Annotated in this window: 395 protein-coding genes, 6 tRNA genes, 10 pseudogenes and 1 riboswitch (2 of these 412 cut by a window edge); of the genes and pseudogenes, 190 read left to right on the forward strand and 221 right to left on the reverse strand. The window is 72.7% G+C overall.

Features of this window, described 5'->3' with window-relative positions; genetic code table 11:
• Both GA0070603_RS10300 and GA0070603_RS10305 read right to left on the reverse strand, forming a co-directional pair.
• Positions 1-482: the beginning of a phage tail protein gene (locus tag GA0070603_RS10300; protein ID WP_091310853.1), read on the reverse strand. Its footprint begins 2,758 nt before the window's first position; only the first 482 of its 3,240 coding nucleotides appear in the window; its start codon is at positions 480-482; the stop codon falls past the left edge of the window.
• A 250-nt stretch (positions 483-732) separates the two neighbouring features.
• Positions 733-1,638 carry an NAD-dependent epimerase/dehydratase family protein gene (locus GA0070603_RS10305; protein WP_091310856.1) on the reverse strand — a complete coding sequence of 302 codons (906 nt, stop codon included), beginning with the start codon at positions 1,636-1,638 and terminating at the stop codon, positions 733-735.
• A 635-nt stretch (positions 1,639-2,273) separates the two neighbouring features.
• On the opposite strand from GA0070603_RS10305, the gene GA0070603_RS10310 reads away from it, so the two are divergent.
• The 7 genes from GA0070603_RS10310 to GA0070603_RS10340 all read left to right on the forward strand — a co-directional run bounded on the left by GA0070603_RS10310 (position 2,274) and on the right by GA0070603_RS10340 (position 26,883).
• Positions 2,274-14,108, forward strand: a complete 11,835-nt coding sequence (locus GA0070603_RS10310) for a hybrid non-ribosomal peptide synthetase/type I polyketide synthase (RefSeq protein WP_091310859.1) — start codon at positions 2,274-2,276, stop codon at positions 14,106-14,108.
• Positions 14,105-17,563, forward strand: coding sequence for a non-ribosomal peptide synthetase (locus tag GA0070603_RS10315; protein ID WP_091310863.1), 3,459 nt, complete (start codon positions 14,105-14,107; stop codon positions 17,561-17,563). The genes GA0070603_RS10310 and GA0070603_RS10315 overlap by 4 nt, the downstream gene beginning before the upstream one ends.
• Positions 17,556-18,611 (forward strand): TauD/TfdA family dioxygenase, encoded by a 1,056-nt coding sequence (locus GA0070603_RS10320; RefSeq protein ID WP_091310866.1) that lies wholly within the window; start codon positions 17,556-17,558, stop codon positions 18,609-18,611. The genes GA0070603_RS10315 and GA0070603_RS10320 overlap by 8 nt, the downstream gene beginning before the upstream one ends.
• Positions 18,608-19,624 carry a TauD/TfdA family dioxygenase gene (locus GA0070603_RS10325; protein ID WP_091310870.1) on the forward strand — a complete coding sequence of 339 codons (1,017 nt, stop codon included), beginning with the start codon at positions 18,608-18,610 and terminating at the stop codon, positions 19,622-19,624. The genes GA0070603_RS10320 and GA0070603_RS10325 overlap by 4 nt, the downstream gene beginning before the upstream one ends.
• The gene (locus tag GA0070603_RS10330) at positions 19,621-24,903 is read left to right on the forward strand and encodes a non-ribosomal peptide synthetase (RefSeq protein ID WP_091310873.1); all 5,283 of its coding nucleotides are present in this window, start codon (positions 19,621-19,623) and stop codon (positions 24,901-24,903) included. Before GA0070603_RS10325 ends, GA0070603_RS10330 begins: the two co-directional genes overlap by 4 nt.
• Positions 24,900-26,072: a trans-sulfuration enzyme family protein gene (locus GA0070603_RS10335; RefSeq protein ID WP_091310876.1), complete on the forward strand. Its 1,173-nt coding sequence runs from the start codon at positions 24,900-24,902 to the stop codon at positions 26,070-26,072. Before GA0070603_RS10330 ends, GA0070603_RS10335 begins: the two co-directional genes overlap by 4 nt.
• An 85-nt stretch (positions 26,073-26,157) precedes the next feature.
• A complete protein-coding gene (locus GA0070603_RS10340; protein ID WP_091310880.1) occupies positions 26,158-26,883 on the forward strand; it encodes a DUF1223 domain-containing protein in 726 nt (241 codons plus the stop codon).
• Between the two features lie 7 nt (positions 26,884-26,890).
• Here the strand turns inward: GA0070603_RS10340 and GA0070603_RS10345 are convergent, their stop codons facing one another.
• Positions 26,891-27,778 (reverse strand): redoxin family protein, encoded by an 888-nt coding sequence (locus tag GA0070603_RS10345; protein ID WP_091310884.1) that lies wholly within the window; start codon positions 27,776-27,778, stop codon positions 26,891-26,893.
• Positions 27,779-27,939: 161 nt separating this feature from the next.
• Here GA0070603_RS10345 and GA0070603_RS10350 point away from each other — a divergent pair, with 161 nt between their 5' ends.
• Complete coding sequence (locus GA0070603_RS10350) at positions 27,940-29,139, forward strand: MFS transporter (RefSeq protein WP_091310888.1); 1,200 nt, start codon at positions 27,940-27,942, stop codon at positions 29,137-29,139.
• Between the two features lie 10 nt (positions 29,140-29,149).
• Complete coding sequence (locus GA0070603_RS10355) at positions 29,150-30,079, forward strand: DUF817 domain-containing protein (protein ID WP_091321766.1); 930 nt, start codon at positions 29,150-29,152, stop codon at positions 30,077-30,079.
• Here the strand turns inward: GA0070603_RS10355 and GA0070603_RS10360 are convergent.
• Together GA0070603_RS10360 and GA0070603_RS10365 are read right to left on the reverse strand one after the other, a co-directional pair.
• A complete protein-coding gene (locus GA0070603_RS10360) occupies positions 30,048-31,700 on the reverse strand; it encodes a glycoside hydrolase family 10-like protein (protein WP_244282478.1) in 1,653 nt (550 codons plus the stop codon). The genes GA0070603_RS10355 and GA0070603_RS10360 overlap by 32 nt on opposite strands.
• Positions 31,701-31,832: 132 nt before the next feature.
• Positions 31,833-33,014: a S1 family peptidase gene (locus GA0070603_RS10365; protein ID WP_139131850.1), complete on the reverse strand. Its 1,182-nt coding sequence runs from the start codon at positions 33,012-33,014 to the stop codon at positions 31,833-31,835.
• 549 nt (positions 33,015-33,563) lie between these two features.
• Here GA0070603_RS10365 and GA0070603_RS10370 point away from each other — a divergent pair.
• On the forward strand, positions 33,564-34,004 hold the full coding sequence (locus GA0070603_RS10370; protein ID WP_091310896.1) for an ATP-binding protein: 441 nt from the start codon (positions 33,564-33,566) through the stop codon (positions 34,002-34,004).
• Positions 34,005-34,175: 171 nt separating this feature from the next.
• On the opposite strand, the gene iolD is transcribed toward GA0070603_RS10370, so the two are convergent.
• The 4 genes from iolD to iolC are packed head-to-tail and all read right to left on the reverse strand — an operon-like array spanning position 34,176 to position 38,780.
• Positions 34,176-36,020 carry a 3D-(3,5/4)-trihydroxycyclohexane-1,2-dione acylhydrolase (decyclizing) gene (iolD, locus tag GA0070603_RS10380; protein ID WP_091321768.1) on the reverse strand — a complete coding sequence of 615 codons (1,845 nt, stop codon included), beginning with the start codon at positions 36,018-36,020 and terminating at the stop codon, positions 34,176-34,178.
• The gene (gene iolB, locus GA0070603_RS10385) at positions 36,020-36,916 is read right to left on the reverse strand and encodes a 5-deoxy-glucuronate isomerase (RefSeq protein WP_091310900.1); all 897 of its coding nucleotides are present in this window, start codon (positions 36,914-36,916) and stop codon (positions 36,020-36,022) included. The genes iolD and iolB overlap by 1 nt, the downstream gene beginning before the upstream one ends.
• Positions 36,913-37,800 (reverse strand): Cgl0159 family (beta/alpha)8-fold protein, encoded by an 888-nt coding sequence (locus GA0070603_RS10390; protein ID WP_091310905.1) that lies wholly within the window; start codon positions 37,798-37,800, stop codon positions 36,913-36,915. The genes iolB and GA0070603_RS10390 overlap by 4 nt, the downstream gene beginning before the upstream one ends.
• Positions 37,797-38,780, reverse strand: a complete 984-nt coding sequence (gene iolC / locus GA0070603_RS10395) for a 5-dehydro-2-deoxygluconokinase (RefSeq protein ID WP_091310910.1) — start codon at positions 38,778-38,780, stop codon at positions 37,797-37,799. The genes GA0070603_RS10390 and iolC overlap by 4 nt, the downstream gene beginning before the upstream one ends.
• A gap of 187 nt (positions 38,781-38,967) precedes the next feature.
• Here iolC and GA0070603_RS10400 point away from each other — a divergent pair, with 187 nt between their 5' ends.
• The 9 genes from GA0070603_RS10400 to GA0070603_RS10440 all read left to right on the forward strand — a co-directional run bounded on the left by GA0070603_RS10400 (position 38,968) and on the right by GA0070603_RS10440 (position 50,204).
• Positions 38,968-39,705 carry a GntR family transcriptional regulator gene (locus GA0070603_RS10400; RefSeq protein ID WP_091310914.1) on the forward strand — a complete coding sequence of 246 codons (738 nt, stop codon included), beginning with the start codon at positions 38,968-38,970 and terminating at the stop codon, positions 39,703-39,705.
• A 154-nt stretch (positions 39,706-39,859) separates the two neighbouring features.
• Positions 39,860-41,257 (forward strand): extracellular solute-binding protein, encoded by a 1,398-nt coding sequence (locus GA0070603_RS10405; protein ID WP_091310918.1) that lies wholly within the window; start codon positions 39,860-39,862, stop codon positions 41,255-41,257.
• Between the two features lie 4 nt (positions 41,258-41,261).
• Positions 41,262-42,179 carry a carbohydrate ABC transporter permease gene (locus GA0070603_RS10410; RefSeq protein WP_208862852.1) on the forward strand — a complete coding sequence of 306 codons (918 nt, stop codon included), beginning with the start codon at positions 41,262-41,264 and terminating at the stop codon, positions 42,177-42,179.
• Positions 42,176-43,048: a carbohydrate ABC transporter permease gene (locus tag GA0070603_RS10415; protein ID WP_208862853.1), complete on the forward strand. Its 873-nt coding sequence runs from the start codon at positions 42,176-42,178 to the stop codon at positions 43,046-43,048. The genes GA0070603_RS10410 and GA0070603_RS10415 overlap by 4 nt, the downstream gene beginning before the upstream one ends.
• Complete coding sequence (locus tag GA0070603_RS10420; RefSeq protein ID WP_091310922.1) at positions 43,048-44,205, forward strand: ABC transporter ATP-binding protein; 1,158 nt, start codon at positions 43,048-43,050, stop codon at positions 44,203-44,205. Before GA0070603_RS10415 ends, GA0070603_RS10420 begins: the two co-directional genes overlap by 1 nt.
• Positions 44,206-44,207: 2 nt before the next feature.
• On the forward strand, positions 44,208-45,416 hold the full coding sequence (locus tag GA0070603_RS10425) for a CehA/McbA family metallohydrolase (protein WP_091310925.1): 1,209 nt from the start codon (positions 44,208-44,210) through the stop codon (positions 45,414-45,416).
• Positions 45,407-46,318 (forward strand): sugar phosphate isomerase/epimerase family protein, encoded by a 912-nt coding sequence (locus GA0070603_RS10430; RefSeq protein ID WP_208862854.1) that lies wholly within the window; start codon positions 45,407-45,409, stop codon positions 46,316-46,318. Before GA0070603_RS10425 ends, GA0070603_RS10430 begins: the two co-directional genes overlap by 10 nt.
• Positions 46,315-47,460 carry a Gfo/Idh/MocA family protein gene (locus GA0070603_RS10435; RefSeq protein WP_091310928.1) on the forward strand — a complete coding sequence of 382 codons (1,146 nt, stop codon included), beginning with the start codon at positions 46,315-46,317 and terminating at the stop codon, positions 47,458-47,460. Before GA0070603_RS10430 ends, GA0070603_RS10435 begins: the two co-directional genes overlap by 4 nt.
• Positions 47,460-50,204: a glycoside hydrolase family 38 N-terminal domain-containing protein gene (locus GA0070603_RS10440; protein WP_091310932.1), complete on the forward strand. Its 2,745-nt coding sequence runs from the start codon at positions 47,460-47,462 to the stop codon at positions 50,202-50,204. Before GA0070603_RS10435 ends, GA0070603_RS10440 begins: the two co-directional genes overlap by 1 nt.
• A gap of 54 nt (positions 50,205-50,258) precedes the next feature.
• Here the strand turns inward: GA0070603_RS10440 and GA0070603_RS10445 are convergent, their stop codons facing one another.
• Positions 50,259-51,170 (reverse strand): SCO6745 family protein, encoded by a 912-nt coding sequence (locus GA0070603_RS10445; protein WP_244282479.1) that lies wholly within the window; start codon positions 51,168-51,170, stop codon positions 50,259-50,261.
• 213 nt (positions 51,171-51,383) lie between these two features.
• On the opposite strand from GA0070603_RS10445, the gene GA0070603_RS10450 reads away from it, so the two are divergent.
• The gene (locus GA0070603_RS10450; RefSeq protein WP_091310935.1) at positions 51,384-52,346 is read left to right on the forward strand and encodes a zinc metalloprotease; all 963 of its coding nucleotides are present in this window, start codon (positions 51,384-51,386) and stop codon (positions 52,344-52,346) included.
• Between the two features lie 121 nt (positions 52,347-52,467).
• On the opposite strand, the gene GA0070603_RS10455 is transcribed toward GA0070603_RS10450, so the two are convergent.
• The gene (locus GA0070603_RS10455; protein WP_091321778.1) at positions 52,468-52,851 is read right to left on the reverse strand and encodes a DoxX family protein; all 384 of its coding nucleotides are present in this window, start codon (positions 52,849-52,851) and stop codon (positions 52,468-52,470) included.
• A gap of 178 nt (positions 52,852-53,029) precedes the next feature.
• On the opposite strand from GA0070603_RS10455, the gene GA0070603_RS10460 reads away from it, so the two are divergent.
• Entirely contained in the window at positions 53,030-53,779 is a 750-nt protein-coding gene (locus tag GA0070603_RS10460) for a hypothetical protein (RefSeq protein ID WP_091310938.1), read from the forward strand.
• A gap of 125 nt (positions 53,780-53,904) precedes the next feature.
• Here GA0070603_RS10460 and GA0070603_RS10465 read toward each other — a convergent pair whose 3' ends face one another.
• Entirely contained in the window at positions 53,905-54,900 is a 996-nt protein-coding gene (locus GA0070603_RS10465; RefSeq protein ID WP_091310941.1) for a glycoside hydrolase family 11 protein, read from the reverse strand.
• A 277-nt stretch (positions 54,901-55,177) separates the two neighbouring features.
• A complete protein-coding gene (locus GA0070603_RS10470; RefSeq protein ID WP_091310943.1) occupies positions 55,178-56,143 on the reverse strand; it encodes an acetylxylan esterase in 966 nt (321 codons plus the stop codon).
• 105 nt (positions 56,144-56,248) lie between these two features.
• Between GA0070603_RS10470 and GA0070603_RS10475 the strand changes: the two genes are divergently transcribed.
• The 3 genes from GA0070603_RS10475 (at position 56,249) to GA0070603_RS10485 (ending at position 61,225) form a co-directional block, all read left to right on the forward strand.
• Positions 56,249-57,265 carry a LacI family DNA-binding transcriptional regulator gene (locus tag GA0070603_RS10475; RefSeq protein WP_091310945.1) on the forward strand — a complete coding sequence of 339 codons (1,017 nt, stop codon included), beginning with the start codon at positions 56,249-56,251 and terminating at the stop codon, positions 57,263-57,265.
• Between the two features lie 313 nt (positions 57,266-57,578).
• Entirely contained in the window at positions 57,579-59,120 is a 1,542-nt protein-coding gene (locus GA0070603_RS10480; protein ID WP_244282480.1) for a GH39 family glycosyl hydrolase, read from the forward strand.
• Entirely contained in the window at positions 59,117-61,225 is a 2,109-nt protein-coding gene (locus GA0070603_RS10485) for an alpha-glucuronidase (RefSeq protein ID WP_091310949.1), read from the forward strand. Before GA0070603_RS10480 ends, GA0070603_RS10485 begins: the two co-directional genes overlap by 4 nt.
• Positions 61,226-61,236: 11 nt before the next feature.
• On the opposite strand, the gene GA0070603_RS10490 is transcribed toward GA0070603_RS10485, so the two are convergent.
• The 5 genes from GA0070603_RS10490 to GA0070603_RS10510 form a co-directional block, all read right to left on the reverse strand.
• On the reverse strand, positions 61,237-62,259 hold the full coding sequence (locus GA0070603_RS10490) for a LacI family DNA-binding transcriptional regulator (RefSeq protein WP_091310952.1): 1,023 nt from the start codon (positions 62,257-62,259) through the stop codon (positions 61,237-61,239).
• A gap of 172 nt (positions 62,260-62,431) precedes the next feature.
• Positions 62,432-63,448 (reverse strand): LacI family DNA-binding transcriptional regulator, encoded by a 1,017-nt coding sequence (locus GA0070603_RS10495; RefSeq protein ID WP_091310956.1) that lies wholly within the window; start codon positions 63,446-63,448, stop codon positions 62,432-62,434.
• Between the two features lie 39 nt (positions 63,449-63,487).
• On the reverse strand, positions 63,488-64,330 hold the full coding sequence (locus GA0070603_RS10500; RefSeq protein ID WP_091310959.1) for a carbohydrate ABC transporter permease: 843 nt from the start codon (positions 64,328-64,330) through the stop codon (positions 63,488-63,490).
• Entirely contained in the window at positions 64,327-65,325 is a 999-nt protein-coding gene (locus GA0070603_RS10505; protein WP_091310963.1) for a carbohydrate ABC transporter permease, read from the reverse strand. Before GA0070603_RS10505 ends, GA0070603_RS10500 begins: the two co-directional genes overlap by 4 nt.
• A gap of 52 nt (positions 65,326-65,377) precedes the next feature.
• Positions 65,378-66,670: an extracellular solute-binding protein gene (locus tag GA0070603_RS10510; RefSeq protein WP_091310966.1), complete on the reverse strand. Its 1,293-nt coding sequence runs from the start codon at positions 66,668-66,670 to the stop codon at positions 65,378-65,380.
• Positions 66,671-66,926: 256 nt separating this feature from the next.
• On the opposite strand from GA0070603_RS10510, the gene GA0070603_RS10515 reads away from it, so the two are divergent.
• The 3 genes from GA0070603_RS10515 (at position 66,927) to GA0070603_RS10525 (ending at position 71,698) form a co-directional block, all read left to right on the forward strand.
• On the forward strand, positions 66,927-68,552 hold the full coding sequence (locus GA0070603_RS10515) for a glycoside hydrolase family 43 protein (RefSeq protein ID WP_091310970.1): 1,626 nt from the start codon (positions 66,927-66,929) through the stop codon (positions 68,550-68,552).
• A gap of 249 nt (positions 68,553-68,801) precedes the next feature.
• Positions 68,802-69,995: an endo-1,4-beta-xylanase gene (locus GA0070603_RS10520; RefSeq protein WP_091310972.1), complete on the forward strand. Its 1,194-nt coding sequence runs from the start codon at positions 68,802-68,804 to the stop codon at positions 69,993-69,995.
• A 278-nt stretch (positions 69,996-70,273) separates the two neighbouring features.
• Complete coding sequence (locus GA0070603_RS10525; protein WP_091310976.1) at positions 70,274-71,698, forward strand: glycoside hydrolase family 10 protein; 1,425 nt, start codon at positions 70,274-70,276, stop codon at positions 71,696-71,698.
• A gap of 97 nt (positions 71,699-71,795) precedes the next feature.
• Here the strand turns inward: GA0070603_RS10525 and GA0070603_RS10530 are convergent, their stop codons facing one another.
• Positions 71,796-72,680 carry an aminoglycoside phosphotransferase family protein gene (locus GA0070603_RS10530; protein WP_091310979.1) on the reverse strand — a complete coding sequence of 295 codons (885 nt, stop codon included), beginning with the start codon at positions 72,678-72,680 and terminating at the stop codon, positions 71,796-71,798.
• A gap of 168 nt (positions 72,681-72,848) precedes the next feature.
• Here GA0070603_RS10530 and GA0070603_RS10535 point away from each other — a divergent pair, with 168 nt between their 5' ends.
• Positions 72,849-73,442: a maleylpyruvate isomerase mycothiol-dependent enzyme family protein gene (locus GA0070603_RS10535; RefSeq protein ID WP_091310983.1), complete on the forward strand. Its 594-nt coding sequence runs from the start codon at positions 72,849-72,851 to the stop codon at positions 73,440-73,442.
• Between the two features lie 104 nt (positions 73,443-73,546).
• Here GA0070603_RS10535 and GA0070603_RS10540 read toward each other — a convergent pair whose 3' ends face one another.
• A complete protein-coding gene (locus tag GA0070603_RS10540; protein ID WP_208862856.1) occupies positions 73,547-74,638 on the reverse strand; it encodes a winged helix DNA-binding domain-containing protein in 1,092 nt (363 codons plus the stop codon).
• Between the two features lie 48 nt (positions 74,639-74,686).
• Positions 74,687-75,217: a GNAT family N-acetyltransferase gene (locus GA0070603_RS10545; RefSeq protein ID WP_091310990.1), complete on the reverse strand. Its 531-nt coding sequence runs from the start codon at positions 75,215-75,217 to the stop codon at positions 74,687-74,689.
• A 76-nt stretch (positions 75,218-75,293) separates the two neighbouring features.
• Here GA0070603_RS10545 and GA0070603_RS10550 point away from each other — a divergent pair, with 76 nt between their 5' ends.
• The 3 genes from GA0070603_RS10550 to GA0070603_RS10560 all read left to right on the forward strand — a co-directional run bounded on the left by GA0070603_RS10550 (position 75,294) and on the right by GA0070603_RS10560 (position 77,913).
• Positions 75,294-76,913, forward strand: a complete 1,620-nt coding sequence (locus GA0070603_RS10550; protein WP_091310993.1) for a DUF885 domain-containing protein — start codon at positions 75,294-75,296, stop codon at positions 76,911-76,913.
• Positions 76,914-76,985: 72 nt separating this feature from the next.
• On the forward strand, positions 76,986-77,537 hold the full coding sequence (locus GA0070603_RS10555) for a GNAT family N-acetyltransferase (protein ID WP_167544531.1): 552 nt from the start codon (positions 76,986-76,988) through the stop codon (positions 77,535-77,537).
• A gap of 139 nt (positions 77,538-77,676) precedes the next feature.
• Positions 77,677-77,913 (forward strand): globin family protein, encoded by a 237-nt coding sequence (locus GA0070603_RS10560; RefSeq protein WP_244282481.1) that lies wholly within the window; start codon positions 77,677-77,679, stop codon positions 77,911-77,913.
• A 21-nt stretch (positions 77,914-77,934) separates the two neighbouring features.
• Here GA0070603_RS10560 and GA0070603_RS10565 read toward each other — a convergent pair whose 3' ends face one another.
• Complete coding sequence (locus GA0070603_RS10565; RefSeq protein WP_091311000.1) at positions 77,935-78,819, reverse strand: aminoglycoside phosphotransferase family protein; 885 nt, start codon at positions 78,817-78,819, stop codon at positions 77,935-77,937.
• An 81-nt stretch (positions 78,820-78,900) separates the two neighbouring features.
• Positions 78,901-80,004: a phospho-N-acetylmuramoyl-pentapeptide-transferase gene (gene mraY, locus GA0070603_RS10570; RefSeq protein WP_091311004.1), complete on the reverse strand. Its 1,104-nt coding sequence runs from the start codon at positions 80,002-80,004 to the stop codon at positions 78,901-78,903.
• 187 nt (positions 80,005-80,191) lie between these two features.
• Between mraY and sigJ the strand changes: the two genes are divergently transcribed.
• From sigJ to GA0070603_RS10595, 5 genes are all read left to right on the forward strand, one after another.
• Positions 80,192-81,133: an RNA polymerase sigma factor SigJ gene (sigJ, locus tag GA0070603_RS10575; RefSeq protein WP_091311008.1), complete on the forward strand. Its 942-nt coding sequence runs from the start codon at positions 80,192-80,194 to the stop codon at positions 81,131-81,133.
• Positions 81,134-81,217: 84 nt separating this feature from the next.
• Entirely contained in the window at positions 81,218-82,153 is a 936-nt protein-coding gene (locus tag GA0070603_RS10580) for an NAD-dependent epimerase/dehydratase family protein (RefSeq protein WP_091311010.1), read from the forward strand.
• Between the two features lie 400 nt (positions 82,154-82,553).
• Positions 82,554-83,006 (forward strand): VOC family protein, encoded by a 453-nt coding sequence (locus tag GA0070603_RS10585; RefSeq protein ID WP_139131851.1) that lies wholly within the window; start codon positions 82,554-82,556, stop codon positions 83,004-83,006.
• Positions 83,007-84,059: 1,053 nt separating this feature from the next.
• Positions 84,060-85,382, forward strand: a complete 1,323-nt coding sequence (locus tag GA0070603_RS10590) for a hypothetical protein (protein WP_091311018.1) — start codon at positions 84,060-84,062, stop codon at positions 85,380-85,382.
• Positions 85,383-85,590: 208 nt separating this feature from the next.
• Positions 85,591-86,526: a putative endonuclease domain-containing protein gene (locus GA0070603_RS10595; protein WP_091311022.1), complete on the forward strand. Its 936-nt coding sequence runs from the start codon at positions 85,591-85,593 to the stop codon at positions 86,524-86,526.
• Positions 86,527-86,680: 154 nt separating this feature from the next.
• Here GA0070603_RS10595 and GA0070603_RS10600 read toward each other — a convergent pair whose 3' ends face one another.
• The 4 genes from GA0070603_RS10600 to GA0070603_RS10615 all read right to left on the reverse strand — a co-directional run bounded on the left by GA0070603_RS10600 (position 86,681) and on the right by GA0070603_RS10615 (position 93,718).
• Positions 86,681-87,295, reverse strand: coding sequence for a hypothetical protein (locus tag GA0070603_RS10600; protein WP_091311025.1), 615 nt, complete (start codon positions 87,293-87,295; stop codon positions 86,681-86,683).
• 41 nt (positions 87,296-87,336) lie between these two features.
• Positions 87,337-88,551: an SNIPE associated domain-containing protein gene (locus GA0070603_RS10605; protein ID WP_244282482.1), complete on the reverse strand. Its 1,215-nt coding sequence runs from the start codon at positions 88,549-88,551 to the stop codon at positions 87,337-87,339.
• Between the two features lie 1,165 nt (positions 88,552-89,716).
• Positions 89,717-91,792, reverse strand: a complete 2,076-nt coding sequence (locus GA0070603_RS10610; protein ID WP_244282695.1) for a GDSL-type esterase/lipase family protein — start codon at positions 91,790-91,792, stop codon at positions 89,717-89,719.
• 573 nt (positions 91,793-92,365) lie between these two features.
• Positions 92,366-93,718 (reverse strand): MFS transporter, encoded by a 1,353-nt coding sequence (locus GA0070603_RS10615; protein ID WP_091321784.1) that lies wholly within the window; start codon positions 93,716-93,718, stop codon positions 92,366-92,368.
• A gap of 144 nt (positions 93,719-93,862) precedes the next feature.
• Here GA0070603_RS10615 and GA0070603_RS10620 point away from each other — a divergent pair, with 144 nt between their 5' ends.
• The gene (locus GA0070603_RS10620) at positions 93,863-94,468 is read left to right on the forward strand and encodes a TetR/AcrR family transcriptional regulator (RefSeq protein ID WP_091311033.1); all 606 of its coding nucleotides are present in this window, start codon (positions 93,863-93,865) and stop codon (positions 94,466-94,468) included.
• Between the two features lie 249 nt (positions 94,469-94,717).
• On the opposite strand, the pseudogene GA0070603_RS10625 reads toward GA0070603_RS10620, so the two are convergent.
• The 3 genes and pseudogenes from GA0070603_RS10625 to GA0070603_RS10635 all read right to left on the reverse strand — a co-directional run bounded on the left by GA0070603_RS10625 (position 94,718) and on the right by GA0070603_RS10635 (position 98,743).
• Positions 94,718-95,529, reverse strand: a pseudogene (locus tag GA0070603_RS10625) (C39 family peptidase).
• Between the two features lie 213 nt (positions 95,530-95,742).
• Positions 95,743-95,883: riboswitch (cyclic di-AMP (ydaO/yuaA leader) on the reverse strand.
• 768 nt (positions 95,884-96,651) lie between these two features.
• Entirely contained in the window at positions 96,652-97,821 is a 1,170-nt protein-coding gene (locus GA0070603_RS10630) for an LVIVD repeat-containing protein (protein WP_091311037.1), read from the reverse strand.
• Between the two features lie 340 nt (positions 97,822-98,161).
• Positions 98,162-98,743 carry a TetR/AcrR family transcriptional regulator gene (locus GA0070603_RS10635; protein WP_091311040.1) on the reverse strand — a complete coding sequence of 194 codons (582 nt, stop codon included), beginning with the start codon at positions 98,741-98,743 and terminating at the stop codon, positions 98,162-98,164.
• A gap of 188 nt (positions 98,744-98,931) precedes the next feature.
• On the opposite strand from GA0070603_RS10635, the gene GA0070603_RS10640 reads away from it, so the two are divergent.
• The gene (locus tag GA0070603_RS10640) at positions 98,932-99,549 is read left to right on the forward strand and encodes a DUF2218 domain-containing protein (RefSeq protein ID WP_139131853.1); all 618 of its coding nucleotides are present in this window, start codon (positions 98,932-98,934) and stop codon (positions 99,547-99,549) included.
• 316 nt (positions 99,550-99,865) lie between these two features.
• Complete coding sequence (locus GA0070603_RS10645; protein ID WP_244282483.1) at positions 99,866-101,377, forward strand: copper resistance CopC/CopD family protein; 1,512 nt, start codon at positions 99,866-99,868, stop codon at positions 101,375-101,377.
• 274 nt (positions 101,378-101,651) lie between these two features.
• Here the strand turns inward: GA0070603_RS10645 and GA0070603_RS10650 are convergent, their stop codons facing one another.
• The 3 genes from GA0070603_RS10650 to GA0070603_RS10660 form a co-directional block, all read right to left on the reverse strand.
• On the reverse strand, positions 101,652-103,073 hold the full coding sequence (locus tag GA0070603_RS10650; protein WP_091311049.1) for an MFS transporter: 1,422 nt from the start codon (positions 103,071-103,073) through the stop codon (positions 101,652-101,654).
• Positions 103,074-103,542: 469 nt separating this feature from the next.
• On the reverse strand, positions 103,543-104,466 hold the full coding sequence (locus GA0070603_RS10655) for a M56 family metallopeptidase (RefSeq protein WP_091311052.1): 924 nt from the start codon (positions 104,464-104,466) through the stop codon (positions 103,543-103,545).
• A complete protein-coding gene (locus GA0070603_RS10660; RefSeq protein WP_091321785.1) occupies positions 104,463-104,825 on the reverse strand; it encodes a BlaI/MecI/CopY family transcriptional regulator in 363 nt (120 codons plus the stop codon). Before GA0070603_RS10660 ends, GA0070603_RS10655 begins: the two co-directional genes overlap by 4 nt.
• 266 nt (positions 104,826-105,091) lie before the next feature.
• Between GA0070603_RS10660 and GA0070603_RS10665 the strand changes: the two genes are divergently transcribed.
• Positions 105,092-105,847: a hypothetical protein gene (locus tag GA0070603_RS10665; RefSeq protein WP_091311055.1), complete on the forward strand. Its 756-nt coding sequence runs from the start codon at positions 105,092-105,094 to the stop codon at positions 105,845-105,847.
• Positions 105,848-105,984: 137 nt separating this feature from the next.
• Here GA0070603_RS10665 and GA0070603_RS10670 read toward each other — a convergent pair whose 3' ends face one another.
• The 3 genes from GA0070603_RS10670 to GA0070603_RS10680 all read right to left on the reverse strand — a co-directional run bounded on the left by GA0070603_RS10670 (position 105,985) and on the right by GA0070603_RS10680 (position 107,691).
• Positions 105,985-106,674 carry a DUF305 domain-containing protein gene (locus GA0070603_RS10670; RefSeq protein ID WP_091311057.1) on the reverse strand — a complete coding sequence of 230 codons (690 nt, stop codon included), beginning with the start codon at positions 106,672-106,674 and terminating at the stop codon, positions 105,985-105,987.
• A 76-nt stretch (positions 106,675-106,750) separates the two neighbouring features.
• Positions 106,751-107,164: a DUF6153 family protein gene (locus GA0070603_RS10675; protein ID WP_091311062.1), complete on the reverse strand. Its 414-nt coding sequence runs from the start codon at positions 107,162-107,164 to the stop codon at positions 106,751-106,753.
• A 74-nt stretch (positions 107,165-107,238) separates the two neighbouring features.
• Positions 107,239-107,691: a DUF2752 domain-containing protein gene (locus GA0070603_RS10680; RefSeq protein ID WP_091311065.1), complete on the reverse strand. Its 453-nt coding sequence runs from the start codon at positions 107,689-107,691 to the stop codon at positions 107,239-107,241.
• 136 nt (positions 107,692-107,827) lie between these two features.
• Here GA0070603_RS10680 and GA0070603_RS10685 point away from each other — a divergent pair, with 136 nt between their 5' ends.
• The 3 genes from GA0070603_RS10685 (at position 107,828) to GA0070603_RS10695 (ending at position 110,994) form a co-directional block, all read left to right on the forward strand.
• The gene (locus GA0070603_RS10685; protein ID WP_091311069.1) at positions 107,828-108,706 is read left to right on the forward strand and encodes a F510_1955 family glycosylhydrolase; all 879 of its coding nucleotides are present in this window, start codon (positions 107,828-107,830) and stop codon (positions 108,704-108,706) included.
• A gap of 81 nt (positions 108,707-108,787) precedes the next feature.
• Positions 108,788-109,462, forward strand: a complete 675-nt coding sequence (locus tag GA0070603_RS10690) for an ATP-binding cassette domain-containing protein (RefSeq protein WP_244282484.1) — start codon at positions 108,788-108,790, stop codon at positions 109,460-109,462.
• Complete coding sequence (locus GA0070603_RS10695) at positions 109,459-110,994, forward strand: ABC transporter permease (protein WP_091311076.1); 1,536 nt, start codon at positions 109,459-109,461, stop codon at positions 110,992-110,994. The genes GA0070603_RS10690 and GA0070603_RS10695 overlap by 4 nt, the downstream gene beginning before the upstream one ends.
• Positions 110,995-111,097: 103 nt before the next feature.
• Here GA0070603_RS10695 and GA0070603_RS10700 read toward each other — a convergent pair whose 3' ends face one another.
• Positions 111,098-113,161, reverse strand: coding sequence for a heavy metal translocating P-type ATPase (locus tag GA0070603_RS10700; protein WP_091321787.1), 2,064 nt, complete (start codon positions 113,159-113,161; stop codon positions 111,098-111,100).
• 303 nt (positions 113,162-113,464) lie between these two features.
• Between GA0070603_RS10700 and GA0070603_RS10705 the strand changes: the two genes are divergently transcribed.
• Complete coding sequence (locus tag GA0070603_RS10705) at positions 113,465-113,683, forward strand: DUF2933 domain-containing protein (RefSeq protein ID WP_091311080.1); 219 nt, start codon at positions 113,465-113,467, stop codon at positions 113,681-113,683.
• Between the two features lie 105 nt (positions 113,684-113,788).
• Complete coding sequence (locus GA0070603_RS10710; RefSeq protein ID WP_208862857.1) at positions 113,789-113,977, forward strand: SHOCT domain-containing protein; 189 nt, start codon at positions 113,789-113,791, stop codon at positions 113,975-113,977.
• Between the two features lie 37 nt (positions 113,978-114,014).
• Here the strand turns inward: GA0070603_RS10710 and GA0070603_RS10715 are convergent, their stop codons facing one another.
• Together GA0070603_RS10715 and GA0070603_RS10720 are read right to left on the reverse strand one after the other, a co-directional pair.
• On the reverse strand, positions 114,015-114,986 hold the full coding sequence (locus GA0070603_RS10715) for a HAMP domain-containing sensor histidine kinase (protein ID WP_244282485.1): 972 nt from the start codon (positions 114,984-114,986) through the stop codon (positions 114,015-114,017).
• Positions 114,987-115,126: 140 nt separating this feature from the next.
• A complete protein-coding gene (locus tag GA0070603_RS10720; protein WP_091311090.1) occupies positions 115,127-115,819 on the reverse strand; it encodes a response regulator in 693 nt (230 codons plus the stop codon).
• Positions 115,820-115,973: 154 nt separating this feature from the next.
• Between GA0070603_RS10720 and GA0070603_RS10725 the strand changes: the two genes are divergently transcribed.
• Positions 115,974-117,488 (forward strand): multicopper oxidase family protein, encoded by a 1,515-nt coding sequence (locus GA0070603_RS10725; RefSeq protein WP_091311094.1) that lies wholly within the window; start codon positions 115,974-115,976, stop codon positions 117,486-117,488.
• An 87-nt stretch (positions 117,489-117,575) separates the two neighbouring features.
• On the opposite strand, the gene GA0070603_RS10730 is transcribed toward GA0070603_RS10725, so the two are convergent.
• From GA0070603_RS10730 to GA0070603_RS10770, 9 genes are all read right to left on the reverse strand, one after another.
• A complete protein-coding gene (locus tag GA0070603_RS10730; protein WP_091321790.1) occupies positions 117,576-117,983 on the reverse strand; it encodes a four-helix bundle copper-binding protein in 408 nt (135 codons plus the stop codon).
• Between the two features lie 222 nt (positions 117,984-118,205).
• A complete protein-coding gene (locus GA0070603_RS10735) occupies positions 118,206-119,207 on the reverse strand; it encodes a C40 family peptidase (RefSeq protein ID WP_091311098.1) in 1,002 nt (333 codons plus the stop codon).
• A 195-nt stretch (positions 119,208-119,402) separates the two neighbouring features.
• Positions 119,403-120,812, reverse strand: a complete 1,410-nt coding sequence (locus GA0070603_RS10740) for an NADH-quinone oxidoreductase subunit N (protein WP_208862858.1) — start codon at positions 120,810-120,812, stop codon at positions 119,403-119,405.
• Positions 120,813-120,815: 3 nt separating this feature from the next.
• Complete coding sequence (locus GA0070603_RS10745; protein WP_091311104.1) at positions 120,816-122,306, reverse strand: complex I subunit 4 family protein; 1,491 nt, start codon at positions 122,304-122,306, stop codon at positions 120,816-120,818.
• A gap of 5 nt (positions 122,307-122,311) precedes the next feature.
• On the reverse strand, positions 122,312-124,162 hold the full coding sequence (locus GA0070603_RS10750; protein WP_091311108.1) for a proton-conducting transporter transmembrane domain-containing protein: 1,851 nt from the start codon (positions 124,160-124,162) through the stop codon (positions 122,312-122,314).
• Positions 124,159-124,461 (reverse strand): NADH-quinone oxidoreductase subunit NuoK, encoded by a 303-nt coding sequence (locus tag GA0070603_RS10755; protein ID WP_091311111.1) that lies wholly within the window; start codon positions 124,459-124,461, stop codon positions 124,159-124,161. The genes GA0070603_RS10750 and GA0070603_RS10755 overlap by 4 nt, the downstream gene beginning before the upstream one ends.
• Positions 124,458-125,021, reverse strand: a complete 564-nt coding sequence (locus GA0070603_RS10760; RefSeq protein WP_091311115.1) for an NADH-quinone oxidoreductase subunit J — start codon at positions 125,019-125,021, stop codon at positions 124,458-124,460. Before GA0070603_RS10760 ends, GA0070603_RS10755 begins: the two co-directional genes overlap by 4 nt.
• Before the next feature lies 1 nt (position 125,022).
• Positions 125,023-125,961 (reverse strand): complex I subunit 1 family protein, encoded by a 939-nt coding sequence (locus GA0070603_RS10765; protein ID WP_091311117.1) that lies wholly within the window; start codon positions 125,959-125,961, stop codon positions 125,023-125,025.
• Positions 125,954-126,739 carry a hypothetical protein gene (locus GA0070603_RS10770; RefSeq protein WP_208862859.1) on the reverse strand — a complete coding sequence of 262 codons (786 nt, stop codon included), beginning with the start codon at positions 126,737-126,739 and terminating at the stop codon, positions 125,954-125,956. Before GA0070603_RS10770 ends, GA0070603_RS10765 begins: the two co-directional genes overlap by 8 nt.
• Here GA0070603_RS10770 and GA0070603_RS31185 point away from each other — a divergent pair.
• Positions 126,722-127,222, forward strand: a complete 501-nt coding sequence (locus tag GA0070603_RS31185; protein WP_167544455.1) for a hypothetical protein — start codon at positions 126,722-126,724, stop codon at positions 127,220-127,222. The genes GA0070603_RS10770 and GA0070603_RS31185 overlap by 18 nt on opposite strands.
• Before the next feature lie 81 nt (positions 127,223-127,303).
• On the opposite strand, the pseudogene GA0070603_RS32710 reads toward GA0070603_RS31185, so the two are convergent.
• The 3 genes and pseudogenes from GA0070603_RS32710 to GA0070603_RS10780 form a co-directional block, all read right to left on the reverse strand.
• Positions 127,304-127,561: pseudogene (locus GA0070603_RS32710) on the reverse strand (hypothetical protein); the annotation flags it as partial.
• A complete protein-coding gene (locus GA0070603_RS10775) occupies positions 127,552-127,875 on the reverse strand; it encodes an NADH-quinone oxidoreductase subunit A (RefSeq protein ID WP_208863024.1) in 324 nt (107 codons plus the stop codon). The pseudogene GA0070603_RS32710 and the gene GA0070603_RS10775, both read right to left, overlap by 10 nt.
• 307 nt (positions 127,876-128,182) lie before the next feature.
• Positions 128,183-129,352, reverse strand: coding sequence for a glycoside hydrolase family 3 N-terminal domain-containing protein (locus GA0070603_RS10780; protein ID WP_244282486.1), 1,170 nt, complete (start codon positions 129,350-129,352; stop codon positions 128,183-128,185).
• Between the two features lie 112 nt (positions 129,353-129,464).
• Here GA0070603_RS10780 and GA0070603_RS10785 point away from each other — a divergent pair, with 112 nt between their 5' ends.
• The gene (locus tag GA0070603_RS10785) at positions 129,465-130,223 is read left to right on the forward strand and encodes a methyltransferase domain-containing protein (RefSeq protein WP_091321796.1); all 759 of its coding nucleotides are present in this window, start codon (positions 129,465-129,467) and stop codon (positions 130,221-130,223) included.
• Positions 130,224-130,356: 133 nt separating this feature from the next.
• Here GA0070603_RS10785 and GA0070603_RS10790 read toward each other — a convergent pair whose 3' ends face one another.
• The 8 genes from GA0070603_RS10790 to GA0070603_RS10825 all read right to left on the reverse strand — a co-directional run bounded on the left by GA0070603_RS10790 (position 130,357) and on the right by GA0070603_RS10825 (position 136,838).
• Positions 130,357-130,785 (reverse strand): MerR family transcriptional regulator, encoded by a 429-nt coding sequence (locus GA0070603_RS10790; RefSeq protein ID WP_091311125.1) that lies wholly within the window; start codon positions 130,783-130,785, stop codon positions 130,357-130,359.
• Positions 130,786-130,900: 115 nt separating this feature from the next.
• Complete coding sequence (locus tag GA0070603_RS10795) at positions 130,901-132,037, reverse strand: tyrosine-type recombinase/integrase (RefSeq protein WP_091311129.1); 1,137 nt, start codon at positions 132,035-132,037, stop codon at positions 130,901-130,903.
• Positions 132,037-132,408, reverse strand: a complete 372-nt coding sequence (locus GA0070603_RS10800; RefSeq protein WP_091311132.1) for a helix-turn-helix domain-containing protein — start codon at positions 132,406-132,408, stop codon at positions 132,037-132,039. Before GA0070603_RS10800 ends, GA0070603_RS10795 begins: the two co-directional genes overlap by 1 nt.
• Positions 132,409-132,522: 114 nt before the next feature.
• Positions 132,523-132,912, reverse strand: coding sequence for a hypothetical protein (locus tag GA0070603_RS31970; RefSeq protein WP_244282487.1), 390 nt, complete (start codon positions 132,910-132,912; stop codon positions 132,523-132,525).
• Between the two features lie 241 nt (positions 132,913-133,153).
• A complete protein-coding gene (locus GA0070603_RS10810) occupies positions 133,154-133,699 on the reverse strand; it encodes a DNA cytosine methyltransferase (protein ID WP_091311141.1) in 546 nt (181 codons plus the stop codon).
• A gap of 47 nt (positions 133,700-133,746) precedes the next feature.
• Positions 133,747-134,739, reverse strand: a complete 993-nt coding sequence (locus tag GA0070603_RS10815; protein ID WP_091311145.1) for a DNA methyltransferase — start codon at positions 134,737-134,739, stop codon at positions 133,747-133,749.
• Entirely contained in the window at positions 134,732-135,607 is an 876-nt protein-coding gene (locus GA0070603_RS10820; RefSeq protein WP_091311149.1) for a hypothetical protein, read from the reverse strand. Before GA0070603_RS10820 ends, GA0070603_RS10815 begins: the two co-directional genes overlap by 8 nt.
• Before the next feature lie 358 nt (positions 135,608-135,965).
• Positions 135,966-136,838 carry a hypothetical protein gene (locus GA0070603_RS10825; protein WP_091311153.1) on the reverse strand — a complete coding sequence of 291 codons (873 nt, stop codon included), beginning with the start codon at positions 136,836-136,838 and terminating at the stop codon, positions 135,966-135,968.
• A gap of 1,096 nt (positions 136,839-137,934) precedes the next feature.
• On the opposite strand from GA0070603_RS10825, the gene GA0070603_RS10830 reads away from it, so the two are divergent.
• The 22 genes from GA0070603_RS10830 (at position 137,935) to GA0070603_RS10935 (ending at position 160,952) form a co-directional block, all read left to right on the forward strand.
• Positions 137,935-138,309, forward strand: coding sequence for a pilin (locus tag GA0070603_RS10830; RefSeq protein ID WP_091311157.1), 375 nt, complete (start codon positions 137,935-137,937; stop codon positions 138,307-138,309).
• Between the two features lies 1 nt (position 138,310).
• Complete coding sequence (locus GA0070603_RS10835; protein ID WP_091311161.1) at positions 138,311-139,231, forward strand: TrbL/VirB6 family protein; 921 nt, start codon at positions 138,311-138,313, stop codon at positions 139,229-139,231.
• Complete coding sequence (locus tag GA0070603_RS10840) at positions 139,228-140,199, forward strand: PrgI family protein (protein WP_091311164.1); 972 nt, start codon at positions 139,228-139,230, stop codon at positions 140,197-140,199. The genes GA0070603_RS10835 and GA0070603_RS10840 overlap by 4 nt, the downstream gene beginning before the upstream one ends.
• On the forward strand, positions 140,196-141,983 hold the full coding sequence (locus tag GA0070603_RS10845) for a VirB4 family type IV secretion system protein (protein ID WP_091311169.1): 1,788 nt from the start codon (positions 140,196-140,198) through the stop codon (positions 141,981-141,983). Before GA0070603_RS10840 ends, GA0070603_RS10845 begins: the two co-directional genes overlap by 4 nt.
• 74 nt (positions 141,984-142,057) lie before the next feature.
• Positions 142,058-144,520 carry a type IV secretory system conjugative DNA transfer family protein gene (locus tag GA0070603_RS10850; protein ID WP_425270502.1) on the forward strand — a complete coding sequence of 821 codons (2,463 nt, stop codon included), beginning with the start codon at positions 142,058-142,060 and terminating at the stop codon, positions 144,518-144,520.
• Positions 144,521-144,787: 267 nt separating this feature from the next.
• Positions 144,788-145,696: a replication-relaxation family protein gene (locus tag GA0070603_RS10855; protein ID WP_091311173.1), complete on the forward strand. Its 909-nt coding sequence runs from the start codon at positions 144,788-144,790 to the stop codon at positions 145,694-145,696.
• A gap of 630 nt (positions 145,697-146,326) precedes the next feature.
• Positions 146,327-146,977, forward strand: coding sequence for a hypothetical protein (locus GA0070603_RS10860; protein ID WP_244282488.1), 651 nt, complete (start codon positions 146,327-146,329; stop codon positions 146,975-146,977).
• Between the two features lie 548 nt (positions 146,978-147,525).
• A complete protein-coding gene (locus GA0070603_RS10865) occupies positions 147,526-148,434 on the forward strand; it encodes a MarR family winged helix-turn-helix transcriptional regulator (protein ID WP_167544534.1) in 909 nt (302 codons plus the stop codon).
• Between the two features lie 89 nt (positions 148,435-148,523).
• Entirely contained in the window at positions 148,524-149,162 is a 639-nt protein-coding gene (locus tag GA0070603_RS10870) for a GGDEF domain-containing protein (RefSeq protein ID WP_091311176.1), read from the forward strand.
• A gap of 80 nt (positions 149,163-149,242) precedes the next feature.
• Positions 149,243-150,085: a hypothetical protein gene (locus GA0070603_RS31975; protein ID WP_244282489.1), complete on the forward strand. Its 843-nt coding sequence runs from the start codon at positions 149,243-149,245 to the stop codon at positions 150,083-150,085.
• 82 nt (positions 150,086-150,167) lie between these two features.
• Complete coding sequence (locus GA0070603_RS10880) at positions 150,168-150,698, forward strand: hypothetical protein (RefSeq protein WP_091311179.1); 531 nt, start codon at positions 150,168-150,170, stop codon at positions 150,696-150,698.
• The gene (locus tag GA0070603_RS10885; RefSeq protein WP_244282490.1) at positions 150,695-151,801 is read left to right on the forward strand and encodes a C40 family peptidase; all 1,107 of its coding nucleotides are present in this window, start codon (positions 150,695-150,697) and stop codon (positions 151,799-151,801) included. The genes GA0070603_RS10880 and GA0070603_RS10885 overlap by 4 nt, the downstream gene beginning before the upstream one ends.
• Positions 151,802-151,901: 100 nt before the next feature.
• Complete coding sequence (locus GA0070603_RS10890; protein ID WP_091311183.1) at positions 151,902-152,786, forward strand: hypothetical protein; 885 nt, start codon at positions 151,902-151,904, stop codon at positions 152,784-152,786.
• The gene (locus GA0070603_RS10895) at positions 152,783-153,895 is read left to right on the forward strand and encodes a DUF4314 domain-containing protein (RefSeq protein WP_091311186.1); all 1,113 of its coding nucleotides are present in this window, start codon (positions 152,783-152,785) and stop codon (positions 153,893-153,895) included. The genes GA0070603_RS10890 and GA0070603_RS10895 overlap by 4 nt, the downstream gene beginning before the upstream one ends.
• Positions 153,888-154,190 carry a hypothetical protein gene (locus GA0070603_RS10900; RefSeq protein WP_091311190.1) on the forward strand — a complete coding sequence of 101 codons (303 nt, stop codon included), beginning with the start codon at positions 153,888-153,890 and terminating at the stop codon, positions 154,188-154,190. The genes GA0070603_RS10895 and GA0070603_RS10900 overlap by 8 nt, the downstream gene beginning before the upstream one ends.
• A gap of 274 nt (positions 154,191-154,464) precedes the next feature.
• The gene (locus GA0070603_RS10905; RefSeq protein ID WP_091311193.1) at positions 154,465-155,598 is read left to right on the forward strand and encodes an AAA family ATPase; all 1,134 of its coding nucleotides are present in this window, start codon (positions 154,465-154,467) and stop codon (positions 155,596-155,598) included.
• 19 nt (positions 155,599-155,617) lie between these two features.
• Positions 155,618-157,216: a vWA domain-containing protein gene (locus GA0070603_RS10910; protein WP_091311196.1), complete on the forward strand. Its 1,599-nt coding sequence runs from the start codon at positions 155,618-155,620 to the stop codon at positions 157,214-157,216.
• Between the two features lie 200 nt (positions 157,217-157,416).
• A complete protein-coding gene (locus GA0070603_RS10915; RefSeq protein ID WP_091311199.1) occupies positions 157,417-158,421 on the forward strand; it encodes a DUF4192 domain-containing protein in 1,005 nt (334 codons plus the stop codon).
• Between the two features lie 28 nt (positions 158,422-158,449).
• Positions 158,450-158,863, forward strand: coding sequence for a hypothetical protein (locus GA0070603_RS10920; protein ID WP_091311203.1), 414 nt, complete (start codon positions 158,450-158,452; stop codon positions 158,861-158,863).
• Between the two features lie 71 nt (positions 158,864-158,934).
• The gene (locus GA0070603_RS31195; RefSeq protein ID WP_139131857.1) at positions 158,935-159,453 is read left to right on the forward strand and encodes a hypothetical protein; all 519 of its coding nucleotides are present in this window, start codon (positions 158,935-158,937) and stop codon (positions 159,451-159,453) included.
• A 469-nt stretch (positions 159,454-159,922) separates the two neighbouring features.
• Positions 159,923-160,063 (forward strand): hypothetical protein, encoded by a 141-nt coding sequence (locus GA0070603_RS31980; RefSeq protein WP_244282491.1) that lies wholly within the window; start codon positions 159,923-159,925, stop codon positions 160,061-160,063.
• A 523-nt stretch (positions 160,064-160,586) separates the two neighbouring features.
• A complete protein-coding gene (locus GA0070603_RS10935; protein WP_091311210.1) occupies positions 160,587-160,952 on the forward strand; it encodes a hypothetical protein in 366 nt (121 codons plus the stop codon).
• A 165-nt stretch (positions 160,953-161,117) separates the two neighbouring features.
• Here GA0070603_RS10935 and GA0070603_RS10940 read toward each other — a convergent pair whose 3' ends face one another.
• The 3 genes and pseudogenes from GA0070603_RS10940 to GA0070603_RS31200 all read right to left on the reverse strand — a co-directional run bounded on the left by GA0070603_RS10940 (position 161,118) and on the right by GA0070603_RS31200 (position 164,272).
• Positions 161,118-162,233 (reverse strand): hypothetical protein, encoded by a 1,116-nt coding sequence (locus GA0070603_RS10940; protein ID WP_091311213.1) that lies wholly within the window; start codon positions 162,231-162,233, stop codon positions 161,118-161,120.
• Between the two features lie 558 nt (positions 162,234-162,791).
• Positions 162,792-163,366, reverse strand: a pseudogene (locus tag GA0070603_RS31985) (helix-turn-helix domain-containing protein); the annotation flags it as partial.
• A 249-nt stretch (positions 163,367-163,615) separates the two neighbouring features.
• Positions 163,616-164,272, reverse strand: coding sequence for a hypothetical protein (locus GA0070603_RS31200; protein ID WP_139131858.1), 657 nt, complete (start codon positions 164,270-164,272; stop codon positions 163,616-163,618).
• Between the two features lie 487 nt (positions 164,273-164,759).
• On the opposite strand from GA0070603_RS31200, the gene GA0070603_RS10950 reads away from it, so the two are divergent.
• A complete protein-coding gene (locus GA0070603_RS10950) occupies positions 164,760-165,446 on the forward strand; it encodes a hypothetical protein (RefSeq protein WP_139131859.1) in 687 nt (228 codons plus the stop codon).
• Between the two features lie 125 nt (positions 165,447-165,571).
• Positions 165,572-165,682: pseudogene (locus GA0070603_RS31205) on the forward strand (IS5/IS1182 family transposase); the annotation flags it as partial.
• A gap of 84 nt (positions 165,683-165,766) precedes the next feature.
• Here the strand turns inward: GA0070603_RS31205 and GA0070603_RS10955 are convergent.
• The 6 genes from GA0070603_RS10955 to GA0070603_RS10980 all read right to left on the reverse strand — a co-directional run bounded on the left by GA0070603_RS10955 (position 165,767) and on the right by GA0070603_RS10980 (position 175,737).
• Complete coding sequence (locus GA0070603_RS10955; protein WP_425270430.1) at positions 165,767-166,726, reverse strand: DUF2637 domain-containing protein; 960 nt, start codon at positions 166,724-166,726, stop codon at positions 165,767-165,769.
• The gene (locus GA0070603_RS32370; RefSeq protein WP_279627488.1) at positions 166,723-169,692 is read right to left on the reverse strand and encodes a BTAD domain-containing putative transcriptional regulator; all 2,970 of its coding nucleotides are present in this window, start codon (positions 169,690-169,692) and stop codon (positions 166,723-166,725) included. The genes GA0070603_RS10955 and GA0070603_RS32370 overlap by 4 nt, the downstream gene beginning before the upstream one ends.
• 271 nt (positions 169,693-169,963) lie before the next feature.
• Positions 169,964-172,066: an AfsR/SARP family transcriptional regulator gene (locus GA0070603_RS10965; protein ID WP_139131860.1), complete on the reverse strand. Its 2,103-nt coding sequence runs from the start codon at positions 172,064-172,066 to the stop codon at positions 169,964-169,966.
• Positions 172,067-172,130: 64 nt separating this feature from the next.
• Positions 172,131-173,969, reverse strand: a complete 1,839-nt coding sequence (locus GA0070603_RS10970; RefSeq protein WP_091311225.1) for an Hsp70 family protein — start codon at positions 173,967-173,969, stop codon at positions 172,131-172,133.
• A gap of 401 nt (positions 173,970-174,370) precedes the next feature.
• Positions 174,371-175,198, reverse strand: a complete 828-nt coding sequence (locus GA0070603_RS10975) for a hypothetical protein (protein WP_091311229.1) — start codon at positions 175,196-175,198, stop codon at positions 174,371-174,373.
• Between the two features lie 260 nt (positions 175,199-175,458).
• Positions 175,459-175,737, reverse strand: a complete 279-nt coding sequence (locus tag GA0070603_RS10980) for a PGPGW domain-containing protein (protein ID WP_167544535.1) — start codon at positions 175,735-175,737, stop codon at positions 175,459-175,461.
• A 431-nt stretch (positions 175,738-176,168) separates the two neighbouring features.
• On the opposite strand from GA0070603_RS10980, the gene GA0070603_RS10985 reads away from it, so the two are divergent.
• Both GA0070603_RS10985 and GA0070603_RS10990 read left to right on the forward strand, forming a co-directional pair.
• Positions 176,169-176,402 (forward strand): hypothetical protein, encoded by a 234-nt coding sequence (locus GA0070603_RS10985; RefSeq protein WP_091311236.1) that lies wholly within the window; start codon positions 176,169-176,171, stop codon positions 176,400-176,402.
• Positions 176,403-176,462: 60 nt separating this feature from the next.
• A complete protein-coding gene (locus tag GA0070603_RS10990) occupies positions 176,463-176,741 on the forward strand; it encodes a hypothetical protein (protein WP_091311240.1) in 279 nt (92 codons plus the stop codon).
• Between the two features lie 451 nt (positions 176,742-177,192).
• Here GA0070603_RS10990 and GA0070603_RS10995 read toward each other — a convergent pair whose 3' ends face one another.
• The 4 genes from GA0070603_RS10995 to GA0070603_RS31755 form a co-directional block, all read right to left on the reverse strand.
• Positions 177,193-177,885: a hypothetical protein gene (locus GA0070603_RS10995; RefSeq protein ID WP_139131861.1), complete on the reverse strand. Its 693-nt coding sequence runs from the start codon at positions 177,883-177,885 to the stop codon at positions 177,193-177,195.
• Positions 177,886-177,891: 6 nt separating this feature from the next.
• Positions 177,892-178,341 carry a hypothetical protein gene (locus tag GA0070603_RS11000; RefSeq protein WP_139131862.1) on the reverse strand — a complete coding sequence of 150 codons (450 nt, stop codon included), beginning with the start codon at positions 178,339-178,341 and terminating at the stop codon, positions 177,892-177,894.
• Between the two features lie 132 nt (positions 178,342-178,473).
• Positions 178,474-179,202, reverse strand: a complete 729-nt coding sequence (locus GA0070603_RS11005) for a hypothetical protein (RefSeq protein ID WP_091311249.1) — start codon at positions 179,200-179,202, stop codon at positions 178,474-178,476.
• 53 nt (positions 179,203-179,255) lie between these two features.
• Positions 179,256-179,663, reverse strand: coding sequence for a TIGR02391 family protein (locus GA0070603_RS31755; protein WP_208862863.1), 408 nt, complete (start codon positions 179,661-179,663; stop codon positions 179,256-179,258).
• A 1,070-nt stretch (positions 179,664-180,733) separates the two neighbouring features.
• Here GA0070603_RS31755 and GA0070603_RS11020 point away from each other — a divergent pair.
• Both GA0070603_RS11020 and GA0070603_RS11025 read left to right on the forward strand, forming a co-directional pair.
• Entirely contained in the window at positions 180,734-180,931 is a 198-nt protein-coding gene (locus tag GA0070603_RS11020; RefSeq protein WP_091311251.1) for a hypothetical protein, read from the forward strand.
• A 75-nt stretch (positions 180,932-181,006) separates the two neighbouring features.
• On the forward strand, positions 181,007-181,282 hold the full coding sequence (locus GA0070603_RS11025; protein ID WP_091321814.1) for a hypothetical protein: 276 nt from the start codon (positions 181,007-181,009) through the stop codon (positions 181,280-181,282).
• A 67-nt stretch (positions 181,283-181,349) separates the two neighbouring features.
• Here GA0070603_RS11025 and GA0070603_RS11030 read toward each other — a convergent pair whose 3' ends face one another.
• Entirely contained in the window at positions 181,350-181,595 is a 246-nt protein-coding gene (locus GA0070603_RS11030; protein WP_091321816.1) for a hypothetical protein, read from the reverse strand.
• 572 nt (positions 181,596-182,167) lie between these two features.
• On the opposite strand from GA0070603_RS11030, the gene GA0070603_RS11045 reads away from it, so the two are divergent.
• The 3 genes from GA0070603_RS11045 (at position 182,168) to GA0070603_RS11055 (ending at position 185,838) form a co-directional block, all read left to right on the forward strand.
• The gene (locus GA0070603_RS11045; RefSeq protein ID WP_244282698.1) at positions 182,168-183,043 is read left to right on the forward strand and encodes a helix-turn-helix domain-containing protein; all 876 of its coding nucleotides are present in this window, start codon (positions 182,168-182,170) and stop codon (positions 183,041-183,043) included.
• A gap of 13 nt (positions 183,044-183,056) precedes the next feature.
• Positions 183,057-183,251, forward strand: a complete 195-nt coding sequence (locus tag GA0070603_RS11050; RefSeq protein ID WP_091311256.1) for a DUF397 domain-containing protein — start codon at positions 183,057-183,059, stop codon at positions 183,249-183,251.
• Positions 183,252-183,819: 568 nt separating this feature from the next.
• A complete protein-coding gene (locus tag GA0070603_RS11055; RefSeq protein ID WP_167544536.1) occupies positions 183,820-185,838 on the forward strand; it encodes an ATP-binding protein in 2,019 nt (672 codons plus the stop codon).
• 219 nt (positions 185,839-186,057) lie between these two features.
• On the opposite strand, the gene GA0070603_RS31760 is transcribed toward GA0070603_RS11055, so the two are convergent.
• A complete protein-coding gene (locus tag GA0070603_RS31760; protein ID WP_208862864.1) occupies positions 186,058-186,384 on the reverse strand; it encodes a type I restriction-modification enzyme R subunit C-terminal domain-containing protein in 327 nt (108 codons plus the stop codon).
• A gap of 40 nt (positions 186,385-186,424) precedes the next feature.
• Positions 186,425-186,610, reverse strand: a pseudogene (locus GA0070603_RS32620) (hypothetical protein); the annotation flags it as partial.
• 668 nt (positions 186,611-187,278) lie between these two features.
• On the opposite strand from GA0070603_RS32620, the gene GA0070603_RS11070 reads away from it, so the two are divergent.
• A complete protein-coding gene (locus GA0070603_RS11070; protein ID WP_091311263.1) occupies positions 187,279-187,569 on the forward strand; it encodes a hypothetical protein in 291 nt (96 codons plus the stop codon).
• Positions 187,570-188,237: 668 nt separating this feature from the next.
• Here GA0070603_RS11070 and GA0070603_RS11075 read toward each other — a convergent pair.
• From GA0070603_RS11075 to GA0070603_RS11085, 3 genes are all read right to left on the reverse strand, one after another.
• Complete coding sequence (locus GA0070603_RS11075; RefSeq protein WP_139131863.1) at positions 188,238-191,921, reverse strand: YobI family P-loop NTPase; 3,684 nt, start codon at positions 191,919-191,921, stop codon at positions 188,238-188,240.
• A gap of 498 nt (positions 191,922-192,419) precedes the next feature.
• A tRNA-Val gene (locus tag GA0070603_RS11080) sits at positions 192,420-192,491 on the reverse strand.
• 50 nt (positions 192,492-192,541) lie between these two features.
• A complete protein-coding gene (locus GA0070603_RS11085; protein ID WP_091311271.1) occupies positions 192,542-193,075 on the reverse strand; it encodes a TIGR02611 family protein in 534 nt (177 codons plus the stop codon).
• 273 nt (positions 193,076-193,348) lie between these two features.
• Here GA0070603_RS11085 and GA0070603_RS11090 point away from each other — a divergent pair, with 273 nt between their 5' ends.
• Positions 193,349-193,780 carry an SsgA family sporulation/cell division regulator gene (locus GA0070603_RS11090; protein WP_007457244.1) on the forward strand — a complete coding sequence of 144 codons (432 nt, stop codon included), beginning with the start codon at positions 193,349-193,351 and terminating at the stop codon, positions 193,778-193,780.
• A gap of 70 nt (positions 193,781-193,850) precedes the next feature.
• Here the strand turns inward: GA0070603_RS11090 and GA0070603_RS11095 are convergent, their stop codons facing one another.
• Positions 193,851-194,627, reverse strand: a complete 777-nt coding sequence (locus tag GA0070603_RS11095; RefSeq protein ID WP_091321822.1) for an SDR family oxidoreductase — start codon at positions 194,625-194,627, stop codon at positions 193,851-193,853.
• 151 nt (positions 194,628-194,778) lie between these two features.
• Here GA0070603_RS11095 and GA0070603_RS11100 point away from each other — a divergent pair, with 151 nt between their 5' ends.
• Positions 194,779-195,693, forward strand: a complete 915-nt coding sequence (locus GA0070603_RS11100) for a helix-turn-helix transcriptional regulator (protein ID WP_091311275.1) — start codon at positions 194,779-194,781, stop codon at positions 195,691-195,693.
• Positions 195,694-195,700: 7 nt separating this feature from the next.
• On the forward strand, positions 195,701-196,156 hold the full coding sequence (locus GA0070603_RS11105) for an RrF2 family transcriptional regulator (protein WP_091270016.1): 456 nt from the start codon (positions 195,701-195,703) through the stop codon (positions 196,154-196,156).
• A 4-nt stretch (positions 196,157-196,160) separates the two neighbouring features.
• On the opposite strand, the gene GA0070603_RS11110 is transcribed toward GA0070603_RS11105, so the two are convergent.
• The 7 genes from GA0070603_RS11110 to GA0070603_RS32625 all read right to left on the reverse strand — a co-directional run bounded on the left by GA0070603_RS11110 (position 196,161) and on the right by GA0070603_RS32625 (position 201,599).
• A complete protein-coding gene (locus tag GA0070603_RS11110) occupies positions 196,161-196,772 on the reverse strand; it encodes a malonic semialdehyde reductase (RefSeq protein WP_091311279.1) in 612 nt (203 codons plus the stop codon).
• The gene (locus tag GA0070603_RS11115) at positions 196,769-197,332 is read right to left on the reverse strand and encodes a flavin reductase family protein (RefSeq protein WP_091311282.1); all 564 of its coding nucleotides are present in this window, start codon (positions 197,330-197,332) and stop codon (positions 196,769-196,771) included. Before GA0070603_RS11115 ends, GA0070603_RS11110 begins: the two co-directional genes overlap by 4 nt.
• Positions 197,329-198,663, reverse strand: a complete 1,335-nt coding sequence (locus GA0070603_RS11120; RefSeq protein ID WP_091311286.1) for an LLM class flavin-dependent oxidoreductase — start codon at positions 198,661-198,663, stop codon at positions 197,329-197,331. The genes GA0070603_RS11115 and GA0070603_RS11120 overlap by 4 nt, the downstream gene beginning before the upstream one ends.
• Positions 198,664-198,674: 11 nt before the next feature.
• Entirely contained in the window at positions 198,675-199,538 is an 864-nt protein-coding gene (locus tag GA0070603_RS11125) for an ABC transporter permease (RefSeq protein ID WP_208862865.1), read from the reverse strand.
• Entirely contained in the window at positions 199,531-200,349 is an 819-nt protein-coding gene (locus tag GA0070603_RS11130; protein ID WP_091311289.1) for an ABC transporter ATP-binding protein, read from the reverse strand. The genes GA0070603_RS11125 and GA0070603_RS11130 overlap by 8 nt, the downstream gene beginning before the upstream one ends.
• A complete protein-coding gene (locus GA0070603_RS11135; protein WP_091311292.1) occupies positions 200,346-201,380 on the reverse strand; it encodes an ABC transporter substrate-binding protein in 1,035 nt (344 codons plus the stop codon). The genes GA0070603_RS11130 and GA0070603_RS11135 overlap by 4 nt, the downstream gene beginning before the upstream one ends.
• Positions 201,381-201,521: 141 nt before the next feature.
• On the reverse strand, positions 201,522-201,599 hold the full coding sequence (locus GA0070603_RS32625; protein WP_349881247.1) for a putative leader peptide: 78 nt from the start codon (positions 201,597-201,599) through the stop codon (positions 201,522-201,524).
• A 241-nt stretch (positions 201,600-201,840) separates the two neighbouring features.
• Here GA0070603_RS32625 and GA0070603_RS11140 point away from each other — a divergent pair, with 241 nt between their 5' ends.
• Together GA0070603_RS11140 and GA0070603_RS11145 are read left to right on the forward strand one after the other, a co-directional pair.
• The gene (locus GA0070603_RS11140; protein WP_091311295.1) at positions 201,841-202,020 is read left to right on the forward strand and encodes a DUF4236 domain-containing protein; all 180 of its coding nucleotides are present in this window, start codon (positions 201,841-201,843) and stop codon (positions 202,018-202,020) included.
• A 109-nt stretch (positions 202,021-202,129) separates the two neighbouring features.
• Complete coding sequence (locus tag GA0070603_RS11145; protein WP_091311299.1) at positions 202,130-202,654, forward strand: potassium channel family protein; 525 nt, start codon at positions 202,130-202,132, stop codon at positions 202,652-202,654.
• Here the strand turns inward: GA0070603_RS11145 and GA0070603_RS11150 are convergent.
• Complete coding sequence (locus tag GA0070603_RS11150; protein WP_091311302.1) at positions 202,614-203,522, reverse strand: hypothetical protein; 909 nt, start codon at positions 203,520-203,522, stop codon at positions 202,614-202,616. The genes GA0070603_RS11145 and GA0070603_RS11150 overlap by 41 nt on opposite strands.
• Before the next feature lie 24 nt (positions 203,523-203,546).
• Entirely contained in the window at positions 203,547-204,068 is a 522-nt protein-coding gene (locus GA0070603_RS11155) for a VOC family protein (RefSeq protein WP_091311305.1), read from the reverse strand.
• Positions 204,069-204,118: 50 nt separating this feature from the next.
• On the opposite strand from GA0070603_RS11155, the gene GA0070603_RS11160 reads away from it, so the two are divergent.
• Positions 204,119-204,589, forward strand: a complete 471-nt coding sequence (locus GA0070603_RS11160) for a MarR family winged helix-turn-helix transcriptional regulator (RefSeq protein WP_091321825.1) — start codon at positions 204,119-204,121, stop codon at positions 204,587-204,589.
• Between the two features lie 48 nt (positions 204,590-204,637).
• Positions 204,638-206,200 carry a tetratricopeptide repeat protein gene (locus GA0070603_RS11165; RefSeq protein ID WP_091311309.1) on the forward strand — a complete coding sequence of 521 codons (1,563 nt, stop codon included), beginning with the start codon at positions 204,638-204,640 and terminating at the stop codon, positions 206,198-206,200.
• 4 nt (positions 206,201-206,204) lie between these two features.
• Here the strand turns inward: GA0070603_RS11165 and GA0070603_RS11170 are convergent, their stop codons facing one another.
• Together GA0070603_RS11170 and GA0070603_RS11175 are read right to left on the reverse strand one after the other, a co-directional pair.
• The gene (locus GA0070603_RS11170; RefSeq protein ID WP_091311312.1) at positions 206,205-207,653 is read right to left on the reverse strand and encodes a sensor histidine kinase; all 1,449 of its coding nucleotides are present in this window, start codon (positions 207,651-207,653) and stop codon (positions 206,205-206,207) included.
• Positions 207,650-208,306, reverse strand: a complete 657-nt coding sequence (locus GA0070603_RS11175; protein WP_091311316.1) for a response regulator transcription factor — start codon at positions 208,304-208,306, stop codon at positions 207,650-207,652. The genes GA0070603_RS11170 and GA0070603_RS11175 overlap by 4 nt, the downstream gene beginning before the upstream one ends.
• 96 nt (positions 208,307-208,402) lie before the next feature.
• On the opposite strand from GA0070603_RS11175, the gene GA0070603_RS11180 reads away from it, so the two are divergent.
• Positions 208,403-209,515, forward strand: coding sequence for a LolA family protein (locus GA0070603_RS11180; RefSeq protein WP_091311319.1), 1,113 nt, complete (start codon positions 208,403-208,405; stop codon positions 209,513-209,515).
• A 283-nt stretch (positions 209,516-209,798) separates the two neighbouring features.
• Positions 209,799-212,018, forward strand: a complete 2,220-nt coding sequence (locus GA0070603_RS11185; protein WP_208863026.1) for a HelD family protein — start codon at positions 209,799-209,801, stop codon at positions 212,016-212,018.
• A gap of 53 nt (positions 212,019-212,071) precedes the next feature.
• Here the strand turns inward: GA0070603_RS11185 and GA0070603_RS11190 are convergent, their stop codons facing one another.
• Positions 212,072-212,494 (reverse strand): hypothetical protein, encoded by a 423-nt coding sequence (locus tag GA0070603_RS11190; protein ID WP_091311407.1) that lies wholly within the window; start codon positions 212,492-212,494, stop codon positions 212,072-212,074.
• Positions 212,495-212,796: 302 nt separating this feature from the next.
• Between GA0070603_RS11190 and GA0070603_RS11195 the strand changes: the two genes are divergently transcribed.
• Positions 212,797-213,177 (forward strand): hypothetical protein, encoded by a 381-nt coding sequence (locus GA0070603_RS11195; protein ID WP_091311411.1) that lies wholly within the window; start codon positions 212,797-212,799, stop codon positions 213,175-213,177.
• 62 nt (positions 213,178-213,239) lie between these two features.
• Here the strand turns inward: GA0070603_RS11195 and GA0070603_RS11200 are convergent, their stop codons facing one another.
• The 3 genes from GA0070603_RS11200 to GA0070603_RS11210 form a co-directional block, all read right to left on the reverse strand.
• On the reverse strand, positions 213,240-214,199 hold the full coding sequence (locus GA0070603_RS11200; protein ID WP_091311414.1) for a sporulation protein: 960 nt from the start codon (positions 214,197-214,199) through the stop codon (positions 213,240-213,242).
• A 98-nt stretch (positions 214,200-214,297) separates the two neighbouring features.
• Positions 214,298-215,074: a DeoR/GlpR family DNA-binding transcription regulator gene (locus tag GA0070603_RS11205; RefSeq protein ID WP_091311418.1), complete on the reverse strand. Its 777-nt coding sequence runs from the start codon at positions 215,072-215,074 to the stop codon at positions 214,298-214,300.
• Between the two features lie 26 nt (positions 215,075-215,100).
• Positions 215,101-217,170, reverse strand: coding sequence for a beta-galactosidase (locus tag GA0070603_RS11210; RefSeq protein ID WP_244282492.1), 2,070 nt, complete (start codon positions 217,168-217,170; stop codon positions 215,101-215,103).
• A gap of 280 nt (positions 217,171-217,450) precedes the next feature.
• Between GA0070603_RS11210 and GA0070603_RS11215 the strand changes: the two genes are divergently transcribed.
• The 6 genes from GA0070603_RS11215 to GA0070603_RS11240 all read left to right on the forward strand — a co-directional run bounded on the left by GA0070603_RS11215 (position 217,451) and on the right by GA0070603_RS11240 (position 224,673).
• A complete protein-coding gene (locus GA0070603_RS11215; protein ID WP_091311421.1) occupies positions 217,451-218,782 on the forward strand; it encodes an ABC transporter substrate-binding protein in 1,332 nt (443 codons plus the stop codon).
• 21 nt (positions 218,783-218,803) lie between these two features.
• On the forward strand, positions 218,804-219,760 hold the full coding sequence (locus GA0070603_RS11220; protein WP_091311425.1) for a carbohydrate ABC transporter permease: 957 nt from the start codon (positions 218,804-218,806) through the stop codon (positions 219,758-219,760).
• Entirely contained in the window at positions 219,757-220,668 is a 912-nt protein-coding gene (locus GA0070603_RS11225; protein ID WP_091311428.1) for a carbohydrate ABC transporter permease, read from the forward strand. Before GA0070603_RS11220 ends, GA0070603_RS11225 begins: the two co-directional genes overlap by 4 nt.
• Positions 220,665-222,860: an alpha-galactosidase gene (locus GA0070603_RS11230; protein WP_091311432.1), complete on the forward strand. Its 2,196-nt coding sequence runs from the start codon at positions 220,665-220,667 to the stop codon at positions 222,858-222,860. The genes GA0070603_RS11225 and GA0070603_RS11230 overlap by 4 nt, the downstream gene beginning before the upstream one ends.
• A 163-nt stretch (positions 222,861-223,023) precedes the next feature.
• Complete coding sequence (locus GA0070603_RS11235; RefSeq protein ID WP_208863027.1) at positions 223,024-223,416, forward strand: YciI family protein; 393 nt, start codon at positions 223,024-223,026, stop codon at positions 223,414-223,416.
• 66 nt (positions 223,417-223,482) lie between these two features.
• Positions 223,483-224,673 (forward strand): RNA polymerase sigma factor, encoded by a 1,191-nt coding sequence (locus GA0070603_RS11240; protein ID WP_244282493.1) that lies wholly within the window; start codon positions 223,483-223,485, stop codon positions 224,671-224,673.
• Positions 224,674-224,744: 71 nt separating this feature from the next.
• Here GA0070603_RS11240 and GA0070603_RS11245 read toward each other — a convergent pair whose 3' ends face one another.
• Complete coding sequence (locus GA0070603_RS11245) at positions 224,745-226,112, reverse strand: cellulase family glycosylhydrolase (protein ID WP_091311441.1); 1,368 nt, start codon at positions 226,110-226,112, stop codon at positions 224,745-224,747.
• 383 nt (positions 226,113-226,495) lie between these two features.
• Between GA0070603_RS11245 and GA0070603_RS11250 the strand changes: the two genes are divergently transcribed.
• Both GA0070603_RS11250 and GA0070603_RS11255 read left to right on the forward strand, forming a co-directional pair.
• Positions 226,496-227,458, forward strand: a complete 963-nt coding sequence (locus GA0070603_RS11250) for a TIGR03557 family F420-dependent LLM class oxidoreductase (protein WP_091311445.1) — start codon at positions 226,496-226,498, stop codon at positions 227,456-227,458.
• Positions 227,455-228,300, forward strand: a complete 846-nt coding sequence (locus GA0070603_RS11255; protein WP_244282494.1) for an alpha/beta fold hydrolase — start codon at positions 227,455-227,457, stop codon at positions 228,298-228,300. Before GA0070603_RS11250 ends, GA0070603_RS11255 begins: the two co-directional genes overlap by 4 nt.
• Before the next feature lie 150 nt (positions 228,301-228,450).
• Here the strand turns inward: GA0070603_RS11255 and GA0070603_RS11260 are convergent, their stop codons facing one another.
• From GA0070603_RS11260 to GA0070603_RS11285, 7 genes and pseudogenes are all read right to left on the reverse strand, one after another.
• Positions 228,451-229,254 (reverse strand): endonuclease/exonuclease/phosphatase family protein, encoded by an 804-nt coding sequence (locus GA0070603_RS11260; protein ID WP_091311448.1) that lies wholly within the window; start codon positions 229,252-229,254, stop codon positions 228,451-228,453.
• 10 nt (positions 229,255-229,264) lie between these two features.
• A complete protein-coding gene (locus GA0070603_RS11265; RefSeq protein WP_091311451.1) occupies positions 229,265-230,755 on the reverse strand; it encodes a phosphatase PAP2 family protein in 1,491 nt (496 codons plus the stop codon).
• 68 nt (positions 230,756-230,823) lie between these two features.
• Entirely contained in the window at positions 230,824-231,825 is a 1,002-nt protein-coding gene (locus GA0070603_RS11270) for a YihY/virulence factor BrkB family protein (RefSeq protein WP_091311454.1), read from the reverse strand.
• Positions 231,818-232,825 carry a diacylglycerol/lipid kinase family protein gene (locus tag GA0070603_RS11275; protein WP_091321828.1) on the reverse strand — a complete coding sequence of 336 codons (1,008 nt, stop codon included), beginning with the start codon at positions 232,823-232,825 and terminating at the stop codon, positions 231,818-231,820. Before GA0070603_RS11275 ends, GA0070603_RS11270 begins: the two co-directional genes overlap by 8 nt.
• A gap of 117 nt (positions 232,826-232,942) precedes the next feature.
• A pseudogene (locus GA0070603_RS32715) lies at positions 232,943-233,143 on the reverse strand (Clp protease N-terminal domain-containing protein); the annotation flags it as partial.
• Between the two features lie 168 nt (positions 233,144-233,311).
• Positions 233,312-233,515, reverse strand: a pseudogene (locus GA0070603_RS32720) (Clp protease N-terminal domain-containing protein); the annotation flags it as partial.
• Positions 233,515-233,751 (reverse strand): HTH domain-containing protein, encoded by a 237-nt coding sequence (locus GA0070603_RS11285; protein ID WP_089010418.1) that lies wholly within the window; start codon positions 233,749-233,751, stop codon positions 233,515-233,517. The pseudogene GA0070603_RS32720 and the gene GA0070603_RS11285, both read right to left, overlap by 1 nt.
• A gap of 106 nt (positions 233,752-233,857) precedes the next feature.
• On the opposite strand from GA0070603_RS11285, the gene GA0070603_RS11290 reads away from it, so the two are divergent.
• The 7 genes from GA0070603_RS11290 to GA0070603_RS11320 all read left to right on the forward strand — a co-directional run bounded on the left by GA0070603_RS11290 (position 233,858) and on the right by GA0070603_RS11320 (position 241,194).
• On the forward strand, positions 233,858-234,658 hold the full coding sequence (locus GA0070603_RS11290) for a PP2C family protein-serine/threonine phosphatase (RefSeq protein ID WP_091311459.1): 801 nt from the start codon (positions 233,858-233,860) through the stop codon (positions 234,656-234,658).
• A 77-nt stretch (positions 234,659-234,735) separates the two neighbouring features.
• Positions 234,736-235,302, forward strand: coding sequence for a TetR/AcrR family transcriptional regulator (locus GA0070603_RS11295; RefSeq protein WP_091311462.1), 567 nt, complete (start codon positions 234,736-234,738; stop codon positions 235,300-235,302).
• The gene (locus tag GA0070603_RS11300) at positions 235,299-236,123 is read left to right on the forward strand and encodes an oxidoreductase (RefSeq protein WP_091311464.1); all 825 of its coding nucleotides are present in this window, start codon (positions 235,299-235,301) and stop codon (positions 236,121-236,123) included. The genes GA0070603_RS11295 and GA0070603_RS11300 overlap by 4 nt, the downstream gene beginning before the upstream one ends.
• 67 nt (positions 236,124-236,190) lie before the next feature.
• Entirely contained in the window at positions 236,191-237,027 is an 837-nt protein-coding gene (locus GA0070603_RS11305; protein WP_091311467.1) for a universal stress protein, read from the forward strand.
• 127 nt (positions 237,028-237,154) lie between these two features.
• A complete protein-coding gene (locus GA0070603_RS11310) occupies positions 237,155-239,557 on the forward strand; it encodes a phosphoketolase family protein (protein WP_091311470.1) in 2,403 nt (800 codons plus the stop codon).
• 8 nt (positions 239,558-239,565) lie between these two features.
• Positions 239,566-240,432 (forward strand): universal stress protein, encoded by an 867-nt coding sequence (locus GA0070603_RS11315; RefSeq protein ID WP_091321830.1) that lies wholly within the window; start codon positions 239,566-239,568, stop codon positions 240,430-240,432.
• Between the two features lie 99 nt (positions 240,433-240,531).
• Entirely contained in the window at positions 240,532-241,194 is a 663-nt protein-coding gene (locus GA0070603_RS11320) for a ribonuclease FAU-1 family protein (protein WP_091311473.1), read from the forward strand.
• Here the strand turns inward: GA0070603_RS11320 and GA0070603_RS11325 are convergent.
• A complete protein-coding gene (locus GA0070603_RS11325) occupies positions 241,149-243,494 on the reverse strand; it encodes a heavy metal translocating P-type ATPase (protein WP_091311475.1) in 2,346 nt (781 codons plus the stop codon). The genes GA0070603_RS11320 and GA0070603_RS11325 overlap by 46 nt on opposite strands.
• Before the next feature lie 183 nt (positions 243,495-243,677).
• Here GA0070603_RS11325 and GA0070603_RS11330 point away from each other — a divergent pair, with 183 nt between their 5' ends.
• Together GA0070603_RS11330 and GA0070603_RS11335 are read left to right on the forward strand one after the other, a co-directional pair.
• Positions 243,678-244,685 (forward strand): Acg family FMN-binding oxidoreductase, encoded by a 1,008-nt coding sequence (locus GA0070603_RS11330; protein ID WP_091321832.1) that lies wholly within the window; start codon positions 243,678-243,680, stop codon positions 244,683-244,685.
• A 92-nt stretch (positions 244,686-244,777) separates the two neighbouring features.
• Complete coding sequence (locus GA0070603_RS11335) at positions 244,778-246,448, forward strand: GAF domain-containing sensor histidine kinase (protein WP_208863028.1); 1,671 nt, start codon at positions 244,778-244,780, stop codon at positions 246,446-246,448.
• A 24-nt stretch (positions 246,449-246,472) separates the two neighbouring features.
• Here the strand turns inward: GA0070603_RS11335 and GA0070603_RS11340 are convergent, their stop codons facing one another.
• Entirely contained in the window at positions 246,473-247,111 is a 639-nt protein-coding gene (locus tag GA0070603_RS11340) for a response regulator (protein ID WP_091311481.1), read from the reverse strand.
• 188 nt (positions 247,112-247,299) lie between these two features.
• Here GA0070603_RS11340 and GA0070603_RS11345 point away from each other — a divergent pair, with 188 nt between their 5' ends.
• Complete coding sequence (locus tag GA0070603_RS11345) at positions 247,300-248,274, forward strand: Acg family FMN-binding oxidoreductase (RefSeq protein WP_091311484.1); 975 nt, start codon at positions 247,300-247,302, stop codon at positions 248,272-248,274.
• 39 nt (positions 248,275-248,313) lie between these two features.
• On the opposite strand, the gene GA0070603_RS11350 is transcribed toward GA0070603_RS11345, so the two are convergent.
• The gene (locus GA0070603_RS11350; RefSeq protein WP_091311487.1) at positions 248,314-249,315 is read right to left on the reverse strand and encodes an NAD-dependent epimerase/dehydratase family protein; all 1,002 of its coding nucleotides are present in this window, start codon (positions 249,313-249,315) and stop codon (positions 248,314-248,316) included.
• A gap of 465 nt (positions 249,316-249,780) precedes the next feature.
• Here GA0070603_RS11350 and GA0070603_RS11355 point away from each other — a divergent pair, with 465 nt between their 5' ends.
• Complete coding sequence (locus GA0070603_RS11355) at positions 249,781-250,326, forward strand: hypothetical protein (protein WP_091311490.1); 546 nt, start codon at positions 249,781-249,783, stop codon at positions 250,324-250,326.
• A 53-nt stretch (positions 250,327-250,379) separates the two neighbouring features.
• Here the strand turns inward: GA0070603_RS11355 and GA0070603_RS11360 are convergent, their stop codons facing one another.
• The 3 genes from GA0070603_RS11360 to GA0070603_RS11370 form a co-directional block, all read right to left on the reverse strand.
• Positions 250,380-252,026 carry a PKD domain-containing protein gene (locus GA0070603_RS11360; RefSeq protein ID WP_091311493.1) on the reverse strand — a complete coding sequence of 549 codons (1,647 nt, stop codon included), beginning with the start codon at positions 252,024-252,026 and terminating at the stop codon, positions 250,380-250,382.
• A 250-nt stretch (positions 252,027-252,276) separates the two neighbouring features.
• Positions 252,277-252,351, reverse strand: a tRNA-Val gene (locus tag GA0070603_RS11365).
• A 56-nt stretch (positions 252,352-252,407) separates the two neighbouring features.
• A tRNA-Gly gene (locus GA0070603_RS11370) sits at positions 252,408-252,480 on the reverse strand.
• 195 nt (positions 252,481-252,675) lie between these two features.
• On the opposite strand from GA0070603_RS11370, the gene GA0070603_RS11375 reads away from it, so the two are divergent.
• The gene (locus GA0070603_RS11375; RefSeq protein ID WP_091311496.1) at positions 252,676-252,915 is read left to right on the forward strand and encodes a DUF6458 family protein; all 240 of its coding nucleotides are present in this window, start codon (positions 252,676-252,678) and stop codon (positions 252,913-252,915) included.
• A 92-nt stretch (positions 252,916-253,007) separates the two neighbouring features.
• Here the strand turns inward: GA0070603_RS11375 and GA0070603_RS11380 are convergent, their stop codons facing one another.
• Complete coding sequence (locus GA0070603_RS11380; RefSeq protein ID WP_091321834.1) at positions 253,008-253,823, reverse strand: isocitrate lyase/PEP mutase family protein; 816 nt, start codon at positions 253,821-253,823, stop codon at positions 253,008-253,010.
• A 69-nt stretch (positions 253,824-253,892) separates the two neighbouring features.
• On the opposite strand from GA0070603_RS11380, the gene GA0070603_RS11385 reads away from it, so the two are divergent.
• On the forward strand, positions 253,893-254,864 hold the full coding sequence (locus tag GA0070603_RS11385) for an ArsR/SmtB family transcription factor (RefSeq protein ID WP_208862866.1): 972 nt from the start codon (positions 253,893-253,895) through the stop codon (positions 254,862-254,864).
• Between the two features lie 52 nt (positions 254,865-254,916).
• Here GA0070603_RS11385 and GA0070603_RS11390 read toward each other — a convergent pair.
• The 3 genes from GA0070603_RS11390 to GA0070603_RS11400 all read right to left on the reverse strand — a co-directional run bounded on the left by GA0070603_RS11390 (position 254,917) and on the right by GA0070603_RS11400 (position 255,183).
• A tRNA-Val gene (locus GA0070603_RS11390) sits at positions 254,917-254,991 on the reverse strand.
• A 14-nt stretch (positions 254,992-255,005) separates the two neighbouring features.
• Positions 255,006-255,076, reverse strand: a tRNA-Cys gene (locus GA0070603_RS11395).
• Between the two features lie 34 nt (positions 255,077-255,110).
• A tRNA-Gly gene (locus GA0070603_RS11400) sits at positions 255,111-255,183 on the reverse strand.
• A gap of 283 nt (positions 255,184-255,466) precedes the next feature.
• Here GA0070603_RS11400 and GA0070603_RS11405 point away from each other — a divergent pair.
• Positions 255,467-256,069: a TetR/AcrR family transcriptional regulator gene (locus GA0070603_RS11405; protein WP_091311499.1), complete on the forward strand. Its 603-nt coding sequence runs from the start codon at positions 255,467-255,469 to the stop codon at positions 256,067-256,069.
• Here GA0070603_RS11405 and GA0070603_RS11410 read toward each other — a convergent pair.
• Complete coding sequence (locus GA0070603_RS11410; protein WP_091311501.1) at positions 255,990-257,231, reverse strand: alkane 1-monooxygenase; 1,242 nt, start codon at positions 257,229-257,231, stop codon at positions 255,990-255,992. The genes GA0070603_RS11405 and GA0070603_RS11410 overlap by 80 nt on opposite strands.
• A gap of 82 nt (positions 257,232-257,313) precedes the next feature.
• Entirely contained in the window at positions 257,314-258,129 is an 816-nt protein-coding gene (locus GA0070603_RS11415; RefSeq protein ID WP_091311504.1) for a hypothetical protein, read from the reverse strand.
• 196 nt (positions 258,130-258,325) lie between these two features.
• On the opposite strand from GA0070603_RS11415, the gene GA0070603_RS11420 reads away from it, so the two are divergent.
• The 4 genes from GA0070603_RS11420 (at position 258,326) to GA0070603_RS11435 (ending at position 261,987) form a co-directional block, all read left to right on the forward strand.
• Positions 258,326-258,994, forward strand: a complete 669-nt coding sequence (locus GA0070603_RS11420) for a class I SAM-dependent methyltransferase (RefSeq protein WP_091311506.1) — start codon at positions 258,326-258,328, stop codon at positions 258,992-258,994.
• 9 nt (positions 258,995-259,003) lie between these two features.
• The gene (locus GA0070603_RS11425) at positions 259,004-260,167 is read left to right on the forward strand and encodes a cytochrome P450 (RefSeq protein WP_091311509.1); all 1,164 of its coding nucleotides are present in this window, start codon (positions 259,004-259,006) and stop codon (positions 260,165-260,167) included.
• A 69-nt stretch (positions 260,168-260,236) separates the two neighbouring features.
• Complete coding sequence (locus GA0070603_RS11430; RefSeq protein WP_091311512.1) at positions 260,237-261,169, forward strand: ABC transporter ATP-binding protein; 933 nt, start codon at positions 260,237-260,239, stop codon at positions 261,167-261,169.
• Positions 261,166-261,987, forward strand: coding sequence for an ABC transporter permease (locus GA0070603_RS11435; RefSeq protein ID WP_091311515.1), 822 nt, complete (start codon positions 261,166-261,168; stop codon positions 261,985-261,987). Before GA0070603_RS11430 ends, GA0070603_RS11435 begins: the two co-directional genes overlap by 4 nt.
• A 15-nt stretch (positions 261,988-262,002) precedes the next feature.
• Here GA0070603_RS11435 and GA0070603_RS11440 read toward each other — a convergent pair whose 3' ends face one another.
• The 4 genes from GA0070603_RS11440 to GA0070603_RS11455 are packed head-to-tail and all read right to left on the reverse strand — an operon-like array spanning position 262,003 to position 266,221.
• Entirely contained in the window at positions 262,003-262,680 is a 678-nt protein-coding gene (locus GA0070603_RS11440; RefSeq protein ID WP_091311518.1) for a response regulator, read from the reverse strand.
• Positions 262,677-264,305, reverse strand: coding sequence for a sensor histidine kinase (locus tag GA0070603_RS11445; protein WP_091321837.1), 1,629 nt, complete (start codon positions 264,303-264,305; stop codon positions 262,677-262,679). The genes GA0070603_RS11440 and GA0070603_RS11445 overlap by 4 nt, the downstream gene beginning before the upstream one ends.
• Positions 264,306-264,359: 54 nt before the next feature.
• Positions 264,360-265,088 (reverse strand): dethiobiotin synthase, encoded by a 729-nt coding sequence (gene bioD, locus GA0070603_RS11450; RefSeq protein WP_091311522.1) that lies wholly within the window; start codon positions 265,086-265,088, stop codon positions 264,360-264,362.
• A complete protein-coding gene (locus GA0070603_RS11455; RefSeq protein WP_091321839.1) occupies positions 265,085-266,221 on the reverse strand; it encodes an 8-amino-7-oxononanoate synthase in 1,137 nt (378 codons plus the stop codon). The genes bioD and GA0070603_RS11455 overlap by 4 nt, the downstream gene beginning before the upstream one ends.
• 168 nt (positions 266,222-266,389) lie before the next feature.
• Here GA0070603_RS11455 and bioB point away from each other — a divergent pair, with 168 nt between their 5' ends.
• The 3 genes from bioB to GA0070603_RS11470 are packed head-to-tail and all read left to right on the forward strand — an operon-like array spanning position 266,390 to position 268,125.
• Positions 266,390-267,385: a biotin synthase BioB gene (gene bioB / locus GA0070603_RS11460; protein ID WP_091311526.1), complete on the forward strand. Its 996-nt coding sequence runs from the start codon at positions 266,390-266,392 to the stop codon at positions 267,383-267,385.
• 7 nt (positions 267,386-267,392) lie between these two features.
• Entirely contained in the window at positions 267,393-267,617 is a 225-nt protein-coding gene (gene bsaP, locus GA0070603_RS11465) for a biotin synthase auxiliary protein BsaP (protein ID WP_091311529.1), read from the forward strand.
• A 1-nt stretch (position 267,618) separates the two neighbouring features.
• On the forward strand, positions 267,619-268,125 hold the full coding sequence (locus tag GA0070603_RS11470; RefSeq protein ID WP_091311533.1) for a GNAT family N-acetyltransferase: 507 nt from the start codon (positions 267,619-267,621) through the stop codon (positions 268,123-268,125).
• A 29-nt stretch (positions 268,126-268,154) separates the two neighbouring features.
• Here GA0070603_RS11470 and GA0070603_RS11475 read toward each other — a convergent pair whose 3' ends face one another.
• From GA0070603_RS11475 to GA0070603_RS11485, 3 genes are all read right to left on the reverse strand, one after another.
• Entirely contained in the window at positions 268,155-268,685 is a 531-nt protein-coding gene (locus GA0070603_RS11475) for a DUF488 domain-containing protein (RefSeq protein WP_091311537.1), read from the reverse strand.
• A 140-nt stretch (positions 268,686-268,825) separates the two neighbouring features.
• Complete coding sequence (locus tag GA0070603_RS11480) at positions 268,826-271,261, reverse strand: non-reducing end alpha-L-arabinofuranosidase family hydrolase (protein ID WP_091311541.1); 2,436 nt, start codon at positions 271,259-271,261, stop codon at positions 268,826-268,828.
• 219 nt (positions 271,262-271,480) lie between these two features.
• Entirely contained in the window at positions 271,481-274,348 is a 2,868-nt protein-coding gene (locus GA0070603_RS11485; RefSeq protein WP_091311545.1) for a glycoside hydrolase family 9 protein, read from the reverse strand.
• A 365-nt stretch (positions 274,349-274,713) separates the two neighbouring features.
• On the opposite strand from GA0070603_RS11485, the gene GA0070603_RS11490 reads away from it, so the two are divergent.
• The 3 genes from GA0070603_RS11490 to GA0070603_RS11500 all read left to right on the forward strand — a co-directional run bounded on the left by GA0070603_RS11490 (position 274,714) and on the right by GA0070603_RS11500 (position 277,961).
• A complete protein-coding gene (locus tag GA0070603_RS11490) occupies positions 274,714-275,502 on the forward strand; it encodes an LPXTG cell wall anchor domain-containing protein (protein WP_167544537.1) in 789 nt (262 codons plus the stop codon).
• A 101-nt stretch (positions 275,503-275,603) separates the two neighbouring features.
• The gene (locus GA0070603_RS11495) at positions 275,604-276,128 is read left to right on the forward strand and encodes an isochorismatase family protein (protein ID WP_091311552.1); all 525 of its coding nucleotides are present in this window, start codon (positions 275,604-275,606) and stop codon (positions 276,126-276,128) included.
• A gap of 267 nt (positions 276,129-276,395) precedes the next feature.
• Positions 276,396-277,961, forward strand: coding sequence for an aldehyde dehydrogenase family protein (locus GA0070603_RS11500; protein WP_091311555.1), 1,566 nt, complete (start codon positions 276,396-276,398; stop codon positions 277,959-277,961).
• Between the two features lie 190 nt (positions 277,962-278,151).
• Here GA0070603_RS11500 and GA0070603_RS11505 read toward each other — a convergent pair whose 3' ends face one another.
• Together GA0070603_RS11505 and GA0070603_RS11510 are read right to left on the reverse strand one after the other, a co-directional pair.
• Positions 278,152-279,237, reverse strand: coding sequence for a GNAT family N-acetyltransferase (locus GA0070603_RS11505; protein WP_091311559.1), 1,086 nt, complete (start codon positions 279,235-279,237; stop codon positions 278,152-278,154).
• 80 nt (positions 279,238-279,317) lie between these two features.
• Entirely contained in the window at positions 279,318-280,022 is a 705-nt protein-coding gene (locus tag GA0070603_RS11510; RefSeq protein WP_091311563.1) for an ACT domain-containing protein, read from the reverse strand.
• 150 nt (positions 280,023-280,172) lie between these two features.
• Here GA0070603_RS11510 and GA0070603_RS11515 point away from each other — a divergent pair, with 150 nt between their 5' ends.
• The gene (locus tag GA0070603_RS11515; RefSeq protein ID WP_091311566.1) at positions 280,173-281,246 is read left to right on the forward strand and encodes a phosphotransferase family protein; all 1,074 of its coding nucleotides are present in this window, start codon (positions 280,173-280,175) and stop codon (positions 281,244-281,246) included.
• 5 nt (positions 281,247-281,251) lie between these two features.
• Here GA0070603_RS11515 and GA0070603_RS11520 read toward each other — a convergent pair whose 3' ends face one another.
• From GA0070603_RS11520 to GA0070603_RS11545, 6 genes are all read right to left on the reverse strand, one after another.
• Positions 281,252-282,298 carry a LacI family DNA-binding transcriptional regulator gene (locus GA0070603_RS11520; protein WP_091311570.1) on the reverse strand — a complete coding sequence of 349 codons (1,047 nt, stop codon included), beginning with the start codon at positions 282,296-282,298 and terminating at the stop codon, positions 281,252-281,254.
• Positions 282,299-282,380: 82 nt separating this feature from the next.
• Positions 282,381-283,814 (reverse strand): GH1 family beta-glucosidase, encoded by a 1,434-nt coding sequence (locus GA0070603_RS11525; protein WP_091311574.1) that lies wholly within the window; start codon positions 283,812-283,814, stop codon positions 282,381-282,383.
• Complete coding sequence (locus GA0070603_RS11530) at positions 283,811-284,707, reverse strand: carbohydrate ABC transporter permease (protein ID WP_091311578.1); 897 nt, start codon at positions 284,705-284,707, stop codon at positions 283,811-283,813. The genes GA0070603_RS11525 and GA0070603_RS11530 overlap by 4 nt, the downstream gene beginning before the upstream one ends.
• 9 nt (positions 284,708-284,716) lie before the next feature.
• Positions 284,717-285,697 carry a carbohydrate ABC transporter permease gene (locus GA0070603_RS11535; protein WP_091311582.1) on the reverse strand — a complete coding sequence of 327 codons (981 nt, stop codon included), beginning with the start codon at positions 285,695-285,697 and terminating at the stop codon, positions 284,717-284,719.
• Positions 285,698-285,818: 121 nt separating this feature from the next.
• The gene (locus GA0070603_RS11540; RefSeq protein WP_091311586.1) at positions 285,819-287,135 is read right to left on the reverse strand and encodes an ABC transporter substrate-binding protein; all 1,317 of its coding nucleotides are present in this window, start codon (positions 287,133-287,135) and stop codon (positions 285,819-285,821) included.
• Positions 287,136-287,387: 252 nt separating this feature from the next.
• Positions 287,388-287,933: a plasmid pRiA4b ORF-3 family protein gene (locus tag GA0070603_RS11545; RefSeq protein WP_091311590.1), complete on the reverse strand. Its 546-nt coding sequence runs from the start codon at positions 287,931-287,933 to the stop codon at positions 287,388-287,390.
• A gap of 150 nt (positions 287,934-288,083) precedes the next feature.
• Between GA0070603_RS11545 and GA0070603_RS11550 the strand changes: the two genes are divergently transcribed.
• The gene (locus GA0070603_RS11550) at positions 288,084-288,869 is read left to right on the forward strand and encodes a pyrimidine reductase family protein (protein ID WP_091311594.1); all 786 of its coding nucleotides are present in this window, start codon (positions 288,084-288,086) and stop codon (positions 288,867-288,869) included.
• A gap of 88 nt (positions 288,870-288,957) precedes the next feature.
• Here the strand turns inward: GA0070603_RS11550 and GA0070603_RS11555 are convergent, their stop codons facing one another.
• Entirely contained in the window at positions 288,958-290,004 is a 1,047-nt protein-coding gene (locus tag GA0070603_RS11555) for a sigma-70 family RNA polymerase sigma factor (protein ID WP_091311597.1), read from the reverse strand.
• A 72-nt stretch (positions 290,005-290,076) separates the two neighbouring features.
• Here GA0070603_RS11555 and GA0070603_RS11560 point away from each other — a divergent pair, with 72 nt between their 5' ends.
• Complete coding sequence (locus GA0070603_RS11560) at positions 290,077-290,907, forward strand: alpha/beta fold hydrolase (RefSeq protein ID WP_091311599.1); 831 nt, start codon at positions 290,077-290,079, stop codon at positions 290,905-290,907.
• Positions 290,908-291,030: 123 nt separating this feature from the next.
• Here the strand turns inward: GA0070603_RS11560 and GA0070603_RS11565 are convergent, their stop codons facing one another.
• Positions 291,031-292,569: a M4 family metallopeptidase gene (locus tag GA0070603_RS11565; RefSeq protein WP_091311603.1), complete on the reverse strand. Its 1,539-nt coding sequence runs from the start codon at positions 292,567-292,569 to the stop codon at positions 291,031-291,033.
• Positions 292,570-292,910: 341 nt separating this feature from the next.
• On the opposite strand from GA0070603_RS11565, the gene GA0070603_RS11570 reads away from it, so the two are divergent.
• Positions 292,911-293,321, forward strand: coding sequence for a DUF7144 family membrane protein (locus GA0070603_RS11570; protein ID WP_091311607.1), 411 nt, complete (start codon positions 292,911-292,913; stop codon positions 293,319-293,321).
• 9 nt (positions 293,322-293,330) lie between these two features.
• Here GA0070603_RS11570 and GA0070603_RS11575 read toward each other — a convergent pair whose 3' ends face one another.
• Positions 293,331-294,938, reverse strand: coding sequence for an alpha/beta fold hydrolase (locus GA0070603_RS11575; protein ID WP_091321842.1), 1,608 nt, complete (start codon positions 294,936-294,938; stop codon positions 293,331-293,333).
• Between the two features lie 263 nt (positions 294,939-295,201).
• Between GA0070603_RS11575 and GA0070603_RS11580 the strand changes: the two genes are divergently transcribed.
• The 9 genes from GA0070603_RS11580 (at position 295,202) to GA0070603_RS11620 (ending at position 306,010) form a co-directional block, all read left to right on the forward strand.
• Complete coding sequence (locus GA0070603_RS11580; protein ID WP_091311610.1) at positions 295,202-296,950, forward strand: ATP-binding protein; 1,749 nt, start codon at positions 295,202-295,204, stop codon at positions 296,948-296,950.
• Between the two features lie 10 nt (positions 296,951-296,960).
• Positions 296,961-298,109, forward strand: a complete 1,149-nt coding sequence (locus tag GA0070603_RS11585; RefSeq protein ID WP_091311614.1) for an exonuclease SbcCD subunit D — start codon at positions 296,961-296,963, stop codon at positions 298,107-298,109.
• Positions 298,109-300,583, forward strand: a complete 2,475-nt coding sequence (locus GA0070603_RS11590; protein WP_091311618.1) for an AAA family ATPase — start codon at positions 298,109-298,111, stop codon at positions 300,581-300,583. Before GA0070603_RS11585 ends, GA0070603_RS11590 begins: the two co-directional genes overlap by 1 nt.
• A 61-nt stretch (positions 300,584-300,644) precedes the next feature.
• Positions 300,645-301,625, forward strand: a complete 981-nt coding sequence (locus GA0070603_RS11595; protein WP_091311621.1) for a hypothetical protein — start codon at positions 300,645-300,647, stop codon at positions 301,623-301,625.
• Positions 301,625-302,482 carry a spermidine synthase gene (locus GA0070603_RS11600; protein WP_091311625.1) on the forward strand — a complete coding sequence of 286 codons (858 nt, stop codon included), beginning with the start codon at positions 301,625-301,627 and terminating at the stop codon, positions 302,480-302,482. Before GA0070603_RS11595 ends, GA0070603_RS11600 begins: the two co-directional genes overlap by 1 nt.
• A gap of 83 nt (positions 302,483-302,565) precedes the next feature.
• A complete protein-coding gene (locus GA0070603_RS11605) occupies positions 302,566-303,264 on the forward strand; it encodes a sigma-70 family RNA polymerase sigma factor (RefSeq protein WP_091311627.1) in 699 nt (232 codons plus the stop codon).
• The gene (locus GA0070603_RS11610) at positions 303,261-304,046 is read left to right on the forward strand and encodes an anti-sigma factor family protein (protein WP_091311630.1); all 786 of its coding nucleotides are present in this window, start codon (positions 303,261-303,263) and stop codon (positions 304,044-304,046) included. The genes GA0070603_RS11605 and GA0070603_RS11610 overlap by 4 nt, the downstream gene beginning before the upstream one ends.
• A gap of 205 nt (positions 304,047-304,251) precedes the next feature.
• Positions 304,252-304,899 carry a hypothetical protein gene (locus GA0070603_RS11615; RefSeq protein ID WP_091311633.1) on the forward strand — a complete coding sequence of 216 codons (648 nt, stop codon included), beginning with the start codon at positions 304,252-304,254 and terminating at the stop codon, positions 304,897-304,899.
• A gap of 196 nt (positions 304,900-305,095) precedes the next feature.
• Complete coding sequence (locus GA0070603_RS11620) at positions 305,096-306,010, forward strand: DNA-3-methyladenine glycosylase family protein (protein WP_091311636.1); 915 nt, start codon at positions 305,096-305,098, stop codon at positions 306,008-306,010.
• On the opposite strand, the gene GA0070603_RS11625 is transcribed toward GA0070603_RS11620, so the two are convergent.
• The gene (locus GA0070603_RS11625; RefSeq protein WP_244282496.1) at positions 306,004-306,540 is read right to left on the reverse strand and encodes a DUF1990 domain-containing protein; all 537 of its coding nucleotides are present in this window, start codon (positions 306,538-306,540) and stop codon (positions 306,004-306,006) included. The genes GA0070603_RS11620 and GA0070603_RS11625 overlap by 7 nt on opposite strands.
• A gap of 68 nt (positions 306,541-306,608) precedes the next feature.
• Here GA0070603_RS11625 and GA0070603_RS11630 point away from each other — a divergent pair, with 68 nt between their 5' ends.
• Positions 306,609-307,100, forward strand: a complete 492-nt coding sequence (locus tag GA0070603_RS11630) for a GNAT family N-acetyltransferase (protein ID WP_091311639.1) — start codon at positions 306,609-306,611, stop codon at positions 307,098-307,100.
• 23 nt (positions 307,101-307,123) lie between these two features.
• On the opposite strand, the gene GA0070603_RS11635 is transcribed toward GA0070603_RS11630, so the two are convergent.
• Both GA0070603_RS11635 and GA0070603_RS11640 read right to left on the reverse strand, forming a co-directional pair.
• Positions 307,124-307,573, reverse strand: coding sequence for an SRPBCC family protein (locus tag GA0070603_RS11635; RefSeq protein WP_244282497.1), 450 nt, complete (start codon positions 307,571-307,573; stop codon positions 307,124-307,126).
• 39 nt (positions 307,574-307,612) lie between these two features.
• Positions 307,613-307,825, reverse strand: coding sequence for a hypothetical protein (locus GA0070603_RS11640; RefSeq protein ID WP_091311643.1), 213 nt, complete (start codon positions 307,823-307,825; stop codon positions 307,613-307,615).
• Positions 307,826-307,961: 136 nt separating this feature from the next.
• Here GA0070603_RS11640 and GA0070603_RS11645 point away from each other — a divergent pair, with 136 nt between their 5' ends.
• The gene (locus tag GA0070603_RS11645; RefSeq protein ID WP_091311646.1) at positions 307,962-309,074 is read left to right on the forward strand and encodes an ATP-dependent DNA ligase; all 1,113 of its coding nucleotides are present in this window, start codon (positions 307,962-307,964) and stop codon (positions 309,072-309,074) included.
• A gap of 34 nt (positions 309,075-309,108) precedes the next feature.
• The gene (locus tag GA0070603_RS11650; protein ID WP_091321848.1) at positions 309,109-310,695 is read left to right on the forward strand and encodes an alpha/beta hydrolase; all 1,587 of its coding nucleotides are present in this window, start codon (positions 309,109-309,111) and stop codon (positions 310,693-310,695) included.
• A gap of 57 nt (positions 310,696-310,752) precedes the next feature.
• Here GA0070603_RS11650 and GA0070603_RS11655 read toward each other — a convergent pair whose 3' ends face one another.
• Positions 310,753-311,253, reverse strand: coding sequence for an ion channel (locus GA0070603_RS11655; RefSeq protein WP_091311650.1), 501 nt, complete (start codon positions 311,251-311,253; stop codon positions 310,753-310,755).
• Between the two features lie 73 nt (positions 311,254-311,326).
• Between GA0070603_RS11655 and GA0070603_RS11660 the strand changes: the two genes are divergently transcribed.
• From GA0070603_RS11660 to GA0070603_RS11670, 3 genes are all read left to right on the forward strand, one after another.
• Positions 311,327-311,779 (forward strand): GNAT family N-acetyltransferase, encoded by a 453-nt coding sequence (locus tag GA0070603_RS11660; protein WP_091321851.1) that lies wholly within the window; start codon positions 311,327-311,329, stop codon positions 311,777-311,779.
• A gap of 17 nt (positions 311,780-311,796) precedes the next feature.
• Positions 311,797-312,255, forward strand: coding sequence for a hypothetical protein (locus GA0070603_RS11665; RefSeq protein WP_091311653.1), 459 nt, complete (start codon positions 311,797-311,799; stop codon positions 312,253-312,255).
• Between the two features lie 75 nt (positions 312,256-312,330).
• Positions 312,331-312,867: a hypothetical protein gene (locus GA0070603_RS11670; protein ID WP_091311657.1), complete on the forward strand. Its 537-nt coding sequence runs from the start codon at positions 312,331-312,333 to the stop codon at positions 312,865-312,867.
• A gap of 93 nt (positions 312,868-312,960) precedes the next feature.
• On the opposite strand, the gene GA0070603_RS11675 is transcribed toward GA0070603_RS11670, so the two are convergent.
• The 4 genes from GA0070603_RS11675 to GA0070603_RS11690 are packed head-to-tail and all read right to left on the reverse strand — an operon-like array spanning position 312,961 to position 320,573.
• The gene (locus GA0070603_RS11675; RefSeq protein WP_091311661.1) at positions 312,961-313,677 is read right to left on the reverse strand and encodes an ABC transporter ATP-binding protein; all 717 of its coding nucleotides are present in this window, start codon (positions 313,675-313,677) and stop codon (positions 312,961-312,963) included.
• Complete coding sequence (locus tag GA0070603_RS11680; protein WP_091311665.1) at positions 313,677-314,666, reverse strand: ABC transporter ATP-binding protein; 990 nt, start codon at positions 314,664-314,666, stop codon at positions 313,677-313,679. Before GA0070603_RS11680 ends, GA0070603_RS11675 begins: the two co-directional genes overlap by 1 nt.
• A gap of 1 nt (position 314,667) precedes the next feature.
• On the reverse strand, positions 314,668-317,397 hold the full coding sequence (locus GA0070603_RS11685) for an FtsX-like permease family protein (RefSeq protein WP_091311669.1): 2,730 nt from the start codon (positions 317,395-317,397) through the stop codon (positions 314,668-314,670).
• Complete coding sequence (locus tag GA0070603_RS11690; RefSeq protein ID WP_091311672.1) at positions 317,394-320,573, reverse strand: FtsX-like permease family protein; 3,180 nt, start codon at positions 320,571-320,573, stop codon at positions 317,394-317,396. Before GA0070603_RS11690 ends, GA0070603_RS11685 begins: the two co-directional genes overlap by 4 nt.
• A gap of 317 nt (positions 320,574-320,890) precedes the next feature.
• Here GA0070603_RS11690 and GA0070603_RS11695 point away from each other — a divergent pair, with 317 nt between their 5' ends.
• The 3 genes from GA0070603_RS11695 to GA0070603_RS11705 all read left to right on the forward strand — a co-directional run bounded on the left by GA0070603_RS11695 (position 320,891) and on the right by GA0070603_RS11705 (position 323,041).
• Complete coding sequence (locus tag GA0070603_RS11695) at positions 320,891-321,508, forward strand: helix-turn-helix domain-containing protein (protein ID WP_091311675.1); 618 nt, start codon at positions 320,891-320,893, stop codon at positions 321,506-321,508.
• Complete coding sequence (locus GA0070603_RS11700) at positions 321,505-322,152, forward strand: DUF2637 domain-containing protein (protein ID WP_091311678.1); 648 nt, start codon at positions 321,505-321,507, stop codon at positions 322,150-322,152. Before GA0070603_RS11695 ends, GA0070603_RS11700 begins: the two co-directional genes overlap by 4 nt.
• 121 nt (positions 322,153-322,273) lie before the next feature.
• Positions 322,274-323,041 (forward strand): TIGR02391 family protein, encoded by a 768-nt coding sequence (locus GA0070603_RS11705; protein ID WP_091311681.1) that lies wholly within the window; start codon positions 322,274-322,276, stop codon positions 323,039-323,041.
• 34 nt (positions 323,042-323,075) lie between these two features.
• Here the strand turns inward: GA0070603_RS11705 and GA0070603_RS31475 are convergent, their stop codons facing one another.
• Positions 323,076-323,234 (reverse strand): hypothetical protein, encoded by a 159-nt coding sequence (locus GA0070603_RS31475; protein WP_167544538.1) that lies wholly within the window; start codon positions 323,232-323,234, stop codon positions 323,076-323,078.
• A 726-nt stretch (positions 323,235-323,960) separates the two neighbouring features.
• Between GA0070603_RS31475 and GA0070603_RS31210 the strand changes: the two genes are divergently transcribed.
• Positions 323,961-324,665, forward strand: coding sequence for a hypothetical protein (locus tag GA0070603_RS31210; protein ID WP_139131865.1), 705 nt, complete (start codon positions 323,961-323,963; stop codon positions 324,663-324,665).
• A 223-nt stretch (positions 324,666-324,888) separates the two neighbouring features.
• On the opposite strand, the gene GA0070603_RS11715 is transcribed toward GA0070603_RS31210, so the two are convergent.
• The 4 genes from GA0070603_RS11715 to ligD form a co-directional block, all read right to left on the reverse strand.
• Positions 324,889-326,028, reverse strand: a complete 1,140-nt coding sequence (locus GA0070603_RS11715) for a phage major capsid protein (protein WP_091311689.1) — start codon at positions 326,026-326,028, stop codon at positions 324,889-324,891.
• Positions 326,029-326,279: 251 nt separating this feature from the next.
• Positions 326,280-326,447: a hypothetical protein gene (locus GA0070603_RS31480; protein ID WP_167544539.1), complete on the reverse strand. Its 168-nt coding sequence runs from the start codon at positions 326,445-326,447 to the stop codon at positions 326,280-326,282.
• A 2,770-nt stretch (positions 326,448-329,217) separates the two neighbouring features.
• Positions 329,218-330,147, reverse strand: a complete 930-nt coding sequence (locus GA0070603_RS11720; protein WP_091311693.1) for a tyrosine-type recombinase/integrase — start codon at positions 330,145-330,147, stop codon at positions 329,218-329,220.
• 66 nt (positions 330,148-330,213) lie between these two features.
• Positions 330,214-331,239, reverse strand: a complete 1,026-nt coding sequence (gene ligD / locus GA0070603_RS11725; RefSeq protein ID WP_091311696.1) for a non-homologous end-joining DNA ligase — start codon at positions 331,237-331,239, stop codon at positions 330,214-330,216.
• Between the two features lie 47 nt (positions 331,240-331,286).
• Between ligD and msrB the strand changes: the two genes are divergently transcribed.
• Positions 331,287-331,697 (forward strand): peptide-methionine (R)-S-oxide reductase MsrB, encoded by a 411-nt coding sequence (gene msrB / locus GA0070603_RS11730; protein WP_091311700.1) that lies wholly within the window; start codon positions 331,287-331,289, stop codon positions 331,695-331,697.
• A 50-nt stretch (positions 331,698-331,747) separates the two neighbouring features.
• On the opposite strand, the gene GA0070603_RS11735 is transcribed toward msrB, so the two are convergent.
• On the reverse strand, positions 331,748-332,023 hold the full coding sequence (locus tag GA0070603_RS11735) for an isoamylase early set domain-containing protein (protein ID WP_091311703.1): 276 nt from the start codon (positions 332,021-332,023) through the stop codon (positions 331,748-331,750).
• A gap of 156 nt (positions 332,024-332,179) precedes the next feature.
• Here GA0070603_RS11735 and GA0070603_RS11740 point away from each other — a divergent pair, with 156 nt between their 5' ends.
• From GA0070603_RS11740 to GA0070603_RS11750, 3 genes are all read left to right on the forward strand, one after another.
• Positions 332,180-332,440 carry a metallothionein gene (locus GA0070603_RS11740; RefSeq protein WP_091311707.1) on the forward strand — a complete coding sequence of 87 codons (261 nt, stop codon included), beginning with the start codon at positions 332,180-332,182 and terminating at the stop codon, positions 332,438-332,440.
• Positions 332,441-332,471: 31 nt separating this feature from the next.
• The gene (locus tag GA0070603_RS11745) at positions 332,472-332,921 is read left to right on the forward strand and encodes a GNAT family N-acetyltransferase (RefSeq protein ID WP_091311711.1); all 450 of its coding nucleotides are present in this window, start codon (positions 332,472-332,474) and stop codon (positions 332,919-332,921) included.
• 128 nt (positions 332,922-333,049) lie between these two features.
• Entirely contained in the window at positions 333,050-334,159 is a 1,110-nt protein-coding gene (locus GA0070603_RS11750) for a lytic polysaccharide monooxygenase auxiliary activity family 9 protein (protein WP_091311714.1), read from the forward strand.
• Positions 334,160-334,205: 46 nt separating this feature from the next.
• Here GA0070603_RS11750 and hemQ read toward each other — a convergent pair whose 3' ends face one another.
• Genes hemQ through hemE form a run of 3 tightly spaced genes read right to left on the reverse strand, consistent with a single transcriptional unit; the run spans position 334,206 to position 337,469 of the window.
• Positions 334,206-334,907, reverse strand: a complete 702-nt coding sequence (gene hemQ / locus GA0070603_RS11755) for a hydrogen peroxide-dependent heme synthase (protein WP_091311718.1) — start codon at positions 334,905-334,907, stop codon at positions 334,206-334,208.
• Positions 334,904-336,364 (reverse strand): protoporphyrinogen oxidase, encoded by a 1,461-nt coding sequence (gene hemG / locus GA0070603_RS11760; RefSeq protein ID WP_091311722.1) that lies wholly within the window; start codon positions 336,362-336,364, stop codon positions 334,904-334,906. The genes hemQ and hemG overlap by 4 nt, the downstream gene beginning before the upstream one ends.
• A 13-nt stretch (positions 336,365-336,377) precedes the next feature.
• Complete coding sequence (hemE, locus tag GA0070603_RS11765; protein WP_091311726.1) at positions 336,378-337,469, reverse strand: uroporphyrinogen decarboxylase; 1,092 nt, start codon at positions 337,467-337,469, stop codon at positions 336,378-336,380.
• A 161-nt stretch (positions 337,470-337,630) separates the two neighbouring features.
• Here hemE and GA0070603_RS11770 point away from each other — a divergent pair, with 161 nt between their 5' ends.
• Entirely contained in the window at positions 337,631-338,203 is a 573-nt protein-coding gene (locus tag GA0070603_RS11770) for a DUF3000 domain-containing protein (protein WP_091311730.1), read from the forward strand.
• Between the two features lie 100 nt (positions 338,204-338,303).
• Here GA0070603_RS11770 and GA0070603_RS11775 read toward each other — a convergent pair whose 3' ends face one another.
• On the reverse strand, positions 338,304-339,158 hold the full coding sequence (locus tag GA0070603_RS11775; protein WP_091311733.1) for a hypothetical protein: 855 nt from the start codon (positions 339,156-339,158) through the stop codon (positions 338,304-338,306).
• Between the two features lie 122 nt (positions 339,159-339,280).
• A complete protein-coding gene (locus GA0070603_RS11780) occupies positions 339,281-340,786 on the reverse strand; it encodes a trypsin-like peptidase domain-containing protein (RefSeq protein ID WP_091311737.1) in 1,506 nt (501 codons plus the stop codon).
• A gap of 224 nt (positions 340,787-341,010) precedes the next feature.
• Between GA0070603_RS11780 and GA0070603_RS11785 the strand changes: the two genes are divergently transcribed.
• From GA0070603_RS11785 to GA0070603_RS11800, 4 genes are all read left to right on the forward strand, one after another.
• Positions 341,011-342,333: a ribonuclease D gene (locus tag GA0070603_RS11785; RefSeq protein WP_091311741.1), complete on the forward strand. Its 1,323-nt coding sequence runs from the start codon at positions 341,011-341,013 to the stop codon at positions 342,331-342,333.
• Positions 342,334-342,438: 105 nt separating this feature from the next.
• A complete protein-coding gene (locus tag GA0070603_RS11790; protein ID WP_091311743.1) occupies positions 342,439-343,635 on the forward strand; it encodes a thiolase family protein in 1,197 nt (398 codons plus the stop codon).
• Positions 343,632-345,701, forward strand: a complete 2,070-nt coding sequence (locus GA0070603_RS11795) for a 3-hydroxyacyl-CoA dehydrogenase NAD-binding domain-containing protein (protein ID WP_091311747.1) — start codon at positions 343,632-343,634, stop codon at positions 345,699-345,701. Before GA0070603_RS11790 ends, GA0070603_RS11795 begins: the two co-directional genes overlap by 4 nt.
• Positions 345,702-345,957: 256 nt before the next feature.
• Entirely contained in the window at positions 345,958-346,860 is a 903-nt protein-coding gene (locus GA0070603_RS11800) for a hypothetical protein (RefSeq protein ID WP_091311751.1), read from the forward strand.
• Positions 346,861-346,922: 62 nt separating this feature from the next.
• Here the strand turns inward: GA0070603_RS11800 and GA0070603_RS11805 are convergent, their stop codons facing one another.
• From GA0070603_RS11805 to GA0070603_RS11820, 4 genes are all read right to left on the reverse strand, one after another.
• Positions 346,923-347,309, reverse strand: a complete 387-nt coding sequence (locus tag GA0070603_RS11805) for a VOC family protein (RefSeq protein WP_091311755.1) — start codon at positions 347,307-347,309, stop codon at positions 346,923-346,925.
• A gap of 202 nt (positions 347,310-347,511) precedes the next feature.
• Entirely contained in the window at positions 347,512-349,896 is a 2,385-nt protein-coding gene (locus GA0070603_RS11810) for a malectin domain-containing carbohydrate-binding protein (protein WP_244282498.1), read from the reverse strand.
• Between the two features lie 392 nt (positions 349,897-350,288).
• Entirely contained in the window at positions 350,289-351,449 is a 1,161-nt protein-coding gene (locus tag GA0070603_RS11815) for a sensor histidine kinase (RefSeq protein WP_208862867.1), read from the reverse strand.
• A complete protein-coding gene (locus GA0070603_RS11820; RefSeq protein ID WP_091311758.1) occupies positions 351,446-352,114 on the reverse strand; it encodes a response regulator transcription factor in 669 nt (222 codons plus the stop codon). The genes GA0070603_RS11815 and GA0070603_RS11820 overlap by 4 nt, the downstream gene beginning before the upstream one ends.
• A 157-nt stretch (positions 352,115-352,271) precedes the next feature.
• Here GA0070603_RS11820 and GA0070603_RS11825 point away from each other — a divergent pair, with 157 nt between their 5' ends.
• Positions 352,272-353,510, forward strand: coding sequence for a C39 family peptidase (locus tag GA0070603_RS11825; RefSeq protein ID WP_244282499.1), 1,239 nt, complete (start codon positions 352,272-352,274; stop codon positions 353,508-353,510).
• 21 nt (positions 353,511-353,531) lie between these two features.
• On the opposite strand, the gene GA0070603_RS11830 is transcribed toward GA0070603_RS11825, so the two are convergent.
• Entirely contained in the window at positions 353,532-354,821 is a 1,290-nt protein-coding gene (locus GA0070603_RS11830) for an outer membrane protein assembly factor BamB family protein (RefSeq protein ID WP_091321855.1), read from the reverse strand.
• A complete protein-coding gene (locus GA0070603_RS11835; RefSeq protein WP_091321857.1) occupies positions 354,818-356,104 on the reverse strand; it encodes an outer membrane protein assembly factor BamB family protein in 1,287 nt (428 codons plus the stop codon). Before GA0070603_RS11835 ends, GA0070603_RS11830 begins: the two co-directional genes overlap by 4 nt.
• Before the next feature lie 95 nt (positions 356,105-356,199).
• Here GA0070603_RS11835 and GA0070603_RS11840 point away from each other — a divergent pair, with 95 nt between their 5' ends.
• Entirely contained in the window at positions 356,200-358,035 is a 1,836-nt protein-coding gene (locus GA0070603_RS11840) for a DUF6311 domain-containing protein (protein ID WP_208863031.1), read from the forward strand.
• Between the two features lie 6 nt (positions 358,036-358,041).
• Here GA0070603_RS11840 and GA0070603_RS11845 read toward each other — a convergent pair whose 3' ends face one another.
• Both GA0070603_RS11845 and GA0070603_RS11850 read right to left on the reverse strand, forming a co-directional pair.
• Positions 358,042-359,829, reverse strand: coding sequence for a DUF6311 domain-containing protein (locus GA0070603_RS11845; RefSeq protein ID WP_091311769.1), 1,788 nt, complete (start codon positions 359,827-359,829; stop codon positions 358,042-358,044).
• Positions 359,787-361,664, reverse strand: coding sequence for a DUF6311 domain-containing protein (locus GA0070603_RS11850; protein WP_091311772.1), 1,878 nt, complete (start codon positions 361,662-361,664; stop codon positions 359,787-359,789). The genes GA0070603_RS11845 and GA0070603_RS11850 overlap by 43 nt, the downstream gene beginning before the upstream one ends.
• 169 nt (positions 361,665-361,833) lie before the next feature.
• On the opposite strand from GA0070603_RS11850, the gene GA0070603_RS11855 reads away from it, so the two are divergent.
• Both GA0070603_RS11855 and GA0070603_RS11860 read left to right on the forward strand, forming a co-directional pair.
• Positions 361,834-363,018 carry a hypothetical protein gene (locus GA0070603_RS11855; RefSeq protein WP_091311775.1) on the forward strand — a complete coding sequence of 395 codons (1,185 nt, stop codon included), beginning with the start codon at positions 361,834-361,836 and terminating at the stop codon, positions 363,016-363,018.
• A gap of 229 nt (positions 363,019-363,247) precedes the next feature.
• Positions 363,248-363,496, forward strand: a pseudogene (locus tag GA0070603_RS11860) (HD domain-containing protein); the annotation flags it as partial.
• On the opposite strand, the gene GA0070603_RS11865 reads toward GA0070603_RS11860, so the two are convergent.
• From GA0070603_RS11865 to GA0070603_RS11885, 5 genes are all read right to left on the reverse strand, one after another.
• Positions 363,471-364,082 (reverse strand): GNAT family N-acetyltransferase, encoded by a 612-nt coding sequence (locus tag GA0070603_RS11865; protein ID WP_244282501.1) that lies wholly within the window; start codon positions 364,080-364,082, stop codon positions 363,471-363,473. The pseudogene GA0070603_RS11860 and the gene GA0070603_RS11865 overlap by 26 nt on opposite strands.
• Positions 364,083-364,215: 133 nt before the next feature.
• Positions 364,216-366,162, reverse strand: a complete 1,947-nt coding sequence (gene dxs / locus GA0070603_RS11870) for a 1-deoxy-D-xylulose-5-phosphate synthase (RefSeq protein ID WP_091311778.1) — start codon at positions 366,160-366,162, stop codon at positions 364,216-364,218.
• A gap of 70 nt (positions 366,163-366,232) precedes the next feature.
• A complete protein-coding gene (locus tag GA0070603_RS11875) occupies positions 366,233-367,393 on the reverse strand; it encodes an anhydro-N-acetylmuramic acid kinase (protein ID WP_091311780.1) in 1,161 nt (386 codons plus the stop codon).
• A gap of 13 nt (positions 367,394-367,406) precedes the next feature.
• A complete protein-coding gene (locus GA0070603_RS11880; protein ID WP_091311783.1) occupies positions 367,407-368,645 on the reverse strand; it encodes a class I SAM-dependent RNA methyltransferase in 1,239 nt (412 codons plus the stop codon).
• Positions 368,642-370,705, reverse strand: a complete 2,064-nt coding sequence (locus GA0070603_RS11885; RefSeq protein WP_091311787.1) for an APC family permease — start codon at positions 370,703-370,705, stop codon at positions 368,642-368,644. The genes GA0070603_RS11880 and GA0070603_RS11885 overlap by 4 nt, the downstream gene beginning before the upstream one ends.
• 157 nt (positions 370,706-370,862) lie before the next feature.
• Between GA0070603_RS11885 and GA0070603_RS11890 the strand changes: the two genes are divergently transcribed.
• Together GA0070603_RS11890 and GA0070603_RS11895 are read left to right on the forward strand one after the other, a co-directional pair.
• Complete coding sequence (locus tag GA0070603_RS11890) at positions 370,863-371,528, forward strand: potassium channel family protein (protein WP_091311790.1); 666 nt, start codon at positions 370,863-370,865, stop codon at positions 371,526-371,528.
• A gap of 3 nt (positions 371,529-371,531) precedes the next feature.
• Positions 371,532-372,221: a potassium channel family protein gene (locus GA0070603_RS11895; RefSeq protein ID WP_091311794.1), complete on the forward strand. Its 690-nt coding sequence runs from the start codon at positions 371,532-371,534 to the stop codon at positions 372,219-372,221.
• Between the two features lie 18 nt (positions 372,222-372,239).
• On the opposite strand, the gene GA0070603_RS11900 is transcribed toward GA0070603_RS11895, so the two are convergent.
• From GA0070603_RS11900 to dut, 4 genes are all read right to left on the reverse strand, one after another.
• Positions 372,240-372,914 carry a DUF3159 domain-containing protein gene (locus tag GA0070603_RS11900; RefSeq protein WP_091311797.1) on the reverse strand — a complete coding sequence of 225 codons (675 nt, stop codon included), beginning with the start codon at positions 372,912-372,914 and terminating at the stop codon, positions 372,240-372,242.
• Positions 372,911-373,291: an OB-fold nucleic acid binding domain-containing protein gene (locus tag GA0070603_RS11905; RefSeq protein WP_091311801.1), complete on the reverse strand. Its 381-nt coding sequence runs from the start codon at positions 373,289-373,291 to the stop codon at positions 372,911-372,913. Before GA0070603_RS11905 ends, GA0070603_RS11900 begins: the two co-directional genes overlap by 4 nt.
• A gap of 211 nt (positions 373,292-373,502) precedes the next feature.
• On the reverse strand, positions 373,503-374,156 hold the full coding sequence (locus GA0070603_RS11910; RefSeq protein ID WP_091311806.1) for a DUF3710 domain-containing protein: 654 nt from the start codon (positions 374,154-374,156) through the stop codon (positions 373,503-373,505).
• A gap of 25 nt (positions 374,157-374,181) precedes the next feature.
• On the reverse strand, positions 374,182-374,679 hold the full coding sequence (dut, locus tag GA0070603_RS11915; RefSeq protein ID WP_208862868.1) for a dUTP diphosphatase: 498 nt from the start codon (positions 374,677-374,679) through the stop codon (positions 374,182-374,184).
• 86 nt (positions 374,680-374,765) lie between these two features.
• Between dut and GA0070603_RS11920 the strand changes: the two genes are divergently transcribed.
• Positions 374,766-375,257: a DUF3093 domain-containing protein gene (locus tag GA0070603_RS11920; RefSeq protein WP_091311814.1), complete on the forward strand. Its 492-nt coding sequence runs from the start codon at positions 374,766-374,768 to the stop codon at positions 375,255-375,257.
• Positions 375,258-375,278: 21 nt separating this feature from the next.
• Here GA0070603_RS11920 and GA0070603_RS11925 read toward each other — a convergent pair whose 3' ends face one another.
• Positions 375,279-376,148, reverse strand: coding sequence for a hypothetical protein (locus tag GA0070603_RS11925; protein WP_091311818.1), 870 nt, complete (start codon positions 376,146-376,148; stop codon positions 375,279-375,281).
• 132 nt (positions 376,149-376,280) lie between these two features.
• On the reverse strand, positions 376,281-376,577 hold the full coding sequence (locus GA0070603_RS11930) for a DUF4193 domain-containing protein (protein WP_091269374.1): 297 nt from the start codon (positions 376,575-376,577) through the stop codon (positions 376,281-376,283).
• A gap of 436 nt (positions 376,578-377,013) precedes the next feature.
• Here GA0070603_RS11930 and GA0070603_RS11935 point away from each other — a divergent pair, with 436 nt between their 5' ends.
• On the forward strand, positions 377,014-377,526 hold the full coding sequence (locus GA0070603_RS11935) for a LytR C-terminal domain-containing protein (protein ID WP_208863032.1): 513 nt from the start codon (positions 377,014-377,016) through the stop codon (positions 377,524-377,526).
• 77 nt (positions 377,527-377,603) lie between these two features.
• Here GA0070603_RS11935 and GA0070603_RS11940 read toward each other — a convergent pair whose 3' ends face one another.
• Positions 377,604-378,425: an inositol monophosphatase family protein gene (locus tag GA0070603_RS11940; RefSeq protein WP_091311826.1), complete on the reverse strand. Its 822-nt coding sequence runs from the start codon at positions 378,423-378,425 to the stop codon at positions 377,604-377,606.
• Between the two features lie 287 nt (positions 378,426-378,712).
• Between GA0070603_RS11940 and GA0070603_RS11945 the strand changes: the two genes are divergently transcribed.
• Positions 378,713-380,323 (forward strand): RNA polymerase sigma factor, encoded by a 1,611-nt coding sequence (locus tag GA0070603_RS11945; protein ID WP_091311828.1) that lies wholly within the window; start codon positions 378,713-378,715, stop codon positions 380,321-380,323.
• A 244-nt stretch (positions 380,324-380,567) separates the two neighbouring features.
• Positions 380,568-380,801, forward strand: a complete 234-nt coding sequence (locus tag GA0070603_RS11950) for a DUF7455 domain-containing protein (protein ID WP_013284786.1) — start codon at positions 380,568-380,570, stop codon at positions 380,799-380,801.
• Between the two features lie 172 nt (positions 380,802-380,973).
• Here the strand turns inward: GA0070603_RS11950 and GA0070603_RS11955 are convergent, their stop codons facing one another.
• The 3 genes from GA0070603_RS11955 to GA0070603_RS11965 all read right to left on the reverse strand — a co-directional run bounded on the left by GA0070603_RS11955 (position 380,974) and on the right by GA0070603_RS11965 (position 383,802).
• Positions 380,974-382,707, reverse strand: a complete 1,734-nt coding sequence (locus GA0070603_RS11955; RefSeq protein WP_091311831.1) for a DEAD/DEAH box helicase — start codon at positions 382,705-382,707, stop codon at positions 380,974-380,976.
• Between the two features lie 185 nt (positions 382,708-382,892).
• Positions 382,893-383,543 (reverse strand): trimeric intracellular cation channel family protein, encoded by a 651-nt coding sequence (locus GA0070603_RS11960; RefSeq protein ID WP_091311835.1) that lies wholly within the window; start codon positions 383,541-383,543, stop codon positions 382,893-382,895.
• A gap of 40 nt (positions 383,544-383,583) precedes the next feature.
• On the reverse strand, positions 383,584-383,802 hold the full coding sequence (locus GA0070603_RS11965) for a DUF3039 domain-containing protein (RefSeq protein WP_030502976.1): 219 nt from the start codon (positions 383,800-383,802) through the stop codon (positions 383,584-383,586).
• Between the two features lie 88 nt (positions 383,803-383,890).
• Here GA0070603_RS11965 and GA0070603_RS11970 point away from each other — a divergent pair, with 88 nt between their 5' ends.
• Together GA0070603_RS11970 and GA0070603_RS11975 are read left to right on the forward strand one after the other, a co-directional pair.
• Positions 383,891-384,826, forward strand: a complete 936-nt coding sequence (locus GA0070603_RS11970) for a pseudouridine-5'-phosphate glycosidase (RefSeq protein ID WP_091311839.1) — start codon at positions 383,891-383,893, stop codon at positions 384,824-384,826.
• Positions 384,823-385,719 (forward strand): carbohydrate kinase family protein, encoded by an 897-nt coding sequence (locus tag GA0070603_RS11975; protein ID WP_091311842.1) that lies wholly within the window; start codon positions 384,823-384,825, stop codon positions 385,717-385,719. The genes GA0070603_RS11970 and GA0070603_RS11975 overlap by 4 nt, the downstream gene beginning before the upstream one ends.
• 111 nt (positions 385,720-385,830) lie before the next feature.
• Here the strand turns inward: GA0070603_RS11975 and GA0070603_RS11980 are convergent, their stop codons facing one another.
• Positions 385,831-386,187, reverse strand: a complete 357-nt coding sequence (locus GA0070603_RS11980; protein WP_091321861.1) for a DUF3099 domain-containing protein — start codon at positions 386,185-386,187, stop codon at positions 385,831-385,833.
• A gap of 106 nt (positions 386,188-386,293) precedes the next feature.
• Between GA0070603_RS11980 and GA0070603_RS11985 the strand changes: the two genes are divergently transcribed.
• The gene (locus tag GA0070603_RS11985; RefSeq protein WP_244282502.1) at positions 386,294-386,605 is read left to right on the forward strand and encodes a hypothetical protein; all 312 of its coding nucleotides are present in this window, start codon (positions 386,294-386,296) and stop codon (positions 386,603-386,605) included.
• On the forward strand, positions 386,595-386,906 hold the full coding sequence (locus GA0070603_RS11990; protein ID WP_091311847.1) for a hypothetical protein: 312 nt from the start codon (positions 386,595-386,597) through the stop codon (positions 386,904-386,906). Before GA0070603_RS11985 ends, GA0070603_RS11990 begins: the two co-directional genes overlap by 11 nt.
• A gap of 4 nt (positions 386,907-386,910) precedes the next feature.
• On the opposite strand, the gene GA0070603_RS11995 is transcribed toward GA0070603_RS11990, so the two are convergent.
• The 4 genes and pseudogenes from GA0070603_RS11995 to GA0070603_RS12010 form a co-directional block, all read right to left on the reverse strand.
• Positions 386,911-388,143 (reverse strand): low temperature requirement protein A, encoded by a 1,233-nt coding sequence (locus GA0070603_RS11995; protein ID WP_244282503.1) that lies wholly within the window; start codon positions 388,141-388,143, stop codon positions 386,911-386,913.
• 70 nt (positions 388,144-388,213) lie between these two features.
• Positions 388,214-389,413 (reverse strand): low temperature requirement protein A, encoded by a 1,200-nt coding sequence (locus GA0070603_RS12000; RefSeq protein WP_091311851.1) that lies wholly within the window; start codon positions 389,411-389,413, stop codon positions 388,214-388,216.
• 61 nt (positions 389,414-389,474) lie between these two features.
• Positions 389,475-390,059: an HhH-GPD-type base excision DNA repair protein gene (locus GA0070603_RS12005; protein ID WP_091311853.1), complete on the reverse strand. Its 585-nt coding sequence runs from the start codon at positions 390,057-390,059 to the stop codon at positions 389,475-389,477.
• A 92-nt stretch (positions 390,060-390,151) separates the two neighbouring features.
• Positions 390,152-391,366: pseudogene (locus GA0070603_RS12010) on the reverse strand (S8 family peptidase); the annotation flags it as partial.
• A 184-nt stretch (positions 391,367-391,550) separates the two neighbouring features.
• On the opposite strand from GA0070603_RS12010, the gene GA0070603_RS12015 reads away from it, so the two are divergent.
• Together GA0070603_RS12015 and dtd are read left to right on the forward strand one after the other, a co-directional pair.
• Complete coding sequence (locus tag GA0070603_RS12015; protein WP_091311860.1) at positions 391,551-393,035, forward strand: DUF7782 domain-containing protein; 1,485 nt, start codon at positions 391,551-391,553, stop codon at positions 393,033-393,035.
• Complete coding sequence (gene dtd, locus GA0070603_RS12020; RefSeq protein ID WP_091311863.1) at positions 393,035-393,457, forward strand: D-aminoacyl-tRNA deacylase; 423 nt, start codon at positions 393,035-393,037, stop codon at positions 393,455-393,457. The genes GA0070603_RS12015 and dtd overlap by 1 nt, the downstream gene beginning before the upstream one ends.
• A 4-nt stretch (positions 393,458-393,461) precedes the next feature.
• Here the strand turns inward: dtd and GA0070603_RS12025 are convergent, their stop codons facing one another.
• Entirely contained in the window at positions 393,462-394,250 is a 789-nt protein-coding gene (locus GA0070603_RS12025; protein ID WP_091321865.1) for a sporulation protein, read from the reverse strand.
• Between the two features lie 225 nt (positions 394,251-394,475).
• On the opposite strand from GA0070603_RS12025, the pseudogene sigB reads away from it, so the two are divergent.
• Positions 394,476-395,461, forward strand: a pseudogene (gene sigB / locus GA0070603_RS12030) (RNA polymerase sigma factor SigB).
• A 67-nt stretch (positions 395,462-395,528) separates the two neighbouring features.
• On the opposite strand, the gene GA0070603_RS12035 reads toward sigB, so the two are convergent.
• Genes GA0070603_RS12035 through GA0070603_RS12045 form a run of 3 tightly spaced genes read right to left on the reverse strand, consistent with a single transcriptional unit; the run spans position 395,529 to position 400,175 of the window.
• Positions 395,529-398,084: a bifunctional acetate--CoA ligase family protein/GNAT family N-acetyltransferase gene (locus tag GA0070603_RS12035; protein ID WP_091311867.1), complete on the reverse strand. Its 2,556-nt coding sequence runs from the start codon at positions 398,082-398,084 to the stop codon at positions 395,529-395,531.
• 3 nt (positions 398,085-398,087) lie between these two features.
• Positions 398,088-399,269, reverse strand: a complete 1,182-nt coding sequence (locus tag GA0070603_RS12040) for an acetoin utilization protein AcuC (protein WP_091311870.1) — start codon at positions 399,267-399,269, stop codon at positions 398,088-398,090.
• Positions 399,270-399,317: 48 nt separating this feature from the next.
• On the reverse strand, positions 399,318-400,175 hold the full coding sequence (locus tag GA0070603_RS12045; RefSeq protein ID WP_091311873.1) for a sulfurtransferase: 858 nt from the start codon (positions 400,173-400,175) through the stop codon (positions 399,318-399,320).
• A 98-nt stretch (positions 400,176-400,273) separates the two neighbouring features.
• On the opposite strand from GA0070603_RS12045, the gene GA0070603_RS12050 reads away from it, so the two are divergent.
• Positions 400,274-400,960 (forward strand): iron-dependent transcriptional repressor DtxR, encoded by a 687-nt coding sequence (locus GA0070603_RS12050; RefSeq protein ID WP_091311877.1) that lies wholly within the window; start codon positions 400,274-400,276, stop codon positions 400,958-400,960.
• A gap of 16 nt (positions 400,961-400,976) precedes the next feature.
• On the opposite strand, the gene GA0070603_RS12055 is transcribed toward GA0070603_RS12050, so the two are convergent.
• From GA0070603_RS12055 to GA0070603_RS12085, 7 genes are all read right to left on the reverse strand, one after another.
• The gene (locus GA0070603_RS12055) at positions 400,977-401,525 is read right to left on the reverse strand and encodes a hypothetical protein (RefSeq protein ID WP_091311880.1); all 549 of its coding nucleotides are present in this window, start codon (positions 401,523-401,525) and stop codon (positions 400,977-400,979) included.
• Positions 401,526-401,654: 129 nt separating this feature from the next.
• On the reverse strand, positions 401,655-402,917 hold the full coding sequence (locus tag GA0070603_RS12060) for a WD40/YVTN/BNR-like repeat-containing protein (RefSeq protein ID WP_091311883.1): 1,263 nt from the start codon (positions 402,915-402,917) through the stop codon (positions 401,655-401,657).
• Positions 402,910-403,479: a sigma-70 family RNA polymerase sigma factor gene (locus tag GA0070603_RS12065; protein WP_244282504.1), complete on the reverse strand. Its 570-nt coding sequence runs from the start codon at positions 403,477-403,479 to the stop codon at positions 402,910-402,912. Before GA0070603_RS12065 ends, GA0070603_RS12060 begins: the two co-directional genes overlap by 8 nt.
• Positions 403,480-403,544: 65 nt before the next feature.
• Positions 403,545-403,787: a DUF5522 domain-containing protein gene (locus GA0070603_RS12070; protein ID WP_091311886.1), complete on the reverse strand. Its 243-nt coding sequence runs from the start codon at positions 403,785-403,787 to the stop codon at positions 403,545-403,547.
• A gap of 36 nt (positions 403,788-403,823) precedes the next feature.
• Positions 403,824-404,801 carry an asparaginase gene (locus GA0070603_RS12075; RefSeq protein ID WP_091311893.1) on the reverse strand — a complete coding sequence of 326 codons (978 nt, stop codon included), beginning with the start codon at positions 404,799-404,801 and terminating at the stop codon, positions 403,824-403,826.
• Positions 404,798-405,439 carry a class I SAM-dependent DNA methyltransferase gene (locus tag GA0070603_RS12080; protein WP_091311896.1) on the reverse strand — a complete coding sequence of 214 codons (642 nt, stop codon included), beginning with the start codon at positions 405,437-405,439 and terminating at the stop codon, positions 404,798-404,800. The genes GA0070603_RS12075 and GA0070603_RS12080 overlap by 4 nt, the downstream gene beginning before the upstream one ends.
• A gap of 11 nt (positions 405,440-405,450) precedes the next feature.
• Positions 405,451-406,893, reverse strand: coding sequence for an alpha/beta fold hydrolase (locus GA0070603_RS12085; RefSeq protein ID WP_091311898.1), 1,443 nt, complete (start codon positions 406,891-406,893; stop codon positions 405,451-405,453).
• Between the two features lie 165 nt (positions 406,894-407,058).
• On the opposite strand from GA0070603_RS12085, the gene GA0070603_RS12090 reads away from it, so the two are divergent.
• The 3 genes from GA0070603_RS12090 (at position 407,059) to GA0070603_RS12100 (ending at position 410,008) form a co-directional block, all read left to right on the forward strand.
• Positions 407,059-408,315, forward strand: a complete 1,257-nt coding sequence (locus tag GA0070603_RS12090; RefSeq protein WP_208862869.1) for an MFS transporter — start codon at positions 407,059-407,061, stop codon at positions 408,313-408,315.
• 95 nt (positions 408,316-408,410) lie between these two features.
• Positions 408,411-408,752, forward strand: a complete 342-nt coding sequence (locus tag GA0070603_RS12095) for a YciI family protein (RefSeq protein ID WP_091311900.1) — start codon at positions 408,411-408,413, stop codon at positions 408,750-408,752.
• Between the two features lie 32 nt (positions 408,753-408,784).
• The gene (locus GA0070603_RS12100) at positions 408,785-410,008 is read left to right on the forward strand and encodes an RNA polymerase sigma factor (RefSeq protein WP_425270503.1); all 1,224 of its coding nucleotides are present in this window, start codon (positions 408,785-408,787) and stop codon (positions 410,006-410,008) included.
• 74 nt (positions 410,009-410,082) lie between these two features.
• Here GA0070603_RS12100 and GA0070603_RS12105 read toward each other — a convergent pair whose 3' ends face one another.
• The 3 genes from GA0070603_RS12105 to nrdR form a co-directional block, all read right to left on the reverse strand.
• Complete coding sequence (locus GA0070603_RS12105; RefSeq protein WP_091311902.1) at positions 410,083-411,027, reverse strand: DUF2332 domain-containing protein; 945 nt, start codon at positions 411,025-411,027, stop codon at positions 410,083-410,085.
• A 112-nt stretch (positions 411,028-411,139) separates the two neighbouring features.
• Positions 411,140-414,037 carry a vitamin B12-dependent ribonucleotide reductase gene (locus GA0070603_RS12110; RefSeq protein WP_091311913.1) on the reverse strand — a complete coding sequence of 966 codons (2,898 nt, stop codon included), beginning with the start codon at positions 414,035-414,037 and terminating at the stop codon, positions 411,140-411,142.
• A gap of 34 nt (positions 414,038-414,071) precedes the next feature.
• Positions 414,072-414,566 (reverse strand): transcriptional regulator NrdR, encoded by a 495-nt coding sequence (gene nrdR, locus GA0070603_RS12115; protein ID WP_091311916.1) that lies wholly within the window; start codon positions 414,564-414,566, stop codon positions 414,072-414,074.
• A 544-nt stretch (positions 414,567-415,110) separates the two neighbouring features.
• Here nrdR and lexA point away from each other — a divergent pair.
• Complete coding sequence (lexA, locus tag GA0070603_RS12120) at positions 415,111-415,893, forward strand: transcriptional repressor LexA (protein ID WP_091311919.1); 783 nt, start codon at positions 415,111-415,113, stop codon at positions 415,891-415,893.
• A 49-nt stretch (positions 415,894-415,942) separates the two neighbouring features.
• Here lexA and GA0070603_RS31485 read toward each other — a convergent pair whose 3' ends face one another.
• Positions 415,943-417,538: a hypothetical protein gene (locus GA0070603_RS31485; RefSeq protein ID WP_091311922.1), complete on the reverse strand. Its 1,596-nt coding sequence runs from the start codon at positions 417,536-417,538 to the stop codon at positions 415,943-415,945.
• 50 nt (positions 417,539-417,588) lie between these two features.
• Positions 417,589-419,052, reverse strand: a complete 1,464-nt coding sequence (gene hflX / locus GA0070603_RS12130; RefSeq protein ID WP_091311927.1) for a GTPase HflX — start codon at positions 419,050-419,052, stop codon at positions 417,589-417,591.
• 196 nt (positions 419,053-419,248) lie between these two features.
• Between hflX and GA0070603_RS12135 the strand changes: the two genes are divergently transcribed.
• Entirely contained in the window at positions 419,249-420,721 is a 1,473-nt protein-coding gene (locus GA0070603_RS12135; RefSeq protein ID WP_091311931.1) for an NAD-dependent malic enzyme, read from the forward strand.
• Positions 420,722-420,864: 143 nt separating this feature from the next.
• On the opposite strand, the gene dapF is transcribed toward GA0070603_RS12135, so the two are convergent.
• From dapF to GA0070603_RS31215, 3 genes are read right to left on the reverse strand one after another with little or no spacing between them, the layout of a single operon-like run.
• Positions 420,865-421,707 (reverse strand): diaminopimelate epimerase, encoded by an 843-nt coding sequence (dapF, locus tag GA0070603_RS12140; protein ID WP_091311935.1) that lies wholly within the window; start codon positions 421,705-421,707, stop codon positions 420,865-420,867.
• Positions 421,708-421,714: 7 nt separating this feature from the next.
• Positions 421,715-422,740, reverse strand: a complete 1,026-nt coding sequence (gene miaA, locus GA0070603_RS12145) for a tRNA (adenosine(37)-N6)-dimethylallyltransferase MiaA (RefSeq protein WP_091321874.1) — start codon at positions 422,738-422,740, stop codon at positions 421,715-421,717.
• Positions 422,623-423,342, reverse strand: a complete 720-nt coding sequence (locus tag GA0070603_RS31215; RefSeq protein ID WP_139131866.1) for a class III extradiol ring-cleavage dioxygenase family protein — start codon at positions 423,340-423,342, stop codon at positions 422,623-422,625. Before GA0070603_RS31215 ends, miaA begins: the two co-directional genes overlap by 118 nt.
• A gap of 202 nt (positions 423,343-423,544) precedes the next feature.
• On the opposite strand from GA0070603_RS31215, the gene GA0070603_RS12150 reads away from it, so the two are divergent.
• Entirely contained in the window at positions 423,545-424,753 is a 1,209-nt protein-coding gene (locus GA0070603_RS12150; RefSeq protein ID WP_091311939.1) for a DUF349 domain-containing protein, read from the forward strand.
• Positions 424,754-424,820: 67 nt separating this feature from the next.
• Here GA0070603_RS12150 and GA0070603_RS12155 read toward each other — a convergent pair whose 3' ends face one another.
• On the reverse strand, positions 424,821-426,827 hold the full coding sequence (locus tag GA0070603_RS12155; protein WP_139131867.1) for an FG-GAP-like repeat-containing protein: 2,007 nt from the start codon (positions 426,825-426,827) through the stop codon (positions 424,821-424,823).
• Between the two features lie 402 nt (positions 426,828-427,229).
• Here GA0070603_RS12155 and GA0070603_RS12160 point away from each other — a divergent pair, with 402 nt between their 5' ends.
• The gene (locus GA0070603_RS12160; protein ID WP_091311947.1) at positions 427,230-428,846 is read left to right on the forward strand and encodes a cellulase family glycosylhydrolase; all 1,617 of its coding nucleotides are present in this window, start codon (positions 427,230-427,232) and stop codon (positions 428,844-428,846) included.
• A gap of 51 nt (positions 428,847-428,897) precedes the next feature.
• Here GA0070603_RS12160 and miaB read toward each other — a convergent pair whose 3' ends face one another.
• From miaB to selD, 3 genes are all read right to left on the reverse strand, one after another.
• Positions 428,898-430,397 (reverse strand): tRNA (N6-isopentenyl adenosine(37)-C2)-methylthiotransferase MiaB, encoded by a 1,500-nt coding sequence (gene miaB, locus GA0070603_RS12165; RefSeq protein ID WP_091321876.1) that lies wholly within the window; start codon positions 430,395-430,397, stop codon positions 428,898-428,900.
• Between the two features lie 162 nt (positions 430,398-430,559).
• Positions 430,560-431,039: a hypothetical protein gene (locus GA0070603_RS12170; RefSeq protein ID WP_091311951.1), complete on the reverse strand. Its 480-nt coding sequence runs from the start codon at positions 431,037-431,039 to the stop codon at positions 430,560-430,562.
• A gap of 205 nt (positions 431,040-431,244) precedes the next feature.
• Positions 431,245-432,234 carry a selenide, water dikinase SelD gene (gene selD / locus GA0070603_RS12175; RefSeq protein WP_091311955.1) on the reverse strand — a complete coding sequence of 330 codons (990 nt, stop codon included), beginning with the start codon at positions 432,232-432,234 and terminating at the stop codon, positions 431,245-431,247.
• A 198-nt stretch (positions 432,235-432,432) separates the two neighbouring features.
• Here selD and GA0070603_RS12180 point away from each other — a divergent pair, with 198 nt between their 5' ends.
• The 4 genes from GA0070603_RS12180 to GA0070603_RS12195 all read left to right on the forward strand — a co-directional run bounded on the left by GA0070603_RS12180 (position 432,433) and on the right by GA0070603_RS12195 (position 435,752).
• Positions 432,433-433,188, forward strand: a complete 756-nt coding sequence (locus GA0070603_RS12180) for an amino acid ABC transporter ATP-binding protein (RefSeq protein ID WP_091311959.1) — start codon at positions 432,433-432,435, stop codon at positions 433,186-433,188.
• A gap of 56 nt (positions 433,189-433,244) precedes the next feature.
• Positions 433,245-434,111 carry a glutamate ABC transporter substrate-binding protein gene (locus tag GA0070603_RS12185; protein ID WP_091311963.1) on the forward strand — a complete coding sequence of 289 codons (867 nt, stop codon included), beginning with the start codon at positions 433,245-433,247 and terminating at the stop codon, positions 434,109-434,111.
• Positions 434,112-434,190: 79 nt separating this feature from the next.
• Complete coding sequence (locus tag GA0070603_RS12190) at positions 434,191-434,865, forward strand: amino acid ABC transporter permease (protein ID WP_091311967.1); 675 nt, start codon at positions 434,191-434,193, stop codon at positions 434,863-434,865.
• A complete protein-coding gene (locus tag GA0070603_RS12195) occupies positions 434,865-435,752 on the forward strand; it encodes an amino acid ABC transporter permease (RefSeq protein WP_091311971.1) in 888 nt (295 codons plus the stop codon). Before GA0070603_RS12190 ends, GA0070603_RS12195 begins: the two co-directional genes overlap by 1 nt.
• A 75-nt stretch (positions 435,753-435,827) precedes the next feature.
• Here GA0070603_RS12195 and rny read toward each other — a convergent pair whose 3' ends face one another.
• The 7 genes from rny to GA0070603_RS12230 form a co-directional block, all read right to left on the reverse strand.
• On the reverse strand, positions 435,828-437,594 hold the full coding sequence (rny, locus tag GA0070603_RS12200) for a ribonuclease Y (protein WP_091311974.1): 1,767 nt from the start codon (positions 437,592-437,594) through the stop codon (positions 435,828-435,830).
• A 686-nt stretch (positions 437,595-438,280) separates the two neighbouring features.
• Complete coding sequence (locus tag GA0070603_RS12205) at positions 438,281-438,991, reverse strand: 3-keto-5-aminohexanoate cleavage protein (protein ID WP_341864932.1); 711 nt, start codon at positions 438,989-438,991, stop codon at positions 438,281-438,283.
• 116 nt (positions 438,992-439,107) lie between these two features.
• The gene (locus GA0070603_RS12210) at positions 439,108-439,806 is read right to left on the reverse strand and encodes a regulatory protein RecX (protein ID WP_091311977.1); all 699 of its coding nucleotides are present in this window, start codon (positions 439,804-439,806) and stop codon (positions 439,108-439,110) included.
• An 11-nt stretch (positions 439,807-439,817) separates the two neighbouring features.
• Positions 439,818-440,864: a recombinase RecA gene (gene recA, locus GA0070603_RS12215; RefSeq protein WP_091311980.1), complete on the reverse strand. Its 1,047-nt coding sequence runs from the start codon at positions 440,862-440,864 to the stop codon at positions 439,818-439,820.
• A gap of 184 nt (positions 440,865-441,048) precedes the next feature.
• Positions 441,049-441,249, reverse strand: a complete 201-nt coding sequence (locus tag GA0070603_RS12220) for a DUF3046 domain-containing protein (RefSeq protein ID WP_091311984.1) — start codon at positions 441,247-441,249, stop codon at positions 441,049-441,051.
• A gap of 3 nt (positions 441,250-441,252) precedes the next feature.
• On the reverse strand, positions 441,253-442,626 hold the full coding sequence (locus GA0070603_RS12225) for an MFS transporter (protein WP_244282507.1): 1,374 nt from the start codon (positions 442,624-442,626) through the stop codon (positions 441,253-441,255).
• A 70-nt stretch (positions 442,627-442,696) separates the two neighbouring features.
• A complete protein-coding gene (locus GA0070603_RS12230) occupies positions 442,697-443,839 on the reverse strand; it encodes an acyl-CoA dehydrogenase family protein (protein WP_091321880.1) in 1,143 nt (380 codons plus the stop codon).
• A gap of 167 nt (positions 443,840-444,006) precedes the next feature.
• Between GA0070603_RS12230 and GA0070603_RS12235 the strand changes: the two genes are divergently transcribed.
• The 4 genes from GA0070603_RS12235 to GA0070603_RS12250 are packed head-to-tail and all read left to right on the forward strand — an operon-like array spanning position 444,007 to position 448,000.
• Complete coding sequence (locus GA0070603_RS12235; RefSeq protein ID WP_091311988.1) at positions 444,007-445,089, forward strand: ABC transporter ATP-binding protein; 1,083 nt, start codon at positions 444,007-444,009, stop codon at positions 445,087-445,089.
• Positions 445,076-446,275, forward strand: coding sequence for an ABC transporter substrate-binding protein (locus GA0070603_RS12240; RefSeq protein WP_091311992.1), 1,200 nt, complete (start codon positions 445,076-445,078; stop codon positions 446,273-446,275). The genes GA0070603_RS12235 and GA0070603_RS12240 overlap by 14 nt, the downstream gene beginning before the upstream one ends.
• A gap of 1 nt (position 446,276) precedes the next feature.
• The gene (locus tag GA0070603_RS12245) at positions 446,277-447,191 is read left to right on the forward strand and encodes an ABC transporter permease (protein WP_091311995.1); all 915 of its coding nucleotides are present in this window, start codon (positions 446,277-446,279) and stop codon (positions 447,189-447,191) included.
• The gene (locus GA0070603_RS12250) at positions 447,188-448,000 is read left to right on the forward strand and encodes an ABC transporter permease (protein ID WP_091311998.1); all 813 of its coding nucleotides are present in this window, start codon (positions 447,188-447,190) and stop codon (positions 447,998-448,000) included. Before GA0070603_RS12245 ends, GA0070603_RS12250 begins: the two co-directional genes overlap by 4 nt.
• 37 nt (positions 448,001-448,037) lie before the next feature.
• Here the strand turns inward: GA0070603_RS12250 and GA0070603_RS12255 are convergent, their stop codons facing one another.
• Positions 448,038-448,775, reverse strand: coding sequence for a GNAT family N-acetyltransferase (locus tag GA0070603_RS12255; RefSeq protein WP_139131868.1), 738 nt, complete (start codon positions 448,773-448,775; stop codon positions 448,038-448,040).
• A 94-nt stretch (positions 448,776-448,869) separates the two neighbouring features.
• Between GA0070603_RS12255 and GA0070603_RS12260 the strand changes: the two genes are divergently transcribed.
• Positions 448,870-449,508, forward strand: a complete 639-nt coding sequence (locus GA0070603_RS12260; RefSeq protein WP_091312004.1) for a 4a-hydroxytetrahydrobiopterin dehydratase — start codon at positions 448,870-448,872, stop codon at positions 449,506-449,508.
• Here GA0070603_RS12260 and GA0070603_RS12265 read toward each other — a convergent pair.
• Both GA0070603_RS12265 and GA0070603_RS12270 read right to left on the reverse strand, forming a co-directional pair.
• Positions 449,505-450,203 carry a UdgX family uracil-DNA binding protein gene (locus GA0070603_RS12265; protein ID WP_091312007.1) on the reverse strand — a complete coding sequence of 233 codons (699 nt, stop codon included), beginning with the start codon at positions 450,201-450,203 and terminating at the stop codon, positions 449,505-449,507. The genes GA0070603_RS12260 and GA0070603_RS12265 overlap by 4 nt on opposite strands.
• 220 nt (positions 450,204-450,423) lie before the next feature.
• A complete protein-coding gene (locus GA0070603_RS12270) occupies positions 450,424-451,761 on the reverse strand; it encodes an aminotransferase class I/II-fold pyridoxal phosphate-dependent enzyme (RefSeq protein WP_091312010.1) in 1,338 nt (445 codons plus the stop codon).
• A 37-nt stretch (positions 451,762-451,798) separates the two neighbouring features.
• Between GA0070603_RS12270 and GA0070603_RS12275 the strand changes: the two genes are divergently transcribed.
• Together GA0070603_RS12275 and leuE are read left to right on the forward strand one after the other, a co-directional pair.
• Entirely contained in the window at positions 451,799-453,046 is a 1,248-nt protein-coding gene (locus GA0070603_RS12275; RefSeq protein WP_091321882.1) for a bifunctional pyridoxamine 5'-phosphate oxidase family protein/GNAT family N-acetyltransferase, read from the forward strand.
• Positions 453,043-453,711 (forward strand): leucine efflux protein LeuE, encoded by a 669-nt coding sequence (leuE, locus tag GA0070603_RS12280; RefSeq protein WP_091312012.1) that lies wholly within the window; start codon positions 453,043-453,045, stop codon positions 453,709-453,711. Before GA0070603_RS12275 ends, leuE begins: the two co-directional genes overlap by 4 nt.
• Before the next feature lie 17 nt (positions 453,712-453,728).
• On the opposite strand, the gene GA0070603_RS12285 is transcribed toward leuE, so the two are convergent.
• From GA0070603_RS12285 to GA0070603_RS12325, 9 genes are all read right to left on the reverse strand, one after another.
• Positions 453,729-454,655, reverse strand: coding sequence for a sporulation protein (locus GA0070603_RS12285; RefSeq protein ID WP_091312015.1), 927 nt, complete (start codon positions 454,653-454,655; stop codon positions 453,729-453,731).
• An 88-nt stretch (positions 454,656-454,743) separates the two neighbouring features.
• On the reverse strand, positions 454,744-455,808 hold the full coding sequence (locus tag GA0070603_RS12290) for a hemolysin family protein (RefSeq protein WP_091312018.1): 1,065 nt from the start codon (positions 455,806-455,808) through the stop codon (positions 454,744-454,746).
• On the reverse strand, positions 455,805-457,160 hold the full coding sequence (locus GA0070603_RS12295; protein WP_091312022.1) for a hemolysin family protein: 1,356 nt from the start codon (positions 457,158-457,160) through the stop codon (positions 455,805-455,807). The genes GA0070603_RS12290 and GA0070603_RS12295 overlap by 4 nt, the downstream gene beginning before the upstream one ends.
• Positions 457,161-457,321: 161 nt before the next feature.
• Positions 457,322-457,651, reverse strand: a complete 330-nt coding sequence (gene mnhG / locus GA0070603_RS12300; protein WP_091312025.1) for a monovalent cation/H(+) antiporter subunit G — start codon at positions 457,649-457,651, stop codon at positions 457,322-457,324.
• The gene (locus tag GA0070603_RS12305; RefSeq protein ID WP_091312028.1) at positions 457,648-457,911 is read right to left on the reverse strand and encodes an MrpF/PhaF family protein; all 264 of its coding nucleotides are present in this window, start codon (positions 457,909-457,911) and stop codon (positions 457,648-457,650) included. Before GA0070603_RS12305 ends, mnhG begins: the two co-directional genes overlap by 4 nt.
• Positions 457,908-458,564, reverse strand: coding sequence for a Na+/H+ antiporter subunit E (locus GA0070603_RS12310; protein WP_091312032.1), 657 nt, complete (start codon positions 458,562-458,564; stop codon positions 457,908-457,910). The genes GA0070603_RS12305 and GA0070603_RS12310 overlap by 4 nt, the downstream gene beginning before the upstream one ends.
• Positions 458,561-460,066, reverse strand: a complete 1,506-nt coding sequence (locus GA0070603_RS12315) for a Na+/H+ antiporter subunit D (protein ID WP_091312035.1) — start codon at positions 460,064-460,066, stop codon at positions 458,561-458,563. The genes GA0070603_RS12310 and GA0070603_RS12315 overlap by 4 nt, the downstream gene beginning before the upstream one ends.
• Positions 460,067-460,180: 114 nt before the next feature.
• On the reverse strand, positions 460,181-460,663 hold the full coding sequence (locus GA0070603_RS12320; protein WP_091312039.1) for a Na(+)/H(+) antiporter subunit C: 483 nt from the start codon (positions 460,661-460,663) through the stop codon (positions 460,181-460,183).
• A 173-nt stretch (positions 460,664-460,836) separates the two neighbouring features.
• On the reverse strand, positions 460,837-461,373 hold the 3' end of the coding sequence (locus tag GA0070603_RS12325) for a Na+/H+ antiporter subunit A (RefSeq protein ID WP_091321884.1). 2,298 nt of this gene lie beyond the right edge of the window; the window shows 537 of its 2,835 coding nt (coding positions 2,299-2,835); its start codon lies beyond the right edge, outside the window — the gene reads right to left on this strand; the stop codon is at positions 460,837-460,839.

Consider the following 461,373-nt stretch of genomic DNA (forward strand, 5'->3'; position numbering starts at 1 on the left):
GAGCCCGCCACGTACAGCGACAACCCGTCGGGCGACGCCTCGACGGCCTCGACCGACCCGTCGAAGGTCGGCTTGAAGCCGGTGTCGACCTTCCCGGTGTCCAGGTTGTACGAGGCCAGCGACTTCTGCGCGATGGTGGTCCCGCCGACGTTGGCGATCGAGGTGAAGGTGCCGGCGATGAAGACCCGGTTGCCGATCACCTCCAGGTCCTTGATCTCGCCGTTGGTGATCCGCGGCGTGTCGGTGCGCGGCACGCTCGGCACCAGCCGGGTGTCCCCCGGCACCACCTGCGCGGCGGTGGCCACCGTACGCGCCGCGCCGAGCGCGCTGCCGCTGCTCATCGCCTCGGCGCCGGTCCGCACGGTGGCGCCGGCGTCCGTGGCGGTGAGCGTGGTCGCCACGGTGCCCGCGACCGCCGGTACGCCCATCACCACGACGGCCCCGGCGACCAGACCCGCGACGGTGCGACTCCAGACCTGCATCCAGTCAACTCCCTGTGAACGCCCGAGACGGCACCACCGGGTCGGTCCCCGGCAACGTCCACCCGCCCGCGTGCCGGACGTCACCGTAGAAGGCAAGGTCTTTTCGCGGTACCGCGCCGCACCGGGATTCCACCGCACGGCATCAATTCCGGCCGCACCGGCGGGCGGCGCCACCGTCGGATCCAGACCCGCTCCCCCGATCGGATGGCGGGGCCCTGCTCAGCGGAGCCCCGCGCGCCCGATCGGCGGATCAACCGGCGGGGTCGACGTGGTCGCGCCAGGAGTGCCGCGGCTCGTAGCCCAGCACCCGGCGGGCCTTGTCGATGCTGAGCAGGGTCTCGTGCTCGCCGAGTTCGCCGCGGACCTCGACGCCCGGGTAGACCTCGGCCATCAGCTCGGCGCTGGACCTGTTCATGACCGTGTCGGCGTTGGCGATGATGAAGACGTCGGCGCCGGGCCGGTCGTGGGCGAGCGCCCGCTCGACGGCCTGGGCGCCGTCCCGGGCGTCGATGTAGCCCCAGAGGTTCCAGCGGCGCAGCCGCGGGTCGGCCTGGAAGGAGGGGAACGCCGCGTAGTCCTCGACGTCCATCACGTTGGAGAAGCGCAGGCCGACCATGACCAGTTCCGGGTCCCAGCGGCAGAAGTGCCGCGCCATCTCCTCCTCGAGGGCCTTGTTGAGCGAGTAGGTCGACTCGGGCCGCGGCGGGTACTCCTCGTCGACGGGCGCGTACGGCGGCGGGGTGTCGAACGGCAGCCCCAGCACCGTCTCGCTGGACGCCCAGACCACCCGCCTGATGCCGGCCGCCCGGGCCGCCGCGAAGACGTTGTACGTCGCGGCCGAGTTGTTCGCGAAGGTCACGGCGTTGGGCAGCAGCCCGGGCGCCGGCACCGCGGCCAGGTGCACCACCGCCTCGACGCCGCCGGCGTGCTCGTCCGCGCCGCCGGTGAACGCCTCCACCACCTGCCCGTAGTCGGTCAGGTCGACCAGGAGGAACTCGCCGTCGACGTCGCGCGGGTCGCGCCCGCCGGCGCGGTCCACCGCGAGCACGTCGACGCCCACCGCGCGCAGGTGCGCGACCACGGCGCGGCCGAGCTTTCCGGCGGCGCCCGTGACGACGACGCGCGTGGGCAGGGTGGACGGCACAGGGTCGGTCATGGCCCCATCCTTTCCTGCCGCGCCGGGCGCCGCACGCGCGGCCCGGCACGTCACGCGTCCGGTCGGGTGGAAACGGGCCATGCGCACCTATCAGCGCCCAATACAAAACCGCCTCCGAAATGGAGACAGGGGTGCCGGAGGTCGCATAGAAGAGGTGATCAGCCATCGATCGGGCCAATAGTCCGCCTACCGGACATCAACCGGGCCAAGCCGCCTTCCGGCCAACGGGACAACTGACCCTCGAACCCCCGGAGATCCAGTGAACGCGCAGGTCGCGGGCGGTGCGGTGGCGTCCGGGCGCACGCGGGGACGCGTTGCGCTGTCAGAAAAGTTGCCGCCGATCGAGAAATAGACGAACGTGCGACCGCGCTGGCCGAACGCATCGACGGCCGGCACGATCCGGGGATCCCGCCGAAGATCACCAGTGCCATCATGTGGACAGGCAATTCCTATCGAGGGATCTACACCTGTCGCATGAATGAGCTGATCACGAGGCCGCCGCCGGCAATTCCCGGCCCGCGGATCCGATCCGCCGACGACAGGTGTCCGGTACCCGATCACGAGCAACTGGTGGGCCGGGGCGGCGCGTGGGCGGCGCTCCCCGGGCCGGCGCGGGAGCAGAGGAGGCGGACGCCATGACCGACGTCCTGAGGTCCCGGCGGTCGGCGCCGGACACACCGCTCGGGGACGGTCCGGGAGGCGCCGCGTCGGCTCCGGCCTCGGCCGCGCAACACCAGATGTGGCAGCTCAGCCGCCTCGACCCCGGGTCGGCCGGCTACCTGGTGCCGCTGGCGTACCGGCTGCACGGCCCGCTGGACGTGGCGGCCCTGTCGGCGGCGCTCGACGGGCTGGTGGCCCGGCACACCGCCCTGCGTACCACCCTGGCCCCGGACGGGCCGGCCGGATCGCTCGACGCCGCGCGGCTGGTCCAGGTGGTCCACGAGCCGCGCCCGGGCCTCCTGCGGGTGCACGACCTGAGCGGGCTGCCCACCTGGCAGCGCGACCAGGAGCTGCGGGCCCGGATGCACACCGAGGCGGGCACCCCCGTCGACCTGGAACGCGGCCCGGTGCTGCGCGCCCTCCTGCTGCGCTGCGCGCCCGAGGAGCACGTCCTCCTGCTGACCTTCCACCACGTCGCTGTCGACGAGTGGTCGCTCGGCATCCTGCACGACGAGTGGGAACGGCTCTACGCCGCACACCGCGCGGGGCGGCCGGCGGACCTCGACCCGGTGGACGTCGACTACGGCGACCACGCGCTCCGGCAGCGGGCCTGGCTCGACGGTCCGGAGGCGGCGGCTCAGCTCGACAAGTGGCGGGCGGAGCTGGCGGGCGCGCCCGCCGTGCTGGAACTGCCCACCCGCGGCCCCCGCCCCGACGTGCCGTCCAGCGCGGGGGCCACAGTGTCGGTGCCGCTGGACGTCCCCGCCGAGGCGCTGGCGGCGCTGTGCCACCGGATGCGGGTCTCGCCGTACATGGTCATGCTGGCCACGCTGCACGTGCTGCTGGCCCGCTGGACGGGGCAGCGCGACATCGTGGTGGGCACGCCGGTGGCCAACCGGCGGCGGCCCGACACGCAGCGGCTCGTCGGGCTGCTGCTGAACACCGTCGCGGTCCGGGCCCGGCTGGACGACAACCCGTCGTTCGAGACGCTGCTCGGGCGGGTACGGGCCGCCGCCCTGGCGGGCCTGAGCCGGGAGGAGCTGCCCTTCACGACGGTGGTCGAGGCGCTGCGCCCGGCCCGCCGGCCCGGCTTCACCCCGCTGTTCCAGGTGATGTTCGTGTACGGCCGCGAGGCGGCGCCCCCGCGCCTGGACGACCTGGAGGTCGCCCCGGTCGAGGTGCCCGTCGACACGGCCAAGTTCGACCTCACCGTCTCGGTCCGGGAGAACGCCGGCGGCCTGCGGACCGCGCTGGAGTACCGCACCGACCTGTTCGACCCCGACGCGATGGCCCGTCTCGCCGGGCACTTCCAGACGCTGCTGCGGTCGCTGGTGGCCGAGCCGGGCGCACCGGTCGGCTCGGCCGCGATGCTCGCCCCCGACGAGCACCGGCAGCTCGTCGGCGAGTGGAACCGCACCGCCACCCCCGCCGAGCCGGACGACCTGGTCCACCTGCTGATCGAGCGGCAGGCGCGGGAGACCCCGGCCGGCGTGGCGGTGACCGACGGCGACACCGCGCTGAGCTACCACGAGCTGCACCTGCGGGCCGAGGCGCTGGCGGAGACGCTGCGCGGGCGGGGCGTCGGCATCGGCAGCCTCGTGGGGGTGCTCCTGCCGCGCGCGGTCCCGTTCGCCGTGGCGGTGCTCGCCGTGCTGCGGACCGGCGCGGCCTACGTACCCCTGGATCCGGCCAACCCGCCGGCCCGGCTGCGGTACCTGATCGCGGACACCGCCGCGCCGGTCGTGCTCACCTGCGCCGAGCTGGCCCACCTGGCGCCCGACGGCACGGCGCTGCTGGTGCCCGGCGCGGACGCGCCGGTCCCGGCCGCCGAACCGACCCGGGGTGGCGGACCGCGGCGGCGCGCCCGCCGCCGCCCGCAGCCGTCGGCGGACGACCTGGCGTACGTCATCCACACCTCCGGCTCCACGGGCCGCCCCAAGGGCGTCATGGTGACCCACCGGGGCGTGTGCAACTACGTGCGCTGGGCGGCCCAGGCCTACCGCCTGCGGCCCGGCGACACCGTGCCCCTGCACTCGTCGGTCGGGTTCGACCTGACCGTCACGAGCCTGCTGGTGCCGCTGGTCAGCGGGGCCACGGTGCGGATGCTCGGGGAACATCTCGGCCCCGAGGCGCTGGGCGAGGCGCTGCGCGCGCAGCGGACCCCGTTCGGCCTCGTCAAGATCACCCCGGCCCAGCTCGACCTGGTCCGCCACCAGCTCCGCCCCGCCGAGCTGGCCGGCCGCACCCGCTGCTTCGTGATCGGCGGCGAGAACCTGCGCGCCGACCAGGTCGCGCCGTGGCGGGCCCACGCGCCCGGCACCGCCCTGGTCAACGAGTACGGGCCGACGGAGACCGTGGTCGGCTGCGCCGCCTACGAGGTCGACGCGAGCGCACCGGCCGACGGTTCCGTCCCGATCGGACGGCCGATCGCCAACACCCGGCTGTACGTGCTGGACGGGTGGCAGAACCCCGTCCCGGCGGGCGTGGTCGGCGAGCTGTACGTGGGCGGGGCCGGCGTGGCGCGCGGCTACCTGGGCCAGCCGGCGTTGACGGCCGAGCGGTTCGTGCCGGACCCGTTCTCGGGCGTCCCCGGCGCGCGGCTGTACCGCACCGGCGACCTCGTCCGGCTGCGCCCCGACGGGCACCTCGAATACCTGGGGCGCACCGACCACCAGGTCAAGCTGCGCGGCTACCGGGTGGAACCCGGCGAGGTCGAGGCGGCCGTCCGGCGCCGCCTGCCGGACGCCGACGTGGCGGTGCGGCTGCGCCGGGACGACCCCGACGACCCGCGACTCGTCGCCTACCTGGCGGGCGGGGCGGAGACCGACCTCGCCGCCCTGCGGTCGGCGCTCGCCGCCGACCTCCCGTCCTATCTGGTCCCCGCCGCCTTCGTCCGGCTGGACGCGCTGCCGCTGACCGGCAACGGGAAGGTCGACGACGCCGCGCTGCCCGCCCCCGGACGCGCGGCCGACGTGCCGCGGCAGCGGCCCGCGCCCGCACCAGAGGCGCCGGTCACGACGCCCGCTCCGGCCCGGTGGGACGCCACCCGGGTACGCCTGGAACGCCTGGTCGTGGACGTGTGGCGCGAGGTGCTGGGCGTCGACGGGGTGGGCGTACGGGACAACTTCTTCGACCTCGGCGGCCACTCGATGCGGCTGCTGGCCGTCCTCGAACGGCTGCGCGACCGGCTCGGCGACGTGGTCACCGTCACCGACCTGTTCCGCCACCCCACTGTCGACGCCCTGGCCACGTTCCTCACCACCGCCACCACCGGGTCGGCCCCGCCCGCCGCCGCGCCGGCCCCGACCGCCCGGCCCCGCGCCGGCGCTCACGACGGCACCGGCCAGCCGGGCGGCCTGATCGCCGTCGTCGGCATGGCCTGCCGCTTCCCGGGAGCGCGGACCGTCGACGAGTACTGGCACAACATCCGCTCCGGGGTGGAGTCGGTCCGGGAGTTCAGCGTCGAGGAGATGCTCGCCGACGGCGCCGACCCCGCCCGGCTCGACGACCCGGCGTACGTCCGGGCCGGCACCTGGCTGCCCGGCATCGACGAGTTCGACGCGGCCTTCTTCGGGATCACGCCCCGCGAGGCGCAGACCCTGGACCCGCAGCACCGGCTGCTGCTGGAGTGCGCGTGGCACGCCCTGGAGCACGCCGGCCACGACCCGTCCCGGTATCCCGGCCGGATCGGCCTGTTCGCCGGGTCGGGCCGCAGCAGCTACCTGCTCGACCACCTGAGCGGCCACCCCGAGCTGACCGGCTCCCTCGGCGAGCACCAGCTCTCGATCGGCAACGACAAGGACTTCCTGCTCAGCCGGGTCGCCTACAAGCTCGACCTCACCGGCCCCGCGGTCACCGTCGCCACCGCCTGCTCGACCTCGCTGGTGGCCGTGCACCTCGGCCGGCAGAGCCTGCTGACCGGCGAGTCCGACCTGGTCCTGGCCGGCGGGGTCAGCATCTTCCCGGCGCAGCGGCGCGGCTACCTCTACCACGACGGCGGGATCTACTCCCCCGACGGGCACTGCCGACCGTTCAGCGCGGACGCGCGCGGCAGCATCGAGTCCAGCGGCGTCGGCATCGTGGCGCTCAAGCGGCTGGAGGACGCGGTCGCGGACGGCGACACCGTCTACGCGGTGATCCGCGGTTCCGCCGTCAACAACGACGGGGCACGCCGCACCGGCTACACGGCCCCGGGCGTCGCGGGTCAGGTCGAGGTGGTCAGCAGCGCGCTGGCCACGGCCGGCGTGGACCCCCGCTCGGTGGGCTACGTGGAGGCGCACGGGACGGGCACCAGCCTCGGCGACCCCATCGAGGTGGCCGCGCTCACCGAGGCGTTCCGGCGCGGCACCGGCGACCGCGGCTTCTGCGCCCTCGGCTCGGTGAAGGCCAACATCGGGCACACCGACGCCGCCGCCGGGGTGGCCGGTCTCATCAAGACGGTGCTGGCGCTGCACCGCCGCACGTTGCCGCCGACCATCAACGTGAGCCGGCCCAACCCGGCCATCGACTTCGCGGGCAGCCCGTTCTACCTCAACGACAGCGCCCGCCCGTGGACCGCCGACGGCCCGCGCCGGGCCGGGGTCAGCTCGTTCGGGATGGGCGGGACCAACGCGCACGTGGTGCTGGAGGAGCCGCCGGCCACGCCGGACCGGCCGACGGCACCGCCGGCCACCGGACCGCACCTGCTGGTCGTGTCGGCCCGTACCGCCGCATCGCTGGAGCAGCAGACGCGCCAGCTCCGCGACTGGCTCGACGCGCGGCCCGAGGTGCAGCTCGGGGACGTCGCGGCCGGCCTGGGCCGGCGCCAGTCGATGCCCCACCGGCGGTTCCTCGTCGTGGCGGACCGGGCCGACGCGCTCGCCGCCCTCGACGCGCCGCAGCGCCAGTTCACCGCCGCCCACCCCGGCGGCCGGCGACCGCTGGTGTTCGCGTTCCCCGGGCACGGCGCCCAGCACGTGGCGATGGGCGCCGGCCTCTACCGCGCGGAGCCGACCTACCGGGCCGTGGTGGACGAGTGCGCCGAGCTGGTCCGCGACGACCTGGGGCTCGACCTGCGTACCCTGCTCTGTCCCGCGCCCGACGGGCACGCGGAGGCCGAGCGGCTGCTCGCGGAGCCCCGGCTGGTGCAGCCCGCGCTCTTCGTCACCGAGTACGCCCTCGCCCGGTCGCTGCTCGCCCGGGGCGTGACCCCGGACCTGATGGTGGGGCACAGCCTCGGCGAGTACGTGGCCGCCTGCCTGGCCCGGGTCTTCTCGCCGGCCGACGCGCTGCGCCTGGTCTGCGCCCGGGGCGCACTGGTCGGGCGGACCCCGGCCGGGGCGATGCTCGCCGTGGGCCTGCCCGAGACGGCGGTGGCCGGGCTGCTGGACGAGCGGGTGTCGCTGGCCGCCGTCAATGCCCCGGAGCTGTGCGTTCTCTCCGGCGATCCGGACTCGATCGGGGCGCTGCGGGAGCGACTGACCGGCGAGGGCGTCGACTGCCGGCCGCTGCGGGTCGTCCGCGGCTACCACTCCGCCCTGCTCGACCCGGTGCTCGACGAGTTCGCCGCGCACGCCGGCCGGGTCACGTACCACGAGCCCGAGCGCCCCTACCTGAGCAACCTGACCGGCGGCCCGGTCGTCCCGGGGCAGGTCACCGACCCGGCGTACTGGGTGCGGCACATGCGCGAGCCGGTCCGGTTCGCCGACCCGGCCGCGCTCCTGGCCGAGCAGGACGCGGTCCTCGTGGAGGTCGGTCCCGGGCACGCCCTCGGCGGCCTGGCCCGGCTGGCCGGCCTGGCCCCGGGTCAGGCCGTGGCGGCCATGCGGCACCCGCGCGCCGACGTCGACGACCTCGCCACGCTGCTCGACGCCGCCGGCCGGCTCTGGCTGGCCGGTGCGCCTGTCGACTGGACCCGGTTCCACGGCAACGGGCGCCCCCGGCCGGCCCTGCCCGGCTACCCGTTCGAGCGGCACCGCTACTGGGTGGACGCCGCACCGAAGGCCGGCCCGGCGGCCGTCGCCGCGCCCGCCGCACCGGAGGCGCCGGCCGCCCCCGAGCCCGTCGACACCGGCAACCGGCCGGCCCTGAGCACGGCCTACGTCGCCCCGGGCAGCCCCGCCCAGGAGTGCGTGGCGGAGATCTGGGCCGAGCTGCTCGGCATCCGGCCGATCGGCGCGCACGACAACTTCTTCGAGCTGGGCGGGCACTCGCTGCTCGCCACCCAGGTCGTGGTCCGGCTGCGGTCCCGGCTCGGCGTGGCGCTCCCGCTGGAGACGGTCTTCGCGCAGCCGACCGTCGCCGGCCTCGCCGCCGCGCTGCCGGCCACCGCACCCGCACCCGCCGCGCCCGCCGCTGTCGAGCCGGCCCCCGCACCGGCGGCCGAGCCCGCCATCCCCCGCGCCGACCCCGACACCGGACCCGCGCCGCTCTCGTCCGGCCAGCACCGGCTCTGGTTCCTCGACCAGGCGTACGCGCAGAACGCGTACACCGTCAGCACGGCGCTGCTGCTGGACGGCGCCCTCGACGTCGGCGCGCTGCGCGAGGCCCTGGCCGGGCTGGTCCGGCGGCACGAGTCGCTGCGTACCGTGTTCCCGCTCGGTCCCGACGGCGACCCGGTCCAGGAGGTGCGGCCGGCCGGCCCGGTCGACCTGCCGGTCCTCACCGCGCCGGCCGGCGCGGACGGCCCGGCGGTGGCGCCGCGGACCATCGTGGAGCCGGCGGTCGCTGACGCGCTGCCCGGCTGGGTGCACGCGGCCCTCGCCGCCGACGTCCGGCGCCCGTTCGACCTGGCCACCGGGCCGCTGTTCCGGGCCCTGCTGCTGCGGGTCGCCGAGGACCGGCACGTGCTCTCGCTGACCATGCACCACAACGTCTCCGACGGGTGGTCCCTCGGCCTCATCGCCGGGGAACTCGCCACCCGGTACGACGCCGCCCGTGAGGGCCGACCCGCGCCGCTGCCCGACCTGGCCGTCCAGTACGGCGACTACGCGCGCTGGCAGCGCGGCCGGCTGGCCGACCCGGACAGCGACGACCTGCGCTGGTGGCGCCGGCAGCTCGACGGGGTCGCGAGCGTGCTGGAGGTGCCCACCGACCGACCCCGGCCGCCGGTGCAGACCTTCGACGGCGCCGTCAGCACCCGGGTCCTGCCGCCGGCGGCCGCCGACGAGCTGCGCCGGTTCAGCCAGGCCCGCGGCGCCACCCTCGCCATGACCGTGCTGGCCGCGCTGAAGGCCCTGCTCTGGCGCTACACCGGCCAGCGCGACATCTGCGTCGGCACGCCGGTCGCCGGGCGGGTCCGCGCCGAACTCGAGCCGATGGTCGGCTTCTTCGTCAACATGCTGCCGCTGCGCACCGTGCTGGACGGCGACTGGACCTTCGCGGAACTGCTCGGCGAGGTGCGGCGCACGGCGCTGGGCGCGTACGACCACCAGGAGGTGCCGTTCGAGCGGCTCGTGGACCTCGTCGACGCACCCCGGGACCTCAGCCGCAACCCGCTGTTCCAGGTGATGTTCAACCTGCTCAACGTGCCCGAGCAGCGGGACCTGGGCACGGAGGGGCTGCGGATCGTCCCGTTCGCCGTCGAGCCGGGCATCGCCCAGCAGGACCTGGCCCTGTACGCGTACGAGGTCGACGAAGGGCTGCGGTTCCGGCTGGAGTACAACACGGCGCTGTTCGACGCGGAGACCGCCGAGCGGATGATGGGGCACCTGGAGACGCTGCTCGCCGCGGCCGTCGCGGACCCCGGCGTCCGGCTGGCGGACCTGGCCGTGCTCACCCCCGCGGAGCGGGACCGGATGGCCGGGTGGAACGACACCGCCGCCGAGCCGGGCTGGGCGGTGCCGGGCCGGCCCACCCTGGTCGACCTGATCGCGCAGCAGGTCGCGACGCGCCCCGACCGGCCCGCCGTCACCTTCGGCGCCACCACGCTCCGCTACGCCGAGTTGAACGTCCGGGCCAACCGGCTCGCGCACCGGCTCCGCCGCGCCGGCGTCGGCCCCGACGTCACGGTCGCCGTCTGCCTGCACCGCTCCGAGGAGCTGCCGGTCACCCTGCTCGGCGTGCTCAAGGCCGGCGGCGCGTACGTGCCCGTGGATCCCGACTACCCGGCCGAGCGGCAGCGGTACGTGCTGGCGCACAGCGCCGCCCGGGTCCTGGTCACCGCGGCGGACCTGGCCGACCGGTTCGCCGACTTCGCCGGCGAGGTGGTGCGGGGCGGCGCGGCCCTGGACGGGGAGCCGGAGACCGACCCCGAGCCGTCGGCCGGGCCGGACGACCTCGCGTACGTCATCTACACCTCCGGCTCGACGGGCCGCCCCAAGGGCGTCCGGGTGACCCACGGGGCCGTGGTGAACACCCTCGCCACCATGCGCGAGCGGCCGGGCCTCACCGGCGACGGGACCATGCTCGCGATGGCGAGCTTCGCCTTCGACATGTCGGTGCCGGAACTGTTCCTGCCCCTGGTGGTCGGCGCCCGGATGCTGCTGGTGGGCCGCGACGTCGCCTACGACGCGCCCCGGCTGGCCGACCTGCTGGCCACCGAGCGGGTCACCCTGGCCCAGGGCACCCCGGCGACGTGGCGGCTGCTCGTCGAGTCCGGCTGGACCGGGACACCGGGCCTGACCGCCGTGTGCGGCGGCGAGGCGGTGTCCGCCCCGCTGGCCCGGCAACTCGCCGAGCGGGTGGACGCGCTGTGGAACCTCTACGGCCCGACCGAGGCGGCCGTGTGGTCCACCATGGACCGGATCGAGCCCGGCTTCACCCACCTCACCGTCGGCCGCCCCATCGGCAACATGCGCGTCCACGTGCTCGACGCGCAACTGTCCCCCGTCCCGGTCGGGGTGCTGGGCGAGCTGTACCTCGGCGGCGCCGGGCTGGCCCGCGACTACCACGGCGACGCGGCGCTGACCGCGCAGCGGTTCGTGCCGGACCCGGACGGCGGCGGCCGGCTGTACCGCACCGGCGACCTCGGCCGGCGCCTCGCCGACGGCCGCATCGAGTTCGCCGGCCGCGCCGACTCCCAGGTCAAGGTGCGCGGGTTCCGCATCGAACTCGGCGAGATCGAGGCGGTGCTGCGCCGCCACGGGTCGGTCCGCGACGCCGCCGTCGTGGTCCGCGAGGACGGCGACGAGAAGTCGATAGTGGCGTACCTGACGCTTGCCGGGACCGGTGGCGACGCCGGACCGGAGGGGCCGGAGATCACCGCCGACTTCGACGCCGACCCGGCGCCGTGGCGGGCCTTCGCCCGCACCTGGCTGCCGGACTACATGGTGCCGTCCGCGTTCGTGGTGCTCGACCGGATGCCGCTCAACGCCAACCGCAAGGTCGACCGCGCGGCCCTGCCCGCACCCCGGCGCGGCGGCGCCGCCGTCGGCGCGACCCCGCCGGACACCCCGCTGCGCCGGGCCCTCGCCGAACGGTGGGCGGCGGTGCTCGGGTACGACAGCGTCGGCATCGACGACGACTTCTTCGACCTCGGCGGCGACTCCTTCAAGGCCATCAAGGCGCTCGCCGGCAGCGAGCCGGCGATCAGCGTCCTCGACCTGTTCCGCCACCCGACGATCCGGGGGTTGACCGACCACCTGGCGACGACCGGCGGCTCGGTCGGGCGCCTGCTGCACGAGCTGACCCCGGCCCGGCCGGACACGCCCACGACCCTGACCCTGGTCTGCGTACCGTTCGGCGGCGGCAGCGCGATCACCTTCCAGCCTCTCGCCGACGCCCTCCCGCCGGGCGTCTCGCTGTACGCCCTGGAGCGCCCCGGCCACGACGTGAACCGCCCGGACGAACCCCTGCTCGGCCTGGACGAGCTGGTGGACCGCTGCGTGGCCGAGGTGGTCGACGGGATCACCGGCCCCGTGGCGGTGTACGGGCACTGCGTGGGCGGCGCCGAGGCGGTCGAGCTGGCCCGCCGGCTGGAGGCGGCCGGCGTCGAGGTGACCGGCGTGGCCATCGGCGCGCACTTCCCCGCGCCGCGACTGCCCGGCCGGTTGTTCGGCTGGCTGCGCCGGTGGTTCCCGGTGGAACGCTGGACGTCGAAGCGGCGGACGCTGGAGGCGCTGCGCGCCATGGGCTTCTTCACCGAGGTCTTCGACGCCGACGAGAAGGACTTCGTGATGCGCGTGGTCCTGGCCGACTCGGCGAAGGGCGAGGACTACTACACCGACGTCTACGCCGAGGGCCTGCCCCGGAAGCTGGCCGCGCCGCTCGTCAGCATCGTCGGCAGCGGCGACCGCGCAACGGAGTTGTACCAGGAGCGGTACCTGGAGTGGGAGTTCTTCGCCGACCGGGTCTCGCTGGAGGTCATCGAGGGCGCCGGCCACTACTTCGCCAAGCACCAGCCCGCCGAGCTGGCCCGCGTCATCCTGGCGCACTGCGACCCCTCGACGGCGGCGCGACCTGCCGAGCCCGCCCGCCCCGAGCCCGAACCCGCCCCTGCGCCGAGGCGCGAGGCGCCTGCCGCCGCGCGCCGGGCCATGCCGAGCCTGGCCGTGTTCTACCTGGTCGCGATCGGCCAGCTCGTCTCGCTCATCGGCAGCGGGCTGACCGGCTTCGGCATGGGCCTCTGGGTCTACCAGCGCACCGGGTCGGTGTCGCTGTTCGCCACGGCCACCGTGCTGGCGCTGCTGCCCGCCGTGGTCCTCTCCCCCGTCGCCGGCGCGCTCGCCGACCGGTGGGACCGAAGACGCCTGATGATCTTCGCGGACTGCCTGGCCGCCACCGGCACGGTGAGCCTCGCCCTGCTGCTCTGGCTCGGCCAGCTCCAGCTCTGGCACGTGTTCACCGCGATCACCGTCACCGCGGTGGCGACCGCCTTCCAGCAACCCGCCTACCTGGCGGCCGTCACGCAACTGGTGCCCAAGCGGTACTACGGGCGCGCCAACGGCATCGTCGCCCTCGGCACGGCGACGAGCACGGTGCTGGCGCCGCTTGTCGGCGGCGCGCTGGTGATCGCGGTCGGCCTGCGCGGCATCGTCGTCATCGACCTGCTCACCTTCGCCTTCGCGGTGCTCGTCACCCTGTCGGTCCGCTTCCCGGACACCCTGTTCGTCCGGCGGGAGGAGCCGTTCCGGCGGGAGGTCCTGGGCGGCTGGCGGTTCATCGTGCGCCGGCACGGCCTGGTCGCCCTCGTGGTGCTCGTCGCGTCGCTGAACTACTTCTTCGCCATGGTGGAGGTCCTGGTCACGCCGCTGACCCTGTCCTTCGGCGACCCGGCGGTGCTCGGCCGGGTGCTCGCCGCCAGCGGCGTCGGCATGCTTGTCGGCTCGGTGCTCATGGGCGTCTGGGGCGGCACGGCCCGGCGTACCACGGGGATCCTGGCCAGCGTCCTGCTGCTGGGCGTCTCGCTGCTCACCGTCGGCCTGCGCCCGAGCCCGCTGTTCCCGGCGCTCGGCCTGTTCGGGATGGGCCTGGCCACCGCGCTGGTGAACACCCACTGGCTGGCCATCGTGCAGGCCAAGGTGGGCCTCGAACTCCAGGGCCGGGTGCTGTCCATGGGCCAGATGCTGTCCTGGCTCATGGTGCCGGCCGGCTTCCTCACCGCCGGCCCGCTCGCCGAGCACGTCTTCGCCCCGCTGGCCGCCCCCGGCGGGCCGCTGGCCGGCGTCGTCGGCACCGGGCCGGGGCGCGGCATGGCCCTCGCCGCGATCACGGCCGGGCTCTGCGCGCTCGCGCTGGCCGCCGCCGGCATCGCGTACCGGCCGATCCGCGACGTCGAGGACGAACTGCCGGACAACGATCCGGGCAGCGTCATCCTCGCCGACAAGGACCGCCTCCAGGAGGAGGCCGACCGGCAGCTCGCCCTGCACCGGAGCGGAGGGGCACGCCGGTGAGCGCCCCCGCCCGCCCCGCCGGCCCGACCCGCCGCACCGCCGGCCGGCGCCCGTCCGGCGACGTGCCCGCCGTGGACTGCCTGCACCGGATGGTGGCCGCGCAGGCCGCCCGCACCCCGGAGGCGGAGGCCGTCCGGCACGGCGACCGGACGCTCTCCTACCGGCAGCTCGACGAGGCGGCGAACCGGCTCGCCCGGGTGCTGCTGCACCGCGGCGTGACCCGGGAGGACCGGGTCGGCGTCTGCCTGCCGCGGACGCCCGAGCTGGTGGTCGCCCTGCTCGCCGTGCTCAGGGCCGGCGCCGCCTACGTGCCGCTGGACCCCGCGTACCCGCCGGCCCGGGTGGCGTTCATGGCCGCCGACTCCGGGGTGCGACTGGTGCTGACCCGCGCCGACCTGGCCGGCCGGTTCCCCGACACCGCGGTCGCGGTCGACCGGCTCGACCCGGTCGAGGACGCGACCGACCCGGCGGCGCCGTCCACTCCCGAGGATCTGGCGTACGTCATCTACACCTCCGGCTCGACCGGGCGGCCCAAGGGCGTGGCCATCGAGCACCGCTCGGCGTCGGTGCTCATGCACTGGGTGCGGCAGACCTTCGACGACGGTGAACTGGGCGGCCTGCTCGCCGCCACCTCGGTCTGCTTCGACCTGTCCGTCTTCGAGATCTTCGGCCCGCTCTGCTGGGGCGGCCGGGTACTGCTCGTCGACGACGTGCTGGCCCTCGCCGCACCGGGGGCCGACCGGCTGCCCGTCACCCTGGTCAACACGGTGCCCTCCGCCATGGGGGAACTGCTCACCGCGTCGGCCCTGCCAGCCAGCGTGCGCACCGTCTGCCTGGCCGGCGAGCCGCTGACCGCCGCGCTCGCCGCCCGGGTCTGGTCCCGGCCGCACGTACGCCGGCTCTGCAACCTCTACGGCCCGTCGGAGGACACCACCTACTCCACCTGGGCCGAGGTGCCGCCGGACAGCGGCGACCCGCCGATCGGCCGGCCGCTGCCGCGGACCCGCGCGTACGTCCTCGACCCGGACGGGCAGCCCGTCCCGCCCGGCGAGCCCGGCGAGTTGCACCTGGCCGGGGCGGGCCTGGCCCGGGGCTACCTCGACCGGCCGGACGAGACCCGCGCCCGGTTCCTGCCCGACCCGTTCCGGCCCGGCGAGCGGATGTACCGCACCGGCGACCGGGTGCGGCTGCGGCCGGACGGGCAGCTCGCCTACCTGGGCCGGCTCGACGACCAGGTGAAGCTGCGGGGCTACCGGATCGAACTGGGCGAGGTGGCCGCCCGCCTGGCCGCCCTCCCCGGCGTACGCGAGGCCACCGCCGCCGTGCGGCCGGGCCCGAGCGGAGACCCGCTGCTGGTCGGCTATCTGGTGGGCGAACGGCGCGACGACGTGCGGGCCCGGCTGGCCGAGGTGCTGCCCGCGCCACTGGTCCCCGCCACCCTGGTGTGGCTGGACCGGCTGCCCACCCTGCCCAACGGCAAGGTGGACCGGGGCGCGCTGCCCGCGCCCACCCTCGGCGACGGCACCGGGACCGGCGCGGCGCTCGACGGCACCGCCGGCACGGTGGCCGCCGTCTGGCGGGAGCTGCTCGGGGTGCCGGTCACCGGCGCGGACAGCGACTTCCTCGCCCTCGGCGGCGACTCCCTGCTGGCCGTCCGCTGCGCCACCCGGCTGGCCGCCGCCACCGGCCGGCCCGTCGGGCCGGGCGACCTCTTCGCCCACCCCACCGTCGCCGCGCTGGCCGCCCGCCTCGACGGGCTGGCCCCGGACCCGGCCGCCATCACCGCAGCCGCCGACCTCGACGGACCGGACGGCGACCCGGAGCCGGCCGCCGTACCGGCCGCGGAGAGATCTTGGAAGGAAAGCGCCCCGGGACGGGCCGATCGCTTCCAAGATCTCTCCCGAAACCGGCCCTGCGGGGGCGGGGCCGGTCCGGCGCCGGCCGGTCCCGCCCCGCTCTCCGCGGCGCAGGCCAGGCTGTGGTTCCTGCACCGGCTCGACCCGGCCGACACCTCCTACCTGCTGGCCTTCGCGGTCCGGTTCGCCGCGCCGCTGGACGCCGACCGGCTGGCCCGGGCGCTGCGCCGGGTGGTCGACCGGCACCCGGCCCTGCGCACGGTCTTCCCCGACGGGCCGGACGGGCCGGTGCAGCACGTCCAACCCACCGCCGACGCGACGCCGGTCGTCGTGCCGCTCGCCCCGGGCACGCCGCTCGACCCGGGGACGCGACCCGGCGCGGGCACGCCGACCGACGCACAGCTGCGCCGGCTCGCCGCCGAGGCCACCCGGGTGCCTGTGGACCTGGCGGCGGGCCCGCTGCTCCGCGTCCGCCTCGTGCCGGACGGCGCCGGCCGCGCGCTCGCGCTGCTGCTGGTCGTGCACCACATCGTCTTCGACGACTGGTCGTTCGGCGTGCTCGTGCGGGACCTGGCCCAGGCATACGACCGCGAGGGCGACCTCGCGACGGCGCCCGAGCAGCCGGCGGTCGGTCCGGCGGCGTTCGCCCGTTCCCAGCGGGACTGGCTGGCCGGGCCGACGGGACGGCGGGCGGCGGCCGACGTGCTGGACGAGCTGCGCGGCGCCCCCGACCTGCTCGACCTGCCCGCCGCCCCACCTCGGCGAGCCTGGGTCGCTACGGCCGCCGCACCGACCGGGCCGAACCCACACCTCACCCACGGCCCGCTCCACGCCGCCCCGCCGACGACACCGAACGCCGGCGACGGCTCGACGTCCAGCGCCGTACGACGCACCGCACTGGACGCGCGCGATCCCCAAGCGTCGGGCGCCGCGCTGCGGACGACCCTCGACGCCGCCACCGCCTGCGCGGCGCGGGAGCTGGCCCGGGCCGAGCGGGTCAGCCTGCACATGGTGGGACTGGCCGCGTTCGCCACAGTGCTCGGCGCCGCCACCGGCCGGCGCGACCTGCTCGTCGGCGTCGCCTTCGCCGGCCGGACCAGCGTCGCCGCCGAGCAGAGCGTCGGCTGCCACGTCAACACGCTGCCGCTCCGGCTGCGCCCGGCCCCCGACCGGAGCTTCGCCGACCTGCTCGCCGAGGCCCGCCGGGTCACCCTGTTCGCCGCCGCCCACCAGGACGTCCCCTTCGACCTGCTGGTGGAGCGGCTGCGGCCGACCCGCCGGCCCCGGCGCAACCCGCTCGTCCAGGTGGCCTTCGGGGTGCAGAACGCCCCGCCGGCCCGGCACCGCGGCGCGGCCGGGATCGAGTTCACCGGCGTGGAACTGACCCCGGACACCGCCCGCCTCGACCTGACCCTCTGGCTCGACGAGCGGCGGGACGGGCCGGCGGCGCTCTGGACCTGGCGCACCGACCTGTTCGACCACGACGGGGTGGCCGCGTGGCACCGCCGGTTCTGCGCGGTGCTGCGTACCGCCGCCGCCGACCCCCGGCGCAGTCTCGCCGACTGCGCCGACACCGCTGGGAGTGAGAGAGATGAGTGAGCAGAACCGGGTCGCGCGGACCATCCCCCGTCGCGGCCGCGAGCGGAACCTGGTGGACGTCCGACCGGACTGGCCCGGTGGCCCGCTGCCGGCGCTCGTGCGGGCAAACGTGCCCGACGTCGACCTGGCCGGCTGGCTGGCCGGCCACCGCGACGAGGTCGACGACCTGGCCCGCCGCGCCGGCGCGGTGCTGTTCCGCGGCTTCGCCGTGGCCGGCGCCGACGACTTCCGCACCGTGATGGCGGCCCTATCCGATGACGTCCTCTCCTACGGCGAACGCTCCTCACCGCGCAGCCAGGTCACCGAGGGGGTGTACACCTCCACGGAACACCCCGCGGACCAGCCGATCGTGCTGCACAACGAGCAGTCGTACACGGTGAACTGGCCGTTGCGCATCGTCTTCCACTGCGAGGTCGAGCCGGGCGCCGGCGGGCGTACGCCCCTCGCCGACAGCCGCCGGGTGCTGGCCCGGCTCCGCCCGGAGACCGTCGCCGGGTTCGAGCGGCGCGGGGTGCTCTACCGGCGCAACTACCTGCCCGGCATCAGCCTCTCCTGGCAGACCGCGTTCCAGACCGGGCGGCGCGAGGACGTCGAGGCGTACTGCGCCCGGGCCCTGATCGACGTGGAGTGGGTGGGCGACCGGCAGTTGCGTACCCGGCAGGTGCGCCCGGCGGTGCGCCGCCACCCGGTCACCGGGGAGCGGACGTGGTTCAACCACGCGCTGTTCTTCCACGTCACCTCCCTGCCCGACGACGTCAGCACCGGCCTGCGGGCCGCCCTCGGGGAGGAGGACCTGCCCTACCAGACCGCGTACGGCGACGGCACGCCCATCCCCGACGAGGTGCTGGCCGAGCTGCGCGCCGCGTACGCGGCGGAGACCCGCTCCTTCGCCTGGCGGCGCGGCGACGTGCTGCTGGTGGAGAACATGCTCGCCGCGCACGCCCGGGAGCCGTTCACCCCGCCCCGCCGGATCCTCACCGCGATGTCCGACCCGGTCGCCGCGCCGGAGCTGACCGAGTCGCTCGGTGCGACGGGAGGCCGGGCATGAGCGGGCCGGGGCCGCGACGGCGGGCCACCGGCACGGTCAGCTCGCCGGTGACCCGGCGGGTGCTCGTGGACGAGGAGTTCGTGCTGCTCGTCGAGGCCGCCGTGCCCGACCTCGACCTGGCGGGCTGGCTCGCCGGGCGCCGCGACGAGCTGATGGCCGACCTGGACCGCCACGGCGCGGTGTTCTTCCGCGGCTTCGAGGTGCGCACCCCCGACGACTTCAGCCAGGCGGCCCGGGCGGTCAGCCCGGACCTGCTCGGCTACCTGGAGCGGGCCGCACCCCGGCACGAGGTCGCCGACCGGGTGTTCACCTCCACCGAGTTCAACGCCGAGCAGTGGATCCCGCTGCACCACGAGATGTCGTACTCGCACAACTGGCCCACCCACCTCTACTTCTGGTGCGCGCAGCCGGCCACCGGCAGCGGCGGGGCCACCCCGCTGGCCAGCGAGCGGGTCATCACCCCGCTGATCCCCGCCGACGTGCGGGAGCGGTTCCTCCGCGCCGGCGTCAGCTACGTGCGCAACTACGGCCCGCACCTGGACCTGCCCTGGCAGGAGGCGTTCCAGACCACGGACCGGGCGGAGGTGGAGGCGTACTGCGCCGCCTCGGCGACCGAGTTCACCTGGCTGGGCGGGGACGGGCTGCGCACCCGCGCCCGGCGGCAGGCGGTCGCCACGCACCCGCGTACCGGGGAGACGGTGTGGTTCAACCACGCCCACCTGTTCCACGTGTCGAACATGCCGACCGAGGTGGCCGGCGCGCTGCTGCGCGAGTACGGCCCGGAGGGGCTGCCCCGCAACGCCTACTACGGCGACGGCAAGCCGATCCCCGACGAGGTGGTCACCGGCATCCGCGAGCTGTACCGGCGGCACGCCGTCTCGGTGCCCTGGCAGCGCGGCGACGTGCTGGTGGTGGACAACTTCCTGGCCACCCACGGCCGGGAACCCTTCAGCGGCGACCGGCAGATCCTGGTCGCCATGTCCGACCTCTACGTCAACCGGAGTGTGCTGTGAACGGATACCGTCTCTCGCCGGTCCAGCGCCTGGCCTGGTCCGGGAAGCAGGACCTGGTCCGGGCGCGGGTGCGGCTCGACCGGCCGCTGGACCGGGCGCGGTTGCAGGCCGCCGTCGACACGGTGGTGGCCCGGCACGAGGCGCTGCGGCTGACCCTGGTGCACCACCCCGGGCTGCGGGTGCCGCTGCAGGACGTGGACGACGCCCGGGCCGTGACGGTCGGCGCGCAGGGCGACCTGTCGGTCACGCTCACCGACGACGCGCTGGAGGTGGCCGCCACCCCGCTCATCGCCGACCCGGCCAGCCTGCGCCTGGTCCTCGCCGACCTGGCCCGGGCGTACGCCGGCGAGGCGCTGCCGGAGGACCCGGAGGCGTTGCAGTTCCTCGACGTGGCCGAGTGGCAGTGGGAGGAGCGGGAGCAGGCCCCGAAGGCGGAGCCCGGCGCGCCGCCCGCACGGCTGGTCACCCCGCACGGGGACGACCCGACCGCCGTGGTCACCGCGACGGTGCCCGCCGCCACGCTGGCCGACGCCGCCCGGGCCGCGGACGTCGAGCCGGCAACCGTGCTGCTCGCCGCCTGGGCCCTCGCGGTGTCCCGCCGCGCCGAGGCGCCCGACGGGACCGACGAGGCGGACCTGGTGCTGGCCCGGTGGAGCGACGGCCGGCAGGCCGACGGCACCGCCGAGGTGGTGGGCCCGCTGGGCGGCTACGGCCCGCTGCGGCTGGCCCTGCCGCTGCCGGACGCCCCCGCCGACCTGCTGGCCGGGGTCCGTGCCGCGGAGGTCGCCGCCGACGAGACGTTCCACCTGGTCGACCCGGTGGACGAGCAGTCCGGGGCGGTAGCCGGCTTCGCGCTGCTGCCCACCGTGGACCCGGCCACCGTGGCCGGCTTCGGCGGCGCCACGGCGACGGTCGCCGACCCGCCGGCCACCGCCGGTCCGCAGCTCACGGCGCTGACCGACGGCGACCTGGTCACCCTGCGGGTGATCGGCGGGCAGTGGCTGCTCGACTCGCTGCTGGCGATCCTGCGCACCCTGCCGGCCGCGCTCGCCGGGGACGCGGCGCTCGCCGTGCTCGGGGACGGGGAGGCCGGCTGGCTGGCCGACGCGGCCGGAACCCCGTCGGCGGCGCCGGTGCGTACCCTCGTGGACCTGCTCGACGCGGGCCTGGCCGGAATGGACCAGGAGGCCCCGGCGGTGGTCGCGGCGGACGGCGCGTACACCGCCGGTGAGCTGCGGGAGCGGGCCGCGCGGGTGGCCGGCGCCCTCGCGGCGCGCGGCCTGGCCGGCGCCCCGGTCGGGGTGCTGGCCGCGCGGTCCCGGGACACTGTCGTGGCCTTCCTCGGCGTGCTGCGGGCCGGCGCGGTGTTCGTGCCGCTGGACCCGGACGCCCCGGCGCCGCGCCTCGCCGCCCAGCTCCGCGCGGTCGGCGCGGAGGTCGTGGTCGGCGCCGGCGGCCCGGCCACCGTCACCGTGGCCGACCTGGTGGCGGCCGGCGGGCCGCCGCCGGCCGCGCCCGCCCCGGCCGACCCCGCGTACGTCATCTTCACCTCGGGTTCCACCGGCACGCCGCGGGCCGTGCGGGTGTCGCAGGGCGCCGCCGCGCACCTCGCCGCGGCGTTGGAGCAGACCGTGTACGCGGGCAGCCGCCCGGGGCTGCGGGTCGCGGTGAACGCCCCGCTCACCTTCGACGCCTCGGTGAAGCAGCTCGTGCAGCTCGGCCACGGCCGCTCCCTCTACCTGGTGCCCGAGGAGGTCCGCCGGGACGGGGTGGCGCTCGCCGCCGCGCTGGCCGACCACGACGTGGACGTGCTCGACCTGACCCCTTCCCAGCTGCGCATCCTGCTCGCCGGCGCCGGGGACACCCGGCTGCCCGGCCTGCTGCTGCTCGGCGGCGAGGCCGTCGGGCCGGACCTGTGGGAGACGGTGGCGGCGCTGCCCGGCGTCCGCGCCGTCAACCTGTACGGTCCCACCGAGTGCACGGTGGACACCACGGCCGCGGAGATCCGCGCCGGTGACCCGCCGACCATCGGCCGGCCGCTGCCCGGCGTCGCGGTCCGGGTGCTCGACGAGCGGCTGCGGCCCGTGCCGCCGGGCGTGGCCGGGGAACTCTGCGTCAGCGGCCCGCAGCTCGCCGACGGCTACCTGGGCGACCCGGAGACCACGGCGCGGCGCTTCGTGGCGGTGACCCTCCCCTCCGGTGGCACGGAACGGGTCTACCGGACCGGCGACCGGGTCCGCTTCGACGCCGACCGGCGGCTGCGCTACCTGGGCCGGCTGGACGACCAGGTGAAGATCCACGGTTTCCGGGTGGAGCCGGGCGAGGTCGCCGCCGTTCTGCGCGGCCACCCCGAGGTCGCCGACGCCGCCGTGGTCGCCCGCGACGACGACGGGTACGGCGACCGGCTCGTCGCCTACGTCCGGCCCGGCCGGCCCGCCGCGACCGTCGACGTGGACCGGATCGCGGGGGTGAACCCGCACGAGACCCGCTACCTGTACGACGAGATCTTCGTCCAGCAGGTCTACCTGCGCGACGGCATCGTGCTGCGGCCCGGGGCGACGGTGCTCGACGTGGGCGCGAACATCGGCATGTTCTCGCTGTTCGTCCACAGCGTCTGCCCGGACGCCACCATCCACGCGTTCGAGCCGGTGCCGTCGGTGGTCGACCTGCTGCGGCGCAACGTCGCGGAGTTCGGCGTGCCGGCCACGGTGCACGGGTTCGGGCTGTCCCGGGCGGCCGGGGAGGTGTCCTTCACCTACTACCCGGGCTACTCGATGATGTCCGGCCACGCCGCGTACGCCGACCCGGACGCCGAGGTGGCGGTCATCAAGCGGTACCTGGCCAACGAGCGGGACGCCGGCGCGGACGAGCGGGACGTCCTGCTCGACCGGGTCGACGAACTGCTCGCCGAACGCTTCGCCGGCCGGCGGCTCACCGTGCCGGTCCGGCCGCTCTCGGCCGTCCTGGACGAGCTCGCCCCGGAGCGGGTCGACCTGCTGAAGATCGACGTGCAGCGGGCCGAGGCGGACGTGCTGGCCGGCGTCGACGACCGGCACTGGCCGCTCGTCGCGCAGGTCGCCATGGAGGTGCACGACGCGCCCGGCACCGAGACGGCCGGCCGGCTGGCCGAGCTTGTCGCGTTCCTCGAGGCCCGCGGCTTCACCGTGGTCACCCGCCAGGACGACCTGCTCGCCGGCACCGACCGGCACACCCTGCACGCCGTACGCCCCGGGTACGCCGCCGACCCCCGCCCGGCGGTGGCCGCACCGGCCGCGCCGGCGGCCGGCCCGCTGCCGGAGCGGCTGGCCGGCTGGCTCGCCGAGCGGCTGCCCGCCCACCTGCTCCCGGCCGCCGTGGTGCTCCTCGACGAGCTGCCGCTGACCCGCAACGGCAAGCTCGACCGGGCGGCGCTGCCGGCACCCCGGCTCGACCGGCCGGGCGCCGGCACGGCGGTGACACCGGCCAACCGCGCCGAGGAGATCCTGGTCGAGGCGTGGCGCGAGGTGCTCGGAGTGGCCGACTTCGGGGTGACGGACAGCTTCTTCGCCCTCGGCGGCGACTCCATCCGGAGCATCCAGATGCAGGTGGCGGCGCAGAAGCGCGGGCTGTCCTTCCAGCTCAACGACATCTTCACGTACCAGACGATCCGGGAGCTGGTCGAGCACGGGCAGCTCACCGTCGACGGCGTGGAAACCCGGCCCGCCGCGACCGGGACCGGGCGGTTCGCCCTGGTGGCCGACGCCGACCGGGAGCGGCTGCCGGACGGGCTCGCCGACGCGTACCCGATGACCGCCCTCCAGCAGGGCATGGTCTACCACGGCGAGCTGACCGGGGACCCGGCCATGTACCACAACGTCACGGCGCACCGGGTCGCCGCGCCGCTGGACGCGGGTGCGCTGCGCCGCGCGCTGGCCGGGCTGGTGGCCGCCCATCCGGTGCTGCGGACCGGGTTCGCGCTGGGCGCGTACTCCGAGCCGTTGCAGCTCGTCCACGCGGAGGCGCCGGTCGAGGTGCCGGTGACCGACCTGGCCGCCGCCGACCCGCAGGCCCGCCGGGAGCGGATCGACGAGCTCGTCGCCCAGGAACGGGTACGCCCCTTCGACTGGGCCCGCCCGCCGCTGCTGCGGCTGCACGCCGTCCGGGAGGACGCCGACGCGTTCACCCTTATCGTCGCCGAGTACCACGGCATCCTCGACGGCTGGAGCCTGCACCGCTTCCTCACCGACCTGCTCGCCGCGTACGACGGGGAGCGGGCCGGCCGGGCCCACCCGGTCGACCCCGGCCTGCCGTTCCGCGAGTACGTGGCGGCCGAGCGGGAAGCCCTGGCCGACCCGGCCACCCGCCGGTTCTGGCTGGACGGCGCCGGAGCCGTGCCGCCGCTCCTGCTCGGCGGGGCCCAGCCACGGACCACCACCACCCAGCGGGTGCCGCTGCGGGCCGACACGACCGACCGGGTGACCGAGGCGGCCCGGGCCGCCGGGGTGCCGGTCAAGTCCTGGCTGCTCGCCGCGCACCTGCGGCTGGTCGGCGAACTCGCCGGGCGGGACGACGTGGTCAGCGGCCTGGTGGTCGGCGGCCGGCCGGAGGGCGAGGGCAGCGACGCCACCCTCGGGCTGTTCCTCAACACCGTGCCCGTGAGCGTCACGCTGGGCACCCGGTCCCCGGCAGAGTTGGCCGCCGAGGTGTGGCGGGTCGAGCGGGAGCTGATGGGGCACCACCGCTTGCCGCTGGCCGAGATCGTCCGCGCCGGCGGGGCCGGCCCCCGCTTCGACCACTTCTTCAACTGGACCCACTTCCCGAATGACCCGGCCGGCGGCGGCAGCCGCATCGTGGACAGCCGGGGCATCACCGTCGACGTGGCGTTCAGCCTCGCCGTCGACGCCGAACTGGCCGTGGACACCGGCCGGCTCGCGCTCACCGTCCAGTACGACCACCGGCACGTCCCCGCGGAGCGGGTGGACGCCCTCGCCGACGGCTTCCGCCGGCTGCTGGCCGCCGACCCGACCGCGCCGCTGCCGCCCGTCGCCACCCCCGGGCCGGCGGCCGGCGGCGACGCGCGCAGCGAGTGGGCGGCCCGGGTGGCGGGGGCCTGGCAGGAGGTGCTCGGGGCCGCGCCGCGCGATCCGGCGACCGACTTCCTGGCCGCCGGCGGGGACTCGCTGCGCGCCCTGCGGCTGGTCACCGTGCTGCGGCAGCGCCACGGCAGCGACCTGACGCTGCCCGAGTTCGCGGCGCTGGGCAGCTACGGCGCCCTGGTGGACCGGGTGGCGCGCCCGTGACCGGCTTCGGCACGGCCGCCGTGCACGGCGACGACGGCCTGGTCCCCGGTGGGGCGGTGGCGCCGCCGATCGTGCAGAGCGCGACCTTCAGCGCCGAGTCCGACGAGCGGTTCACCGAGATCGCCACCGAGCCCCGGGGCAGCGCCTTCTACACCCGCTACGGCAACCCCAACCACGCTCAGGTGGCCGCCGTGGTGGCCGGGCTGGAGGGCGCGGAGACGGGCCTGGTGACCGCCTCGGGCATGGGCGCGATCAGCACTCTCGCCCTGGCCCTGCTCTCGGCCGGCGACCACGTGGTGGTGCAGCGCAGCACGTACGGCGGCACCACCTCGCTCGCCACCGGCCTGCTGCCCCGCTTCGGGGTCGCCTGCACCCAGGTCGACCAGACCGACACCGGGGCGTTCGAGCGGGCGCTGCGCCCGGAGACCCGCCTGGTGCTGGTGGAGACGCCGAGCAACCCGCTGCTGGAGCTGACCGACCTGGCGGCCGTGGTCGCGTCGGCCCACGCGGCGGGCGCGCTCGTGGTGGTCGACAACACCTTCGCCACGCCGGTCAACCAGCGTCCGCTGAGCGCCGGCGCGGACCTGGTCTGGCACAGCGGCACCAAGTTCCTCGGCGGCCACTCCGACGTGTCGGCCGGGGTGGTCGTCGGTCCCGCCGGGCTCGTCGAGCGGGTGTGGCAGACGGCGATCGTCACGGGCAGCACGCTCGGCCCGGTGGACGCCTGGCTGCTGCTGCGCGGCATCCGCACGCTGCCGCTGCGGGTGGAGCGGCACAACGCCAACGCCCTGGCCCTGGCCCGTGCCCTGGAGCGGCATCCGGCGGTCGCCCGGGTCCGCTACCCGGGGCTGCCCTCGCACCCCCAGCACGCCCTCGCGCGCCGGCAGATGACCGGCTTCGGCGGGGTGCTGGGCGTGGAACTCACGGCCGGCCGGGCCGGGGCCGCCGCGCTGCTGGCCGGGCTGAAGCTGGCCAAGCGGGCGGCCAGCCTGGGCAGCGTCAGCACCCTTGTGGTGCATCCCCGGTCGATGTGGGCGGGGATCGTGGACGCGGCGCAGCTGGCCGCCGCCGGCATCGGGGACGGCCTGGTCCGCGTCTCCACCGGCATCGAGGACACCGCCGACCTGGTCGACGACTTCCTGGCGGCGCTGGACGCGGCGCCGGCCTGACGCGCGGGGGCCGTCGGCGCATGGTCCCGGCCGCAGCGGGAATCGGAGTGCCGCCAGCAGGACCGACGGAGGCAGGAGCCGAGCCATGACGGACCTCTCGCCCACGGGATCGCCGCCGCAGGCGGGCGACGGCGGCTTCGCCGTCGTGGAGATGTTCACCTCGCAGGGCTGCGAGAGCTGCCCGCCCGCCGAGGAGGTGCTGACCGAGATCGAGCGGGACGCCCGGAAGCGGGGCGAGCCGGTGTTCGCCCTCGGCTTCCACGTCGACTACTGGGACCACCTGGGCTGGCCCGACCCGTACGCCGCCGCCGCGTACACGGCGCGGCAGGAGGCGTACGCGCGGGCCTTCGGCACCGGGCACCTCTACACGCCGCAGATGGTCGTCAACGGGACCGCCGAGTTCGTCGGCTCCGACCGGCGGCGGGCGGCCGACGCCATCTCCTCCGCGCTGTCGGCGCCGGCCGTCACGCCGCTCGCCCTGTCGGTGGGTGACGCGGGCGGTGGGCACGTGACGGTGAACTACCGGGCGCAACATCCGCCGGCGCGGGGCATGTTGCACGTGGCCGTCGTGGAACGCGGCCTGGAGAACGACGTCCCCCGGGGCGAGAACGCGGGGCGCCGGCTGCGGCAGGACAACGTGGTGCGGGCCTTCACCTCGGTGGGCCTCGACGCCATCGACGCCGACGAGGGGCGGGTGGACCTCACGGTGCCGCCCGACCTGGATCCCCGGCAGGCGTCGGTGGTCGGCTACGTGCAGGAGGAGGGCGAACGGGCCGTGGTGGGCGCCGCGGCCGTCGACCTGTCCGGCTGAGACCCCGTCACGGCCCGAACGTGAAGACGTACGCGCGGAAGCCGGGCTGGTCGGTGACCAGGGTGAGCAGGTGGTCGTCGCGGGACGCGCCGGCGACCAGCCGGATCATGGCGGCCCGGTCGACAGGCGCCACCGAGTCCGGGCCCACCGCGGCGCCCCGCTCCGCGCCGATCGGCTCCCCGTCGAGCAGCACCCGGAGCGCGGCCTGCCCGGCGGGTCCCGGATGGACCACCAGGTTCACCTCGCCGGCGTTGAAGGGCAGCGCCAGCTCGCCGATGCCGGAGTTCAGCTCCACGTACTCGCCGCCGCTGACCCAGTCGCCGGCCACGCTGAAGGAGCCCGGCACCCCCCGGTCGGCGCCGAGGTAGGTCTCCGGCGTGATGCCGACGTAGCTGGGCTCCCCCGTGGTGGCGAACGCCGACACCTCGGGGCTGACCGGCGGCAGCCGGGTGCCCGGCGCCCGCATCTCCAGCAGCCGCCGGATCTCCGACTCGACCCGCTCGTAGTCGCCCTCCCCGACCCACCGCTCCACGAACCGCCCGTCCGCGTCGAAGAGGTACTTCGCCGGCCAGGCGTCGTTGCCGAGGGCCCGCCAGAAGGTGAAGTCGTTGTCGAGCGCGATGGGATAGGTGAGCCCGTGGTCACGGATCGCCCGGTCGATGTTCTCGGCGTGCCGGCCGAACTCGAACTCGGGCGCGTGCACCCCGACGACGGTGAGGCCGAGGTCGGCGTAGTCCCGGTGCCACGCCTTGACGTAGGGCGCGGTGCGGATCCAGTTGACGCAGGTGTACTCCCAGATGTCCACCAGGACCACCCTGCCGTGCAGGGCGTCGGGGGTCAGCGGGGGCGAGTTCACCCACCGCTGGACGTCGATCGGGGGGATCTGCCGCGCCATGCCAAGGAGGCTAGCCGCGCGCCGGGGCGGGGCGAGGCGGAACGGCGACTTCACGCCGCCGGGGCCGTGCCGCGTGCCTCGGGCCGGACGGGGTACTCCGCTGCGCCGGTCGACCGGAGGGCGGCCGGGTCGTCCCGCGCGCTCACCGAGGAGCAGGTCTGATGAGCAACGTCCCGTCGCGGCGCCTCACGCCGAACGTCGCCCTGCTCCTGCTCGCCTCGATCATCGTGTCCTTCGTCGCCGCCTCCACCGCGCCCAGCCCCCTCTACGGGATCTACCAGGCGCGCTGGCACTTCTCGCCGATCACCACCACCGTGGTGTTCGCCGTCTACTCCGCCGCGGTGCTGGCCACCCTGCTCACGGTCGGCAAGCTCTCCGACCATGTCGGCCGGCGGCCGGTCCTGCTCGCCGCCATCGCGGTCCAGATGATCTCGCTGGTCATCTTCGTCCTCGCCGGTGGCGTGCCCACGCTGCTGGCCGCCCGCGTCGTGCAGGGCGTCGCGGCGGGCGCCGCCACGGGCGCGGCGGCCGCCGCCATGCTCGACATCGACAGGTCCCGCGGCACGCTCGCCAACTCGATCTCCCCGGGCATCGGCACCGGGGTCGGCGCCCTGCTCTCCGCGCTGCTCGTCCAGTACCTGCCCGCGCCGACGCGGTTGGTGTACCTCGTCCTGCTCGTCGTCCTGCTGGTGCAGGGTGTCGGGGTCGTGCTCATGGCGGAGACTGTCACGCCGATGGCGGGGGCGCTGCGGAGCCTGCGGCCCGAGATCCGGCTGCCCCGCGCCGTACGCGGCCCGATGCTCGTGGTCGCCCCGGTCGTCTTCGCCGTCTGGGCCCTGGCCGGGTTCTTCGGCGCGCTCGGCCCGGCGCTCGTCCGCGCCCTCATGAACTCCTCGATCGTGGCCGGGGGCCTGAGCATCTTCATCTTCGCCGTCTTCGGGTCCGCCGCCATCCTCGTGCTGCGCGACCGGCCCGCGCGGACCGTCATGCTCACCGGCATCACCGCGCTCGTGATCGGCATGATCATCACGCTGGTGTCGGTCTCTGCCGACTCCATCGCCGGCTTCTTCGTCGGCCTCGCGTTCGGCGGCGTCGGCTTCGGCGGCGGCTTCCAGGGGAGCCTCAAGACCGTCACGCCACTGGTCGAGGCGCACGAGCGGGCCAGCGTGCTCTCCCTGCTCTACATCGTCTCCTACGTCGGCTTCGGCCTGCCCACCGTCATCGCGGGCTTCCTCGTGGTGCACGGCGGCGGCCTCCGCCGGACCGCCGAGGAGTACGCCGTCGCCGTCATCGTGCTCGCCGCGGTCGCGCTGCTCGGGCTGCGGGGGACGGCGCGGCCTACCCGGGCGAGCCCGCGATAGCGTCCAGATGATGCACAACCCGCCCGGACCAGCCGCCCTGACCACGGCCGAACGCGCCATCGACGCCCGCTTCCGCGCGGTCCTCGCCCGGCTGCCCCGGCACGGGCCGGCCGGCTGGCTGACCGAGTTCGCGGTGTTCGGGCTGAAACAGGCGTGGGCGTGCGTCTTCGGCGGGGCGATGCTGGCGGTCATCTTCGCGGCGCATCTCTGGTATCCGACGGGTTCGGCGTTCGCCCGCAACGACGTCCTGACGCTCGCCGCGGTCGCCATCCAGATCGCCATGGTGGCCGGGCGCCTGGAGACCCTGCGCGAACTGCGGGTGGTGGTGCTGTTCCACCTCGTCGGCACGGCCATGGAGTTGTTCAAGACACAGGTCGGCTCCTGGTCCTACGCCTCCGACGGCCTGCTGAGGATCGGTGCGGTGCCGCTGTTCAGCGGCTTCATGTACGCCGCGGTGGGCTCCTACCTGGTCCGGGTGAACCGGCTGTTCGACCTGCGTTTCACCCGCTACCCGAGGCGCTGGCTGACGGCCGTGCTGGCCGCCGCGATCTACGCCAACTTCTTCACCAACCACTACGTGTACGACATGCGGTGGCTGCTCATCGCCGCCGTGGGGCTCGTGTTCGGGCGCTGCGTCATGCAGTTCCGCATCTTCCGGCTCCGGTGGCGCATGCCGCTGCTGCTGGCCTTCCTCCTCGTCGCCTTCTTCATCTGGCTCGCCGAGAACATCGCCACCTGGTCGAACGCCTGGCTCTACCCCAGCCAGCTGGGCGGCTGGCACCTGGTCTCGCCGGCGAAGCTCGCCTCCTGGTTCCTCCTCATGATCATCTCGGTGGTGCTGGTCACCTGGATCTCGCCGCCCCAGCCGCCCGACGACGAACAGCCGCCCACCCTGCGTCCGGACGCCGCTACCCGGCGGCGACGGACACCGGTGCGCTGAGCCGGCCCTCGTTCGCGCTGCGGTCCAGGCCGGCGACGCAGTAGGTGAGCGGCCCGCCGGCCGGGGCGGCGCGGTCCACCCAGTCGCCACCACGGGTGGTGCCGACGAGCCGGGCCGCGTCGCCATCCACCCGGTAGACGGCGAAGCTCACGGCGTCGTCGCCGCGCCAGGTGACCGTCACCCCGCCGGTGTCCCTACGCGCCCCGGTGATCGCGGGCGCCGGTGGCGGGGCCGCCGGGAGCTGCGCCATCGTGGGCGGCAGCGCGGGCGCGGCGTAGTGCGCGTCGCTGTACCGGCTGACCGCACCGAGCTTGTCGGCGCGCACCTGCCGGGCGCTGAAGTGGACGCTCCCGCTGACCCCGTGGCGCCGGTTGAGGGCGAGCTGGCGGTCCAGCTCGGCCGGGTCGCGCCAGGCTCCGCGCTCCCCCACCCGGTAGTCGGCCTGGCCGATGTAGAGCTGCACCCGGGTGCCGCGCACCGTGGCCGCCCACCAGGGCAGCAGCTTGGCGTAGTCGGCCTTCCCGAATCCGATGTGCCAGTAGAGCTGCGGCACGACGTAGTCCAGCCACTGCTGCCGTACCCAGAGCCGGGTGTCGGCGTAGATGTCGTCGTAGCTCTGCAGGCCCGCGCTGGCCGAGCCGGCGGGATCGGTGCGCTTGTTGCGCCAGATGCCGAACGGGCTGATGCCGAACTTCACCCACGGCTTGATCGCCTTGATCCGCTCGCTCATCTCGCGGACCAGGGTGTTCACGTTGTCCCGGCGCCAGGCGTGCTTGTCGGTGAACCCCCGGCCGTGGCGGGCGAACGCGGCGCCGTCCGGGAAGTCCTGTCCGGCCTCCGGGTACGGGTAGAAGAAGTCGTCGAAGTGGACGCCGTCGACGTCGTACCGCTGGACCGCCTCCAGCATGGCGTCCTCGACGAACCGGCGTGCCTCCGGGATGCCGGGGTTGAAGTAGAGGCGGCTGCCGGGGCGGTCGGCGCTGGGATAGGTCACCAACCAGTCGGGATGTTGCCGCAGCGGGTGGTTCGGCGCGAGCTGGTCGACGCGCGGTCCCGGCCCGCCCACGGTGGCCGGTTGGCCGCCCCGGTACGGGTTGAACCAGGCGTGGAACTCCAGGTTGCGGGCGTGCGCCTCGGCGACCATGAACTCCATCGGGTCCCAGCCCGGGTCACGGCCGTCGCGGCTGCCGGTCAGCCACTCCGACCAGGGCGCGTAGTTCGACGGCCAGAGGGCGTCGCCGCTCGGCCGGACGTGCACGAAGACCGCGTTGTGGCGGCGCCGCACCGCCAGGTCCAGCCAGCCCCGGAACTCGGCCTTCGCCGCCTCGGCCGGCAGCCCGCGGCGGCTCGGCCAGTCGATGTTGTTCACCGTCGTGATCCACATGCCGCGCAACTCGCGGGTCGCCCGGGCCGGCCGGCCGGCGCAGTCCGTGCCACCGGCCGCCGCGTCGGCGGCCGGGGCGGTGCCGCCCGAGGACGGCGTACCGCCGTCGATGACGACCCGGTCCCGCAGCGACCAGGCGCCGAGCGCGGCGGCCATCGCGAGCGCGACGACCACCGCGACGAGCGCCCGGGTGCGGCGGCGGGGAACGGGCGGGGCGGACGCGTGGGCGGGGGGCATCGCCCCAGTCTGCCAGCGCCCCCCGCCGCGTGACCCGGCCGGAACCGCTTCGCCACGGTCAGCCCACACCGGACGGCGGCGTGGGCCGGTCCCGTGTCGGACCGGCCCACGCTGCTCGGAGCCGCGGTGGCGTCAGCCCTGGATGAGCGAGGCCCCGTAGTAGGTCAGGGACCCGATCTGCGCGTCACCGACCGGTCGCAGGAGCGGGGCGTACCAGACGGTGCTGGACCCGTTGGGGCTCACGCCGGGGCAGACCGCCGTGCCGGTCACCCCGGCGGAGACGGTGCCGCGGGCGTCGACCCGCCCGTCCGAACGGTACGAGTACACCGGCCCGCCGCTGTCGCCCGGCGCGGCCGCGCAGCTCCCGGCGACGATGTGGTTGGCCTGCGTCACCGGTCCGATCACGTAGCCGACGTTGACGAACTGGTTCACGACGCTGACCCGCAGGCTGCAGTGCTCACCGCTGGAGGACCCGCCGGTGCAGACGTAGTTGCCGACGTAGTCCGAGGCGGCGCCGCCCACCCCGATGCTGGTGGCGGAGTTGTAGGCCCCGGTGTAGATCCGGCCGCCGGCCGAGACCCGGATCATCAGGGTGTCCCGCGGGTTGTTGTCGTTGATGATCGGGCCCATGGTGTTGGTGGGGCCGCCGCCGTCGTAGGCGACCTGGCCGTTCGCCCCGCAGTGCCCGGCGCTGAGGATCTGGCGGGCGTCGTTCCAGTACACCCCGAAGCCGGTGGTGCACCCGCCGCCGGCGTAGTAGCGCGCCCCACCCCAGTACGGGGCGAAGTCGTTCTGGCGGTCGAGCAGCGTCGGGCTCGACGCGGTGCTCACGTCGAGCGGCAGCCGCGCGGTGCCCAGGACGTCCCGCTTGCCCGACGCCAGGGCCTTGCCGGTGACGGTCACCGCGAGCCCGCTGCCGTCGACCTTGGCGGCCACCGAGACGGCCCGGGGGTCGGCGGCGAGCCGCTGCGCCTCGGCGACCATCTCGCGCTGGTGGAAGCGGGCCGGCTTGAACGTCACCGGCACGGAGAGCTGCCGGGCCAGGTCGCGCATCGACCCGGGGACCCGCCCCTTCCAGTAGACGGTGAGCCTGCGGGCCTCCGGCGCGGCGACCACGCCGGCGAAGCCCGCGCCGCGGGCGGCCGTGATCTCGCCGGCGGCCGCGTTGAGCCGGTCCTGGACCGAGAACAGCTCGCGCCAGCTGGCGAACCCGCCCGGCACGGCCTCGGCCGGCTGGGTCGACGGCGTGACGGGTTTTTCGTCGGCCACCGCCGGGGTGCCGACCGCGCCGGTGGCGACGATCGCGGCGGCCAACGCGAAAAGGGTACGGCGCATGACCGTGCCCCCGCGTCCGCCCGGTGTCATTCGACTCATGGGGATGTACCTCCTGAGAGTGAGAGCCGCCGGGGCGACAGTTTCCCCGGTCGAATTCGAATTCTGCGGCGGTGAATTTCGTTCACCAGGCTCCTGCTGCCAAACGGACTCAGCCATTTACCGAACGGGTGCCGCTGTGCGACCATTGCCGGTTCGACCCGGTCCTGACCAGGCAATACGCTTTACAGTGAACGCTTTCCGCGATTCCGTTCCACTGTCGGGAAATTGCAGACGATCGAACGTCCTTTCGCATTTCCCGGCGTGCCGCCTCGCAGTTTCCGCGACCTCGCCACAAAGAAGACCTGCCACGCCTTCCCGACTGCCGCGATTGCCGGCCGCGCCGTGTCGTATGGCCGACATCCGGGTCGGTCCGGAGCGGCGGCCGGTCGTGCCGCGGAGACCGCCGGGGCCGCCGACGGCCCGCGGCAGGCCCGCGCCCCCCGACACCGCCCGCCGCGGAAATCAGGAACGCAGGTAGCCTCTTTATCCATGGGCGGGGCCGAACCGCCGGCCGAGATCAGCTCGACGGGGGCCGGGTACACGCGACAGGAGTGGCCGTCGCTGCTGTCCCGGCGGTTCACCGCGGCCACCATCACCGAGCTGCGGCACGCCGTCGCCGCCCGCGTCGAGGCGGCGGGGCTGACCGGCGAACCGGCCGAGGGCTTCGTCCTGGCCATCCACGAACTCGCCACCAACGCGGTACGCCACGGCGGCGGCGCGGGCCACCTGCACCTCCGGCGACAGGGCGACGCACTGCGCTGCGACGTCGTCGACCACGGCCCGGGCGCCGACCCGCCGTCGATCCAGCGGGCCGGCGGGACCGAGGCCGGCGGCCGGGGCCTCTGGCTGGCGGACCACCTGGCCGACTCACTCGTCCTGCGCCGCCGTCCCGACGGCCTGACCGCCACGGTCACCATCGCGCTGCCCTGACGGCGCGCTCCCCCACCGTCAGCCGCGGTCAGCCCGCCGGCCCGGCCTCCCCCGGCTCAGGGCTCCCGGCGCGAAAGTGCGCGCTCAATCGGTCGGCAGAAGCGGACGCATGAAGGTTCGCTCGTACCGCAGGACGCAACCCGACTCGTCACGGATGCGGTCGGCCGCCGGTCAGGCGGGGCGCAGGTGGGTGTGCCGGCTCTTGCGCCCCGTCTCGTACGCGGCCCGGGCGGCCCGCCCCTCGGCGGTGCCGGCGACCTCGGCGACCGGTACGTCCCACCACGCGCCCGCGTCCGGGCCGGCCTGGAACCGGTCGGTCCGCACGTGCACCACGGTGGTCCGGGTGGCCGCCGTCGCCGTCGCCAGCGCCGCCCGTAGCTGTGCCATGGTCGACACCCGGATCAGGTCGGCGCCGAGGCTGGCCGCGTTGGCGCCGAGGTCCACGGGCAGGGGCGCCCCGGCCCGGTCGGTGTAGGCGGTGCCGAGCCGGTGCGCGCCGACGCTCTCCGACAGCCGGCCGATGGAGGCGAAGCCGGAGTTGTCGACAAGCACCACGACCAGCTTGACGCCCTCGGCGACAGCGGTGGCCAGTTCGCTCGGCAGCATCAGGTAGGACCCGTCGCCGACCAGCACGAACACCTCGCGCTCGGGCGCGGCCAGCTTCACCCCGATCCCGCCGGCGATCTCGTAGCCCATGCAGGAGTAGCCGTACTCCACGTGGTAGCTCTTGGGGTCGCGGCTGCGCCACAGCCGGTGCAGGTCACCCGGCATGGACCCGGCGGCGCACACCACCACGCCCTGGGCGCCGGCGGCGTCGTTGACCGCGCCGATCACCGCGGTCTGGGTGGGGGGCGCGTCCGGGTCGGCGTGCCGGGCGGCGTCCGCGACGGCCGTCCACCTCTCGCGCAGCCGGGCCACCGACTCCCGGTACGCGGTTCCGGTGGCCCAGCCGGCGCAGGCCGCGTCGAGGGCGGCGAGGCTCTCCCGCGCGTCGCCGACGACCTGCGTGCCGGACAGTTTCGCCGCGTCGAAGCCTGTGACGTTGAGGTTCACGAAGCGCGCCCCGTCGCCGAAGAGGGTGCCGGAGGCGGTGGTGAAGTCGCTGTAGCGGGTGCCCACCCCGATCACCACGTCCGCCCCGGCCGCGATCTCGTTGGCCGCGGTGGTGCCGGTGACGCCGACCGCGCCGAGCGCGAGCGGGTGGTCGTGCGGCAGCGCGCCGGTGCCGGCCTGGGATTCGGCCACCGGCACCCCGTGCTCCTCGGCGAACCGGCGCAGCGCCCCGGTGGCCCCGCTGTAGATCACCCCGCCGCCGGCCACCACGAGCGGCCGGCGGGCCGTCCGCACGATCGCGGCCGCCCGGGCCAACGCCGCCTCGTCGGCGCGGGGGCGCGGCACGTGCCAGACCCGTTCGGCGAACAGCTCGTCGGGCCAGTCGCACGCCTCGGCCTGCACGTCCTGCGGCAGCGCGAGGGTGACCGCGCCGGTCTCGGCCGGGTCGGTGAGCACCCGCATGGCGGCCAGCAGCGCGGCCGGCAGCTGTTCCGGGCGGTTGATCCGGTCCCAGTAGCGGGAGACCGGCCGCAGGGCGTCGGTGACGCTGACGTCGTAGGAGCGGGGGTCCTCCAGTTCCTGGAGCACCGGGTTGGCCACCCGGGTGGCGAAGATGTCGCCGGGCAGCAGCAGCACCGGCAGCCGGTTGATGGTGGCACCGGCGGCGCCGGTGACCAGGTTCGTCGCGCCGGGGCCGATCGAGGTGGTGCAGGCCAGGGTGCTGAGCCGGTCGGTCATGCGGGCGTACGCGGCCGCCGTGTGCACCATGCCCTGCTCGGTGCGGCAGAGGTGGTACGGCAGGTCGGCGCCGGCGCCCGCCAGGGCCTCGCCGAGCCCGGCGACGTTGCCGTGGCCGAAGATGCCGAAGCAGGCGGGGATGAGTCGTTGCCGCCGCCCGTCGCGTTCGGAGAACTGCCGGGACAGGAACGTCACCAGCGCCTGGGCCACCGTCAACCTGGGCATCACGCCTCTTTCCGTACGGGCCGGGTCAGCGGCAGCCGCGGGTCCACCGGCTGGCCGGCCCAGCTGCCCCGGATCCAGCCGTGCCGGGGGTCGTCCACACAGGCCATGGTCCGGGTGGCGCCGGGCCCGGCCAGCACGTTCAGGTAGTACAGGTCGTAGCCGGGGGCGGCCATCGACGGCCCGTGGTAGCCGTACGGGACGAGCACCACGTCGCCGGTGCGCACCTCGGCGAGCACGTCGATCGGCCGCTCAGCGGTGCCGTAGACCCGCTGGTAGCCGACCGGACCCGCGCCGGGCTCACCGCCGGCCACCTCGAAGTAGTAGACCTCCTCCAGCGCGGCCTCCACCCGCCCGTCGTCGTACGTGCGGGCCTGCTCGTGCTTGTGCGGCGGGTACGACGACCAGTTCCCGCCGGGCGTGACCACCTCCACGGCGACGAGCCGGTCGCAGTCGAAGGCGTCGGGTGCGCAGAAGTTGTTGACCTGCCGGCTGGCCGGCCCCGCGCCGCGCAGTTCCACCGGCACGTCCCGGGCCGCGCCGTAGCGGGGCGACAGCCGGCGGGTGGCCCGCGCAGACGGCAGCGCGAAGCGTCCCGCGCCGCGGATCGTCACGTCGGCGTCCCGGGGCAGGTAGGCGAAGTCGGTGACCGCGGCGAACACCGACTCGCGCCCGGCCAGCGCGAGCCGCAGCCCGTCGCAGTGGACGGTGGCGGCGCCGGCCAGCGGCAGGACCAGCATCTCCTCGTCGCCGGTGGCGAAGCTGACCTCACCGCCGTCGGGCAGGGTGAGCACCCGCAGGCCGGCGTAGGTCCAGCCGGCCCGCTCGGGCGTGACCTCCAGCGACCACGGCCCGCGGGCCGTGCCGCCCCAGGGCAGGAGGGCGTCGACGGTCCTCACGCGTCCTGCCCGGTGGGCAGCAGCGAGCCGGCCAGGTCGACGGCGGCGGCCACGTCGTCGTCGGGCGGGTAGAGCAGCGCCCGACCGACCACCAGGCCCCGCACGCCGGGCAGCCGCAGCGCCCGCGCCCACCGGGCGTAGACCACGTCGGGCGCCTCCACCGGGTCGCCACCGAGCAGCAGGACCGGCAGCGTGGTCGCGGCCATGACCTGCTCCATCTCGTCGACGGCCGGCAGCTTCAACCAGGTGTACGCGCTTGTCGCGCCGAGCGCCTGCCCGACGCTCACGCCGCGGATGACCGCCTCGGGGCGCAGGTCGGCGCTGACCCGGCGGCCGTCGCGGGCCACCCAGAGCGGCTCGACCAGAGCCACGGTGCGGTGCGCGGCGAGGGCGGTGACCGCCTGGGCGCAGGCCTGGAGGGTGGAGGCGGTGCCCGGGTCGTCCGGGTCGATCCGGCAGAGCATCTTGCCGCCGTCGTAGCGCATGGCGGCGATGCTGTCGGCGTCGTAGGCGGTGAACCGGTCGTCGAGTTCGAAGGTGGCGCCGGAGAGGCCGCCGCGGTTCATCGAGCCGATGGCCAGGCGGTTCTCCAGCGCGCCGAGCAGCAGCAGGTCCTCCAGGATGTCCGGGGTGCCGAGCACGCCGTCGACGCCGGGCCGGGACAGCGCCACCCGCAGCCGGTCGAGCAGGTCGGCCCGCCCGGCCATGGCCATCGGCCGGTCCCGCACCCCGAGGGCGCCGCGGGCCGGGTGGTCGGCGGCGATGACGAACAGCGGCCGGCCGGGTTCGGGCCAGGGCCGGCGGGTACGGCGGGCGGCGGCTTCGGCGATCGCCTGCGGCCGGTGCGCGCGGGTGCGGGTCAGCGCCTCGTACTCGGTGCTCACCGGTCTTCTCCTGTCAGGACGGCGGTCGACGGCGCCGGCCCCGGCGCGGCGTCCCCGGCCAGCGCCTCGGTCTCGGCGTAGTCGGGCATGGCGGCGGAGCAGGCCAGGCGGGAGGCCACGATCGCGCCGGCGGCGTTGGCGAAGCGCAGGGTCCGCTCCAGCGGCCAGCCGCGCAGCAGCCCGAGGCAGAGCGCGCCGCCGAACGCGTCGCCGGCGCCGAGCCCGTTGACCACGTCGACCGGCACGGGCGGCACCCGTACGCTCCGCTCGGCGGTGCGGGCGAGCACGCCCGCCGGCCCGAGCTTGACCACGGCGAGCCGGGGCCCGCGTTCGAGCAGCAGGTCGGCGGCCCGGTCCGGGTCGCGGGTGCCGACGGCGATCTCCACCTCGTCGAGGTTGCCGACGGCGACGGTGACCCGGGGCAGCGCCTCGGCGACGGCCGCGGTCGCGTCCGCCGGGTCGGGCCAGAACATCGGCCGGTAGTCCAGGTCCAGCACGGTGTGCGGGCGACCGGCCCGCGCGGCGAGCGCGGCCGTGTGCGCGTCGCGGCTGGGTTGCTGGCACAGGCCGGTGCCGGTGAGCCAGAAGACGCGGGCCGCGACGATCGCGTCGAGGTCCAGTTCGTCGGGGCGGATCTGGAGGTCCGGGGCGGTGGGGGTGCGGTAGAACCACAGCGGGAAGTGGTCCGGCGGGAAGATCTCGCAGAAGGTGATCGGAGTGAGCAGCCCGTCGACCGGGCGGACGTGGCTGTCGTCCACTCCGAACTCGCGCAGGGCGCGGTGCACGTAGTCGGCGAACGCGTCGGCGCCGGTGCGGGTGATAACGCCGGCGCGCAGTCCCTGGCGGCTGGCCGCGACCGCCACGTTCGTGGGGCTGCCGCCGAGGAACCTGCCGAACGTCTCGACCTCGGCCAGCGGCGTGGCGACCTGCAACGGATAGATGTCCACCCCGACCCGGCCGATGGTGAGCACATCGAGCATGGGGCGCCCTCCGTCCCGGCCGGCGTCGGCGTTCCGCCGGCTCGATCCCGTCCCTGATTGGTAACAGTGCTTCATGAGTTGTGTCAATGTGTTGTCATGACATCTACCCTCTGCGCTGGGTGATCGCTTCGGTACAGTGACGCCCGTCAGCACGCCCGATCCCCGCAGCCGCAGCGAGGAGGTTTCCGTGACCGGCCCCGAGATCGCGGTCGACCGCAGCAGCCCGGTCCCGCTCTACTTCCAGGTCGCGGAGCAGTTCGCCGCGGCGATCCAGCGTGGTGACCTGGCCCCGGGTGACCGCCTGGACAGCGAGTTGCAACTGGCCGACCGGCTCGGGTTGTCCCGGCCCACCGTGCGCCAGGCGATCCAGCACCTGGTCGACAAGGGACTGATCGTGCGCCGGCGCGGCGTGGGCACCCAGGTGGTCCGGGGTGAGGTGCGCCGCGCCGTCGAGCTGACCAGCCTGCACGACGACCTGGTCCGCGCCGGCCAGCGGCCGTCCACGTCGGTGCTGGAACTGGCGACGGTGGCCTGCCCGCCGGCGGTCGCCGAGGCGCTCGGCCTGCCGCCCGGCGGCGAGGTGCAGCACCTGCGCCGGCTGCGCTTCTCCGACGGGGAGCCCCTCGCGCTCATGGAGAACTGGCTCCCGGTCGACCTGCCACGGCTCACCATGGCGGCCCTCCAGTCCGACGGCCTCTACGCGATCCTGCGCGCCGGCGGGCGACGGATCCGCGGCGCCCACCAGCGGATCGGGGCGCGGGCCGCCACCGCCGCCGAGGCGCAGATGCTCGGCGAGCGGCGCGGCGCGCCGCTGCTCACCATGACCCGCACCGCGTACGACGACCAGGGCCGCTACGTCGAGCACGGCGCGCACATCTACCGGGCCAGCCGCTACTCCCTCGAGGTGACCGTCGCCGAGCGGTGACGGTGGATGTTTCGCGCTCATTTCAGTGACAGGTATTTACGTCGTCAAGCTGTCATGACATTGTGGCCGCAAGCACCGCCGGCGGCGGACGTGCGGCCGGTGGGGCGACCCCGCGAGTCTCTTCGAAGTCACTCCTTGCGAAGGGAAACAGCCCATGTCAGCCAAGCCGAGACGCGCGACGGGCGCGCTCGCCGCGCTCACCGCCGTCGCCCTCGCCGCCACGGCCTGCGGCGGCTCCGACGAGCCCGCCGGTAAGGACGCCAAGAACATCACCCTCACCATCTCCGCGAACTCCATCGTCGGCGGCAAGAACTCCGCCGGCGCCGAGTGGATCGAGAAGTGGGTCATCCCCAAGTTCGTCGAGGCGCAGAAGGCCAAGGGCGTCACCGCCAAGGTGACGTTCGTGCCCAGCGGCGTCGACGACGAGCAGTACAAGACCAAGCTGGCCCTGGACCTGCGCTCCAAGGGCGGCGCCGACGTGATCGCCGTGGACGGCATCTGGGTCGGCGAGTTCGTCCAGGCCGGTTACCTCAAGCCGCTGTCCGAGGTGGCCGGGAAGCAGGCCGACTCCTGGGAGGGCTGGTCCCAGATCCCGGAGACCGTGCAGGGCCTCGGCTCGTTCGAGGACAAGCGCTACGGCATCCCGCTCGGCACCGACGGCCGGGTCCTCTACTACAACAAGAAGCTCTTCGCCCAGGCCGGCCTGCCGGCCGACTGGCAGCCGAAGAGCTGGCAGGAGATCCTCGACGCCGGCGCCAAGCTCAAGGCGCTGCCCGGGGTGACTCCGATCCAGATCAACGCCGGCACCGCGATGGGCGAGGCCACCTCCATGCAGGGCGCGCTGCCGCTGCTGGTCGGCGCGGGCGGCGAGATCTACAAGGACGGCAAGTGGGCCGGCGCCACCCAGCCGGTCAAGGACATGCTCGACTTCTACACCAAGGTCTACGGCGGCGGCCTGGGCGACCCGAAGCTCCAGCAGGAGGCCAAGGGGCGCGACAAGTCGTTCGCGGAGTTCGCCGCCGGCAAGATCGGCATCCTGGCCGAGGGCGACTACTTCTGGCGCAGCGTCATCAACCCGAAGAGCGGCATCGCCAAGATGGCCGACCGGGACACCACGGTCGGGTACGCCATGATCCCCGCCAAGCAGCCCGGCGCGGGCATCCGCGGCCAGGACTTCGTCAGCATGTCCGGTGGCGGCGTCCGGGTGCTCAACCCCAACTCCAAGTTCCCCTCGCAGGCGTGGGAACTGCTGTCGTTCATGCACTCCGCCGAGGCGGTCAAGGCCGAACTCGCCGGTGAGGCGCGCATCACCGCCCGGCAGGACGTCAACAAGGAGGTCCTCGCGGGCGACCCGATGCTCAGCTTCGTCACCGAGAAGGTGCTGCCGCTGACCGCGTACCGGCCGCCGCTGGCGGTGTACCCGCAGGTGTCCGTGGCGCTCCAGGAGGCGACCGCCGCGGCCGCCTCGGGCAAGAGCGCCGACGAGGCGGCCGCCGCGTACCAGAAGAAGGTCGAAGGGTTCGTCGGTGGTCCAGGTAACGTCACCTCCTGACGAGGTGGTCGAGGGAGCGCGCCCGGTCACGGGCGCCTCCCCCGCCCCCGACGCCGCCGGCCTCGGCCGGGCCCGGGCCACCGGGTTCCTCGTCCCGGCCATGGTGCTCATCCTGGTCTTCCTCGTGGTCCCGGCCGCGTGGACGATCTACCTGGGCGTCACCAACTACCGGCTGACCGGCCTGGCCGCCGCCCACCCCGAGGTCGTCGGCCTGGACAACTACACCCAGGCCCTCGGCGACGAACGGTTCCGCACCTCGCTGCTGCTGACCCTCCAGTTCGTCCTCGGCTCGGCGGTCATCGGCCAGGCCGGGCTCGGGTTCGCCATCGCGTTCGCGCTGCGCGACCGGCGCGGCCCGCTGCGCCGGGTGGTCGAGGGGTTCGTCCTGCTCTCCTGGATCCTGCCCAGCTCGGTGGTCGCCTTCCTGTGGATCGCCCTGCTCGACCGGGACGCCGGCACGCTCAACGCGCTGCTCGGCATCCCCGGGACCGCCTGGCTGCTGGACCACCCGATGCTGTCGATCATCGTCTTCAACACCTGGCGCGGCACCGCGTTCTCGATGATGCTCTACGCGGCCGCGCTGGAGAACGTCCCCCGCTCCCACCTGGAGACCGCCCGGCTGGCCGGCGCCTCGACCTGGCAGCAACTGCGCGACGTGGTCTTCCCCCGCATCCGCGGGCACGTGCTGACCAACCTGCTGCTGATCAGCCTCTGGACGTTCAACGACTTCGCGCCGTTCCTGATCACCGCCGGCGGGCCCGAGCAGCGCTCGGAGATCCTGCCGGTCTACGTCTACAAGGTGGCGCTCTCCGGCGGCGAACTCGGCTTCGGCGCCGCCATCTCGTTCATCATGCTGCTGATCAACCTGGTCATCGCGCTGGTCTACCTGCGCATGCTGGGCCGGCGGAAGGAGGCGGCGTGACCACCGACACCGCACCCGCGCCCACCACCGGGTCCGCAGGGCCCACCGTCGCGGTACGGCACCTGCTCGCCCAGATCGGCCGCTACACGTTCCTCTGCCTCGTGCTGGGCTTCTTCGCGCTGCCGCTGCTGTGGCTGGCCACCGCCCCGTTCGACGACACCCCGACCGTCACGGCCTCGCTGCCGCGGTTCACCCTGGACAACTTCCGCGCCCTGCTCGACAACCCGTACGCGCTGAGCTCGTTGCTCAACTCGGTCTACCTGGCGGCCGGCACCGCGGCGCTGGTGGTGATCTTCGCGGCGCTCGCCGCGTACGCGCTGAGCCGGGTCCGGGTGCCCGGCCGCGACGCGCTGCTCTACGGGCTGCTGCTGCTGTCGTCGATCGTCACCGGCACCGCCACCATGGTGCCGCTGTTCGAGCTGGCCTTCCGGCTGAACCTGATCGACTCCCGGCTCGGCGTCATCCTGATCCTCAGCGGCGGCCTGCTGCCGGCGGCCATCTTCATCCTCAAGGACTTCATGGACTCTACCCCGACGTCCTACGAGGAGTCGGCGCGGGTCTTCGGCGCCAGCCCGTTGCAGATCATGCGGCACATCGTGGTGCCGCTGGTCCGGCCCGGCCTGGCCACCGTCGGGGTGTGGGCGGTGGCCAACGTCTGGGGCAACTTCCTGGTGCCGTTCCTGCTGCTGCGCGGGCCGGACAAGGCGCCCGCCGCCGTGATCATGTACACGCTCTACACCGAGGGCGGGCAGGCCGACCTGCGGCTGCTCTCCACCTTCTCGCTGCTCTACTCGCTGCCGGTGGCGCTCATGTTCGTCTTCGTCAGCAGCCGGTACGGGTTCCGCTTCCACGGAGGGATCAAGCGCTGATGTCCGCCATCACCATGCGCGAGCTGACCAAGGTCTACCCCGGCGGGGTACGCGCCCTGGACGCCCTCGACCTGGAGATCGCCGACGGGGAGTTCTTCGCCCTGCTCGGCCCGTCCGGCTGCGGCAAGACCACCCTGCTGCGCACCATCGCCGGGCTGGAGGTCGCCTCCGGTGGCAGCGTGCGGATCGGCGAGCGCGACGTCACCAACCTGCCGCCGGGCAAGCGGGACGTGGCAATGGTCTTCCAGGACTACGCCCTGTTCCCGCACATGACCGTGCGGGACAACATCGCCTACCCGCTGCGGATCAAGAAGGTCGACCGGCGCAGCCGCGGCAGCAAGGCCGCCGACACCGCCGAGGAACTCGGCCTCTCCGGGCTGCTGGAGCGTCGGCCCGGGCAGCTCTCCGGCGGTCAGCAGCAACGCGTCGCCCTGGCCCGGGCCATGGCCTGCCACCCGCAGGTGTTCCTGCTCGACGAGCCGCTGTCCAACCTGGACGCGCGGCTGCGGCTGGAGGCCCGGACCTTCCTCAAGCGCCTCCAGCGGGAACTCGGCGTCACCACCGTCTTCGTCACCCACGACCAGGCCGAGGCGCTCGCCCTGGCCGACCGGATCGCCGTCATGGAGGGCGGCCGGATCCGCCAGGTCGGGACCCCCACGGAGGTGTTCCGCCGCCCCGCCAACACCTTCGTGGCCGGCTTCATCGGCTCCACACCGATGAACCTCGTCGACGCGCGGGTGCACGGCGACGAACTGGCCGTGGGTTCGGCCCGGCTGCCGCTGCCCGACGACGCGCACGGCCAGGTCACCGACGGCGAGCGGCTGGTGTACGGCATCCGCCCCGAATACCTCGACTACTCGCCCACCACGGTCACGGGCGCGCTGACCGGCGAGGTCGTCGTCGTGGAGAACCTGGGCAGCGTCTCCCTCGTCTCGCTGGACGTACCGGCCGACGACACCGGCGCGGACGGCTCCGGCACGGAGCGGACCAGCGTGCAGGTCGTCGTGGCCGAGGGCGCCGAGCCCGAACCCGGCGACACCGGGTGGGTGGTGCCCCGCCCCGGCCGGGCGTTGCTCTACCGGGACGGGACCCTGGTGACCGCCGCCGCCACGGCCGAGGTGCCGGCCCCCCGCGCCGGCGCCGCCGTCCGGAGCTGACCATGGTCGTGCACCGCGGCAGGTGGACCCTTCAGGACCGCGTCGAAGGCGTGCTGCGCAGCCTGCCGGTCACCGTGGCGCCCGGCACCGCCGCGCTCACCGTCCGGCTGGACTACCCTCGCGAGGCGGGGGTGCTCGACCTCGGCTGCGTCGGACCGGACGGTTTCCGCGGCTGGTCGGGCGGGGCCCGCGACGGCTACACCGTCGCCGCCGGCTGGGCCACCCCCGGCTACCTGCCCGGCGAGCTGGAGCCCGGCGAATGGCAGGTGCTGCTGCGGTTGCACCGCATCCCACCCGAGGGGCTGGACTACGAGGTCACCGCCACCACCAGCGCCACGCCGCAGCCCGCGCCGCCGGCGCCGGCGGCCCCACCCCGGCCGGACCGCCCACCGCGCCGCGACCTGCCCGACGTCGACGGCCGGCGCTGGCTCGCCGGTGACCTGCACGCGCACACCGTGCACAGCGACGGCGCGCAGACCATCGACGAGCTGGCCGCGCTCGCCGCCGGACGTGGCCTGGACTTCCTCGCCGTCACCGACCACAACACCGTGAGCCATCACCCGTGGCTGCCGGACGCCTCCGAGCGTTACGGCATCACCCTGCTGCCCGGCCAGGAGGTAACCACCGACCGCGGGCACGCCAACGTGTTCGGGCCGGTGGGCTGGGTCGACTTCCGCCGGCCGCCGGACGAGTGGCTCGCCGCCGCCCGGCGCGACGGCGGGCTCATGTCGGTCAACCACCCCCTCGGCGGCGACTGCGCCTGGCGGCAGCCGCTCGCCGAACGCACCCGGCTCGTCGAGGTGTGGCACTCCGGTTGGTGGGACCGCACCTGGGGCGCTCCCCTGTCGTGGGCACGGGCGTGGCGGCCGGACGTCGTGCCGATCGGCGGCAGCGACTTCCACCGCCCCGGCGACGACGCGCTACCCGGCTCACCGACCACCTGGGTGCTCGCCGACCCCGACACCGCACCCGGCGACGCCGTGCTGGACGCGCTGCGCGGCGGCCGTACCGCCGTCTCCGCCGACCCAGGCGGGCCGCTCCTGCTGCGCGTCGGCGACGAACTGCTGGCGCTCGACGCCGACGGCGCGCTGCTGGCCTACCCGGACGGGCGGCACCGGCTGGTCCGTGGCGACCGGTGCCTGCTGCCGGCCGGCGACGGACTGCACGTCCTGGAGTCCCACCGCATGGAGGTGATCGCACTGTGCAGCTGACCGGACGCACCCGGGTGGCCGGAGCCCCCGTCAACTACGGCATCTACCGGACCACCGACGCACCCGTCGGCCCCGAGGACCTGCTCGCGGCACTGGCCCGCGACGGCTACACCGGGGTGGACTCCGGCCCCATCGGCTATCTCGGCACCGGCGAGACCCTCGCGCGACGGCTGGCCACGGCCGGCATCGGGCTCGCCGGCGGCTGGGTCGACCTGCGGTTCGCCGACCCGGCCGGCTTCGCCGCCGACCTGGATCAGCTCGACGCCGCGCTCGACGTGTTCACGGCCGTGCCGGTCGACGACGCCCGGTTCGCGCCCCGACCGACGCTGGCCTGCCCCGGCAACCCGGCCCGGATGGCCCGGCCGGGGACCCCGACCGACCTGCCGTCGGCGCTGCCCGCCGCGGCCTGGCCGGACTTCGCGGCCCGGGTGCAGCAGGCCGCCGACCGGTGCCGCGAGCGCGGGCTGGAACCGGTGTTCCACTACCACCTGGGCACCGACGTGGAGACCGAGGCGGAGGCCGACCGGCTGCTCGACCTGACCGACATCAACATCTGCCTGGACACCGGGCACCTGGCGCTGGCCGGCGGCGACCCGGTGGCCGCCGTGCACCGCTGGGCCGGCCGGATCGGCCAGGTGCACCTCAAGGACGCCGACCTCGCCGCCCACGCGCGGGTCCGCGCGGCCGGCGGCGGGCTCATGGACGTGGTCACCGCCGGCGGCTTCTGCGCGCTGGGCCGTGGCGACGTCGACCTGGCCGGGGTGCTCGCCGGCCTCGACGAGATCGGCTACACCGGCTGGCTGGTGGTCGAGCAGGACGCCCCGGAGGACGGCCGGGACCTCGACCGGATCCGTGCCGACCAGCACGCCAACCGGCGGTGGCTGGAGGAGGCGCTGGGATGACCGAGCCGGGCAAGCGCATCCGGATCGCGGTGGCCGGGCTGGGCATCATCGCCCGCGCCGTACACCTGCCGTTGCTGCAACGCCGCGGCGACCTGTTCGAGATCGTCGCGCTGGCCGACCTGTCCCCGTCCCGGGTGACCGAGCTGGGCGAGCGGTACGGGGTCGAGCCCGCCCGCCGCTACACCGACGCGACGCGCATGGTGACCGACGGCGGCTGCGACGCCGTGCTGCTGGCCACCTCCGGCTCGCACGGCGAGTTGGCCGCCCTGGCGCTGCGCGCCGGCCTGCCGGTGCTCTGCGAGAAGCCGCTGGCCTACACGCTCGCCGAGACGGCCCGGCTCAGTGAGCTGGGCGCCGGCGGTGCCGGGCTCATGGTCGGCTACATGAAGCAGTACGACCCGGCGGTGGCGGAGGCCGCGCGGCTGCTGGCGGAACTCGGCGGCGCGGAGCGGGTGCACGCCGTGGAGGTGACAGTGCTGCACGCCGGCGGCGACCGGCAGCTGCGCTTCGCCAACCTGTCCCCGGCCGCCGGCGACGTGCCGGCGAAGGAGATGGCGCGGCTGTCCGGCGTGGACCACCAGCTGCTCGACGCCGCCGTCGGCGCCGACCCCGGCGCGCGCACCCTCTACCAGATTCTCATCAACAGCGTCTCGCACGACCTGTCCCTGCTGCGGCTGTTCACCGGCGCACCGGCCACCGTGGAGCAGGTCGCCACCTGGCCGCTGGCTCCCGACGGCCCGGCCGAGCCGTCGGTGGAGATCAGCGGGCGGCTGCCGGGCGGCGCCCGCTACGGCATCCGGTGGCTCAACCTGCCGGACTATCCCGCCTACCGGGAGACGGTCACCCTGCACCACGCCCGCGGCTCGCTGGAGCTGGTGTTCCCCTCGCCGTACCTGCTCAACGCGCCGACCACGCTGACCGTGGTGGACGAGCACGGCGGCGGCGAGCGGCGGGCCGCGTACCGGTCGGTGACCGAGGCGTTCGAGCAGGAACTGGTCGCGTTCCACGCGATGGTCACGGCGGGCACCGCCCCGCTGACCGGCATCGCCGAGGGCGCGGCCGACGTACGGACCAGCCAGCAGGTGGTACGCCGCTACGGTGAGCTGACCGGGGCGGCGATCGGCGGAGAGGCGGCGAGCTGATGACGCGACCGACCGAGATCATCGTGGTGCCGCACACCCACTGGGACCGGGAGTGGTACGAGCCGTTCCAGCGGTTCCGGCTGCGGCTCGTGGCGCTGCTCGACGACGTCTTCGACCGGATGGCGCACGACCCGCGGCAGCGGTTCACCCTGGACGGGCAGCTCGCCGCTGTCGACGACTACCTGGAGGTCCGCCCGGAGCGGCGCGAGCAGGTGATCGAACTGGTCCGCGCCGGCCGGCTGTCGGTGGGCCCCTGGCAGATCCTGCTCGACGAGTTCCTCTGCTCCGGCGAGAACATCGTCCGCAACCTGGAACGGGGGCTGACCCGCAGCGCCGACCTGGGCGGCGCCATGCCGGTCGGCTACCTGCCCGACATGTTCGGCCACATCGCCCAGATGCCGCAGATCCTGGCCGGTGCCGGGCTGGCCCACGCCTGCGTGTTCCGCGGCGTTCCCGAGCGGGTGCACCAGCACGCCTTCGCCTGGCAGGCGCCCGACGGCACCACGATCCGCACGCAGTACCTGCCCGGCGGCTACGGCAACGCCGCAGCGCTGATGGAGAACGCCGGGCAGGTCACCCGCCGGGCCGGTGACCTCGCGGACCGGCTGGCCGGGTGGCGGCCGGCCGGCGACGACACCCCGGTCCTGGCCATGTACGGCACCGACCACGCCGCTCCCGCGCCGGACGCCCCCGACCTGCTGGCCACCGCCGACCTCGACGGCACCCGGCTGCGGCTGGGCACCCTGGCCGAGTACTTCGCCACCCAACCGGCCACTGTCGACGGCCTGCCGGTGGTCCGCGGCGAGCTGCGGTCGCACGCCCGGGCCAACATCCTGCCCGGCGTGATCTCCGTCCGCGCCCACCTCAAGCAGGCCATGAACCGCGCCGAGCGGCGCGTCGAGCGGTACGCCGAACCGCTCGCCGCGCTGACCCACGACGGGTCGGTGCAGCGCTTCCTCGACATGGCCTGGACCCGGCTGATCGACGCGAGCTGCCATGACTCGGTGACCGGCTGCGGCTGCGACGAGACGGCCGAGCAGGTCGCGGCCCGGCTCGCCGAGGCCGACCAGCTCGGCCGCGCGGTCTGCGATCTGGTCGGCGCGCGGCTGTCCGCCGCCGTGCCCCGGGACGGCTACCTGCTGTTCAACCCGACCCCGTCGGCCCGTACCGCCCTGGTGCGCCTGGACGTCGAGGTGCCGGCCGACGGCGGCGTGGCACTCGCGGACGCCGCCGGCCGCAGCGTGGCCGCGCAGGTGCTCGACAGGAGCCGCACGGTGCTCGCCGACGACGTGGTGCCGGCGGCCGACCTGGCGGCCGTGCTGACCCGGGTGCACGGCCGGGAGCTGTACGGCCAGGAGGTCACGGCCTGGTCGGTGTCGCCGGAGGACGCCACCCTCACCTTCGAGGTGGCCCGGCACGGCGATCCGGCCTTCGACGTCGAGGACGTGCGCCTGGCGCTCGCGGCCGTCCAGGCCGACAGGTGGCGGGTACGCATCCTCGCCGCTCCCCGGGCCACCGTCGCCGCGCTCGTCGACGTGCCGCCGCTGGGGCACGCCGCGGTCCGCCCGGCGCCGCTGCCGGCGACCGCGGCGGCCGCGTCCGACCCGGTCACGGTGGCCGGCCGCAGCGTCGACAACGGCCTGCTCCGGGTCGACGTCGCCGAGGACGGCACGCTGGCGCTGTCCACCCCGGACGGGGTGACAGTGGACGGGGTGGGCCGGATCGTCGACGGCGGCGACGTGGGCGACAGCTACAACTACGCCCCGCCGGCCGCCGACGAACTGGTCGACAAGCCACGGGCGGTGCGGACCGTGGTGCGCCACGACGGGCCGCTGGTGGCCGTCCTGGACGTGGTACGCGAGTACCGGTGGCCGGTCGCCGCGGACGTCGACGCCGGCTCCCGCGCCGTGGACCGCGAGCCGATCACCGTCACCACACGGGTCGAGCTGCGCCGCGGCGAGCCCTTCGTCCGGCTGCGCGTCGAGTTCGACAACCGCTGCGACGACCACCGGGTCCGGCTGCACCTGCCGCTGCCGTCACCGGCCGACACCTCGTACGCCGAGGGCCAGTTCGCCGTCGTGGCGCGCGGCCTGACCGCGGAGGGCGGTGGCGGTGAGGTGCCGCTGCCCACCTTCCCGGCCAACGGGTTCGTCGCGGCCGGCGGCCCGGACGGGGCGCTCGCCGTGCTGCTGACCCAGCCCACCGAGTACGAGCTGACCGACTCCGGCCGCGAGCTGGCGGTCACCGTGCTGCGGTCGATCGGCATGCTGTCGCGCAACCGGCACGCCCTGCGCGACGAGCCGGCCGGTCCGCAGCTGCCGACGCCCGAGGCGCAGTGCCGTGGCGCCCGCGCCGTCGAGTTGGCGGTGCTGCCGTACCGGGGGGCCTGGCACGAGGCGGGGGTGCTGGCGGCGGCGGAGGCGTACCGGCACGAGCTGCTGGCCTTCCCCGGCACGGCCGGCCCGGGCGCCCCGCTGCCCGCGCCGGTGGCCGGGCTCTCCGTCGACGGGGCCGGGGTCGCGCTGACAAGCGTCCGGGACCGGGCCGGCCGCACCGAGGTACGGCTCGTGGCGCAGACCCCTGTCGACACCACGGCCGTGCTCGGCGGCGGGACCGTCCGCGGCGCGTGGCGGGCCGACCTGCTCGGCCGGGCCGGCGAACCGCTCGCGGTCGACGGCGACGGGCTGGTCCGGCTGCCGCTGCGCGCCTGGGAGATCGCCACGGTGCAGCTCGACCTGTCCTGATCCACCGGACCGCGCACGCGCCGCGACGCCGGCGGCCGGACCGGGCGCCGTCACCTACCGCGGGCGCGGCGCGGCGTTGTCGAGGTTGAGCAGCCCGGCGTCGACCACGGCCCGACTCATCGGCCGGGTCAGCTCGGCCAGGCGGGCGCACCCGTCGGCGCCGAGCACCGCGTACGCGGGCGTGGCGAGCCGGTCGGTGGCGGCTTCCAGCCACGCACGCTGCGCCCGCCCCGCGGCGGTCAGGGTCGGCTCGTCGCCCTCGACCAGTCCGCGGCCGCGCAGCCGCTCGACCGCGTCCGCCCACTGCTCGCCGCTCCAGCCGCGCGTGCGGCGCAGGAAGCGGACCGACGCCTCGCCGGACGCGGCGTGCAGCACGAGCGCCTCCAACCCGGTGAGGCCCGCCAGCACCAGGGCGGCGACGTGCCCGTCGCCGCGGAACTCCCGCAGCACCGTCTGGGCCTGCCAGAGGACCAGGTGCGGCCGCTCCGGCCAGGGCAGCGCGGCGTGGGCGGCGGACAGCGGCCGCCCCTCGGGGTACGCCGTGACGGACTCGGCGGCGCGGCGGGCCAACTCGGCGGCCTCGGCCATCTCCGGGCCGTGCACCAGGTCGCCGAGCGCCCGGGTCAGGGCCGCGTCGGCGGCCGCCAGCCGGGCGGCCAGCACGGCGGCCGGCGTGGCCCGCTCCCAGGCGGCGGGCAGCACCCGGGCCACGAGGGCGGGGTTGAAGTTGAAGAAGGTGGCGGCCACCGGGGCCGGGCCGACCGGTCCCAGGGCAGCCGCGCGGGAGGCGAAGTAGCCGGCCGGCTCCGCGAGGCCGAGGGCCGCGTACCGCTCGTGCGCCTCCGGCACGAAGTAGATCATCGCGTGCAGGGGTTCGGTCACCCGCCAGGCGCGGCGGACGACGGCCGGGTCGAGCGCCGCCGGCGCCGCCCAGTCGGGAACCAGCTCGTCCGTCATGTCCGCCATGTCGCTGCCTTCCGCCGGGAACGTTACCGACGGGTAGGTTCCCATGCCGACGGCGGCCGTGTCACCTGCCAGGCAAAGGATGCCCTGTCGGGTCCTGTTGCTCGGGTCAACGACGTGTTCTCATACCGGGACGACGATGTCACCGACCTGCGCACGGCGACCCCGTCCCAGGCCGCTCGGTGACTCCAATCCCCCGGCGCGAAAGGTGCAAGGATGCACAGAAGACCAACCTTCCAACTCGCGGTCCTGACCGCCACCGCGGCGACGTTCCTGGCGGCCGGCGGAGCGTCGGCGGCGGCGGGCACGGCGCCGTCCTTCACCGCCTCGGCGGGCGCAGCGGCGTGTGAGCCGGGTGCCGGGCACAGCGCGGCCCGCGTGGCCGAGGGCGCCACCGCACAGGAGCCGGAGCTCTACTCCAAGAACGAGGCCAACGCCTACGGCGTTATCAAGGACTCGCCGCGCCAGGCCAACGGCAGCGTCACCATCCCCACGGTCTTCCACATGGTCTCCGACCACCCGCTCACCGCGGCGGAGACGACCCGGTGGAACACCCTGATCGCGGCGCAGATGACCGTGCTGAACGACTCGTTCGCGGGCCGCACGGCGGCGGACGCCGCCGACACGCCGTTCCGCTTCTCGCTCGTCGAGACCACGTGGACGGTGAACAGCGACTGGTACACCGTCGTGCCCGGCAAGAACGAGCGGGACATGAAGCAGGCGTTGTACACGGGCGACGCCCGCACCCTGAACGTGTACGCGGCCAACATCGGCGGCGGGCTCCTCGGCTGGGCGTACTTCCCGAAGGGCTACAACAACGGCCGGGACTACATCGACGGCGTCGTGATGCTCGACGAGTCGATGCCGGGCGGCACGGCGGGCAAGTACGCCCTGGGTGACACCCTGACGCACGAGGTCGGGCACTGGCTCATGCTGGAGCACACCTTCGCGCACGGGTGCTCCGCCTCCGGCGACTACGTCGCGGACACCCCGCGTGAGGCGGCGCCGCAGTTCAACTGCCCGGTGGGTGCGGACACCTGCACCGCGCCCGGGCTGGACCCGATCCACAACTTCATGGACTACACGCAGGACTCCTGCATGAACATGTTCACCGCCGGACAGGCGGACCGGATGAGTGACGCCTGGGTGGCCTTCCGGGCCGGCGGCGGCAAGCAGTAACCGGTCTCCGGACTGACGTGTCGGGGTCGGCGGGTCGCGCGAGCGGCTCGCCGACCCCGACGGCGTTGGGGGCTGCGCGGGCTGCCGGGACGAGGCACACGGTCGGGGACACCGCGCCGGGTCAGCCGGTGAAGGACTCCGGGCCGAAGCGGCCCCACGCCACGAAGGCGGCCAGGGCGAGGTAGACCAGGTCGGGCACGGTCGTCACCCGCTCGCCACGACGGAGGCGCATGGTCGCCGCGCAGGCGAACAGCAACGCCACACAGGTGGCGGTCACCGGCACCAGAACCGGGGCGATGTCGAGCACGGCGGGCAGGATCAGGCCCGCGGCGGCCAGGATTTCGAGGGCTCCGATGGCCCTGAGGGCGCCGGGACTGAAGTCCAGGACCCATTCCGCGGCGCGACCCACCGAGGCGATCTTCTCCCTGGGCACGAACATCTTGCTGGTGCTGCCCAGGAGGACGGCGGCCAGCAGTCCGGTGACGAGCCACAGCGCGAGGTTCACGAGCATCTCCTTGAGGGTTGTCGGTCTCCGGTCGACCATGGAGATGCCGGCGGCCCGGTCCTTGTGACAGCCCGGCGGTGTGGCCCGCACCACGGAGCGCGGGCGTCGCCGCCGCGAGGGCCGCCGGCGGAGCCCACCGGGGCCAACGGCCCGACGCCTCCGGCCGTATCCTTCGCCGGTGCCGCTCCTCTTCTCGACCGCGACCCGTTCCCGTCACCGCGCCCACGGGGCACCGAAGTCGCTCGGGGTGGTCGCCGGGCTCGTGGTCACGCTGCTGCTCGCCGGCTGCGGCCTCGTCGCCCGTCCCGGCGCCGCCTCCCTGCTGCGGTTCGAGTTCGCGCCCACCACCGGCGACGGGTACATGAACCAGCTCCTCACCATCTACAACGACGGCACCCGGCTGCTCGCCCCGACACTGGAGTTCACCGCGCTCGACGCCGCCCGGAACCCGCTACCGGCGGTGCGGGTCACCACGGTGTACGGCAGTGACCGCGGTCGCCTGGTCGTCGCGCCGGGCGGTGGCGTTGACGTGCTGGTCTTCACGGGCGAGGGTGCCGCGTTGGCCGAGGACGTGGCCGTCTCCGTACGCACCGCGGAGGTGGTCGACGCCCCGGTCGTCGGCGTCGAGCCGGTGGTCACCCCGATGGACGACGCCGGCCGGGCGCTCGACCGCAACAGCCGGTTCACCGCCGTGTCGCTGCGCAACGACGACAGCGAGCCGATGAGCGTCCGGCTGGTCTACATCGTCTGGACCGAGCCCGAGGGAGACGAGCGGCAGCAGGCCGAGCAGGTGGTGCCGGTCGGCGACCTGATCGTCCTGCCACCGAACCAGAGCACGCTGGTGCCGGTCACCGGTGCGGCGCGGACCGCGGTGGAGGGCGCGGCGGGGCGCGTCCCGGCCAGCATCAAGGCGTACCTCTCCCGCTGACCCGCCGGCCGGCGGCCCTCGCGGCCCGGAATGCTCTCGACAGCCGGACGGCGAGGGCGCGGCAGGAAACGGCAGAGGGCGGGTGGGGTGCCGGCCCACCGACGGCACCCCACCCACGTGTCAGGTCAGCCCGTCGCGCAGCTCGCGGTGGGTGTCGTGTTGTTGCCGTTCTTGTAGAGCGTGATGCCGAAATTGTTCCCGTTGCCGTTGGGGCGGGCCGTGAGCGTGCCGCTGGTGCCGCTGATCGAGGCGTTCCAGCTGTTCTGCAGGGTCTGGCCGCCGTTCGTGCGGATGGTCACCACCCAGTTGCTGGTGCCGCTGACCGAGAAGGTCACGTTGAACCGGTCGCTCCACTCCTCGGCACGGCTGACGCTGACCGTGCAGGTCCCGGAGGGCGGTGGGGTGGTGGGGCCGGGCGCGGTGCCGCCCACCGTGATGTTGGAGCTTCCGCTGCTCTGGTAGCCCTCCGTGGCCAGGATCTGGTAGTCGTGGCTGCCCAGGTTCATCCCGTAGCGGGCCCACGCGTCGAAGTGGTTTCCGGCGGTGATGGTGCCGCCCACCCGCTTCGACTGCCGGACGCTCCAGTACTGGTAGAAGGTCCGGGTGCCCTCGATGGAGGGAGCGTTGACCCGCTGGGTCCGGTAGATGTCGTACGTGCCGCCGTCGCTGGTGACGGTGCCCATGTACCCCTGGCCGCCCGGCGGCCGGTAGGTGCCCCAGCTGTCGACGATGTAGTACTCGACGAGCGGGTTCCTCGTCCAGCCGTAGAGGGTCAGGTACGCGTTGCCGGACGGGCTGAAGGTGCCGGAGTAGGTCACGGTCCGGCGCGCGCCGGGATTCCAGCCCTTGCCGGCGACGAAGTTGTTGACGTTGCTCCACTGGGTGCTGTACTGGCCGCCGCTACCCATGTTCATGGAGACGTTGCCACTGTCCTTCCAGAAGGAATAGAAGTAGCCGTTGTTGGTTCCGGTCGAGTTCGTGGTCACGGTCTCGGCGTGGGCCGGGCTGGGCAGGAGGGCCGTGGTACCGGCCGTGACCAGGGCGACGGCGCAGGCGCCGCCGATGAGCATCCTGAGGCGTCCGCGTCGGGGGATCCTCGAGCGGACGGGGGCGTCGTTCATCTACGTGCTTCCTCCTCGTGACGGCTGGCGGAGGCCAGCAGCGGTACGACCCGGCGCGGTTCGCATCGACGGAAGTAGATAGGTTCCGCCAGCGCCAGCATCGATCGCGCCGCCGCGGGTTGTCAACAACTTCCGGAAATGGCGCGGAAGACTCCTGGCCCTCGACATCCCTGTTCAGGAAGCACGCACGGCCGCCGGTGACCCGGGCGTTCTGACGGGATTCCGGGGCAGTGCCGAGCCGTGCTCACCGACGCGGTTCCGGAAGTTTCCGGGAAGGTCAGCCGTCCAGGGCGGTACGGAGGAAGTCGAGCGCCGCCGCGTCGTCGTCGATGCCGCCCGCCTCGTGGCCGTTGTACCGCCACACGGCCAGCTCGACCGGCCCCCGGTAGGCGTTGACCGCGGCGAACACCGTGGACGGGGGCACGATGTCGTCCATCAGCGCGACGGAGAAGCGCGCCGGCACGCCCGCCCGGCGGGCGAAGGCCACCCCGTCGACGTAGCCGAGGGTGCGCAGCACGGCCTCCTCCCGGTCCCGGTGCACCGCCAGGTAGTCCCGGATCTCCCGGTACGGGTGGGCGTCGGTGACCGTCACCGCGCGCGGGATGTCGCACAGGAACGGCACGTACGCCACGGCGGCCCGCAGGTCCGGCACCAGTGCGGCGGCGGCCAGCGCGGCGCCGCCGCCCTGGCTGTGGCCGAGCACCGCCACCCGGCCCGGGTCGACGGCGGGCAGCCGGCGGGCCGCGTCGACGGCCCGGACCGCGTCGGTGAGGAAGCGCCGGTAGTAGTACCGGCGCGGGTCCTCGATGCCCCGGGTGGCCATGCCGGGCGCCTGCGGACCGGCCCCGGCCAGGTCGGGGGTGTCGCCCCGACTCCAGCCGGAGCCCTGGCCGCGGGTGTCCATCTGGAGGTGCGCGAACCCGGCGGCGGCCCAGAGCAGGTTCTCCAGCGGGTGGCCCCGCCCGCCGCCGTAGCCGACGTACTGCACGATCGTGGGCAGCCGGCCGGTGGCCCCGCGGGGCACGCGCAGCCAGGCCCGGACCGACTGGCCGGCGAAGCCGGGAAACGCCACGTCGAACACGTCCAGGCCGGTCAACGGGCTGTCCAGCGGGGTCACGGCGAGGTCGCCCTCGCACGCGCGGGCCTCGGCGAGGGTGTCGGCCCAGAACGCGTCGAAGTCGTCCGGTTCGCGCAGGGCGCTGCGGTAGGCGCGCAGCTCCGCCTCGGGCAGGTCGGTGTACACGGCGCTGTCTCAACTCCTCGGGACATAGGGGCCGGTCGGGGCTGTCGTCAACCCTCGGCCGGTGCGGCAAGATGGCTCGGAGCCGGCCGGGTGAAGGAGACGCGGGTGAACGCGGACGACGAGCGCAGGGTGACCATCACCGTGATCGCGCGGGAGGCCGGGGTGTCGGTGCCCACCGTGTCGCGCGTGCTCAACGGCCGCTCGGACGTGGCCCCGGACACCCGGGAACGGGTGGAGGAACTGCTGCGCCACCACGGCTACCGGCGGCGCGGCACCCGTGCGGTGCAGCGCGCGGCCCTGCTCGACCTGGTGTTCCCCGACCTGGACAGCCCGTGGGCGTTGGAGATCATCCGGGGGGTGGAGGACGTCGGGCACGCGGCCGGGGTGGGCACCGTGGTGTTGGCGATCCACAGCGAGTCCAGCTCGACCCGGCAGTGGTTGCAGAACCTGCGCGCCCGAGCCTCGGACGGCGTCATCGTGGTGACCTCGCACCTCAGCCCGCCGGTGCACGCCCAGCTGCGCCGGCTCAACGTGCCCGTGGTGGTGGTCGACCCGGCCGGCGCGCCCGCGACCGGCGTACCGACGATCGGTGCCACCAACTGGTCCGGCGGTCTCGCCGCGACCGAGCACCTGCTCGGCCTCGGGCACCGCCGGATCGGGTTCGTGACCGGCCCGGCGCGCCTGCTGTGCAGCCGGGCCCGGCTCGACGGCTACCGGGCGGCCCTGGAGCACGCCGGGGTGCCCCTGGACGACCGGCTCGTGCAGCCCGGCGACTTCTACCACGCCTCCGGCTTCGCCGCCGGCAGCACACTGCTCGACCTCGACGACCCGCCGACCGCCATCTTCGCCGCCAGCGACCAGATGGCCTTCGGCGTCTACGAGGCCGTCCGCCGCCGCGGGCTCCGGGTCGCCGACGACATCAGCATCGTCGGCTTCGACGACCTCCCCGAAGCCCGCTGGGCCTCCCCGCCGCTGACCACCGTCCGCCAACCCCTGGCCGAGATGGGCCGGCTCGCCGCCCGCACGGTGCTGCGCCTGGCCCAGGGCGAGGACATCGAGTCGCCCCAGGTCGAACTGGCCACCGACCTCGTGGTCCGGGACAGCACGGCCCGCCACGACTAGCCCTCCGGCGTACGTCACCACGGACGCGCCCCGTGGTGGCGCGCACCCGGTGCGGCGGCAGGGCGGGACGGTGTCATGGGGCCTCATCGACGGCTTCCGGAAATTTCGGCGCACGTTATCACGAGAACCAGCGGTGAACGAAGGCCCGATCGAGGGCCCCGAGCGCGCGGCCGGCCGACGGCTGTCAATGCCGACAAGCGCTTGGCGACGCGATATGCGCTCTTCCGCGCCCCTTGACACGTCGATCAACGATCCATAAATTCCGGCAGGACATATCGCCGGTTCACCGAAACTTCCGAGACGGACCACGCAGATGACCCCCATGCGCATCCCCGTGCCGGAGCACCCGTCGGGCCGGCTGACCGACGCCTGGCGCGCCTGCGTCGGCACCGGCCGGTTCGATCTGGCGCTGCGGCGCGACTACCAGGACTCGCTGGCGCTGGTCCAGCGGGAGATCGGCTTCCGGCACATCCGCGGCCACGGGCTGCTCAGCGACGGCACGGGCGTCCACCGGCCCTACACCCACCGCGGGGCACGCCAGGTCCGGCACGCCTTCACGTACGTCGACCAGGTGGTCGACGCCTACCTCGACCTCGGCATCCGGCCGTTCCTGGAGGTGGGCTTCATGCCGTCCGGTCTCGCCTCCGGTGACCAGACGGTGTTCTGGTGGCGCGGCAACGTGACGCCGCCCGCGTCCTGGAGCGAGTGGGCCGACCTGGTCCGCGCGACGATCGGCCACCTCGTCGACCGCTACGGCCTCGACGAGGTGCGGGGCTGGCCGATCGAGGTGTGGAACGAGCCCAACCTCACGGCGTTCTGGCAGGACGCCGACGAGGCCGCCTACCACCGGCTCTACGAGGTGACCGCGTGCGCCGTGAAGGAGGTCGACGCCGGCCTCCAGGTCGGCGGTCCGGCGCTCTCCCCCGGCGCCGACGACTGGCTGCCCCGCTTCGCCGACTTCGTGGCCGCCCGGTCGGTCCCGGTCGACTTCGTCAGCAAGCACGCCTACACCTCGGGGCCGGCCCAGCAGGTGCCGTTCGGGGTCCACCAGACGCTGACCCCGGCCTCCGGGCTCCTGGAGCAGTTCGCCACCCCACGCGACCTGCTGCGGGACACGGCGCTGGCCGGGCTGCCCGTGCACATCACCGAGTTCAACTCCTCCTACCGGCCGGACAACCCGATCCACGACACCGCGTTCCACGCCGCGTACCTGGCCCCGGTGGTCGCGGCCGGCGGTGACCTCGTCGACTCCTTCTCGTACTGGACCTTCTGCGACGTCTTCGAGGAGGAGGGCGTGCCGACGTCGCTGTACCACGGCGGCTTCGGCCTGCTCACCCACCGCCAGATCAAGAAACCCACCTACCACCTGTACGCCTTCCTGGCGCGCATGGGCGATCAGGTCCTCGCGCGCGGCGCCGACCACCTGGTGACCCGGGACGACACCGGCCGGGTGACCGTGCTGGCCTGGGCGCCGGTGGACGTCACCGGCCGCGAGCCGGTGCCCGAACAGCACCCCGTACGCCTGTCCCTGCCGCTGGGCCCGCCCGGGACCACCAGGGCGTTCCTGCTGCGCTCGTCGGTCAGCGAGGAGGAGGGCAACGCCTGGCGGGCGTGGTGCGAGCTGGGGCGGCCGCGCTCCCCCGACCGGCGGCAGCTGGACGTCCTGCGGGAGGCGGCCGAGCCGGCCCGGCGGCACGCCGGCCTGCCGGTCGTGGCCGGCCGGGTCGAGCTGGACCTGCACCTGTCCCGCCACGAGGTGACCCTGGTCGAGCTCACCGCCGTCACCGACGAGACCCCGCCCTGGTGGGACGACGCGCGTCTGCTCGGGCAGCCCGCCGGAGCCGAGTCCGCGTGAGCGACGCCGCCGCCCGTCCCGGTCCGGCGGCGGAGCCGGTCGATGTCCACCCGGCATGGCTGCCTCCGGCGGCCTTTCGCGCCGTCGGCTCGCGGCGTGCCCTGGTGTGCGGCGCCGGGACGCTGGTCGGGACGGTGCGGGACGAGCTGGCGCAGGCGTGCGCCCGGTACGGCGGCACGGTGGCGTGGCGGCCCGGGCCCGGACCGGTGGACGGGACCGGCGACGTCGACCTGGTGCTCGCGCTGACCGCCGCCACTCCCCTGCCCGCCCCGGTGGCGGAGGTGGCCGCGCAGTGCCGGCGGCACCACGGGGCCGGAGCGCTCGGCGCCGAGGGCTTCGCGCTGGCCCGGACCGGCGACGTGACGGTGGTGCTGGCCGAGGAGCCCGCGGGGCTGCTCCACGGCCTGTTCCACGTGGTCCGGCTCGGCGAGTCGGCGTTCGGGGCCGCCCGGGGGCCGGAGCGGCACCGGCCGGCCATGCGGCTGCGGATGCTGGACCACTGGGACAACGTCGACGTGCACCCGGTCATGGGACAGGTCGAGCGCGGCTACGCCGGCGGGTCGATCTTCTGGCGCGACGGCTCGCCGCGCGGCGACCCGGCCCGGGTACGGGACTACGGGCGGCTGCTGGCGGCGTGCGGCGTCAACGCGGTGTCGGCCAACAACGTCAACGTCCACGCCACGGAGGCCCGGCTGCTGACCGACCGGCTCGGCGACGTCGCGGCGATCGCGGACGTCCTGCGGCCGTACGGGATCCGCGTTCACCTGTCGGTCACCTTCGCCGCGCCCGTCGTGCTCGGTGGCCTGCCGACCGCCGATCCGCTCGACGCCGGCGTGCGAGCCTGGTGGGCCGCGACCACCCGCCAGGTGTACGACCGCATCCCGGACTTCGGCGGCTACGTGGTGAAGGCGGACTCCGAGGGGCAGTCGGGCCCGTTCACGTACGGGCGGAGCCACGCCGACGGCGCGAACCTGCTGGCCGACACGCTGGCGCCGTTCCGGGGAGTGGTGCACTGGCGGGCCTTCGTCTACGACCACCGGCAGGACTGGCGGGACCGGTCGACGGACCGGGCGCGTGCCGCCTTCGACCACTTCGCCCCGCACGACGGCCGGTTCGCGCCCAACGTGGTCCTTCAGGTGAAGCACGGCCCGATGGACTTCCAGGCGCGGGAACCGGTCTCGCCGGTGCTCGCGGCCATGCCGGCCACCCGACTGGCGGTGGAGGTGCAGGTGACCCAGGAGTACACGGGCCAGCAGCGGCACGTGTGCTACCTGGCGCCGTGGTGGAGCGAGGTGCTCCGGTTCGCCCCGTGGGGCGACCACCGCACGGTCGCCGCCCTGGCCGCGGGCGATGCGGGCGAGGGCGGCGGGCTGGTCGGCGTCTCCAACGCCGGCGACGACCCCTTCTGGACCGGGCACCCACTGGCCCAGGCCAACCTGTACGCCTTCGGTCGGCTGGCCTGGGACCCCCGGCTGGACCCGGCAGCGGTGCTCGACGAGTGGATCGGGTTGACCTTCCCGCCGGGTCCGGCCAGCGGTCACGACCTGGTGCGGCGGACCCTGCACGAGATGATGGACGGCTCGTGGCGCACCTACGAGCGGTACACCGCGCCGCTGGGCGTGGGTTTCATGGTCCGCCCCGGCCACCACTACGGTCCCGACGTCGACGGGTACGAGTACACGCCGTGGGGCACCTACCACTTCGCCGACCGGGACGGCGTGGGCGTCGACCGCACCCGCGCCTCGGGCACCGGCTTCACCGGGCAGTACCCGCAGCCGTGGCGCGACGTCTACGAGTCCCTCGACCGGTGCCCCGACGAACTGCTGCTCTTCTTCCACCACGTGCCGTACGGGCACGTGCTGCACGACGGCTCGACAGTCATCCAGCACATCTACAACACCCACTTCGCCGGGGCCGAGGAGGTGGCCGCGCTGCGCCGGCGGTGGGACCGGCTCGACGGGCTGCTCGACCCGGGGCTGCACACCCGGGTACGCGAGCGGCTGGACGAGCAGGTGCGCTGCGCCGAGGAGTGGCGGGACCAGGTCAACGCGTACTTCTTCCGCAAGTCCGGGGTGCCGGACGCGCGGGGCCGCCGCATCCCGTAAGGCGCGGGCGCCTACCCTTCCCGGGGCGGCGTGGCGCTGTCCCGGACGACGAGTTCGGTGGCCAGTTCGACCCGCCGGCTCTCCACGTCCTCACCCTTGGCCAGCCGCAGCACGGTGCGGGCCGCGAGCATGCCCATCTCCGCAAGCGGCTGCCGCACCGTGGTCAGCGGCGGCGAGCACCAGCGGACCTCGGGCAGGTCGTCGAAGCCGACGACGCTGATGTCGTCGGGCACCCGCAGGCCCCGTTGCCGGACCGCCTCGTAGACCCCGAGCGCCATCTGGTCGCACGCCGCGAAGATCGCGGTGGGCGGCTCGGGCAGCGCGAGCAGCCGGGTGGCGCAGGCGAACCCGGACTCGTGGTAGAAGTCGCCCTGCTGGACGAGGCCGTCATCGACGGGCAGGCCGGCCGACTCCAGGGCGGCGCGGTAGCCGTCCATCCGGGCCCGGCTGCACATGAGCCGCGGCGGGCCGGAGATGAACCCGATCCGCCGGTGACCGAGACCGATCAGGTATTCGGTGGCGCTGAGCCCGCCCGCCCAGTTGGTGGCGCCGATGGTGCAGGCGTCCTGCTGGGGAATGCCGTCGGCGTCGACGAGGACCAGGGGGATGTTGAGGCGTCGCAGGCCACCCTGCAACGACGGCTCCACCATCGAGTTGACGAAGATGACGCCCTCGGTGGAGCGGCCGCGCAGGCTGTCGAGCCACTGCCGGGCCGAGGAGGCGCGCCGGTGGATGGCGGAGACGACGGTGCCGATCCCCGCCTCGTGGGCGACGTCCTCGACACCACGGATGATCTCGACGGCCCAGGGGCTGTCGAGGTCGTTGAAGACCAGGTCGACAAGCCCCGAGGTGGGGCGGGCGGCGACCACCCGGCGGCGGTAGCCGTGCCGGTTGAGCAGTTCCTCGACCCGTTCCCGGGTCTGCACGGCGACGTCGGAGCGCCCGTTGATGACCCGCGACACCGTCGGCACCGAGACGCCCGCCAGGTCGGCGATCGTGGCGATGGTGACCCGGGGGGTGTTGTTCACCGTCACAGTCAGCTCCCTGGAGGTCCGGTCGCGACGAGAGGCGCGTCGCCCACGCGCAGCCGTGCCGGTGAGGCTTCCGGCGGCCTGACCTCAGCATAGCTCCGAAAGTTTCGGCCACGCGCCGGCGGTGTTACCGGACAGGTCCCGGTCGCCGGTCCGGGCCGGAACGGGAGGCGGGTCAGGCGGCCCGGGTGGCGCTGTCGCGGACGACCAGCTCGGTGGCGAGTTCGATGCGCGGGCTCTCGACGCGCTCGCCGTGGGCCAGCCGCAGCACCGTCCGGGCGGCGAGCAGCCCCATCTCCGCCAGCGGCTGCCGCACCGTCGTCAACGGCGGCGAGCACCAGCGGACCTCGGGCAGGTCGTCGAAGCCGACGACGCTGATGTCGTCGGGCACCCGCAGGCCCCGCTGACGGACCGCCTCGTAGACCCCGAGCGCCATCTGGTCGCTGGAGGCGAAGATCGCGGTCGGCGGCTCGGCCAACCGCAGCAGGTGGCTGCCGCCGGCGAAGCCGGCCTCGTGGTAGAAGTTGCCGGGGTAGATGAGCCGGTCGTCGACGGGCACGCCGGCCGACTCCAGCGCCGTCCGGTAGCCGTCGAGGCGGGCCCGGCTGCACATCAGTTGCGGCAGGCCGGCGATGAAGCCGATCCGGCGGTGACCGAGGCCGAGCAGGTACTCGGTGGCGCGGAGGCTGCCCGCCCAGTTGGTGGCGCCGATCGTCGGCGCCTCCTGCGGCGGCACCCCGGCCGGGTCGACGATGACGACGGGGATGTTGAGCCGGCGCAGCTCGGCCTGGAGCGGCGGTTCCAGGGTGGAGGTCACGAAGATGACCCCCTCGGTCGAGCGGGTACGCAGGTTGTCCAGCCACTGCTTGGCCGCCGAGGTGCGCCGGTGGATGGCGGAGACGACAGTGCCGATGCCGGCGGCGTGTGCGACGTCCTCGACGCCGCGGATGATCTCCACGGCCCAGGGGCTGTCGAGGTCGTTGAAGACCAGGTCGATCAGCCCGGAACTGGCCCGCATGCTGGGTGGGCGGCGGCGGTAGCCGTGCCGGGCGAGCAGTTCCTCGACGCGCTCCCGGGTCTGGGCGGACACGTCGGAGCGACCGTTGACGACCCGCGACACGGTCGGCACGGACACCCCGGCCATGCGCGCGATCGTCGCGATGGTGACTTTCCGGCTGTCGTCGGAGACCACGGCCCGCCCTTTCGTCGTCGCCCGGGCACCCGGGCCCGCTCAGCCCTTGACGCTGCCCGCCAGGCCCCCGATGAGCTGGCGTTCGGCCACCGCGTAGAAGCCCAGCGCCGGCACCATGGACAGCACCACGTACGCGAGCACCCGCGCGGTGTCGTCGGAGTACTGCCCCTGGAAGGCCTGCACCCCGACGGGCAACGTCCACCAGCTCTGGTCGGTGAAGACCACAAGCGGCAGCATGAAGTTGTTCCAGCTCGCCACGATCGCCAGCACCGAGACGGTGGCCAGCGCCGGGCGGGCCATCGGCAGCAGCACCCGCCAGAAGAACCCGAACGGGCTGCACCCGTCGAGCGTCGCGGCCTCCTCGACCTCGGCGGGAATGGTGCGGAAGAACTGCCGCAGGATGATGATGGTGACCGGCAGCCCGAACGCGGCCTGCGGCAGGATGACGCCGAGCGGGTTGTCCAGCAGGCCCATGGTCCGCAGCAGGATGAACAGCGGCAGGATGGCCACCGCGAACGGGAACATCAGTCCCACCGCGAAGAGGGTGAACAGGAACTCCCGGCCCCGGAAGGAGAACCGGGCGAACACGAAGGCGGCCATCGCCGCGGCGCCGACCACCACGAAGGTGGTGGCCAGGGCGATGAGCGTGCTGTTGCCGAGCTGGCGCCAGAACACGCCGGAGGCCAGGATGCCTGTGTAGTTCTCCGGCACCCACGGGTCGGGCCAGCCGAGCGGGTTGCTCGACAGCTGGCCGTTGTCCTTGAACCCGCCGAGCACCCCGAACCCGATGGGCACCACGATGAGCGCGCCCACCGCGACGGAGATCAGGTGCAGGACGAGCGAACGGGTCCGCTCGCCGGGCTTCTGCCTGGTGGTGGTCATCCCTGGACTCCCCTGGTGGTGATCGCGCCCTCGGTGTCCCGCCGCAGCACGTACCGCTGGTAGAACAGCGCGAAGACGAGGCTCAGGATGAACATGACCATGCTGATCGCGCTGGCGTAGCCGACCTCGAACCGGCGGAAGCCGTACTGGTACATGGTCACGGCCATGGTCTCGGACGAGTGGATCGGCCCGCCGCCGGTGAGCACCCAGACCATGTCGAAGAGCTGGATGGTGCCGATCACCGACAGGAAGATGCTGATCCGGATGGTGGGGCCCAGCAGCGGCAGCGTGACGTGCCGGAACACCTGCCAGGCGCCGGCACCGTCGGTGGCCGCGGCCTCGGTCAGCTCCCGGGGGATGCCCTGCCGGCCGGCGAGGTACAGGACCATGTGGAAGCCGAAGTACTTCCACGAGATCACCAGGAACAGGGCGAACAGCACCGTGTCGGGGTCCGCGAAGATGGCTCCGGCGTCCGCGCCGAGCCACCTGGCCAGGCCCTCGCCCAGGCCCCGGCTCGGGGAGAACACCAGCGTGAACAGCACGCCGGTGGTGACCTCGGAGAGCACGTACGGCGCGAAGAAGACCAGCCGGTACGCGCGGCGCCCGGACAGCCGCTGGTTGAGCAGCATGGCCAGGCCCAGTGACACCGGGAGCTGGATCACCAGCGACAGCACGATCAGCAGGAAGGCTCGCCAGAGGTCGCCCCGGAAGGTGGGATCGCCGAAGGCGCGGGTGAAGTTCTCGAGCCCGACGTTGTTCTCCGGCAGGCCGAAGCCGTTCCACTTGAACACGCTGGCGTAGCTGGCGACCAGGATCGGTGCGACCACCAGCAGCAGGAACAGCACCAGCGCCGGGGCCAGGAAGAGGGCGATGGTGCTGAGGCGGCCGATCCGGGGCCGGGCCCGGCGGCCACGCGGGTGCGTGGTCGCCGGGCCCGCCGGGAGCTCGGTCGCCGGCTCGGCGGGTCGCAGGCCGGGCATCGTCGACGGAGTCATCGTGCCTGCTCCACTCGGTTGTCGGCGGCGGCTTCGGGGTGGTGGGACATCGCTACTGGCTCTTCGCCACCGTGGAGATGTCCTTGACGATCTGCTCCGGCGTCTTCGAGCCGGCGATCAGCTCGGCCACGCTGTCGTTGACCTGCTGGCCGACCGCCGGCGGGTACGCCTGGTCCAGGTAGAGCTGGAACCCGGTCGCGCTCGCCAGGGTCTCCGCCACGGTCTTGTTGTTGGGGTCCTTGATCCCGTCGACCGCGTCCTTGACCGTCGGCAGCACGGCGCCGGTCGCGGCGGCCTTGCGCTGGTTGCCGACCTCCAGCAGCGTCTTCAGGAAGTCGACGGTCGCCGCGGGGGCGTCCTTGCCCACCGCGAAGCCGTTGCCGCCACCGAACGCCTCGGCCACCGAGCCCTTGCCGCCGTCGACGGCCGGGAACGGGAAGAAGCCGAGCTTGTCGCCCAGCCCCTTCTTGCTCGTGGAGGAGGAGGCCTCCACGGCCGGCGCCCACTGGCCCATCAGCTCCATGGCCGCGCCGCCGTTGCCCATCGTGGCGGCCTGCCCGTCCGGCGTGCCGTAACCGGCGCCGAGGAAGCCCTTCTGGAACGGCTTGAGGTCGACCAGTTCCTTCAGCCGCTGGCCGGCCGCCACGAAGTCCGGGGTGTCGAAGTTGTGGTCCTTGGCGGCCTGTTGCAACGCGCCGAGGCCGCCGATGCGCATGGCCAGGTACGCCCAGTAGTAGTGACCGGGCCACTTCTCCTTGCCGGCCAGCGCGATCGGGACGACACCGGCGGCCTTGATCCGGCCGACCGCCGTCAGCAGCTCGGTCCAGGTCTTCGGCGCGGCGGTGACACCCGCCTTGGCGAAGAGGTCCTTGTTGTACCAGAAGCCGACCATGCCGATGTCGAACGGGACACCGTAGATCTTGCCGTCGATGGTGAACGGCTGCACCGACGCCGGCAGCAGGTTGCCGATCCACGGCTTCACGTCGTCGGTGAGGTCCTTGACCAGACCCGCGTCGACCTGCTGCTTGAGCACGCCACCGCCCCAGGACTGGAACAGGTCCGGCGGCGAGCCCGCTTGCGTGGCGGTGGTGAGCTTCGCCTTGAACGCCTCGTTCTCCAGCGGCTGGACGGTGACCTTGACGTTGCTGTGCGCGGCCTCGTACTCCTTGGCCATGGCCGCCCAGACCGGCAGCATCGGCTCGGTGTTCTGGATGTGCCACCAGTTGATGGTCTGCGGCGCGTTCGGGTCTTCGGCCTTGTCATCGCCGCAGGCGCCGAGCAGGAGCGCGCCGGCGCCGGCGCCGGCCAGACCCAGCAGCGATCTGCGGGAGAGGTGCGCTGTCATGTGCCATCCCTTCGAGGACTCAACGAGGTGCTCGGACGCGGAACCGATCAGCGGACCGCGTCGGAAGCGCGGCCCCGGAAGTTTCGGTCAACCTGCCGGTATTTTCAGGTGATGGCGGGCACGTTACGACGCCCCATGTTCGCGGTCAAGGCCCTGTCGCAACTCGACTTCAACCGTTACGGTGGGCGGGATTTCTGAAAGTTCCGGGCGAGTGCTTCCGGAAATTTGACGGAGGACCGATCAAAAGGAGCCGTACATGTCGACCGAGATCGCAGACGTGGCCACCGCCGCCCGGTCGATCCGCAACCCGGTCCTCACCGGGTTCCACCCGGATCCCTCGATCCTGCGCGTGGGGGACGACTACTACCTGGCCACGTCGACCTTCGAGTGGTACCCGGGGGTGCGCGTGCACCACTCCCGCGACCTGGTGCACTGGCGCGCGCTGGGCGGGATCATCACCGACCGCCGCCTGCTGGACCTGCACGGCTGCGGGGACTCCAACGGGGTGTGGGCCCCGGACCTGTCCTACCACGACGGCCTCTTCTACCTGGTCTACAGCGACGTGGCGAGCTTCGCCAGCGGCTACTGGGACCCGCAGAACTACCTCACCACCGCGCCGGACATCACCGGGCCCTGGTCGGATCCCGTGCCGCTGCACGCGCACGGCTTCGACGCCTCGCTCTTCCACGACACCGACGGCACCAGCTGGCTGCTGAGCATGAGCGCCGACTGGCGGCCGGGCCGGGACCGCTTCGGCGGCATCGAGATCCAGCGCTACGACCGGGACCGGCGACGGCTCGTCGGCAAGGCCGAGATCATCTTCCACGGCACCTCGGCGGGCCTCACCGAGGGGCCGCACCTCTACCGCCGCGACGGCTGGTACTGGCTGGTCACGGCCGAGGGCGGCACCAGCTGGGAGCACCAGGTGACGGTCGCCCGCTCGCGCCACCTGCACGGTCCCTACCTGGCCGACCCGGCCGGGCCGATGCTGACCTCCGTCGGCCACCCGGACCTGCGGCTCCAGAAGGCCGGGCACGGCAGCCTGGTCGAGACCCAGCACGGTGACTGGTACCTCGCCCACCTCGTCGCCCGCCCGTACACGACCCGGGGCAACTGCGTGCTCGGCCGGGAGACCGCGATCCAGAAGGTCGACTGGCCCGCCGCCGGCTGGCCCCGGATCCCGGGCGGGGTGCCCGCCGAGGAGATCCCCGCACCCGGCCTGCCCGCGCACCCCTGGCCGGACGAGCCCGCCACCGACGACTTCGACGGCCCCGAGCTCGGCACCTGCTGGTCGACGCTGCGCCGCCCGGCCAGCGCGGACTGGCTGGACCTGCGCGCCCGCCCGTCGCACCTGCGGGTGTACGGCGGCCAGTCGCCGGTCGGCCGGCAGCGGCCCAGCCTGGTCGCCCGCCGGGTCGGCGCCGAGCGCTGCTCGCTGGAGACGGTCGTGGAGTTCGACCCCGTCGACCACCGGCACCTGGCCGGCGTCACCGCCTACTACAACACCCTCAACTGGCACTACCTCTACCTGACCCGGGACGACGACGGCCGGGTGGTGCTGGAGTTGCTCAGCTCCGACCAGGGCCGGCGGAAGACGTACCCGGAACTCACCGTCGACGTCGGCGGCGCGTCGCGGGTCGGCCTGCGGGCCGAGTTCGACGGGCCCGTGGTGCGCTTCGGCTACGACATCGGGGACGGGTGGCGCCAACTACCGGTCGGGCTCGACGCGACGATCCTGTCCGACGAGCACGCCGCGCTGATCATCGACGGCGAACCCGCGGCCTGGGGTTTCACCGGCGCGTTCCTCGGCCTGTGGGTGCAGGACCTCGGCAACGACGGGGTGTACGCCGACTTCGACCGGGCCACCTACCTCGAGCACTGACCGTCCGCGCGCCGTCCCGTGGCCGGCCGGCCTCCGGAAGTTCCGGAGGTTGACGGGGCCAGATCGACGACCGTAACGTTCCGGCTCAGTACCGGAAATTGTCTCGGAAGTATCGGTGCCGCCCGCGTCCGGTCCGTCCTCCCGCCGCCCGCCGGAGGACCGATCCGCCGCCCCACGGGCGCCGTCTCACCACACCGCACGATCCTGCCTCGTCGACCCTGTCGACCCTCCATCCGGGAAGGAACGCAGATGAAACTCAGACGGTGGATAGCCGCCGGCGCGGTCGCCATCGCGACCGTCGGGGCGCTCAACGTCGCGCCGGCCACGGCCGGCCGCTCGTACAACCCGGCCGACCAGAGCCTGCGCAACCTCGCGCTGCGCCACGGCCTGGCCATCGGCACGGCCGTCGACCTGACCGCCCTCGACGACCCCGCCGACCCCCGGTACCGCCAGCTCGCGGCGTCGGAGTTCTCCACGGTCACCGCCGAGAACGCGATGAAGTGGGAGAGCCTGGAGCCGACCCGCGGCACCTACAACTGGGGGCCGGCCGACGAACTCGTCGCCTTCGCCAAGCAGAACAACCAGCGCGTACGCGGGCACGTCCTGGTCTGGCACAACCAGCTTCCCGCCTGGCTGACCAGCGGCGTCGAGGACGGCTCCATCAGCACCACGGAGCTGCGCGACATCCTGCGGAACCACATCACCGCCGTGGTCACCCACTTCAAGGGTCGGATCTGGCAGTGGGACGTGGTCAACGAGGCGGTCAGCGACCCCTGGGACACCCCGTCGACCCTGCACTACAAGGGATTCTGGGCCCAGCACCTCGGCCCCGGCTACATCGCCGACGCCTTCCGCTGGGCCCGTGCGGCCGATCCGCACGCCCTGCTGTTCTACAACGACTACAACATCGAGGCGTTCGGCTCGGGCGACCCGGCCAACGACAAGACCCAGTTCGTGTACGACATGGCCAAGGACCTGCTGGCCCAGGGCGTGCCGATCGACGGCGTCGGGAGCCAGGGCCACCTCGGCACCCAGTACGGCAACTTCGACACCCTCCAGGTCGCCGGTGCGCTGCGGAAGTTCGCCGGGCTGGGGCTGGCCACGGCGTTCACCGAGGTCGACGTGCGCAGCCAGCTGACCGCTGGCGTCCAGGCGGGCGACTCGAACGAGATCAACCCGCGGCTGCAGGCGTCGGCGGCGAACTTCAGCGTGCTGTTGCAGGCCTGCCTGGCGGAACGGCACTGCCTGTCGTTCACCGTCTGGGGGTTCACCGACAAGCACTCCTGGGTGCCCGGCTGGTTCTCCGACCCGCCGGAGGGCCTGGCCACGATCTACGACGAGAACTACCAGCCCAAGCGGGCGTACCAGGAGATGAAGGCCGACCTGATCTACAGCGGCCCGCCGTACGTCCTGCCGCGCGTGCCGCAGAAGCCGCGCCGCTAGACACACCTCGACCCGAGCGGGGCCGGTCGGTCGACCGGCCCCGCTCGGCGCGTCCGGGCCCACCTCGCCGTCGCGCCATCGGGCCCCTTCCGTGGCATTGATAGTTCGAAATTGTTCCGGTAGTTTTTCGAGAGATGCACTTCGATTGACTCACGGTGGGACCGGGACAGGGTCCCGATCCGCGTGGCCTCCGGGCGGCCGCGCACCGAGCCGACCACCGTGGCGGGCAGTCGTCGAGGTAGCCGTCCTCATCGGTACAGACATCGAAAGGCTCCCTCATGGACAAGGTGCTCGCCCGCGGCAGCGGGAGTACGACGGGCCGACGGCGATCCCGGGTCGCGCTGGTGTCGGCAGCGGCCGGGGTGGCGCTGGTCGCCGCGTCGGTGACGCTCGCGACAAGCGCCAGCGCCGGAACGACCCTCGGGGCGTCGGCGGCGGAGAAGGGCCGGTACTTCGGGACCGCGGTGGCCGCGTACAAGCTGTCGGACGCCACCTACGTCGGCATCCTGAACCGCGAGTTCAACATGGTCACCCCCGAGAACGAGATGAAGTGGGACGCCACCGAGCCGTCCCAGAACCAGTTCAACTACACGAACGCCGACCGGATCGTCAGCCACGCCCAGGCCAACGGCATGCGGGTCCGGGGCCACGCGCTGGCCTGGCACTCGCAGCAGCCGGGCTGGGCGCAGAACCTCTCCGGCACCGCCCTGCGGCAGGCCATGGTCAACCACATCACCCGGGTCGCCACCCACTACAAGGGCAAGATCTACGCCTGGGACGTGGTGAACGAGGCGTTCGCCGACAGCGGCGGCGTCCGCCGTGACTCCAACCTCCAGCGCACCGGCGACGACTGGATCGAGGTGGCGTTCCGCACCGCGCGGGCCGCCGACCCGGGCGCCAAGCTCTGCTACAACGACTACAACACCGACAACTGGACCTGGGCCAAGACGCAGGCCGTCTACAACATGGTCAGGGACTTCAAGGCACGCGGCGTGCCCATCGACTGTGTCGGCCTCCAGTCGCACTTCAACAGCGGCTCGCCGTACCCGGGCAACTACCGCACCACCCTGGAGAACTTCGCCGCGCTCGGCGTCGACGTGCAGATCACCGAACTCGACATCGAGGGTTCCGGCACTACCCAGGCCACCACCTACGGCAACGTCGTCAAGGACTGCCTGGCCGTGTCCCGCTGCACCGGCATCACCGTGTGGGGCATCCGCGACAGCGACTCCTGGCGGGCCAGCGGCACCCCGCTGCTCTTCGACGGCAACGGCAACAAGAAGCCGGCGTACACGGCGGTGCTCGACGCGCTGAACGCCGGCGGCACCACCCCGCCGCCGCCCACGACGACCCCGCCGCCCACCAGCGCCCCGCCGACCACCCCGCCGCCCACCACCCCGCCGCCGTCCGGCAACGGCTGCACCGCGTCACTCGTCACCAACCAGTGGCAGGGCGGCTTCGTCACCACCGTGCGGGTCACCGCCGGCGCCACCGCGCTCAACGGGTGGGCCGTCGCGCTGACGCTGCCGGCGGGCGCGAGCCTGGTCAACACCTGGAACGCCCAGCCCAGCGCCACCAGCGGCGCGGTGACCTTCCGCAACGTGTCCTACAACGGCCAGGTCGGCGCCGGCACCACCACCGAGTTCGGCTTCCAGGGCAACGGCACCGCCCCCGGCGGCACCCCCACCTGCACGGCGGGCTGACCGACCGCGGTCCGGCGCGGGGGTGCTCCCGCGCCGGGCCGCGGTCTCCCCAGCCGCGGAACGGCTGCCACCGCTTCGGCGGTAACGGACCACACGATCAGGGGCGGTCGGACAGCACCGCTCGCACCGCGCGGTGGCCGACGGCGTACATCGTGGGGTTGGTCTCCCGGTAGTAGGTCAGCGCGCTGACGAAGGTCAGCGCCCACCCCTTGCCGCGCGCCCAGGCCGCGTCGTCGAACCCGGCCGTCTCGCGGAACACCTCACGCGAGTCGGCGTCGAGGAGCGTCCACGCCGCCATGGCGTCACAGGCGGGGTCGCCGACGCCCGCCGCGCCGAAGTCGATCAGGCCGCACAGCCGGCCGCCCCTGACGAGCACGTTGCCCGCCAGCAGGTCACCGTGGCTCCAGACGGGCGGACCGTCCCAGGCCGGCGCCGCCAGCGCCGCCTCCCAGACGGAGAGGACCGCGTCGACGTCGACCAGGCCACGGGCGGCCTCGGTCCACTTCCGCAGGTACGCGTCGCGGTCGCTCAACGGCCCGCTGCGGTACCCGACCGGGGCGCCCGCGGTGTCCGCCCGCCGCAGGCCGGCCACCAGTTCCCCGAGGTCGGCGGCGAACCGTCGCGGATCGGTGTTGCCCTCCGCCGGGTGTTCGCCGTCGACCCAGTGGAAGACCGCCCAGGGCCACGGGTACGACTCGTCCGGCCGGCCGACGACGCGCGGCTCCGGCACCGCAACGGGCAGGTGCCTCGCGAGGACCGGCAGCCACTCGTGCTCGAACTCGACCTGGTGGACCGCGGATTCGATCCGTGGCAGCCGGACCGCGAGGTCGTCGCCGAGGCGGTAGATCGCGTTGCTCGTACCGCCGGAGGCCACGGGCGTGACCGGCCGGTCCGCCCACTGCGGGAACTGCCCGGCGACGAGCCGTCGGACCAGGGCGCTGTCCGTGCGTACCTCGTCCCTGTGCATCTGCCCTGCGGGCATTCCGGCCCTCCTCCGGTCGCGGTCGTCCGTGCACGCTAACCGGACCCGCCGCCGATGTCCCCGGAGTTGTCTGTTCCTGGCTGACCCGAGTTCGTCGCACCCGTCGGGCAAGCTGGCCGCTACCGACCTGGCCGGAGCGATACCGGCCCCGACGACCTGGAGGACATCGTGGCGGTCAGCGCCGACGACCTCGACGCGGCACTGTCCAGCGTTGTCGCCAGCCTCCGACCCGCGGTCGGGCTGGACTGGTCCGTGCCCGCGGGCAGCCTGGAGTGGGACTGCTGGCACACCGCCGAGCACGTCGGTGACTGCCTGATGTCGTTCGCGGGCCAGCTCGTGGCCCGGCCGGAGAAGCGGTTCGTCCGCTTCATGGCAGCCGCCGACAAGGACGCGTCCCCGGCAGAGGTGCTGGAGTTCGCCGAGGCGGGTGGCCGCATCCTCGCCGCCACGGTCCGCACCACCGGGCCGGGGGTGCGGGCCTACCACCCCACCGGTCGAGCCGATCCGGAAGGCTTCGCCGCCATGGGGTGCGTGGAAGCCCTGCTGCACGGGGACGACATCGCTCAGGGCCTCGGTCTCGCCCTCGATCCCCCGCGTGACGTGTGCGCCCGGCTGCTCGCTCGGCTGTTTCCGGACGCGGCGCGCGACCTTGCCGATGTCGACCCGTGGACGGCGCTGCGGTGGTCCACCGGCCGCCTCGCGCTGCCGGGGCGCCCGCGACTGACGGAGTGGAGCTGGCGGGCCGCGCCGTTGGGCGAATGAACCTCTCCCCAGCGGGATGACGGCATGGACCGCTTCGACGGCCGCTGCTGGCTGGACTGGTGGGCGAACACCGCCGTCGCCCGGAGCCTTCTCGCTGACGTCCGCTAAGCGGGGAATTCGACGCCGGCGAGCGGAACACCGCGGTACGCGGCGAGGTGTTCGGCCTGTTCGACGATGTCCTTGCGCGTCGTCGCCGACAGCGTCCGCCACGGCTGGACGGCGACCTTGAAGGTCTTGCCGGACTTGCGGGGACGCCAGATGCCGACCAGTTCACCGTCGGCCAGGACGGCACCGGGACGACCCAGCACCGGCCACAACTCCTTGACGTGGGCCGTGTCCGGCACCAGGGTCGCCCGATCCTTGGCCTGGAGGAACAGATCGTACGGCCCGAGAAGACGGGTTGCCCTGCCATCAGCCGAGTCGAACGCCTGCTCGTCGCCGGCCAGCAGTGAGCGCACCTCGCCGTCGACCACCACCTCGATCACGTCCTCGGGCCAGCGTGCCTTCACGTCCTTGACCGGGGCGTCGAGATAGTCGGCCACGTGCCTGGGGGTGGCCGGGCCGAGCAGACGCAGATACGTGCGAACGAGGTCGAGTCGGTCGTCCGAGGTGGCCGCCTTCGTGAACCGGGGGATGCGTCGCAGGACCGGGGGCGACGTGTCGAGTTGCAACTCCAGCCCGGCCCGTACGGCGGCCAACCGGAACGGCATCTCGTAGAGGTGGGTGGCGTCGCACGGCCGGCAGAACCGCAGGTACGGCTCCGGCATCACCTTCGCCAAGCGGCCGGAGACGTCCCCCTTGACCGTCGGCTCGGTGACGACGGCCCGCATGTGAGCGGCTACCTCGTCGAGGGCGGCCATGATGCCGATTCCCGCCGCCTTCAACGGCTTCGCCGCGTCGTAGATGCGCTTCCCGGCGTCAGCGTCGGAGAACGGCTCGACCGCGGCCGCCACCTTCCCCGCGTCGGCGCGGCGGTAGAGGTGAGGAGCGCCGCGCACGGTCCACAGCAGGATCAGGTCCTCCGCGGACATCGCCGCCACATCGACCCCGCGGAGGGCCAGCGCCCACCGGGCGCCGTCCGGACCGGTGTCCTGCACCCCGATGTCGAGCACGGCGGTGTCTTCCAGCGTGCCCTCGGCCCGGTCCAGCTGCTGGGCGCTAACGCGGAAGTTCATCACCTGGCGCCGATCAACCACCCCTACACCCTAGTCAGCGCCCCCGACAGACGCGGTGCGCGAGGAGACTCAACCGGTTGCCGAGGGCGGCTTCACCACCTGATACATGTTGTGGTCCTGCCACCGGCCGGCGATGTTGAGGTATTCCGGCGCCATGCCGAACCGCACGAACCCGTTGCGCTCCAGCACCCGCTGGGATCTGACGTTGTGCAGCAGGGTCTCCGCCTGCACCCGGTGCAGCCCCAACTCCTCGAAGGCCACCCGCACGATCTCACGCACCGCCCTGGTCGCGAACCCTCGGCCGTTGTGACCGGCGCTGACCCAGTAGCCCATGGCGCAGGACTGGAAGGGGCCGCGCACGATGCCGTTGAGCGTGATGCGGCCGATCACCCGTCCGGACTCGTCGAGGATGACGTGGGGCAGCTTCGACCCCTGCTCGTGCTGCTGGAGATCGGCTTCGATGACGGCGTGCTGGCCGTCCGCCGTGAAGTAGTCCTCGCTCCGGATCGGGTCCCACGGCGCGAGGAACTCCCGGTTGGCGCGGAGCAGGTCGGCCAGGGTCGGCGCATCCTCCACGGTGATGAGTCGGGTGATCTTCATCCATCCATCGTCGCAGTCCCTCCCGACCGGCTTACAGCGCACCACCGCGCCGAGGGTACGGCCATAGCATTGCCCCGTGATCGAGGACTTCGCGGATCGACTCCTGCGCGACATGGCCGGCCTCGATCCCTGCACCGCGGTCGTGGAGGCCGGCGAGCAGGATGTCGACGGGCTCACCGACTATGGCCCGGAGGGCCACCAGGCCCGCGCGGACCTCGCCGCCCGCGCCCTCCGTGAGCTCGACATCCTGGGTGGCGCACTGCCGACCGTGACTCCGCTGCACGCCCACCTCGCCGAACGGCTGCGGACGCGTCTCGCCGTCCACGACGCCGGGGAGGACCTTCGCGAACTGCACACCGCGGCCACCGGCCCGCTCCAGCTCATCCGCCAGGCCGTCGAGGCCGCGGTGCCCGCCCGCGGCGCCGAGGGCGCGGCCGCCGAGGAGGGCGGGGCCCGCGTCGGCGCACGCATGGCCGCGATCCCCGCAGCCCTGGACGGGTACGCCCGCAGCCTCCTGCTCGCCGCCGAGCGCGGCATGCTGCCGGCACGCCGTCAGGTGGAACTCGTCAGGCAGCGCTGCCGCAACTGGGTCGACGACGACGTCGCCCTGGTGAAGCGCTACGGCGAAGGGCGCCAGCGGACGTCGTTGCAGGCCGCGGCGGCGGCTGCGCGCGAGGCGTACCAGAAATTTGCCCGGATGCTGACCGCGGACCTGGCGCCCCGGGCCGTCGCCGAGGAAGCGTTCGGCCCGCAGCGGTACGCACTCTGGGTGCGCACCTTCCTCGCGACCCGGCCAGATCTGCGCGAGCTGTACGACTGGGGCTGGGACGAGTTCCGGGCGACCGAGACAGAACTGACCGCTGAGGCGAAGGCCCTGGGCGGGAGCGTGCCGGAGGTGCTCGCCTGGCTCGCCAGCCCGGAAGCGCCCGGCACGCTGCACGGCAGGGAGGCGTTCGCCGCCTGGTTGCAGGAGCTGTTGGAGGCCACGACCGCGCGGCTGGACGGCGTGTACTTCGACATCCCCGCCCCGCTGCGGCGTATCGAGTCGCGGTTGACCACGTCGTCCGGCGTCGCCTACGTCGGACCGTCGCGGGATCTGACGCGGCCGGGCCGGGTCTGGTGGTCCCTCCCCGAGGGCGAGGCCAGCTTTCCCACCTGGTACGCCTACAGCGTCGCCTATCACGAGGGTGTACCCGGCCACCACCTCGACCTCGGCTCAGAGGTGTGCCGGGGCGGTCTCGGGTCGCGGCTGAACCTGCTCGGCGGCCTGTCCGGCAGCCAGGAGGGCTGGGCACTGTACGCGGAGCGGTTCATGGACGAACTCGGCCTCTACGAACAGCCGGGTGCTCGACTGGGACATCTGTACATGCAGCTCCTGCGGGCGGCACGCGTCGTGCTCGACATCGGCCTGCACCTACGACTGCCGATCCCCTCCGGCGACGGAGCACGGTGGACGCCGGAGGCGGCGCTGGAGTTGCTGCGGGACCGCTGCCACCAGGGGCCGTACGCGCCCGCCGAGCTCGCACGATACCTGGGCCGGCCGGGGCAGGCGCTGGCCTACAAGGCGGGTGAGCGGGTGTGGCGGGCAGGCCGCTCGTCCTTCCCCGGCGACCGGCGGGAATTCCATCGTCATGCGCTGGAGCTGGGTTCGCTGGGCCTGGACCAGCTGGCGGCCGCCCTCCACGTCCGCCGGTAAACCCGTTGCGGCTGGGCGGCGTCCGGATGTCTGGTTGACCGGCAACCAGTCACGAGAGAGAACATGACGAGGATGTCGCTACCCACCCCCACGCTGCACACCACGCGCCTTCGACTGCGCCCCTTCGACGAGGCGGACGCGGACGACCTCTTCGCGCTGCACAGCAACGCCCACGTGCTGCGCTACTGGGACGCGCCGCCGTGGCGCGACCGCGTGCGCTCCGAGCGGTTCATCACGGCCTGCCGGCAGATGGCGCAGGAGGGCACCGGGGCGCGGCTGGCCGTGGACCGTGCCTCCGACGGGGCGTTCCTCGGCTGGTGCGGCCTGACCCGGTGGAATCCGGACTACCGCAGCGCATCGCTGGGCTACTGCTACGGCGAGGCGGCGTGGGGCCACGGCTACGGGACGGAGGCCGCGCGTGCCCTGCTGGGGTGGGCGTTCGACACGCTGGACCTGAACCGCGTCCAGGCGGAGACCGACACACGCAACGTGGCATCCGCCCGGGTGCTGGAGAAGCTCGGGTTCGTGCGGGAAGGGACGTTGCGCGAGGACTGCGTCGTGAACGGCGAGGTCTCCGACTCGTGGGTCTACGGGCTGCTCCGGAGGGAGTGGCGGCCTCGTTAGCAGGGCCGACGGCTCGGTGCGCAGCCTGGCATCCTGTTCACCATGCAGAGCGTGTACGAGGCTGCCGGGGGCAGTGCGGGTCTGCTCCGCCTGGCCGCCGCATGGCACGCCCGCGTCATGGCCGACGAGGTCGCCAGCGGTGGTGCGGATGCACAGCGGCAACGGCAAGCACGACGAGATGGACCGCCGCGCGATCGCCTGCTTCGACGACGCGCTGCGGGATGTCGGGCTCACCACCGACCCGATCCGGCAGGTGCTGCACGACTACTTCGCCTGGGCCACCACTACGACCATGGCCCGCTACCCGGAGTCGGCCGATGATGTGCCCGAGGGCCTGACCATCCCCCGATGGTCCTGGGACGGACCACAACGCTGAGCCGGAGACCCCACCCGCCGGTCAGTCGTGGCGGTGACGCACGATGTGGTCGATGTGGCGGATCGTGTCCTCGCGGTCGTCCTCGCTGATCGAGTCCCAGAGGTCCGCCAGCCAGTAGACCGAGCCCGACAGCATCCAGGCCCACCCGCGCACCCAGGTCGCCTCGTCGAACCCGAGCGCCTCCCGGTAGGCGGCCCGCGCGCGGGCGTCGAACAGGCTCCAGGCCGGCCGCACCTCGACCGCCGGATCGCCGCGGCCGAGACCACCGAAGTCGATCACCCCGGTGAGCCTGCCCCGGTCGACCAGCAGGTTGCCTTCCAGGAGATCACCGTGCAGCCAGACCGGCGGTCCGGGCCACTCGTCCGCCGCCATCGCCTCGTCCCACGCCGCGGTCACCGCCCGCCCGTCGATCCGGTCGCCGAGCGCCGCGATCGACCGGCGGGTCAACTCGTCCCGCTGCATCAGGGGTACGCCGCGCTGAATCCCCTGCTTGACCGGCCCGCCCATCGGGTCGATCGCCATCATCGCGCGCACGAAGCCGGCGAGATCGACGGCGAGGTCGACGAGGTCCTCCCCGGCTTCCGGGTTGCGACCGTCCAGCCACGGGACGACAGTCCACGGCCACGGATAGTCCCCGCCCGGCCGGCCGACCGCGACGGGCACCGGCACCGGCACCGGCAGGTGCGGCGCCAGCCGTGGCAGCCAGGTCGCGTCGGTCGTCACCTGGTCGAGCGCCCACGGCGCCCGTGGCAGTCGTGCCGTCAGGGAATCACCCAGGCGGAACAGCGCGTTGTCGGTGCCGTTCAGCGGCTGCGGAACTATCGGCAGGTCCGACCATTCGGGGAACTGCTCGTCGATCAGGGCGCGTACCTGCTCGGCAGCGACGACGATCTCTCCAGGGCGCATCGGCGCGACCGTAGAACCCGCTCGATCACCCTGTCCATCGAATTCGGCCCACTGGCACGACACAGGCTGGTCGCGTAGCTCTTATCCAACGGCCGCCAGGAAATCCGAGTAGAACAGGCCCAGGCCGACCGCCACGCAGACGCCGGCCACGATCCAGAACCGGACCACGATGTTGACCTCGCTCCATCCGGCCAACTCGAAGTGGTGGTGCAACGGCACCATCCGGAAGACCCGTCTACCGGTGGTCCGGAACGAGACGATCTGGATCACCCAGGTCGTCGTGATGATGACGAAGAGCCCGCCGATCATGATCGAGAGCAGCGTCGTGCGGGTCACCACGGCGAGCCCGCCGATCAGGCCGCCGAGCCCGAGCGCGCCCACGTCACCCATGAAGATCCGCGCCGGGGACGCGTTCCACCAGAGGAAGCCCACGCAGGCGGCGGCCGCCGCCGCCGCGATCATGGCGATCTCCAGGGGATCCCGGACCTGGTAGCAGTACTCGTTCGCGCGGGCGTACGCGCCGTCGGCGCACCAGTGCCGGTACTGCCAGAAGCCGATCAGCGCGTACGCGCCGAGCACCAGGATCGACGCGCCGGTGGCCAGGCCGTCGAGGCCGTCGGTGAGGTTCACGCCGTTCGACATCGCCGTGATCACGAAGACGAAGACCATGACCGCGCCGACCTTGCCGACGTCCAGCCAGCTGATGTCGCGGATGAGGGAGATGTGCTCGCTGGCCACGGTCTGACCGTTCGTGCTCGGTACGTAGAGCGCGGCGATGCCGAACCCGACGGCGACGATCGCCTGGCCGAGCAGCTTGCCTTTGGCGGACAGCCCGTCGGAGTTGCGCCGGAGCACCTTGAGGAGGTCGTCGAAGAAGCCGACCGCGCCGCAGAAGACGAACAGCCCGAGCAGCACCAGGGCCGTCATGGTCGGCCCCTCCTGCGCGATCTGCCGCTCGGGCAGCGTGGTCAGCGCGAGATGCCCGGCGACGTAGGCGAGGACGGTCGCCACGATGAAAACGACTCCGCCCATCGCGGGCGTACCCGTCTTCCCCTCGTTGCTGGCGAGCCCGATGGACCGGATCGGCTGGCCGGCCTTGAGCGCGGTGAAGACGCGAATCGCCACCGGCGTCCCGAGCAGGGAGATGATGAACGCGACGGCGGCCGCGACGATGACCGCCCTCACGGGCGAACCTCCACGAGATCCGGATGTCGCACGTTCTTCGGCAAATAATCGATCATGGGACACGAGCTTGCCATCCGACGGCGAGCGAAGCAGCCCCCTGGACCTCACCGCGCCGCGGTTCGTCACCCGCCGACACGAGCGGGGGCCGTGACCAGCTCGGGGGTACTGCGGGAAATATGATCAGGTCATGCCCTTGACGGTGGATGACGTCGACCGATTCGAGCTGTCGAGGCCCCGTCTGGAGGCCATCGCCTACCGTCTCCTCGGCTCCGCGGACGAGGCGCAGGACGCCGTGCAGGAGACGTTCCTGCGCTGGCAGGCCGCCGACCTCGCCCGCGTCGAGGTCCCCGAGGCTTGGCTGACGAAGGTACTCACCAACCTGTGCCTCAACCAGCTCACCTCCGCGCGGTCACGCCGCGAGACCTACGTGGGCCGGTGGCTTCCCGAGCCGCTGCTCGCGGGTGACCCGATGCTCGGCCCGGCCGACACCGCCGAGCAGCGCGAATCGGTGTCGTACGCGGTCCTCACCCTCATGGAGCGCCTGTCCCCCAACGAGCGGGCCGTGTACGTGCTGCGCGAGGCCTTCGACTACCCGCACCGGGACATCGCCGAGATCCTCGACATCACCGAGGCCGCCAGCCAGCAGATCTTTCACCGGGCCAAGAAGCATGTCGCGTACGGCAAGGCCCGCACCGAGGTCGACCAGGCCGCCGCCCGGCGGATCGTCGAGGAGTTCCTCGCGGCCGCCACCAGTGGGCGGACCGATGAGCTCGTACGCCTGCTCACCACGGACGCCATCTCCGTCGGCGACGGCGGAGGGAAGGTTCCGGCGCGCACCAGGGCGTTCGAGGGAGCCGTCGCGGTCGCGAAGTTCCTGTGGGGCCTGTTCAAGCCCGCCGAGGCCAAGCGCGCCGTCGTCGGCGGCGCGCCGGAGATCTACGCCTGGACCGCCAATGGCGAACCCGCCGTTGTGGCCGTCGTGGAAGGCCGGGTCGTCGCCATCATGTGCCTGGAGGTCACCGCCGACGGCATCGCTGCCTGCCGCACCCAGGCCAATCCCGGCAAGCTCGCACGCGCGACCGAGCAATGGGCGGCGTGCAACCACGGGAAGCCCCTGCTCGCGATGTGACGTGCATCATGCGCTCTCCTGTCAGGAATCGGCGGGCCATCCGGTTCAAGTGTCGAACCCGAACCGGACAGCAAGGAGCCGACGATGAGAGTGCTGGTGGCAGGAGCGACCGGAGCCATGGGCAAGGAACTGGTGCCGCGTCTGGTCGCTGCCGGACACGAGGTGTTCGCCATGATCCGCAGCGACTCCAACAAGGCCAGGGCGGCACAGCTGGGCGCGGTACCGGTCATCGCCGATGCGCTGGACCGCGCCCAGGTCGAGGCGGCCGTACGCGAGGCGGCCCCGGAGGTGATCGTCAACCAGCTGACGGCCATCGGGCACGTCGACACCCGCCACTTCGACCGCAGCTTCGCCGCCACCAACCGCCTGCGGATCGAGGGCAACGACAACCTCCTCGCGGCGGCACGCGCCACAGGAGTACGACGGTTCGTCGCCCAGAGCAACGGCGCGTTCACCTACGCGCGCACCGGCGGGCCGGTCAAGAACGAACAAGACTCCCTCGACCGCGCTCCGGTCAGCCAGATGGCCCCGATGATCGCCGCGATCGAGCACCTGGAAAAGGCCGTGCTGAACGCCACCTGGACCGAAGGGATCGTGCTGCGCTACGGCGCGTTCTACGGGCCCGGCACCTCCATGGCGCCAGGTTCAGCGCAGCTGGAGATGATCCGCAAGCGCAAGTTCCCGGTCGTCGGTGACGGCGGCGGGGTCTGGTCCTTCATCCACATCGCCGACGCCGCCGAGGCCACGGTCGCAGCGGTGGAGAACGGCGGCCGGGGTGTCTACAACATCGTCGATGACGACCCCGCCCCGGTCGCGGAATGGCTGCCCGAACTGGCAGCGATGCTGGGCGCCAAGAAGCCGATGCGCGTGCCGCGATTCGTCGGGCGGCTGGCCGCCGGAGAGGCCGGCGTCGTGCTCATGACCGAACTGCGCGGCGCATCCAACGCCAAGGCCAAGCGCGAACTGCACTGGCACCCGAAACACCCCACCTGGCGCCAGGGCTTCCAGATGGTGCCGTGACCCGCTGAGCCTCGCCCGGATGCTCAACCACAACTGACGAGGGCATCAGCAAGGGAGCCACCCTCCTCCGAGGGTGGCTCCCTTGTGTGGCTTCGATGGTGGGCGGTACCGGGAACTCTTCGGTGTGAAGGAATCATCGGGAGGACCTGGCCAGCGGTAGTGCCGCCTGCTCCTTGCAGAACAGGGCGCGGTCGTTCGTCCAGTCCCGCAGCTACGCCCCCGACCATCCCGGAGTGCCCGAGCACCCCGCCGGAGGCACTGCCCTTGCCAGCAGCCGGTTGTCCGGTCTCGGGACCTCCGCGGCGGATCGACCCAAGGTCGTCCGTGGCAGGCGCCACCCCCGCAGAGGATCTTGTGCAGGTGGGAAGACGCTGCTGGCCATGTCCGGCATGCTGTGGGCATGACCGAGGAACCGGGAGATCGTTCCGCCCTGTCCGGCGACACGGTGCCCGCCGCATCGCCAGTGATCTCTGTGATGTTGATCGTCCCCGATGCGGACGCCGCGGTCGCCTGGTACCGGACTGCACTGGGTGCGACGGAGCTATGGAACCTTGGTGGCGTGGCCGGCCTTGAGATCAGCGGCGCACCCTTCTACCTCCACCAGGTCAATCCCGAGAATCCTGGAGAGACCAGCCCCGGCCAGGCGGGGGTCACGAGCACCCGCATCGAGGTGTTCATCGATGACCCCGACACCTTCGTCGAGCGCGCCGTCGCGGCTGGCGCAGTCGCCGGAGCGGCAGTCGAGGATCACCGCGTGCCCTGGGGGACGCACCGTCAGGGTGGCTTCACGGACCCGTTCGGTCACCACTGGTCCGTGGGCGACAAGTCACCCCTGAGCTCGTTCCCACGTTGATCGGGCCCGCCTTCGAATGCGGGATCGGGTATGGGCTCACGGCGCCGGGCCTGAGGTCGTGATCCAGCCACAGCTCGTCCAACCGCGTTCCATCAGGGACGGCAAGCACCGCAGCAGTCCTGAACGGGTTGACGACTACATCCCCGAACAGCTCGTCGACCTCGACGTCCACCCAGAGTCGCCATGGTGATTCACTCGGCGGCTGACGTGGCGGCAGAAAGGCCACCTCCCGAATCCGGGAAGTGGCCTTTGACCTGCGTGGGCGATACTGGGATCGAACCAGTGACCTCTTCGGTGTGAAGCAGGACGCCGCACCGCCTCTGACCTGCGAAATTGAGAACTTGCAGGTCATCGTGGGTGCAGTTGGATGCCGTTCAGGGCCGTTGGACGTTGTTCAACGCCGTTCAGTACATCCGTCTGCTCCCAACCTGCTCCCCCAATCTCGGCACGAAACCGCTGGCAGATGACCGGCGGAGACGGTCTGCTACCACGCAGGCCGGTGCCCGTGTGATCGCCGGACGCGCGGCGTCAGCCCCTCAGCCGTGACGCGGTCGCTGCGTCGGCGCCACGGCATCCCTCAGCTCCCAAACCGCTCCATCAGGGCAACTCTCAGCCAGCTCACCGAGCTGCCCGCGGCCGCGTCCAACGATGGCTGCACCGGACACATGGCGACCTGTCGCAATGACGATCTGGCGGCCCGCGATCTCGGCCAGTCCCCCCGCCGGCGACGCTTCCAACCGACGGTTCCGGAAGCGTTGGCACCGCTCGACCGGCGGGACGATGCCGTGGGTCCGAACGTCGGTCGGGCAGACTCAGCGGGGGCATCGGTGGCAGATGCGGCACCTGTCGGTTGTCCGATATCGCAGTCCAATCCTTCGGATGACGTCTCGGATCGGCTTGCCCAGCCCCGCGAGCTCCAGCCCTTCCGCGCAGGACAAAGCGAGCCCTCGGGTTATCGGGAGGACAGGCTGCTTCGTGCTGTGTCACTCTGGGCGGCTCGGCGAGCACCGGGCACGGTGCATGCACCGTCTCGGATCGACGGGGAGGCCATCTGTGGAGATCAAATCGCTGGAACAGCTGCGGGAAGCCGACGAGCGCACGCAGCGGTTCACCCCGGGCGGGCTCAGCCTTGACAAGATCCTTACTCCGGAGTCAGCTGCACAGTTCCAGCAGGAACTCGTCGCGGGCCTCAACCTTGTCCCTGACGTCACAGCCGGAACGCGGCAGAGCTTCGATCGGCTACGCACGATCTACGCGTACGGGGTGCTCTGCTACGACATCTTCACCATCGTTGACAGCCATGCTCTGTTGGTCATCGAGCACGCGCTGCGAGACCGGTTCCTCGAGTTTCACGGCGGCACCGTCACGTTTGTCCGCACCAGTGACCAGCGCGAGTTCCGCGTCGACGCCACCTCGTACGAGCCGATCATGGACTTCCTCAGAACGTCTGCTGGCAAGAAGTCGCGGTTACGGGTCGGCGCAGGACCAGCCACCGTGCAATTTAACGGGATGCTCGACGGACTCCACCGGTGGGCCCGGGCAGCGGGACTGCTACGCGGCCAACGCAACCGCGGCCACGAGCGCGTGACGATGCAGCTACGAAACTTCGTAGCACACCCGACCTCAGCTCATCTGCTCATGCCTGTCGATTGCGTTCGCACGCTGAGAGACCTGGCGGAATTCATCAATCAGCTGTGGGGCCATCCGACCCCTGGCGGCCGCCTCTACTCGGCACCGAGCGAACGCAGCATAGTCGTCGTCGCCTGGGACAAACAGGGCGGCACGCAGACCTTCCTCGCCGAACATCTCGGTGGCGGTCCCCAAGAGGGCGACGACAAGCTGCGCTGCGTCATCTTGCGAGGCCGCTTCCGCCCGGGCATCCATGAGATGGACCCCGGCCTCACCCATTTCGACAGCCGCTTCGAGAACACCCTCTTTCCCACCGACTACCTGTGGGGTCCCGGCACCCTGGCCGACGCCAGCGACTGGTACGCCAGACACCAACCGCAGCCGGACGAAGTCGACCATCTCGACCGGGTCTTCGCCATCCGCTACGACCACGGGCAGCTCTACCGGCCGATGCGCATCGATGTCGCGGCTGGCCTCGAACCCGAGGACCGGGCTGGGCTGTGGCACCTTGTTCGTGCCGACCACCCCGACGACGCCCTCGGTCACACGCGCAACCTGATAACCGGCGACCTCGGTTGCACCAGCGAGGGCGAATGCCCCACCTGCTACGCCTCCGGGCTCGCCGCCGGCCCGTGGCATGACGTCATCGATCCCGGATCGGTTAGCCCCGAAGCGCGTCGCCAATTGTCCGTTGACCTGCGCCTGTCGAACCTCTATGCCCGATCCAAGCCGGTTACGCTGGCCTGAAGTCCGGTGACTACGGCTCGGATGATCGCCGATATCCGGCACCAAAGGTGGGAATTCCGCTGTGTCGGGAATACGCAGTGCAGGCTGCGCGGCTCCACCGTCATCGTGCCCGTCCTGGTCGAGGCTGACCTCGGCAGTCAGCCCGGTGCGCCACGTCGAAAAGATCCGGGCAGGTTTGCGTCCTACCGCTCACCTACAGTCAGATGCCATGCAGGTCGTCAGTCCTTCACGCTTACGGGACGCCATCGCCGAGCATCTCCGGGACGGCATGACGCGGCGGCAGATCGAGAACTTCTTCGAGGATCTCGGCCTGGCTCCCTGGCCAGACGAATGGGACTCGCTGACTAAGGCAGCGTTCGTCTGGTCCATCCTGCGGGACCACACACTGCCCGAACTGGCCGACATCGCGCGTCGCGTCCTGGATGAGGTCGAGGCGCCAGGACTCGCCGCGCTCGTGGACCGCCTAGGCCCGACCGGTGTCGCCGGTGATCTCAAGAACCTCATCTTTGCGGCAGATGGGCCCAAACCAAAGATCGTCTTCCGGGACGCCGTCAACAACGACATCGCTCTCGTGGAAAACGAGCAGTACTGCTTGGTCTATGACCGGCCACTGGGTCCGAGCGGCCTCACCTGGAAGGAACTCACCGACTGGTGGGCCGATCGGGAAGGCTTGACCGGCCGGTCGCCGACAGAGGTTTCCCGGAGCCTATACAGGCGGTTGGATCGGTGTCTGGGCGACAATGATGCAGAACGGCGGATCTTGCGGACTTATGCCGACCGGTACCTGCGATTGGGCTCTAACATCCCCGCGTTGATCCCGCAGGTCTATCTCCACTACGACCCGTACACGAGGCGCCAGGGCGGGACCACCCTTGCCCGACAGCGGATGGATTTCCTCCTCCTGCTGCCGAACCGGGCGCGCGTGGTAATCGAGTGCGACGGTGTACAGCACTATGCCGACGATGTCGGCCGGGCCAGCCCTCAGCGGTACGCGGAGATGGTCGCCGAGGACCGCAACCTTCGGCTGCGTGGCTACGAGGTCTACCGCTTCGGCGGCCAAGAGTTGCGGGAGGAAGCCCGGCCCAGCGACCTGCTGAGCATTTTCTTCGACGCGTTGGCCGCACGCCACGGCACAGGAACCTAAGTCACGACCTGCCAGGGCGCTGCTGTAGAACCACGGCCTGGGGTAGCGAGCCGGCGGGAGAAACCGGGGGGCCAGGCCGGTCGTGGTCACGCCGCCACGTGAAAGGCCGGCCACCCTCGTTCCGGGGTGGCCGGCCTTTCGTTGCCTGGTGGTCCTACTTCACGGCCCAACGCGCTCCCGGCTGGTTCTCCGGCTCGTACGCCACGTAGGCCGGCCGCTTGTCCTTCAGCGCCCGGAAGGTGATCCAGCCGCGCACGCACTTCCCGTCCGGCAGGTCCTTCTCCCCTGTGGGGTATTCCGGCTGTGGGAACTGGTTGTAGGTGATGTTCGACGCGCCCATCTCGGTGTCGTCGGCGTAGACGAGCTTCCACCGGTCGTTGGTGACCGTGATGCCGTCGTACTCATCGTCGAGGTTCTTCACCGCGCAGACCTTCACGTCGGCGGCGGCCCAGGTCAGCCCCGGCTGCCCATTTGGGCGGGGGGCGCTGGCGGCGACTGGCTGCCGGAATCCGTAGGCGGTGGCCGTCGCGAGATCCGCGATGGGAGCGGACTTCCCGAACGCCAGCGCCGCATCAGCGGGGCCGTCCTCGGCGGCCGCCGTGTCCGGCGTCGGGCTGGTCGTCGGCGCGGCCGGGGTGGTCGCGGGCGGCGTGGGGCTCGGCGGTGTGCTGGCCGGAGGCGGGGTGGGGGCCGGGTCGTCGCCGCAGCTGGCGAGGGCGAGCATCGCGGCCGCCGCGATGGCGAGGCGGCGAGTGCGGGCGGTCGTCAAGGTGGCTCCTCAGCTCCGGTGTGGATCCTCGATCGTCGCCATCATCGGCTCTTGGCCTGGGTCAGGCTCTGCCGGTATTCGAGCGCCTCGGGAATCTCTTCGTACTGCAGCAGGCTGCCTGTCAGCTCGAGCAGGTGTTCCTTGGCCTCGTGTGGCGTGGCGTAGAAGAACTCGCGTCGCTGGTTGATGAGGTTGACTCGGCGATCGGCCAGGCGGGCGTGCATCTTGGCTTCGATGCCGACGGCGTCGTCGGAGAAGAACAGGGCGTGCACGTCGAAGTTGAACGGTACTGAGGCGTCGCTGAGTTCCTTCACCCTGTTGAGCGGGTCGAGGCGCCGGGTCATGCCGATCTTCACCATCTTCTCGCCGAACGCTCCGAGGTTTGAGATGACGTACACGTAGCCGGCGCGCACGTTGGCGGCCCGGTAGTCCACGTCCTCGATCGCGGTGTCGATCTGCGCCAGCCGCTCCTGCATCTGGGCGGCGCCGTCGACGTCGCCCTTGGCCTGCAGCGCGGCGAGGGCGTTGGCGTAGTGCTGGCGCTCCTTGTCGAGGCGGGCACGCTCGCGTTCGATCTCCTGCTGAAGCCGTCGCTCCTCCCGCAGTCGCGCTTTTTCCTCTCGCTCACGCTCCTTCTCCTCGGCGACCTTCGCTTGGTAGTCGGCCGTAAGCTCCAATTCGCGAACCCGCAGTCGGTGGTAGTCCTCCGAGATGCGGATGTGCATCGTCTTGCCCAGCTTGGCGATGGTGGAGGCCACCTTGCCCAGGCGCTCGACGGCCGAGTCGAGCTTGTAGGGCTTTAGGCCGCGGACCAGGTTGTCCGCCTCGGCGTTGTAGGCCCGCAGCATCAGCTTGGAGAAGTCCCGCAGCATCACCCGCCCCTCGGCCGCGGAACCGTTCACCGTCCAGCCAGTCGCGGCGAGGACCGCTCCGCCTTCCCGCTGGGTCATGCTCTTGATCTGGCCCTGCAGCTCAGCCAGAGCGGCCTGGTAGGCGACCGCGTCTGACAGGGGATGTCGATACTGGTAGACGCCGGCCTCCTGCAGCAGCGCCGTCTCCTCGGTCACCACGACCTGCTGACGAAGCTCACGCAACCGGCGATCCAGATCCGCCTTCTGCGCCTGACCCGCTGCAGCCTGCTCCGCGATCTCGCGCCTCAACCGCTCTCGATACTGCTCCAGCTCGACCGCCGGCAGCACACCAAGACGGTTCATCTCCACACGGAGCCGCTCCAGCTCCGCCCGCAGATGCGTCACCTCCGCAGCCAACTCCCGCACTTTGCCGCGCGCCCCAAACAGCGGAATCTCAGAGTCGTCGGCACGTGGCGTCGCGACGGATGGAGGCACGGATGCAGCCACTACAGGTGCGGCGGGCGGCTGCTGTGGCGCGACCGGAACCGCAGGCGGCGCTTCGGCAACCCACAGCTGCCATCCCGGCGGCGGAGGTCCCCATGCCGGATCCGGCTTCCACCCAGGGCCAGGCACCCAACCCGCCGGCGGCGTCGGCCAATTCGGCGGAGCATTAAAACGGTACGCCACAGATCAATCCCCACGTGTAACCCATGAACCGCCGACGCTAACCCCGCAACCGCATCTCAACATCGATCACTTAGCCAACAAGTCCCGCCAACAGGACCCACCCAGGTGCCCATCCGCTCACCCACAGTCAGGTACCCGACCCAGAAACGATGCAACGAACAGGCCACGACCGGGAGCCGTAACCGGGCCAGCTATCGCCCAGGCAAGGTCCCCTGCGCAAAGGTCGACGTCCCGTCGAGCACCGACCAATGCAGCTTCGCCTGACCACTTCAGCCCCGCCGAAGATGTCACCGGGCAGGAAGCCCTGGCCAGAGGGTTGCAGGTGCGATTCGTGTTTCAGCTCCGGGATCTCTACCGGCGCCACCACGGCGAATGCCAAAGCCGAAGTCGATGCAGCACGCCCTCGCGAACGGCGTCAGCGGGCCCTAGGCCGACAGCCGGCACTAGCCAGACCGGGAGCAGCCAACCTTGACCACCTCGGTCTTCTCTGGGAGGTCACGCCGAACCGCTCACCCGCATCACCGCAGGTCAACGCGCTGTCCCGCGCCCAGCTGCAGTGAGCACTTCGGCTGCGGTGACCACTTCGCCCCTGTCTCGATGCCACGCGCGGAATCATGGCTGTCTAGAGGCAGCTTCGCGGGGCCTCGCAACGCCCGACAAGCCGTGACGTCGGCGTGGTTGACGGCAGAGCCGCTACCGCAAGTGACCTGCCTCCAAGACGGGGCCAGGGTCGCATGTGCCTAGGCACTCGACCTTGGGCCCCGTCCGGGCGTCGTGCGGCTAGCTGAAGGCCGTCATAGGGGCGTTCATCCGTTCGCAGCTGACGAGGCACGCTCTGAGTTTCATACGGGCGGTTAACCTGAAGCCTGGTTGCAGCAGCGCCTCACTGGAGCGAAAGCGCCTCGATAATCCGCGACGCAACAGCTTCATGTCCTGGCTTTGTCAGGTGGGGAAAGTCGTTTGACCAGAAGCTTAGAATGAAAGTCCAGTGCTGGCCATTCCAGTCTCCGCTCTTGTCTACAAACATGGTGTTGGTGTCGCAAGACGGTGTGACGACACAACGGTGGGCCGGCCTCAGTTCCCGTTCGAAAGAAGCTCCACCGGCGCCGTAGTACGACGCGAAGACGCTAACTTGTGGCGCCAGGACCCATGAGTCGCTGCGACCGTCGTAATCAGTGCAGAAGTCGTGGCCTGAGAAGTTCAGACCGACCATGGTGGCCTTGAAGGGCGTGGCGGTCTTCGTGAGCGTGTTGTTGAGCTTTCCGACGACCGCGAGCGTCTTGTCCGAGACCGAGGCTTGATAATCGCGTGCTCGGTTATTCAAGTCGCGTACGGCCCAGACAGCCGCCTTGGCACCTTTCTCAGTGTAGACCTTGGCCAATGCTAGGGCTGGCATGGTCGGGCAGACGTCCTTGGCATCGGACACGTAGCCCGGCATTGGGGAGAAGTATCGAGTTACAACGATAGGCACATCTGAGCCATATAGATCGCGGATCTTCGCCAGGGCCATTCCAAGGTTCAGCTTCAGCGCTTGCAGATGATCATCAAACGTCTTTCCACTACACGGTGAGCTTGAAGCAAGCCCAAGGACCTGCTGAATGCAGTCGGCAAACCGGATGTCATTTGCACCCACGGTAACTGTCACGAGGCTGGGCTTGAGGTTCATAGCTGCCGCGGCCGGGATTTGGTCAGCTATGATGGACTTTGTGCATTCGCTTGGCGTGCCCCACACGCCGCCCTTCCCGCTGGTTGCCGCGCAAGCCCCGCTAATCGCGAAGTTGTAGGAACTCCAGCCGAGGCGAGAGGCGATCCGAGCACTATATGCAGCTGCATTGTTTGGGTATCCGCTGTGTGGCCCCGAGCCTTCGCCAGCCGCAATGGAGTCACCAAACGACACGATGACACCGCTTCCCGACGACGTCTTCCATGCCACCGACGCCGTGGTTTGTGCCTCGCCGGCTGTGGGAGATCCATCGCCGTTTGTGTCCACCCACACCTGGAAGGCATCGGTTCCCGTGCCTCGGCCGGTGAACGTGAACGCGACTCTGCCGTCGTTTGATGTCAAGCAGTCACTGGGTGAGCAAGAGAGGGAGGTGCCTGCCGATGGGCCTGAGTAGACCCTCGCCGATAGCTTCTGGCCAACCACCGGAGCTTTGGTGCCACTATCCAACAGTTGAGCCGTAATCGTCGCCTGGTCGCCGACCGCGCGGTCCTGGATGGCAGGCGTGACCGATAAGGGGAAGGACTTCAGACCGCCGCCTGCAGCGAGGATGTATGGCGTGCCGATCGTCCCGTCGCTCGCGGTGTAGGCCGCGCCAAAATCCTGGGCCAAGGCAAGAACGGTGAATCCGGGCGGCCAGGCGTCGAATGCCTCATGGACCGAGCAACTCCAGTTCGACAGCGTGTCGTCGGTAAGTCGGTCCAAGGCTGGGTGTGTGGCGACGATATGTGCCGTGTTGTAGCAGCCGACACCTGTAACCGTGAATCCTCCCGGCTGGATGGCGTCGAGAAGCGGCACTGCCGTGTGTGGCGCGGTGTCGTGGTAATAGCACGACAAACTGACGTACAGCCCCGTCTTCGTCGAGTCAGCGACCGCGTAGTCGATCGTGCGTTGCGTCAGCTCTGCCCCGCCCTGGCTTGCATGAAAAACCGGATCCGTTCCATTGATCAAGATGTTGCCACTGACGGCGGGCCCCCAAACCGACGTAGTTGAGACAGCTGCTAGGGGCGGAGTTGACTCGCAGGTGGGGTCACCAATCACAAGGGCGCGGTATGTGGCGAAATCTGCGGTGGACATTGCAGTCCACGTCGCGTCGTCGGCGACGACCGGGGTGAGGCCGAGAGCAACCACTTCCTGAGCCTCGACGCTGCTAGTCCCACCAGTAACCGATGATCCGAGGATCAAGACTCGGTCGCTCGGTGCGGCACTGGCGACCGATGAGCCCGCCACAGTCAACATGCCGCTCACGACAACAAGACTTGCCCCGGATGCAGCCCAACGATTGACCCGCCTAGACCAACGCATATAAATCCCCCACCTTAATGAGGCTTGGCGACCGCGTTCACGACAGGGCTATCGCGTGTGGACGCTACGCCAGCGGCTGTCTCTCGCCGAAGAAATGTCCTAAACCCAACACTCGGGCCCTACACCCATCCCCCGATTGTCGGATTGAACCCGCTCCGATTCGGTAGTGACTTTCGCCCTTGGGATGGATCGACGGTTGCCAGGATGGATGCAAGCGCTCCAGAGGCGTCGATTGGGCTGGTGGCAGTCATGTGGGCTACCCAGATGGAGCCGGAGGGGGATCGTTAGCTGACCTCCGATCTATCGCCACACTTCAAGCCCGATGAGCAGTGGAGCGAGAGCGCAATCGGGCGGTCCCACGGGTGATCGGTCAAGGGGCGGCCCGCCTGCGCCTGGCTCCTCTGGTCAACGGGCCCGGTCGCTGGCCCGATCGGGGCGAGGCCGCAGTACCGCGGCTGCTACTAGTCTGGGGTCGGAAGATGCTCAGGTCATGTGCGCAGGCCCTGTTCAGTGCGCATGGACCGTCGCGCCCGTGGATGGCTTCAGGTTCGGGACGATGAGCAGCGATACGACGGCGGCAACAGCGGCCGTCGCTGCGGCGAAGGTGAAGGCGCGGGTGAAGCCGACGCTGCTGCTGCCAGCGATACTCGCCGCCGCGATGCTGGACACCACTGCGACGCCGAGGGCGGCGCCGAACTCGTGGAAGGTGCTGAGAAGACCGGAGGCCAGTCCGGCTTCGTGATGAGCGACCTGCGCCAGCGCGGTTGTGGAGGCGGCGACGAAGGCGCCGCCGATGCCCGCTGCGCCGACGCTGATCCCGGCCACCACCGCAGCCGCACCGTCCCAGAACACGGGCAGCGCGGTGCCGAGCGCGGCGATCGCAAGCCCTGTGGCCGCGACCGGTCGGGCACCGAGGCGGCCGATGGCGTGACCGGCGGCCTGGGCTCCGATGATCGTTGCCAGGGCGACCGGCAGGAACAGCAGGCCGGTGCGCAGCGCCCCGTAACCCTTGTGGTGTTGCAGGTAGAACGACCCGAGGAAGAACATCGCGATCATCAGAGCCGTCGCGGCCAGGATGAGGAACGTGCCGGCGGCAACCGGCCGGCGAGTCAGGATCCGCAGGTCCATCAGCGGTGAGCGCACGGCGCGTTGCACCACGGCGAACACGAGGTACAGGACGACGGCACCGGCCAGCGTCCCGAGGGTCGTCGCGGTCAACCAGCCGCGGTCCCCGGCGTTGATCAGAGCGTAGATGGCCGTGCCGGTCGCGGCGGTGACGAGGATGGCGCCCGGCACATCGAGGCGTGCTCGGGTCGTCGGCGGCAGGTGCGCCGGCAGCATCCGGGCAAGTGCCACCAGCACGATCAGACCGATGGGCACGTTGATGTAGAACACCCACTGCCAACCAGGGCCTGCGGTCAGTACGCCGCCGAGCAGTACGCCGATCGCCGAGCCGGTACCGCCGAGCGCGGACCAGATGCCGAGGGCCTTGTTGCGTTCGTCCCCGTGGAAGGTTCTGGTGAGCACCGACAGCGCCGCGGGCGACAGCATCGCCGCACCGACACCTTGTGCGACTCGGCCGCCGATCAGCAGCGCGGCGCCAGGGGCCAGGCCGGTGATCAGGGATGCGGCGGTGAACACGAGCAAGCCGAGCAGGACCACGCGGCGGGCGCCGAAGAGATCGGCTGCCCTACCGCCGAGAAGCATCAGGCCGCCGAACATCAGGGTGTAGGCGCTGACGACCCAGGTCAGTGTGTCGCGTGCCAGGCCGAGGTCCGTTCCGATGTGCGGCAGCGCGATCGCCACCACGGTGACGTCCAGGATGAGCATGAACTGCGCGACGCCGAGCAGTGCCAGCATGCGCCAGCGGCGTGGGTCGGCGGCGGTGGTGTCGGGTTGGTCGACGGCCTGAGCGGACACAGGGTGGCCCCCAATTCGAACAGTTGTGTTTGAGTTGTGTCGGGTACAGTAACTCGTACAGCACTGTTCGACAAGGGAGTTCGAGTGGCCTCAACGGGGCAGGCGAAGACGCCGGGCAGGCGAGCCGATGCGCAGCGCAGCATCACGGCGATTCTCGAGGCCGCGGTGACGGCCTTGAGCCGCAACCCGGAGGCCAGCGTCAGCGAGATCGCCAAAGCCGCGGGCGTCGGCCGGGTCACCCTCTACGGCCACTTCCCCAACCGGGACGACCTGGTGGAGGCGGCATTCGCCAGAGCCATCGACGAGGGCCACGGCGCACTCGACGCGGTCGATCTGAGCGGCGATGCCAGGCAGGCACTCACCCGGCTGATCCATTCCAGCTGGCTGCTGGTGAATCAGTCCCGGTCCCTGCTACTGGCGGCTCAGGAGGTTCTACCGCCCAGCCGGATCCGCGACCTGCACGCCGGCCCGGTGGAGCGCGTCGAAGGCCTCGTCAAACGCGGTCAGGACGAGGGGGTGTTCCGCAGCGACCTCTCGACCGCCTGGCTGGTCGGCGTCATGCACAGCGTGATGCACAATGCCGCCGACGAGATCAACGCCGGCCGGCTGGACAGCGACGAGGCGCCAGCGTTCATCACCGCGACCGTGCTGGCTGCCTTCACTCCCCCGGGCAGCCGCGTTCCCGCCTGAGCGCGGCTAGCTGATCCCGCCGCTCTGCCCGGTCCATTGCACGCGTTGTCGGTCGTAGCGGCCGACAAACCAGCAGTCTCCCGCGGGGTGACCGGCAGGCGAGTTGTCCGGCGAGGGGCTTGTTCAATCTTCGGGTGCAGCCGGTCCGGCGCGGATCAATGGTGTTCTCGCCTGGACATGCCCAGCTGGCGGACCGGAAATGGCGTCGGGCACCGGCTCGGTGGAGCCGGTGCCCGACGAGAGGTGCGATCAGGCGGAGTAGCCGCGGGTGGCCATCCAGTTCGCCAGGTCGATGGTGGTCATCCAGTAGGAGGCGGTAGCCGCATTCGCCGAGTCGGCAATCCGGACGGTCCGGCCGTCGTCCTTGTAGCCAACCACCGCGATGTAGTGCCCGCCAGGGAACGAGTGCCAGCCGCCATCGGTGTCGGTCGCCGAGCCGACGGTGTTGGCAACCACGGCACGGCCATCGGTGATGGCATCGACCACGTCGGCCTGGAGCTGGTCCATCTGAGCCGGGGTGGCCGCGCCGGGGATCATGTGAGTCCGCCACGGGTCGCCCTTGACCATCTGGTTGAGCCCGCGGGTGGTGTCCTCGGCGGAGTTGGTGCCGTTCTCGGTCGCGCCGAGCGGGGCGACCATCGCATCCTGGGTGGTCTCGACGCCGCTCGCGCTGAGGGCGTTGCGCACCGCGGCCGGGCCGCAGTTCCATAGGCGTACTGCGCCTCGTAGGTGTAGTCGAGAACCTTGGTCGACGGCGGCTTCGGCTTCGGCTTCTTGGTCACGTCCGGGTCGGTCGTGGCCTTGGCCGCCGCGGACGGCGACGCGCTCGGCGAGCTGGATGGGGCGGCGACCCGGGCCTCGCTACGGGTGGCGACGTCGCCGAGCCGGGGGGCCAGCTCGCCAACGGCGGCGGTGTTCTCCTGACGGACCGGCGCGTTATCGGTGGCGAGGGCCGTGCCGACGCCGCCGGCCAGCACAAGCGCTGCGGCGGTGCCGGCAATGATCTGGTACGGGCGCTCGGTCGCGACGCGCCGCAGCTGACGCTTCATTCGGTGCTTCATGTGTTCCTCCACGGGGCCTAAACGGCACACGCCGGCCCGACGCGCGGACGGGTTCACGCGCGTTCATGGGCGGGGTGGCCGCAGGGACGGAAAGCGCCCAGCGTGCCGGGCTCTGCGGGACGGTTACCGGATCTGGATTCGCCGGTCAGGCGAGGGCCGGCACCGCGGCGCCGTGGAGGGGAATGGATCGGGGGGTGGTTCGCACGAGGTTGGAACTCCTTCCGTGGCCGCCTACCGGGTTAGCTGACGGATTCGGGCGGGAAGTACGCCCTACCACGGACATAGCCCGCGGATTCACCCCGGTGTTGCACTGGGTCCCCGGTTCGTGAGATCACGATTGAGCGGGTCGGTACGGCGTCGCCATTTGCGATCGAAAACCGCACCGGACGCGCTGACACTACCGGCGGCCAGGGTGCCCGCCAAGCGCTCCCACCTGCCTAAACCTCGGTCACCATTACTCTGACCGGAACAGTCCGTCACTGACATCACTGGATGTGACGAGTGGCTATGACGGGACTGTCGGGAGACTATCGGACATCGAGGCGGCGTTGGTGCCGAGTTTCTTTGGTCAATCACCATGCCATCGCCCGAATGACCGTTTCCCATCCGAGGTGGGTAGCGGCAACACGGTTTCACGTCACAATTCAGAAAACCTGAGCTGGACAGGTCGGCGGGTGCGACTGGGACCGCGCCGACGCAGTCGGGCGGGCTTCAGGTCCTTATAGGCGATCATGCTGGTGGAAATGGCGCCGGCGACATCCGGCAGGCGGGCCGGCCGGCGCAGCGTAAACACCGATCGCCCGCGCATGGTGACCACAACGGCTGGACCTCGACTTGCGAGTGTCGGCGTGCCGCACCATGTTGTTCGTGCTCACGGATGTGAGAGCGCAGCCGGGCGGTCAGTCGGGAGCCGGATCCGTTGGGGACAGGTGAGCCGGTTCGCTCAGACAAGGGCCGTGGCAACCAGTTCGTAGCCTCAGTAGCGCCGCTGGTGGAGGTCGGCGTCCCGCTGCCTTGACGGTCTTCCCTGCCTGTGGGCCAGAGCCACCGGACGTGCGGGTTCGCGTAGGTCACGAAAGCGGGCGGGCGCCGACGGCGTCCGCCCGCTTTCTCGAAGCAGTGTCAGCGAAGCAGGAACGTCTGGGTCTGGGGGTTCAGCATGGGCAGTTTCCTGGCTCCGGCCGTCTCGCGGCCGCTGAATCGGAGCACGTCCACCCCGCGGGAGATGTCATTGGCGATGATCAGCCCGTTGTACCAGTAGGTCGACCACTGGTTGGACTGCATGTCGTAGTAGGCGATCTCCTTCGGATTACGCGGGTCGGTCAGGTCGACCACGGAGGTTCCCGAGCCGTAGGCAGAGGAGACCAGGATGTTGCGGCCAGCAACGGGCACGTAGTTGAAGTTGTGGTAGGTGCTCGGCTCCGCGCGCGGGATGCGTAGGTGGCTCAGCGGCGTGCTGGGGTCGTCGACCGCGTACGTCCAGATCGCTCCGAACGGCTCCTGTGCGGGCCCGAAGTATTCGTCGCCGAAGGTCACGTACTTCCCGTCGTGGGTGAACGCCGCGCTGTGCCAGATGTCCACGTCGGGCGTGTCGATGTTGGCGATCACGCGGGGCGCCAGGGGGTTGCTGATGTCCCACAGCTGGCCCTGGGACAGGCAGGCCGCAGCAGCGAGCTTGCGCGGGGTCAGCACCTGAATGTCGTGGCAGGCGAAGAAGTCGCCGGACGCGCCGGAGAAGGTGTCGATCCCCTTGATGGTCGGCTCGGCGACGACCGTCGCGGCAAGGCCGGCCTCGGCGTCGCCACCCGGTACGTCGATCACCGAAATGTGCTCGAACGGGGCCCGGCAGTCCGGCCCGATGTTGCTGGCGCTCAGCGGGTACGACGCGACGTAGATATAGGTGCCGCCGTCCTCGCGGGGCACGAGGGTGTGGGTGTGCGAGCCGCAGTCTGTGCGGATGGCCTGGAGGAACCGTGGTGCTCTCGGGTCGCTGACGTCGAAGACGCGGATCCCTTCCCAGGCGCTGGGGGTGGAGGCGGTGACGTTGCGGGATCCCTCGCAACCCGGTGTGCTCTGCGGGGTGTCCACGGACAGGAACACCAGGTCTCGCCAGACGGAAACGTCGCCTTGGGGGCCGTTGCAGTGCACGTCGGCCAGCTCGACCGGCGCGCCCGGCTCTGAGATGTCGACGATCCGGAATCCACCGTAGTGGCCGGCGAAGACGAGGTTGCCGGCGAAGGCGAGGTCGGAGTTGACGCCGCCGGTGTGCTCGTCGGTGGACAGTAGGTGCATGTTCTGGCTGTAGCCGTCAGCGGGGCTGCTCGGCGGGGGCGGCGGGACGGATCCGTCGTCCCATGGCTCGTGCGCCTCGGCCGGCGATGCCATCACGGCGAGCAGGATCGCTGTGGCAGCGATGGCGAGTGATCGGGTTCGGGAAGGTCTATGCACGGCGCCCCCTCACGTCGGACGTGTCGCCGCATGATGCGATCACGCAGGTGAATGTCACACTGTCAAATATCTTCACCTGCCGCTAGACCCTCGGCGAAAACGAACGGTGAGCGCTGTCCGCAGCCCCGGAACTCGGCGCGACGCTCCTTAGGGTGCGCTGGAACCGGACTATGACGGAGGCGAGTTACCGGGGACGGGTGCTCAGCCCGGCCAGGGTGACGGCGACCAGCCGCTGGACGGCTTCGGGACGGGTGACGGTGCCGGCTGCGGTGAGGGCATGCAGGCAGTAGTTGGCCAATTCGTCGGTAGCCACGTCGTCGCGCAGGTCGCCGTCTCGCACTGCCTCGGCAATGAGGTCTTGGACGAAGCCGCGCAGTCGTTGCTGGCCGTGGTTGACGTGTTCGCTGCGGTGCAGCAGCGCGGCGAGTTCGCCGCCGTGGTGGCGCGCGGAGTGGTGCTGGAGGCGGGCGTATGTGTTCAGGACAGCTTCCAGACGCGCGATGGCCGGGGCGGCGGGGTCGACGGCGGCGGTGAGCCGGTCGAGGTGTGTGGCGATCTGACGTTCGTGCCACGCGGTGAGGACGGCCTGCGCGTCGGGGAAGTACTTGTACAGCGTGGCGCGCCCGATCCCGGCCTGCTCGGCGATCTGCGACATCGTTACGGCGACCAGCCCGTGCTTGGCCACCAGTGCGGCCATGGCATCCATGGCGGCGTCGCGAACCGCTGCGCGGTGCGCGTCGATCGTCTCGGTCCACAGCTTGGGCACACCCACATCCTACATGCCGTTCACAGGGACAACAGGTTGCTGTTGACGTAGACAGATTGTCTCTATAATTTGGGGACGCTCCGCGAGCTGCGGGCAACACGAATTCCACCCTGACCCTCGACCACCGGGGAACGGGCCCGCGAACCGCTGGGTTTGCTCCTCGCAACCCACGACCGAGAAGGAACACCGTGCCAGTCCTGCAAGCCCAGATCCAGACCGACCGAGCCACTCGCTATCTCGTCCAGTTCTGCAAGCACGCCGCCGCCATGGGCAGCGGCGGCCACTCCGCCCGCATGCACATGCGCCGGGAGGTGGAGGTGGCCGCCGAGTGGAGCGACACCACCGGGCGGGTCACCTTCGGCCCGTGGGGCGAGGCGACGCTCACCGCCGACGCCAACTCACTCACGGTGCGCATCGACGCTGCCGACGAAGACGGTCTGACTCAGATCCGCGACATCATCGCCCGCGATTTCGAACGGTTCAGCCGCCGAAACCCACTGGCCGTAGCGTGGCAGCGTCTCGACTCTCCCGGCGCGGCCCCCGTTCGAGACGCTGTCGGCGTTCCGTCCGGGCAGCGGCGGGGCTTCCGGCGATCCCACCTTCAGAGCGCTGCCCTCGCGCTGGCCGTGGTCCTGGTTGCCGCTGTGCATGTGGGGCTGGCGGGCTCGGTCCTGGCCGAGTCGCGGTGGACAGGCCTGGCCGCCAACGTCGTCGTGGTGCTCGTCGCTGTCAAGATCGCGCTGATCGCGGTGGCCCGCTTCAAGATCCGTCAGCGCAGGGCCGCCACGCGCCCTGACCACACCTGAGCCGCGCTGCGGTCACGGCGGGGCGCCACTTCGCGGCGTCTGCCGCCGTTGCGAGTCGTTGCCCCTCGTCCAGACCGGAGCTGGCAGGATCATCGACCCTGACCCGGCCCTACTATGAGCGGATAGTAGTTGCCTTAGGATGGCGCCCGCATTCGGTAGGAGCGATGTGTGGGCGTCGGGTCCACGCCTCCTCGGCGGAAGGATCAACAGTGCCTCTCCAGCGGCGCCGCCGGGCGGCCTGACCTTGCTTGCCGCATCATCGGGTTCTGCCGGTAACCAATCGTCAGCACGTCGCGCCGCACGCTGGGCACTACGGGTGTGGCTGGCGCTGTTTCCCGCCCTCGTCGTGGCGCTCGCGTTCGCCTCCCCCGCCGCCGCGCATTTCAAGCTGCTCAAGGCCGTGCCAGCCGACGGCGCGCGGGTCGATGCCGTTGCAGAGATCCGGCTGACGTTCAGCGCCGCCGGCACGCCCACAGGTGCTGGATTCAAGCTTTCTGATGGCAAGGGCAACGCTGTGGCGGCGACCGGCCACACCCCCGACGGGGGCCGTACGTGGCTGGTTCACCCGAGCGCTCCCCTGACAAGGGGCACGTTCAAGCTGCGATGGAGTGTCGCAGCCCCGGACGCCCACCCTCTGACCGGTGTCCTCACCTTCACGGTGGCCGCGCCTCCCCCCTCGCCCGCAACAACCGCCAAACCCCAGGCAACAGCCAGCCCCCACGAGCACGCCGGTCATGGTGGGCCCGGCATGCCCTCGGCTTCGCCGCCCGCCCATTCCGGCGGACACGCTGTCGGTCATACCGCCGATGCGGATCAGGGGCCTGTGCGGCTCATCGGCGGCGCCGGGCGGTGGCTGTCCTACGGAGCGATCCTGCTCGGCGTCGGTGGTCTTGTCTTCGCATTGACCACATTGGTCGGTACTCGCAGTGACATCAGAGTGGTGCAGGTCTGGGTGCGGGCGGCTGGGCTGACGGTAGCGGCCGGAGCGGCCCTTGAGCTGGCTGCACTCCTGGCGCTCTTCAGCGAGCAGGGCACCTTCGCCTCGGCCGCCAGCGTCCCGGCGTTGGCCGCCCTCAGCCAGACGCCGGTGGCGGCAAGCCTGGTCCTACGCTTCACTGGCGCAGCAGGCCTGCTCGTGTCCGGTTCACTCGAAGCGGCGCTGATCCGGGGCCGCCACGCGGTCGGCCGTCACTCCGTTCCGACCGTCGCCGCGATACCAACCGACTCTCGGAACCTGGTGACGACTACCGCTGATGGACCGACTGGCGACGGCATTCAGCGGGTGCGAGCCCGAGCTGTCCGCCCTGTGCTTTTGGGTGTCACCGTGGCGCTGCTGTTGGGTTCCTTCCTGCTCGACGGGCACACCGTCACCGCGGAGCCCCGGGTCGTCGTTGCGGCGGCCGATATCGCCCACACCATCGCCGCCGCCGTGTGGGTCGGCGGGGTTCTTCTCCTGGCCGTGCTGCTGCTCGGCCGTGCCCGCCACGGCGCACCGACGGGTGCTGCCGAGATGGCGGTGCGCTTCTCCATACCGGCCACCGCTGCGGTAGCACTCACGGGTGTCGCCGGCGTCGCGCTGACCCTGCTGATCCTGGAGCGGCCGGGCCATCTCGTGACTACCAGCTGGGGACGGGTGCTTCTCGTCAAGCTCGCCCTCGTGGTGGTTGTTGCCCTTGTGGGGCTCTACAACACCAGGCGTGTGGTGCCCCGGCTCGACGACCGCGCCATGGACGGCACACATCAGCTACGCCGCACCGTCGGGGTCGAAGCGTTGCTGATGTTGGCCGTCCTGCTGGTCACCGCGATCCTCGTCAATTCCGAGACCTAACCGCACGATGGCGCGAGACCGCAGGAGGCGTGAGCCCGCAGGAGTTGTGGGCGTGTGATGGCCGATTGCGATTCATGCGGGGACTCACGGCGCGGCGACCAAAACGGGCGTTGGGTCGCCTGCGTCACCGGCGCTCGCGCTGCCGAGTCGGGAAGACCGACCAACTCGATGGCTGGTTGACCGGGGGGCGCTTGTCACAGGACGGCGCCGGTGAATCAGCCATCTCGGGCTGATTCACCGGCGTCCTGTGGGTGGTCGACAGATTGCGGTCGGATCAGCCGACGCTGACGGGTTCGGCGTCCTCGGCCGGCTGGCGCCCGCCACGGCGCAGGGTGATCCCGGCGATGACCGCGCCGGCGGCGGCTATGATCCCGGCGCCGACGAAGGCGGCGGAGTAGCCGTCGGTCAGGGCGGGCAGGTCGCCGAGCCGGTCGGCGCCGGCGGACGAGGCCACCGCGGTCATCGCGGCCAGGCCGAGCGCGGAGCCGACCTGGTAGCTGGTGTTGACGATGCCGGAGGCGAGTCCGCCCTCCTCGGGTCGGGCGCTGGAGATGGCTGTGCCGAGCGACGGGATGAACGCCAGGGACATGCCCAGCGCGGCGACCAGGGAGGCGGGCAGGACGTCGACGGTGAAGGTGCCGTCGGGGCGGACCAGGGCGAGCCAGCCGAGTCCGACCGCCAGGATGGCGAGGCCGGTGACCACCATGGGCTTCGGGCCGAACCGGGCGATGGCCCGCGGGGCGAGGGCGATCATGCCGATCATGATGAGGATCGTCATCGGCAGCAGGGCGGCGCCGCTGGGGAAGGCGCTGTAGCCGAGGACCTGCTGCAGGTAGAGGTTGAGGAAGAACCACATCGGGATCCAGGCCGCGCCGAGCAGCAGTTGGGCGATGTTGGCGGCGGCGAGGTTCGGGGCGCGGAAGATGGACAGGCGCATCAGCGGCTCGCGGCGGGACGCCTGGATGGCGACGAACGCGGCCAGGGCGGCGGCGGCTCCGGCGAGGACCAGCCAGGTCTGTCCGGAGGCCCAGCCGACCTCGGGGGCGCGGACGACTCCGTAGACGGCGGCGCCGAGGCCGACGGTCACCGTGAGGGCGCCGATGGCGTCCAGCGAGCCGCGGCGGGTGCCGCCGGCGGGCATCAGGGCAGGCGTGGCCAGGAGTGCGAGCGCGGCGATGGGGATGTTGATGTAGAAGACCCAGGGCCAGCTGATGTACTCGGTGATGACACCGCCGAGGAAGACGCCGGCGGTGCCACCGGCCGGCGCCGCGGCGCCGTAGAGCGCGAGCGCGCGGGTGAGCTCCCGGGGTTCGCCGCCGAAGAGCATCATCAGCAGGGTGAGCGCCGACGGGGCGATCAGCGCCGCGCCGGCGCCCTGCACGGCGCGGGCGGCCAGTTCGACGGCGACGCTGTCGGCCAGGCCGGCGACGGCCGAGCCGATGAGCAGGACGGACCAGCCGGCGGCGAACATGCGCCGGGCGCCGAGCAGGTCGGACAGCCGGCCGCCGAGCAGCAGCAGGCCGCCGAACGCGACGACGTAGGCGTTGAACACCCAGGACAGGTTCTCCGGTGAGAAGCCGAGATCAGCCTGTATGCGTGGTAGTGCGACGCCGATGATCGAGGTGTCCATGATGACCATGAACTGGGCCAGGGCGATGAGTCCGAGGGCCCACCAACGCTTCGAGCCGGATGACATTGCGATCACTCCTTCAGTTACCCCTGGGGGGTATGGGTAGTGGCAAGTTTCTACCCCCTACCCGTATTGATCGTCAAGTGACGGGGGCTGCATCCAGCCGGCCGGCGAGGCGACGCTCCGAAGTATTGAGAGTCATACCGGGGAGGGGTATGTTGAGGGCTGGCGGGTCGCGCACCGCGGCTCTTCCCCTGGACGGACCCTTCGCACCCGTCGACGGCATCGTGTGTCAAATACCGAGGAGATCCACTTGTGCGGCAATGAATCGAGCTGCGGCTGCGGCACCGTCACGATCGACAGCGCCCCTGCGGCCGCAGACACCAGCACCGGCGCCCGGAGCACCTACCAGGTGTCGGGCTGGTAGAGCCCACCGACGACCAGTTGCAGGCGCACCTGGCCTACAACCAGGAAGCCGGTGGGCGCTCCGGTTGATGCCCGCACGCCGAACAGTCCGCCGCGGCGATCCCGGAACCTAGAGACAGGTGATGACGGCAGCGAGCATGCCGATGCCCACGGGTGCCATGAGGGCAGCCACCGCGAGCGCGGTGCGGATCGCAAGATCGCGGCCGTGCGGGGTCCGCGCCTGAAGTCGCTGCAGCCGAATGCCCACCTCTCCCCCGGCCATCGACAGGGCGGACGGCGGGTGCGGCGCGCCGGCGAAGCTTAGAAGCGCACCTCGCACGGCTGCCTGGCCGCACTCACGTACCGCCGCAGCGTCCGCCCGCAGCTCGACGAGCAAGCGGACTGCCGCGGGCGCTTCCCGGGTCAGCGGCAGCCAGGGAACTGCCGACGCGAGCCCTTCCACGGCGGACACCAGCAGGTGGTGACGCTCACGCAGGTGGGCCCGCTCGTGGCTCATCACCGCGGCGAGCTGATCCGCTGGCAGGTCACGGGTGCAGGTGGCGAGCACGGTCATCCCGCCGGCGCCGCCGAGGCTGTAGGCCAGCGGGGTCGAGTGAGGGATCCACAGCACCGCTGCCTCGCCAGGCCCGGCCGGCGCACCGGTAAGAGTCAGCAGATCGGCGTGAGCACGCCGCGCGCGGTAAGCGGTTCGTGCGCGACGGGCGACCGACGCGACGAACTTCGTGAGTGCCGCGACGATGATCAGAGCGCCGGACGCCCCGAGGACTTCGTCCAGGGCGGGCGGGCGGCTGGGCTGCGCCCAGTGCCAGCAGAGCCGGGCGAGATCGTGCAGCGCCCAATCGTGGGCGGTGCCGGGGGCGAGCAACGCGGCGACGGCTAGGGCGAAGGTGACCACCACGGCGGTGAGCAACCCGAGCCAGCCGAGCAGTACCGCGACGGGGTCAGCAACGTGTCGGAAGCAGAACCGCAGCGCTATCGGACCCCACCAGGCAGCGATCACGACGCCCGCGACCAGTGCCAGCGCGACGCTCACTCGCCGGGCTCCCGTTCGTGGAGGACCTGCTTGAGGATGTGCAGTTCCCGCTTCGAGGCTGATCTGGCGAAATGCAGGAGCACCAGATCGGGGTCCGTACTGGTCTCAAGTACCTGGCGCAACGTGCGGGCGGTGATCTCCTCACGGGTGCCGGCAGGGCGGTAGCGGTAGGCCTTGCCGTCCTTTTCGCGGGCGGCCCAGCCTTTGCGGTGCAGGTTGTCCAGCACGGTGAGAACGGTCGTGTAGGCCAGCGCACGGTCGGTGGCAAGCCCGTCGAGGACGTCTCTGACCAGCAGGGGTTGGTCGGCCTGCCACAGGACGTCCATGACTGCCGCTTCGAGTCTGCCCAGCTCTGCCACGTGCGCTCCCTTCGTGCCCGCAAGGGTACGCGCGGCGATGCGCCAGGCCAGCAGGACGTGCCGAGGCATCGGCGGCCGCTGGCGGACACACTGGCCCGATACCTCAGGAGCGCACCGCCACGCCTGAGCAACCTCGACGGTGGTCCATATTGACGGAGGGCGAAAAACTTGCGTTCTGCAAGGTTCATCCGCGGCCGGAGCAGGCGTATGAACTGATGCGGGTCAATGCCGTACCCACCCCCAACGGCACTCCCAGAGGAGCTGGAATGCACAAGAAACTGCTGGCCGCCGCCGGCGCCGCCGCCCTCGCCCTGCTGGCCTTCCCGTCGCCCGCCCAGGCCAACCACAGCTGGGGCGGTTACCACTGGGCCCGCACCGCCAACCCGTTCAGCCTGAAGCTGGGTGACAACGTCAGCTCTCAGTGGGACTCCGCCCTGTCCGGTGCCTCCGCCGACTGGAGCAAGTCCACCGTCCTCGACACCACCGTCGTGGCCGGGTCGACCAATCCGAAGAACTGCAGGGGCGTTAGCGGGCGGGTCGAGGTCTGCAACTCCACCTACGGCAACAACGGCTGGCTCGGCATCGCCTCGATCTCGATCACCGGTGGCACCCACATCACCCAGGGCACCGTGAAGCTGAACGACACCTACTTCAACACCGCCCAGTACAACACGCCGGCGTGGCGCAACCTCGTCACCTGCCAGGAGGTCGGCCACACCTTCGGGCTTGACCACCAGGACGAGAACTTCAACAACGCCAACCTCGGCACCTGCATGGACTACACGAACGACCCGAGCACCAACCAGCACCCCAACCAGCACGACTACGACCAGCTGGTGAGCATCTACTCCCACGTCGACTCGACCAGCACGGTCGGCTCCTCCCCGGCCGCCGCGTCGGTCGGCAACTCCCCCGAGTCCTGGGGTGCGCTGGTCAGCGGCTCGCGCGCCGATCGGCACTCCACCTACGTCCGGCACTTCGCCGACGGCACCATGGTCGTCACCCACGTGATCTGGGCGTGATCGTCGCGACTGCGGTGGAGGGGTCCGTCGCAGAGGTGCCGTGACACGCAGCGGCCCCTCGCCATACTGGCGAGGGGCCGCTGCGCTGATGGCCGGCCGGGCTCGACGCAGACGTTGAGCCCGGCCGGAGACGCCGCTTACAGGCGGTCGAGGATCTTCTGCAGGGTCTGCACCTCCGCGGCCTGATCCGAGGCGATCTTGGCGGCGAGCGCCTTGGCCTCGGGGTTGCTGCCGTTGGCCTGCTCGGTCTTGGCCATCTCGATCGCGCCGTTGTGATGGGCGATCATCATCTCGGCGAACTTCTTGTCGAAGTCGGTGCCCTTGGCGGCGGCGAGGCTCGTCATCTCCTGCTCGGACATCATGCCGGGCATGTCCGAGTTCATGCCCGGCATGTCATGACCGGGTGAGGCCGACATCCCGGGCATGTTGTGCCCGGGGGCAGAGCTCATGCCGGGCATGCTGTGGTTGCCGGGGAGCTCCGTGGGCTTCCCCCACGCCGTCAGCCAGCCCTTCATGGTGGTGATTTCCGGGTCCTGGGCCGCCTTGATCTTGGCGGCGAGGTCCTTCAGCTCGGGGTCGCTCGCCCGGGTCGGGGCCAGGTCGGCCATCTCGACCGCCTGCTGGTGGTGCGGGATCATCATCTGGGCGAACATCACGTCCGCGTCGTTGAAGGTGGCGTTGGCCGAGGACGAGGTGCTCGTCGACGGGTTGCTGTTGCCGTGCTCCATGCCAGCGGTGTCGTCATTGCCGCCGCAGGCGGCGGTGACGAGCAGAGCGGACAGGGCGGCGCCCGCGAGGGCGCTGCGGCGCAGGATGGTTCGCTTCATCAGGTACGTAGTCCTTGTCGGATGAGTTTGCGGTGAACAGGATCGTGGGATCCGGGCAGCCGGATTCGGGCGCTTCCTATGTCCGCATGACCGACACAGCGGTCAGATGTAGCCCGATGGAACGGCGGGGCGGGGCTCGACGCCTCCCCGTCGCCCATGATCGTGAACCGGTCGGCACGTAGCGATCCCATCGGCGCTGCCGCAGCAGCGACAGGGAGCTGAGGACCAGGACGCCGCCCAGCACAGCCAGGCACACGGTGAACGCGTGAAGGCCGTCGCTGTGGCCGTGCGAGCCATGATGGCCGTGGCCGTGCGCTGCAGCCGGCAGATGTTCGATCTTCTGGGCGGCGGGCGTCATATGGCCGGCGCCGGGGGCTGGGAGGTCGGATGGGTGGCCGAAGGTGTGCATGCCGAACACGCCGAACGTCAGGGCGACGAGCAGCATCAGCCGCGAAAGCGTCTGCCTCCGCAGCCTCGGCTCCTTGAGCATCGGACCTTTCATCCCATACCTAGACTAGTTGGCCGCGAATGCGGTCGAGAGTGGTCAGGTTCATGCGCGCCGGATCAGGGGGTCAGGTTCGGGATGTCGACCCACGTGAACGGCGGCCATGGCAGATTGCGAAGGACCGTGCTGTAGAGCACGAAGGCGAGGCCGTAGGCCAAGTAGAGGCGCGGCGACAACCGTAGCGCGGGGAGCTCCCGCCCGAGCCAGGCGATGCCAGCCCAGCGGACGCCCGCGTAGAGGAGGAAGGGAACGGCTACGAGGGCGGCCAGATGGTGGCGCGCCGCGTCGACGAGATCGCCGTGCAGTAGGTAGTAGAACATGCGCGTTCCGCCGCAAGTCGGTCCGTTGATCCCGGTGAGCGCATGCCACAGGCATGGGCCAGTGGGATCGGCGACTCGGTCGGTCGGGTTGAAGCGAAGAACGAAAGCCGCCGCCGCGCCAATGGCGCCCGCCACCACCAGGGTCCCCGCACGCTGTGCCGTGCGATGCGGATCCGCTTCCACCTGTCGCATCCCACCCCCTCGTGGCCAACAGCACGCGTGCCGAGACGGGCAGGCGACACCTTTCCCGACACGCGTCTACTAATCCCGCATAGTAGATGGCATACCATGGGCGGCTGCCGAGGGGACCACGCACAAGGAGATCAGGATGCCGGGCAGGTCTGCCACCAGGAAGATCTGGGCGATCGGGCTGGTCGCCGCTCTGGTTCTGACCGCGGCCGTCCTGCTCGGTAGCCGTTGGCGCGATCGTGCGGCAAGCGACCACCATGCCGCCACGACGACAGCGGTGACCCACGTCCACGGGTTGGCGGTCAACCCGGCCGACGGACAGCTCTACGTCGCAACCCACCACGGCGTCGTGCGTATGTCCGACAAGCAGGCCTCACTGGTCGGCGAAGCGCGCCAGGACACCATGGGTTTCGCTGTCGTCGGCCCGGACCACTTCCTCGCCTCCGGCCATCCCGCGCCGGGACAGCCCGGGCCCGCTCACCTCGGCCTCATCGAGAGCCGGGACGCCGGCGAGAGCTGGCAGCCTCTTTCATTGGCCGGGCGGGCCGACTTCCACGTTCTTCGCACCAGCGGCGCGATCACGTACGGCGTGGACTCCACCTCGGGGACGCTGATGGCCAGCAGCGACCGGACCACCTGGGACAGCCGCTCCCGAATCGACGCGTACGACCTCGCCATTGACCCGAAGCGGGCGGACACCGTCCTGGCGACCACCGAACGCGGCGTGCAGCGCTCGACCGACGGCGGCCGCACCTGGCAACCGTCCGGCGGTCCGCCGGCGATTCTCCTGCATTGGCAGGACGCCGAGCGCCTCTATGCCCTCGGGGTGGACGGCCGGATCCTCCTGTCGTCCGACGGTGGAGGCACTTGGTCGCCCACCGGCGGAACCGCGCCCGAGGCCCCTGTTGCGTTCACCGTGCACGGGGATCGCCTCTTCGTCGCGACACGATCGGGTGACGTGCGGAGCAGCAGCGACTCAGGCACCAACTGGCAGACGTTGGAGACCTCCCTGTCGTAACGGCGGCACCCCTCCCCCACCGCCCATAAGCTGAGTGCCGGACGAACACTCACACCACCCCCGTGCTTACGGAGGTGACCTGTGACTGGTCGCGAGCATGCCGCGCCTGGCCGGCAGCCACCCGAGACGGCCATGGTGCTGACCGCCCGGGGCCTACGCAAGTCCTACCGTCGAGGACTGGTCCGGCGGCGTCAGCCGGTGCTGCGCGGGGTCGACCTGGACCTGCTTCCAGGCCAGGTAGTCGGGGTGATCGGCGAGAACGGGTCGGGCAAGAGCACTCTGATGAAGATCCTCGTGGGCGCGCTGCGCGGGGACGCGGGGACGGTCACACACCGCGGGCGGATCGGCTACTGCCCCCAGAGCCCGCAGGTGTATCCGCGGCTGACCTGCGATGAGCACTTCGACCTCTTCGGCCACGCCTACGGCATGGCCGAAGACGAGGCCGAGCAGTCGCGGCAGTCGCTGTACGACGAACTGGGCTTCGGCCGGTACGCCCGCACCCGGGCCGAGCGCCTCTCCGGCGGGACGCTCGCCAAGCTGAACCTGGCGCTGGCCCTGCTGCCGGATCCCGAGTTGATGCTGCTCGACGAGCCGTACGCGAGCTTTGACTGGGACACGTATCAGAAGTTCTGGGAGCTGGTTGGGGAGCGACGGCGTGCCGGCCGTGCGGCGCTGGTCATCAGCCACTTCGTGGTGGACGAGGAGCGGTTCGACCGGATCGTGGCCATCACCGACGGCCGAGCGGCGCCACGGTGAGCGTCCCGGCGTTCGTGCGGCGTTTCCTCGCCGACTACGCCCGCAACCGGGTCAACCTGTTGCTGCTCGTCGTCGTACCCGTGGTGTTCGTGGCGGTGGTGGCGGGGACGTTGGCCGACGCCGCCCGGATTCTCGGTGGCCGTGGTGGCGCGGCGGTTGAGGATGCCACAGCCGCATGGTCGGCGGCGTTTCTCGCCGGGATCGGCATGTACTTCCAGAGTGCCGCGACCCGCGACACCGACCAGCGGGTGGTGCTCGCCGGGCTGCGGCCGGCGCGTATGGTCGCGGCCCGGCTCCTCACCGGGTTGACGCTGGCGGTGCTGGTCAGCGCGATCGCGCTGCTCACACTCGGGCTGCGGACCGGCGTCGACCGACCGGGGCACGTGGTCGTCGGGACGCTCATGGCGGCCGTTGTCTATATCGGGATCGGGGCGGCGGTAGGAACGCTGGTGGGCAACCCGGTCAACGGCACGGTGGTGGTGCTGTTGATCTGGATCCTGGACGTCTTCCTCGGCCCGGCGATGGGCGCTCAGGAGCGGGTCGGCACGCGGATCCTGCCGCTGCACTTCGTCACCTCGTGGATGGTGAATCTCCCGTCGGGGCATGGCGGACGGCTCGGCGACTTCGGGTGGGGCCTGGTGTGGACGGTGACGGCTATGGCCGTCGCGTGGGTCCTTGCGGTGTGGCGCACGCGGCGCGGTGGGAAGGTCCGCCGACAGCATCGGCCGGGCGGGTGGTGGGCTCAGTTGGCGGGCGCCGCCCGGGCGGGGCGGCGGGACGGGTACCGCAATCCGGCGCTGTGGGCTCTCTACGTCGCGATCCCGGTGATCTTCATCCTGTTGGCCGACGCGATCACCCCGGACCAGCCGATCTCCGTGACGGTGCGCGAGCATGGCCGGCGGCTGGCGCAGATGTATCCGATGCCGGAGGTGCACGGGGCGACGATGGCGCCGATCGCGGTTGCCTCGCTGGCGGCGTTGGCCGGCCTGTTCACCGTGCTGGACAGCCGTGCCGGCGATCGCCGGGCGGCGCTGGCCGGGTTGCGTCCGGCGGCGTTGCTGGCCGGTCGGCTCGGGGTGCTCGCCGCCGCGGCGTTGCTGGCCACGGTGGTGTCGCTGGCCACTACGGCGTCGATCTTCGACGCGGTCCGCTGGCCGGTGTATGCGGGTGGGAACGTTCTTGTGGCTCTCACGTACGCCCTGGTCGGTGCCCTGATCGCCCCGGTCTTCGGACGGGTCGGTGGCGTCTTCGTGGCGTTTCTGCTGCCATTTCTCGACCTCGGCATCAGTCAGAGCCCGATGCTGCGCGCGCAGCCGCCGACGTGGGCGAAGGCGCTGCCCGGTTACGGCGGCGTCCGAGTGTTGATCGACGGCGCGTTGACGCGGGGGTTCGACGAACTCGGCGCTCTGCTCGTGGCTCTGGGGTGGCTGGTGGCGCTGTTCCTGGCCGTCACGGTGGTCTACCGCTGGTCGGTGGCGCCGCCGGGCGGCGCTCGGGCGATGTCGCCGGAGCCCGAGGGGGCCGGCCCGTAGGCGTCTGCGCCCGGATGGACATCGCCAGTTCGTCCGCCGGGAGCCGGTATCGGCGGCCTTGGCCCGGCCGGCTGCGTGCCGGCCGGGCCAAGGTTTCACCTGCTCAGTTGCGTCCGGGAGTGAGGCGTACCCGCCGGAGCAGTTGGGCGTTGAGTGCCACCACGATGGTGGAGGCGGACATCAGGACGGCGCCGACCGCCGGGCTGAGGGCGATGCCCGCCCAGGCCAGGGCGCCGGCGGCGGCCGGGATCGCCACCACGTTGTAGCCGGCCGCCCATGCCAGGTTCTGCACCATCTTCCGGTACGACGCTCGGGACAGCCGGATCACGCCGGTGACTCCGCGTGGGTCGGAGGAGGCCAGGACCACGCCGGCGGACTCGATCGCCACATCGGTGCCGGCCCCGATCGCGATGCCGACGTCGGCGCGGGCCAGCGCGGGCGCGTCGTTCACTCCGTCGCCGACCATCGCGACCGTCAGGCCCCGCGCCTGCAACTCGGCCACCGCCTGGTCCTTGTCCGCGGGCAGTACCTCGGCGAAGACCTCGTCCACGCCTGGCCGGAAGCCGAGGTCGGCGGCGACCGCCTCGGCGACGGGCCGGGCGTCGCCGGTGATCATCACGATCTTCTTGACGCCCTGTTCGCGCAGCTCGGCGATGGCCTGCCGGGCTTCCGGCCGGACCTCGTCCTCGAGCGCGAACGCGCCGATCGGCTCGGGTCGGCCGTCGGCCGGGAGTCGCAGGAGGTGCAGGACGGCGGCACCTCGGGCCGACCACCGGCCGCTGGCGGCCTCGAGGTCGGCGGGCACGGTGGCGTCGAGTTCCCGCAGCAGGGCGGGGCCGCCGACCGCGTACGCCGTGCCGTCGACGACGGCCTGGACGCCACGGCCGGTCAGCGAGCGGAAGTCACGGGCCTTCGCGGTCAGGTCATGGTCGCGGGCTGCCTTGACCAGTGCCCGGGCGAGTGGGTGCTCGCTGTCTGCCTCGACGGCGCCGGCGATGCGCAGCACCTCGTCATCGGTGCGGCCGGCGGTGGCGGCGGTGGCGGTGACCGTGTGGGCGCCCTTGGTCAGGGTGCCGGTCTTGTCGAACAGCACCGCGTCCACGCCCCGCATGCGCTCGAGCGCCATGCGGTCCTTGACCAGGAGGCCCGCCTTGGCCGACACCGCGGTCGAGAGTGCGATCACCAGCGGGATGGCCAGCCCGAGGGCGTGCGGGCACGCGATCACCAGGACGGTCACGGTGCGGACCACGGCTTCGTTGACGTCGCCGAGTGCCCACCAGGTGCCGAAGGTGATCAGTGCTGCGGCGGTGGCCAGGTAGAACAGCCAGGCGGCGAAGCGGTCGGCGAGGACCTGGGCGCGGCCTGCGGATGCCTGCGCTTGGGCGACGAGGCGGCCGATGCCGGCCAGTGCGGTGTCCTCGCCGATGGCGTCGACGCGTACTCGTAGGGCGGAGTCGGTGGCCACGGTGCCGGCGACCACCCGGTCCCCGACGGCGCGCGGCACCGGTCGGGACTCCCCGGTGATCATCGACTCGTCCAGTTCGGCGGCGCCGTCGACGATCCGGCCGTCGGCGGGGACCCGGCCGCCGGAGCGGACCAGCACGATGTCGCCGACTCGCAGGTCGGCCACCGGCACCGGGTGCGCGGCGCCGGATTCGTCGAGGCGTTCGGCGTCGTCGGGCAGCAGCGCGGCGAGTGCCGCCAGGGCCCCCTGGGCCTGCCCGATCGCCTTCATCTCCTGCCAGTGGCCCAGCAGCATGATGGTGACCAGGGCGGCCAGTTCCCACCAGAAGTCGAGGCTGAACGTGCCGAGGCTGGTGGCCAGCGAGGCTGCGTAGGCGACGGTGATCGCCATGGAGATGAGCAGCATCATGCCGGGCGCCCGATCGCGGATCTCGCGGAGACCGCCGACGAGGAACGGCCAGCCGCCGTAGGCGAACACCAGGGATCCGAGGATGGGGCCGACCCAGGTCATGCCGGGGAAGTCGAGGGTGTAGCCGAACCAGTCCATGACCATGTGGCTGGTGGCGACGATCGGCACGGTCAGCGCCAGGCTCAGCCAGAACTTGCGCCGGAACTGCTCGGGGTCGTGGCCGGCGTGCTTGTCGTGCCCGCCGCCGTGGCCGGCGTGACCCCCGTGATGGTCGTGGTGTTGGCCGTGTTCTATGGCGTGGGGTGCCGCGGGGTGTTTCTCGTGTGGCTGCGCGGTCTGTGGGCCGTGACCCTGCGAGTGGTCGTGCGCGGTCGCAACGGCGTGGCCGGTGTGGTGCTGTGTCATCGGTCTACCTCCGCCATCAACATATACCCCTAGGGGGTATCGGGCAAGCGTGGATTCGCCCCTTCATAAAGGCACCTGCTACGGCTACCCCGCAGGGGTAGGACGTTCGGCCCAGGGAGCAGGGTCGAAGGGCGCTGGTGCCAGAGCGACGACCGGGAGGAATGTCGGGGGTGACGAGAAAGGAGACCGGTGATGAGACGGCATCTCCCGCTCTATGCGATCGCGCTGGCGATCCTCATCGTGGGCGCGCTGGCTCTCGGCGTTCCGGCACGGTCGGTGGGATTCGGGCTACTCGCCCTCGCCTGCCCGCTGATGATGCTGTTCATGCACGGCGGCCACGGTGGTCACGGCAGTCACTCCGGTCACGACGAGCAGCCACCCTCGGGCGGGCCGACCTCGGCGGCGAGGTGATCCGGTAGCCGTGGCGGGTATGCCGGCGAGCCCTGCATTGAACGTCGCCGGCGCGGTCCAAGGAAGGATACGGAACCCATGCATGGCAACGGTTGGGTCTGGCCCATGGGCTTCATGATGATCGGCGGGCTCATCCTGGCGGTGATCATCGTCGCGGCGGTGTGGCTCGCGGTGGCCAACACCCGGCGGCCCGCTGACCGCAACGATTCGGCCAGGCGCGTTCTGGCCGAGCGATACGCCCGCGGCGAGTTGGATGCAGAGGAGTACCACCGCAGGTTGGACGGGTTGCGCTAGCCCAGCGCTCCCCCACCTGGCCAGGACCGTCCTGTCGTCAGCTGACAGCGAGCGGTCCCTTGGCGGGCAGTGTGACGGTGAACGTCGCGCCCTTGCCGGGGCCTTCGCTGGCGGCGGTGATCCGGCCGCCGTGCTGGATGACGATCGCGCGGGCGACGGCCAGGCCGATCCCCGATCCACCGTGGTCGCGGTCCCTGGCGGTGTCGGCCCGATAGAAGCGCTCGAAGATGTGTGGCAGGTGCCGTGCGTCGATACCGCCGCCCGTGTCCGCGATGCTGACGTGCACACCGTCGTTGTCCCGGGTCGCGCGCACACTCACGCGGCCGGCGGGCGGGGTGTGGCGTAAGGCGTTGTCGAGGAGGTTGCCCAGTACCTGGCCCATCCGTTCCGCGTCGGCGTCGATCAGTCCGGCATCCGGTGCGACCTGCTCGTGCAGCGTGACGCCTCTGGTGGCGTACCGGGGTCGGGCGGCGGCGACAGCGGCGCTGACGAGTTCGCTGGCCGGCACCGGCCGGCGGTGGAGGTCGAGTTGGTGCTCCTCGGCGCGGGACACCGCGACGACGTCCTCGGCCAGGCGCCGCAGCCGGTTCGTCTGCGCCCGCAGCACTGCCCAGGTGTCCTCGCCCTCGACCGTGATCCCGTCCTCGGCGGCGTCCACGTATGCCTCGATGGTGGCCAGCGGAGTTCGCAGCTCATGGCCGAGGTCGGCCAGGAGCCGCCGGCGGGTCGTCTCCGCGTCGGCGAGTCGGGCGGCCATGGTGTTGAAGGCGGCGGCGACGGTGTCGAACTCGGATCCGAGGCCCGGAGGGTTCACCCGTGCCGCGTAGTCGCCCCGGCTGACGTCCGCGGCGGCAGCGGACAACTGGGTGACCGGTTGCGCGAGGCGGCGGGCCAGGTAGGCGCTGACGGCGAGGGCGGCCAGCAGCGACGCGGCGATCGCGACGGCCAGGGCGAGCGCGCTGGCCGAGGCGTACGCCTCCTCGACGTGATGGGCGGTGCCCGGGTCCACCGGACCAACGACCCGCCGCAGATGGCTGTGGAATATCGCCGGGCCGACTGCGGCGGCTACCAACCCGAGAGTCGCGGCGCCGACGAGCACGACGACGATTTGGGCGGCGAGCAGTCGCCCCGGCAGGCCTAGCTGGCGCCTCATCCCCGCCCCATCCGGTAGCCGATGCCGCGCACGGTGCGGATGAATCGGGGGGCGGCGGGGTCGTCGCCGAGCTTGCGGCGCAGATGGCCGATGTGCACGTCGACGAGGTGCTCGTCACCGACCCAGTCGGCGCCCCACACCGCCTCGATGAGCTGGCGGCGGCGAAGCGCGACGTCCGGCTGGGCGGACAACGCGGCCAGCAGGTCGAATTCGGTGCGGGTCAGCTCCACGGGGCGGCCGTCGACCCACGCCTCACGGCCAGCGGGGTCGATACGCAGGGCACCGATGGTGCGTTCGTGCTGTTCCGGGGACGGCGCCGGCGCGGCGCGAGGGCGGCGCAGCATGGCGCGGATCCGGGCTACAAGCTCCCGCGGACTGAAGGGCTTGGTCAGGTAGTCGTCCGCGCCGACGCCGAGGCCGACAAGCTTGTCGACCTCCTCGCTGCGGGCGGTGAGCATGACGACGTAGCAGTCGGTGAACGTCCGGATCTGCCGGCAGACCTCGATGCCATCCAAACCGGGCAGGGCGAGGTCCAGCACCACGACGTCGGGCCGGTCGCGCCGGACGGCGTCGACCGCCGCCCGTCCGTCGAAGACGCAGCTGACCTCGTGCCCGTCGCGTTCCAGATAGCTGGCGACGACCTTGGCGAGGCTGCGCTCGTCGTCGACCACCAGTACACGTACGCCCATGGGATCCATCCTGCCCCGGGCGTCGGGGTGGTTACGCCGGGTGGCACGGGCAGCGGTCATGAAGATTCGCTGAAGAAGGCGGCTGGAGGTGGTGACCGGCCGGCGGCGACGGTCAGGCTGCAGGCAGGGTTCCTCGTAGGTGAAGGAGCAGGCCATGTCCCCCACCCTCACGCGCCGGCGACTGTTGGCGGGCATCGCTGGGACGGTCGGTCTCGCGGGTGCGGCGGGTGTCGCCGCCTGGACGGGCGGGTTGTTCGACCCGCGGCTCGTGGCGCCGGGCAGCGACCTGGTGGCGCGGACGGAGGCGGCCCGGCGGCGGGCCAGCGGCCGCATCGTGTCGGTGGCGTTGAACCCCCGACCGGTCACCCTCGACCTCGGTGGCAGGCAGGTGCAGACCTGGGGATATCAGGAGTCCGCGCCCGGGCCGTTGCTCCGCGCTCGGGCTGGAGATGTGCTCCGGGTCGAGGTGACCAACGGGCTCACCGCCGAGACGAGCGTGCACTGGCACGGGGTCGCGCTGCGCAACGACATGGATGGCGTTCCCGGCGTGACCCAACCGGCGATCGCGGCAGGCGCGAGGCACACCTACGAGTTCACCGTCCCGGACCCGGGCACCTACTTCTACCACCCGCACTCCGGCGTGCAGCTCGACCGTGCGCTATACGGAGTGCTCGTCGTCGACGACCCGCACGAGGCCGGGCGGTACGACCAGGAGTGGATCGTGGTGCTGGATGACTGGGTCGACGGCACCGGCCGCACGCCCGACGATGTGTTGGCGTCGCTGCAGTCGATGGGCGGCCACGGGGACATGGCCGGCATGGACCATGGCGGCATGAGTGGCATGTCGATGGGCGGCATGGAAACCATGGTCTCCCCGCTGCTCGGCGGTGCCGGTGACGTCGACTACCCGCACTATCTGATCAACGGCAGGGCCGGGGCCGCCCCCGTGACGTTCACCGGTCGGCCGCGCCAGCGGGTGCGGATCCGCCTCGTCAACGCCGCTTCCGACACCGCGTTCCGGGTCGCCCTCGGCAGCCACCGCCTCACCGTCACCCACACCGACGGATTCCCCGTCGCCGCCACCGCGTGCGACGCCCTGGTGCTCGGCATGGGTGAACGGGCGGACGTCACCGTGGACCTGGGCGACGGCGTCTTTCCCCTGGTCGCGGTCGCGGAGGGCAAGGGCGGCCAGGGCCTGGCCCTGGTCCGCACCGGCGCCGGAAGCACACCGAGCGCCGCGGTCCGTCCCCCGGAGTTGGACCGTCGGGTGCTGCTCACCGGTGGGCTGAGGGCTGCTGATGCCGTTCGGCTGGAGCGCCGCCGGGCCGATCGTGTGCACCGGCTGGTGTTGGGTGGCTCGATGATGCCCTACCGGTGGACGGTCAACGGCGCCACCTTCGGCAAGATCGATCCGTTGGTGGTCGGCCAGGGCGAGCGGGTCCGGTTGGAGTTCGTCAACCAGACGACGATGTTCCACCCCATGCACGTGCACGGGCACACGTTCGCGGTTGCCGACACCGGCGTGCGGAAGGACACGGTGATCGTGGTGCCGAAGCAGACGGTGGCGGTGGAGTTCGACGCGACAAACCCGGGTCAGTGGATGGCCCACTGCCACAACATCTACCACGCCGAAACCGGCATGATGATCAACCTGGCGTATCAGGAGTAGGCGCGGTTCTCCTCCCGGGTGACGGAGGCTCCCTGGTCCGGAATCCGCGAGCCTCCGGCTGTTCGGGGCCGGACAGCCAGGGTCGGGTCAGGTCATGACAGCGAGCAGGTCGCGGCAGGCCTTTTCGCAGGCCCGGCAGGAATCGGCGCAGACCCGGCAGTGCTCATGCATGCCGGCATGGGCGGCGCATTCGTCGCCGCAGCTCTTGCAGGCCGTCGCGCATGCCTCCAGCAGGCTTCGGGTGACGTTCGCGTCGTATCCGGTGTGCCGGGACAGCACCCGGGCGGTCGTGTCGCAGATGTCGGCGCAGTCCAGGTTCGTCCGGATGCACTTGGTCAGCTCGGCCACCATGTCCTCGCTCAGACAGGCGTCGGCACAGGCCGTGCACGCTTGCGCGCAGGAGCGTAGAGCGTCGATGGTGGCGGCAAGCTTGGCCCGGTCCAGGTTGATCGACTTTGGGTAGGTGTCGAGCATCGGCATGGACGCCGTCGTCATGGTCCGCTCCTCTGCCGTCATATTGGCCTCAGCCGTGCCATACCCAGAGCGATCGGAGGCATTCCGGCGAGAGCCGATTGGGAAGCGCGACCGCGGCAGTCAAAAGCGCCAGCTGTCCGAAGGGTCGACATGGTGGCTAGGACACGGCCACTGGCTGCTTCGGATCGACAGGGCGGAGGCTCCCGCACCTCGTTGGCGGGAGCCTCCGTAACCCAGCGGCCGTCAGGTGACCCGGCGGAAGCCGGCGACGGGCATGTAGTTGATGCTGAGAACGTTGACCGGCTTGCCGGCCCGCGGCGCGTGCACCATCAGGTCGTTACCGAGGTAGAGCCCCATGTGGTGCAGGTCGCTGTAGAAGAAGATCAGGTCGCCGGGGCGGGCGTCGGCCCGCGAGACCGGCCGTCCCTCGTTCCACTGTGCTCCGGTGAAGTGGGTGAGCGAGATGCCCGCGGCCTTGTAGGCGTACTGGGTGAGACCGGAACAGTCGAAGGCATCCGGTCCATTGGCTCCCCAGACATACGGGTCGCCGACCTGCTGGCAGGCGACCCTGATCGCCGTCTGCGCGGCGCTGTTGAGCACGCCGGAGATGGTGGGACAGCCCGTCACCTTCACCGTCGTCTTGGGCAGCGAAGCGGTCAGGCTCTTGATCTCAGCGTCGATCTGCTTCTTCCTCGCCGCCAGCTCGTCGCGCTGCTTGATCTCCGCGGCGATGAGCTCGTCCAGTTTCCGCTTCTGCGCGATGTACCGGTCGCGGACAGCCAGCACCCCGGCGATTTCCTGGCGCTGCTGGGCCGCGAGCCGGTCGAGGATCACCAGCTGCTCAGCGAGGGTCCCGGGCTTGGTGCTCACCAGCAGGGCGCTGAGCTCCTGCGAGGGGCCCCGCATGTAGTGCCGGGCGGCGATAGAGCCCACCCGGTTCATCGCCAGCGCGGACTCCAGCTCGAGCGGCGCCATCTTCTTCTCAAGGTCCGCCGACTTCTTCTGATTGGCCTTCAGCTGGGCCCGGACCTTGTTGTAGCCCTCGATGGTGGGCTCGAGCTGCTCCCACTTCTTGTCGATCTGCGCCTCGATCTCGTCCGCCGACGGTGCCGCGTGCGCGGGGGCTGCCAGCAACCCGGCGCCGACCGCGACGGCCGCGATGACGCTGAGTAGACGATGTATCACCCGACGCCCACTCGCCGAAGGTGCGGGTGAGCGACATGGGACCTGATGGTGGACGGGCATGGATGCCACCAGCGCGAACTCCTTCTACCGTGACGTGGAGCAGGGCGGACGTTGTGGCGCCCGCCGCGGCGAGCGCCTCCCGCATCCTTCCCTACTATCACCGGATAGTAGAAGAGGGCTGTCGTGACAGGTCAACCGACGCACTGCAGAAGATGGAGAGCGAGCCCGCTGAACTACGTAGCGTGACTGTTCGTGCTACCGGCTGACCACGTGCCAAAGTGGCCCGGCGGCGAGACCCGCGACGAGGCTGAGCGCGGCGGCGGACACCGCCAGCCGCGCTGACCACCGGCGACCGCTCAGCCGCGACTCCACCGCAGACGTGTCGCCGGCGTGGCGGTATGTGGGCGTGATCCAGCGCAGGTAGTAGAAGAGGCTGAGCACGCTGTTGGCGAACACGACGACGGCGAGCCAGGCGTATCCCCCGTCCCAGGCGGCGGTCGCGGTGGTGAGTTTGCCGATGAACACCGTGGTCGGTGGGGTGCCGACCAGGCCGAGCAGCGCGACCAGCAGGGCCGCGGCGAGCCATGGCCGCTGTGCGGCCAGACCGCGGTAGTCGGCGAGGTCGCGGTGCTCGGGCAGGGCGGCGCTGACCGCGAACGCGGCGATGTTCGTCGCGGTGTAGCCGGTGAGATACACCAGCAGCGACGGCAGGGCCAGGTCGCTGCGGCCGACCGCCACGACCGGCACGAGCAGGAAACCGACCTGGCTGACCGTCGACCAGCCGAGGAGTCGCCGGGGGTCGGACTGCCAGTACGCGGCGAGGTTGCCCAACGTCATGCTCGCCGCCGCGAGCGCCGCCACCAGCAGCGGCCACGACGACGGGGGAAGCACGGTGGCCAGCCGGTAGACCGCGAGCAGCGCACCGATCTTGGGCACGGTGGTGAGGAAGGTCGCGGCCGTGGCCGTGGTGGCCTGGGCCGCGTCGGGGACCCAGAAGTGGGCGGGCACCCCGCCGGCTTTGAACATCAGACCAGCGATGACGGCGACCGCCGCGACGGTCACCGCCGCCTGCGGCGTGTCGGCGAGCCGGTCGGCGAGTTCGGCGTAGCCGGTAGCGCCGGTGAGTCCGGACAGGATGGTCACCCCGAGCAGGAGCAGAATGCCGAACAGCGCTCCCATCAGGTACGTCTTCATGGCGGCCTCGGCCCCTGCGCGGGTGTGCGCGAGGCCGATCAGCGCGTACAGCGGGATGCTGGCGAGCAGGAACCCGACGGCGAGGGCGAGCAGGTCGTTCGCGCCGGCCAGCAGGACGGTGCCGGCGGTGGAGAACAGCAGCAGGGCATAGGTCTCGCTCTCCCGCGCGCTGGCGGAGATCTCGTCGGTGGCGATCGCCAGGATGAGCAGGGTGCCGGAGGCCGCGAGGATGCGGGCGATGCCGGTGGCCGTGTCGACGGCGAACGAGTCGTCGAAGGCGCTTGTCGCCGGGCTGCGGAGCTGGATCGCGGCCGTGACGATGGTGGTGACGAGCACGAGGGCGGTGAAGATTCGGATGATCCACTGCCGGTGGCGGGGGACGAAGGAACCGCCGATCAGGGCGGCGAGCGCGCCGCCGGCGAGCAGCATCTCGGGCAGGAGCAGCAGCGGCCGCATCATCTCCGTCTCCACGGGTCACCGTCCGAGGAGGCTGACGACGGCGTGTGCGGTGGGTTCGATGACCTCCAGCAGCGGGCGCGGCAGAACTCCGATCAGCAGGGACAGCAGCAGCAGCGGCCCGGCTGACCACAGTTCGCGGGCGCGTACGTCGGTGAATCCGACCGAGCTGCCGGTGGTGTCGCCGGTGAAGACGCGTTGCAGTGCGCGGAGGAACAGCGCCGCGGTGATCAGGATGCCGAGCACCGCGACGGCGGTGACCGGGGCGGCGGCGATGCTGCCGGTGAAGATCTGGAACTCGGCGATGAAGCCGGAGAAGGCGGGCAGGCCGAGGGAGGCGAAGGCTCCTACGGCGAACAGCGCGGCGAAGGTTGGCGCGGGTGCGGCGAGCCCGCCGAAGTCGCACATGTCGTAGGTGCCGGCGCGGTCTTGCAGGACGCCGGCGAGCAGGAACAGGGCTCCGGTGATCAGGCCGTGGCTGACCATCTGCGTTACCGCGCCGGCGACCGCGACGCTGCGGGCCTGGGTGGTGTCGGCGGCGACCAGGCCGGCGACGCCGACGGCGAGGATGATGTAGCCCATGTGGTTGACCGACGTGTAGGCGATCATGCGTTTGACGTTGGACTGGGCCAGCGCCACGAGCGCCCCGTAGATCACCGACACGACGCCGACGACGATGACCACCCACGCCCAGGCTCGCCACGCCTGCGGGAGCATCGGCATGGCGATGCGGACGAAGCCGTAGGTGCCCATCTTCAGCAGCACCCCGGCGAGGACCGCCGAGCCGACGGCCGGCGCGTCGGTGTGTGCGGGCGGGAGCCAGGTGTGGAAGGGCACGGTCGGCGTCTTCACCGCCAGGCCGAGCAGGATCGCCGCGAGCACCAGTGCGCCGGCGACCGGCCGGCCTTGTAGCGGTGGTGTGGCGGTGAGTTCCGGGATGTCGAAGGTGTGCGGGGTGGCGGCGACGTACAGGCCGATGAAGCCGACGAGCAGCGCGAGGGAGCCGAGGAAGGTGTAGAGGAAGAACTTCAGGGCTGAGTGTGCGCGGTTGCCGTGGCCCCAGCCGGCGATGACGAAGTACATGCCGACGATGGACAGGTCGAAGAAGACGAAGAACAGGATCAGGTCGGCGGCGACGAACAGGCCGAGGCTGACGCTCTGCAGGAACAGGAACAGTGCGGCCTGAGCGCGGGGACGGTGCCGCTCGCGCAGCGCGTACACCGCGCAGGCCAGGAAAATCACGGCGGTCATCGCCACCAGCGGCAGCGAGAACCCGTCCACGCCGATGTGGTAGCTGCTGTTCACGCCGGGAATCCAAGCCGCCCGCTCGGCGAAGGCCAGCTCGCCGGGCGGCGGGGTGTCGTAGCGCGTCCACACGACGGCGGTGAGCGCCAGGTCGACGGCCGCCACGGCGACCCACATCCAGCGCGCCGCGGTGTCGCCGAGACGTGGCAGGGCGGCCAGCGCGACGGCGGCGATCAGCGGCAGGAAGACGATCAGGCTGAGCACAGGCCTCATCCCCACACGACGAGGACGACGACGGCGACGAGGAGCGCGACGACGGCCTGCAGGTAGTACTGGTGCAGCTGACCGGTCTGCGGCCGGCGGGCAAGCTGTCCCAGTCGGCGAGTTCCGGCCGCGGCCCGTTCCACGGCGCGGTCGAGCCACCGGTCGTCGGCACGGCCGGCCCGTGCGGCCAGGCGCAGCGCCCCGGCTGAGACGGATTCGACGCCGCGGTCGAGGATCTGGTCGTCGAAGCGGGCAAGTGCTGCGGCGCAGCGCAGGGTCGGGCGGACGATCAGCACCCCGATGGCGGCTTCGATCCCCAGCCACCGCAGCGCCCACCGCGGCTCGGGGGCCGGCCGGCGGACGACGAGCAGCAGGACGGCCAGGGCGAGCACGGCCGGAACCGCCAGCTCGACCGGGGAGACGTGGAACGCGCCGGGCTGCCCGACGGCCCGGGCGACCATGGCGCCCAGCGGTGGCAGGGCCAGTAGACCGGCATAGGCGGCGCCCACCGCGAGGATCACCAGCGGCGCCTGCTGCAGCCCGCTCACCTGCCCGACTTCCACCTGGTCGCGGTCGACGGCGCCGCGTCGGCCGGCGGGCGGACGGCGCCAGATGACGACGAGCAGCTTGCCCGCGTACGCCGCCGACAGCGCCGACGCGGCCAGGCCGACCCCGTACAGCCACGGCGACTGTTCTCGGACCTGGGCGAGGACGGCGTCCTTGGTCGCCCACAGCGACAGCGGCGCGATGCCGGCCAGTGCCAGCGCCCCGGCGGTGGCGGACCAGCCGACCAGCCGCCACCGACCGACGACCCCGCGCAGGTCGGCGAGCTTCGTGGTGCCCAGCGCGGTCAGCCACGCCCCTGCCGCCAGGAACAGCAGCGCCTTCGTGGCGGCGTGCGCGATCAGGTGCGCGGCCCCGCCGGCGACGGTGCCGGCGCCGGCGGCCATCACCACGAACCCGAGCTGGGCGGCGGTGGAGGCCGCGAGGAGCTGCTTGATGTCCCGCTGGGCGACGGCCACCGCGCCGAGCAGCAGCGCCGTGAGGCCGCCGGCCCACATGGTCACCGGGGCGGCCCAGCCGGTGGCGGCGAGCAGGGGCTGTACCCGCAGCAGCAGGTAGCCGCCCATGGCCACCATCGCCGCGGAGTGCAGGAGCGCGCTGACCGGGCTCGGGCCGGCCATCGCCCGGGACAGCCAGAACGACAGTGGCAGTTGCGCGGCCTTGCCGAGCGCGGCGGCGAGGATCCCGGCGGCGATGACGTGCCGCCAACCGGGGCTGCTGTGGGGTAGGTCGGCCAGGGCCATGCCCGCGCCGCCGGCCAGGGCGGCTCCTGCGGCGACGTACAGGCCCACATCGGCCGAGCGGGTGGTGACGAACGCGGTCAGGCCGGCGGACACGCGGTCCTCGTCACGCCACCAGAACCCGATCAGCGCGTACGAGGCGGCGCCCATGATCTCCCACGCGAACAGCAACGTGGGCAGGGTCGCCGCGGTGACGGTGAGCGCGGCGGAGGCGGCGAACAGCAGCATCAGGCCGTGGAAGCGTGCCTGCGAGCGGCGGATCTCCCCTGCTGCGGCGGCCAGCACCAGCAGGGTCACCACGGCGAGCATGGGCACCAGCAGCGCGGTGAGCCCGTCGACGGTGAGCGCGAAGTCGACGCCGGCCATGAACGGCACCGCCACGGCGGGCCGGGCCACCGCGACCACCACCGCCAGGACCACGGAGGCCGCCGCGACGGTGAGCGAGACCGGCGCGGCCGCCCGTTCCGCCCGCCGGGTCGTGGCCAGCAGGGTCCCCGCCGCCGTGGGCAGGGCAACCAGGGACCACAGGGCGGCCTGCGCGAGGTGGCTCATCGGGACAGGTCCGCGGCCATGTCGGTCATGTCGGTACGCCGTATGCGGTGCAGGTGGGTGGCCACGGCGAAGCCCATCGCCATCTCGACGGTCATCGCGACGATGATGATCAGCAACAGGACCTGCCCGGACGGGTCCGGGGCGAGGAACCACCAGAAGCCGGCGGCGGCCAGGATGAGGCCGTTGAGCATCAGCTCCAGGCCCATCATCACCATGACCACCACCTGCTGGGACAGCGCGCCGTAGAGGCCGACGCTGAACAGCGCCGCCGCCACGAGCAGCACGGTCTGCAGGGTCATCGGCCGACACCTCCCGGCTGCGGGTCGTCGGCCGGTCGCCGGCGCAGGTCGTCGCCGAACCGGTCGTAGCGGGTCCGGTGGGCGGCCAGCACGACGCCGGCGACGATGGTGGCGGCCATGACCGCCCCCACGCCGGCCATGGCCAGCATCTTCGGTCCCATCAGCTCCTCCCCCAACGCCTGCGTGACGTCGAAGGGCGGGGTGCCGCGTCGCGTGGGCCACGGCACGAGCAGCACCCCGGCGGCGAGGAGCACGAACACACCGATGGACACCGCCAGGGCGTGGCGGTTGTCGTGGACCATGCTCATCGGCATCAGCGCCGGGTTCATGCCCATGAACATGACCATGTAGACGGCCATGACGGCCATCTCCATGACCATCATCAGGATCGTCACCACGCCGACGTAGTTCTGCTGCATCAGCAGCACCTGCAGGCCGACGGCGATGAACGACACGGCGAGGGCGTAGCTGGCCCGGGCCATCGAGTCGACGATGAACACGGCGGCGCCGGCCAGCACGGCGACGACGGCCAGGGCCCAGAACGCGACGTGGGTGATCATGTCAGCTCCTGCCTGCGGCGATCACCGCGACGATCAGGTCCTGCAGCAGCACCGCGGGAAGCAGCACTATCCACCCGGCCTCCATGAACTTGTCCGGCCGCGCCGCCGGCAGGCGGCGGCGCAGCCACACGAACACGGCCAGCAGGGCGAGGGTCTTGACCAGCAGCCACGCCCAGGCGGGCAGCAGCGGGCCGGCGCCGCCGCCGAGGAACATCGGCACCGCGAACGCGGCCCCGGCGGCGAGCAGCGCGTACCGGCCGCCCTGGAACAGCAGCCGGTCGACGCCGGACAGCTCGGCGGTCACGCCGCCGGCCACGTCGGTGCCGAGTGCCGGGGAGAACGGTCCCCAGACGGCGATCGCGAGGACGCCCATGCAGAAGACGAGGAAGGCCACCGGCATCCAGATGACGAACCAGAGGCCCTGCTGGGCGGCGGCTATCGTCCCGACGTTCAGGCTCGACGCGCCGACCGCGGGCGCCACGAGCGCGAACATCAGGGGTAGCTCGTAGGCCAGCCCGTGGGCGAGGAACCGGTACCCGCCGACCAGGGAGTGCGCCGAGTTGGCGCCCCAGCCGGTCAGCCACACGAACGCCCACGCCAGCACGTCCATGGCGTTGAACCAGATCACCCCGACGTCGAGGTCGAACAGCGTCCACCGGCCCAGCGGCACCACCGTGATGATCATCAGCGCCATCAGCAGCAGCCCGGCCCCGCCGATGCGCCACAGCAGGCTGTCCGCCGCGACCGTGGTCCGCCGCCGCTGGCGCATCAGCCGGGCCACCTCACCGAAGGGCTGGCTCAGCCCGGATGAGCTTGTGCCGGTTGTCCGCGCGGTCAGGAACCCGTCGAGCGCGGCGGCGGCGACCGCCAGGAGTCCGAGCAGCCCGGCGGCGGGCAGCGCCCACCCGGCGGGGACCACGGTGACAGCGGGTTCAGGCACGGCTCACCTCCCGGTCGGCGGCGAGCGGATCGAGGTCGAGGCTGGCGACGATGAGGCGGGCGGTGGCGAGGTCCCACCCGCGGACCAGATCAGAGATCGCGTCGACGGGCACGCCCCGCGACGGGCCGGTGGGCTGCTGGCCGACGATGGTGTGTGCGGCGCGGTCGAGCATGCCGATCAGCCGGTCACGGACGTCGCCCGTCAGGGTGGCCGGTAGACCGCGGCGGGCGAGATCGTGCGTATCCAGCGGCCCGACACGGCGCAGCGACCATCGCAACCACCACGACCGGCCGACCATGCGGCGGAGCCGATGGAGTTGGCCCGCCGGCCCGTCGAGGTCATCGGTGAAGAGCAGGGCGTCACGGATGCGCCGGGCGCGGGAGGCGGCCTCATCCCAGCCCGCGAGCCGCAGGAAGCTGGCGGCGTTGTCGCAGCGTCGGGCGGCAGACCGCCGAAGGTCCTCCGACGCGTGCCTCGGCTCCGCGCCGGCAGTGGGGTCGTCGGCGGCGACCATACTGGCCTCCGCGTCGACGATGACGTCGCCCTGGAGGGTGCATCGCAGGACGAGGCCCGCCGGCCAGTACGCCAGGACCGGGCCGAGCCGCAGATGCAGAAGGTCCATTTCCAGGCCGTCGCGGTCCTCACCGCCTGAGGCGAGCGGGATGCCGCCGGGGGCCATGTTCATGCCCCCATGCGCCATGCCGCCGTGACCCATGCCGCCGTGGTCCATGCCGCCGTGGCCCGCGTGCATCATCGCGCCGTGGGCAGCGTGCCCCATGTCCTCGTGGTGGGCGTGCTCAGAATCGGCATGGGCGGCGTGACCGGAGTGGTTCATGTCGCCATGGCCGTCGGAGGGCATGTCCTCATGACCGGAGTGCGCCGCACCATCACCCGCCTGCCGACCAGTCGACATCCCGTCGTGGTCGCGCTGCCCTCTGGGGCGGTGATCGCTTTGCCCCCGGCCGCCGTCATCGGCGTGCTCACCGCTGCCGTGTGGCGGCTCGTAGTGGCCGGCGTGGCCGTGCGCGTCGTGCGTCGGCCCTCCGCGGGGCGAATCTTCGTTGATCTCCCCAGAGGCGGCGGCGTGCGTTCGGTGGTCGGCCTGCGGCTCATGGGTCGCCCCGGCGTGCTCTCCGTCGCCACGACGGGGCTCAGGGGCAGGGTGGGCGACATCGTGTTCGGCGGGGTCGTGTGGAGCGTGCTGTGCGTGGGCGTGCTGGGCCCCCGGATGGGCGTCGCCGGTCGCAGCCTGGTCGGATGACCGGCCGTGGCTGTCGGCCCGCTGCCGGTTGAGGTCAAGCAGCTCTTCCTCTGCTGCGGCGAGAGCGGGCTGGACCGCCTGCGGGGATTCGACCTCGATGCGAGCGCGTGGGCCCGGCATCTCCTCCCACAGCCGATGCAACGGCTCCGCCAGGTGCGGGTGCGGGGGGCCGCAGACGGCCAGGATGTCGGCGTCCGCCGGGGACAGGGCCAGCCGCCAGCCCCGGGCCAGGACGTGCCGCTCGACCGCGGCCCGGGTCACCCAGTGCCCTGGCACCTCGGCTACGAGCACATGCGCGTGCCGGACGGCGAGCCGACTCAATGCCTCGCTCAGACCCACCGCAGCGCGCCTTCCCGCCACGCCCAGAGCACGGCCACGAAGACTCCGCCGAGGAAGACGAACATCTCCACGATCGCGGTTGTCCCGAGTCGGGCGACGACCACTGACCACGGATACATGAACAGCATTTCCACGTCGAAGGCGAGGAAGAGCAGTGTGGCGAGGTACCACCGGACGTGGTAGCGCGACAGTGCGTGCTCCTCGGGCTGCCACCCGGACTGGAACGGCAGGCTCTGCAGCGGTGAGGAAGCGATCGCCAGAGCCCGGTGGGCCAGATACAGGCCGGCGACGATGAGCGCGGCGACCAACGCCATGCTCACTGCCCCTGCGTACATTCCGCCCCCATCCGCGCCGCCGATTCCGAAAGCTGGCCGAGCCCGCGGCCACCCAGGCCTGCGCCCCGCGGTCCTCCCTTCGCCTTCACTGTGAGGCACTGTGCGAGATCCTCTGCCGGCACCGGGCTGCCCTGCGCAGAGGAACCGTCAGGACCGCACGTCCAACGCCGCTTCGGCATCGGCCGATCCAGGCGGCCCTCACCCACTTCTACTATCACGTGGTAGTAGTCGACGCCTGTTGTGCCGCGAACCCGTCCACGTGTCGCAGCGGCACGAGCATGTCGGGTCAGCGCTTCGGGCGCAGCGAATCCACTCGCGCGACGGACTGGTCAATACGGTTCTCGCTGACGCGCCCGGTCCGGACCAAATTCATAATCGTGTCGACCGTCTCCTCGACGACCCTCGGGTTGTACACCTGCTGGTTGGCGAAGACGAGCAGGTCGAGGCCGGCCTGCAACGCCAGGGCGACCGCCTCGGCGGCGCCGTACCGGTCGGTGATCGCGACGGCCTGCATGTCGTCGCTGACCACCGGCCCGTGCCAGCCGAGCCGGCCGCGCAGCAGGTCGGTCACGGTCGCGCTCGACAGCGACGCCGGATAGGCCGGGTCCAGCTGCTTGTTGAGCAGGTGGGCGGCCATGACCGCGTCGGCGAGGCCGGCCCGGATGAGCCGCTGGAACGGTTCGAGTTCCCGTTCCTGCCAGGTGTCGCTGACGTCGACGACCTCGAAGTCGGTGTTTCCGGCGGCGCTACCCGATCCGGGAAAGTGCTTCAGCACGGTTTTCACGCCAGCCGCGCGGTGGGCCTGGATCTCCTCGGTGGCGTTGCTGACCACCACGTCCGGGTCGGCGGAGAAGCTGCGTCCGAGCTTGCCGATCGCTCGGCTGTCGGGATTGATGTTCAGGTCGACGACCGGGGCGTAGTTCAGGTTGACGCCGATCCGCGTCAGACTGGCGACCAGTCCCCGCGCCCAGTCCCGGGTGGCTGCCGGGGAGTTCTCCGCGCCGATCTCGGCCTGTGATTTGGTGGCCGGGAAGCCGTTGCTCGGGTTGAGTCGGGAGGTGCGGCCGCCTTCCTGATCGATGGAGACGATGAGCCGGCCAGGCGAGGCGTCTTTAAGGGTCTTCACCAGTCGCGTAACCTGCTGAGGCGACCGGATGTTCCGCGCGGATTTGGTCTCCAGGTCCTGATCAAAGAGGATGACCCCGCCTAAGCCGCCCCTGACCGCCTTCACGATCCAGTCGCGGTCGCTCACTTGGTCACCGCGGAAGCCGACCACGAGCAGACTGGCGATCTTTCGCCGCAGCGCAGCTTCGCCGCCGCGCGGCGCACGAGATGATCGCGTGGGGGTGGGCCGTGCCGACGTGGCGCCCTGCGATTCGCAGCCGGCCACGGTCGCCACCGCGGCTGAGCCGATTCCGGCGAGCAGCAGTCGGCGGGGCAGGTGCACGCTGTCCACCCCCGCACGCTACGACCCATCCCCACACCCACCCGTGCCTTCCGGCGAGGGGTCATCCGCTGGTGGGACGGCCTCTTGACTTCAGGTGGACCTGAAGTCGGAGGGTGGCGTCATGAGCGAAGACACGATGGATGCCACTGCCGGGCTGATCGCCCGACTCGACGCCGCGGAGACCGAGGCGGGTGTGGTGCGGCTACGGCACCGCAGCTACGAACTGCTGGACCTCTCCCCCGGCGCCTCCGTCGTTGACGTGGGTTGCGGAACGGGACGCGCGGTGGCCGAACTGAACCAGCGCGGCGCCGCCGCGATCGGTGTCGACCCGGACGAGCTGATGATCGCCACGGCCCGCCGCCGCTGGCCGGGGGCAGAGTTTCGGATGGGCAGCGCCGAGTCTCTCCCGCTCCCGGACCAGGCGGTGTCGGGATACCGGGCGGACAAAGTCCTGCACGTGCTGCCGGACCCGGCTGCAGCGCTGGCGGAGGCACACCGGGTGCTGACCCCGGGCGGACGGATCGTGCTGGTCGGACAGGACTGGGACGCGCTGATGATCGATTCGTCCCACCCGGACCTCACCCGGGCGATCCTGCGCAGCCAGGCCGACTCCCTCCCGAGCCCCCAGGTCGCCCGGTCCTACCGGAACCTGCTCCTGGACGCCGGATTCCAGGACGTCGCCGTCGAAGCGCACACCGGCATCTTCACCGAACCCGGATTCCTGCCGATGCTGGAGGCCTTCGCCGCCAAGGCGGTCACCGCGGGCAGCGTCATCGCGGAGCAGAGTGTTGACTGGGTGCAGGACCAGCGGTCCCGGGCGAGTACGGGGCGGCTGTTCGTGGCCATACCGATGTTCGTCGCCTCAGCCGGCCGCCCCTGATCGCTCGGTCTGACGTACCCATCGAGCCGGTGCCGAGAGGTCCTCACGTCGGGATGTCAGCGGACCGATGGAGGACGCGGCCGGCTTCGACGGATCCGGATCGTTGGCTGGCCATCGCGACAAGGCCGGCAGGTCATGCGGGGATGTGAGGTGTGGCGTGCGGCCCGATTCGCGCGCGCACCATGGCCTGGTAGTGCGGGCACGCGGTGAAGTCGTCGTGCTCGCACTCCAGGCCGCCGTCGATGAACCGCAGCGAGTCCTGCAGCGCGTCGATGCGTGCGACGAGGTCCGCTCGGTGACGGAGCAGGATCTCCCGCCGCCGCGTCGGCACGGCGGAGGTCAGCAGCTCACGGATCTGTTCCAGCGACAGTCCGGCCTCTTTCGCGCGCAGGATCGTCGCGACCCGGTACAGGTCTGCGGAGCGGTAGCGGCGGCGCCCCGCCACGACCCGAGCCGGCGTCAGCAGCCCCATCGACTCCCAGTGCCGCAACACGTGGGTGGCCAGCCCGAACCTGCCGGCAATTTCACCGATCGTCATCGTCGCGTCGTCGCCTGGCTGCATACTGACCGACCTTAGGCCGCAGCCCGGTTCGATCACTGCAGGCACCGAGCTAGCCGGCCCGTCATCCACACCCTTGGCTCGCTGGCGCCAGGACACGAGCGCCGATCTACGTCGATCAAGCGGCGTGGTGCAGCCGCCGCAGCAGAGCTTTCGGGCCGCCAGGCTGGGTGGTTTCCCAGCGTCGCTGCAGCGCATCGACGAGTTGAATTTGCATCGCGTCGGTGACGTGGCTGTAGATGCCGCGAACTCCGCCGAGGCGGTGTCCGAGCCGGCGGGCTTGGGCGATCTCAGAGATGTTGTCTTCGATGAGCCATGTCTTGTGGGTGTGCCGCAGGTCGTGGAAGTGCATGCCGGGCAGGATCGGTGGGATGCCCCGTTTCGGATCGCCGGCGACGGCGGGGGTCCAGGCGCGGCGGTTGAAGTTGGAGCGGCGCTGGTGGTAGCCGCGGGCGCCGGAGAACACGATGTGATGCGGGTGCTCGGCGAGGTGGGTGGCGAGGAGGTTCGTCAGGAAGCGCGGTAGCCGGATGTGGCGGACGGAGTCGTTGGTCTTGGGCGGGCCGAGGAACAGCTTTCCCTCGACCTCGTGCAGCGCTCCGACCTCGGGGTGGACGTAGATGGTGCCGGTGGCGAGGTCGAGGTTGTCGCGGGCGAGGCCGGCGAGTTCTCCCCATCGCATGCCGGTGTAGGCGGCGGTGAGGATCATCAGCCCGTCCGAGGGGCGGGCTTGGCAGGCGACGATGGCAGCCACCTGCGCGGCGGTGGCGTGGGGCCGTTCGGCGCGGATGCCCTTGGGGATGCGGATTCCTCGGCAGGGGTTGAAGGGGAGCCTGCGGTCTTCCACAGCCTCTTGCAGGATCATCGACAGCACCATGATCACGTCGGCGACCGATCGGGGTGACAGGCGCTCGCCGAGGGCGACGGCGAGGGTCTTGACGTGCTGGCGGCGGATGTCGACTAGGGGTAGCTGACCGAGGGCGGGCAGGATGTGCAGTCGTAGGTGGCTTCGGTAAGCGGCCCAGGTGGCCGGGGATGCCTGGTGTGTTGATTCCCAGATCGGTACCCAGTCGGCGAGGGGGATCCGCCCGCCGCGGGGGTCGATGAAGGTGTCGCGGGCGAGTTCCACGTCGACTTCCTTGGCGCGCAGGTCGGCGTCGGCGCGGCGCTCGTGGAGGGAGTCGGTGGTGACGGTGCCATCGGGCATGCGGAGGCGGACGCGGAATTTGGCGCCACGCTTTTCCACCCAGGCCATCAGGTACTCCGATCGGTTTGTGTCTGGTCGGGCGCTGATTGACGCGTGACTTCGGGGTCGGGGCAAGTCGGTGGTGGAGGGTGGGGGCGGCCGGCGCGCCGCCGCCGTCGGGTGGCCGGTTCGGCGGCGGCGGCGATGATCGCGGCGAGGTCGGCGGCGGAGAACCGCAGGTGCTTGCCGAGGAAGGTGCGGGGGATCTGGCGACGACCGGCGCGGCGGCGCAGCCAGGATTCCGGGACGCGTAGCAGTGCCGCTGCCTCGGCGGGGGTGTAGAGGCGGGGTTCCTGGTCGTCGCTGTGACCGGTTCGGTGGGCGGGCGGGGGTGCTGGTGGGGGTGGCCGATGTCGAGATCGGTTCGGGGTGGATGGCATCAGAGCTTCTCCGGTGTCGCAGTGGCAGGGAGCAGGCCAGAAGAACGAGAGGTGGCTCTTCGCGGGCAGCCGAGCTGGCCTGCCCGCGAAGAGCCACCGGCGGTATGGCAGGGATCAGTGGTAGCGGCACAGCAGGAGGCGAAGCGCTGCCGCTGCCTGGGCGGGGACGACACCGTTGCCGAGGACGCGAAGCGCGGCGGTGCGGGGAAGGCCGAACGAGGGATCGGTGACCCAGTGCGCGGGTAGCCCCATGAGCCACTCCACGAACGGGGGCGCCAGAACCGTCTTGCCGTAGCGGCCGGGTTGGGTGGGGGCCGGAACGGGCCGCCCGGTCAGCAGTTCCCAGCGGGCGATAGCGGGGGCGTAGATCCCCCAGGTGGTCTCGTCGAGCGTTCCGAGGTTGCCGGTGGTGAGCTCAGCGAGCGTGGTTCGCAGGTCCGGGCCGCCGTGGCCGTGGTGGCCAGGGCCACGGGCGTCGGAGGCCCGTGGTGTCGGCAGTCGCACGGCGGCAGATGGCAGGGTGAGGTCTCCGTGGGATCCCCGTTGTCCGGGGCAGCCTTTCTGTCCATCGGTGGCCCGCGGAGTGGGCAGGAGCACCTGTGACAGCGGCGGCCGGAATCCGTTACCGGCGTGGCGGCCGGGCGTGCCGGTGTCGCTCGCCCGTGGGGTCGGTAAAAGGTCGTGGCGGTTGCCGTGGGGCTCGATGACGTCTGGCAGTCCGTACTGGTGGCCCGGCCCTTTGCCGTCACGGGCGCAGGGTGTGGGAAGTGTCCGCATGCTCTCCCCCGCCTCTGGTGGTGGCGAGCAGGAACAGCCGGTCGCGTCGGTGGGCGGCGCCGATGTCGGATGCGCGTAGGCATAGCCAGCTCGTGTCGTACCCGAGCGTGGCCAGGTCGGCGTGGACGACGTCGAGTCCGCGTCGGCGCAGCGCGGCCACGTTTTCCACGAACACGAGTGGGGGTCGAAGGACGCGAAGGGTCGTGGTGATGTGGTGCCAGAGGCTGGAGTGGGGTCCGGTGATGCCGGCGCGTTTGCCGGCGTTGGAGATGTCCTGGCAGGGGAAGCCGGCGGTGAGGACGTCGACGGGTGGCACGTGGGTCCAGTCGATGGTGCGGATGTCGCCGAGGTTGGGCACGTGCGGCCAGTGGTGGGTGAGGACGGTGCGGGCGTGGCGGTCGGTTTCGGCGTACCAGGTGAGCTGGCCGCCGAGCACCAGCTCGACGGCCAGGTCGAGGCCGCCGTATCCGGTGCACAGCGATCCGATCCGCGGCCCGGGAACGTGGTCACTCACGCCACCTCCCGCACACCGGTCCGGGCCTTGGCGCCCAGCGGGGGTCGTCAGTCATCGGCGACCTCCGCGGGTAGTTCCGGCCGGCGGAAGATCAGCACGTCCTCGTGGGTGATCAGGTGCAGCGGGGTGCCGCCGGTGCGGGCCTTGCGCACGGCTTGAAGTTGGAAGAACGACGGCCGGGCGACGAGCCGCCCGTCGCGGACCGCGGCGAGGAGCGCGACGCACCGCTCGGTCGGGATGAGGCCCGCGCGGACACCGGCGGCGATGACCGCGCTGGGCAGGTCGACGAGCTGGCCGTTCTTGCGCCACGGACGGGCGGTGACCACCACGGTGCCGCCGGGGCGCAGCAGCACCGCGCAGCCGGACAGGATCTGCTCGAACCCATCAGTGAGGCCGGTGAGGTCCCGGTAGGCGAGGTTCCCCTTGTCGGTGCCGTCGTTGTAGGCGTTGTCGAACTTCGCCACCCCATCGGCGCCGGGTCGGACGAGGCCGTGAACGGTGGGCCCGTACGGCGGTGAGGTGACGACCAGGGCGACCTGCCCGGTGAGTGCGGCGGGCAGCAGCGATCGCAGGCGGGTGGCGTCGCCGCGGACCACGGAGGCGCGGCCGCCGGCGCCCTGTTGCTGGGCGTGGGTGATGTTGGCGTCGGCGATGTTCGACCAGCGTGGCTCGTACTCCACCCCGATCGCGTCGCGGCCCGCGTGGATCGCTTCGACCAGGGTGGTGCCGATCCCGCACATCGGGTCGAGAACGAGGTCGCCGGGCTGGGTGTAGGCGGCGATGGCGTGCGCGGCGATAGCGGGCAGCATCCGGGCGGGGTGTTTGACGGACTCGGGCACGTAGCGGCCGCGGCGCTGCACTGGCCCGGTCCGTTGGGCGGTCGCCCACACCGACAGGCTCTCCGGTCCGCCGGGCGCGCGGTGGCGTCCGCCGGTGTCGCGGTGGCGGCCCTCGTAGTGGCGGTGCTGGCCGTGGTGGGTGTCCTCGGCCGGGTTTGCCGGCTGGTTCGGGTCGGCGGGGAAGGGCAGGTGCTCAGCCACGGCGACCGCCTTCCGAGCGTGGGTTCCGCCGGGAGGTGGGCGCCTGGGTGAACACCAGCAGGTCTGCGTGCACCTGCAGGTGCGCCACCGTCCACGGCTGCTCGGCCTGGGTGGCGAGGGCGAGGAGTTCCTCGTCGGTGACGTGGTAGACGAACGCGTCGCCGCACGTGTCGGCGGTGACGGCGACGATGTGTTGCAGGTAGCCCAGCCCGACGGCGGCGGCGGCCTGCACGACGGGGGTGAAGTCCTGCGGGGCGGCCGGGCTGGCGGGGGCGGTGACGACGAGGATCAGGCAGCCGCCGGGGCGCAGCAGCCGCGTGCAGGCGGTCAACAGCCACGCCAGTCGGATGCGGTTGGTCGCGTCGGCGGTGTCGAGGGGCCAGCAGGCCACGACCAGGCTGGTCGCCTCCGCCAGGGACGCCCCGTCGGGTACAGGGACAGCCGGGTTGCTGGACGGGGGCAGGTCGGCGTCGGTGAGGTCGTCACCGAACCAGGCGCCCGTGTCCGGCAGGTCGCCGTTGTCAGACTGGACGGGCGGGTCGGAGCGGGTCGGCGGGCCGATGATCAGGCTGGACGCGTCGGTGAACCAGCCGGGGTGGTGTCGGCGCCCGCCCGTGGCGCAGGCGCTGGTGAGCGCGTGGTCGGTGGTGAGGTCGATGACCGCGTCGCCGGGGCGGCTGTAGGCGGCCACGAGCCGGTAGGCCAGCCGGGCGCCGATCGCGCGGCCGGTGTCGGCGTCGGTGCGGGCGGTGCGCCACACGGTGATCGGGACCGGCGGGTCACCGGCCACCAGGTCGATGAGGGTCGGGTCGACATGCGGGTCGACGGGGTGGGCGGGGTCGTGGTGCTGCGGCGTGTGCTCGCTCATCTGGATGTCGGCTCCGCGCCGCGCGGGTAGTGCGCTGACACCCCCAAACCGGCGGTTGTGTGCTCTGACGAACGCCCCCGGTTCTCACAGCGGCTCGCAAGCGCTCACGGTCAGGCGTTCGTTGCGCTCACATCGCAGGTCAGCGGCGGCATAGCCATGGGCTGGTGAGGGGGTCGCGAGCGCCCCGTCTGTTGGCTCCAGTGGCGTGCGCCCGCTCAACCCGGCTGGGCGGGGCGGGGTGTGGGGTTCGGCTGCTGTGCGGTGGGGACATGCGGCGGCGCCCTCACCTGAGAGGGTGAGGGCGCCGCCGGGTGTTGCGATTTCGGGTCGGGCAGGCAGGGCCGTGCCAGTGGACGCCTCAGGCGGCCGCCCCGGCTTCGCACCCGAGGTGCGGTCGGTTAGTGGTGGCCCGGCCGGCGCGAGTGGCTGCTCGGTGTTCGGCTTGCGCGGCGAGGGTGGCGGCGGCGTGCGGGGAGGCGATGCCGGTGAGCAGGCCCCTGTGCAGTGCGTCGGCGATGCGGGTGTCGATGCGGCCCAGACGCATGCGTAGGGCGTCGACGGTGATGCCGAGTCCGGCGGCGATCGGCTCGATCGCCCGCCGCCCGAGCCGCACGTCGATGTAGGGCTGTTCGTCGTCCGGGTCGAGGATGCCCAGGCCGACGGCGCGGCGCACGAGCACGTCGGGGTGTCCGTAGGGCACCTTGGGGGTGCGGGGGCCGGGCAGGTGGTCGACGTCGGCGATCGAGGTGTACTCGCCGGCCTGCAGGCGCAGCCGGTGCCCGGCGCGCCACGCCGCCCGGCACAGCGCCGCGTACGGGGCGTCGCGGGTCAGGTCGACGCGGTCGCGCAGGGCGGTGAGGAATCCGGTGAGGATCTCGGCGTCGATGTCGTCGGGGTCGCCGTCGTAGCCGGCGCACAACTGGCCGGCGTAGCGACGCAGGGCGGGCATGGCCATCCCGACCGCGGCGATCACCCACGCCGGCCCCTCCAAGCGGGCACGGCGGATCAGCTCCCGCCACACGCCGTCGCGTAGTGCATATGCCTGAGGGTGACGCAGGAGCCAGTCGCGCAGCGCCGGCAGTGTCATGACGCCCGACCCAGCGGCGTCGGGCACCCCGCAGGCGCCTATGTCGAGCGTCAAGGGTGCTGGCTCGCCGGTCAGCGCAGTGAATGCGGCGTCTGCGGCTGCGAGAGGCGAGGTTGGCCAGTCGGTCGCGGCGGGCACGCTCATGTCACAACTCCCCCTGTCGAAGATGAGCGCCGGTTTGGCAAGGCCGCGATGTCACGGGCGGCGCGGCGGTACCGATTGGGCCACGGCCGTCACACAACCCGCTCACAGCGCAGGCCACGGCCCTGCGGGCGGCGCCGGCACTCGTGACACCGCCCCAGGCAGGCAACCCGTGACATCGAGCCAATGTCGTTGGCATTTGGATTTGTCAGTGCCGTTGAGCTGGGCTGTGACACAGGCCAGGCGCTGATGCCACCGGCCGCCGCCGGCAGAGCCGTCGACAACCGGATGGAGCGCGACGGGGTTGCCACCGGCGGAGGTGACACTCACCGCCGCCCACGGCCGCTCACAACGACTCACATCCCGGCACCTGTGACATCGGGCGACCGCGACGCTGTCACCGTTGCCGGGTCTGGCACGACGCGTCGATGTCAGTGCCACCAGGACGTCACAGGGCCGGGCCGACACCGAGACCTGAGGTCATGTCAGCGGTAGGAGGACAAAAGCACCGGTGACGGTAGGAGGACAAAAGCATCGGTGACATCGGCCGGCGATGGTCACAGGAGGTGTCGGCCGCGCCGTGTCAGCGGCGCCTGTCGCTAACTTGGGCGGCCTTCAGTGGTGCTTCGTGTCTGACAGCCGGGCCTGACATCGCCACGACTCGACCAGCGTCGCGCGTCGATCGCCCCTAGCCGACATCCGCCGTCACATCGAGGCGGAGCCCAATCGGCGCGAGATGGAGTTGCTGTGTGCCGCTGTGAGTGGCGGTGAGAGCCGGGGGCGTTCGCCAGAGCACACAACCGGCGGTTTGGGGGTGCGGGACTTCTCGTCGCCCACGGCGTGGCGAGGATCCCGCCCGCCGCCGGGTCCGCACCTAGTCGGGCCGCCCGCCGCGCCGGCCGCCTCGGGTGCCGCGCAGTGCTTGGTGCGCTGACACCTCATCGAACACCCGCTACCCGACAAGGGAGGAAGGGCTCCTCCCGGGGACGGTCTGGTTCGCCGCGCGTGCCGTCCGCAGGCCCGGCGGCGGTCTCCCGTGCCCATCCGCTAGCACCCCGCCGCGTCCCCGGACGTCGGCGGGGCCGGAGGTGAAAGAGTCATGTCCCGCATTTCGGCACGTCTTCGTGCTCTCACCCGTTCCCATGCCGCCCGCCGCGTCGCCTTCACCGGGTTGGTGATGGTGTTGTTGTCGGCGCCCACCGCCGCGCACGCCGATCCTGGTTCGCCGGCGATCGTGGCGGTGAACTCGCTGCCGGTTGTCATCGCCAATCTGCGGGCCTGGCTGATCGGCATCCTCGCCGCCCTGGCCACCCTGTTCCTCGTCCTGGCAGGCGTCTACTGGGCCACCGCAGGCGGCGACCCGGCGCAGGTCGAGCGGGCCAAGGGGGCACTGAAGAACGCCCTGGTCGGCTACGGCCTGGCCGTGCTCGCCCCGGTCCTGCTGCAGGTCGTCCAGGGCATCGTCGGGAGCTGACATGGGCTGGCTACTCGACCAGATCCTGGACTGGCTGGCCGCGGCGATCCTCGCCAGCCTGGACGCGCTGTTCGGGGTGATCAGCAGCGCGCTGCTGATCACCCCGAAGGTCACCGCCCTGCCGCAGGTGCAGGCCCTGACGGGCCGCTCGGTGCTCGTCGTCGACACCGTCTTCGTCCTCGCCTTCGTCGCCGCCGGGGTGCTCACCATGACCGCCGGCGGCAGTGAAACCACCCGCTACACCGCCAAGGACCTCATCCCAAGGCTGATCGTCGGGTTCGTCGCCGCGCACTTCTCGCAGCTGTGGTGCGGCATCCTCATCGACCTGGCCAACGCCCTGACCGGCGCGCTCACCACACCCGAGGGCGACAGCGACGGCGCGCTGCGCGCCATCAAGACGCACATCCTCGCCGGGCGGGACACCACGGCGGTGCTGCTGTTCGTGATCTGCGTGGCGATCATCGCCGTGCTCCTCGCGGGCACCGCGTTCAGCGTGATCGTCCGCTTCGCCGTCGTCATCGTCCTGACCGCGTTCGCGCCGCTGGCGCTGGCGTGTCATGCGATGCCGCAGACCGACCCGGTCGCCCGCATGTGGTGGCGGTCCTACGGCGGTGTCCTCGCCGTGCCCGTGGTGCAGGGCTTCACCCTCTACGCCGGGCAGTGGATGCTCACCGACCCCGAGCACCTGCTGCCCGTGCTCGGGCTGCCGGTGGATCCGGGCGGCGCGATCAACCTGTTCGTGGTCATGGTCATGCTCTGGACGACGCTGCGCGTGCCGTCCCTGATGCGCCGCTACGTGGCCACGGGCAACAGCGGCCGCGGGGTGAACATGCTGGGCGCGGCGGTGCGGGTCATCGTCGTGCAGCAGGCCACCCGCGCCGTTCCCGGCCTCGGCCGTGGGCTGAAGGCGGTGGGCCGATGAGCCGCCACGACGACCGCGCCGATGCGGGCCGGGTGCGGATGCCCGCTGACGTCGACGCTCCCGACAAGGTGCTGTACGGGCTGACGTTTCGGCAGCTGGCGATCCTCGCCGTCGCCGCCCTCGCCTTCTACGGCGTCTGGCGGGCCCTGCATCAGGTCGTGCCCGCGCCGGTGCTCGTCGGCGCCGCCGTCGTCGGCGGCGGTCTGGTTTTCGGTGTCGCTGTCGGCCGTCGCGATGGCCTGCCATTGGACGGGTGGTTGCTCGCCGCGGTCCGTCACGCGCGGGCTCCGCGCGCGCTGTCGACAACTGACACGACGTCGAAGACACCGGACTGGGTGCAGGCGCCGACGACGAGGGTGATGCTGCCGGCGCCGCTGAAGCTGCCGGCCGACGCCATCGACGACGGAGGGGAGATCCGACTCGGCGCCGCGCGAGCGGCGATGGTCGCCACGACGAACGTCAACCTCGCGCTGCGCACCGGCGATGAGCAGGCGGCCCTGGTCGACACCTTCGGCCGCTGGCTCAACAGCTTGTCGACTCCCACGCAGATCGTGGTGTCGGCGCAGCCGGTGGACCTGCACTCGGCCGCCCGCAGCCTCGCCCACGCGGCCATGCAGCTGCCGCACCCGGCGCTGACGGACGCGGCCAGCGACCACGCCCGCTTCCTCGACGACCTCGCAGCGCGCAAGGATCCGCTGCGCCGGCAGGTCCTCATCGTCACCGGCACGAGCGCCGGTGAGCGTGGCGAGCACACGGCTCGACGGCGCGCCGATGACACGGTCCGCGCCTTGGCCGGTCTCGGCGTCACCACTCGCGCCCTCGACGGGCCGGCGGTCACCGCGGCGCTCGCCGCGGCCGCCGACCCCTACCGGCCGCCACGGCCCGGCGGCCTCGCGGCCCCGGACACGGTCATCACCTCACCCACGCCCCATCGGCGTCACCGGCACGGAAGGAGCCGACCGACATGAAGCTGCGCCACAGATCCCAGCCTGCCGACGGTGGCTGCCAGCCGGACGGGCTGGCGGCCGCCGTCGCCCCCGCCGCCGTCGAGGTCACCCCGCGGTTCCTGCGTGTCGGGGACGGCTATGCCGCCACCCTCGTGGTGACCGGCTACCCGGCAGAGGTTGGCCCGGCCTGGCTCGAACCTCTGTTGTCGTGGCCGGGCCGGCTCGACCTCGCGTTGCACATCGACCCGCTGCCCGCCCCGGTCGCCGCCGCCCGGCTGCGCAATCAGCGGGCCCGCTTCGAATCGTCGCGGCGGGCCGACGCGGGCCGCGGCAAGCTGCCCGACCCGTCCGTGGAAGCGGCGGCCGACGACGCCGCGGACCTCGCCCAGCGGTTGGCGCGCGGTGCGGCGAAGCTGTTCCGCGTCGGCCTCTACCTGACCGTGCACGCCCGCACCGAGGACGAGCTCCGCGAGGCGTGCGCGCAGGTGAAGGCAGCCGCCGCGTCCACCCTGATCGAGGTGCAGCCCGCCACGTGGCGGCACCTGGCCGGGTGGACCACCACGCTGCCGCTTGCCACGGACAGCCTGCAGATGCGCCGCACCATGGACACCGCCGCTCTTGCCGCCGCGTTCCCCCTCGCCAGCGCAGACCTGCCCGCGCCGCTGCCCGGTGACCCGCCCGCCGACGGCGGGGTGCTCTACGGCGTCAACCCCGACTCCAGCGGGATCGTGTGGTGGGACCGGTGGGCGCAGGAGAACCACAACAGCGTCGTTCTCGCCCGCTCCGGTGCCGGCAAGTCGTACTTCGTGAAGCTGGAGATCCTGCGCAACCTCTACCAGCAGGTGCAGGTCGCCGTCATCGACCCTGAGGACGAGTACCAGCGGTTGGCCGACGCGGTCGGCGGCTCGGTGGTCCGCCTCGGCATGCCCGGCGTGAAGGTCAACCCCCTCGACCTGCCGGGAGGTGACTCCCGCCCTGACGTGCTCACCCGCCGTGGCCTGTTCCTGCACACCCTCATCAGCGTGCTGCTGGGTCAGCAGCCGCCACCGGCGGAACGGGCGGCCCTGGACCGGGCGATCCTGGCCGTCTACCGGGCCGCGGGCATCACCGCGGACCCGGCCACCCACCACCGGCCCGCCCCACTGCTTCGTGACCTCGCCGGCTGCCTGCACGGCGACACCGACCCCGCCGCCGGCCAGCTCGCCGCCCGCCTCGCGCCGTGGGTTGAGGGTTCCTTCTCGCACCTGTTCGACGGGCCCACCACCATCCGCCCCGACGGGCACCTCGTGGTGTGGTCGCTGCGGCACCTGCCCGACGAGCTGCGCACCGTCGGCACCCTGCTCGCCCTGGACGCGATCTGGCGGCAGGTCGACGCACCCAGCAGGCAGGCCGCGCGGCGGCTCGTCGTCGTGGACGAGGCGTGGCTGCTCCTGCGCGACGGTGAAGGCGCCCGGTTCCTGTTCCGCATGTCCAAGGCCGCCCGCAAACGCCACGCCGGCCTGACCGTCATCACCCAGGACGTCGCCGACCTGCTCGGCACCGACCTCGGCCAGGCCGTCGTCGCCAACGCCGCCACCCAAATCCTGCTCAAGCAGGCCCCGCAAGCCATCGACGCCATCGGCGACGCCTTCGGGCTCACCGCCGGCGAACGGCGGCTGCTCCTGGCCGCGCGGGTCGGCACCGGCCTGCTGATCTCCGGCACCAACCGGACCAGCTTCGACGCCATCGCCTCACAGGCGGAAGACCAGCTGTGTACGACACGCCCGAGCGAACTCGCCGACCTCGACGAGGGAGACGACCTGTGACCCCACCCGCCGCATACCTCGCGGCCATCCTGACCTTCACCCCCCATCCGACCGGCCCAGGCGCCGACGTCGTCGTGCCGCCCACCGGCGCCACCCGCTGGCTGCTCGAGGCCGCCGCGTGGGTGGGGCAGCGGCCGTGGCTGCTCGCCGTCGCCGCCGGCTTGCTCGTGGCGCACGTGGCCGGCCGCAATCTCCTCGCAGCGTGGCGGCACCGCCGGCACGGTGAGGGCGCAAGGCTCGTAACGATCGCCCCACCACCCGAGGTCGACGCGCACTGCGCGTCCGCGCTGTGGGCCAACCTCGCCGGCACCCTCACCCCGTCCCGGCGCCGCCGCTGGCTCTACGGCAGCCCTCACATCGCCTGGCAGTACACGTGGACGGGACGACGCCTGCTCATCTCCATCTGGGTACCCGGCACCGTCCCACCCGGCGCCGTCGAAGCCGCCGTCCGCGCCGCCTGGCCCGGCGCCGCCTGCACCACCGACGACACCCCCGCCCCACCCATCCCGCTCGACGTGCCCACGGTGGCGGGCGGACATCTGCTGCCCACCGCCGCCGAATGGCTGCCCCTGCGCATCGACCACGACAACGACCCGCTGCGCGCGCTGATCTCCGCCGGCTCCCAACTGCGGGCCGACGAGCACGCCTGCGTGCAGATCCTCGCCCGCCCCGCCGCACCCCGCCGCGCCCTGCGCGCCCGCCGCACCGCCGGCAGGTTGCGCGACGGCAAGATCGCCCTCCCCGCCATCAACCCGGCCGCGCCGCTGCTGTGGCTCGTCGAGGCATTCCTACCCGGCCACACCCCCAGCCCCGCCAGGCACGGGCAGACGGGCCGCCGCGACCCCGGAGTGGAACGCGATGTCCGCGCCATCCTCGACAAGACCTCCCACCCGCTGTGGGAGACCGCCATCCGATACGCCGTCGGCAAGGACAGTCGACGCGCCGGCACCGACCAGCAGCCACGGCTACGGGGCATCGCCGACACCATCGCCTCCTCCTTCGCCGTGTACTCCGGCCGCAACCGCCTCACCCACCGGGCCCGCATGCCCTCCCCCGCCGCGGTCCTCGCGCGGCGGCGCCTCGGCGCCGGATTCCTCACCTCCACGCCCGAACTGGCCGCGCTCGCCGCGCTGCCCCAAGATCTGGCCGTCCCTGGCCTGGACCGCGCGCGGGCGAAATCCATGCCCGCACCGGTCGCCGTCGCGACCGGCGGACGCGGCACCAAGATCCTCGGCACCGCCGAGGTCGGCGGCCACGGCGTGGCCCTGGCCGTGCCGGATGCGCGGTATCACCTGCACGTGATCGGATCCACCGGCAGCGGGAAGACGACGCTGCTGGTCAACATGGCCGTCGACGACATCACCGCCGGCCGCGGCACCGTCGTCATCGACCCGCACGGCGACCTCGTCCTCGACATCCTCGACCGGCTCCCCGCCTCTGTCGCCGACCGCCTCGTCATCTTCGACCCAGACCAGCCGAATCCGCCGACCATCAACCCACTCGCCGGGGACGACCCCGACCTAGTCGTGGACAACCTCGTGTCGATCTTCGGGAACATCTTCGCCAAAGCGTGGGGCCCCCGGATGGACGACGTCATGCGCGTCGCCTGTCTCACGTTGTTGCGGCACGCCAACGTCACCCTGCAACACATCCCGCCCCTGCTCAACAGCGCCCAGTTCCGGTCGGCGATGACCGTCGACCTGGACGACCCGGCCGGCCTGTCCGGGTTCTGGCAGTGGTACGACGAGCTCAACCCCGCTCTGCGCTCGCAGGTCATCGGCCCCGTGCTCGCCCGCCTCCGCGCGTTCCTCCTGCGCGACTTCGTCAAACGCACCATGCGCTACCCGCGCTCGAGCTTCGACATGGGCAAGGTCCTCGACGGCGGCGCGCTACTCGTGCGCATCCCGAAAGGCCAACTGGGGGAGGACACCAGCAAACTCCTCGGCTCCCTGATCCTGGCGCAGGTGTGGCAGGCCGCCACCGCCCGCGCGCGCATCGCCCCCGACAAACGCCGCGACGCCACCCTGATCATCGACGAGGCCCAGAACTTCCTCACCCTCGCCAACAGCCTCGACACAATGCTCGCCGAGGCCCGCAAGTACCGGCTGTCCCTCGTCCTCAGCCATCAGGACCTCGCCCAGTTCCCGAAGGACCTCCTCGCCGCCGCATCGGCAAACGCCCGCAACAAGGTCTACTTCTCCTGCGCGCCCGAGGACGCCCGTGTGCTGGCCCGCCACACCCTGCCCGAGCTCGACGAGCACGACCTGACCCACCTCGACGCCTACACCACCGCGACGCGTCTCGTCGCCGACGGCCGCCAGACACCGGCGTTCACCATGAAGACGCGCCCGCCGAAACCGGTGGTCGGGGAGGCGACCGCGATCCGGCACGTCGCGGCCCAAGCCATCACACCCCAGGACACCAGCGCCATCGACGCCCTCGTCGACCGGTTCTCCCGCCCGGACAAGAGCGACCGGCCCACCGGAGCGGACACTCGCGACGCCCGGCGGAGCAGCCGCACTTCCGGCCCCGCCTGACCACCAACCACCGTTCGGCCGGCACCGTCGCTGTTAGCTGCGGCTGGGCTGATCCGGCGACCCCGGTGGGCTTTCCGTGACGCCTTCCGCTGCGGCTTCACCGCGCCTTCACTACCTCTCACACACGTCCGGCCCCGCCCCGCGGCCCTGTGTGGCTGTCAGCGCAGCACGCCGCCGTGAGGGCGTCCGCTTCAGCGGCGGTGACATTTCCAGACTCCCTCCCCATGGGAGGGGTCACCCTTCGTCTACTCCCTGAGGAGATCCCTCATGTCCCGCGAATCCACCAACCCCGACTCCCGCCCGTCCCGCTCCCCCTCCAGCAAGCTCCAGCGGCTGGCCCACCTGCGTCGGCTGACCCTGCGCGACCGTCAACTCCTGGCCTGGCTCGCCGAGCACTATGTGCTGTCCACCGCCCAGATCGCGGCGGCCCTGTTCCCGTCACCGCGCTCCGCGCGGCTGCGCCTGGCCGCCCTGCACCGCATCGACGCCGTGCACCGCTTCGTCGACGTCACCACCGGCGACGGCCAACACCTCTACACCCTCGGCCCGCTCGGCATGCTCGTGCACCCCACCACCTACACCGACCCCGAACACCCTGATGCCCGGCCGCCGCGCTCCAGCATTGAACGCACCGAACGCATCATCGGCAGCCCGCGCCTGCGGCACCTCCTCGGCGCCAACCAGCTCTTCATCGACCTACACGCCTACACCCGCACCGACCCCACCACCGAGCTGGTGCGGTGGTGGTCCGAGCAGCACGCCACCACCGCCTACACCCTCGCCGGCATCCGCCCCGACGGCCACGGCATCTGGTCGGCCGCCGGCCACACCGTCGGGTTCTTCCTCGAGCACGACAACGGCACCGAACCCCTAGGCAGGGTGCTGCGCAAGCTGCGCGGCTACGAACGCCTCGCCGAGTTCGGCCCCCGCTACCCCGTCCTTCTACGGGTGCCGACCCGCCGCCGCGAAGCTCACCTCCTCGACGCCCTCGCCGGCGTGCCCACGGTCATGCCCGTGGCCACCGGCCTGCACGACGAGCACCCCGCCGGGCCCGCCTGGACCCTCGCCGCCGAGCCCGGCCCTCGCCGGTGGCTGCACGAGCTGCCCTCCGACCACGGCCCCCGCAACAGCGCAACGAACCCACACCGCTACACCGATCCCGACGGCGACCTCTGACACCCCGCTCACAGCCGCTCACACCGCAGGTCGCGGCCCAGCCACGCCCTTCAGCGCGTTGTGTGACTGTCACACTGCAAGATCGGCTGTGAGTGGATCGACCTCTCACAGCGCGACACACCTCATCCACCTGCAAGCGGGTGTTGATCTCTCACGGTGCAGGCCAAAGGCCCTTACTGCCGCTGTCGCGCCGGAACGCGCTGTGAGTGGCAGCCGCTACCTTTCCGGCAACACCACACCCAAATTTCGCTCCACCCCGGTTCGGTCCCCACCTCAGGGATCCCCCGCCGCATCCAGCGGTACGCGACGCCCACCCGCTTCGGCCGGTCGGCACGCGCCCGCGCGGCGACCCCTCGAGGTCACACCAGCCACCCACACCACCTCTTCCCTTGATCCGACCCACGTACCCGATGGGCCGGTCATCCCTGCGCCCGCGCGCACCCCATCCAAGGAGGACGACTCATGCCCACTGTCAACGGCACCCCGCTGACCCGCCACGGCAGCCGTGTGCCAGCCATCCCGACACGACCGGCGTCAGCGGCGACGCAGGCGGCCGCGCCCCGCCCAGCCCGCACCCGGGCAACCACCACCGCCCGGCCAACCGGCACGCCGGCCCCGACCATCGCCACGATGATCATCTGCCTGCCCGACGCGCTGCCCGCGCAGGCACTCACCAGCCATCAGCTCGACACCCACCTCAATGTCACCGGCACCCTCACGCCTGTGTTCTGGGCGGTCGCGCAGCTACGAGTGTGGCAGCGCCAGCAGATGATCGGGCTGCGCAAGGGACGACCCGGGCCGTGCGCGGGCGGACCGGTCCGACTGCTCGACCTGCACGGGATGCGCCACGCCGCCGCGGTCGGCGCCGGGATCCGCTACCAGATCTGGCAGCAGGTCGTCCACGGCACCCGAGCAGCCACCCCGTGGCCGCTGTTCGAAACCCGCCACCTCACCGACCCCGACCGCTACCCCCTCGACACGGCGATCGCGGAATTCCACGCCCAACCCCGCGTCCACGCCATGCGCCTGCACGCCGCCGCCGCTCCCGGCCCTGGCCAGCCCAGTGTCGGCGAGCTGGAGATGTACCAGGCGGGCCAGATGGCCTACCAGCACTACCGCGCCGCAAGCGCCGTCGCCGGCGATGCGATGCTCACCGCCGACGGCCGCAAGCTCGCCCCGGCCAGCGACGCCCTCGCCCACCGCATCACCTACCTCGAGCAGGCCCTGGCCCACCTGGACACCCTCGACCCCGATCAGCGGCTACTCGCCGTCGCCCTCTAAACCCCACCCCCAAGCCCGCGGTCGAGGGCACCGGCAACCCGCTGCAGGCCCAGCCCAGCTGGGATGCGAAAGCGGTCGGTCCAGGCTGTGTCACCCTGCAGAACCAGCTTCCGCTGCTGCCAACGACGCACCGCAGATGCCTCAACGGCCAGCTGCCGCACCGCCGCACACAGCGGCGGTCAGTGCTCGACAGGCTGGGCGCCCCGGGCCAGGGGCACCCGCTCCCGCCCGGCCTGAAACAGGCCGCCGTATTCCTCTTCCAGCCCCATCGGCAGGCGGTCGGCCCACGGCGTCCGCATCGGCGGCGTGCTGCCCCTCGCGCAGCGCGCCATGGCCTGCCCGGCTCACCGCCTCACCGGGACGCACGTCACCGCGAGCGAGCCGCCCCTGGCTGGCATCTCCCGCAGGCATCGAGTCCTCGTTCTCACCGCACCCAGCCGGCGCCCGCCGGCCGATCAGTCATTCCTTCCCACGCACGCCCGCCACTCCACTGGCTGGCGACGACCGCGGCGCGGATCTCGGGATGTCCCGAGATCCGGTCGTCGCACTTGATCAGCGACGCGGTCGAAGCGTGGATCACTGCTGACCTCCACACCAGGAAGGACGTGCCCATGACGGATGCAACGCAGCCCGTGCCGGCGCACACGATGTTCACGGTCCTCGCCGCGCTCAGCGAGCTCGGCGAGGCCACTGCCACGGCCGTGGCGGAACACGCCGGGCTCGGCTATTCCACGGCGACGGCGAAGCTGCGCGCCTGGGAAAAGACCGGGCAGGCCGAGCGGTTCCGCAGCGACGACAACCGCGCCATGTGGCGGTTGACCGACACCGGCCGCACCACCACCGCCACGCCACCCTCCACCCAGGAGGCAGCTGACACACCACCCGATGGGACCCCGGCCGCCACCTCGGACACCGCCACCACGACCGATCCCCTCGACGCCCCGGGCGTGCCCGAACGGGACGGCGAACCCCCTGTACCGGCAGACCAGGACACGGACGAGGCGTCCCCGGCCCTGGCTTCCACCGGTGCCGCACCTGCTCCGCTGGACACGACCACGTCTTCCAGTTGCGGCGACGAGCAGCGGCCGCCCTCGGAGGAGGCAGGCCACGACCGCCAACAGTCCGACGCCGCGCCCGACGACGCCGAGGCCGAGGGCGAGGGCGGGTCGAACGCCGACCCGCAGGGGCAGGCAAACGCACCGGGGAACGGCCGCCGGGTGAAGGGCTCCCTGCGGGGTGCGGTACTGGACATCCTCGAAGCCCACCCCGACCGGCAGTACAAGACCAGCGAGTTGTGCAAGCTCATCGACGCCGCGAACGCCGGTAGCGGCGCGAGGAAAGCCAGCCAGGGCGCGGTGTTCAACGCGGCGATCAAGCTGGTCGCCGCCGGCACGCTCGTGCAGACCGTCGAACGCCCGGCCACCTTCCAACTCGCCCCCAACGATGGCGGCCAGTAGCCCACTCGTCAGGCAGCCCGAGGGCGGGCGTCGAAGTTTGGCGACTCACGCCCGCCCCCGGTGCTCCTTCGTGCGAAAGGAGCAACTCAGTGTCTCCCATCCTGCAAGGCATCGTCACCACCGTCGGCGGGATCCTCGCCGGCCTCGCCCTCGCCGGCGCCCTCCTGTGGCGTCAACAGCAAGCCCTCGACGCGGCCCGCTACCAGGCCAGCCACGACGAGATCACCGGCCTGCCCAACCGGCGGCTGTTCCTCACCCGACTACGCGCCGCCCTCGCCGACCGGGTGGCCGTCGGGGTGGTGCTGCTCGACCTCGACGGATTCAAGACCGTCAACGACACCCTCGGCCACGACACCGGCAACCTTCTGCTCGCCCACGTCGGCCGGCTCCTCGCCGCCCTCGACGCACCCGTGGAGATCGCCGCACGGTTGTCCGGCGACGAGTTCGCCCTCCTCGTGCGCGGCGACCACGAGGACGTGGCCGCCGCCGCCCGCGCCGCATGGCAGGCCATCGGCGCCGCCCCCTTCCGCCTCAACAGCGGCGAGGTCAGTGTCAGCGGCTCCGTCGGCTACACCCACAACCCCGCCCACCTGTCCGCGAACCCCCGTCAACTGCTGGCCGAGGCGGACGCGGCGATGTACCACGCGAAGCGTTCCGGTGCCGGTGTGCACGGCCACCATCCCTTGGCCGCCCCAGTGGGACGCAGCCGCGACCGGCACCACCACTGACAGATCTGACGCCTTGAGGGCCCCGCAACCACCCGGTTGCGGGGCCCTCCCCTTTTGCCGCCCTGACAAGGGAGACCCCTGTGCTGTCCTTCACCGCTGTGCACGCCCTGGCCGGCTGCCTCCTGGCGATCGACGTCGACGCCGAGCATCTGGGCTGGGGCCAGCCCCCGACGCTGCTGCTCATTCACACCCGCCCCAACCACACGGCCTCGCCCGCACACGCTGTGCGCAGCGTGGAATTCCCGCTGCGCCGCGACGACCTGCTCACCGACCCCGCTGGCCTGCCCGCCCTGCTGCACCGCCTCGCCGCAGGCTTACGCCAGCCCCACGCGGCAACGCCCTACCAGGCCACCCTCGACACGATCGTCCGCCTGATCCGGGCGACGGAACCCGATGCGCGGCTACTGGCCTGGGCCACCTGCTACGACGACATCCACACGATCAACAACGCGTCACGGCAGGTGCGCCGCATCGACGCCGTCGACACCGATGGCCGCCTCTACCAGCTCAGCCACCCGCGCGGCGATGACCAACCGCTGCTGCTCATTGACGACAGGCCCGAGCCGAGCGAGGTCCCCGCCACCTATCCCGGGCTGATCGCCCTCCTCACCGCCGCCACCCAGAAGGCCAGCAGCGGCGGCCACGGGACGCATGGGGAAGCCGGGCCGTTGCGGCGACCTGACGGCACCGACGAGGAGCCGATCTTCATCACGTGGGGGCCCGACGGGACGTCACTGCGCTGCCAGGTGTGCGGCGCCGTCGACGCGTTCGCCCAGGACGAGATGCCGTCCATGGCCGGCTACGGCGAAGACACCTACATCCGCTGCAGCCGCTGCGGATCCGCCGAGACCAGCGACCCGATCTTCGGCTGGCGCGCCAAGCCCGCCCCTTGGCCAGCACCGCCGAAACAGGACGGCCCGTGACCGTCCCGTCCCGCGTCTCGGCCACCGGTCCGCGCACCTCGCGCCTCCCATTCCCGCATCTGCTGAAAAGGAGACCTGCCCCGTGAGCACCCACTGCTTCGTCGGCACCACCGATGTCGCGAACCCGCACCTCGTGCACGCCCGGTTCGTGCTCCTCGACGGCTACCCGACCGTCGTCGTGCCCGCCCTCGCCGCGATCTGGGCCGGCCACGCCCGCCGCGACGCCCACGCGCTGAGCACCGCGATCCTCGCCTCCGACTGGGAGTACCTCGACCCGGCCATCACCGCCACCACCGAGTCCGGGTTCGCCGGGCAACGCCCGGTGCCCGGCGTCGGCATGACCTTCGCCAGCACCACCGACGGTGCCATCGACGCGGCGGAACCGGTCACCGTGTTCCCGCTGTCACACGCCCGGCACCTCGACGTGGAATGGATCTACCTGATCGACCCGCTCACCGCCACGGTCGCCGTGCACACCGACGACGGGCAGCACCTGGCCCGCTACCGGCTCGCCGGCTGCCTGCCCCCGTCACCGGATGCCACCTGCACCCCCGCGAGCCGCTCCCCCGCAGCCCGCCACGCGCCACATCAGGCTGCGGGAGCCCCGCGGTGAGCGGGCGCGGTCTGGCCGCAATCGCCGCTGGGGTGCTCGCTGTGCTGATGCTGTGCGCGGGCGGAGTGGGGATGCTGTTCACCGGCGGTGGCACCGCCTCGGCCGCGTGCAACGGCACTGTGAGCCCAGGCCGGCAGCCGTTGCTGCCCGCCGTCACCGTGTCCGCGCCCGCCGCCGGCGTCGGGGGCTGGACCGGTGAGCAGGTCACCAACGCGGCCGTGATCGTGTCCGTCGGCGTCGAGCTCACGGTCCCGCCCCGAGGCTGGGTCATCGCCCTGGCCACCGCCATGCAGGAGTCCACCCTGCGCAACCTGCCCGGCGGGGACCGCGACTCGGTGGGGCTGTTCCAGCAGCGCCCGTCCCAAGGCTGGGGCACACCCGCCCAACTCCAGGACCCGCGCTACGCGGCCGGCAGGTTCTACCGGGCGTTGCTGGCCGTCGACGGTTGGCAGGCCATGCCGTTGACCGACGCCGCCCAAGCGGTGCAGCGCTCCGCCTACCCCGGCGCCTACGCGAAGTGGGAGGACGACGCGATCGCCCTGATCCGCGTCCTGACCGGCGGCACCCCCGCCGGGCCCGTCACCGCAGATCTGGAGCAGGCGATGAGCAACCCGCTGTGCCTGTTCGACGCAGGTGACGGCCAGCCCGGCGGCGAGCAGGTGCCGCTGCCAGCCGGGTTCGCGCTGCCGGCGGGCACACCGGGGCCGGTCGTGACGGCGGTCGGCTGGGCCCTGGCGCAGCTCGGCAGCCCGTACACCTTCGGCGGGGACTGCACCGCACCCCACTCCGGCATCCCCGCCCGCCAATGCGACTGCTCATCGCTGATGCAACAGGCGTACCGGGCCGCCGGCATCACCCTGCCCCGCACCACCAGCGACCAGATCCACGCGGGCCGGCCGGTCACCGACTACCGGGACCTGCGGCCGGGGGACCTGCTGTTCATTCCCGGCAGCCGCGGCACCACCGCCAAGCCCGGGCACGTGGGCCTCTACCTCGGCCAGGGGCTGATCGTGCAGGCCCCGCACAGCGGCGACGTCGTCAAGATCATCCGCCTGTCCGCGTGGGCTACGCAGCTCGCCGCCGCGCGCCGCGTCATCGGCTGAACCGCCGCATCCCCACACCGATCACGGATCCCGTCAGCCGGGGCTGCCTCTCAGGCGCAGACGGCTGCGGATCCCCCATCCCTTCGGAGAGGACGTCACCGTGACTGACACGGAACACACCAGCAGCAGGAAACAGCCGGGGACCCGGCCCGAGGACCCCACGGACTGGGTCGCGCTGGGCCGCCGGCTGCAGAACATTCAGAACACCCTGGTCCACCACGAGAGCACCCCGCGCTACGGCGACGACTACTACGCCGAGGCGCTGCGCCGGCTGCTGACCGACTCCCGTTGCGGCTGGATCAGCACCACGGAGCACCAGTGGCTGCTCGACCTGCACACCCAGGTAGACCGGCGTAACGCGCAGGAGGCGAACCGGCGGGCCCGGGAGGCCCGCGCCCGCTACGCCACCGCCTCCCGCACGATCCGCGCCGAGCTGGCCGGGTGGCTGCGCCGGGTCACCAATGAGCAGACCGTGCCGGCCCGCTACCGCCGTGAGGGGGTGCTGCTCGCCGCCGACTGGCTCGACCCGGCCATCTCCGCGGCCCCGCACGCAAGTTCCCCGGCCAGCGCCGCCTCCAGTAGCCCCCAGCAGGCGGCCGTGTCGCCGGTCGGCTCGGATGTGCTGCTGGCGTTGCGGAACGCGGGTGAGCGTGAGGGACAGCTCGCCGTGGGCTGGTGGCAGCAGCACACCCTCGAGGGACGCACCGCATCGGAGCAGGAGCACACCGCCCAGACGGTCCTGGACGGCATCGACAGCAGCGACGACGCGGTCCTGGCGGCGTTGCCCCGCTTCGACGTCGCCGGCTACGACGCCGACCGCTACCAGGCCCACGCGCCGGTCGGCGCCCCCGGCTGGTCGGCGCTGCCCAATCACGATCAGGCGCTGGTGGTCGACGCGGTGCGGGACGGGTTCACCGACACCGTCCGCGACGGTGTCGCCGCCCGCTGCCACGCCGTCCTGACGGCACGGGAGGGGACCCGATGACCTACCAGCCTGGCGAGCGGGTCGCGCTGGAGCACACCAGCGACCCGCACACGCTGCTGCGTCCGGGTGACGAGGGCACGGTGCGCCACTACCACCCGGACCAGCAGGTCCTCGAGGTGAACTGGGACAGCGGCTCCTGCCTGTCGATGCTTCTCGAGGCTGGTGACCGCGTCCGTCGGCTCCCCGCCCCCACTGGCGAGGCCGGCTGGGAGCAGGTGCTCGACTCGGTGCGGGTCGCGGGCGCGGCGGCTGGCCGGGACGCAGCAATGTGGTGGGCGCAGAACCTCATCGGGGGGAGGGCCACCGGCGACGTCCACGAGGTCGCGCGGCAGGTCCTGGCCGGCATCGACGACGTGGACCCGCCGGTCATTGACGGGCTGCCCACCGCCGACCGGCACGTCCTGGCCGAGGACCGCGACCGGTATGCCGAGCACACCCCGCAGGGTTCGCCGGCGTGGGAGGACCTGACCGGCCGGCAGCGCGACCAGACGCGGTGGGCGTGGTGCGACGGATTCGACGCCGCCGCCGAAGCCGAGGTGGCCCGGCAGTGCCGGATCCTGCTGCACCCGCACGGCGATGACCGGGACATGAGCCACCTGGCTCCCGACCGGGTGCGCCTGGGCGGGCCGGGCGTCTTCGCCGGGGACTGGGCGTGGACGGCGAACGGCGACGGACAGATGCGGATCCCGGTCGGGTTCGTCGGTGTCCTGGTGGACACGTGGAACGGGTGGGCGGTGTTCACCTGCACCCGTCAGGTGGCCGAGGCGATCGTCGCCGACCAGCAGGCCGCCCGCGACCGCTACCGGCACCAGCTCGCCGCAGAGGGCGTCAGCGGGCAGCGGCAGGACCGGATGGTCGACGAGTCCATGGCGCGGCTGTGGTTCGACGGCGACGTCATCGTCGCCGACGAAACCCGCGTGCACGACGACCCGGACGCCATCGAACGGATCAGCCCCGACCCGGACGGCCAGCACGTCGTGATGGGCCGCGCCTGGACGTGGCTGCCGGTGCACCCGTACGACTGCGACCGCATCGCAGGCGACATCCCCGACCCGCCCACCCCCGCCAGCACTCCTGAAACGCCGGCGAAGGGAGCACCTGATGCCTGACGACCTGACCGACGAGTTCGGCGAGTACGCCCACGAGGACATGCTGCAAGCCCTCGTCCTGAGCCTGCTGACCAGCGCCGACCTGGACGAGCTGTGCGACGACGCCGACCTGCCGCAGCTCACCCACGACGACGGGCTGCCAGTGACGATCACGTCAGCGCGCACGTACCGGGACGCGGGGGTCCTGACGCTGGACCGCGGGGTATGGCTGGAGCTGTCCGACGGCAGCGTGTTCGGGCTGACCGTGCAGATCTCCCGCCGCCCCCGCGGCGAGGTCACCCTCCGCCGCAGATAACCCGTACCGCGGGCACCGTTGCCGGATCGACTTGATCAGTTCCGGCGCGGGTGCGTTCCTTGTCGTCGCCTACCACCCGATGGCGGCGGCACCACCGATCCGCAGCCCGTTTGGGCTGCCTGCTGAGCACCTCACGGAGCTTGCCGGCCATCCCCTGCCATTGGGCCCGGGCCCGTTCACCGCCCCGTCTCCAACCGCGCGGACACCGCACCACCTTGCCCGCGCACCCGGAGACGGGGTGCGCGGGCCCAACCCGAGATCACAGGAGGCCTGCATGGACCCTGCAACCCCAACCCCGATCACCGGCGACGCCTCCCCCACACCGGACCCGGGTGACGGCCGCCGGCCCGGCTACCTCTACCGGCAGGTGGCCGCTCACCTGGCCGCGCACTCCGACCAGGTGTTCAAGGTCGGGGAGCTCACCACGGCGATCGCCGCCCCGTCCACCGGCGCGGTGTTCGAGGCATTGAAGAAGATGGCCGCCGCCGGGTACGCCACCCACCACACCGGCCCGCACCGCTTCCAGATCACCCAGGCCGGGATCGACGCCGCCGGGGCGATGCCACCGCCCGCCCCGCGCGCACCCCGCCAAGGACGGCGCGGGGCAGGTCGGCGGCAGCCGGCCGCACGCCCGAACGGTGAGTTGTACTTTCCCCGGAAGCTGGCCGGGGCCACCGATCTGGACGTGCTGCGCCGGCTGCGCGAGCAGCGTATACCAGTGCTGCTGTACGGGCCGCCCGGCACCGGCAAGACCGCCCTGGTGGAGGCGGCGTTCCCGGACCTGCTGACAGTCACGGGAACCGGCGACACCGTCGTGGAGGACTTCCTCGGCAACTTCATCCCCCTGCCCGACGGCGGCTTCGAGTTCGTCTACGGCCCCCTCGTCACCGCCATGCGAGAGGGCCGCGCGCTGCTGGTCGACGACGCCACCCTCATCCCGCCGAAGGTCCTCGCCGTGCTCTACCCCGCCATGGACGGCCGCCGGGTGATCACCATTCCCGGGTACCGCAATGAACGCGTCGAAGCCGACGACGGGTTCTACGTCATCGCTGGGCACAACCCCGGCGTCCATGGCGCCATCCTCACCGAGGCATTGGCGTCGCGGTTCGACGTGCACATCGAGGTCACCACCGACTGGGACCTCGCCCGCCACCTCGGCGTGCCCAGCCCCGCCGTCGAAGCCGCGATCGCGCTCAACGCCGACCTCGCCGCCGGACGCGTCACCTGGGCGCCGCAGCTGCGGGAGCTGCTCGGCTTCGCCCGCGTCCGCAAAACCCTCGGCCTGCCCGCCGCCATCTCCAACCTGGCCGGCCGCGCCCCGGCCGACGACCGCGAGCAGGTCCTCGCCGCGCTGCGGCAGCAGTTCGGCACCGAGATCACCGCGCTGACCCTCGGCAAGCAGCGCTGACCCCTCAAGGAGAACTCTGATGCCTCATCCATCCCCACATCTGCAGCCCGGCCCCGCCGCACCCGCAGCCGGTGATCCGGACTGGCAGGTGTGGAGCGACGCCTGGACCCGGCACATCCCGACCCTGACCGGCCGCACCGACCTGACCGTCACCGTCGCTCCCGGCGCCGGCGGCGGCGCACCGGCCTGCTGCTACCCCGACGCCGGCCGCATCGAGGTCGACGCCACCTACATCGGCTCCCCCGACATCGCCAACCCTCGCCGCGCCGGTCACAAGCGGTTCGTCCCGACCGCCTACGGGCTGCTCGTGCACGAGGCCGCGCACGCCGCCCACAGCCGCTGGCGCACCCCGCCCGGCACCCCACCCGTTGTCGCAGCTGCCGCCGAGCTGCTCGAGGAGTCCCGCATCGAGTACCGGCAGCGCGCCCGCCGGCGCGGTGACCGCCGGTGGCTGCGGCACACCGTCACGACCCTGATCAGCTCCGACGACGCCGCCGTCGACGACCCTTGGCACGCCGCCCACCTCGCCGCGCTGCTACTGGCCAGGGTGGACGCCCGCATCCTCACCGCCAAGGACACCAAAGGGATCCGCGCCGCCGTGACGACCGTGCTGGGCCGTAAGCGGCTGCTGCAGCTACGCGAGGTGTGGCGGCACGCCCACAGCGTCGACGACAGCGACGCCGACACCATGATCGACCTGGCGTGGCGGTGGTGCCGCATCCTCGACGTCGACCCCCACCACCAACCACAGGCACCCGCAGCGGACGCGGGCGTGTTCGCCGGCCTGCTCGCCCAAGCGCTCACCGACTACCTCGCCCACACCGCCGGGCTCACACCAGGGCAATACCGGGACCAGCAGATCACCGAACGGTTCTCCGCGCCCGCGACGTGGACCCGCCGCGACCCCACCCACGGTGAACGTGCGGCGGCCCGCCTCCTCGCCGCCCGGCTGCGCGCCGCCCGCACCCACCACGCTGAACCCGACACGCGGCCCAGCACGGTTCCGCCGGGACGGCTGCGGACCCGCCACGCCATCACCGCCCAGGCGCAGATCGCCGCCGGCGCCGCGCCCACCGCCACCCCCTGGCAGCGGCGCACACAGCTGCCACCGCCGAAACCGACCCTGCACCTGGGCGTCATCGTCGACGCCTCCTTCTCCATGCACCCCTACGCGGCACCGATGTCGTCAGCCGGGTGGATCCTCGCCCACGCCGCCCACAGCAACCAGGCGGTCACCGCCACCATCGCCTTCGGCAGCGACGTCACCCTGCTCGTCCCGCCCCGGCGACGGCCCACCCACGTGCTGGAACTGCGCGCCAATGGCGGCAGCACGGCCTTCACGGACGCGGTGAAACTCGCCGACCAGCTGCTGCAGCTGCGTCAGCCCGGCCGGCTGCGGATGCTCGCCGTCGTCTCCGACGGCGACCTGCCCGACACCGGCCCCGCCCAACGTCTCATCACCACCCTGCACCGCACGGGCTGCCCGGTGCTGTGGCTGCGCCCCGCCGACCTGGACGGGCACACCTTCACCGACGCCACCACCATCCTGGTGGCCGACCCGGTGCAGGCCATCGGCCACATCGCCGACGCCGCGGTCACCGCACTCGAGCACGCCTGACCCCGTCTCTGCGCCGGGCTCTCCCCTGGCCGAGGTGTCGGCTCGCGGTCCACCGAACTCCGGCCATCACGCCGACAACCACCGGTCGAGATCACTCAGCGCACTCCCACTGGCCGTTGCTCGGCCACCCCGCGCACTTCCAACGCCGAGCACGGCCGCGCAGCCGTGCCCGGACCCATCACGACAGAACAGGAGAAACCGTGACCAGCCCGAACAACCCGCGCCTGCCGATCACCTCGCCCGCGGACCTGCTCACCGCCGTGCCCTACCTGCTCGGCTTCCACCCCACCGACAGCCTCGTGATCGTCGGCCTCACCGGCACCCGGATCGCCGTCGCCAGCCGCGCCGACCTCCCCCAGCCCAGCCAGGTCGCCGCCTGGGCCGACGACTACATCCTGTCGCAGATCCGCATGCTGCGGAACGCGGCGGCCACCCGCGCCATCGCCGTCGGCTACGGCCCCGCCGCCACCGTCACCTCGGCCGTCGACACCGTGATCCCGCGGCTGGCCGCCACCGACATCGACGTCTTCGACGCGCTGCGGGTCACCGACGGCCGCTACTTCTCCTACCTCTGCCAGGACCCCGCCTGCTGCCCCACCGACGGCGTGCCCTTCGACCCCCAGCGCAGCGACATCGCCATGCACGCCATCGTCGCCGGCTGTCACGTCCTACCCGACCGGGCCGCGCTCGTGGCCAGCATCGCCCCCACCACCGGGGACGCCCGCGTCGCCGTCACCCGCGCCACCGCCCACGCCCGAGCTCGACGCCGCACCCTCATCAGCGAGGCCGGACGCGACGGCCTGATCCTCGCCGGCGAACAGGCGGTGCGGGACATGCTCGCCCGCTACGCCGACGAGCAGACCCTCACCGATGACGAGTTGGCCTGGCTCACTGTCCTGCTGCCCGTCCCCGCGATCCGCGACGTCGCCTGGCAGGCCACCGACGCCCAGCCCTGGCACGTCGCCATGTGGACCGACATCACCCGCCGCGCGCACCCGCCGCTCGTGGCACCACCGGCGAGCCTGCTCGCCTTCGCCGCGTGGCGCCGCGGCGACGGCGCGCTTGCCTCCATCGCCATCGACCGCGCCCTAGCCGCCAACCCCAACTACAGCCTCGCGCAGCTGATCGACCAGGCGCTGCGGGCCGGGCTCGCCCCGTCCGTGCTCGACGGCTGGCCCCACCCCGGCCAGCCCACCATCGCCTGACCCGCGCCCGTCCCGTCTGGAGACATCCATGTCCACACCGCACCTCGACGTCCAGCGGCTGCTGCACGACCAGGGCTACGCCCTCGACCCGGATCAGCTCGCCGAGGCCTGCGCACACCACCCAGAGCAGCTGTGCGCGCTGCTTGCCGCGGCCGGCACCATCGCCGCCACCAGCGCCCAGATCACCGCCCTGACCGACGCCGCGAACCTGCTCGGCGACGTCCACGCCAGCAGCGACGCCAACACCGTTCTGTCGCTACGACAGCGGCTCGACCGGGTCGCTGACGCCCTCACCACCGCTCTCGCCCAGCACGACAAGGCCACCGCCGCCCTACGACACACCTGCGGCGCCCTGATCCGCACCGACCTCGCCGTGCTCTCGAATCCCGAGTGCGTCAACCCCGCCGAGTCGCCGCGCGCCGCCACTGACCCGACGCCCTAAGCCAGCACACCCGCACCCGTCGCCCCGAACGGGCGGCGGGTGCGCCGGTAAGCAACGCAACGGAGGACCTGATGACCGAACCGACCGCAGCCCCTGCCGCACCCCCGAGCCTCGAATCCGTCCTGCGCCATGCTTGGGACGCCTTCCACCCCGGCCAGCCAGCCCCGCTGGGATGGCTCACTCACACCACCACCCAGATCCAGGCCTACCTGCGTAACCACCACAGCGGCCCGCAGCCGCCGCCCGCAATCCCCGAATCGTGGACGCAGCTCCGCAGACAGATGTGGCAGGCGCTGCGCGAGGCGGTCAGCGAGCACGACATCGACATAGATGCGGCCAACCGGGTCATGGAGGTCGTCGACCTGCCGCTGCTGCCCCGCCGCTGGCAGGTCCGCCTCACCCTGACCGTCCTCGCCGAGCTCACGGCCGGCACGAGCGACGACGCCTTCGACGCCGCCGAAGCCGCAATCGAAACCGCCCTCACCGGCGCCGAAATCGAGGTACGCATCGAGTGGAACGGCAACGAACGCGACAACGCCGACCCCGGCGACCTTGACCCCACCGACCCGTGGCCCGGCTGCCCGCGGTAACCAGCGCATCCCGGCTACCCGGGGAAAGCGGTCTCCTCCGACCCGCCGAGGCCGTCCCTGCTCATCACCTTCGGGTGAGGCGATCACCGCGCGGCTCCCGAGAAAAGCGCGGAAATCCCACACACAGCAGGTCCCGGCAAGTTCCGCCGCTACCAGCCGACTTCCAGACCGGAGACTGCTGCGGGCCACGCATGTTGCGGTGGGTCTGCTCGTCGGGCGGCCGCAGGCCGCCCAGCCTCCCCGGACAGGGCGTTGACGAGCCGTCGGCGGGCTGGGCGCGGGACTGCCTGCCCACTGCGGGCGCTCACTCCTCGCTGAAGGCCAGGCGCACTGCCTGCCGACGACTTGATCTATCGGGAAAGTCGAGCGTCACTCGTGGCTGCCGCCACCCCGGCGGACCCGGCAGCGGCCCACACCGCTGGCCGGGGTGGCGGCCACCCGAGCCGACAATCCGCGAGAGGCAACGCCGATGACGCAACCGCACCGCCGCTGCATTCCCCGCGACGTCACCGACGTCCTGCTGTGGCTACTCGCCGCCGACGTCGCGTCCGCCCACCTCCCCGATCCCCACCAACCCCACCGCTGCGCCAACCTGCGCTGCACCGGCTAGGCCTACCCCTGCCCGCCGGCGCGCGACGCCCGCCGCGCCTGCCAGGCGGCCACCCGAGGCGAAGTGCTCGCCCGAGGGCGAGCGAAGGTCGCTGCCCCAGCCGGCGCGGCGGCGCGCTTCGCCGGCTGGTTCCGGCCCACCCGGCCGGTCCCACCGCCGCAGCGGCCGATGCCGGGGCCGCGCGCCGCCTAACAACTCGCGCTGACTCCCCACCCGGCGCCGCAGTCGGTCCTTCTGCCCTACCGGCGACTGACGCCTCGCCAAGTCGCGTCGCTGTCCGCGCTTCGGCGCCTCATGCCCTGCGCCCTACCACCGCGGGCTACCGGGGCTTGGGACGCGCACAACCACGGGCAACGGCGTCGGCTGCAGGCTGCCAGAACCTCATCCGGCTCGCCCGCGCCAAACGCGCTGGTCGCGCCCCCGCGCACCCGCGGTGCAGATCCGGACCCCCAGGCAAACCTCGCCCCACAGACCCAGCCGCTCGAACAGCGCCCCAGCGCTTCGCAAGGAGAGGAGAAACCCTATGGCACCCGCGATCGACCCGGACGACGCCAATGGCGGCGACCTCAGCGTCGGCGACCCTCAGGTAGGCAAGTCACGGCTGCTCTCGCGGCAGTGTGACACCTGCGTGTTCGCGCCAGGCAACAAGATGCATCTCACCCCGGGCCGGCTACACGACCTTGTCGCCGAAGCCCGAACCAGGCAGTCCTTCATCATCTGCCACTCGACGCTCCCGCACTACATGCATCCCCAGGTCAAGCCGGCGATCTGCCGCGGCTTCGCCGACCGCTACGACACCCAGGCGCTGCAACTCATCGCACGGCTCTTCGGTTTCGTCGAGGTCGACCCGCCCGAGCACGCTCCATCCGAGTCCAATACCCCCGCCTAAACAACCGCACCAACCAATACCCGAGCGGGTGCGGTACGAGCCGCATGCGTGCCCGCCGCTGTGGGTGGCCCGGCTGTCCGGTGACACCGCCTACGTTCGACAGACCAACCGTGGCACCGCCGGTAGGGCACACCTCAGCCTTCGTGGGGCCTGCGCACCGCGGGTTCAGCGTCTTTGGCAGCGATCCCGTAGCTCGGTGATGACTGCCTTCTCGTGCGTATTGAGATCCCCGTCGACGGTGGCGACCCGTTCGGCGGCATAGACAACGTCGCTGAGATCCCCGGGCTCAGCGTCGACGCGGTGCCACACCTCGTCGGGGTCGATGTCGACGACGCCGGCGAGTTGCTCGTCGTCGACCTGATGCCGTTCCCGGGCAAGCCGCGTCAGCCGCTGGAACAGCACGCGCTCGGAGTCAGCAATCTTGCCGTCCGCGTTGATGACGAGCCACGCGACCCACAGCATCAGCCGCAGGTGCCGGGTGCGTCGGATCAAAGTCTCGGCAAGTTCGATCACCCGTGCCTCGTCACGGAATACGGATTGGGCGTGGCGTCCCGCGACCACGGTCGTGTAGCGGTTCACGAAGATGGTGAGGGGGATCCCGACGCCAGGGATACCGAACTTGATGACGTTGCGTTGCAGGAGGTGTCTCCCGACGACCGGCAGGCTTCTCGCGGCGGCAAGGACCGGGCCGGAGTAGTACTTCTTGAGAACTTGCCGGACCAGGCCGGGCACGAATTTCATCCCGCCGCGGGCGACCTCTCCGGCCTTTATGCCGAATGCCACCCGGATCAGCTTCATCATGTCTTCGGGATCGTCCACGTCCAAGGGAATCCGGTAGAGCACCGCGATGTCGTAGGCCATGCGCATCTGCAGCTGGGTGATGAACGTCAGGTCGACCATGAACGTGACGACGCCGGCCGGAACAGCGGCGGGGCTGGCGCCGCCCAACGACCCGATGGTCGCGACGATCGTCCCGGTGTAGAGGCTGGAGGTAATCCCGCCTTCGATCATGGCGTACTTTGCCGCCAGCTTGATCTGCTGCCCGACGATACCGTCCGCGGGCACACCCTTGTATTTCTGCTGGAAGTACTCCCATGTGGCTTTCTCGGTATACGACCGTAGCGCCTGGGCGCAGAGTTTCGTGAACCAGCCGCCCGACTTGATGTCGTCCGCACTCAGCCCTTTGACGAACTCCCGCAGTTTGGCGCGCTCCTGTTCGACAGCTTCGCGGTCGGCATCGTCGTCGCCAGCGTTGACGGAGCCGGGCAGCACTTCGGTCACAGCGGGGTCCTTCCAGATGGTCCAGCGACCTGCAAGGTTGCCAGATATGGGCAATCCACGGGCGGACCGACAAGGTGACCGATGAGTTCGCCTGTAGATGTCCCGGTGGGCAGCAACGATATCGGGGACGCCACGCGTTCCCCAGGCCAGGACCGATACCCACGTCGACCAGGTTGGTAAGCACGCGACTACCCGGAGCTGATCATCACCGGATACGGCGCCGTCATCATCGATCGCGACCCGACCGAGCAGCTGCACCCCGTCCGCCTGCAGCAGCTTGTCTGGCCTGACGCGCACGGCCGTTTAACCTGGGACACCGCCTACGCGTTCCCCTCCGCCGTGCAGCCGCTGATCGGGCAGCCGTAGACCTCGGCCCCCGAGGGGCCGGATGCGATGTCGCGTCCGGCCCCTCGCCGCGAGGTCCTTCGTCGCCGGAACCGCCTGTCAACGACCGGCATGAGGAAGAAGATCAGTCTCTTTTGTTTTTGCGGCTTCCCGTGCCCACTAAGGGACGTCTCGTAACTCGGCAGAGGCGTTTGCCCGTGACCGGGTTGGTGCTCACCAGGTCAGGGCGATGTTGTGCAGGTGGGCGATACCGGAAGCGGTGTCGGTCAATGTGCGGGCGGCGCGGCGGTAGTCGCGCAGGATCTTGAAGCACTTGAGCCTGGCCAGAGCGTGTTCGACCTGCGCCGCACAGTCCGGTGCTCGGCATTCAGGTCCTCCCTCCACTGCGGCAGTGGGCTGCCAACGCGCTGGTGCGGTAAACGATGGTGTCGTTGCAGTTGCGCGGCTGCGGGTCACCGACGGCGATGACCAGGCGGGTGCTCGCGTCGATCGCCACCTGCAGGTTCGTCGAGTACCGGTAGCTCTTGCTCGGCGCCGAGAGGCGGTGGTCCCGGGTCGGGCGGCGCACCGGGACCAGGGCCAGCAGTGGGCCTAGGGTTGTCGATGACCCGGTGGGCGGCGGAGTGCGAGACGCCGAACAGCGGGCCGATCTGGCGCATGGTCAGGTTGGTGCGCCAATACGCGGCGACCAGCAGCACCCGGTCGGGTAGGTCCAGGGCTCACTGTCGCCCCGGCCGCCCGTCGGCGATGGTGTCCCCGCCGCGCTCGGCGACCAGGCGGACCAGCCGATGTCCGGCCGATACGCGGCGGGAAGGCAACCTAAGGGACGTCTCGTAACCCGGTGTCTGTCTGTCGAGGACGGTCATCGATGATGCCTGCGTGCAGGTGATCACCGCTGCCCGGGCCGAGTGAATCTTGCCGTTTCACCGGGCTGCAGCCCGCCCAGCGCGACCCGGCAGAGATGAGACGACAACTTGATCATCGGGGAGGCTCAACTCCGATACGACGACGGCTGGTGCCCGGACCGGCTGGGGTTTTCACCACGAGACCGGCGGGGACTCCAAGCCGTCTGCCGTGACCCAGTGGTCAGGCCCGTCGGCGGAGTAGCACTGCCGCTCGGTGAAGGCCCAGCCGGACTCGTCGGTGATCAGCGAGAACGAGAAGAAGCCCTCCGGCGACACGGAGTCGTGACAGGTCAGAGCGACCTGCGAGTTTGCGGGGAAGCCGGACAGCGTGATTGCGTAGCGGAAGCCGTGTGGGGCGGCCGGTCCCGGCTCCAGCCAGATTTTGGGGCCGTCCGGTTGATATTGGAAGAGGGGGCCGTCGCAAGGCGGAGTGCTGGTTTGGTCAGCTACCAGTTCCGACCAGACGTAGCCAGACCATCCGATCTTCGGCCCCTCCCCGACGGTTACCCAGAACCAGCGGGGCGAGGTGCGCTCATAGGGTGCGGCACCATCGCGCCAGCAACGCATCATCACGTGGGTGCCGTTGGGGAGCCAGTCAACGATTCCGCAGCCGTTCGTGGTGTCATCGGGGTTGGGTAGGTTCGGGCAGGTCCGAAGGTTGGCCCCACCCGAGTCGGGAGAGCTGACGACGCTGCGCGGGTCGCTCGGTGCCGCTGCAGCGACACCGGGGACGACCAAAACGGCGATGAGGCCGAGCGCCGTCAGCGCGACGGGTCTGATGGCTCGCACTCTTCCTCCTCATGGAACGATGACCGACTACTGGTGGTAACTGTCGGCCGCTGGTTCAGGCGACGGGTAATGATTGACGATCTTAATATTCATGCCGTCGGTCGGGTTGGCTGAATTGTGAGTGCGTCAAGCCGCCACATCAATGTCAAACCTCCTCAAGGGCAATGATGTGACCTAGTTCACGAGCATGTTTGAAAATGGATACGACCGTTTCGGGCGATACGTCAGCAACTTGCCGGGCGCGATACATGAATCAAATTTTCGTTCGAACGGACTTGCCGGTCTATGGCACACTGCCTCCGGAGTCAACCTTGGGTCGCGAACGGAGTTCCTTACGCGTGCCGGCGCGGCGCGGTTGCTGATCTTATTCCTTTCGATGATGGAGGTCGCCGGGGGGTGTCCAGACCCGTTCCCTGTGTTGCCGGCTTGGGCTGTATCCCGGTTAATAAGACAAGCAATTAATGCTCCGGCTTGATATAAAGAGAATGTGTCCGTCGACGATCTTGGTGAGCGTGAAGGGCTGCCGGTGGTGTCCAGCAACAAGCGTTCTTTTCTGCAGCGCACGTCGATCGCGTTTCTGCTCGCCGCCGTAGGTGCGGTATCCGGGATCGCGCAACTGGTTGGCGGGTTCATCGCCGGCAGGATGCTGATTATCTGGTCCGCTGCTATCACCCTGATCCTGGTCGGCGTTGCTGTCGGCATCGACGAGCTCTGGATGCGGCAGCGCCTCCAGCGCGTATTTGCCCGACGGGCCGTCTTGGTCACAACCACTGCCGCAGTCGCCCTCGGTATCGGTGTAGGCGCTGGCTACTTGATCGCTGCATATCCTTACGGAGAAAAGCCCCGCTCTTCGGCCGGGCAGACCCCGGCCCCCAAGCCCTCCGAAGGCGGCGACGGGGTAGTGGAAATCGCCGGCAACCGACTTGGGTCCCCCGTATTCGGCGACAATACGGGGCGTGCGGCTCCAGCGGGTGTTCCGAGGATCCCAGCCGGAACCCGGGTCACGGTGATCTGCAAGGCCGAAGACCTTACTGGAATGGTGAGCGTCACCTACCTGTACAAGATCGGCACCGCCCCGTGGACCAACCTGTACTCGCCTTCGGATACCTTCCGCAACGGTGACCCGCCAGAGGGTGGTACGACCGCGTTTAACCCTGCCGTACCCGACTGCTGATGGCGTGGTGTGAGATCCTGCCCTCGATGGGCTCTGTCGGCGACATGCGTCCGCATGGCGACGCGAGCTAGCGCTCGAAGCCTGTGAATGGGTTGCCGCCGAGCCCGCTCCTGCCCAGCCGGCGTTTGGCCAGGCTCAAGTGCTTCAAGATCCTGCGCGACTACCGCCGCGCCGCCCGCACATCGACCGACGCCGCTTCCGGCATCGCGCACCTCCACAACATCGCCCCGGGCTGATCACCAACGCGGTCACGGGCAACGCCTCAACCGAGTTGCGAGACGTCCCTTAGGCTCGGTGGGTCGTAGAAGCGGTCGCGGTTACTAGGTGCGTGCACGTTCGGTGAGATCAGCGGCGTGGTTGTCGGTGGCTGCCGGTGGTGTCTGCGGACGTGGCGGCCAGTACCGGCGCACAGTGCGTTCCGAGCGTCCGATACGGGCCGCGATCTCGGCCGGATGCAGGTCGGGCTCCCGCCGGTGCCAGTAGGCAACCGCGGCAGCCGTGTCCGACGGCACCAGCTCGTCGCCGTTCACCGCCGGCTCGCCGTTCGTGGTGCTGGCGGCGGGCGGCTGCTGCGCCCGCGCGTTGGCCACGTCGACCAGGTGGCGCCTCGGCCGGCGCTCACCGTCGCCGGCGTCATGTTGTGGGCGACGCTGCGGCGGGTCAGGGCACCGGACCGGATCGGCTGATGCGCTCGCGCCGGATGACGGGTCTGCAGTGCCCTCGTCTGGGCGGCCCGCTGATGGGGCGTGCGGCATGCGTGTGGTGGGCGCAGGGCTGGGTGTGGCGGCCACAGGAGGCTCGGGGTGCTGTTCGGGTTGTCCCGCGCGGATCCGGGCGGTGAGCTCGACGAGGCTGACGCTGGCGACGATGACCAGGCCGTCAACGGAGATGGGCAGCAGGTAGGCGGCCCCTGCGCCGATCTCGCCGTAGCGGGCGGCGACCCCGACGAGGTGCCAGTACGACACCCAGGTGGCGATGGCGGCGATAACGCTGGTGGCGGCCATGCGGATGATGCCGAGGGAGCGGCGGTGGTGCGGGACGCGGGAGATCAGCTCGACGGTGAGCAGCAGCGCCAGCGGCGGCCACGCGGCGATGATCTGGCTGATCGGGTTCGGTCGGGCGTGCAGCACGTTCGCGGCGACCGATGCGGCGACCCCGAGGGTGAGGGTTGCCCGTACTGCCCATCGCAGCCGCTTCAGGTGCACGACAGCCACATCAGTGGCGGCCTCGCTTGTCGAGTTGTCCGCGGTACGGGTGGTGGGGCTGGTCAGCGGGCTCACGATCGTGCTCCCTGTGCTGCGGCCCGACCTTCTCGGCTGGCGGAGCGCAGATTGGTGATGAGCTGGTCGGCCAGTGTGAGCGTGTCGTCGCTGGGCTCGGCATCGATTTCGGCGAGCTGCCGTGTCACGGTTCGGCGTAGGGCCCGCACGCCGTCGATGTCGCCGAGGTGCGCGCGGGCGCGCATGGCCACCTGATACAGCTGCTCGGCGTAGGGGTGCTGGCCGATGGCGGCGTCGACGACGGCTAGCTGCTCGGCTGGTTGGCCGTCGAGTTCCTCGGTGAGGGCGACGGCCGCGTCGAGGGCTTGTTGCCGCACGGCTTCCCGGTGGGGCTCGATCCACTCGTAGTGGCAGCCGTCGGCGAGTGGTGCGCGGTAGGTGTCGACGGCGCGGCGCAGGGCCGCGACCCGTTCGGCTTTGTTGGTGGCGGTGTTGGCGGCGCGGAGGGCGGCGCGCATCCGCCACAGGTCCACGTCGAGGCGGTCGGGGTTGAGCTCGTAGCGGTGGCGGGGGTGGGTGAGGTAGGTGCCGGGTCCGCCGTGGTGGCGCAGGACGCTGCGCAGGTCGGAGACGTAGGTGTGGAGCCGGTGGGTGGCTTTGCTTGCGGGGGCGTCGGGCAGCAGGTCGTCGAGGATGGCCTCGGTGGTGGCGGTGCCGTCGCGTGCGGCCAGGTATACGAGCAGTTCGAGGGATTTGGCGCGCAGGCTGCGCTGCGGGTCCGCGTGGGCGAGGGCGGGAGCACCGAGCACGGTGACCGCGACCGTGGTGACGGTGCCGGTTTCGGGGGCTGGTGGGGTGGAGTTGGTCGCCGGCGTGCTGGTGGCGGGGGCTTGGTCGAGGGCGTCGCCGTGGCCCGTGTCGAGCGCCTGGATCTCGTGGTAAGCCCTCTGTTGGGGTGTGTCGGCCGGCATCGTTGCTAGCTGATGTTCGTGGGCCAGCGGTGTTCGCGGGTCGGGCTGTGCGCCTGTGCGATGTGCGGTGGGCGTGGGCTCGGTGGGGGCTGGGGAGGGGGCCTCGCCGGTGTGGGCCTCGGCCAGCACGGCGAGCAGATCGAGGGTCTCGGTGGGTTCGAGGACGGTGAGCCGGCCGATGTCGGCGCGGTGGGAGGCGTGGTCGGTGTCGGCGGGTGTGGTGGTGCCGTCTTCGCTGACGGTGACGGTGGTGCCGTCGGGCCAGGGGCCGAGGAGCACGCCGTGGATGTCCAGGCGTTGCCCTTGGGTGAGCAGGGCGGCGACGCGGGGGCGCTCGCTCCGGTCTGGGGGGTGGGTGAGGAGCATGACCGGTGGGAGGGGCTCTTCGTAGGGGTCCGCGCGTAGGTCGGCGACGGTGTTGGTCTCGTGTTGGTCGAGCAGTCGGGTGCGGTGCAGCGCCAGGGCTTCGAGGAGGTTCAGCGCGTCGTCGAGGGTGGGGGTGATTCTCAGCCGGGGTGTGCGGGGCACGGTGTCTGTGGTGGCGGCGAGCAGGGTCGCCGCAGTCGCTGCCGGTATCACGACGTGGGTGCGCGCGTGGGGATGTTCGTCGGTGTCGGTGGCGAGGGCGGCGGTGAGGAAGCCTCGGGCGGCGGCGTCTGCGCCGGGTCCGATCAGGCCCAGTCCGGCGGGCGGCCATATCGTCGGCGGCGCAGGCGCCGGCATGACCGGGTCGAGGCCGTGGCTGCTGCTGGTCAGCGTGGTGGTGTCGGGTGAGGCGGTGGCCGAAGGATCGTGTGACGTCGCTTGTCGACTGCTCGAGTTGGTCTTGCGCAGGGTGCTGGCGCCGTCGGGATCGCCGACTGCAGTGTCCGCCGGCTCGTTGTGTTGGCCCGTTTCGCCCGCGATGGCGGCGGGATGGCGCAGCGCGCGGCGGATCTGCCCAATCAGCCGGGGCAAGGGGGCGAGAGTTTGCGTTTCCCAGCGCGGCGTGGTGGAGGGGTTGCCCGCGGTGTAGCGGCGCTGCCGGTGCGCCCAGACGAGGGCGGCGGCGGTGGTGATGGCCAGGGCGAGGCCCAGGCTTAGCCAGCTGCCGCTGGGCAGCACCACGCCCCGGTCGGGGCTGCTGGGGCGGGGTCCACGGTCCGCGGTCGGTCCGGAGGTGGGCGTGCTCGTGGTGTTGTCTGCGCTGGCGCAGGTGCCGGCGGTGGTGGGTGTCGGCGCGTGGCTCGGCTCGATTGTGGGAATGGTTGCCGTGGGTGGGGCCGGGCGCGGTGTCGAGGGCGGCCGGGCGGTTGTCGGTGCGGGGGCCGGGGTGGCGAGGTCCGGCTCATCTGGGGTCGACGGTGGCGATTCGGGGCGGGGTCGGTGTTTGGTCGGTGGGGTGGCGTCGTCGGGCAGGGTGAGGGTCCAGCCGGGGTAGATGACGTTCGGGTTGCGCAGGGTGCCGCCGGTGTGGGTGAAGTGGGTGCCGCGGTTGAGGGCGAAGATTTCGGGCCAGCGGTCGGGGTCGCCGAGCCGCTCAGCGGCGATCTTGGAGAGGGTGTCCCCTCGCCTGACGGTGTGGGCGGAGGTAGGGTCGGCCGCCATCAGAATCAGCTGTTGACTGCTGCTCACCTGGCGGGTTTCTGGGGCGGTGGTCGAAGCTTGCGGAGTCTGGGCGTCGCTGTCGTGCGTGGTTCCGGTGGCGGGGGCGGGGTGGGTGGGGGTGCCGGCGGTGGCGGTGGTGACGGCGGTGGCGCCGAGCAGTGCGGCGGTGAGGCCTTGGACGGGGCGGGGTAGGTGTAGTGCGGGCAGCCAGCGCAGGCGGCGAGCCAGCGTCGTGTAGGCGCGGGTCAGGACGGTGGTTGCCAGGAGCAGCCACAGCATCACGGCGCCTGCTTCGGCCAGGAGGATGACGAAGTCGGTCGTCAACGGTTGGTGAATCCACTGCCGGAGCGCCGCCGGCGACGGTAGCCGAGGATGCCACACCCCGCTTGCGACGAGGATCGCGGCAACGACAAGGGTGGACATGATGGACGTGGCGGCGGCCGCGGCGTTCGCTGCTCTGGACCTCACCTGACCTCCTCGCGTCGCTGGCTGCCACGCCGCCGCTAGGCCGGATGCAGCGGCGAGCGCGCCGCGAACGAGGGCTGCGGATGGCGGTGGGCTGGGAATGATCTGACGCTATGGCCGTGGCATTGGCGGTGCACCCGGGCGACGGCTTACAGCGCCTTACAAAACCTCACGCGCCCTTACAACCGCAGGTCAACGAGTCACGGCCCCTGCAATCGGTCGCTTCCGCAACGGCCGGTTCGCGCTGCCGCGCTTCGACGTTCGGCGGGGTTGGCTAGTCGCCGGCGGAGGCGTTGCTGTGTTCGCGGGGCTGGCCGAGGGTGTCGCTGGGGTGCAGCCCGGCGATGCTGAGCCGGTGACGGTGAGCGTCGCGCAGCCGTTCTGCGGCGGCGTAGTCTCCCAGCGTGGTGAGGATGTCGATGGCCCGCTGGTGGAGGTTCTCGTTGTAGGGGTCGACGCGAATCCCGGCCTGCAGGAGTTCCACGGCGCGGCGGGGATCGTGTTGGGTCGACGCGGCGGCGGCGTAGGCGTCGAGGACGAGCCGGCGGGCGCCTTCCCGGGGCGGGTCGATCCACGGCCAGGTGTGGCCGGCGGCGAGGTCGCCGGTGTAGGCGTCGATCACGGCCTGCCACGCGCGGGCGGGGTCGGTGAGGGTGGTGGCGGCGTGGTGGGCGGCGGTGTGCAGCCGCCACAGGTCGACCTCAAGGTGCTCGCTGCGCAGGCGATAGCGGTCGTCGGTGTGGTCGATGATCGAGAGATCCGAGGCGGCGCGGATGGCGGCGCGTAGCACGCTGAGGGTGGTGTAGAGGCGGTTGGTGACGGTGTGGGCGGCCAGGCCGGGCCAGATTGCCTGCGCGAGTTGTGCGGTGGTGGCGCCGTGGCGGTGGACGGCGAGGAAGGTCAGGATCTGCACGGCGGCGCTGCGGCGGATGGTCACGGCCCGGCCGTCGATGAGCAGCGTGGGCTGGCCGAGGACCCGCAGCTCGACCGGCGGCTGCGCGGCAACGGGCGGGGTGGGCTGGGGCGTGCGGTCCTCGCCGGCTTGGCGGGGCATCCGGACCTCGGGCGGCTGCCGTCGCTGTTCGGGGAAGGCTGTGCGGGGGGCGGTGCCTGCGTGCGGTGTGTGGCTTGGTGTGGGCGGGGCGATGACGGTGAGCAGGTCCATCGCGGCGACCCGGTCCAGGACGCACAGCCGGGGCCCTGCCTGACCCGGCAGCCGCGCATTCACGGTCCGGCCGTGCTGGTCGACGCTCCACGTGGCGCCGAGCGGCCATGCGCCGAGGACGACCGCGGTTGCTCGGCCGGCGCCGAGCAGGGCTGCCAACCGGTCTGCGGCAGGCCCCGGCGGCGGCTCGGTGATCAGCACCAGCCGCGAAGCCTCCTCGTGTCTCGGCGGCGGCGGGCCAGCCGTGTCAGGTGTGGGCGACGCGAGGGAGTCGATCAGCTCAACGGCGTGGGCCGCGGTCTCGGTGACCCGGAGGGCGGGGATGCTGTCGCAGACTGCGGTGGCGGCCGGCGGAAGCAGCGTGGTCAGGGCGGACCGGGTGATGACCACGCGGATGGAGTCGGGCGGATCGCGCAACGCCGCAAGCAGCGCGGTGACCAGCACTCCCCTGGCGGCGTCGGCCGCGCCGCCGCCGGTGAAGGCGACGCCCGTCGGAGGTAACGCGGCGATTGACGGCGGCGCGGTAGCCCGGGTTTGCTCGTCGGGCGACCGTTCGCTGGACTCCTGGTCGGGGACGCCGACGGCTGCCTGGACGGCGGTGACGGCCGCCGGCAGCGGCGCCAAGTCCAGGTCGTCGTGGTCCGGAGACTCCCGCAGGCCGGGCTGGTAGCTGCGTCGGCGCCTCAGCCACACAAGTGTGGCCGCGGCGGCCACCTGGTCGGCCGTTCCCTGAGGCAGCCAGCCGCCCGGGATGGTGACGCCCTCCCCCGCGTGGACGCCGGGTGCCGGGTGCGCGTCGACGGCGTCGTGGTGGAGTGTGCCGGCGGAGACAGCGATCGGCTGGAGGGGCGGGGCTGTCGCGGTGGTGTTGGCCGCGGCGGTCAGGGCGGCGGCGCCAGCCATGCCGGTGGCGGTGGCTTGCAGGGGTGTCGGCAGCGGCAGGCGCCGCAGCCAGCGAGCGCCGGCACGCAGACGCCGTGCGGCGGTGACGATGACCGCGTATGCAACGAGCAGCCAGAGCAGCCACGCGAAGACCGTCAGCCCGGCGGTCAGCGTCTGGGTGGTGAGGGGTTGCGCGACCCAGAGGCGGAGCTGCTGCAGGGTTGGCCAGCTGTGCAGCGGCGGGCCGACGAACCTCGCCAGCAGCCACGGCGGCATACCCAGAAGAAGCAGAGCGAAAGCGAGGGATGTGACCCTCCGCGGCCACCTCACCTCACCCACCTCCTGCAGGAGCTGACCTCTGCTGGGCGCGGTTGTCCCCGCCTCGGCCCGCCGCTCATCGAGCTGCGGGGCGAAGGAGGCGGGTCCACAGCTGGCGCAGCCACCATGCGGCCACGGCGATCGCGTAGATCGCCCCGAGGATTCCGGAGGCGGGCCAGCCGACCAGCGCGGCGGTGATGACGGCGAGGGGTGCGCCGAGGATCAGCCGCAGGATGGGCTGGGAGACGACGGCCATGACGGTTCCGACACCGAGGAGCAGGCCGCCGAGGCGGCTGGCGAGGTCGATCCACAGGACCATGTGGGGCCAGCGGTCCGCGGTCAGGGAGTACTGGATGAGCATCATCCCCAGCCCGGCGGTGACCACGGAGCCGGTCGGGAACGCGAGTAGCTGCGACCAGCCGCCTTGGGGGATGCGCCACTGTCGGGCGGCGACGAGGGCCATCACCGCGGCCGCGGCGACGATCGGGGCGATCGGCAGCAGCGCCCAGCGCAGGAATCCGCCGGCGGGGTCGCCGATGTAGAGGCTGCCGACGACGGCGTACATGCCGCTGACCGCGACGCCGAGGGACGCCGATGCCAGGATGCCCGTGCCGGTCTGGGAGCCAGGGCTCACCGCTGGGTTGGTGCGGGCGGCGATCGTGGAGGCGAGGACGGTACCGGCGCTGAGGCTGGCGATCACCGCGAACACGGCGGCCACGGCCAGTTCACCCCAGTTCAGCAGCGCCCACTTGTAGAGGTAGCTCCCGTTCCATTCGGGAGTCAGCAGGAACTGGGAGAGCAGGCCGAGCGACATGAAGCCGGGTACCGCGATCGCGGCGGCCCGTCGCAGGGGCGGCACCGGCTCCTCCGCCGGTAGCCCTGCGGCCGCTGTGGCGTCAGCGGCGCCTGCGTCGGCGGCTCCCCGGACCGCTGCCGTTGCCGGGTCCGCCACCACGGTCGGGGTGACACCGACGGTCTCGGTGAGGACCTTCTCCAGCAGGTGCATCCGGGCGACACCGCCGACGCAGTAGACACCGGCAAGGTCGTTGACCGCGATCTCGGCGGCGGCGATCGCCTCGATCGCCAGCTGAGCGACGCGCTGCAGGACAGGATGAGCGGCTTGCTCGAGGAGGTCGGTGTTGAGCACCGCGGCCTCGCCCTGGGGCAGCGGCACCGTCACCGCGACACGGTCGGCCAGCGCGTGCTTCGCGGCGCCGACGCTGGCCAGCAGGGCCCACCGCTGCCCGTCGCCACCTGCCGGGCTGGTGTCGGCGAACATGGCGGTGAGGGCTTCGTCGATCGCTGTCCCACCCGCGCCGGCGTCGGCGAGGGTAGCAAGGACCTCGAACCCGGCCGGCCCGCGCCGCAGGACGCTGACCTCGGCGCCGGCACCGACGTCGCACACCACGATGTACGACCCCACCGGCAGCTGGACCCCGGTCGCCAGCAAGTGTCCGGCAACGGCCACGGGGGCTTCGATCAGGCGGGGTTGGGGCAGGCCCGCCCGGTGCGCGGCGTGGCGCATCCACGTCCGCCGCCGCGGCCCCCACCCGGCCGGCACCACCAGCCGCACGTCCTCCACCACCGACCCGACGGCCCGCTGCGCCTCGGCGGCGACCCGACGTAGCGTCGCGGCAACCAGATCCAAGGTGTCGACATCCGCGCCGGCAACGGCGAGCCGCTGCTCGGGCGACCGCCGTGGGGCCGGGACGAACCGCTGCGGATCCGCAGCGGCGGCCTGCCATGCCTGGTGGCCGGTCAGCACGTCCCCGTCCCCGCCGACCAGCACCGCACTCGGCAGGGCTGGTTCACCGTCAAACATCAGCGGCAGCCAGGCGCCGTCCGGCCACGCCAGCACCGCGGCTGTGCTGGCGATACCGCAGTCGATCGCCAGCCGCGCCTCCCCCGCTCGCATAGACCTCAGTCAAACATGACGATCACATTCACGTCACCCACGAATTACTCACAGACACGGACACCTTGCAGCCTGATGAGCAGGGTGACGGGACGGACGACCGCTGAGTGACTCGCGTCGGGCAAGGCAAGGGCTGACAGTATCGGCTATGGCGTGTGATTGGGCACCCGGACTTGGCCGGATCCAGAGGGCTTCACTGAGCCGAAGAAGTCCTGGCCGGGCATCGGCGGGGCTGGCTCGTCGCGCCTGTCCGCTGGCTACCACCGGACATCCCTGCCGCTGATGAACGCCATAGGCACGCCTGTACGACTGGGGCGGGCGGGAAGGCAGCTCCCAACCACCCACCTACCGCAACGGTTCGGCACCCATCCTGGAGTCGTCTGCCCCCGCCGGAGGCAGCTCTAACCCTGGCTGAGCGCGGTGCGGAGGCGGGCTGCGGCCTCGGGCAGAGACCAGCCGAGCGCCGTCTCGATCGGTTCCGGCCCGAGAATCTGGTCGAGGAGTTGCCAGCCGAGCCAGTACCCGCACCGTCCGGGCAACTCGCCGGGACGGTCGATCGCACCGCTGAACCATTGCCCAGACACGTCGGTACGGTCCAACTCCTGCAGCGCCCTGCTCCGCAGCCTGGCCGCCATTCCCTTGCAGCGGTCGATCCAGGCTTGGGCGTCGGTGCTGAACCAGAGGTGCCCGCTGGGTGAAACCTCGGGCAACAGCCGGGCTGTGGCGTGCACCGCGAGTCCTTCGCGGAACAGGTCGGCGTCGACGCGGTCGGCCGGCCAGTCATGCGTTGAGCGGAGCATGTGCACCAGGTGGACCAGCTCGTGGAGGGCGAGCACGATATCGAAGGGCGGCTTGGGCATCTGTTCCACCCCGATGAACAGGGTGGGTTCGCCCTGTACCGACGAGACCCAGCCGTTCGCTTGGCCCAATCCCACCATCACTACGGCGTGGATCGGGTGATCGAGGCCGAGCTGTTCGGTGAGCAGTCTCTCCGCCTCCTGGATGGCGAACCTCGCCCGCTCGGCGGCGGCGCGCAGCTCGGTTCGCCGGGCGACCAGGCCGGGTAGACGGTCCGGGGCCACTTTGGGGTCGACCCAAGATTCGACGGCCGTGAAGATCTCCGCGTGAGGCTTAACGAACTCGCGCCACCATCGGTCGGCGAGGTCGCCCCCGCGCCCCTGGCCGGCGAAGTCGTCGAAGTTGGTTACGAGGTCGAGAATGCTGGCCATGGCGTTCATGATGCGGTCTTGCTGATGGCTACCGACTTTGGGCTCATACCTGCGTCCCGAGGACTTGTGGTGTCCGTCAGCGTGGCCGGCGGCCTCACCCGACTGAGAGCACCTGCTGGGTGCGACCACCGTGATCGTCGTGCGTCACCTTGTCACCGTCGGCCTCAATGCCCCACGGGCGTGTCGGGGCTGATCATCGAGGGGTAAACCAAAGGCGTGGGCGGGAAACCGCCCAGCGGGGTGAGCGAAAAGCCGGACGCTCACCTGACCAGAATGTAGATGATCAGTGCTGTGCCGATGAGGAGCAGGGCGAAGATCGCAAATCGAAGCGCCCGCGGCAGGCGGTTCCAGTGTCGGCGTGCTGTCCGGACGGCTTGGTCCAGCTTGTCATTGGCGGTCCGGGCCCATGCGTAGTGACGGCCCAGGAGGCGTAGTCCGATGAGCAGGGCGGGCAGGCCGGCTTCTGGCAGTGGGATGAGCAGCAGTGCTCCGGTGACGAGTAGGACGAATCCGCCACCGATGGTCAGAATGGCTCGCACAGCGAGCACGCTACGGCGCGGCCGCCTCCAGCGTCGGGTGGGGCGGCCCGCGCCAGCTGTGGCGAGCAGCTATCCGGGGGAAGCCGATGGTCGGCGCGCTGGGCCGGCGTCGAGCGGTGGGCGTGGGTCGCCGCGATCCTCGCCGTCGCTGGCGGCATCACCCGCGTCCTCGCGGTGCCGTCGGTGAACGCGTTCTTCCAGCAGGTGCGCCCCGCTGGCCGCCGCGCCGAAGACCGAATCGAGCCGGCGGCCGTGATCCGGCCATGGCCGGCAGCCGACGCCCTCGCCCACCAGCTGGGCGTCTAGCCCCATCCGCAACGACCAGCGCCTCCGCCCTGCATGGTGGAGGCGCTGGTCGTTCCAGTGCACTAGGTACACACTTCACAGCGAAGGATGTCACTGCGGTATGCACCAGGCGAGGATGAGGGAACATGGCGAAGGTTCCTTGGACTGCGCGAATCAATGGCCAAGCGGAGCCGACCGGCAAGGGGCGCATCCTCATTCCGCTGAAGGTCGACGAAGACCCCGACCGGCCGCAGACCCTGGTGATTCAGGCCAGCCGGGCGGAGGCGCTGATCCGGCAGCTACAGAACGCCGTGCAGCGGGAGAAGACGTTGCAGGCCTGGGCCAAGGGGAAGGGCGGCGACGCGACCCCCGCTGTCTGACGGCAGACGAACGCCCCCGCCAATAGCGCGGGGGCGTTCGCGACCTGTCAGCCGATACCCGTGGGCGCAACGGTCGCCGTGACCGTCGGCTGCGGCTCGGGGGCCGAGGTCGTCGACGGCGGGGCCGACGGCGAGGGGACCGGCGACGGGGTCCGCGTCGGCGCCGGCGTCGGCGACGGGGCCGTGCTCGGCGTGGCACTGGTCGGAGCCGGGCTCGGCGCGGCGGCGGCCGGGCCGGCGCAAGCGACCGACAACTCCATCGAGGTCGGCTCCATGGCGGGGTCCGCCACCTGGAACGCCCAAGCGGTGGGGATCCCGCCCTCCGACGCCAGCGGGTAGGACTGCCAAGGCGCAGGATTGCCCGCAGGCTGCCCGGCCGACATCCGCCAGCCCCCGGACAGGGCCACCAGGCCCGCCGGGCAGGCCACGGTGACGTCACGCAGCCCGGAGCTGCCCGGGAAGTTGACCGTCTCGACTCGGGTGTAGGCGGTGGCCGCCGCGCCCGCGTCCCGCGGCTTCGCCGCCGCCACTTCAGGCCCGTCGACGGCCGCGAGCGTGGCGCCGCCGGCTACGAGCAGGCCAGCTATGGCCAGGACGGCGAGCCGGTTTCCAGTGGGTGTCTTCACTGCGTGCCCTCCCTGGGCTACTCGGTAAACCCCGTGGGCGCGGGGCCGTTGGCTTGTGGTCAGCCGCTTGTCTGGGGTAGCTCGTGGAGGTCGCCCTGCCGGTCGCGCAGCCAGTGCCGCCGCCGGTTTACGGGTTAGCGGGAGTTGGTAAGCCTGTCGGCTCGTCACTTCGATGTAGGGACAGGGACCGTGGTGGCTGTCGGGACGGTAGGCGTGTAGGTGGCTGGCGCGACGGTTGGCGATGGGGCTGGCGCTGGGGCGTTGTGCACAACGCCCTTCCATAGCGCGGCCACACCAGCCGTCGCGCCGGCGAGGATGAGGCCGCCCACGACTGTCACCACGATCTGAGCGAAGACACCTGTTGCGAATCCGATCTTGCTGAGGCCCGGATGATCCTCAGCCACGATCGATCGCACGCGGGCTGGAAGCGCCGCCATGGCGGCCAGCCTGCCCACGAAGGTCGGGTCAGTGGCCTCTGCCCTCTCGGCCTTCTCCTGAAGCGCGCCGATTATCAGGTCGCACGTGTTGACCACCTGCTGGGGAGGCATGGCCTCTACATCACGGAGTGAATGGTCCCAGGATGTTATGGGGTCGATCGGCATCCCGACGTTCGGCACCACGAAGGTTCGCGAAATGCCGGACTGTATCTGTGCGCGCTTGGCTCTGCCAGCCAGTTGCGACGTCTTCTGAGACGCGGTTGCGGCCTCTGCCTTCTCTGTCTCCTTCGGCCGAAACGCCATCAGTGAGCCCGTCATGTACTCCCGGACAGGCTCCATGTGAGTCAAAACGGACTGGTACGCGTCGCGGAAGCTGGCGATGTCTTGCGCCATCCGCCTGTAGTGCTCGCTTCGCTTCATCCTTGCCTAGCTCGCTCCAACGCTCTTGGCCAGAGCCGTGCCCGCTACATCCACCGCGATGTCGCGCCCGGCCGACCCCAGCCAGTCTGCGGTCTTACGCAGCCATCCACGCTTCTCCGGGTCTGACTCCTGATCGGCCGCCTGCTCCATCGCTTGCACCAGTCGGTCCGCCAGAGTCTCGGAGGTAGGCCAGGTGCCAACTATCCGGCGGGCATGCCCACTGGGGTCGCGGATCAGGCACATGTCTCGTCCGTCGAAGTCGCTCGCGTCTTCATACTTGAAGAGCGGCGGGTGTTCGCCAGCGAGAGCGAACAAGGCGACCAAAGCGGTTTCCAGGTCCATGCCCACGCGCTTTGCAACATCTCGCGCGTCCATGTCCCTTGCGCCTTCGTCAGAGATCTCCACGATCGCACGCAGGACCGGGAGGTCTCGGCTCTCCCACGTGTCATTCGTCATGGCCCGGACTGTAACCCAGGGGTACGACAGCGGCAGGTGCCCACTCACGGGCAGGCTCTGCGCATGCGAACCCCAGGTATCGGGGCCGTCTGCCTTCCGGTGGGCGGCGCGGCACCGTGGGTGGTGGGCGGGTCAGGCCCCGGTGATCGCCTTGACCACTTCTGCCGTGCTTGCGGCGGTCGAGGCAATAGCTTCCGCGCCCTGGGCGTGCTCGCTCAACTTGCCCCAGAGCCGGCCGAGCCATGAGCCAGCCTTGGCGCGCTCCTCGCTACCTGGCTTGGTGGCCCGCACCGCCGCGAACGTCAGTGCGTCCATGGCCTTTTCAACGTTGGCATACCCGCCGATGCGGACGCTGAGCAACGCTGCCTCCACGCCCCTCAGCCGGTCAACCAGAAGCTCCTTCAGGTCATCCGGAAGGTCACTGGCGACCACGTCATCGATGATCGCCCTGACGTCCTCCACGAGTTGCTTGGAGGAGTCATCCGAGATCAGGGGCTGGACGCGGCCGTTGCGCCGCAGTGCCCGCGCGCAGCTCGCAACGCTGTAGACCATTTCTCCCGTCACTTGGTCCACGAAGTGACTCATCTGGACGTTGCCGACATAGAGGAGTGCGTCAACAACGTTGCGGATCTGGGGCAAGAAAGTCAGAAGGTGGTCCGGGTCCTCGTCTTCCGGCAGGGCACGCACTTCGGCCTCCACCTGATCGACCAGCCTCGCGAGGTCGGCTGCCTTCTGGAGTACACCAAGGCGGTCAGACACCTCGAAGATCTGCATCCAGACTTCGATGGCCGCCCTGCCGGGCTGTTGCCGCGCCTGCTCCAGCATCGCCGCCAGCCTGCTCGCGGAGTTGTCCGTCCCCACGCCCGCACCTCTCGTTCAATCTCGCCCAGCGGAGTCTATGGCTGGCAGGCCGCCTACTCCGCCTTCAGGATGTCCCCGTGCTCGTATCGGAGCTGCGTCAACAGCAGGCTCCCCAGGCCGAGCACGCCGAGGGCGTACCGCTTGGCGTCGTCCCGTGTCTGGATCCGGTGCCGGTCAACGTTGCTGAGCGCCTGGGCGAAGCCCATCCCGAGGTATCGCCAGCCCTCCCGCTCGCTCGCCTGCCGGCCAAGTCGGTAGTCGCTGGTCTCCCCGAACACCTCTAGGTAGAGGTTCTTCCCGACCAGGTTGTTGCCGTTCCGGTCCTGCGGGTTCCCCGCCCACGTCCGGACGTGGTTCTCGACGAAGATCGCGGTCTGGCTGGCGACCTTGCCCCACTCCCCGTCCTCCACCTCGGTCTTCACGTGTGCCCACAGCTCGGGGTCGTACGCGTGTTCATCCATCGGCTCGTCCCCGCCCAAGAGACCGAGCTCCCACAGGGCCGCGTCGACGAGCTCACACGCCTTGCCGACGCCTGCTTGGCGGGCTTGATTGGAAGCGGAGGCAGGCGTACTTGCAGTGACGAGACCAAGTCGATATCTGATTTTGTCGAAACGCTGTACCAGATCGTTGTCGGCTCCAAGCGAGCGAACGAAGATAGCTCGAACTTGGGCCTTCCAGGTTTCGAAGCCCGCAGGGCGGGCGAAGAAGGCCGCCTGAGAGGCATCCTCTTTCAGCCTGTTCAGCTCGGCGATCGCAACAGCGGGGCGCATGGACGCGAGTCTACGGGCCACCGGCGACAGGCTCGCTTTCCTTGCTCGCTATCGGCAGGCGCGACTACCGCGCGGTCACCTAAAGTGGTCGGCCCCGTACACAGTGCAGCCACAACGGACGGGGCCTTGGCCGGGAAGGAGCCCCGGCCCATGAACAACGTACCTGCGCATCCTCATTGGTGCGACCGCCAAGAGTGCGCCGTAACCCTCGCTATGTGCGCCCACCGCCTTCCTCGCCATCACCGCCACCGGGGCGCAAAAAGGGGCACCACCGACCGGGCCGGCCTCGTGCCCCTCAGGCTCGCCGAGACTCGACGTCTCCTGGCATACCTGATCACCCGCAGGCGAACCCGCGACGAGATCAATCGATGGTCATGGTGGCGGCGCCGCCGCCAGTTCCGAGCCAAAACAAGCCACTACCAGCGAAGACAACGACTCAGGCAAGTGCGGCTGGAGTACTAGCACATCCGGCCATGATCAGGGCGTTTTCCACAGGCGCCGAAGTCCTCCACAACGTGAAGCCGTCCGCTGGCGAACTGTGGCGGCGCCGGCGAACCTCAACAGGTCGGCGAGGTCACCCCTGAGGCTGCTGGCCACGGCAACGTGCAGGTGGAGCAGCCCCGGCAGCAGGCCACCGACATCCGGGCCCCGCAGCGTGGAGCTCACGCTGCGGGTACCCTCCGTTTCTCGGTCCACCAAAGGCGGCGGGGTGATCGGTCGAGTTCGGGCCCGCCGCTCGCCGATCACCTACCGTCGGAGAGGTGGAGGTGCTGCTGCGCGGCGGGCCGGGTGACGGCCAGGTGATGTCCGGCGGCGGGGAGACCGTCGTGTGGCAGGCCTGCTTGTACGAGATTACGCCGGAGCTCGCCCGCCGCAGCGGGCGTGATCTTCGGGTGTATCGGCACCGCCCGGACTGCTGCGAGCCCTACGGCCGGGGCGCGGAGGACCGCTGCGAGTAACCAATCGCTACGGGAGCGCGAGACACGCTCGCCATCCGAGCCGCCCACCCGATCGAACGTATGTACGATCGCGGTGTGCAGGAAGTGGTACGGCGGTGGTGGAACGGCGTCTGGGGGCGCCTGACCCGGCGGGACGTGTGGCTGGTCCGCGAGACGCGCTGGACGGTGATGGCCCGGGCCGGGGACACGGAGTCAGGAAAGGTGCTGCGCTGGGAGTTCGACTCGGAGCCACCGGCGCTGGAGATGGTTGATCGCCTCCTGCGCGCCGACACCGCCGGCCGTTGGCGAGAGCAGGACCGCGGCACTCCCCCGCCGGGTACTGGCGCTGGCGAGGCGCGGCGGATCACATAGTGACAATTATTGTGTTCCGTTCGAATCCCAGCCCCTGGTCGCCCTCACCCCGCTGTCGCCCTCTGCCCTACCTGATGGGCTTGGCCGGCAGCCCCGTTATCTCACCGGATCGCAGCCCGGCCCGCTGCACGAATATTGCCCGTCGAGCGACAGCATCGCCCTTGATGTTGAGTTGGTAGCCCTCGAGCCAGAGCCACCCGTCGTATGTCCGCCAGCCGAGCACCCGGATCACCCGGAAGAAGATTGGGTTGATGAACTGCACGCTGGCCGATCGGGTCACGTAGAGAAGGTCACCGGCACGGGGTGCGGTCACCGCACCCACCCGAGGAACCGGCGATGGAGAAGCCCGGCAGGAGCCCAACCCATGTCCTGGCTCGCGGCCACCAGGCACGACCCCATGTATAGAGCTAGGGATATGGGCGCTTCTTCGTACTCGGCCTGCAGCTCCTGCCTCCGAGTGCGGCACGGCCAAGGGGCACCGCACCCGCCGCAACTCCAAATAGGTAGAACAGGCGCGTGAGATGTCATCCCGCCTCCCCTGGCCAATGCCGGCGGCTGATGGGGATGCGGTGTCTCGATCGACACGGCAGCTCGCCCCCGCAGCGACAAATCCTCCGGGCTCTCCTCCACGACCACACCGGCCGATGTCGACGCGCCAAGGTCAGGGCGACTGCGATCACGTACTGGTCGTAGGAGACCTGCCTGCCCACCGTGACCCCTCTCGTATATGAGGGCATGGCAGCCGGGCCACGCTGGGTCATCCGACCACCACGCCCGGCAAACACGTTGCCACGCATGACAGCGATCCGCAATATGCGGATTGCCGTTCTGCGTTCCGCGTGTCTGCGAACGGAAGTCAGGTGTCCCGCATGGCAAGATGACCACGTGCCTCAACGCCAAAGCCCTACCGTCAGGCGCCGACGACTGGCGCTGACCCTGCGGCAGCTCCGTGACAGGGCTGGCATCACCTCGGCCGAAGCAGCCAGGCGGGTGGACCACGATGCGAGCTGGCTGAGTCGTATCGAGACGGCAGAGGTACGACCCCATCCCAACGACGTGCGGGCGCTACTGGCGCTGTACGGAGTGGAAGGTGACCAAGCGGAAGCCGTTATCGCGGTAGCACGGCAGGCGAAGCAGCGCGGTTGGTGGCAGCGGTATAGCGACGTCTTGCCGGACTGGTTCGCCGCGTACGTCGGGATGGAATCCGAGGCGTCGGTCATCCGCACCTACGAATGTCAGATGGTGCCTGGCCTGCTGCAGACCGAGGAGTACGCGCGGGCCGCGTTCGAAGGTGCGCCGGTCCCGATGCGCGACGACGAGGTAGAGCGTCAAGTCGCGCTGCGGATGGAGAGGCAGGCCATCCTGTCAGGTGACGATCCGCCGCTCCTGCGCGTGGTCATCGATGAGGGAGCCGCTCGGCGGATGGTCGGCGGACCCGAAGTGCTGCACAGACAACTCAACCGCTTGATCGAGGACTCGACCAAGAGCAACGTCCAGATCCAACTCCTTCCGTACTCCGCCGGCGTCGGCTTCGACGGGAGCTTCGTGATCCTCGACTTCCCGCCGATTCCCGAGCCCTACCCCGACGCGGCCGAGGAGCGGATGGTCTACGTCGACACGCTGACCGGCGCGCTGTACCTGGACCGACCGTCGGAAATCGCCGCATACGCCGCAGCGCATGAGCAACTCCAAGCCCAGGCACTGGCACCCAATCCCACGCGAGATACGCCGCGTGCGATTGCCGCCGAGCTGATCACATAGGAGGCCAGGAGCCATGGACCTGTCTCGCGCTGTCTGGCGCAAGAGCACCAGGTCCGGTTCAAGCGGCAACTGCGTCGAAGTGGCCACGCCACCCCAGGTCGTCATGGTCCGCGACAGCAAGCAGCCGCACGGACCCCTGCTCTGCTTCTCCCACGGCGATTGGGTCGCCTTCATCCAGCGCATCAAGGTCGGCAGCTTCCAAGCGTAGGAGCGATCCCGTCCAAGTTGCGCAAGACAGCAGCGTCCTCGTGCCCCGTTACGTGCCCGATCGTTCGGACAGCGAGGGGTAACGAGGGTCAGCGGCAACAGGAGACGACGAAGGCCCCTGACTCGCGTTTCCGCAGGTCAGGGGCCTTGCTGTTCCCTGGTGGCGGGTAGAGGATTCGAAACCTCTGCAGCTTCCGCGACGGCTTTACAGAACGCCACGGTCAAGCCTTTGAGCAGCACAAATGCTGATCGACAGGGGTTCGGCGACACAAATACGACGCAGTGGCCAAGCGAAGGGGTCAGTTGGAGTGCCGCCACGACTGAGAACCCACACACCGCTCGCTAGGTTGCTGTCCCTACGACGGTCAGGTGAGGAGAGATCCATGGCTGTGGCTGACCAGTCCCGTCCCGAAAGCAGTGCCGGTCGATGGTCAGCGCTCCGCCTTGGTCGGCGCTGTCACATGCGGCTTCCACACTGTCAGGACGCCGCCAGACCTGTTCCATAAAGGACAAGACTAAGGTAACCTATGCGACTCTTCGTATCTGCGTCGACACGAGAGGTGACTACATTGCCTGAGGTTCACCTTACCGTCGGAGAATCCAAGATCAAACAATTTCTCAACAAGAAGCCTCTGGAGACGATCGAAGAATTAATCTGGAACGGCTTAGACGCAGACGCGCGGACGATAAATATTGAACTTGAGCGCAATCCGGCCGGCGCACTCGCTGGGATTGTGATTACCGATGACGGGCATGGTTTCTCCTTCGACGAGGCTAACGAGTACTTCCCTGAATACGGCGACACGTGGAAGAAAAAGATTCGGGCCTCAAGGACGCGAAATAGGATCTTGCATGGCCGGAATGGGGAGGGGAGGCTCTTCGCGCTGTCGCTCGGACCCGATCCGACATGGGAGTCGGTCGCTGCCGCTGGCGACGGTCGAGTCAGGACGCGAGTTCGGGGCAATAGCCTTCGGCCGCTTGTATGGAACATTGATCTCATGGACCCAGCGGGTGGCAGCCCCGGCACTCAATTCCGAGTACGCATACCTGATGAGCGGCGTCTGCGCAGCCTTGAGCCCGAGTCGGCGGTTCCTCGCCTCACCGCAAGGCTTAGCTTCTATCTTCTAGCGTATCCAGAAGTGACCATCACTTACGATGGGTTTACGTTGGATCCGCGTGATGTGATAGAACAAGAGGTTGATCTAGCCCTCGAATTGCCGCCAGAATACACTAACGATCCGAACCCCCCAAAGGTCAGATTCGTAGAGTGGAAAGAGAGAGTTGCTGACCAAAAGCTGCTGATTTGCAACGGTCGAGGCGAGGGCCTTCTCGACTACGGCTCTCCCTATTCGTACTCAATCCTCTCGTTTACGCCATACCTTATTGCTGAGCGATTCAACGATCTCAGTCAGAGGGAAGTTCATATGATCCCGATGGTCGATGCTTCGTTGCTTCATTCGGCCATTCTTGCAGTGCGGCGTCACGTCACCCAGCGGCAGCGAGAGATATCAAGCAACGTGGTTAGCCAACTGCAAGACGAAGGAATCTATCCGTACGACGGCAAGGACCTCAGCGAGACAGAGGAAGCCGAGCGGCAGACATTCGATCTTGTGGTGACGGTCGCGAGATCCGCGCTGGCAAATAAGCTTGTTCCGCGAAAGTTCCAAGTTGAGCTACTTCGGGCCGCGCTCGAAAACGACCCCTCGGACCTTCACGAGATTCTTGACAACGTACTCGCACTCTCTGATGAAGAGCGGGCCGACCTTACGCAACTTATTAAAGACACACATCTAGCCCACGTCATTTCCTCGGCCAAGACGGTGGTTGATCGACTCAACTTTATATCCGCCTTGCGTAACGTTTTTGCAGACACCGACAAGCGTAACGCGCTGAGAGAAATTGATCAGCTGCATCCAATGATCGCTAGCAATCTGTGGCTATTCGGGGAGGAGTGGAACTTCTCCCAGACCGAACAGGGTCTGACGTCGGTTTTGGCGCAACATCTCTCGCGGCTAGGCCAGGAGGTGACGCTTGAGAACCGTCTTCAGAGCGTGAAGCGCGATGACGGTCGCAGCGGGCGAGTTGACATTGTCATGTTCCGAGGTATCGGAGACGAGCACCATACGCAGCGTCTAGTGATCGAACTGAAGCGACCAAGTTTGCGGGTGGGATCCGAAGAACTCGAACAGGTCAAATCCTATGCTCGGGCAATTGTGCGAGACCCCCAGTATAAGCACGGCGCGGGCAAGTGGAAGTTTATCCTCGTCACATACGACATCGCCCCGGAGATCGAATACGATATTAAACAGGAAGATCGAGAGCCTGGACACGCGGACAAGCAGCGGGATTATGACCTGTGGGTTCTCACTTGGGGGCAAATCTTCGATGATGCCGAACGGAAGCTGCGCTTCTTCCAGAGGCGCCTTAACTATGAAGCGACAGAAGAACGTGCCCACGGCAGTCTAGCCAAGCTGACAGAGGAATACGGCATTGGCCTCACACGGACGCGGAGTCGACAGGCGGCTAGCGGAAACACGAATGGAGTTGTGCCAGGTCAGGCTCGCAGGGTCGACACGGCGATCGACTGAGCCGCACGGCGCTCCCGCGTCGTCCAGCACGATCGCACAGAAGCGGGCCGTCTTCTCAGGCGCGCTCAGGTACGCCGTAGAGCTGCGGCTACTCGATGCGCACCCGATGTCGATGGTTGGCTGGACCGGGCCGAAGACGGCCGATGACCTGGACCGCCGGGCCACGTTGATCTGCCGAGAGCTCCCTAGGCCCAAGGGCGGCGCCATCCCTTCGACTGGCTAAGCCACCTCGGCCCCGGAAGCGGCGGCGTCTCGGACGGAGTTGAGGATCGTGATCAGGCGGTCGACGTCGGCGGACGGGAAGATCGAGTCCGGCCCGTGCGGGGCGATGTCGCTGAACGGGGATTCGTAGAGCCCTGCGGGCTCCATGACGCCGTTCTGGGTCACGTGGGTGATGATCAGGTTGACGAAGTTGATCTGGTTGGCGGTCAGGGTGCGTCCGGCCAGGAACTCGCCGAACGCCTCCGTTGCGGCCTCCCGGTCCAGACCGACCAGCGAGCGGATGAACAGCCAGCCCGAGCCCGTGCGCCGAGCGGCGGGCCTCATCGATGTCCTCGGTACCGCCGCCGCTGGCCGCCAGCATCCGTTCCAGCTCATCGAGGTCGGTTGGGGAGAGCTGCGTGTTGCGGCGCAGCTTCTGCAGCGCCAGGTGGTCCTCGTGGGCGCGCAGGTACACCCGGGCCTTAGGGCGGAACCGTTCGAAGTCCGTGCCGATCTTGATGTCGTTCAGCGTGACGACGGAGATCTCTCCCTGTGCGGATATCGCCAGCACCAGAGGAGGTCAGAGGGCGCGACGACTTGATCTATCCGCAAAGTCCGTCATCGCTCGTCACGGTGGCCACCCGAGCCCCGATTGCACCGCCGCCCACCTCCCGACGCCGGCCCGCCCAGCCGCCCCTGCGTCAACTTGCCGTGCACCCGCGAGGCGTACCCCTGCCCGCGAGGACAGGCAGCGCTGGCCTGTCGGGCCGCGACTCGGCTCACCCTGCTCGCCCGTGGCCAAGCGCAGGTCACCGCACCGGTCACCACCGCGGCCCCACGCTTGGTCGGCTAACTCGGACCCGCCCGGCCGAATTGGACGTCCAGCCGCAGCCGCCCACACACCGTGCGCCCCTCCTGTCGCTGATACGGCCTGAGCTGGCGCCCCCTTTGCAGTATCGGTCTGTTTAGGTCCACGTCGGTGTGCATCGCTTGGCGTTGTCAAGCATGGCCGGAGATCAGAAAAGAGCTTCGGGGCATGATGGACGCCGGTTCACCCGCCCGCCAATACTAGTCCCGATGAACAACTACGACGCCGCGCCGACGGCCACGCAAGGTAGGCGGAGTTAACGCCGAAGGCCAGGCGATGACCGAGCGCGAACAGGATTGGCACAGTCGTTCGCTGGACAAGCAAGTGCTCTGCTCAACACCCCTTGAGCACTAACCAATTAGGAGAAGACGGTGGCTATTCTGCGTAGCTCCAGAGAACTGGCACTTGTTCTCGACGCCGCGATCGATGCTGGCGATGACGCCGTCCGCATGCAGGTGGAGTGGCAAGCCACCTGGACCGACCGCCCGTGCTTTCACTGTGGCGGGCATTTCAACAACGACGACCGAGCCTTTCTGTGGCAGGGACATGAACAAGCGTTGGTGATGCATCAGAAGTGCTTGCTCGATTGGCTCCCCCGCGTCCAGCGCGACGCCAAGCGCATTGACCTCCCGTATGCCTACAGGGGGACCCATGAATCCTGAGCAAGTTCCGGGCCAGGCCGGCGGTGCGGCGCGCCGCAGACAGCCCAGACCAAATGCCCTTAGCAAGGAGGAGACGACATGGCAGGCCGAACTGGCACCGTTTCAACTTTCCGAGGGCGAGTCTATTGGCGGCCTGTTGGGCATCTGCTACTGCCTGCCACGATCGGACCGGACGGACAATACAGCTCCCTGCCGGCGCGAGCCGATGAGTTGCCCGAATCTCGTCGTAAATGCCCGGCTACGCTACACGGTCTTACCAGGGCAGTCCGCAGGTGCGCGGCGAACCGCACCGCAGACCTCGGCGCCCGAGGGTCTACGGACGCACCGCAGGTCCACCGCGACCCCAGCGGGCGGGGCCGAGAGATCGGGCCGCCGCTCGGTCACCCGGGCGACCAGCAGGAGCGCAGGTCAGAGGCGTCAACCTCCCGCCCGTCACCGTCGATGCTCGCCGGGCCGGCGTCTTGATCCCAGCTCATCACCGTGGCCAGCCCGCGTCGTTGCTGTCCGTGAATGTCACCGGCTCCCAGACTTGCCATGCCTGCACTGCCCTTTGCGCATCGGGGCAACGAATACGAACACGGATGCCCGAGTCACGAGCCGTCGCGGAGCGCCCAAAGGTCGTTGTGAACCTGACTTGGCACCTCGGCGGGCGATCCGTCGGTGCGGTGTCAGTGACGCATGTTGACCCGGATGCCTCCGAACAACACTGGGCCAAACGAACTGACCCGGCCACGGCGCTTGAGTTCATTGAGCAGCTCATCGGTCCCGTCCCGTTCCTTCAACTTCGGACGGTGCCGACCGACCCTGGTGAGCGGTTCGTACTCGTCGCCGAGCGCCAGGAGAATCTGGTCCAAGGCCGGCAGCCCGATGTCAGAGAGGTGGGGTATCAACAGATTCAGGATGTGCTCTGCGGGCGCTCCTGCTTCGCTGAGGTTGACCAGCAGCTCCACCGAAACGTCGTTGCCCTTGGCCGCCCACTCGCAGATCGCGATCGCGCCCTGCCGGGACAACCGACCGTATACGTATTCTGCGTCCTCGGCGATCGCGCGCTTAACGGCCGGTGCCACCCGTGGACTTCGCATCACCTTGGGCAGGTCGTCGCTCGATAGCATCAGCTCGCACACGTAGGACGCCAGGCCTTTCGACGCCGCGAAGTACTCCTCGCGGAGCGCGAACGGGCAACCGCCCACCCGCGCATATGTCTCCGCAGCATCGGGTACCAGTTCGGCGTCCAGCAGCGCCGGGATCAGCTTCAGCCCGGCCTCGGTCAGGAGTTCGGGATTCAACCGGCCTGGGAGCTCGAGCTGCTTCACCAGCCGGACCCTCGCCACCGGGTCCAGGTCCTCGGCATTAGCCAGCGCATACCCGAGGTCGTACCGGGACTCCTCCTCCACCTCCTCGACCTCGGTGAGGTCGAGCCTGTTCAGGTTCTCCACCAGCTCCTCGCTGACACCGAACTTCCCTACAAACTGGCATACGTTCCAGACAGTCGGCGCAAACCGGCCCGCCGACACCACCGCGATCCACGCCGCATCGTCGAGCTCCTCCAAATCGGCCACCGTGCACGACGCCGATGCGCCCTCGGCAACCGGCAGCACCGCCGATTCGGCGGCGTTGGCGACGTCGTTCAACACCGCGACGAACTCTTCCGAGGCATCGACTGTCACCTCCTTCTCCTCGCGGACTTGGAGGTAGCTGTCCAGGTTCCCGAGGATGTGGTCGTAGACGTCTGCGTTGGTCGCCCTCACCGCGTCAAGGGCTAGCGCGGTGCCTTCACCGAGCGCTGCGGACAGGTTCGCCCGAGTGACGGGGTACAGGCGAGCCTTGATCACTGCCTCGCGCTGTGCGTCGCCCAGCACGGCCAGGTCGCCGACCTGCGCGCCGAGACGACGAACCAGGACGGCCACGTCAGCAGCAGCCTTCGGCGTCTCCACAGGCCCGACAAACGCTTGCATCCGGGCGTAATGCTCCGAGACGAAGTCTGCCACCCGCTGCGAGGATTCGTAGTCGACGTCTCGGTCAGCGCTTCTGACAGCGGCATCGACGAGCGCAACGGCCGCCGCGAGGTCGATGGGGGCCTTCTCGACCAGATGGACGAACGCATGCTTCCAGCGAGGAACCAACTGGTTCACGAAGAGCTTCCTGGACGCGCCGTCCAGAAGGTACGCATCGATGAAGGATGAGTCGGTCCCGGCCCGCATGAGGAGCTTGTCGAGCGCCTTGTCCAGCCGGTCAGGACGCGTGGACAGGTAATGATCGAAAACCGCGAGGTTGAAGACGCTCTCGCCGTCGAGGAAGCGAGCGCCCATCTCCTTCTCAACTGCGTCAATGGAGGCAGCTTCGTCGAACCGGAAGCGGTGGTCTGCGCGATCGGCCTGGACGCAGTGGAGGATGAAGTTCATCGCGCTGACGCTGATGGCGATGCCGTGGTAGTCCGAGCAGTACAGCGTGAAGTTCTCGTCGATGTGGCCCCTGGCGAGGAGGTCGTGGGCCAAGGGCGACACGAGGTCGGCGACGATGCTATCCAGGTTGCGTTCGACGCCGCTGTCGGTGGGCATGACCAGGTCCGTCCTGGCCATGAGCTGCGCCATCGTCGCTTTCGCGACGAAGTCCTTGGTCTCGAGCGCGGTCCGGGAGGCGTGCTGGAGACGTGCGACATCAGCATCGATGGCGTCATCCAACGCAGCCGCCTCATCGCCGACCAGCGCGATCACGTCATCGAACGACAGGGTGACTCCACCGTATCCGGGTTGGATGAGATGCACGTCATCGCGGGTCTCGTGCAGCGACCTCCAAAGGTCGCTGGACGTTAGTTCCGAGAGCGCGTAGTTCGCCGACTGGTACTGGAGGACCGGCACGCCACCGCGCCGCCCGGCCCGGTGAACAATGGGCAACACCTTCTGGAGTCGTTCGCCGGCGGCTTTCGCGTGCTTGTCCCACGCCCTGTTCGACGCGATCCGGTCTAGTGCCTCCTTGCTGACCGCTGCCTGGTGGCTTGTCTGATACTTGACCAGGTCGCGGAAAGCCTGATGGGCCTCATCGATCTTGCTCGTGCCAAGCCGGATGGCCTCGAAGTCCTCGAGGTGCAGGTTCTTGTAGACCATCATCGCGAACAGTCGGTCCGCAGTGAGGCCCTTGAGGCCCTTCTCTCCTAGGACCGAAGCACGGTAGATCTCGAACTCATTGCGGATGTTGCGAATCAGGCGCATGTCGGTCAGATGCGTGCCCACCAGATTCACTAGCGCAGTCGAAGGTTGCTCGTCAGATGCGGCGAACTCCGCCGTCAACAGGTCCCGCGCCGAACGGTGCGTGATGAACGGAACCATCGGGACAACCAGGTCGAAGAACTTCGTTCTGTTCGCCGACGGAGCGGATTCCAGAGCTGACGCACGAGCCGATGCCGCATCGGTATCGGCGTCCGCGTCGCCGTCCGGGGCGGCCTCGATGTTGAGTTGCTCGAAGATGCTGTCACGGACCGCATACACGAATCGAACCGGCCGCGACTTGATCTGTTCGGAGTTGTTCAAGACGGTGTTCAGTTCACGTAGCGTTTCGAAGATGTGAGGGTCCCTGAAACGGTCTAGGTCCTCAAAGATCGCGACCTGGGTCTTCGTTCTCTGGAAAAAATAGACGATCTCGTCGAGGTATTCATCGAAGTACGAGTTTTCCTTCGCGCTGAGCTTGACTGCTGCTCCGCCCGCGGAGACGCTTTCCACCCGCAGTCGGCTCCGCAGAGCACGCAAACCCAGGAACCAGATCACGCCCAGGAACACGCCGAGCCCAGCCACGATGGCCCATGGCACCCAGCCATGACTGGTGACCAGAGCCTGGGGCCCCACCTTCTCCACGCGATTCACCAGCCCAAGCAGGACCGCGACCACGAAGAATCCAACCGCGACTGCGGCAGCCCAGATCACCGCCGGTCCGGGCCTGAACGAGTCGATGCGGAAGTACCTCGACCCCGGCATGTCCGAGGGCGCCTTGCGATAGAGGAGCTGCTTAACGATCTCTTTCTGAATGAGGTTCGTCAGTGGTGCGGGCGTCCCGTCCTCCTTGATGCGCTCCCGCTTCTCGTCGCCAACCCCCAAGCTCGACAGCGACAGATTGACCCAGTTGATCCTCTGCTCGTCCAGACCTGCTTGGACGCCGAGGATGACACTGCTTTTTCCGCTGCCGTAGTGCCCCGCGAGCGCGATGTTCGTCGCGGCGTTCGCAGACCTGTTGGCCAAGACTTTGAGGAGAACCGCTGCATGCCGCCCGTGCAGGCTCTCCTCGTATATGGGTCCGAGACTCCGAAGGACCGGCACATCGAGCTGCAATGCGGACTGTCTGGCCGGGCGCACTCGTGACATGGACGGCATCTTACGAACAGGGTCCGACTTGTTCGCGAGCCCGGATCCGGGTGGCGGAGCCGAGGCCTACCGGAGGAAATCCCAACACAGACCGCCGTGGACAACACCAATCCCCCAGCGGCGCAGCGGCTGCCACTCCGACCGTGGCAGCACGTCCCGCAGGGGTCGGCCGCACAGCGGCCGCGCAACAAGCTCCACCCGTAGCCGGTGGGGACTCATCGCCGCTGGTGCTAGTCACCCGGCCCCGACCACGATGTCTGGTCGTCGCTCAACCTGCGCAGCGCTGACAGTCAGAGGAGACGGTGGAAACCGCCGTGATGTTGTCGACGGGACCGACGAGCATGTTGCCGGGCCATGAAGGAGTGCCGCGTTCCCCGAGGCCAGGATGGGGAGCAGGTTGCCGCTGCTCCCCATCTGCTCCCAATTTAAGGGGAAGCAACGCGAAAGCCCGTTACCGGTGGTTCCGGTTACGGGCTCGCTACCTGCAGATATTCACGGTGGGCGATACTGGGATCGAACCAGTGACCTCTTCGGTGTGAACGAAGCGCTCTCCCGCTGAGCTAATCGCCCTCAGCGCCGATGACTCTACCTGATCGAGACCCCGGACCAAAAACCGGGTCTCAGTGGGTCGCGAGGTAGTGCAGCGTCCGCGCCACGAGGTCGATGCCGAGGCTGTACTTGAGCGACAGCCACACCACTACCGACACGAACACGAGCCCGACGGCGCCCAGGGCGCAGCGTACGGGCAGCGACCGGCTGGTGACCCAGCGCGTCCAGGCGTTGACGTGCCGGCGGGTGAAGGCGAGCAGCCGCCGGGCCCAGTGGAATTCGACGGCCCAGACGCCGAGGCCGGCGATCACCAGGAGCCAGCCGGGCCCGGGCAGCGGGATCAGCGCGAGGCCGACGGTGACGACGATGGCGCCGAGCACGCCGATGAAGATCTTGAGGGCGACGCGGCCGGTGGGGTTGGCCCGGATGAGTTCGAGGGTGGTGTGCAGGCGGCCTCGCCATCCGGCCTGGCGCCGCTCCACGAGAGCGGTCCGCGGACCCCCTTCGACAGGCACCTCGTACCCCCGACTTTCGGCTGCTCGGGCCGCACCTTTCGGCGGTCCGGCCGTGGTCCTCGCTGCTACCGAGGAACCCCTCGTGACCATTTCCACCCCCAGTGTCGCCCGGGACCGTCACCCTCGCTGAGGACTGGACGTTACCGGAGTAAGTCGACGACTGAACCACCCGTTGCCGGGCGGGATGACGGATCGGGCGGAAGCGGAAATCCTACAAGAACTCTCACGTTCTCGAAGGCTTTCCGACCCCCTTCCCACCACTGGGTGAAGTCAGCGTATGGCGGAGCGTAGCCAGGAGCAGCACCTGAGTATGGGAAAAGCGGGACACGCGCGTTCCGCAGCGGTGCCGGGGGGAGAACGTCCATGAGTGTCATCCGACCGACGACCGTAGAGGTCGAGACGTCGCTAAGGCTCGTCGCGCCTGACGCCACCGCCTTGCCGGTGCGTGCCAGTCTGCGTTACGACCCTGCTGACCCGTATGCGGTCCATGTCCTGTTCCACGCCGAATCCGCCGGTGGCGAGGCGGTGAGCTGGTCGTTCGCCCGCGAACTGCTGGTCACCGGTCTCGACGAGCCGGCCGGCATCGGCGACGTCCGGGTCTGGCCGTGGGCCACGCCGCGCGGCGACTTCGTCGCGCTCGCGCTGTCGTCCCCGGACGGCAACGCCCTCTTCGAGGTCCCGCGCAGCGTGCTGGTGCGCTTCCTGCGCCGGACCTACGTCGTCGTCCCGCGCGGCCGCGAGGCCGAGCACCTGGACGTCGACACGGCGGTGAACCGGCTGCTCGCCGGCCGCTGACACGGCACACCGGGGCCGCGCGGATCTGCCGAGTCCGCGCGGCCCCGGGCCGTCAGTGCCGGGGTACGCCTCAGCCGTGCGTGGTGATCCCGCCGTCGACCGGGATGACCGCCCCGGTCAGGTACGCGCCGGCCCGCGACGACAGGTAGATCGCCGTGCCCGCCATGTCCTCGGGGCGGCCGATCCGGCCCAGCGGCACCTGCTGCTCGATGGCCGCGCGGGAGGCCGGGTCGTCCAGCGCGAAGGCCATCATCTTGCTCTCGAACGGCCCCGGCGCGATCGCGTTGACAGTGATCTGCTCGCCGGCGAGCTGGTGGGCGAGGCTGCGGGTGAGCATGTGCACGGCCGCCTTGGTCGCCGAGTAGGCGTACACCTCCATCCACGGCACGCGGATGCCGTCGATCGAGCCGATGTTGATCACGCGGGCCGGGTCGTCGGGGGTGGCTGCCGCGCGCAGCGCGGGCAGCAGCGCGGTGGTGAGCCGGAAGACGGCCTTGACGTTCACCGCCCAGAGCTTGTCGAACGCGGTCTCCGGGTACGACTCCAGCGGCGCGCCCCACGTGGCGCCGGCGTTGTTGACCAGCACGTCGAGCCGGTCGGTGCGCTCCCGCACGGCCTGCGCCAGCCCGATCGCGCCCTCGTCGTGGCCCAGGTCGGCGGGGATCGCCTCGCAGTGTCCCTCGGCGGAGAGTTCCTTGGCCACGGCCTCGCAGACGTCGGCCTTGCGCGAGGAGATGATGACCTTTGCGCCGGCCCGGACGAAGCCCTGGGCGATCATCAGGCCGATCCCCCGTGAGCCGCCGGTGACCAGGACCGTCTTGCCTTCGACCGAGAACAGATCCGTCATGCCCATCCCATCGCCCGTGTGCGGGGCCGCGGGCCGGTCGGCCGACCCGGGCGCTACCGATCGGTAACCTAACCGTCCCTGGTCAGTGCCGACAAGACCGGCCATAACCGTCGAGATGCAAGGTGCGCGGCGGGCGGTTACCGTCGGGACGATGGTCACTACCGGTCAGCCCTCCCCGGCCACCCGCACCGACCTGTCCACGCCTGCCGTCGACCCGGACGGGATCGTCACCGGTGCGCTCGCCGACCTGGCGCCGGCGTCCGGCTGGTCGCGGCCGGTCCTGCTCGACGCCGACCTGCTGATCCTGGTCACCCACGGTCACGGCAGCGCCGAGCTGGACTTCCGGGCCCTGCCGTGCCGCCCGGGCACGCTGCTGCGGGCCCGGCCCGGTCAGGTGCTGCGTTGCCTCGGTCCGCAGCTCGACGCGACGGTGGTGCGCTGGGGTCCGGCGACCCTGCGCGGCCTCGACGTCGACCCGGACGCGGTGCCGGCGTACCGGCAGCTCGCCGGGGAGGACGAGGACGCGGTGATCAGCGAGGTGACCCAGCTGGCCGTGGACGCCGACCGGCACGCGGGGATGCCGGCCGCGGCGGCGCTGCTGCGCCACCAGCTCGCCGTGCTGCTGCTGCGGCTGAGCCTGCTCCCGGGCGGCGAGGAGCGGGCCACGCCGCGGGCCGAGACGGAGACCTTCCGGCGGATGTGCCGGGAGGTCGAGCGCGGCTACCGGCACACCCGCCGGGTGGAGGACTACGCGGCCCAGCTCGGCTGCTCGGTGCGTACGCTGACCCGGGCCTGCCTGGCGGTCACCGGCCGCAGCGCCAAGCAGGTGATCGACGAGCGGGTGGCGTTGCAGGCCAGCCGGCTGCTCGCGGCCACCGACGAGCCGATCGCCCGGATCGGCCGGCGGCTCGGCTTCCCCGAGCCGACCAACTTCGGTCGCTTCTTCACCCGGGAGGTCGGGGTGAGCCCGGGGGCCTTCCGGGCCGCCCGGGAGCAGCCGCTGCCCGTCCGCATGGTGCGCCCTCGCCCGCCCGCCGACTCCCCCGCGCCCGCCGGCCGGGCATGATGGCACTGTGCAGATCTCCGCGCGCGGCGACTACGCGGTCCGGGCCGCACTGAGCCTGGCCACCGCGTACCCCACCCTGCTGTCCACCCAGGCCATCGCGGCGGAGCAGGACATGCCCCGCAAGTTCCTGGAGGCGGTCCTGGCCGACCTGCGCCGGGCCGGGATCGTCCGGGCCCAGCGCGGCGCCGAGGGCGGCTACACCCTGGCCCGGCCGCCGCGCGACGTCACCATCGGGCAGATCCTGCGCGCCGTCGACGGTCCGCTCGCCGGGGTACGCGGGCTGCGCCCCGAGGAGACGCAGTACGAGGGCGCGGCCGAGAACCTGCCGCGGCTCTGGGTGGCCGTCCGCGCCGCCGTCCGGCAGGTGGTCGACGAGGTGAGCCTGGCCGAGATGGCCAGCGGGAAGCTCCCGGGCCACGTCCGCAAGCTGATCGCCCGCCCCGACGCCTGGGAGCCCCGCTGACCCCTCAGAGGGTGCCGACCACCTCGGCGTAGTCGAGCCGGGGCAGCCGCTCCCGCCAGGCGTCCGGCGCCGGGCGGCCGATGTTCATGAGCAGCAGCACCCGGTGCCGGCCGTCCGGGAAGAACTCGCGCTCCACCCCGGCCGCGTCGAACCCGGCCATCGGGCCGGCGGCCAGCCCGGCGGCGCGTACCCCGACCAGCAGGTAGCCGATCTGGAGCGCCGCGTTGAACCGGGCCTGGGCCTCCCGGCCGGCCGGGTCGCCGGTGAACCAGTCCCGCGCGCCGGGCCGGTGCGGGAACAGCTCGGGCAGCCGGTCGTGCCAGTCCACGTCGGCGGCGAGCACCGCGGTCAGCGGCGCGCTCGCCGTCTTGTCCCGGTTGCCGGAGCTGAGGTACGGCAGCAGCCGGGCCCGCGCCGGCGCCGAGCGCAGCAGCAGCACCCGCAGCGGCTGGGCGTTCATCGCGGTCGGTCCGTTGCGGACCAGGTCGTGGATGGCCCGCACCTGCTCCTCGTCGACCGGTTCGTCGGTGAACGCGTTGGCCGTGCGGGCCGCCCGGAACAGCAGGTCCTGGGCGGCCCGGTCGAGCGCGAGCAGTTCGCCGGCGGGTGCGCTCACCACGTCCCCGGCCAGGCGCCCAGCGTGGTGGTGTAGCCGCCGCGGTGGTGCACCAGCGGGTCACCGTCCTCGCCCGCGCCGAGCGCCAGGGGTTCGGCGAGCACGAGGGTGTGGTCACCGGCCTCGATCCGGCGGACCACCCGGCAGAGCAGCACGGCCAGGGCGTCACCGATCAGCGGCACCCCGAACGGGCCGGCCGCCCAGCCGGGGTGGGCGGCGAACCTGTCGATCCCGCTGGTGGCGAAGATCCGCGCGACCTCCTGCTGGCCGGAGGCGAGCAGGTGCACGGCCACGTGCTCGGCCCGTTCCACTGTCGGCCAGCTCGACGACTCCCGGCCCAGGCAGAACGAGACCAGCGGCGGGTCCAGCGACACCGAGGTGAACGAGGTGGCGGTGAAGCCGGCCGGCGGCAGCGACGGCAGGCGCCGGCCGCCGTGCAGGCCGGGCGTGGTGACCACGGTGACCGTGGACGCCTGCCGGCGCAGCAGACCGCGGAACGTGTCGGAGTCGACCGGGCGCAGCTCCACGGTGCCGGCACCGGGCCGGTCCACGGTGGTCACGCCGTCACCAGCTCTCGGCCGGCGTAGGTGCTCGCCGGGCGGGGCAGCCCGTAGTGCTCGCGCAGGGTCCGGCCGGTGTACTCGTGCCGGAACAGGCCGCGCCGGCGCAGCAGCGGAACGACGTGGTCCACGAAGGCCTCCAGTCCGTGGGGCAGCAGGGGTGGCATGACGTTGAAGCCGTCGGCGGCGCCCTGGGTGAACCAGAGCTCGATCTGGTCGGCGATCTGCTCCGGGGTGCCGGCGACGACCCGGTGCCCGCGACCGCCGCCGAGCCGGCCGATGAGCTGCCGGATGGTGAGCTTCTCCCGGCGGGCCAGGTCGACGACGAGCTGGTAGCGGCTCTGGTGGGACTGCACCGCGCTGACGTCGGGCAGGTCGGGCAGCGGCCCGTCCAGCGGCAGCCCGGTGAGGTCGAGACCGGTCATGCCGGAGAGCTGGGCGAGGGCGTGCTCGGGCACGATGAGCGCCTCCAGCTCGTCGGCGAGGGCCCGGGCCTCGGACTCCGTACCCCCGATCACCGGCGCGATACCGGGCAGGACCTTGACCCCGTCGGGGTCCCGGCCGGCGGCGGCGGTCGCGCGCCGCAGCTCGGCGTAGAACGCCTGGCCGTCGGCGAGTGTCTGCTGGGCGGTGAAGACGGCCTCGGCGTAGCGGGCGGCGAACGCGATGCCGTCGGCGGACGAGCCGGCCTGCACGAGCAGCGGCCGGCCCTGCGGCGGGCGCGGGGTGTTCAGCGGCCCGTGCACCCGGAACCGCTCGCCCTGGTGTGCGATCTCGTGCACCCGGTCGGTGTCGGCGAAGACGCCGGCCGCCGTGTCGAGGACCAGCGCGTCGTCCTCCCAGCTGTCCCAGAGCTTGATCGCCACGTCGACGAACTCGGCGGCCCGCCGGTAGCGCTCGGCGTGCGCCGGGTGGTCGTCGAGGTTGAAGTTGCGGGCCTCCCGGGCCTGCGCGGAGGTGACGATGTTCCAGCCGGCCCGGCCGCCGCTCAGGTGGTCCAGCGAGGCGAACTTGCGGGCCAGGTTGAACGGCTCGTTGTACGTGGTGGAGGCGGTCGCGATGAGGCCGATGTGCTCGGTGGCCGTCGCCAGCGCGGCGAGCAGCGTGACCGGCTCGAAGACGGCCTGGATGTTGTGCCGGACGGCCGGGCCGACGGCGAGCCCGTCGGCGAAGAACACCGAGTCGAGGGTGCCGCGCTCGGCGATCCGGGCCAGCTCCTGGAAGTGCGTCACGTCAGCGATGCGGCGCGGGTCGGTACGCGGGTGCCGCCAGGCCGCCTCATGGTGGCCGACACCCATCAGGAACGCGTTGAGGTGCAGGGTTCGGGACATGGGGTTTCCTCTCAGGCGGTGACGTCGACGCGCCAGGTGGAGAAGCGGCGTTCCCCGGCGACGAGGAGCTGGTTGACGACCAGGCCGATGGCGGAGATCGTGATGATGCCGGCGTACATGTCGGGGATCGCGAAGTTGTACTGGGCGTAGTTGATGAGGTAGCCGAGCCCCGCCTTGGCGCCCACCATCTCGGCGGCGACAAGCACGAGGATCGAGTACGCCCCGGCGAGCCGGACGCCGGTGAAGATGGTCGGCACGGCCGCCGGCAGGATCACCTTCTGGAACAGCCGCAGGTGGTTGAGCCCCATCGAGCGGGCCGAGCGGACCAGCAGCGGGTCCACCCCCTTCACCCCGGCGATGGTGTTCAGCAGGATCGGCCAGGAGCAGGCGTAGACCACCAGGGCGATCTTGGAGGTCTCGCCCAGGCCGAGGATGAGCACGAAGACCGGCAGCAGTGCCAGCGCGGCGGTGTTGCGGAACACCTCCAGCAGCGGGCTGAGCAGGTCGGCGAGGGGCCGGTACCAGCCGATCAGCAGGCCGAGCGGGATGGCGGCGGCCACGGCCAGGGCCAGCCCGGTGAGCGAGCGGGTCAGGCTGGCGCCGACGTGGTCGGCGAGCTGCCCGTTGCGCAGCAGCGTCCACCAGGCGGCGAGCACCTCGGACAGCGGCGGCAGGAAGACCCGGTCGACGAGCCCGGCGCGGGGTGCGGTCTCCCAGATGGCGGCCAGGGCCAGCAGGGCGACGCTGCGGTGCAGGGCCCGGCCGCCGAGCCCGAGCAGCCGTCCGGGCAGGGCGGGCGCGGCGGCGGGAGCCGCCGGCGGCGACACGGCGGTCCGGGCCGTCGGGCGGGCGGGGCGTTCGGCGATGTCAACCAACGCGGGCCTCCTCTCGTACGGCGGACTGGGCGGCCCGCACCTCGTCGCGCAGCAGCGTCCAGATCTGGTGCCGGTGGTGCCGGAACGCGTCGGAGGAGCGCACGTCCTCCTCGGCGTCCCGGTCGCCCAGCTCGATCTCGATGACCTCCTTGATCCGCCCCGGGCGGGAGGTCATCACGGCGACCCGCTGACCCAGGTGGACGGCCTCGTCGATGCCGTGCGTGATGAACACGACGGTCTTGCCGGTGGCCTGCCAGATCCGGACCAGCTCGTCCTGGAGCGAGTCGCGGGTCTGCGCGTCGAGCGCCGCGAACGGCTCGTCCATGAGCAGCACGTCGGGGTCGTACGCGAGGCTGCGGGCGATGGCCACCCGCTGCTTCATTCCACCGGACAGCTCGTGCGGGTATCGGTCGGCGAACCCGGTGAGCCCGACCAGGTCGAGGTGGTGGGCGATGAGCTCGGCGCGTTCCGCGCGCGGCACGCCCTTGGCCTCCAGTCCGAACGCGACGTTGCCGGCGGCGGTGCGCCAGGGCAGCAGTGCGTACTGCTGGAAGACGATGCCCCGGTCGAGGCCGGGCCCGGTGACGGGGCGGCCGTCCACCAGCACCTGCCCGCCGGTCGGCGTGGAGAGCCCGCCGAGCAGGTCGAGCAGGGTGGACTTGCCGCAGCCGCTGGGGCCGACGACGACAAGGAACTCGCCAGGGCGTACCCCGAGGGTCAGCTCGTCGAGCGCGGTGACCGCGCCGCCGCTGCCCCGCCGACCCGGGAAGACCTTCGTCACCCGGTCGAAGAGGATCTTGTCGGTGCTCACGCGCCACCCCCACCGGCGGCAAACTCGTTGTACTTGTTGGTGTAGAGGTCGCCGGGCTTGGGCTTCTCGCCCTTGAGTTCGCCGGACTGGGCCAGCCAGTCGATCCAGGTGGCGAACTCGCGGTCGCTGATGACGCCGCCCTTGCCGGCGACGCCGGTGGACTTCCAGTACCTCACCAGCGACGGGTCCTCGTTGCGGCCGCGCTTGGCGATGATGGACTCCAGCCGGGCGACGACGGTCTCCCGGGGCTGGGTGCGCGCCCACTCGATGGCCTTGCCGACCCCGGTGGTGAACGTGCGCACCGTCTCCGGGTTGCGCGTGATGAAGTCGTTCCGGAAGACGTAGCTGCCGCCGCTGAACGCGCCGAGCAGCTCGTAGTCGGTGAAGACGGTGCGGATGCCGCCGGCGGCGACGGCCTTGTCGCGGATGACGCCGCCGAGCACCGCCAGGTCGATCTGCTTCTGCCGCAGCGACTGCTCGGTGTTGACCGGCGGCAGCGCGACCAGCTCGACCTTGGCGATCTCGGCCGGAGTCAGGCCGCCCTTGACCAGCCAGGTCTTGAGCACCGCCTCGGCGTGCGCGCCGAGCGTGTTCATGCCGACCTTCTTGCCGATGAGGTCGCGGGGACCGCGGATCGGGCTGTCGTCGAGGACGTAGTAGCCCTGGAAGGTCTGCGCGTCCGAGCCGTAGTAGGCGACCACGGCGGTGATGGGTGCCTTCGCGGCCTGGAGCTTGACGATGGCGCCGTTGAAGGCGCCGCCGAAGTCGGTCTGGCCGGTGGCGGTGGCCTGGATGTCGGCGGGGCCGCCGGTGACGTTGCCGATCCAGTTGAGCTTGACGTCGCCCAGGTAGCCGAGGTCGGCGGCGAGTTCGGGGAGGGTCACCTGGCCGACCGAGCCCTGGTAGCGCAGCTCCTTGGTCTGTCGGCCGCCGGCGGCGGCGTCGGTGCCGCAGCCCGCGGCGGTGGTGAGGGCGAGCAGGGTGACGGCGGCGGCGAGGGTACGCCGCAGCGACTGACGGGTCGAGGGCATGGAGAGGTCTCCTGATCTGTCCACGATGCGGTGGCGAGGGCCCGCGAGGGGCGCGTGAGCACGCCGCTGCCGGCCGGGCCACGATGCGCCGACGACGGGAGCGGACGAGCGGAGGAGATGCGACGACCGAGAGCGGTCAGCTCAACAGAGCGCGCTCGCGTGCCGGACCAGGTCGACGTGCACGCGAGCGGTGAGGAGAAGCTCGTCCCGCTGCGACATGACCTCATGCTGCCGACCGATCTCCGCGCCGGTCAATGCCCTTCCACAGAGTGAGACTTGCGTCGCTGGCTTTGTTACGACCCGTCACCACCAGCATTTACCGCCCCTTAACACCTACCCGTTGGATAGAGATTGTGACGGGTGGGACGGGCACCGTCCAGACCGGATCCGACCGGGTTTCGCGAACCGTCGTTTCGGGCATGTTCGATCCCGCAGACGCAGGGAGACGAAGGAGGACCCCATGGGCATCCAGTTCCGCAAGCGCAAGAAGTACGGGCCGGTGATCCTCCACTTCACCGAGAACGGCTTCTCGTCCTGGAGCATCAAGATCGGTCGCTGGTCGTGGAACTCCAACACCCGCGCCCACCGCGTGGACCTGCCGGGGCCGCTCTCCTGGAAGCAGGACAAGTCCCGGGCGTGACGTCCCGACGTCGAGCGGGGTGCCGGTGGTTCACCGGCACCCCGCTCGGCGTCCGGGCCGGCTTCGCCGTTCCGCCGACGGGAGCCCCGTCCGGACGGAGAATCGCGGAGTGGCGGACCCTTCCTTTCGGCGGGAGCGGCGGCGGGCCGCGGCGGCCGTCGCGCTGCTGCTGTTCGCCTACTTCCTCGTCCCCGTCGAGCCGGACCCGAACGGCCTGCGGCTGGCCCTGCGCTCCGCCGGCACCCTGGTCCTGGTGGTCGTGGTCGCGTTCCTGGTCACCGGCCAGGTACGCCGCCAGCTCGCCGCCACCCAGCCGACCGGGGAAGCGCAGACGCGGGCGCTGATCCGGCTCGCCGTCGCGCTCATCGCCGGGCTGCTGGTCTTCGCCCTCGCCGACTACGTGGTGGCGAACACCCGCCCCGGCGAGTTCATCGGCCTGCGGACCCGGATCGACGCGCTCTACTTCGCGTTGGCCACGCTCACCACTGTCGGCTACGGCGACGTCACCGCCGAGGGGCAGATCGCCCGGGTGGTGGTCTGCGCGCAGATGGTGTTCAGCATCGGGGTGATCGCCACCGGGGCGTCCATCGTGGTCAAGCAGATGACCCAGCGGCCCCGCCCGGACCGGCGCTGATCACCACGTCGCCGCCGAGGCGGCCGTGTTCGGGGTCGCGGGTCACCGCGCCGGCGGCGAGCAGCGAGGTGAGCGCCCGGTTCGCGTCGGCGGCCCGGTAGACGGTCGACGTGGCGGCGAAGCGGCGAAGCTCCGTCACCGTACGCGGGCCGGAGCGGGCGAGTTCGGCCAGCAGTTCGCGGCGCAGCGGGCCGGGCTCGGGATCGAGGCTGATGTCGAGCAGCCGCCCCGCCGGGTCGGCCGGGTCGCGGTAGCGCACCCCGGCGTACTCGTCGACCGCCCAGAGGGCGTCCTTGACCGTCTCCAGGCCCCGGTCGGAGCCGGTGGCGTAGCCGAGCAGCCGGGCCGGCCCGTCGTCGGCCGGCACCAGCTCGACCTCGGTGACCAGCGGGAAGCCCGCCGCGGTCAGCGCCGGACGCAGCGACCGGCCGGGCGCCGTGACCAGCAGCACCTCGGCCGGGCGGCCGGACGCGGCGGCGGCCAGCAGGGCGGCGTCGGGCTCGCCGCCGTCCACAACGGTGAACAGCGGGGCGCCCGCCGCGCCGGCCGCCTTGAGCGCCACCGGCAGCCGGTCCGGCGAGCCCGGCACCACGTGCACGGCGACGTCCGCCGGCAGGGTCGCCTCCGCGGCGCCCAGCCGGGCCGGCAGCTCGGCACCGCCGTCGGCGAGCACCAGCACGGTCAGCCGCCGGCCGCGCAGCCGGTCGGCGAACTCGGCCACCACCCGCAGCGCCGCCTCGGCGCCGGCGACGTCGCCCCCGGCGTACGCGAGGGCCAGCGTGGCCCGCCGCGAGCGGTGCAGCGCGGCGGGCAGCCAGTGGTCGAGCTGGCGGACGAGCAGCTCGCGCAGGACGGCATCGGTCGACATCCTGCCGTTCTACCGCATCCCCCGTCAGGCGGGAACGGAGATGCCCACGCCGCCGCGGGTCTGGCCGCCGTAGCGCTGCCGCTCGCGGTCGAGGTCGAGCCGGCCGATCCGCTTGCGCGCGGCGAGGGCGCCCTCGTCGAGGAGGTCGGCGGGGACGATCCAGACGATCTCGAACTCCAGCCCGTCGGGGTCGCGGCCGTAGAGGCTCTTGGTGGTCCCGTGGTCCGAGGCGCCCACCAGGGCGTCGGCGGCGGCCAGCCGCTCGGCGGTGGCGGCCAGCTCGTCCAGGGTGTCCAGCTCCCAGGCGAGGTGGTAGAGGCCGACCGTGGACCGCCCGGCCGGAGAGGCTCCGGCGGCCGCGCCGATCTCGAACAGCCCGAGGTCGTGGTCGTTGGTGGAGTCGGGCGCCTGGAGGAAGGCGGCGCCCCGGAAGCCGTCCGGCGTCATCGGCACCGGGCGGAAGCCGAGCACGTCGCGGTAGAAGGCGACGCTGCGGTCGAGGTCACGGACGTAGAGGACGGCGTGGTTGAGCCGGTGGATTCCCATGACACCGACGGTAGCGCGCTTTTGTTGAGCGTTCAACAACAGGCGCTATGATGGCCGTCATGACCCGGTGGCTGGACCCCGACGAGCAGCGGACCTGGCGGGCGTTCCTCACCGCCTCCCGGGCCCTCATGGACACCCTCGACCGCGAGCTGCAACGCGACGCCGGGATGCCGCACGCGTACTACGAGATCCTGGTCCGGCTCTCCGAGGCCCCCGATCGGCGGCTGCGGATGAGCGAGCTGGCCGACGCCACCGGCTCCTCCCGCAGCCGGCTCTCGCACGCCGCCGCCCGCCTGGAGGCCGCCGGCTGGATCCGCCGGGAGGACTGCCCCACCGACCGCCGCGGCCAGCTCGCCGTGCTCACCGACGACGGCTTCGCCACCCTGGCCGCCGCCGCGCCCGGCCACGTCGAGGGGGTACGCCGGCACCTGTTCGACGCGCTGAGCCCGGCCCAGGTCGACCAGCTGCGGCGGATCAGCGAGACGCTCGCCGACCACCTGACCGGATCGCGACCAAACTGATCCACAGCGGGGCTTGTACTTACCGTCGTCGGATGAGCACGATGGGGCGTGTCCTCCGGCTTCGCTGACCTGACTGTCCAGGCGCACCACCTGGTGTCCGAAGGCGACCTCGCCGGTGCCCAGCGACTGCTCGCCGACGCGCTGAGCGACGCCGACCCCCGTCCCGCCAACGCCTCCGCCGAGCTGGCCGAGGCCGCCGGCCTCCAGGCCCGGGTGCTCGTCGCGCTCGGCGAGCCGCACTCCGCCCGCGGCTGGGCCGCGTTCGCGTACGCGGCGACCTCCCGGCTGTTCGGGCGCTCCGACGAGCGGACCGTCACCGCCGCCGCCACCCTGGCCGCCGTGCTGCACCGGGTCGGCAGCGACGCCCGCGCCGCCCGGCTCTACTCCGACGTCATCATCGAGCTGACCGCCCGGGACGGGCCGGAATCCCAGCGGGTGCTGGCCGCGCACGCCGACCTGGCCACCGTGGAATACGCCCGCGGCCAGTGCGACGTGGCCCGCGACCGGTTGCAGGACGCCTGGGAGCTGCACCGCGAGGTCTACGGCGACGGCCACCCCAGCGGCATCAAGATGCTGGCCAAGCTCGGCGCGATGGAACGCGACTGCGGCCGCTACGCCGAGTCCCACGAGCACCTGGCGCTCGCCGAGGAGCTGTGCCGGCAGCACCTGGCCGCCGACGACCCGCTCGCCACCCAGGTCGCCGGGCTGGCCCGGGCCGCCGCCGACCCGGACCACGTCTGCGACACGCCGGAACCGCCCGCCCGGGAGACGCCTGTGGTGCCGGCGGCGCGCGTCCCCCCGCCCGCCGAGGGGCCGCCCGACCTGCCGCCCTACCAGCCACCGACGCTCGACGACCCGGTCGAGACGCCGCTCTACCGCCCGCCGGACCGGGCCGAGGCCGCCCACGTGCCGACGCCCCGCACCCCGCCCGAGGCGGACGACGAGGCGTTCGCGGACTACCCGTGGCCGCCGGACGAGCCGGCCGAGGAGCCCTGGCGGCCGGGCGAGAGCGCGCTCCCGCCGACAGTTGTCGGGCTGACCGAGGCCGAGCCCGACGGCGTACGCCGGGTGCCCCCGGCCGCCGAACCCGGCACCCCGTCGCGGTACCTGCCCGTGCACGTGCCCCGGCCGCCCGCCACCGAGGGCCGGACCACGCCCTGGCTGCCGCTCGTGGTGGCCGGGGTGGTGGTGGCGCTGCTGCTCGGCACCATCGCGGTGATCGCTGGGGTGTCCCGGGTGGACGACCGGCGGGACACCCCGGCGCCCGCGCCGACCGCCCGCGCCTCCTCGGCCGGCCCCACCACGGGCACCCCGAGCGCCGCCCCGGCCGCCTCCCCCGGCACCCCACCCGGGCGGCTCACCCTGACCGACCGGCGGGACAGCATCGTGCTGAGCTGGACGTACCCGGCCGGCGCGGAGGGACCGGTGGTGGTCGCCGGGGGCCGCTCCGGGCAGCCGCAGCGCACCTTCCTGACCCTGCCCGCCGGCTCGGTCGACTACATCGCCTACGGCCTCGACCGCACCACCGACTACTGCTTCACGGTCGCCGTGGTCTGGTCCACCGACACGGTCGCCCGGACCACCCCGGTCTGCACGAAGCGGCGCCGCTGACCCGTCAGTCCGCCTCCGGGTCGGCCAGCGCGGGCAGCCGTACCGTCACCCGCAACCCCGGCGCCGCCGCCTCCGGCGCGGCGTCGGCCAGCTCGACGGCACCACCGGCCCGGCGGACCAGCTCGCGCACGATGGCCAGGCCCAGGCCCGCGCCGCCCGCGTCGCGCCCCCGCGCGTCGTCCAGCCGGGTGAAGCGGGCGAAGACCCGCTCCCGGTCCGCCGCCGGGATGCCCGGCCCGTCGTCGGTCACCGTGACCAGGTGGTACGCGGACCCGCCGCGCTGCCGTGGCACGGGCGGCCCGGGGTGCGGGCCGGTGACCGCGAGCCGCACCTCGCCGTGCGCGTGCCGCAGCGCGTTCTCCACGAGGTTGACCAGCACCCGGCGCAGCTCCCCCGGGTCACCCTCGGTCCAGAGCGGGCCGGGTGGCGGCTCCAGGCGCAGCGGCGGGGACGGGTAGCGCCCGGCGACCCCGCGCAGCAGCTCACCCAGCTCCACCGGGCCGACGGCGTGCGGCGCGGAGCGGTCCGGCCGGGCCGCCTGCTCGTCGAGGCGGGCCAGCAGCAGCAGGTCGTCGACCAGCCGGCTGAGCCGCTCGGTGTCGGCGAGCAGGTTCTCCGCCACCGCCGGCCAGTCCGGGTCGCCCAGCCGCCGGGCCACCTCCAGCTCGGTGCGCATGTTGGTGACCGGGCTGCGCAGCTCGTGCGCCGCGTCGGCGACGAACGCCCGCTGCCGGTCCCGGGACGCGGCCAGCCGGTCCAGCATGTCGTTGAGGGTGACCGCCAGCCGGTGGATCTCGTCCCGTCCCGCCGGCACGGGCAGCCGCTCGGCCCCGGCCCGGCCGGTGATCTCGGCGGCCCCGCTGCGCAGCGCCTCGACGGGGCGCAGGGTCGCCCCCACCACCCGCCAGGCCACCACGGCCAGCCCGGCCACCAGCAACGGGAAGCCGACCAGCAGCAGGTTCCGGACCACGTGCAGGCTGTGCCGGACGTCGGTCATCGACTTGGCCACGAGCACGGTCCGCGGCTCGTCGGCCGTGCCGGCCGGCACGGTCACCACTCGCACCGGCCCGGTGAGGCCGACCCGCCGCCCGTCCACCACCAGCCGTTGGCGTTCCCCCGCGCGCAGCCGGTCCCGGCCGAGCATCGGCACCAGCCGGTCGGCGTCGATGGAGGCGGCCCGGATCCGGCCCTCGCCGTCGACGACCTGGACGCGCAGCTGCCCGCCGGCCACCGGCAGCGGATCGGGCAGGGCGTCCTCCGCGGCGAGCAGCGCGACCGCGTCCGCGGTCCGGAACGCCTCGGCGTCGACCGAGCGCTGCAACGTCCAGCCGAGCGCGCCGAGCAGCAGCGCCCCGCCGAGCGCGAACCCGACGACCAGGCCGGCCACCCCGAGCACGAGCAGCCGGGACCGCAGCCCGAGGTCCGGCAGGAGGGCCCTGATCCGATGCCTCATGTGGCGAGCCGGTAGCCGGCGCCGCGGACCGTCTCCAGCCGGTCCCGGCCGATCTTGCGGCGCAGGTAGCCGACGTAGACCTCGACCGCGTTCGGGGCGGTCTCGACCGACGCGTCCCAGACGTGGTCCAGCAGCTCGGTCTTGGAGACCACCTCCCCGGGGCGGCGCATCAGGTAGTCGAGCAGGGCGTACTCGCGGGTGGTCAGGGCCACCTCGGCGTCGGCCCGGGTCACCCGCCGCCGGGCCGGATCCAGGCGCAGGTCGCCGACCGCGAGCACGGCCGGGCGCTCCGGCGCGCCCCGGCGCAGCAGCGCCCGCAGCCGGGCCAGCAGCACCACGTACGAGAAGGGCTTGGTGAGGTAGTCGTCGGCGCCGCAGTCCAGCCCGTCGGCCTGGTCGTACTCGCCGTCCTTGGCCGAGAGCATGAGCACCGGCAGCCAGCGTTCCTCGGCGCGCAGCCGGCGGACCACCTCGTAGCCGGAGAGGCCGGGCAGCATCACGTCGAGGATCATGGCGTCGTAGTCGCCGTGCCGGGCGGCGTCCAGCCCACCCGGACCGGTGGACTCGACGTCCACCACGAAACCCTCCGCCTGGAGGCCCCGCCGCAGCGACGCGGCCAGCCGCGTCTCGTCCTCCACCACCAGCAACCGCACGGGTCAAGGGTGCCATCGGGTGACACCCCCTAGGTAATCTCCTCAGCGCTCTCACAGCGTCCCCCGTGCACCATCTACCGTCAGGAGGTGCACACCATGTCCGTACTGAAGAACCGCGCCGTACTGCGCTGGCTGGTCCCGGTGACCGCGGGGGTCGCCGTGATCGGGGGCGGCGCCGCCGTCGGCACGTTCGCCGCCGGGGCCGACCCGGCGCTGCCGCCGCGTACCGCCGCCCAGCTCCTGGAGGACCTGCGCACGTCCCGCCTCGACGGGCTCTCCGGCACCGTGGTGCAGCGGGCCGACCTCGGGCTGCCGCCGATCGCCGAGCTGGCCGGGAAGGCCGGCGGGAACGAGCTGGCCAGCCTGGTCAGCGGCACGCACACCCTGCGAGTCTGGTACGCCGGCCCGGACCGCCAGCGGGTCGCCCTCGTCGACACGCTCGGCGAACGGGACGTGCTGCGCAACGGGCGCGACGTCTGGACCTGGAGCAGCCGGGACAACGCCGCCTCGCACCGGACGCTGCCGGCGGAGGGGAAGGACCTCGACACCGCGCCGGCCACCCCGGCCGACGCCGCCGACCGGGCGCTGGCCGCGATCGACCCGAGCACGGCCGTCACCGTCGGGCGCTCCGCCACCGTCGCGGGCCGCAGCGTGTACGAGCTGGTGCTGACGCCGCGCGACCGGGACTCGCTGGTGCACCAGGTGCGGATCGCGCTGGACGCGAAGGAGCACGTGCCGCTGCGCTTCGAGGTGCTGGCCGACGGGGCGGACGAGCCGGCGTTCGAGGTGGCGTTCACCCAGGTGGACTTCCGCACGCCGGACGCCGACCAGTTCCGGTTCAACCCGCCGCCGGGTGTGAAGGTCACCGAGGAGTCGGCGGACGACCGGCACGGGCCGGCCGGCAGGCGTCCCGCGGGCCGGGGCGAGGAGCGGCCGGACGTGCGTACCGTCGGGACCGGCTGGACCACGGTGCTGGTCGCGAAGATCGACGTGGCCGGCGGCGCGGCGGGCGCGAAGCCGGGCGAGGCGGCCGGCCCGGACGCGGAGGCGCTGTCGAAGGTGCTCGGCGGGCTCCAGCGGGTGAGCGGTGACTGGGGCAGCGGGCGGCTGCTCAGCGGCAAGCTGTTCAGCGTGCTGCTCACCGACGACGGCCGGGTGCTGGCCGGGCTGGTCACCCCGGAGCGGCTGTACCAGGCGGCGAAGGGCTGAGATCCGCGAGAACGGACCCGTCGGGGCCCGGTCGGCGTGACGCCGACCGGGCCCGCTGTCGTGTGCGAGCCTGCGGTGTGACGTCGTCGCGGGCGGCCGGCGAGGCTTGGTCCGGCGGGTGGCCACGCGGTATCTTTCTCAGTTCAAACACAAAAAGGAATGGCTCGTTGAGCCATTCCTGCCGCAATTTTAGCCATGAGGAGCCGGCTTGTCAACGCACTCCGACGTGTCGCGTGAGCTGCACCAGGACGACGAGATCGGTCACGAGCAGAAGTACGTCTCGATGCTCTACGACCGGCTGGACGGCATGCGGGACCAGGCGGCCCGGCGGCTCACCGAGGAGCTGCGCACGACCGGCGGCACGCAGCAGGCCCGGTCGCAGCGCGACTCGGCCGTGCAGATGTACGCCGACCAGGTCGAGCAGTACTCCGCCGTGGAGACGGGCCTCTGCTTCGGCCGCCTCGACGGCGACGACGACTCGTGCCGCTATGTCGGCCGAATCGGCATCTTCGACACCTCCGGCGACTACGACCCGCTGCTGATCGACTGGCGTGCCCCGGCCGCCCGCGCCTTCTACCTGGCCACCGCCGCGAACCCGCAGGGCGTACGCCGGCGCCGGCACCTGCGTACCCGGGAGCGGAAGGTCACCGGGCTCAACGACGAGGTGCTGGACATCGCCGCCGCGTCCCCCACCGCCCACGAGGAGGTGACCGGCGAGGCGTCGCTGCTCGCCGCGCTGAACGCCGGGCGTACCGGGCGGATGCGCGACATCGTCGAAACCATCCAGGCCGAGCAGGACCGGATCATCCGGGCCGACCTGCCGGGCGTCATGGTGGTGCAGGGCGGCCCCGGCACCGGCAAGACCGCCGTGGCGCTGCACCGCGCCGCGTACCTGCTCTACACGCACCGGCAGCAGCTCTCCACCCGGGGCGTGCTGCTGGTCGGCCCGAACGCCACGTTCCTGCGCTACATCTCCCAGGTGCTGCCGGCGCTGGCCGAGACCGGCGTGCTGCTGCGCACCCAGGCCGACCTTTTCCCCGGCGTGCACGCCGTGCGCACCGAGCCGGCGGCCACCGCGGCGCTGAAGGGGCGCCTGGTGCTGGCCGAGGTGCTGGCGAACGCCGTCCGGGACCGGCAGTGGGTGCCGGAGGAGCCGCTGGAGATCGAGCTGCCGCAGCGGGAGATCCTCACGCTCGACCCCGAGACGGTGCGCCAGGCGCGGGACCGGGTCCGGCGCACCGAGCGCCCGCACAACCTGGCCCGGGCGATGTTCGACATCGAGATCGTGCACGCGCTCGCCGAGCAGGTGGCCGAGCGGATCGGCGCCGACCCGCTCGGCGGGGAGAACCTGCTCTCCGAGGCCGACCGGGCCGAGATCCGCCGGGAGCTGCGTGACGAGCCGGAGATCCGGTCCGCCCTGGACGAGCTGTGGCCCGTGCTCACCCCGCAGCGGCTGCTCGCCGACCTGTACGCCTCGCCGGAGCGGATCGCCGCCGCCGCGCCGATGCTCACCGACGCCGAGCGGGCGGCGCTGCACCGGGAGCCGGGCGGCTGGACGCCGGCCGACGTGCCGCTGCTCGACGAGGCGGCCGAGCTGCTCGGCGAGGACGAGCGCGCCGCCGCGGCCCGCCGGGAGCGGATCCGCGCGCTGGAACGGGAGTACGCCGAGGGCGTGCTGGAGATCTGGCGCGGTTCCCGTTCGATCGACGTGGAGGACGAGGCGGACGGCGGCGAGATCCTGGGCGTCACCGACCTCATCGACGCCGACCGGCTCTCCGAGCGGCAGGAGGAGGCCGATCGGCTCACCACGGCGCAGCGCGCCGCCGCAGACCGCACCTGGGCCTTCGGGCACGTGATCGTCGACGAGGCGCAGGAGCTGTCGCCGATGGCCTGGCGGCTGCTGATGCGCCGCTGCCCGAGCCGGTCGATGACCATCGTGGGGGACGTGGCGCAGACCGGCGCGCTCGCCGGCACGCCGTCCTGGCAGGAGGCCCTGGCGCCGTACGTGGCGGACCGGTGGCGGCTGGAGGAGTTGACCGTCAGCTACCGCACCCCGGCCGAGATCATGGCGGTCGCCGCCGAGGTGCTCGCCGAGATCGACCCGGCGCTGCGCCCACCCCGCTCCGTACGCGCCAGCGGCGTGCCGCCGTGGGACCGGTCCGTCGCGGCGGACCGGCTCGTCGCCGAGCTGGTGGAGGCGGCCGCTCGGGAGGCGGCCGGGCTGGCCGACGGCCGGCTCGGCGTGATCGTGCCGGCCGGCCGGGTGACCGAGCTCAGCGCGGCGGTCGTCGCCGCGCTGCCCGAGGCGGCCGTCGGCGAGCAGCCGGAGCTGGCGAACCGGGTGGTGGTGCTCACCACCGAGCAGGCCAAGGGCCTGGAGTTCGACTCGGTGCTGGTGGTGGATCCGGACCGGATCGTCGCCGAGTCCCCGCGCGGCCACAGCGACCTCTACGTCGCCCTCACCCGCGCCACCCAGCGCCTGGGCGTCCTCCGCACCCCCTGACCGCAGACGGAAGGGGGCGGCCGTGGCCGCCCCCTTCGTCGTCGGTGTCCGGATCAGCCCGGATTCGCCTGGTCGTTGGTGAAGTTTCCGACCTGGCTACCGCTGGACGAGGCGTCGCTTGTCGAGCCGCCGGCCGGGGTGCTCAGGCCGCCGGTGGTGGCGTCGCCCGTGGTGGTCGGGGCCACCTTGCCCGGGTGCTGCTCCGGCTGCCGGGCGATCCGGCGGGCGCTCGCCGGGCCGGCGGTGCCGCCGGTAGTGGTCACCGCGCCCTGGCCCCGGGTGGGCCCGCCGTCGCGCAACACGTTCGGGTCGACCGGGGCGTGCGCCGGATCGTCCGGATCCTCCTCCTGGATCACCCGCAGCACGTCGGTCTGCGGCACGGTGACCTCGTCGAGCGCGCCCTCGCCGTAGACACCGCCGGCGACCCGCTCCTCGGCCCGCCGGGCGGCGTCCTGCCGCATGTCGTCCTCACGCACGTCAACCACCTCGCAGATCTCTCGGGATCCTCGTTGCGTGCCCGGCCACCGCCGGCTGAAACCGGTCGGCGCCCGTTCCGCCCCCCGATGTCGGGTTCACCGCTGAGGCCGTGCCCGACACGCGGGTGCCGGGCGCCGCCCGGCGTGGTGCTTCTATTCGGCCGGAGACCGGTGTTACCTCGCCGGGGGCCCGGGTAGACGGAGGGTGCCCCCGCCACAGAGCGCGAACCGCGCCGTGGCCGACCTGCGGCAGCGGGGCGGGAGGTGTGCAGAGAACGACTCATCAATCCTGAGGAGGACAGATGAGCACGCAGGCTGCATCCACCAGGCCGATGAACCGGCCGGCGCAGGACATGTCCAACCGGGCCGCGATGCAGGAGACGCCGACCCGCCCGATGCCGATGATGCACGACGGGCACCGGGAGCAGGCCATCGCAGCGCCTGGCACCGAGACCAAGCCGTCGTTCGCGACGACCGAGTTCTGGGTCTACGTCGCGTCCGTCGCGGCGGTGCTGGTGGCGTCCTTCCTGGTCGGGAAGAACTCGGTCGGGGTGGACATCTTCCGTGCCCCGCAGGCCTGGTTCTTCATCACGCTGCTGACCATCGGTTACCTGGGTAGCCGCGGTCTGGCCAAGGCCGGAAGCAACTTCCGCAGCGGTGAGGAGCGCAAGGCCCGGCACTGACCGGAGCCACACCTGAGACGACGATGCCCCCGGGGATCACCCGGGGGCATCGTCGTGTGCCGTCACTCCCCGCCGAAGTCCCCGAAGTCGCCGCCGAAGTCGCCCTCGAAGGCGTCCTCGATGAGCTCACCGGCGACCAGGCCGCCCGCCACGCCGAGCGCGGCGCCGCCCAGCATGCCGGCCATGCCGGAGCCGCGGTGGCCGTGGTGCCCGTGCGGGGCGCCGAAGCCGTGCGCGCGCAGGTTGCCGTACCGCGAGGTGGTCTCCCGCAGCCAGCCGTCGACCACCTGGACCCAGTCGGTCCGGCCGGCGTCGCTGTGCGGGACGGCGTACCGGCCGAAGACGTCGTGCCCGGCGCTGAGGAAGCCGCCGCGCTTGTCGCACTCGAGGATCACCTCGACACCCTGCTGGCTGGTGACGAAGGTCAGCTCGACCTCGTTGATCGTCCCGGCGTACTGCGGCGCCGCGAAGAACTCGATCTCCTGGTAGAAGGGCAGCGTCTGCTGCACGCCCCGGATGTGGCCGCGCTCCAGGTCGGCGTGCTTGAAGCGGAAGCCGAGCGCCTGGAACGCGTCGAGGATCCGCTCGTGGATCGGCAGCGGGTGCACCGCGACCTGGTCCAGGTCGGACTTGTCCACCGCCCGGGCCACCGCCAGCTCGGTCCGCAGGCCCATGGTCATGCCGTGCAGCCGCTGGCCGTACACGTCGGTGACCGGGGTCTCCCACGGGACGGGGAGCTGGAACGGGATGGACAGCTGCTGCTTCGGGGCGAGCTGGAGCGGACCGCTCACCGCCATCCGGTGGAACTCCATGATGCCGGCGTACTCGGTGTCGCCGCCCTCGATCTCGACCCGGGTGACCAGGCCGACGGTGATCTGCTCGATGCTCGCCGGCGCGTCGCCGCCGACCAGGTTGACGTGACCGTCCAGGGTCAGGCCCGGCCGGGTGTTCGGGTTGGTCAGCACCGTGTCGACGCTCGGGCCGCCCACGCCGAACGCGCTCAGCATCTTCTTGAAGACCATCGCCACTCCGCTCCCACCGTCGGCGCGCTCCACCGTGGAGCGGGCCGCAAGGGCACCCTAACCTGGGCGGCTGTGAAGTGCCTGAAAGCGGAGGCCGGTCAGTAGACGTCGACCACGATCAGCTCACCCACCTGCTCGCCGATCTGCCGGCGCCCGTCGGGCGGCAGCCCCGCGTCGGTGATGAGCAGGTCGGCCTCCTCCAGCGGGGCGATGGTGGCGATGCCGATGGTCTCCCACTTGGTGTGGTCGGCGAGCACGACGAGTCGCCGGGCCGCGCCGATGAGCCGCCGGTTGACCGCCGCCTCCAGCAGGTTCGGGGTGGTGAACCCGGTGCGCGGGCTCATCCCGTGCACGCCCAGGAAGAGCAGGTCGACGTTGAGCGCGGCGATGGCCGCCTCGGCCACCGGCCCGGTCAGCGCGTCCGAGGGGGTACGGATGCCGCCGGTCAGCACGACCGTCTGGTCGGCGCGCGGGTTCTGGTAGAGGGCGTCGGCGACCGGGATCGAGTTGGTGACAACGGTCAGCCCCCGGACGTCGGCCAGCCGGGCGGCCAGCGCGGCGGTGGTGGTGCCGGCGGAGAGCGCGATGGCCATGCCGGGCTCGACCAGGCCGGCGGCCCGCTCGACGATGGCCCGCTTCTCGGCCTGCTGCCGGATCGACTTGGCCGCGAAGCCCGGCTCCTCGGCCGAGCCGGGGCCGGCCAGCGTCGCTCCCCCGTGGACCTTGTCGACGAGGCCCCGCTCGGCGAGCACCTCCAGATCCCGCCGGATCGTCATGTCCGACACCCCGAAGCGGCTGACCAGGTGGCTGACCCGGACGCCGCCGCGCTGGCGGATCAACTCCAGGATGGCGCTCTGCCGTTGCTGAGCGAGCATCGAACTCCCTTCGGGCGGCACGAGAGTCAGACCGCGTCGGTCGTCCGGTGCACCGCGGGCGCACCGGCGTCCGGCGGCCCGGACGGCAGGGCCCGGTCGCCGGCGCCGCCGGACGTCTCGCGGACGACGGCCACCTCCCCCGCCGGGACGACCAACTCGCCGTCGCACCAGCCGCCGGCGAGCAGTTCGGCGCCCGTGACCGCCAGCCGGGCCTCGGCGCCGGTGTGGTTGATGACGAACAGCCAGCTCCGGTCGGCGGACCGGCGGCGGACCACCTCCACCCCCTCCGGCGCGGTGGCCGCGGGCCGGGCGCCGGCCTCGGCGAGCAGCCGGGCGACCAGCCGGTCGGTCGCCGGCTGGTCGAGCCGGGTGCCGAGGTACCAGGCCGCGCCCGCGCCGACCGCGTGCCGGGTCAGCGCCGGCACCCCGGGCAGCGGCCCGTCGGCGTACGACGCGAGGATCTCGGCGCCCTCGGTGTGCAGCCACTCGGTCCACACGTCGGCGGTCGTGCCGTCGTCGAGGCGGACCGACTCGCCCGCCCGGAGCGGGAAGAACTCCTCGGTGCGTACGCCCAGCAGGTCGCGGAAGGCACCCGGGTAGCCGCCGAGCCGGATGTGGTCGTGCTCGTCGACGATGCCGCTGAAGTACGTGACAAGCGCCGTCCCGCCCGCCTCGACGTACCGGCGCAGCGCGTCGGCGTCGGCGTCGCGGACCAGGTAGAGGGTGGGCGCCAGGACCAGGCGGTAGTGGGACAGGTCGGCCGACGGGTGCACCACGTCGGCGGTGACCCCGGCCCGCCAGAGCGCGCCGTGCAGCGCGGTGAGCCGGTCGGCGTAGGTGACGTCGACACTGGGGTGGGAGTCGAGTTCGGCGCCCCACCACGCCTCGTAGTCGAAGAGGATCGCCACGTCGGCGTCGACCCGGCTGCCGCGTACCTCGGCCAGGGCCGCCAGGTCGGCGCCCAGCCGGCAGACCTCGCGGAACACCTTGGTCTCCGGGCCGGCGTGCGGGACCAGCGCGGAGTGGAACTTCTCCGCGCCGGCTCGGGAGGCCCGCCACTGGAAGAACAGCACCCCGTCGGCGCCGCGCGCCACATGGGCGAGGCTGTTGCGGCGCAGCTGCCCGGGGGTCTTGGCGACGTTGCGCGGCTGCCAGTTCACGGCGCTCGTCGAGTGCTCCATGAGCAGCCAGGGCCCGCCGCCGGCGACGCCCCGGGTGTGGTCGGCGGCCAGCGCCAGGTTGACCTGCGGCTGCGGATCGGCGGCCGTCAGGTAGTGGTCGTTGGCGACCACGTCCACATCGGCGGCCCACGAGTGGTAGTCGAGGTACTTGATGCCGGTGCCGATCATGAAGTTCGTGGTGACCGGCTGCGTGGTGAGCCGGGTCAGCAGGTCGCGTTCGGCGCGCAGTTGGGCGCGCTGCTCGTCCGAGGAGAAGCGCAGGAAGTCGAGCTGCTGGGTGGGGTTGGCGAAGGTCGGCGCGGTCCGCGGCGGGTTGACCTCGGCCCAGTCGTGGTAGCGCTGGCTCCAGAACGCGGTCCCCCAGGCCGCGTTGAGCGCGTCCAGGTCGCCGTAGCGCTCGCGCAGCCAGCGCCGGAACGCGTCGGCGCTGACGTCGCAGTAGCAGTGCACGTTGTGGCAGCCCAGCTCGTTGGAGACGTGCCACATGACGACGGCCGGGTGGTCGGCGTACCGGCCGGCGACGGCCTCGACCAGGGCGAGCGAGCGCTCGCGGAAGACCGGCGAGCTGGGGCAGTACGCCTGCCGCCCGCCGGGCCAGAGGACGGTGCCGTCGGCGCGGCGGGGCAGCGTCTCCGGGTGCCGGTGGGCCAGCCAGGGCGGCGGGCTGGCGGTGGCGGTGGCAAGGTCGACGCTGATCCCGCCGTCGTGCAGCAGGTCGAGCGACCGGTCCAGCCAGTCGAACTCGAAGCGGCCGGGAGCGGGTTCCAGCAGGGCCCAGGAGAAGATCCCGACCGACACCAGGTTGACCCCGGCCCGGCGCATCAGCTCGACGTCCTCGGCCCAGGTCTCCTCGGGCCACTGCTCCGGGTTGTAGTCGGCGCCGTACCAGATGCGCTCGCCGTGCCAGTTCCGCATGACAGCAGAGAGTGCCCCCGAACGGCACCCAAGTCAACACTTTCCAACATCGACGGGAATTCCAACGTTTACCGCCGCATCCCCGTGTCACAACTGGGTTATCGCTGTCCTTCCGCCCTCTTGACAGCGCCGAACCAAGGGGTAGCTTCAACCGCCACCGGCTGTTTGTGTTCGGACATGTGGATTCACGGTGGATCTACGTCGGTCGACATGAACACCGATCCCCGCCACTCGTCAACGGCCCTTGGGCGCAGCGCACCTCTTCCACGCAGGAGGCACAATGTCCCGTCCCCGCTCGCAAGCCGAGTACCTCGCCCGACTCGTACCCCCTTCCGTCGCCGGCCTGAACCGCCGCTCGCTGCTGGCCGGCGCGGCCGGCGCCGGCGCGCTGCTCGGCACGGGACTGCTCGCCGGCTGCGGATCCGACTCCGACTCCGGCGGCGCGGACGCCAAGACCGTGTCCCTCGGGTCGAACCAGTCGGACCCGAAGCCGAAGGACGTCATCGCCAAGGTGATGGACGGCTACAAGACCTCGTCCGGCGTCACCGTCAACATCAACACGGTCGACCACAACACGTTCCAGGAGAACATCAACAACTACCTCCAGGGCAAGCCGGACGACGTGTTCACCTGGTTCGCCGGCTACCGGATGCGGTTCTTCGCGGCCAAGGGCCTGGCGGGCGACCTCAGCGACGTGTGGGGCAAGCTCTCCGGCTACTCCGACGCGTTCAAGAAGGCGTCCACCGGCGACGACGGCAAGCAGTACTTCGTGCCGGCCTCGTACTACCCGTGGGCGGTCTTCTACCGCAAGTCGGTGTGGCAGCAGCGCGGCTACCAGGTGCCGAAGACCCTGGACGACCTGAACACCCTCGGCGCGCAGATGAAGAAGGACGGCCTGAACCCGATCGCCTTCGCCGACAAGGACGGCTGGCCGGCGATGGGCACCTTCGACATCCTCAACCTCCGGATCAACGGCTACCAGTTCCACGTCGACCTCATGGCCGGCAAGGAGGCGTGGACCTCCGACAAGGTCAAGAAGGTCTTCGACACCTGGGCCGGGCTGCTGCCGCTGCACCAGCCGGACTCGCTGGGCCGCACCTGGCAGGAGGCCGCCCAGTCGCTCCAGCAGAAGAAGAGCGGCATGTACCTGCTCGGCCTCTTCGTCGCCCAGCAGTTCAACAACGACGAGCAGGACGACCTCGACTTCTTCACCTTCCCCGAGGTCGACTCGACCATCGGCGCGAAGGCCCTGGACGCGCCGATCGACGGCTACATGATGGCCCGCAAGCCGAAGTCCGAGGGCGCCGCCAAGAAGCTGGTGGAGTACCTGGGCTCCAAGGACGCCGCGAACATCACCGTCAAGAACGACCCCAGCACCCTGGTCGCCAACACCGGCGGCGACACCAGCGGCTACACCGCGCTCCAGAAGAAGGCCGCGGAGCTGGTCGGCTCGGCCACCGAGATCGCCCAGTTCCTCGACCGGGACACCCGCCCGGACTTCGCCTCGACGGTGATGATCCCGGCGATCCAGCAGTTCATCAAGAACCCGAAGGACATCAGCGGGCTGCTCACCAGCATCGAGAACCAGAAGAAGTCGATCTTCACCAGCTGACGGCGGAAGGGGGAGGACACCATGTCCGACCTGCCCCTGATCCAAGCGGATCGCGCCGTGCCGCCGCCGGCCGCGACCACCACCACGCGTGGTCGCGGCCGCCGGCTACGGCTCCTGTCCCGCACCGACCGCGTGGTGATCACGCTGATGGTGCTGGTACCCCTGCTGCTCGTCGTCGGCCTGGTCTGGCTGCCGGCGGCGGCGACCGTGCTGCTCTCCGGCACCAACTGGGACGGCATCGGCCCGCTGGGCGAGATCGACTGGGTCGGTCTGAAGAACTACGACGACGTGGTGAACATCTACCCGCCGTTCGTGCCGGCGGTGCAGAACAACCTGCTCTGGCTGGCCGCCCTCTTCGTGGTGGCGACCCCGTTCGGGATGTTCCTCGCCGTGCTGCTCGACAAGGAGCTGCGCGGCAGCCGGTTCTACCAGACCGCGCTCTACCTGCCCGTCGTGCTCTCGCTGGCGCTGATCGGCTTCGTCTGGCAGCTCATCTACAGCCGCGACCAGGGCCTGCTCAACGCCCTGCTCGGCACCCAGACCGACTGGTACGGCGACTCGAACGTGAACATCTGGGCGGTGCTCTTCGCCGCCGGGTGGCGGCACGTCGGCTACATCATGCTGCTCTACCTGGCCGGCCTGAAGGGCGTCGACCCGTCGCTGCGCGAGGCCGCCGCCGTGGACGGCTCCTCGGAGGTCAGCACCTTCTTCCGGGTGGTCTTCCCGGTGATGCGACCGATCAACATCATCGTGCTGGTGGTGACGGTGATCGAGTCGCTGCGCGCGTTCGACCTGGTCTGGGTCATCAACAAGGGTCGCGCCGGCCTGGAACTGCTCTCCGCGCTTGTCACCCAGAACGTGGTGGGCGAGGCGAGCCGGATCGGCTTCGGCTCGGCGCTGGCGACCATCATGCTCGTCGTCTCCCTGGTCTTCATCACCCTCTACCTGTTCACCGTGATGCGGGAGGACCGGCGATGAGCAGCGCGACAGTGACCCGTACGCCGGACACCGCGGCGCCGTCCACCCGCCGCCGGCCACTGCGGCCGGCCCGGGTGGTCCTGCACGTCTTCCTGGCCGCCGTGGCGGTCGGGTGGCTCTTCCCGATCCTCTGGGCGGTGCTCACCTCACTGCGCTCATACGAGTACACGGCCACCCACGGCTACGTCTCGTTCGGCGGCTGGACGCTCGACAACTACGTCACCGCGTGGCGGACCGCCGAGTTCGGCAAGCACTTCCTCAACTCGGTGTACATCACCGTGCCGGCCGTGCTGCTCACCCTCTTCCTCGCCTCCTGCGTGGCGTTCGTGATCGCCCGGTTCAGCTGGAAGCTCAACATCGCGCTGCTCGGCCTCTTCACCGCGGCGAACCTGCTGCCGCAGCAGGCCCTGCTCATCCCGCTGTTCCGGATGTTCACCGAGGTCCCGCTGCCGGCGTGGATGAGCGACTCGGAGCTGCTCTACGACAGCTACTGGGGCCTGATCCTGGTCAACGTGGCCTTCCAGTCCGGCTTCTGCGTCTTCGTGCTGAGCAACTACATGAAGGCCCTGCCGCACGAGCTGTACGAGGCCGCGATGGTCGACGGGGCGAGCGTCTGGCGGCAGTACTGGCAGGTCACCATGCCGCTGTGCCGGCCGGCCCTGGCCGCGCTGGCGACGCTGGAGGTGACCTGGATCTACAACGAGTTCTTCTGGGCCACAGTGCTCATGCGCACCGGCGACAAGTTCCCGGTGACCAGCTCGCTGAACAACCTGCGCGGCGAGTTCTTCACCGACAACAACCTCGTCTCGGCCGGCTCGGTGCTGGTCGCCATCCCCACCCTGGTCATCTTCTTCCTGTTGCAGAAGCAGTTCGTCCGGGGCCTCACCCTGGGAGCCAGCAAGGGATGACCATCGTTCACCTGCGCCGCGCGCGGACCAGCCTGGTGCTCGACGCGCGCGGCCCCGGCCTGCCCCGGGTCGTGCACTGGGGCGCCGACCTCGGGCCGCTGCCCGCCGCCGACCTGCCCGCGCTCGTCGACGCCACGGTCCCGCCCGTGGTGCCGAGCAGCTTCGACGCGCCGACCGTGCTGTCGCTGCTGCCCGAGGCGAGCGCCGGCTGGAGCGGCCGGCCCGGCCTGGCCGGGCACCGGGACGGCCGGGACTGGTCCACCGCCTTTCGCCTCGACACCGTCGACGTGGACGATCCGCGTGGCGGCGGCGGGGAGGCTGTCCGCGTATCCGAGGAGGACCGGGACCACGGCGGGGCCGGGGCCGCGCGGGTGACCGTGCGGGCGGCGGACCCGGGCGCCGGGCTGTCCCTGACCGTCGAGATCACCCTGAGCGCCGCGGGGCTGCTGACCGTGCGGCACCGGCTGCGCAACGACGGCGACCGGCCCTACGAGGTACGCGAGCTGACGCCGGTGCTGCCGGTGCCGGCGGTCGCCACCGAACTGCTCGACCTGACCGGGCGCTGGTGCCGTGAGCGCGCACCGCAGCGGCACCCGTGGCCGATGGGCGCCTGGGTCCGCGAGGGGCGGCACGGCCGGACCGGGCACGACGCCACCCTGCTGCTGGTCGCCGGCACCCCCGGATTCGGTTTCGGGCACGGCGAGACGTGGGCCGTGCACACGGCGTGGAGCGGCGACCACGTCACGGTGGCCGAGCGCCGGCCGACCGGCGAAGCCACCCTCGGCGGCGGTGAGCTGCTCGCCCCCGGAGAGATCCTGCTCGGGCCGGGCGAGGAGTACGCCACCCCCCTGCTGTACGCGGTGCACTCCGCCGACGGGCTCGACGGGCTCAGCGACGTGCTGCACACCCACCTGCGGGCCCGCCCCGAGCACCCGCGCGGCCCGCGCCCCGTGACGCTGAACGTGTGGGAGGCGGTCTACTTCGACCACGACCTGGACCGGCTCAAGGGTCTCGCCGACCGGGCCGCCGAGGTGGGCGTGGAACGCTTCGTGCTCGACGACGGCTGGTTCCGTGGCCGGCGGCACGACCGGGCCGGCCTCGGCGACTGGTGGGTCGACGACGACGTGTGGCCGGACGGGCTGCAACCGCTCATCGACCACGTCCGAAAGCACGGCATGCAGTTCGGCCTGTGGGTCGAGCCGGAGATGGTCAACCCGGACTCGGACCTGTTCCGGGCCCACCCGGACTGGGTGCTCCAGGCGCCCGGCCGGCTGCCGCCCGAGTGGCGGCACCAGCAGGTGCTCGACCTGGCCCACCCCGACGCGTACGCCCACCTGCTCGACCGGCTCGACGCGGTGCTGCGCGAGCACGACGGGATCGCGTACCTCAAGTGGGACCACAATCGGGACCTCACCGAGGCCGGGCACGCCGGGCGGCCGGCGGTGCACGCGCAGACCGTGGCGGTCTACCGGCTGCTCGACGACCTGCGCGCCCGGCATCCCGGCCTGGAGATCGAGAGTTGCTCGTCGGGCGGGGCCCGGGTCGACCTGGAGATCCTGCGGCGGACCGACCGGGTCTGGGCCAGCGACTGCAACGACGCCCTGGAACGGCTCTCCATCCAGCGCTGGACCGGCCTGCTGCTCCCGCCGGAGCTGATCGGCACCCACATCGGACCGGAGCGCTCGCACACCACCCACCGGGTCCACGACCTGGGCTTCCGGGCGGCCACCGCGCTCTTCGGTCACCACGGCATCGAGTGGGACATCAGCGGGATCAGCGCGACCGAGCGGATCGAACTCGCCGCGTGGGTGGCGCTGCACAAGCGGCTCCGGCCGCTGCTGCACGGCGGGCGGGTGGTCCGGGTCGATCACCCGGACCCGGCCGTGCAGGCCCACGGCGTGGTCGCCCACGACCGCTCCCACGCGGTGTACGCGGTCTCCCGGCTGGCCACCTCGGCGGCGCAGGTGCCGGGCGCGGTCCGGCTGCCCGGGCTGGACCCGGCGCGGCGCTACCTGGTCCGGCCGCCCGCCGGGGTGCCCGAGCCGGCGCTGCTGGAACTCGCCCCGCCGGGATGGCTCGCCTCGGACGGCGGGGTGACGCTGAGCGGGTCGGTGCTCGGGTCGGTCGGGCTGCAACTGCCCGCCCTGCACCCCGAGCAGGCGCTGCTGCTGGAGGTCGCGGCCGTCGACTGAACGTGCTTCGGGTGCGTCTGTGGTCGCCGGAGCGACATCAGACGCACCCGGAACCCGGGAAAATTCTTCCCGGCGGATGTCGAGAAGCGGGGTGGCAGCTTCTACCGGAGGGTGGAAGCACCGACAATCGGTGCTCGGGCGTGAGGAGCCAACCGTGAAGTACATGTTGCTGATGCAGTTCAGCGCCGCCGGGGCCGACTTCCCCTCGATCGACACGTGGACGCCGGAGGAGATCCGGGCGCACATCGGCTTCATGCGGGAGGTCAACGCGAAGCTGGCCGCGGACGGGGAGTTCGTGCAGGCCGAGGGTCTGGGCGGGCCGCAGCAGGCGCGGATCGTCCGGGCCGGCGAGAACGGTGCGCCGGTGGTCACCGAGGGGCCGTTCGCGGAGACCAAGGAGTTCCTGGCCGGCTGGTGGATCGTCGACTGCGAGACGCCGCAGCGGGCCGTGGAGATCGCCGCGCACATCTCCACCGCGCCCGGGCCGGGCGGACGGCCGCTGAACATGCCCGTCGAGGTGCACCCCGTCATGTCGGCGCCGTCCCAGGAGATGTGACCCCTGGGCGTCCCGGACCACACCGTCGAGGACCTGCTGCGCGAGCTGGCGCCGCAGGTCCTCGGCGTGCTCGCCCGCCGGTTCGGCGACTTCGCGACCGCCGAGGACGCCGTGCAGGAGGCGCTGCTCGCGGCGGCCACCCAGTGGCCCGCCGAGGGGCTGCCGGAGCACCCGCGCGGCTGGCTCGTGCAGGTCGCGTACCGCCGGATGATCGAGCTGGTCCGGGCCGAGGCGGCCCGCCGGGACCGGGAGGACCGGGCCGCCCGGCGCGGCGGCGACGACCGGCGGACCGCGCCGGCCGCCGACGAGCCGCTGACCGCCGAGCGGGACGACACGCTGGTGCTGCTGTTCCTCTGCTGCCACCCCACGCTCTCGACGGCCTCGGCCATCGCGCTGACCCTGCGCGCGGTCGGCGGGCTCAGCACCGCCGAGATCGCCCGCGCCTTCCTGGTCCCCGAGGCCACCATGGCGCAGCGGATCAGCCGGGCCAAGCAGCGCATCAGGTCGTCCGGCCTGCCGTTCCGGATGCCGGCCGAGGAGGAACGGCAGGCCCGGCTCGCCGCGGTGCTGCACGTGCTCTACCTGATCTTCACCGAGGGGCACACCGCGAGCCTCGGCGCGGACCTGCGCCGGGTCGACCTCTCCGAGGAGGCGATCCGGCTGACCCGGGCCATGCACGCGCTGCTGCCTGCGGACAGCGAGGTGGCCGGGCTGCTCGCCCTGATGCTGCTCACCGAGGCCCGGGCCGCCGCCCGCACCGGCCCGTCCGGCGAGCTGATCTCCCTGGCCGACCAGGACCGGTCCCGGTGGGACACCGCCGCGATCGCCGAGGGGACGGCGCTGGTCACCCGGGCGATGGCCCGCGGGCCGGTCGGGCCCTACCAGCTCCAGGCCGCCATCGCCGCCCTGCACGATGAGGCGCCCACCGCGGAGCGGACCGACTGGCCGCAGATCCTCGCCCTCTACGAGGTGCTGGAGCGGCTGGCGGAGAGCCCCGTGGTGTCGCTCAACCGGGCGGTGGCCACCGCCATGGTGCACGGCCCGGCCGCCGGGCTGGCCGCCCTCGCCGCGCTGGCCGCCGACCCCCGCCTCACCGACCATCACCGCCTCGACGCGGCCCGCGCCCACCTGCACGAGATGGCCGGCGACCGGGAGGCGGCCGTGGCGCACTACCGCGCCGCCGCCGGCCGCACCACCAGCCAGCCGGAGCATGAGTACCTGCTCATGCGCGCGGCCCGCCTGGCGAACCCGGACTGACCGCCGGGGGCGTACGCGGAAAGGGGGTGGCCGGGTCCGCGCGGACCCGGCCACCGGTGGTGCGTCGGCGGTCAGCTCGCGGTGCAGGTCACCGCGGGAACCGCGTTGCTGCCGTTCCAGCTGCCGATGAAGCCGAACGAGGTGCTGGCCCCGGCGCCGAGCCGGCCGTTGTAGTCGACGTTGCGGGCGGTGTACGCCGAGCCGCTGTTGCTTACCGTGGCGTTCCACGACTGGCTGACGGTCTGGCCGTTGGCGAACGTCCACTTCGTCGTCCAGCCGGTGATGGCGGCGGCGCCCGCGGTCACCTTGACCTCACCCTGGAAGCCGCCCTGCCAGGAGTTGACGATCGTGTAGCTGGCGGTGCAGCCGGCCGGCGGCGGGGTGGGCCCGCCGGTCGGGCTGGTGGTCGGGCTCGGGCTGGTGGTGGGGCTCGTGGTCGGGCTCGGCGAGGTGCCGGCGAAGACCGAGGCCTCCCGGGCGGTGGCCTTGATGCCGTTGGCCCCGTTGAAGATGCGCTGGCCCCAGTTGGTGAGCTGGTTCGGGTCGAAGTTGGTGACCATGTCGAGGTACTCGACGCCGCCGCCGTTGCCGCTCCAGGACCAGCCGAGGTAGCCGATCCCGTTGGCCTGGCTGTAGGCCAGGATGGTGTCCTCGTCCGGGTTGCCGTCGGAGTGGTTGAAGCCGAACTCGCCGACCACGATGGGCAGTCCGGCGGTGCGGAACCGGCCCAGGTAGTCGGTGATCTCGGCGGCGGTGTCGAAGACGCCGTACATGTGGATCGAGAAGACGGTGTTCTTCTGCGGGTCGGCGGCGAAGACCGAGCCGGCGTTGTCGCGCATGGTGAAGGACCAGTCCTGGCCCCAGTTGGGGGCGTCCACCATGATCGTGTGGGTCAGGCCGCCGGCGCGCAGCCGCTTGATCGCGTTGGCCGTGTCGGTGGCCCAGGTGCCGTAGCCCTGGTTGCCGTACGGCTCGTTGCCGATGTTCACGATGACGTACTTCTCCTGGCCCTGCAGGGCGCCGGCGATGCTGAGCCAGTAGTCGACCGCCCGGTCCAGGGTGATGGCGCCGCTCTGCTCGCCGTACCCGGTGGTGTCGTGGACCTCCAGGACGCAGATGAGCCGGTTGGCCCTGCAGAGCGAGATGACGTTGGCGACGTCGGCGGCGCTGTTCTTCGTCCAGCGGTCACCGCTGGCCAGCACCACCCGGACGGTGTTCGCGCCGAGCGCCTTGATGTTGGCGAACGAGGAGGTCTGCTGTGGGTACCAGGTGTGCGCGTGGTTGACCCCGCGCATGACGAACTCGGTGCCGTTGGCGTCGTAGAGCTTGCCGCCCGCGACCGAGAAGCCGGCGGCGGCGTGCGCCGGCTGCCCGAAGGCGAAGACGGCGGCGAGGACCGTCAGCAGGGCGGCGCCCGCGACGGAGAGCATCTTCTTCATGGCTGTCCTCAGGGAGGTCTCCCCCGTGCCCGGATGGGGGTGCGGTGGTGTGACGACGGCGCGTGGCGGCTGAGCCCGACAGCCGCCGCCCGACTCCCGGCGGACGCAGGCATCAGCGTAGGGCGATGGAACGCGGAAGGCAACCGGTTAAGCTGATAGGCCGTCCGCGGCGGCGTCCTGTGACGGCCCATGTCGCCACGGGCCGCCACAGGGGCGGTCATCCCCACCACAGGATGGTGCGCCACCGGGTCTGAACCGGTTAAGCCGGACTGTAGGCAGCATCCCCACCGGCGTCAAGACGCCCGGCCCCCCGAAGCGGACACCAGGGTTGACCGCCGCTGCGCGGGGTATCCGGTGACGATCCGCCCGGAAGGAGATGTGCCATGGTCAACGTCGGCTACACCCTCATGTGCGAACAGGCCGGCCCCAAGCAGCTTGTCGACCACGCCGTCCGCGCCGAGGCCGCCGGCTTCGACCACCTGGTCATGTCCGACCACTACTACCCGTGGCTCGACTCGCAGGGCCACTCCCCGTACGCCTGGTCGGTGCTCGGCGCGGTCGCCCACGCCACCAGCCGGGCCGAGCTGCTCTCCTTCGTGACCTGCCCGATCCGGCGCTACCACCCGGCCGTGGTGGCGCAGAAGGCCAGCACGGTCGGGGTGCTCTCGGACGGGCGGTTCACCCTCGGCCTCGGCGCCGGGGAGAACCTCAACGAGCACGTGGTGGGCGGGTGGCCGCACGTGCAGCAGCGGCACGAGATGTTCGAGGAGGCGCTCCAGATCATCCGGCCGCTGCTCAACGGCGAGACCCTGACCTTCTCCGGCAACCACTTCGACGTGCCCGACGCGTACGTGTGGGACCGGCCGGAGCGGCCCGTGCCGATGGCCGTGGCCGCCTCGGGCCGGCAGTCCGCCACCCTCGCCGCCGAGTACGCCGACGCCATGATCGCCACCGACCCGCTGCCGCACCTGGTCGAGATGTACGAGGACGCCGGCGGCGCGGGCCGCCCCCGCTACGGGCAGGTGGCCATCTGCTACGGCCCGGACGAGGCCGAGTGCCGCAAGATCGTGCACGACCAGTTCCGCTGGTTCGGCCTGGGCTGGAAGGTCAACGCGGACCTGCCCGGCCCCGACGCCTTCGCGGCGGCCACCCAGTTCGTCCGCGAGGAGGACGTGGCCGAGGGCATCCCCTGCGGGCCGGACACGGACCGGCACGTCGAGGCGTTCAAGAAGTTCGTCGACGCGGGGTTCACCCACGTGGCGCTGGTCCAGGTCGGCGGGGACAGCCAGCCGATGTTCCTGGACTGGGCCCAGGAGGAACTGCTGCCCCGGCTGCGCGAGCTGTGACCGGTCCCGCCGTGCGGCCGTCGCCACCGGGGCGCTTCGGGCCGGCGGAACTCCGGCTGGCCCTCGCGGCGCCCCGGCCGGCCGCCGGCCTGACCAGCGAGTTCCGACTGGTCGACGGGCTGCGGACGCACACCCGCCGGTCGGCCGACCCGGGCGGCGACGGCACCCCGGTCGTGCTGGTGCACGGCCTCGCCGTCTCGCACCGCTACCTCACCCCGCTGGCGCTGGCCCTGTCGGCCACCCACCCGGTGTACGTGCCGGACCTGCCCGGCTTCGGGCTGACCGAGCGCCCCGGCCGGGCGTACGACGTGCCCCGGCACGCCGCGTTCCTCGCGGAGTGGCTGGCCGCGTACCGGCTGGGGCCGGTCTGCCTGCTCGGGCACTCGTTCGGCGCGGAGGTGGTCGCGGCGCTCGCCGCCCGCCGGCCCGACCTGGTCCGCGCGCTGGTGCTGGCCGGCCCCACGAGCGACCCGGCCGCCCGGTCCCGCCGGGGCCAGATCGGGCGGTGGCTGGTGGACACCCTGCGGGAGGCGAAATGGCAGGCGCCCATCCTGCTCCGTGACATCGTCGACGCGCGTCCCTGGCGGGTGTTCGCCACGCTGTCCCACTCGGTGCGCAACACCATCGAGGCGGACCTGGTCCGGGTCACCGTGCCGACGCTGGTGCTGACCGGCGCCCGGGACCCGGTCGTGCCGGCCGGCTGGCGGGCGGAGGCGGCCCGCCTGGTCCCGGACGCCCGGACGGACGCCGTGCCGGGGGCCGCGCACAACGTCGCCACCACCGCGCCCGGTCCGGTCGCCGACGCGATCCGCGGCCTGCTGGCGCCCGTCCTGCGAAGGTGAGTCCATGCGCATCGGAAACACGGAGATCCGGCCCGTCGGCGGCGGCCTCGGCTGCCTGCTGATGATCCTCTTCTCGATCCTCGCCTCGGTCGTGCTGACCGTGCTGCTGAACCTGCTTGTCTGACGTTCGGCGACCGCGGGCGCGGACGGTCAGCCGGGGGCCAGCGCCAGGTCGGCGACGACCGGGTAGTGGTCGGACGCGCTGTCCGCGTCGCCGCCGCGGACCACCCGCACGGCGCGGGCCGTCGCGGCCAGCGCCGGGGTGGCGAGCAGGTAGTCCAGCCGCATCCCGGCGAACTCGGCCCCGCCGTGCCGGGTCGGCACGGTCAGCCCGTCCGGCTCGCCGCCGCCGGTGTGCGGCCAGAGGTCCACCAGGCCGGCGTCGCGCAGCCGGGCCACCGCGCGGGTGTCGACGGTACGGCCGTCGCGGCGCAGGTGACGCCGCCGGTAGAGGGCCCCGAGCCCGGCCAGCCGGGCGGTGTGGTCGACGGCCGGCTCCAGCGTGTTCAGGTCGCCGGCGAGCAGGGCCAGCTCTCCACCGGTCCGCCGCACCGCCACCGCCAGCCAGTCGGCCTCCATCCGCCGCCGGCCGCCCGAGTACGGGTTCAGGTGGGTGCTGAACACGGTCAGCGGGCCGGCCCCGGTGGCCACCTGGACGAGGGCCGTGGCGTGGTGGAACGGGCGGCGTACCCGGCCGGAGCGGAGCGTCCGCAGCGGCGGGCGGACCAGCACGGCCACCGCCTGCCCGAAGCAGGACCGGGCCAGGTGCGGCACCATTCCCGTCCGCTCCGCGAGGTGGGCCAGCCCGCCGCCCCGGTCCAGCCCACGCAGCTCCTGGAGGGCCAGCAGGTCGGGACGCTGCGCGGTGACCACGGCGACGATCCGGTCCCGGCGGTCGGTGCCGTCGCGGTCCCGCCCGCCGGTCCGGATGTTCCAGGTCATCACTCGCAGCATCGGCGCCCGGTCAGTCCTCCCGGCCGGCCTTCGCCAGCTCGTCGTCCAGCTCGTGCACCTGTTCCGACTCGATGGCCGGCCTGTTGCCCTGGGCCACGTCCGCGTTGGGGCGGACCACCCAGTACAGCAGCGAGAGCCAGAGCGCGCCGAGCAGGATCGCGCCCATGAAGTCGGTGGGGTGGTGCATGCCCCGGTACATCCGGGAGGTGGCCACCCCGACCGGCATGATCACGGCCATCGCCACGAAGAGCCAGCGCCACCAACGGTCGGTGCGCGGCAGCACGATGATCGCCATGGCGGTCCACAGGCAGATGGTCGCCGCGATGTGCCCGGACGGGAAGGACGAGGTGGGCATCTGCCCGTCGAGGTTCTCCACGGCCGGGCGGGGACGCTCCACCACGCGGGCACTGGCCAGGAAGAGGCTCAGCTCGCCGAACATGGCCAGGACCACGAAGAGCACCGGCCGCCAGCGCTTCCAGACCGCCAGCACGATCGGGCAGAACACCAGCGAGACCAGCAGGATGGCGTGGGTGTCGCCGAACTTGCTCCACCACCAGCTCAGGTCGGTGAGCCCGTCGGTGTGCCGGGCGGCGAACCAGCGCGGGACCTCGGTGTCGAGGGTGTCGAAGATCGTGCCCTTGGCGTGGTAGCTCACGTACATGCCGAAGGCGTAGAGCGCGCCGAACACGAGCACCCAGCCGACCAGCAGCTCGGCCACCGACGAGCGGGGGTGCTCCAGCACGTGCTCCTCGGCCGGCGCCGGCTTGATCTCCTGCCCCGCCTCGGGCTCCAGGCCCTCGGTGATCGGGGGCACCGGCCGGCCGCGCTCGCGCCGCCACAGCCGGAAGGCGTACGCGGTGACGCCCAGCCAGGCCGCGCCGAGCAGCCAGCCGCCGAGCACGTCCGAGACGAAGTGCACGCCCAGCGCGATCCGGGTCAGCCCGACCAGGAACACCAGCACGGCGGCGACCGCGATGGCCGGCTTGCGCCAGCGCGGCGCCACGGCCGGCAGGAACACCAGCAGCAGCGCCCCGTACGCGACGAACGAGCCGAGCGCGTGGCCGCTGGGGAAGCTGTTGCCCGGCGCGCTGGCCACCGGCACGTCCACCACCGGGCGCAGCCGCCCGACCAGCGCCTTGAGCGACGGGTCGAGGATCAGCCCGCCCACGCCCGTGATGATCAGGTAGACGGCGAGGCGGGACTGGCGGCGGATCAGCAGGCCGACCACCGCGATGGTGATCAGCCAGATGAGCACCGGCCGGCCGCCCAGGTCGGTGACCGCCTGGAGCACGGTCACCAGCGGGTGGTGCGGCGCCACGAGGCCGTTGAACCACTCCGCCGCCTCGTGGTCGGCGTGGTAGAGCGGCCCCCAGTGGAACCGGACGAGCATGAGCAGCACGCCGAACCCGACGCCCGCGCCGGCCACGACGAGCAGCCCCGCCAGGCTCCGCTCGGCGAAGTGGCCGAGCGGACGGCGCGTCGCCTCCTTGACCGCGGTCACCCCGCACCTCCCTTGTCCTCTGCGAGGCGCGCTGTACCCGATTCCCGCTCCGCGTACACGCCGGGCCGTCAGAGGGCCGTCATGTCCCCGGTGTCGACCAGGTCCTCCCGCTCGGCCTCCGGCTCCCAGAGGTCGGGCTGGGCGGGCTCCTCCACGCCGATCCGCATGGCCTCCAGCTGGGCGGCGAAGGCCAGTCCGCCGAAGAGCGCCATCCCGGTCAGGTTGGCCCAGAGCAGCAGGGCCATCATCCCGGTCAGCGCGCCGTACGTCTGACCGAATCCGCCGCTGTACTTCACGTACGCGGCGAGCAGCAGGCTGGCCAGCCACCAGAGCGCGGTGGCGATGCCGGCGCCGAAGAAGAGCCAGGACAGCCCGGGCTGCTTGCGCCGGGGCGCGTGCCGGAACAGCACCGCCACGGCCAGCACGGTCAGGCCGAGGCTGAGCGGCCAGCGGATCACGTCCCAGGCGCCGTGCGCCACCTCTCCCCACTCGTAGTGCCGCCGCACGGAGTCGCCCATCGCCCGGCCGCCGACCAGGATCAGGAACCCGGTCAGCGCGGGCACGCCGGCGAGGAGCGCCAGGACGGCGGCGCGCAGGTACTTGAACAGGGCCGGACGGTCCCGCTCGACGCCGTAGATCCGGTTCGCGCCCCGTTCGATCTGCGCCATGGTGGTGGTGAGGGCGATCAGGCCGGTCAGCAGACCGAGGGTGAGCGCCAGCTCGCCGGCGTGCTCGGTGCGCTCGGTGTCGGCCAGCAGCTCCTGGACCACCGACTCGCTCTGGCCGGGGGTGATGGCCAGCACCGTGTCGGCGACCACCTTGCCGCCCTCGTCGGCGCCCAGGTCGGTGATCAGGCCGGTGAGCGCGATGAGGAACGGCACCACGGCCAGGCAGAGCTGCAACGCGAAGGCGCGGGAGTGGCTGAAGCCGTCGCCGTAGCGGAACCGGATGAAGGCGTCCCGCAGCAGGTGCCAGCCGCCGTGCCGGCGCAGCGTACGCCAGGCGTCGTCGGCGGAGAGTTCGGTCTCCGCCATGAGCCGGGTCTCGGGGACGAGCTTGGTGCTACTCACGGCGCGCCTCCTCGACCAGCCGCTCACCGCGCTCGGCGGCGGCGCCGGCGTCCACCGACAGGTCGGGGTGGCGCTCCGGCCGCGGCACGCAGAGCCAGAGCGACTCGGGCCGGATCTCGGCCTTCAGCGACCGGCCCGGCTCGATGAGGTCGCCGTCGAGCTGCCGGGGCTGGGCCCGGTTGCTGGTGATCACGACCTTGCGGCCCCGGAGCACCTCCATGCGGGGGACGCTGTCGCGGCGCCGCAGCACCGCCCAGCCCATGGCCAGCCAGTGCCCGAGCGTCCGCGGGGTCAGCACCGCCACGTCGAGCCAGCCGTCGTCCGGCTCGGCGTCGGTGAGCAGGCGCACCCCGCCCTGGAGCCGGCCGACGTTGGCGATCAGCACCGAGCGGGCCCGCCGGCGCAGCGGCGGCCCGTCGTCGATGCGGATGGAGACCCGCATGGGCCGGTCCCGGAGGTGCTTGGCCGCGCCCACGAGGTAGGCCGGCCAGCCGATCCGCCTCTTGGTCGTCTCGGAGGTGGAGTCGAGCATCTGCGCGTCGAAGCCCATCCCGGCCATCACGGCGAAGCACTGGTCGCCGACCGCGCCCACGTCGAGGCGGCGCATACCCCGCTCGACGGCGACCTCCAGCCCGGCGGCCAGGTCGTTGGAGAGGCCGAGGTTGGCGGCGAGCAGGTTGCCGGTGCCCTGGGGCAGCACGGCGAGGGCCACGTCGGTGCCGGCCAGCGCGGTGACGCAGGCCATCACCGTGCCGTCGCCGCCGCAGGCGAAGACGACCTCGGCGCCGGCCTCGACGGCCGCGGCGGCCTGGCCCCGGCCGGGGTCCTCGACCGTGGTCTCGTACCAGGTCGGCTCGGGCCAGCCGGCGGCGGCGAGAGCGCCGTCCACCGTCCGGCGGAAATCGTCGAGATCGGTCACTTTGACCGGGTTGACCACCACGGCCGAGCGCGGCGTGTGGTTGTCCGCGGTCACCGGGCGCTTGTCGTCTCCACCGTCCACGGCGCCAGTGTGCAGCACGCGGGGCGGGTCAGCGAGCCGGCGGGCGGGGACGTTGCGAGAACCGCAGACAGGTTTGAAACCGGCCGGCCCCGTGACGGCGGTCGGCCGGATCGGTCAGGCCGCCGTGCGCAGCGCCGCCTCGACCCGCCCGCGCAGGTCGTCCAGGTCGGCCCCGGCCTCGGTGAGCACCAGCGCCGCCAGCCCGTTGCCCTCGCGCAGCAGGCCGAGCAGGATGTGCTCGGTGCCGATGTGGTGGTGGCGCAGCCGCAGCGCCTCCCGCAGGGACAGTTCCAGCACCTTTCTGGCCCGTGGCGAGAACCGGCCGTTGTCGGGGCGGCGACCCCACCACCGACGCGGGGCGGGGGCCGCCTCACGCAGCGCGTCCGGGCCGAAGGACTCCTCGATCCGGGCGACGATCGCGGCGAGGTCGATGCCGATCTCGCGCAGCGCCGCCGCGTCCGCCGCGCCGAGGCCGTCGACCCCGTGCGCGGTGTGCCGGGCCACGGCCTTACGCAGGTCGTCGGCCCGGATGCCGCCGGCCGACAGCACCCGTACGGCCAGGTTGTCGCCGTCGGCGAGCACGCCGAGCAGCAGGTGCTCGGTGCCGACCGGCCGCCGGCCCTCGGTGCGCGCCTCGTCGACCGCGTGCCGCACCACCGCGCGGGCCCGGTCGGTGAACCGTTCGAACATCACGCCTCCCAGCTTCCGCGGACCGCCGGTCGCCCGGCGTGCTTCTTGTGGACCGCCTGCCGGCTGACCTCGAGGGCGTCGGCGATCTCCTGCCAGGACCAGCCCTGCCGTCGGGCGTTGTCCACCTGGACCACCTCCAGCCGTTCGAGCAGCCGGCGCAGGGCGAGCACCGCCCGCAGGCCGACCTTCGGGTCGGTGCTGCCGGCCGCCGCCGCGAGTTCCGTCGCCTGACTCATGCTGTCAACATAGGTTGACGCAGGGGGCTTGTCAACCTCGGTTGACACCCCGACACGTGGCCCTGACCTGCCGATCCGCGGCCCGGACCGGTGTTACGGTCCGCAGGTGTTCCGCCGCCGCCCGCTGGACCAGCCGGTCCAGGCCCCCCGCCGGCTGGCCGTCGGCCGGCTCACCCTGGAGGTCGCCGGGGGCAGCGTGGTCGGGCACCGCTACCCGGAGAACTTCGACGTGCTGCACCTCGACCCGGAACTGCCGCTGGTCGCGGTCGCCGACGGCATGGGCGACGGCGAGGGCAGCCGGGTCGCCGGCGCCACCGCGATGAGCACCTTCGTGGCGCGGGTCCGCGCCGGCTGGCCGGCGGTCGACGCCGCCGGGCTGCGCGCCGCCACGGCCGAGACCCAGCTCCGGGTACGCCGGGCCGGAGCGGGACTGGCCGGGCTGACCGGGTGCACCCTCACCGCCCTGGTCGCCGAGCCGGACGGGGCGCAGGGCTGGCTGGTCCAGCTCGGTGACTCCCGGGCGTACCGGCTGCGCGACGGGCTGCTGGAGCTGGTGACCGTCGACCACACGATGGCCTGGCTCGGCCTGCTGCACGGCTGGTGGCCGCCGGACTCGCCGGAGGCGGCGCGGGCCCGCTACCAGCTCCTGCGCTACGTCGGGCACCCCGACAGGCCCGAGCCGGACCTGCTCGCCGTGCCGCTCCGCAGCGGGGACACCTGGCTGCTCTGCACCGACGGGGTGAGCGACCAGATCGGCTACCACCGGCTGCGGGACCTGCTGGCCGCGCGGCGCGACCCGGCCGGGACCGTGCGGGCGCTGCTGGCCGCCAGCCTGGCCGAGGGCGGCGATGACAACGCCACAGCGGCGGTCGTCCGCGTCCACCCCACCCTGCCCGCGCCCCGCTGACCCTCCCCGGCCCCGGGAACGGCGACGTGGCGGGAGACACCTGTGACGGGCTGACAATCTGTGCAAGAATCGTCAGCATGTCGAAGGACCGGCTGGAGACGATCCTGACCGCCGCGTACGAGTGCTTCACCCGGCACGGGATGCGGCGCACGACGATGGACGACATCGCGGCGGCCGCCGGTATGTCCCGGCCCGCCGTCTACCAGTACGTCCGCAACAAGGACGACGCCTACCGCCGGCTCGCCGAGCGGCTCTTCGACGGCTCGCTCGCCCAGGCCCGCGAGGCCGCCGCCACGCCCGGCGCCGACCTGGCGCGGCGGCTGCACGACGTGCTCGCCGCCAAGCTGGAACTCACCCTCCGGCTGCACCGGGAGAGCCGGCACGCCACCGAACTGCTCGACACCAGCACCAAGCTCACCGGCGACCTCGTCGAGGCGTACACCCGGGAGCTGACCGACGTGGTGGCCGGCGCGCTGGCCGACGCCGCCGGGCCCCGCGCCCGCGCGGTGGCCGACGTGCTGGTCGCGCTCACCCGCGGCCTGGAGGCCGACCTCACCGACCCCGACCTGCCCCGGCGGCGGCTGCGCGACGGCGTCGCGCTCGTCGTCGCGGGCCTGCCCACCCACCCGGGAGACCCCGCATGACCACCGTCCTCGTCACCGGCACCTCCTCCGGCATCGGCCGGGCCACCGTCCGCCGGCTCGCCCGCCGCCCCGACCTCACCGTGTACGCGACCGCGCGCAACCTCGACGCGATCGCCGACCTCGCCGACTCCGGCGCCCGGCTGCTCCCCCTCGACGTGGCCGACGAGGACTCCATGCGCGCCGCGGTGGCCGCGGTCGAGACCGCGCACGGCCACGTCGACGTGCTGGTCAACAACGCCGGCTACGGCGAGTACGGCCCGATCGAGGAGACCGCGCTGGACCGGGTGCGCGCCCAGTTCGAGACGAACGTGTTCGGGCTCGCCCGGCTCACCCAGCTCGTGCTCCCCGGCATGCGCCGGGCCGGCCGGGGCCGGATCGTCAACGTCAGCTCGATGGGCGGGCGGCTGGTCTTCCCCGGCGGCGGCTACTACCACGCCAGCAAGTACGCCGTGGAGGCCATCTCCGACGCCCTGCGGCAGGAGGTGCGCCCGTTCGGCGTGGACGTGGCGATCGTCGAGCCCGGCCTGATCCGCACCGGCTTCGGCGCGGTGGCCTCCTCCTCCCTGGGCGCCGGCGCCGACCCGGGCAGCCCGTACCGGAGGATGGTCGAGACCGTGGACGCGGTGATGGCGCGGTCGTACCGGAACCGGCTGCTCTCGGCCACGCCGGACACCGTGGCCCGGGTCATCGAGCGCGCGGCGACCGGCCGCCGGCCGCGCACCCGCTACCTCGTCACCGCCGCCGCCTGGGCCATGGTGCACACCCGCCGGCTGCTCGGCGCCCGCGTCTTCGACACGGTGAACCGGCTCCAGTTCCGCTGACCCGGTCCGAGCGCGCGACCACCCGACTACGGTGGGTGAGGAGAGCGCGGTCGGGAGGTGAGCCGGGATGCCCGCACCCACCCACGGCGCGGTGGTGGTCGGCGTGGGCAGCTCGGCCGAGGACCTCCAGATGGTCCGCACGGCCGCCGCGGAGGCCGCCGCGCACGACCGGCCGCTGCACCTGCTGCACGCCTTCAACTGGGCCGCGGCCCTGGAGTCGTTCTCGGTGAGCGGCCCGCGCGCCGCCGCTGAGGAGCTGCTGGAGAAGGCCGGGCAGGCGGCCGCCGAGGCCGCGCCCACGGTGCCGGTGACCGACGAGATCGTCGAGGGCTCCCCGGTCGAGGCGCTGATCCGGGCCTCGGACTCGGCGTTCCTGCTGGCCGTCGGCGACGGCGGCATGGCTGGCTGCGCGTCCTGCGTACCGGCCGACGCGCCGGCCGTGCAGCTCGCCGCCCGGGCCGGCTGCCCGGTGCTGGTCGGCCGGCTCGAACCGCCCCCGCCGGGGCCGGTGCTGGTCGGGTTCGACGGGTCGGACAGCTCCCGCGCCACCCTGGGCTACGCCTTCGACTGCGCCGAGAGCCGGGGCGCCCGGCTGCTGACCATCCAGGTGGTGGAGCCCAACCACCAGCCCGACGGCGCCGAGCACCTGCTCGAGGAGGCCGTCGCCCGGCACGCGGCCCGGCACCCCCGGGTGGCCGCCGAGTGCCACACCGTCCGCGGCGACCCCGGCGGCGTCCTGCTGGAACAGTCGCGCTCGGCGCAGGTCGCGCTGGTCGGGGCACGCGGCGACGAGCCGCTGCGCGGCATGCTGGGCGCGGTCAGCCAGACGCTGCTCTACCACTCGCCGGCCCCGGTGATCGTCGTACGTGGACTCGACCCCGACGACGAGGAGGACGGGTCGTGACGCCCGCCCGGCCGGGACCTACGGCCCTGACGCGTCCGCCCGGTGGAGGACGAGGCTGGACGTGCCGGGGGCGGCCGATCCGCTTCCGGGTGGCAGAAGACCCCGAGCCGCGAGAGGCTAACGCAGCATGGACACCGCTCTGGACCTGCACAGCCCACTGACCGAAGACGAGCTGCGTCGGCTCGACGCCTACTGGCGAGCGGCGAACTACCTGACCGTCGGGCAGATCTACCTGCTCGACAACCCGCTGCTCCGCGAGCCGCTCAAGCCCGAGCACATCAAGCCGCGGCTGCTGGGCCACTGGGGCACCAGCCCCGGCCTCAACCTCCTGTACGCGCACCTCAACCGGGTCATCGTGGCCCGGGACCTGTCCGCCATCTTCGTCACCGGCCCCGGCCACGGCGGTCCGGCCCTGGTGGCCAACACCTGGCTGGAGGGCACGTACAGCGAGCTCTACCACCACATCCCCCGCGACGAGACCGGCATGCAGCGGCTGTTCCGCCAGTTCTCCTTCCCCGGCGGCATCCCCAGCCACGTGGCACCGGAGGTGCCGGGCTCGATCCACGAGGGCGGCGAGCTGGGGTACGCGCTGAGCCACGCGTACGGGGCCGCGTTCGACAACCCGGATCTGCTGGTGGCCTGCGTGATCGGCGACGGCGAGGCGGAGACCGGGCCGCTGGCCGGTAGCTGGCTGTCCAACGTGTTCCTCAACCCGGCCCGTGACGGGGCGGTGCTGCCCATCCTGCACCTCAACGGCTACAAGATCGCCAACCCGACGGTGCTCGACCGCATCCCCGCCGAGGACCTGCACGAGATGATGCGCGGCTACGGCTACCAGCCGTACGTGGTCGAGGGCGACGACCCGGCCCGGGTGCACCAGACCCTCGCCGCGACGCTGGACCGGGCGGTCGACGAGATCGCCGAGATCCAGCGCCGGGCCCGCTCGGGCGGCGAGGTCGAGCGACCCCGCTGGCCGATGATCATCCTCCGTACGCCGAAGGGCTGGACCGGCCCGAAGGACGTCGACGGCAAGCACGTCGAGGGCACCTTCCGCGCCCACCAGGTGCCCGTCGACGAGGTCCGGGACAACCCGGCGCACCTGGCCGAGCTGGAGAGCTGGCTGCGCAGCTACCGGCCGGAGGAGCTGTTCGACGCCACCGGCGGGCCGGTCGCCGAACTGGCCGAGCTGCCCCCGACGGGCGACCGGCGGATGAGCGCCAACCCGGTGGCCAACGGCGGGCGGCTGCTGCGCGACCTGGAGCTGCCGGACTTCCGTGACTACGCCGTCGACGTCAAGGAGCCGGGCGCGCCCATGGCCGGCGCCACCGGCGCGCTGGGCCCCTGGATCCGCGACGTGATCAGCCGCAACCCGGAGACCTTCCGCCTGTTCGGGCCCGACGAGGTCGCCTCGAACCGGCTCGGCGCCGCCTTCGAGGTCACCGACCGGGCGTTCGTGGGCAGCCAGGTCCCGGGCGACGACCACCTCTCCCCCGACGGCCGGGTGATGGAGGTGCTCTCCGAGCACCTGTGCCAGGGCTGGCTGGAGGGCTACCTGCTGACCGGCCGGCACGGCGTCTTCACCAGCTACGAGGCGTTCATCCACATCGTCGACTCGATGGTCAACCAGCACGCCAAGTGGCTCAAGGTGACCCGGCAGATCCCCTGGCGGGAGCCGGTGGCCTCGCTGAACTACCTGCTCTCCAGCCATGTCTGGCGGCAGGACCACAACGGCTTCTCCCACCAGGACCCGGGCTTCATCGACCACGTGGTCAACAAGAAGGCCGAGGTCGTCCGGGTCTACCTGCCGCCGGACGGCAACACCCTGCTCTCCACCATGGACCACTGCCTGCGCAGCCGGCACTACATCAACGTGGTGGTGGCCGGCAAGCAGCCGGCGCCCAACTGGCTGACCATGGACGAGGCCATCCAGCACAACCGCCGCGGCCTGGGCATCTGGGACTGGGCCAGCACCGACGACGGCGAGGAGCCGGACGTGGTGCTCGCCTGCGCCGGCGACGTGCCGACCCTGGAGACCCTCGCGGCGGCCGACCTGCTCCGCCGGCACCTGCCCGACCTGAAGGTCCGGGTGGTGAACGTGGTCGACCTCATGCGCCTCCAGCCGCCGTCGGAACACCCGCACGGCCTGCCCGACAGCGAGTTCGACACCATCTTCACCCGCGACAAGCCGGTCATCTTCGCGTACCACGGCTACCCGTGGCTGATCCACCGGCTCACCTACCGGCGGACCAACCACGACAACCTGCACGTCCGCGGCTACAAGGAGGAGGGCACCACCACCACGCCGTTCGACATGGTGATGCTCAACGACCTGGACCGCTTCCACCTCGTCATCGACGTCATCGACCGGCTGCCCGGGCTGCGCTCGCGCGCCGCCCACCTGCGCCAGGAGATGGTCGACGCCCGGCAGGCCTGCCGCGACTACACCCGCCGGTACGGCGAGGACGACCCCCGGGTCGCCGAGTGGCGCTGGATCCGGGAGACCGACCCCGGCGTGCGGAGCGGGCAGTGAACGCGAGCCTGGACAGCGAGGAGATCCTCGTCGGCTACGACGGCTCCACCGACGCGTCGGTGGCCCTGGACTGGGCGCTGGACGAGGCCGGACGCTCCGGCCGGCCGGTCCGGTTGGCGTACGTCTTCGAATGGCTGACCGTGGCCGGCTGGATCGGTCCCGGCGTGGCCCCCGGCGTCTGGCCCGACGAGACGGCCCGGCGACAGGTCGAGGACCTGGTCCGCAAGGCGGCGGCGGACGCCGCCGCCGAGCGGCCCGGCCTCACCGTGCGGGGCGAGGTCTTCGACGGGCCGCCCGCGCTGGTCCTCCAGGAACGCTCCGCCGAGGCGCAGATGCTGGTGCTGGGCAGCCGGGGCCACGGCGGCTTCGCCGGCCTGCTCGCCGGCTCCACGGCCGTCTCCGTCGCCGCCCACGCCCGCTGCCCGGTCATCGTGGTCCGGGACGGCCAGGCGGCCACCTCCGGGCCGGTGGTGGTGGGCGTGGACGGCTCGCCGTCCTCCGTGCAGGCGCTCGGCTTCGCCTTCGAGCGGGCCGCCCAGCGGGACGTGCCGCTGCGCGCGCTGCGGGTCTGGGAGCCGCCCGGCGAGCGGTGGGTGCCGCCGGGCTTCGACCCGGAGGAGGCCAGCGCGACCGAGCGCGCCGCCGCCGAGGCGGACCTCGCCTCCTGGCGGAAGTCCTTCCCGGACGTGCCGGTCGAGGTGGTGGCGAACCCGGGCAACCCGGCCGCGCTGCTGGTCGAGGAGAGCCGCGGGGCACAGCTCGTGGTGGTCGGTTCCCGGGGCCGGGGCGGGCTGCGCGGGATGCTGCTCGGCTCGGTGAGCCAGCAACTCATCCACCACTCCCAGTGCCCGGTAGCGGTGGTCCGCGAACGCTGAACCCCGCCGGCGCGCGGTTGGTGAGTGGGACGCCATGAAGGTCTCCGGACCGTTGTGACCTCCATGGCGTTCCACCGACGGTCGCCCTAGTCTGCGGCGATGACATTCACACCGGGGCGGGTCATCACCCGTAGGTATGTCCGCGGAGACTGGTGCACCTGGGTGCAACCCATGCGGGTGGTCGCCGACGACGACCGGGGGCTGCTGCTCTGGCACCCGGCGGGCAGCGACTTCGCCCGCATCGTCGACGCCGACGGCAACACCCAGCACGAGCTGACCATCGACCGGATGCGCGAGCCTCGGCTGACGGTGCTGACCTGGACGGGCTACGACATCCTGGTGCTCATGCCGCCCGGCGCCGCGCACTCCGTGTGGTGGTTCTTCCGCGACGGCGACTTCGCCGGGTGGTACGTGAACCTGGAGACGCCGTACGTCCGTCGGCCCGACGGGGTGGACACCAACGACCATCTCCTCGACATCGTCGTGACGCCGGAGCGCCGCTGGGAGTGGAAGGACGACGACGAGTTGGAGGCCCGGACCGGCCACCCGCTCTACCTCGACCGGACCACCGCCGCGGCGGTACGCGCCGAGGCCGAGCGGGTGGTCACGCTGATCGAGGCCGGGGCGTTCCCGTTCGACGGCACCCACACGGACTTCCGACCCGAGCCGGACTGGCCGACGCTGCGGCTGGCGCCGGACGGGACGGCGCCCGTGGGTCAGCGGGTGTCGGGGCGGTCCTCGGCGGGGCTGAGCGAGAAGTAGTCCTCCTCCTCCTGCGCCAGGTGCAGGCGGAGCACGGCGTCGAGGCCGTAGAGCGCGGCGAGCAGGTCGGGCACCTCGTCGGGGCGCAGCAGGCCGTCCGGGTGAGCCGCCAGGTGACCGCCGATCCGGTCCACCAGCCGGCTGATCTCCACGTGCGCCCGGCTCATCGTCGAGGTGGCCTCCTCGCTGCCGAGCGGGCCGGCCAGGGCCGGGTAGAGCTGCCGTTCCTCGGCCGCCTCGTGCGGCAGCACCTCGTCGACCAGCCGGCGGTGCACCTCCCGCAGCGCCGGCACGCACTCCGGGGCGGTCGGCCGGATCGCCACCAGGTCCGCGGTGTCGCGGAGCCGGGCCAGCACGTCGCGGATGTCGCCGTGCTGGCCGGCGTACCGGTCGAGGAGTTCGCGGGTGTGCGGGGGCACCTCCCGGCGGCGCAGGCCGCCACCGAGGGCGCGCAGCGCGTTGAGGATCACCAGCACGTCGATGCCCTCCTGGAGGAACGCGCCGGCGACCGGGGGCAGCCCGCCGGCCGCGGCCACCACCATGGCCACCACGGCCAGCGCCATCCCGACGGTGGCGCTCTGCACCGCGATGCGGCGGGCGTACCGGGCGATCTCGACGGCGTCGGCGAGCCGGTCCAGCCGGTCCACGGTGAGGACGGCGTCGGCCACGTCGGCGGACGCGGTCGCACCGGTGGCGCCCATGGCCACCCCGACGTGCGCCTCGGCCAGCGCCGGGGCGTCGTTCACCCCGTCGCCGACCATGACGGTCACCGCCCGGCCCGACTCGGCCTTTACCCGGGCGACCTTCTCCCCCGGCGAGCACTGCGCGATCACGTCGTCCACGCCGACGGTCTGCGCGACCTGGTGGGCGGTGCGCGGCCGGTCGCCGGTCACCATGACGAGCCGGTCCAGCCCGGCCTCGCGCAACCGCCGGACGGTACGCCGCGCGTCCGGCCGCACCGGGTCCTCCAGCAGGATCGCGCCGAGCGGGCCGTGCTCGTCGCTGACCCAGACGGTGGAGCGCCCGGCCAGTTCGGCCCGCTCGCGGATCCGGTGCGCCCACTCGGGCGGCTCGCCGGCGAGCTGGCCGACCCGGACCAGCCGGCCGTCGACCCGGCCGGTCACCCCGCGGCCCGGCTCCTCGGTGACCTCGGCCGGCTCGGCCAGCGGCAGCCCCTGGTCGCGGGCCTGCCGGACCAGGGCGGCGGCCAGCACGTGCGGGGAGAGCTGCTCGACGGAGGCGGCCAGCCGCAGCAGCTCGTCCCGGTCGCCGCCGGGGGCGACCACCGTCTCGGCGGCGCGCGGGCGGCCCGCGGTGAGCGTGCCGGTCTTGTCCAGCAGCAGGGTACGCGCGCGGCCGAGCAGCTCCAGCGACCCGCCGTCGCGGACCAGCACGCCCCGGCGGGCCACCCGGGACAGCCCGGACACGATGGCGATCGGGGTGGCCAGCAGCAGCGGGCACGGGGTGGCCACCACCAGCACCGCCACGGCCCGCAGGAACTCGCCGGAGAGCAGCCAGGCCAACCCGGCCAGCACGAGGGTGAACGGCACGAACGCGGCGGCGTACCGGTCGGCGAGCCGGACCATCGGGGCCTTGCGCGCGGTGGCCTCCTCGGCCAGCCGGACGATCCCCGCGTACGTGCTCTCCGCCGCGCTCTTCCCGGCCCGCAGCCCGAAGCCGGCGCCGGCGTTGACCACGCCGCTGGCGACCTGCTCGCCGGCGGCGCGGGTGACGAGCTGCGACTCGCCGGTCACCACCGACTCGTCCAGCGTGGCGGGCTCCTCGACGGTCCCGTCCACGGGCACCACGTCGCCGGGGCCGACCACCAGCCGGTCGCCCACGGCGACCCGGTCCAGCGGCACCACCTCGATCCGGCCGTCCGGGGTGCGCCGCCGGGCCTGCCGGGGCGCCCGTTCCAGCAGCGCCCGCAGGTCGCGGGTGGCCCGGCGCTGGGCGTACTCCTCCAGGGCCCGGCCGGTGGCGACCATCACGGCGATCACCGCGCCGGCCAGGTACTCGCCGACCAGCAGCGCGCCGGCCAGTGCGAGCACCGCGATGACGTCCACCCCGAACTGCCGCCGCCAGAGCTGCCGCAGCGTGGTCCAGACGGCCGGCGCCAGCGCCACGAGGGTCACCGCCGCCCAGACCAGGTCGGCCGCGCCGCGCCGCCCGGCGAACCACAGCCCGGCGCCGGCCAGCACGGCCAGGGTGAGCAGGATCAGCGGGCCCCATTCCCGCACGTCCACCCGGCGGCTTCGCACCGGCTGCTCCGGTACGCACTCGCGCGGTTCGGCCCCCACGTGTGGATCGTCCCAGCGGCGGTGTGGCCGGGGTAGGGCAAACCTGGGTAATGCGACGGGTCGGAGGGCCCGGACGGGCGGCGCGTGCGGTCGGCCCGGACATGACCGAGGATGGAGCGGCATCCCCACCCGGGCGACCCGGGGCGTGGGGCACGATGGGGAGAAACAGGAAAGGTCGTGACGATGAGCCACGAGACGCCGGCTACCGATCGCCCGCTGACCACCGCACTCGCGGAGGCCGCCGGAATGGCCGGCCACGCCCCTTCGGTGCACAACACCCAGCCGTGGCACTGGACCGTCCTCCCCGACTCGCTGGAGTTGCGGGTGGTCCGGGAGCGGCACCTCAGCGCCCTGGACCCGGAGGGCCGGCTGCTGGTGGTGAGCTGCGGCGCCGCGCTGCACCACGCCCGGATGGCGCTGGCAGCCGAGGGCTGGACGCCGGTGGTGGAGCGCGTGCCCGACCCCGGCCAGCCCGATCTCCTCGCCCGGCTGACCGGATTCAAGCCCACCGGCGCCGACCCGGACGCCATGCGCACGGTCCAGTGCATGCAGGTCCGCCACACCGACCGCCGGCCGGTCAGCGACGAGCCGATCCCGACCGCCGTGCTGGGCGAGATCGACCGGGCGGCCACCCGGGAGGGCGTCAACCTGCAGGTGCTCGACGACGACCAGAAGATCGAGCTGGCCGCCGCCGCCCAGCAGGCCGCCGCGGTCGAGAAGGGCAGCCCGGAACTGCAGGAGGAGCTGGCGTACTGGACCAGCCGGGCCGCCGCCGGCACCGGGCTCCCGCCGGAGGTGCTGCCGGAGCAGGCCCCCCAGACCACCGTTCCGGCCCGCGACTTCGGCACGGGCACCCTGCCCGTCGGTGAGGGGCACGACCGGGCCGCCGTCTACGGGATCCTCTGGGGCACCGAGGACGAGCCGGACAGCTGGCTGCGCGCCGGGGAGGCGCTGTCCGCCGCCTGGCTCACCGCCACCCGGCACGGCGTGTCGCTGGTCCCGCTGTCCGGCGTGGTGGAGGTCGAGAGCACCCGCCAGACGCTCCGGCAGATGCTCTCCGGCCTGGGCTTCCCGTACATCTCGATGCGCCTCGGCCTGGCCGACCCGACGCATGCCGGCCCCCCGCACACCCCGCGCCTGGAGACCGCGCAGACCGTCGACACCTCGGCGGTACGCGGCCAGCTCCCCTGAGGGATCTCGTTCGGCCGGCCACCGGGCGATAGCATCGTCCGGTGGCCAGCGCACCGAACCCCCGCAACGAGCACGCCACCCCGTCGCTGGGTCTGACCCCGCTGTCCCGGGTACGCCTCGACGAGCTGCTCCAGGAGATGCTGGACCGGGTCGGCGAGGTGGTCACCAACCGGGAGCGGCTGCGCGCCCTGCTCGACGCGGTCGTCGGCATCGGCACCGACCTCGACCTGCGCAGCACCCTCCAGCGGATCGTGGAGTCGGCCTGCGAGCTGGTCGGCGCCCGCTACGGCGCGCTCGGCGTGATCGGCCCCGACCGGCTGCTGCACGACTTCATCGTCCACGGCATCAGCGACGAGCTGCACGCGAAGATCGGTGACCTGCCGCACGGGCGGGGTGTGCTCGGCCTGCTCATCGACGACCCGCGGCCGCTGCGGATGCCGGACATCACCCAGCATCCCCAGTCCTACGGCTTCCCGCCGAACCACCCGCCGATGCACAGCTTCCTCGGCGTCCCGGTGCGGATCCGCGACCACGTCTTCGGCAACCTCTACCTCGCCGAGAAGCAGGGCGCCGCCGAGTTCACCGAGGACGACGAGGAGATCGTGGTCGCGCTCGCCGCGGCGGCCGGCGTGGCGATCGAGAACGCCCGCCTCTACGCCCTGGCGCACCGGCGGGAACGGTGGCTGGCCGCGACCGCCGAGATCACCTCGGTGCTGCTCGGCGAGGTCCGCCGCACCGACGCGCTGACCCTCGTGGCGCGGCGGGCGCGGGAGGTCGCCGAGGCGGAACTGGCCCTCGTGCTGCTCTACGACGAGGACGAGCGTCAGTTCACCGTCGAGGTGGTCGACGGCGCCGACGGCAGCGCCCGCAAGCTGGTCGGCGAGGTGCTGCCGGCCGACGAGACCACCTTCGTGGGCTCGGTCACCGAACGCCGCCACGAGCTGCTGGAGAACCTCGCCGAGGCGGCTCCCTGGTCACACCCGGTGGTCGCCGGGCCGGCCGTGGTCTCCCCCCTCGCCGCGGCCGACACCCTGCACGGTGTGCTGGTCATCGCGCACCTGCCCGACCACGGTCCCGCCGCCGAGGACGACGTGGCCCTGCTGGGCAGCTTCGCCGGCCAGGCCGCGCTGGCCATGGAACGGGCCCGGGGCCAGGAGGAGCGGGAGCTGCTGGTGGTCCTGGAGGACCGCGAGCGGATCGCCCGCGACCTGCACGACGTGGTCATCCAGCGGCTCTTCGCCACCGGCCTGCAACTGCAGAGCGGGGCGATGAACGCCCGCCCCGAGGTGGCCAAGCGGATCAACCAGGCGGTCGACGACCTGGACGCGACCATCCGCGACATCCGCCGCACCATCTTCGAGCTGCGCACCCCGATGAGCGCCGCGCTGCGCACCGAGATCCGCGAGGCCATCGAGGTGGCCGCCGAGTCGCTGGGCTACCGGCCCGACCTGGACCTCGTCGGCCCGATCGACAGCGCCGTCCCGGACCAGCTGCGCCCCGAGCTCACGGCCGTGCTCCGGGAGGCGCTCTCCAACGCGGTACGCCACGCGCACGCCGACCGGGTGTCGGTGCGCGTGCAGGTCGACGACGGGTGGGTGACCGTCACGGTCACCGACGACGGCGTGGGCTGTGACCCGGAGGCGGCCCGCAGCGGCCTGGTCAACCTGCGCGAGCGGGCCGAGCGGCTGCGCGGCGAGTTCCAGCTCAGCCGGGTCGCCCCGCACGGCACCGAGCTGCGCTGGAGCGTCCCCCTGCTCGACTGACCGGGCGGGGGCGCGCCCCACGCCTCAGTTCGTCTTGCCGAGCAGCCGGGTGGCCAGCACCGCCGCCTGCGTACGCCGCTCCAGGCCGAGCTTGGCCAGCACGCTGGAGACGTAGTTCTTCACGGTCTTCTCGGCGAGGAACATCTTGCCGGCGATCTCCCGGTTGGTGAGCCCCTCGGCCACGTACTCCAGGATCCGCCGCTCCTGCTCGGTGAGGGACTTCAGCTCCCGTGGCTGCTCGACGCCGCTGCGGATGCGCTCCAGCACCCGGGTGGTGATCGCCGGGTCGAGCAGCGACTGGCCGGCCGCCACCCGCCGGACCGCGTCCACCAGGTCGGTGCCGCGGATCTGCTTGAGCACGTAGCCGGCGGCGCCGGCCATGATCGCCGCGAAGAGCGCCTCGTCGTCCTCGTACGAGGTCAGGATCAGCCCCTTGATCGACGAGTCGACGGCGCGGATGTCCCGGCAGACGTCGATGCCGTTGCCGTCGGGCAGCCGGGCGTCGAGGATCGCCACGTCGGGGCGCAGCGCCGGGATGCGGCGGGCCGCCTCCTGGGCGGAGCCGGACTCGCCGACCACCTCGATGTCGCCGCTGCTCTGCAGCAGGTCGGCAAGGCCACGACGGACGACCTCGTGGTCGTCGAGCAGGAACACCCGGATCATCCGTCCTTTCTACCCGCCGCCCCGGCGATGCGCACGGGCCGAAGGTCCCTACCGTGGCGCGCCGCGGCCGGGCAGACGGACCCGCCGAGGTGGGGACCTCCGGCCCTGCTCACGCACCCGCCCGGTGACGCACCGTGGGGATGGACCGACCGGCAGGGCGACACCGCCCGCACGGAGGGAGCAACACCATGACCACGGGCTACACCGTCGAACAGCTGCGGGCCGCGGCCGCGGACGCGGTGCGCGCGCCGTCGCTGCACAACACCCAGCCCTGGCGGTTCCGGCTGCGGGACGGCGGGATCGAACTCGCCGTCGACCCGCTGCGCCGGCTGCCCGCCACCGACCCGAGCGGCTGGGGCGCGCGGATCGCCTGCGGCGCCGCCCTGTTCAACCTGCGGCTGTCGCTCGCCGTGGCGGGCACGCCGGCCACGGTCCGGCTCCGCCCGTACCCCGGCGACCCGGACGTGGTGGCCCGGCTCGTCCCGGACGTGCCGCGCCGCCCGAGCCCCGCCGAGCAGAGCCTGCACGGGGCGATCGCCCGCCGGTTCAGCAACCGGGCGCCGTTCTGGCCCGACCCGGTCCCCGCCGACGCGCGCTGGCGCCTCGGCGAGGCCGCCCGCGCCGAGCAGTGCTGGCTGGAACTGGTCATCGGCACCAGCGCCGTCAACGCCTTCGCCGAGATCGCCCGCAGCGCGCACCGGGTGCTGGAGCGCGACCCCGCGTACGTCACCGAGCGCACCGAGTGGATCCGCTCGGAGCCGTCCCCCGACGGGGTGCCGACCGCCGCGGGCGGGCCGCAGAGCGAACCCCAGGACCTGCTGCCGCAGCGCGGCTTCGGCGGCCGCAACCGGGCGCCGGGCCGGGACTTCGAACCGGAGCCGCTGGTCGCCGTGCTCGGCTCGCCCGGGAACACCGCCACCGACCAGATCGTCGCCGGGCAGGCCCTGCAACGCGTGCTGCTCACCGCCACCGACGCCGGGCTGGGCGTGTCGATGCTCTCCCAGCCCATCGAGGTGCCCGGGGCGCGGGAGGCGCTGCGGTTGTCCCTCGGCCGGTTCGGCACCCCGCAGATGGTGATGCGGATCGGGTTCGGCCAGCCCGGCCGCGCCACCCCGCGCCGCCCGGTCGACGAGGTGCTCGACCTGCCGGTGGTGCAGGCCTGACCCTCGCAGCGAGCGTCCCCGCGGGTGGCGGGCCGGGGGTCAGGCTGGTAGGGCGGCCAGGAGGGCGGCCTCGCGGTCCGGGGCCAGGCCGACCGGCGCCCGCGCCGGGCGTCCCGCCCGGGCCGGCACCCGCCCGACCTCGCGCAGCCAGCGCCAGGTGTCCGCGACCGTCTCGGCCACCGGCCGGCAGGTGAGGCCCGCCGCGTGGGCGCGCTCGACGTCCCGCTCCTGCAACCAGCGGTACTCGTGCCCGCGCGGGATCCAGATCGGCAGGTCGTTCCACGGCTCGACGCCGGCCGCCAGGAGCGCGTCCGGGTCCGTCCACCTCAGCGTGGCCGTCGCGCCGGTCGCCGCCACGGCCGCGTCGAGCAGCTCACCCATCGTCGTGTGCCCGGTCCGGCTGACCACGTTGTACGCCCCGCCGACGCCCTCGATCCCCCGGTCGAGCAGCCAGATCGCCAGGTCCCGCGCGTCGACGTACTGCACCGGCAGGTCGCGCGGGCCGGGGGCCAGGGCCTCCCCGCCCCGGGCGATCCGGTGCAGCCACCAGGGCAGCCGCCCGATGTCCTCGCCCGGCCCGAGGATCAGCCCGGCCCGCACCAGCAGCGCCCGGTCGCCGAACACCTCCACGGCGGCCCGCTCCCCGCCCGCCTTGTTGTGCGGGTAGTCCCCGTCGCCCGCGTCCGCCCCGGCCGCGAAGACCGGCGCGTCCTCGTCGGTGCCCAGGCCGACCGGGGGCGCGTAGACCGAGCCGCTGGACACGTAGACGTAGTGCGGCACCGCCCCGGTCAGGGCACGCGCCGCGTCCCGGACCGCCCGGGGCGCGCCGTCCCAGGTGTCGACGACGAGGTCCCACTCGCCGCCCGCGAGGGCCGCCAACCCGTCCGGCGCGGTCCGGTCACCCCGCAACCGGTGTACGCCCTCCGGTGCCGTGCCGTGCAGCCCCCGGTTGAACACCGTCACGGACCAGCCCCGCCGTACCGCCTCGTTCACGACGGCCCCGCCGACGAACCCCGTACCACCCAGCATCAGCAATCTCATACGTCCCACCCTGCCGCCCCGCACCCGCCTCCATGAGTGATGTTCACGGTGAGCGGATCTGCCCAGGGCAGAACGAATGTCCGGTTCCCGCAAGTGGGCCGCCGGCTGAGTGGAACGCCATGCGTGTCTCCGGGGCCGGGACACCTACATGGCGTTCCACCGACCGCGTCGGCTGCGCCGGATGTCCGTTTCCGGGGTGGTCGGCGGCACTCCGGCGGCGGAATGGTCGGCGGGTGGGCGTCGTTGTATCCCCGTGAACGACCGAGGAAGGCGCCCCGCCAGGCGGGGTGGTCGGGCCCGGAATGATGGTGGGCCGCCGGTCGTTGTACATGGTCCCGGCGCGACGAAGAGGCCCCGCCCCGCACGCCGGATCCCCCAGAACTTTCTTTGAGCGCCTGACGGTGCTTGCGCACACGCTGACCTCCCCCGTCGGCGTGGTGCGCCAACCCCCAAAGGAGCTTTCCCATGAACACGATGCTGCGGAAGAGCGTTCTCGGTATTGCTGGTCTGGCCTTCACCGGTGGTGTGTTCGCCGGTCCGATCGCCGCCCACGCCGCCGAGCCGGTGCAGGGCAGCAAGCCGGTCGCCGTGTCGGTGCAGGGTGCGCAGTCGCACATCGACCTGAACGATGAGCAGACCGCCAACGCCAAGGCGATCATCGCCGCGACGAAGAAGGCCGGTCTGCCGGAGCGGGCGGCGGTCATCTCGATCGCCACGAGCCTGCAGGAGTCGAAGCTGGAGAACCTGGGTCACCTCGGCGACCGCAACGACCATGACTCGCTGGGCCTGTTCCAGCAGCGCCCGTCCAGTGGTTGGGGCACGCCGGAGCAGATCACCGACCCGGAGTACTCGACGCTGGCCTTCCTGAAGGGTCTGAAGCAGGTTGACGGGTGGCAGGACATGCCGCTGACCGAGGCCGCCCAGACCGTGCAGGTCTCGGCCTACCCGGATGCGTACGCGCAGTGGGAGCAGCAGGCCGCCGACATCGTCGCCCACAACTGGAACAGCTGACACACGCACGAAGGCCGGCACCCGAGCGGGTGCCGGCCTTCGGCGTATCCGGGTCAGGCCGGAGGCAGGACGAGCGTCCAGGTGGTGGTGGTCGTGCTGGCCGCCGCGCCCACTGCCGCCAGTCCGCCGTAGGTGCCGGTCGGCACGCTGCTGCCCGAGTCGGCGAGGAGCGCGGTCACCCGCCCGCCGCCGGTCTGGGAGCTGTTGCTGCGTACCTCGACGCCGGCCGGCGGGGTGAGCGCCGTGGACAGGCCGTCCCCGTGCATCCAGTACGACACCGCCCAGCTCTGGCCGGCGGTCACCGGCGCGTTCGGGGTGATCCGGGTGGCGGTGCTGGCCGGGTCGGTGGCCCTGGCGAAGGCCGGCGCGCTGGGCGCGACCCCCCGGTACGCGGCCACGATCAGGTTGCCCTTGGACTGGGCGTCGAGGGTGACGCGTACCGCCGAGCCGGCGTCTCCCGCGGCGGCGACCTTCCACCAGGCGGTGGTGGTGGCGTAGCCGCCGTCGAGCCGGTCGAGGCGGGTCCAGCCGGTGACCCCGGTCGGCTCGCCGGTGCCGGTGTGGGTGTTCTGGCTGAGCAGGAGCAGCAGGGTGTCGCCCGGTTGGACTGTCGACGGCACGGTCACCGTGTGGCTGGTCCAGTTGGCGTTGGCGGTGGCCTGGCCGACGAAGGAGATCCGCTCGGGCACCGGCGCGACGGTGACGTCGACTGTCGCGGTGCCGGTGGCGCCGCGGTCGTCGGTGACCGTGAGGGTGACCGGGTAGGTGCCGGCAGCCGCGTACGTGTGCGAGGTGGTCGGCACGGAGACGGTGTCGTCGGTGGACCCGTCGCCGAAGTCCCAGCGGTGGTCCTGGATCGCGCCGTCGGCGTCGGTGGAGCCGGCGCCGCTGAAGGCGCAGACCAGCCCGGAGCAAGTGGGGACGAGCTGGGCCACCGGCGGCTGGTTGGCGGCGCCGCCGGAACCCTTGAGGATCTTCACGTAGTCGATGTCGCCCGCGAAGTAGTCGCAGGTGACCTGCACGCCGTCGCACTGGCTCTTGCCGCCGATGGAGAGCTGCTTGGTGTTCGCGATGGTGCCGGTCGGCCCGGTGAGCCGGCTCATCCGCACCCCGTCGACGTACATCTCGACGTAGGTGGAGGTGCGGTTGCAGGTGACGGTGTGCCACTGGCCGTCGTTGATGGGCACGTCGGTGTAGCCGGTCCGGGAGGCGCCGTCGCCGCCGCGGAACAGGCACTTCGGCTTGCCGTTCGGGGCCTCCAGCTTCCAGTAGCCGCCGACCGTCCCGCCCTGTCCCTTCTGGAGGATGTTCCCGAAGGAGTACGTCGTCCGGTAGCGGATGGTGAACGAGAAGTCCCCGGCGTCCGGGTTGAACTCGGTGCTGTGCGGCACCAGGTCCACGTGGCCCGGGACGTACTCCTGGTCGGTGGGCAGGTGGGTGGCGAACCGGTGCCCGGTGGCGCCGGCGTAGCGGGCGCCGGTCACCACCTCCTCGCCGACGGCGCCGTTACGGCCGTTGCCGCTGCTGTCCTTCAGCACGGTCGCCCCGGCCGGTTCGTCCATGCTCCAGAACGCGACGGTGCGGGTGGCGGTGGCCTGCGCGGGCGCGGCGCCGAGCGCCACCCCCGTGGCCACGAACAGGGCGGCCACGCCCAGCCGGGCGGTTGTGCGCCGCCACCGTCCCTGCCTGACTGACCGCATACGATCGCCTCCCAGCTCCACGGGCCCTCACCCTGTCACGCTGCCGGCCAGCGCTTCCATAACCCGTTGGGCGGATCCGTACCAGGTCCTCCGTGCGGCCGGGCGACCGATGTGGCCAGTGGCCGGCGACCCGGTGGACCGCCGCCGGCGGGAGGCCGGGTGGGCACTGCCCGCCGATCGGCCGGTGCGGACCCGAAAGGGAGAAGGCCCGCCACCGCCTGCGGTGACGAGCCTTGTGTCGCTCGGAAGCTGGTGGGCGATACTGGGTTTGAACCAGTGACCTCTTCCGTGTCAAGGAAGCGCGCTCCCACTGCGCCAATCGCCCGGGCGCTCGCCGGATCGAAGCACCGGCGACGGTCGGCCCGCGAGGGGCGGATCGCGAGCGGACGACGGGATTCGAACCCGCGACCCTCACCTTGGCAAGGTGATGCGCTACCAGCTGCGCTACGTCCGCGTTGTCGCCGGCTCGCGTCGGCGACGGGTGCAACTGTACCCGATGGCAAGATCGCCGCGCGGCGGGGCCCCGGCGGGTCGGGAGCGGGACCGGAGCCGCAAAGGGTGACCGCCGCCACAGGTGGGTGATTGCGCTGCTCGCCGCGGGGGTACTGACTGCTGCGACAGCACAATCGTCCCCCCGAAGGAGGCTGTCGTGGGTATCGGAACGAGCATTTTCCTGATCGCGGTGGGCGCGATCCTCACCTTCGCGCTGGACGCCAGCATCGGCGGGGTCAACCTGGACGTCGTCGGCTGGATCCTGATGGCGGCCGGTGTCCTGGGCCTGATCATGACGACGCTGGTCTGGGGCCGCCGCCGCGAGGTGGTCACCACCGCCGAGCCGGTCGAGTACCGGCGGGTCGAGGAGCGCCGGGACGTGACCCCGCCGCTGTGAGCCACGCCCGACCGGGCCGACGGAGCTGATCGGTCCCCAGTCGCGTACGAAACGGGGGCGCCCGGCGGCGCCCCCGTTTCGCGTACCCCCGGTCAGCGCATCAGGTCGTTGAGCGTGCCGTAGTCGAGCGCGTCGGCCAGCGCGCCGTACGTCCCGGCGGTGAACGCCTCCTCGGCGGCCCGCCGGGCCACCGCGTACGCGGCCTCGGCGACCGAGGAACCGAGGCTCACCCGGGCCACCCCGAGCTTCGCCAGCGCCGCCACCGGCGGGGCCCCCGGCCCGGCCAGCACGTTCAGCGGCGCCGGGATCGCGGCGACCAGGGCGGCCACGGTGTCCGGGTCGACCACCCCGGGCACGAAGATCCCGTCCGCTCCGGCCGCCAGGTACGCCCCGGCCCGCGCCACCGTCTCCTCGATCCCGCCGACGCCGCGCAGGAAGGTGTCGACGCGCGCGTTGACGTACAGCGGGATCCCGGCCCGGTCCGCGGCGGACCGGACGGCGGCCAGCCGGGCGGACTGCTCCTCGACCGGGCGCAGCGGCGCGCCCTCGGCGTGCCGGGCGTCCTCGACGTTCACCCCGACGGCGCCCGCCGCGAGCACCGCGGCAACCGTCGTGGCGACCTCGTCGGCGGTGTCGCCGTACCCGGACTCGATGTCGGCGGTGACCGGCAGCGGCACCGCGGCGGCGACGCGGCGGACGACGTCGACGGCGGTCTCGCGGCCGAGGGCGTCGCCGTCCGGGACGCCGCGGCTCCAGGCGACGCCCGCGCTGGTGGTGGCGACCGCGCGGGCGCCGGCCGCGGCGACGATCCGGGCGCTCGCCGCGTCCCAGGCGTTGACGAGGACCAGCGGCTCGCCGGGGACGTGCAGGGAGCGGAAGTGCAGGGCTCGGGTGTGGTGTTCGTTCACCCGGCCAGTCTCCGGCGGCGGCACCGGCCGCCGTAATGTTTCAGTCCTGGCTGAAACGAAGGGGGCGGTGTGGTCGCGATCGGGCTGTCGGCGGGCGGCGTGGCGCGGGTCCGCTTCGCGCTCTCCTGCCTGTGGGAGGTGGCGGCCGGCGTACGGGTGCTCCGCGACCCGGGCCGGCACGCGATCCACCTGCCGTGGGCCAACCGGGTCCGGCCACGGCTGGCCGAGGTGGGGCTGCTCGACGGCCTGCTGGGGCAGCTCGTCCCGCCCGCGCCGGGTTACCTGCCCGACTTCCTCACCCCGCCGCCGGCCGGCCTCACCCCGGACCTGGACCAGGAGCTGGCGGTGCTCCGCGCCACCCCGCCGCAGACGGTCCGCGCCCAGCTCGATCTCTGTCCCGGCCCCCGACCGGCGGCGGTGGCCGCCCTGTACGCCGACCCGGACGCCGGGCTACGCCGGCTCGCCGAGGAGATCGCCACGTACTGGCGGCTGGCCGTGGCCCGCGACTGGCCCCGGATCCGGGCGGTGCTCGACGCCGAGGTGTTCCACCGGGCGCGGCGGCTGGCCGAGGACGGCGCGGCCGGGCTCCTCAACGACCTGCACGAGCGGGTCCGCTGGGAGGGCGACGCCCTGCTGATCAGCCAGCGCCACTGCGACGCCCCGGACGTGCCGGACGGCAGCGGGCTGGTCCTGGTGCCCTCGGTCTTCGTCTGGCCGTCGGTGCTCAGCATCGCGGCCGGCGACGTCCCGCAGCTGGCCTACCCGGCGCGGGGAGTCGGCGGCCTCTGGGAGTGCCCGGCGGAGGCCCCGGACGCGCTGGGCGCGGTGCTCGGCCGGGGCCGGGCGCGGCTGCTCGCCGCGCTGGACACGCCGCGGTCGACGACCGAGCTGGCCCGGCGTACCGGACTGTCGCCGGCCGGGGTGTCGCAGCACCTCACCGCGCTGCGGGCGGCCGGGCTGGTGGTGACGCACCGGCAGGGCCGGTCGCTGCTGAGCAGCCGGACGGCCGTCGCGGAGGCGCTGCTGGGCGCGTCCGCGTGACGGGCCGGACAATGCGAGAGGCCGTGTCGAATGATCGACACGGCCTCTGCGCTGGTGGGCGATACTGGGTTTGAACCAGTGACCTCTTCCGTGTCAAGGAAGCGCGCTCCCACTGCGCCAATCGCCCTCGCTCAACTGCCGAGGTGGAGACGGGATTTGAACCCGTGTACACGGCTTTGCAGGCCGTTGCCTCGCCTCTCGGCCACTCCACCGAGGTTGCCCCCGACATGCGTGGCGGCAGATCCGAGCGGACGACGGGATTCGAACCCGCGACCCTCACCTTGGCAAGGTGATGCGCTACCAGCTGCGCTACGTCCGCGTGCCCCCGGAGTTATCCGGTGACGGATGAGAACTTTAGCCGAGGCCGGGAAGGGTTGCCAAATCGGGTCCCCTTTCGGGCGCGTCCGGGTGACGGGATCTCCGTCGCCCGGAGCTTCCTAGGAGCCTGGGTAAGGTCTGGCGGAGGGCCGGGCGGGCCGCCGACCTGCGGATACGGCCAACCGACCCGCCGTCGGAGCACTGTCCGGGATCCGACTGTCGTACGGCAGACCGGCCGCTTCGGTAACTCCTCGTGGTCATTCGGATGGGCTACGGTAACCAACGTGACGAGACGTGCCGCCGAGATCCGCCTGGACGCGCTACTGCGCACGGCCTGTGAGGTGATCGCGGAACGGGGACTCGCCAACACGCGCACGGCCGACGTGGCCGAGGCCGCCGGGGTCAGCCAGGCCCTGGTCTTCTACCACTTCGCCACCAAGGACCGGCTGCTCGCGCAGGCGTTCGCCTACGCCGTCGAGCAGGACCTGAACCGGCTCGACACGGTGGTCCGCTCCAGCGCCCCGCCGCTGACCAAGCTCCGCCGGATGCTCCGCCTCTACGCCCCTACCGGCCGGTCGACCTCCTGGTCGATGTGGATCGACGGCTGGGCGGAGTCGCTGCGCACCCCGGAGCTGGAGAAGCTCTCCCGCCGGCTGGACCTGCGGTGGCGACGCGACCTCGCCACGGTGATCACCGACGGGGTGACCGAGGGCACCTTCGACTGCCCCGACCCGGCCGGCGCGGCCTGGCGGATCAGCGCCGTGATGGACGGCCTCGCCGTGCAGCTCGCGGTGCACGAACGGGTCATCACCCGCCGGCAGATCGCCGAGTGGGTCCGCCTCGTCGCGGCCCGCGAGCTGGGTCTGGAGCCGGCCCAGCTGGACTGAGCGCGCCCGGTCCGGCGGCGGCGGCGCGACGCTCCCGCAGCCGGTCCCGGGCCGGCGGGTGGACGTTGGCCAGCTCCAGGTCGCCGCCGTAGTGGGCGAGCACCCGGTGGTCCATCACCCGCCGCCAGACCGGCGGCAGCAGCGCGGCGACCACCATGGTGGCGTAGCCGGCGGGCAGCTGCGGGGAGGCGTCGAAGCTGCGCAGCGCCTGGTAGCGGCGCAACGGGTTGGCGTGGTGGTCGCTGTGCCGCTGGAGTTGGAAGAGGAAGACGTTGGTGACCGTGCGGTCGCTGTTCCAGCTGTGCCGGGGATCGACCTTCTCGTAGCGGCCGGCGGCGGTGCGCTGCCGGGCCAGCCCGTAGTGCTCCAGGTAGTTGACCACCTCCAGCAGGGAGAAGCCGACCACCGCCTGGAGCGCGAGGAAGACCAGCACCCCGGGGCCGAAGGCGACCGCCAGCACGGCGTAGAGCAGCACGGTCATGGCCCAGGCGTTGAGCACGTCGTTGCGCCAGGTCCACGGGGAACGGCCCCGCAGGCGCAACCGGCCGCTCTCCAGCCGCCAGGCCGAGCGCAGGCTCCCCCAGACCGTACGCGGCCAGAACGCCCAGAACGTCTCGCCCAGCCGGGAACTGGCCGGGTCCTCCGGGGTGGCGACCCGGGTGTGGTGACCCCGGTTGTGCTCGACGTGGAAGTGCCCGTAGCCGGTCGGCGCGAGGGCGATCCGGGAGAGCCACCGTTCCGCCGTCTCGCGCTTGTGGCCCAGCTCGTGGGCGGTGTTGATGGCGATGCCGTCGACCACCCCGACGGTGGCGACCAGGCCGGCGGCGGCCGGCCAGGACAGCCCGCCGTACGTCCACACGGCACAGCAGAGCACCAGCGCCGCGTACTGGGCAGGCAGGTAGAGGTAGGTGAGCCAGCGGTAGTAGCCGTCGGCCTGGAGCGCCGGGACCACCTCCTCCGGCGGGTTCTCCCGGTCGTCGCCGATGAGCAGGTCGACCACGGGGATGACGCCGAAGACCACCGCCGGGGTGAGCCACCAGGCCCACCCGGCGCCGGTCGCGTGCCAGAGCGACCAGGCGATGAAGGGCAGCGCGGGAACGAGCAGGGCGAGTGGCCAGAGCGGCTTGCGGGTGTCCCGCCAGGGGGCGGTGTCGGTGCCCATCGTCAGCCTCCGATCCGTGAACTCCTGCCCAGACTGTGGCAGCCGTCACGCCGTTTTACAAGAGGCCAGTTTTTGTAAAGTGCTACCACGGCCCACGGGCAGGCCGCTCGAACTCCCGCGCCTCGGGGGCCGGGCGCAGCAGGCGCCGCATCCGCAGCAGCAGCCCCGCACCGAGGAAGACCAGCAGCCCGCCGAGGAGGAAGGCACCCTGGACCACACCGAAACCGCCCGAGGTGGACACCGGCCGGCCCGCCGCGCCGGGCGGCGGCGGCTCGACCACCGCCGCCTCGCTCGACGGCTCGTCCGTGATCGGCTCTTCGGTGGCCGGGTCGGTCGGCTCGGCGCTGGACGGGGTGGGCTCCGGCGTCGCCTCGGTCGGCTCGGCCGTCGCCTCCCACCCCACCACCCCGCGGGCGGCGGTCTGCCGGGCCAGCAGGCGCAACCCCGGGTCGTACGCCTCGGCGGCGAAGCTCACCCGCCCGCGGCCCACGTCCTCGGCGAAGGCCACCCGGTAGCGGGCCGTGACGGTGCGGCCCGGGCACAGCAGGCCCGGGTCCAGGTCGCGGTCGGTGAGCCGGGCGGTGTCCCCCTCGGTGCGGATCTCCAGCGGGAAGGAGCCGCTGTCCTCCACCCGGTCCACCTTCACCTGGTCCAGCCGCAGTCCCTGCACCCGCAGCAGCATCGACCAGCGCACCTTGACGCAGCCGCCCCCGTCGGAGCGGGACACCACGGCGGAGAGCGTCTCCACCCGGTCCCCGGCGGTGAACTCGTCCGGCAGGCCGCTCAGCTGCGTCGAGAAGGCGGCCGCCGCCCCGGCCGGCACGGCCGAGCCGAGCCCGGCCCCCGCCAGACAGGTCAGCACCACCCCGATCCGCAGCGCGTACCGCCACCCGCTCACCACCGTCTCCTCCCGTCGGCCGCGTCCACTCAGGAACGCTAGGAGCGCCACGGGCGCCCCGGTAGACGGGCGTGTTCGCACGAACCGCCAACATCGGGACCCGTTCTCACCCAGGGTGGTGAACCGGTCACGGCCGCACCGCGACACGCCCGGGATCGCCCGACGGCCCACTCCCGGGGTACGACAGAATCACCAGGTGTCCGACCTGTCCGCGGCCTTCGTCCGGCTGCACGCCCGGCTCACCCCTGTCGCCTTCGTCCCCGAGGTGCGGCTGCACCAGGCCGACGAGCCGATCGGCCTCTGGGAGCTGACCGAGGGCGAGTTCCGCAGCGCCCAACCACCGCCCTTCTGGGCGTTCGCCTGGGCGGGTGGCCAGGCCCTCGCCCGCTACGTCACCGACCACCCCGAGCTGGTCGCCGGCCGCCGGGTGCTCGACCTCGCCTCCGGCTCCGGCCTGGTCGCCATCGCCGCCGCTCGGGGCGGTGCGGCAAGCGTCCGGGCCGTCGAGGTGGACGAGCGGGCCGTGGCGGCCGTCGCGCTCAACGCCGAGGCCAACGGGGTACGCGTCGACGCCGAACTCGGCGACATCCTGGACGGCGACGCCGGAGGCGCCGAGGTGGTGCTGGCCGGTGACGTCTTCTACAGCGAGGCGATGGCCCGCCGGATGCTGCGCTTCCTCCTCCGGGCCGCCCGGTCCGGGGCCCGGGTGCTGGTCGGCGACCCCGGCCGGGCGTTCCTGCCCCGCGAGCGCTTCCACGAGCTGGCCGCGTACGAGGTGCCGGTGCCGGAGGCGCTGGAGAGCGTACGGGTGAAGCACACCACCGTCTGGGAGCTGGACCCGGCTCCGCCGGGAGCCGCCCGCTAGCGTGACGCCGTGCTGTTCCGGGGCTGGGGGGAGTCCGTCGACGGTCCGTGGCCCGACGCGGCCGCCGTGGTCGACCACGTCGGCGTGCCGCACCTGGTGGTGACCCGGCACGCGCTGGTCCGGCGGCTGCTCACCGACCCGGAGACGTTCCGGCCGGACAACGCCCTCGACGCGGTGACCCCGATACCGGTGGCCGCGCTGCGGGTGCTCGCCGGGCACCGGTTCCGGCTGCCGCCGACGCTCGCGAACAACGCGTCGGCCAGCCACCCGGAGATCCGCGCGATCGTCGCCGAGGCGCTGCACCCGGACCGCGTGGCCGCCCAGCAGCCGTGGCTCACCGACCTGGTCCGGGAGCGGGTGACCCGGCTCGCCGCGGCCCTCGCCGCGGGCGAGCCCGTCGACCTGTACGCCGGGCTCGCCGCCGACCTGCCGCTGCTGGTGCTGGCCCGGTTGGTCGAGCTGCCGGACGCCCCGGTCGGCGCGGTCAAGGACTTCGCCCGGGCCGCCCTGGAGCTGTTCTGGGCGCCCCTGGACGGGACCCGGCAGCTCGCCCTCGCCGCCGAGGTGGGCCGGTTCCACACCGTGCTCCGCGCGTTCGCCGCCACCGGGGGCGGGCTGGCCGCCCGGCTGCGCGCCGCCGGGCACTCCCCCGACGTGGTGGTCGGCGCGCTGTTCTTCCTGCTGGTCGCCGGCCAGGAGACCACCTCGCAGTTCCTCACCCTGCTGCTGCACCGGCTGGCCGGCGAGCCGGCCGTGCGGGCCGGCCTGCGCGCCGGCGAGATCCGCGTCGCCGACGTGGTCGAGGAGGGGCTGCGGCTGGAGCCGCCGATCGTCACCTGGCGGCGGGTGGCCGCCGTCGACACCACCCTCGGCGAGGTCGAGGTACCGGCCGGCACCAGCATCGTCGCCTGGCTGGCCCGGGCCGGCCGGGACCCGGCCGTGGTGGCCGCGCCCGGCGAGTTCCGGCCCGGCCAGCGCGGCTCCCGCCGGCACCTGGCCTTCGGGGCCGGCCCGCACCGGTGCGTCGGGGCGCACCTGGCCCGAATGGAGGCGGCCGTCGTGGTGGCCGAGGCCGCCACGCTGCTCGACGGGGTGACAGTGGTCCGCCCGCCGTGGTGCCCGGACAATCTCACCTTCCGGATGCCCGACGCGTTCGTGGTCCGCCGGACCTGACGAAAGTCAGGGCCGGCCGGTGCCCATCGGTGGCGGTGCGCCACCCCCTCCGCTCCCTACCGTCGGCGCATGATCACACTTCGTGGGTTGACGAAACGGTTCGGCGCGGCCACCGCGGTCGACGACCTGACCGTCGAGATCCGACCGGGGCAGGTGACCGGCTTCCTCGGCCCGAACGGCGCGGGCAAGTCCACCACCATGCGGATGGTGCTCGGGCTCGACCGGCCGACCGCCGGGCAGGCCCTGGTCAACGGCCGGCCGTACCTTGAGCTGCGGCACCCGCTGCACGAGGTCGGCGCGCTGCTCGACGCCACCGGCGTGCACCCGGCCCGCTCCGGCCGGGCGCACCTGGTGGCCATGGCCCGCAGCAACGGGATCCCGGGCCGGCGGGTGGACGAGGTGCTGGACCTGGTCGGGCTGGACGGGCGGGCCGCCGGCAAGCCGGGACGCGCGCTGTCGCTGGGCATGGGCCAGCGGCTCGGCATCGCCGGGGCGCTGCTCGGCGACCCGCCCGTGCTGCTGCTCGACGAGCCGGTCAACGGGCTCGACCCCGATGGGGTGCGGTGGATCCGCCGGTTCACCCGGGGCCTCGCCGACGAGGGCCGCACCGTGCTGATCTCCAGCCACCTCATGAGCGAGATGCAGCAGACCGCCGACCGGGTCGTGGTGCTCGGCCGGGGCCGGCTGGTCGCCGACGCGCCGCTCGCCGAGCTGATCGCCGCCCGCCCGGCCAGCTCGGTCCGGGTACGCGGGCCCGAGCCCGCCGGCCTCGCGGCGCTGGAGGCGCGGCTGGCCGCCGAGGGGGCGACTGTCGACGCCGACGGGGACGGGCTGACCGTCACGGGCGTCACGGCCGGCCGGGTCGGTGACCTCGCGTACGAGCTGGGGGTGCGGTTGCACGAGCTGACCCCGGTGGCGGCCTCCCTGGAGGAGGCGTTCCTGGAACTGACCGCCGGCAGCGTGGAGTACGCGGCCGGCCCGACCGGAGGCGAGACCCGATGACCGCGCTGCCCACCCGCACCCCGACCCGGCCGGCGTCCCGGCCCGCCCCCGCCCGCGGCCCGTTCACCGGCGCCGTGGCCGCCGAGTGGACCAAGCTCTGGTCGGTCCGGTCCACCTGGTCAACGCTGCTGGCCGCCACGCTGACCATGGCCGCCACCGCCGGCCAGCTCGCCATCTACGCGGTCAACGCCAACACCGACGACGACCCGGGCGTGAACCCCGGCATCGTCGACGTCGGCGAGGTGGTCACCGGCGCGCTGGACCTGACCCAGTACGTGGTGCTCGCCCTCGGCCTCTTCGCGATCACCAGCGAGTTCGCCACCGGCACGATCCGCACCACGCTGCGCTGCACCCCGTCGCGGGGGCGGGTGCTGGCGGCCAAGGCCGTCGTGGTCGGCGTGGTGACGTTCCTGGCCGGGCTGCTCCTCGGCGCGGTCGGCGCGGCGGTCGCCCGGCCGGTGCTCGGCGAGTGGGGCCGCGTCCCGCTGGGCGGCACCGTGGGCGACGTCGTCGCCTCGGCCGCGTACCTCGCGCTCGCGGGCGTGCTGGCGCTGGGGCTGGCGGCGGCGCTGCGCGGCGCGGTGCTCACCCTGACCGTCCTGTTGGCGCTGCTCATGATCGTCCCGCTGTCCCTCCAGGAGCCGGGGATCACCGTGCTCACCCGGATCGCCGACGCGTTCCCCGGGGTGGCCGGCACCCACTTCCTCGCCGGGGACACCGAGCCCTACCCGGCGGCGGTCGGGCTGCTGGTGCTCGCCGGGTGGGCCGGGGCCGCGCTGGCGCTGGGCCGTTGGGCGCTGCGCCGCCGGGACGCGTGAGCGGGGCGGGGCTGGTCAGCCGGTCGGCGGGACCAGCCCCGCCTCGTACGCGAGGATCGCCGCCTGCACCCGGTTGCGCACGTCCAGCCGGGTGAAGATGCTGGTCAGGTAGCTCTTCACGGTGCCCTCGACGAGGTGCAGCCGGCGGGCGATCTCGGCGTTGGACAGGCCCGCCCCGACCAGGGCGAGCACCTCCCGCTCCCGGTCGGTCAACCCGGCCAGCCGGTCCCGCGCGTACGGGCCGCGGGCCAGCCGGCCGCCGCTGAGCTCGATGACCCGGCGCGCCACCCGCGGCGACAGGTACGCCCCGCCGTCGGCCACCGCGCGGAGGCCCGCCAGCAGCTCCCGGGGATCGCCGGACTTCAGCAGGAACCCGCTCGCCCCGTGACCGAGTGCCCGGGAGATCAGGTCGTCGTCGCCGAACGTGGTGAGCATGACGCTGGCGGTCTCCGGCACCAGCCGCCGGATCTCCGCCGCCGCGGCCAGCCCGTCCTGCCGGGGCATCCGGATGTCCAGCAGCGCCACCCGGGGCCGGTGCGCCCGCACCAGCTCCACGGCCGCGTGGCCGTCGCCCGCCTCGCCCACCACCTCGATGCCCGGGTCGGCGGCCAGGATGGCCCGCACCCCGGCGCGGACCATCGCCTCGTCGTCGGCGAGCACCACCCGCAGGGGGCGCCCGTGGTCGTCGCTCACTGCGCGATCTTCTCCTTGCTGACCAGCCGGCCGTCGGCGAAGCAGAGCCGCCAGGTCGGCTCGGCGAACGGGAAGTTCCCGTCGGTGTAGAACTCGCAGCCCGCCGGGGCGCCCCCGGCCGGCGGGTCGGCCTGCCGGCGGGGCAGCCCGAGGGCGTCCCGCTCCTCGCCGAGGCGCAGCCGCTCGTAGCCGGACCGGTCGAGGACCGCGCCCGCCGTGGCGAGCGGGTAGTAGACGAGCGCCAGCACCAGGGCGAGACCGGCCGGGGCGCCGAACGCCACCAGCAGGCTCCGCCGGGCCCGCCGCCGCGCCTCCCGCAGCCGCCGTGCCGCGTCACCGGGGCGGTCGGCCGGGCCCGTCCCGTCGCCGTCCCGGAGGCCGTCGTCCGGCTCACCGGCCGCGCTGGTGAGGCCGCCGGCTCGGCCGGTGCCAGGGCCGGCCACGGTTGGCAGGGCGGGGCCGTCGGGTCGGTCGGCCTCGTCAGCGGCCGCGGCGGGCGCCGTCAGCGGCAGGTGTGCCGCCACCGCGAAGCCTCCACCCCGGGGGCCCGCGTCCAGCGTGCCCCCGGCCAGGCGGACCCGCTCGCGCAGGGCGAGCAGCCCCGAGCCGTGCGACGCCGGCCCGGGCAGCGGTCCGTTCGGCGCCGGCCCGTTGACGACCGACACCGCCACCTCCCCGCCCGCCCGATCCACGGTGACCGTGACCGGGGCGCCGGGGGCGTAGCGGGCCGCGTTGGTCAGCGCCTCGCGGACCACCCGGTGCACGGCGTGCGCGACAAGCGGGGGCAGGTCGCCGGCAGCGGGGTCGGACCGCAGCTCCACCGACAGCCCGGCGTCGCGGGCGCCGTCGACCAGTTCCGCCACGCTCTCGCCGGCCGGCCGCAGCGACCCGGACCGTTCCTCGCGGAGCACGCCGATGATGTCGTGCAGCCGCTCGGTGGCCGTGGCCACGCTGGCCCGCAGTTCGCCGGCCGCCGCCCGGTGCGCGGGTGGCAGGTCGGTCGCCAGTTCCAGCGCGGCGGCGCGCAGCGCGATGAGGCTCAGGTCGTGCCCGAGCGAGTCGTGCATGTCCTGGGCGATGCGGGCGCGTTCGCGCAGCCGTACCCGCTCCACCGCGGCCCGCCGCTCCCGCTCCTCGGCCTCGGCGTGCCGCGCCCCGGCCTCGGCGAGCGCCCGCTGTTGCCGGCGCAGCCGGCCGAGCAGCCAGGGGAACACCCCGGCGAACAGCAGGACCGAGGCGAGCAGGAACCAGGTGGCCGGGTTGGTGCCGAGCAGCCCGAGGTTGACCGCGGTGCCGGCGACCGCGACGGCCGCGAAGCCGGCGGCCACCCGGCCGGCGCCGGCGCTGCGCCGCCCGGCCAGGTAGCTGAACACCGGGATGGCGAAGACGAAGTTGCCGTCGACAAGCGAGCCGAGCACCACCGCGAGCAGCGCCGCGAGGGGCCACCGGCGGCCGAACGCCACCGCGAGGCCGAGCAGCGCCAGCGAGCCGACCAGCAGCGGCACGGCGTGGCGCGGCCAGGGCGGGGTGAGCCCGGCGTACGCCACCGGGGCCGCGACCACGGCCCAGAGCAGCAGGTCACCGGCCCGGCGCCGGACGGCCGGCGGGGTTGGCTGCGCTTCCACGGCGGCCAGGCTACCCACGGCCGGAAGGGCCGGACACCGACGAAAGTCAGGTGCTCAGCTGATCTCCTCGGCCCAGGCGCGCCAGTCGTCGAGGACGCCGTAGAGCGCCGGGGTGAGCCAGCCCGGTGCGGACCGGCGGAACACCCCCGGGTCCATCCCGCCGGCGCCCATCGGCACCGCCCCCAGCAGGTTCGGCACCAGGTCGGACAGGTTGAGCCAGTGCACCAGCTCCGGCTCGGCCGGCCAGGCGCCGATCACCACGCCGGCCGGGATGGCCCGTCGTTCCAGGGCCTCCAGGGTCAGCGCCGTGTGGTTGAGCGTGCCCAGCCCGGCGCGGGCCACCACCACGGCCGGCGCGCCCAGCGACACCGCGAGGTCGGCCACCGTCCAGGGCTCGCCCGACGGGCGCAGACCCATGGGTACGAGCAGCCCGCCGGCCCCCTCGACGAGCACCAGGTCGTGCTTGTCGGCCTCCTCGCGGACGGCGTCGACAGCGGTGTAGAGCTCCAGCGGCTCCAGCTCGGCGACCCGGGCCGCGGCGAGCGGGGCGAGCGGGTCCGGGTAGCTGGCCAGGGTCCGGCCGGTGAGCGGGGCGGCCAGCCGGTTCACCGAGTCGACGTCGCCGGGGTCGCCGGTGGCCGTACCCGTCTGGCCGGGTTTGACCACCGCGACCCGCAGCCCGGCGGCCTGCGCGGCGGCGGCGATCGCCGCGGTCACCACGGTCTTGCCCACCTCGGTGTCCGTGCCGGTCACCAGCACCGGCCCGGTCCAGCCGTTCGTCATGGTGCACACTCCACGATCACGTCCAGGGCCCGTTCGAAGTCGGCCCGGTCGACCCCGGCGCTGATGGTCAGCCGCAGCCGGGACCGGCTGTCCGGGGTGGACGGCGGCCGGAAGCAGCCCACCGCCACGCCCCGGTCCCGGCAGTCGGCCGCCCAGGCGGTCGCCGCCTCCGGACCGGGCGCGGTCACCGAGACCACCGCACCGTCCGGGGCGGAGACCTCCAGCCCGGCCGCACCCAGCCGGCGCACGGCGAGGGCGGCCCGCTCGGCCAGCTCGGCGCGCAGGCCGTCGCCGGCCCGGGCCAACCGCACGGCGGCGCGTACCCCGGCCACCACGGCCGGCGGCGGCGCGGTGTCGAAGATGAAGGTGCGGCCGGTCTCCACGAGGTGCCGGACGAACTCCGCCGGCCCGGCCACCACACCGCCCGCCCCGCCGAGCGCCTTGGACAGGGTCGCTGTCACCACCACGTCGGGCTCGCCGGCCAGCCCGGCCGCGGCCACCCCACCGGCTCCGGCCGGCCCGGTGACGCCGAGCGCGTGCGCGTCGTCGACAAGCAGCAGCGCGCCGTGCCGGCGGGCCACGGCGTGCAGCGCCGCGAGGGGGGCGAGGTCGCCGTCGACGGAGAAGACCGACTCGGTCACCACCACCGCGGGGCGGCCCGGGGCGGCGGCCAGCGCGGCCGCCACCGCGTCGACGTCGGCGTGCGGAGTGACGATCGTCTCGGCACCGGAGATCCGGCAGCCGTCGATCAGCGAGGCGTGGTTGTGGGCGTCGGAGACCAGCAGCGTACGGGGCTGCACCAGGCCCCGGACGGCGGCGAGGTTGGCCAGGTAGCCGGAGGAGAAGACAAGCGCCCGGTCGACGCCGAGCCACTCGGCCAGGTCGTCCTCGAGGGCGTGGTGCGGGTCGGTGGAGCCGCGCACCAGGCGCGAGCCGGTGGCGCCCAGCCCGTACGCCGACAGCGCCTGACCGGCCGCGGCGGTGACCTCCGGATGGGTGGCCAGGCCGAGGTAGTCGTTGCCGGCCAGGTCGACCACGGCGTCGCCGGCGGCGCGGGGGCGCAGCGTGCGGGTGAGCCCCGCCTTCGCGCGCAGCTCGGCGCGGCGGTCCAGGGCCGCCAGCCAGTCCGCCACCGTCACGTCCCTTTCCCCGACCCGTCGCCCCGCCGGGCGCTTCCGCGGGGCGAAGTTACCACCCGGCCGGACGGCCCCGGCGTGGCGCGGTCCGGCTCGCCGGGCCTGCTGGTGAGCGCCGGACGCGGCCGTTTCCCGGCCCCGGAGGGGCCTTGTAGGGTACGAGCCATGCCAGAGATCCTCGACCAGGCCCGGACCCAGGTGCTGGAGAACGGCGTCGGCCTCGACGAGGCCGGCGTCCTCGCCGTGCTGAACCTGCCCGACGAGCACCTGCCCGCCGCCCTCCAGCTCGCCCACGAGGTGCGGATGCGCTGGTGCGGCCCGGAGGTCGAGGTCGAGGGCATCGTCTCGCTGAAGACCGGCGGCTGCCCGGAGGACTGCCACTTCTGCTCGCAGTCCGGCCTGTTCACCTCGCCGGTCCGCTCGGTCTGGCTGGACATCCCGGCGCTTGTCGAGGCGGCCAAGCAGACCGCGGCGACCGGGGCCACCGAGTTCTGCATCGTGGCCGCCGTGCGCGGCCCCGACGCGCGGCTCATGAAGCAGATGCGCGAGGGTGTGGCCGCCATCAGGGCGGAGGTGGACATCCAGGTCGCCGCCTCGCTGGGCATGCTCACGCAGGAGCAGGTCGACGAGCTGGTCGAGATGGGCGTGCACCGCTACAACCACAACCTGGAGACCTGCCGCTCCTACTTCCCGAACGTGGTCACCACGCACTCCTGGGAGGAGCGCTGGGAGACCCTGAGGATGGTCCGCGAGTCCGGCATGGAGGTCTGCTGCGGCGGCATCCTCGGCCTGGGCGAGACGGTGGAGCAGCGCGCCGAGTTCGCCGCGCAGCTCGCCGAGCTGGACCCGCACGAGGTGCCGCTGAACTTCCTCAACCCCCGCCCGGGCACCCCGCTCGCGGACCGCCAGGTGGTGGAGGGCAAGGACGCGCTGCGCGCCATCGCCGCGTTCCGGCTGGCCATGCCGCGCACCATCCTCCGGTACGCGGGCGGCCGCGAGCTCACCCTCGGTGACCTGGGCACCCGGGACGGCCTGCTCGGCGGCATCAACGCGGTCATCGTGGGCAACTACCTGACCACGCTGGGCCGGCCCGCGACCGACGACCTGAAGCTGCTGGACGACCTGAAGATGCCGGTGAAGGCGCTCTCCGCCACCCTGTGAGGACGACGTGACCGAGCTTGTCGAGCCCCCGGCGCCGGCCGGCGCCGTGGCGCCCCGCTGGTGCGACCGCTGTGGTGAGTCGGTCGCGGCAGGCCCGCACCTGGCGTGCGCGGAGGCCCGGGCGCTGGAGCCGCCGCGCTGGTGCGGGCACTGCCGGCGGCGGATGAAGGTGCAGGTCGTGCCGACCGGCTGGTCGGCGGTCTGCGTCGAGCACGGCGAGATCCGGGGCTGACGTGCTGCGGGGGCGGGCGGTGACGTTGCGGCCGGCGACCGACGCCGACGTGCCGGCGCTCGCGGCGATCCGGGCCACCCCGGAGGTACGCCGCTGGTGGCGCGGCGACGACGACCTCGCCGAGGCGGTCCGCGCCGACCTGGCCGACGACGACCTGACCGTCTACGCGATCGAGCACGACGGGAAGCTGGTCGGGGCGATCCAGTGGTACGCCGAGACCGACCCCGACTACCGCCACGCCAGCCTGGACATCTTCCTCGACCCGCAGGCCCGCGGCGCCGGCCTCGGCGGGGACGCCATCCGCACCCTCGCCCGCCACCTGGCCGACGAGTACGGCCACCACCGGTTCACCATCGACCCGGCGGCGGCGAACACCGCGGCCATCCGGGCGTACGCGAAGGTCGGGTTCCGGCCGGTCGGCATCATGCGCCGCTACGAGCGGGGCGCCGACGGCCGTTGGCACGACGGCCTGCTGATGGACCTGCTCGCCGAGGACCTGGCCGACTGAGTCGGCGGCGGGCGCGGGGGTTCCGGCGGTCAGCGGTCCCAGATCAGGTGCTCGCCGGGGAGGCGGCGGGCCCCCTCGGCCGGTCGGTGCGGGCTGAGCCGACCGTCCGGCATGAGGTGCGACACCGCCACCCCGCGGCCGAGCACGGCGACGTCGGCGATCAGCCGCCGGTGGCAGCGCCACCAGACGCTCTCGCTGCACATGACCGCCGTCGTCCGCCGCGCCGCGTCGGCCAGCACCTCGTCCAACGCGGCGTCGAACTCCGGCGTCCGGGTGTAGCCGGCGTACGCCCGGAAGGCCGCGACGGTCCACCAGGTGTCCGGCGCCGGTTCGCCGGCGCGGACGTGCCGGCGGCCGCCGAGGCGCGGCTCCCAGCGGTAGCCGATGCCCCGCTCCGGCAGCCAGCCCTCCAGGGCCTCGTGCCGGACGTCGGGATTGGTCCGGCTGGCCGGGTAACGCCGCACGTCCACCACGAGAGCGATCCCCGCGCCGGCCAGCAGGTCCCCGAGCCGGTCCCGGTCGGCGGCCCCGTGCCCGACCGTCAGCAACTCCCGATCCACCGGCCCAGCTTGCCCCGGGTCGCCGCCGGCCGCCGGTCAGCCGGGGCGCGACCCGCCAAGAGGGCGTGTCCGGCACCGCACGGTGCCGGACACGCCCCGGTGATCAGCAAACGGGTGTGACCTCGGACCAGGCCGCTCCCCTAGCGCTGCAGGGTCAGCACACCCGGCCGCCAGGGCAGCAGGTTGTAGTCGCCTCCCGCGCTGGGGTTCTTGCCCTGGTACAGGAACTGCAGGTTGCAGGCGTCGATGGTCTTGGTCTGGTCGGGGTTGGTCCGGACCAGGTCACCGTGGCTGATGTCGTTGGTCCACGTCGCGCCGCTGTTGGCCTTGCCGGCGAAGGGGTTGCTCTCGCTGGCGGCCTGGGGGGTCCACGAGCCGCTCAGGCTGTTGGACGTGAAGGACCGGAAGTAGCGTCCCTGGCTCCCGATCGCCTCGACGATCATGAGGTACTGGTTCTGGCCCGCCACCTTGTAGACCTCGACGCCCTCGAACAGGTTGTTCGTCGAGTCGGTCATGATCGTCGTGTAGTTCGAGCCGAAGCTGCCCGGGAAGTTCCCGAGCGGCATGCTCGACCGGTAGATCTTGCCGTTGTCCCCGGCGAAGAACAGGTACATGTTCTGGTCGTCACCGATGAGGGTCTGGTCGATGACGCCGTACGGGGCGTCCGGCAGGGTGGCCGTGGACAGCGTTTGCGCCGAGGACCAGCCGTTGGCGTTCGTCGGGTCGCTCGACGTCTTGTAGCTGAACGAGGTCGGTCCCCACTGGTACGCCAGCACCCAGATGTTCTTCGGGGCGAAGTACAGCAGCGTGGGCGCCACGGTGCCCTGGCTCATCCCGGTCTGGCCCGCCGAGGCCATGTCGGACCAGTTGGTGAACAGGCTGAAGTTCATCGAGCCGTACTGGCCGCTGCTGTTGACGTTCGACCCGTAGACCAGGTGCTTGCCGTTGTAGACCACGTTGGTGAAGTCCTTGAGCGAGACCCAGCCGTTCTGCGGGTTGGCCAGCGCGCCGGTCGACGACCACCGGTAGGTCGACGGGAGCGCGCAGCCGCCCGGCGGGGGCGTCGTGGTCGGCGGCGGCGTGGTCGGGGGCGTGGTGCCACCGAAGTCGGTCCGCCACTGCTGGTTGGTCTGCCCGTGGCAGTCGTACAACTGGATCTGCTGGCCGTTGCCGGTGCCCCAGACGTCGAGGCAGCGGCCGGACTGCACGCCGCTGATGGTGCCGTTGGAGTTGACGTTCCACTGCTGGTTCGACTGGCCGTTGCAGTCCCAGATGATGATTCCGGTGCCGTTGCCGGTGGCCGCGCCGTTCGCGTCGAGGCACTTGGTGCCGTAGACCATCAGCTGCTTGCTGGTGGTGTACGTCCACTGCTGGTTGGACTGACCGTTGCAGTCCCAGAGCTGGACGCGGGTGCCGTTCGTCTGCGTGGCGTTCGGTACGTCGATGCACCGGCCCGACTGCACGCCGACGATCCGGCCGGCGCCGCCGCTCGGCGGCGGTCCCGTGGTCGGGGTGGTGGTCGGCCCGGAGGTCGGGGCGGCCGCGTTCAGCGCGTTGAGGACCGAGGTGTACGCGGCCTTCTTGTTGCCGCCGCCGTCGAACAGCAGCGGGTTCTCGTTCGAGCGCCAGGAGTCGCTGTCGCGGACGCCCCACACGGTGATGCCGATGCAGCGCGGCACGTTCATGCACGCCTGGGTCAGCCCGGCGTACTGGCTGGTCGACGCGTTCGTGACGTCGACCTCGGTGAGGGCGACGTCGACGCCGAGCGCGGCGAAGCTGGATAGGGTGGTCTGGAAGTTGCTGGGCAGCGAGCTGCCGCCGGTGAAGTGGGTCTGCAGGCCGACGCAGTCGATCGGGACGCCGCGGGACTTGAAGTCCTGGATCATCCGGTAGACGCCCTGCGTCTTGCCGTAGGACCAGTTCTCGATGTTGTAGTCGTTGTAGCAGAGCTTCACCGACGGGTCGGCGGTGCGGGCGGTGCGGAACGCGACCTCGATCCAGTCGTTGCCGGTGCCCTGCAGGTTCGACTGACGGCGGCTGCCGTCCTCGTTGAACGCCTCGTTCACCACGTCCCAGGCGGCGAGTTTGCCCTTGTAGTGGGCCATCACGCCGTTGATGTGATCGATCATCGCCTGCCGCAGGCTGCTGCCGCTGAGGCTCTGCATCCAGCCCGGCTGCTGCGCGTGCCACGCGAGGGTGTGGCCGCGGACCTTCATGCCGCGCTGGGTGGCCCAGTTGTAGATCTGGTCGCCGGAGCTGAAGTTGAACTGGCCCCGCTGGGGCTCCGTGGCGTCCGGCTTCATCTCGTTCTCGGCGGTCACCATGTTGAACTCACGCCCGGCGATCGTGGTGTACGTCGAGTCACCGAGCCGGCCCGCGGCGATCGCCGTGCCGAAGTACCGGCCCGACTGCGCCGCCGCCGCGCCCAGCGTGGACGCGGCGGCGTTCGCCGACGGCATCATCACCGCGACGGCGGCCACCGTCACGGCGCTGACCGCGCCCGCGAGCAGCGCTCGGACGGCGGGCGACAGCCGTCGCCGACTCCCGCCGCGATGAAGGGATGGGCTCATTGCCATCGTGGCCTCCTTACCGGCCAACACCCAAGCAGTCTGGGCGAGGACGACTGGCGCTTTGTTAGGAAATATATCGACTTCGATGCTCTCACCGGCCATCCGACCGGACAACAACTTTCGGAAACTTCCGGAAGCAGCCCTGGCGCCCGGGTTCACCGGTTCGGCGACCCGGCGCGGCCGGTCACTCAGGTACGGTGACCGGCCGCGCCGGCCGGATGCCCGTCAGGAGACGGTGCAGGGAGAGCCGTTGAGGGTGAAGGTGGTGGGCCTCGGGTTCGTGCCGGTGTGGGTGCCGTTGAAGCCGAAGCTCGTCGACGCGCCCGGCGCCAGCGTGCCGTTGTAGGAGACGTTCGTCGCGGTGACCGCGGTGCCGGTCTGGGTGAAGTTCGCCGACCAGCCCTGGCCCACCTTCTGCCCGCTGCTGGGGAAGGTGAAGGCGAGCGTCCAACCGTTGATGGCGCTGGTCCCGGTGTTGGTGACGGTGATGTTCGCGGTGAACCCGGTGTCCCAGCTGCTCGTCGTCCAGGTCACCGCGCAGCCGCCGCCGGCCGGCGGGTCCGCGGTGGTGACGGTGAGCGGCGGCGAGGCCGTCGACACGTTGCCGGCCGCGTCCACCGCGACCACGGTGAAGGTGTACGCCGTGGCGGCGGTCAGCCCGGTGACCGCGAGGGTGGTGCCCGTGACCGACCCGACGAGGACGTTCCCGGACCGGTAGACCCGGTAGCCGGTGACGCCCACGTTGTCGGTGGCCGGACCCCAGGTGAGGGTGAGCCCGGTCGGGCCGACGGCCGAGGCGGTGGGCGTGCCCGGGGCGGTGGGCGGGGTGGTGTCCGGCGCCGGGGCGGCCGGGGTGGTCACCGTGAGGGCCGGCGAGGCCGCCGACCGGTTGCCGGCGCCGTCGCGGGCGCGCACCGTGAACTGGTACGTCCGCTCGGGCAGCAGCCCCGTCACCGCGAGGGTGTTGGTGGTGGTGCTGGTCAGCACGAGCGCGTCGCTGCCGGTCTGGGCGCGGGTGACCTCGTAGCCGGCCAGGCCGCTCCCGCCGGTGTCGGTGGAGGCGGCCCAGGTCAGGGTGAGGCCGGTGGCCGTGACGGCCGAGGCGACCGGGGTGCCGGGCACGGTCGGCGCGGTGGTGTCGGGGGTGGCCGGTCCGGGCTCCTCGCCCCAGACCCGCGCCCCGTCGGCGTAGAGCGGCACCTTCCGGTTGGGGCCGGCGGTGGCCTGGTACGACGGGTCGTTTGTGGGATCCCAGGTGCCGCCCTCGGGCACGCCGACCTTGAACTGCACCTCCATCCGGTGCTGCGACTGCCCTGCGGGCGCGATGGTGTACCCGGTGCAGTCGACCTCGACGTACCAGATGTCGGCGGAGAACTGCCGGGCCGTGGTGGGTGACGGGCAGCCCTGGGTGTAGCCGGGGGTGACCTGCACCGGGCCGGTGCCGTCGGGGCGGAAGTAGTAGCGGAACTTCGCGGTGGTCAGCGCCCGGGCCGGGAAGGCGGACTTGTTGTAGACGATCGCCTTGAGCCCGGTGGCCCGGGTCTCGGCCTGCATGACAGTGGTCTCCACGGTCAGCTCGTCCAGGTCGGGCGTCTCGGCGGTCGGGAAGCCGGCGAGCGGGCTGCCGCCGTACTCGGAGGCCAGCCGGGCCAGGGCGGAGGTGAAGCCGGCGTTGTAGTCGGTGGCGACCTCGTTCATGACGTAGTCGGAGCGGCTGTCGGTGTACGCGTCGTTGGCCGAGGACGGCCCGCCGACCAGCGCGCCGTAGAGCACGTGGCGGGTCTCGGTGGGCACGGTCTGGCTGTCCCACCAGGAGCCGTGCGCGGTGCGGTGGTGCGGGTTCTTCGGTGAGTTGGCCCCGAAGCCGATCAGGTAGCTGGAGTTGCGCGGGTTGTCCCCGAGCGCGTAGTTGATCTGCCGGACGGCGAAGTCGTGGTAACGCGCCTTGCGGGTGGCGTCGCTCGTCCGGTCGCTGTAGACCAGCGCGGCGAAGGCGGTGTTGGCGGCGTAGCGCAGGGAGCCCCAGGAGTCGAGGACGGCCTCACCGCCGGGCGAGTAGTTGACCCGGGAGCCGTTGACGCCGACGGTCCACCAGTCGAGCCAGCGGTTGGCGTCGTCGACGTACTTCTGCTTGCCGGTCAGGTTGGCCAGCAGCACGTACGCGCCGAACTGCTTGTTGTCCCAGGCGATCGTCCACTTGTAGGAGCGGGTGGTGGACTGCGGCTCGGTGCCGAGCTTGTCGTACTCGCTCTCCGCCTTGGTCAGGTAGGCGGCGTCGCCGGTGGCCCGGTAGAGCCAGACCGCACCCCAGACCAACTCGTCCTGCCACCCGCTCCACGACCGGTAGAAGCTCGTCGCGTCGGTGATGCACTCGTGGTAGCTCTTCCGCACCGTGTCGGCGAAGGTGTAGAGCTGCTTCGCGTGGCCGAGCAGCTTGTCGGCGTAGGCGGCGTCGGTGGGCCGGAACACCATCGAGGAGGCGGCCATGGCGGCCGCCGTCTCCCCCGCCAGGTCCGCGCCGCCACAGCTCGCATCGATCTTGTACGCGGGCCGCGCCATCGGCAGCACCTCGGCCGGCCCCCACCACTTGTGGTCGTCGTCGCCCTTGCCGACCTGGCCGTAGAGCATGTTGGGGGCGGGGTGCGCCTTCACGAAGTAGTCGTTCACCCAGCGCAGATTGTTGAGCAGGTGCGGCAGTTGGCCGGAGGCGGTGTAGCCGTCGCGGTACTCGACCGCGCCCCAGGCCAGCATTGTGGTGCTGAACGCCATGGGGAAGCCGAACTTCACGTGGTCGCCGGCGTCGTACCAGCCGCCGGTGAGGTCGAGGCCGACGTCCGCCCCGTCGTTGAGGGCCGAGTCGCCGCGCCAGGAGACCCGGTTCCAGGCCGGCTTCTTCCCGGACTGCTGCGCCTCGTAGAAGAACAGCGACTTCTGCAACGCCTCTGAGTAGTTGAAGGCGGGGGCAGCGGCGGCCGGTGCGGGCGGCGGAACGGTGACGGTCGCGGCCAGGCCGGCGGCCAGCGCGGCGCCGGTGGCGAGCAGCCGGCGGAGCCGGGACCGGCCACCACGGGGTGGCGGGGTCGGAACGGGCATGGCGAGCTCCTGTGGGTGGCGCCGCGCGGCAGCCGGACGGGACGGTGTCGGTGGTCCGGCTGCCGCGCGGCAGTGGTGGTGGGGTGGGCCCACAGAGGCGCGGGAGCGCTCCCATGGATAGTCGACAATGTAAACTCGATGTCGCGGGTTTGTGAAGACGGGACCTGCCGCCGGACCTGGCCGACCGGAGCGTCAAAGGCCTCGTCCGCGTTACGCCGACACGCCGCGCAAGTGGCTCGATCTGGCCCCGATTTCGGTCCTCTGGCGGGACATCGTCGCAGCTCAGGCCGTTCGTCCGATGTCGCCGGAGGGATGCCGTCATGAGATCATGTGCCGTCCCCTCTCCCGATCTCGGAGGATTCCACATGCCACAGCGTCGGCACGTGGCGCGCGCGGCCCTCACCGCCGCCGCCGCCACGGCGCTCCTCGGGCTGGCGGCCGCCCCGGCCTGGGCGACCGGCAACCCGCACAACCCGAATGGCGACAACGGCACCGTCAAGATCGACGGCGCCGAGTTCACCGACAAGGTTGACAACCAGCCGCACGTCACCTGTGACTTCGAGCTGGAGTTCTTCAACTTCGACCAGGACCAGAAGGCGAACATCACGCTCTGGGCGCAGGCGCCGTCGGCCACGCCGAAGGACAAGATCGTCTGGTCGAAGAGCGACGTGCTCATCAGCAACGACCCGGCGTCGGGCGCGGAGAACGACCACGACGAGGTCATCAAGCTCTCCTCGAAGGACCTCGACCTCACCGGGCTGAACCTCCAGCCGCAGCAGGGCTACCACATCAAGCTCGACGTGGACCTGACCGACGGCAAGGCGTTCGACGACAAGCACAAGGTCTTCTGGCTGACGCCGTGCGAGTCGACGGAGAGCCCGACGCCGACCCCGACCCCGACCACTCCGGGTGAGGAGACCCCGACCCCGACGCCGGGCGGTTCCGAGAACCCGTCCGAGAACCCGTCGGGCACCCCGGCGCCGGGCACCTCGGTCGGCGGCGGCGCGGGCGGCGGCAACGGCACCGAGGGCGGGCTGCCGCTCACCGGCGTGGCGGCCACCAGCATCTCGCTCACCGGCCTGGCCCTGATCGGCGGCGGTGTCCTCCTGATGGCGCTGCGTCGCCGCCGGGACAAGATCACCTTCACCAGCTGAGCCGGACTCCGGCACGGAACCGGCCGTCGGACCTCGGTCCGGCGGCCGGTTCCGCCTTTCCCGGGGCCACCCCGGCGGTCCACGCTCGATATGATCTTGGGGTGGACGCTCTCGACCCGACCCGCACCGCCGTCGTCCTGATCGACCTCCAGCGTCGCATCGTGGACCAGCCGACCGCCCCGCACACCGGCCCCGAGGTGGTCGAGCGCTGCCTCGCGCTCGCCGGGGCCGCCCGCGCCGCCGGGGCGACGGTGGTGGTGGTCCGCGCCGACCGGCCCGGCCCCGATCCGCAGCCGGCGGGGAGCGAACTGCTCCCCGAGGTGGCGCCCCGCGAGGGCGACGTGGCGATCGTCAAGCACACCTGGGGCGCCTTCCACGAGACCGGGCTCGACGCGGCGCTGCGCGAGCGCGGGGTGGACACGCTGGTGATCGGCGGGCTGGCCACCAACTTCGGCGTCGAGCAGACGGCCCGCATCGCCGACGAGATCGGCTACCGGGTGGTGCTGCCGCACGACGCGATGTCCGGGTTGGACGCGTACGCCCACGAGTTCGCCGTCGACTACGTCTTCCGCCGGCTCGGCACGGTCTGCACGACCGCGGAGGCGATCGCGGCGCTGGGCGGTTGAACCGGCCGGCGGGTTGATCCGTACTGACGGGTAACCCGGTCGACGCCGCCCGGAGCTGGATCACATAATCGACAACCTTCGATAACCTGCCCGCGTACCTCCAGGTCAAGGCCGTGGTGGTCGGGCCGCGACGTGTCGCGGCGGCGTGACGGGCGTCCTGGCATACGAGCGTACGGTTGCCCGCGCGCTCGGCCGCGCGGGACAGTACGCGACACCAGCGGTGCCATCGACGCCGCCGCTCCCCCGGACAACCCTGAGGAGATCGCGATGGCTCTCAGACTCGCCGACGGCACCTCCTGGTCCGACACCCTCGCCCGCGCGGTGGCCGCCGCGCCGGAAGCCTTCGGCACCACGCCCGACGGCGCCGCCACCCTGCACAACCTCGTCGAGGGCGGCTGGCGGGCGGTCGGCACGCCGAGCCCGGTACGCACCCCCGTCGACAACACCGTGCTGGTCAACCTGGCCCGCCTGGACGCCGAGGCCGCGCGCGGCGCGGTCGCGCACGCCGCCGCCGCGCACCGGGAGTGGGCGCAGACCCCGCTCGCCGAGCGCAAGGCCCGGGTCGACGACGCCCTGGACGCCCTCACCGCCCACCGCGACCTGCTCGCCATGCTGCTGGTGTGGGAGATCGGCAAGCCGTGGCGGCTGGCCTGCGCCGACGTCGACCGGGCGCTGGACGGCGTCCGGTGGTACGTGCAGGAGATCGACCGGATGCTCGCCGACGGCCGCGAGCCGCTGCCCGGCCCGGTCAGCAACATCGCGTCCTGGAACTACCCCATGAGCGTGCTCGTGCACGCCGAGCTGGTGCAGCTGCTCGCCGGCAACGCGGTGATCGCCAAGACCCCGTCGCAGGGCGGGGCGGTCTGCCTCACCGTGGCGCACGCGCTGATGCGCCGCGCCGGGCTGCCCGCCACCCTGCTGTCCGGCAGCGGCGAGGAGCTCTCCGAGGTCCTGGTCCGCGCCCCCGAAATCGGCGCGGTGGCGTTCGTGGGCGGCCGCTCCAACGGCGGCAAGGTGGCGGCGGCGCTGCTCGACTCCGACAAGCGGCACTTCATCGAGCAGGAGGGCCTCAACGCCTGGGGCATCTGGAACTTCTCCCAGTGGGACCTGCTCGCCGCGCACCTGAAGAAGGGCTTCGAGTACGGCAAGCAGCGCTGCACCGCGTACCCCCGGTTCGTGGTCCAGCGCGATCTGGTCGACGAGTTCCTCGACGTGTACCTGCCGGTGGTGCGGTCGGTCCGGTTCGGACACCCGCTCGCCGTGGGCGAGGACTGGTCGGCCGGTGACCCGCTGCCCGAGCTGGACTTCGGCCCGCTGATCAGCGCGGCCAAGGCCGAGGAGCTGCGCCGCAAGGTCGACGAGGCGGTACGCGGCGGCGCGGTGCCGCTGCACCGGGGCAAGCTCGACGGCGCGCCCTTCCTCGACGGGCAGGACACCTCCGCGTACGTGGCGCCGGCGGTGCTGCTCGCCCCGCCCGGGCGGTCCCGGCTCATGCACGCCGAGCCGTTCGGCCCGGTGGACACCATCGTCGTGGTGGACACCACCGACGAGCTGCTGGCCCAGATGAACGCCTCCAACGGCGCGCTGGTCGCCTCCCTGGCCTGCGACGACGAGGAGTTGGCCGGCAAGCTCGCCGTCGACCTCCAGGCGTTCAAGGTGGGCATCAACAAGCCGCGCTCCCGCGGCGACCGGGAGGAGCCGTTCGGCGGCCGGGGCGCGTCCTGGAAGGGCGCCTTCGTGGGCGGTGACCTGCTGGTGCAGGCGGTCACCGTGGGCGGCGACGGCCGGCTCTACGGCAACTTCCCGGACTACAGCAGCTACCCCGCGACCTGACCCAGGCCGACCGGGCCCGGACACGGACAGGGCCCCCGCACCGGGGGCCCTGCCGTGTCACCGTCCCCCGCATCGGAGGTCGGCCCAGGTGGCGCCGGAGAACCCGGCGCCGGTGTGCGGTGGCCCGCCGGCCGCCGTCCCGAGCCGCGCCGTTGCGGCCCGGGACGCGGCGCGACACGCCACCGTGGAGTCAGTACGACCGCCGCGACCGCGCCGTCGCGTCGGCCTGCCGGGGCAGCACGGCCCGGCGGGGGGCCAGCGGCACCGTGACGGTCAGCACGCTGCCGTCCCGTTCCACCGACGTGGGCCGGTGCAGGCCGCGTACGGTGCGCAGCATCGGGGTGTTCTCGGCCTGCACGTGCAGCAGCACGGCGGCGTAGCCGGCCCGGTCGGCGTGCCCGAGCAGGCGGCGCAGCAGGGCCGAACCGAGGCCCCGGCGCTGCCAGTCGTCCCGCACCAGCAGTGCCGCCTCCGCCTCGTCCCCCTCGCCGAGCAGGTTGGCCATCGCCACGACCGGCGCCGCGGCACCGCCGGAGCCGTGCGTGGCGACCAGGGTCAGCCCTTGGGCCGGTTCGAGCAGCCGGCGCAGCCGGGCCGGAGCCGGGTGCCCCGCCCCGCTCAGGTAGCGCCGCTGCCGGCTCCGGTCCGAGCACCCGGCGTGCAGCTCCAGCACGCCCGGCAGGTCGTCGGCGACGGCCGGCCGGACCGTCACCTCGGCCGTGTCGGGCAGCACCAGGGTGACCCGGTCGGCGTCCCGGCGCGCCACCGTGGCGGCCAGCTCGACCAGGGCCTGCGCCCGGGCGTACTCGGCCGGGGTGAAGCTCGGCTCCCGGCGGCGCAACTCGTACGAGCCGCCGGCCGGGTCGGCCAGCAGCATCGTGGTCTGGTCCACCCCGCCCGGCGGGGTGGCCGGCGTCGGCCGCCAGGTCACCGCGTCCGCGCCGAGCAGCACGCGCAGTGTCTCGCCGGCGGCGTCCGGGTCCCGGACCAGCCGGCCGGCCAGGCCGAGCACCCGGGTGGGCTGGTCGGCCAGCCCGCGCGCCTCGCTGCGCGCCACCCAGCAGTTCCGGCCGCGCCCCCGTTCGACGGCCGCGCGCAGGTCGGCCTCGGTGAGCCGGTCGGGCGCGTCGACAAGGAAGTCGTCGACCGCCCCCACCTCGGTGGTGTGCACCTGCACGGTGAGGATGTTGACCCCGCGCAACGCGAGGCTCGCCGTGAGCACCGACAGGTAGCCCGGCCGGTCGTCCACGGTGGCACGGATCCGCCACAGCGCCATGGTTCGCTCCCTTCCTCACCGTCGACCCTGCCGGCCGCCTGTTGCGCCCCCGTTGCCCACGGGTGAAACGGCGGGACCGGTCAGGTGATGGTGGTCACGGGTGGGGCGCCGACCAGGTCCAGGCGGTCGCCGAGGATCACCGCGCCGGCCCGGACGAGCTGGGCGAGCCGGTCCACCTCCGTGGCGTGGAACGCGGCGGCGGCGAGCGGCTCGCTGTGGTCCCGCGCCACCACCAGCACGAGGCCGGCCCGGCCGAACGGCGCGACCGCGTAGTGGTGCCCGTCCGGGGTGGTGATCGCCCGGGCCCGCAGCGGGGTGACCTCCGGCAGCCGTGGCGGGACCGGGGCGCGCCAGCTCGCGTGCCCGACCGTCGGCTCGCCGCCGTCGCCGCTGCGCGCGGCCCAGTCCAGCGGCACCACGGCGGCCACCGCCCAGTCCGCCGCGAGCAGCCCGGGCACCGCGTCGACAAGTGTGGCCACCCCGTCGGCCGGGTTCGCGGCGACCTGGGCGAGCAGTTCAGCGTCCTGGCCGGTGGTCGTCGGGGCGCCGATCGCCCGCCACACCCCGTCCACCCGGACGCCGGGGATCGCGGCCAGGCCGGCGAGCAGCCGCTCCACCCGGGCCGCGCCCGGCCAGACCACTGTGAAGTCGTCGACCGCCCGCCCGCCGAGCCGCTCCAGCACCACCACCTGCACGATGTCGGCGCCGGAGACGCCGAGCGTCCGGGCCACCTGGCCGAGCGTGCCCGGTCGGTCCGGCAGGGTCACCCGAACTCTCAGCAGCATGTCTGGTCCCTCCGCTCGGCGGGCCGGCCGTGGCGGCCGGCAGGCTGGGCCCCAGCCTGCCGGTTGACCATTTCGCCCCCGTTGCAGCGGCATGTCCCGCCGGGAACATCCCGCCTTGACAACAAAGCTGAGCTGCCATCAACTAACCGGATGACCGATCCGGCCGTCGCCGCACCGCAGACCCCGACCGGTTCGGCCCCGCGCGGGCTCGACCTCGACCGGCTCGCCGCGTACCTGGCCGCGCACCGGCCGGAGCTGGCCGGGCCGCTGTCGGCCGAGCTGATCGCCGGGGGCAAGTCCAACCTGACCTACCTGCTGCGCGCCGGCGACCGCGAGGTGGTGCTGCGCCGGCCGCCGCTCGGGCACGTGCTGGCCACCGCGCACGACATGGCCCGGGAGTATCGGGTGATCTCCGCGCTCGCCCCCACCGCCGTGCCGGTGCCCGACGCGCTGCTGCTCTGCCCCGACCCCGACGTCACCGGCGCGCCGTTCTACCTCATGGAGAGGGTCGGCGGCGAGGTCTACCGGCGCCGGGAGCAGACCGACGCGCTCACCGCCGGCCAGCGGCGCGACCTCGCCATGGCGATGATGGACACCCTCGCCGAGCTGCACATGGTCGAGCCGGCCGCGGTCGGGCTGGCCGACTTCGGCCGCCCCGAGGGCTACCTGGCCCGCCAGGTCCGCCGCTGGTCCGGCCAGCTGGACCGGTCCCGCAGCCGCCCGCTGCCCGGCATCGACGAGCTGCGCGACGCGCTCGCCGGCAGCGTGCCCGAGGGCGCGAACGCCGGCCGGATCGTGCACGGCGACTACCGGCTGGACAACCTGCTCGCCACCGTCGAGCCGGTGGCGGTGCGGGCGGTCCTCGACTGGGAGATGGCCACCCTCGGCGACCCGCTCGCCGACCTGGGGCTGCTGCTGACCTACTGGGACGTGCTGGGCGACAGCGACAGCGCCGAGGGCAACCCGGTCGCCGACGGCATCGGCCCGCGGGCCGGCTTCCCCACCGGCGCCGAACTCATCGACCGGTACGCCGGGCGCAGCGACGTGGACGTCGGGCCGCTGCACTGGCACGTGGCGCTCGGCTGCTTCAAGCTCGCGGTGATCTGCGAGGGCATCCACTACCGGCACACCCTCGGGCAGACGCTCGGCGGGGGCTTCGACCGGATCGGCGAGATGGTGGCACCGCTGGTCGAGCACGGCCTGCGTGCCGTCCGGGAGAAGTAGCGGGGTCAGGCCGAGGCGCGGTGGATGAGCTTCGTGTCCAGCAGCACGTGCGGGCTGGGCAGCTCCTCGCCGCGGATCCGCGAGACGAGCAGCCGGGCCATCTGCCGGCCCATCTCCTCCACCGGCTGGAAGACCGTGGTCAGCGGCGGCTCGGCCTGCCGGGCGATGGGGGCGTCGTCGAAGCCGATCACGGCCACGTCCTCGGGCACCCGGCGGCCGGCCTCGCGCAGCGCGCGGAGAGCGCCGAAGGCCATCAGGTCGGAGGCCACGAAGACCGCGTCCAGGTCCGGGCAGACCTCCAGCAGCCGGCGCATGCAGGCCGTGCCGCTGCCCTCGCTGAAGTCGCCGTACGCGATGAGGTCCGGGTTGAGGTCCCCGCCCGCGGCCCGGACCGCCTCCTTGTAGCCGGACAGGCGGGCCAGGCCGGCGCCCATGTCCTGGGTGCCGGCGATGGTGGCGACCCGACGCCGGCCGCGGGCGAACAGGTGCTCCACGGCCTGCCGGGCGCCGCCGACGTTGTCCACGTCGACGAACCAGGCCGGCTGGGCGTTGGGGTGCAGCATCCGGGCCGGCCGGCCGCCGAGCACGGTGGGCAGGCCGCGCTCCTCCAGCAGGGTGGGCAGCGGGTCCGCGTCGTGCAGCGAGAGCAGCAGGACGCCGTCCACGTGCTGGTTGGTCAGGTGGTGCTCGACCCGTTCCCGCTCGATCTGGGACTGCGCCATGGCCAGCCAGAGCTGCATGGGGGTCTCCAGCAGCGCCGAGCTGACGCCGCGGACGATGCCGGCGAAGAACGGCTCGGTGAAGACCCGCTCCCCCGACTCGGACACCACCAGCGCCACCGAGTCGGTCCGCTGGGTGACAAGCGCCCGCGCGGCCCGGTTGGGCACGTATCCCAGCTCGGCGATGGCCGCCTGGACGGCGGCCCGGGCCTCCGGGCTCACCTGTGGCGAGCCGTTGACGACGCGGGAGACCGTGCCGCGGCCCACGCCGGCGCGGGCCGCGACCGCGTCGAGGGTCGGGCGCCCGAGCGACCGCGTGCGCTGCGTTGTCATCGTCTGTGCTCCTCCGACGTCGGGCGGGCCCGGCACCTGTTGAGGCGTCGGCGCCGGGCCGCCCGTTACTGGCTGGCCCAGCCTATTGTGCGGCCAGGCCGTTGCGTCGGATCACATCGGCGTACCACCTGGCGCTGGACTTCGGGATCCGGACCTGGCTGTCGTAGTCGACGTAGACCATGCCGAAGCGCTTCGTGTAGCCCCACGCCCACTCGAAGTTGTCCATGAGCGACCAGGCGAAGTACCCCTTCAGCGGCACCCCGGCGCTGATCGCGGCGTGCGCGGCGCGCAGGTGCGCGTCGAAGTACGCCAGCCGGTCCGGGTCGTCGACCCGGCCGTCGACCACCGCGTCGACGAACGCGGAGCCGTTCTCGGTGACGTAGAGCGGCAGGTCGGTGTAGTCGCGGTGCACCCGCTCCAGCGTCTCCACCAGGCCCGGGGCGTCGATCTCCCAGTCCATGTCGGTCACCGGGACACCCCGGGTGACGAACCGGACGTCCCCGCTGCCCGGCCAGCACGACGGGGCCCGCCAGTACGCCTCCGCCTCGCCACTCCCGACCGGCGCGGCCACCACGTACCGGCTGTAGTAGTTGACGCCCACCATGTCCAGCGGGGTCGAGATGACCGCCAGGTCGCCGTCCCGGACGTGCCCGAAGTCGGTGACCTTGCGCAGGTCGGCGGTCAGGTCCGCCGGGTACGCCCCGCGTAGCACCGGGTCGAGGAAGAACCGGTTGGCCAGCCCGTCGATGCGGCGGGCGGCGTCGGCGTCCTCCGGCGAGTCGGTGGCCGGGGTGACCGGGTAGAGGTTGACCGTGATGCCGAGCTGCGCCTCCGGCCGGGCGGCCCGCAGCGCCTGCACGGCCAGCCCGTGCCCGAGCATGAGGTGGTGCCCGGCCCGGACCGCGTCGGCCCCGTCGGAGCGGCCCGGCGCGTGCACGCCGGAGCCGTAGCCGAGGAAGGCCGAGCACCACGGCTCGTTGAAGGTGGTGAAGTACTTCACCCGGTCGCCCAGGGCGTCGGCGACCAACTGGGCGTAGTCGGCGAACCGGCCGGCGGTGTCCCGGGCCGGCCACCCGCCGGCGTCCTCCAGCGGCTGGGGCAGGTCCCAGTGGTAGAGGGTGAGCCACGGCTCGATGCCGTGGCTCAGCAGCTCGTCCACGAGGCGCCGGTAGAAGTCCATCCCCTCGGAGTTGACCGCCCCGGCGCCGCCGGGCTGCACGCGGGGCCAGGAGACGGAGAAGCGGTAGGACTTCAGCCCGAGGTCGGCCATGAGCCGCACGTCGTCGGGCATCCGGTGGTAGTGGTCGCAGGCCACGTCACCGGTGTGCCCGGCCACCGTCCGCCCCTCGGTGTGACTGAAGGTGTCCCAGATCGACGGGGTGCGGCCGCCCTCGGTCGCCGCGCCCTCGATCTGGTACGCGGCGGTCGCCGCCCCCCAGAGGAAGCCGGGCGGGAAGGTCAGTGCCGCGCCCTGGTCGAGGACGCCGACGGCGGGCGGGCTGGCTGGGTTGCTCACGACTTGACGGCGCCTTCCATGATGCCGCCGATGATCTGGCGGCCGAACAGGATGAACACGATGAACAGGGGCAGGGTCGCGATCAACGTACCCGCGAAGATCTGGGAGTTGTCGGCGAAGTAGGCGGTGTTGAGGCTACGGAGGGAGATCTGGACGGTCGGGTTGGCCGGGTCGGCCAGCACCACGAACGGCCAGAAGAACTGGTTCCACTGCTCCATGAAGGTGAGCAGGCCGAGCACCGCGGCGGCGGGACGCAGCGCGGGCGCCACCACGTGCCAGTACACCTTCCAGGTGGAGCAGCCGTCGACCCGGGCCGCCTCGATCAGCTCGTTCGGCACGGCCTGCTCGGCGTACTGGCGCATCATGAAGATCCCGAAGCCGCCGATGAGGAACGGCACGGTCACCGAGGGCATGGTGTTCAGCCACTCGAGCTTCGCCATCAGGATGTAGAGCGGGAGGACGCCGAGCTGGATCGGCACCATCATCGAGGCCAGGATGATCAGCAGCAGCGCGTTCTTGCCCCGGAAGCGAAGCTTGGCGAAGGCGAAGCCGGCCAGGGAGCCGAAGAACACCGTGGCCACGGTGATCGTCCCGGAGACCAGGAACGAGTTCAGCAGGCCCTTGACGATGTTGGCGTCGCCGTTGTCGAGCACCCGTTGGATGTTGTCGCCGAGCTTGCCGCCGGGCAGGAACGGCGGCGGCCAGGAGTTGGCCGCGTCGTTGGTCCGCGAGGCGATCACGATCATCCAGTAGAACGGGAAGAGCGACAGGATCACCCCGAGGACCAGCCCGAACCAGGTGAGCGGGCTGGCCTTCCAGAGCCGCTCGGCCTGGTGGGCGGCCCGGGCCGGGGCACCCGGCCGGGCGGGTGGGCGGAGCGTGGTGGTCGTCATCTCGTCACCTCACTTGTCGGAGCTGATGCGGCGGGCCAGCAGGTAGTTGACCGTCGACATCAACGCGATGAGCACGAAGAGCACGAGCGCGACCGCGCCGGCGTAGCCCCACCGGAAGCGCTGGTTCATGACGTCGAGCAGGTACATCGTGATGGTCTGGAACTGCCCCTCCGAGCCGCCGGAGAGACCGCCCGAGCCGCTGGTGAACAGCAGGGGCTCGGTGAACAGCTGGAGGCCGCCGATGGTCGAGATGATCAGCGTGAAGATGATCGTCGGGCGCAGCTGCGGCACGGTGATCGACCAGAACTGCCGGCGCCGGGAGGCGCCGTCCAGCGCCGCGGCCTCGTACATGTCCTTGCTGATGGACTGCATGGCGGCCAGGTAGATCAGGGCGTTGTAGCCGACCCAGCGCCAGTCGACCATGGTGGAGATGGCGAACCAGGAGGCGAAGCGGTTCGCGCGCCAGTCGATCGGGTCCAGGCCGACGGTGTCGAGCACCCAGTTGACCAGGCCGAAGTCCTTCGCGTAGATCATCGAGAAGATCAGCGCGACCACGGCGGTCGAGGTGATGATCGGCATGGCGATGGCCATCCGGAAGAAGGTCTGCGCGCGCAGCTTCCGGTTCAGCGCGTTGGCCAGCACCAGCGCCAGCATGAGCTGGGGCACGGTGGAGAGCACGAACATGCCGAACGTGTTCACCACCGCGTTCCAGAACTGCGGGTCGTCGGTGATGAGTTCGACGAAGTTGTCCAGCCCGACGAAGGAGATCGTCGGGTTCAGCGGGGACCGGTCGGTCAGCGCGATCCACACCGTGTACGCGATCGGATACGCGCTGAACACGGCGAAGATCACGAAGAAGGGCAGGACGTAGAGGTAGGGCGAGTACCTCAGGTCCAGCCGGGTCAGCGAGGTGGCGCGGCGGTGCGCGGGACGGCCGGCGCGGGACCGTCCGGGGTCGGGTGGCGCCGCGGCGTGCAGGTCGAGGCTCATGGGGAGTCCTTCTCCTCGGCCGGCGTCACCCGCCCACACGGGCGACGCCGGGGCTCTCCGGGCACCGCGGGTGGCGCCGACAGCGGGGCTGTCGGCGCCACCCGCGGGCGGGTCGGCCGGATCACTTACCGGCGGCCGCACCGTTCTTCAGCGCCGCCTGCCACTGCTCCTCGGCGGTCTTGCCCTGCTCCACGGCGCGGAGGCTGTTCTCCACGGCGGTGCGGACGGCGTTGTTCTTCGGGCCGAGGTAGACCGGCTTCAGCTCGCTCGCGCCGGCGGCGAAGATCTTGCCGACCGGGGCCTTGCTGAAGTAGTCGTTGGTCGAGTCGGCCACGGCCGGGTCGGCAAGCGCCTGCGGCGAGGAGGGCAGGTTGCCGACCTTCTTGAACGCCTCGGTCTGGCCCTTCGCGCTGGTCAGGAACTTGGCCAGCTCGGCGGCCTCCTTCTGGTGCTTGCTCGACTTCGGCACGGCCAGGAACGAGCCGCCCCAGTTGCCGCCGTTGCCGGGCGCCTTGGCGATGTCCCACTTGCCGGCCGCCGCGTCACCGGCCTGGCCCTTGATGACACCGGTCATCCAGGCGGGGCAGGCGATGGTGGCGAAGGTGCCGTTCTTGAAACCGGCGTTCCACTCGTTGGAGAAGGACTGCAGGTTGTTCGACAGGCCGGCGGCGATCATCTTGGTGGTGAGGTCGTACGCCGACTTGACGTCCGGGTTCTCGCCGATGACCAGCTTGTTGCTCTTGTCGTAGTAGGTGTAGCCGGTGCCCGCGCCCGCGGTCTGCATGAGCACCACGTTGTAGAAGTTGGTCGCCGAGTCGACGAACTTGTGCTTCTTGTCGGCGGCGGCGAAGCGCTGGCCGGCGGCGATGAACTGGTCCCAGGTCGGCCACAGCGCGCCGACCTGCTCGCGGTCGGTGGGCAGGCCGGCGGCCTTGAACAGGTCGCTGCGGTAGCACAGCGCCATCGAGCCCACGTCGGTGCCGAGGCCGAGCACCTTGCCGTCCGGGGTGGTGCCCTGCTCCCACTTCCACGGCAGGAAGTTGCCCTTGAGGTCGTTCGCGCCGTGGTCGGCGAGGTTCACGAACTTGTCGGCCTGGGCGTAGAACTGGACGATGGTGCCCTCCTCCAGGGCCACCACGTCGCCGGCGCCCGACCCGGCGGTGATCTGCTGGGTCAGCCGGGTGTTGTAGTCACCGAGGCCGAGACCCTTGCCGCGCTCCTGGATCTTGACGTTCGGGTGCTCCGCTTCGTACTGCTTGTAGAGCTCGTCGTAGCCGAAGCCCTGGTCGCCGAAGACGTCGACGACCAGGGTCACCGGGCCGCTGCTGCTGCCGCCGCTGTCCGACGAGTCGTCGCCGCAGGCGGTGGCGGTGGCGAGCACCGCGACGGACGCGAGCGCGATGGCCGCGAAACGCCGACGGCGGATTGGGACGCTCATCCGAGACCCCTCTTTCGGTGGTGAGGCGATATCTGTGTGGTGGGGGGTGCTGTGGCGCGTCTCGCCGCCACCGGCCGAGGCGGCCGCCGGAGGCGACCCGGGAGCGGGGCAGGGATGAGACCCACGCCACTCGCGGGAGCGCTCCCATGAGATTGCCGGCACGTGTCAGGGGTGTCAATAGACCGATGGGAGCGTTCCCAGATCGTTACCGCATCGACCGGGGTGGCCCCGGAGGGCGACCCCGGTACGCGGTCAGCAGAAGCGGCGCAGCAGGGTGGTGGCCCGGTCGGCGGCGAAGAAGTCCGGCTCGAAGCCGGCGCCGGCCCACTCCCGCATCATCCGGTGCTCGGCGTGCCCGGGGTCGGCCAGCGCGGCCAGCAGGACGGCGTACCCCGCCGGGCCCCCCACGTCCTCCGGCGGGCAGGCGCGCTCCCCCTCGACACAGGCCGGGTAGCGCTCGTCCGGGTCCGCCGCGCACACGTCCTCGACCACGAGGTCGTGCTCCCACCAGTCGCCGAAGTCGTAGGTGTAGCGGAACCGGTCGCCCTTGCCCACGACCGCGTCCAGCCGGACGTCCAGCTCGTCGCGGAGCGCCAGCTCGCCGTCCGGGTCGGGCTCGCCGTACTGCCGGCCGTCGATGTCGAACGAGTGCAGGTGGCAGTCCCGCCAGCCCATCGCGTGCTGGACCACCCGGTGCAGCCGGTCCAGGGTGTAGCCGCCGGGGACCAGCACCCGCCGCCACACCGGCGGTCGGACCCCGGCGAGGGAGACCTTCAGCTGGAAGATCTGACGCGACATGCTGTCCCATCCTTCCTCGGCATAGGCTGCCAACATGATCTGCCGAGCGTGCCGGGAGCGACGGCACGACGACTGTCCAGGCCGGAAGTGGTGCGACTGCCAGCACCGTACCCCCGAACCCACCCCTCCGGTCACCGGTCCGGCCGGCGAATGAGCGTCGGAAGCCCGATCGAACGGATCTGGCCGGCACCCGTCACCGGGCCGCTGACCGACCCGGAACTCGCCGCGCTCTACGGCCGCGCCCCGCACCCCCACCTGCGGGTCAACTTCGTGGCCAGCGCCGACGGCGCGGTCAGCCTGGACGGCTACTCCGCCGGGCTCTCCGGCGAGCCGGACAAGCGGGTCTTCGGGCTGCTGAGGATGCTCTGCGACGGCCTCGTGGTGGCCGCCGGCACGCTGCGCCACGAGGGCTACCGGGCGGTCCGGCTCGGCGAGGCGCGCCGGGCCTGGCGCCGCGAGCAGGGCCTGACCGACTATCCGACCCTCGTTGTCGTCTCCGGCTCGCTGGACCTCGACCCGGCCCAGGCATGCTTCGCCGACGCGCCGGTCCGGCCGCTGGTGCTCACCGGCACGACCGCCGAACCCCCGCCCGGGCTCACCGAGGTGGCCGACCTCGTCCGGTGCGGCGGGGAGCGGGTCGACCTGGCCGCCGGCCTGGCCGAGCTGCGCCGCCGCGGGCTGGGCCAGCTCCTCTGCGAGGGCGGGCCGCACCTGTTCGGCGCGCTCACCGCGGCCGACCTGGTGGACGAGCTCTGCCTGACGGTCGCGCCGCTGCTCGCCGGGGCCGGTCCCGGCCGGATCACCGCCGGGGACGCCAGCCCGCCCCGGCACCTACCGCTGCGCCACGTGCTGGCCGCCGCCGACGGGGTGCTGATGCTGCGCTATGCCCGCGACCCGGGCGGGCCGCCGCCCGCGGGCGCCGCCCCGGCCGCCTGACCGCACCGTCCGGCACGGTCGGAAAGGGGTACGCGGACAGCCTCACCCGGTCCGGCGGAGCGGGCGGCCGCCGGCCGGCGTGCGGGGGTCAACCGGCCGACGGAGCGGCCTCTCCCGGCAGGGAGTCCGGCAGCCCGAACGCCGCGACGTGTTCCGCGCCCAGGAACGAGGTGATGCCGGCGATCCGGTCACCCCGCAGCGCCAGCACGTCGACCGACCACGGCAGGAAGGGGCCGGTCCCGCCCCGGCGCAGGTAGCCGGCGACCGCCGGTTGGCCGTTCGCGCCGGTCGTCACGTGCCGCCAGCTGCCGCAGGGGCCGAGCGGCGCCGACCGGGCGAAGTCCAGCACCGCGGCGAGGCCCCGGTACCAGTGCGGCATCGGCGGCATGGACCAGGTGACGTCCTCGGTGAGCAGGGCGACCAGGGCGTCGGCGTCGCCGTTCTCCAGGGCGGTGGCGTAGCCGGTGACCACCTCCCGCAGTCGGACGTCGTCCAGCATTCGCAGGGTGCGCTGCTGGGTGGCGGCGGGTGCCCGCTCGGCGAGCGACCGGCGCGCCCGCGCGAGCGCCGAGTTCACCGAGGCGGTCGAGGTGCCCAGCATGGCCGCGATCTCCGCGGCCGAGTAACCGAGGACGTCGAAGAGCAGCAGCGCGGCGCGCTGGTTGCCCGGCAGGTGCTGCACGGCGGCCACGAAGGCCAGCTCGACCGCCTCGCGCTGCTCGTACCGCGCGCCCGGGGCGACGGGAGCGGCCGCCAGGCCGGTGTCCGGGTAGGGGCCGAGCCAGGCGACCTCGTGGTCCGGGTGGCTGTCCGGCACGGCGGTGTCGCTGGCCGGGCCGAGGTCGACCGGCAGGGCCCGCCGCGCGCGGCCGGCGATGGCGTCGAGGCAGACCCGGGTCGCCACGGTGTAGAGCCACGAGCGCAGCGAGCCGCGTCCCGCGAAGGCCGGCAGCCCGCGCCACGCCCGCAGCAGCGCGTCCTGGAGGGCGTCGTCGGCGTCGTGGACCGAGCCGAGCATCCGGTAGCAGTGGGCGTGCAGCTCCCGGCGCAGCGGCGAGACGAGCGCCGTGAAGGCGGCCTCGTCGACCGGGGCCCGGTCCGGAGATCCGGCGGCGGTCGGGGAACTGACGCTCACGACCGACGATTCTGCCGCAGCGCCGGAGTCAGGAAGGTGAACGGCTCGCCCGTCACGACTCTGGAGGACCCGATGAACAGCATGTCCACCGCGCCCGTCACCACCGGCACCCTGGCGGTGCCCGACGGGCGGCTGTACTACGAGGTGCGCGGGCGGGGGCCGCTCGTGGCCCTGGTCGCCGCCCCGATGGACGCGGACGCCTTCGCGCCGCTGGCCGACCTGCTGGCCGCCGACCACACCGTGCTGACCACCGACCCGCGCGGGATCCGCCGCAGCGTCCTGCACGACCCGCACCGGGACTCGACTCCCGAGCTGCGCGCCGACGACGTCGTCCGGCTCCTCGCGCACCTCGACGCGGGTCCGGCCGCCGTGCTGGGGTCCAGCGGCGGCGCCGTGACCGTCCTCGCCCTGGCCCAGGCCCGTCCTTCGCGGGTGCACACGGTCGTCGCGCACGAACCGCCGCTGCTCGGCCTGCTGCCGGACCGGGAGGACCTGTTCGCCCGCGAGGCCGACATGATCGCCACCTACCGGGCCGGGGACCGGCTCGGCGCCGGGCGCAAGTTCCTCGCCAACGCGAACATCCACCTGCCCGAGGAGGTAATCCTGGGCATGTTCGGCGGCGAGCCCGACCCGCAGGCGGCCGCCGACGAGCACTACCAGTACCTGCACATGATCCGTGGGACGACCGGGTTCCGGCCCGACGTGGCCGCCCTGCGCGACGGCCCGACCCGGGTCGTCGTCGGCCTCGGGGAGCGGTCGACAGGTGAGGTGTGCGACCGCACCTCGCGGGCGCTCGCGGCGGAGCTGGGCACCGCGCCGGTGATGTTCCCGGGCGGGCACGTCGGCTTCGCCGAGGACCCGCCGGCCTTCGCCGCCCGGCTGCGCGAGGTGCTCGCCGGCTGACCCCTCCGGCACGGCGACGGCGGGCGCGGGGACGCCGGGGTGGCGTGCCCACGCCCGCCGTGGCGAGGCGCGGCCGTGCCGGCGTCGACGGCGGAGGAGTCCGCCGACGCCGGGCCGGGTGGATCAGTTGACGCTGACGGCCGACCAGGCGGCGGCCACCGCGTTGTACTCGGCGCTGCCGCTGCCGTACAGGTCGGCGGCGGCCGACAGGCTGGCGGTGCGGGCGCCGGCGTAGTTGGTCCGCGAGGTCATGTAGCGGGTGAGCGCGCGGTACCAGATGGCGCCGGCCTTGGCGTTGCCGATGCCGGTCACGGTGCTGCCGTTGCAGGTCGGGCTGTTGCCGTACGACGACGAGCCGCTGCCCACGGCGAGCAGGTAGAAGAAGTGGTTCGCCACGCCGGAGGAGTAGTGCACGTCGAGCCGGCCCACGGAGCTGCTCCAGCAGTCGGCGGAGGAGCCGTCCTTGGAGGGCTTGTCCATGTAGCGCAGCGGGACGCCGCTGCTGCGCAGCTTCTCGCCGATCAGGTAGTCGCCCGGGTCCTTGCTGTTGGCGGCGGAGAACTCGACGAGGGTGCCGAAGATGTCGCTGGTGGCCTCGTTGAGACCGCCCGACTCACCGCTGTAGCGCAGGCCGGCGGTGTTGCTGGTGACGCCGTGGGTCATCTCGTGACCGGCCACGTCCAGCGAGGTCAGCGGGTACCAGCCCGAGCCGCCGTCGCCGTAGGTCATGCAGAAGCAGGAGTCGCTCCAGAACGCGTTGGCGTAGTTGCTGCTGTAGTGCACCCGGCTGTACGCGCCGACCCCGTCGTTGCGGATGCCGTTGCGGCCGTGCACGGTCTTGTAGTAGTCCCAGGTCATCTGGGCGCCGTACGCGGCGTCGGCCGCGGCGGTCTGCCGGTTGGCCAGGGTGCCGTCACCGAACACGTTCGAGGCGCTGGTGACGAGCGTGCCGGTGCCGCTGGTGCCGCCGTTGAGGTCGTAGGTCTTGTGGCCGCCCCGGGTGGCGTCGGCGAGCTGGTACGTGCTGCCGGAGAGGGTGCTGCCCACGGTGACCGTGCCGGAGTGGAAGGTGTTGCCGGTACCGTCGCGCTGCACACCCTCCCAGGAGTCGCGCACCTTGCCGGTGGTGGCGTCCACCAGGACGTGCAGCTCGCTGGGGGTGCCGTCGGCGTACGCCCCGCCCACGACGACCTCGTAGGCCAGCGTGGTGCCGGCGGCGTCCGCGTCGTGGACGAGCTGGGTGCCGTCGACGCGGCGGGTGGCGGCGGTGGAGGCGCCGAGCGCGACCCGGCCGGCGGTCGCGGCGCTGACCCGGGCCTTGGCGCCCCGGGTCGGCGCGGCCACCAGGCTCTGGCTGGCGCCCTTCCAGGTGTTGCCCCTGCCCAGGTGGACGACGGTGTCGCCGCCGAGCACCGGCAGGCCGTCGGCGTAGCGGTTGAGCCGGACATGCTCGGTGCCGTCGGCGTCGGTCTGCACGTTCTTGAGCGTGAAGCTCTGGCCGTCGGCGACCAGCGCGCTGCCCGAGTGGGCCTTGAGCTGGGCGACCGCCCGGGTGAACGCGTCGGTGGAGACGGGGGCCGCGGAGGCCGTCGCGGGCAGCGTGCCGGCGGCGGCGAGCAGCGCCGCCGTGGCCAGCCCGCCGAGGAGAGTGGTACGACGCATGAAGTTCCTACCTTCACTAGGACTGCCGGCCGGGGGGTATCGACCGACGGGTGACCCGCCGTGGGAGGGCACGCCGGATCAGCCGCGTTCGTGCAGGTCACACGGGCGCGGCGACGCACGAGGGATCGATGGAGGAAAGATCCTCGATGCGTTGTTGCACATTCTTGCCGGAGGCGGCCCATGTCTGTCACGACTTTCGGCCAAGATTTTTTCCACGACTTTTCGCGCGCCGTTCACCACCCGGGACTCCGGAGCGGTCGCCGCGTCGGGACCCGCGCCCCGCCGGGTCGGGCTGCGCCGTCTCGCGAACCCGCCCGGGACAAGCGCCGTAACCTCGGAGAATGCGTTCTCCGCAGGCGACCGGGACGACGCCGGAGCAGGCCGAGCGTCCGCTGCTCGCCGGTGGGCTGCTGGTCGCCACCGGCCTGGCCGACGTGCTGTCCGCGTACGGCACGCTCCGGTCCGGGCCGTTCGTGGTGCTGAGCGGCGGTGGCCTCTACCCGGTCGACGTCACCGGCTGGGCCTGGCTGCACCTGGTGGTCGGCACCGCGCTGGCGGTCGCCGGGCTGGCGGCGGTCACCGGGCGCCGGGGCGCGGCCCTCGTGGCGATCGGCTGCGCCGTGCTGGCGCTCACCGTCAATCTGCTCATGCTGCCGTACGCGCCGATCCGGGTGGTCCTGGTGACCGCCGTCGACGCGGCGGCGATCCGGCTGCTGCTCCGACACCGCCGGGCCACCGGCGGGGCGGGGTGAGGCGACCGGTCAGCGGGGCTCGCAGATCCGGCCGCTGAAGGCGGGGTCGCCCTCCCGGTCGGCCGCCCACACCGGGTTCAGGGCCAGCGGGAGCGGCGGGGCCTGCCAGGCGGCGCCCAGCCGCTGGAGCAGCCGGTACTCCCGGCGCGGCTCGTCGACCCGGCCGCCGGCGAGGAAGTCGACCACGCGCTCCTGGGCGAGCCGCTGGCCGATCAGCCCGCCGTGCAGGGCGGGCATCTGGAACGTCGGGATCCGGCTGTACTCGCCGGGCGGCGCCTCCGCGGCGCTGACCGTGGGCAGGAAGGCGATCATGCGGACCCCGGCCACCGGGCAGAGCGTGCGGTTGCGGTAGAACGGCGCGTTGACCAGCACCGACCGGACGAAGGGCTCGTCCGGTGCGCTCTTCACCGAGCGACCCAGGTTGGCCAGCCAGAAGATCCCCCGCAGCTCCCAGCCGGCGGCCACGCCCCACCCGGAGTAGCCCGCCGGCGGGTAGTAGGCCCGGCCCGGCTGGATGAGCGGGCTGAACAGCAGCACCGCCTCCACGGGCAGGGGCTGCGCCCACTTGTCCAGGTAGGTGCGCGCCACCATGGCGCCCTCGCTGAACCCGAGCAGGGCGATCGGCCGGCCGGTCCGTTTGTGCAACTCGTCGACCTGCGCGGCGAGCAGCACCGCGCTGGAGTCCAGGGCCTGGTGGGTGGCCTCCGGCCCGTACGGCAGCGGCCGGCCCTGCCCGTCGAGGCCCACGTAGGAGAAGCGCTCGACCCGGGGATCCTCCGGTGCGCGACCGTTCCACTGCGAGTCGTGCCCCGCGATGGCGATCACCGCGTGCGGCACCCGGTCGGGCAGCCGCTGGGCGATCACCGGGGGCCGCCACTCCGCCGGTGGACCCAGCGCCAGGCCCACGAGCGTCTGCGACGCGACCGCGGCGGCCATGGTGAGGACGATCGCCACCGGCGCGACCGGGATCCGGGCCAGGCGGATGCGGGCCGGCAGCACGGCCGCCGCCACGGTGCGCCGCCAGAGCAGGCCGTTGACCAGGCCGGCCAGCGCCGCCACCGGGACGCCCCACCAGCCGGACGTGCTGGAGATGACCGCGCCCGCGACGGTGAGCACGACGAAGTTGAGCACCGACCAGCCGAGCAGCTCGATCGTGGGCAGGCCCCGCCACCAGTGCCGGACCACCCCGGCGCGCTGGAGGAACGGGGCGAGCACCAGCATCGGGGCGAGCGAGGCGAACAGGTAGAGGGAGAGCGCGACCGCCGAGAAGGCGACAGAGATGGCCGCCCACGGCGAGATGATCACCAGGGCGAGGGCGGCCACCTCCAGGTTCCGCCGCACCAGCCAGCCGAACGACGGACGGGCCACCCGCGCGGGCCAGGCCAGTGCGGTCAGCCCGGCGGTGAGCACCCCGCGGAACACGGTGAGCGCCACCAGGCCGAACAGGAAGTTCCCCCAGGAGTCGTGGAACACGAGCAGCCACCGCAGGTCGTGGAACGAGTCGTACGGCCAGACCGCGGTCACCTGCGGCGCCAGACCGCGGGCGCCGTGGAAGCCGATGCCCACCAGCACCGCCTCCTGCACCACGGGCGGCAGCACGGCGAGCAGCAGCAGCATCGCCGTCCGGTTGCGGACTGCCTCCACCGCCGCTCCTCGTACCTTGCGTCCTCGGGCCCCTTGCAGGATCTCCCGCGAGCCGGCCCGGCGGTGGCGGAATGGCCGACCGGGGCGTACGGAGAGTCAGCGGGCGGTCCCGCTGCGCAGGGTCGGCGGACCCGCGGGGTGGCGTCCGCCGCGTCGCGTGGCAACCTGTCGCATCCCTCGGGCAGGATGCACGACGTGCGCCGCGAACGGGACGACCAGCCGACCGGAGACCGCCGATGACCGACGACCTGCTCGACGGCCCCGGCGACGGGGTCGGCCGGGTGCTCGGCACCGCCGACGCCACCCCGCTCACCTTCTGGACCGCCGTGGCGCCCGGCAGCTACCTCCAGCTCGACGACGTGGTGGTGACCCGCCGCGAGCTGCCCGACCGGGAGCCGGTCACCATCGCCGGAGTGGTCACCCAGGTGCGCGCCCGGCACGAGGGGGCGCAGTTCGACTCCGACGTGTTCGCCATCGCCGACGGCACCCTGCCGGCCCAGGTGCAGGAGGCCGCCGAGGTCACCACCACCCGGGTCGACCCGGAGTTCTACGTGCCGCCCACCCCCGGCGCCGTCGTGCACCGGGCCGAGGGCGACGCCCGGGCCCGGGCGCTGCACTTCGACCGGATGGAGCGGCGCATCCCCATGGGCATGGGCCGCGACGGCGTCCCGGTCTACCTCAACGCCGACTTCCTCGACGGCACCCGGGGCGCGCACGTCTCCATCTCCGGCATCTCCGGCGTGGCCACCAAGACCAGCTTCGCCACCTTCCTGCTCTACTCGGTCTTCCGCTCCGGGGTGCTCGGCGGCGACGCGGTGAACGCCAAGGCGCTCATCTTCAACGTCAAGGGCGAGGACCTGCTCTTCCTCGACCACCCCAACACCCGGCTCGACGACGCCACCCGGGCCGGCTACGCGAAGCTCGGGCTCGACGCGGGCGCCTTCCCCGACGTCCGGGTCCACGCCCCGCCCCGGGTCGGTGACTCCTCCGGCACGCCCGACGTGAGCAGCCGGCTCACCGGGGTGGACAGCTTCTACTGGACGCTCAGCGAGTTCTGCGCCGACCGCCTGCTGCCGTACGTCTTCGCCGACGCCGACGACGAGCGGCAGCAGTACACGATGGTGGTCCACTCGGTCGCCGCCCACCTGGCCCGACACGCCCAGCCCGCCGACGGCGGGGTGAGCATCGACGGGGTCCGGCTGGGGTCGTACGCCGACCTCGTCGACCACGTCGTCGAGCAGCTCAACGACGACGAGACCCGGGGCGACTGGGCGGGCAGCGCGGTCGGCCTGGGCACGGTCAACGCGTTCGCCCGCCGGCTGATCGGCAGCAAGAAGGACCTGGGCCGGCTGATCCGGGGCGACCTGGCCACCCGCCGCCCGCACTCGATCAACACCGCCGAGTCCGCCCAGGTCACCGTGGTCGACCTGCACAACCTGCCGGACCGGGCGCAGCGTTTCGTGGTCGGCGTGACGCTCAAGAGCGAGTTCGAACGCAAGGAGAAGGCCGGCACCGCCAAGCCGCTGCTCTTCGTCGTCCTCGACGAGCTGAACAAGTACGCCCCCCGGGAGGGCTCCTCCCCCATCAAGGAGGTGCTGCTCGACATCGCCGAGCGGGGCCGGTCGCTCGGGGTGATCCTGGTCGGCGCCCAGCAGACCGCCAGCGAGGTGGAGCGGCGGATCGTCACCAACTCGGCGATCCGGGTGGTCGGCCGGCTCGACCCGGCCGAGGCGTCCCGCCCGGAATACGGCTTCCTTCCGCCCGCCCAGCGCCAGCGCGCCCTGCTGGCCAAGCCGGGCACCATGTTCGTCAACCAGCCCGACATCCCGGTCCCGCTCTGCCTGGAGTTCCCCTTCCCGGCCTGGGCCACCCGGGTCTCCGAGGCCGGCCGGGCGCCCTCGGAGACGCTGCGCTCGATCACCCAGGCGGCCGACCCCTTCGCGGTGGTCGGCTCGAGCGCCGCCGACGACGACATCCCGTTCTAGAGGGCCGACCATGAAGATCCTGCACACCTCCGACTGGCACGTCGGCAAGGTCCTCAAGGGGCAGTCCCGGGCCGAGGAGCACAAGCAGGTGCTCGCCCAGGTGATCGACATCGCCCGGGTCGAGCGCCCCGACCTGGTCATCGTGGCCGGCGACCTCTACGACACCGCGGCGCCCACCCCGGAGGCGACCCGGCTGGTCACCCGGGCGCTCACCGCGCTGCGTCGCACCGGCGCCGACGTGGTGGCGATCGGCGGCAACCACGACAACGGCGCCGCGCTCGACGCGCTGCGCCCCTGGGCCGAGGCCGCCGGCATCACGCTGCGCGGCAGCGTCCGGGACAACCCGGCCGAGCACGTCATCGACGGCGTCACCCGCGACGGGGAGCGCTGGCAGGTCGCCGCGCTGCCCTTCCTCTCCCAGCGCTACGCCGTACGCGCCGTGGAGATGTACGAGCTGACCCCGGCCGAGGCCAACCAGACCTACGCCGACCACCTGGGGCGGGTGCTCGCCCGGCTGGCCGAGGGGTTCACCGAGCCGGACCGGGTGCACCTGGTCACCGCCCACGTCACGGTGGTCGGGGCGAGCACCGGCGGCGGCGAGCGCGACGCGCACACCGTGCTCGGCTACGCGGTGCCGGCCACCGTCTTCCCGGGCAACGCGCACTACGTGGCCCTGGGCCACCTGCACCGCTCGCAGCGGGTGATCGGCCCCTGCCCGGTCCGCTACAGCGGCAGCCCGCTCGCCGTCGACTTCGGCGAGCAGGAGAACGTCGGGTCGGTGACGATCGTCGAGGTGACCGCGACGACCGCCGCGCAGATCCGCGAGGTGCCGGTGCCCGGCGCCGTCCCGCTGCGCACGGTCCGCGGCACCCTGGCCCAGCTCGCCGAGATCGACGTGCCCGACGGCTGGCTGCGGGTCTACGTCCGCGAGCAGCCCCGCGCCGGCCTGCGCGAGGAGGTGCAGGAGCTGCTCCCCCGGGCGCTGGAGATCCGGATCGATCCGGAGCTGGTGCCGGCGCCGGGCAGCGGCACCCGCACCGCCCAGCGGGCCGGCCGCTCGCCGCGCGAGCTGTTCGCCGACTACCTGGACAGCCGGGGCCACGCCGACGAGGACGTCCGGGAGCTCTTCGACGAGCTGCTCGAGGAGGTCGAGCACTGATGCGGCCGATGCGGCTGGACATGGCGGGCTTCACCGTCTTCCGCGAGGAGACCACTGTCGACTTCACCGACGCGGACTTCTTCGCGCTGGTCGGGCCTACCGGCTCGGGCAAGTCGACGGTGCTCGACGCGATCTGCTTCGCCCTCTACGGCACGGTCCCCCGCTGGGGCGGCGCCCGGGGGCTGGCCAACGCCCTCGCCCCGTCGGCCACCGAGGCGCGGGTGCGGCTGGTCTTCGAGTCCGCCGGCGACCGCTACGTGGCCACCCGGGTGGTCCGCCGGGACGGCCGGGGCACGGTGAAGACCGCCAACGCGGGCCTCCAGCTCATGCCGCCCGGGTTCGACGTCACGAAGCTCGACACCGGGCTCAGCCCGGAGGACCTGGGCGAGGTGGTGGCCGGCACGCCGGCCGAGATGGAGCAGGCGGTGCTCGACGCGGTCGGGCTGCCGTACGAGCAGTTCACCAGTTGCGTGGTGCTGCCGCAGGGGCAGTTCGCCGACTTCCTGCACGCCAAGCCGGCCACCCGGCAGCAGATCCTGGTGAACCTCCTCGGGCTGGGCGTCTACGAGGAGGTGCAGAAGAAGGCCACCGAGCGCGCCGGGCAGGCCGAGGCGAAGCTGGAGGCGGTCGACAAGATGCTCGGCGGCCTCGCCGACGTCGACGAGGAGAGCCTGGCCGGCGCCCGGGAGCGCGTCGACCGGATGCGGGAGCTGGCCGGTGCCGTCGCGGCGGCCGTACCCGAGCTGGAGCGGGCGCGCGCGACGGCGCGCGAGCAGGCCGCGGCGCTCGCGGCGCTCGACGGCGAGCTGGCCGTGCTGGCCGGGGTCCGGCCGCCGGACGGGACCGCCGAGCTGGCCCGGGCGGTGGCCGCCGCACGGACGGCCGCCGACGAGGCCGCCACCGCGGTCGCCCTGGCCGAGGAGCGCGAGGAGAAGCTGCGCGGCGAGCTGGCCGCGGCCGGCGACGAGAGCGCGCTGCGCGTGCAGCTCAAGGCGTACGCCGACCGGGAGCGGCTGGCCGGCGACGCGGCGGCGGTCCGCGCGGCGGTGGACGCGGCGCAGGCCGAGCACGACGCGGCGGCCGGGGCGCTCGCCGCGGCCCGGGCCGAGGCCGAGCGGGCCGAGGCGGAGCTGGAGGCGGCGTTCCGGGCGCACGAGGAGGCGAAGGCCACCGACCAGGCGGTGGCGCTGCGGGCGCACCTGGTCGACGGCGGCCCCTGCCCGGTCTGCGAGCAGCCGGTGCCCAAGGTGCCGGCCGTGCCCAAGGGCTCGGCGGTGGCCCGGGCGCTCGCGGCCGGCAAGGCGGCCCGGGCGGCCAGCGAGGCCGCCAAGCGGGTGGTGCAGGAGCGCGACGCGGCCGCCCGGGAGCTGGACCGGGTGCTGCTGCGCGCCCGCGCCGAGCACGACCAGCTCGGAGCCCGGCTGGCCGAGCTGGACGGGCAGCTCGCCGGGGCGGCCACGCCGGAGGCGCTGCGCGAATCGCTGGCCGAGCACGCCCGGCTGCGCCGGGCGCTGGAGGAGGCGGCGGGGGCGGTGCGCGCCGGCCGTGACGCCGCGCGCCGGGCCCGCGGCAACCTGGACGGCGCGCAGGAGCGGCTGCGCCGGGCCTGGCGGGACTTCGACACCGTCCGCGACGGGCTGGCCCGGTTCGGCCCGCCGGCCGCCGACCGCGACGACGTGGCCGCCGCCTGGACGGCCCTCGCGGGCTGGGCCGGCGAGCAGGCCGGGCGGCGGCGCGCCGACCGGGCCGGGCTGGCCGCCGCCGTCGACGCGGCGGAGGCCGCTGCGGGCCAGGTGGCGGAGCGGATCGGCGGGCTCTTCGACGCGGCCGGGCTGGCCGCGCCGGAGGATCCGCAGCGCGACGCCGCGGTGGCGGTGGAGCGGGCCGAGGCGGAGCTGCGCCGGCTGGAGGAGCGCCGCGAGCAGGCCGCGGAGCTGCGCGAGCAGCGGGCGGGCCACGAGCGGCAGGCCCGGGTGGCCCGCGCGCTCGCCGGGCACCTGCGGGCCAACAACTTCGAGCGCTGGCTGCTGGCCGAGGCGCTGGACCTGCTTGTCGACGGCGCCTCGCGGATCCTGCGCGAGCTGTCCGGTGGCCAGTACGACCTGGTGCACGACAAGGGCGAGTTCTTCGTGGTCGACCACCACGACGCCGGGCTGCGGCGCGGGGTGCGCACCCTCTCCGGCGGGGAGACGTTCCAGGCGTCGCTGGCCCTGGCGCTGGCGCTGTCCGAGCAGCTCGCCGGGATGTCGACGAGCGCCGCCAGCCTGGAGTCGATAGTCCTCGACGAGGGCTTCGGCACGCTGGACGCGGCGACCCTCGACACGGTGGCGGCCACCCTGGAGAACCTGGCCGCCCGGGGCGACCGGATGGTCGGCGTGGTCACCCACGTGCCGGCGCTCGCCGAGCGGATCCCGGTCCGCTTCGTGGTCCGCAAGGACGCCCGCACCGCCCGCGTCGAGCGGACCGGCCTGTGAGCGCGAGGAGTGCGGCGCCCCGCGGTCGCGGACGGCAGGCCGGCACCGTGAGGAGCGCCGCGTGACGGGACCGTCGGGGGCGGGCGCCCGGTTCTTCGTCGACGCGTGGGACCCGGCGTACGGGGCGTCGTTCGAGGCGTCCGGCGGGGGCGGGCCGGCCGCGCCGAGCAGCGCCCAGGTCGACGCCGACGTCGAGTTGTCCGCCACCGACTGGCGGGCCGTCGACGTCCGCCGCGACGTCGCGGCCCCGGACGTGGTGCTGCTGGTCGACGGAGTGCGCCGGATCGACGCCAGCGTCTGGACGGCCGAGGACGACGGCGGCTCCTTCCCGGGCATCGCGGCCTCGTACGCCGCCGGGGTGGTCCGGTGCGACCTGGAGCGGGGCGCGGCGGAGCTGGCCGGCACCCGGGTGGGCCGGGGACTGTTCACCGCCAGCCCCTCGGCGCAGGACGTGGTGGCCGGCGCGATCCGCTACCCGGTGCACCGGGTGAGCGGCACCGGCGAGCTGAGCAAGCTGCCGGCCGCCGTGCAGGGCCCGCTGACCGCGCTGGAGGTGGCGGTCTCCGACGCGGTGCGCACCGACGGCGACCTGCTGGTGGTGGACGGGCCGCTGCGCAGCCGGCGGAACCTGCCCCGCACCCTGGGTTACATCAAGACGCAGCACAGCCAGTACCTGGACGGCCGGCTCACGGCGGTGGTCACGGGGCTGGCCCCGGGGCAGCGCTGCCCGGTGTTCCGGCTGGGCACGGCGTGGGGCGGCTACTCGTGGTATCTGCGGCTGCCCGTGGCCGGCGGCGCGCCCTGGGCGGGCGTCGTGCGGGTGGAGTGCTCCGCCGACCTGACCGAGGCCGAGGCGATCGAGCTGGCCGACCTGTCCCTGGTCACGCTGCCCCGGTTCGCCTCCACCCCGTACAAGGACCCGCGCGCCCCGCAGAACCTCATCCCGATCGCCGGCCTGGAGCGCCGGCTGCGCGGGATGCTCGGCGACGCCCGCCTGCTGCACCGGGTGCTCACCGCGGCGGCCCGGGGGATCCGGCGCTGATGGGCCGGCGACGCGGCGCCGACCGGGCGGTCGTGCCTGTCGACACCGGGCAGGCCGAGCTGGTGCCCGACCCGGACCGGCCGGGCTCCTGGACGCTGCTGCTCGACGGGGCGCCGCAGTCGCATGTGGACCTCGCCGACCCCACCCACCTGGAGTTCGAGTACGTCCGGCGGCTGGCCGCCGCGATCGACCTGGTGGCGCCGGCCGGTGCGCCGCTGCGGGTGCTGCACCTGGGCGGCGGCGCGCTCACGCTGCCCCGCTACGTGCAGGCCACCCGCCCCGGCTCCACGCAGCGGGTGTCCGAGGTGGACGGCGCCCTGGTGGACCTGGTCCGGCGGGAGCTGCCGTGGCCGGCCGACCCCCGGCTGCGGGTCCGGGTGGCCGACGCCCGGGCCACCCTGACGTCGAGCCGGGACGGCAGCTACGACGTGGTGGTCGCGGACGTCTTCGCCGGCGCCCGCACCCCGGCCCACCTGACCTCGGTGGAGTACGCCGCCGAGGTGGCCCGGGTGCTCCGGCCCGACGGCTGCTACCTGGCGAACGTCGCCGACGGCCCGCCGTTGCGGCACGCGCGCGGGCAGGTCGCCACGGTCCGCACCGTGCTGCCCCGGGCCTGCCTGGTCGGCGACGCGGCGGTGCTCCGCGGCCGGCGCTACGGCAACCTGGTGCTCGTCGCGTCCCGTGTGGAGCCGCCGGTGCCGGAGCTGACCCGGCGGGCCGCCGGCGACTGGTTCCCGGGGCGGGTGCTGGCCGGCGCCGAGCTGGACCGGTTCGCCGGGGGCGCGCCGGTGGTCCACGACGCCGACGCCACCGACTCCACCCCGCCTCCGCCCGGAATTTTTTCCGTCCGGCGTTGATCCGCTCGGCGGGCCGCTCCGTATCACCGGGCGGCCATGCCCGTGGGGGGTCGGCTGATGTCATTGGACACCGGAGGTCTTGCATGCACGCGGTGGCGGCCGGCTGGCACGGCGAGGTGGCGAGGCCCGAGTGGATGTTCGCCCGGGCCCAGCCCCGTTCGCGCGAGTCGCGGTCGGGCCGGGGGGTCGACGCCCGTCCCTCGGATCGCCAGAATGACCCGGTGACGCCGCGACCGGCGCCCGGACGCCACCAGGCGACGTCCACCGAGGCGAGCCACTCCGACCAGCTGATCCGGCTGCTCTACGCCGAGCACGCGGGGCCGCTGCTGATGTTCGTGATGCGGCTGACCGGCGGGGACCGGCAGCGCGCCGAGGACATCGTGCAGGAGACGCTGCTGCGGGCCTGGCGCAACGCGCACCGGCTGGGCGTCCAGGGCCAGGGCTCGCTGCGCCCCTGGCTGGTCACGGTGGCCCGGCGGATCGCCATCGACGAGCACCGCAGCGAGCAGGCCCGCCCGGCGGAGACGTACGACCGGGACCTGACCGCGTTCGCCGAGGCGGACAGCACCGACCGGGTGCTGCGCACGATGACCGTGGCCGACGCGCTGCGTACGCTGAGCCAGTCGCACCGGGAGATCCTGGTGGCGACGTACTTCCGGGGGCGTACCGTGCCCGAGGCGGCCGAGGAGCTGGGCCTTCCGCTCGGCACCGCGAAGTCGCGGGTCTACTACGCGCTGCGCGCGCTGCGCACGGCTCTGCAGGAGAGGGGGGTGACGGAATGAGCCGGGCCGACCACATGGACGTGGCCGCGTACGCGCTCGGCGTGCTGGACCCGCAGGACGCGGAACGGTTCGAGGAGCACCTCGCCACCTGCTGGGCCTGCGCGGCCGAGCTGGAGACGATGGTCCCGGTGGTGGGGCTGCTCTCCGGCATCGACGGCGAGGCGATGGCCGCGCTGGAGCAGACGCACACCGATCCGGCGCTGCTGGACCGTACCCTCATGGCGGTCCGCCGGGACCGGCGGCGGACCCGGATGCGGCAGATCCTCGCCGCGGCGGCGGCCGTGGTGGTGTTCGGCGGCCTGAGCGGCGCCGGCATCGCCGGTGTGTTCGGCGGCGACGACGGGAAGCGGATCCCGCAGGCCGAGCCGACGCTGACCGCGCCGATCACCGCCCCGCCCTCCCCCGGGCCGACGGCGTCGGGGCCGGGCATCGGAGGCAACGAGCAGGAGGGCGACCAGCACGACGCCACCGACCCGGGCACCGGCGTGAAGACCACCATGTGGCTGGCGTCGAAGGAGTACGGCACCCAGATCGACCTCCAGCTCACCCGCCTGCCCGGCCCGCGCACCTGCCGGCTCGTGGTGGTCCGGAAGAACGCCACAAGCGAGGTCGTCTCCACCTGGTCGGTGCCGGGCGGCGGCTACGGCACGAACACCAACCAGCTTCCGCTGGAGCTGAGCGCGTCCACCTCGGCGCCGCTCAAGGACATCGAGAAGATCCAGGTGCAGTCGGTCGACGTCAACGGGGTCGCCAGCCCGCTGGTGACGGTGGCCGACCTCTGATCCCGCCGGGACGCCGGCGCCGGGCAGCGACACCGCCCGGCGCCGTTCCGTCGTGCCCGGGGTCGTCACCCCGACGTGCTCCCCCACGCGCCGCCGGCCGGATCGGTTCAACGGATCCACTGTGAAATGGAGCACCCTTTTCTCTTCAACCTTGACAGCACACCGCCCGTACTACCCGGCGAACTGCCAAGAACGAGGAGGGCACGTGGCACACCTGAAGCGGACGACCGTCATCGTCGCGAGCGCGATGGTCGCACTAACGGCCTGCGCCCCCGCGGGCTACGACGGGGCGAACTCGAGCGCGGCCGAGCCGGTCGCCGTCGCCGCGGCCGAACCCACCGCGTCGGCCGAACCGGAAGCCTCCGCGTCCCCGGACGCGCCCGCCGACGACAAGGCGCCCCCGTCCGACGTGAAGCTCACCGACGAACTGGTCGGCAAGAAGCTGCCCCGGATGGGCCAGGTCGTCACCGACCAGGACGGCTGGGTGCTGTACCGGTTCGACAAGGACTCGGCCGACCCGCCGCAGTCCAACTGCGTGGACAAGTGCGCCCAGGTCTGGCCGCCCGCGCTGACCGACGGCAACCCGCAACTCCAGGGCGTCTCCGACGACAAGGTCGGCACGGTCACCCGCCAGGACGGCACCCGGCAACTCACCATCGGGGGCTGGCCGGTCTACCGCTACATCGGCGACAAGAAGCCGGGCCAGTGGAAGGGCCAGGGCGTCGGCGGCACCTGGTTCGTCGTCGACCCGAACGGCAAGAAGAACCTCACCTGCCTGCCCACCGGCACCCCGAAGGCGGTCGCCCCGCCGGCGTCGGGCGACTCGGGCGGCGACTCGGGCTACTCGTACTGACGGAACCCCGGACACGGTGGCCGGTCGCAGCCGGGGAGGGCGCGGCCGGCCACCGTCGTGGACCCGGGACAGCGGCGATCCGGCAGCCCCGCGTCCCGGCGCGGCGCCGGCCCGGTACGGGCCGGCGCCGCCCCCTTCTCCAGGTAGCGACGCGGGCCGGCGCCGTCGTGGTGGGGGCACGTGGCAGAGTGGCGGGGTGACCTCCCCCGCCGCCCGCCGTACGCTGCGCCCCCCGGCCGGCTACCGGCTGGCCGCCTCGGTCCGGGCCCTCACCTTCAGCCCGTACGACCCGTGCGCCCGGATCGCCGCCGGCAGCTTCTGGTGGGCCACCCGCACCCCGGCCGGCCCGGCCACCCTCGCGCTGCGCCCCGCCGCCGGTGAACTGGTCGCCGAGGGCTACGGCCCCGGTGCGGACTGGGTGGTCGAGCGGGCCGACGCGGTCGCGGGGCTCCGCGACGACCTGACCGGGTTCGCCGCGCTGGCCGGCGCGCACCCGCTGGTGGCCCGGCTGGCCCGCGAGCACCAGGGGCTGCGGATGCCCGCCACCGGCCAGGTCTTCCCCCGGCTGCTGCGCGCCGTCTTCGAGCAGAAGGTCACCGGCAAGGAGGCGTACCGGGCGTACGCGGCGACCGTGCGGCACTTCCGCGAGCCGGCGCCGGGGCCGCTGCAACCGCTGCTGCTGCCGCCCGAGGCGGCCGCGGTGGCGGCCACGCCGTACTGGGTCTTCCACCCGTTCGGGGTGGAGCAGCGGCGAGCCGACACGCTGCGCCGGGCGGCCGCCGTCGCGGACCGGCTGGAACGCTGCGCCGACGCCGCCGAGGCCACCCGCCGGCTCACCGCGATCGCCGGCATCGGGCCGTGGACCGCCGCCGAGGTGGTCCGGATCGCGTACGGGGACCCGGACGCGGTGAGCGTCGGCGACTACCACGTTCCCAACACGGTGGCCTGGGCGCTGGCCGGGGAGCCGCGCGGCGACGACGCCCGGATGCTGGCCCTCCTCGAACCGTTCCGGGGCCACCGCGGACGGGTCTGTGTCCTGCTGGAGGCCGCCGGTATCCAGGCGCCGAAGTACGGGCCACGCGCCCCGATCCGCTCCTTCGCCGGCTACTGACCCGCCGCCGGGGAGGAACAGAGCCGCCGCAGCGTCCGCCCCAGCCACCAGGCGTACGCCCGCTGGACGGCCCGGGTGGCCGGCCCGGCGGCGCGCACGTACCAGCGGCCCGGCCGGCTGAACGCGGTCACCTCGAACCAGACCCCGCCGGCGGTCCGGGTGACCAGGAACGCCTCCTCGCCGACCTCCGGGTGCCCGGGCAGGGTGCCGTAGCCGAACCCGGCCCGGTCGGGCTCCTCCGCCGCCCAGACCACCTCGGTCGGGCCCCAGATCCGCAGCGGGCCGACGCCGAGTCCCGGGGTGACCCGCACGCCGGCGGCGGCGCGGGGCGCGTCGGTGCGCATGACGACACCCGCGGCCCGGTGCAGCCGCCAGCCGAGCACCGCGTCCGCAGCGGTCGGGAAGCCGCCGTCCGGCAGCCGGACCCGGTGGCGCAGGTGGTGGTAGCCGGCCGGCAGGCGTCCGTCGCGGGTCGCCCCCACCTCGGGGTACGTCAGCTCGGGCACGTCGGCCTCCTCCTCGCGGAACACCGCCAGGGTACGACCGTGCCGGATGGCCCGCCCGGCGTCGGTCCGCGGGGCTGTGGTGGGCTTGCCGGGTGACCGAGCAGCTCACCCTCGCCCCGGCCGGCGTCGCGGACGCCGGCGAGATCCTCACCGTGCAGCGCGCCGCGTACCTGGTGGAGGCGCAGCGCTACCGGGACGTGTTCCTGCCCCCGCTGACCGAGACCCTCGACGAGGTCCGCGCCGCCCTGGCCGGCCCGACGGTGGTGCTGGCCGCCCGGCTCGGCCCGCGCCTCGTCGGCTCGGTACGGGCCCGGATCGACGGCGACACGGCCCATGTCGGCCGGCTCGCGGTGGCGCCGGACCAGCAGGGGCGCGGCATCGGCGGCCGGCTGCTGACCGCGGTGGAGGCCGCCTGCGCCGGCCGGGTGACCCGGTTCGCCCTGTTCACCGGCGCGGAGAGCGCCGAGAACCTCGGCCTGTACGCGCGGCGCGGCTACCGGGTCGTGGCGCACCGGCCGGACGAGAACGGCAACCGCCTGGCGGTGCTGGAGAAGACGGTCGAGCCGGCGCACGGGGACGGCTGAGCGGCGCGCACGGGGGCCGGCGGTCAGCCCCGCTCGCAGCGGCGGCGGAGCCCGTCGGCCTCCTGCCGCAGGTAGCGGCGGATGGTCCGGCCGAGGAGCAGCCCGACCGGCCCGGCCAGCGGCCCGGTCTGCGCCATGACCAGCTCGGCGCGCACCCGCCCGCCGTCCAGCGGGACCAGCCGGTGCTCGCCCCGGCTGTGCACGCCCGGGCTGTCGGACTCCCAGACGAAGCCGTGCGGCGGGTCGATCTCGGTGACCCGCCAGACCGCCGGCCGCAGCCCGGGCTGTTCCAGCCGGGCCGACGAGCCGAGGGCGAGCGGCCCGGGCGCCAGCCAGCGGGCGGAGGCGACCGAGGGTGTCCACTCCGGCCAGCGCTCGACGTCGGTCTGCACGGCCCAGATCCGGTCGACGTCGGCGACGATCTCGACGGACTCCACGAACCGCATGGCGCTCCCCTCCCCCGGCACGATCATGGTCAGGGTACGCCCGGGATCGACGGCGGGTGATCCCGGTCAGGCCGCCTCGCGGAGGTCGGCCAGGCCGACCGGGGCGTACCGGCGGAGCAGCAGCTCCAGCTCGGCCACCGAGGCCACCTCGCCGACGACGTTGGCGCCGCCGCCGTGCTCGGCCGGGTAGCGGTGCACCAGCCGGTAGCGGTAGCGCCCGCGGATCAGTTCCACGCTGACCCGCCAGCGCCCGCAGCATCCGCAACTCCACTCCGGCACGCCGCGAACCGTAGCGCTGACCTGCGGTTTCACCATCCGGTCGCCGGTGACGAACGGGCCCGCGACGGGACACGCCGCCCGGCACCGCCGGTGATCTGCCTCACGACCGTCGGTGGGGTCTGATTGACTTGTCGCCGTGGACCTGCCGATCAATCCGCCGGTCGAGCCGATGCTGGCGAAGAGCGTGCCCCAACTACCCACCGACCCCGGCCTGACCTACGAGCCCAAGTGGGACGGCTTCCGCTGCATCATCTTCCGCGACGGCGACGAGGTCGAGCTGGCCAGTCGCGGCGGCAAGACGATGACCCGCTACTTCCCGGAGGTGGTGGAGCAGGCGCGCCGCCAGCTCCCGGAGCGGTGCGCGGTCGACGGCGAGCTGATCGTGATCCGCCGGGACGGCCCCGGAGGCCAGCCGCGGCTCGACTTCGAGCTGCTGGCCCAGCGGATCCACCCGGCCGCGTCCCGGGTGAAGCTGCTCGCCGAGACCACCCCGGCCGACTTCGTCGCCTTCGACCTGCTCGCGCTCGACGACGAGCTGCTCACCGACCGGCCCTACCCGGAGCGCCGGGGCCGGCTGGAGAAGGCGCTGGCCAAGGTCCGGCCGCCGGTGCACGTCACCCAGGTGACCACCGACCCGGAGACGGCCCGGCGCTGGTTCGACGTGTTCGAGGGGGCCGGGCTGGACGGGCTCATCGTCAAGCCGGCCGACCTGCCCTACGAGCCGGGCAAACGGCTCATGTTCAAGGTCAAGCACGCGCGCACCGCCGACGCGGTGGTGGCCGGCTTCCGCTGGCACAAGTCCGGCCCGGTGGTCGGCTCGCTGCTGCTCGGCCTCTACGACGATGCCGGGGTGCTGCACCACATCGGGGTCAGCTCCTCGTTCACGGCGGCCCGGCGCAAGGAGCTGCTCGACGAGCTGGAGCCCTACCGGGAGGTCGGCGGCGACCACCCGTGGGTGCACGGCGACCACGAGCGGGGGCAGCGCATCCCGGGCGGGGTGAGCCGGTGGACCGGCGGCAAGAACCTGGAGTGGGAGCCGCTGCGCCCGGAGCTGGTGGTCGAGGTGGGCTACGACGCGATGGAGGGCGACCGGCTGCGGCACACCGCCCAGTTCTTCCGCTGGCGCCCCGACCGTGATCCCCGCTCCTGCACGTACGACCAGCTGGAGCGCCCGATCCGCTACGACGTCGACCAGGTGCTGCGCGGGGACCCGGCGGCGACCGTCGGCGACGGGCGGGACCGGGCGTAGCCTGGCGGTCCACACGATCATGGAGGGCTCCCACGTGACCCGCTTCTCCGACCGGATCCGCCGCCGGCCCACCCTGGCCGGGTTCGTCGCGGCGCTGGTGCTCACCGCAGGCTGCACGCTGCCGGCGTTCGCCCCGCGGGCCGAGAGCGAGGGCGAGGCGGCCGCACCGGGCGCCGCGCCGACCTGGCGGGCCTGCCCGGAGGTGCCGGACGAGCTGGTCGGGCGGGGCGCGGCGGGCATGCGCTACGACTGCGCCCGGATCGCCGTCCCCCGGAACTGGGGCACCGGGGCGGCGACCGGCGCGACCGCCGGGCCCGGCGCCGGGGAGACCTTCGAGATCGCGCTGATCCGGATCCGGTCGAACAAGCAGCACGACCGGATCGGGTCGCTGGTGGTGAACCCGGGCGGTCCCGGCGCGTCCGGCGTGGACACCGCGGTCTACCTCTCCTTCGGCCCGGGGTTCGGCGGGCTGCCGGCCGACGTGACCGACCGGTTCGACATCGTGGGCTTCGACCCGCGCGGGGTGGCCCGGTCCAGCCCGGTCAAGTGCATCCCCGACGCCGACCTGGACGCCAGCTTCGGCTACGACCCCGACCCGGAGAGCCAGGCCTCCTTCGACGGCTTCGTGGCCCTCAACCGCCGCGTCGGCCAGCGGTGCGGCGGGAAGTACGGCGACCAGCTCCCGCTCTACGGCACCGAGCAGGCCGCGCGGGACATGGACGCCGTGCGGGCGGCCGTCGGCGACGACAAGCTGACCTACCTCGGCTACTCCTACGGCACCCTGCTGGGCGCCACGTACGCCCAGCTCTATCCGCAGCGGGTGCGGGCGCTGGTGCTCGACGGCGCGGTGGACCCGCAGCAGAAGCTCGTCGCCGGCTCGGAGAGCCAGGCGAAGGGCTTCGAGCGGGCGTTCGACAACTTCTCCCGCTGGTGCGCGGCGAACGCGGGCCGCTGCCCGATCGCGCCGGACGCCCGGGCCGCGGTGACCACCGCCATCGACAAGGCCCGGGTCTCCCCGGTGCGTGGCAGGGACGGCCGGGAGGCCACCGCCGGCTGGGTGTTCTACGCGGTGATCTCCTCCCTCTACACGGAGCAGGGCTGGCAGGAGCTGGCCCGGGCGGTCGACGCGTTGCAGGGCGGCGACCCGACCGGCGTGTTCAAGCTCGCCGACGCGTACGCGGGCCGCGAGGACGACGGGCACTACTCCAACCTGTTCGACGCGAACATGGCGGTGAACTGCGCCGACGAGACCGAGAAGCCGACCCGGGAGCAGATCCGGTCGCTCCAGTCGCAGTGGCGGCAGAAGTACCCGCTGTTCGGCCCGGCGCTGGCGGTCGGGATGCTCGGCTGCGTGGAGTGGCCGGGCGGGCGGGACCCGTACCCGACCGGGAAGGCGGCCGGCGCGCCGCCGATCCTGGTGGTCGGCACCACCGGCGACCCGGCCACGCCCTACGAGCAGACCGCCGCGCTGGCCTCGATGCTGGGCGTGGGCCGGGTGCTCACCTGGGAGGGCGAGGGGCACACGGCCTACCCGCAGACCTCCTGCGTCACGGCGGCCGTGGACGCCTACCTCGTCTCGCTCACCGTCCCCCGGGAGGGGCTGCGCTGCCCCGCCCGGTGACGGTGCGGGAGCCGGCCGGGGCCGCACACCTCTGCTGAAGGCCGGAGGGTGGCGTGGTCATCGGCGGCGGCGACGGTGCCGGCGTTGCCAGGGCGGAGCCGCGCTGCCCGGCCCGCTGACCGGCTCGGGGCGCTCCGGCTCGGGCACGGCGATGCCCTGGCGGGAGGCCATCTCCTCCACCAGCGCCCGCAGCCGCCGCACGTCCGCCTTCAGCTCCTCCTGCTCGGCGTGCTCGAAGGCGTCGTCGTCCACGATCAGCCGGCTGGCGAAGTGCGCGGTGATGAGCGGGATGACCAGCAGCACCATGGTCGAGATGAGCAGCGCGGCGAGGAACCGCCCGGCGAAGGAGGTCGGGGAGATGTCGCCGTAGCCGACCGTGGAGGCGGTCACCACGGCCCACCAGACCGAGTCCGCGGCGCTCTTGTGCTCGGCGTGGCTGTACAGCACGCCGGCCACCACGATCATCAGCAGGTACGAGACGATCAACGTGCGCGGCGAGTTGGCGAACCAGACCAGACCGCGGTAGATCCAGCGGAACGGCAACAGCAGGACGTCCATGGCGCACATGCTGCCCGGTGCCGGCAACCGGCGCGACGGCATCGCCGGGCGTGACTGTGGGAGGCTGCCCGACGTGACCGATGTGATCTTCCGGGAGGCGGTCCGGGCCGACCTGCCCGCCGTCATCGCCCTGCTCGCCGACGACGTGCTGGGCAAGGCCCGCGACTTCGCCGCGGTGGACGAGGCGTACGAGCGGGCGTTCGCCGCCATCGACGCCGACCCGCGCAACCACCTCGTGGTCGCGGAGTCCGCCGGCGAGGTGGTCGGCTGCTTCCAGATCACGTACATCCCGGGGCTGGGTCGGCACGGCGCCGAGCGGTCGCTGATCGAGTCGGTCCGGGTCCGCTCCGACCTGCGCGGCCGGGGGCTGGGCCGGGCCATGATGACCTGGGCGATCGACCAGGCCCGGGAGCGGGGCTGCGCGCTGGTGCAGCTCACCACCGACAAGAGCCGCGCCGACGCGCACCGCTTCTACCGGGACCTCGGCTTCGTGGCCAGCCACGAGGGCATGAAGCTGGCGCTCTGACGGGTAGCGTGGCGGCGATGGTCGCACCCCGTGCCCCACTGTCCCGTCGACGGCGGGTCGGGGTCGCCCTGCTCGGCGCGGGCCTGCTGGCCGTCCTTGCCGCGCCGGCGCTGCCGGCCTGGCGCACCGTCCACCCGGACCGGATCGAGCTGCGGCCGGGCTCGCATCTGCTGTGGGTCGTGCTGCCGTGGGCACTCCTGTGCGGCCTGGTCGCCGTGGTCTCGCTGACCCGGGTCGGCCCGTCCCGGCGGCCGTGGCGCGAGGCCAGCCGCGGGCTCCTGGTGTCGACCGCGCTCGCCGGTGGAGCCGTCACCGCCGCCTGGTGGTATTTCGCCGCCACCGACCCGTACGCGCGGGAGGACGGGATGGTGTCGACCGGCCCCGGCCCGGGGACGTGGCTGGCGCTGGTCGGCTGTCTGCTCGTCCCGCTGGCGGGAGCGCTGCCCGACGAATCCTCCCCCGGCCGGGGGAGCTGACTCCCCGCTCGCGGGGAGGATCCGGGTGGGGCCGCTCGGGAGGCTGGAGGCAGTTTCCAGCACCGGGGAGGCCAGATGACCACCGACACCGTCCACCGTGGCGCCGGTCCCGCGCCGGCCTGGGCGGTCCGCGTCGCCCACCTGATCCCGCTCATCGTCCTGCCGTCCGGGCTGTGGCGGATCGCCCTGGTCGCCGGCCTGCCGATCGGCGCGTCCGCGTACGGCGCCCCGGTCCGCCCCGGCGTGGGCGAGAGCGTCTACATCGTGTCGCTGAGCCTGGTGTCGGAGGGGCTGGCACTGCTCTCCTTCGGCCTGGTCCGGCCGTGGGGCGAGGTGTTCGCGGGCTGGCTGCCGCTGGTCGGCGGCCGGCCGGTGCCGCCCCGGTTCGCGGTCACCGCCGCCACCACCGGCGCCGTCGCACTCACCCTGATCTGGGGGTACGCCGCCTGGGGCGTGGTCATGGACGGCAACGACCTGGCCTTCACCCCGCCGGGCTTCGCCCTCCTGCTGGCCTGCTACGCCCCCCTCCTGCTGTGGGGCCCTCTCCTCCTCCTGCTCGCGCTCGCCTACCACCACCGCCACCGCGCGCCCCACCCGCCCTGGCCCCGTTGATCATGAAGTTATCGCCATTGGACACGGCGTGTCGTGACAACAACTTCATGATCAACGGGGTGAGGCGGGCGGGGGGCGCGCGGGGAAGGGGGGTCAGTCGGTTGCCAGGCGGCCGTCGCGGAGGGTCAGGGTGCGGTCGGCCATCTCGATCAGGGCCGGGTCGTGGGTGGCGACCAGGGCGGTCATGCCGCGGGCGTGCACCACGGCGCGGAGCAGGTCCATGATGGAGCGGCCGGTCTCCGAGTCGAGCTGGCCGGTCGGCTCGTCGGCGATGAGCAGGTCCGGTTCGTTGGCCAGCGCCCGGGCCACCGCCACCCGCTGCTGCTGGCCGCCGGACAGCTCGTACGGGCGCTGCGCGGCGTGCCCGCCCAGGCCGACCAGCTCCAGGAGCACGGCCACCCGCTGCTCCCGTTCGGCGGCCGGCACCTTGGCCAGCCGCAGCGGCACCCCGACGTTCTCCGCCGCCGACAGGATCGGCACGAGACCGAAGGTCTGGAAGACGAACCCGACGGTGCCCCGGCGCAGCGCCAGCAACTCCCGCTCGTTCGCCGCCGTCACCTCGTGCCCGGCCACCCGCACCCGGCCGCTGTCCGGCCGGTCCAGCCCGCCGACCAGGTTCAGCAGGGTGGTCTTGCCCGCGCCGGACCGGCCCCGGACGGCGACCAGCTCACCCCGGCCGGCCGCGAAGGAGACGTCCCGCACGGCGTGGACGGCGTGTTCGCCCCTGCCGAAGGTGCGGCTCACCCCCTCGACCCGGATCACCTCGTCGACGGCGACGCGGGCCGGTGCCGCGGTCAGCTGATCGGTCATCACTCACTCTCCTCGGCGTGCGCCCGGTCGCCCGGCCGCACCTCGACGTGGTCGGGTTCCAGGTTGAGCCGGACCCGGTCGCGCAGGGACAGGGCGTCCACGAAGGACGCCGGCAGCTGCATCCGCCCGGTCCGGTCGAGCACCGCGTACTCCTCGCTGACGAGTTCGGTGCTGCCGTCGGCGGCGAGCCGGGCGGTGCGGCGTACCTCGGAGGAGGTCCGGCCGTCGCGGATCGCGACGGTCCGGCGCACCTGGCCGGCCACGGCGTGGTCGTGGGTGACCACCACGATGGTCACGCCCAGCTCGGCGTTGATCGTGCGCAGCGCGGCGAAGACCTCGGCGCCGGTGGCCTCGTCCAGCTCACCGGTCGGCTCGTCGGCGAAGAGCACCTCCGGGTCGTTGGCCACCGACACGGCCACCGCGCAGCGCTGCTGCTCGCCGCCGCTCATCTGACCGGGGCGGCGGTCCGCGCAGTAGCCCACCCCGACCAGGTCGAGCAGCTCGCGGGCCCGTTGCCGCCGGGCACGCCGGGAGCGGCCGCCGGCCAGCTTCATGGGCAGCTCGACGTTCTCCAGCGCGGTCAGGTACGGCAGGAGGTTCCGGCCGGTCTGCTGCCAGACGAAGCCGACCACCTGGCGGCGGTAGGCGAGGCGGCGCCGGTTCGACAGGGCGAGCAGGTCGTAGTCGGCGACCCGGGCGATGCCGGCGGTCGGGGTGTCCAGCCCGGAGAGGATGTTCAGCAGGGTCGACTTGCCGGACCCGGAGGCGCCGACGATCGCCACCAGCTCGCCCCGGTCGATGACCAGGTCGAGGCCCTGGAGGGCGACCACCTCCACCCCCTCGGTCTTGAAGATGCGGACCAGCCCGTCGCAGACGATGTGCCCGCGCAGCCGGTCCCGGCCGCCGGCCCGTTCGGCGGCGCGCTCCGCCGCGCGCTGCTGAAGGGCGGCCAGGTCCGGTACGGCGTTCGCCTCGGCGATCGCGGTCATGTCAGCTCTCCTCTCCGAGCCGGAGCACCTCGCCGAGGCGCATCCGACGGTTGTTCAGGGCCTCGACGGCGACGGCGAAGCCGAGGGCCAGCACGGCGAGGCCCAGCACCCCGGCCACCAGGCCGGGTTCGAAACGTGCCCGCACGGCCATCCCGCCGGTGAAGGCGGGCAGGCCGAGCACCGGGGTGAGCAGGAGCGGCAGCAGCGCGCCGACCACCGCGCCGGTGAGCACGGAGACCAGCACCAGCGGGGTCAGCTCCACCAGCAGCAGCCCGCGCCACTGCCGGCGGGACAGGCCCATGGTGCGCAGGCGGGACAGCACCTGCCCCCGGCCGCGCGCCCCGGCCAGGACGGCGAAGGCCAGCGCGAGCAGGCCCAGCACGCCGCCGCCGACCGCGCCGATGGTGAAGCCGAAGACCAGCAGCCCGTTCACCCCGCTGCCGCCCAGTTCGGCGCGGACCGCCGACCGGGTGGTGACCGTGGGCTGGCGGGGTCGCTCCCCGCCGGTGACCGTCCCGGCGCGCTGGTAGCGCTGCTGACCCTCGCCGGCCACGCGGGCCACCGCGGCCGGGTCGACCCGGTCCCCGGCGAGCAGGAAGCCGGTGGGGACGAGCGGGTGCGGGGCGTCCGCCGGGAGAGCCGGCCAGGGCAGCACCACGAACCGGGTCACGTCGCTGTCGACAAGCGGGAACTCGTCGACGGTGCCGGCGGTGCGCAGCGGCAGGCGGTTGCCCTGCACGTCCAGCCAGGCGGGGCGCCGGCCGGCCGCGTCGGCCAGCCCGGCGTCCGCGAACTCGTCGGCGAGCGCCGTCGAGACCAGGGCCGGCAGCGGGGTGGTCCCGTCGGTGGTGGCGCGCATCGGGTCGGGGACGGGCACCGGGACGCCGGCGCGGCCCGCCACCTCGGCGAACCGGGCGAGGTCGACAAGCACCACGCGGGTCTCGCCGATGCCGCCGAACCGGCCGGCCTGGTCGACGTACGGGCGTTGGCCGGGCTCCACCAGCAGCGGGGCGACGGCACGGACGCCGGGCAGCGCGGCCAGCGCGTCGGTGGTGTCCGGGGCGAACCGCTCCCCGTCGACCCGGACGTCGCCCGGCACGGCGCGGGCGGCGGCGCGGTCCCGGCCGTTCTCGATGCCGGCGGCGACCACCCCGCAGAACGCGGCGGTCGCGACGGCCAGCACCACCACGACCAGCGGGCCGGTGGTGGCGGCCCGGCCGGCGCGGGCGGTGCCGAGGAAGGCGACACTGCCCCGGGCCCGGGCGGCGGCCCGGCTGAGCAACCGCAGCGGCCACGGGTACGCGCGCAGCGCGACAAGCGCCGCGGCGACCGCCAGCAGCACCGGCACCGAGACCAGCAGCGGATCCACCGACCCGTCGAGGGTGAGGCCGCGCCGGCGCAGCAGGAACGCGCCGACCGCGGCGACCGCGAGCACTGTCACCTCGAGGGTGAGCCGCACGGCCGGGGACCGGGCGCCGACCAGGTCGGTGCGGCCGCCGCCGCCCCGGCCGGCGGTCAGCGCGGTGAGCGGCGGGACCAGTGTGGCCAGCAGTGCGGCGAGCAGCACCCAGCGCAGGTCGCTCCCCTCGCCGGGGAGCAGCCCGCCGAGCAACCAGCCCACACCGGCCGCGAGGGGCAGCACCAGCAGCGACTCGGCGAGGCCGCGGCCCAGCACCGCGGCGGTCGCCCCGCCCCGGGCGCGCAGCAGCGCGTACTCGCCCTGGCGGCGTCGCGCGGCGAGGCGGGCGGCGAGCAGGATCAGGCCGGCCAGGGTGGCGAGCAGCCCGGCGGCGATGACGGCGAGCAGCGTACGGGCGGCGGCGAGGGACTCGGCGAACTGGCGCAGGGGGATGTCGAAGCCCTGGATCAGGGTGAGCCCGGCGGGGCGGGTCCGCTCCAGTTCGGCGAGCCCGTCGATCAGGGCGGTGAGCTGCCCGGGGGTGACCCGGTCGGCGGCGACCCGGTAGCGCCAGGCGAAGCTGACCGGCCAGCCCGAGGTCGCGGCCGCGTCGACGCCGGCCTCGGAGGTGTAGCCGACGGACAGGAAGGGCTCCCCGTCGCCGGTGGGGGCGGCGACCCGCAACATCGAGGGCAGCGCGTCCCAGATCCCGGCGTGCGGGTCGGTGGGCCGGAACACGCCGACCAGGGCCACCGTGCGGCGCCGCAACGGGTTGCCGTCCTGGTCGAGGACGGACAGGGCGAAGGTGCTGCCGGCGCGGATCCCGAGCGGGCCGGCCACGGTGTCGGCGAGGGCCACCTCGATGGCGTCGCCGGCGTCGCCGCCACCGGCCGGCCAGCGCCCCTCGACCAGGGTGGCCGCCTCGGGCAGCCCGGTCATGGCGCGCAGGCTCAGGTCGTTCAGGCCCTTGTCCGTGCTCAGGGTCGGCCCGGTCAACCGGGAGAAGGCGGTCTGCGCCGCGTACCACCGCTCGCCGATGGTCCGCCGCACGGAGGCGGGCATCCGCGCCTCGATGCTCGCCAGCTCGGCGGCGCGGGTGGCCGCGACCCGGGAGGCGGTCCGGGGCACGATCACCTGCTCGGTGGTGTACGTCAGGTCGCGCCGGGCCACCGGCTGGGCGGCCACGTGCTCCCGTAGCCCCTGCCCGGTGAGCCGGTCGGCGATCCGGGGCACCGCGGTGATCAGCAGCGCGGTGACCAGGGTCAGGACGGCGAGCAGCAGGAAGTGCCCCCCGTACGCCCGGACCCGCCGCGGCGCACCTGACGGACTCATCGTTCTCCCCCGATCCGGAGCTGTGCGGCGGACACCCGACGTCGGATGCCGGTGGTGATGAGGGCGGCGAAGGCGAGCGCGGCCAGCAGCAGCCCGGCGGCGGTCAGCCCGACAGGCGGCCACGGCACGGTGAACACCGCCTCGGGCACCGGCCGACCGGCGGCCGGGGTGAGGATCACCAACGGCACCATGGTGGCCGCGACGCCGGCGCCCACGAGCAGCCCGACGCCGACGCCGATGCCGGCCAGGAACGCCTGCTCGGCGAGGAGGGCGCGGGCCAGCAGCCGGGCGTTCGCACCGAGCGTGTTCAGCACGGCGAACTCGGCGAGCCGGTGCCGGGTGGTGGCCCAGACGTCCACGGCGAGGCCGACCAGGGCGAGCAGCACGGAGCCGAGCGCGGCGGCGAGCAGCCCGGTGCGGGCCCCCCGCCAGTACGGGTCGCGGGCCGCCTCCGCCGCCACCTGGCGCCGGTCGAGCAGCGTGGTGCCGCCCAACCCGGCGAGTCGCTCCGCCGCGGCGGCGTGGCCGCCCGCGTCGGCGCCCAGCCACCACTCGGCCACCGGCCGGATCGTGCCCTGCTGGCGCAGCAGCAGGTTGGTGGCGGCGGGCAGGTCCAGCAGGACGCCGTCGGCGGCGGTGCCGGGCACGGCGGCCACCTGGCCGACCACCTTCACGGGCAGTGACACGCCGGACAGCGGCAGGTCCACGGTGTCGCCGGTGCGGACGTTCAGCGCCGCGGCGGCGCCGGGGGTCACGAGGGCCGGCACGGGCGGGTCGTCCGCGGCGGGCACCACGGCGAACCGGGACGACGGTTGGCGCGCGAACTGGAGGGCGCCGTCCGGCAGGTCGATGCGGTGGATGACGTCGAGCCCGGTGGCGGTGACGCGGGCCGCGCCGCCCGGCCCCTGTGCCGTGGTGATCCGCCAGTTGCCGTCGACCGGCAGCGGCAGTGGCGCGCCGCCGGCGTCGGTGAGCCGGAGCCCGGTGATCTGGAGCTGGTAGGTGAAGCCGACCGCCGCGCCGGCGTCGGACTCGAACCCGGCCAGCCGCAGCGGCGCGCCGCCGGTCTGCGGCAGCGGCACGGCGAAGCGCACCGGACGGTCGTCCGTGGCGACACCCAGCGGCACCCGCCAGGTGGCTCCGCTGTCGGTGGCGAGCAGCGCGGACACGGTCACCTGCGGGTAGTCGAAGGGGGTGTCGACCGGGGCGCGCAGGGTGCCGGCGAGGGTGTGCGCGCCGGCCGGCAGGACCGCCCCGGCGGGCGCCGCCCGCCCCTTGACCAGCCGGTCCAGCAGGGCGGCGGTGGACGCCCCACCGGCCGCGTCGTCGAGGCTGAGGAGCCCGGTGGCCGCCGCGGCGTCGAGGCTCACCACGCTGGCCGGCCGGTCGTCGCGGCCCACCCGGATCTCGTCCCGCCAGGCGGGCAGCACCCGGTCCAGCCCGGCCGTGGCGGCCAACCCGGCGAGCCGGTCCGCGGGCGCGGCGCCGTTCCGCTCGACCAGCCGCAGGTCGGCGCCGACGGTGTGCCGGGCCTGGTCGCGCTGCGACCGTTCCCACGAGGCGACCAGCGACCAGGCCAGGGTGCTGCCGCCGACGGCGAGGGCGAGCAGCAGCACCGGACCCGCGTGCGGCCGGCGCCCGGCCTGCCACATGCCGAACATGGTGGCGGTCCACGGCCGCCGGTCCACGAAGCGTTCCGCGACCCGGGTCGCCGGGGGCAGCAGCCGCAGCGCGATCACGGCGCCGGCCAGCACGCCGATGGTGGGCGCGGCGGCGAGCAGCGGGTCGATGCCGAGCCGCCCGCCGGCCCCGGCCAGCGGCGACGAGTACTGCCGCAGCTGGGTCCAGGCGAGCACGGCCAGCGCGACCAGGGCCAGGTCGACGCTGGCCCGCTGCACGGCCGCGCCGCGGGTGGGGCGGGACCGGGCCGCCATGTCGGCGACGTACGTGCCGGCCCGGCGCAGCGCCGGCAGCACCATGGCGAGCAGGCAGCCGATCGCGGCGGCGACGGCGACCACCCAGATCCGGGCCACCCCGCCGTCGGCCAGCCGCAGGTCCCCGCCGAGCCGGTGCACGGCCTGCCCGGTCAGCGCCGGGGCGAGCAGCACGGCCGGCGCCACCACGAGCGTCGCCTCGCGTACGGCGAGACCGGCGAGCTGGCCGCGGGCGGCCCCGCGGGCGCGCAGCAGCGCGGTCTGCGCCCGGCGGTCCTCGTTGAGCAGCGCGGCGACCAGCACCAGCGCGTACCCGCCGAGGACCACGATGAGCAGCAGCGGGGTGAGCAGGGCGGACCGGCCGACCAGGTCGGCCCGGCCGAGCCGGTCGACCAGGCGGTCGAGCTGGCTGACGGTCTGCGCGGAGGAACCGAGGCCGGTGGCGTCGGGGATCTCCTCGGTGACGGTGGCCACGGCGGCCGTGACCCCGGTCAGCCGGCTCGGTTCGACCACGGCCAGGTCGGGGGCGACCAGCCAGGCGGCCGAGGTCGAGCCCGGGAAGGTACGCGCGAAGTCGGCCGGGTCCAGCGCGAACGGCCCGTACGAGGTGTCCCCGGCGTCGCCCTGGCTCGCGCCGACGCCCGGGGCGAGCCGCCAGTACGCGTCGCCCGGGTCGCGGGGCCGCCAGGTGCCGGCCAGCACCACGGCGCCGGCCCGCTCGGCGCTGCGGTCGTACAGCGGCACCCGCTCACCGACCCGCAGGCCGAGCTGGCTCGCGACCTTCTCGGGGAGGGTCACCTGCAACGGCGTCGCGCCGGGGGTGGGCCACGACCCGCCGGTCAGCTCGGCGTGCGCCGGCAGGTCGGTCAGCATGCCGAGGCTGGCGAACATGGGGTCGTCGTCGGTGCGGGCCGGCCCGAGGTCGCCGGTCAGCTCGCGCCCGGTGCCGTAGCGGGCGGCGGCCACGGTGACGGGCACCCCGCCCAGCCCGCCGGCGAACTGCGCGCGCACCGCCCGGTCCCGGTCGGCGTACGCGGCGGCGTCCTGACCGCCGGAGCCGCTGACCAGCAGGCTGCGCTCCTCGGCCGGCGCGGCGTCGAGCACCGCCCGGGCGCCCGCGTCGACCGCCCGGCGGTTGTAGTCGGAGAGCCCGGTGACCAACGCGACCGCGACCAGGGCCGCGACCGCGGCGGCGAGCAGCAGTCCACGAGCCTCGACCGCCCGCCTCCACACCAGCTTCATCCGACGTCCTCTCCTGGCCCCGGCGGGCCGATGACCAGGAAGACCCGTCGGGGGGCGGGAAAGGTTCGCGCGCGTTACGTGATCGTTATCCGGTGCGGGGCCGGTCGCGGTCCTTGGAGGGCTGCACGCGCTTCGGCTCGCCGGGCATCTTCGGATGGTCCGGGCCTATGCGGATCACTGACCAGGGAAAACACCATCCGACAAGGGGCGGAAGACAGGGAGGTTATCCGGCGAGTCTGACTCGCCAGAAGAGACGGCCCCGGCAGGTGCGCCAACACCTGTGACCCGGGGCCTTGACCGGGAAAGAGGCCCGATCGATGCACAACCCTACCCGCACCCGCCCCGTTGGCGGTGCCGCCGCCGTCAAGCTGGCTCTACTCGACAGCAAGGGCTTGCGGCCGACTGAGCGCCTGGTGCTCGTCGTGATTGCCTCGCACGCCAACGTTGAGACTGGCGACTCGTTCCCGTCGGTTTCGACGATCGCGGAGCACGTAGGCGTCTCCACCCGCACGGTTCAGCGGACGTTGGCGAAGCTGGTTCAGCTTGGCCGCCTGGTCGTCCGCCAGGTGGCGACGATCGCCACCCGGGTTTACCGCCTGGTCGTCGGCCAGCCTGCCGGGCCCGCCGTGTCGGGGGGCGACAGTGAGCGCCAGGGGGCGGCAAACGGGGCCGTTGGGGGCGACATCCCTAGCGTGTCGCCCGAAGTTTCTAAGCCCAAAGAGAAGAACTACCGCGCTGGCGCGCGGGACTGGCGTCGGTTCATCCCCAAGAGCAAAAGCCCCAACCCGCAGCAGCCGAACGGCTGGACTCCCCGTCAGGGTGCCGCCAACCCTCCGGCCCCCGGTGGCGACCGTTGCCAGCGTCCCGGACACGTCGGGCAGCTTGCCGCTCGGTGCATCCCCTGCCGCTCTGAGGCTCTGGCCGGTGGCCGATGAACGCCCGCCGTGTTGCCTCCCTCGCCGGAACCGTTGCCGTCACCGTGATTGCCGCTGTCGGCAGCTACGACCACATGCGGGAACTAGCCCACCGGGCCGGGCAGGGCCCGCTACTGGCGGCCCTGCTGCCGCTGTCCGTAGACGGAATGATCCTGGTTGCCACCCTGGCCCTCAATGACGGTCGCCGCTCCCGGTGGTCCGCCTGGTTGGCGTTCCTGGTGGGCGTAGCCGCTTCCCTGGCCGCCAACGTGATCGTTGCCGACCCTGACCCGGTGGCCCGGGTTGTTTCCGCCTGGCCCGCCGTGGCCCTGCTGCTCACCGTGGAAGTGCTCGCCCGCTCCGGGAAGGATGCCGCCGTAGTTCCGGCGGAAGTTGTTCCCCAGCAACGGGAAACGGCCCCTGAGGGCCCGGGGACTGCCGCGCCTGCCGACACCCGGGAGGAATCCGCGGAGGGCCCCAGCGAGCCTCACAGCGGGTCGCATAGCCCAGAACCTGAGCAGCCCCGCCGGAAGCGTCGTCCGGCGGCGGAAACTCGCCGCCTGGCCGCCGTGATGCTGGCGGAACCGGGAGCCACCCGGGAACGGGTGGCTTCCGCCCTCGGGATCACCCCCCGGAGGCTGCGCCAAGTCCTCAACATGGCGTAGCGCGGAGAAGCGCCAGGAAGAGCCTCAGCGGCAACGCTGGGGCACTTTCTCGCTGGTCGAGAACCGCCGATGTCCGTAGGCTGGGTGATCGCCGTAGTGCTCGTACCGCAAGTGGGGAAGCATGCCGATCAACTACGCCTGGGTTCTGGACGAGTGGAACAAGTTTCTCGACATGACCGAGCGCATCAAGACCAGCGAGGCTGACCCCGACCGCAACGGCTTGGTTAAGAACGTCTACAGCTTCAAAGTTCCAGATGACGAGGTTAAGAAGCAGCTCGCCACGGTTCGGCTCACCTTCCAGAGGGTCTTTGAGAACTGGAAGTGGAGAGGATTCGGGTCGCTGAACGCGCAAGTCAAAACCATGCGCGACGAAATCCACGCATACCTCCCAATGATCGAGCGCAGCGAGGAGATCGAGGCGAACCTCAGCGTCGATGAGCCGGGTCCGCAGATTGCGGCGGATGACCTTCACCCCTGGGTATGGAGCGCGGCAAGGCCGCATTGGGACAGCGGCAACGATCGAGCGGCGATCCATGCCGCAGCGGTCAACATCAACTCCCGCCTCCGTAAGAAGCTGGGCCGGTTCGATGTCTCCGAGAGCAAGGCTCTCCGGGAGGCGTTCAGCCTTGAGGACCCACAGCCAGGCCGTCCGAGATTGCGTCTCTGTACGCCCGACGACCCGGACCACTTCAAGAGCGTTCACGTCGGAGCTGTCAACTTCGGCTGCGGCCTGTTTGCGGGAGTGCGTAACCCTGTCGCGCATCTAACCGACGAGGATCACGACCTGTCGGAGCAGGAGGCGTTGGAGTGCCTCGCAGCCTTCAGCCTGCTCGCTCGCTGGATCGACAGGGCAGAGGTTCAGCAGAAGCCATACGAGGCGGGACCATAGGGCCGGGTGGGCGACCACCCGGCCCCCTGTCGGGCTACTTGAGGACGAGAGCCAGCACGGTGCCGGTGGCGACTAACAGCGCGGCCAGCCCTTGCAGGATCGGCGGCACTGCGTGCATAAGGTCCAACCAGGGCTTTCGCTGCTGGTCGCGGTCCGTTGTGTTGACGCTTTCCTCATCGGGGTCTACGGTCACGTTGGCTCCTTGGAAACACACGTTGACGGCAGGTAGGACTTACTTGATCAGCGTTGAGCCACCAGCAACGCCCGGGCCGCAATCCCGGGCGTTGCTCGCTTCCTGACACAACCTGCTGTCAGGGGTGGCTCACTGCTGCGGTTCATTGCACTGCCAACTTGAGCCGAGGTCAAGTTGGGCCCGCCGTATGTGCACCTTCCCCACCCCGTCGCCGAGCGTTCTAGATAGAACGCGCTGGTCAGCGTAGTTCAGTCAGGCTCAGTGCTGGTCAGTCATAGTCAGTGTTCCGGTCGGAACGACCACCCTTGGACCCCCTTCGCCATCTGCACACTCGGGCGTAACGCCTCCTTCCTCTCCCAGCCGGGGACTACGACAGCTCGCGGAGAGACATTAAGCACCTGGACTCAGCGAATGCAAAGGGGGCCTTCTGCGCCGTGCGGAAACTACTCTCCGAATTGCCTGGTAATTCCTAAGGATTTTCAATAGGGATCCCTATAGGCTTGAGCAAACATCCCTATAGAAACTCCGGGGCGTACAACCGAAAGTATGAGTCGGCCCTCCCCCGCCCGCTGTTCATCATCTGCAAGGGCAGACACGCCGAGCGGTGTGCGCTCAGGCAGGCTGCTACGCAGCGTTACTACAGCCCCTAGCCTCAGACCCTAGCCAATCCCCACTGGTGCCCATCCTGCTCTAGCGGCCGGTTCGCGCATCCACCATCCTTAGGCGATGCCGCCTGCGACCCCGACTCCTCCAGCAACAACGGGCACCTCTCCTACGGTCGGGGCGACGACATCCGTTCCCTCATCGCCGCCTGAACGCCCTCCCGGCACCACCGATACGCCCACGGCCGCCCTCATCGGCCTAGTGGGTGTCGTGGTCGGCGCACTCCTAACCCAGCTCTTCGCGGTTTGGCGGGAAAAGCGGCAGTGGGCCCGACAGGTCGAGCATGATAATCAGCGGTGGGAGCAGGAGCGAGAGGAACGCAAAGAGCAGTGGGCACGTGAAGATGAGTCGCGTTGGCATCAGGAGCGGTTGGCCGCCTATTCCACGCTACTTGGAGCCACCGAACGCTGGATGACAGTAGCGGAAAGGGCCAAGCCGAACGCGCTAGCGGGGAAGGCAACGGTTGCACGGGACGATTTGCGTCAGCTAGAACCCCTAGCCAGAAAGATTCAAGACGCGGAGGTCAACTTACAACTGCTGGCCCCCGATTGGGTTTTGGGCCGCATCCACGGACTCTACTTCCTTGCTGCAACGTACGCGTTGGAGTACGCAGACCTAGGCGACAGGACACCCGAAGAAAATGAATTCAGCGCCGACGAGTTTTTGGAGGCAATCTTCAGGAAGAAGGAGGCAATCCGTGAGTTGATCCGGAAAGACCTCCTGATAGACGCACGAAAGGGTGCCACCACCGAAGAAGGAAAACAGTAAGCCGCGTGTTCGGTGCGCCTGATAGTAGTAACGGAAGATTTCCCAGAGCCGAAGGCCCGGGAATCCACGCAAGGGCCGCCCACCATGCATCCGTACTACCAAGCACAGAAGCGGGTTGAGAAGCACGACCAGGCGTCGTTGTTCGGGTAGTCGCCACTAAGGCCAGAGACAAAAAAGGAGCCGGGCCCGTAGGCCCGGCTCCTTTGTTTCTCCACTAGCTGGCTCAGGTAGCGGAGATGTACTGAACGCTGGTCGCCTCCGCAACGGCCACACCAGCCGCGCGCATGGTCGCCCGGAAAGCGATAACGTCACGGTCAAAGCCGTAATCCTCGCTGACCTTGAGAACAACGTTCGCCCGCAGCCCGAAGAACACCCGCGACGGGTCGCAGACAATCACGGTCTTAGCGGGGAGGTTGCCCGAGACCAGCAGCGGCAGGCCCCAAGCGGTACCGGCCGGAGCCTGAGTGACCGCACCAGCCAGGTATGCGCCAGTCGCGCCACCCTCACGCTCCTTGCGCAGCGCCTTAGCCATGTCAGGGGAAGCCCAGATAACACCTGGGGTGCCGCCGGTCGCCTCGATGGCCGCGTAAGCATCGGCAATGTCGTCCCACTTAACGGCAGTGCCTGCCAGGGTGGTCTTGGCGTTGTTGCCGGTAGCAAGCAGACCCTTGAGGTTGCTGGTGCCATTACCGTTGAACGCCGAGCTGTCAACAGAGCTAGCGATGTTCCGCGCCATGGTGTCCGCCAAGATGCGGCGGAGGTCAAGCGCGGAGTCCATCAGAATCTCATTAGAAGCCTCCTGAATGTCGCCAAACTTGACCGCCGCAAAGTCGAGCCCAGCCCAGTCCGTATCGCCCTTCGGAATGGCGGTGTTCTCAGCCACGACGCCCGGGGCGTTAGTGGCCTTGAGCTGAGGCAGCCGGAAAGTGGCGCTGTCGAACGGCACCACCTGGACGCTGCCACGCAAGAACGTCGAGCTGGCTCGCAGCTTGTCAACCCACGAACCGCTAACCCGCTGGGGGACGGTGTAACCGCCGTCAGTCAGGGACGACTCAACGAGGGTCGCCCGCATCTCCCGCAGCGACGGGAGCAGCGCACGCCACTCCATCTCATCGTCCCGCTTGCGGCTCGACGCCAGGCGGGCCGCCTCAGCGTTCAGGGCCCGGTGCTCAGCCTCAATTGCGGCAGCGTCCCGAACCTCTGCTGGAGCATCCGTCTGCCCCGTCGCGTGGCGCGCGTCCTCGGGCAGCAGCGAATCAATAGCCCGGTTCCGCGACTCCTCAGCCAGTCGCGGATTCTCGGCAATCGCCGCCAGGTTGCGCAGCAAGTTGGCGCGCTGCTCGGGGGTGTCAACCTTTGCCATACGTATTTGCTCCTATCTGTAGGCACGAAAAAAGCCGTCCCGACCGGGACGGCGTAAGTTGGAAAGCTATTCAGTTGTTAGTGCGGACTACTTTCCGCAGTCAACCACGGCGAGGATCAGCAACGCATCCTCGCGGGTAATCCCGATCGTCTGAGCGCCGCCAACGATTAGCTGACGGAATCGGCGCAGAGCCCTATCGGTAGCGTCTACAGGCTGGCCGCATTCGTGGCACTCATGCGCTCCGGTGGTCACTACACAGCCAGAGCGTCAACAGCGGCAACCGCAATCAGCGCGTACACCTCGGCCCAATTCGACTTACCGGCGTCAAGCGCCGTCTCAGCCAGCCGATAGAACACATCCGCCATACAGTCAAGTTCCGCCGCGTCCAGCTCCCGGAACGCGGTAACAAGCTTCTCCACTAGTTCTCCCCCTTCCCCAGGAACACGAAAAGGGCCCCCAGCCGTAGCCGGGGGCCCCTCATGCTGTTTGCCCAAACAGTGGCTCTCACACCACCTATCACGTTTTAATCCGTCAAGCGCGGGCCCTCATGCGACCAGCCATCCGGGAAAGCTGCCAGGAAGTCCAGCAATTCCGGGGTGGCCCGCAAGACACCTCGGGTCCACAAACCCGTCTTAGCCCGGCGACGCTGAACAGGGGCACCCGCCCGTCGGGCCCGCTGGTTATCCGTCTCCCGGATTTCCCGACAAGCGGCAGAACAAAGCTCAACCGGGCGGCCCCGCTTAGGGGTGCCGCCGTCGAACCGACGGGAACACACCAGGCAATTCCGGTACCGCTGGTTGCGGTTCCGGGACCGCTGCCATTCATGCCGACGCTGCCTCACCACAGCCTCACGGGTCCGCAAAGCGTCCAGCCACTCCGGGCACACCTCAGCGTCTAGCGGGTGCCCTACCTGGTGAGTGCTGCACCAGCGGTACGCCTTACGGCTCACCGGCCCACCTCGTCCAGCAGCCGTCGCCACTCCCGGCGCGTCTCGTCCTGGTCCGTGTGCAGCTCCCACGCATCGAGCCAGGCGTCTAGATAGCTGTCGTAAACCTGGCCCCACGGGGCCCGGTACGGAAGGTCAGAAAGGTCGTTGGGGTCCGTAGTCCACTCCGGCGCTTCCGCCTGGTCCCCGGCTACACCAGCCCTACTGTGGCGGACAGGAACCCTCCCGGCTTTCCTCGCCCGGTAGGCGGCTTGCCGGTCGGCCCGTCGCCTCCGCTCGCATTCCTCACGACCACACGTAGCCTTGCTATTCCCACGATGGGTACGGGCCAGGGCCCGACCACAAGAGCACTTCACAGCGTCTCCCCTCTCAATGCGTTAGGCGCGTGCTATACGCGTCGTTACGGGCGTGCCTTCGTTTGCGCTGCTCAGGGCATAGAAAGAGGCCGGACATGCCGGCCGTGTAGACAAGCGTTATGCGCGTGCAAATCCCCCTAGGAACGGGGGAATCAAGGAGAGGGCCAGAAAGTTTCAGAGGGCCCCCACAGCCACTTGAACCGTTAGAGCGGCTGTGTGGCACTCAGGGCCCTTAGATGGGCCCTCTAGTGAATGGTGGGTCCGTATGGATTGGGCCGTGGGCCCGGAGGCTTGCTGCCGTAGCGCCGGCTGTTAGCGATCCTCGCCCCTTGCCGTGCAGAGCAGGGCCCACAGTGCGGACGCCAGTTGCCTACGTTCATCAACAGATCAGGGCGGACACTCACCGGGATAGCGTGGTCAACGTGGGTCGCTGGTGCGCCGCACTCATGGCACCTCGGGTTGTCAGCCAGGAAAGCTGACTTCATACGCTTAGCCCTGGTGCTGTACCACTCCGGCGGATGGCTTCGGTTGTTCGCGTACGGCCGTTGTGCCTTTGCGAACGGTTGAGGCTTGCAACCCTGGCACCGTGACCCGGTGCCCATTGGGATAAGCCGCTTGCAGCGAGTGCAGGTTGAGAAAGACAGTGGTTACCTCCAAGATCAACGCGAAACACATACTCTGTTCGGCCTTTGCGGTTGAGTTGTAGGGGGTTGTGAGTAGGGCAACCTTCAAGGGTTGCCCTTTCCCCTTGGTGGGTATAAACCTTCCCGTAGTTCAACGTAGGGAAGGTGTTAGTCCGAGGCTCCGTCTGAACTACGCCCGGCAAACGACAGTGACAATGACAGTCACAGAGACAGTGACAGTCATAGGGACAGTCACAGGAACAGAGACAGATATAGGTACTCCGCAAGTCGGTCACAGACAGCGACGCCGCGGCTTACTCTCTGCTTAACGGGTCAAGCTAGCTCAGCCAAGGATCAACGCTGCCGACCCCGGCGGGAACAGCCGCCGGCTCGTCGTTCGCCATGGCGTACGGGTCGTTTACACGCCACGTCGCAGCGGTGCCCCCGCCGCCAGCTCCACCCCGGGAACCAGCGTTACCAACCCGCACCAGCCACCCAAGCTCACGCGCCGCCGTGATGAGATCCTGAGCGGTCCGCGTACTCACACCCATAGCGTCAGCTACCCGGCCGTACGTCGGGCGGATACCGGCACCCCACGTTCCGTGAAGCGAAAACCGCATGATGAAAAGTTTGAAGTTCGCCCAGGTCTCTTCGGTCGCTACGTGATACCGCCGGGCAACCTCCGCCGCCTGGCCGTCGCACGGCAACGGTTCCTCAAGTAGGGCCCTCTGCCAATCGAGATAAGTAGCCGCCTGCTGGCTCCGTTCTTGCGAATACGCCATACGTCCTACCGTCCTTCCGCCCTTAGCTTTCCCAGTTGCGACGGCCCCGGCCGTCATCCGGCAGAGCGCCCCCCCCCCCCCCCGGCGCATTTCAATGCGCTTCAAAGCATTACCCTCTTCAACGGCGATCACCAGCCGCGCCAGCAGGGCAATAAGCTTACGGGTCATACCCAGCTTCCTTCCTTTGGGCAGAGTTCAACCCCGACCGTTTAAACGCGATAATCAGCCCCGACCGGGGCCGCCGGTAATTCTGTCAGGCGCTGTAACACCCGCTCGGATATTCTGCCATCACCAACAGGGCAGCTAGCCGTCCGCGTTACTCGGTAATCCTATGATCGCGAACAGGGCACCCCCGCGGCCGTCACTGTTCGTACCCGCTTGCGGACACAGCCCGTGACTTTTGGCAGGAGGAACCCGGCAGGCTGACCCTCACGGGGACAACTAGCCGGGGCCGTTAGCCGCTGTGCGGCCCTCTCAGGCCGCTAAATGAGATCGCCTAGGGCCAACCTACGGTGCGAGTCCTGAGCCCGGGCTACCGCAGTAGACCGGGCGTACACAGACAGCATCGCGTCCGAGCGCCAGCCCGCGAGCTGCATCAGGTCGCGCTCCTGGCCGCCGTTGGCGAGCCAGCGATGGGCGAACGTGTGGCGGAAGGCATGCGGGTGCAGGTCCGGCACCTGAGCGGCCCTGCCCAAAAGCTCCAGCCGCCAACGCACCCCGTCAGCCGATAGCGGCCCCCGCTCCCCCAACAGCAACTTGTCACCACGGCCCGCGTACGGGTGGGCTGAACGGACCCGCAGGTAGCGATCGATCGCCTGGCCCGTCCGGGCCCCGTAGGGAACGATCCGGGGACGGCTCCCCTTGCCCGTTACGTAAAGCAACTCCTGATCCAAGTTGAGGGAGTCAGCGACGGTCAGCGACACCAACTCAGAAACCCGCAGGCCGCAATCGGTCAGCAGACGAATGATGACCTCATCGCGTCGGCCGTCGAAAATGCGTCGGTCAAAGACGCCAGCACGACCACGCGCCACGGCGCATTGTTTGAGTAGCCGGATCAATTCCTCATCGGTCAAGACGCGCACCGGCTTATCAAGCCGGGCGGGCATCTCCACACCCTCCGTCGGAGCCTTGTCTAGCTCCCCCTCAGCCACCAGCCACCGCGCAAACCGGCGCATTCCGCGTAGCCGGGTCCGCACCGTCTCGACGTCCACCCGCTCCGACAGGTCAGCCAGCCACGCGGACACCGCGTGCCGGTGGAGTTGGTCAAGGGTGGTGGGGCGGCCCTGAGCCGCCAGCCAGTCACAGAAAAACCGGATCGACTGGCCGTAGAGGGTCAGGGTTCGGTCAGCCTTCCCGGCGGCCCGCAGGTGCCGACGGAAGGAGGCAGCAAGGTCGCTGATCTCAGGGGACATGGCCGGGTAGATTATCCGGCGAGTCGCGGTTAAGCTACCCCGGCTCCCGCCCTTTGGGGCGGTGTTTTACCTGGTCCGGTCGCGGTCCTTGGAGGGCTGCACCCGCTTGGGCTCGCCGGGCATCTTCGGGTATTCCGGCGGGTAGGGCATGTCGCCCTGACCGGCCGCGGCGTCCCGCTCGGCCCACTCCAGCAGCGGGGTGATGTCCCACGGGGCGTCGTCGATGCCGGCGTGCGGGTCGCCCCGCTCCGCGAACCGGGCCGGCACGCTGCCCAGGTGGAAGTCGTCCGGGTCGACCTCGGTCAGCTCGTCCCAGTCGACGGGGGTGGACACGGTGGCCCGCCCGTTGGCCCGCAGCGAGTAGGCGCAGGCGATGGTGCGGTCGCGGGCCATCTGGTTGAAGTCGACGAAGACCCGGCTGCCCCGCTCCTCCTTCCACCAGGCGGTGGTGACCAGTTCGGGGCGGCGCCGTTCCAGCTCCCGGGCCAGGGCGATGGTGGCCCGGCGCACCTCGACGAACGTCCAGCGCGGCTGGATGCGCAGGTAGACGTGCAGGCCCCGGCCGCCGGAGGTCTTCGGCCAGCCGGTCACACCCAGCTCGCCCAGGAGCCCGCGCAGCTCACCGGCGGCGGTGACCGCGTGGGTGAAGTCGGTGCCCGGCTGCGGGTCGAGGTCGATGCGCAGCTCGTCGGGGCGGTCGACGTCGGCGGCGCGCACCGGCCACGGGTGGAAGACCACAGTGCCCATCTGGGCGGCCCAGGCCACGTGCGCCAGGTCGGCGGGGCACAGCTCGGCGGCCTTCCGGCCGCTGGGGAAGCTGATCTCCGCGGTCGTCACCCACGGGGGTACGCCCCGGGCGGGCACCCGCTTCTGGAAGAACGCCTCCCCCTCGATGCCCTCGGGGAAGCGCTGGAGGGTGGTGGGCCGGTCGCGCAGGGCCCGCATGATCCCCTCGCCCACCGACAGGTAGTAGTGGAAGACGTCCGCCTTGGTGAAGCCGCGCTGCGGGAAGATCACCCGGTCGGGGCTGCTCAGCCGGACGGTATGCCCGGCGACCTCGATCTCCTCGACTGCGGCCTTGCTGCCAGCCATTGGGCGACCCTATGCGATGCCACCGACGGCCGACGTACCGTTGACCGGTGAGTCTTACCGACAATGAACTGCCCCGCACCGAGGACGAGTGGCGGGTCCGGCTGAGCCCGGAGGAGTTCCGGGTGCTCCGCGAGGCCGGCACCGAACGCCCCTGGACCGGCGAGTACGTCGACACCAAGACCCCCGGCGTCTACCACTGCCGGGCCTGCGGGGCGGAGCTGTTCCGCAGCGAGGACAAGTTCGACTCGCACTGCGGGTGGCCGAGCTTCGACGACGCCATCCCGGGCGCGGTCAAGGAGATCCCCGACAACACGCTCGGGATGCGGCGGGTGGAGATCCGCTGCGCCCGTTGCGACAGCCACCTGGGCCACGTCTTCGAGGGCGAGGGCTTCACCCCGAAGGACACCCGGCACTGCGTGAACTCGATCTCGGTCCGGCTGGAGCCGCGACAGGGCTGACGGCACTCGGCCGCCGGCCCAGGGGCTGACGGAGGGACGCCGCCGGCCGGTCAGAGCAGCAGGCGGCTGCCCTGCTCGTCGACCGCGTCGGCGGCCTCGTCGTCCAGCCAGACGCCGCCGGTGGCGAGGTAGCGAAAGCGGTGCTCCCCCGGGCCGAGCCGCACGGTCACCGTCCGGGTGCCGTCGCGGCGGGCGACCAGTTCGTGCCGGCCGGGCTGCCAGTCGTTGAAGCAGCCGACCACGCTGACCGTGCCGGGCGGGGTGTCCCGGGGCAGGCAGAAGGTGACCCGGGTCTGGTTGCCGAAAAGCTTGTTGCGCTTGATCAAGGGGTTCCTCCGAGGTTCGAGGCGGTCACCGGGTCTAACGCGCGACACGCCGGAGGCGACTCGCCGTCGAGCCGGATCAGGTTCGCCGGTTTCGGTTGCCGGGGTGTGTCCGCTGACCGACCCTGGGATGACGGGTCCGTTTTCGGGGGGTTTCGTATGGCTACCTGTGAGGTCTGCGGCAACGACTACTGGATGGCGTTCGAGGTGCGCACGGTCAACGGGGCCACGCACACCTTCGACTCCTTCGAGTGCGCCATCCAGAAGATGGCGCCGATCTGCGAGCACTGCCAGACGAAGATCGTCGGGCACGGCGTCGAGGTCTCCGGCCGGTTCTTCTGCTGCGCCCACTGCGCCCGCGCCGTCGAGGGCGCCCAGGGTGCCGAGGTCCGCGACGCGGTCGGCGCCCGCCCCGCCTGAGGGCCTCAAGCGGCGGGCCTACCATCGCGGGATGCCTGTCGAGTCCCACCTGGCCAGCTTCGCCGAGCTGGACGCGCGCACCTTCCACGACCTGCTCCGGCTGCGCATCGACGTGTTCGTCGTCGAACAGTCCTGCCCGTACCCGGAGCTGGACGGCCGGGACGTCGAACCCGGCACCCGGCACCTCTGGCTGACCCGGGACGGCGACGTGGTGGCGTACCTGCGAATCCTGGCCGACCCGGACGGCACCGCGCGGATCGGCCGGGTCGTGGTGGCGCCGGCGGCCCGCGGCGCGGGCCTGGCCGGCGCGCTGATGCGGGAGGCCCTCGCCGTGGTGGGCGACGGCCCATGCGTGCTGGAGGCGCAGACCCACCTGGTCGACTTCTACGCCGGCCACGGCTTCGCGGTCAGCGGCCCCGGCTACGTCGAGGACGGGATCCCGCACACCCCGATGCGGCGGGAGGGCCGCCCCGCCGCCTGAGCAGACATTGACGGATACCGCTTTCCTGTGGCAGCGTGCCAGGCGGAGCCGCCACACGAGCCGCGGGAGGGGGCAACTCCCGCACCGTCCGGGCGTCGTACACCGACATCCCCACCCCGGAGGCTTCCATGTCCACTCCGCACCGCCGCCGCGCCCCGCTCGTGGCGGCGATCCTCAGCGTCTGCGCGGTCGTCGCGGCGCTGCTCACCACCGCGCTGTCCGGCCCGGCCTCGGCGCACGGGTCGGTGGTCGACCCGGCGTCGCGCAACTACGGCTGCTGGCAGCGCTGGGGCGGCGACTTCCAGAACCCGGCGATGGCCACCCAGGACCCGATGTGCTGGCAAGCCTGGCAGGCCGACCCGAACGCCATGTGGAACTGGAACGGCCTGTTCCGGGAGGGCGTCGCCGGCAACCACCAGGCGGCCATCCCGGACGGCCAGCTGTGCAGCGCCGGGCACACCGCCAGCGGGCGCTACAACGCCCTCGACGCGGTCGGCGCCTGGAAGACCGCGCCGGTGACCAGCAACTTCCGGATCAAGCTGTACGACCAGGCCAGCCACGGCGCCGACTACATCCGGGTGTACGTGTCGAAGCAGGGCTACAACGCGCTGACCACGCCGCTGCGCTGGAGCGACCTGGAGCTGGTCGGCCAGATCGGCAACACCCCGGCCAGCCAGTGGACGCCCGAGTCGCAGGGCGTGTCGATCCAGGTGCCGGCGAACGCGCCGGGCCGCACCGGCCGGCACGTCGTCTACACCATCTGGCAGGCCAGCCACCTGGACCAGTCGTACTACCTGTGCAGCGACGTGGACTTCGGCGGCGGCTCGACCACGCCGCCCACCACGCCGCCGCCGACCACCACCCCGCCCACCACGCCGCCCCCGACCACCACGCCGCCGACCACGCCGCCTCCGACGACGCCGAACCCGGCCGGGGCGTGCACGGCGACGTACCGGATCACCGGGCAGTGGGGCGGCGGCTTCCAGGCCGAGGTGCAGGTGACCAACGGCGGGTCGCCGGTCCGCGGCTGGTCGGTGAGCTGGAACTACGCCAACGGCCAGCAGGTCAGCTCGGCGTGGAACGCCACGGTGAGCACCAGCGGAACGCTTGTCACCGCACGCAACGTGGCCTACAACGGCACCCTCGCCGCCGGGGCGAGCACCACGTTCGGTTTCGTCGGCTCGTGGAGCGGGAGCAACCCGGCGCCCGGGATCCTCTCCTGCACGACTGTCGCCTGACCGCCGTCCGGCCGGGGTCGCGTACGCGACCCCGGCCGGGCGCGGCTCAGACCAGGCAGGTGACGAAGTCGGCGATCGAGCGGCGGCGGCCCGTGTAGAACGGGATCTCCTCGCGCACGTGCCGGCGGGCCCGGGAGGCCCGCAGGTCCCGCATGAGGTCGACGATCCGGTGCAGCTCGTCGGCCTCGAAGGCGAGCATCCACTCGTAGTCGCCCAGCGCGAACGAGGCCACCGTGTTGGCCCGCACGTCGGGGTAGCCGCGCGCCATCTTGCCGTGCTCGGCCAGCAGCTCCCGCCGCTCGGCGTCGGGCAGCAGGTACCACTCGTACGACCGGACGAACGGGTAGACGCAGAGGTAGGCGCGCGGCTCCTCGTCGGCCAGGAACGCCGGGATGTGGCTCTTGTTGAACTCGGCCGGCCGGTGCAGCGCCATCTGCGACCAGACCGGGGTCAGCGCCCGGCCCAGGGTGGTGCGCCGGAACCGCAGGTACGCGTCCTGGAGCGCGTCGCTGGAGGACGAGTGCCACCAGATCATCAGGTCCGCGTCGGCGCGCAGGCCGGCCACGTCGTACGTGCCGCGGATGGTGACGTCCTTGCCGGCCAGCTCCTCGAAGAGCGACTCGACCTCGGCGACGACGTTCTCGCGCAGCGACGGGAGGGGGCTGGTGGCCCGGTAGACGGACCACATGGTGTAGCGGATGGTCTCGTTGAGCTCCCGCAGCCGGGCCGCGTTGGTCTGCTCCGTCATGCTGCCGATCCTCCCAGTGCAGTGATGATCTCTTCGGCCGCCGTCTCGCCGGAGCGGACGCAGACCGGGATGCCGACGCCGTCGTAGCCGGCCCCGGCCAGGGCCAGCGTCGGGTGGGCGGCGCGCAGCGCCGTCCGGGCCGCCGCCACCCGGCCGAGGTGCCCCGGCGTGTACTGCGGCAGGGCGCCACCCCACCGCTGCACGTGCCGGGCCACGGGGGTCGGCAGCGGCGTGCCGAGCACCTTCGACAGCTCCCGGTGCACGGTGGCGACCAGGTCGTCGTCGGTGAGCTGGAGCGAGGTCTCGTCGCCGTACCGGCCGACCGAGGCGCGGACCAGGGCGAGCCCGTCGGGCCGGCGCAGGTGACCCCACTTGGTGGTGAAGAACGTGGACGCCTTGATCAGCAGCCCCTCGGTGGCCGGCACCAGGAAGCCGGACAGCTCCGGCAACTCCGGCTCGGGCAGGGCCATGGTGACCAGCGCGACGCTGGCGTAGTCCAGCCCGCCGACGGCCGTCGCGACCTCCGGGGCCGGGCCGGCGAGCAGCCGGGCGGCCGGGCGCGCCGGCACGGCGAGCAGCACGGCGTCGGCCTCGACTTGCGACGACTCCAGCTCGGCGCGTCTGCCGCCGCGCCGCGACCTGGAGCCGTCGTCCGGATCCCGGGTGGGACCGACGGTGAGGCGCCAGCCGGTCGGGGTGGGACGCAGCTCGCGCACTGCGGCGTCCCGGCGGATCGTCGCCCCGCTCTCCCGCGCCGCCGCCTCGACCAGGGTGCTCAGCCCGCCGGCCAGGGTGCCGAAGACCGGTGCGCCCGGGGCGCGGGGTGCGGCGGCCTGCGCGGCGCGGACCGCACCGACCAGGGTGTGCTCGACGCGGGCCGCCCGGGCCAGCGCCGGCATGGTGGTGACCAGCGACAGGTCGTCGGCCCGGCCCGCGTAGACGCCGCCGAGCATCGGGTCGACCAGCCGGTCCACCACCTCGTCGCCGAGCCGGTCGCGCACCAGCGCGCCGACCGACACGTCGGCGTCCGCCGGGAGCAGCGGCGCGCCGCCGTCCCGGTCGGCCGCCGCGGCCGGCCGCGCCACCGCCGCCACCTTGTCCAGATCCCCGGGTACGCCCACCAGGGTGCCGCCCGGGACCGGGCGCAGCCCGCCGTCGACCACCAGGGCGGCCTGCCCGACGGTGGGGTGCACGATCGACCCGGCCAGGCCGAGCCGGCGGATCAGGCTCACCGCGGCCGACTCCCCGCCGGCCGGGTCACGCATGAGGAACGACTCGGCGCCGAACTCGACCGGGCCGCCGGCCAGCTCACCGGTGCGCAGCTTGCCGCCGAGGCGGCCGGACTGCTCGTACACGGTGATCTCGGTGCCGGTGGGGGCGCGGTCGCGCAACCGGACGGCGGCGGCCAGCCCGGTGATCCCGCCACCGACGATCGCCACCCGCCACGGTCGCGCCATGGTCGTCCCTCCCTTACGCGGCCGGCCGCGCGGACAGCTCGTGCACCAGCGCGACCACCCGGGTCAGCACCTCGGGGTCGGTCTCCGGCAGCACGCCGTGACCGAGGTTGAACACGTGGCCCGGGGCGGCGCGGCCCTCGCCGAGGATCCGGCGCACCGCGGCCTCCACCACCGGCCAGGGGGCGAGCAGCACGGCCGGGTCGAGGTTGCCCTGCACGGCCTTGTCCGGGCCGATCCGGCGGGTCGCGACGTCCAGCGGCGTACGCCAGTCCACGCCGACCACGTCGGCGCCGGCCTCGCCCATCGCGCCGAGCAGCTCCGCGGTGCCCACCCCGAAGTGGATCCGGGGGACGCCGGCGCCGGCCAGGCCGGCGAGCACGTGGGCCGAGTGCGGCAGCACGTAGCGGCGGTAGTCCGCCTCGGAGAGCGCCCCGGCCCAGGAGTCGAAGAGCTGCACCGCGGAGACCCCGGCGTCGACCTGCACCCGCAGGAACGCCAGCGTCACCTCGGCGAGCCGCGCGCAGAGCGCGTGCCACAGCTCCGGGTCGCCGTACATGAGCGCCTTGGTCTTGGCGTGGGTGCGCGACGGGCCGCCCTCGACGAGGTAGCTGGCCAGGGTGAACGGCGCGCCCGCGAAGCCGATGAGCGGGGTGTCGCCCAGCTCGGCGACGAGCAGCCGGACGGCCTCGTCCACGTAGGACACGTCGTCCCGGCCGATCGGGTTGATCCGCTCGACGTCGGCGGCGGTGCGGACCGGCTCGGCCACCACCGGGCCGGTGCCGGGCACGATGTCCAGGTCGATCCCGGCGGCGGCCACCGGCACCACGATGTCGCTGAACAGGATGGCCGCGTCGACCCCGTGCCGGCGGACCGGCTGGAGGGTGATCTCGGTGACCAGTTCCGGGCGGCGGCACGACTCCAGCATCGGCACGTTGGCCCGGATCTCCCGGTACTCCGGCAGCGACCGGCCGGCCTGGCGCATGAACCAGACCGGGGTGTGCGGGCCCGGCTCGCGCCGGCAGGCGCGGACGAAGGGCGAGTCGGCCGGCCCGCCGCGGCGGGGTTCTCCGTCTCGGGCGGCAGTGCCCGTGGCTTCGGTGGTCATCGCGGCAATCGTGCCACGCGCCCGGGCGACCCCCGCCGCCACCGTCACCTTTTGTGACCGGCCACCCTCCGGTGTCCGCCGCGGCCCCGGCGCCCAAGATCGTGACCGTCCGCCCGGCGCGCCGTCACGCGACGGGGCGGGCGGCGGCATAGGCTGCCGTCATGGCCCCCCCGATCGCGCTCCCGGAAACGTTCGCCCGCGCGGTCGCGGGGTTGCGATCGGTGACCTGCCGCCCGGAGATCGTGCTGGAGGAGGTCGGCGCCCCGCAGCGCCTGGCGCCCTACGCGTTCGCGCTCTCCGCCGGGGTGCTCCGCGACGGCGACGAGGTGGCCACCGGCCGGCTCATCCTGCTGCACGACCCGGCCGGGCACGAGGCGTGGCAGGGCACCCTGCGGCTGGTCACCTACGTGACCGCGGAGCTGGAGGTCGACCTGGCCAGCGACCCGCTGCTGCCCGGGGTGGGCTGGACGTGGCTGACCGACGCGCTCGACGCGCAGGAGGCCCGCTACCGGGCCATCGGCGGCACCGTCACCCAGACGCTCTCCACCCGGTTCGGCGAGCTGGCCGGGCCGCCCGCCGCGGGCGACATCGAGATCCGCGCCTCCTGGACGCCGCTCGGCGCCGATCTGGCCCCGCACCTGCTCGGCTGGTGCACGCTGCTGGCCTCGACGGCCGGCCTGCCCCCACCCGGCGTGACCGCGCTGCCGACCCGCCGCCCCGCCGGCGCCGCCTGACCGGTCCCGCACCCGCCGGTCGCCGCCACGGCGGTCGTCACCGGCCGACACGGCGACGGGCCGCCCCGGGAGGTCCCGGAACGGCCCGTGCGGAGCCGGATCAGAGGTAGTTCTCGGCCTCGTCGCAGACCTTGTCGAGGCCCTTGTTGGCCGCGTCGAAGGCCGCCTTGTCGCCCCGGGACGCCGCCGCGATGGCCGTGGTCAGCTTGTCCAGGCAGCTCGCGATGACCTTCTTCTGCCGGGCCTGCTCGTCCCGGTCGTTCTTGGTGCCGGTCAGGTCCTGCTGGGTGTCGGCGAGCTTGTCGCGGACCGACTGGAGGTCGCCCTTGAGCTTGTCGATCTCCTGCCGGTTCGCGGTGATCGTGCCGTCCCGCTGGCTGACCTGCTGCTCGGCCTTGTGCAGCTTGCCGTTGGTGGTCACGTAGAGGCCGGTCATCACGCCGCCCAGGACCAGCAGCAGCCCGGCGACGATGCCCAGGATGAGGGCGGCCCGCCCCTTGCCGCCGCCCGCCGCGGGCGCGCCGTAGGGCGGCACCGGGCCGGGCGGGGCCGACATCGGGTAGCCCGGCGCGGAGACCGGCGGTGCCGACATCGGGTAGCCCGGCGCGGAGGCCGGTGGGACCGACGTGGGCGGCGCCGACATGGGCTGCGGGTAACCGGGCGCGGAGCCGGCGCCGGAGGTTGGCGGGGCCGACATGGGCTGCGGGTAGCCGGGCGCGGAACCCGGGGCGCCCGGCGGCGGGACCGGGGCGGCGCCCGGCGCGTACTGCCCGGGGACCGGCGCTGTGGGCTGGGGCAGGGTCGGGTCGGGCTGGGGCGCCCGGTACTGCGGGGGCTCGGGCTGGGCCGGCCCGTACTGCTCGGGCGCGGGCGGGCTGCCGTACGAGCCGCCGTACACCGTGCCCCCCGGCGGCTGGGGCGGGTAGCCGCCCGCTCCGGTCGGTGGCTGGGACATGTCTCTTCCTCCAGGTTTGCTGGTCCCCCGCGGGGTGGCCCGTCAGGGCCGGGGTCTGCGGTCGGCGTGGCCGGGCCTACGCCGCGACGGCGCCGGGATGGGGTCACCGGCGGGCGCGCCGGTCAGCAGAGCTTGAACCGGTCGCACGCGGTCTTGATCGGCACCGCGAGGCCGATGCCCTCGGCGTCCCGGGCCTTGGCCGTGGCGATCCCGACGACCTCCTTGGCGCCGTTGATCACCGGCCCACCGGAGTTGCCGGGATTGATCGGCGCGTCGAACTGGATCACCGGGCCGGAGCCGCCCTCGTCCTTGCGGAACGCGCTCACCACGCCCGTGGTGACGCTGTCCTGGAGGCCGAGCGGCGCGCCGACCACCACGATCTGCTGACCGGACTTGACCGGCGTACGCGCCGCGACCAGGCCGGTGAACTTCGCGCTGGTGCGCAGGTGGGCGAGGTCCTTGTCCTTGTCGACCTCGACGATCGTCGCCTCGAACCGCTGGTCGGTGCGCTCCAGGAAGACCTTGCGGTCGCCGGCGGCGAAGACCGACTCCACCACGTGGAAGTTGGTGAGCAGCGTGGTGCCGCCGCCGGCGGGCGCCTTGCCGATGGCGAAGGCCGTGCCGGTGAACTGGCCGGCCCGGACCCGGAACACGCTGGGCAGCACCGCGCTCGCCACGGCCTCCGGGTTGAACGCGGCCCCGGCCTGCTTCTCCAGGACCCCCGCCCGCTCCTCCAGGCCGTCGAGCCGGCCGGCGTCGGCGCCCTGCGCCTCGGCCAGCCGCCGGTCGGTGGCGGCGAGCCGGTCGTCGAGCCGGTGGATCTGGTACGCCTGCACACCCGCCACCAGGGCCAGGACCCCGGCCAGGACGAGCGCCACCACCGGGAGCCGGCGCCCCCGCCCGGCCCTCTCGGGCTGGCCGCCGCCCGGCTGGCCCGGGAAGGCCGGGCCGGACGTGGGCTGGCCCGGGTAGGCCGGGCCGGAGGTCGGCTGGCCGGGGAACGACGGGCCGGAGGTCGGCTGGCCCGGGAAGGCCGGCCCGGAGGTCGGCTGACCCGGAAAGGACGCGCCGGACCCCGGTGCCGGGTAGGCCGCGCCGGGGGTGGGCTGGGTCGGGTAGGTGGAGCCGGGCTGGCCCGGGCCCGCGGCCGGCGTGGCGGTGGGCGAGGCGGGCGGGGCCGCGTGGGCGGCGGCGCCGGCCTGGCCGGCGAACTGTCCGGGGGCGGCCGGCTGCCCCGGTGCGGTGCCCGGCTGCCCGGGTGTCCAGCCGCCGGGGGTGCGCGGGGCGGGCGCGGCCGGGCCGCCCCACTGGCCGCCGTTCGGCGCACCCGACCAGGTGGCCCGGGCGGCCGACGGGTCGGCGCTCGGGGCACCGCCGGGTGCGGCGGGCGCGGCGCCGAAGCCGGGTGCGGACCCGTGGCCCGCGCCGGGCGAGAAACCGGCGGCCGGGTTCGGGGTCGGCGCGGCCGGGTAGCCGGCCGGCTGGCCGGGGACCGCGGCGTGGCCGGTCGGGGGGACGATGCGCGGCGGCAGGGGCCCCGGCCGGTCGCCCCCGGCCCGCGCCTGGTCGGCCGTCTCGTCGCCGCCCTGCCCGGGCACGCCGTCACCGGCCCCGTAAGAGCCCGTCATGATCGCCTTGTCCTCCCCCGTGACCGCCCCACCGACGCGCGCCGACAGCCTTCGAGTCCGCGGCTCGATGGACCGTACCTGCGTGAACGGGGTTTGTCTTCCCCGATGTCCGACCCTGCCATCCCGGCGCAACCCGACCCTGTCACGCCATCTCCCGGACATCCCGCCGACACGCGCCCGACCGGCTGCGCACACCGGATCGCCCGGCGCACTAGGGTTGTCAGGTGACCGACGAACCACCCCTGCGCCGTCGGGCCGCCGAAAGCCGCACGGAAGAGGCCTCACCGCATCCGTCGTCGGCCACGCCGGAGCCGGCGGACGCGGGGACCGAACCCACCGTGGGCGGCCCTGTCCCGCTGACCGCCCCGCGCGAGGGCACGCCCGCGCCGGTGGCCGCTCCGAGCGCGCTCGACGAGGTCGTGGCGCGTTTCTCGGCCGGCACCGGCCCCGTGGCCCTGGACGCCGAGCGCGCCTCGGGCTACCGCTACAGCCAGCGCGCCTACCTCGTGCAGCTGCGCCGGGAGGGCTCCGGCACGGCGCTGATCGACCCGCTGCCGTTGCCCGACCTCTCGGCCCTCGACGAGGCGATCGCCGAGGCCGAGTGGGTGCTGCACGCCGCCAGCCAGGATCTCGCCTGCCTGGCTGAGCTGGGGCTGCGCCCGCGCCGGCTGTTCGACACCGAGCTGGCCGCCCGGCTGGCCGGTTTCGAGCGGGTGGGCCTGGCCGCGCTGACCGAGCAGCTGCTCGGCTACAGCCTGGAGAAGCACCACTCGGCGGCGGACTGGTCGAGCCGGCCGCTGCCGGAGTCCTGGCTGACGTACGCGGCGCTGGACGTGGAGCTGCTGGTGGACCTGCGCGACGCCCTCGACGAGGAGCTGGACAAGCAGGGCAAGTCGGCGTGGGCGGCGGAGGAGTTCGCCGCGCTGGTGCGCAACGGCGCCCGTCCGCCCCGGGTGCGCGCCGAGCCGTGGCGCCGCACGTCGGGCATCCACCGGGTCCGCGGCGCGCGGGCGCAGGCCCGGGTCCGTTCGCTGTGGTACGCGCGGGACCAGATCGCCGCGCGGCGGGACGCCGCCCCGGGGCGGGTGCTGCCGGACTCGGCCATCGTGGCCGCCGCCGAGCTGGACCCGAAGGACGAGAAGACCCTGCTCACCCTTCCCGGTTTCGGTGGCCGTTCGGTGCGCCGGCTGGCGCGTACCTGGTTGGCGGCCCTGGACGAGGCACGCGAACTGCCGGACGACGCCCTGCCGGTGACGCCGGTGGTCGAGGGGCCGCCCCCGCCGCACCGGTGGGCGGAGCGGGACCCGGTGGCCGCCGGCCGGCTGGCCCGCTGCCGCGAGGTGGTCGTCGGCACCGCCGCCGCCCACCACCTCCCCGCGGAGAACCTGATCGCCCCCGACTACATCCGCCGCCTGGCCTGGCAGCCGCCCGAGGAGATCACCGACGACACGGTCGCGGAGACGCTGCGCACCTTCGGCGCGCGGGAGTGGCAGCTGGGCCTCCTCCTGCCCGCCCTGACCCGAGCGCTCCACCTCCCCGTGTCCTGACCCCGCCCTCCTGGTGTGGGGTTGGCCACACGGGGGGTGGTGTCGGCGTTGGTTACTGACGAGTAGCATCCGGGGAAACGCCAGTGCCGGCTAGGGAGGCTCTCAGTGCCCCGTGAAGTTCGGGATGTCGTCTTCGTCGACGGCGTCCGCACCCCGTTCGGCAAGGCGGGTGGCATGTACGCCAACACCCGCGCCGACGACCTGGTGATCCGCTGCATCCGCGAGCTGATGCGGCGCAACCCGCAGCTGCCGCCGGAGAAGGTGGAGGAGGTCGCCATCGCGGCCACCACCCAGATCGGCGACCAGGGCCTGACCATCGGCCGCACCGCCGCCCTGCTGGCCGGCCTGCCCAAGACGGTGCCCGGCTTCGCCATCGACCGCATGTGCGCCGGCGCGATGACCGCCGTCACCACCGTGGCCAGCGGCATCGCCATGGGCGCCTACGACGTGGCCATCGCCGGCGGCGTCGAGCACATGGGCCGCCACCCGATGGGCGAGGGCGTCGACCCCAACCCGCGGATCATCGCGGAGAAGCTTGTCGACCCGTCCGCGCTCGTCATGGGCGCGACAGCGGAGAACCTGCACGACCGGGTCCCGCACATCACCAAGGAGCGCACCGACGCGTTCGCGCTCGCCTCGCAGCAGAAGACCGCCAAGGCGTACGCCAACGGCAAGCTCCAGGGCGACCTGGTGCCGGTGGCGATCCGCGACCCGGAGGCCGGCTGGGGCCTGGCCACCACCGACGAGGCTCCCCGGGAGACCTCGCTGGAGAAGCTCGCCACCCTGAAGACCCCGTTCCGCCCGCACGGCAAGGTCACCGCGGGCAACGCGGCCGGCCTGAACGACGGTGCCACCGCGGCGCTCGTGGTCGCCGAGGAGACCGCCCGCGAGCTGGGCCTGCCGATCGGCATGCGGCTGGTGTCGTACGGCTTCGTGGGCGTCGAGCCCGAGGTGATGGGCGTCGGTCCGATCCCGTCGACCGAGAAGGCGCTGCGCATCGCCGGCCTGAGCATCGACGACATCGGCCTGTTCGAGCTGAACGAGGCGTTCGCCGTGCAGGTGCTGGCCTTCCTCGACCACTTCGGCATCGCCGACGACGACCCGCGGGTCAACCCGTGGGGCGGCGCGATCGCCATCGGTCACCCGCTCGCCTCGTCCGGCGTCCGGCTGATGACCCAGCTCGCCCGGCAGTTCGCCGAGCACCCCGAGGTCCGCTACGGCCTCACCGCCATGTGCATCGGCATCGGCATGGGCGGCACCGTGATCTGGGAGAACCCGCACTGGGAGGGTGGCAACAAGTGAGCGCGCTCGCCGCACCGAACGAGGTCGTCACCAGGGCGCTGCTGCGCCAGGTGAACGTACCGGGGCTGGACCGTCCCGCCGCCCTCATCACCCTGGACAACGGTTTCGACCACACCAAGCCGAACAGCTTCGGCCCGGGCGGCCTGACCAGCCTGGACGAGGCGATCACCGCCGCCCTGGCGGCGGACCCGGCGTTCGTCGCGGTCACCGGCAAGCCGTACATCTTCTGCGTGGGTGCGGACATCACCAGCCTCCCGCAGCTGGAGAACCGCGAGCAGGCGCTGGAGATCGGCCGGCTCGGCCACCGGGTCTTCGCCCGGCTCAAGGACAGCGAGGTCCCGACCTTCGCGTTCGTCAACGGCGCGGCGATGGGCGGCGGCCTCGAGCTGGCCCTGCACTGCCACTACCGGACCCTGTCGGCGGGCGCGGCGGCCCTGGCGCTGCCCGAGGTCTCGCTCGGCCTGGTGCCCGGCTGGGGCGGCACGCAGCTGCTGCCGAACCTCATCGGCATCCCGGCGGCGACCCAGGTGATCCTGCAGAACCCGCTGATGCAGAACAAGATGCTCAAGCCGAAGCAGGCGGCCGAGATGGGCATCGCGGACGTGCTGCTGGAGCCGGCCGACTTCCTGGAGCGGTCCCTGGAGTGGGCCGCCGGCGTCGTCAAGGGCGAGGTCACCGTGACCCGGCCCGAGGTCGACAAGGACATGTGGGCGGGCGTGCTCTACTTCGCCCGGCAGACCCTCGACCAGCGGCTGCACGGGGCGGTCCCGGCCGCGTACAAGGCGCTGGACCTGCTGGAGACCGCGAAGGACGCCGACTTCGCGGCCGGCACCGCGGCCGAGGACGAGGCGCTCGCCGACCTGGTCTTCTCCGAGGAGCTGCGCAGCGGCCTGTACGCCTTCGACCTGGTGCAGCGGCGGGCCAAGCGGCCGGCCGGCGCGCCGGACAAGGGCCTGGCCCGCCCGGTCACCAAGGTGGGCATCGTGGGCGCCGGCCTGATGGCCAGCCAGCTCGCCCTGCTCTTCGCCCGCCGCCTCCAGGTGCCGGTCGTGATGACCGACCTGGACCAGTCGCGGGTGGACAAGGGCGTCGGCTACGTGCACGCCCAGATCGAGAAGGCCGTCAGCAAGGGCCGGATGGACAAGGGCACCGCCGCCAAGCTGTACGGCCTGGTCAGCGGCTCGGTCGACAAGTCCGTCTTCGCCGACGCCGACTTCGTCATCGAGGCCGTCTTCGAGGACCTCGGCGTCAAGAAGCAGGTCTGGGCCGAGCTGGAGAAGATCGTCAAGCCGGAGGCGGTGCTCGCCACCAACACCAGCTCGCTGTCGATCACCGAGATGGCCGCCGACCTGGAGCACCCCGAGCGGGTGGTGGGCTTCCACTTCTTCAACCCGGTCGCCGTGCTGCCGCTGCTGGAGATCGTCCGCGGCGAGCGGACCGACGACGCCACCCTCGCGACGGCGTTCGCGGTCGGCAAGCAGCTCAAGAAGTCCAGCGTGCTGGTCAAGGACGCCCCGGCGTTCGTGGTCAACCGGCTGCTGACCCGCTTCCTCGGCACCGTCTTCGCCGCCGTGGACCAGGGCACCCCGCTGGACGTGGCGAACAGCGCGCTGGACCCGCTGGGCCTGCCGATGCGCCCGCTCGCCCTGCTCCAGCTGGTCGGCCCGGCCGTGGCGTACCACGTGGGCGGCACCCTGCACGCCGCCTTCCCGGAGCGGTTCGGCGTCAGCGAGAACCTCAAGCGGATCGCCGACTCGGGCCAGCCGATCGTGGTCGACGACCAGGTCAACGAGGACGTCGCCAAGCTGCTCGTGGTCGGCGACCAGCCGCTCACGGCCGAGCAGGTCCGGCAGAACGCGCTGGACGCGCTGGCCGAGGAGATCCGGCTGATGCTCGACGAGGGCGTCGTCGCGGAGGCGCAGGACATCGACCTGTGCATGATCCTCGGCGCCGGCTGGCCGTTCCACCTGGGCGGCGTCACGCCGTACCTGGACCGGACCGGCACCTCCGAGCGGGTCACCGGCAAGCGGTTCCTGCCCCGCGGGGTCGCCAGCCTGCGCGCCTAGCCCGCTCCGCCACGATCGCGGTGGCCGGCCGTCCCTCCCGGACGGTCCGGCCACCGCGATCGACGTTTCCGCCCCGGCCACAACGGGCCGCCGGGGCGTCACCGGCCGGACACCCCGCGCTCACCGCCGGGACGCCGCCCGGCCGGTCCGGTCACGACCCGGTTCCGGTTTCGTCACGTCGGCAGCAGCCGGACAATGCCGTGTCGGTGTCGCTCGCTACGATCACGCGTCCGGATTTCTTACAGGAGCTGACACCATGTCCCAGCCGCCGTCCAGTCCCTACCCCGGTTCCTACCCCCCGCCGCAGCAGCCCGGCGGCTACCAGCCGCCGCAGCAGCCCTCGTACGGCGGCGGCTACCCGCCGGCTCCCCAGCAGCAGCCGCAGTACGGCGGCGGCTACCCGCAGTCCGGCCAGCCCGGCCAGCAGTACGGCGGCGGCTACCCGGAGAGCGGCCAGCAGTACGGTGGCCAGCAGCCGGGCCAGCAGTACGGCCAGCAGCCCGGCCAGCAGTACGGCGGCGGTTACCCGGAGACCGGCCAGCCCGGCTACGGCGCCCCGGCCCCGCTGCCGCCGAAGAAGAAGTCGAGCGCCGGCAAGATCGTGCTGATCGTGCTGGCCGTGGTGCTGGTGCTCTGCGTGGGCGGTGGCGCCATCGCCTTGTTCGCCACGAAGGACAAGGTCGGTGAGGTGGTCACGGCCACCAAGACCCGTCTGGTCGAGCCCGCCACGCTGGCCGGCCGGCCGAAGGTCTCCGAGCCGCAGCTCCAGCAGGCCGCCACGCAGATGAAGTCGGAGATCGCCAAGGACGTCCCGAACGCCACCAGCACGGTCGGCGCCTTCTACGGCGAGCCCGAGAAGAAGGACCTGGTCATGATCGCCGGCGCGTCCGGTGTCATCGCCGACCCGAAGAAGGAGATGGCGGACGCCATCACGGCGATCACCCCCGAGCTGGGCGCCAAGGAGTTCAAGACCGTCAACGCCGGCCCGCTGGGCGGCGACGCCAAGTGCGGCGACGGCAAGACCGAGGACATCCCGGTGGCCGTCTGCATCTGGGCCGACAAGGGCAGCCTGGGCATGGTGGTGGTCTACTTCAAGTCCGCGGCCGAGATCCAGTCGGAGTTCGTCACCATGCGCGGCGAGATCGAGAAGCAGGGCTGAGCCCCGCAGACCGGAGGACCGGGCCCCCGCCGTGCGGCGGGGGCCCGGTCCCGTTTCAGCGGTCAGGCCGACGCGGCGCGCTCGGCCGGGCTGCGGCAGACGCAGAACTCGTTGCCCTCGGGGTCGGCGAGCACCACCCAGCCGGTGCCGTCCGGCCGGCGGCGGTCGGCGACCAGGCTGGCGCCGAGGTCGCGCAGCCGCGCCACCTCCTCGTCCCGGGTCCCCTCGGCCGCGTGCACGTCGAGGTGGAACGCGCCCTTGCCGTGCCGCTCCCCCACCGAGACGAAGAGCAGGTCGGGGCCGTGGCCGTCGGGCGCGGCGAGGACGGCCTCCGGGTCGCCCGGGTGGTCGTCGTCGTTCAGCTTCCGGTCGAGCACCCGGGCCCACCAGCTGGCCAGGGCGTACGGGTCGTCGGTCTCGACGGTGACGCAGTGGATCTGTGCACTCACGGTGCTTCCTCCTGGATCGGAGTGCGCCCCGCGGGAGTGGCGAAGGTCAGCGGGGGTCGCGGGGCGCGGGACGGTTCACGGTGAACATCGACCACACCCCCTTCCACACGTCGGGCTGACGGAACTGATCATGTCACCGTCCGGGGGCGGAGACAAGCCGGCCCGGCCCCGCGAGGCGGGACCGGGCCGGCGGGAACCCGGGTCACGGGCCGACGAAGACCGCCTTCGCCCGCCAGTCGACGCCGTCGACCGTCGGGCCGCTGCGCACGGTGAACGCCGCCACCGGCGCACCGCCCGCCCAGTCCGTGGCCGACAGGTCGCCGGTGTTGCGGTTGACCTTGTAGAGGGTGTTCCCCGCCAGGAAGACCGACCCGGCGTCGGCGAAGCCGCTCGCCCCGGCGACGGTGAACTTCTCCGCACCCACCACGCCGCTGTCCGGGGTGAACCAGCGCCAGAACAGGCCGCCCTGCCCCGCGAGGGTGTAGTAGAGCCGGCCGCCGCTGTAGAACATGCCGCTGACGTTGGGGATCTCGGGATAGAAGTTGTTCGTCACACCGGCGTACGTCTGGCCGGCCGGGCCCGAGTCCGTCTCCACGGCGTCCCAGTAGGCGTCGTGGTACGGATCGACCGCCGACGCGGCGCCGAAGGTGGACCCGTCGAAGGTGCGCCGCCACAGCGACCCGTTCATCCCGTAGAAGAGCGTGCCGCCGACCCAGAACGCGCCCCGCGCGGTGGACCACGCGGTGCCGTCCGGGACCGCCACCGGGCTGGCCGCGCCGACAGTGGTGACGCCGTCGTACGACCGGACCTGCAACTCGTTCCCGGTGCCCGCGGGCGGGGCGCCGGTCTTGACGATCTCGATGCCGTCGACCAGCGGGTTCTCCACCACGTGCCGGAAGTCGACGTTGATCGTGCCGTCGCTGACCACGGTGAACGACCGCATGGTGCCCACGTTGTGCCCGACGCTGGCGGAGAGGTCCAGGTCGTCCAGGACGGTCGTGCCCTCCAGGGCCACGTCGAAGACGCGGGAGCCGGCGGCGGCGGTGCCGTCGTACCGGTTGGCCAGGTAGAGCCGGACCTGCACCTCGGTGCCCGCGGGCACCGGGAACTGCCAGCTCATCTCCGGGTCGCCGGCGGGGTCCCAGCGCTCGTCGGTGTAGAGCGCGGCCGGCGTGCCGGCCGGCACGGTGGCGTCCACGGAGCCCACCGGCGCGAAGCCGGCCGTGCTGCTGCCGGCGTTGTGGTACGGGCTGGGGTTGCCGCCGTCGTCGGGCGCCCAGTCCGGCCCGTTGTCGGTCGAGGCGACCAGCGGGCCGCCGGCGTTGACCCGGTACAGCACGTTCGTGGGCGCCGGGACACCGGCCCGGTAGACGTTGCCCGGCAGGGTGGCCGTCGTGGTCGGGTGCGGGGCCGCGCCGCCGGTCAGCGGGAAGAACGCGATCCGCTCCCGCCGGTACTGGAAGTTGCCGATCCACGAGGTGTCCGAGCCGACCCAGAGGCCGGCCGGGGTGACAAGCATCTCGGAGGCGCCGATGCCGCGCGGGTGCCGGCCCGGGTTCCAGGACAGCGGCAGGCCGGTGCGCGGGTCGAGGGCCGCGATGCTGGCCCGGCCGACCGCGCCGGCCTGGGCGGAGTCGCCGCCGTAGCTGTTGTTCAGCCAGCGGAAGTGGCCGCCCACGTAGACCGCCTGCTCGCTGATGCCGACCGAGAGGTAGGTGTCGCCGCCGGTGTAGTCGACCCAGGTCGGCTGGAGGTCCGTGCCGGTGGCCCCGGCCTCCCAGCGGGCGGCGGCGTCGCAGAGCGTGCCGCCGTTCGGCGCGCCGGTGGTCACCACCACGAAGTAGCTGCCGTCCGGGGCGAACGCGATGTCCCGCATGTACGAGTCGAACGCCCACCAGGCGCAGCGCGGGGTGTACCGGCTGGTGTTCCAGTCGGCCACGGTGGCCGCGGTGGCGCCCAGTTCCAGCTTGACGATCTGGTCGTGCAGCACCCCGTCGGCCTTCTTGAAGTTGCCGATCACGACGAGCTTCGTGCCGTCCGGGGAGACGGCCAGCTTCTCGGCCCCGACGCCGGCGTTCGCGCCGCTGACCCCGTCGTAGTTGTGGTGCTCGGTGAGCGCGGTGGTGAGGTAGGTGTCCACCGCCCCGGTGCTCGCGTTCAGCGAGGCGAGGCCGCCGCGCGGGTTGGGGTTGCCGGCCGTGGTGAAGATGCCGGCGACCAGCAGCCGGCCGCCGACCAGGGCGATGTCGTTGACCAGGCCGTTGAACGCCGGGCCGGCGAAGCTGGTGACCACCGCGCCGGTGGCGACGTTGAGCAGGGCCACCTTGCGCCGGGTGACCCCGTTGACGGTGTTGAACTTGCCGGCCACGAACACCGTCCCGGCGGTGGGCCCGGCGACCACCGCGTACACCTCGTTGTCGACGGTCGGCGCGAAGGCGGTGTCGACGGTGCCGGTGGCCTTGTCGAAGGCCAGCAGGTAGTTGCGGGTGATGTCGACATCGGACCCGCGGTTCTGCACCTGGGTGAACGAGCCGGCCACGATGATCTTCGTGCCGGCGTCGTGGATCGCGTCGACCGTGCCGTCCATGATGTCCGGCGAGGCGGTGGAGGGCGTCGCTCGGACCAGCGTGCTGTGGTCGGGCGCGGCGGCGGCGGGACCGCCGGGGCCAGCCCGGCGGCGGTGAGCGCGACGGTGGCGAGGGCCACGAGGACACGGCGCCCGAGGGCCGAGGGGTTTGTCACTGGCAGCTCCGAAGAATGGTGCGGACAGGCGTGTCGCAGCACTCACCCTGGGCCACCGGTCACGCGCCGTCCAGCACTGCCCACGCTTTCTGCCCGACCACCGCGCCGCTCCCGCCCGACCACCCGGGGGCACGTGGACGGGACAGCCGGGCCGGCCGCACGAACAGGTGGCCGCCCATGGTGGTTCGGCGGCGTGCCGCGTACCGTCGGGCGGCCGCGCGGACGCCGATCGGTCCCTCAGGTGGCCGTGGGCGCGTCGGCCGACGGCAGGGTGACGCTCACCTCCAGGCCGCCGCCCGGCTGGGCGACCGCCTTGACGGTGCCGCCGTGCGCGTCGCACACGGCGCGCACGATGGACAGTCCGAGGCCGGAGCCGCGGGCGCCGGTGCGTTCCTGCCCGCCGCGGCGGAACGGCTCGAACAACCCCGGCACGTCGGCGGGGGCGACCTCGAAGCCGGTGTTGCCGACCACCAGCCAGGACCGCTGCCCGTCGGCGCCGGTGCGCACCCAGAGCCGGCCGTGCAGGTGGTTGTAGCGGACCGCGTTCTCCACCAGGTTGCCGGCGAGCCGGTCGAGCAGGCCGGGGTCGCCGACCACCGGGGCGGGCCGCAGCGAGGTGTGCACCTTGAGGCCGATCCGCTCGACCTCGGGGGCCATCGCGGAGAGCGCGTTGGCGGTGCCCACGGCCAGGTCGAACTCGGTGCGGCGGGCCAGCCGGCCGCCCGTCTGCGCCTCGCTGCGGGCCAGCACCAGCAGCGCGTCGACCAGCCCGTTGGCCCGCTCCGAGGCGTCCCGGACCACGCTGGCCATCCGGCGGTACTCGGCGAGGTCCGCCTCGTCGTCGCTGAGCGTCACGTCGATCTCGGTGCGCATCACCGCGAGCGGGGTCCGCAGCTCGTGCGAGGCGTTGGCCACGAACCGCTTCTGCGCCTCGAACGCGGCGCTGATCCGGTCCAGCATGGCGTCGAAGGTCTCGGCCAGCTCGGCCACCTCGTCGTTCGCTCCGGACCAGCCGATCCGCTCGTCCAGGGTGGTCTCGCCGAGCCGGCGGGCGGTGGCGGTGACCTGGTGCAGCGGGCGCAGCGCCCGGCCGGCCACCGCGTACGCGCCGGCGACACCGACCATGCTGATCGCCACGAGCGCCACCAGGCCCTTGACCAGCAGCTCCCGCGAGGCGGCGTCGATCAGTTGCCGCTGCCACTGCCCGGCGTCGAGGGTGCGGCCGTCGGCGAGCGCCACGGTGCTGCCGGGCAGCAGCTCGTCGGCGGGGCGCAGCGCGTCCCGGACCAGCAGCCAGGCCAGCAGCACCAGGACCGCCCCGGCCCCGACGAGCAGCACCCCGTTGAGCAGGGTGAGCCGCAGCCGAAGGGTGGGCCGCACCGGGGTACGCCCGGTCATGCGGGAACCTCGCCGATCCGGTAGCCCGCGCCGACCACGGTCTCGATGAGCGGCGGGTCGCCGATCTTCTTGCGCAGCGTCATCACGGTGACCCGGACGATGGTCGTGAACGGGTCGGTGTTGGCGTCCCACACCCGCTCCAGCAGCTCCTCGCTGGAGACCACCGCGCCGCGCGCCTTGATCAGCTCGGCCAGCACACCGAACTCCTTGTTGGTGAGGTCGACGGGCTCGCCCCGGCGGCTCACCACCCGGCGGGCCGGGTCGAGCACCAGGTCGGCCACCTCCAGCACCGGCGGGGCGGCCGGGGTGGCCCGCCGGCCCAGCGCCTGCACCCGGGCGACCAGCTCGTCGAAGGCGAACGGCTTGGGCAGGTAGTCGTCGGCGCCGAGCTGCAACCCCTCCACCCGGTCGGCGACCGTGCCGCTGGCGGTCAGCATCAGCACCCGGGTGAGCGCCCCGGAGGCGACGAGGTCGGCGCAGATCCGGTCGCCGTGCACACCGGGCAGGTCGCGGTCCAGGATCACCACGTCGTAGCGGGTGACGAAGGCGGCCTCGTGCCCGGCGTCGCCGTCGTAGGCGACGTCGACCGCCATCCCGCGCTTGCGCAGCCCGCGCGCGATCGCGTCGGCGAGGTTGCGCTCGTCCTCGACCACCAGTACCCGCATCCCGGCCTCCCGCCTCTGACCTCCCACAACCTAGTGCGGGCCGCCAAGCCTCCCGCGCCCGCCGTCGTTGCAAAAAACCTTCGGGTAGGCGATGCTCGCCGGCAGCGAGCGACAACCGCCCGGCGACCGGACCGGGTCCGAGCCGACGGGAGCCCGCATGACCGCTGCCGACCCCGGCCGGGACGTGACGTACCACCGTTTCCGCTTCCCGGCGGACCTGCACCTGGGCACCGCCGACGGGGTGGCCGCCGGCCCGGACGGGCTGGTGCTCGCCGCGCCGGCCGACCGGGTGGAGCACACCGACCCGCACTCCGGCGACACGTCCCGGTACGACGCGGCGACCTGGACCTCCCCCGTGGTGCCGGTCGGCTTCGCCGCCGCCGAACTGGTCCCCTCCTGGACCGCCGACGCCCCGTCCGGCTGCTGGCTGCGGGTGGAGTTGCGCGGCTGGGCCGGGGACACCGCCACCACCGGCTGGTACGAGCTGGGCCGGTGGGCCGCCGACGACACCGCCATCCACCGCTCCTCGGTGCCCGGGCAGGCGGACGGCGCGGCCCGGGTGGCGGCCGACACGCTGCTCGTGACGGGCGCGACGGTCACCGGCTGGCAGGTCCGGGTCACCCTGCTGCGCCGCACCGACGCCCCGGCCGGCCCGGTGCTGCGCACGCTCGGCGTGGTCGCCTCGGCCGGCCACACCCCCGGCACGCCGGCCACCACCCGGGCGGGCGCGCCCGGCGGTCCGGTCACCCCGCCGGCCCCGCGTTCCGGTGCGGCCGGCGACGCCCGGGGCCGGGTGCTCGACGTGCCCCGCTACGCGCAACGGCTGCACGCCGGCGGGGAGACCCGCTGGGGCGGGGGCGGGGACTCCTGGTGCAGCCCCACCTGCGTCTCGATGGTGCTGGACTTCTGGGGCGCCGGCCCCACCCCGGACCGGTACGCCTGGGTCGCCCCGCCCGGTCCCCGGCCCGTCGTGGTGCACGCGGCCCGGCACTGCTACGACCACGCGTACGCGGGTGCCGGGAACTGGGCGTTCAACACCGCGTACGCGGGGCTGCACGGGGTGGACGCCTTCGTCACCCGGCTGCGGTCGCTGGCCGAGGCGGAGCGGTTCGTGGCCGCCGGCATCCCGCTGATCGTCTCGGCGGCCTTCACCCGGGGGCAGGTGCCCGGGCTGGATTACGACACCCGGGGACACCTCATCGTGCTGGTCGGGTTCACGGCCGACGGCGACCCGGTGCTCAACGACCCGTACGCCCCGGACGACGAGGGGGTCCGCCGGACGGTGCCGCGGGCGGCGTTCGAGGCGGCCTGGCAGGGCGGCAGCGGCGGGATCGTCTACGTGGTGCGGCCGGAGTCGGTGCCGCTGCCCCCGGCGCCCGCGCAGGCCAACTGGTGACGCCGCCGGTCACCGGGTAGGTCAGCGGCCCACCGACCAGACCATCAGCCCGCCGGACGGGCGCAGGCAGACCAGCGCCGTGCCCGAGTCGGCGCAGTCGTCCCAGGAGCCGGGCAGCACGGCCCGGATCCGGGCCTCCCCGGCGGCCACGTCGAGCGTGCCGACAAGCGTCCGGTCGCCGGGCATGCGGCGCAGGCCGAGCAGGCGGCTCGGGTCGCTCTCGAAGCCCGTGGTGCGCCAGCGGCCCAGCCGGGCGAGGGACCGGCCGGTCGCCGGGTCGAGCACCACCAGCTCCAGTTCCAGCCCGACGCCGGGCTCGGCGCCCAGCAGCCGGTCGCCGACCGGCGCCATGCCGACCCAGTGGTCGTCCACCCAGGTCGGCTCGCCGGTGGCCGGGTCGAGGGCGCGTACCCCGCCGGTCTGGTCGCGGATGCAGAGCATCCCGGCGCACTCGACGAACCAGGTCCCCGCCCGGGACTCCACCGGCACGGTCCAGCGCCGGTCCAGCCGGTCCAGCCCGTACGCGGTGACCGTGCCCGGCGCGCCGTCGACAAGCAGCAGGTCGCCCACGACCTGGGCGAACCGGTAGGACACCCCGTCCACGGCGGGCGGCACCCGGCCGGCGTGGACCAGCGCGCCGGACTCCGCGTCGTGCACCGCCACCCGGCCGTCCGCGCTGATCAGCACGATCTGGGTGACCCCCCGCTTCCCCGTCCGGTACGCCACCCCGTTCGCGGGGAGCGGCAGCGACCACCGCACCGCGCCCGAGACCGGGTCGGCGGCCAGCACGGTGCCCGTGCCGGCGGCGCGCGGCGTCTCGAACAGCACCCCGCCGGACCCGGTCGACACGGGGTAGCCCGTCTGCCGCCAGCGCACCGCGCCGGTGTCCGCGTCGAGCAGGGTGGAGACCGTGTCACCGGCACCGGCCGGGCTGCTCGTCACCAGCAGCCCACCGGCGAGGGCGCTCACGTGGAGCACGTGGTCGCCGGCGGGCAGCGTGAACCGCCACAGCGGCTCCCCGCCGGGCAGCCGGTGCCCGGTCACCACACGGCCGCCCCGGCCGATCAGGCCGGGCCCGTCGGCCACCACGAGCCGGCTTCCCACGATCAGGAAGGCGGCGCCCTGGGGGGCGGGCACCCGGACTCCCACCGGCTGCCGGGCCGGCGGGGCCGCGCCGGCCAGGGTCAGCAGGGCGAGGCAGCCGGCCGCCACCACGCGGGCCAGCCGGCCCGGGGGACGCAGCGGCCGGGGAGCCGGGCCGTCGGCGTCCTCGTCGTGCCGCATCTCCCCCAGCTCGATGACCGGACTCACGGCAGCCGCCACAGCCCGAACCCGCCGCCGGTGTGGCGGCAGACGACCAGCCTGACGCCCGCCCGGCAGTCGCCGACGGCGCCGACCAGCACCGCGCGCACCTCGGGTCGGCCAGCGGCCGGGTCCAGCTCGACGAGGAGCTGGCGGCTGTTCCGGATCCGCCGGACGCCGAACAGCCGGCCGTCGTACTCGTCCTGCTGCACCATCTCCCAGACGCCGAGGTCGGCCACCAGCCGGCCGGTGGCCTCCTCGATGACCGCCAGTGGGGTTCCGCTTCCGGTGTCCGGTGCCACGCCCGTGCTGACCAGCAGCCGACCGCGGGCGTTCGACAGCGCCCCCGCCCACCGGTCGTCGGTCCACCGCACCGCGCCGGTGGCGGGGTCGAGCGCCCACATTCCGCCGGTCTGCTTGCTCGCGCAGAGCAGGCCGCCGCACCGCTCCGCGTAGCCGACCAGCGGGAGCGCGGCCGTCCAGCGCCGCTGGAGGGTGTCCAGGTCGTAGGCGGTGACGCTGCTGCCCGCGTCCCCGACCACCAGCAGCATCCCGCCGGCGAGCAGGGTGCGCTGCCGGGTGGGCAGGTCGCCGGGGCGCAGGTCGCGGGCGACCAGCCGGGCGCCGCTGACCGCGTCGTAGACGGCGGTCTCACCGCTGGCCGGCAGGTAGACCAGCCGGTCCACTCCCGATTCGCCGAAGCTGAGTTCGACGTCGTCCGGCGTGCCGGGCGCCGACCACAGGGTCCGGCCGTCGTTCACCGCCACCCGGCGGATCGGCCGCCGGCCCGTGACCTCGGGCACCTGCATGAGCAGGGCCTCGCCGGCCGGGAAGCCCACCCCGGGCTGGACCCAGTTGACCCGACCGGTGCGGGCGTCGAGGCCGACCGTCTCGTACACGGAGTCGCTGTCGGTCCGCCCGACAAGCAGGACGGTGCCCTCCTGCTCCCACACCGCGGTGGCCGCGCCCGCACCCGGCAGCAGGGTCCGCCAGAGTGTCCGGGGTGGACCGGAGCCGGCCCGGTACGCGACGAGCTGGCGGCCCGCACCGCCCTGCTGATCGGCCGGCTCGACCACGTACACCCGCTCGCCGGAGACGAACGCGGCGGCGCCGGGGCCGCCGGCCAGGGTGCGCCCGGCGGGCCGTGCCGGCGGCGCCGCGGCGGCGAGCGTGACCAACGCCACCAACAGCACCACGATGCTCCGGAACGGACGGCCGGCGGCCCGCGGACGACGCCGCGGCGGGTCCGGCGGGGCCTCGTCGCGCAGCTCACCCAGATCGATGACGGTCACGACCACCCCCTCCCCACGCCGCGCCCCGGCGGTCTCGGCCGAAACCGGTACGAGACGTGCCGCCTGTACGATGGCCCGTCGTGGCCGTGCCGGTGGTGGACCCCTCGCTGACTTCCTCGCCCGTCGAGGCCGAGCCCGTCGTGGCGGACCCGCCGCGCCGGCCCCGACGCCGGCCGGCCCGCGCCGACGTGCTGGCCATCGGAGCCTATGTGCTGCTCGGCGTTCTCGTCTGCCTCAACTATTGGGGCGACGTGCAACACCGCGTCTCCTCGCACCTGCCGACCGACCACAGCTGGTTCGAGTGGCTCTTCGCGCACGGCGCGTACTCGGTGCGTCACCTGGAGAACCCGCTGTTCACGGCCCGGCAGAACGCGCCGGACGGGGTGAACATGATGGCGAACACCTCGCTGCTCGGGGTGACCCTGCCGCTGGCGCCGCTCACCATGCTGCTCGGCCCGCAGGTCATGTACGCGCTCTACCTCGGCGCGGCGCTCTCGGCGACCGCGGCCACCTCCTACTGGGTGCTGTCCCGGCACCTGGTCCGCTCGCGCGGGGCGGCCTTCGTCGGCGGCGCGTTCCTCGGCTTCGCGCCGGGCATCGTGCACCACGCCAACGGGCAGCCGAACTTCGTCTCCAACTTCCTGCTCCCGCTGATCGTGGCGCGGGTGCTGCGGCTCGGCGAACCGGGCCGGTGGCGGCGCAACGGGGTCGTGCTGGGCCTGCTGGTGGCGTACCAGATCTTCATCAACGAGGAGATGCTGCTGCTCACGGCGCTGGCCTGCCTGGTCGTCGTGCTGGCGTGGGCGGTGCAGCGGCCGCGGGCGGCGCGCGAGCGGGCCGGCACGTTCCTCGCCGCCGTCGGCGTGGGCGGCGCTGTGGCCCTGCTGCTGGCCGCGTACCCGATCTGGTTCCAGTTCAACGGGCCGCAGTCCTACCGGGGCCTGCAGGGCGGGGTCTTCCACAACTGGGGCGAGGACCTGATGGCCTTCGTCACCTTCGCCCGGGACACCGTGGCCGGCGACGAGGCGGTGGAGAAGACCATCGGGCTGACCGAGCAGAACACCTGGTTCGGCTGGCCGCTGGTGCTGGTCGCGCTCGTCGCCCTGGTGCTGCTGGTACGCCGCTCGCTGCCGGCCCGGATCGTGGCCGTGCTCGTGGTGGTCTTCTCGGTCGCCGCGATCGGCCCGAAGGTGCGCTTCGACGGGGTGGAGACGGGCGTCGACGGCCCCTGGGCGTACGTGCCGGACGACCTGCCGCTTGTCGAGATGATGATGCCGACCCGGCTGAGCCTGGTGGTGGCCGCCGCGGTCGGCGTGCTGCTCGCGCTGGCCTGGGACGCCCTGTCGGGGCGCGGCCGCCCGCCGGTGCCCGCCCAGCGCACCGGGTCGGCCCCCGCCGCGTCGCGCCGGCGCTGGCTGCGCCCCGTCGGGTACGCCGCCGTCGTGGCCGCCCTGCTCCCGCTGTTCCCCCGCCCGCTGCCGGCGCAGCAGATCGACCCGCCGCCGCACTTCATCACGGCCGGCGGCTGGCGGCCGTACGTGCCGGACGGCCGGACCCTCGTGCCGGTGCCGATCCCGAGCAACGTGCACGGCCTGCCCACGCTGCGCTGGAGCGCGCTGACCGGGCAGGAGTTCCCCATCCCGGCCGGCTACTTCATCGGGCCGAACGAGGCGGGCGAGGGGGTCTTCGGCGCGCCGAACCGGCCGACCAGCACCCTGATCTACTCCACCATGGACGCGAACAGGGTCCCGCCGCTCACCGACGAGAACCGCCGCCAGGCCCTCGACGACCTGCGCTTCTGGAAGGCGTCGGTGGTGGTGCTCGGCGCGAACCCCCGCGAGGCGGTCCTCCGCGAGCTGATGACCCAGTTGCTCGGCGAGCCGCGGCGCGTCGACGACGTCTGGCTCTGGGACGTCCGCGACCGCGTCTGACAGCGGTCAGCCCACGAGGGGACGGACGTCCCAGAGGTGGGCGCCGGGCACGTCGCGGCCCGGGCCGACCAGCGCGTCCACCGTGGCGCGGACCGGGTCGCCCGGCGTCGAGTCGGCCTGCACCAGCACCGCCGCCCGCCAGTGCCGCAGGTCGGCGACGGCCTGGCGGCGTTCGGCGTCGCCGATCGGCGGCACCTGGCCGGTCTCGGCGGCCCGGCGCAGCAGCAGTGACGTGGGCAGGTCCGGCGCACCCCAGCGCGCGGCCGGGTCGGCGGCCGAGCGGGGGCCGATGAAGTAGCCGCCCGGCGCGTCGAAGGCCAGCCCGCTCCGCGCCGACCAGAAGCTGGCCGGGCTGACCGCGGACCCGGTGACCGGCGGCACCGGCACGAGCGTCCGCCCCGGCGGCACGTACGCCCGCCAGCCGCCGTCGGCCACGAACGCCGGCACCGGCATGGCCGGCACGGTGCGGATCGGGGTCGGGGTGAGCGGCAGCAGCGCGGCGGCGACGGCGCCCGCCCAGGGCGCCCAGGTCCGGGCCGCGCGGTACCGGACCCGGTCGAGGGCGAGGGCCAGCAGCACCCCGAGCACCGGTACGCAGACCAGCGCGAACCGGGCCGGCACCACGAGGTCGAGCAGCGGCACCCCGGCGAGCAGCCGGTACGGCCCGGGCACCCCGGTGTCGTGCCGGTTCACGACGATCGTGGTGCCGAGCGACAGCAGCGCGAAGAGCAGCCCGCAGGCGGCGAGGGCCCGGACGAGGGGCCGCCGCCACAGCCGGACCACGACCAGCACGGCCAGCAGCGGCAGGAACGGCCCGAAGAAGGAGTTCTCCTCGGTGGCGTTCGGGGCGAGCAGCCCGGCGTGGTGGGCGTCCCCGGCCACGGTCTGCCGGGCGGCGGTGGCGTACGAGGCCAGGTCCAGCCGGTAGCCCCGGGCGTAGAACGGCATCCCGCGGTAGTGGCCGGGGCCGTGGAACTGGACCCACAGCGGGTACGCCAGCAGCACCCCGGCGACCAGCGCCCCGATCCCGAGCCGGCGCGCCACCACGGGCACCAGCCGGCGCGCCGCGCCCCGGTCCGCGAGCGCGTACGCCCCGGCGAACACCCCCGCCGCGAGGGCCAGGAAGACCAGCACCTCCTCGCCGAGGAAGACCTGGTACGCGACGGCGAGCCCGAGCAGCACCCCGTCCCGGCGGACCCGGTCGAGGGCCGGCCGGAACACCAGCCCGAGGATCACCGGGACCAGGAACTGGGCGGCCATGTGCAGGTGCGCCCCGGCCTGCGACACCAGCCCCGGGGCGAAGCCGCAGAACAGCCCGCCCACCGCCGCGGCGGCCCGGGACCGGACCAGCCGGCGGGCGAGCAGCGCGTACCAGGCGGTGGCCGTGCCGGCGAGGCAGAGCACCACCGCCACGAGGAAGGCCACCTGGGAGCCGAACAGCGCGGTGACCGGGGTGAGCGGCACGCCCAGCCCCAGCACCGAGGTGTTGGCCATGAGGTTGACCCCGTCGGGCACGTTCAGGGCCGTGCTGTGCAGCGGGTTCTCCCCGCCGGTCACCGCCCGGGCGGCCCGCGCCAGCATCCACTCGAAGAGCATCTGGTCGCCGGCCTGGTGGAACAGCCGGTCCGGCCGGCCCCACTGGCCGGCGGTGAGCAGCACGGCGAGGCCCAGGTAGCCGGCGACCACGAGCGCGTCGACCGGGCGCGGCCGCCACCGGCGCCGGGGCGCGGGCGCGGGGCGGTCCGGGCCGGTCAGGCGGACGGGCTGGTCAGTGTCCGGACGTCCCACAACCACACGTCCAGCTCCTGCCGGGCGGGCCCGACCAGCTGCTCCACGGTGCGGCGCAGCGGCTCGGCGTTCTGCTCGTTCAGCGGCAGCACCACGATCGCGGCCCGCCAGTGCCGCAGCTCGTCCAGGAAGCGGCGGCGCTGCCGGTCGTCGAGCTTCGGCGTACGCCCGGTGGCCTCGACCTCGGCGAGCAGCTCGCCGATGCCGCTGGGCCGGCCACCGAAGCGGCCCGGGTCGCCGGTGACCCCGTTGCGCGGGGCGAGGAAATAGCCCCCGGGAATCTTGAAGGCCAGGTCGGTGCTGGCCGCCCAGCGCATCGGGTCGGTGTTGCCCATGGCCGGCACCGGCACGGACACCAGCGTCTGGTCCGGCCCGACGTACTGCCGCCACCGGTCGGCAGTGATGAACTTGGGCACCGCCGGGCGGGTGGTGACCCGCAACGGCATGGGCGCGATCGGCAGCAGCGCGAACACGAGGCCGGCGGCGGTCAGGGTACGCACGGTGCGCCGCTCCACGACCCGCAGCGCCGCCGCCCGCTCGACGGCCAGCGCCAGCAGCACCCCGACGACCACGGTGGTGATGAGGCCGAACCGGGTCGGCACCACGGCGTCGAGCAGCGGCAGCTTCACCAGCAGCTCCCACGGGCCGGTGACGAGGTCCCGGTCCCACCAGGAGATCCGCTCGCCGAGGGAGAGCACGGCGAAGAACAGCCCCGTCGCCCCGAGCGCCCGGACCACCACCTCCCGGCGCAGCCACACCACGATGCCGACGGCCAGCAGCGACAGGCTCCAGCCGAAGAAGGCGTTCTCCTCCGAGTAGTTCGGGGCCAGGTTGACGTTGGCCCGCTCGTTGCCGCCCAACGTGGTCGACCCCGGGGTGAAGAACGCGGCGATGTCGTTGCCGTAGTCGCGGACCGTGTCGCTGAGCCCGTGGTACGCCATCGGCCCCGCGAACTGCACCCACAGCGGGTACGCGAGCAGCGCCCCGGCGAGCACCGCGCAGACGCCCAGCCCGACGCCGAGCGGCCGCCACGCGGCGGCCCACCGCTCCCGCTGCTGCACCACCACGGCGCTCAGGAACACCCCGCAGGCCAGCGCCGTGAAGAGCAGGATCTCCTCGTTGACGAACGCCTGCGCGGTGACCAGCAGGGCGAGCAGCGCGCCGTCGCGGACCGGCCGGGTCGAGCGGGTCAGCACCAGCACCCGCCACACGATGAACGGCAGCAGGAACTGGCTGATGATGTTCGGGTGCCAGTTGGCGTGCGACAGCATGGCCGGCGAGAACCCGCAGAACCAGGCGCCCACGGCCGCGGCCAGCCGGTGGCGGACCAGGTGCCGGGAGAGCACCCGGTACCAGGCGGCGGCCGTGCCGGCGAGCCCCAGCGTGACCAGGGTGACGAAGGAGACCGCCGGTCCGAACAGGAGGGTCACCGGCACCATCGGAATGCCGAGGGCCAGGATGGCGGTGTTCGCCATCAGGTTCACGCCGTCCGGATAGTTGAACTGGTCCGTGTAGAACGGGTACTCGCCGTGCAGCACCACCCGCACCGAGTGGGCCAGGAAGAACTGCACCTGCGCCGGGTCGCTGCTGTAGAGCGCCGCCACCCGGCCGGCCGGGTCGGCCCAGATCCCGCTTGTCACCCAGAGCGCGGCCAGCAGGAAGACCCCGTACACGGCCAGGTCCTGCCGGCGCGGCGTCCACCGCCACCGCCGCCGCGCGACCGGGGCGGCCGGCTCCGGCTCCCCCGCGGTCACCGGGGGTTCGTCCACCATGACGGAGAGCGGTCCACCCGGGCCGTCGGCGTCCGGCGTCGAGTCACCACGGGGCTCGGCAGGCGTCACAGTCGGCGGAGTCTACCGGAGCAGGTCATCGGCGTCCGAATCGCCGCGCATCGTCCTTTCTGGCCGGTGCCCCGCCGGGTCGAGGTGGGCGCGGCCGTCGGCCGGACATCTCGTACCATGTGGGCTTCCGGACACGACCGGTGAAGACGGGACTCAGGGGGCGTACAGGGTGGTTTCAGTCCGTCGAGGCGGCACGACGGCCACCGCGCTGCTGGCCCTGCTGCTGACCGGCTGCGGCCCCGTCGCCGGGCGGCAGCCGGCGGCGCTGCCGGTCGGCTACGACAGCCTGGACGGCACCCTGAAGGTCTGGCCGGCGCGGGGCAACCTGGCCCGCGACGCCGCCGCGACCGCCGGCATCACCGCCGCCGTCCGCGACTGGCGCTCCCCCGTCGACGACCGCGCCCACCTCGCCTCCTCCGGCATCCTCTACTCCGGCGAGGTCGCCGGGTCGCCGCTCGCCCTGGTCGCCGCCGACGTGCCCGGCGAGGCCGCCTCCTGGCTGCTGCAACTCGACCGCGACGGGCAGCGCTGGCGGGTCGCCCACGCCACCGAGTACACCGACCCCGGCTACCTCGTCTACTCCGACGTGCTGCCCGTCCAGCAGCCCACCGGCCGCCGCTACCTCACCTCCGCCCGCGTCGAACGGCTGCTCGGCCCCGACGGCAAGGCGCTCCCCGCCGCCGACGGCATCACCGAGCCGGTCGCCGTGCCCGCCTGCCAGGCCGTGGCCGTGACCGCGACGCTGCGGCCCACCCGCTCGCTGCCGCGCGGCCGGGCCGCGGACCGCGTCCTCGACCTGGGTACGGGGACATCAGCGCCCCGCTATCCGCTGGTGCGGGACGAGACGGGCTCGGGGAAGCGGGCGCTGACCGGGCTGGACACCTGCGTGCTCGCCGGGGAGCGGGGACCGTTCGGGAGCGTGCCGCGGCGGATCGGGGACCGGCAGGCGCCCCTGTCGGTGCCGGAGTCCTGGCCGATGGCGAAGATCGCGGTGCGGTCGCTGGGTTCCGTTGCGCTCGGTGGCGGGGAGCCGGGTGAGCTGGAGCAGCTCACCTGGGAGAGCGCCACCGGGACGATGACCGCGGTGGTCTACCGGCCTGCTGGTGGTGGTGCTCCCGTGGTCTCGCCTGCCGACCGGTCGACGACCTTGCAGGCTTACTACCTGCCGGTGCCGGGGCAGCCTTTGGCCGTGTTGAGCTGGCGGACGCGGGATGCCTCGTTCGCGGCGCCGCCGGGGACCACCCGCCTTGTGGACCGGCCTGGGCTGGTGGTGGTGGCGCAGCCGGACCGGAAGCAGACGTTCAGCCTCGCTGGCACGGAGAAGACCTGGTACCGGTCCGTGGGCGGGCGCTGAGGCCGCCTGTGGTCGCGGTGGTGGGGTTCGGGGCAGCTCGACCCGCTCCGGGCGGTCAGGCTTGATGCCTGCGCTGCCCTGCTAGTGGTCTTTCGAGGGTGGCGGCTTGGGTTCACCGCCCCTGGAGATCTTGGAACCAAACGGCCCCTATAGGGGCCCTTTCCTACCAAGATCTTCTCCGGTGGCCTCACACGAGGCGGTGGAGGCGGACTTTGGGGCGTTCGTTTACGTCATCACCGCCGCCGTTGCCGAGTACGAAGCCGGCGAGACCCTCGAAGCCGTCGTCGCCCGCGACGCCGACAAGCTCGAATGCCTCGTCCAAGCCGTTGACTACCGCCACCAGGGCGTCGACAACGTCCAGCGCTGGATCGACAGCTCCCGCGCCGCGCTCAAGACCGCGTCCGCCCACCGCCTCGCCGATGCCGCGCTCAGCGGACAGCCACTCGCCTGGCTCAGCCCTCCTGCTGAGGAGAAGTAGAGGTCGCCGCACGGTGGGCCATCAACTCCAGCCGCATACCGATGTATTGGGAGTTGTCTGGTCCTTCCCGAGCCTCGCCGTCCGGCTTCCAGCCGTGTCTGGTGTAGAACGCTCGCGCCCGGCTGTTGCGCTCCCAGACTTCGAGCAGACCGGTCGGCAGCGAGATCTCCTCCAGGTAGCGCACGAAGAGCGCATGCAAGGTGCTGCCGATTCCCTTCCGCCAACTGCCGGGGACGACGTGGATCTGGTACAACTGGCCCACCGTGCCGGCGTCCACCTCCGACGACAGCGGAGGACCCATCGCGGCGATGCCGACGATGCGGCCGTCGACGACAGCGCACAGGACCCTCTTGCGGGGTGATCCGATCGCCGCCGTCCAGCCGGTTCGCTGTTCGCGCTCCAGCGTCGGGTTCACGATGGATTCGGAGGTCAGGCCGCCGGCTCCGTAATAGGCCAGACGTGCCTGAGTGTGCACGTCGATGATTCCGTCCAGATCGGCGAGGGTCGCCTGCCGGATTTCCAGCGACCCGCTCACGCGCCCGATCTCCCGAGCCGCGTGGGTGAACAACCTTCGATCGACCACCACCAGCGCAGATCCATGCATCGACACTACTGGTTCTGCCGATTTCCACATGGCGTGGTTGCCGGCAGGGCAAGAGCCGCCGACGCGAACGGGCGGCCCTGCCTGGGACAGGACCGCCCGTTAGGCGTAGCTCGGATCAGTTCTTGGCGGTCGCCTCGTCCGCGGCGGGGTCGACGGACTGCGCGTCCAGCCCCGAGATCCACCCGGTCACGTCCCGCGCCACGTCCTGAGCCGTCAACCCGAGGTCAGCAAGGATCTGCGCCCGGGTCCCGTGCGGGTGCCAGTCCGCCGGCACCCCCAGATCCTTCACCGGCACCCGAACGTCAGCGTCCCGCATGGCCTGAGCAAGGGCGGATCCGACGCCACCAACCCGCACCCCGTCCTCGACGGTGACCACGAGCCGGTGACCGGCCGCCAGCTCGACCAGCTCGGCCGGCACCGGTCGCACCCACCGCGGGTCGACAACGGTCACCCCGTAGCCCTGCTCGGCGACCCGGGTGGCGACCTCCATACCGAGGCCCGCGAACGAGCCGACCGCGACCAGCAGCACGTCGGTACGCGCCGACTCGGCCAGCACGTCGACCGGGCCGACCCGGCGGACAGCCGGCAGGTCGGCGGCCACGGTGCCGGTCGGGAAGCGCAGGATCGTCGGGCCGTCGTCCACGGCGATCGCCTCGCGCAGTTCCTCGCGGAGGGTGGCGGAGTCGCGGGGCGCGGCGATCCGCAGGCCGGGCACCGTGCCGAACACCGACATGTCCCAGATGCCGTAGTGGCTGGGCCCGTCGGGGCCGGTGATGCCGGCCCGGTCGAGCACGAAGGTGACCGGCAGCTTGTGCATGGCCACGTCGAGCAGGACCTGGTCGAAGGCGCGGTTGAGGAAGGTGGCGTAGACGGCGACGACCGGGTGCAGGCCGCCCATGGCGAGGCCGGCCGCCGAGGTGGCGGCGTGCTGCTCGGCGATGCCCACGTCGTACACCCGGTTGGGGTACTTGCGGGCGAGGGTGGCGATGCCGGTGGGCTCGGCCATGGCGGCGGTGATGCCGACCACGTCGGGGCGCTCGTCGGCGATGCTGACCAGCTCGTCGGCGAAGACGTGGGTCCACTTCACCGACGGCGCGGCGAGCAGCTTGCCGGTCTCGATGTCGAACGCGCCGCCCGGGCCGTGCAGGCGGTCCGCCTCGTCCTCCTCGGCGGCGCGGTAGCCGTAGCCCTTGCGGGTGACCGCGTGGACTATCACCGGGCCGCCGAAGTTCTTGGCGGCGCGCAGCGCCGACTCGATCGCGGGGACGTCGTGGCCGTCGACCGGGCCGACGTACTTGATGCCGAGGTCCTCGAACATGGCCTGCGGGGCGACCGCGTCCTTGATGCCCTTCTTGACCGCGTGCAGCACCTCGTACATGGGCCTGCCGACCAGCGGGGTCGAGCCGAGGGCGTCCTTGACGGTGTCGAGCACCTTCTCGTAGCTCGGGTTGAGCCGCAGCGACGACAGGTGGTCGGCGAGGCCGCCGATGGTCGGCGAGTAGGACCGGCCGTTGTCGTTGACCACGATCACGAGCGGGTTGCCGGCGGTGGCGATGTTGTTCAGCGCCTCCCAGCACATGCCGCCGGTGAGGGCGCCGTCGCCGACCACGGCGACGACGCTGCGCTTCTCGCCACGCAGCGCGTACGCCTTGGCGAGGCCGTCGGCGTAGGAGAGGGCGGTGGAGGCGTGCGAGTTCTCGATGAGGTCGTGCTCGCTCTCCGCCTGGCTGGGGTAGCCGGAGAGGCCACCGCGCTGGCGGAGCTTGTCGAAGCCCTCCTGCCGGCCGGTGACGATCTTGTGTACGTAGGCCTGGTGGCCGGTGTCGAACAGGAGCCGGTCGCGCGGCGAGTCGAAGACCCGGTGCATGGCCAGGGTCAGCTCGACCACGCCCAGGTTGGGGCCGACGTGCCCGCCGGTGCGGGAGACCTTGGCGATCAGGAAGTCCCGGATCTCGGCCGCGAGGATGTCCAGTTGCTCGGCCGTCATCCGCTTCACGTCCTGCGGGCCGCGGACGGTGCCCAGCAGCCGACCGTGGTTGGCCGTGCCCTCTTCAACACTCATGACCGAAGAGTCTATCGGCCACCCGACACCCCGCAGCGCGGCCGTGGATCTTCCCTGGTCAGAGCCCCGATCAGGGGACGAGGACCAGCCGGCGCGGCGGGTCCGCCGGGGTCGCGGCGAACGGGGGGCCGGAGGGGGTCCAGGAGCCGAGCACGGCCGCCCGGGACGCCCCGGTGACCGAGGGGACGGCCCCGGGCAGCCCGTGCCAGGAGAGCCACCCCAGCAGGGCGAACGCGTACGCCTCCTTGGCCTGGGCCGGCACCCCCAGCTCGTCGGTGGTGCGCAGCCGCCAGCGGCCCTCCCCGAGCGCGGCGAGCCGGGCCCGGAGTGTGGGGTTGCGCACTCCCCCGCCGGCGGCGATGACCTCGGTCACCCCGTGCCGGTCGCAGGCGTCGGCGACGGTCCGGGCGGTCAGCTCGGTGAGCGTGGCCAGCACGTCGTCGGCGGCCACCGGCTCCCCCAGGGCGGCCAGCCGGTCGTCCAGGTAGCGGCCGTGGAACAGCTCCTTGCCGGTCGACTTGGGCGGGGGCGCGGCGTAGTAGGGCTCGGCCAGCAGCAGCGCCAGCAGCCCCTCGTGGACCCGGCCGGCCGCCGCCCGCGCCCCGTCGAGGTCGCAGGGGCGGTCCAGGAAGCGCCGGGCCGCCGCGTCCAGGAGGGCGTTGGCCGGGCCCACGTCGTACCCGAGGACCGGCGCTCCGGGCGCGACCACGGTGAGGTTCGCGATGCCGCCCAAGTTGAGCGCCGCGCGCGACCCGGCGGCCGCGTCGAGCAGCAGCGCGTCGAAGGCCGGCACGAGCGGCGCGCCCTGGCCGCCGGCCGCCACGTCCGCCGACCGAAGGTCGTGCAACACGGGTACGCCCACCCGGGCGGCCACCCGCGCCGGCGCGCCGAGTTGGAGGGTGCCCCGCACCCGGCCCGCCTCGACCCAGTGGAAGACCGTCTGCCCGGGCGAGACCACCGCGTCGACCGTGCCACCGGCCAGCTCGACGCCGGCCGCCGCCGCCTCGGCGAAGACCTCCCCGAGGCGGTTGTCCAGCCGGCAGACCGCCTCGATGGTGGTGGCCGCCGGGGGCAGCAGCGCGCCGATCTCGGCCCGCAGGTCGTCGGGGTAGTGGAGGCTGCGGTGCCCGAGCGGCCGCAGCGTCAGCGTCTCCCCGTCCCGGGTGAACTCGGCAGCCACCACGTCCACCCCGTCGTACGAGGTGCCCGACATCAGCCCGACGATCTTCATCGGGCCAGGCTAGTCACCTCGCAGGGGGCAGGAACAGCCCGACCAGCTCGACGTGCTGGGTCATCGGGAACAGGTCGAAGCCGCGCAACGCGGCGAGCCGCCAGCCGGCCCCCGTGAAGGTGCGCACGTCCCGGGCGAAGGCGGCCGGGTCGCAGGCCACGTACGCGACCGCGCGCGGGCCGGCGGCCACGATGTCCCGCACCACCGGGGCGCCCGCGCCGGAGCGTGGCGGGTCGAGCACCACGAGGTCGACGGGGCCGGTGACCCGGCGGCGGGCCAGCGCGGTCTCCACGCGGGCGGCGACCACCTCGACCCGGGGCAGGTCGGCCAGGTTGGCCCGGGCCGCGTCCACCCCGTCCTGGCTCGACTCGACGAGGGTGACGCGGGCGTCCCGGACCCGGCCGGCCAGGGCCGCGGCGAACAGGCCGGCGCCGCCGTAGAGGTCCCAGGCGGTCTCGCCGGGGCGGGGGTCGAGCAGGTCGAGGACCGCCCCGACGAGGGTGTCCGCGGCGGCCGGGTGCACCTGCCAGAAGCCGGACGCGGGCAGCGTCCAGTCGCGGCCGGCGGCCACCTCGCGGACCTCCGCCGGGCCGCTGACCGGGGTGGGCGCCCCCTCGGCGAAGGCGACCACGCTGACGTCGCCGCCGGTGGAGCCGACCGTCTCGATGGCGTCCGCCTCGGGCCAGCGGGTCCCGCTGGGGGTCAGCACGGGCAGGTCCTGGATGGCCGGGTGGGCGATCAGGCAGCGGTCGATCGGCACGACCTCGTGGGAGCGGTGCTTGAGCAGGCCGGCCCGGCCGGCGGCGTCGACCGCGTAGCGGACCCGGGAGCGCCAGCCCAGCGGCCCGCCGGGCAGCGGCTCGACCCGGACGCCGAGCGCGTCGATCTGGTCGTCGGTGAGCCCGCCCAGCCGGGTGAGCTGCTCGCGCACCACGGCGGCCTTCCAGTGGAGCTGGGCGGCCGGGGTGACGTGCTGGAGGTCGCAGCCGCCGCACCGGCCCGGCTTCGCGTACGGGCAGGGCGGCTCGACCCGGTCCGCCGACGCGGTCAGGACCTCCACGGCGTCGGCGCGGGCGAAGCCCCGGTGCAGCTCGGTCACCTCGGCCACCACCCGCTCGCCGGGCAGCGCGTGCCGGACGAAGACCACCTGGCCGTCGACCCGGGCCACGCAGTGCCCGCCCGGTGCGACCGCGTCCACGGTCAGCTCGACCCGCTGCGCCTCCTCCAGCCCGGTGCGGTCGGGCGCGGTCACGGGCGGTCCCCCTGGCCGCTCTCGCCGGGCGGCGCGGAGACCACCGGCGGGACGGTGGGCGGCAGGGTGCTGCGCGGCGCCACCCGGGGGCCGCGCGCCGGGCCGCGGGTGAGCGTGGCGTCCAGCCGGTCCAGGTTCTTGCTGGCGGTCGAGGCGAGCTGCCAGGGCACGCTGGTGACCATCACGCCCGGCTCGAACAGCAGCCGCCCCTTGAGCCGGAGGGCGCTCTGGTTGTGCAGCAGGTTCTCCCACCAGCGGCCCACCACGTACTCGGGGATGAAGACCGTGACCACGTCGCGGGGCGACTCCCGGCGGGTCGACGCCACGAAGTTGAGGATCGGCCGGGTGATCTCCCGGTACGGGGAGTCGATCACGGTCAGCGGTACCGGCAGCTCGCGCCGCTCCCAGTCGGCCTGGAGGTCCCGGGTGTCCTTGTCGTCGACGTTGACCGTGACCGCGGTGAGCGTGTCCGGCCGGGTCGCCCGGGCGTACGCGATGGCCCGCAGGGTGGGCTGGTGCAGCTTGCTGACCAGGACGATGGCGTGGTTGCGGGCGGGCAGCACGGCGCGCTGCTCGGTCGGCTCCAGCTCCGCGGCGACCCGGTCGTAGTGCCGGTGGATGGCCAGCATGACCAGGTAGATCACCGCCATGGCGGCGATCGCGATCCAGGCGCCCAGCAGGAACTTGGTGAGCAGCACGATGACGAGCACCACGCCGGTCATCGCCATGCCGAAGGTGTTGATCGCCCGGGAGCGGATCATCCGGCGCCGCGCCTCCGGGTCCCGCTCGGTGCGCAGGTGCCGGTTCCAGTGCCGGATCATGCCGGCCTGGGAGAGGGTGAACGAGACGAACACCCCGACGATGTAGAGCTGGATGAGCCGGGTCACCTCGGCCTGGAAGCCGATGATCAGCACCACCGCGGAGACGGCCAGGAAGACGATGCCGTTCGAGAAGGCCAGCCGGTCGCCCCGGGTGTGGAACTGGCGGGGCAGGTAGCGGTCCTGGGCCAGGATCGACCCGAGCACCGGGAAGCCGTTGAAGGCGGTGTTCGCGGCCAGGAACAGGATCAGCGCGGTCATGCCGGCCACCACGTAGAGCAGCACCGAGCCGTCGCCGAACACGGTCTGGCCGAGCTGGGTGGTGACGGTCTTCTGCACGTACCCGTCGGGCCCGGAGATGATCTGCGACGGGTCCTCGACGAACTGGAGGCCGGTCTTGCGCGCCAGCAGGATGATGCCGACCAGCATGCTGACCGCGATGGTGCCGAGCAGCAGCAGGGTGGTCGCCGCGTTCTTCGACTTCGGGGTCTTGAACGCGGGCACGCCGTTGGAGATCGCCTCGACGCCGGTGAGCGCCGCGCAGCCGGAGGAGAAGGTGCGCAGCAGCAGGAAGATCAACGCGAAGCCGGTCACGCTGTGCTCGGCGTGGATCACCAAGCCGGCGCTCGGCGCCCGGAGGTCCTCACCGAGGATGAAGATCCGGACCACCCCGGTCAGCAGCATGCCGCCGATGACGATCACGAAGCCGTAGGTGGGGATGGCGAACGCGGTGCCCGACTCGCGCAGGCCGCGCAGGTTCATGGCGGTGAGCAGCACCACCGCGCTGACCGCGATGAGCACCTTGTGGGTGGCCACGAACGGCACCACCGAGCCGAGGTTCGCCACGCCCGAGGAGACCGACACCGCCACGGTCAGCACGTAGTCGACGAGCAGCGCGCTGGCCACCGCGAGCCCGGCCCGCGGCCCGAGGTTGACCGTGGCCACCTCGTAGTCGCCGCCGCCGGAGGGGTAGGCGTGCACGTTCTGCCGGTAGCTGGCCACCACGGTGAGCATCACCACGACGACCGCGAGCGCGATCCACGGGGAGAACAGGAAGGCCGACGCGCCCGCGATGGACAGCGTCAGCAGGATCTCGTCCGGGGCGTAGGCGACGCTGGAGAGCGCGTCGGAGGCGAAGACCGGCAGCGCGATGCGCTTCGGCAGGAGGGTGTGCTGGAGGCGGTCGGACCGGAACGGTCGACCGACGAGGAGTCGCTTCAGCAGCGAGGTGGGTCTGGCCACAACCGCCAAGAGTACGACCACCCGCGCACGGGTGGTGGGGGTGCCTGATCACCCCGCTCGCGACCGCGCGGTACGGTCGGTCCCCCGCCGGGCGCGGGGACGTGGCAGGCTCGCAGACGACGGGTCAGCGGGCGGCACCGTGGGAGGAGCGGACACCGTGCATGTCGTGATCATGGGCTGCGGCCGGGTCGGGTCGACCCTGGCCCAGAGCCTGGAGTCCCGGGGGCACTCGGTGGCGGTGATCGACCAGGACGCGGACGCGTTCCGCCGTCTCGGGCCGGACTTCGCCGGCATCACGGTCACCGGCGCCGGATTCGACGGCGAGGTGCTGCGCCAGGCCGGCATCGAGCGCGCCGACGCCTTCGCCGCGGTCTCCAGCGGCGACAACTCGAACATCATCTCGGCCCGGCTGGCCCGGGAGACCTTCGGCGTGTCCCGGGTGGCCGCCCGGATCTACGACCAGCGCCGCGCCCAGGTCTACGAGCGCCTCGGCATCCCCACCGTCGCCACGGTGCGGTGGACGGCCGAGCGGATGCTGCGCCACCTGGTCCCCGAGGGCAACGTGGAGATCTTCCGCGACCCGACCAGCACCGTCTCGATCATCGAGGTGCCGGTGCACAAGGACTGGATCGGCCGGTCGCTGCGGCACCTCGAGGAGGCCGCCGGCGCCCGGGTGGCCTACCTGATCCGGTTCGGGATCGGCACCCTGCCGACCGCCTCCACGGTGGTGCAGGAGGGCGACCAGGTCTTCATGCTGGTGACCGACGACATCGCCGCCTCGGTCACCTCGGTGGCGTCCGTGGCGCCCGAAGGGGGGCAGTGAGCCATGCGTATCGCCATCGCCGGCGCGGGCAACGTGGGCCGGTCGATCGCCCAGGAGCTGATCGACAACGGCCACCAGGTGATGCTGATCGAGCGGCAGCCCAAGATGCTCCGGCCCGACCGGGTGCCGGCCGCCGACTGGGTGCTCGCCGACGCCTGCGAGCTGGCCAGCCTGGAGGAGGCCAACCTGGCCGGCTGCGAGGTGGTCGTCGCGGCCACCGGCGACGACAAGGTCAACCTGGTCGTGTCGCTGCTGGCCAAGACCGAGTTCGCGGTGCCCCGGGTGGTGGCCCGGGTCAACCGGGCGGAGAACGAGTGGCTCTTCACCGAGCAGTGGGGCGTGGACGTCGCGGTGAGCAAGCCGCGGGTCATGGCCGCGCTGGTCGAGGAGGCGGTCACCGTCGGCGACCTGGTCCGGCTCATGACCTTCCGGCAGGGCGAGGCGAACCTCGTCGAGATCACCCTGCCGCCGACCGCGCCCTACGTCGGGCAGCCGATCCACGCCGTGCCGCTGCCCCGGGACGCCGCGCTCGTGGCGATCCTGCGCGGCAAGCGGGTGCTGGTGCCCAGCCCGGACGACCCGATCGAGGCCGGCGACGAGCTGATCTTCGTGTGCACGGCGGCCGTGGAGGACGAGGTGCGGGCGGTGATCCTCGGCCCGGACAGCGTCGGGCGCAACCGCGAACGCCCCTGACGTGGTGGCGCCGGGGGCTCAGGCCCCCGGCAGCGGCGTCGGCGCGGGCTCCCGGGTGACCCGGCGCACCACCCAGACGGTGATCAGCAGCAGCAGGGCGTACGGCGGGTAGCCCAGGGCGAGCCGGGCCACGCCCAGCGCGGTGTCCTGGTGGGCAAGGTAGAGCCCGGCCTGCACGCCGACCTTGGCCAGCCACACCACGCCCCAGAGCACGGTGAGCTGGGTGAACGTGCGCACCAGCTTCGGGTCGTCGCGCCACTCGGACCGGCCCTTGGCCACCAGCACCGACCAGATCCAGCCGACCAGCGGCTGCTTGATGGCCGCCGAGAGCAGCAGGGCCAGGCCGTAGCCGATGCCGTAGAGGATGCCGGGAAGGTAGAAGTCGCGCTCGTCGCCGGTGCGCCAGGCGATGGCCGCGCCGATGGCGATGCCGACCAGGCCGTTGACCGCGTGCCGCACCGGCCGGCGCTGGGCCAGCCGCAGCCCGGCGATCAGCAGCGCCACCGCCACCGAGGCGATCACGGCCGGGCGCAGGTCGCCCACCACGTTGGCGATCACGAAGACCACCACGGGGATGCTCGACTCGACCAGACCCCGCCAGCCGCCGAGCTGGTCGGCCATCTGCTCGGCCATGCTGGGCAGCCGCTCGTCCTCCGGCCCGAGTTCCGGCTCGGTGTGCTGTCCGGTCGTCACTTCGGCGACTCCAGCTCGTAGTACGGGTTGTAGATCACCTTGCGGTCGTCCCGTACGGCCACCCGGCCGCGGGCGGTGAGGTGCCGGCCCGGCTCGATGCCGTCGATGTGCCGCCGGCCCAGCCAGACCAGGGTGACCACGTCGCTGCCGTCGTAGAGGTCGGCCTCCAGCGTGGGCAGGTTGGTCCGGGGCGTGTAGACCACCGTGCGCAGCCGCCCGGTGACCGAGACCACCTGGCCGCGCGTGCACTGGCGGGCCGGCATGCCGCCGCACTCGGCGCTCTCCCGTTGCAGCTCCTGCGCCTCGATCTCGGCCTCGCTCGCGGTGAGCCGTTGCAGGAACCGCCGCAGCGACACCCGGCTCTCGTCGGTCGTCATGACCTCCGCGTCACCCTCTCCACGCCCGCCGGCTCCCGCCGGCTCTGGGTAGGCCCCGGATTGCCGGAACCGTTCCGCCAGCGTACGCCGAACCGGCCCGGCGGCGGGACCGGCGTCGGAGGGCGTACCTCCGGGGGCCGGACACGCGACGGGCCCGGCGTCGTCGACGTCACGCCGACTCCGACCGGGCCCGGATCGCGGTGCTCGGAACTCAGGCCTCCCGCTGCTGCGGCGCGCCCTCCTGGCCGGCCTGCTGCTCGGCCACCTCGCGGGGCAGCCGCAGCGGCAGCGGCTCGCGGACCGGCTTGGCCTCCTGGCCGCGGTCGACGACCAGGCCGTCGAGGCAGGCCGCGAGGGGGCCGGCGGCGACCGGGTTGGTGGCGGCCTCACCCTGGTAGACCCCGCGGACCATCCAGCGCGGCCCGTCGATTCCGACGAAGCGCAGGTCGGTGATGCCGTCCGGGGTCCGGACGCGGGCGCGCAGCTCGGTGCCGTACTCCCCCTGGACCTCCTGGGCGGCGGCGCCGTCGTTGAACAGCGACTGCCGGATCTCCTCGCGCACCTCGTCCCAGATGCCCTCGGACCGGGGTGCGGCGAAGACGCCGAGCTGGAGGGCGTTCTGGCCGTGCACCAGGACGACCTGCTGGATCACGCCCTGCGGGTCGGCCTGCACCCGCACCTCGACCTCCGGCACCGCCGGGATCTGCAGGCTGCCCAGGTCGAGCCGGGGCGCGTCGGGCGCCTCGGACACGTCGTACGGGCCGCGGGCCGGCGGCTGCGGGGTCTCCTCGGTGTCGAGGACCCCGGCGTCCCGCTCGTCGCGCGCGTGCCGCGCGCCCTCGGCCCGCTTACGGGAGAAGATCACTGCGCCCACCCTCCGCTGTTCGCACTCACCCTGCCACCTCTTCCGTCTGCCCGCCCGCCGGAGCGGGGACCAGCCCGGCGTGCCCGCCGGTGGAGCCGTGCCCGCCGGTCCCGCGCCGGGACGCGGGCAGCTCGACCACCGGCTGGAACTCGGCCCGGGCGACCCGCTGGACCACGAGCTGCGCGATCCGGTCGCCGCGGCTGATCTTCGCCGGCGTCTCCCGATCATGATTGATCAGGTTGACCAGGATCTCACCCCGGTAGCCGGCGTCGACCGTACCGGGCGCGTTGAGCACCGTCACACCGAGCCTGGCCGCCAGCCCCGATCGGGGGTGCACCAGGCCGACGTACCCCTCCGGCAGCGCCACGGCCACGCCGGTCGGCACCAGGGCCCGCCCGCCGGGCGGCAGCTCCACGTCCGCGGCGGCCACCAGGTCCGCGCCGGCGTCGCCGGGATGGGCGTACGCCGGGAGCGGCAGCTCCGGGTCGAGCTGCCGTACGGGCACGGGTACGACGTCTGTCACGGTCATCCTCTTCCGTCCGGTCCTTGCGGGGGTGACCCTGCCATCCTGCCGGTTCGCCGGCCACCGGCGCGCCGTACCCTCGGACTGTGCGTCAGTCGTCATCCTCGACCGCCCCCGTGGCCGCCACCGCCGGATACGCGGAGCGCCTCGGGCTGCCCTGGTGGGCCTGGCCGGCCGGCCTGGCCGTCGCCGGGCTGCTCGCCGCCGAGCTGTGGATGGGCGCGAGCGGTGTCCGGGCCTGGCTGCCGTTCGTGCTGCTGCTTCCCGCGGCGGCGGCCACGCTCTGGTGGCTGGGCCGGATCCGGGTCACCGTCCAGGGCGGCGAGCTGCGGGTCGACGACGCCCGCCTCCCGGTGCGCTTCGTCGCCGACGCGGTGCCGCTGGACGCGGCCGGCCGGCGTGAGGTGCTCGGCGTCGGCTCCGACCCGCTCGCCTTCGTGGTGCAGCGCCCCTGGGTCGGCGGCGCGGTGCAGGTGGTGCTGGACGATCCCGACGACCCGACCCCGTTCTGGGTGGTCAGCACCCGCCACCCGGTCGAGCTGGCCACGGCCCTGCTCGCCGCCCGCGACGCCGCCTGACCGGCCCGGCGGTCCGCCGCGTCAGGGCTGCTTGCCGGGCAGCGCGCGGGCCTGGTGGCGGAGGTCCTTGCGGAGCTGGTCGCCGAGGGTGCGGGTGGCCCGCCGGTTGAGGTAGCCGGCCACGGCGGCGCCGGTCAGGAACGGGCCGAGCGTGGTGAGGTTGCGGCCGAAGCGGCGCAGCAGGCTGTCGCGCAGCTCGCGGCGGGCGGCGGTGCCCAGCACCGCGCTGACCCCCACGCCCGGCATCATCGGGTTGACCCCGCGCTGGGTGGCCCAGGACTGCACCAGCGACACGGCCCGCTGCGCGCCCCCGGCGGGCAGCGGCACCCGGTGCACCTCGTGCAGCTCGCCGATCAGCTTCAGCTCGATCGCCACCACGGCGACCGTCTCGGCGGCCAGCAGCACCGGGGCGGAGAGCAGGGTCGGGGTGACCGCCCACTCGACCGCGGCGACCCCGCCGCCGGCCGCGCCGACGCCGGCGGTGGCCCGGGCCGCGTTGCGGATGAGCCGGTCGGCGAGGGCGTCGTCGTCCAGGCCGGGGAAGTGCTTGCGGAGCGTGGCCCGGTCGCGGATCGGCACGCGCGGGGCGATCTCGGCGACGGTGTCGGCCATCCAGCGGATCGCGGCCTTCGGCTTGTACAGGTCGGTGATGCCGCGGGCACGGGCCTGGCCGACCAGCCGGGTGAGCAGCTGCCGGCGGCGGGCCACGGGCAGGTCGTCCGCGGTCAGCGCGGCGACGGTCGCGCCGAGCTCCTCGGCGTCCGTGCCGGGCCGGCCGGCGTCCGTCGTGGGCGGCGCCGGCTCGGCGGAGGCTTCCGCGGGTGGTGTCCCCCCGGTCGACCGGCCCCCGTCGGCGTCCGGCCCGTCGGCCCGCTCGCTGCGCTCGCTCACCCGTCCGCCCTCCTGCTCCCCGCGGCGTGACAGCCGCCGGTACGAGTCAAGCAGCTTCCCGCCACCGGCGCACGGCGGCTCGATAAGCGGCGGCCCCGTCGAGGAGGCCGCCGCCGGTGTCTCGCGTCGGGGTCAGACGCACTCGCGGCAGATCAGCTCGCCGTTGCGCTCGACCGCCAGCTGGCTGCGGTGGTGGACCAGGAAGCAGCGGGCGCATCGGAACTCGTCCTGCTGCATCGGTAGCACCTTGACCGTGAGCTCCTCGTCGGCCAGGTCGGCGCCGGGCAGCTCGAAGCTCTCGGCCACCTCGGCCTCGTCGACGTCCACGGCGCCCGACTGTGTGTCGACGCGCCGGGCCTTGAGCTCTTCCAGGCTGTCCTCGCCGAGGTCGACCTCGTCGCGACGCGGGGCGTCGTAGTCGGTGGCCATCGGTTTCACTCTCCCATATCGATATGGTCGCTTCCGGTTGTAACGCCGGACGACGCTGTTTCGGTTCCGCTGGCCGGCCACCAAATGTGTCGGTCACCCGACCCGACCGTCGGGAGCCGGGCCGCCAGGAAGGAACTCCCCCAGCGAGCGCGGAACCTTACCCCCCCTTTGGGCGAGGCATGTATACCGCCCTCGTGGCAGAGATGTACGCCCCTGCGCCCGAAGTTGTTCCCAATGTGACTCAGGCGACACGAAGATAGGGGTAGTAGTACCCGTTCCCCCGGTGGCGCGCCGGCATGTCGGGCTGTTTCCACGCGACGGCCGGACAAGCGTTAACCTCAGCGGCGTACTCGACGGCCGGCGGGGCGGACCGACCGCCGGCGGCCGCCGCCACCCAAACACCGTCCGGGGAGCGCCCAGAATGAGTTTTGCGCGAGTGCGGGCACTCGTTGTCGTCGGACTGCTGGCGGTCACCGCCCTGGTCTTCGTCGTCGTCGCCCTGGTCCGCGACACCCAGGGCACGGCCAGTTCCGCCGAGGACTGCCCGCAGGGCTGGCCGGTCGCCGACCTGCGCCTGCGGGAGCAGAAGGACGTCAAGATCAACGTCTACAACGGCAACCCGGACGAGGTCGGCCTGGCCGGCAGCGTCGCGGACGACTTCCGCAACCGCAAGTTCCAGGTGAAGAAGGTGGGCAACGCCAAGCCCGTGGACACGGTGGCGGTGCTGCGCTTCGGCCCCAAGGGCGTCGGCTCCGCGCATCTGCTGCGGGCCTACTTCCTCAACCAGGCCAAGCTCGAACCCGACCTGAAGCGCACCGACGACACGGTCGACGTGGTCCTCGGCAACGGTTTCCAGCAGTTGGCCACCACCACCGAGGTCAACCAGTCCCTCGGCGACCTCGGCTCGCCGGAGGCGCCGGCCGGCACCTGCCCGGGCCCGGTCCGGTAGCAGTCGCACTCCCGGAAAGAGTGGCCTCCCCCGGCGGGGTGGCCACTCTTTCCGCGTTCGGGGCCGGGCGGGACCGGTCACGGGCCGCCGGAGGCGTCCAGGGCGGCGAGCCGGGTGTGCAGCGGCTCGTACAGCGCGGGCGGCGCGGCGAGCACCAGGTCCGGGCCGGCGGGCCGGCCCGACAGTCCGGTCACCAGCAGCCCGGCCTCCCGGGCGACCAGCCCGCCCGCGGCGAGGTCCCAGGCGGCCAGCCCCTTCTCGTAGTAGGCGTCCACCCGGCCCTCGGCGGCCAGGCAGAGGTCGAGCGCGGCGGCGCCCATCCGGCGGATGTCGCGCACCTGCGGGATCAGTTCGGCGACCACCCGGGCCTGGTGCGCCCGGCGCCCGGCGTCGTAGCCGAACCCGGTGGCGACGAGCGCCTGCCCGAGGTCGGTCTCGGCGGAGCAGCGCAGCCGCTGCCCGTCCCGCCAGGCGCCGCCGCCCGTGGTGGCCGTCCACTCCTCCCCGGTCGCCACGTTGCGCACCACCCCGGCGACCACCTCGCCGGCCACCTCGGCGGCCAGGGAGACCGCGCAGTACGGCAGCCCGTAGAGATAGTTGACAGTGCCGTCGATGGGGTCGACGATCCAGCGCACCCCGTTCTCGGCGGCCGGGCCGGCCTCCCCCGCGCCGTACTCCTCGCCCAGCACCGCGTCGCCGGGGCGCAGCGTCCGCAGCGCCGCCAGCACCTGCCGCTCCACCGCCCGGTCGGCGGCGGTCACCACGTCGGTGACGGTGCTCTTGGTCGCGGCGACCGACACCCCCTCGGCCCGCATCCGGTGCGCGGTGGCCGCGGCGTCCCGTGCCACCTCGACGGCGATCGTGAGCAGTTCCTGCGGCGTGGGTGCCGAGGCGGTCATGTTCGTCCCCTTCCGGCACGACCCGGACCGGCCGGTTCGTGCGCGGGTATCATCCTTACAAAGTCCACAACTGCGTCTAATCGGCGGTCCGTACGGCCGGTCCACCGTGCGGCGCAGGATGATCGCCGCAGACGGCGTTACAATTCACCCTGCCCCACGCGCCACGGACCGCCAGCGACCGGTCGGCCCGGGACACGGGGGTCCCTCAACGACATCGCCCGGCACGGCGGCCCGTGCTGCGCCGGACGACCCGGCCGTGCTCGCTCTTCGCCTCCGGAAGGTCATTCGTGACAGAACCACGCCAGACCGGCGCCGACGTTCGCTCGCTCACCGACACCCTGATCGCCCACGCGCAGAGCGCCGGCGGCCAGCTCACGTCGGCCCAGCTCGCGCGCACCGTCGAGTCCGCTGAGGTGACCCCGGCCCAGGCCAAGAAGATCCTCCGTGCGCTCTCCGAGGCGGGCGTGACGGTGGTCGTGGACGGCTCGGCGAGCACCCGCCGCCGGGTCGCCGCCGCCCGGTCCGCCACCCCGGCCTCCCGGGCCACCACCGCCAAGACCACCAAGAAGGCCGCCGCGCCCGCCCCGAAGCAGGCGCCGGCCGCCGAGGAGGCCCCGGCCCCCGCCCCGCGGAAGGCGACGGCACGCAAGGCCGCCGGCACCACCGCCGAGGTGGCCGCCAAGGCCGCCGCCCCGGCGAAGGCCACCAAGTCGACCCGGGCCACCAAGGCCACCGTCGCCGCCAAGAACGCCGCCGCGAAGCCGGCTAAGGACGGGGCGAAGGGCGAGGGCGCCGAGGGTGAGATCGACCCGGAGGAGCTCGCCGCCGAGATCGAGGACGTGGTGGTCGAGGAGCCGGCCGAGCTAACCCAGGCCGCCGAGGCCGACGCGGCCAGCTCCGCCACCGACAACGACTTCGAGTGGGACGACGAGGAGTCCGAGGCGCTCAAGCAGGCGCGCCGGGACGCCGAGCTGACCGCCTCCGCCGACTCCGTCCGGGCCTACCTCAAGCAGATCGGCAAGGTGCCGCTGCTCAACGCCGAGCAGGAGGTCGAGCTCGCCAAGCGGATCGAGGCCGGCCTCTACGCCGCCGAGCGGCTGCGCGCCGCCGACGAGGGCGAGGAGAAGCTCACCCGCGACATGCAGCGCGACCTGATGTGGATCTCGCGCGACGGCGAGCGGGCCAAGAACCACCTGCTGGAGGCGAACCTCCGGCTGGTCGTCTCGCTGGCCAAGCGCTACACCGGGCGCGGCATGGCCTTCCTCGACCTCATCCAGGAGGGCAACCTCGGCCTGATCCGCGCGGTCGAGAAGTTCGACTACACCAAGGGCTACAAGTTCTCCACCTACGCCACCTGGTGGATCCGCCAGGCCATCACCCGCGCCATGGCCGACCAGGCCCGCACCATCCGCATCCCGGTGCACATGGTCGAGGTGATCAACAAGCTTGGCCGGATCCAGCGCGAGCTGCTCCAGGACCTGGGCCGCGAGCCCACCCCGGAGGAGCTCGCGAAGGAGATGGACATCACACCGGAGAAGGTGCTGGAGATCCAGCAGTACGCCCGGGAGCCCATCTCGCTCGACCAGACCATCGGTGACGAGGGTGACAGCCAGCTCGGCGACTTCATCGAGGACTCCGAGGCGGTCGTCGCGGTCGACGCGGTGTCGTTCTCGCTGCTCCAGGACCAGCTCCAGCAGGTCCTCCAGACGCTGTCCGAGCGGGAGGCGGGCGTGGTACGTCTGCGCTTCGGCCTCACCGACGGCCAGCCGCGCACCCTGGACGAGATCGGCCAGGTGTACGGCGTGACCCGGGAGCGCATCCGGCAGATCGAATCCAAGACCATGTCCAAGTTGCGGCACCCCTCGCGTTCCCAGGTGCTCCGCGACTACCTGGACTGACCGCCACGCGTCAACCAGCCGTGTCGGTTTGATCACCAGCCGTAGAACACTCTCCGGTGACCTGACGGTTGCCCGTTTGTGATCGTTGACGTGGCACCCTTGGTGCACGGCACACTGTCTTCCCGCCAGGTGTGACCTCCGTCCCCGACGGGCACACAGGGAAGGCAGGGCCCGAGAAGGGTGTTGCACGATAGGTGAGCAACCGAAGAGAGTGTTCATCGGTGACGACCAGAGGAGGAAGGCGATGACCCCGACCCTCACGCCGCCGCCCGAGACGGTGAGCCCCCCGGCCGCCGATGAACGGTGCGACCGCTGCAATGCTGCCGGCAAGCTCCGGATCACTCTGGCGGGCGGGAGCGAGCTGGTGTTCTGTGGGCACCACGCGAACAAGTACGCGGAGGATCTCGTGAAGATCACCGTGCGCTACGCGTCGGACCCCGAGTTCAGCTGGCGTGGCGCCGATCTGATGGCGAACTGAGTACGAGGAATCCGCAACTCGACATAAGCCGGCCGGAGGTCCCCAGGGACCTCCGGCCGGCTTTTCGCACACCCACCCCCGGGAGCGTTGATCAAGGAGTTTGCGTCGGAATCCGGCTGGACCCTGACGCAAACTTCTTGATCAACCAGACCGGGGCGGGCGGTTGGACCCGTCAGAGGGTCTGGACCGTCGCGATGCGCTCTTCCAGTTGTTCGATCGTCGCCTGGGCGCTGGGCGGGCCGCCGCAGAGGCGGCGCAGCTCGGCGTGGATCTTGCCGTGCGGCTGCCCCGTGCGGTGGTGGCGGGCCGCCACGAGGGCGTTCAGCTGCCGCCGGAGGGCCACCCGGCGCTGGGCGGCACTCATCGGTGCCGGGGGCGCCGTCGGGGCCGCAGCGGCCGGCTCAGCGGCCCGCTGGGTGCTCCGGCGCCGCTGGGCGGCGAGCTGCTCGGCCTGCCGCTTGGTGAGCAGCATCGAGACCTGGTCGGCGGTGAGCAGACCGGGCAGCCCGAGGTATTCCTCCTCCTCCGGGGTGCCGGCCTGGGCGGCCGTGCCGAACGACGCACCGTCGAAGATCACCTGGTCCAGCTCGGCCGTGGCGGACAGCGCCGCGAACCGCTTCTCCAGCTCCCCGCTGGCCTGGTCCTCCCGCTGGGCGCGCTCCAACAGGTCGTCGTCGAGCCCGTCGGAGTCCTTCGGCTTCCCGAGCACGTGGTCCCGCTCGGCCTCCATCTCGCTGGCCAGCCCGAGCAGGTGCGGCACGCTGGGCAGGAAGACCGAGGCGGTCTCACCGGGCCGGCGGGCCCGGACGAACCGGCCGATCGCCTGCGCGAAGTAGAGCGGCGTGCTGGCGCTCGTCGCGTAGACGCCGACGGCCAGCCGGGGGATGTCGACGCCCTCGGACACCATCCGCACCGCGACCAGCCAGCGCTGCTCGGAGGCCGCGAACGTCGCGATCCGCGCGGACGCGCCCTGGTCGTCGGAGAGGACCACGGCGGCCTTCTCACCGGTCACCTGCTCCAGCAGCTTGGCGTACGAGCGGGCCACCTGCTGGTCGCTGGCGATCACCAGGCCGCCCGCGTCGGGCATGCCGTTGTTGCGCAGCACGGTCAGCCGGGCGTCGGCGGCCCGCAGCACCTGCGGCATCCAGTCGCCGGCCGGGTCCAGCGCGGTACGCCACGCCTGCGCGATGAGGTCCTGGGTCATCGGCTCGCCCAGCCGGGCGGCCAGTTCCTCGCCGGCGTTGGTGCGCCACCGGGTCTCCCCGGAGTACGCCAGGAAGAGCACCGGCCGGACGACGCCCTCGCGCAGCGCGTCGGAGTAGCCGTAGACCGAGTCGGCGCGGGAGCGGAGCAGCCCGTCCCCGCCCCGCTCGTAGCTGACGAACGGGATCGGGTTGTCGTCGGAGCGGAACGGCGTGCCGGTGAGCATCAGCCGGCGTACCGCGGGCTCGAAGGCCGCCTTGACGCCGTCGCCCCAGGTCCGCGAGTCGCCGGCGTGGTGGATCTCGTCGAGGATGACCAGCGTGCGCCGGGTCATGGTGCGCCGCCGGTGCACCTGCGGCGCCATGCCGACCTGGGCGTACGTGACGACCGCGCCGTGGAAGTCGGCCGCGGAGTGCAGGTCGGCGTTGCGGAAGGCGGCGTCGAGCTGGATGCCGACCCGGGCGGCGGACTCCGCCCACTGGGTCTTCAGGTGCTCGGTCGGGGCGACCACGGTGACGGCCTCGACGGTGCCGTCGTTCAGCAGTTCGGCGGCGATCCGGAGGGCGAACGTGGTCTTACCGGCGCCGGGCGTGGCGACCGCCGTGAAGTCCTCGGTGCGGCGGCGCAGGTACTCCACCATCGCCTTGCGTTGCCAGGCACGCAGGGGTGGGAACGTGTCGAGCGCCGGCAACCGCGGTGCCACGCGTAGCTCCTCTCCGCTCGCAGGCGGCGACGGGCCCCGCCCGGCCGAGGGCCACGGGTACCGCCGCCCATGAAAACGCCCTCGCGCATCGGTGCCGCGAAGGCCGACTCAGCATAACCAGCGGGGGCGTTCCGCCCCACTCGACGCCACGCTGGTCACATCCGCCCACCCCGGCGTGGCAGGGCTCAGACCTGCGGTCCCCGGGCGCCGGTGCGCGGCGGCCGCAGCGCCGGCACCGGGGCGGACCAGCGCCGCCGCAGGGACACCAGGCGCAGCCCGAAGACGAAGACGGCCGCGGCGGTCAACGGCCCGCTGGTCGCCAGGCCGTACGTCGACAGCAGCGCCACCGCGATCGACCCGGCGAGCGCGGCCACGGCGTAGATCTCCCGGCGCAGCACCACCGGGATCTCGCCGGTGAGCAGGTCCCGGCCCAGCCCGCCGCCGATCGCCGTGAGCATGCCGATCATGCAGGCGCCGACGGCCGGCACGTGGGCGTCGAGGGCCTTGAGCGTGCCGGTGACGGTGAACAGGGCGAGTCCGGCCGCGTCGAGCACCAGCACTGTGGTGCGCAGCCGGGCGAACTGGGGATGCAGCCAGAAGATGGCGGCGGCGGTGACCGCCGCGGTGACCGCGTACCGCCAGTCGGCGAAGGCCAGCGGCGGCACCTCGTCGATGACCAGGTCGCGGAAGATTCCGCCGCCGAGGGCGGCGACGACGCCGACGAAGACCACCCCGAAGAGGTCGAGCCGTTTGGCCACCGCCGCGGAGGCGCCGGAGGCCGCGAAGACGGCCACGCCGGTGAGGTCGGCGAGGAGCAGCGGGGTGGAGGTGGTCACCGCCGCAGGTTACGCGGGCGGCCGGGGAGGCCGCCCGGGATCACTCGGCGTACGAGTCGTAGATCTCCTTGCACTTCGGGCAGACCGGGGAACCCGGCTTCGCGGCCTTGGTCACCGGAAAGGTCTCGCCGCAGAGAGCCACCACGAAGGTGCCCATGACGGCACTCTCCGCGATCTTCTCCTTGCGGACGTAGTGGAACATCTCCGGGCCGGTGTCGGCGTCCTTCAGCTCGGGACGCTCGAGAACCTCTGTACTCACGTCTACACCTCCAACGGTCCAGTTTTGCAGGTCGATCCGGCCCGGTCCACCTGGGCCCGCGCCGAGAGCGGCCCGTACCGTAGCCGAAGTGACCAACTTTCACATCAGTCTCGGCACCGAGGTGGCCGACGCCCTGCGCGACGGGCGTCCGGTCGTCGCCCTGGAGAGCACCATCGTCTCGCACGGTCTGCCCCGGCCGGACAATCTTCGCGTCGCGCGGGAGATCGAGCAGGCGGTCCGGGACGCGGGCGCCGTCCCGGCCACCATCGGCATGGTCGCCGGTGAGCTGATCGTGGGGCTGGACGACGCCCAGCTCACCCGGCTCGCCACGGTCGACGGGGTGAGCAAGCTCTCGGTGCGCGACCTCGCCGTGGCGGCGGCGACCGGCGCGGACGGCGCCACCACGGTGGCGGCGACCAGCGCGGTGGCCGCGGCGGCCGGGATCGGCGTCTTCGCCACCGGCGGGCTCGGCGGGGTGCACCGGGAGGCCGCGCAGACCTTCGACGAGTCCGCCGACCTGGTCACCCTGGCCCGGACCCCCATCGCGGTGGTCTGCGCCGGGGTGAAGTCGATCCTCGACGTGGGCGCCACCCTGGAGCGGCTGGAGACCCTAGGGGTGAGCGTGGTCGGCTACCGCACCCGCCGCTTCCCCGGCTTCTACCTCACCGACGCCGGCTTCGACCTGGACTGGTCCGTGGAGTCCCCGGAGCAGGCCGCCGACGTGCTGGCCGCCCGCCGCGACCAGGGCGTGCATCACGGCGGGCTCATCGTGGCGAACCCGCTGCCCGTGGACGAGCAGCTCGACCCCGCGCTGCACGACCGCACCCTGGCCACTGGCCTGGCGATGCTGGCCCGTGACGGGGTGACCGGCAAGGCGGTGACCCCGTTCCTGCTGGCCCACTTCCACTCGGCCACCGAGGGCGCCAGCCTGGCGGTGAACGTCCGGATCATCCTGCGCAACGCCGACCTGGCGGCCCGGATCGCGGTCGCCTCGGCGGCCCGCCGCACCGCCCCCTCGGCATGAGTCCCGCGCCCCGCATCATCGTCGTCGGCGACGTGATCACCGACGTGCTCGCGGTGCTCTCCGGTCCCCTGGCCACCGGCTCGGACACCGCGGCCGGGATCCGGTTCAGCGGCGGCGGCCAGGCGGCCAACACCGCGGCCTGGCTGGCCGGCCAGGGGGCTGCCGTCACCCTGGTGGCCGCCGTCGGCGACGACGAGACCGGCCGCGAGCGGGTCGCCGAACTGGAGCGGGTCGGGGTGACCTGCGCGGTGGAACGCCACGAGGGCTACCCGACGGGCACCGTCATCGTGCTCACCCACGACGGGGAGCGCACCATGGTCAGCCAGCGGGGGGCGAACCTGCGGCTGACCGCCGGGCACGTCGACCGGACCGTGGCGGCGGCGCCCGACGCCGGGCATCTGCACCTGTCCGCGTACCCCCTGTTGGACGTGGGGTCGCGCGGCGCGGGCCTGCGCGCGCTGGCCGCGGCCCGCGAGCGCGGGCTGACCACGAGCGTCGACGCGGCCTCCGCGGCCCCGCTGCGGCGGGTCGGCACGGCGTTCCTGACCTGGGTACGCGACGTCGACCTGCTGCTGGTCAACACGGACGAGGCGACGGTGCTGGCCGGCGGGCTGGACCCGGCGGCGCAGGCCCGGGCGCTGACCTCGGTGGCCCGGCGGGTGGTGGTGAAGCGGGGCGCGGCCGGCGCGGTGTGGGTGGACCGGACCGGGCTGGTCGAGACGGCCCCGGCGCCCGGGGTGGCCGTGGTGGACGTGACCGGGGCGGGCGACGCCTTCGCCGCCGGCCTGCTCACGGCGTGGCTGGAGGGCGCGAACCCCCGCGCGGCACTGACCCGAGCCGGCGACCTGGGCGCCCTGGCGGTGACAACGATAGGCGCCCGCCCCCAACCCTGACCCCCTGACCCCCTCGCTCGCCGCGATCTTGCACTTGCAGCCCCGTTCCTGTCCGGTTCGGGCGGTTTGCCGGGGCACCAACTGCAAGATCGCGGTGGGTGGGTGGGTCGGTCAGGGTTCCGCGTCGATGACCTTGTGGGGGCGTTCCTCCGCCGTGAGGGACATGGGTGGGGTCTCGTCGCGGTGGCGGTGCTGGAACTTTCCGGCCAGCCGGTGCTCTTCCTTGGGCGGGCGGTCGTTGGCCAGCAGCACGGCCAGCCACGGGATGAGCACCATCCCGAGACCGCAGAGCGGCAGCCAGAGCCAGAGCAGCGGTGCCTTCACACCGACCAGGACCGCACCGATCACCAGGCACGCGACCCGGATTCCCATCATCAGCACGTAGCGCTTCTGCCGGCTGGTGAGCTGGTCGTCCTGGCTGCGCGAGGCGTCGGTGATCAGGATCGGTTGATACGCCTGACGCTTCACCACGGACCTCCTCGAGGGGATTACGACTCATCCTGTCACCCCCGACGGTTGATCGGCGAAAATCGTGACAAGGCGGTGCGTGTTACGCCCGTGGTACGCTGGCCCCGTGGGCAACCGGTTCAGCTTCACCGACGAGGCGTTGGCCAACCTGCGGGTCTACGACGTCACGCCGGGGGAAGTCTGGGAGGCCCTGCACAGCACGCGGCGGGTCATCCGGCACCTCGGGGACGACGTCATGGTGGTCTACGCGACCGACCACCGGGGGCGACGCCTCGCGGTGCTGCTGGCCGAGGCCGACGGCACCGACAACGACTGGGACATCCTCTCCGCCCGCGAACTGAGCGACGTCGAGGCCAAGCGCTACGACGACGCGGTGCGGAGGTCACGCCGACGAGGAGGCGGTCACGATGCACCGTAACGACGCGACCAAGCGGTTCCACGACGGCGGCGACGCGCTCGCCGACCTGATCGACGAGACCCAGCCCGCGGAACTGCCCACCCCCGACACCGATGTGCCGATGGTCAGCCGCTCGGTGCGCCTGCCGCTGGAGACGTACGAGCGGGTCCGGGCGGCCGCCGAGACGCGCGGCATCGGGGTGACCACGCTCATGCGCCAGTGGATCGAGGCCGGCCTGGCCGACCTCGACGACTCCGCCACGGTGTCCCTGGCCGACGTGCGCCGGGCCCTGGCGGCGCTGTCCCGCCCCACCGCCGCCTGAGCCGTCACGCCTCCGGGCCGCTGCTCTCCGGCCCCCTGCGCCCGATCGGGGAGGCCGACATCTCCGGCGGGCGACCGCGGCTGCGCCACGCGTCCGCCAGCGCCACGCCGGCCAGCACGGCGGCCACCAGCCACAGGGCGCGCACGGCGGGACCGTGCGCCAGCAGCGGGACGAGCAGGAGCAGCGCGCCCCCGCCGAGCACCCGGGGCAGCGAGACGCGGCCGAAGATCTCGTACTCGAAGCGGGCCCGGCCGACCAGGAAGAGCAGCGGTCCCCCCACCACGAACAGCAGCAGGGCCGCGTCGGACCGGTGGAACGGCTCGGCGATGACCACCTCGTAGCCGACCGCCGTGGTGAGCACGCCGAGCACGATGACCAGGTGGGTGATCGTGGCCGACGTGCCGAGCCGGCCCGGCACGCGGGCCAGCCGCAGCGCCTCGCCCAGCAGGCGCCCGGCCCGGTGGAAGTAGATCCGCCAGAGCAGCGCCGTGGTGACGAAGGCGACCACGAAGGCCCCGGCCGCCTCGGCCGAGAACTTCTCGCCGCTGTACGTCACCCCGATGACCAGGATCGACTCGCCCAGCGCGATGAGGAAGATCTGCTGGTAACGCTCGGCCAGGTGCTCGCCGGCGATCCGCCAGCCGAGGGTCGGCGAGGATCCGAGCCGCGGCAGCGGCCAGCCGGTGAACAGGGCGACGTAGTCGACGGTGAGCGCGAGGGCCCAGAGCGGCAGGCGCATCTCGTCGGGCCCCAGCGCGCCGCCCAGCCAGAGCGGCGCGGTCCCCCCGGCCCAGGCGGCCAGCCGGAGCGGCACCAACCGCCGCGGATGGCCGTGCAGCGCGGCGGCGATGACGATGGGCCGGCCGAACATCACCGCCACGTACGCGACGGCGAACGGCAGCGCCCGCTCCTCCAGGGCCCGCGGCAGCGCCACCCCCATCAGCAGGCTGGCGAACATGGTGCCGATCACCACGGCCTGGATGACTGCCTGCTCCGGCTCGTAGCGGCTGGTCACCCAAACGGTGATCGTCCACACCATCCACAACGCCAGGAAGAGCAGCACCGTGCGGCCGACCGCGGCGGCCAGCGACCAGCCGGTGGCGGGCAGGCTGTTGATCAGCCGCTGGGACACCCGGGTCAGCGCGAAGACGAAGACCAGGTCGAAGAAGAGTTCCAGGAAGGTGGCGCGTGCGGAACTCATCGGCGGGCGCAGCAGCGCCGCAGCCCGTTCGTCCACCGTGACCCCCGTCCGCCGTCCTGCCTCCCAACGACGCGGCCACCGCCCCGGTTGCGTGTCCCCGGGCGGGTCACATCGGCGAGGCCGGGCGTTCCGGCGGGCGGCCCCGGGCCCGCAGCGCGTCCGCCACGGCCATCCCGGTCAGCACCGCCGTGACGCCGGCGGCGATGCCGAGCAGCGGCAGCCGGCTCAGCAGCGGCACCCCGAGGACCAGCAGCAGCAGACCGATCACGCGGGACCGGGAGACGCGGCCGAACACCTCGTACTCGAACCGGGCCCGGCCGACCACGAAGAGCGCCGGGCCCCCGACGATGGCCGCCACCCGGACCGCGTCGGCGTGCCCCCCGGGCTCGGCGATGGCCACCTCGTAGCCGACCGCCGCGGTGACGATGCCGGCGATCATCGTGAGGTGGGTCCAGGTGGCCGACCGCCCGAGGCGGGCCGGCTGCCGGGCCTCGGCCACCGCCTCGACCAGCACCGAGCCCGCCCGGTGGAAGTAGATGCGCCAGAGCAGCACGGTGGTGGCGAAGGCGTCCAGGAGGCCGATCCAGCGCAGCAGCGTGAAGTCGCTGCCGCTGAACCCGACGCCGGCCACGAAGATCATCTCGCCGAGCGCGATGATGGTGAACTGCTGGTAGCGCTCGGCCAGGTGCTCGCCGGTCACCGTCCACGCGGTGGCCGTCGCCCGGCCCAGCCGGGGCACCGGCCAGCCGATGACCAGGCCCAGGTAGTCCATCGCCAGGGCCAGGCCCCAGCAGAGCAGCCGCAGGTCCTCCCCCACCAGGCCACCGACGAGCCAGGGTACGGCCGAGACGGCCGACCAGACCACGATCCGGCTGGACAGGTGCCGTTGGGAGTGCCGGCGCAGCGCCACCGTCAGGTAGATCGAGCGGCCCAGCTGGATGGAGACGTACCCGGCGGCGAAGCTCAGGCCGTGCGGGCCGTAAGCGTCCGGCACCGAGACCGCCATCACCAGGCTGCCGCACATGGACCCGACCATCACCGCCTGGATCGGCGGTTGCTCGGGGTCGTAGTGGCTGGTGGCCCAGGCGGTCAGCGACCAGACCATCCAGAGCGCGAGCAGCAGGAACAGCGTCTGCGCCAGCTCCAGCGGGAGGCGTTCGCCGCCCGTCGCCACGTCGGTGATCAGGCGCTGCGAGACCCGGGTGAAGGCGAAGACGAAGACGACGTCGAGGAAGAGCTCCAGGAAGGTCGCACGATGGCTGCCCCCGCCGCCGCGCAGGAGTTCCGCCCCCCGCTCGTCCGTCATCACCCGCCCGCCGTGACCGCCTTGACGATCATGCAACGAGCCAGCGTGGGCCCGGGTTGCGTCAGCCCTTCGCGGCCTTCGCCTCCGCCTTCATCCGCTGCTTGTACTCACGGACCCGGCGCAGCGACTCGGGATCGGTCACGTCGGCCACCGAGCGGTACGCGTCCACGTCGCCGTAGCCGCCGGCCGCCTCGCGCCAGCCGTCCGGGGTGATCCCGAACCGCTTGCCGAGCAGGGCGACGAAGATCTGCGCCTTCTGCCTGCCGAAACCGGGCAGCTCGCCGACCCGGCGCAGCAGCTCCCGGCCGTCGGCCACCTCGGACCAGAGCCGGGCCGGGTCGCCGTCGTAGCGCTCGACCAGGGCCCGGCACACCTCCTGCACCCGGGCCGCCATGGCCTTGGGGAACCGGTGCAGGGCCGGCGGCCGGGCGAAGATCTCGACCAGGGCCTCCGGGTCGTGTTCGGCCAGCTCCCGGGCGTCCGGCTCGTGGCCGAGCCGCTGGGCGAGGACGTACGGGGAGGAGAACGCCTTCTCCATCGGCACCTGCTGGTCCAGCACCATGCCGAGGAGCAGCGCCAGCGGGCTGCGCGCCAGCAGCTCGTTGGCCTGCGGGTCGATGGGCAGCGAGAGCGTCATGCCCTCCATCCTGCCGCGCCCGCCGCCACCCGTGTGCGCGACACGGCCCGGTGGACTGGGGTGGGGTCCACCGGGCCGTGCGGCCGCGCTCGTCAGTTGACGACGAACAGCAGCCGGTTCGGCGAGCCGGTGCCGGGGTTTGTCACCTTGCCGGTGGTGGCGTTGGTGGTCAGGTAGCTGGCCACCTGCGCCGGGCTGTACGACGGGTTGGCGCCGAGCACCAGCGCCGCGGCGCCCGCCACGTGCGGCGAGGCCATCGAGGTGCCGCTCAGCGTGCTGCTGGCGGTGTCGCTGGTCCGGTACGCGGAGACGATGCTCGACCCGGGGGCGAAGATGTCCACGCAGGAGCCGTAGTTCGAGAAGGACGAGCGCGCGTCGCTGCTGGTGGTGGAGCCGACGGTGATCGCGGCGGCGGCCCGCGCCGGCGAGTAGTTGCAGGCGTTGGCGCTGGAGTTGCCGGCCGCGACCGCGTACGTGACGCCGGAGTTGACCGAGTTGGTCACCGCGTTGTCGATCGAGCTGCTGACGCCGCCGCCGAGGCTCATGTTGGCCACGGCCGGCTTCACCGCGTTCGAGGTGACCCAGTTGATGCCGCTCACCACGCCTGTGGTGCTGCCGCTGCCGGAGCAGTTGAGCACCTTGACGGCGATGAGCCGGACGCCCTTGGCCACGCCGTACCGGGTGCCGCCGACGGTGCCGGCCACGTGGGTGCCGTGTCCGTTGCAGTCGGTGTTGTTGGTGTCGACGGTGTTAGTGCCCCAGGTGGCCCGGCCGCCGAAGTCGGTGTGGGTGGTCCGGATGCCGGTGTCGATGATGTACGCCCGGACGTTCGAGGCCGTGTTCGGGTAGGTGTAGCTGGCGTTCAGCGGCAGGCTGCGCTGGTCGATGCGGTCGAGGCCCCAGGACGGCGGGTTGGTCTGGGTGGCCTGGGCGCTGACCACCCGGTCCTGCTCGACGTACGCGACGGCCGGGTCGGCGGCGAGCCGGCGGGCCTGGGCGGGGCTCAGCTTCGCGCTGTAGCCGGTGAGGGCGGAGGTCCACACCGTGCCGACGCTGCCGCCGTAGCGCTTGGCCAGGCCGGCGGCCCGGTCCGGCACGGCGGTCCGGGCGGCGAGGCTGTTCGCGGCGCCGACGGTGTCGCTCTTCAGCACCACCAGGTAGCTGCCGCTGATGGCGTCGGGGGCGGAGGCGTAGCGGACGTCGCCGGTCGGCGCGGCGAGGGCGGGGGTGGAGGCGGCGGCGGCGAGGGCCGCGGCGGCGGCCGTGACGGCGAACGCGCGCAGCGCACGCCGCCGGGGAACGGACACGTCGGACATCGTCTGGCTCCCTACCGGGCGTTCCCGGGCTCGTGGCCACCGGGGCGCCCATCGACGGATGTTGGCGCAGATGCTAGCCATTCATTGATGAACATAAAAGAGATAACGGCCGATACAGTGAGCTGACGGTATGGATCCGCCGGGTGCCGGCCGGTCGGGCGCCCCGGGGAGGCAGGATGACGACGTGGACCGTCACGACATGCTGCTCTCCCCCGCCGGGGTCGACGCGCTGCGCACCGCCCTGACCCGGGCGCGCTTCACCGCCAACGGGATCGCCGACCGGCTCGGCCCGCAGGCCACCGGCGCGGTCGCCCGCAACGACTACCGGGCCGCCCTGCGCGCCACCGAGGACCGGGACCCGCTCGGCACGCTGATCCGGGTGTTCATCTGCGACCAGACCGAGCCGGAGCCCGTGGTGGCCGCCGCCCTCGCCCCGCTGACCGTCGAGGAGGCGCTCGCCGGTGGCCTCGTGGAGCCGCACGGCGAGGGGCTGCGCGCCGGCGTCGACCTGGAGCCGTACGGGGACGACTGGTTCGTGCTCGCCGACGTGCCGGCCAGCGCCCGCCCCGGCCGCCCGCTGCACGCCGAGCACGTGCTGGGCATCGGCGGCGCCACCCAGACGCTCATCGGCGCGACCGTGCGCCGGCCGGTGGAGACCGCGCTGGACCTGGGCACCGGCTCGGGCGTCCAGGCCCTGCACCTGTCCACCCACGCCCGCCGGGTGACCGCCACCGACGTCTCCGAGCGGGCGCTGCGCTTCGCCGCCACCACCGCAGCGCTCAACGGGCAGGACTGGGAACTGCTCCGCGGCGACCTGGTCGCCCCGGTGGCCGGCCGCCGGTTCGACCTCGTGGTGAGCAACCCGCCGTTCGTGGTCGGGCCCGGCACCACGACGCACGTCTACCGGGACTCCGGCCGGGTCGGCGACGCGATCGGCGCCGAACTGGCCGCCGCCGCCCCGCACCTGCTCACCGAGGGCGGGACCATGCAGTACCTGGCCAACTGGGTGCACGTCACCGGCGAGGACTGGGCCGAGCGGGTCACCGGCTGGTTCGCCGGCACCGGCCTGGACGCCTGGGTGATCCAGCGCGAGGTGGCGGACCCGATGGCGTACGTCAACCTGTGGCTCACCGACGTCGGCGAGACGGCCGACCCGCAGCGAATGGCCGCCTGGCTGGACTGGTTCGACGCGCACAAGGTGGAGGCCGTCGGGTTCGGCATCGTCTCGCTGCGCCGCGCCGGCCACGACGAGCCGATCGTCCGGGTGGAGGACCTGCGCCAGCGGGTCGAGCCGCCACTGGGCGACCGGGTCGGCGAGTGGTTCGACAGGCAGGACTGGCTGCGGGCCCGCGACACCGACGGGCTGCTGGCCGCGCGCTACCGGGCCGCCGACGGGCTCCAGCTGCGCCAGGAGGCCACCATGGGCGAGGAGGGCTGGGCCGTGGACCGGCAGGTCCTCGCCATGCCGCGCGGGCTGCGCTGGTCCGAGGAGATCGACCCGCTGGTGCTCGCCCTGGTCGGCGGCGCGGACGGCCGGCTGCCCCTGCGCGACCAGCTCGCCCTGCTCGCCGCCGCGCACGACGTCGCCCCGGACGAGCTGGCCGAGGCGGCCGGGCCGATCGTGGCGCACCTGGTCGAGCGGGGCATCGTCGAGCCGGTGGCGGACTGATGCGGGCCGTGGTGCAGACGGTCGGCCGGGCCGCCGTGACTGTCGACGGCGAGGTGGTCGGCGAGATCGCCGACGGGCTGCTGGTGCTGCTCGGGGTGACCCACACGGACACCCCGCAGGTGGCCGCCACCATGGCCCGCAAGATCCACGAGCTGCGCATCCTGGACGACGAGCGCAGCGCCGCCGACACCGGCGCCCCCGTCCTCGTGGTCAGCCAGTTCACCCTCTACGGCGACGCCCGCAAGGGCCGACGCCCGAGCTGGACCGCCGCGGCCCCCGCCGAGGTGGCCGAACCCCTGGTGGACGCGGTGGTCCGCGAGCTGCGCCAACGAGGTGCCAAGGTGGAGACCGGCCGCTTCCGCACCCACATGCTCGTCGAGAGCGTCAACGTCGGCCCCCGCACCCTCCTCCTGGACCTCTGACCGGTCAGAAGAAGAGGCCCCGGCGGGACAGGGACTGGCGGAGCCAGCCGTCGAGCTGGGCGGTCCAGTCGGTGCGGTCCGCCGTGGCGTGGTCGACGGTGAAACGGCCGAAGGCGTCGTGCCCCTCGGTGAACAGGCCGCCGCGCTTGTCCAGCTCCAGCACCACGTGCATCTGGTGCGGGTCGGTGACGAAGGTGAGTTCGAGCTGGTTCATGGCGCGCGCGTACTGGGGCGCCGGGTGGAACTCGATCTCCTGGTAGAACGGCAGGCTCTGCCGCAGGCCGTAGATGTGGCCACGCTCGACGTCGGCCCGGGCGAAGCGGAAGCCCAGCCGCAGCAGCGCCTCCAGCAGCCGCTCCTGCGCCGGCAGCGGGTGCACCGCCACCGCGTCCAGGTCGCCCTTGTCGACCGCCCGGGCCACCTCCAGCTCGGTGCGCAGCCCCATGGTCATGCCGTGCAGGTGCTGGCCGTACAGGTCGGTGAGCGGGGTCTCCCAGGGCACCTGGAAGCGGAACGGCACGTCGTACCGCTGCCCCGGGTCCAGCCGGAACGCGCCGGTCACCTGGGCCCGGCCGAACTCCTGGGTGGTGTCGTACTCCGAGTCGCCGCTCTCCACCTCGACACGGGTGACCAGGCCCAGTGCGACGTAGCTCACGTCCACCGGGTGGTCGCCGCCGACCACCTGGATCCGGCCCTCCAACTGGCCGCCGGGACGGCAGTTCGGGTTGGCCAGCACCGTCTCCACCGACGGTCCACCCACACCCATCGCCTGCATGAGCCGCTTGAAGACCACCACGTCCTCCGTTCGCCTGTGCGCGCCGAGCCTCGCTGGCCGGCCGCTGGCACGGTAACCGGGCGCGGCAAGGCACAGCCGAGGTTCCGCTCGGATTGCTGTCGGGTCCCCGATCGCCTCACTCCCGTTTCACGCCCCGCCCGCCAAGCTGTTCATCACCGGCACCACCGCGTCGGCGGACGACACGGAACCGGTACGGCACGACGGACACGGGGAGAAAACGAGATGGCCCAGCAGATGATCGAGCACCAGGACATGGACGTCACCCTGACCGACCTGGACGCCACCGACGAGCGCGGCGTCTCCACGGACCTGGTCCGGGCGTACCTGAACGGCATCGGCCGCACCAAGCTGCTCACCGCGGCGCAGGAGGTCGAGCTGAGCAAGCGGATCGAGGCCGGCCTCTTCGCCGAGGAGAAGCTGTCCACCTGCACCCCGGTCTCCGCCGAGCTGCGCGCCGACCTGGAGCTGATCGCGGCCGAGGGCCGCGCCGCCAAGGACCACCTGCTGGAGGCGAACCTCCGGCTGGTGGTGAGCATCGCGAAGCGCTACACCGGCCGCGGGATGGCCTTCCTCGACCTCATCCAGGAGGGCAACCTCGGCCTGATCCGCGCGGTCGAGAAGTTCGACTACACCAAGGGCTACAAGTTCTCCACCTACGCCACCTGGTGGATCCGCCAGGCCATCACCCGCGCCATGGCCGACCAGGCCCGCACCATCCGCATCCCGGTTCACATGGTCGAGCAGGTCAACCGGATGGTCCGGGTCCGCCGCGAGCTGTCGGTCACGCTGGGCCGGGAGCCCACCGTCGCCGAGGTGGCACCGCGCTGGAGATCCCGGAGTACCAGGTGATCGAGCTGATCTCGTACGACCGGGAGCCGGTGAGCCTGGACCAGACGGTCGGCGAGGACGGCGAGAGCGCGCTGGGCGACTTCGTCGCCGCGGTGGACCCCAACGCCGACCCGGGCGACGCCGCCGGCGACGGCGAGCTGCGCAACGAGGTGCGCATCGTGCTGGCCACCCTCTCCCAGCGGGAGCAGGCGGTGATCCGGCTGCGGTTCGGCCTGGACGACGGCCGGCAGCGCACCCTCGACGAGGTGGGCCGCGAGTTCGGGCTGTCGCGGGAGCGGATCCGGCAGATCGAGAAGGTGACGCTCCTGAAGCTGCGTGACCCGGAGCGGGCCAACCGGCTGGAGGCGTACGCCTGCTGACCCCCGACTCACGACAGGCCCCGGCGGTGCGCCGGGGCCTGTCGCACGTGCAGCGGGGGCCCGGGCCTCACAGGCGGCGCGGGCCCGTGTCCGGGCGGGCAGCCTCGGTGCCGGTGCGGACCGTGGCGTGCAGCACCGAGATGCCGTCCGGCCGGGCCAGCACCGGATTCAGGGTGAGCGACCGCACCCGGGGCTGCTCGTCGGCGAGCCGCCCGACCCGCAGCAGCAGGTCGACCAGGGCGGCCCGGTCCACCGGCGCGGCGCCCCGGTGCCCGCGCAGCAGCGGCGCGGCCCGCGGCTCGTCGACAAGTTCGGCGGCGTCCCGGTCGGTAAGCGGCACGGCCCGCCAGGCCCGGTCGCCGAGCAGCTCGGTGGCCACGCCACCCAGGCCGAAGCCGACCACCGGCCCGAACGCCGGGTCCTCCACCAGCTCCACCACGCAGGCCACCCCCGGCGGGACCATCGGCTGGACCAGCACGTCCGCGCCGAAGACCGGGGCCATCTCGGCGTACGCGCGGCGCAGCGCGGCGGCGTCGGCCAGGTCGAGCCGGACCGCGCCCAGGTCGAGGCGGTGCCGCAGCCCGGGGGCGGCCGCCTTGAGCGCGACCGGCCAGCCGAGCCGCCCGGCCGCCGCCACCGCCTCCTCGGCCGAGTGCGCGGGCGCCGACTCCACCACGTCGATCCCGTACGCGCGCAGCAGCGCCGCCGTCTCGGCCCCGTCGGGTCGCAGCGCGGCCTGCCCGGCCGACCGGTCGACCCGGTCCAGCTCGGGCAGCACGCCGGGCGGGCGGCGCAGCCAGTCGGCGTACGTGGTGACCCGGGCCAGGGCCCGGACCGCCTCCTCCACGCTCGGGTACGCGGGCACCCCGGCGGGCACCCGGCCGGCGAGGAAGGTGGCCACCACCGGCTTCCCGGTGGTCCGCGCGTCGGGCAGCGCGGCCGTGAAGTCGCCCTCGGGGTCGGTGAGCTGGCCCGGCAGCGGCGGCGCGAAGACCGCCACCACGGCGTCCACCCGCTCGTCGGCGGCGGACGCGGCGAGCGCGGCGGCGTACTCGGCGGCGGTGGCCCGGGGGCCGACGTCGTGCGGCCAGCCGTCGGCCACGGTGAGGCCCTGGGCGGCGCAGGCCGTGGCGGCCAGCCCGGTCAGCGCCGAGGAGTTGCCCACCACGGCGACCCGGCGGCCCGCCGGCAGCGGCTGGTGGGCCAGCAGCACGCCGACGTCGAGCAGTTCCGCGACCGTGTCCACCCGGATCACCCCGGACTGGGCGAAGAGCGCGCTGACCGCGGCGGCGTCCAGGGCCGGTGCGTCGCCGACCCCCGGCGGGCGGGCCAGCGAGGCGAGCGCCACCACCGGCTTGCTCCGGCCGATCCTCCGGGCCAGCCGGGCGAACTTGCGCGGGTTGCCGAACGTCTCCAGGTAGAGCGTGATGACGTCGGTGCCGGGATCGTCCTGCCAGTACTGGAGCAGGTCGTTGCCGGAGACGTCGGCCCGGTTGCCGGCCGAGACGAAGCTGGACAGGCCGAGGCCCCGGCGGGACGCCTCGGCGAGCAGGGCCACCCCGAACGCGCCGGACTGGCTGAACACGCCGACCCGGCCGGGGGCGGGCAGCACGGGGGCGAGGGTGGCGTTGAGGCGTACCGCCGGGTCGGTGTTGGCCACGCCCAGGCAGTTCGGGCCGACCACCCGCATGCCGGCCAGGTGGGCGGCGCGGACCAGGGCGCGCTGCGCGGCCGCCCCCGCCGGGCCGGACTCGGCGAACCCGGCGGAGATCACCACGAGCCCGTGCGCGCCGGCCTTCGCGGCGTCGGCCACCACGTCGGTCACCGCGTCGGGGGCGACGGCCACCACGGCCAGGTCGATGTCCGCGCCGGCGTCGGCCGCCGACGGGTACGCGGGCAGCCCCGCCACGGTGGCCGCGGTCGGGTGCACGGGGACGATCGCGCCGGTGAACCCGCCGTCGCGCAGGTGCCCGAGCAGGGCCGCGCCGACCCCCTGGCCGGTGGTGCTGGCGCCGTAGACGGCGATGCCGCGCGGGGCGAGCAGCCGGGCGATCGAGCGGGCCTCGGTGCGGTGCTCCCGGCCGCGCTGCACCTCCAGGGTGGCCTCGGTGGGGGCGATCGGGAAGTTCAGGTGCACCACGCCGTCGGCATACTGGCGCTGGACCTGGTAGCCGAAGTCGGAGAAGACCCGCAGCATCGTCCCGTTGGCCGGGAGCACCTCGGCGACGAAGTGCACGATGCCGTAGCGCCGGGCGGCGTCGGCCAGGTGCTCCAGCAGCACCGAGCCGATGCCCCGGCCCTGGTACGCGTCCTCCACCACGAAGGCCACCTCGGCCTCGGGCGAGGCGGGGCCGAGCCGCTCGTACCGGCCGACGGCGACGATCCGGTCGCCGGCCAGCACCACGAACGCCTCCCGGTCGCGGTGGTCGACGTTGACGAACCGCTGCAGGTCCCGCTCCGGGATGCGCGGGTACGGCGAGAAGTAGCGCAGGTAGCGGGTGCGCTCGGAGAAACGCGAGTGCATCGCCACGATCGCGGCGGCGTCGTCCGGGCGGATCTGCCGCAGCTGGACGGTCGTGCCGTCGCTGAGCAGCACGTCCACCGGTTGCTCGAGAGTGGTCACCGGTCAGTCGCGCGGGTCGTGCGGGTCGAGCCCGAGCAGCGGGAAGACCGCCTTGCGGGTCGCCGCGACCGCCCGGTCCACCGCGGTCGGCTCGCCGCTCGGCTGCCACGGCTGGTACGACGGGTCGACGTCGTCGGTCATCCGCAGCGGCACGTCGTGCCCGGGTCGCCGCCGCGCCGCCAGGTCACGCCAGCCCGGCGGGGTGAGCGTGGCCGGGTCCAGCGGCTCCCCGGTGGCCACCGCGAGCAGGTGCGTCCAGGCCCGGGGCACCACCTCGACCAGGGCGTACCCGCCGCCGCCGGTGGCCACCCAGCGGCCGTCGCACAGCTCGTCGGCGAGCGCGCGCAACGCCACATAGGTGGCCCGCTGACCGTCGACGGAGAGGTGCAGGTCGGCCAGGGGGTCGAGCCGGTGCCCGTCCGCCCCGCACTGGGTGACCAGCACCTGCGGCCGGAACGCCCGCAGCACCGACGGCACGATCGCGTGGAACGCCCGCTGCCAGCCCGCGTCGCCGACCCCGGGCGGCAGCGGCACGTTGACGGCGGAGCCCTCCGCGCCCGGGCCGCCGGTCTCGTCGGGGAACCCGGTGCCGGGGAACAGCGCCAGCGGCGTCTCGTGCAGGCTGACCGTGAGCACCCGCGGGTCCCGGTAGAAGATCTCCTGCACGCCGTCGCCGTGGTGCACGTCCACGTCCACGTACGCGATCCGCTCCGCGCCCAGGTCGAGCAGGCGGGCGATGGCCACCGCCGGGTCGTTGTAGACGCAGAAGCCGGCGGCCCGGGCCGGCATGGCGTGGTGCAGCCCACCGGCCACGTTGACCGCCCGCAGCGCCTCCCCCCGCCAGACCGCCTCGGCCGCGGCCACACTCGCCCCGGCGATCAGCGCGCTCGACTCGTGCATGCCCTCGAAGACCGGGTTGTCGGAGGTGCCCAGGCCGAAGCCGGCGAACAGCGGATCCCGGGGCGCGGCCCGCACGGCGTCCAGGTAGCGCGGGTCGTGCACCCGGGTCAGCAGCGCGTCGTCGGCCGGCGCCGGCTTCACCAGCCGGACCCCGGGCCGGTCCAGCACCCCCAGCTCGCGGGCGAGCGCCATGGTCAACTCGACCCGCACCGGGTCGAGGGGATGGTCGCCCATGTCGTACCCGAGCAGGGCGTCGTCCCACACCACCACCGTGTCGTCGGCCATGGGGCCATCGTCGCACGGGGGTCGGGGCCGGCCCACGGCACGCGCGCCTCAGCGGCCGGATGTCTCCCCGGTGGCCACCGGACGGTCCGGGTCGGCCACCCAGTTGCTCCACGACCCGACGTACAGGGCGGCGTCCGGGCGGCCGGCCAGGTGCAGCGCCAGGACCGCCTGGGCGGCGGTCACCCCCGAGCCGCAGTACGCGCCGACCGGCGCGCCCTCGGCCACCCCGGCGGCGGCGAACCGCTCGCGCAGCGCCTCGGCGGCGGGGAAGCGCCCCTCGGTGACGTACCCGGGTGCGGGCAGGTTGACCGCGCCCGGGACGTGCCCGGCGACCGGGTCGATCGGCTCGGTCTCGCCCCGGTAGCGGGGCGCGGCCCGTACGTCGAGCAGCACCCCGGTGTCGGCGGCGGCCAGCCGGGCGGCCTCCCCCGCGTCCAGCACCGGCAGCTCGCCGGGGGTGACCGTGACGTCGCCGGGCGGGGGCGCCGGCGCGTCGGTCGAGACCGGTCCACCCGCCGCGACCCAGGCCGGGAAACCGCCGTGCAGCACCCGGACCGACCGGTGGCCGGCCCAGCGCAGGGTCCACCAGGCGCGGGCGGCCGACATGCCGTCGCCGCCGTCGTACACCACCACGGGGTGCCCGGCGCGGACGCCGGCGGCCCGCAGCGCGGCCTGGAGCGCGGCGGGGTCGGGCAGCGGGTGCCGGCCGGCGGCGCCCGGCCGGCCACAGAGTTCGGTGTCCAGGTCGACGAAGACCGCGCCGGGCAGGTGACCGGCCCGGTAGTCCTCCCGGCCGGGCGGCCCGGCGAGCCGCCAGCGGACGTCGAGCAGGGTGGGCGGGTCGGCGCGGTCGAGCTCGGCGGCGAGCCGGTCGGGCTCGACCAGGAGGTCTTCGGTTCCGGACATGCGGTCCAGTCAACACCATCCGGGCAGCGACCTCCCGGTTCGGCGGCCGTTGATCGTCGGGGGTCCGGGGTAGCATCGGACGCCGGAGGGCCGCTGACGTGAAGCATGACCTGGTCGACACGACCGAGATGTACCTGCGCACCATCCTCGAGCTGGAAGAGGAGGGGGTGCCGCCGCTGCGTGCCCGCATCGCCGAGCGGCTGAAGCAGAGCGGTCCCACCGTCAGCCAGACCGTCGCCCGGATGGAGCGCGACGGCCTGCTCACCGTCGAGGGCGACCGGCACCTCACGCTCACCGAGCTGGGCCGCGGCACGGCGGTTTCGGTCATGCGCAAGCACCGGCTGGCCGAGCTGCTGCTGGTCAACGTGATCGGGATGCCCTACGAGGAGGCCCACGAGGAGGCCTGCCGGTGGGAGCACGTGATGAGCGACGCGGTCGAGAAGCGGGTCTACGACCTGCTCAACCGCCCGACCCGCTCGCCCTACGGCAACCCGATCCCGGGCCTGGAGGAGCTGGGCGACCCGGGCCTGCGCGAGGCCGAGACCGCCGAGGGCGAGCGCAACCTGGCCTTCCCGGGCCTGTCCGGGCCGGTCGTCGTGCGGCGGATCTGCGAGAGCGTGCAGACCGACGCGGACGTGCTCCGGCAGTTGCACGCGGCGGGCGTCGACCCGGGTGCCACGGTCACCGTGGCCCAGGAGCGCGACGGCGTCTCCATCGACCGCTCCGGTGACCGGGTGCGGCTGCCCCGCGAGGTGGCCTCCCGGGTCTTCGTCGCGGCCCGCTGACCCGCCCGCCCGGCGCTCAGAGCTGCCGGGTGTCGATCACCTTGGCAAGGGTGACCAGCTTCCCGGCCACCTTGTCGGCCTCGGCCGTGGCCGTGCCGCGCGGGCTGGTCCAGCGCAGCGTGGCCAGCCGCCCCTCGCTGGCCAGCCAGCCCACCTCGGCCGTCGGGCCGACCTTCGCCGTCTTCGGCAGCGTGTGCCGGTAGGCGATCTTCCCGAGCTTGGTGACCTTCTTCGCGCCCCGGGGCAGCACGTCCAGGGTGAATGTCGACGTGTCGATCGACGTGTCGGTCACCGTGAGGGTCAACTCCGGCAGCACGGCCTGCTCGGCGCGGACCACGCAGGTGTGGGTGTCGCCCTTGTCCATGGCGGCGGCCACGTCGAATCTGCCGCCGGTGTGCTTGGCGATCACCGCGAAGTCGAGCAGCCGGCACGCCCCGCCCGACGAGGCCGCGGAGACCTCGACCGCCCTCGGTGCCGCCGCCGGCGCCGCCACCGGCGGGACCTCCCTGGCGCAACCGGCGGTCAGCAGTACGGCCGAAGCGGCCAGCCAGGTACGGGCGCGCACGGGAAGACCTCCGCGATCGTCGGCGAGTGCTCCCGCCGGAACTCCGTCGAACACCGTACGGGGCACCCGGCGGGGGCGAAAGTACCCGGGTGCTCCCGGCGGGCGGGCCGCCGGGAGCACCGGATCCGATCAGGGCAGCTGGGGTGGGTCCATCCAGCTCCAGGTCACGCCGTCCGTGGAGAACCAGACACCCTTGCTGTCCGGCCAGCCCGTCTGCACGAAGCCCCCGGGCACCGGGCGCGGATCGGCCCCCGGCCCCAGCGCGGTGCGGTGCCATGTCGCACCGCCGTCGGAACTGGCGAGCATCAACGGATCCTCCCGGGCGGAGATGCCGGCCTGGACCACCAGCACCCCGTCCGGCCGCAGTGCCGCACGGATGGTGCGGTCGCCGACGGCGGCCGTGCCGGCGGTCCGGTTCCAGGTGGTGCCGCCGTCCGCGCTGCGCCACACGACGAGGCTGCCGCGCACCCGACCGATCGCGTAGACCGTGCGCCCGTCCCGGGTGGCGACGGCGGGGCCACCGACGTCGTCGGAGGCGGTGAGGTCGTCGGGGAACTCGTGCCGGGACCAGGTGCGCCCACCGTCGCGGCTCACCTCCACGGCGCCGCCGGTCCCGGTGATCCGGCCGTCGGTGGCGATGTGCTCGCCGGTGAACCCGCTGACCCACAGACCCGCTTCGGCCGGCACGCTCTCCACCAGCACGGCGTTGTGCAGTGTCGACCGCCGGTTGAGCTGCACGACGTCTCCGGTGGCCGGGTCGACCGCGACGAGCGGCTCGTCGGTCGGGCCCCTGAGCAGGCTGACAACAGGCCAGCCCGCCGGCAGCGCCTCCGCCGTCCGCGGCTGGACCTTCCGCCAGTTGCTGCCGCCGTCCGTGGTGGCGATCCACTCCGCGAAGCGGTTGTCGGGGGCGGACCGGGGAATGTACCGGGCGACCACGGTGCGTGGTCCGGCCGCCCGCAGGTCCAGCGCGCCGTTGACGAACGCCGGCAGGTCACCGGTGCGCCAGTGCCGACCGCCGTCCTCCGTGCCCGCCCAGCGGATCCCGCACCCGCCGCACTCGCTCCACCGCAGGTAGATGTGGTCCAGGTCCCCGGCGACGGGCCGCCCGGTCGCCACCCCTTGATCCGTACCCGGGCTGGGTGTGCCGCCGGGGATCGGGATGAAGTCCGGGGTGCGGACCGCACCGACCCCCACCGACGGCGGCGTCGGAGCGTCCGGGCGGGCCGCCACGGCGACACCCGAACCGGCGAGCACCATGGCCGCGGTCGCGACGGTCAGCACGCGCCGACGGCGGCGGCGCCGCCGGGCGACGGCAACGACCTTCTCGAACTGGGGCTTGAAGCCGTGGTACGCGGCGTCCTTCAGCCCGGTGAAGTCCAGCTCAGGCATGACGCACCTCCTGCTCGGTCCGGGTTGTGGTCCGCGTGGACGCGCGCAACGGCGGCGGTCGGTCGTCGTCACCGAGGTGCTCGCCGAGCGCGCGGCGGGCCCGCACCAGTCGGGTCTTGACCGCCTCCACCGAGCACCCCATGGCCAGCGCCACCTCGCTGACCGGCAGATCCGCCAGGTGGTGGAGCACGACCGTCTCCCGGGCCTCGCGGGGCAGCCGCTGGAGCGCGGCCACCAGTGCCACATGGTCGGCGCTGAGCGCCGGAGCGCTGGACGGTGCCGGGGCGAGCCGGCCCGAGCGCACCAACCCGTGCAGCAGCACCCGGCGACGGTGCCGGGAACGCGCGACGTTCAACGACACCGTCCGCAGCCATGCCTCCGGGTTGGTCACCTCCCGGAACAGGGCCGGCCGGGACAGCGCCCGGACGAACGCCTCCTGCACCACGTCCTGCGCCTCGGCGTAGTCGCCTGTCATCGCGTACATCTGGGCCACCAGGCGAGCCGCCGAGGCGGCGTACACCTGCCTGATCTGCTCCTGCAGGTCCACATCGTCCCCTCCCAAGTCGATCACCTCACTGCATACGACTGTTGGGCGGGCAGGGCGGTGACATCCTGCCGAGCGTGGGCCTATTCGTCCACGTAGGGACAGTGCCGGCAGCCGCGCCCGCAGCACGTGCCGCGGCGGGCCAGGAAACCGGCGCTGAGCACGAAGAGCCCGGTGGCCGGGTCGAGGTAGCCGGCCTCGCCGGCGGCCAGGGCGGCGGCGTGCGCGGCCAGGATCCGCTCCCGGTCGGGGTGGTCGGGCGGCAGCCGCGACGGGTGCGGCTCGCTCAACGGCCGGCCGGCGAGGGGTCGTCGCTCTCCGGTCACCCGGCGAGTCTACGGAGCCCGCTGAAGTGCGCCGGTTCAGCCGTGCCGGGCGAAGGCCGCGTCGACCGCCGCCCGTTCCGCTCCGCCGGCCAGCAACATCCGGAGCAGCACCTTCGCCTTGTACGGGTCGAGCAGCCCACCGCAGACCAGCCCGCGCCGCCGCAGGTCGGTCTCCGAGCCGACCGCACCGTAGGTGTCGCGCAGCACCGAACCCGCCCCCGCACGCGAGGCGAGCACCACGGGCATCCGCGCGGCCAGCGCGCCCAGTGCCGGGGCGAAGTCGGGCGGCACGTGCCCCACCCCGAAGCCGGCCACCACGAGCCCGTCCAGGCCCGGGGCGAGCGCGTCGAGCAGCGCCGGGTCGTCGTCGAGGGTGACGGTGTGCAGGGCCACCCGGGTGGCGGCGAGCCGGTCGGAGTCGACCGGCGGCAGCGGCGCGTGCCGAGGCGGGCGGGTGAGCAGGCGTACCGCGCCCTCGATGACGTGCCCGAGCGGGCCGGCGTTCGGCGAGGCGAAGGTCGCCGTGCTGGTGCTGTGGGTCTTGCGGACGAAGCGGGCGGCGTGGATCTCGTCGTTGAACGCCACCAGCACGCCGAGGTCCCGCGCGACCGGCGCGGCGGCGACCCGGGCCGCCGCGAGCAGGTTGGCCGGGCCGTCCGGGCCGGCCAGGGTGGGGTTGCGCATGGCGCCCGTGAACACCAGCGGCTCCGGGTGCGGCCAGACCAGGTCGGCCAGGAACGCGGTCTCCTCCAGGGTGTCGGTGCCCTGGGTGACCACCACGCCGGCCGCCCCGTCGGCGACCGCCGCGCCGGCCGCGTCCACCAGATCCAGGATCTGCCGGTACGCCAGGGCGGCGCTGGGCACCGCCTCGACGTCCCGCACGTCGAGCGGGATGCCGGCGAGCCCGGGTACGGCGGCGGTGAGGTCGGCGCCGGTGAGCCGGCTGACCACTCCCCCGGAACCCGTGCCCGCCATGGCGATCGTGCCGCCCAGCGTGAAGAGCGCGACGGTCACCGGTCGGCCTTCCGGGCGAGCAGGAACGCCTGCGGTCCCCGGTCGAGTTCCTCCGCCTCGCGGACCAGCGTGGCGTGCACGGCCAGGCCGGCCGCCGTGAGTTGCTCGGCCAGCCGGTCCGGCGGCAGCCAGTACACGTCGTACGAGACGGTGTGCCCGTACGCCTGCTCCAGCCGGATCCGCTGGTCGCCGGCCTTGACCGCGATGAGCAGGTGACCGCCCGGGGCGAGCACCCGGTGGAACTCGGTGAACACCTGGGGCAGCAGGTCCGGCGGCAGGTGGATGATCGAGTACCAGGCGACGAGGCCGGCCAGCGCCTCGTCGGGGAGGTCCAGCGCGGTCATCGAGCCGACCTCGAAGCGCAGCTCCGGATGGTCCCGGCGGGCCACGTCGAGCATGCCCGGGGAGAGGTCGACCCCGGAGATGTCGAGGCCGAGACCGCGCAGGTGGGCGGTGATCCGGCCGGTCCCGCAGCCCGCCTCCAGCACCGGCCGCCCGGGCCCCACCAGCTCGGCGAACGCGGCAAGCATCCCGCGGTCGAGCGGGCCCTCCAGCACGTCGGGGATCAGCCGTGCGTAGTCCACGGCGACCGTGTCGTAGGCGGCGCGCGTCTCGGTGAGCCAGCTCGGTTCGATCATGAAGGTCGACCCTAGTCGCCGGCCGGCCCCGCGTCCGTCCGCACCCGGCCCAGGTAGGCCACGAACGCCTCCGGCCGCTCGAACAGCGACCGGTGACCCGCGCCGGGGATGACCAGGTGGTCCTTGCGCGGGGCCTGGAGCTGGGCGTACCACTCGTCGAAGAGGCGCAGCCGGCCGGGCACCTCGTGGGCGCCGTCCACGAACCACACCGGCACCCGCAGCTCACGGACGTCCCGGCGGAAGTCCACCTCCTGCATCCGGGGATAGAGCACGTCCCAGCCGTCGAGGAAGCCGAACAGGTGCACCTTCTCCAGCGGGCTGTATTCCGGCACGCCCAGGTTGCCGACCGCCCCGGTCTCGTCCTCGCTCGCCCCGGTGCGGTCGAACGCGAACGCGCCGGCCTCGTTGGTCAGCAACGGCTCGTAGGCCCAGATGTCGCGGTAGGGCGGCGGGCCCTGGGCCGCCATCCGCTCGGCGAGGTCGTCGCGGCCGGTCCGGCGGGCCCAGGCCAGGGTGTCGGCGTACTGGCTGCGGTCCGCCTCGCGCAGGCTCACCACCTGCCCGACCCCGATGTAGCCGGCGAACAGCTCCGGGTGACGCTGCACGGCGAGCAGGCCGGGAACGGTGCCGCCGGAGTGGGCGAGCAGGTGGATCCGGTCGCGGCCGAGCCGCTGCCGCAGGTGCCGGGTGACCGCCAGCAGGTCCTCGACCTCGTCCTGGAGGTCCCAGTCCGCCGCGGAGCGGAACCCCGACCACGAGCGCGGGCCACCCGACCGGTCCCAGACGGCCACCACGAACTGCCGTTCCAGGGCGGCCAGGTGCCGGCGGACGGAGCCGACCTCCGAGCCGCCGGGCGGGCCGGGCACCACCAGCAGGACTGGGGCGTTCCGGTCCGTGCCCCGGATCAGCAGTCCCAGGTCGCGCCCGGCGGACGCCACGGTGTCGAAGCGGGCGATGCCACCGGGGATCGGGTCGGTGCGGCCCGGCACCGCCGCGCCGGCCGTGACCAGGGCGAGCAGGGCCGCGAGCAGGCCGACACCGGCACGCCCCGACCACCGTGCCAGTGGCCGGCGGGGCGCCGTGCCGTCGAGCCGGCGCGCCAGCCCGGCCCCGTAGGCGGCGCCCACGAGGAGCGGCAGCACTGTGAACAGGCCGTGCACGCCCCGCCCCGCCAGCAGGGCCGCCACGCCGAGGCCCGTGAGGTGCGGCCGGTCGACGGTCGGCCCGCGCAGGCGGAGCCGGACCAGTTCGACGGCGAGCGCGAAGAGCACCGGCGCGGCCAGCATCGCCCAGCGGGAGCGGCTCGACCAGCCGGCCAGCAGCCCGACGGCGAGGCTGACCAGGATCGAGGCGAGCGTGGTGCCGACCGTGCCCGGCCCGCGCGGGGTCCACCAGCCCGCCACCACTCCCCAGACGGCCGGCAGGGCCGGCGCGAGAAGAAGCCGCATCCGCATGGTCGTCTCCCCTCGTCCCGGACCGTCCACCCTAGCCAGCACGAGCGCGCTGCGTGGTCCCGCGACCACAGGTGGTGCTCGGGGAGAAATGTCGCGCCGGACGACGGGCCGGCGGGATACCGTGCCGGGTCGCGACCCCGTGACCCCGACGGACAGGCCCTCAGCGTGACCCAGCAACTGACGCCCCCCACGACCGGAACCCGCACCTCGCTGTGGCGCAGCCGGGACTTCCTGCTGCTGTGGAGCGGCCAGACGGTCAGCGAGGTGGGCACCCGGATCTCCGGGGTGGCGGTGCCGCTGCTCGCCGCGGGCGTGCTCGACGCCACCGTCTTCCAGGTCTCGCTGCTGACGTTCCTGGCCTGGCTGCCGTACCTCTTGTTCTCGCTCCCGGCCGGGATGCTGGCCGACCGGGTCGACAAGCGGCGGCTGATGATCGCGTGCGACCTGGGGCGCGCGGCGTTGCTGCTGTCGGTGCCGGTGGTCGCCCTGGCCGGCCACCTCACGCTGCCCTTCCTGTACGCGGTGGTCGGGCTCTCCGGCGTGCTGACCGTGGCGTTCACCGTGGCGTACCGGAGCCTGCTGCCCGCCCTCGTCCCGGCGGACGGCCTGACCTCGGCGAACGCGCGGCTGGAGGTGAGCGAGAACCTGGCCGCCCTGGCCGGGCCGAGCGCCGGCGGCGTGCTCGTCGGCCTGCTCGGCGCGGCCCGCACCTTCGTGGCCGACGCCGCCAGTTTCCTGGCCAGCGCGGTCACGCTGCTGCTGATGCGGCACCGCCCGGCGCCCCGCGCCGGCGGTCGGGTGCCGGTCCGGGCCGCGCTCACCGAGGGGCTCGGCTTCATCCGCCGGCAGCGGATCCTCGCCCTGGTGCTCGCCTGCACCGCCACCTCGAACTTCTTCGTCATGGCCACCCGGTCCATCGAGGTGCCCTACCTGCTGCGCGTGCTGCACGCCAGCCCGGCCACCATCGGCCTCCTGTTCAGCCTGGGTTCGGTCGGCGGGCTGCTGGCCGGGGTGCTGGCCGGGCGGGTCACCGCGCTGCTCGGCGGCGCCCGGACCATCTGGGTGTCGATGGCCGTGCCCGGCCCGCTCTACCTGCTGATGCCGCTCGCCCGGCCTGGCTGGGGCGCCCTGCTCTACGCGGTCGGCACCGCCGCGTTCGCGGCCAACGCGGTGCTGTTCAACGTGGCGGCCATGTCCTACCGGCAGCGGGTCACCCCGGCCCGGCTGCTCGGCCGGGTCAACGCGGCCTTCCTGTGGATCTGCTACGGCGCCATCCCGCTCGGCGCGCTGGTCGGCGGCGCCCTCGGCACCCGGCTCGGGCTGCGCCCGGCGCTGCTGGTCTGCGTGCTCGGCATGTGGAGCGCGGCGCTGTTCGTGGTCTTCTCTCCGTTGCGCCGGATGCGGGACTTCGCGACGACCTGAAAAGAGGCAAGATCTTTTTGGGCCGCTGTCGAATCCGGCCGCGCCCGTCCGTCGGTGAGACGGAAGAGGGAAACGACAACCTCAAGGAGAGACCGATGGCCCAGTACGCAGTCCTCATCTACTCGCCCGCGCCGGCCGACCCGATGGACCTGACCCCCGACTACGTGGCCCTGCTGGAGCGGTACGGGTCCCAGGTCGCCGAGCTGGGCGGCCAGATCCTCACGGGGTTCGCGCTCCAGCCGAGCACCACGGCCACGGCGATCCGCGGGGACGTGGTCACCGACGGCCCGTTCATCGAGGCCAAGGAGGTCGTCGCGGGGTTCTTCATCCTGGAGGCGCCCGACCTGGACGTGGCCCTGAAGATCGCCAAGCTGAACCCGGCCACCATCGACGGCGGCGTCGAGGTCCGGCCGCTCTTCCAGCCGCCGGCCGAGTGAGCGACGCGGCCACGGTCGCCGCCGAGCGCGCCGTGGCGGACGCGCACCGTCGCGAGTGGGCCTTCGTGCTCGCCGCGACGGCGCGCGTCGCCGGCGACCTCGACGTGGCGGAGGAGTGCGTGCAGGACGCGTACCTGGCCGCGCTGGCGGCCTGGGCGCGGGACGGCGTCCCCGACAAGCCGGGCGCCTGGCTCACCGCCACGGCGAAGCGCAAGGCGCTCGACGTGCTGCGCCGGGAGAAAGTGTTCCGGTCGAAGATGCCCCTGCTCGTCGAGCCGGCGGAGGCCGAGATGACGGAGGAGCCCGACGGGGCCGCGGTCCCCGACGACCGGCTGCGGCTGGTCTTCACCTGCTGCCACCCGGCGCTGGCCCGCGAGGCCCAGGTGGCGCTGACCCTGCGCCTGGTCTGCGGGGTGGCCACCGGCGACATCGCCCGGGCCTTCCTGGTCACCGAGACGACAATGGCGGCCCGCGTCACCCGGGCCAAGAAGAAGATCGCCGCCGCCCGGATCCCGTACCGGGTGCCGGACGCCGCCGAGCTGCCCGAACGGCTCGACGCCGTACTCACCGTGATCCACCTGCTCTTCACGACCGGGCACACCGCCCCGACCGGAGCCGGCCTGGTCCGCGCCGACCTGGTCGACCGGGCGGTGCACCTGACCCGGATGCTGCTCGCCCTGATGCCCGACGAGCCGGAGGTACGCGGGCTGCTGGCCCTGCTGCTGCTCACCGACGCCCGCCGGGCCACCCGCACCGACGCCGACGGGCGGCTGCTGGTGCTGGAGGAGCAGGACCGGTCCCGCTGGGACCGGGCCGCCATCGCCGAGGGCAACAGCCTGGTCCTCGGCGCGTTCCGCACCGGCCGGGTCGGCCGGTACGCCCTCCAGGCCGCCATCGCCTCGCTGCACGCGGTCGCCCCCAGCTACGCCGCCACCGACTGGCCCCAGGTCGTACGCCTCTACGACGAGCTGCTGAAACGCTGGCCGTCCCCGGTGGTGGCGCTGAACCGGGCGGTGGCGGTGTCGATGGTGGACGGCCCGGCGGCGGCCCTGGCGGAGGTCGACGCCCTGGCCGCCGACCCGCACCTGGTCGGTTACCACTACCTGCCGGCCATCCGCGCCGACCTGCTCCGCCGCCTCGACCGGCCTGCCGAGGCGGCCGACGCCTACCGGGCGGCGCTGGACCTGGTCGACAACGAGGCCGAACGCGCCTTCCTGACGTCCCGCCTCACCGAGGTCACCCCACCGTCACCGTGACTCTCCCCCTCGCCGGCTCGCCTCGGTGAATCTTGGCCACCAACCGTTCACCACGAACGGCAGGTGTCCAAGATTCAGTTGGCGCTGCCGAACCAGGTGACCGCCTGGCCGTGGCCGCGGGTCCAGGCCAGCGGTTGCCCGTCCAGCGCCAGCACGTTGTGAAAACCACCGGGCGGCTGCTCGGGCAGCGCGGGGTAGCGCAGCACGTCGGGGTCCTCGTTGGCGATCCAGTGCCCGGGCAGCCCGCGTACCACCTCGGCGAACGCCTCCCGCCTGGGCGGCGGCACCTGGTACAGCACCGAGGTGTGGAACACCACCAGGGTCGCGTCCCCGGGCGCCCGCGCGGCCAGCGCCGGCAGGTCGTCCACGAGGTCGCCCCGGACCAGCAGCGGCGGGTCGGCCGCGGCGACGGCAGCCGCGGCCCGCAACCGCTCGCGGCGGTGCCCGTGCTCCGGCCAGATGAGCGCGTCCAGCCACGCCACGTCGGCCGGGTCGGTCACGTCGAGCGGGTTGAGGTCCAGGCCGGCCCGCCACACCACCTCGGGCCGGCGGGCCGGCGGCGCGGTCCCACTGATCGCGCAGTCGAGGACCGGTTCACCGGTGCCGAGCGGGTGGTCGCCGTAGCGGTAGGCGTACCGGTCGGGGTAGAGGTTCAGGCCCGCCGAGGCGCCGACCTCCAGCAGGGCGAGCGGCCCGGGCAGCGCCGCCAGCACCGGCAGGAGTACGGCACACCGGCCCGACTCGTTCGTCTGCGTGGCCCGGACGCGCAGCTCCGCCTCGACGGCCGGCCAGTTCGCCAGCGCGTACCCCCGGAAGGCGACCGGATCGGTGACGGGCCCGCCGAGCAGCCGGACCACGGCGAAGAGCAGGTTCGGCTGGCGCTTGGCCGGCGGCAGGGTGTCGATCCGGGCCAGCAGCTCGTCGTCGCGGGACACCGCCTCCGACAGCCGCTCATACGCGGGCGACACCCCGCGCGCCTCCCGGGCGGCGAAGGTGGCGTAGCGGTCGGCGGTGGTCATGGCCCGAGCCTCCCAGCCGGACGCGGTCGCGCGCGACGTGAGCTTCGTCCCGCCCGGGAAAAGCCGCGAGCGCGGCAGGGAGTTCCCTGCCGCGCTCGCGAGCGGTCGTGCGTCAGCTGCAGCCGCTGGTGGAGCCGCAGCCCTCGCAGACGTAGCAGCTGCCGGCGGGCCGCATCTTCGTGCCGCAGGTGAAGCAGAGCGGCGCGTCCGCGGCCTTGCCGATCACGGCCTCCAGCAGTTCGGTGCTGGAGCCCACCGACGGCGCCGGCTTCACGGCGGCCACGTCGGCCATCTCCTGCGCCGGCTGGGCCACCGGGCCGGTCTTCGGCTCGGGCGCCTCGACCGGGGCGGAGGCGGCCATCGCGGTGAGGTCCGCACCGCTCGCCTCCGCCTCCGCCTCGGCCGCGAGCTGGGCGGCCCGCTCCTTCGCGGTGAAGATGCCCAGCTCGGCGCGGCGCTCGTACGGCAGGAAGTCCAGGGCCAGGCGACGGAAGATGTAGTCCATCACCGAGGCCGCCATGCGCACGTCCGGGTCGTCGGTCATGCCGGCCGGCTCGAAGCGCATGTTGGTGAACTTGCTGACGTACGTCTCCAGCGGGACGCCGTACTGGAGACCGATGGAGATGGCCACCGAGAAGGCGTCCATCACGCCGGCCAGGGTCGAGCCCTGCTTCGACATCTTGAGGAAGACCTCGCCGAGGCCGTCGTCCGGGTACGACGAGGCGGTGAGGTAGCCCTCCGCGCCGCCGACCGAGAACGAGATGGTCTGCGACGGGCGCTTCTTCGGCAGGCGCTTGCGCACCGGCCGGTATTCCACGACCTTCTCCACGACCTTCTCGACCTCGGCGGCCGGGGCCTGGGTCTCGGCGGCGGTCTTGTTGTTCTTGGCGACCGAGAGCGGCTGGCCGACCTTGCAGTTGTCCCGGTAGATCGCCAGCGCCTTGAGGCCGAGCTTCCAGCCCTCGAAGTAGATCTTCTCGACGTCCTCGACGGTGGCCTGCTCGGGCATGTTGACCGTCTTGGAGATGGCGCCGGAGACGAACGGCTGGATCGCCGCCATCATCCGCACGTGGCCCATCGGGGCGATCGACCGCTCGCCCATGGCGCAGTCGAAGACCGGGTAGTGCTCCGGCTTGAGGCCCGGGGCGTCCACCACGTGGCCGTGGTCGGCGATGTGCTCGACGATCGCCTCGACCTGCTCCTCGGGGTAGCCGAGGCTGCGCAGGGCGCGCGGCACGGTCTGGTTGACGATCTGCATCGAGCCGCCGCCGACCAGCTTCTTGAACTTGACCAGCGCCAGGTCCGGCTCCACACCGGTCGTGTCGCAGTCCATCATGAAGCCGATGGTGCCGGTCGGCGCGAGGACGCTGGCCTGCGAGTTGCGCCAGCCGTTCTTGTCACCGATCTTGTTGCCGAGCGTCCACTGCCTGGTGGCCTCGCGCTGGACGGCGGTGGCCACGGTGCCGGTCGGCTTGATGGCGTCGTTGGCGGCGGCGTGCTTGCGCATGACCCGCTTGTGCGGCTCCGCGTTGCGGGCGTAGCCGTCGTACGGGCCGACGACGCCGGCCAGCTCGGCGGAGCGGCGGTAGGCGGTGCCGGTCATCAGCGAGGTGATCGCCGCGGCGACCTCCCGGCCCTGCTCCGAGTCGTACGGCAGGCCGGAGGCCATCAGCAGCGCGCCGAGGTTGGCGTAGCCGATGCCGAGCTGCCGGTAGGCGCGGCTGGTCTCACCGATCTTCTCGGTCGGGAAGTCGGCGAAGCAGATCGAGATGTCCATCGCGGTGATGACGAACTCGACCGACTTGACGAACTTCTCCACCTCGAAGCCGCCGTCGGCGCGCAGGAACTTCATGAGGTTCAGCGAGGCCAGGTTGCACGAGGAGTTGTCCAGGTGCAGGTACTCCGAGCACGGGTTCGACGCGGTGATCCGCCCGGTCTCCGGGCAGGTGTGCCAGTCGTTGATGGTGTCGTCGTACTGGAGGCCGGGGTCGGCGCACTCCCAGGCCGCCTGGGAGATGCTGCGGAACAGGTTCTTGGCGTCGATCGTCTCGATGACCTGGCCGTCGAGCCGGCCGCGCAGGTCGAAGCCGCCGCCGTTCTCCACAGCGGTCATGAACTCGTCGGAGACCCGGACCGAGTTGTTGGCGTTCTGGTACTGCACGCTGACGATGTCGGCGCCGCCCAGGTCCATGTCGAAGCCGGCGTCCCGCAGCGCGCGGATCTTGTCCTCCTCGCGCGCCTTGGTGACCACGAACTCCTGGATGTCCGGGTGGTCCACGTCGAGGATGACCATCTTGGCCGCCCGCCGGGTGGCGCCGCCGGACTTGATGGTGCCGGCGGAGGCGTCCGCGCCGCGCATGAAGCTGACCGGGCCGGAGGCGTTGCCACCGGAGGACAGCAGCTCCCGGGAGGAGCGGATCCGGGACAGGTTGACGCCGGAGCCGGAGCCGCCCTTGAAGATCAGCCCCTCCTCCTTGTACCAGTCCAGGATGGAGTCCATCGAGTCGTCGACGGACAGGATGAAGCAGGCGCTGACCTGCTGCGGCGACGGCGTGCCGACGTTGAACCAGACCGGCGAGTTGAAGCTGAACACCTGGTGCAGCAGCATCCAGGTCAGCTCGTGCGCGAACACCTCGGCGTCGGCCGGGGTGGCGAAGTAGCCGTACTCCTCACCGGCGGTGCGGTAGGTGCCGACCACCCGGTCGATCAGCTGCTTGAGCGACCACTCCCGCTCCGGGGTCCCCACCGCTCCCCGGAAGTACTTGGTGGTCACGATGTTGGCCGCGTTGACCGACCAGGACTCGGGGAACTCCACCCCGCGCTGCTCGAAGTTGATCGAACCGTCCCGCCAGTTCGTCATCACGACGTCGCGGCGCTCCCAGGTGACCTCGTCGTAGGGATGCACCCCCTCGGTCGTCCAGACGCGCTCGATCTTCAGCCCTGTCCCGGCCTTGTTCCGTGACTTGCTGGTCGTCACGCCCTCGCCCCCCTCGTCAGCGCGGTCACCCACCGCGCGTCGTCAAACTGTCAGAAATCCGTGAAACTCAACTGGTCGCGCCGGCGGCCTCGACGGCCCCGGCACCCTCCCGCGCCCGCGCGGCGGCCCGCAGCGTCTCGATCTCGCGCTCGAAGTCGGCGAGCGAGTCGAAGGAGCGGTAGACGCTGGCGAACCGCAGGTACGCCACCTCGTCGAGGTCGCGCAGCGGCCCGAGGATGGCCAGCCCGACCTCGTTGCTGGGGATCTCGGCGGCCCCCTTGGCCCGGACGGTCTCCTCCACCTTCTGCGCGAGCAGCGCGATGGAGTCGTCGTCGACCGGCCGTCCCTGGCACGCCTTGCGCACCCCGCCGATGATCTTGGTGCGGCTGAACGGCTCGGTCACCCCGCTGCGCTTGACCACCGCGAGCACCGCCTCCTCGACGGTGGTGAACCGCTTGCCGCACTCGGGGCAGGACCGCCGCCGCCGGATGAGCTGGCCGTCGTCGGCCTCCCGCGAGTCGACCACCCGGGAGTCGGCGTGCCGGCAGTACGGACACCGCATCGCCTGACCTCCTTCATCGACCGCGGCCCACCGCCCGCCTCCGGGCACACGTCACCGCGGCGGCACCATCTCTCGATGGCCGCCGCCGGGTCGGCGGTGCGGGAGTGCGGTCGGTAACCGGACCCAACCTGTAGGCAACTTACGCCCGTGTAACCACAACATCTAGGGGTCGACCGTATGTCGTCGCACTAGCGAGGTCAAGTTGAGCGGCGTGTCCGGCGAGTCGCCAGAATCACGTGCCCGTGCCGTCTCGTCCCGCCGTACCGAGGAGCCCAACGGCCGGGCGCCGCCGGGGTCACGGGCCGCCGGGATGGAACATGCGTTCGAGAGCGACGTACCATTTATCAGAACAGGCGTTCGGAAATCCAGGATTTCGGGGCGACACGCCGACAACAGGTCGTACAGATGTTTGAAAATGGCCGATCTCACCTATACGGTCAACAACGACCGGGCGCGGCTGATCGCCGCGGGCCGGTCGGGAGCACCACCTGAGCACGCACCACGAGCCGACGAGGCACCCAGCGCCGACCAGGGAGGGACGGACGTGACCGAGGACCGGGCCAGCCGGCAGAAGAACCCGCAGCCGATCGACGGGGCGGGTCCGCCGGCGACCCGTCGACCCCGCACCGCACGCAGCCGGGCGGCCCAGCCCGCCGTGCGTCCGGTCACCCCGGTGGTCAGCAGCTTCCCCGACCCGACGACCGTCGACCTCACGGCCCGGCAGCGCCGGATCCTGGAGTTCATCCGCACCTGGGTGGAGCGCCACGGCTACCCGCCGAGCGTGCGCGAGATCGGCGAGGCGGTCGGCCTGGTCTCCCCGTCCAGCGTCGCCTACCAGCTCAAGGAGCTGGAGAAGAAGGGCTTCCTGCGCCGCGACCCGAACCGGCCGCGCGCCGTGGACGTCCGGGCCCCCGGCGACATCGACGACGAGGCGGCGCGCGCCCAGCGCCCCGCCCCGGCGTACGTGCCGATGCTGGGTCGGATCGCCGCCGGTGGCCCGATCCTCGCCGAGCAGGCGGTGGAGGACATCTTCCCCCTCCCCCGCGAGCTGGTCGGTGAGGGCGAGGTCTTCATGCTCCAGGTCAAGGGCGACTCGATGCTCGACGCGGCGATCTGCGACGGCGACTGGGTGGTGGTCCGGCAGCAGCCGACCGCCGAGGTCGGCGACATCGTGGCGGCCATGCTCGACGGCGAGGCGACCGTGAAGACCTACCGGCGGCGCGACGGGCACGTCTGGCTGATGCCGCAGAACCCGGCCTTCGACCCGATCCCGGGCGACGACGCCACCATCATGGGTCGCGTGGTCGCCGTGCTGCGCCGCATCTGAGACCACAGAAAAGGGGGGTGACCGGCGGTCACCCCCCTTTTTCCTGCGCTCAGTAGCGGTCGCCCCGGTACTCCCGGCCCCCGCCGGAGACCTGGCCGTACTGCTGGCCCCGGCCGCCGTAGCCGCCGTCCCGGCGATCGGGCTCCCGGCGCGGCGGTTCGGCGCGCCCGGGGCCGTAGCCGCCACCGCCGCCCGGCCCGCCACCGCCGCCCGGCCGGCCACCGCCGTAGCCGCCACCGCCCGATCCCCCGCCGTAGACGCCGCCACCCTGCGGGCGGCCACCGCCCTGCGGGCCGCCGCCGTAGACCGCGCCGCCGCGACCGCCGCCGCCCTGCGGTCGGCCGCCGCCGTAGACCCCGCCGGCCGGGCGCCCGCCGTTGGCCGGGGCGCCGCCGTAGACCCCGCCCTGGCCGCCACCGCCGCCGTAGACGCCGCCGCGCGGCGGGACGTCGGGCCGGTTCGCCGGCGGGTAGCCGGGGTTGCCCGGGAACCCGTCGCCGCCCTCGTCGGTGGGGTCGGCGGGCGGCGCCGGCTTGCGGCGGGCCTTCAGGATGCCGAAGATGCCCGCGCCGACCATGAGCGCGCCCAGCACGCCGACCGCCGCGATGAGGTACGTGATCTCGTCCAGGCTGAGCCCCTCGATCCAGGACTTCTGCGCGGCCGGCTTGGTGGCGTCCTTGCCGGCGTTGGGCAGCGCCTCGACCCCTGTGGTGGCCGGGGCGTAGCTGAGGACGTCGATCGGGTCCGTGGCGTCCAGGAGGCCGCCGTCGGAGACGGTGACGAAGGACTTGCCGTCCGCCGTGTAGGAGATGGCCTCGCCGAACGGGTCGGCGAGCGGGGTCACCCGCGGCTTGCCGGTGGTCAGCGCGGCGACGATGTTGCCGCCGGTCACGTCGAACTCGAAGGCGTCGCCGTAGGTGCGCACCACCACCTTGCTGCCGTCGGGCGAGCGGGCTGCGCCGGTGACCAGCAGCCGGCCGGGGCCGCCCAGCTTGTTCTCGGTGTTGGTCTTGGGGAGCGTGAACTCGCCGACCTTCTTCATCGGGATCGGCTCGGTGTCCGCGGTGCTCTTCAGCTTCGCCGTGGGCGTGAAGATCTCCGACTTGCCGGAGAGGTCCTTCGTGATGACCAGCGGCAGGTTGTCGTCGCCGACGAGCAGCGCCTCGGCGTCGTGCGGCTCGTTGCCCGGGTAGGTCAGCCGGTGCAGCACCGGCTGCTTCGACCCGCTCAGCGGCATGATCCAGACCGCGACCCGCTCCCGGCGGGTCTTGGCCTCGACGTTGTCGCCGGTGTCGGCGATCCAGAGGTTCTTCTTGTCCGGCGCGAGAGCCAGGTCCTCGGTGTCACGAGGCCCCGGATCCGGGTATCGGACCGGGTCCTTCGCGATCTCGCACTTGGTGTCGAGGAAGAAGATCCGCTTGCGGCTCTCGTCCTCGCTGCCGTCGTTGATCACGACGTAGCCGGTGCTGGTGGCGACGATGCCGGACAGCTCCCGGAGTCGCTTGTCCTCGATCGTGCACTTCTTCTTGGGAGCCGCGGCCAGCACGGGGGCCGCGGCGGGAGCCGCCAGGGCCAGCCCGGCCGGCGCCACGACCGCGCCGACGACGCCCAGCGCGATCGTGACCGAGTAGACAGCGTGCCGCATGGCGCCAAGTGTCGCACGACCCGCGTTTCCGGCGGGTGACGCCGGACGGCTCACCGCCCGGCGCCCACCCGTTCCTCGCTGGTGAGCCGGTCCCCCGCCCGGTACGGCGCGAGTTCGGCGGCCAGCGCCTGACCCACCCGGACGTGCAGCAGCGTGCCCTCGGGCAGGTGCGCGGTGCTCAGCACCTCGCCCTGCCGGTGCACCCGGGCCACCAGGTCACCCCTGTCGTACGGAAGCACCGCCCGGACCTCGACGGCCGGCCGCGGCAGCCGCTGCTCGATCGCCTCGCGCAGGCCGTCGATCCCGCGCCCGCTGTGCGCGGAGACGAGGACCGCCTCCGGCCAGAGCCGCTTGAGCCGCAGCAGCGTCTCCTCGTCGGTGGCGTCGGTCTTGTTGACCACCAGCAGCTCGGGCAGCCGGTCGGCGCCCACCTCGGCGAGCACCTCGCGGACCGCCCGGACCTGCTCCTCCGGGTCGGGGTGGGTGCCGTCGACCACGTGCACCACCAGGTCGGCGTCGCCGACCTCCTCCAGCGTCGAGCGGAACGCCTCGACGATCTGGTGCGGCAGGTGCCGGACGAACCCCACCGTGTCGGAGAGGGTGTAGAGCCGGCCGTCGGAGGTGGTGGCTCGGCGGGTGGTCGGGTCCAGGGTGGCGAACAGCGCGTTCTCCACCAGCACGCCCGCCCCGGTGAGGCGGTTGAGCAGGCTGGACTTGCCGGCGTTGGTGTAGCCGGCGATGGCCACCGCGGGCACCGCGTTGCGGGAGCGGCGGGCACGCTTGGTCTGGCGTACCGTCGTCATGCTCTTGATCTCGCGGCGCAGCCGCGCGATCCGGTGCCGGATCCGGCGCCGGTCGGTCTCGAGCTTGGTCTCACCGGGACCGCGCAGGCCCACGCCGCCGCCGGCGCCACCGCCGCGGCCGCTGCCGCCGGTCTGCCGGGAGAGGGTCTCACCCCAACCGCGCAGTCGCGGCAGCAGGTATTCGAGCTGGGCCAGCTCGACCTGCGCCTTGCCCTCGCGGCTCTTGGCGTGCTGGGCGAAGATGTCGAGGATCAGGGCGGTGCGGTCGACCACCTTGACCTTGGTGCGCTGCTCCAGGTTGCGCAGTTGCGACGGCGACAGCTCACCGTCGCAGATGACCGTGTCGGCGCCGGTGGCGAGCACCACCGCGCCCAGGTCGTCGACCTTGCCCCGACCGATGTACGTCGCCGGGTCGGGCCGGTTGCGCCGCTGGATCAGCCCCTCGAGCACCTGCGAGCCGGCCGTCTCGGCCAGCGCCGCCAGCTCGGTGAGGCTGTTGTCGGCGTCGTCCTGGGTCCCCTCGGTCCAGACGCCCACGAGGACGACCCGCTCCAGCCGGAGCTGGCGGTATTCGACCTCGGTGATGTCGGTGAGCTCGGTGGAGAGGCCGGGGACCCGCCGCAGCGCCTGCCGCTCCGACAGCTCGTACTCGCCGGTGGTGGCGTCGAGCTCGTCGTCCTCGTAGGGAAGGAAGGTCTCCTGCTCTCGCAAACCGCGACTCCTGTCCGTTATGTCTTTTGTCGGGGCATTTCCCGTTCGCATGAGCATCCTGACACGTACCAACGCGCCACGCACCTGCTATATGCCCGTGGCGCTACTAACCGGTAGCGGGGTCGGATGCCAGCCGACCAGGGTGGGCGAGTAGAAATGCCAGGCGAGCCGCTCAGCGCCGACGGAGGAGTTCTACGTGGCCAACACCCGACTGCCGAGTGCCGGATTCTCGATCACGATCCGGATCGCGGTACCCGCGGACGCCTCCTCCATCGGGCGGCTCACCACCGCGGCGGGCGAGGCCGGCGCCATCGTCACCGCCCTGGACGTGGTCGACTCCGACCCGGCCCACGTGATCGTCGACCTCACCTGCGACACCGCCGACTCCAACCACGCCGACCAGGTGGTCGACGCGCTGACCGCGCTCGACGGTGTGGACGTCCGCAAGGTCTCCGACCGCACGTTCCTGCTGCACCTCGGCGGCAAGATCGAGGTCAGCTCGAAGGTCGCACTGCGCACCCGCGACGAGCTGTCCCGCGCGTACACCCCGGGGGTGGCCCGGGTCTGCCAGGCGATCGCCGAGAACCCGGCCGACGCCCGCCGGCTCACCATCAAGCGCAACACCGTGGCCGTGGTCAGCGACGGCTCCGCCGTGCTCGGCCTGGGCAACCTCGGGCCGGCCGCCTCGCTGCCCGTCATGGAGGGCAAGGCCGCGCTGTTCAAGCGCTTCGGCGGGGTGGACGCCTGGCCGGTGGTGCTGGACACCCAGGACACCGACGAGATCGTGCAGATCGTCAAGGCGATCGCGCCCGCGTACGGGGGCATCAACCTGGAGGACATCGCCGCGCCGCGCTGCTTCGAGATCGAGGCCCGGCTGCGCGAGGCGCTGGACATCCCGGTCTTCCACGACGACCAGCACGGCACTGCCATCTGCGTGCTGGCCGCGCTGACCAACGCGCTCCGGGTCGTGGGCAAGCAGCTCTCGGACGTCCGCGTCGTGGTCTCCGGCGCCGGCGCGGCCGGCACCGCGATCATGAAGCTGCTGCTGCGGCAGGGCGTGGGCGACATCATCGCGTACGACCGGCAGGGCGCCCTGCACCGCGGGCTGCCCGACCTCAACCCGGCCTGGCAGTGGCTGGCGGAGAACACCAACAAGGAGAACTACTCCGGCGACCTGCCCGGCGCGATCCGGGGGGCTGACGTGTTCATCGGGGTGAGCGCCCCGAACCTGCTCACCGGCGAGGACATCGCCGGCATGGCCAAGGACGCCATCGTCTTCGCGCTGGCCAACCCCGACCCCGAGGTGGACCCGCGGGAGGCCCGCAAGCACGCCGCCGTGGTCGCCACCGGCCGGTCCGACCAGCCGAACCAGATCAACAACGTGCTCGCCTTCCCGGGCGTATTCCGGGGCATGCTCGACGCGCACGCCGAGGAGTTCACCGAGGAGATGGCGATCGCGGCGGCCCGGGCCATCGCGGACGTGGTCGGCGAAGACAAGATCAACCCGACGGTGATCGTGCCGAGCGTCTTCGACTCGCGGGTGGCCCCCGCGGTGGCCGCCGCGGTACGCGCCGCGGCTCAGAACCCGGCCACGACGCCCCCGCCGGCCGCCGACCCGGGCCCGGCCGACCTCCCCGAGATCGCGGCCAACGCCAGCGCCACCCCCTGACCGAGCCTTCCGGGTGCGTCTGTCGTCGCGATAGCGACAACAGACGCACCCAAACCCGTGATCACCGCAGCGCCGGGCGCCTCTCGGGGTTGATCAAGAGGTTTACGTCGGGAACGCGCCCGTTTCAGACGCAAACTTCTTGATCAACTCGGCGGGGGCAGGGTGATCTCGCCGGTTGCCACCAGGACGGCGGGGCCGGAGAGCCAGCAGGTGTCGTCGGTGATCGTGATCGTGAGGCGGCCGCCGGGGACGTCGACGGTCATCGTGCCGGTCTCCCGGCCGGCGTCGCGCAGGGCCACCGCCGCCACCGCGCACGCGCCGGTGCCGCAGGAGAGCGTCTCGGCCGAGCCCCGCTCGTAGACCCGCATGAGCACGTGCCCGTCGGTGCCCTCGACCGGCTCGCCGGGGGTGGTGAACTCGACGTTCACCCCGGACGGGAAGAGGGACGGGTCGACGTCGGGCGCCCGGGTGAGGTCCAGGCCGCCCAGGTCCAGGCTGGCCGGCAGCGCGCAGACCAGGTGCGGGTTGCCCACGTCCACCGCCGCGCCGGTCAGGGTGAGCCCGCCCACCGTGGCGGTCGCCGTGTCGTACAGCCGGGGGCGGCGCATCTCGACGGCGACCTCGGCGCCCTCGACCCGGGCGCGGACCAGGCCGGCGCGGGTGGCCACCGGCAGCGCCGCGCCGGACGGGGTGGCGAGCCCGGTCTCCAGGAGGTAGCGCACGAAGACCCGGGCGCCGTTGCCGCACATCTCGGCGAACGAGCCGTCGGAGTTCCAGTAGTCCATGAACCACTCGGCCTCGCCGGCCAGCGCCGCGCCCTCCGGGTGCTTGGCGGCGCGTACCACGCGCAGCACACCGTCGCCCCCGATGCCGCGCCGCCTGTCGCAGAGCGCGGCGACCAGGCCGGGCGTCAGGTCGAGCGCCCCGTCCGGGTCGGGCAGGATGACGAAGTCGTTGCCGGTGCCGTGGCCCTTGGTGAACTCCACGCCTCCATCATTCCCGATGCTCGGCGACCACCCGCAGCGCAGTGTCGACAAACGCGGGCGAGGCCGAGTCGAGCCAGTGGATCCGCGGGTCGCGGCGGAACCAGGAGCGCTGCCGGCGGACGAACCGCCGGGTGGCCCGGATGGTCTCCTCGTACGCCTGCGTCTCGGTCAGCTCCCCGGCCAGGAACCGCAGCACCTGCTGGTAGCCGAGCGCCCGGCTGGCCGTACGCCCCTCGGGCAGGCCCTCGCCGACGAGCGCCCGCGTCTCGGCGACCAGGCCGTCGGCCCACATCCGGTCCACCCGCAGCGCGATCCGCTCGTCGAGCAGCGCGGTGTCCAGGTCGACGCCGAGCTGCACCGACGGGTAGTACGGCGTCGGCGCGGGCAGCGACGCGGTGAACGGGGCGCCGGTCAGCTCCACGACCTCCAGGGCCCGGACGATGCGCCGGCCGTTGCTCGGCAGGATTCCCGCCGCGGCCACCGGGTCGGCCTCGGCCAGCCGGGCGTGCAGCGGGGCGGGGCCGACAGTGGCCAGCTCCGCCTCCAGCCGCTCCCGGACCGCCGGGTCGGTGCCGGGGAACTCGAAGTGCTCCAGCACCGCCCGTACGTAGAGCCCGGAGCCGCCGACCAGCAGCGGCACCTTGCCCCGGGCCAGGATGTCGTCGACCGCCGCGCGGGCCAGCCGCTGGTATTCGGCGACGCTGGCCGGCTCGGTGACGGGCCAGATGTCGAGCAGGTGGTGCGGCACGCCCTCCCGCTCGGCCGGGGTCAGCTTGGCGGTGCCGATGTCCATGCCCCGGTAGAGCTGCATCGAGTCGGCGTTGACCACCTCGCCGTCGAGGGCGTGCGCCAGGGCGATGCTCAGCGCCGACTTGCCCGCCGCGGTCGGCCCGACGACGGCGACGACCGTTCGACTCACACCTTCTCCCAGTTCGCCACGAAGTAGGCAACGCCGTAGGGGGCCCGGTGGTAGCTGACGTCGCCGCGCCAGTCGCCGCCCGCCGCGCGGGCCGCGCCGGCCAGCACCTGCCAGGGCGCCCGCCCGGCGGCCCTCAGCTCCGCCGACAGCACCGGGTCCAGGCCGAGCAGGCCCTCGACGTCCGCGCCGGCCAGGGCCGTGGCGACCCCCTCGTCGTACGCGGGCGCGCGCGGGTCGTCGTAGCCGGGCGCCTTGACGCCGCGGCAGGCCGACCCGTCCCCGAGCACCAGCAGCGCGACCGGCCCGTCCGCCTCCCCGACCAGGTCGGCGCCGAGGGTGGCGCACTCGGCCGGGGCGGCGTCGGCGGCGACCGCGCGGGCCAGTCGGGGCAGCTCGGTGCCGGACCGGTTCACCAGCCAGGCGCCGATGGTCAGGCTCAGCGGCAGGCGGTCGCTCCCGGCGCAGTTGACCTTCCAGAGCCGGACGTGCCGGTCCAGCCCGAACGGGCGCAGCGAGCCGTGGTCGGCGCTGCCGAACCGCTCGGTCTCCGGCCCCGCGCCGAGCAGCAGGATCGCCTCGGGGTCGGCGGCGAGCAGCCGGGCCACGGCCGCGTCGGCGGCGGCGCGGAGGTCGTCCAGCTCGGGCGCGGCGGCGCCGGCCAGCTCGGGCACGATCAGGGGCGGGTGGGGGCAGACGGCGGCGGCGACCAGGGGCACGGCACCAACCTATCCGTATCCCCCGGTGCGTCCCCGCGCCGATCCGGTCATCGAGGCGCTACGACACCGTATGGTCACGGTCGACGACAGGCGCTCGACACGGACCGGGTCGGACCTGTGACAATGCCGGGAGAACTTTGCTGCGCCGTGGCGGCGATCGCGGGAGGAGTCCCGTCGACGCCGGGAGAACGAGGATGGGCACATGAGCGACTGGACTGCCTTCGGACGGGTCGACGAGGACGGCACCGTCTACGTCAAGACCGCCGAGGGCGAGCGGGTGGTCGGATCCTGGCAGGCAGGGGCACCGGAGGAAGGGCTCGCCCACTTCGCCCGGCGCTTCGCCGACCTGGTGACGGAGGTGGACCTGACCGAGGCCCGGCTCAACTCGGGCGCGGCCGACGCCGGCCACTCGCTGACCACGATCCGGCGGATCCGCGCCTCGCTGCCCGAGGCGCACGTCGTCGGCGACATCGACGCCCTGGCCGCGCGCCTGGACAAGCTGGCCACGGTGGCCGAGGAGAAGGCCGGCGAGGCCCGGGCCGCCCGGGACGCCGCCCGCGGCGAGGCCCTCGCGCGCAAGACCGCCCTGGTCGAGGAGGCGGAGAAGCTGGCCGCCGAGTCGACCGGCTGGAAGACCGCCGGCGACCGGCTCAAGGAGATCCTCGACGAGTGGAAGACCATCCGCGGGGTCGACAAGAAGGCCGACGGTGAGCTGTGGAAGCGGTTCGCCGCCGCACGCGACGGCTTCACCCGCCGCCGGGGCGCCCACTTCGCCTCCCTCGACCAGCAGCGCAAGCAGGCGCAGGGGATCAAGGAGGAACTGGTCGCCGAGGCCGAGAAGCTCAAGGAGTCGACCGACTGGGGCGCCACCGCCAACCAGCTCAAGGACCTGATGGCCCAGTGGAAGGCCGCGCCGCGCGCCTCCAAGGAGGCCGAGCAGAAGCTGTGGGAACGGTTCCGGGCGGCGCAGGACGAGTTCTTCACCCGGCGCAGCGAGGTCTTCTCGGCGCGCGACAACGAGCAGCGGGCCAACCTGGAGCGCAAGCAGGCCCTGCTCGCCGAGGCCGAGGCGCTCGACGTCGACGGCGACCCGAAGGGCGCCCAGGCGAAGCTGCGCGAGATCCAGGCGCAGTGGCACGAGGCCGGCCGGGTCCCCCGCGAGGCCGCCGCCGGGCTGGAGCGCCGGCTGCGCGCCGTGGACGACAAGGTCCGCGAGGTCATGGACTCGGCGTGGCGGCGCACCTCCAAGGAGGACAACCCGCTGCTGGCCCAGATGCGGGCCCAGGTCGCCGAGGCCGAGGACCGGCTGGCCCGGGCGCAGGCGGCCGGCGACACCCGCCGGATCAAGGAGGCCGAGCAGGCGCTCGCTTCGAAGCGGCAGTTCCTCCAGCTGGCCGAGCAGGCCGGCTGAGCCGAGCTTCACCGGAAGCCCCGGTCCCGAGTCGGGACCGGGGCTTCCGCATGTCCGCCCCGGGTGTTCAGACCTGCGGCAGCACCACGAGCCCGCTGTTGTAGTCGGCGAGGACGAGGTCCGGCCGGCCGTCGCCGGTGAGGTCGCCGACGGCGAGGCCCCGTCCGGGGTAGCTGCTGGCGTAGGGCAGGCCCCACAGGCGCTCGCGGCCGAGCTGGCCGTCCGGGCGCTGCAACGAGACCCCCGCCGCCTGCCAGCCGCCGTGCGCGGTCACCGCGTCGAGCAGGGCGTCGCCGTTCACGTCGGCCAGCACCACCGGCTGGGGGATGTCGTAGTGCGGGTAGGCGACCGGGGCGCCGAGGGCGCCGGCGCCGGTCTGCGGGAACACCAGGAGCCGGGAGGCGGGCTTGTTGCCGCCCGCCGTCACCGCGACGTCCGCCCGCCCGTCCCCGGTCAGGTCGCCGGCCGCCATCGACCCGACGCCCCGGGCGGTCCCGTCGGGGACCGGGTACGCGCCGGCGCGGGCGAAGTTCCCCTCGGCGGTCTGGGTGAAGACCTCCAACGTCGCCGTGGTGTTTGTCAACTGGACGATGTCGCGGCGGCCGTCACCGTCCAGGTCGGCGGTGTCCACCAGCCCCCGGTCGTAGCCGTCGTCGACGAGGACCGGCGGGGCGAAGGTCCGGCCGTCCACGCTGCGGTGCACGGTCAGCCGGTCCTGCTCGGCGACGACCAGGTCGGCCCGGCCGTCGGCGTCCAGATCGGCCAGCCGCAGGTCGGCGGGACGGGTCGCCAACGGCAGCAGGACCGGTGCGGCCAGGCCGCCGGCCTGTTGCAGGAACACGTCCACCCCGGAGTTCGCGATCGCCGCGACGTCGGTGTCGCCGTCGGCGTCCACGTCGCCGGTGGCGAGCACCACCGTCCCGTTCGGGTAGCCGTGCGTGTCGAGGACCTGCGGCGGGGCGAGGGTGCCGTCGGGCCGCTGGGCGAGTACGAGGAGCTTGCAGTTGTCCTCCGGCAGCTCCGCGTAGGTGTAGGTGCCCATCAGCAGGTCGCCCCGGCCGTCGCCGGTCACGTCCGCCACGGCCACGCTCGACGGGATCACCGTGCCGAAGCCGTAGGTGCGGTAGGAGCCGTAGTTCACCTGGCCGTACGCGGGCACGACGGTGTGCGCGACGGCGGCCGAGGCACTGGCGCCGACGGCCGGTGTCTGGCTGCCGGCGAACTGGGCGTGCAGGGTGTGGGCGCCGACCGGCAGGCTCGTGACGATCTCGGCCCGGCCGGCGGAGTCGAGCCAGGCGCCCTGGAGCGCCTGGCCGTCCGCGTAGAAGTACACGCCGCCGAGGAACGTCGGGGTGTCCGGGTCGGCGGCGACGACCTTCGCGGTCAGCAGCGCGGCCTGCCCCGCCTCGGTACGCGCCGGCGAGACGGTCAGGGTGATGCTGCTCGGCGCGCCGACTCGGGCCCAGACCTCGGCGGAATCGTTGCTCGACGCGGCCGAGACGGCCCGGACCCGGTAGAGGTACTCGGGGCCGGTGGTCACCGCCGTGTCGACGAAGCTCGTGCCCGTCGTGTCGCCCCGGCTCTCGTAGCTGCCGTTGTTCCAGCGCAGCACCGTGTAGCCGGTCGCGCCCGGGCTCGGCTCCCAGGACAGCGTGATCCGGTCGGGCGCGCCGGTGGCCCGGACGCCCCGCGGCGGGTTGATCCAGGTCGTCGCGCTCACCTCGCGGGACGGCCGCGAGGCCAGGTCGCCGCTGGTGCTCACCACGACGTACCAGTAGCGGCTGGCCGCCGTGAGACCCCCGTCGGTCCACTCCCGCTGGTCGGTGGACGCGACCTGCTGGTAGGGCCCGCCGCTGCTGCCGGACCGCAGCACCCGGTAGCCGGTGGCGCCGGTGCCCGCCGTCCAGGTGAGCCGGATCTGCTCGTGGGAGAGCGCCGTCGCGGTGACGGTCTTCGGCGCGGACAGCCCGAGCGCCCAGGCCGGCGCGGCCGGCGCCAGCACCGCCACGAGGGCGAGCAGCACCAGGGCTGACAGTGTTCGCCGGTGGTCCCGGTACCCGGCTGTCACACGCATCGACGATTCCCCCGTTTCCGGCACTCCTGCGGCTTGCCGCCCCATCGTTGGCCGGGAACGGGACCGTCGCCGGGCAGGCGTGACCGAAGACGCAAAAGGTGAACGGGTGTCCGGGCAGGGCGGCCGGGGACGGAATCGGCGGTCCGGTCGACGGCGATCGGCGTTGACGGCATCGAGCCGCACTGATCAGAATGGGCGGCGGAGCCAGGTTCCAGCACCGGCACGAGGGCACGACGGCCGATCCCGCCGTCGACGATCGCCGGCGCTTCCCCCGCGGGTGGCCGTCCACGTGACACGGCCCGGCGCGCGCTGTCCGCGTACTCGATGACGAGCGGGCCGTCTCCCCTGGTCTTTCCGCCCGCGGCGCTCGCGCGGCGCGGGCATCCGAAGTGGAGCTCGCCAATGCACCGACCCACCGCCCTCGGCGGCGCCCTCGCGGCGCTCGCCACCGCCGCGGCCGGCGTCCTCGTCGCCGCCGCCGTCAGCACCACACCGGCCGCCGCCGCCACCGGCGGCACCGGCACCGGCTACCTGCACACCAGTGGCAACAAGATCGTCGACAGCACGGGGGCCACGGTCCGGCTCACCGGCATCAACTGGTTCGGCATGGAAACCGACAACAAGACCTTCCACGGTCTGTGGTCGAGCAACCCGTGGCGCGGCCAGCTCGACACGATGGCCCGGCTGGGCTACAACACGCTGCGCATCCCCTACTCGAACGACGCGCTGAAGCCGGGCGCGACGGCCACCGGCATCAACGACTTCGTCAACCCGGACCTGGTCGGCCTGTCCCCGTTGCAGATCCTCGACAAGGTCATCGACTACGCGGGCAGCAAGGGGATGCGGGTCATCCTGGACCGGCACCGGCCGACCTCGGCCGGGCAGTCGCCGCTCTGGTACACCTCGACGGTCTCCGAGGCGACGTGGATCGCCGACTGGAAGACGCTCGCCCAGCGGTACGCGAACAACCCCACGGTGATCGGCGCGGACCTGCACAACGAGCCGCACGCGGAGGGCACCAACCCGGCGGCCACCGGAGCCTGCTGGGGCTGCGGCGACACCGCGCGGGACTGGCGGCTGGCCGCCGAGCGGGCCGGCAACGCGATCCTCGGGGTGCAGCCGAACTGGCTGATCTTCGTGGAGGGGGTGAGCTGCCCGAGCGGCGGCCTGTCGAACGTCTGGGACAACGACCCGAGCAACGACGAGGACTGCGGCTGGTGGGGCGGCAACCTGTCGAAGGCCGGTCAGTTCCCGGTCCGGCTGAACGTGGCCAACCGGCTCGTCTACTCCCCGCACGAGTACGCCACCTCGGTCTACCACCAGGCGTGGTTCGACGACCCGACCTACCCGGCGAACATGCCGGCGATCTGGGACAAGTACTGGGGCTACCTCTACAAGCAGAACATCGCGCCGATCATGATGGGCGAGTTCGGCACCACGCTCCAGGACCCGAAGGACAAGGTCTGGCTGCAGAACCTGATGGCGTACACCGGGACCGGCGTGAACGGCATGTCCTTCACCTACTGGTCGTGGAACCCGAACTCGGGTGACACGGGCGGCATCGCCAACGACGACTGGACCACCATCAACCAGGCCAAGCAGGACATCCTCCAGCCCTACCTGATCCCGCCGGTGGGTGGCGGCGGCACCACCAGCCCGTCGCCGACGGGCACCCCGAACACGTCGCCGAACCCGACCACGCCGGCGCCGACGGGCGGCTGCACGGCCACGTACAAGCAGGTGAACGCGTGGCAGGGCGGCTTCCAGGGCGAGCTGACCGTGAAGAACAGCGGCACTGCCGCGCTCAACCCGTGGTCGGCCACCTGGACCTGGCCGTCCGGAGTGACCCTGGCCAGCGGCTGGAACGCCACCGTCACCCAGTCCGGCACCACGGTCACCGCCGCCGCGCCGACCTGGGCGTCGTCGCTGGCGCCGGGCGCCTCGGTGACCATCGGCTTCACGGCCAACGGCACGGTGGCCGCGCCGGGCGCCGTGAAGCTCAACGGCACCGCCTGCTGACACGGCGACGGCCGGGGCCGCCACGGGGCGGTCCCGGCCGTCGGCCGTCGGTCAGTGCGCGGCGCAGCCGCCGGTGGGGGCGGGCGCCGCGGCCGGCGCGCCGATCGTCGGCAGCCCGAGCAACACCCCGGGGGTACGCGGGGCGCGCCCCGCCTCGGCCGCGTCGCCGGCCCGGGTGCGCCGGTGCGACAGCGGCTCACCGTCGGCGTTGAGGTGGTGCGGGGCGGCGTAGGTGACAGTGGTGTGCACGATGTCGCCGGGGCGGACCTGCCCGGCCAGCGACCCGGCGTCGAAGTGCACGAGCCGGCCGTCCCGGGCCCGGCCGGACAGCCGGCCGGTGCGCTCGTCCTTGCGCCCCTCGCCGACCGCGACCAGCACCTCGACGGTCTCCCCGACCAGCTTCCGGTTCTCCGCCCAGGTGATCTCCTCGACCGTGGCGATGAGCCGCTCGTACCGCTCCTGCACGACCTGCTTGGGCAGCTGGCCGTCCATGGTCGCGGCCGGGGTGCCGGGGCGCTTGGAGTACTGGAAGGTGAACGCGGACGAGAAGCGGGCCTCGCGGACCACGTCGAGGGTCTTCTCGAAGTCGGCGTCGGTCTCGCCGGGGAAGCCGACGATGATGTCGGTGGTGATCGCCGCGTCGGGCATGGCGGCCCGGACCTTCTCGATGATCCCCAGGTACTTCTCCGACCGGTACGACCGGCGCATGGCCCGCAGCACGTCGTCGGAGCCCGACTGGAGCGGCATGTGCAGCGAGTGGCAGACGTTCGGCGTCTCGGCCATCGCGGCGATCACGTCGTCGGTGAAGTCCTTCGGGTGCGGGCTGGTGAACCGGACCCGCTCCAGCCCCTCGATGTCGCCGCAGGCGCGCAGCAGCTTGCCGAAGGCGTAGCGGTCGCCGAACTCGACGCCGTAGGAGTTGACGTTCTGCCCGAGCAGGGTCACCTCCAGCACGCCCTCGTCGACCAGGGCGCGCACCTCGGAGAGGATGTCGCCGGGGCGCCGGTCCTTCTCCTTGCCGCGCAGCGAGGGCACGATGCAGAACGTGCAGGTGTTGTTGCACCCCACCGAGATCGACACCCAGCCGGCGTACGTCGACTCGCGCCGGGTCGGCAGCGTCGACGGGAAGACGTCGAGGGATTCGAGGATCTCCACCTCGGCGGCGGTGTTGTGCCGCGCGCGCTCCAGCAGCACCGGCAGCGAGCCGATGTTGTGCGTGCCGAAGACCACGTCCACCCAGGGCGCCTTGCGGACGATGTCGCCGCGGTCCTTCTGAGCCAGGCAGCCGCCCACGGCGATCTGCATCCCCGGGTGCTTGTCCTTGACGGGGCGCAGGTGACCCAGGTTGCCGTAGAGCCGGTTGTCGGCGTTCTCCCGGACCGCGCAGGTGTTGAACACCACCACGTCGGGCTGCTCGTCGGCCTCGGCGGCGCGCACGTAGCCGGCCTGTTCGAGCAGGCCGGAGATGCGCTCGGAGTCGTGCACGTTCATCTGGCAGCCGTACGTGCGCACCTGGTAGGTGCGCGGGCTGCCCGCGGCTGCGGTAGTCATGACCCGCACAGCGTATCCGGGCGGACCTGCTCGAACCGAACGAGGAGGAGCCCGGGCGCCCGGCGAGCGCCGACGCCTGATCGTTGACGTGGGAGCCGTGCGACACGCCGACTCCCGCACCGGCGGGGCGTCAACGATCGCGGCACCTGCCCCCGCCGCCGGTCAGGCGGCGGCGAGGGCCGGGGCGACCGAGTCGGGGGCCCACCGGGAGCGGTGGCACTGCGACCAGCCCCGGCAGCGGGGGTCCGCCACGGTGCAGAGCCGCTGGTCGCTGAGGACCTCGCCGTCGTCGGTCTCGACCACGTCGAAGTGCACCGGGCGGATCGTGCCGTCCGGGGTGACCAGCAGGTGCCGCCCGGCGTCGAGGGTGTCGTCGCGCATCAGGCAGTTGCGGTCCAGCAGCCGGGCCAGCGCCGCGATGCTGGGCAGCTCCGGCAGGCGCTCGGGCACGCCGTAACAGTCGACGACCGTCCCGTACGCCCCGGGCGCCTCCCACACGTCGCAGACCACCGCGTACGCGGGGAGTCGGGCCGGGTCGGCGACGGCGAGGGGCATCACCACCCGGCCGAGCGCCTCGGCCAGCGCCGGGTAGACCTCCACGGGCGCCGCGCCGTCGATTCTCCAGTTCCACAGCTCGGTCATGCCGCCTCCTCGCTGCGCTCGTCCCACCGGCCTCCGGATCGGGCCTTACTGACGATGGTGGGGTGCATATGACCTCAGCCGGGCGCAAGTTACCGGTCTGTGACCATTCCGGGCAAAATTTCCCCGGGCGACGTTGCCCAGAGTAGCGGGAAGATGACAGTTTATCGGGTATGGTGCCGCGTCCGCGCCGCGAATCACCGGGCTGTCACCGGACCTGGATCAGGTGCTCGCTCGCCGGTAGCAGCTCACCGATCACCGTGCCGCCCGGGACCTCGCCCGCGACCAGCAGCCCGCCCGAGGTCTGCGCGTCGGCCAGCAGCAGCCGCTCCCCCTCGTCGACCCCGCCGAAGTCGGTCCACGGGGTCACCCAGTCGAGGTTGCGCCGGGTGCCGCCGCTGACGTACCCGTCGCGCAGCGCCTTCCGGGCACCCGGCAGGTACGGCACCGCGGCCGCGTCGATCGCCACGGTGAGCCGGCTCGCCCGGGCCAGCTTCGAGGCGTGCCCGAGCAGCCCGAACCCGGTCACGTCGGTGCCGCAGCGGATCCCCGCCGCGACCGCCGCCCGGGCCGCGTCCCGGTTGAGCCGGGCCATCGAGGCGACCGCCTCGGCGAACCGCTCCCCGGTCCGCTTGTGCCGCGTGTTCAGCACGCCGACCCCGAGCGGCTTCGTCAGCGACAACGGCAGGCTGGCCCGGCCGGCGTCCAGGGTGATCAGTTCCTCGGGCCGGACCACGCCGGTGACCGCGAGGCCGTACTTCGGACCGTCGTCGTCGACGCTGTGCCCGCCGGCCAGGTGGCAGCCGGCCTCCCGGGCCACGTCCTGACCGCCGCGCAGCACCTCCCGGGCCAACTCCAGGGGCAGCACCTCACGGGGCCAGCAGAGCAGGTTGAGCGCGACGAGCGGGGTGCCGCCCATGGCGTACACGTCGGAGAGCGCGTTGGCGGCGGCGATCCGCCCCCAGTCGTACGCGTCGTCGACCACCGGGGTGAAGAAGTCCGCGGTGCTGACCAGGCCGGTGCGCTCGTCCAGCCGGACCACCGCGGCGTCGTCGCCGTGCTCCAGACCGACGAGCAGGTCGGCGGTGCCGGTGGCCGGGCCGAGGCCGGCGACCATCGTCTCCAGCTCGCCCGGCGGGATCTTGCAGGCGCAGCCGCCGCCGCGGGCGTAATCGGTCAACCGGAGCGGCACCGTCATCCCCACATGATCTCCGCGAACCCTCGTGGCCGCCACTCGGAAGCCCCGTTCCGTGACGGAATTCGGACTCACGGGTACGGCGGTGACCGGTGTTACCGCTCCGTGACCATTCGAGTTGCGTTCCGCCACATCACCCCGCCTACAGTGGCCCAACCGGGGGTCTCGCGACCCCACTTTTCCGTACGGACGACAGGGACGGTGGACGACGTGACGACGGGCGAACCGCTGATCGTGCTGGACGGGGTGAACAAGTGGTTCGGCCCCCTGCACGTGCTGGACGACGTCTCGCTCTCCGTCGGCAGGGGCGAGGTGGTCGTGGTCATCGGCCCGTCCGGCTCCGGCAAGTCGACGCTGTGCCGCACGATCAACCGGCTGGAGCCGATCAACTCGGGCACCATCACCTTCGACGGCACCCCGCTGCCGGCCGAGGGGAAGGCGCTGGCCAGGCTGCGCAGCGAGGTCGGCATGGTGTTCCAGTCGTTCAACCTCTTCGCGCACAAGACGATCCTGGAGAACGTCACCCTCGGCCCGGTCAAGGTACGCGGGGAGAAGCCGGCCGCCGCCCGTGAGCGCGGCCTGGCCCTGCTCGACCGGGTCGGCATCGCCAACCAGGCGGACAAGTACCCGGCACAGCTCTCCGGCGGCCAGCAGCAGCGGGCGGCGATCGCGCGCGCGCTGGCCATGCAGCCCAAGGCGATGCTCTTCGACGAGCCCACCAGCGCGCTCGACCCGGAGATGGTCGGCGAGGTGCTGGACGTGATGACCTCCCTCGCGCGGGACGGCATGACAATGGTCGTGGTCACCCACGAGATGGGCTTCGCCCGGCACGCGGCCAACCGAGTGATCTTCATGGCCGACGGCCGGCTCGTCGAGGACGCGCCCCCGGCCGAGTTCTTCGCGAACCCGCGCAGCGAGCGGGCCAAGGACTTCCTCTCCAAGATCCTCACGCACTGAGCGTCCGTAGTGGAGCGCGCCGTCCCCCGGCGGCTCCGTCGAAGAAGGAGAAGAGTATGCGTATGAAGCGCGTGGCGGCGGTCGCCGCGGCGGCGACCTTGGCGCTCGGCATGAGCGCCTGCGGCGGCGACGGGGACGGCGGCTCCGGCAGCAGCGGCGCCAAGGGCATCATCGGCAAGGCCCAGAGCCAGAAGAAGCTGGTCATCGGCGTGAAGGCCGACCAGCCGGGCCTCGGCATCCAGACCGGCAGCCAGTACGAGGGCTTCGACATCGAGATCGCCAAGATCGTGGCCAAGGGCCTCGGCGTGGACGCGAACAACATCGAGTGGAAGACCACCGTCTCGGCCAACCGCGAGCCCTTCATCCAGCAGGGCACCGTCGACCTGGTGGTGGCCACCTACACCATCAACGACGAGCGCAAGAAGAAGGTCAACTTCGCGGGGCCGTACTTCATCGCCGGCCAGGACCTGCTGGTGAAGGCGGACTCCACCATCGCCGGGCCCGAGGGTCTCGACGGGAAGAAGGTCTGCTCCGTGACCGGCTCGACCCCGGCCAAGCGGATCCAGACCGAGCACCCGAAGGCCCAGCTCCAGCAGTTCGACGCGTACTCGAAGTGCATCACCGCCCTGGAGGGCGGCCAGGTCGACGCGGTGACCACCGACGACATCATCCTCGCCGGCTACGCCGCGCAGTCCCAGTACGCCGGCAAGTTCAAGGTGGTCGGCAAGACCTTCTCCACCGAGCCCTACGGCATCGGCCTGAAGAAGGACGACAAGGACGGCTGCGAGAAGGTCAACGAGATCCTCAAGGCCGCCGCCTCGGACGGCTCCTACAAGGCCGCCTGGGACGCCACCCTGGGCAAGAGCGGCAAGGCCGCGCCCGAGCTGGACACCACCAAGCTGACCAACTGCGGCAGCGTCTGACCGGTTCCGGGGCCGGCATCCCTAGGGGTGCCGGCCCCGGCCTGTCACGACGCCGACGACGTGCCCCGGGAGTCGACGCATGCACGTATTCGCTGATCCGACCAACCTCGACGCCTACCTGTCGGGCTTTCTCTGGATCCTCAAGCTGACCGGCGCGTCGGCGGTCCTCGCGCTGGTGCTCGGCGTGCTCCTCGCCGCGTTCCGGGTCTCCCCGGTTCCGGTGCTGCGGGGCTTCGGCGCGGCCTGGGTCAACATCTTCCGCAACACGCCGCTGACGCTGATCATCTTCTTCTGCTACTTCGGCCTCTACTCGACGCTGGGCGTGGGCCTCTCCGACGACCTGAACCTGAACAACTTCTGGCTCGGGGTGGTCGGCCTGTCGGTCTACACCGCCGCGTTCGTCTGCGAGGCCGTCCGCTCGGGCGTCAACACCGTGCCGGCCGGTCAGGCCGAGGCGGCCCGGGCGATCGGGCTGACCTTCTTCCAGACCCTGCGCATCGTGGTCCTGCCCCAGGCCGGGCGGGCCGTGGTGGCCCCGCTGGGCAGCGTGCTCATCGCGCTGTGCAAGAACGCCACGATCGTCGGCACCATCGGCCTGATGGAGGCGTCCAGCGTGATGAAGGACCTGATCAACAGCAACGGCGACGCCGTGATCCCGATCTTCCTGGTCTTCGCCGGCACCTTCGCCGCGATCCTCGTCCCGACCGGCTACTTCTTCGGCTGGCTGGCCAACCGACTGGCGGTGAAGCGCTGATGAGCACGAGCGCCGTTCTCTACGACCACCCGGGGCCGCGGGCACGCGTGCGCAACGCGGTGCTCAGCGTCGTCTTCGGCGTCGGCCTGGCCGCCCTGCTCTGGTGGGTCTACGCCAAGTTCGACCAGGCCGGGCAGTGGGAGGGCAACCTCTGGAAGCCCTTCGCCGAGGCGCCCACCTGGACCCAGTTCATCTGGCCGGGCCTGCGGCAGACCCTGTTCGCCGCCGCCACCGGCATGGTGCTGTCGCTCGCCTTCGGCATCCTGTTCGCGGTCGGCCGGCTCTCCGACCACTGGTGGGTCCGGGTCCCGGCCGGCGTCGTGGTGGAGTTCTTCCGCGCCGTCCCGCTGCTCCTCATGATCTTCTTCATCTTCTACGGCGTGCCGTTCCTGATCCAGGGGCCGGTCCCGGCGTTCTGGGCGGTCGTCATCGGCCTGACCCTCTACAACGGGTCGGTGCTCGCCGAGGCGTTCCGCGCCGGCATCCGCTCCATCCCCGGCGGGCAGTCCGAGGCCGCGTACGCCGTGGGCATGCGGAAGAACCAGGTGATGCGGCTGATCCTCGTGCCGCAGGCCGCCCGGGCCATGCTGCCGGTGATCGTCAGCCAGCTGGTCGTGCTGCTCAAGGACACCGCGCTCGGCTACATCGTGGCCTTCCCCGAGCTGCTCCAGCGGGGCGTCAACGACCTCTCGGCCAACCGGGGCAACGTGGTCGCCGCCGCCATCGTGGTGGCCGCCATCTACATCGTGATCAACTCGCTGCTCACCACGCTGGCGAACTGGCTGGACCGGCGTACCCGGCGGCGGGGCTTCCGGGTCCCGAAGCAGACCGCGGCGCCGGATTCGACCCCGGCCGGCGGCGCCACGGTGGCCGAGCCGCAGGGCTGATCCGCCCGCACCCGTCCACGCGAAAGCCCTGCCACCTCCCGGAGGTGGCAGGGCTTCGTCGTGCGGGGGCCCGGTTCAGCGGGCGATCTCGGTGACCCGGGACTCGCGGACCACTGTCACTCGGATCTGACCGGGGTAGGTCAGCTCCTCCTCGATCTGCTTGGCCACGTCCCGGGCCAGCACCGCCGCGCCGATGTCGTCCACGTCCTCCGGCTTGACCATCACCCGGATCTCGCGGCCGGCCTGCATGGCGAAGACCTTCTCGACGCCGAGCTTGCCGGCCGCGATCTCCTCGATCCGCTCCAGCCGCTTCACGTACGCCTCCAGGCTCTCCCGCCGCGCCCCCGGCCGCCCGCCGGAGCAGGCGTCCGACGCCTGGGTGAGCACCGCCTCGATGGTCTGCGGCGGCACCTCGTTGTGGTGCGCCTCGATGGCGTGCACCACGTCCTCGCTCTCCCCGTACTTGCGGGCCAGGTCGGCGCCGATGATGGCGTGGCTGCCCTCCACCTCGTGGGTGAGCGCCTTGCCGATGTCGTGCAGGAAGGCGCAACGCTTGATGGTGGGCACGTCCAGACGCAGCTCGGCGGCCATGATCCCGGCGATGTGCGCGGTCTCCACGAGGTGCTTGAGCACGTTCTGCCCGTACGACGTCCGGTAGCGCAGCCGGCCCAGCAGGGTGACCAGCTCCGGGTGGATCTCGGTGATGCCGACCTCGACCAGGGCGTCCTCGGCGGCCCGGTGGCAGAGCTCCTCGACCTCGTGCCGGGCCAGGTCGTAGACCTCCTCGATCCGGTGCGGGTGGATCCGGCCGTCCAGCACCAGCTTCTCCAGGGTGAGCCGGCCGACCTCCCGGCGTACCGGGTCGAAGCAGGAGAGCAGGACCGCCTCGGGCGTGTCGTCGATGATCAGGTTGACCCCGGTGACCGACTCGAAGGCGCGGATGTTGCGCCCCTCCCGGCCGATGATCCGCCCCTTCATCTCGTCCCCGGGCAGGTGCAGGACGCTGACCACGCTCTCCGCGGTCTGCTCGCTGGCGACCCGCTGGATGGCGTCGACCACGATGTGCCGGGCGCGCTGCTCGGCGGTGTTCCGCGCGTCGGCCTCGATCTCCCGGACCAGCAGCGCGGCCTCCCGCTTGGCCTGCCCCTCGATGGACTCGACCAGCTCGGCCCGGGCCGTGTCGGCGGTCAGGCCGGCCACCCGCTCCAGCTCCCGGCGGCGCTGCTCCTCCGCCTCGGCGAGCGCCTGCTCCCGCTCCACCAGGGCGGCCTCCCGCGCCGCGAGCGCGGCGCTGGCGGCGGTGAGCTGCCGCTCCCGCTCGGCGAGCCGCTCCACCTCCTCGGTGTGCAGCCGCTCCCGCTCGTCCATCCGGGCGGCCCGCCGCTCGACCTCGGCGGCCTGCTCCCGGGTGGTCGCGGCGAGCACCGCCACCTCCCGCTCGCCGCTGCGCCGGGCGGTGGCGCGAAGCTGCTCGGCGTCCGCCTCGGCCTGCCTGTGCGCCCGCTCCAGCACCGTGTCGGCCTCGGCCCGGGCGTCGTCGAGCACCCGCCGCGCCTCGGCCCGGGCCGCCTTCGCCTCGGCCTTGGCGGCGGCCGCCTCGGCGCGGGCCGCGGCGGCGGCCGACTTCGCCACGTCGATGGTGCTGTTCGCCTCGTCGGCGGCGCTGCGCAGGGCCGCCAGGGACTGCTCCTGGCGGTCCTTCTCGGCGATGAAGGCCGGATCCTCCGGGGCCGGGGCGAGGCTGAGCCGCCGCAGGGTGCGCACGCCGAACAGGACGGCGCCGACCACCACCACGACGAGCAGCAGCACCACGACCAGGATGACGACGTTGAAGGCGGTCATGCGGCCGCTCCGAACCGGTGCGCACCCTCAGCGGCCCGGGCCGGGCGACCACCCGGCGAGGAGCGGCCGGCAGCGCCTGGAAGACCGCCGGTGAACCTGTGCCGCCCCGCCATGGCCGCCTCCCCTGAACGTCGGCGCCGCAGGCGGCGTGCGACTGGGCACGCACCTGCGACTCTGGACGCCCGACCGGAGCGGCTGGCTGTGGGTAGCTTTCCGTCGGCGGTGCCCACGCGAGGGCATCGCCGGCGGCCGGTTGCAGTTGTCGGTCGGCTCCGGACCGGCCGTCCGGAGCTTGCCGTCAAAGGCCCGTGAAGCTGGCCAAAGTGATGCTGTTCTGTTACGCGATCTATGTTGTGCGCTTAGCCTGCGCTGGTCGGGCAAAGTGAGCCTGTATGGCGAGGCTAGGTCTCCGGGGGCCGTTCGGTCAAGAACTCATGATCAAACCACCCGGACGGAGAGAAGTTGCGGCGTCACGCAGAGGTGTCCAGATGCCGGACACGGCCGGACAAACTTCCCCCGCTGCGGCCGCCTCGGTCACGTTCCCGACCTGCTCAGAGCCGCAACGCGACCGTCACCGGCCGCCGCTCGAGGTGACCTGCCGTCACGGTCGGCAGCCCGGCAACTTTCCGCAAAGGTGACTCACGTTGCACCCGGTTCCGACTTACCGGGAGGGTGCGGCGCCCCGCTCAGCGGGCGCCGAGGGCGCGGGCGGCGCTCACCAGCGCGGGGTTGTCCGGGGCGACGCTGCCGTCCGGCAGCACGAGGGTGTCCTCCAGGCCGATCCGGGTGTCCAGGCCCCGGCGGACCGCCTCGGCGAGCACCGGCCACGTCGCCGGGCCCTCCCCGTGCAGCAGCACCGGCGGGGGATCGGTGGGTAGCGCGGCGAGGATGGCGGCGGCGTCGGCGAGAGCAACGTCGACAGGTTCGGCCAGGCACTCGACGAGAACCCGCCCGGTCGGCACCGGCCAGCGGCGCCAGGCGTCGACCGCCGCCACCGTCCAGAGGCCGGCCTCGACCATGACACCCCGCTCGTGCAGGGCCGCCGCGACGGCCGCCGCGCCGGGCTCGTGGGCGTTGACCGAGGCGAAGTCGGGCAGCACCGTCCAGGCGCGTACGGCGGCCACCCGGTCGGCGGGCTCGGGGGCGATCCAGGCGCCGGTGCTCACCCCGACGGGGAGGCCGGGCCGGGCGGCCCGGATCGCGGTGACGGCCGCGGCGATCACGGCGGGGTCGAGGGACTCGGCGCCACGCTCATCACGCGGGTGCACGTGCACCGCCGCCACCCCCACCTCCGCACACCGAACGGCGTCGGCAGCCAACTGGCCGGGCGTCAGGGGCACGGCAGAATGCTCGGCCCTGAGCCGCCCCCCGTTCAAACAGCCCTTCAACACGCCCACCTACCTCCCCGGAAGTCGATCATGGAGTTATTGCCCCGACACGCCGGTGCGCCGGGCAATAACTTCATGATCGACGAGGCGAGCCGGAGGCGCGGGCGAGGGCGCGGGCGGTCGGGTCAGTCAAGGGGGCGGGTCGTCTGGTCGAGGTCGTTCTCGGCGTCGGCGAGGGCGTCGGCGTCGATGTGCTCGGCGAACTCGGCCGCCTCGGCGCTCTGCGCGGCCAGCGCGTCCTTGACCGCCCGGATGGCCACGCCGGCCGGGTAGCCCTTGCGGGCCAGCATGCCGACCAGGCGGCGGAACACGGCGTCGGGCTCGCCCCGGGCGGTGCGCAGCTTCCGGTCCACCAGGGCCCGGGCGGTCTCCGCCTCGGTCTCCTCGTCGATCTCGTCGAGGGCCTCGCCGGCCACCTCGCCGTCGACGCCGCGCTGGCGCAGCTCGTTGGCGAGCGCCCGCCGGGCCAGCCCGCGGCCGGTGTGCCGGCTGCTCACCCAGGCCCGGGCGAAGGCGGCGTCGTCCACGATGCCGACCTCGTCGTAGCGGTCGAGGACCTGTTCGGCGATCTCCTCGGAGATGCCCCGCTTCGCCAGGGCGCCGGCCAGCTCCGCGCGGGTGCGCGGCCGGACCGCGAGCTGCCGGAGGCAGATCTCCCGGGCCACCTCGGCCTCGTCGCGAGGCGGCGCGGGCGTCGCCTCGGTGTCGGGCTCCTCGGCCCGGCCCCGGCGACCGCGACGGGGCGGGGGTGGAGTGTTCGCGTCACCCGTGCGGGGCGGGCTGGCGTCCCAGCCCCGCCCCGTACGGGCGCGTCGTCCTGCCACGGGTCAGCGGATCAGAAGTCGACCGGCGGCAGGTCCGGCCCGCCGGCGGCGTCGCCCGCGCCGGTGCCGACGCCGAGCTTCTCCAGGATCTTCTTCTCGATCTCGGCCGCCACGTCCGGGTTCTCCCGGAGGAACTCGCGGGCCTTCTCCTTGCCCTGGCCGAGCTGGTCGCCGTCGTAGGTGTACCAGGCGCCGGACTTGCGGATGATCGCCTGCTCCACGCCGACGTCGATCAGCGAGCCCTCGCGGGAGATGCCCTTGCCGTACATGATGTCGAACTCGGCCTGCTTGAACGGCGCGGCGACCTTGTTCTTCACGACCTTGACCCGGGTGCGGTTACCGACCACGTCGGTGCCGTCCTTGAGGCTCTCGATGCGGCGCACGTCGAGCCGGACCGAGGCGTAGAACTTCAGCGCCCGACCACCGGTCGTGGTCTCCGGGCTGCCGAACATCACGCCGATCTTCTCGCGGAGCTGGTTGATGAAGATCGCCGTGGTGCCGGTGTTGTTGAGCACGCCGGTGATCTTCCGGAGCGCCTGGCTCATGAGCCGGGCCTGGAGACCCACGTGGCTGTCGCCCATCTCGCCCTCGATCTCGGCGCGCGGCACCAGGGCGGCCACCGAGTCGATCACGATGATGTCGATGGCGCCGGAGCGGACCAGCATGTCGGCGATCTCCAGCGCCTGCTCGCCGGTGTCCGGCTGGGAGACCAGCAGGGCGTCGGTGTCGACGCCGAGGGCCTTCGCGTACTCCGGGTCGAGCGCGTGCTCGGCGTCGATGAAGGCGGCGATGCCGCCGGCCCGCTGGGCGTTGGCCACCGCGTGCAGGGCGACCGTGGTCTTACCGCTGGACTCCGGGCCGTAGATCTCGACGACCCGGCCGCGGGGCAGGCCGCCCACGCCGAGCGCCACGTCGAGCGCGATGGAGCTGGTCGGGATGACGGCCGTCTGCACGACGGGCCGCTCCCCCAGCCGCATCACCGAACCCTTGCCGAACTGCTTGTCGATCTGAGCGAGAGCAAGGTCGAGTGCCTTCTCCCGGTCCGGCCCTGCCGCCATCGTTGCCACCCCTGCCTTCGCCGGCGTCTTTCCTGAGCTTCGCGTCACGCGGACACGCTAGGCGCTGGGTCCGACAGAAAACCAGCCGACGGGCCGCGAGCTGTGGACGAGCACCCCGCTGTGGACAATAGCCGAACAGGTGTACGACTCGACAAGCGACACGCGGAACCGGCGAAAAGGCTGCTCACCGTAGCCGTGCGGGCACCCGGTCGGGATACGCGGCCACCACCGCGCGCCACACCACGTGCGTCTCCTCACCCCCCGCGAGGGCCTGCTCGATGGTCCGCCCGCCGAGCTGGGACAGCACCTGGTCGCTGGCGATGCTGGCCGCGTAGCCCGGCCCGAACGCCTCCTCCAGCCGTGCCCAGAAGTCGGTCAGCCGCACGTGTCACTCCTCCTTGTCGCGCAGGTCGTCCGAGGGACGCCGGAGCTTGACGGGCACCCCGTCCGCCGGACGCCCGAGTTCCTCCGGCGCACCGACCGGCGCCGGACGCAACGCTAGCGCCACCAGCGGCACCACCGCGATCGCCGCCAGCAGGGTCAGGGTCGGATAACCCGCGGCCCGCATGACAAACCCGCTCGCCGCCGCCGCGCCCGCCCCGGCCAGCCCCATGACCAGGTCGGACAGGCCCTGCACGCCGGGCCGGTCGGCGGTGGGCACCGACTCGGACAGCAGCGTCGAGCCGGCCACCATGGTGCCCGACCAGCCCAGCCCGAGCAGGGCCAGACCCACCGAGAGCAGCGGCGTGTGGTGCCCGGCGGTGCCGGCGACCGCGCAGGCGGCCAGCAGCAGGGCCACCCCGCCGAGGATCACCGGACGCCGGCCCAGCCGGTCGGTGAGCCAGCCGACCAGCGGGGAGAGCGCGTACATGCCGGCGATGTGCAGGCTCAGCACGATGCCGACCACCCGCAGCACGTCCGCGTCGGAGTGGGACTCGCCGAGGCGTACCGGGGTCATCGACATCACGGCGACCATCACGAGGTGGCCCACGGCGACCGCGGCGATGCCCAGGCGGGCGGCGGGCCGGTCGCGTACCGTGCCCCAGGCCGCGACCATGCCCCCGCGGCGCCGGGCCGACGAGCCCGGCGCGGCGCCCGGGTCGGCCGGGCTCTCGGCCGCCAGCCGGCGCGCGGTGAGCAGGGGGTCCGGCCGGAGCAGCACCGCCAGCACGGCGGCGGCCAGCACGAACGCGGCGGCGCTGAAGGCGAACGGGCCGGCCAGCGCCGGCAGGCCCCAGCCGCGGGTGGTGGCGTCGGCGAGCGCGGCGAAGTTGGGCGCGGCCACGGCGCCGATGGTGGTGGCCCAGACGACGAGCGAGAGCTGGCGCCCCCGGCGGGCCGGCTCGGCCAGGTCCACTGCCGTGTAGCGGGCCTGGAGGTTGGCCGCCGTGCCGCCGCCGAAGAGCAGCATGCCGAGGAAGAGCAGCGGCACCAGGTGCAGCACGGTGGAGACCACCACGAGCACGCCACCGACCGCCCCGACCAGGTACGCGGTGACCAGCCCCGGCCGCCGCCCCCGGGCCGCCATGATCCGGGTGACCGGCACGGCGAGCAGCGCGGCGCCGACCACCCCGGCGCTCTGCGCCACCCCGGCCAGGGCGGTGCCGGCGACCCGGGCGGCGAGCAGCGCGCCGACCGAGATGCCGATGGTGACGCCGATGCCGCCGATGATCTGGGTGAGGAAGAGCAGCCGGACGGTGCGCCGCTGGATCGGGGCGACGTCGAGCCGGCTCGGGGCCGGCGTGGTCAGGTCGGTGGCCATGACGGGTGCTCCTCGGGTAAGGGGTGACCCATCCTCCCGCACCCGACCGGCCCCCCGGCACCCGGTTTCGCTACAGGCCGAGCCCCCGGCCGATGATCTCCTTCATGATCTCGGTGGTGCCGCCGTAGATCGTCTGCACCCGGCTGTCCAGCCAGGCCTTCGCGACCGGGTACTCCAGCATGAAGCCGTAGCCGCCGTGCAGCTGCACGCAACGGTCGGCCACCTTGTTCTGCAGCTCGGTGGTCCACCACTTGGCCTTCGCCGCGTCGGTCACCGAGAGCCGGCCGGCGTTGTACTCGGCCACGCAGTGGTTGACGAAGGTCCGCGCGATGGTGACCTCGGTGTCCAGCTCGGCCAGGAGGAACCGGTTGTGCTGGAACCGCCCGATCGGCCGGCCGAACGCCTCCCGCGAGCGGGCGTAGTCGAGGGTGAGCGCGAGCAGTTTCTCCGCCGCCGCCACCGCGGCCACCGCGATGCTCAGCCGCTCGCGGGGCAGGTTGGCCATCAGGTGGTAGAAGCCGTGGTTCTCGGTGCCGATGAGGTTCTCCGCCGGCACCCGGCAGTCGTCGAAGAACAGCTCGGCTGTGTCGTTGGCCTTGAGGCCGACCTTGGCCAGCCGCCGGCCCCGGCCGAAGCCGGGCGTGCCGGTCTCCACCACGATGAGGCTCACCCCGTGCGCGCCCTGGTCGGGGGCGGTCTTGGCGACCACCACCACGAGGTCGGCCAGCTCGCCGTTGGTGATGAACGTCTTCTGCCCGTTGAGCACCCAGCTGTCGCCGTCGCGGACCGCGCTCGTGCGGATGCCGGCCAGGTCGCTGCCCGCCCCCGGCTCGCTCATGGCGATGGCGGTGACCAGGTCGCCGGAGCAGAAGCCCGGCAGCCAGCGCTTGCGCTGGTCGTCGGTGGTCAGCTCGGTCAGGTACGGGGCCACCACGTCGTTGTGCAGCCCGAAGCCCAGCCCGGTGCAGCCGGCCGCGATGATCTCCTCGTCGAGCACCGCGTTGAACCGGAAGTCCCGCTGCCCACCGCCGCCGTGCTCGGGGTCCACGTCCATGCCGAGCAGCCCGGCCGCGCCCGCCGTGCGCCACACCTCCCGGTCGACGATCCCGTCGGCCTCCCAGCGGTCGTGGTGCGGCACGGCCTCCCGGGCGAGGAACTGACGGCACAGGTCCCGGAACTCTTCGTGGACGGGTTCGTACAGGTGCTGCTCCATGGCGACGAGTGTGCCCGCCGGGGCGGTCGGCGGGAAGGGGTCGCCCGGCAAGGCAAACCGCCATCAGCTCTTGACGACGCTATCCGTTGCGGCTCTATTCTCACGGCACGATTTCCGTGGACCCTGGTTCGCTCGCGCAACGTTAACCGTAGGACTGAGGAGCGCCCATGTCAGCCGGGCCCGCCACCCCCGCCGTCTCCCTCCGTGGGCTGCGCAAGTCGTTCGGCACGGTGGAGGCGGTGGTCGGCGTCGATCTGGACATCGCCGACGGCGAGTTCTTCTCGATGCTCGGGCCGTCCGGCTCGGGCAAGACGACCGTGCTCCGCATGATCGCCGGGTTCGAGCCACCGACCGCCGGGAGCGTGCTGCTCGGCGGGCGTGACGTCACCCGGCTGGCCCCGTTCGAGCGGGACGTCAACACCGTCTTCCAGGACTACGCGCTGTTCCCGCACATGACCGTGCGGCAGAACGTCGAGTACGGGCTGCGGGTGCGCAAGGTGGGCCGCGCCGAGCGCCGGGCCCGGGCCGCGGAGGCGCTGCGGGGCGTACGGCTCGACGGTCTGGCCGACCGGCGACCGGCCGCGCTCTCCGGCGGGCAACGGCAGCGGGTGGCCCTGGCCCGCGCGCTGGTCGTCCGGCCGAAGGTGCTCCTGCTCGACGAACCGCTCGGCGCGCTGGACCTGAAGTTGCGCGAGCAGATGCAGGTGGAGTTGAAGGCGCTCCAGCGGGAGGTGGGCATCACCTTCGTCTTCGTCACCCACGACCAGGAGGAGGCGCTCACCATGAGCGACCGGGTGGCGGTCTTCGAGAACGGCCGGATCGCCCAGGTGGGCACGCCCGCCGAGGTCTACGAGCGGCCCGCCTCACCGTTCGTCGCCGGTTTCGTCGGCACGTCCAACCTGCTCAGTGGCGAAGCGGCCCGCACGGTGCTCGGCCGCGACGGCACCTTCTCCATCCGGCCGGAGAAGATCCGGCTCGACGGGTCGCCCGCCACCGACGAGGAGACGTCGGCCACCGGCAGGGTGGCCGAGGTCGTCTACGCCGGGGCGAGCACCCGGTTCGTCGTCGACCTCGACGCCGGCGCCCGGCTGGTCGTGACGCAACAGAACCTGACCACCTCCTCGGCCGACGTGGCGGCACTGCGCGGCACCCCGGTCCGCCTGGCCTGGCGCACCGAGCACGCCGTGGCCGTACCTGTCCCCGCCGTACCGACCCCCCTTGCGAAGGAGAGCGCTCATGCGTACCGGTAGAACCCTCACCGCGCTCGCCGCGGTCGGCCTGCTGGCCCTGACCGGCTGCGGCGACGGCGGCACGACCACCGGCGGCTCCGGTCCGGGCGGCATCAAGCCGCCCAGGATCGACAAGCTCGCGGCGCTGGGCGCCGGCGAGGGACAGGTGAACGTCGTCGCCTGGGCCGGGTACGTCGAGGACGGCTCCACCGATCCGAAGGTGGACTGGGTCACCGACTTCGAGAAGCAGTCGGGCTGCCAGGTCAACGTCAAGGTCGCCGGCACCTCCGACGAGATGGTGACCCTGATGAAGACCGGCGAGTACGACGTGGTCTCCGCCTCCGGGGACGCCTCGCTGCGGCTGATCTACGGGGGCGACGTCGCCCCGGTGAACACCGACCTGATCAGCAACTACAAGGACGTCTTCGACGGGCTCAAGCTCAAGCAGTGGAACTCCGTCGACGGGGTGGCCTACGGCGTCCCGCACGGGCGCGGCGCGAACCTGCTGATGTACCGCACCGACGTGGTCAAGCCCGCCCCGACCTCCTGGGGCGCGGTGTTCGACGCCAACTCGCCCTACAAGGGGAAGATCACCGCGTACGACTCGCCGATCTACCTCGCCGACGCGGCGCTCTACCTGATGAAGCACCGGCCGGAACTGGGCATCAAGAACCCGTACGCGCTGGACGACAAGCAGTTCGCCGCAGCCGTCGACCTGCTGAAGAAGCAGAACGAGCTGATCGGCGAGTACTGGTCGGACTACACCAAGGAGGTGCAGGCCTTCAAGGCCGGCAACTCGGTACTCGGCACCACCTGGCAGGTCATCGCCAACCTGGCCACCGCCGACAAGGCCCCGGTCGAGGCGATCCTTCCCGAGGAGGGGGCGACCGGCTGGTCCGACACCTGGATGGTCTCCGCCAAGGCGAAGCACCCGAACTGCGCGTACCGCTGGATGGACCACATCATCTCGCCGAAGGCCAACGCTGCGGTCGCCGAGTGGTTCGGCGAGGCGCCGTCCAACAAGCTGGCCTGCGCCGAGACCGCCGACAAGAACCACTGCGCGACGTACCACGCCGAGGACGAGTCCTACTTCGACAAGGTCTGGTACTGGAACACCCCGGTGCAGCAGTGCCTGGACGGGCGTACCGACGTGAAGTGCAAGGACTACGCGGCCTGGACCCAGGCCTGGACGACGATCAAGGGCTGAGGTGGCCACTTCCACGCTCGACCGGCCCGCGGGCGGCACCACCGCCCTCCGCGGGCCGGTCCGCCGGCTCTCGGCCTGGCTGCACCGGCACGCCGGGGTACGCCTCGCCGCCCTGCTCACCGCGCCGCTGTTCTGGCTGGTGGTCGCCTACCTGGGTTCGCTGGCCGTGCTGTTCGTCTCGGCACTCTGGACGGTCAACGGGTTCACCGGGGAGGTCGTCCGCCAGCCCACGCTGGACAACTTCCGCACCATCGTCACCGACGAGGTCTACCGGACGGTCGCGCTGCGCAGCGTCGGCGTGGCCGCCGGGGTGACCGTGATCGACACGCTGATCGCCCTGCCGATGGCCTTCTACATGGCGAAGGTCGCCAAGCCCCGCCACCGGCGCTGGCTGGTGGTCGCCATCCTCACCCCGCTCTGGGCCAGCTACCTGGTCAAGGCGTACGCCTGGCGGGTGCTGCTGGCCAACGGCGGGCCGGTGGACTGGCTGTTCGGCGGGCCGGGCAGCGGCCCCGGGTACGGGCTGGGCGCGACAGTGCTGGTGCTGGCCTACCTCTGGCTGCCGTACATGATCCTGCCGATCTACGCGGGCCTGGAGCGGCTGCCCGACTCGCTGCTGGAGGCGTCGGCCGACCTCGGTGCCCGGGCGGGCCGGACGTTCCGCGCCGTGGTGCTGCCGGTGGTGGTCCCCTCGGTGATCGCCGGCTCGATCTTCACCTTCTCGCTCTCGCTGGGCGACTACATCACCGTGCAGATCGTGGGCGGCAAGACGCAGCTCATCGGCAACCTCGTCTACGTCAACATCGGGGCGGCGAACAACCTCCCGTTCGCCGCGGCGCTGGCCACCATCCCGGTCCTGATCATGGTCGTCTACCTGGTCGCCGTACGGCGGTCCGGGGCCCTGGAGGAGTTGTGACGCTCTCCCGGTCGGCGCGCTGGCTGCTGCGCGGCGCGATGGCGCTCGGCCTGGCCTTCATCTACCTGCCGCTGTCCATCGTGCTGGTCAACTCGTTCAACGCCGACCGCACGTTCGCCTGGCCCCCGCCCCGCTGGACCACGGAGTGGTGGGTGCGCGCCTGGGAGAACGCGGGCGCCCGGGAGGCGCTGTGGACGTCGGTCCAGGCCGGGCTGGGTGCGACGGGCGTCGCGCTGCTGCTCGGCTCCCTGGTCGCCTTCGCCGTGCAGCGGTACCGGTTCTTCGGTCGGGAGACCGTGTCGCTGCTGGTCGTGCTGCCGATCGCACTGCCCGGCATCGTCACCGGCATCGCCCTGGACACCGCGTTCCGCTCGGTGATGGCCCCGCTCGGCATCGGCAAGGGGCTCTTCTCGGTCATCGTCGGGCACGCGACGTTCTGCGTGGTCGTCGTCTACAACAACGTGCTGGCCCGGCTGCGCCGGTCCGGCGGCAACCTCCAGGAGGCGTCGGCCGACCTGGGCGCCGACGGCTGGCAGACCTTCCGGTACGTGACGTTCCCGGTGCTGCGCTCGGCGCTGCTGGCCGGCGCGCTGCTGGCGTTCGGCCTCTCCTTCGACGAGATCATCGTCACCACGTTCACCGCCGGTCCGGGCGTGCAGACCCTGCCGATCTGGATCTTCAGCAACCTGTTCCGGCCGAACCAGGCGCCGGTCATCAACGTGGTGGCCGCCGTGCTCATCGTCGCCTCGGTGGTGCCGATCTACCTGGCCCAGCGGCTCTCCGACACGGCCAGCGGCGGCCGCCTCTGACCGCCCGCCGCCGCCCACGCTCCCCGGCGCCGCCGGCTCAGCCCCACCAGGTGGCGTCGGCCACCGGAACGAAGCCGAGCGAGTCGTAGAGCGGGCGGCCGGCGCGGGCCGCGGTGAGCGTCACGGGTACGTCGCCGAACCGGCCGAGCACGCCGTGCAGCAGGGCCCGGCCCACGCCCCGGGACCGGTGCGCGGGCAGGCTGGTCATCCAGTAGAGGCCGACGCCCTCGTCCCGGACGGTCAGACAGGCCCCGGCCGGCGTGGCATCCCGCGCGGTGGCGCCGGCGACGTTCCGGTGGACCAGGAAGAACCGGACCTCCGGCCGGTCCAGCAGGGCGGGCGGGAACGCCTGCCCGGGGCTGTAGGGCTGGAACGGCTCCAGCGGGAAGCCGTGCACCACCACGTCCTCGGCGACGGCCAGTTGGTCGGCGTGCTCGACCGGGGTGACCGGCAACGACGGGTCGGGCACCGGCCCGGGACGGCGGATCATCACCGGCAGGGTGCGCGGGGTGAGGCCGAGGTCGGCGAGGTCCAGGCGCGCGTACTGGTCCTCGACGACGACCGGACCGGTCCGCCCGCGGACCAGCGCGGCCAGCGCGGCCCGGTCGTCCGGGGACGGGTCCGGGTCGCGCAGGAGGATCCGCAGCCCGGCGGGCGCGTCGCCCAGCACGGCGAGGAATCCCGGCCGGCGCGACAGCCGGTGCCCGCGGCTCTCGGCGAGTGCCGTCCACATGGCGGCGGCGTTCCGGACGGACAGCTCAAGATCACTCGTCATGCCCCCGACGCTAGGGCCGCCGACCGCCGTCGCGCAGGTCCATTTCGCCGCCGTCGGGCTGGTCCGTTCCGGCGGGGTACGCCAGCATGGCGGAATGACCACGCTGACCGGACAACAGATCGCCGACGAGCAACTGGACGGCTGGACCTACCTGCTGGGCGGCCTGCAGACCCGGATCCGTACGCCGGACTTCGCCGCCGGGCTGGCGCTGGTGAACGCCATCGGCGCCGAGGCCGAGCGGCGGGACCACCATCCCGACCTGGATCTGCGCTACACCCACGTCGACGTGCGGCTCTGGTCGCACGACGCGGGCGGCGTCACCGACCGCGACGTCCGGCTGGCCCGGGCCGTCTCCGCGCTCGCGGCCCAGGCCGGCCTGTCGCCGGCCCGCACCGGCGTGTCCCGGCTCGAACTCGCCCTGGACAGTCCGGACTTCGCCGCCGTGGCGCCGTTCTGGCGGGCGGTGCTGGCCCTGGAGCACCGCGGCGACGAGGTGCGGGATCCGGCCGGCGCGCTGCCCACGGTGTGGTTCCAGGAGTCCGGCCGCGACGAACCCCGCCAGCGCTGGCACCCGGACGTGTGGGTGGACCCGGCGGAGGTCCAGCCGCGCGTCGAGGCCGCGCTCGCCGCCGGCGGGACGCTTGTCAGCGACGCGGCGGCACCGTGCTTCTGGGTGCTCGCCGACTCCGACGGCAACCGGGTCTGCCTCTGCACCTGGCAGGGGCGCGCCTAGCGCAGCGCGCGGGCGGCCACCTTCAGGTCCTTGACGAGCCCGTCGTACGCGACGTCCTGGTTGTCGGCGCGCAGCACCGCGGAGGGGTGGATGGTGGCCAGCAGCCGGGCCGCCGGGGCGTCGGCGACCTTGCCGGCGCTGTCCACCGGGACCCGGGCGAAGTCCTCCGGGTGCTGGGCGGCGGCCGGCCACGGCATCAGCTCGCCGCGCTGCTTCGTCACCCGGAAGGTGGGGCCGAGCAGGGCCTTGGCGGCGGTGGCGCCGAGCACCACCACGATCTCCGGGTGGAGCCGGGCGAACTCGGCCACCAGCCAGGGCCGGCAGGCGGTGATGTGCACCCGGTCCGGCGTCTGGTGGATCCGCCGCTTGCCGCGCATCTCGAAGCGGAAGTGCTTGACGGCGTTGGTGAGGTAGATCTGACCGGTGTCGATGCCGGCGTCGTCCACCGCCTTGCGCAGCAGCCGGCCGGCGGGGCCGACGAACGGCAGCCCCTTCTGGTCCTCCAGGTCGCCGGGCTGTTCGCCGACGAGGACCACCCGGGCGCTCTCGTCGCCGCGGCCGAACACCGTCTGCGAGGCGTCCCGGTAGAGCTCGCAGCCCCGGCAGCCGGCCGCGGCGGCGCGCAGCTCGTCGATGGTGTCCGCCTGCGGCGGGATGAACTCCTGGGCTCCGGGGGCGCTCTCGGTCTCGGCCATGCCTGCTTTATATACCGGTTTCGGCATCGACGCCGGATGCGCCGGGGTCAGTACCCGGAGCCGCCGCCACCGCCGCGCGAGGCCAGCACGATCGCGATGATCACCAGGATGATCACCACCGCCGCCACGCCGATCCAGAGACCGGTCCGGGATCCGTTCCTTGCCATGCCACGCACCTCCCGGCCGCGGGTACCCGCCGAAGGCCGGGCCATGCCCCGGCTCAGGCGCTGAAGCCGGCGGGCGACGGCCGGACCGCGCGGGCCACCGCGTCGGCGAGCGGCCCGAGGTCGGCCTCGTCGAGCGTGCTGACGGTGATGCGGACACCGGGCGCGGCGGCGATCCGGTTCAGCGCGCCGGGGGCCACCGACCAGCCGGCGTCCCGCAGGGCGGTGACCGCGACCGTCTCGTCGGGCACCGGCACCCACACGTTGATGCCGGTCCGGCCGTGGGCGGCCAGCCCGCGCGCCGCGAGGGCGTCGACAAGCCCGTCGCGCCGCCGGTCGTAGCTCTCCGCCGCGCGGCGCACGAGGCCGCCGGTGGCCGGGTCGCGCCAGAGCGCCAGGACCAGGCGTTGCAGCACCGTGGAGACCCAGCCGGCGCCGACCCGGGCCCGGCCGGCCACCCGGGCCACGGTGGCCTCGTCGCCGGCGAGCACCGCGAGCCGCAGATCCGGGCCGTAGGGCTTGCTCACCGACCGGACGAAGGCCCACGCCGGGGTCGCCCCGGCAAGCGGGTGCAGGGGTACGCGGGCCAGCTCGGCGGCGTGGTCGTCCTCGATCAGCAGCAGGTCGGCACGGCCGGCGAGGAGCGCACGCAGCTCGGCCGCCCGGCCGGCGGAGACCGCGGCGCCGGTGGGGTTCTGGGCCCGGCTCGTGACGATCAGCGCGCGGGCGCCGGCGGCCAGCGCGGCGCGGACCCCCGGCGCGGTGGGGCCCTCGTCGTCGACGGGCACCCCGATGGCGCGCAGCCCGAGCGCGGCGACCAGGTCGAGCAGGTTGGCCCAGCCGGGGTCCTCGACGGCGACCGCGTCGCCGGGGCGCACGTGGGCGGCGAGCAGCCGCTCGATGCCGTCGAGCGCGCCACCGGTCACGGTGATCTCGTCGGCCGGCACCCCGTCCGTGGCGAGCCGCTCCCGGGCGGCGGCGGCCAGCTCGGGCAGGACGGCGCTGGCCGCGTACCCGACGGGTGCGCGGAGCTCGGCGGCGAGCGCGGCCAGGTGCGGGCCGAGCGGCGGCAGCAGCCGGCTGTCGGGGTTGCCGGCGGAGACGTCGCGGGCGCCGGGCAGCGGCGGGGGCATCAGCGCCGAGCGGCGGCTCGCCACGGGCGGGCGGGGGCGGACCCGGGTGCCGTGCCGGCCGGCGGTGACGACCAGGCCGCGCTGCCGCAGCTCCTGGTACGCCTTCGCGACGGTCGCCGGGCTGACGCCCAGCTCGGCGGCGAGGGCGCGGACGGCGGGCAGGGCGTCGCCCGGGGCGAGGTCGCCGGCCCGGATGCCGGTTTCCACGCTCGCCGAAATCGCCGCCGACGAGGAGCCGCTGATCTGATAACGTTCTGCCACAGTTCCGAGATTGTACTAGCACGAAGGTGGGATGTCGATGTACCCCCCGACCGAGCGGACCACCGCCACCCGCATGCGGGCCCGGATGAGCTATGACGAGGCCGCCGCGCACGCCGTGCTGGACGAGGCGTACCACTGCGCGCTCGGGTTCACCGTGGACGGCGAGCCGCGCGTGCTGCCCACCCTGCACGTGCGGATCGGCGACACCCTCTACCTGCACGGCTCCACCGGCAGCCGGCCGCTGCTGGCCGCCCGTGACGACGCCGGCCTGCCGGTCTGCGTCGCGGTCACGGTGCTCGACGGGCTGGTCTTCGCCCGGTCCCAGTTCAACCACAGCGCCAACTACCGGTCGGTGGTGGCGCACGGCACCGCCCGCCTGGTGACCGACGAGCGGGAGAAGCGGGACGTGCTCACCGCGCTGGTGGAGAAGGTGGCCGCCGGGCGGAGCACGGACAGCCGCCCGCCGAGCCGCCGCGAGCTGGCCGAGACCGCCGTGCTGGCGCTGCCGCTGCGCGAGGTGTCGGTCCGCGCCCGGGCCGCCGGGGCCAACGACGATCCCGCCGACCTCCACCTGCCGTACTGGGCGGGGGTGGTGCCGCTGCGGCTCACCGCGGGCGTGCCGGAGCCGGCAGCCGGGGTGACCGCTCCGGTGCCGGCGTACCTGCGGGCGGCCCCGTCGCCGTGGCTGGAGCCGGTGGTGCTGCGCGGCGACCACGTCGTGCTGGAGCCGCTCGACGAGTCCCACGCCGAGGAGCTGTACGCCGCCCTCGACGACGACGAGGTCTGGCGGTACGTCGGCACCCCGCGCCCGGGCGGCGTCGAGGACACGGCGGCCTACGTCCGCTCCGCGCTCGACGCCCACCGGCGCGGGGCGCGGATGCCCTGGGTGCAGCGCTGCGCGGTCACCGGCGCCGTCGTCGGTACCACCTCCTACTACCAGCCGGACCCGGAGCTGCGGACCGTGGAGATCGGCTACACCCAGCTCGGCCGGCCGTGGTGGCGCACCGGGATCAACACCGAGGCGAAGCTGCTGCTGCTCACCCGGGCCTTCGAGGAGCTGGACGCCATCCGGGTCACCTGGCAGACCAGCTCCCTCAACGAGCGCTCGCAGCGGGCCATCGAGCGGCTCGGCGCGGTCCGCGAGGGGACGCTGCGGTCCAACCGGCGGCGCGCCGACGGCACCTGGCGGGAGTCCGCCCTCTACTCGATGCTGGCCGAGGAGTGGCCAAACGCACAGGTCAGGCTGCGGGAACGGCTTCGTCCGGCGGTGCCCGCGGCGTCATGATGACCGGCGTGCTGGGGATCACCGACATCTGGACGTACGTGCTGGGCACCGTGGCCATCGTGCTGCTGCCCGGGCCGAACTCGCTCTTCGTGCTCTCCACGGCGGCGCGCCGTGGCGTGGCGGCCGGCTACCGGGCCGCCGGGGGCGTGTTCGTCGGCGACTCGGTGCTGATGTTCCTCTCCGCCGCCGGGGTGGCGTCGCTGCTCAAGGCGTACCCGGCGCTCTTCCTCGTGATCAAGTGCGCCGGCGCCGCGTACCTCGGGTGGTTGGGCCTGGCCATGCTGCGCGGCGCGTGGCGGCGCTGGCGCGACCGCAACGACCCGGCGACGCCGCGGCTGATCGACGCGGCGGAGCCGGCGACGGTGCGCAGCCCGTTCCGGCGGGCGTTGGTGATCAGCCTGCTCAACCCGAAGGCGATCCTCTTCTTCATCTCCTTCTTCATCCAGTTCGTCGACCCCGGGTACGCCTGGCCGGCGCTGTCCTTCCTGCTGCTCGGTCTGATCGCCCAGGTGACAAGCGCGCTCTACCTCACGGCGCTGATCCTCACCGGCACCTTCCTGGCCGCCCAGTTCCACCGCCGGCGGCGGCTCGCCGCGACCGGCACCACGGCCATCGCGGTGCTCTTCCTCGGCTTCAGCCTGAAGCTCGCCACCGCCTCGGTCTGACCCCGCGGCGGCCCCGCTCAGGTGCCGTCGCCCCCACCACCACCGCCGACGCCCGCGCCGCCGGCCGTGCCGCCGAGGCCGTAGCCGGGGGCGACCGGCTCGTCGGGCGGGCGGCTCACGTGCGCGGACTCACTGATCCTGGCGGACCAGTCGGCGTGCGCGGCGGCCGCCGCGTGCCGGTCGATGGCGTGCCGCAGCCAGCCGTCCACGACTGCCACCCAGTCCCGCCGGTCCGCCCCCGCGTGCCAGGTCCGGAACCGGCTGATGCTCTGGTGGGTGATCCCGGCCAGGGAGAGTCGCCGGTCGATCCAGAGCAGCACCTCCAGCCCCGCCGCGTTGGTCACGAAGATCACCTCCAGCTCGGTGATCGGGCCGGCGTAGAGCGGGGCCACCCAGTAGCCCAGCCGCTGGTGGAACGGGAACGCCTGCTCCACGCCGGGCAGCCGGCCCTGCTGGAGCCCGGCCTGCCGCATGACGAAACCGAGGGTCTCCAGCGCGGCGAGGACGTGCTGCTGGGTGGGGATCGGATGCACGAAGACCGGCACCATGGCGCCCTGGTCCAGGTCCGGGTCGACCGACACCTCGGTACGCAGCCCGGTGCGCAGGCTCATCAGCGGCACCCCGCCGAAGATGGTCACCGGGGTCTCCCACGGCAGCGGTATCGCGAAGTCCACCGCCCGCCGCCGGTCCGCCGGCACCACGAACCGGCCGGCGATCGGCACCTGGTGGTACTGGACCAGCCGGCGGGGCGACTCCGGGTCCTCCGGCTCGACCTGGGCGACCAGCCCGAGCCGGATGTGCCGGACGGCGACGGGGTTGCCGCCCGCCGCCAGCGTGACCCGGCCGGGGAGCCGGAGGCCGGGACGGGTGCTCGGGTTGGGCAGCGTGGTGCTCACCGACAGCCCGGTCCACACGGACTCCGACGACACCCCGGTCAACCGCATGCGGCGGGCATTCCCACCGCCCGCTCCCCCATGCGATCCGGGTGCGTCTGTTGTCGCCCCAGCGGCAACAGACGCACCCGGATGACGATCAGCGCATACGGCGGCCGCGGGGCACCGGGTCGGTCTCGTCGTCGAACTCGCCGATGACCTCCTCGAGGAGGTCCTCCAGCGCGACGAAGCCGATCGGCCGGGTCGGCCCACCGCCGTTGCTGACAAGCGCCAACTGGGCCTGGCGGCCCCGCATGGCGGCCACCGCCTCGGTGACCGACGCCTCGCCCGGCAGGGTGAACGCCGGGGTCATCAGCTCCTCCGCGACGGCCGGCCGGCCGGTGGTCACCGCGCGGACCGCCTCACGGACGTGGACGAGGCCGCAGACCTCGCCGCCCGCGTCGACAACGGCCAGCCGGGACCGGCCGCTGTCCCGGGAGACGTGCTCGATCCGCTCGGCGGTGTCGTCCCGGCGTACCGTGACGATCCGGTCGAACGGCTCCATCACCTGCGCCACGCTGGTGCCCTGCAACTCCAGCATGCTCGTCAGCATCTGGTGCTGCTCGGCGCCGAGCAGCCCGTGCTCGCGGGACTGCTCCAGCAGGATCCGCAGCTCGTCCGGGCCGTGCACCTGGGCGAGCTGGTCCTGCTGGCGGACTCCGAACAGCCGCAGCACGGCGTTGGCCAGGGCGTTGAGCGCGGACAGCACCGGACGGGCGATCCGGGCGAAGGCCCGGAACGGCAGCGCCAGCAGCATGGCCGAGCGCTCCGCGTCGGTGATCGCCCAGGACTTCGGGGCCATCTCGCCGACCACCAGGTGCAGGAAGGTCACCAGGGCCAGGGCGAACAGCAGCCCGACCAGGTGGCTCACCGCGTCCGGCAGCCCGACCGCGTGCAGCAGCGGGCTGAGCAGGTGCTCGATGGCCGGCTCGGCCAGCGCGCCGAGCCCCAGGGTGCACAGGGTGATGCCGAGCTGCGCGCCGGCCAGCATGAGGCTCAGCTCGCGGACGCCGTCCAGCGCCGCGCGGGCCGCCCGGCCGCCACCGACGGCCAGCTGCTCCAGGCGGTACCGCTTGGCCGCGACCAGCGCGAACTCGGCCGCCACGAAGAAGCCGTTGAGCGCCAGGAGCACCACGGAGAAGAAGAGCGCGAACCCGGGGCTCATGCGGCCTCCTCCCCGTGCGCGCCGGCTGTCGTGCGGAGACGGACCGAGTCGGCCACGTGCCGGTCCACGGCCAGCACCTCGACGAGGGCGCGCGGCTCGGCGTCCGGCTCCTCACCGTCGACGGCGAGGGCGATCTCCAGCCGGTCGCCGACCTCGGGCACCCGGCCCAGCTCCCGCATGACCAGGCCGGAGAGGGTGTCGTACTCGGGCGCCTCAGGCAGCGCGATGCCGGTGCTGTCGGCGACCTCGTCGATCCGCCAGCGGGCCGGCACCACCCAGGACCCGTCGTCCTGCCGCGCCGGGGCCCGCTCCGGCGGGTCGTCCTCGTCACGGATCGGGCCGACCAGCTCCTCGGCGATGTCCTCCAGCGTGATCACGCCGGCGAAGCCGCCGTACTCGTCGACCACGCAGGCGAGCTGCCGGTGCCCGACCCGGAGCCGGTCCAGCACCGTCGGCAGCGGCAGCGTCTCCGGCACCAGCAACGGGGGTACGGCCACCGCCGACACCGGCGTGGTCGCCCGCTCGGCCGGCGGCACCCCGAGCACGTCGGCGATGCCGATCACGCCGACGAGGTCGTCGACGCCCTCGGCGCCGCGCACCGGGAACCGGGAGTGGCCCGTGTCGAGCAGCTCGACGACCCGGCTCACCGGCTCGTCGGCCCGTACGGTGTGCACGTCGACCCGGGGCACCATGGCCTCCCCGGCGGTCAGCTCCCGGAAGTCGAGCCCCCGGTCGAGCAGGTCGGACATCTCGGCGTCGAGGTGCCCCTCCTCCCGGGACTCGGCGATGATCTGTTCCAGGTCCTCCGGTGTGGCGCCGCTGGGCAGCTCCTCGATCGGCTCGATGCCGACCCGGCGGAGCAGCCGCACGGCGGCCCGGTCGAAGAGGGTGATCAGCGGTCCGGCGATCCGCAGGTACATGAGGGTGGACCCGGCGAGCGCCCGGGCGAGCGGCTCGGCGCGGGCGATGGCCAGGTTCTTCGGGGCCAGCTCGCCGAGGACCATCTGCACGATGGTGGCGATGATCAGGGCGAGCGCCACCGACAGCGGCAGCGCCACCCCGCTGGAGACCCCGGCGACGCCGAGCAGGTCGGCCAGCCCCGCGCCCAGGTACGGCTCGGCGGCGTAACCGACAAGCAGGGCGGTCACGGTGATGCCGAGCTGGGCTCCGGAGAGCATGAACGAGAGCCGGCCGGTCACCTCCAGGGCCCGGGCGGCGGCACGGTCGCCGCCGTCGGCGAGCTGCTTGAGCTTGCCCCGGTCCACGGCGACGTAACCGAACTCCTGGGCCACGAAGTAACCGGTGGCGGCGGTGAGCACGATGATGAGGACGAGACCGACGAGGATCAACACGGGAGGTTCAGGGCTCCCGGGGCCGTCGGGTCCAGAGGTTGCCGGGCACGACCCGGCTGGCTACTGCTGCCCTCCTGGGCAGAGGAGTCGATCATGTGGCCATTTTATCGGCGGCGGCTGGACGTTCGCTGAGGGTGCCCGAAGCCTCCTCGCTGTCCGGTTCACCGCCCGGTCAGCTCGTCGGCGTCCAGCAGGTCCCGGTCGATCCGCCCCGAACGGTAGGCGGCGCGGCCGATCATCTGCGCGGCGACCGGCGCCGTGGCGAGCTGGAAGACCGCCACCAGCGCGATCATCCCCAGGTCGGCCGGCGTACGCAGGCGCAGCGCCAGGCCGACGAGGAGCAGCAGCACGCCGAGCACCTGCGGCTTGGTGGCGGCGTGCATCCGGTCCAGCACGTCCGGGAACCGCAGCACACCGATCCCGGCGACCAGGCTGAGCAGCGCCCCACCCAGCAGGCAGAGGCCACCGAGCCAGTCCGCGACCGCAGTCATGCCTCCTCCCGGACGGCGAAGCGCACCAGGGACACCGAGCCCACGAAGCCGAGCAGGGAGAGCACCACCAGCACGGGCAGCGTGGTGGCGTGGCGGTTGACCCCCGCCTCGGCGCCCACCGCGCCCAGCATGGTGGCGAGCAGCAGGTCGGCGGCGACGACCCGGTCGAGCAGGGACGGGCCGCGGTAGATCCGGGCCAGGGCGAGCAGCGCGGTGACCGAGAGCAGCACGGTCAGCGCGACGGCGAGGAGCGCGGTCACTGATGGTTCCTCCGATCGACGGGTTCGAGTTCGAGCTGGCGTACCTCCGCGCGGGAGCCGACGGCGCGGACGATGCGCCGTTCGACGGCGAGGACCCGCTCCCGGCTGCCGGTCAGGTCCTCCGGGCCTCGGACGTCGAGGACGTGCACGTAGAGCACCCCGTGGTCGCGGTCGACCTCGAGGATCAGGGTCCCCGGCACCAGCGAGATCACCTCGGCGGTGAGCGCCAGGTTGAGGTCGGTGCGGACCCGCAGCGGCACCGCGATGATCGCCCCGCGCGGGCGGTATCCGGGCCGCAGCGCGACGGCGGCGACGTGCAGGCTGGCGCTGACCAGCTCGCCGGCGAAGGTGACCGCGAGGACCAGCAGCGGTCCCGGGCGCAGTCGCCCGCCGAAGGTGACCGGCGGGAGCGGGAAGAAGAGCAGCACGGCCGCGCCGACCACGATGCCGGCGAGCAGGTTGCCCCAGGACAGGTCGCCCCAGAGCAGCAGCCAGATGGCGACCAGCCAGCCGAGCGCGATGGCCTGGTCGCGCCGCCGCCCGCCCCGGCCCACGGCGGGCGCGGGGCCGTCGGGTGCCGGGCCGGGCGGCGGCGGGCCGTCCGCCGGCTCCCCGTCGCCGGCCGCCCGGTCCGCCGGCAGGTCGTCGGTCACGGCACGTCCACCGGCAGGACCGCCCGGACGTACGGGGTGCGCTGGCGGAGGTCGGTGGCCGCGTCCACGGTGACCCGGAACAGCGGCCCGGCGGCCAGGGTGAGCGCCAGGCCGAGGACCACCAGGGCGGCGGTGGCCCCGACCATCAGCCCGGGCAGCCGGACGGCCGGGCCGGCGGTGGCCAGCCGGGGCGCCCGCCAGAACGCGATGTTCCACACCCGGGAGGCGGCGTAGAGGGTGAGCAGGCTGGTCAGGGCGCCCGCACCGACCAGCACGGCGGGCAGTGTCCCGCCGGCCGCCACGCCGGCCTGGAGCAGGCCGAGCTTGCCCAGGAAGCCGGAGAACGGGGGGATGCCCGCCAGGTTCATGGCCGGCACGAAGAAGAGCACGGCGAGCAGCGGGGCGATCCGGGCCAGCCCGCCGAGCCGGCGCAGGTCGGTGCTGCCGGCGCGCTCCTCCACGAGGCCGGCGACCAGGAACAACGTGGTCTGGATGGTGATGTGGTGCACCACGTAGAAGATCGCCCCGGCCAGGCCGGCCACGCTGCTCAGGGCCACCCCGAAGATCATGTAGCCGATGTGGCTGACCAGGGTGAACGAGAAGAGCCGCTTCATGTCGGACTGGGCCGCCGCGCCGAGGATGCCGACCACCATGGTCAGGCCGGCGACCACCATGAGCAGGCCGGAGACCTGGCCGCCGGGGAACAGCAGGGTCTCGGTGCGGATGATCGCGTACACGCCGACCTTGGTGAGCAGGCCGGCGAAGACCGCGGTGACCGGGGCGGGAGCGGTCGGGTAGCTGTCCGGCAGCCACGCGGAGACCGGGAAGACCGCCGCCTTGATGGCGAAGGCGAGCAGCAGCGTGAGCTGGAGCGCCAGGCGTACGCCGGGCGACAGGGCGTCCAACCGGCCGGCGAGCTGCGCCATGTTCAGGGTGCCGGTGGCCGCGTACACCAGCCCCACCGCGGCCAGGAAGATCATCGACGACAGGATGCTGACCACCACGTACGTCGAACCGGTGCGGATCCGCGTCTCGGTGCCGCCCAGGGTGATCAGCACGAAGCTCGCGGCCAGCAGGATCTCGAAGCCGACGAAGAGGTTGAACAGGTCACCGGCCAGGAAGGCGTTCGTCACGCCGGCGGTGAGCACCAGGTAGGTGGGGTGGTAGATGCTCACGGGCGCTGTCTCGCCGGTCTCCCCCCGCCCCTGGCCGATCGAGTAGAGCAGCACGCAGAGGGTGACCGCCGACGAGACCACCAGCATGAGCGCGGCCAACTGGTCGGCGACCAGCACGATGCCGACCGGCGCCGGCCAACCCCCCACCCGGACCACCACGGGCCCGTGCCGGTACGCCTGCACCAGCAGCGTCACCGCCACCAGCAGCGTCGTGGTCAGCCCGATCACGCTGACCAGCCGCTGCAGCCGGGGCCGGTTGGTCAGGATCAGGGTGAGCGCCGCGCCGAGCAGCGGCACCACCACCGGCAGCGGCACCAGGGCGCTCACGTGCTGGCCTTCGTTCGCGACTGCGGGGCTCGCAAACCCGGCTCACTCCTCGCGCTCACGTGCTGGCCTTCGTTCGCGACTGCGGGGCTCGCAGAACCGGCTCACTCCTCGCGCTCACTGGTCCTGCTCCCGCCGGCGGAGCCGGCGCAGCGCCGGCTCCGGGTCGACCTGTTCCGGGTCGGCGTCCGGCCCTTCGCCGCCGAGGTCCGCCGTGGACACCTCGTTGCGCTCGGCGAGCCGGACGACCTGCCGGTCCTCCAGGTCGTCCTGCACCTCGTCGTCGCCGGTCAGGTACCAGCTCCGGTAGGCGACCGCGAGCAGGAACGCGGTCAGCCCGAACGTGATCACCACGGCGGTGAGCACCATGGCCTGCGGCAGCGCGTCGCTCATCGCGGCGCTCGGCGCGCTGCCGGCCAGCGGCGCGGCCCCTGACCGGCCGCCGAGCAGGATCAGCAGGTTCACGCCGTTGCCGAGCAGGATGACGCCGAGCAGGATCCGGGTCAGGCTCCGTTCCAGCACCAGGATGACGCCGGTGGCGACGAGCACCCCGACGGCGATCACCAGCACCAGGGTCGGCCCGGCCGCTCCCCGGGTCACCGTGCCACCTCTGTTCGCGACTGCGGGGCTCGCAGGACCGGCTCACTCCTCGCGCTCACCGTGCCACCTCTGTTCGCGACTGCGGGGCTCGCAGGACCGGCTCACTCCTCGCGCTCACCGTGCCACCTCTGTTCGCGACTGCGGGGCTCGCAGGACCGGCTCACTCCTCGCGCTCACGGGCGCCCGCCCTCGCGTTGTACGGCGAGCCCGCGGGCTGGTTCGCCGGCCGCCTCGACGTGCCGGTCCACCTCGGCGCCGAGGCTGCGCAGGATGTCCAGCACCAGCCCGACCACGATCAGGTAGACGCCGATGTCGAAGAAGAGCGACGTGACCAGGTAGAAGTGGTCGACAAGCGGCAGCCAGAGATTGACCTTCACGCTCTCCAGCACCCGGCCGGTGAGAAGCAGCCCGAGCACGCCGCCGCCGACCGAGACGGCCAGGCCCGCGCCGAGCACCGTCCCGGCGCCGACCGGCGCCGCCTCCGCCAGCTCGTACCTGCCGCCGGCCAGGTAGCGGAGGGTCAGCGCGAGGCTGGCCACCAGCCCGCCGGAGAAGCCGCCGCCCGGTGCGTTGTGCCCGGAGAACAGCAGGAACAGCGAGAAGAGCAGCACCGTGTGGAAGATCAGCCGGGTGACGACCTCGAAGACGATCGAGCGGCGGCGCTCGGTCAGCATCGTCCCGCCCCGCAGCCAGACCGTCCGCCGGTCCCG

It is taken from the genome of Micromonospora chersina (assembly GCF_900091475.1).
Lineage (GTDB): Bacteria > Actinomycetota > Actinomycetes > Mycobacteriales > Micromonosporaceae > Micromonospora > Micromonospora chersina.

Excerpts from the sequence above, each read along its gene's own strand:
- GA0070603_RS10435 (WP_091310928.1), top strand. The coding sequence starts at position 46,315 with ATGACCGAGCCGGGCAAGCGCATCCGGATCGCGGTGGCCGGGCTGGGC.
- GA0070603_RS11775 (WP_091311733.1), bottom strand. The coding sequence starts at position 339,158 with ATGTCCCAGCCACCGACCGGAGCGGGCGGCTACCCGCCCCAGCCGCCG.
- GA0070603_RS11690 (WP_091311672.1), bottom strand. The coding sequence starts at position 320,573 with ATGAAGCTGGTGTGGAGGCGGGCGGTCGAGGCTCGTGGACTGCTGCTC.
- GA0070603_RS11715 (WP_091311689.1), bottom strand. The coding sequence starts at position 326,028 with ATGGCAAAGGTTGACACCCCCGAGCAGCGCGCCAACTTGCTGCGCAAC.
- GA0070603_RS12105 (WP_091311902.1), bottom strand. The coding sequence starts at position 411,027 with ATGACCACCGCCGACCGCTACGCCACCTTCGCCGCCCGGGAGGCGCGC.
- GA0070603_RS12155 (WP_139131867.1), bottom strand. The coding sequence starts at position 426,827 with ATGCGTGTGACAGCCGGGTACCGGGACCACCGGCGAACACTGTCAGCC.
- dxs (WP_091311778.1), bottom strand. The coding sequence starts at position 366,162 with ATGAGTGTTGAAGAGGGCACGGCCAACCACGGTCGGCTGCTGGGCACC.
- GA0070603_RS11665 (WP_091311653.1), top strand. The coding sequence starts at position 311,797 with ATGGTCGCACCCCGTGCCCCACTGTCCCGTCGACGGCGGGTCGGGGTC.
- GA0070603_RS11500 (WP_091311555.1), top strand. The coding sequence starts at position 276,396 with ATGGCTCTCAGACTCGCCGACGGCACCTCCTGGTCCGACACCCTCGCC.
- GA0070603_RS11535 (WP_091311582.1), bottom strand. The coding sequence starts at position 285,697 with ATGAGCCTCGACCTGCACGCCGCGGCGCCACCCGACCCCGGACGGTCC.
- GA0070603_RS11520 (WP_091311570.1), bottom strand. The coding sequence starts at position 282,298 with ATGACAACGCAGCGCACGCGGTCGCTCGGGCGCCCGACCCTCGACGCG.
- GA0070603_RS11140 (WP_091311295.1), top strand. The coding sequence starts at position 201,841 with ATGGGCATCCAGTTCCGCAAGCGCAAGAAGTACGGGCCGGTGATCCTC.
- GA0070603_RS10975 (WP_091311229.1), bottom strand. The coding sequence starts at position 175,198 with ATGGCCAGCATTCTCGACCTCGTAACCAACTTCGACGACTTCGCCGGC.
- GA0070603_RS10370 (WP_091310896.1), top strand. The coding sequence starts at position 33,564 with ATGGGCGGGGCCGAACCGCCGGCCGAGATCAGCTCGACGGGGGCCGGG.
- GA0070603_RS10680 (WP_091311065.1), bottom strand. The coding sequence starts at position 107,691 with ATGCGACAGGTGGAAGCGGATCCGCATCGCACGGCACAGCGTGCGGGG.
- GA0070603_RS10420 (WP_091310922.1), top strand. The coding sequence starts at position 43,048 with ATGTCCGCCATCACCATGCGCGAGCTGACCAAGGTCTACCCCGGCGGG.
- GA0070603_RS10520 (WP_091310972.1), top strand. The coding sequence starts at position 68,802 with ATGAAACTCAGACGGTGGATAGCCGCCGGCGCGGTCGCCATCGCGACC.
- GA0070603_RS10565 (WP_091311000.1), bottom strand. The coding sequence starts at position 78,819 with ATGCGCCCTGGAGAGATCGTCGTCGCTGCCGAGCAGGTACGCGCCCTG.
- GA0070603_RS11300 (WP_091311464.1), top strand. The coding sequence starts at position 235,299 with ATGACCACCGTCCTCGTCACCGGCACCTCCTCCGGCATCGGCCGGGCC.
- GA0070603_RS10905 (WP_091311193.1), top strand. The coding sequence starts at position 154,465 with ATGGACCCTGCAACCCCAACCCCGATCACCGGCGACGCCTCCCCCACA.
- GA0070603_RS31980 (WP_244282491.1), top strand. The coding sequence starts at position 159,923 with ATGACGCAACCGCACCGCCGCTGCATTCCCCGCGACGTCACCGACGTC.
- GA0070603_RS11215 (WP_091311421.1), top strand. The coding sequence starts at position 217,451 with ATGTCCCGTCCCCGCTCGCAAGCCGAGTACCTCGCCCGACTCGTACCC.
- GA0070603_RS10920 (WP_091311203.1), top strand. The coding sequence starts at position 158,450 with ATGTCCACACCGCACCTCGACGTCCAGCGGCTGCTGCACGACCAGGGC.
- GA0070603_RS11205 (WP_091311418.1), bottom strand. The coding sequence starts at position 215,074 with ATGCTCGCTCAGCAACGGCAGAGCGCCATCCTGGAGTTGATCCGCCAG.
- GA0070603_RS31210 (WP_139131865.1), top strand. The coding sequence starts at position 323,961 with ATGCCGCCTGCGACCCCGACTCCTCCAGCAACAACGGGCACCTCTCCT.
- GA0070603_RS11585 (WP_091311614.1), top strand. The coding sequence starts at position 296,961 with ATGAAGATCCTGCACACCTCCGACTGGCACGTCGGCAAGGTCCTCAAG.
- GA0070603_RS11800 (WP_091311751.1), top strand. The coding sequence starts at position 345,958 with ATGTCCCAGCCGCCGTCCAGTCCCTACCCCGGTTCCTACCCCCCGCCG.
- GA0070603_RS10445 (WP_244282479.1), bottom strand. The coding sequence starts at position 51,170 with ATGGCGGACATGACGGACGAGCTGGTTCCCGACTGGGCGGCGCCGGCG.
- GA0070603_RS12160 (WP_091311947.1), top strand. The coding sequence starts at position 427,230 with ATGCACCGACCCACCGCCCTCGGCGGCGCCCTCGCGGCGCTCGCCACC.
- GA0070603_RS10820 (WP_091311149.1), bottom strand. The coding sequence starts at position 135,607 with ATGAGCGAGCACACGCCGCAGCACCACGACCCCGCCCACCCCGTCGAC.
- GA0070603_RS11225 (WP_091311428.1), top strand. The coding sequence starts at position 219,757 with ATGAGCAGCGCGACAGTGACCCGTACGCCGGACACCGCGGCGCCGTCC.
- GA0070603_RS11905 (WP_091311801.1), bottom strand. The coding sequence starts at position 373,291 with ATGACGACCGACGAGAGCCGGGTGTCGCTGCGGCGGTTCCTGCAACGG.
- GA0070603_RS10585 (WP_139131851.1), top strand. The coding sequence starts at position 82,554 with ATGACCGAGGAACCGGGAGATCGTTCCGCCCTGTCCGGCGACACGGTG.
- bioB (WP_091311526.1), top strand. The coding sequence starts at position 266,390 with ATGCCAGAGATCCTCGACCAGGCCCGGACCCAGGTGCTGGAGAACGGC.
- GA0070603_RS10580 (WP_091311010.1), top strand. The coding sequence starts at position 81,218 with ATGAGAGTGCTGGTGGCAGGAGCGACCGGAGCCATGGGCAAGGAACTG.
- GA0070603_RS11090 (WP_007457244.1), top strand. The coding sequence starts at position 193,349 with ATGAGTGTCATCCGACCGACGACCGTAGAGGTCGAGACGTCGCTAAGG.
- GA0070603_RS11570 (WP_091311607.1), top strand. The coding sequence starts at position 292,911 with ATGCGTTCTCCGCAGGCGACCGGGACGACGCCGGAGCAGGCCGAGCGT.
- GA0070603_RS11705 (WP_091311681.1), top strand. The coding sequence starts at position 322,274 with ATGCCGATCAACTACGCCTGGGTTCTGGACGAGTGGAACAAGTTTCTC.
- GA0070603_RS31760 (WP_208862864.1), bottom strand. The coding sequence starts at position 186,384 with ATGAGGCCCGCCGCTCGGCGCACGGGCTCGGGCTGGCTGTTCATCCGC.
- GA0070603_RS31485 (WP_091311922.1), bottom strand. The coding sequence starts at position 417,538 with ATGCGGCACGCTGTCTACTCGGTCACGATCGCGCTGGGCGTCGTCGGC.
- GA0070603_RS10755 (WP_091311111.1), bottom strand. The coding sequence starts at position 124,461 with ATGACCCTGCAGACCGTGCTGCTCGTGGCGGCGGCGCTGTTCAGCGTC.
- GA0070603_RS10530 (WP_091310979.1), bottom strand. The coding sequence starts at position 72,680 with ATGCCCGCAGGGCAGATGCACAGGGACGAGGTACGCACGGACAGCGCC.
- iolD (WP_091321768.1), bottom strand. The coding sequence starts at position 36,020 with ATGCCCAGGTTGACGGTGGCCCAGGCGCTGGTGACGTTCCTGTCCCGG.
- GA0070603_RS31755 (WP_208862863.1), bottom strand. The coding sequence starts at position 179,663 with ATGGATGAACACGCGTACGACCCCGAGCTGTGGGCACACGTGAAGACC.
- GA0070603_RS11930 (WP_091269374.1), bottom strand. The coding sequence starts at position 376,577 with ATGGCCACCGACTACGACGCCCCGCGTCGCGACGAGGTCGACCTCGGC.
- GA0070603_RS31195 (WP_139131857.1), top strand. The coding sequence starts at position 158,935 with ATGACCGAACCGACCGCAGCCCCTGCCGCACCCCCGAGCCTCGAATCC.
- GA0070603_RS11685 (WP_091311669.1), bottom strand. The coding sequence starts at position 317,397 with ATGAGTCCGTCAGGTGCGCCGCGGCGGGTCCGGGCGTACGGGGGGCAC.
- GA0070603_RS11000 (WP_139131862.1), bottom strand. The coding sequence starts at position 178,341 with ATGACGAATGACACGTGGGAGAGCCGAGACCTCCCGGTCCTGCGTGCG.
- GA0070603_RS11560 (WP_091311599.1), top strand. The coding sequence starts at position 290,077 with ATGAACAGCATGTCCACCGCGCCCGTCACCACCGGCACCCTGGCGGTG.
- GA0070603_RS10730 (WP_091321790.1), bottom strand. The coding sequence starts at position 117,983 with ATGACGACGGCGTCCATGCCGATGCTCGACACCTACCCAAAGTCGATC.
- GA0070603_RS11610 (WP_091311630.1), top strand. The coding sequence starts at position 303,261 with ATGAGCCGGGCCGACCACATGGACGTGGCCGCGTACGCGCTCGGCGTG.
- GA0070603_RS12190 (WP_091311967.1), top strand. The coding sequence starts at position 434,191 with ATGCACGTATTCGCTGATCCGACCAACCTCGACGCCTACCTGTCGGGC.
- leuE (WP_091312012.1), top strand. The coding sequence starts at position 453,043 with ATGATGACCGGCGTGCTGGGGATCACCGACATCTGGACGTACGTGCTG.
- GA0070603_RS12150 (WP_091311939.1), top strand. The coding sequence starts at position 423,545 with ATGAGCGACTGGACTGCCTTCGGACGGGTCGACGAGGACGGCACCGTC.
- GA0070603_RS10510 (WP_091310966.1), bottom strand. The coding sequence starts at position 66,670 with ATGACAGCGCACCTCTCCCGCAGATCGCTGCTGGGTCTGGCCGGCGCC.
- GA0070603_RS10935 (WP_091311210.1), top strand. The coding sequence starts at position 160,587 with ATGGCACCCGCGATCGACCCGGACGACGCCAATGGCGGCGACCTCAGC.
- GA0070603_RS10985 (WP_091311236.1), top strand. The coding sequence starts at position 176,169 with ATGGCGAAGGTTCCTTGGACTGCGCGAATCAATGGCCAAGCGGAGCCG.
- GA0070603_RS10650 (WP_091311049.1), bottom strand. The coding sequence starts at position 103,073 with ATGTCATCCGGCTCGAAGCGTTGGTGGGCCCTCGGACTCATCGCCCTG.
- GA0070603_RS10895 (WP_091311186.1), top strand. The coding sequence starts at position 152,783 with ATGACCTACCAGCCTGGCGAGCGGGTCGCGCTGGAGCACACCAGCGAC.
- hemE (WP_091311726.1), bottom strand. The coding sequence starts at position 337,469 with ATGACCACCGAAGCCACGGGCACTGCCGCCCGAGACGGAGAACCCCGC.
- GA0070603_RS11540 (WP_091311586.1), bottom strand. The coding sequence starts at position 287,135 with ATGAGCGTCCCAATCCGCCGTCGGCGTTTCGCGGCCATCGCGCTCGCG.
- GA0070603_RS11565 (WP_091311603.1), bottom strand. The coding sequence starts at position 292,569 with ATGCGTCGTACCACTCTCCTCGGCGGGCTGGCCACGGCGGCGCTGCTC.
- GA0070603_RS12285 (WP_091312015.1), bottom strand. The coding sequence starts at position 454,655 with ATGCGGTTGACCGGGGTGTCGTCGGAGTCCGTGTGGACCGGGCTGTCG.
- GA0070603_RS12080 (WP_091311896.1), bottom strand. The coding sequence starts at position 405,439 with ATGATCGAACCGAGCTGGCTCACCGAGACGCGCGCCGCCTACGACACG.
- GA0070603_RS11330 (WP_091321832.1), top strand. The coding sequence starts at position 243,678 with ATGAGCCACGAGACGCCGGCTACCGATCGCCCGCTGACCACCGCACTC.
- GA0070603_RS11180 (WP_091311319.1), top strand. The coding sequence starts at position 208,403 with ATGTCCGTACTGAAGAACCGCGCCGTACTGCGCTGGCTGGTCCCGGTG.
- selD (WP_091311955.1), bottom strand. The coding sequence starts at position 432,234 with ATGACGGTGCCGCTCCGGTTGACCGATTACGCCCGCGGCGGCGGCTGC.
- GA0070603_RS12230 (WP_091321880.1), bottom strand. The coding sequence starts at position 443,839 with ATGGAGCAGCACCTGTACGAACCCGTCCACGAAGAGTTCCGGGACCTG.
- GA0070603_RS11305 (WP_091311467.1), top strand. The coding sequence starts at position 236,191 with ATGCCCGCACCCACCCACGGCGCGGTGGTGGTCGGCGTGGGCAGCTCG.
- GA0070603_RS12290 (WP_091312018.1), bottom strand. The coding sequence starts at position 455,808 with ATGAGCCCCGGGTTCGCGCTCTTCTTCTCCGTGGTGCTCCTGGCGCTC.
- GA0070603_RS10500 (WP_091310959.1), bottom strand. The coding sequence starts at position 64,330 with ATGACCACCACCAGGCAGAAGCCCGGCGAGCGGACCCGTTCGCTCGTC.
- GA0070603_RS12240 (WP_091311992.1), top strand. The coding sequence starts at position 445,076 with ATGCGTACCGGTAGAACCCTCACCGCGCTCGCCGCGGTCGGCCTGCTG.
- GA0070603_RS11170 (WP_091311312.1), bottom strand. The coding sequence starts at position 207,653 with ATGAGGCATCGGATCAGGGCCCTCCTGCCGGACCTCGGGCTGCGGTCC.
- GA0070603_RS10910 (WP_091311196.1), top strand. The coding sequence starts at position 155,618 with ATGCCTCATCCATCCCCACATCTGCAGCCCGGCCCCGCCGCACCCGCA.
- GA0070603_RS10465 (WP_091310941.1), bottom strand. The coding sequence starts at position 54,900 with ATGAACGACGCCCCCGTCCGCTCGAGGATCCCCCGACGCGGACGCCTC.
- GA0070603_RS12085 (WP_091311898.1), bottom strand. The coding sequence starts at position 406,893 with ATGCGGATGCGGCTTCTTCTCGCGCCGGCCCTGCCGGCCGTCTGGGGA.
- GA0070603_RS11580 (WP_091311610.1), top strand. The coding sequence starts at position 295,202 with ATGACCGACGACCTGCTCGACGGCCCCGGCGACGGGGTCGGCCGGGTG.
- GA0070603_RS11700 (WP_091311678.1), top strand. The coding sequence starts at position 321,505 with ATGAACGCCCGCCGTGTTGCCTCCCTCGCCGGAACCGTTGCCGTCACC.
- GA0070603_RS11825 (WP_244282499.1), top strand. The coding sequence starts at position 352,272 with ATGACCGCTGCCGACCCCGGCCGGGACGTGACGTACCACCGTTTCCGC.
- GA0070603_RS10970 (WP_091311225.1), bottom strand. The coding sequence starts at position 173,969 with ATGCGAGCGGGGGAGGCGCGGCTGGCGATCGACTGCGGTATCGCCAGC.
- GA0070603_RS11410 (WP_091311501.1), bottom strand. The coding sequence starts at position 257,231 with ATGGGCACCGACACCGCCCCCTGGCGGGACACCCGCAAGCCGCTCTGG.
- GA0070603_RS11750 (WP_091311714.1), top strand. The coding sequence starts at position 333,050 with ATGTCCACTCCGCACCGCCGCCGCGCCCCGCTCGTGGCGGCGATCCTC.
- dtd (WP_091311863.1), top strand. The coding sequence starts at position 393,035 with ATGCGGGCCGTGGTGCAGACGGTCGGCCGGGCCGCCGTGACTGTCGAC.
- GA0070603_RS11195 (WP_091311411.1), top strand. The coding sequence starts at position 212,797 with ATGAGCACGCAGGCTGCATCCACCAGGCCGATGAACCGGCCGGCGCAG.
- GA0070603_RS11100 (WP_091311275.1), top strand. The coding sequence starts at position 194,779 with ATGGTCACTACCGGTCAGCCCTCCCCGGCCACCCGCACCGACCTGTCC.
- GA0070603_RS11355 (WP_091311490.1), top strand. The coding sequence starts at position 249,781 with ATGAACACGATGCTGCGGAAGAGCGTTCTCGGTATTGCTGGTCTGGCC.
- GA0070603_RS11285 (WP_089010418.1), bottom strand. The coding sequence starts at position 233,751 with ATGAGTCAGGCGACGGAACTCGCGGCGGCGGCCGGCAGCACCGACCCG.
- GA0070603_RS12170 (WP_091311951.1), bottom strand. The coding sequence starts at position 431,039 with ATGACCGAGCTGTGGAACTGGAGAATCGACGGCGCGGCGCCCGTGGAG.
- GA0070603_RS11085 (WP_091311271.1), bottom strand. The coding sequence starts at position 193,075 with ATGGTCACGAGGGGTTCCTCGGTAGCAGCGAGGACCACGGCCGGACCG.
- GA0070603_RS10665 (WP_091311055.1), top strand. The coding sequence starts at position 105,092 with ATGCACAAGAAACTGCTGGCCGCCGCCGGCGCCGCCGCCCTCGCCCTG.
- GA0070603_RS10505 (WP_091310963.1), bottom strand. The coding sequence starts at position 65,325 with ATGACTCCGTCGACGATGCCCGGCCTGCGACCCGCCGAGCCGGCGACC.
- GA0070603_RS32625 (WP_349881247.1), bottom strand. The coding sequence starts at position 201,599 with ATGTCGCAGCGGGACGAGCTTCTCCTCACCGCTCGCGTGCACGTCGAC.
- GA0070603_RS10900 (WP_091311190.1), top strand. The coding sequence starts at position 153,888 with ATGCCTGACGACCTGACCGACGAGTTCGGCGAGTACGCCCACGAGGAC.
- GA0070603_RS10855 (WP_091311173.1), top strand. The coding sequence starts at position 144,788 with ATGTCCCGCGAATCCACCAACCCCGACTCCCGCCCGTCCCGCTCCCCC.
- GA0070603_RS10525 (WP_091310976.1), top strand. The coding sequence starts at position 70,274 with ATGGACAAGGTGCTCGCCCGCGGCAGCGGGAGTACGACGGGCCGACGG.
- GA0070603_RS10610 (WP_244282695.1), bottom strand. The coding sequence starts at position 91,792 with ATGTTGACTGTGGCGGGCTCATCGGTCGCCAGTGCCGCACCGAGCGAC.
- bioD (WP_091311522.1), bottom strand. The coding sequence starts at position 265,088 with ATGACGAACGGCTGGACCGGGCCGGTGCTGGTGACCGGCACGGACACC.
- GA0070603_RS11895 (WP_091311794.1), top strand. The coding sequence starts at position 371,532 with ATGCGTATCGCCATCGCCGGCGCGGGCAACGTGGGCCGGTCGATCGCC.
- GA0070603_RS10345 (WP_091310884.1), bottom strand. The coding sequence starts at position 27,778 with ATGGCGCGGCAGATCCCCCCGATCGACGTCCAGCGGTGGGTGAACTCG.
- GA0070603_RS11245 (WP_091311441.1), bottom strand. The coding sequence starts at position 226,112 with ATGAAGAAGATGCTCTCCGTCGCGGGCGCCGCCCTGCTGACGGTCCTC.
- GA0070603_RS11185 (WP_208863026.1), top strand. The coding sequence starts at position 209,799 with ATGCTCTACGACCGGCTGGACGGCATGCGGGACCAGGCGGCCCGGCGG.
- GA0070603_RS11120 (WP_091311286.1), bottom strand. The coding sequence starts at position 198,663 with ATGTCCCGAACCCTGCACCTCAACGCGTTCCTGATGGGTGTCGGCCAC.
- GA0070603_RS10720 (WP_091311090.1), bottom strand. The coding sequence starts at position 115,819 with ATGGGCGTACGTGTACTGGTGGTCGACGACGAGCGCAGCCTCGCCAAG.
- GA0070603_RS10825 (WP_091311153.1), bottom strand. The coding sequence starts at position 136,838 with ATGAGCGTGCCCGCCGCGACCGACTGGCCAACCTCGCCTCTCGCAGCC.
- GA0070603_RS11235 (WP_208863027.1), top strand. The coding sequence starts at position 223,024 with ATGTTGCTGATGCAGTTCAGCGCCGCCGGGGCCGACTTCCCCTCGATC.
- GA0070603_RS11490 (WP_167544537.1), top strand. The coding sequence starts at position 274,714 with ATGCCACAGCGTCGGCACGTGGCGCGCGCGGCCCTCACCGCCGCCGCC.
- GA0070603_RS11545 (WP_091311590.1), bottom strand. The coding sequence starts at position 287,933 with ATGTCGCGTCAGATCTTCCAGCTGAAGGTCTCCCTCGCCGGGGTCCGA.
- GA0070603_RS11575 (WP_091321842.1), bottom strand. The coding sequence starts at position 294,938 with ATGCTGCTGCTGCTCGCCGTGCTGCCGCCCGTGGTGCAGGAGGCGGTG.
- GA0070603_RS11510 (WP_091311563.1), bottom strand. The coding sequence starts at position 280,022 with ATGCTGCTGAGAGTTCGGGTGACCCTGCCGGACCGACCGGGCACGCTC.
- GA0070603_RS10340 (WP_091310880.1), top strand. The coding sequence starts at position 26,158 with ATGACGGACCTCTCGCCCACGGGATCGCCGCCGCAGGCGGGCGACGGC.
- GA0070603_RS11605 (WP_091311627.1), top strand. The coding sequence starts at position 302,566 with ATGCACGCGGTGGCGGCCGGCTGGCACGGCGAGGTGGCGAGGCCCGAG.
- GA0070603_RS11485 (WP_091311545.1), bottom strand. The coding sequence starts at position 274,348 with ATGCCCGTTCCGACCCCGCCACCCCGTGGTGGCCGGTCCCGGCTCCGC.
- GA0070603_RS10320 (WP_091310866.1), top strand. The coding sequence starts at position 17,556 with ATGAGTGAGCAGAACCGGGTCGCGCGGACCATCCCCCGTCGCGGCCGC.
- GA0070603_RS10735 (WP_091311098.1), bottom strand. The coding sequence starts at position 119,207 with ATGCCCGTCCACCATCAGGTCCCATGTCGCTCACCCGCACCTTCGGCG.
- miaB (WP_091321876.1), bottom strand. The coding sequence starts at position 430,397 with ATGACTACCGCAGCCGCGGGCAGCCCGCGCACCTACCAGGTGCGCACG.
- rny (WP_091311974.1), bottom strand. The coding sequence starts at position 437,594 with ATGACCGCCTTCAACGTCGTCATCCTGGTCGTGGTGCTGCTGCTCGTC.
- sigJ (WP_091311008.1), top strand. The coding sequence starts at position 80,192 with ATGCCCTTGACGGTGGATGACGTCGACCGATTCGAGCTGTCGAGGCCC.
- GA0070603_RS11875 (WP_091311780.1), bottom strand. The coding sequence starts at position 367,393 with ATGAAGATCGTCGGGCTGATGTCGGGCACCTCGTACGACGGGGTGGAC.
- GA0070603_RS12265 (WP_091312007.1), bottom strand. The coding sequence starts at position 450,203 with ATGGCCGAGACCGAGAGCGCCCCCGGAGCCCAGGAGTTCATCCCGCCG.
- GA0070603_RS10480 (WP_244282480.1), top strand. The coding sequence starts at position 57,579 with ATGACCCCCATGCGCATCCCCGTGCCGGAGCACCCGTCGGGCCGGCTG.
- GA0070603_RS11780 (WP_091311737.1), bottom strand. The coding sequence starts at position 340,786 with ATGACGGGCTCTTACGGGGCCGGTGACGGCGTGCCCGGGCAGGGCGGC.
- GA0070603_RS10785 (WP_091321796.1), top strand. The coding sequence starts at position 129,465 with ATGAGCGAAGACACGATGGATGCCACTGCCGGGCTGATCGCCCGACTC.
- GA0070603_RS11095 (WP_091321822.1), bottom strand. The coding sequence starts at position 194,627 with ATGACGGATCTGTTCTCGGTCGAAGGCAAGACGGTCCTGGTCACCGGC.
- nrdR (WP_091311916.1), bottom strand. The coding sequence starts at position 414,566 with ATGCGGTGTCCGTACTGCCGGCACGCCGACTCCCGGGTGGTCGACTCG.
- GA0070603_RS11820 (WP_091311758.1), bottom strand. The coding sequence starts at position 352,114 with ATGCGGGTACTGGTGGTCGAGGACGAGCGCAACCTCGCCGACGCGATC.
- GA0070603_RS11600 (WP_091311625.1), top strand. The coding sequence starts at position 301,625 with ATGGGCCGGCGACGCGGCGCCGACCGGGCGGTCGTGCCTGTCGACACC.
- GA0070603_RS11950 (WP_013284786.1), top strand. The coding sequence starts at position 380,568 with ATGACCCCGACCCTCACGCCGCCGCCCGAGACGGTGAGCCCCCCGGCC.
- hemG (WP_091311722.1), bottom strand. The coding sequence starts at position 336,364 with ATGGCGCGACCGTGGCGGGTGGCGATCGTCGGTGGCGGGATCACCGGG.
- GA0070603_RS11050 (WP_091311256.1), top strand. The coding sequence starts at position 183,057 with ATGGACCTGTCTCGCGCTGTCTGGCGCAAGAGCACCAGGTCCGGTTCA.
- GA0070603_RS10760 (WP_091311115.1), bottom strand. The coding sequence starts at position 125,021 with ATGATCACCCACGTCGCGTTCTGGGCCCTGGCCGTCGTCGCCGTGCTG.
- GA0070603_RS11210 (WP_244282492.1), bottom strand. The coding sequence starts at position 217,170 with ATGCGGAACTGGCACGGCGAGCGCATCTGGTACGGCGCCGACTACAAC.
- GA0070603_RS10440 (WP_091310932.1), top strand. The coding sequence starts at position 47,460 with ATGACGCGACCGACCGAGATCATCGTGGTGCCGCACACCCACTGGGAC.
- GA0070603_RS12045 (WP_091311873.1), bottom strand. The coding sequence starts at position 400,175 with ATGTCCGGAACCGAAGACCTCCTGGTCGAGCCCGACCGGCTCGCCGCC.
- GA0070603_RS11720 (WP_091311693.1), bottom strand. The coding sequence starts at position 330,147 with ATGTCCCCTGAGATCAGCGACCTTGCTGCCTCCTTCCGTCGGCACCTG.
- GA0070603_RS10835 (WP_091311161.1), top strand. The coding sequence starts at position 138,311 with ATGGGCTGGCTACTCGACCAGATCCTGGACTGGCTGGCCGCGGCGATC.
- GA0070603_RS10355 (WP_091321766.1), top strand. The coding sequence starts at position 29,150 with ATGCACAACCCGCCCGGACCAGCCGCCCTGACCACGGCCGAACGCGCC.
- GA0070603_RS10425 (WP_091310925.1), top strand. The coding sequence starts at position 44,208 with ATGGTCGTGCACCGCGGCAGGTGGACCCTTCAGGACCGCGTCGAAGGC.
- GA0070603_RS10795 (WP_091311129.1), bottom strand. The coding sequence starts at position 132,037 with ATGGCCTGGGTGGAAAAGCGTGGCGCCAAATTCCGCGTCCGCCTCCGC.
- iolC (WP_091310910.1), bottom strand. The coding sequence starts at position 38,780 with ATGCTCGATGTGCTCACCATCGGCCGGGTCGGGGTGGACATCTATCCG.
- hemQ (WP_091311718.1), bottom strand. The coding sequence starts at position 334,907 with ATGACGGAGCAGACCAACGCGGCCCGGCTGCGGGAGCTCAACGAGACC.
- GA0070603_RS10670 (WP_091311057.1), bottom strand. The coding sequence starts at position 106,674 with ATGAAGCGAACCATCCTGCGCCGCAGCGCCCTCGCGGGCGCCGCCCTG.
- GA0070603_RS10685 (WP_091311069.1), top strand. The coding sequence starts at position 107,828 with ATGCCGGGCAGGTCTGCCACCAGGAAGATCTGGGCGATCGGGCTGGTC.
- GA0070603_RS11350 (WP_091311487.1), bottom strand. The coding sequence starts at position 249,315 with ATGAGATTGCTGATGCTGGGTGGTACGGGGTTCGTCGGCGGGGCCGTC.
- GA0070603_RS11135 (WP_091311292.1), bottom strand. The coding sequence starts at position 201,380 with ATGCCCTCGACCCGTCAGTCGCTGCGGCGTACCCTCGCCGCCGCCGTC.
- GA0070603_RS11155 (WP_091311305.1), bottom strand. The coding sequence starts at position 204,068 with ATGGGAATCCACCGGCTCAACCACGCCGTCCTCTACGTCCGTGACCTC.
- GA0070603_RS11695 (WP_091311675.1), top strand. The coding sequence starts at position 320,891 with ATGCACAACCCTACCCGCACCCGCCCCGTTGGCGGTGCCGCCGCCGTC.
- GA0070603_RS11075 (WP_139131863.1), bottom strand. The coding sequence starts at position 191,921 with ATGTCACGAGTGCGCCCGGCCAGACAGTCCGCATTGCAGCTCGATGTG.
- GA0070603_RS12005 (WP_091311853.1), bottom strand. The coding sequence starts at position 390,059 with ATGGAGGGCATGACGCTCTCGCTGCCCATCGACCCGCAGGCCAACGAG.
- GA0070603_RS10515 (WP_091310970.1), top strand. The coding sequence starts at position 66,927 with ATGTCGACCGAGATCGCAGACGTGGCCACCGCCGCCCGGTCGATCCGC.
- GA0070603_RS11430 (WP_091311512.1), top strand. The coding sequence starts at position 260,237 with ATGATCACACTTCGTGGGTTGACGAAACGGTTCGGCGCGGCCACCGCG.
- GA0070603_RS10845 (WP_091311169.1), top strand. The coding sequence starts at position 140,196 with ATGAAGCTGCGCCACAGATCCCAGCCTGCCGACGGTGGCTGCCAGCCG.
- GA0070603_RS12040 (WP_091311870.1), bottom strand. The coding sequence starts at position 399,269 with ATGGCCGACGACACGGTGGTGGTGTGGGACGACGCCCTGCTCGGGTAC.
- GA0070603_RS10775 (WP_208863024.1), bottom strand. The coding sequence starts at position 127,875 with ATGGCGTTGGTCGCCGCGCTCATCGTCGCCGGCCTGTATCTGGCCCAC.
- GA0070603_RS11230 (WP_091311432.1), top strand. The coding sequence starts at position 220,665 with ATGACCATCGTTCACCTGCGCCGCGCGCGGACCAGCCTGGTGCTCGAC.
- mnhG (WP_091312025.1), bottom strand. The coding sequence starts at position 457,651 with ATGACTGCGGTCGCGGACTGGCTCGGTGGCCTCTGCCTGCTGGGTGGG.
- ligD (WP_091311696.1), bottom strand. The coding sequence starts at position 331,239 with ATGGCTGGCAGCAAGGCCGCAGTCGAGGAGATCGAGGTCGCCGGGCAT.
- GA0070603_RS10595 (WP_091311022.1), top strand. The coding sequence starts at position 85,591 with ATGCAGGTCGTCAGTCCTTCACGCTTACGGGACGCCATCGCCGAGCAT.
- GA0070603_RS11295 (WP_091311462.1), top strand. The coding sequence starts at position 234,736 with ATGTCGAAGGACCGGCTGGAGACGATCCTGACCGCCGCGTACGAGTGC.
- GA0070603_RS11320 (WP_091311473.1), top strand. The coding sequence starts at position 240,532 with ATGACATTCACACCGGGGCGGGTCATCACCCGTAGGTATGTCCGCGGA.
- GA0070603_RS12275 (WP_091321882.1), top strand. The coding sequence starts at position 451,799 with ATGTACCCCCCGACCGAGCGGACCACCGCCACCCGCATGCGGGCCCGG.
- GA0070603_RS10350 (WP_091310888.1), top strand. The coding sequence starts at position 27,940 with ATGAGCAACGTCCCGTCGCGGCGCCTCACGCCGAACGTCGCCCTGCTC.
- GA0070603_RS12235 (WP_091311988.1), top strand. The coding sequence starts at position 444,007 with ATGTCAGCCGGGCCCGCCACCCCCGCCGTCTCCCTCCGTGGGCTGCGC.
- GA0070603_RS12255 (WP_139131868.1), bottom strand. The coding sequence starts at position 448,775 with ATGACGAGTGATCTTGAGCTGTCCGTCCGGAACGCCGCCGCCATGTGG.
- GA0070603_RS11975 (WP_091311842.1), top strand. The coding sequence starts at position 384,823 with ATGAGTCCCGCGCCCCGCATCATCGTCGTCGGCGACGTGATCACCGAC.
- GA0070603_RS10800 (WP_091311132.1), bottom strand. The coding sequence starts at position 132,408 with ATGCCATCCACCCCGAACCGATCTCGACATCGGCCACCCCCACCAGCA.
- GA0070603_RS11480 (WP_091311541.1), bottom strand. The coding sequence starts at position 271,261 with ATGGCAATGAGCCCATCCCTTCATCGCGGCGGGAGTCGGCGACGGCTG.
- GA0070603_RS11810 (WP_244282498.1), bottom strand. The coding sequence starts at position 349,896 with ATGGACGGCACGGTCGACGCGATCCACGACGCCGGCACGAAGATCATC.
- GA0070603_RS11655 (WP_091311650.1), bottom strand. The coding sequence starts at position 311,253 with ATGGACGTCCTGCTGTTGCCGTTCCGCTGGATCTACCGCGGTCTGGTC.
- GA0070603_RS10360 (WP_244282478.1), bottom strand. The coding sequence starts at position 31,700 with ATGCCCCCCGCCCACGCGTCCGCCCCGCCCGTTCCCCGCCGCCGCACC.
- GA0070603_RS12225 (WP_244282507.1), bottom strand. The coding sequence starts at position 442,626 with ATGGCCACCGACCTGACCACGCCGGCCCCGAGCCGGCTCGACGTCGCC.
- GA0070603_RS11770 (WP_091311730.1), top strand. The coding sequence starts at position 337,631 with ATGGCCCCCCCGATCGCGCTCCCGGAAACGTTCGCCCGCGCGGTCGCG.
- GA0070603_RS11345 (WP_091311484.1), top strand. The coding sequence starts at position 247,300 with ATGACCACGGGCTACACCGTCGAACAGCTGCGGGCCGCGGCCGCGGAC.
- GA0070603_RS11310 (WP_091311470.1), top strand. The coding sequence starts at position 237,155 with ATGGACACCGCTCTGGACCTGCACAGCCCACTGACCGAAGACGAGCTG.
- GA0070603_RS10995 (WP_139131861.1), bottom strand. The coding sequence starts at position 177,885 with ATGAAGCGAAGCGAGCACTACAGGCGGATGGCGCAAGACATCGCCAGC.
- GA0070603_RS12195 (WP_091311971.1), top strand. The coding sequence starts at position 434,865 with ATGAGCACGAGCGCCGTTCTCTACGACCACCCGGGGCCGCGGGCACGC.
- GA0070603_RS10545 (WP_091310990.1), bottom strand. The coding sequence starts at position 75,217 with ATGAAGATCACCCGACTCATCACCGTGGAGGATGCGCCGACCCTGGCC.
- GA0070603_RS12095 (WP_091311900.1), top strand. The coding sequence starts at position 408,411 with ATGGCCCAGTACGCAGTCCTCATCTACTCGCCCGCGCCGGCCGACCCG.
- GA0070603_RS11815 (WP_208862867.1), bottom strand. The coding sequence starts at position 351,449 with ATGACCGGGCGTACCCCGGTGCGGCCCACCCTTCGGCTGCGGCTCACC.
- GA0070603_RS10675 (WP_091311062.1), bottom strand. The coding sequence starts at position 107,164 with ATGCTCAAGGAGCCGAGGCTGCGGAGGCAGACGCTTTCGCGGCTGATG.
- GA0070603_RS10840 (WP_091311164.1), top strand. The coding sequence starts at position 139,228 with ATGAGCCGCCACGACGACCGCGCCGATGCGGGCCGGGTGCGGATGCCC.
- GA0070603_RS10750 (WP_091311108.1), bottom strand. The coding sequence starts at position 124,162 with ATGAGCCACCTCGCGCAGGCCGCCCTGTGGTCCCTGGTTGCCCTGCCC.
- GA0070603_RS11200 (WP_091311414.1), bottom strand. The coding sequence starts at position 214,199 with ATGGTCTTCAAGAAGATGCTGAGCGCGTTCGGCGTGGGCGGCCCGAGC.
- GA0070603_RS11435 (WP_091311515.1), top strand. The coding sequence starts at position 261,166 with ATGACCGCGCTGCCCACCCGCACCCCGACCCGGCCGGCGTCCCGGCCC.
- GA0070603_RS11740 (WP_091311707.1), top strand. The coding sequence starts at position 332,180 with ATGGCTACCTGTGAGGTCTGCGGCAACGACTACTGGATGGCGTTCGAG.
- GA0070603_RS10310 (WP_091310859.1), top strand. The coding sequence starts at position 2,274 with ATGACCGACGTCCTGAGGTCCCGGCGGTCGGCGCCGGACACACCGCTC.
- GA0070603_RS11260 (WP_091311448.1), bottom strand. The coding sequence starts at position 229,254 with ATGCTGCGAGTGATGACCTGGAACATCCGGACCGGCGGGCGGGACCGC.
- GA0070603_RS11590 (WP_091311618.1), top strand. The coding sequence starts at position 298,109 with ATGCGGCCGATGCGGCTGGACATGGCGGGCTTCACCGTCTTCCGCGAG.
- GA0070603_RS12260 (WP_091312004.1), top strand. The coding sequence starts at position 448,870 with ATGACCACGCTGACCGGACAACAGATCGCCGACGAGCAACTGGACGGC.
- GA0070603_RS10555 (WP_167544531.1), top strand. The coding sequence starts at position 76,986 with ATGTCGCTACCCACCCCCACGCTGCACACCACGCGCCTTCGACTGCGC.
- GA0070603_RS11745 (WP_091311711.1), top strand. The coding sequence starts at position 332,472 with ATGCCTGTCGAGTCCCACCTGGCCAGCTTCGCCGAGCTGGACGCGCGC.
- GA0070603_RS12000 (WP_091311851.1), bottom strand. The coding sequence starts at position 389,413 with ATGACGGACGAGCGGGGGGCGGAACTCCTGCGCGGCGGCGGGGGCAGC.
- GA0070603_RS11150 (WP_091311302.1), bottom strand. The coding sequence starts at position 203,522 with ATGTCGACCGATGCCGTCCTGCGCGAGCTGCTCGTCCGCCAGCTCGAC.
- GA0070603_RS10615 (WP_091321784.1), bottom strand. The coding sequence starts at position 93,718 with ATGCTGGCACTGCTCGGCGTCGCGCAGTTCATGCTCATCCTGGACGTC.
- GA0070603_RS12060 (WP_091311883.1), bottom strand. The coding sequence starts at position 402,917 with ATGCCTGAGCTGGACTTCACCGGGCTGAAGGACGCCGCGTACCACGGC.
- GA0070603_RS11505 (WP_091311559.1), bottom strand. The coding sequence starts at position 279,237 with ATGGCGCTGTGGCGGATCCGTGCCACCGTGGACGACCGGCCGGGCTAC.
- GA0070603_RS10305 (WP_091310856.1), bottom strand. The coding sequence starts at position 1,638 with ATGACCGACCCTGTGCCGTCCACCCTGCCCACGCGCGTCGTCGTCACG.
- GA0070603_RS11530 (WP_091311578.1), bottom strand. The coding sequence starts at position 284,707 with ATGACGACCACCACGCTCCGCCCACCCGCCCGGCCGGGTGCCCCGGCC.
- GA0070603_RS10725 (WP_091311094.1), top strand. The coding sequence starts at position 115,974 with ATGTCCCCCACCCTCACGCGCCGGCGACTGTTGGCGGGCATCGCTGGG.
- GA0070603_RS11220 (WP_091311425.1), top strand. The coding sequence starts at position 218,804 with ATGTCCGACCTGCCCCTGATCCAAGCGGATCGCGCCGTGCCGCCGCCG.
- GA0070603_RS10710 (WP_208862857.1), top strand. The coding sequence starts at position 113,789 with ATGGGCTTCATGATGATCGGCGGGCTCATCCTGGCGGTGATCATCGTC.
- GA0070603_RS10705 (WP_091311080.1), top strand. The coding sequence starts at position 113,465 with ATGAGACGGCATCTCCCGCTCTATGCGATCGCGCTGGCGATCCTCATC.
- GA0070603_RS11360 (WP_091311493.1), bottom strand. The coding sequence starts at position 252,026 with ATGCGGTCAGTCAGGCAGGGACGGTGGCGGCGCACAACCGCCCGGCTG.
- GA0070603_RS10830 (WP_091311157.1), top strand. The coding sequence starts at position 137,935 with ATGTCCCGCATTTCGGCACGTCTTCGTGCTCTCACCCGTTCCCATGCC.
- GA0070603_RS10405 (WP_091310918.1), top strand. The coding sequence starts at position 39,860 with ATGTCAGCCAAGCCGAGACGCGCGACGGGCGCGCTCGCCGCGCTCACC.
- GA0070603_RS11680 (WP_091311665.1), bottom strand. The coding sequence starts at position 314,666 with ATGACCGCGATCGCCGAGGCGAACGCCGTACCGGACCTGGCCGCCCTT.
- recA (WP_091311980.1), bottom strand. The coding sequence starts at position 440,864 with ATGGCGGCAGGGCCGGACCGGGAGAAGGCACTCGACCTTGCTCTCGCT.
- GA0070603_RS11670 (WP_091311657.1), top strand. The coding sequence starts at position 312,331 with ATGACCACCGACACCGTCCACCGTGGCGCCGGTCCCGCGCCGGCCTGG.
- GA0070603_RS11940 (WP_091311826.1), bottom strand. The coding sequence starts at position 378,425 with ATGACCGCCTCGGCACCCACGCCGCAGGAACTGCTCACGATCGCCGTC.
- GA0070603_RS10450 (WP_091310935.1), top strand. The coding sequence starts at position 51,384 with ATGCACAGAAGACCAACCTTCCAACTCGCGGTCCTGACCGCCACCGCG.
- GA0070603_RS11515 (WP_091311566.1), top strand. The coding sequence starts at position 280,173 with ATGACCGATCCGGCCGTCGCCGCACCGCAGACCCCGACCGGTTCGGCC.
- GA0070603_RS12185 (WP_091311963.1), top strand. The coding sequence starts at position 433,245 with ATGCGTATGAAGCGCGTGGCGGCGGTCGCCGCGGCGGCGACCTTGGCG.
- GA0070603_RS11675 (WP_091311661.1), bottom strand. The coding sequence starts at position 313,677 with ATGACCGATCAGCTGACCGCGGCACCGGCCCGCGTCGCCGTCGACGAG.
- GA0070603_RS11160 (WP_091321825.1), top strand. The coding sequence starts at position 204,119 with ATGGCCGTCATGACCCGGTGGCTGGACCCCGACGAGCAGCGGACCTGG.
- GA0070603_RS11250 (WP_091311445.1), top strand. The coding sequence starts at position 226,496 with ATGGTCAACGTCGGCTACACCCTCATGTGCGAACAGGCCGGCCCCAAG.
- GA0070603_RS11635 (WP_244282497.1), bottom strand. The coding sequence starts at position 307,573 with ATGATCGTGCCGGGGGAGGGGAGCGCCATGCGGTTCGTGGAGTCCGTC.
- GA0070603_RS10860 (WP_244282488.1), top strand. The coding sequence starts at position 146,327 with ATGATCATCTGCCTGCCCGACGCGCTGCCCGCGCAGGCACTCACCAGC.
- GA0070603_RS10630 (WP_091311037.1), bottom strand. The coding sequence starts at position 97,821 with ATGCACCTACTGTCCACCGACGAGCACACCGGCGGCGTCAACTCCGAC.
- GA0070603_RS10790 (WP_091311125.1), bottom strand. The coding sequence starts at position 130,785 with ATGCAGCCAGGCGACGACGCGACGATGACGATCGGTGAAATTGCCGGC.
- GA0070603_RS10770 (WP_208862859.1), bottom strand. The coding sequence starts at position 126,739 with ATGGGGCACGCTGCCCACGGCGCGATGATGCACGCGGGCCACGGCGGC.
- GA0070603_RS11550 (WP_091311594.1), top strand. The coding sequence starts at position 288,084 with ATGAGCGTCGGAAGCCCGATCGAACGGATCTGGCCGGCACCCGTCACC.
- GA0070603_RS11340 (WP_091311481.1), bottom strand. The coding sequence starts at position 247,111 with ATGATCCGGGTGTTCCTGCTCGACGACCACGAGGTCGTCCGTCGTGGC.
- GA0070603_RS11990 (WP_091311847.1), top strand. The coding sequence starts at position 386,595 with ATGCACCGTAACGACGCGACCAAGCGGTTCCACGACGGCGGCGACGCG.
- GA0070603_RS10325 (WP_091310870.1), top strand. The coding sequence starts at position 18,608 with ATGAGCGGGCCGGGGCCGCGACGGCGGGCCACCGGCACGGTCAGCTCG.